404 protein-coding genes, 9 tRNA genes, 39 pseudogenes and 1 riboswitch (1 of these 453 cut by a window edge) are annotated in these 457,571 nt (G+C 60.5%); of the genes and pseudogenes, 257 read left to right on the top strand and 195 right to left on the bottom strand.

The window, feature by feature from the left end:
• Positions 1–462: 462 nt before the first annotated feature.
• The 12 genes from AB4O25_RS13660 to AB4O25_RS13605 all read right to left on the bottom strand — a co-directional run bounded on the left by AB4O25_RS13660 (position 463) and on the right by AB4O25_RS13605 (position 9,895).
• Positions 463–828 carry a hypothetical protein gene (locus AB4O25_RS13660; protein WP_460149665.1) on the bottom strand — a complete coding sequence of 122 codons (366 nt, stop codon included), beginning with the start codon at positions 826–828 and terminating at the stop codon, positions 463–465.
• Positions 829–1,399: 571 nt separating this feature from the next.
• A complete protein-coding gene (locus AB4O25_RS13655; RefSeq protein ID WP_460149664.1) occupies positions 1,400–1,609 on the bottom strand; it encodes a hypothetical protein in 210 nt (69 codons plus the stop codon).
• A 63-nt stretch (positions 1,610–1,672) separates the two neighbouring features.
• A complete protein-coding gene (locus AB4O25_RS13650) occupies positions 1,673–2,515 on the bottom strand; it encodes a coiled-coil domain-containing protein (RefSeq protein WP_400814236.1) in 843 nt (280 codons plus the stop codon).
• 98 nt (positions 2,516–2,613) lie between these two features.
• Positions 2,614–5,502: a DUF927 domain-containing protein gene (locus AB4O25_RS13645; protein WP_460149663.1), complete on the bottom strand. Its 2,889-nt coding sequence runs from the start codon at positions 5,500–5,502 to the stop codon at positions 2,614–2,616.
• Positions 5,499–5,771, bottom strand: coding sequence for a DUF3077 domain-containing protein (locus AB4O25_RS13640; RefSeq protein ID WP_460149662.1), 273 nt, complete (start codon positions 5,769–5,771; stop codon positions 5,499–5,501). The genes AB4O25_RS13645 and AB4O25_RS13640 overlap by 4 nt, the downstream gene beginning before the upstream one ends.
• Entirely contained in the window at positions 5,768–6,052 is a 285-nt protein-coding gene (locus AB4O25_RS13635) for a hypothetical protein (protein ID WP_122554707.1), read from the bottom strand. The genes AB4O25_RS13640 and AB4O25_RS13635 overlap by 4 nt, the downstream gene beginning before the upstream one ends.
• The gene (locus AB4O25_RS13630) at positions 6,049–6,534 is read right to left on the bottom strand and encodes a hypothetical protein (RefSeq protein ID WP_133257337.1); all 486 of its coding nucleotides are present in this window, start codon (positions 6,532–6,534) and stop codon (positions 6,049–6,051) included. Before AB4O25_RS13630 ends, AB4O25_RS13635 begins: the two co-directional genes overlap by 4 nt.
• Before the next feature lie 47 nt (positions 6,535–6,581).
• Complete coding sequence (locus AB4O25_RS13625) at positions 6,582–6,887, bottom strand: hypothetical protein (protein ID WP_223495100.1); 306 nt, start codon at positions 6,885–6,887, stop codon at positions 6,582–6,584.
• Positions 6,884–7,138, bottom strand: a complete 255-nt coding sequence (locus tag AB4O25_RS13620; RefSeq protein ID WP_026078127.1) for a helix-turn-helix transcriptional regulator — start codon at positions 7,136–7,138, stop codon at positions 6,884–6,886. The genes AB4O25_RS13625 and AB4O25_RS13620 overlap by 4 nt, the downstream gene beginning before the upstream one ends.
• 80 nt (positions 7,139–7,218) lie before the next feature.
• Positions 7,219–8,157, bottom strand: a complete 939-nt coding sequence (locus AB4O25_RS13615) for a hypothetical protein (protein WP_301556580.1) — start codon at positions 8,155–8,157, stop codon at positions 7,219–7,221.
• Between the two features lie 246 nt (positions 8,158–8,403).
• Entirely contained in the window at positions 8,404–9,645 is a 1,242-nt protein-coding gene (locus AB4O25_RS13610; RefSeq protein ID WP_460149661.1) for a tyrosine-type recombinase/integrase, read from the bottom strand.
• A 165-nt stretch (positions 9,646–9,810) separates the two neighbouring features.
• Positions 9,811–9,895 (bottom strand) — tRNA-Leu (locus AB4O25_RS13605).
• 108 nt (positions 9,896–10,003) lie between these two features.
• Between AB4O25_RS13605 and queA the strand changes: the two genes are divergently transcribed.
• The 6 genes from queA (at position 10,004) to AB4O25_RS13575 (ending at position 16,077) form a co-directional block, all read left to right on the top strand.
• On the top strand, positions 10,004–11,053 hold the full coding sequence (gene queA, locus AB4O25_RS13600; RefSeq protein ID WP_017530028.1) for a tRNA preQ1(34) S-adenosylmethionine ribosyltransferase-isomerase QueA: 1,050 nt from the start codon (positions 10,004–10,006) through the stop codon (positions 11,051–11,053).
• Positions 11,054–11,058: 5 nt separating this feature from the next.
• Positions 11,059–12,174, top strand: a complete 1,116-nt coding sequence (gene tgt / locus AB4O25_RS13595) for a tRNA guanosine(34) transglycosylase Tgt (protein ID WP_162493187.1) — start codon at positions 11,059–11,061, stop codon at positions 12,172–12,174.
• 43 nt (positions 12,175–12,217) lie between these two features.
• Entirely contained in the window at positions 12,218–12,556 is a 339-nt protein-coding gene (gene yajC, locus AB4O25_RS13590) for a preprotein translocase subunit YajC (protein ID WP_003175975.1), read from the top strand.
• A 62-nt stretch (positions 12,557–12,618) separates the two neighbouring features.
• Complete coding sequence (gene secD, locus AB4O25_RS13585; RefSeq protein WP_017530027.1) at positions 12,619–14,487, top strand: protein translocase subunit SecD; 1,869 nt, start codon at positions 12,619–12,621, stop codon at positions 14,485–14,487.
• A gap of 9 nt (positions 14,488–14,496) precedes the next feature.
• Positions 14,497–15,411 carry a protein translocase subunit SecF gene (gene secF, locus AB4O25_RS13580; RefSeq protein WP_017530026.1) on the top strand — a complete coding sequence of 305 codons (915 nt, stop codon included), beginning with the start codon at positions 14,497–14,499 and terminating at the stop codon, positions 15,409–15,411.
• A gap of 123 nt (positions 15,412–15,534) precedes the next feature.
• A complete protein-coding gene (locus AB4O25_RS13575; protein WP_017530025.1) occupies positions 15,535–16,077 on the top strand; it encodes a glycine zipper 2TM domain-containing protein in 543 nt (180 codons plus the stop codon).
• Between the two features lie 222 nt (positions 16,078–16,299).
• On the opposite strand, the gene suhB is transcribed toward AB4O25_RS13575, so the two are convergent.
• Complete coding sequence (gene suhB / locus AB4O25_RS13570) at positions 16,300–17,115, bottom strand: type III secretion system regulator SuhB (RefSeq protein WP_003175971.1); 816 nt, start codon at positions 17,113–17,115, stop codon at positions 16,300–16,302.
• Between the two features lie 145 nt (positions 17,116–17,260).
• Here suhB and trmJ point away from each other — a divergent pair, with 145 nt between their 5' ends.
• The 21 genes and pseudogenes from trmJ to AB4O25_RS13465 all read left to right on the top strand — a co-directional run bounded on the left by trmJ (position 17,261) and on the right by AB4O25_RS13465 (position 35,998).
• The gene (trmJ, locus tag AB4O25_RS13565) at positions 17,261–18,031 is read left to right on the top strand and encodes a tRNA (cytosine(32)/uridine(32)-2'-O)-methyltransferase TrmJ (RefSeq protein WP_017530024.1); all 771 of its coding nucleotides are present in this window, start codon (positions 17,261–17,263) and stop codon (positions 18,029–18,031) included.
• A gap of 2 nt (positions 18,032–18,033) precedes the next feature.
• The gene (gene cysE, locus AB4O25_RS13560; RefSeq protein WP_017530023.1) at positions 18,034–18,816 is read left to right on the top strand and encodes a serine O-acetyltransferase; all 783 of its coding nucleotides are present in this window, start codon (positions 18,034–18,036) and stop codon (positions 18,814–18,816) included.
• 217 nt (positions 18,817–19,033) lie between these two features.
• Positions 19,034–19,525 (top strand): Fe-S cluster assembly transcriptional regulator IscR, encoded by a 492-nt coding sequence (iscR, locus tag AB4O25_RS13555; protein WP_003194020.1) that lies wholly within the window; start codon positions 19,034–19,036, stop codon positions 19,523–19,525.
• 50 nt (positions 19,526–19,575) lie between these two features.
• Positions 19,576–20,790, top strand: a complete 1,215-nt coding sequence (locus tag AB4O25_RS13550; RefSeq protein ID WP_017530022.1) for an IscS subfamily cysteine desulfurase — start codon at positions 19,576–19,578, stop codon at positions 20,788–20,790.
• A gap of 99 nt (positions 20,791–20,889) precedes the next feature.
• Positions 20,890–21,276, top strand: coding sequence for a Fe-S cluster assembly scaffold IscU (gene iscU / locus AB4O25_RS13545; protein WP_017530021.1), 387 nt, complete (start codon positions 20,890–20,892; stop codon positions 21,274–21,276).
• A 28-nt stretch (positions 21,277–21,304) separates the two neighbouring features.
• Positions 21,305–21,628: an iron-sulfur cluster assembly protein IscA gene (gene iscA / locus AB4O25_RS13540; protein WP_003209680.1), complete on the top strand. Its 324-nt coding sequence runs from the start codon at positions 21,305–21,307 to the stop codon at positions 21,626–21,628.
• An 8-nt stretch (positions 21,629–21,636) separates the two neighbouring features.
• Positions 21,637–22,158: a co-chaperone HscB gene (hscB, locus tag AB4O25_RS13535; protein WP_017530020.1), complete on the top strand. Its 522-nt coding sequence runs from the start codon at positions 21,637–21,639 to the stop codon at positions 22,156–22,158.
• A gap of 53 nt (positions 22,159–22,211) precedes the next feature.
• The gene (gene hscA, locus AB4O25_RS13530; protein WP_065876686.1) at positions 22,212–24,074 is read left to right on the top strand and encodes a Fe-S protein assembly chaperone HscA; all 1,863 of its coding nucleotides are present in this window, start codon (positions 22,212–22,214) and stop codon (positions 24,072–24,074) included.
• A 3-nt stretch (positions 24,075–24,077) separates the two neighbouring features.
• Positions 24,078–24,419: an ISC system 2Fe-2S type ferredoxin gene (fdx, locus tag AB4O25_RS13525; RefSeq protein ID WP_015885743.1), complete on the top strand. Its 342-nt coding sequence runs from the start codon at positions 24,078–24,080 to the stop codon at positions 24,417–24,419.
• A 14-nt stretch (positions 24,420–24,433) separates the two neighbouring features.
• A complete protein-coding gene (gene iscX, locus AB4O25_RS13520; protein ID WP_017135947.1) occupies positions 24,434–24,637 on the top strand; it encodes a Fe-S cluster assembly protein IscX in 204 nt (67 codons plus the stop codon).
• Positions 24,638–24,729: 92 nt separating this feature from the next.
• The gene (gene ndk / locus AB4O25_RS13515) at positions 24,730–25,155 is read left to right on the top strand and encodes a nucleoside-diphosphate kinase (RefSeq protein WP_003175956.1); all 426 of its coding nucleotides are present in this window, start codon (positions 24,730–24,732) and stop codon (positions 25,153–25,155) included.
• Between the two features lie 29 nt (positions 25,156–25,184).
• A complete protein-coding gene (rlmN, locus tag AB4O25_RS13510; protein WP_460150930.1) occupies positions 25,185–26,333 on the top strand; it encodes a dual-specificity RNA methyltransferase RlmN in 1,149 nt (382 codons plus the stop codon).
• Between the two features lie 12 nt (positions 26,334–26,345).
• Complete coding sequence (pilW, locus tag AB4O25_RS13505) at positions 26,346–27,104, top strand: type IV pilus biogenesis/stability protein PilW (protein ID WP_460150929.1); 759 nt, start codon at positions 26,346–26,348, stop codon at positions 27,102–27,104.
• Positions 27,104–28,084: a RodZ domain-containing protein gene (locus tag AB4O25_RS13500; protein WP_116079271.1), complete on the top strand. Its 981-nt coding sequence runs from the start codon at positions 27,104–27,106 to the stop codon at positions 28,082–28,084. Before pilW ends, AB4O25_RS13500 begins: the two co-directional genes overlap by 1 nt.
• A 2-nt stretch (positions 28,085–28,086) precedes the next feature.
• Positions 28,087–29,196: a flavodoxin-dependent (E)-4-hydroxy-3-methylbut-2-enyl-diphosphate synthase gene (gene ispG / locus AB4O25_RS13495; RefSeq protein ID WP_003175952.1), complete on the top strand. Its 1,110-nt coding sequence runs from the start codon at positions 28,087–28,089 to the stop codon at positions 29,194–29,196.
• A gap of 21 nt (positions 29,197–29,217) precedes the next feature.
• Entirely contained in the window at positions 29,218–30,507 is a 1,290-nt protein-coding gene (hisS, locus tag AB4O25_RS13490) for a histidine--tRNA ligase (protein WP_017530013.1), read from the top strand.
• A 41-nt stretch (positions 30,508–30,548) separates the two neighbouring features.
• Positions 30,549–31,190 carry a YfgM family protein gene (locus tag AB4O25_RS13485; protein WP_017530012.1) on the top strand — a complete coding sequence of 214 codons (642 nt, stop codon included), beginning with the start codon at positions 30,549–30,551 and terminating at the stop codon, positions 31,188–31,190.
• Positions 31,183–32,333: pseudogene (gene bamB / locus AB4O25_RS13480) on the top strand (outer membrane protein assembly factor BamB). Before AB4O25_RS13485 ends, bamB begins: the two are co-directional and overlap by 8 nt.
• Positions 32,334–32,467: 134 nt before the next feature.
• Positions 32,468–33,937, top strand: a complete 1,470-nt coding sequence (der, locus tag AB4O25_RS13475; protein ID WP_017530010.1) for a ribosome biogenesis GTPase Der — start codon at positions 32,468–32,470, stop codon at positions 33,935–33,937.
• Between the two features lie 133 nt (positions 33,938–34,070).
• The gene (locus AB4O25_RS13470; protein WP_017530009.1) at positions 34,071–35,219 is read left to right on the top strand and encodes a pyridoxal phosphate-dependent aminotransferase; all 1,149 of its coding nucleotides are present in this window, start codon (positions 34,071–34,073) and stop codon (positions 35,217–35,219) included.
• A complete protein-coding gene (locus AB4O25_RS13465) occupies positions 35,207–35,998 on the top strand; it encodes an amidohydrolase (protein ID WP_068936957.1) in 792 nt (263 codons plus the stop codon). Before AB4O25_RS13470 ends, AB4O25_RS13465 begins: the two co-directional genes overlap by 13 nt.
• Positions 35,999–36,166: 168 nt before the next feature.
• Here the strand turns inward: AB4O25_RS13465 and leuA are convergent, their stop codons facing one another.
• From leuA to AB4O25_RS13445, 4 genes are all read right to left on the bottom strand, one after another.
• A complete protein-coding gene (leuA, locus tag AB4O25_RS13460; RefSeq protein WP_017530007.1) occupies positions 36,167–37,846 on the bottom strand; it encodes a 2-isopropylmalate synthase in 1,680 nt (559 codons plus the stop codon).
• A gap of 324 nt (positions 37,847–38,170) precedes the next feature.
• The gene (locus AB4O25_RS13455; RefSeq protein ID WP_460150927.1) at positions 38,171–38,992 is read right to left on the bottom strand and encodes a peptidoglycan DD-metalloendopeptidase family protein; all 822 of its coding nucleotides are present in this window, start codon (positions 38,990–38,992) and stop codon (positions 38,171–38,173) included.
• 3 nt (positions 38,993–38,995) lie between these two features.
• The gene (gene xseA / locus AB4O25_RS13450; RefSeq protein WP_017530005.1) at positions 38,996–40,375 is read right to left on the bottom strand and encodes an exodeoxyribonuclease VII large subunit; all 1,380 of its coding nucleotides are present in this window, start codon (positions 40,373–40,375) and stop codon (positions 38,996–38,998) included.
• A 10-nt stretch (positions 40,376–40,385) separates the two neighbouring features.
• Positions 40,386–41,276 (bottom strand): LysR family transcriptional regulator, encoded by an 891-nt coding sequence (locus AB4O25_RS13445; protein ID WP_065876682.1) that lies wholly within the window; start codon positions 41,274–41,276, stop codon positions 40,386–40,388.
• 99 nt (positions 41,277–41,375) lie between these two features.
• Between AB4O25_RS13445 and AB4O25_RS13440 the strand changes: the two genes are divergently transcribed.
• From AB4O25_RS13440 to guaA, 4 genes are all read left to right on the top strand, one after another.
• Entirely contained in the window at positions 41,376–42,143 is a 768-nt protein-coding gene (locus tag AB4O25_RS13440; RefSeq protein ID WP_017530003.1) for a sulfite exporter TauE/SafE family protein, read from the top strand.
• 66 nt (positions 42,144–42,209) lie between these two features.
• On the top strand, positions 42,210–42,758 hold the full coding sequence (locus AB4O25_RS13435; RefSeq protein WP_017530002.1) for a hypothetical protein: 549 nt from the start codon (positions 42,210–42,212) through the stop codon (positions 42,756–42,758).
• 104 nt (positions 42,759–42,862) lie between these two features.
• Positions 42,863–44,332, top strand: a complete 1,470-nt coding sequence (gene guaB, locus AB4O25_RS13430; protein WP_017530001.1) for an IMP dehydrogenase — start codon at positions 42,863–42,865, stop codon at positions 44,330–44,332.
• 80 nt (positions 44,333–44,412) lie between these two features.
• Positions 44,413–45,990, top strand: coding sequence for a glutamine-hydrolyzing GMP synthase (gene guaA / locus AB4O25_RS13425; RefSeq protein WP_015885725.1), 1,578 nt, complete (start codon positions 44,413–44,415; stop codon positions 45,988–45,990).
• Positions 45,991–46,184: 194 nt separating this feature from the next.
• Here guaA and treR read toward each other — a convergent pair whose 3' ends face one another.
• Positions 46,185–46,889, bottom strand: coding sequence for a trehalose operon repressor (treR, locus tag AB4O25_RS13420; protein WP_017529999.1), 705 nt, complete (start codon positions 46,887–46,889; stop codon positions 46,185–46,187).
• A gap of 234 nt (positions 46,890–47,123) precedes the next feature.
• Between treR and treP the strand changes: the two genes are divergently transcribed.
• From treP to AB4O25_RS13395, 5 genes and pseudogenes are all read left to right on the top strand, one after another.
• Positions 47,124–48,566: a PTS system trehalose-specific EIIBC component gene (gene treP / locus AB4O25_RS13415; RefSeq protein ID WP_017529998.1), complete on the top strand. Its 1,443-nt coding sequence runs from the start codon at positions 47,124–47,126 to the stop codon at positions 48,564–48,566.
• Between the two features lie 120 nt (positions 48,567–48,686).
• Complete coding sequence (gene treC, locus AB4O25_RS13410; RefSeq protein WP_017529997.1) at positions 48,687–50,333, top strand: alpha,alpha-phosphotrehalase; 1,647 nt, start codon at positions 48,687–48,689, stop codon at positions 50,331–50,333.
• A gap of 72 nt (positions 50,334–50,405) precedes the next feature.
• A pseudogene (locus AB4O25_RS13405) lies at positions 50,406–51,625 on the top strand (carbohydrate porin).
• Positions 51,626–51,723: 98 nt separating this feature from the next.
• Positions 51,724–54,240 (top strand): phosphoenolpyruvate--protein phosphotransferase, encoded by a 2,517-nt coding sequence (gene ptsP / locus AB4O25_RS13400; RefSeq protein WP_368949672.1) that lies wholly within the window; start codon positions 51,724–51,726, stop codon positions 54,238–54,240.
• A 2-nt stretch (positions 54,241–54,242) separates the two neighbouring features.
• On the top strand, positions 54,243–54,530 hold the full coding sequence (locus AB4O25_RS13395) for a PTS transporter subunit EIIB (protein ID WP_017529994.1): 288 nt from the start codon (positions 54,243–54,245) through the stop codon (positions 54,528–54,530).
• A gap of 47 nt (positions 54,531–54,577) precedes the next feature.
• On the opposite strand, the gene mltF is transcribed toward AB4O25_RS13395, so the two are convergent.
• Positions 54,578–56,038, bottom strand: a complete 1,461-nt coding sequence (gene mltF, locus AB4O25_RS13390; protein WP_017529993.1) for a membrane-bound lytic murein transglycosylase MltF — start codon at positions 56,036–56,038, stop codon at positions 54,578–54,580.
• 286 nt (positions 56,039–56,324) lie between these two features.
• On the opposite strand from mltF, the gene purL reads away from it, so the two are divergent.
• Positions 56,325–60,221 (top strand): phosphoribosylformylglycinamidine synthase, encoded by a 3,897-nt coding sequence (purL, locus tag AB4O25_RS13385; protein WP_017529992.1) that lies wholly within the window; start codon positions 56,325–56,327, stop codon positions 60,219–60,221.
• A 4-nt stretch (positions 60,222–60,225) separates the two neighbouring features.
• Positions 60,226–60,537: a YqfO family protein gene (locus AB4O25_RS13380; RefSeq protein ID WP_017529991.1), complete on the top strand. Its 312-nt coding sequence runs from the start codon at positions 60,226–60,228 to the stop codon at positions 60,535–60,537.
• 89 nt (positions 60,538–60,626) lie between these two features.
• Here the strand turns inward: AB4O25_RS13380 and nagE are convergent, their stop codons facing one another.
• The 7 genes and pseudogenes from nagE to AB4O25_RS13345 form a co-directional block, all read right to left on the bottom strand.
• Positions 60,627–62,324: an N-acetylglucosamine-specific PTS transporter subunit IIBC gene (nagE, locus tag AB4O25_RS13375; protein ID WP_017529990.1), complete on the bottom strand. Its 1,698-nt coding sequence runs from the start codon at positions 62,322–62,324 to the stop codon at positions 60,627–60,629.
• Positions 62,325–62,350: 26 nt separating this feature from the next.
• Positions 62,351–64,862 (bottom strand): annotated as a pseudogene (gene ptsP / locus AB4O25_RS13370) (phosphoenolpyruvate--protein phosphotransferase).
• A gap of 37 nt (positions 64,863–64,899) precedes the next feature.
• Complete coding sequence (locus tag AB4O25_RS13365) at positions 64,900–65,910, bottom strand: SIS domain-containing protein (protein WP_017529988.1); 1,011 nt, start codon at positions 65,908–65,910, stop codon at positions 64,900–64,902.
• Between the two features lie 15 nt (positions 65,911–65,925).
• Positions 65,926–67,008 (bottom strand): annotated as a pseudogene (nagA, locus tag AB4O25_RS13360) (N-acetylglucosamine-6-phosphate deacetylase); the annotation flags it as partial.
• A 9-nt stretch (positions 67,009–67,017) separates the two neighbouring features.
• Positions 67,018–67,775 (bottom strand): annotated as a pseudogene (locus AB4O25_RS13355) (GntR family transcriptional regulator).
• A gap of 261 nt (positions 67,776–68,036) precedes the next feature.
• A complete protein-coding gene (locus AB4O25_RS13350; RefSeq protein ID WP_017529986.1) occupies positions 68,037–68,540 on the bottom strand; it encodes a L,D-transpeptidase family protein in 504 nt (167 codons plus the stop codon).
• A gap of 37 nt (positions 68,541–68,577) precedes the next feature.
• Positions 68,578–69,126, bottom strand: a complete 549-nt coding sequence (locus AB4O25_RS13345; protein ID WP_017529985.1) for an NUDIX hydrolase — start codon at positions 69,124–69,126, stop codon at positions 68,578–68,580.
• A gap of 146 nt (positions 69,127–69,272) precedes the next feature.
• Between AB4O25_RS13345 and AB4O25_RS13340 the strand changes: the two genes are divergently transcribed.
• From AB4O25_RS13340 to purT, 5 genes and pseudogenes are all read left to right on the top strand, one after another.
• Positions 69,273–69,875, top strand: coding sequence for a CoA pyrophosphatase (locus AB4O25_RS13340; RefSeq protein ID WP_016971944.1), 603 nt, complete (start codon positions 69,273–69,275; stop codon positions 69,873–69,875).
• Positions 69,876–69,910: 35 nt separating this feature from the next.
• Entirely contained in the window at positions 69,911–70,435 is a 525-nt protein-coding gene (locus AB4O25_RS13335) for a gamma carbonic anhydrase family protein (RefSeq protein ID WP_116079258.1), read from the top strand.
• Entirely contained in the window at positions 70,432–70,647 is a 216-nt protein-coding gene (locus AB4O25_RS13330; protein WP_065876670.1) for a DUF1289 domain-containing protein, read from the top strand. The genes AB4O25_RS13335 and AB4O25_RS13330 overlap by 4 nt, the downstream gene beginning before the upstream one ends.
• Positions 70,648–70,744: 97 nt before the next feature.
• Complete coding sequence (locus AB4O25_RS13325) at positions 70,745–71,212, top strand: VUT family protein (RefSeq protein WP_017529982.1); 468 nt, start codon at positions 70,745–70,747, stop codon at positions 71,210–71,212.
• A 69-nt stretch (positions 71,213–71,281) separates the two neighbouring features.
• Positions 71,282–72,464 (top strand): annotated as a pseudogene (gene purT / locus AB4O25_RS13320) (formate-dependent phosphoribosylglycinamide formyltransferase).
• A gap of 95 nt (positions 72,465–72,559) precedes the next feature.
• Here purT and AB4O25_RS13315 read toward each other — a convergent pair.
• The 3 genes and pseudogenes from AB4O25_RS13315 to AB4O25_RS13305 form a co-directional block, all read right to left on the bottom strand.
• Positions 72,560–73,869: pseudogene (locus AB4O25_RS13315) on the bottom strand (MFS transporter).
• Positions 73,870–74,058: 189 nt separating this feature from the next.
• Complete coding sequence (locus AB4O25_RS13310; RefSeq protein ID WP_017529979.1) at positions 74,059–75,297, bottom strand: transporter associated domain-containing protein; 1,239 nt, start codon at positions 75,295–75,297, stop codon at positions 74,059–74,061.
• A gap of 12 nt (positions 75,298–75,309) precedes the next feature.
• The gene (locus AB4O25_RS13305) at positions 75,310–76,122 is read right to left on the bottom strand and encodes a cytochrome C assembly family protein (RefSeq protein ID WP_017529978.1); all 813 of its coding nucleotides are present in this window, start codon (positions 76,120–76,122) and stop codon (positions 75,310–75,312) included.
• 234 nt (positions 76,123–76,356) lie between these two features.
• Here AB4O25_RS13305 and ffh point away from each other — a divergent pair, with 234 nt between their 5' ends.
• The 10 genes from ffh to AB4O25_RS13255 all read left to right on the top strand — a co-directional run bounded on the left by ffh (position 76,357) and on the right by AB4O25_RS13255 (position 85,270).
• Positions 76,357–77,733 carry a signal recognition particle protein gene (gene ffh, locus AB4O25_RS13300; protein WP_003175900.1) on the top strand — a complete coding sequence of 459 codons (1,377 nt, stop codon included), beginning with the start codon at positions 76,357–76,359 and terminating at the stop codon, positions 77,731–77,733.
• Between the two features lie 251 nt (positions 77,734–77,984).
• Positions 77,985–78,236 carry a 30S ribosomal protein S16 gene (gene rpsP, locus AB4O25_RS13295; protein WP_003175899.1) on the top strand — a complete coding sequence of 84 codons (252 nt, stop codon included), beginning with the start codon at positions 77,985–77,987 and terminating at the stop codon, positions 78,234–78,236.
• Between the two features lie 5 nt (positions 78,237–78,241).
• Complete coding sequence (gene rimM / locus AB4O25_RS13290; protein ID WP_053135622.1) at positions 78,242–78,778, top strand: ribosome maturation factor RimM; 537 nt, start codon at positions 78,242–78,244, stop codon at positions 78,776–78,778.
• Positions 78,760–79,533 (top strand): tRNA (guanosine(37)-N1)-methyltransferase TrmD, encoded by a 774-nt coding sequence (gene trmD / locus AB4O25_RS13285; RefSeq protein ID WP_175404167.1) that lies wholly within the window; start codon positions 78,760–78,762, stop codon positions 79,531–79,533. The genes rimM and trmD overlap by 19 nt, the downstream gene beginning before the upstream one ends.
• 45 nt (positions 79,534–79,578) lie before the next feature.
• On the top strand, positions 79,579–79,929 hold the full coding sequence (gene rplS, locus AB4O25_RS13280; RefSeq protein WP_003175895.1) for a 50S ribosomal protein L19: 351 nt from the start codon (positions 79,579–79,581) through the stop codon (positions 79,927–79,929).
• 155 nt (positions 79,930–80,084) lie between these two features.
• On the top strand, positions 80,085–80,981 hold the full coding sequence (xerD, locus tag AB4O25_RS13275) for a site-specific tyrosine recombinase XerD (RefSeq protein ID WP_017529974.1): 897 nt from the start codon (positions 80,085–80,087) through the stop codon (positions 80,979–80,981).
• A 141-nt stretch (positions 80,982–81,122) separates the two neighbouring features.
• A complete protein-coding gene (locus tag AB4O25_RS13270) occupies positions 81,123–81,854 on the top strand; it encodes a thioredoxin fold domain-containing protein (RefSeq protein ID WP_460150923.1) in 732 nt (243 codons plus the stop codon).
• Between the two features lie 129 nt (positions 81,855–81,983).
• Positions 81,984–83,288 carry a homoserine dehydrogenase gene (locus tag AB4O25_RS13265; RefSeq protein ID WP_017529972.1) on the top strand — a complete coding sequence of 435 codons (1,305 nt, stop codon included), beginning with the start codon at positions 81,984–81,986 and terminating at the stop codon, positions 83,286–83,288.
• A 66-nt stretch (positions 83,289–83,354) separates the two neighbouring features.
• Positions 83,355–84,764: a threonine synthase gene (gene thrC / locus AB4O25_RS13260; RefSeq protein WP_017529971.1), complete on the top strand. Its 1,410-nt coding sequence runs from the start codon at positions 83,355–83,357 to the stop codon at positions 84,762–84,764.
• Between the two features lie 221 nt (positions 84,765–84,985).
• Positions 84,986–85,270, top strand: coding sequence for a DUF3509 domain-containing protein (locus tag AB4O25_RS13255; RefSeq protein ID WP_065876668.1), 285 nt, complete (start codon positions 84,986–84,988; stop codon positions 85,268–85,270).
• A gap of 195 nt (positions 85,271–85,465) precedes the next feature.
• On the opposite strand, the gene AB4O25_RS13250 is transcribed toward AB4O25_RS13255, so the two are convergent.
• Positions 85,466–86,665, bottom strand: a complete 1,200-nt coding sequence (locus AB4O25_RS13250) for a CaiB/BaiF CoA transferase family protein (RefSeq protein ID WP_116079252.1) — start codon at positions 86,663–86,665, stop codon at positions 85,466–85,468.
• A gap of 138 nt (positions 86,666–86,803) precedes the next feature.
• Between AB4O25_RS13250 and AB4O25_RS13245 the strand changes: the two genes are divergently transcribed.
• Both AB4O25_RS13245 and recJ read left to right on the top strand, forming a co-directional pair.
• The gene (locus AB4O25_RS13245) at positions 86,804–87,346 is read left to right on the top strand and encodes a YaeQ family protein (RefSeq protein WP_003175888.1); all 543 of its coding nucleotides are present in this window, start codon (positions 86,804–86,806) and stop codon (positions 87,344–87,346) included.
• 97 nt (positions 87,347–87,443) lie between these two features.
• Positions 87,444–89,153, top strand: coding sequence for a single-stranded-DNA-specific exonuclease RecJ (gene recJ, locus AB4O25_RS13240; protein ID WP_017529968.1), 1,710 nt, complete (start codon positions 87,444–87,446; stop codon positions 89,151–89,153).
• A 136-nt stretch (positions 89,154–89,289) separates the two neighbouring features.
• On the opposite strand, the gene AB4O25_RS13235 is transcribed toward recJ, so the two are convergent.
• The 4 genes from AB4O25_RS13235 to AB4O25_RS13220 all read right to left on the bottom strand — a co-directional run bounded on the left by AB4O25_RS13235 (position 89,290) and on the right by AB4O25_RS13220 (position 93,829).
• Complete coding sequence (locus tag AB4O25_RS13235; RefSeq protein ID WP_017529967.1) at positions 89,290–90,570, bottom strand: virulence factor family protein; 1,281 nt, start codon at positions 90,568–90,570, stop codon at positions 89,290–89,292.
• The gene (gene mprF / locus AB4O25_RS13230) at positions 90,570–93,212 is read right to left on the bottom strand and encodes a bifunctional lysylphosphatidylglycerol flippase/synthetase MprF (protein ID WP_460150921.1); all 2,643 of its coding nucleotides are present in this window, start codon (positions 93,210–93,212) and stop codon (positions 90,570–90,572) included. Before mprF ends, AB4O25_RS13235 begins: the two co-directional genes overlap by 1 nt.
• 265 nt (positions 93,213–93,477) lie before the next feature.
• Positions 93,478–93,554 (bottom strand) — tRNA-Met (locus AB4O25_RS13225).
• A gap of 198 nt (positions 93,555–93,752) precedes the next feature.
• Positions 93,753–93,829, bottom strand: a tRNA-Met gene (locus tag AB4O25_RS13220).
• Positions 93,830–94,107: 278 nt separating this feature from the next.
• On the opposite strand from AB4O25_RS13220, the pseudogene dinB reads away from it, so the two are divergent.
• Positions 94,108–95,165: pseudogene (gene dinB, locus AB4O25_RS13215) on the top strand (DNA polymerase IV).
• Positions 95,166–95,273: 108 nt separating this feature from the next.
• On the opposite strand, the gene AB4O25_RS13210 reads toward dinB, so the two are convergent.
• The 4 genes from AB4O25_RS13210 to AB4O25_RS13195 form a co-directional block, all read right to left on the bottom strand.
• Entirely contained in the window at positions 95,274–96,245 is a 972-nt protein-coding gene (locus AB4O25_RS13210) for a hypothetical protein (protein ID WP_460150920.1), read from the bottom strand.
• 20 nt (positions 96,246–96,265) lie between these two features.
• Positions 96,266–97,981 carry a proline--tRNA ligase gene (locus AB4O25_RS13205; RefSeq protein WP_017529282.1) on the bottom strand — a complete coding sequence of 572 codons (1,716 nt, stop codon included), beginning with the start codon at positions 97,979–97,981 and terminating at the stop codon, positions 96,266–96,268.
• A 191-nt stretch (positions 97,982–98,172) separates the two neighbouring features.
• On the bottom strand, positions 98,173–99,705 hold the full coding sequence (locus AB4O25_RS13200) for an AmpG family muropeptide MFS transporter (protein WP_017529281.1): 1,533 nt from the start codon (positions 99,703–99,705) through the stop codon (positions 98,173–98,175).
• Between the two features lie 43 nt (positions 99,706–99,748).
• Positions 99,749–100,063, bottom strand: coding sequence for an MGMT family protein (locus AB4O25_RS13195; RefSeq protein WP_050554005.1), 315 nt, complete (start codon positions 100,061–100,063; stop codon positions 99,749–99,751).
• Between the two features lie 209 nt (positions 100,064–100,272).
• On the opposite strand from AB4O25_RS13195, the gene AB4O25_RS13190 reads away from it, so the two are divergent.
• From AB4O25_RS13190 to groL, 5 genes are all read left to right on the top strand, one after another.
• Positions 100,273–101,280 carry a DUF481 domain-containing protein gene (locus AB4O25_RS13190; RefSeq protein ID WP_065876666.1) on the top strand — a complete coding sequence of 336 codons (1,008 nt, stop codon included), beginning with the start codon at positions 100,273–100,275 and terminating at the stop codon, positions 101,278–101,280.
• Between the two features lie 94 nt (positions 101,281–101,374).
• On the top strand, positions 101,375–102,106 hold the full coding sequence (locus AB4O25_RS13185) for a HugZ family pyridoxamine 5'-phosphate oxidase (protein ID WP_017529278.1): 732 nt from the start codon (positions 101,375–101,377) through the stop codon (positions 102,104–102,106).
• Between the two features lie 67 nt (positions 102,107–102,173).
• Positions 102,174–102,650: an FxsA family protein gene (locus tag AB4O25_RS13180; RefSeq protein ID WP_065876665.1), complete on the top strand. Its 477-nt coding sequence runs from the start codon at positions 102,174–102,176 to the stop codon at positions 102,648–102,650.
• Between the two features lie 247 nt (positions 102,651–102,897).
• On the top strand, positions 102,898–103,194 hold the full coding sequence (locus AB4O25_RS13175; RefSeq protein WP_017529276.1) for a co-chaperone GroES: 297 nt from the start codon (positions 102,898–102,900) through the stop codon (positions 103,192–103,194).
• A gap of 49 nt (positions 103,195–103,243) precedes the next feature.
• A complete protein-coding gene (groL, locus tag AB4O25_RS13170) occupies positions 103,244–104,890 on the top strand; it encodes a chaperonin GroEL (protein WP_017529275.1) in 1,647 nt (548 codons plus the stop codon).
• 79 nt (positions 104,891–104,969) lie between these two features.
• Here the strand turns inward: groL and AB4O25_RS13165 are convergent, their stop codons facing one another.
• Positions 104,970–105,689: a phosphatase PAP2 family protein gene (locus AB4O25_RS13165; protein ID WP_460150918.1), complete on the bottom strand. Its 720-nt coding sequence runs from the start codon at positions 105,687–105,689 to the stop codon at positions 104,970–104,972.
• Positions 105,690–105,740: 51 nt separating this feature from the next.
• Positions 105,741–107,690, bottom strand: a complete 1,950-nt coding sequence (locus tag AB4O25_RS13160; protein ID WP_460150917.1) for an LTA synthase family protein — start codon at positions 107,688–107,690, stop codon at positions 105,741–105,743.
• Positions 107,691–107,891: 201 nt separating this feature from the next.
• Here AB4O25_RS13160 and colR point away from each other — a divergent pair.
• The 5 genes and pseudogenes from colR (at position 107,892) to AB4O25_RS13135 (ending at position 111,661) form a co-directional block, all read left to right on the top strand.
• A pseudogene (gene colR, locus AB4O25_RS13155) lies at positions 107,892–108,574 on the top strand (two-component system response regulator ColR).
• The gene (locus AB4O25_RS13150; RefSeq protein WP_065876663.1) at positions 108,564–109,844 is read left to right on the top strand and encodes a sensor histidine kinase; all 1,281 of its coding nucleotides are present in this window, start codon (positions 108,564–108,566) and stop codon (positions 109,842–109,844) included. Before colR ends, AB4O25_RS13150 begins: the two are co-directional and overlap by 11 nt.
• Positions 109,845–110,032: 188 nt before the next feature.
• Positions 110,033–110,713 (top strand): class I SAM-dependent methyltransferase, encoded by a 681-nt coding sequence (locus tag AB4O25_RS13145; RefSeq protein WP_017529271.1) that lies wholly within the window; start codon positions 110,033–110,035, stop codon positions 110,711–110,713.
• Positions 110,714–110,717: 4 nt separating this feature from the next.
• The gene (locus tag AB4O25_RS13140; RefSeq protein WP_017529270.1) at positions 110,718–111,437 is read left to right on the top strand and encodes a lipopolysaccharide kinase InaA family protein; all 720 of its coding nucleotides are present in this window, start codon (positions 110,718–110,720) and stop codon (positions 111,435–111,437) included.
• Complete coding sequence (locus tag AB4O25_RS13135) at positions 111,434–111,661, top strand: hypothetical protein (RefSeq protein ID WP_460150915.1); 228 nt, start codon at positions 111,434–111,436, stop codon at positions 111,659–111,661. The genes AB4O25_RS13140 and AB4O25_RS13135 overlap by 4 nt, the downstream gene beginning before the upstream one ends.
• A gap of 84 nt (positions 111,662–111,745) precedes the next feature.
• On the opposite strand, the gene AB4O25_RS13130 is transcribed toward AB4O25_RS13135, so the two are convergent.
• The 3 genes and pseudogenes from AB4O25_RS13130 to AB4O25_RS13120 form a co-directional block, all read right to left on the bottom strand.
• Positions 111,746–112,843 (bottom strand): DUF1513 domain-containing protein, encoded by a 1,098-nt coding sequence (locus AB4O25_RS13130; RefSeq protein WP_026067374.1) that lies wholly within the window; start codon positions 112,841–112,843, stop codon positions 111,746–111,748.
• A 2-nt stretch (positions 112,844–112,845) separates the two neighbouring features.
• Positions 112,846–113,909: pseudogene (locus tag AB4O25_RS13125) on the bottom strand (imelysin family protein).
• Between the two features lie 31 nt (positions 113,910–113,940).
• Positions 113,941–115,368, bottom strand: a complete 1,428-nt coding sequence (locus AB4O25_RS13120; protein ID WP_460150914.1) for a di-heme oxidoreductase family protein — start codon at positions 115,366–115,368, stop codon at positions 113,941–113,943.
• A 138-nt stretch (positions 115,369–115,506) separates the two neighbouring features.
• On the opposite strand from AB4O25_RS13120, the gene AB4O25_RS13115 reads away from it, so the two are divergent.
• Entirely contained in the window at positions 115,507–116,070 is a 564-nt protein-coding gene (locus tag AB4O25_RS13115; protein ID WP_017529265.1) for an NAD(P)H nitroreductase, read from the top strand.
• Positions 116,071–116,166: 96 nt separating this feature from the next.
• Here the strand turns inward: AB4O25_RS13115 and AB4O25_RS13110 are convergent, their stop codons facing one another.
• From AB4O25_RS13110 to gap, 6 genes and pseudogenes are all read right to left on the bottom strand, one after another.
• Positions 116,167–116,568: a YbaN family protein gene (locus AB4O25_RS13110; RefSeq protein WP_017529264.1), complete on the bottom strand. Its 402-nt coding sequence runs from the start codon at positions 116,566–116,568 to the stop codon at positions 116,167–116,169.
• A gap of 109 nt (positions 116,569–116,677) precedes the next feature.
• Positions 116,678–117,286, bottom strand: a complete 609-nt coding sequence (locus AB4O25_RS13105) for a biliverdin-producing heme oxygenase (protein WP_017529263.1) — start codon at positions 117,284–117,286, stop codon at positions 116,678–116,680.
• Positions 117,287–117,420: 134 nt separating this feature from the next.
• A pseudogene (locus AB4O25_RS13100) lies at positions 117,421–119,984 on the bottom strand (TonB-dependent receptor).
• Between the two features lie 115 nt (positions 119,985–120,099).
• Entirely contained in the window at positions 120,100–121,068 is a 969-nt protein-coding gene (locus AB4O25_RS13095; RefSeq protein WP_065879542.1) for a FecR family protein, read from the bottom strand.
• A 72-nt stretch (positions 121,069–121,140) separates the two neighbouring features.
• Positions 121,141–121,658, bottom strand: a pseudogene (locus AB4O25_RS13090) (RNA polymerase sigma factor).
• Positions 121,659–121,859: 201 nt separating this feature from the next.
• Positions 121,860–122,861 carry a type I glyceraldehyde-3-phosphate dehydrogenase gene (gene gap, locus AB4O25_RS13085; RefSeq protein ID WP_003175856.1) on the bottom strand — a complete coding sequence of 334 codons (1,002 nt, stop codon included), beginning with the start codon at positions 122,859–122,861 and terminating at the stop codon, positions 121,860–121,862.
• Positions 122,862–123,082: 221 nt separating this feature from the next.
• On the opposite strand from gap, the gene edd reads away from it, so the two are divergent.
• Genes edd through AB4O25_RS13065 form a run of 4 tightly spaced genes read left to right on the top strand, consistent with a single transcriptional unit; the run spans position 123,083 to position 128,092 of the window.
• Positions 123,083–124,909 carry a phosphogluconate dehydratase gene (edd, locus tag AB4O25_RS13080; RefSeq protein ID WP_003175855.1) on the top strand — a complete coding sequence of 609 codons (1,827 nt, stop codon included), beginning with the start codon at positions 123,083–123,085 and terminating at the stop codon, positions 124,907–124,909.
• Complete coding sequence (locus tag AB4O25_RS13075) at positions 124,906–125,862, top strand: glucokinase (protein WP_065876985.1); 957 nt, start codon at positions 124,906–124,908, stop codon at positions 125,860–125,862. Before edd ends, AB4O25_RS13075 begins: the two co-directional genes overlap by 4 nt.
• 36 nt (positions 125,863–125,898) lie before the next feature.
• On the top strand, positions 125,899–126,633 hold the full coding sequence (locus AB4O25_RS13070) for a response regulator (protein WP_017529258.1): 735 nt from the start codon (positions 125,899–125,901) through the stop codon (positions 126,631–126,633).
• Positions 126,623–128,092, top strand: a complete 1,470-nt coding sequence (locus AB4O25_RS13065) for an ATP-binding protein (RefSeq protein ID WP_017529257.1) — start codon at positions 126,623–126,625, stop codon at positions 128,090–128,092. The genes AB4O25_RS13070 and AB4O25_RS13065 overlap by 11 nt, the downstream gene beginning before the upstream one ends.
• A gap of 7 nt (positions 128,093–128,099) precedes the next feature.
• Here AB4O25_RS13065 and AB4O25_RS13060 read toward each other — a convergent pair whose 3' ends face one another.
• Positions 128,100–128,987 carry an AraC family transcriptional regulator gene (locus tag AB4O25_RS13060; protein ID WP_460150913.1) on the bottom strand — a complete coding sequence of 296 codons (888 nt, stop codon included), beginning with the start codon at positions 128,985–128,987 and terminating at the stop codon, positions 128,100–128,102.
• 370 nt (positions 128,988–129,357) lie between these two features.
• On the opposite strand from AB4O25_RS13060, the gene AB4O25_RS13055 reads away from it, so the two are divergent.
• Both AB4O25_RS13055 and AB4O25_RS13050 read left to right on the top strand, forming a co-directional pair.
• Entirely contained in the window at positions 129,358–129,699 is a 342-nt protein-coding gene (locus AB4O25_RS13055) for a putative quinol monooxygenase (RefSeq protein WP_017529255.1), read from the top strand.
• A gap of 44 nt (positions 129,700–129,743) precedes the next feature.
• The gene (locus AB4O25_RS13050) at positions 129,744–129,989 is read left to right on the top strand and encodes a hypothetical protein (RefSeq protein WP_026067373.1); all 246 of its coding nucleotides are present in this window, start codon (positions 129,744–129,746) and stop codon (positions 129,987–129,989) included.
• 101 nt (positions 129,990–130,090) lie between these two features.
• Here AB4O25_RS13050 and AB4O25_RS13045 read toward each other — a convergent pair whose 3' ends face one another.
• On the bottom strand, positions 130,091–130,723 hold the full coding sequence (locus AB4O25_RS13045; protein WP_065876983.1) for a flavin reductase family protein: 633 nt from the start codon (positions 130,721–130,723) through the stop codon (positions 130,091–130,093).
• A 191-nt stretch (positions 130,724–130,914) separates the two neighbouring features.
• On the opposite strand from AB4O25_RS13045, the gene AB4O25_RS13040 reads away from it, so the two are divergent.
• Positions 130,915–131,670, top strand: a complete 756-nt coding sequence (locus tag AB4O25_RS13040; protein WP_065876982.1) for a COG4705 family protein — start codon at positions 130,915–130,917, stop codon at positions 131,668–131,670.
• A gap of 70 nt (positions 131,671–131,740) precedes the next feature.
• Here AB4O25_RS13040 and AB4O25_RS13035 read toward each other — a convergent pair whose 3' ends face one another.
• From AB4O25_RS13035 to AB4O25_RS13020, 4 genes are all read right to left on the bottom strand, one after another.
• Complete coding sequence (locus AB4O25_RS13035) at positions 131,741–133,060, bottom strand: MFS transporter (protein ID WP_017529251.1); 1,320 nt, start codon at positions 133,058–133,060, stop codon at positions 131,741–131,743.
• A 165-nt stretch (positions 133,061–133,225) separates the two neighbouring features.
• Positions 133,226–134,560 carry a sigma-54-dependent transcriptional regulator gene (locus AB4O25_RS13030; protein WP_065876981.1) on the bottom strand — a complete coding sequence of 445 codons (1,335 nt, stop codon included), beginning with the start codon at positions 134,558–134,560 and terminating at the stop codon, positions 133,226–133,228.
• Complete coding sequence (locus AB4O25_RS13025) at positions 134,554–136,320, bottom strand: sensor histidine kinase (protein WP_223495991.1); 1,767 nt, start codon at positions 136,318–136,320, stop codon at positions 134,554–134,556. Before AB4O25_RS13025 ends, AB4O25_RS13030 begins: the two co-directional genes overlap by 7 nt.
• Before the next feature lie 131 nt (positions 136,321–136,451).
• On the bottom strand, positions 136,452–137,975 hold the full coding sequence (locus tag AB4O25_RS13020; RefSeq protein ID WP_017529248.1) for a fumarate hydratase: 1,524 nt from the start codon (positions 137,973–137,975) through the stop codon (positions 136,452–136,454).
• Positions 137,976–138,190: 215 nt separating this feature from the next.
• Here AB4O25_RS13020 and AB4O25_RS13015 point away from each other — a divergent pair, with 215 nt between their 5' ends.
• Together AB4O25_RS13015 and AB4O25_RS13010 are read left to right on the top strand one after the other, a co-directional pair.
• On the top strand, positions 138,191–139,123 hold the full coding sequence (locus AB4O25_RS13015; protein WP_068937509.1) for an iron-sulfur-binding ferredoxin reductase: 933 nt from the start codon (positions 138,191–138,193) through the stop codon (positions 139,121–139,123).
• 30 nt (positions 139,124–139,153) lie between these two features.
• Positions 139,154–139,903 carry an enoyl-CoA hydratase gene (locus tag AB4O25_RS13010; RefSeq protein WP_460150912.1) on the top strand — a complete coding sequence of 250 codons (750 nt, stop codon included), beginning with the start codon at positions 139,154–139,156 and terminating at the stop codon, positions 139,901–139,903.
• A gap of 100 nt (positions 139,904–140,003) precedes the next feature.
• Here AB4O25_RS13010 and pyk read toward each other — a convergent pair whose 3' ends face one another.
• The gene (pyk, locus tag AB4O25_RS13005; RefSeq protein ID WP_017529245.1) at positions 140,004–141,455 is read right to left on the bottom strand and encodes a pyruvate kinase; all 1,452 of its coding nucleotides are present in this window, start codon (positions 141,453–141,455) and stop codon (positions 140,004–140,006) included.
• 175 nt (positions 141,456–141,630) lie between these two features.
• On the opposite strand from pyk, the gene AB4O25_RS13000 reads away from it, so the two are divergent.
• Together AB4O25_RS13000 and AB4O25_RS12995 are read left to right on the top strand one after the other, a co-directional pair.
• Positions 141,631–142,005 carry a tol-pal system YbgF family protein gene (locus AB4O25_RS13000; RefSeq protein WP_017529244.1) on the top strand — a complete coding sequence of 125 codons (375 nt, stop codon included), beginning with the start codon at positions 141,631–141,633 and terminating at the stop codon, positions 142,003–142,005.
• Positions 142,006–142,228: 223 nt separating this feature from the next.
• Complete coding sequence (locus AB4O25_RS12995; RefSeq protein WP_017529243.1) at positions 142,229–142,588, top strand: PilZ domain-containing protein; 360 nt, start codon at positions 142,229–142,231, stop codon at positions 142,586–142,588.
• Between the two features lie 64 nt (positions 142,589–142,652).
• On the opposite strand, the gene AB4O25_RS12990 is transcribed toward AB4O25_RS12995, so the two are convergent.
• The 6 genes from AB4O25_RS12990 to AB4O25_RS12965 are packed head-to-tail and all read right to left on the bottom strand — an operon-like array spanning position 142,653 to position 149,314.
• On the bottom strand, positions 142,653–143,984 hold the full coding sequence (locus tag AB4O25_RS12990; RefSeq protein WP_068937508.1) for a DUF58 domain-containing protein: 1,332 nt from the start codon (positions 143,982–143,984) through the stop codon (positions 142,653–142,655).
• A 7-nt stretch (positions 143,985–143,991) separates the two neighbouring features.
• Positions 143,992–144,987 carry an AAA family ATPase gene (locus AB4O25_RS12985; RefSeq protein ID WP_017529241.1) on the bottom strand — a complete coding sequence of 332 codons (996 nt, stop codon included), beginning with the start codon at positions 144,985–144,987 and terminating at the stop codon, positions 143,992–143,994.
• A complete protein-coding gene (locus AB4O25_RS12980) occupies positions 144,984–146,141 on the bottom strand; it encodes a DUF4350 domain-containing protein (protein ID WP_065876978.1) in 1,158 nt (385 codons plus the stop codon). Before AB4O25_RS12980 ends, AB4O25_RS12985 begins: the two co-directional genes overlap by 4 nt.
• A complete protein-coding gene (locus AB4O25_RS12975; protein ID WP_065876977.1) occupies positions 146,138–147,658 on the bottom strand; it encodes a DUF4129 domain-containing protein in 1,521 nt (506 codons plus the stop codon). Before AB4O25_RS12975 ends, AB4O25_RS12980 begins: the two co-directional genes overlap by 4 nt.
• Positions 147,645–148,625 (bottom strand): stage II sporulation protein M, encoded by a 981-nt coding sequence (locus AB4O25_RS12970; protein ID WP_460150911.1) that lies wholly within the window; start codon positions 148,623–148,625, stop codon positions 147,645–147,647. The genes AB4O25_RS12975 and AB4O25_RS12970 overlap by 14 nt, the downstream gene beginning before the upstream one ends.
• The gene (locus tag AB4O25_RS12965) at positions 148,622–149,314 is read right to left on the bottom strand and encodes an RDD family protein (protein WP_017529238.1); all 693 of its coding nucleotides are present in this window, start codon (positions 149,312–149,314) and stop codon (positions 148,622–148,624) included. Before AB4O25_RS12965 ends, AB4O25_RS12970 begins: the two co-directional genes overlap by 4 nt.
• A 166-nt stretch (positions 149,315–149,480) precedes the next feature.
• Between AB4O25_RS12965 and sbcB the strand changes: the two genes are divergently transcribed.
• Entirely contained in the window at positions 149,481–150,908 is a 1,428-nt protein-coding gene (gene sbcB / locus AB4O25_RS12960) for an exodeoxyribonuclease I (RefSeq protein WP_460150910.1), read from the top strand.
• A 91-nt stretch (positions 150,909–150,999) separates the two neighbouring features.
• Here sbcB and mvaT read toward each other — a convergent pair whose 3' ends face one another.
• The gene (gene mvaT / locus AB4O25_RS12955) at positions 151,000–151,374 is read right to left on the bottom strand and encodes a histone-like nucleoid-structuring protein MvaT (RefSeq protein WP_003175830.1); all 375 of its coding nucleotides are present in this window, start codon (positions 151,372–151,374) and stop codon (positions 151,000–151,002) included.
• Between the two features lie 347 nt (positions 151,375–151,721).
• Between mvaT and purU the strand changes: the two genes are divergently transcribed.
• Positions 151,722–152,570, top strand: coding sequence for a formyltetrahydrofolate deformylase (purU, locus tag AB4O25_RS12950; protein WP_017529236.1), 849 nt, complete (start codon positions 151,722–151,724; stop codon positions 152,568–152,570).
• A gap of 85 nt (positions 152,571–152,655) precedes the next feature.
• On the top strand, positions 152,656–152,841 hold the full coding sequence (locus tag AB4O25_RS12945) for a hypothetical protein (RefSeq protein ID WP_017529235.1): 186 nt from the start codon (positions 152,656–152,658) through the stop codon (positions 152,839–152,841).
• 23 nt (positions 152,842–152,864) lie between these two features.
• On the opposite strand, the gene AB4O25_RS12940 is transcribed toward AB4O25_RS12945, so the two are convergent.
• From AB4O25_RS12940 to AB4O25_RS12925, 4 genes and pseudogenes are all read right to left on the bottom strand, one after another.
• Positions 152,865–153,608, bottom strand: a complete 744-nt coding sequence (locus AB4O25_RS12940; RefSeq protein WP_068937493.1) for a DUF2334 domain-containing protein — start codon at positions 153,606–153,608, stop codon at positions 152,865–152,867.
• On the bottom strand, positions 153,601–154,722 hold the full coding sequence (locus AB4O25_RS12935; protein ID WP_065876974.1) for a glycosyltransferase family 4 protein: 1,122 nt from the start codon (positions 154,720–154,722) through the stop codon (positions 153,601–153,603). Before AB4O25_RS12935 ends, AB4O25_RS12940 begins: the two co-directional genes overlap by 8 nt.
• Before the next feature lie 97 nt (positions 154,723–154,819).
• On the bottom strand, positions 154,820–155,584 hold the full coding sequence (locus tag AB4O25_RS12930) for a methyl-accepting chemotaxis protein (protein WP_370737723.1): 765 nt from the start codon (positions 155,582–155,584) through the stop codon (positions 154,820–154,822).
• 141 nt (positions 155,585–155,725) lie between these two features.
• Positions 155,726–156,565, bottom strand: a pseudogene (locus tag AB4O25_RS12925) (PDC sensor domain-containing protein); the annotation flags it as partial.
• Positions 156,566–156,901: 336 nt separating this feature from the next.
• On the opposite strand from AB4O25_RS12925, the gene AB4O25_RS12920 reads away from it, so the two are divergent.
• Positions 156,902–158,380 (top strand): helicase HerA-like domain-containing protein, encoded by a 1,479-nt coding sequence (locus AB4O25_RS12920; RefSeq protein ID WP_026067372.1) that lies wholly within the window; start codon positions 156,902–156,904, stop codon positions 158,378–158,380.
• 4 nt (positions 158,381–158,384) lie between these two features.
• Here the strand turns inward: AB4O25_RS12920 and AB4O25_RS12915 are convergent, their stop codons facing one another.
• A complete protein-coding gene (locus tag AB4O25_RS12915; RefSeq protein WP_017529230.1) occupies positions 158,385–158,840 on the bottom strand; it encodes a DUF721 domain-containing protein in 456 nt (151 codons plus the stop codon).
• Positions 158,841–159,146: 306 nt separating this feature from the next.
• On the opposite strand from AB4O25_RS12915, the gene secA reads away from it, so the two are divergent.
• The 3 genes from secA (at position 159,147) to AB4O25_RS12900 (ending at position 164,187) form a co-directional block, all read left to right on the top strand.
• Positions 159,147–161,882 (top strand): preprotein translocase subunit SecA, encoded by a 2,736-nt coding sequence (gene secA / locus AB4O25_RS12910; protein ID WP_068937492.1) that lies wholly within the window; start codon positions 159,147–159,149, stop codon positions 161,880–161,882.
• A 123-nt stretch (positions 161,883–162,005) separates the two neighbouring features.
• Positions 162,006–163,223: a bifunctional glutamate N-acetyltransferase/amino-acid acetyltransferase ArgJ gene (gene argJ / locus AB4O25_RS12905; RefSeq protein ID WP_017529228.1), complete on the top strand. Its 1,218-nt coding sequence runs from the start codon at positions 162,006–162,008 to the stop codon at positions 163,221–163,223.
• A 19-nt stretch (positions 163,224–163,242) separates the two neighbouring features.
• A complete protein-coding gene (locus AB4O25_RS12900) occupies positions 163,243–164,187 on the top strand; it encodes a Nudix family hydrolase (protein ID WP_460150909.1) in 945 nt (314 codons plus the stop codon).
• A 74-nt stretch (positions 164,188–164,261) separates the two neighbouring features.
• Here the strand turns inward: AB4O25_RS12900 and AB4O25_RS12895 are convergent.
• The 3 genes and pseudogenes from AB4O25_RS12895 to AB4O25_RS12885 form a co-directional block, all read right to left on the bottom strand.
• Positions 164,262–164,841: pseudogene (locus AB4O25_RS12895) on the bottom strand (cob(I)yrinic acid a,c-diamide adenosyltransferase).
• A 2-nt stretch (positions 164,842–164,843) separates the two neighbouring features.
• Entirely contained in the window at positions 164,844–166,880 is a 2,037-nt protein-coding gene (locus tag AB4O25_RS12890) for a sensor histidine kinase (RefSeq protein ID WP_017529225.1), read from the bottom strand.
• A 46-nt stretch (positions 166,881–166,926) separates the two neighbouring features.
• Positions 166,927–167,844 carry a putative 2-dehydropantoate 2-reductase gene (locus AB4O25_RS12885; RefSeq protein ID WP_065876986.1) on the bottom strand — a complete coding sequence of 306 codons (918 nt, stop codon included), beginning with the start codon at positions 167,842–167,844 and terminating at the stop codon, positions 166,927–166,929.
• Positions 167,845–167,969: 125 nt separating this feature from the next.
• Here AB4O25_RS12885 and AB4O25_RS12880 point away from each other — a divergent pair, with 125 nt between their 5' ends.
• Together AB4O25_RS12880 and AB4O25_RS12875 are read left to right on the top strand one after the other, a co-directional pair.
• On the top strand, positions 167,970–168,455 hold the full coding sequence (locus tag AB4O25_RS12880; protein WP_003175814.1) for a YajQ family cyclic di-GMP-binding protein: 486 nt from the start codon (positions 167,970–167,972) through the stop codon (positions 168,453–168,455).
• A gap of 136 nt (positions 168,456–168,591) precedes the next feature.
• Positions 168,592–169,434 carry a mechanosensitive ion channel family protein gene (locus AB4O25_RS12875; protein WP_017529223.1) on the top strand — a complete coding sequence of 281 codons (843 nt, stop codon included), beginning with the start codon at positions 168,592–168,594 and terminating at the stop codon, positions 169,432–169,434.
• Positions 169,435–169,626: 192 nt separating this feature from the next.
• On the opposite strand, the gene AB4O25_RS12870 is transcribed toward AB4O25_RS12875, so the two are convergent.
• Positions 169,627–170,919: an OprD family porin gene (locus AB4O25_RS12870; protein ID WP_017529222.1), complete on the bottom strand. Its 1,293-nt coding sequence runs from the start codon at positions 170,917–170,919 to the stop codon at positions 169,627–169,629.
• A gap of 743 nt (positions 170,920–171,662) precedes the next feature.
• Here AB4O25_RS12870 and AB4O25_RS12865 point away from each other — a divergent pair.
• On the top strand, positions 171,663–172,088 hold the full coding sequence (locus tag AB4O25_RS12865; protein ID WP_065876967.1) for an HIT domain-containing protein: 426 nt from the start codon (positions 171,663–171,665) through the stop codon (positions 172,086–172,088).
• A gap of 3 nt (positions 172,089–172,091) precedes the next feature.
• Positions 172,092–172,298 (top strand): SlyX family protein, encoded by a 207-nt coding sequence (locus tag AB4O25_RS12860; protein ID WP_003175810.1) that lies wholly within the window; start codon positions 172,092–172,094, stop codon positions 172,296–172,298.
• 70 nt (positions 172,299–172,368) lie between these two features.
• Here the strand turns inward: AB4O25_RS12860 and AB4O25_RS12855 are convergent, their stop codons facing one another.
• Positions 172,369–172,971: a cold-shock protein gene (locus AB4O25_RS12855; protein ID WP_005790922.1), complete on the bottom strand. Its 603-nt coding sequence runs from the start codon at positions 172,969–172,971 to the stop codon at positions 172,369–172,371.
• A 351-nt stretch (positions 172,972–173,322) separates the two neighbouring features.
• Here AB4O25_RS12855 and AB4O25_RS12850 point away from each other — a divergent pair, with 351 nt between their 5' ends.
• From AB4O25_RS12850 to AB4O25_RS12760, 19 genes and pseudogenes are all read left to right on the top strand, one after another.
• Positions 173,323–173,796 (top strand): Dps family protein, encoded by a 474-nt coding sequence (locus tag AB4O25_RS12850; protein ID WP_003193874.1) that lies wholly within the window; start codon positions 173,323–173,325, stop codon positions 173,794–173,796.
• A gap of 182 nt (positions 173,797–173,978) precedes the next feature.
• Positions 173,979–174,320 (top strand): ribbon-helix-helix domain-containing protein, encoded by a 342-nt coding sequence (locus AB4O25_RS12845; RefSeq protein ID WP_017529220.1) that lies wholly within the window; start codon positions 173,979–173,981, stop codon positions 174,318–174,320.
• A gap of 166 nt (positions 174,321–174,486) precedes the next feature.
• Positions 174,487–174,708 (top strand): FmdB family zinc ribbon protein, encoded by a 222-nt coding sequence (locus AB4O25_RS12840; protein WP_010208103.1) that lies wholly within the window; start codon positions 174,487–174,489, stop codon positions 174,706–174,708.
• Between the two features lie 108 nt (positions 174,709–174,816).
• Positions 174,817–176,592: an aspartate--tRNA ligase gene (gene aspS / locus AB4O25_RS12835; protein WP_021491234.1), complete on the top strand. Its 1,776-nt coding sequence runs from the start codon at positions 174,817–174,819 to the stop codon at positions 176,590–176,592.
• 135 nt (positions 176,593–176,727) lie between these two features.
• Positions 176,728–177,474: a YebC/PmpR family DNA-binding transcriptional regulator gene (locus tag AB4O25_RS12830; protein WP_460150908.1), complete on the top strand. Its 747-nt coding sequence runs from the start codon at positions 176,728–176,730 to the stop codon at positions 177,472–177,474.
• A gap of 171 nt (positions 177,475–177,645) precedes the next feature.
• Positions 177,646–178,170 (top strand): crossover junction endodeoxyribonuclease RuvC, encoded by a 525-nt coding sequence (ruvC, locus tag AB4O25_RS12825; protein ID WP_017529217.1) that lies wholly within the window; start codon positions 177,646–177,648, stop codon positions 178,168–178,170.
• A gap of 69 nt (positions 178,171–178,239) precedes the next feature.
• Entirely contained in the window at positions 178,240–178,851 is a 612-nt protein-coding gene (gene ruvA / locus AB4O25_RS12820) for a Holliday junction branch migration protein RuvA (RefSeq protein ID WP_003175802.1), read from the top strand.
• Positions 178,852–179,910 carry a Holliday junction branch migration DNA helicase RuvB gene (gene ruvB / locus AB4O25_RS12815; protein WP_017529216.1) on the top strand — a complete coding sequence of 353 codons (1,059 nt, stop codon included), beginning with the start codon at positions 178,852–178,854 and terminating at the stop codon, positions 179,908–179,910. It begins immediately after the preceding gene.
• A gap of 139 nt (positions 179,911–180,049) precedes the next feature.
• The gene (gene ybgC / locus AB4O25_RS12810; protein WP_017529215.1) at positions 180,050–180,505 is read left to right on the top strand and encodes a tol-pal system-associated acyl-CoA thioesterase; all 456 of its coding nucleotides are present in this window, start codon (positions 180,050–180,052) and stop codon (positions 180,503–180,505) included.
• A gap of 1 nt (position 180,506) precedes the next feature.
• The gene (gene tolQ / locus AB4O25_RS12805; protein WP_010208111.1) at positions 180,507–181,202 is read left to right on the top strand and encodes a protein TolQ; all 696 of its coding nucleotides are present in this window, start codon (positions 180,507–180,509) and stop codon (positions 181,200–181,202) included.
• Positions 181,203–181,225: 23 nt separating this feature from the next.
• The gene (tolR, locus tag AB4O25_RS12800; RefSeq protein WP_161979898.1) at positions 181,226–181,678 is read left to right on the top strand and encodes a protein TolR; all 453 of its coding nucleotides are present in this window, start codon (positions 181,226–181,228) and stop codon (positions 181,676–181,678) included.
• Positions 181,678–182,751: a cell envelope integrity protein TolA gene (gene tolA, locus AB4O25_RS12795; RefSeq protein ID WP_017529214.1), complete on the top strand. Its 1,074-nt coding sequence runs from the start codon at positions 181,678–181,680 to the stop codon at positions 182,749–182,751. The genes tolR and tolA overlap by 1 nt, the downstream gene beginning before the upstream one ends.
• Positions 182,752–182,768: 17 nt before the next feature.
• Positions 182,769–184,049 carry a Tol-Pal system beta propeller repeat protein TolB gene (gene tolB, locus AB4O25_RS12790; RefSeq protein ID WP_032883487.1) on the top strand — a complete coding sequence of 427 codons (1,281 nt, stop codon included), beginning with the start codon at positions 182,769–182,771 and terminating at the stop codon, positions 184,047–184,049.
• Between the two features lie 55 nt (positions 184,050–184,104).
• The gene (gene pal / locus AB4O25_RS12785; RefSeq protein WP_003209827.1) at positions 184,105–184,605 is read left to right on the top strand and encodes a peptidoglycan-associated lipoprotein Pal; all 501 of its coding nucleotides are present in this window, start codon (positions 184,105–184,107) and stop codon (positions 184,603–184,605) included.
• Positions 184,606–184,611: 6 nt separating this feature from the next.
• Positions 184,612–185,498: pseudogene (gene ybgF, locus AB4O25_RS12780) on the top strand (tol-pal system protein YbgF).
• Between the two features lie 111 nt (positions 185,499–185,609).
• A complete protein-coding gene (gene queE, locus AB4O25_RS12775) occupies positions 185,610–186,257 on the top strand; it encodes a 7-carboxy-7-deazaguanine synthase QueE (RefSeq protein WP_017529211.1) in 648 nt (215 codons plus the stop codon).
• Positions 186,258–186,368: 111 nt separating this feature from the next.
• Positions 186,369–186,444: transfer RNA gene (locus tag AB4O25_RS12770), tRNA-Lys, on the top strand.
• Between the two features lie 186 nt (positions 186,445–186,630).
• Entirely contained in the window at positions 186,631–187,209 is a 579-nt protein-coding gene (locus AB4O25_RS12765) for an NAD(P)H-dependent oxidoreductase (protein ID WP_017529210.1), read from the top strand.
• Between the two features lie 160 nt (positions 187,210–187,369).
• The gene (locus tag AB4O25_RS12760) at positions 187,370–187,753 is read left to right on the top strand and encodes a MerR family transcriptional regulator (protein ID WP_460150907.1); all 384 of its coding nucleotides are present in this window, start codon (positions 187,370–187,372) and stop codon (positions 187,751–187,753) included.
• Between the two features lie 102 nt (positions 187,754–187,855).
• On the opposite strand, the gene AB4O25_RS12755 is transcribed toward AB4O25_RS12760, so the two are convergent.
• The 11 genes and pseudogenes from AB4O25_RS12755 to AB4O25_RS12705 form a co-directional block, all read right to left on the bottom strand.
• Entirely contained in the window at positions 187,856–190,465 is a 2,610-nt protein-coding gene (locus tag AB4O25_RS12755; protein ID WP_460150906.1) for an efflux RND transporter permease subunit, read from the bottom strand.
• A 35-nt stretch (positions 190,466–190,500) separates the two neighbouring features.
• The gene (locus AB4O25_RS12750; protein ID WP_017529207.1) at positions 190,501–191,331 is read right to left on the bottom strand and encodes an outer membrane lipoprotein-sorting protein; all 831 of its coding nucleotides are present in this window, start codon (positions 191,329–191,331) and stop codon (positions 190,501–190,503) included.
• A gap of 36 nt (positions 191,332–191,367) precedes the next feature.
• Positions 191,368–192,651 (bottom strand): DUF1302 family protein, encoded by a 1,284-nt coding sequence (locus AB4O25_RS12745; protein WP_065876966.1) that lies wholly within the window; start codon positions 192,649–192,651, stop codon positions 191,368–191,370.
• Positions 192,652–192,653: 2 nt separating this feature from the next.
• On the bottom strand, positions 192,654–193,418 hold the full coding sequence (locus AB4O25_RS12740) for an SDR family NAD(P)-dependent oxidoreductase (protein ID WP_116079226.1): 765 nt from the start codon (positions 193,416–193,418) through the stop codon (positions 192,654–192,656).
• Positions 193,415–194,150, bottom strand: a pseudogene (locus AB4O25_RS12735) (3-oxoacyl-ACP reductase family protein). The gene AB4O25_RS12740 and the pseudogene AB4O25_RS12735 overlap by 4 nt, the downstream one beginning before the upstream one ends.
• Positions 194,151–194,159: 9 nt before the next feature.
• A pseudogene (locus tag AB4O25_RS12730) lies at positions 194,160–197,025 on the bottom strand (aminotransferase class III-fold pyridoxal phosphate-dependent enzyme).
• Positions 197,026–197,068: 43 nt separating this feature from the next.
• Complete coding sequence (locus AB4O25_RS12725; protein ID WP_460150905.1) at positions 197,069–198,280, bottom strand: beta-ketoacyl synthase N-terminal-like domain-containing protein; 1,212 nt, start codon at positions 198,278–198,280, stop codon at positions 197,069–197,071.
• Positions 198,277–199,574: pseudogene (locus AB4O25_RS12720) on the bottom strand (beta-ketoacyl-[acyl-carrier-protein] synthase family protein). Before AB4O25_RS12720 ends, AB4O25_RS12725 begins: the two are co-directional and overlap by 4 nt.
• A complete protein-coding gene (locus AB4O25_RS12715) occupies positions 199,571–200,638 on the bottom strand; it encodes a beta-ketoacyl-[acyl-carrier-protein] synthase family protein (protein ID WP_065876963.1) in 1,068 nt (355 codons plus the stop codon). Before AB4O25_RS12715 ends, AB4O25_RS12720 begins: the two are co-directional and overlap by 4 nt.
• A 1-nt stretch (position 200,639) precedes the next feature.
• Positions 200,640–201,913, bottom strand: a pseudogene (locus tag AB4O25_RS12710) (beta-ketoacyl-[acyl-carrier-protein] synthase family protein).
• 25 nt (positions 201,914–201,938) lie between these two features.
• Positions 201,939–202,493: pseudogene (locus AB4O25_RS12705) on the bottom strand (acyl carrier protein); the annotation flags it as partial.
• Between the two features lie 322 nt (positions 202,494–202,815).
• Here AB4O25_RS12705 and nadA point away from each other — a divergent pair.
• On the top strand, positions 202,816–203,874 hold the full coding sequence (gene nadA / locus AB4O25_RS12700; RefSeq protein WP_017529197.1) for a quinolinate synthase NadA: 1,059 nt from the start codon (positions 202,816–202,818) through the stop codon (positions 203,872–203,874).
• Positions 203,875–203,950: 76 nt separating this feature from the next.
• Here the strand turns inward: nadA and AB4O25_RS12695 are convergent, their stop codons facing one another.
• From AB4O25_RS12695 to arcD (AB4O25_RS12640), 12 genes and pseudogenes are all read right to left on the bottom strand, one after another.
• Positions 203,951–204,439: an RDD family protein gene (locus tag AB4O25_RS12695; protein WP_460150904.1), complete on the bottom strand. Its 489-nt coding sequence runs from the start codon at positions 204,437–204,439 to the stop codon at positions 203,951–203,953.
• A 94-nt stretch (positions 204,440–204,533) separates the two neighbouring features.
• Positions 204,534–204,746 carry a cold-shock protein gene (locus AB4O25_RS12690; RefSeq protein WP_003227496.1) on the bottom strand — a complete coding sequence of 71 codons (213 nt, stop codon included), beginning with the start codon at positions 204,744–204,746 and terminating at the stop codon, positions 204,534–204,536.
• A 388-nt stretch (positions 204,747–205,134) separates the two neighbouring features.
• Positions 205,135–206,259, bottom strand: coding sequence for a glycine cleavage system aminomethyltransferase GcvT (gcvT, locus tag AB4O25_RS12685; protein WP_065876961.1), 1,125 nt, complete (start codon positions 206,257–206,259; stop codon positions 205,135–205,137).
• A 39-nt stretch (positions 206,260–206,298) separates the two neighbouring features.
• Positions 206,299–207,674, bottom strand: a pseudogene (locus AB4O25_RS12680) (L-serine ammonia-lyase).
• 96 nt (positions 207,675–207,770) lie between these two features.
• Positions 207,771–210,608: an aminomethyl-transferring glycine dehydrogenase gene (gene gcvP, locus AB4O25_RS12675; protein ID WP_460150903.1), complete on the bottom strand. Its 2,838-nt coding sequence runs from the start codon at positions 210,606–210,608 to the stop codon at positions 207,771–207,773.
• Between the two features lie 10 nt (positions 210,609–210,618).
• On the bottom strand, positions 210,619–211,002 hold the full coding sequence (gene gcvH / locus AB4O25_RS12670) for a glycine cleavage system protein GcvH (RefSeq protein ID WP_065876960.1): 384 nt from the start codon (positions 211,000–211,002) through the stop codon (positions 210,619–210,621).
• Positions 211,003–211,341: 339 nt separating this feature from the next.
• On the bottom strand, positions 211,342–212,850 hold the full coding sequence (locus AB4O25_RS12665) for a sigma-54-dependent transcriptional regulator (protein ID WP_017529191.1): 1,509 nt from the start codon (positions 212,848–212,850) through the stop codon (positions 211,342–211,344).
• A 148-nt stretch (positions 212,851–212,998) separates the two neighbouring features.
• Positions 212,999–213,361, bottom strand: coding sequence for a DUF5064 family protein (locus AB4O25_RS12660; RefSeq protein WP_017529190.1), 363 nt, complete (start codon positions 213,359–213,361; stop codon positions 212,999–213,001).
• A gap of 18 nt (positions 213,362–213,379) precedes the next feature.
• The gene (gene arcC, locus AB4O25_RS12655; protein ID WP_460150902.1) at positions 213,380–214,309 is read right to left on the bottom strand and encodes a carbamate kinase; all 930 of its coding nucleotides are present in this window, start codon (positions 214,307–214,309) and stop codon (positions 213,380–213,382) included.
• 96 nt (positions 214,310–214,405) lie between these two features.
• Positions 214,406–215,416, bottom strand: a complete 1,011-nt coding sequence (locus tag AB4O25_RS12650) for an ornithine carbamoyltransferase (protein ID WP_017529188.1) — start codon at positions 215,414–215,416, stop codon at positions 214,406–214,408.
• An 11-nt stretch (positions 215,417–215,427) separates the two neighbouring features.
• A complete protein-coding gene (gene arcA, locus AB4O25_RS12645; protein WP_017529187.1) occupies positions 215,428–216,684 on the bottom strand; it encodes an arginine deiminase in 1,257 nt (418 codons plus the stop codon).
• Between the two features lie 20 nt (positions 216,685–216,704).
• The gene (gene arcD, locus AB4O25_RS12640) at positions 216,705–218,132 is read right to left on the bottom strand and encodes an arginine-ornithine antiporter (RefSeq protein WP_460150901.1); all 1,428 of its coding nucleotides are present in this window, start codon (positions 218,130–218,132) and stop codon (positions 216,705–216,707) included.
• A gap of 419 nt (positions 218,133–218,551) precedes the next feature.
• Here arcD (AB4O25_RS12640) and arcD (AB4O25_RS12635) point away from each other — a divergent pair, with 419 nt between their 5' ends.
• Positions 218,552–219,979 (top strand): arginine-ornithine antiporter, encoded by a 1,428-nt coding sequence (gene arcD, locus AB4O25_RS12635; protein WP_460150900.1) that lies wholly within the window; start codon positions 218,552–218,554, stop codon positions 219,977–219,979.
• Between the two features lie 240 nt (positions 219,980–220,219).
• On the opposite strand, the gene AB4O25_RS12630 is transcribed toward arcD (AB4O25_RS12635), so the two are convergent.
• From AB4O25_RS12630 to AB4O25_RS12605, 6 genes and pseudogenes are all read right to left on the bottom strand, one after another.
• Positions 220,220–221,563 carry a sensor histidine kinase gene (locus AB4O25_RS12630; protein ID WP_017529184.1) on the bottom strand — a complete coding sequence of 448 codons (1,344 nt, stop codon included), beginning with the start codon at positions 221,561–221,563 and terminating at the stop codon, positions 220,220–220,222.
• 69 nt (positions 221,564–221,632) lie between these two features.
• Positions 221,633–222,097 carry an LTXXQ domain-containing protein gene (locus tag AB4O25_RS12625; RefSeq protein ID WP_017529183.1) on the bottom strand — a complete coding sequence of 155 codons (465 nt, stop codon included), beginning with the start codon at positions 222,095–222,097 and terminating at the stop codon, positions 221,633–221,635.
• A gap of 159 nt (positions 222,098–222,256) precedes the next feature.
• Positions 222,257–222,934: a response regulator transcription factor gene (locus AB4O25_RS12620; protein ID WP_003193803.1), complete on the bottom strand. Its 678-nt coding sequence runs from the start codon at positions 222,932–222,934 to the stop codon at positions 222,257–222,259.
• A 7-nt stretch (positions 222,935–222,941) separates the two neighbouring features.
• Positions 222,942–223,348: pseudogene (locus AB4O25_RS12615) on the bottom strand (translation initiation factor 2).
• A 106-nt stretch (positions 223,349–223,454) separates the two neighbouring features.
• A complete protein-coding gene (locus tag AB4O25_RS12610; protein ID WP_017529181.1) occupies positions 223,455–223,754 on the bottom strand; it encodes a YciI family protein in 300 nt (99 codons plus the stop codon).
• A 1-nt stretch (position 223,755) separates the two neighbouring features.
• Positions 223,756–224,352 (bottom strand): septation protein A, encoded by a 597-nt coding sequence (locus tag AB4O25_RS12605; RefSeq protein WP_017529180.1) that lies wholly within the window; start codon positions 224,350–224,352, stop codon positions 223,756–223,758.
• A gap of 87 nt (positions 224,353–224,439) precedes the next feature.
• Between AB4O25_RS12605 and AB4O25_RS12600 the strand changes: the two genes are divergently transcribed.
• The 5 genes from AB4O25_RS12600 (at position 224,440) to rluB (ending at position 229,134) form a co-directional block, all read left to right on the top strand.
• Positions 224,440–225,303: a PHP domain-containing protein gene (locus tag AB4O25_RS12600; protein ID WP_017529179.1), complete on the top strand. Its 864-nt coding sequence runs from the start codon at positions 224,440–224,442 to the stop codon at positions 225,301–225,303.
• Between the two features lie 13 nt (positions 225,304–225,316).
• Positions 225,317–225,946 (top strand): L-threonylcarbamoyladenylate synthase, encoded by a 630-nt coding sequence (locus AB4O25_RS12595; RefSeq protein WP_017529178.1) that lies wholly within the window; start codon positions 225,317–225,319, stop codon positions 225,944–225,946.
• A 120-nt stretch (positions 225,947–226,066) separates the two neighbouring features.
• The gene (locus AB4O25_RS12590) at positions 226,067–226,765 is read left to right on the top strand and encodes a segregation and condensation protein A (RefSeq protein ID WP_169851199.1); all 699 of its coding nucleotides are present in this window, start codon (positions 226,067–226,069) and stop codon (positions 226,763–226,765) included.
• 12 nt (positions 226,766–226,777) lie between these two features.
• Positions 226,778–227,692, top strand: a complete 915-nt coding sequence (scpB, locus tag AB4O25_RS12585; RefSeq protein ID WP_017529176.1) for an SMC-Scp complex subunit ScpB — start codon at positions 226,778–226,780, stop codon at positions 227,690–227,692.
• A 230-nt stretch (positions 227,693–227,922) separates the two neighbouring features.
• Positions 227,923–229,134 (top strand): 23S rRNA pseudouridine(2605) synthase RluB, encoded by a 1,212-nt coding sequence (rluB, locus tag AB4O25_RS12580; protein ID WP_017529175.1) that lies wholly within the window; start codon positions 227,923–227,925, stop codon positions 229,132–229,134.
• 80 nt (positions 229,135–229,214) lie between these two features.
• On the opposite strand, the gene AB4O25_RS12575 is transcribed toward rluB, so the two are convergent.
• Together AB4O25_RS12575 and AB4O25_RS12570 are read right to left on the bottom strand one after the other, a co-directional pair.
• Complete coding sequence (locus tag AB4O25_RS12575) at positions 229,215–230,174, bottom strand: M29 family metallopeptidase (protein ID WP_017529174.1); 960 nt, start codon at positions 230,172–230,174, stop codon at positions 229,215–229,217.
• A gap of 74 nt (positions 230,175–230,248) precedes the next feature.
• Positions 230,249–230,386: a hypothetical protein gene (locus tag AB4O25_RS12570; protein WP_003175756.1), complete on the bottom strand. Its 138-nt coding sequence runs from the start codon at positions 230,384–230,386 to the stop codon at positions 230,249–230,251.
• 637 nt (positions 230,387–231,023) lie between these two features.
• On the opposite strand from AB4O25_RS12570, the gene AB4O25_RS12565 reads away from it, so the two are divergent.
• Entirely contained in the window at positions 231,024–232,445 is a 1,422-nt protein-coding gene (locus AB4O25_RS12565; protein WP_017529173.1) for an amino acid permease, read from the top strand.
• A gap of 227 nt (positions 232,446–232,672) precedes the next feature.
• Here the strand turns inward: AB4O25_RS12565 and AB4O25_RS12560 are convergent, their stop codons facing one another.
• Entirely contained in the window at positions 232,673–232,903 is a 231-nt protein-coding gene (locus tag AB4O25_RS12560) for a DUF7683 domain-containing protein (RefSeq protein WP_017529172.1), read from the bottom strand.
• Between the two features lie 20 nt (positions 232,904–232,923).
• Positions 232,924–233,010: pseudogene (locus tag AB4O25_RS12555) on the bottom strand (hypothetical protein); the annotation flags it as partial.
• 304 nt (positions 233,011–233,314) lie between these two features.
• Between AB4O25_RS12555 and AB4O25_RS12550 the strand changes: the two are divergent.
• Positions 233,315–234,469, top strand: coding sequence for an S-type pyocin domain-containing protein (locus AB4O25_RS12550; protein ID WP_017529171.1), 1,155 nt, complete (start codon positions 233,315–233,317; stop codon positions 234,467–234,469).
• Between the two features lie 8 nt (positions 234,470–234,477).
• Positions 234,478–234,735: a colicin E3-like toxin immunity protein gene (locus AB4O25_RS12545; RefSeq protein ID WP_017529170.1), complete on the top strand. Its 258-nt coding sequence runs from the start codon at positions 234,478–234,480 to the stop codon at positions 234,733–234,735.
• Positions 234,736–234,887: 152 nt separating this feature from the next.
• Here AB4O25_RS12545 and AB4O25_RS12540 read toward each other — a convergent pair whose 3' ends face one another.
• Positions 234,888–235,265 (bottom strand): c-type cytochrome, encoded by a 378-nt coding sequence (locus tag AB4O25_RS12540; RefSeq protein ID WP_068937285.1) that lies wholly within the window; start codon positions 235,263–235,265, stop codon positions 234,888–234,890.
• Between the two features lie 69 nt (positions 235,266–235,334).
• On the opposite strand from AB4O25_RS12540, the gene arfB reads away from it, so the two are divergent.
• A complete protein-coding gene (arfB, locus tag AB4O25_RS12535; protein WP_017529168.1) occupies positions 235,335–235,748 on the top strand; it encodes an alternative ribosome rescue aminoacyl-tRNA hydrolase ArfB in 414 nt (137 codons plus the stop codon).
• Here arfB and AB4O25_RS12530 read toward each other — a convergent pair.
• From AB4O25_RS12530 to AB4O25_RS12520, 3 genes and pseudogenes are all read right to left on the bottom strand, one after another.
• Positions 235,745–236,941 (bottom strand): MFS transporter, encoded by a 1,197-nt coding sequence (locus AB4O25_RS12530; RefSeq protein WP_017529167.1) that lies wholly within the window; start codon positions 236,939–236,941, stop codon positions 235,745–235,747. The two genes, arfB and AB4O25_RS12530, sit on opposite strands and share 4 nt — an antisense overlap.
• Before the next feature lie 96 nt (positions 236,942–237,037).
• Positions 237,038–237,220, bottom strand: a complete 183-nt coding sequence (locus AB4O25_RS12525) for a hypothetical protein (protein ID WP_017529166.1) — start codon at positions 237,218–237,220, stop codon at positions 237,038–237,040.
• A 318-nt stretch (positions 237,221–237,538) separates the two neighbouring features.
• Positions 237,539–237,849, bottom strand: a pseudogene (locus AB4O25_RS12520) (Mpo1-like protein).
• 160 nt (positions 237,850–238,009) lie between these two features.
• On the opposite strand from AB4O25_RS12520, the gene AB4O25_RS12515 reads away from it, so the two are divergent.
• Positions 238,010–239,059 carry an AraC family transcriptional regulator gene (locus tag AB4O25_RS12515; protein WP_065876691.1) on the top strand — a complete coding sequence of 350 codons (1,050 nt, stop codon included), beginning with the start codon at positions 238,010–238,012 and terminating at the stop codon, positions 239,057–239,059.
• Here AB4O25_RS12515 and AB4O25_RS12510 read toward each other — a convergent pair.
• The 6 genes from AB4O25_RS12510 to AB4O25_RS12485 form a co-directional block, all read right to left on the bottom strand.
• Positions 239,016–240,470 carry a TrkH family potassium uptake protein gene (locus AB4O25_RS12510; RefSeq protein ID WP_017529162.1) on the bottom strand — a complete coding sequence of 485 codons (1,455 nt, stop codon included), beginning with the start codon at positions 240,468–240,470 and terminating at the stop codon, positions 239,016–239,018. The genes AB4O25_RS12515 and AB4O25_RS12510 overlap by 44 nt on opposite strands.
• A gap of 155 nt (positions 240,471–240,625) precedes the next feature.
• The gene (locus AB4O25_RS12505) at positions 240,626–241,969 is read right to left on the bottom strand and encodes an imelysin family protein (RefSeq protein ID WP_017529161.1); all 1,344 of its coding nucleotides are present in this window, start codon (positions 241,967–241,969) and stop codon (positions 240,626–240,628) included.
• A 127-nt stretch (positions 241,970–242,096) separates the two neighbouring features.
• Positions 242,097–244,148, bottom strand: coding sequence for a putative bifunctional diguanylate cyclase/phosphodiesterase (locus tag AB4O25_RS12500; protein WP_017529160.1), 2,052 nt, complete (start codon positions 244,146–244,148; stop codon positions 242,097–242,099).
• A gap of 218 nt (positions 244,149–244,366) precedes the next feature.
• Positions 244,367–244,567, bottom strand: coding sequence for a hypothetical protein (locus AB4O25_RS12495; protein WP_017529159.1), 201 nt, complete (start codon positions 244,565–244,567; stop codon positions 244,367–244,369).
• A 158-nt stretch (positions 244,568–244,725) separates the two neighbouring features.
• Positions 244,726–245,322 (bottom strand): superoxide dismutase, encoded by a 597-nt coding sequence (locus AB4O25_RS12490; RefSeq protein ID WP_003175739.1) that lies wholly within the window; start codon positions 245,320–245,322, stop codon positions 244,726–244,728.
• Between the two features lie 177 nt (positions 245,323–245,499).
• Positions 245,500–246,102, bottom strand: coding sequence for a LysE/ArgO family amino acid transporter (locus tag AB4O25_RS12485; protein WP_135196403.1), 603 nt, complete (start codon positions 246,100–246,102; stop codon positions 245,500–245,502).
• A gap of 91 nt (positions 246,103–246,193) precedes the next feature.
• Between AB4O25_RS12485 and AB4O25_RS12480 the strand changes: the two genes are divergently transcribed.
• The 10 genes from AB4O25_RS12480 (at position 246,194) to AB4O25_RS12435 (ending at position 257,340) form a co-directional block, all read left to right on the top strand.
• The gene (locus tag AB4O25_RS12480) at positions 246,194–247,087 is read left to right on the top strand and encodes a LysR family transcriptional regulator ArgP (RefSeq protein ID WP_017529157.1); all 894 of its coding nucleotides are present in this window, start codon (positions 246,194–246,196) and stop codon (positions 247,085–247,087) included.
• Between the two features lie 52 nt (positions 247,088–247,139).
• Complete coding sequence (locus tag AB4O25_RS12475) at positions 247,140–248,138, top strand: NAD-dependent epimerase/dehydratase family protein (protein WP_017529156.1); 999 nt, start codon at positions 247,140–247,142, stop codon at positions 248,136–248,138.
• 127 nt (positions 248,139–248,265) lie between these two features.
• Positions 248,266–249,111, top strand: a complete 846-nt coding sequence (locus tag AB4O25_RS12470) for an ATPase (protein WP_065876693.1) — start codon at positions 248,266–248,268, stop codon at positions 249,109–249,111.
• 182 nt (positions 249,112–249,293) lie between these two features.
• Positions 249,294–250,553, top strand: a complete 1,260-nt coding sequence (locus tag AB4O25_RS12465) for a D-mannose isomerase (protein ID WP_460150899.1) — start codon at positions 249,294–249,296, stop codon at positions 250,551–250,553.
• 104 nt (positions 250,554–250,657) lie between these two features.
• Positions 250,658–251,944 carry an ABC transporter substrate-binding protein gene (locus tag AB4O25_RS12460; RefSeq protein ID WP_460150898.1) on the top strand — a complete coding sequence of 429 codons (1,287 nt, stop codon included), beginning with the start codon at positions 250,658–250,660 and terminating at the stop codon, positions 251,942–251,944.
• 104 nt (positions 251,945–252,048) lie between these two features.
• Positions 252,049–252,957 carry a carbohydrate ABC transporter permease gene (locus AB4O25_RS12455; protein ID WP_003175732.1) on the top strand — a complete coding sequence of 303 codons (909 nt, stop codon included), beginning with the start codon at positions 252,049–252,051 and terminating at the stop codon, positions 252,955–252,957.
• A complete protein-coding gene (locus AB4O25_RS12450; protein WP_003175731.1) occupies positions 252,950–253,795 on the top strand; it encodes a carbohydrate ABC transporter permease in 846 nt (281 codons plus the stop codon). Before AB4O25_RS12455 ends, AB4O25_RS12450 begins: the two co-directional genes overlap by 8 nt.
• A 2-nt stretch (positions 253,796–253,797) precedes the next feature.
• The gene (locus AB4O25_RS12445) at positions 253,798–254,958 is read left to right on the top strand and encodes an ABC transporter ATP-binding protein (protein WP_003175730.1); all 1,161 of its coding nucleotides are present in this window, start codon (positions 253,798–253,800) and stop codon (positions 254,956–254,958) included.
• Between the two features lie 87 nt (positions 254,959–255,045).
• On the top strand, positions 255,046–256,392 hold the full coding sequence (locus AB4O25_RS12440; protein ID WP_017529152.1) for a carbohydrate porin: 1,347 nt from the start codon (positions 255,046–255,048) through the stop codon (positions 256,390–256,392).
• A 102-nt stretch (positions 256,393–256,494) separates the two neighbouring features.
• Positions 256,495–257,340: a D-hexose-6-phosphate mutarotase gene (locus tag AB4O25_RS12435; RefSeq protein ID WP_065876696.1), complete on the top strand. Its 846-nt coding sequence runs from the start codon at positions 256,495–256,497 to the stop codon at positions 257,338–257,340.
• Positions 257,341–257,398: 58 nt separating this feature from the next.
• On the opposite strand, the gene AB4O25_RS12430 is transcribed toward AB4O25_RS12435, so the two are convergent.
• Positions 257,399–258,259 carry a MurR/RpiR family transcriptional regulator gene (locus AB4O25_RS12430; protein ID WP_169875662.1) on the bottom strand — a complete coding sequence of 287 codons (861 nt, stop codon included), beginning with the start codon at positions 258,257–258,259 and terminating at the stop codon, positions 257,399–257,401.
• Positions 258,260–258,478: 219 nt separating this feature from the next.
• On the opposite strand from AB4O25_RS12430, the pseudogene zwf reads away from it, so the two are divergent.
• The 3 genes and pseudogenes from zwf (at position 258,479) to AB4O25_RS12415 (ending at position 261,329) form a co-directional block, all read left to right on the top strand.
• Positions 258,479–259,946 (top strand): annotated as a pseudogene (zwf, locus tag AB4O25_RS12425) (glucose-6-phosphate dehydrogenase).
• On the top strand, positions 259,933–260,646 hold the full coding sequence (gene pgl, locus AB4O25_RS12420; RefSeq protein WP_065876698.1) for a 6-phosphogluconolactonase: 714 nt from the start codon (positions 259,933–259,935) through the stop codon (positions 260,644–260,646). The pseudogene zwf and the gene pgl overlap by 14 nt, the downstream one beginning before the upstream one ends.
• A 17-nt stretch (positions 260,647–260,663) precedes the next feature.
• Positions 260,664–261,329 (top strand): bifunctional 4-hydroxy-2-oxoglutarate aldolase/2-dehydro-3-deoxy-phosphogluconate aldolase, encoded by a 666-nt coding sequence (locus AB4O25_RS12415; protein WP_026067364.1) that lies wholly within the window; start codon positions 260,664–260,666, stop codon positions 261,327–261,329.
• A gap of 142 nt (positions 261,330–261,471) precedes the next feature.
• Here the strand turns inward: AB4O25_RS12415 and AB4O25_RS12410 are convergent, their stop codons facing one another.
• Both AB4O25_RS12410 and AB4O25_RS12405 read right to left on the bottom strand, forming a co-directional pair.
• Positions 261,472–262,647, bottom strand: a complete 1,176-nt coding sequence (locus AB4O25_RS12410) for an aminotransferase class V-fold PLP-dependent enzyme (RefSeq protein WP_065876699.1) — start codon at positions 262,645–262,647, stop codon at positions 261,472–261,474.
• Between the two features lie 14 nt (positions 262,648–262,661).
• Positions 262,662–262,898 carry a DUF3820 family protein gene (locus tag AB4O25_RS12405; protein WP_017529145.1) on the bottom strand — a complete coding sequence of 79 codons (237 nt, stop codon included), beginning with the start codon at positions 262,896–262,898 and terminating at the stop codon, positions 262,662–262,664.
• 206 nt (positions 262,899–263,104) lie between these two features.
• Between AB4O25_RS12405 and AB4O25_RS12400 the strand changes: the two genes are divergently transcribed.
• Positions 263,105–263,572 carry a ferritin-like domain-containing protein gene (locus AB4O25_RS12400; RefSeq protein ID WP_017529144.1) on the top strand — a complete coding sequence of 156 codons (468 nt, stop codon included), beginning with the start codon at positions 263,105–263,107 and terminating at the stop codon, positions 263,570–263,572.
• A 137-nt stretch (positions 263,573–263,709) separates the two neighbouring features.
• Here AB4O25_RS12400 and AB4O25_RS12395 read toward each other — a convergent pair whose 3' ends face one another.
• Positions 263,710–264,180 carry a MaoC family dehydratase gene (locus AB4O25_RS12395; RefSeq protein WP_065876700.1) on the bottom strand — a complete coding sequence of 157 codons (471 nt, stop codon included), beginning with the start codon at positions 264,178–264,180 and terminating at the stop codon, positions 263,710–263,712.
• A 57-nt stretch (positions 264,181–264,237) separates the two neighbouring features.
• Positions 264,238–265,182 (bottom strand): alpha/beta hydrolase, encoded by a 945-nt coding sequence (locus tag AB4O25_RS12390; protein ID WP_017529142.1) that lies wholly within the window; start codon positions 265,180–265,182, stop codon positions 264,238–264,240.
• A gap of 212 nt (positions 265,183–265,394) precedes the next feature.
• On the opposite strand from AB4O25_RS12390, the gene fadD2 reads away from it, so the two are divergent.
• Both fadD2 and fadD1 read left to right on the top strand, forming a co-directional pair.
• Positions 265,395–267,083, top strand: a complete 1,689-nt coding sequence (gene fadD2, locus AB4O25_RS12385; protein WP_065876701.1) for a long-chain-fatty-acid--CoA ligase FadD2 — start codon at positions 265,395–265,397, stop codon at positions 267,081–267,083.
• Between the two features lie 382 nt (positions 267,084–267,465).
• Positions 267,466–269,157: a long-chain-fatty-acid--CoA ligase FadD1 gene (gene fadD1, locus AB4O25_RS12380; protein ID WP_017529140.1), complete on the top strand. Its 1,692-nt coding sequence runs from the start codon at positions 267,466–267,468 to the stop codon at positions 269,155–269,157.
• 57 nt (positions 269,158–269,214) lie between these two features.
• Here fadD1 and AB4O25_RS12375 read toward each other — a convergent pair whose 3' ends face one another.
• Positions 269,215–269,592 (bottom strand): hypothetical protein, encoded by a 378-nt coding sequence (locus AB4O25_RS12375; RefSeq protein ID WP_017529139.1) that lies wholly within the window; start codon positions 269,590–269,592, stop codon positions 269,215–269,217.
• 200 nt (positions 269,593–269,792) lie between these two features.
• Between AB4O25_RS12375 and AB4O25_RS12370 the strand changes: the two genes are divergently transcribed.
• The 3 genes from AB4O25_RS12370 to def all read left to right on the top strand — a co-directional run bounded on the left by AB4O25_RS12370 (position 269,793) and on the right by def (position 271,645).
• Positions 269,793–269,978, top strand: coding sequence for a CsbD family protein (locus AB4O25_RS12370; protein WP_017529138.1), 186 nt, complete (start codon positions 269,793–269,795; stop codon positions 269,976–269,978).
• 180 nt (positions 269,979–270,158) lie between these two features.
• Positions 270,159–271,109 carry a YihY/virulence factor BrkB family protein gene (locus AB4O25_RS12365; RefSeq protein ID WP_017529137.1) on the top strand — a complete coding sequence of 317 codons (951 nt, stop codon included), beginning with the start codon at positions 270,159–270,161 and terminating at the stop codon, positions 271,107–271,109.
• Positions 271,106–271,645: a peptide deformylase gene (def, locus tag AB4O25_RS12360; RefSeq protein ID WP_017529136.1), complete on the top strand. Its 540-nt coding sequence runs from the start codon at positions 271,106–271,108 to the stop codon at positions 271,643–271,645. The genes AB4O25_RS12365 and def overlap by 4 nt, the downstream gene beginning before the upstream one ends.
• Positions 271,646–271,691: 46 nt before the next feature.
• Here def and AB4O25_RS12355 read toward each other — a convergent pair whose 3' ends face one another.
• Together AB4O25_RS12355 and gstA are read right to left on the bottom strand one after the other, a co-directional pair.
• A complete protein-coding gene (locus tag AB4O25_RS12355; RefSeq protein ID WP_068937291.1) occupies positions 271,692–272,099 on the bottom strand; it encodes a GNAT family N-acetyltransferase in 408 nt (135 codons plus the stop codon).
• Between the two features lie 232 nt (positions 272,100–272,331).
• Entirely contained in the window at positions 272,332–272,934 is a 603-nt protein-coding gene (gene gstA, locus AB4O25_RS12350; RefSeq protein ID WP_460150897.1) for a glutathione transferase GstA, read from the bottom strand.
• A 97-nt stretch (positions 272,935–273,031) separates the two neighbouring features.
• On the opposite strand from gstA, the gene AB4O25_RS12345 reads away from it, so the two are divergent.
• Complete coding sequence (locus AB4O25_RS12345) at positions 273,032–273,901, top strand: LysR family transcriptional regulator (protein WP_017529133.1); 870 nt, start codon at positions 273,032–273,034, stop codon at positions 273,899–273,901.
• Positions 273,902–273,973: 72 nt separating this feature from the next.
• On the opposite strand, the gene AB4O25_RS12340 is transcribed toward AB4O25_RS12345, so the two are convergent.
• The 4 genes from AB4O25_RS12340 to gntR all read right to left on the bottom strand — a co-directional run bounded on the left by AB4O25_RS12340 (position 273,974) and on the right by gntR (position 277,031).
• Positions 273,974–274,471, bottom strand: a complete 498-nt coding sequence (locus AB4O25_RS12340) for a hypothetical protein (protein WP_017529132.1) — start codon at positions 274,469–274,471, stop codon at positions 273,974–273,976.
• Between the two features lie 161 nt (positions 274,472–274,632).
• The gene (locus tag AB4O25_RS12335) at positions 274,633–275,268 is read right to left on the bottom strand and encodes a glutathione S-transferase family protein (protein WP_017529131.1); all 636 of its coding nucleotides are present in this window, start codon (positions 275,266–275,268) and stop codon (positions 274,633–274,635) included.
• Between the two features lie 186 nt (positions 275,269–275,454).
• Entirely contained in the window at positions 275,455–275,685 is a 231-nt protein-coding gene (locus tag AB4O25_RS12330; RefSeq protein ID WP_017529130.1) for a DUF6124 family protein, read from the bottom strand.
• Positions 275,686–275,999: 314 nt separating this feature from the next.
• Entirely contained in the window at positions 276,000–277,031 is a 1,032-nt protein-coding gene (gene gntR, locus AB4O25_RS12325; protein ID WP_026067363.1) for an HTH-type transcriptional regulator GntR, read from the bottom strand.
• 212 nt (positions 277,032–277,243) lie between these two features.
• Here gntR and AB4O25_RS12320 point away from each other — a divergent pair, with 212 nt between their 5' ends.
• Positions 277,244–277,777: a gluconokinase gene (locus AB4O25_RS12320; RefSeq protein WP_017529128.1), complete on the top strand. Its 534-nt coding sequence runs from the start codon at positions 277,244–277,246 to the stop codon at positions 277,775–277,777.
• A gap of 83 nt (positions 277,778–277,860) precedes the next feature.
• The gene (locus tag AB4O25_RS12315) at positions 277,861–279,213 is read left to right on the top strand and encodes a GntP family permease (RefSeq protein WP_017529127.1); all 1,353 of its coding nucleotides are present in this window, start codon (positions 277,861–277,863) and stop codon (positions 279,211–279,213) included.
• Positions 279,214–279,293: 80 nt separating this feature from the next.
• Here AB4O25_RS12315 and alaC read toward each other — a convergent pair whose 3' ends face one another.
• Positions 279,294–280,505, bottom strand: a complete 1,212-nt coding sequence (gene alaC / locus AB4O25_RS12310; protein WP_460150896.1) for an alanine transaminase — start codon at positions 280,503–280,505, stop codon at positions 279,294–279,296.
• 195 nt (positions 280,506–280,700) lie between these two features.
• Between alaC and AB4O25_RS12305 the strand changes: the two genes are divergently transcribed.
• A complete protein-coding gene (locus AB4O25_RS12305; protein WP_017529125.1) occupies positions 280,701–281,183 on the top strand; it encodes a GyrI-like domain-containing protein in 483 nt (160 codons plus the stop codon).
• A gap of 206 nt (positions 281,184–281,389) precedes the next feature.
• On the opposite strand, the gene AB4O25_RS12300 is transcribed toward AB4O25_RS12305, so the two are convergent.
• The gene (locus AB4O25_RS12300; RefSeq protein ID WP_017529124.1) at positions 281,390–281,644 is read right to left on the bottom strand and encodes a helix-turn-helix domain-containing protein; all 255 of its coding nucleotides are present in this window, start codon (positions 281,642–281,644) and stop codon (positions 281,390–281,392) included.
• A gap of 42 nt (positions 281,645–281,686) precedes the next feature.
• Positions 281,687–282,202: a GNAT family N-acetyltransferase gene (locus AB4O25_RS12295; RefSeq protein ID WP_017529123.1), complete on the bottom strand. Its 516-nt coding sequence runs from the start codon at positions 282,200–282,202 to the stop codon at positions 281,687–281,689.
• Between the two features lie 143 nt (positions 282,203–282,345).
• Between AB4O25_RS12295 and AB4O25_RS12290 the strand changes: the two genes are divergently transcribed.
• The 3 genes from AB4O25_RS12290 (at position 282,346) to AB4O25_RS12280 (ending at position 284,522) form a co-directional block, all read left to right on the top strand.
• Positions 282,346–282,765: a YybH family protein gene (locus tag AB4O25_RS12290; RefSeq protein ID WP_017529122.1), complete on the top strand. Its 420-nt coding sequence runs from the start codon at positions 282,346–282,348 to the stop codon at positions 282,763–282,765.
• 42 nt (positions 282,766–282,807) lie between these two features.
• Positions 282,808–283,152 carry a YciI family protein gene (locus tag AB4O25_RS12285; RefSeq protein ID WP_017529121.1) on the top strand — a complete coding sequence of 115 codons (345 nt, stop codon included), beginning with the start codon at positions 282,808–282,810 and terminating at the stop codon, positions 283,150–283,152.
• A 146-nt stretch (positions 283,153–283,298) separates the two neighbouring features.
• Complete coding sequence (locus tag AB4O25_RS12280; protein ID WP_460150970.1) at positions 283,299–284,522, top strand: RNA polymerase sigma factor; 1,224 nt, start codon at positions 283,299–283,301, stop codon at positions 284,520–284,522.
• A gap of 129 nt (positions 284,523–284,651) precedes the next feature.
• On the opposite strand, the gene AB4O25_RS12275 is transcribed toward AB4O25_RS12280, so the two are convergent.
• The gene (locus AB4O25_RS12275) at positions 284,652–285,506 is read right to left on the bottom strand and encodes a LysR family transcriptional regulator (RefSeq protein WP_065876705.1); all 855 of its coding nucleotides are present in this window, start codon (positions 285,504–285,506) and stop codon (positions 284,652–284,654) included.
• A gap of 88 nt (positions 285,507–285,594) precedes the next feature.
• Here AB4O25_RS12275 and AB4O25_RS12270 point away from each other — a divergent pair, with 88 nt between their 5' ends.
• Positions 285,595–286,107, top strand: a complete 513-nt coding sequence (locus tag AB4O25_RS12270) for a multidrug/biocide efflux PACE transporter (RefSeq protein WP_065876706.1) — start codon at positions 285,595–285,597, stop codon at positions 286,105–286,107.
• Here AB4O25_RS12270 and AB4O25_RS12265 read toward each other — a convergent pair.
• Positions 286,006–286,764: an SDR family NAD(P)-dependent oxidoreductase gene (locus AB4O25_RS12265; protein ID WP_017529117.1), complete on the bottom strand. Its 759-nt coding sequence runs from the start codon at positions 286,762–286,764 to the stop codon at positions 286,006–286,008. The genes AB4O25_RS12270 and AB4O25_RS12265 overlap by 102 nt on opposite strands.
• 107 nt (positions 286,765–286,871) lie before the next feature.
• On the opposite strand from AB4O25_RS12265, the gene AB4O25_RS12260 reads away from it, so the two are divergent.
• Positions 286,872–287,768: a LysR family transcriptional regulator gene (locus AB4O25_RS12260; RefSeq protein WP_017529116.1), complete on the top strand. Its 897-nt coding sequence runs from the start codon at positions 286,872–286,874 to the stop codon at positions 287,766–287,768.
• Here AB4O25_RS12260 and AB4O25_RS12255 read toward each other — a convergent pair.
• Positions 287,765–288,682: a LysR family transcriptional regulator gene (locus AB4O25_RS12255; RefSeq protein WP_026067362.1), complete on the bottom strand. Its 918-nt coding sequence runs from the start codon at positions 288,680–288,682 to the stop codon at positions 287,765–287,767. The genes AB4O25_RS12260 and AB4O25_RS12255 overlap by 4 nt on opposite strands.
• Positions 288,683–288,799: 117 nt before the next feature.
• Between AB4O25_RS12255 and AB4O25_RS12250 the strand changes: the two genes are divergently transcribed.
• From AB4O25_RS12250 to AB4O25_RS12240, 3 genes and pseudogenes are all read left to right on the top strand, one after another.
• On the top strand, positions 288,800–289,606 hold the full coding sequence (locus AB4O25_RS12250; RefSeq protein WP_065876707.1) for a 5-oxoprolinase subunit PxpA: 807 nt from the start codon (positions 288,800–288,802) through the stop codon (positions 289,604–289,606).
• A pseudogene (locus tag AB4O25_RS12245) lies at positions 289,599–290,478 on the top strand (5-oxoprolinase subunit B family protein). Before AB4O25_RS12250 ends, AB4O25_RS12245 begins: the two are co-directional and overlap by 8 nt.
• Entirely contained in the window at positions 290,475–291,449 is a 975-nt protein-coding gene (locus tag AB4O25_RS12240) for a 5-oxoprolinase subunit C family protein (protein ID WP_460150895.1), read from the top strand. Before AB4O25_RS12245 ends, AB4O25_RS12240 begins: the two are co-directional and overlap by 4 nt.
• Before the next feature lie 60 nt (positions 291,450–291,509).
• Here AB4O25_RS12240 and AB4O25_RS12235 read toward each other — a convergent pair whose 3' ends face one another.
• From AB4O25_RS12235 to AB4O25_RS12225, 3 genes and pseudogenes are all read right to left on the bottom strand, one after another.
• Positions 291,510–293,126: an inorganic phosphate transporter gene (locus tag AB4O25_RS12235; protein WP_065876709.1), complete on the bottom strand. Its 1,617-nt coding sequence runs from the start codon at positions 293,124–293,126 to the stop codon at positions 291,510–291,512.
• A gap of 157 nt (positions 293,127–293,283) precedes the next feature.
• A pseudogene (locus AB4O25_RS12230) lies at positions 293,284–294,304 on the bottom strand (transporter).
• 150 nt (positions 294,305–294,454) lie between these two features.
• Complete coding sequence (locus AB4O25_RS12225; RefSeq protein ID WP_065876710.1) at positions 294,455–294,769, bottom strand: PepSY domain-containing protein; 315 nt, start codon at positions 294,767–294,769, stop codon at positions 294,455–294,457.
• A 152-nt stretch (positions 294,770–294,921) separates the two neighbouring features.
• On the opposite strand from AB4O25_RS12225, the gene AB4O25_RS12220 reads away from it, so the two are divergent.
• Positions 294,922–295,785, top strand: a complete 864-nt coding sequence (locus AB4O25_RS12220) for a sterol desaturase family protein (RefSeq protein WP_017529108.1) — start codon at positions 294,922–294,924, stop codon at positions 295,783–295,785.
• Here AB4O25_RS12220 and AB4O25_RS12215 read toward each other — a convergent pair.
• Both AB4O25_RS12215 and AB4O25_RS12210 read right to left on the bottom strand, forming a co-directional pair.
• Positions 295,777–296,442, bottom strand: coding sequence for a helix-turn-helix domain-containing protein (locus AB4O25_RS12215; RefSeq protein ID WP_017529107.1), 666 nt, complete (start codon positions 296,440–296,442; stop codon positions 295,777–295,779). The two genes, AB4O25_RS12220 and AB4O25_RS12215, sit on opposite strands and share 9 nt — an antisense overlap.
• Positions 296,443–297,570, bottom strand: a complete 1,128-nt coding sequence (locus AB4O25_RS12210; RefSeq protein WP_116079190.1) for a glycerophosphodiester phosphodiesterase family protein — start codon at positions 297,568–297,570, stop codon at positions 296,443–296,445.
• A gap of 233 nt (positions 297,571–297,803) precedes the next feature.
• On the opposite strand from AB4O25_RS12210, the gene AB4O25_RS12205 reads away from it, so the two are divergent.
• Positions 297,804–298,127 carry a DUF2025 family protein gene (locus AB4O25_RS12205; RefSeq protein ID WP_017529105.1) on the top strand — a complete coding sequence of 108 codons (324 nt, stop codon included), beginning with the start codon at positions 297,804–297,806 and terminating at the stop codon, positions 298,125–298,127.
• 47 nt (positions 298,128–298,174) lie between these two features.
• Here AB4O25_RS12205 and AB4O25_RS12200 read toward each other — a convergent pair whose 3' ends face one another.
• Together AB4O25_RS12200 and AB4O25_RS12195 are read right to left on the bottom strand one after the other, a co-directional pair.
• Positions 298,175–298,495 (bottom strand): antibiotic biosynthesis monooxygenase family protein, encoded by a 321-nt coding sequence (locus AB4O25_RS12200; RefSeq protein ID WP_017529104.1) that lies wholly within the window; start codon positions 298,493–298,495, stop codon positions 298,175–298,177.
• Entirely contained in the window at positions 298,492–299,193 is a 702-nt protein-coding gene (locus tag AB4O25_RS12195) for a CTP synthase C-terminal region-related (seleno)protein (protein WP_460150894.1), read from the bottom strand. Before AB4O25_RS12195 ends, AB4O25_RS12200 begins: the two co-directional genes overlap by 4 nt.
• A gap of 81 nt (positions 299,194–299,274) precedes the next feature.
• Here AB4O25_RS12195 and AB4O25_RS12190 point away from each other — a divergent pair, with 81 nt between their 5' ends.
• Positions 299,275–300,156, top strand: a complete 882-nt coding sequence (locus AB4O25_RS12190; protein ID WP_267864440.1) for a LysR family transcriptional regulator — start codon at positions 299,275–299,277, stop codon at positions 300,154–300,156.
• Between the two features lie 31 nt (positions 300,157–300,187).
• Here the strand turns inward: AB4O25_RS12190 and AB4O25_RS12185 are convergent, their stop codons facing one another.
• The 5 genes and pseudogenes from AB4O25_RS12185 to AB4O25_RS12165 all read right to left on the bottom strand — a co-directional run bounded on the left by AB4O25_RS12185 (position 300,188) and on the right by AB4O25_RS12165 (position 304,239).
• The gene (locus tag AB4O25_RS12185) at positions 300,188–300,706 is read right to left on the bottom strand and encodes a DUF1003 domain-containing protein (RefSeq protein WP_017529101.1); all 519 of its coding nucleotides are present in this window, start codon (positions 300,704–300,706) and stop codon (positions 300,188–300,190) included.
• Between the two features lie 55 nt (positions 300,707–300,761).
• Positions 300,762–301,223, bottom strand: a pseudogene (locus AB4O25_RS12180) (methyl-accepting chemotaxis protein); the annotation flags it as partial.
• Between the two features lie 165 nt (positions 301,224–301,388).
• Positions 301,389–302,018: pseudogene (locus AB4O25_RS12175) on the bottom strand (PAS domain-containing protein); the annotation flags it as partial.
• Between the two features lie 348 nt (positions 302,019–302,366).
• Positions 302,367–303,425: a diguanylate cyclase gene (locus tag AB4O25_RS12170; RefSeq protein ID WP_017529099.1), complete on the bottom strand. Its 1,059-nt coding sequence runs from the start codon at positions 303,423–303,425 to the stop codon at positions 302,367–302,369.
• A 187-nt stretch (positions 303,426–303,612) separates the two neighbouring features.
• Complete coding sequence (locus tag AB4O25_RS12165) at positions 303,613–304,239, bottom strand: TetR/AcrR family transcriptional regulator (RefSeq protein WP_017529098.1); 627 nt, start codon at positions 304,237–304,239, stop codon at positions 303,613–303,615.
• A gap of 122 nt (positions 304,240–304,361) precedes the next feature.
• Here AB4O25_RS12165 and AB4O25_RS12160 point away from each other — a divergent pair, with 122 nt between their 5' ends.
• Both AB4O25_RS12160 and AB4O25_RS12155 read left to right on the top strand, forming a co-directional pair.
• Positions 304,362–305,408 (top strand): MBL fold metallo-hydrolase, encoded by a 1,047-nt coding sequence (locus AB4O25_RS12160; protein ID WP_460150893.1) that lies wholly within the window; start codon positions 304,362–304,364, stop codon positions 305,406–305,408.
• Positions 305,409–305,515: 107 nt separating this feature from the next.
• Positions 305,516–306,277, top strand: coding sequence for a hypothetical protein (locus tag AB4O25_RS12155; protein ID WP_244265371.1), 762 nt, complete (start codon positions 305,516–305,518; stop codon positions 306,275–306,277).
• A gap of 83 nt (positions 306,278–306,360) precedes the next feature.
• Here AB4O25_RS12155 and AB4O25_RS12150 read toward each other — a convergent pair whose 3' ends face one another.
• The 7 genes and pseudogenes from AB4O25_RS12150 to AB4O25_RS12120 all read right to left on the bottom strand — a co-directional run bounded on the left by AB4O25_RS12150 (position 306,361) and on the right by AB4O25_RS12120 (position 311,933).
• Positions 306,361–306,648 carry a helix-turn-helix domain-containing protein gene (locus AB4O25_RS12150; protein ID WP_017529095.1) on the bottom strand — a complete coding sequence of 96 codons (288 nt, stop codon included), beginning with the start codon at positions 306,646–306,648 and terminating at the stop codon, positions 306,361–306,363.
• A gap of 106 nt (positions 306,649–306,754) precedes the next feature.
• On the bottom strand, positions 306,755–307,702 hold the full coding sequence (locus AB4O25_RS12145; protein WP_065876718.1) for a hypothetical protein: 948 nt from the start codon (positions 307,700–307,702) through the stop codon (positions 306,755–306,757).
• 115 nt (positions 307,703–307,817) lie between these two features.
• Positions 307,818–308,465 carry an HAD-IB family hydrolase gene (locus AB4O25_RS12140; protein ID WP_460150967.1) on the bottom strand — a complete coding sequence of 216 codons (648 nt, stop codon included), beginning with the start codon at positions 308,463–308,465 and terminating at the stop codon, positions 307,818–307,820.
• Between the two features lie 71 nt (positions 308,466–308,536).
• A pseudogene (locus tag AB4O25_RS12135) lies at positions 308,537–308,710 on the bottom strand (HNH endonuclease); the annotation flags it as partial.
• A gap of 4 nt (positions 308,711–308,714) precedes the next feature.
• Positions 308,715–309,224, bottom strand: a complete 510-nt coding sequence (locus tag AB4O25_RS12130) for a hypothetical protein (protein WP_017529092.1) — start codon at positions 309,222–309,224, stop codon at positions 308,715–308,717.
• 76 nt (positions 309,225–309,300) lie between these two features.
• Entirely contained in the window at positions 309,301–310,551 is a 1,251-nt protein-coding gene (locus tag AB4O25_RS12125; protein WP_217855327.1) for a ribonucleotide-diphosphate reductase subunit beta, read from the bottom strand.
• A gap of 458 nt (positions 310,552–311,009) precedes the next feature.
• Entirely contained in the window at positions 311,010–311,933 is a 924-nt protein-coding gene (locus tag AB4O25_RS12120) for a LysR substrate-binding domain-containing protein (protein WP_460150892.1), read from the bottom strand.
• Between AB4O25_RS12120 and AB4O25_RS12115 the strand changes: the two genes are divergently transcribed.
• Both AB4O25_RS12115 and AB4O25_RS12110 read left to right on the top strand, forming a co-directional pair.
• On the top strand, positions 311,856–312,725 hold the full coding sequence (locus tag AB4O25_RS12115) for an aconitase family protein (RefSeq protein ID WP_460150891.1): 870 nt from the start codon (positions 311,856–311,858) through the stop codon (positions 312,723–312,725). The genes AB4O25_RS12120 and AB4O25_RS12115 overlap by 78 nt on opposite strands.
• Positions 312,611–313,051, top strand: a complete 441-nt coding sequence (locus tag AB4O25_RS12110) for a hypothetical protein (protein WP_460150890.1) — start codon at positions 312,611–312,613, stop codon at positions 313,049–313,051. Before AB4O25_RS12115 ends, AB4O25_RS12110 begins: the two co-directional genes overlap by 115 nt.
• Positions 313,052–313,117: 66 nt before the next feature.
• On the opposite strand, the gene AB4O25_RS12105 is transcribed toward AB4O25_RS12110, so the two are convergent.
• A complete protein-coding gene (locus tag AB4O25_RS12105) occupies positions 313,118–313,387 on the bottom strand; it encodes a DUF2790 domain-containing protein (protein ID WP_017529408.1) in 270 nt (89 codons plus the stop codon).
• 397 nt (positions 313,388–313,784) lie between these two features.
• Between AB4O25_RS12105 and acs the strand changes: the two genes are divergently transcribed.
• From acs to AB4O25_RS12070, 7 genes and pseudogenes are all read left to right on the top strand, one after another.
• On the top strand, positions 313,785–315,740 hold the full coding sequence (acs, locus tag AB4O25_RS12100; protein ID WP_065876832.1) for an acetate--CoA ligase: 1,956 nt from the start codon (positions 313,785–313,787) through the stop codon (positions 315,738–315,740).
• 669 nt (positions 315,741–316,409) lie between these two features.
• Positions 316,410–317,195 (top strand): ABC transporter substrate-binding protein, encoded by a 786-nt coding sequence (locus tag AB4O25_RS12095; protein WP_017529410.1) that lies wholly within the window; start codon positions 316,410–316,412, stop codon positions 317,193–317,195.
• A gap of 92 nt (positions 317,196–317,287) precedes the next feature.
• Positions 317,288–317,976: pseudogene (locus AB4O25_RS12090) on the top strand (ABC transporter permease).
• Positions 317,973–318,671, top strand: coding sequence for an ABC transporter permease (locus AB4O25_RS12085; RefSeq protein WP_460150889.1), 699 nt, complete (start codon positions 317,973–317,975; stop codon positions 318,669–318,671). Before AB4O25_RS12090 ends, AB4O25_RS12085 begins: the two are co-directional and overlap by 4 nt.
• A gap of 1 nt (position 318,672) precedes the next feature.
• On the top strand, positions 318,673–319,785 hold the full coding sequence (locus tag AB4O25_RS12080) for a succinylglutamate desuccinylase/aspartoacylase family protein (RefSeq protein WP_017529412.1): 1,113 nt from the start codon (positions 318,673–318,675) through the stop codon (positions 319,783–319,785).
• Between the two features lie 27 nt (positions 319,786–319,812).
• Positions 319,813–320,577 (top strand): ABC transporter ATP-binding protein, encoded by a 765-nt coding sequence (locus AB4O25_RS12075; protein ID WP_017529413.1) that lies wholly within the window; start codon positions 319,813–319,815, stop codon positions 320,575–320,577.
• Positions 320,578–320,776: 199 nt separating this feature from the next.
• Positions 320,777–321,756 (top strand): annotated as a pseudogene (locus AB4O25_RS12070) (GlxA family transcriptional regulator).
• Between the two features lie 10 nt (positions 321,757–321,766).
• Here AB4O25_RS12070 and AB4O25_RS12065 read toward each other — a convergent pair.
• Positions 321,767–323,548, bottom strand: coding sequence for a leucine-rich repeat domain-containing protein (locus AB4O25_RS12065; RefSeq protein WP_460150888.1), 1,782 nt, complete (start codon positions 323,546–323,548; stop codon positions 321,767–321,769).
• A gap of 2 nt (positions 323,549–323,550) precedes the next feature.
• Positions 323,551–326,814 carry a dermonecrotic toxin domain-containing protein gene (locus AB4O25_RS12060; RefSeq protein WP_460150887.1) on the bottom strand — a complete coding sequence of 1,088 codons (3,264 nt, stop codon included), beginning with the start codon at positions 326,812–326,814 and terminating at the stop codon, positions 323,551–323,553.
• A gap of 299 nt (positions 326,815–327,113) precedes the next feature.
• On the opposite strand from AB4O25_RS12060, the gene AB4O25_RS12055 reads away from it, so the two are divergent.
• The 7 genes from AB4O25_RS12055 (at position 327,114) to astE (ending at position 334,999) form a co-directional block, all read left to right on the top strand.
• Positions 327,114–328,334, top strand: a complete 1,221-nt coding sequence (locus AB4O25_RS12055) for an aspartate aminotransferase family protein (protein ID WP_065876830.1) — start codon at positions 327,114–327,116, stop codon at positions 328,332–328,334.
• Positions 328,335–328,594: 260 nt separating this feature from the next.
• Positions 328,595–329,614 (top strand): arginine/ornithine succinyltransferase subunit alpha, encoded by a 1,020-nt coding sequence (gene aruF / locus AB4O25_RS12050; RefSeq protein ID WP_017529417.1) that lies wholly within the window; start codon positions 328,595–328,597, stop codon positions 329,612–329,614.
• Between the two features lie 60 nt (positions 329,615–329,674).
• The gene (gene astA / locus AB4O25_RS12045) at positions 329,675–330,700 is read left to right on the top strand and encodes an arginine N-succinyltransferase (RefSeq protein ID WP_017529418.1); all 1,026 of its coding nucleotides are present in this window, start codon (positions 329,675–329,677) and stop codon (positions 330,698–330,700) included.
• Positions 330,697–332,166, top strand: coding sequence for a succinylglutamate-semialdehyde dehydrogenase (astD, locus tag AB4O25_RS12040; protein ID WP_460150966.1), 1,470 nt, complete (start codon positions 330,697–330,699; stop codon positions 332,164–332,166). The genes astA and astD overlap by 4 nt, the downstream gene beginning before the upstream one ends.
• A gap of 156 nt (positions 332,167–332,322) precedes the next feature.
• On the top strand, positions 332,323–333,669 hold the full coding sequence (gene astB / locus AB4O25_RS12035) for an N-succinylarginine dihydrolase (protein WP_017529420.1): 1,347 nt from the start codon (positions 332,323–332,325) through the stop codon (positions 333,667–333,669).
• Between the two features lie 26 nt (positions 333,670–333,695).
• A complete protein-coding gene (locus AB4O25_RS12030) occupies positions 333,696–333,983 on the top strand; it encodes a hypothetical protein (protein ID WP_017529421.1) in 288 nt (95 codons plus the stop codon).
• An 11-nt stretch (positions 333,984–333,994) separates the two neighbouring features.
• Positions 333,995–334,999 carry a succinylglutamate desuccinylase gene (astE, locus tag AB4O25_RS12025; RefSeq protein WP_460150886.1) on the top strand — a complete coding sequence of 335 codons (1,005 nt, stop codon included), beginning with the start codon at positions 333,995–333,997 and terminating at the stop codon, positions 334,997–334,999.
• Positions 335,000–335,070: 71 nt separating this feature from the next.
• Here astE and AB4O25_RS12020 read toward each other — a convergent pair whose 3' ends face one another.
• Positions 335,071–335,580: a 6,7-dimethyl-8-ribityllumazine synthase gene (locus AB4O25_RS12020; RefSeq protein WP_003175649.1), complete on the bottom strand. Its 510-nt coding sequence runs from the start codon at positions 335,578–335,580 to the stop codon at positions 335,071–335,073.
• A 97-nt stretch (positions 335,581–335,677) separates the two neighbouring features.
• Positions 335,678–335,847: riboswitch (FMN riboswitch) on the bottom strand.
• 190 nt (positions 335,848–336,037) lie between these two features.
• Here AB4O25_RS12020 and ltaE point away from each other — a divergent pair.
• The 8 genes and pseudogenes from ltaE to mgtE all read left to right on the top strand — a co-directional run bounded on the left by ltaE (position 336,038) and on the right by mgtE (position 343,787).
• Positions 336,038–337,043 (top strand): annotated as a pseudogene (ltaE, locus tag AB4O25_RS12015) (low-specificity L-threonine aldolase).
• 146 nt (positions 337,044–337,189) lie between these two features.
• Complete coding sequence (alaS, locus tag AB4O25_RS12010) at positions 337,190–339,808, top strand: alanine--tRNA ligase (RefSeq protein WP_017529424.1); 2,619 nt, start codon at positions 337,190–337,192, stop codon at positions 339,806–339,808.
• 94 nt (positions 339,809–339,902) lie between these two features.
• Complete coding sequence (locus AB4O25_RS12005) at positions 339,903–341,144, top strand: aspartate kinase (protein WP_017529425.1); 1,242 nt, start codon at positions 339,903–339,905, stop codon at positions 341,142–341,144.
• Positions 341,145–341,319: 175 nt separating this feature from the next.
• Positions 341,320–341,508, top strand: a complete 189-nt coding sequence (gene csrA, locus AB4O25_RS12000; protein ID WP_003175645.1) for a carbon storage regulator CsrA — start codon at positions 341,320–341,322, stop codon at positions 341,506–341,508.
• Positions 341,509–341,570: 62 nt separating this feature from the next.
• Positions 341,571–341,661, top strand: a tRNA-Ser gene (locus AB4O25_RS11995).
• 108 nt (positions 341,662–341,769) lie between these two features.
• Positions 341,770–341,846: transfer RNA gene (locus AB4O25_RS11990), tRNA-Arg, on the top strand.
• A gap of 72 nt (positions 341,847–341,918) precedes the next feature.
• A tRNA-Arg gene (locus AB4O25_RS11985) sits at positions 341,919–341,995 on the top strand.
• 349 nt (positions 341,996–342,344) lie between these two features.
• Complete coding sequence (mgtE, locus tag AB4O25_RS11980; protein ID WP_017529426.1) at positions 342,345–343,787, top strand: magnesium transporter; 1,443 nt, start codon at positions 342,345–342,347, stop codon at positions 343,785–343,787.
• Positions 343,788–343,929: 142 nt separating this feature from the next.
• On the opposite strand, the gene AB4O25_RS11975 is transcribed toward mgtE, so the two are convergent.
• The 3 genes from AB4O25_RS11975 to AB4O25_RS11965 form a co-directional block, all read right to left on the bottom strand.
• Positions 343,930–344,256 carry an Arc family DNA-binding protein gene (locus tag AB4O25_RS11975; protein WP_003175643.1) on the bottom strand — a complete coding sequence of 109 codons (327 nt, stop codon included), beginning with the start codon at positions 344,254–344,256 and terminating at the stop codon, positions 343,930–343,932.
• A 383-nt stretch (positions 344,257–344,639) separates the two neighbouring features.
• Positions 344,640–344,807, bottom strand: a complete 168-nt coding sequence (locus AB4O25_RS11970) for a PA3371 family protein (RefSeq protein WP_017529427.1) — start codon at positions 344,805–344,807, stop codon at positions 344,640–344,642.
• Positions 344,808–344,818: 11 nt separating this feature from the next.
• On the bottom strand, positions 344,819–345,046 hold the full coding sequence (locus AB4O25_RS11965) for a hypothetical protein (RefSeq protein WP_017529428.1): 228 nt from the start codon (positions 345,044–345,046) through the stop codon (positions 344,819–344,821).
• A 324-nt stretch (positions 345,047–345,370) separates the two neighbouring features.
• Here AB4O25_RS11965 and AB4O25_RS11960 point away from each other — a divergent pair.
• A tRNA-Arg gene (locus AB4O25_RS11960) sits at positions 345,371–345,447 on the top strand.
• A 284-nt stretch (positions 345,448–345,731) separates the two neighbouring features.
• Here the strand turns inward: AB4O25_RS11960 and AB4O25_RS11955 are convergent.
• Complete coding sequence (locus tag AB4O25_RS11955; RefSeq protein ID WP_116079770.1) at positions 345,732–345,971, bottom strand: pyocin S6 family toxin immunity protein; 240 nt, start codon at positions 345,969–345,971, stop codon at positions 345,732–345,734.
• Between the two features lie 15 nt (positions 345,972–345,986).
• Positions 345,987–346,178: a colicin E3/pyocin S6 family cytotoxin gene (locus AB4O25_RS11950; protein WP_080598162.1), complete on the bottom strand. Its 192-nt coding sequence runs from the start codon at positions 346,176–346,178 to the stop codon at positions 345,987–345,989.
• Between the two features lie 270 nt (positions 346,179–346,448).
• Here AB4O25_RS11950 and AB4O25_RS11945 point away from each other — a divergent pair, with 270 nt between their 5' ends.
• Positions 346,449–347,837: an MFS transporter gene (locus AB4O25_RS11945; RefSeq protein WP_460150885.1), complete on the top strand. Its 1,389-nt coding sequence runs from the start codon at positions 346,449–346,451 to the stop codon at positions 347,835–347,837.
• 104 nt (positions 347,838–347,941) lie between these two features.
• Positions 347,942–349,195 (top strand): annotated as a pseudogene (locus AB4O25_RS11940) (IS3 family transposase).
• Positions 349,196–349,213: 18 nt separating this feature from the next.
• Here the strand turns inward: AB4O25_RS11940 and AB4O25_RS11935 are convergent.
• The 4 genes from AB4O25_RS11935 to flgA all read right to left on the bottom strand — a co-directional run bounded on the left by AB4O25_RS11935 (position 349,214) and on the right by flgA (position 351,799).
• Complete coding sequence (locus AB4O25_RS11935) at positions 349,214–349,963, bottom strand: flagellar brake protein (RefSeq protein WP_017529454.1); 750 nt, start codon at positions 349,961–349,963, stop codon at positions 349,214–349,216.
• 96 nt (positions 349,964–350,059) lie between these two features.
• On the bottom strand, positions 350,060–350,530 hold the full coding sequence (locus tag AB4O25_RS11930; RefSeq protein WP_017529455.1) for a flagella synthesis protein FlgN: 471 nt from the start codon (positions 350,528–350,530) through the stop codon (positions 350,060–350,062).
• A gap of 48 nt (positions 350,531–350,578) precedes the next feature.
• On the bottom strand, positions 350,579–350,893 hold the full coding sequence (gene flgM, locus AB4O25_RS11925; protein ID WP_017529456.1) for a flagellar biosynthesis anti-sigma factor FlgM: 315 nt from the start codon (positions 350,891–350,893) through the stop codon (positions 350,579–350,581).
• Positions 350,894–351,034: 141 nt separating this feature from the next.
• Entirely contained in the window at positions 351,035–351,799 is a 765-nt protein-coding gene (gene flgA, locus AB4O25_RS11920; RefSeq protein ID WP_026067398.1) for a flagellar basal body P-ring formation chaperone FlgA, read from the bottom strand.
• A 90-nt stretch (positions 351,800–351,889) separates the two neighbouring features.
• Here flgA and AB4O25_RS11915 point away from each other — a divergent pair, with 90 nt between their 5' ends.
• Together AB4O25_RS11915 and cheR are read left to right on the top strand one after the other, a co-directional pair.
• Positions 351,890–352,816, top strand: coding sequence for a chemotaxis protein CheV (locus AB4O25_RS11915; RefSeq protein ID WP_017529458.1), 927 nt, complete (start codon positions 351,890–351,892; stop codon positions 352,814–352,816).
• Positions 352,817–352,869: 53 nt separating this feature from the next.
• Positions 352,870–353,697, top strand: a complete 828-nt coding sequence (cheR, locus tag AB4O25_RS11910; protein ID WP_017529459.1) for a protein-glutamate O-methyltransferase CheR — start codon at positions 352,870–352,872, stop codon at positions 353,695–353,697.
• A 90-nt stretch (positions 353,698–353,787) separates the two neighbouring features.
• On the opposite strand, the gene AB4O25_RS11905 is transcribed toward cheR, so the two are convergent.
• Positions 353,788–354,564: a hypothetical protein gene (locus tag AB4O25_RS11905; RefSeq protein WP_065876838.1), complete on the bottom strand. Its 777-nt coding sequence runs from the start codon at positions 354,562–354,564 to the stop codon at positions 353,788–353,790.
• A 319-nt stretch (positions 354,565–354,883) separates the two neighbouring features.
• Between AB4O25_RS11905 and flgB the strand changes: the two genes are divergently transcribed.
• From flgB to AB4O25_RS11880, 5 genes are all read left to right on the top strand, one after another.
• On the top strand, positions 354,884–355,291 hold the full coding sequence (gene flgB / locus AB4O25_RS11900) for a flagellar basal body rod protein FlgB (protein ID WP_017529461.1): 408 nt from the start codon (positions 354,884–354,886) through the stop codon (positions 355,289–355,291).
• 3 nt (positions 355,292–355,294) lie between these two features.
• On the top strand, positions 355,295–355,738 hold the full coding sequence (gene flgC, locus AB4O25_RS11895; RefSeq protein ID WP_003175632.1) for a flagellar basal body rod protein FlgC: 444 nt from the start codon (positions 355,295–355,297) through the stop codon (positions 355,736–355,738).
• 16 nt (positions 355,739–355,754) lie between these two features.
• Entirely contained in the window at positions 355,755–356,480 is a 726-nt protein-coding gene (gene flgD, locus AB4O25_RS11890; RefSeq protein ID WP_017529462.1) for a flagellar hook assembly protein FlgD, read from the top strand.
• A 31-nt stretch (positions 356,481–356,511) separates the two neighbouring features.
• Positions 356,512–357,825 carry a flagellar hook protein FlgE gene (flgE, locus tag AB4O25_RS11885; RefSeq protein ID WP_460150884.1) on the top strand — a complete coding sequence of 438 codons (1,314 nt, stop codon included), beginning with the start codon at positions 356,512–356,514 and terminating at the stop codon, positions 357,823–357,825.
• A 147-nt stretch (positions 357,826–357,972) separates the two neighbouring features.
• On the top strand, positions 357,973–359,031 hold the full coding sequence (locus AB4O25_RS11880; protein ID WP_460150883.1) for a hypothetical protein: 1,059 nt from the start codon (positions 357,973–357,975) through the stop codon (positions 359,029–359,031).
• 96 nt (positions 359,032–359,127) lie between these two features.
• On the opposite strand, the gene AB4O25_RS11875 is transcribed toward AB4O25_RS11880, so the two are convergent.
• Complete coding sequence (locus AB4O25_RS11875; RefSeq protein ID WP_017529465.1) at positions 359,128–362,019, bottom strand: ribonucleoside-diphosphate reductase subunit alpha; 2,892 nt, start codon at positions 362,017–362,019, stop codon at positions 359,128–359,130.
• A 585-nt stretch (positions 362,020–362,604) separates the two neighbouring features.
• Here AB4O25_RS11875 and AB4O25_RS11870 point away from each other — a divergent pair.
• Complete coding sequence (locus tag AB4O25_RS11870; protein WP_017529466.1) at positions 362,605–363,330, top strand: response regulator; 726 nt, start codon at positions 362,605–362,607, stop codon at positions 363,328–363,330.
• Positions 363,327–364,937, top strand: coding sequence for an ATP-binding protein (locus tag AB4O25_RS11865; protein ID WP_017529467.1), 1,611 nt, complete (start codon positions 363,327–363,329; stop codon positions 364,935–364,937). The genes AB4O25_RS11870 and AB4O25_RS11865 overlap by 4 nt, the downstream gene beginning before the upstream one ends.
• A gap of 64 nt (positions 364,938–365,001) precedes the next feature.
• Here the strand turns inward: AB4O25_RS11865 and AB4O25_RS11860 are convergent, their stop codons facing one another.
• Entirely contained in the window at positions 365,002–365,718 is a 717-nt protein-coding gene (locus AB4O25_RS11860; protein WP_460150882.1) for a 4'-phosphopantetheinyl transferase family protein, read from the bottom strand.
• 118 nt (positions 365,719–365,836) lie between these two features.
• Here AB4O25_RS11860 and AB4O25_RS11855 point away from each other — a divergent pair, with 118 nt between their 5' ends.
• Genes AB4O25_RS11855 through AB4O25_RS11845 form a run of 3 tightly spaced genes read left to right on the top strand, consistent with a single transcriptional unit; the run spans position 365,837 to position 368,184 of the window.
• Complete coding sequence (locus tag AB4O25_RS11855; RefSeq protein WP_017529469.1) at positions 365,837–366,145, top strand: hypothetical protein; 309 nt, start codon at positions 365,837–365,839, stop codon at positions 366,143–366,145.
• Positions 366,146–366,163: 18 nt separating this feature from the next.
• Complete coding sequence (locus tag AB4O25_RS11850; RefSeq protein ID WP_010208358.1) at positions 366,164–366,841, top strand: response regulator; 678 nt, start codon at positions 366,164–366,166, stop codon at positions 366,839–366,841.
• Entirely contained in the window at positions 366,838–368,184 is a 1,347-nt protein-coding gene (locus AB4O25_RS11845) for an ATP-binding protein (RefSeq protein ID WP_017529471.1), read from the top strand. The genes AB4O25_RS11850 and AB4O25_RS11845 overlap by 4 nt, the downstream gene beginning before the upstream one ends.
• A gap of 118 nt (positions 368,185–368,302) precedes the next feature.
• Here the strand turns inward: AB4O25_RS11845 and AB4O25_RS11840 are convergent, their stop codons facing one another.
• Complete coding sequence (locus AB4O25_RS11840; RefSeq protein WP_017529472.1) at positions 368,303–369,301, bottom strand: AraC family transcriptional regulator; 999 nt, start codon at positions 369,299–369,301, stop codon at positions 368,303–368,305.
• Between the two features lie 338 nt (positions 369,302–369,639).
• On the opposite strand from AB4O25_RS11840, the gene AB4O25_RS11835 reads away from it, so the two are divergent.
• From AB4O25_RS11835 to AB4O25_RS11825, 3 genes are all read left to right on the top strand, one after another.
• The gene (locus AB4O25_RS11835) at positions 369,640–370,971 is read left to right on the top strand and encodes a dicarboxylate/amino acid:cation symporter (RefSeq protein ID WP_017529473.1); all 1,332 of its coding nucleotides are present in this window, start codon (positions 369,640–369,642) and stop codon (positions 370,969–370,971) included.
• Positions 370,972–371,116: 145 nt separating this feature from the next.
• Entirely contained in the window at positions 371,117–372,103 is a 987-nt protein-coding gene (locus AB4O25_RS11830) for an XdhC family protein (RefSeq protein WP_017529474.1), read from the top strand.
• A complete protein-coding gene (locus tag AB4O25_RS11825) occupies positions 372,100–372,678 on the top strand; it encodes a nucleotidyltransferase family protein (protein WP_460150881.1) in 579 nt (192 codons plus the stop codon). Before AB4O25_RS11830 ends, AB4O25_RS11825 begins: the two co-directional genes overlap by 4 nt.
• Before the next feature lie 62 nt (positions 372,679–372,740).
• Here AB4O25_RS11825 and rne read toward each other — a convergent pair whose 3' ends face one another.
• Positions 372,741–375,947: a ribonuclease E gene (gene rne, locus AB4O25_RS11820; protein ID WP_460150880.1), complete on the bottom strand. Its 3,207-nt coding sequence runs from the start codon at positions 375,945–375,947 to the stop codon at positions 372,741–372,743.
• Positions 375,948–376,714: 767 nt separating this feature from the next.
• Here rne and rluC point away from each other — a divergent pair.
• From rluC to AB4O25_RS11805, 3 genes are read left to right on the top strand one after another with little or no spacing between them, the layout of a single operon-like run.
• Complete coding sequence (gene rluC, locus AB4O25_RS11815) at positions 376,715–377,674, top strand: 23S rRNA pseudouridine(955/2504/2580) synthase RluC (RefSeq protein ID WP_003175615.1); 960 nt, start codon at positions 376,715–376,717, stop codon at positions 377,672–377,674.
• Positions 377,661–378,323 (top strand): HAD-IA family hydrolase, encoded by a 663-nt coding sequence (locus AB4O25_RS11810; protein ID WP_460150879.1) that lies wholly within the window; start codon positions 377,661–377,663, stop codon positions 378,321–378,323. Before rluC ends, AB4O25_RS11810 begins: the two co-directional genes overlap by 14 nt.
• A gap of 23 nt (positions 378,324–378,346) precedes the next feature.
• The gene (locus AB4O25_RS11805; protein WP_017529478.1) at positions 378,347–379,330 is read left to right on the top strand and encodes a S49 family peptidase; all 984 of its coding nucleotides are present in this window, start codon (positions 378,347–378,349) and stop codon (positions 379,328–379,330) included.
• Between the two features lie 132 nt (positions 379,331–379,462).
• On the opposite strand, the gene AB4O25_RS11800 is transcribed toward AB4O25_RS11805, so the two are convergent.
• Complete coding sequence (locus tag AB4O25_RS11800; RefSeq protein ID WP_460150878.1) at positions 379,463–380,041, bottom strand: Maf family protein; 579 nt, start codon at positions 380,039–380,041, stop codon at positions 379,463–379,465.
• Between the two features lie 105 nt (positions 380,042–380,146).
• Here AB4O25_RS11800 and AB4O25_RS11795 point away from each other — a divergent pair, with 105 nt between their 5' ends.
• From AB4O25_RS11795 to AB4O25_RS11700, 20 genes are all read left to right on the top strand, one after another.
• Entirely contained in the window at positions 380,147–380,677 is a 531-nt protein-coding gene (locus tag AB4O25_RS11795; protein ID WP_017529480.1) for a YceD family protein, read from the top strand.
• Positions 380,678–380,690: 13 nt separating this feature from the next.
• Positions 380,691–380,873 carry a 50S ribosomal protein L32 gene (gene rpmF, locus AB4O25_RS11790; RefSeq protein WP_003179396.1) on the top strand — a complete coding sequence of 61 codons (183 nt, stop codon included), beginning with the start codon at positions 380,691–380,693 and terminating at the stop codon, positions 380,871–380,873.
• A gap of 4 nt (positions 380,874–380,877) precedes the next feature.
• Positions 380,878–381,888: a phosphate acyltransferase PlsX gene (gene plsX / locus AB4O25_RS11785; protein ID WP_116079776.1), complete on the top strand. Its 1,011-nt coding sequence runs from the start codon at positions 380,878–380,880 to the stop codon at positions 381,886–381,888.
• Positions 381,889–382,028: 140 nt separating this feature from the next.
• Positions 382,029–382,967, top strand: a complete 939-nt coding sequence (fabD, locus tag AB4O25_RS11780) for an ACP S-malonyltransferase (RefSeq protein ID WP_017529482.1) — start codon at positions 382,029–382,031, stop codon at positions 382,965–382,967.
• A 25-nt stretch (positions 382,968–382,992) separates the two neighbouring features.
• On the top strand, positions 382,993–383,736 hold the full coding sequence (gene fabG, locus AB4O25_RS11775; protein ID WP_017529483.1) for a 3-oxoacyl-ACP reductase FabG: 744 nt from the start codon (positions 382,993–382,995) through the stop codon (positions 383,734–383,736).
• Positions 383,737–383,927: 191 nt separating this feature from the next.
• Entirely contained in the window at positions 383,928–384,164 is a 237-nt protein-coding gene (acpP, locus tag AB4O25_RS11770) for an acyl carrier protein (RefSeq protein WP_005892238.1), read from the top strand.
• Positions 384,165–384,308: 144 nt separating this feature from the next.
• Complete coding sequence (fabF, locus tag AB4O25_RS11765) at positions 384,309–385,553, top strand: beta-ketoacyl-ACP synthase II (protein ID WP_017529484.1); 1,245 nt, start codon at positions 384,309–384,311, stop codon at positions 385,551–385,553.
• Positions 385,553–386,368 carry an aminodeoxychorismate lyase gene (pabC, locus tag AB4O25_RS11760; protein ID WP_065876818.1) on the top strand — a complete coding sequence of 272 codons (816 nt, stop codon included), beginning with the start codon at positions 385,553–385,555 and terminating at the stop codon, positions 386,366–386,368. Before fabF ends, pabC begins: the two co-directional genes overlap by 1 nt.
• 1 nt (position 386,369) lies before the next feature.
• The gene (mltG, locus tag AB4O25_RS11755; protein WP_460150877.1) at positions 386,370–387,491 is read left to right on the top strand and encodes an endolytic transglycosylase MltG; all 1,122 of its coding nucleotides are present in this window, start codon (positions 386,370–386,372) and stop codon (positions 387,489–387,491) included.
• Between the two features lie 19 nt (positions 387,492–387,510).
• Positions 387,511–388,143 carry a dTMP kinase gene (gene tmk, locus AB4O25_RS11750; protein WP_017529487.1) on the top strand — a complete coding sequence of 211 codons (633 nt, stop codon included), beginning with the start codon at positions 387,511–387,513 and terminating at the stop codon, positions 388,141–388,143.
• Entirely contained in the window at positions 388,136–389,125 is a 990-nt protein-coding gene (locus AB4O25_RS11745) for a DNA polymerase III subunit delta' (RefSeq protein ID WP_460150876.1), read from the top strand. Before tmk ends, AB4O25_RS11745 begins: the two co-directional genes overlap by 8 nt.
• 65 nt (positions 389,126–389,190) lie before the next feature.
• A complete protein-coding gene (locus AB4O25_RS11740; protein WP_065876817.1) occupies positions 389,191–389,976 on the top strand; it encodes a TatD family hydrolase in 786 nt (261 codons plus the stop codon).
• Positions 389,977–390,418: 442 nt separating this feature from the next.
• Positions 390,419–391,087 carry a TetR/AcrR family transcriptional regulator gene (locus AB4O25_RS11735; protein ID WP_017529490.1) on the top strand — a complete coding sequence of 223 codons (669 nt, stop codon included), beginning with the start codon at positions 390,419–390,421 and terminating at the stop codon, positions 391,085–391,087.
• Positions 391,088–391,201: 114 nt separating this feature from the next.
• Positions 391,202–392,170 (top strand): GTP 3',8-cyclase MoaA, encoded by a 969-nt coding sequence (locus AB4O25_RS11730; RefSeq protein ID WP_065876815.1) that lies wholly within the window; start codon positions 391,202–391,204, stop codon positions 392,168–392,170.
• Positions 392,171–392,318: 148 nt separating this feature from the next.
• On the top strand, positions 392,319–392,924 hold the full coding sequence (locus AB4O25_RS11725) for a DUF4823 domain-containing protein (protein WP_460150875.1): 606 nt from the start codon (positions 392,319–392,321) through the stop codon (positions 392,922–392,924).
• A 27-nt stretch (positions 392,925–392,951) separates the two neighbouring features.
• The gene (locus AB4O25_RS11720) at positions 392,952–393,512 is read left to right on the top strand and encodes a DUF1285 domain-containing protein (RefSeq protein WP_017529493.1); all 561 of its coding nucleotides are present in this window, start codon (positions 392,952–392,954) and stop codon (positions 393,510–393,512) included.
• Between the two features lie 70 nt (positions 393,513–393,582).
• Positions 393,583–394,296, top strand: coding sequence for a GntR family transcriptional regulator (locus tag AB4O25_RS11715; RefSeq protein ID WP_460150874.1), 714 nt, complete (start codon positions 393,583–393,585; stop codon positions 394,294–394,296).
• Positions 394,280–395,293, top strand: coding sequence for an ADP-ribosylglycohydrolase family protein (locus AB4O25_RS11710; RefSeq protein ID WP_460150873.1), 1,014 nt, complete (start codon positions 394,280–394,282; stop codon positions 395,291–395,293). Before AB4O25_RS11715 ends, AB4O25_RS11710 begins: the two co-directional genes overlap by 17 nt.
• A gap of 93 nt (positions 395,294–395,386) precedes the next feature.
• Positions 395,387–396,853, top strand: coding sequence for a purine-cytosine permease family protein (locus tag AB4O25_RS11705; RefSeq protein WP_065876813.1), 1,467 nt, complete (start codon positions 395,387–395,389; stop codon positions 396,851–396,853).
• Positions 396,846–397,763: a PfkB family carbohydrate kinase gene (locus tag AB4O25_RS11700; RefSeq protein WP_017529497.1), complete on the top strand. Its 918-nt coding sequence runs from the start codon at positions 396,846–396,848 to the stop codon at positions 397,761–397,763. The genes AB4O25_RS11705 and AB4O25_RS11700 overlap by 8 nt, the downstream gene beginning before the upstream one ends.
• Before the next feature lie 52 nt (positions 397,764–397,815).
• On the opposite strand, the gene AB4O25_RS11695 is transcribed toward AB4O25_RS11700, so the two are convergent.
• The 4 genes from AB4O25_RS11695 to AB4O25_RS11680 all read right to left on the bottom strand — a co-directional run bounded on the left by AB4O25_RS11695 (position 397,816) and on the right by AB4O25_RS11680 (position 400,180).
• A complete protein-coding gene (locus tag AB4O25_RS11695; protein WP_017529498.1) occupies positions 397,816–398,196 on the bottom strand; it encodes a Rho termination factor N-terminal domain-containing protein in 381 nt (126 codons plus the stop codon).
• 51 nt (positions 398,197–398,247) lie between these two features.
• Entirely contained in the window at positions 398,248–398,514 is a 267-nt protein-coding gene (locus AB4O25_RS11690) for a hypothetical protein (RefSeq protein ID WP_017529499.1), read from the bottom strand.
• 51 nt (positions 398,515–398,565) lie between these two features.
• Entirely contained in the window at positions 398,566–398,898 is a 333-nt protein-coding gene (locus AB4O25_RS11685; RefSeq protein ID WP_017529500.1) for a hypothetical protein, read from the bottom strand.
• 85 nt (positions 398,899–398,983) lie between these two features.
• A complete protein-coding gene (locus AB4O25_RS11680; RefSeq protein ID WP_460150872.1) occupies positions 398,984–400,180 on the bottom strand; it encodes an MFS transporter in 1,197 nt (398 codons plus the stop codon).
• Between the two features lie 187 nt (positions 400,181–400,367).
• On the opposite strand from AB4O25_RS11680, the gene AB4O25_RS11675 reads away from it, so the two are divergent.
• The 6 genes and pseudogenes from AB4O25_RS11675 (at position 400,368) to AB4O25_RS11650 (ending at position 406,234) form a co-directional block, all read left to right on the top strand.
• Positions 400,368–400,847 (top strand): GNAT family N-acetyltransferase, encoded by a 480-nt coding sequence (locus tag AB4O25_RS11675; RefSeq protein ID WP_017529502.1) that lies wholly within the window; start codon positions 400,368–400,370, stop codon positions 400,845–400,847.
• 160 nt (positions 400,848–401,007) lie between these two features.
• Positions 401,008–401,829, top strand: a complete 822-nt coding sequence (locus tag AB4O25_RS11670) for an SDR family oxidoreductase (RefSeq protein ID WP_460150871.1) — start codon at positions 401,008–401,010, stop codon at positions 401,827–401,829.
• Between the two features lie 86 nt (positions 401,830–401,915).
• Positions 401,916–402,860, top strand: coding sequence for a substrate-binding domain-containing protein (locus AB4O25_RS11665; protein WP_460150964.1), 945 nt, complete (start codon positions 401,916–401,918; stop codon positions 402,858–402,860).
• Entirely contained in the window at positions 402,857–404,359 is a 1,503-nt protein-coding gene (gene araG / locus AB4O25_RS11660) for an L-arabinose ABC transporter ATP-binding protein AraG (RefSeq protein ID WP_460150870.1), read from the top strand. Before AB4O25_RS11665 ends, araG begins: the two co-directional genes overlap by 4 nt.
• A 9-nt stretch (positions 404,360–404,368) precedes the next feature.
• Complete coding sequence (araH, locus tag AB4O25_RS11655) at positions 404,369–405,337, top strand: L-arabinose ABC transporter permease AraH (protein ID WP_017530734.1); 969 nt, start codon at positions 404,369–404,371, stop codon at positions 405,335–405,337.
• 94 nt (positions 405,338–405,431) lie between these two features.
• Positions 405,432–406,234: pseudogene (locus AB4O25_RS11650) on the top strand (IclR family transcriptional regulator).
• On the opposite strand, the gene AB4O25_RS11645 reads toward AB4O25_RS11650, so the two are convergent.
• Positions 406,235–407,287, bottom strand: coding sequence for an NAD(P)-dependent alcohol dehydrogenase (locus AB4O25_RS11645; protein WP_017527394.1), 1,053 nt, complete (start codon positions 407,285–407,287; stop codon positions 406,235–406,237).
• A 180-nt stretch (positions 407,288–407,467) separates the two neighbouring features.
• Between AB4O25_RS11645 and AB4O25_RS11640 the strand changes: the two genes are divergently transcribed.
• On the top strand, positions 407,468–408,361 hold the full coding sequence (locus AB4O25_RS11640) for an AraC family transcriptional regulator (RefSeq protein ID WP_017527395.1): 894 nt from the start codon (positions 407,468–407,470) through the stop codon (positions 408,359–408,361).
• Here the strand turns inward: AB4O25_RS11640 and AB4O25_RS11635 are convergent.
• Positions 408,358–409,746 carry an aminotransferase-like domain-containing protein gene (locus AB4O25_RS11635; protein ID WP_065878272.1) on the bottom strand — a complete coding sequence of 463 codons (1,389 nt, stop codon included), beginning with the start codon at positions 409,744–409,746 and terminating at the stop codon, positions 408,358–408,360. The two genes, AB4O25_RS11640 and AB4O25_RS11635, sit on opposite strands and share 4 nt — an antisense overlap.
• A gap of 347 nt (positions 409,747–410,093) precedes the next feature.
• On the opposite strand from AB4O25_RS11635, the gene AB4O25_RS11630 reads away from it, so the two are divergent.
• Entirely contained in the window at positions 410,094–411,299 is a 1,206-nt protein-coding gene (locus AB4O25_RS11630; protein ID WP_017527397.1) for a benzoate/H(+) symporter BenE family transporter, read from the top strand.
• 92 nt (positions 411,300–411,391) lie between these two features.
• On the opposite strand, the gene AB4O25_RS11625 is transcribed toward AB4O25_RS11630, so the two are convergent.
• Positions 411,392–413,056, bottom strand: a complete 1,665-nt coding sequence (locus AB4O25_RS11625; protein WP_460150869.1) for an electron transfer flavoprotein-ubiquinone oxidoreductase — start codon at positions 413,054–413,056, stop codon at positions 411,392–411,394.
• A 506-nt stretch (positions 413,057–413,562) separates the two neighbouring features.
• On the opposite strand from AB4O25_RS11625, the gene AB4O25_RS11620 reads away from it, so the two are divergent.
• The 14 genes and pseudogenes from AB4O25_RS11620 (at position 413,563) to AB4O25_RS11555 (ending at position 425,142) form a co-directional block, all read left to right on the top strand.
• Positions 413,563–414,312: an electron transfer flavoprotein subunit beta/FixA family protein gene (locus tag AB4O25_RS11620; RefSeq protein ID WP_017527399.1), complete on the top strand. Its 750-nt coding sequence runs from the start codon at positions 413,563–413,565 to the stop codon at positions 414,310–414,312.
• A 2-nt stretch (positions 414,313–414,314) separates the two neighbouring features.
• The gene (locus AB4O25_RS11615; RefSeq protein WP_017527400.1) at positions 414,315–415,244 is read left to right on the top strand and encodes an electron transfer flavoprotein subunit alpha/FixB family protein; all 930 of its coding nucleotides are present in this window, start codon (positions 414,315–414,317) and stop codon (positions 415,242–415,244) included.
• 81 nt (positions 415,245–415,325) lie between these two features.
• A pseudogene (locus AB4O25_RS11610) lies at positions 415,326–416,136 on the top strand (substrate-binding periplasmic protein).
• Positions 416,137–416,145: 9 nt separating this feature from the next.
• The gene (locus tag AB4O25_RS11605) at positions 416,146–416,511 is read left to right on the top strand and encodes a DUF4398 domain-containing protein (protein WP_017527402.1); all 366 of its coding nucleotides are present in this window, start codon (positions 416,146–416,148) and stop codon (positions 416,509–416,511) included.
• Positions 416,508–417,323, top strand: coding sequence for an OmpA family protein (locus AB4O25_RS11600; RefSeq protein WP_017527403.1), 816 nt, complete (start codon positions 416,508–416,510; stop codon positions 417,321–417,323). Before AB4O25_RS11605 ends, AB4O25_RS11600 begins: the two co-directional genes overlap by 4 nt.
• Positions 417,324–417,590: 267 nt before the next feature.
• Positions 417,591–419,030: an aminotransferase-like domain-containing protein gene (locus AB4O25_RS11595; RefSeq protein WP_017527404.1), complete on the top strand. Its 1,440-nt coding sequence runs from the start codon at positions 417,591–417,593 to the stop codon at positions 419,028–419,030.
• A gap of 104 nt (positions 419,031–419,134) precedes the next feature.
• Positions 419,135–419,623 carry a translation initiation factor 2 gene (locus tag AB4O25_RS11590; RefSeq protein ID WP_065878264.1) on the top strand — a complete coding sequence of 163 codons (489 nt, stop codon included), beginning with the start codon at positions 419,135–419,137 and terminating at the stop codon, positions 419,621–419,623.
• Between the two features lie 161 nt (positions 419,624–419,784).
• Entirely contained in the window at positions 419,785–420,039 is a 255-nt protein-coding gene (locus AB4O25_RS11585) for a YkgJ family cysteine cluster protein (protein WP_017527406.1), read from the top strand.
• Positions 420,040–420,080: 41 nt separating this feature from the next.
• Positions 420,081–420,686 carry an START domain-containing protein gene (locus AB4O25_RS11580; RefSeq protein WP_017527407.1) on the top strand — a complete coding sequence of 202 codons (606 nt, stop codon included), beginning with the start codon at positions 420,081–420,083 and terminating at the stop codon, positions 420,684–420,686.
• A 103-nt stretch (positions 420,687–420,789) separates the two neighbouring features.
• Positions 420,790–421,026, top strand: coding sequence for a hypothetical protein (locus AB4O25_RS11575; protein WP_017527408.1), 237 nt, complete (start codon positions 420,790–420,792; stop codon positions 421,024–421,026).
• Positions 421,027–421,235: 209 nt separating this feature from the next.
• Complete coding sequence (locus AB4O25_RS11570; RefSeq protein ID WP_003175566.1) at positions 421,236–421,577, top strand: ribonuclease E inhibitor RraB; 342 nt, start codon at positions 421,236–421,238, stop codon at positions 421,575–421,577.
• 400 nt (positions 421,578–421,977) lie between these two features.
• Positions 421,978–423,387 carry a circularly permuted type 2 ATP-grasp protein gene (locus AB4O25_RS11565; protein ID WP_460150868.1) on the top strand — a complete coding sequence of 470 codons (1,410 nt, stop codon included), beginning with the start codon at positions 421,978–421,980 and terminating at the stop codon, positions 423,385–423,387.
• A gap of 4 nt (positions 423,388–423,391) precedes the next feature.
• Complete coding sequence (locus AB4O25_RS11560; protein WP_017527410.1) at positions 423,392–424,342, top strand: alpha-E domain-containing protein; 951 nt, start codon at positions 423,392–423,394, stop codon at positions 424,340–424,342.
• On the top strand, positions 424,339–425,142 hold the full coding sequence (locus AB4O25_RS11555; RefSeq protein ID WP_460150867.1) for a transglutaminase family protein: 804 nt from the start codon (positions 424,339–424,341) through the stop codon (positions 425,140–425,142). Before AB4O25_RS11560 ends, AB4O25_RS11555 begins: the two co-directional genes overlap by 4 nt.
• Before the next feature lie 33 nt (positions 425,143–425,175).
• Here the strand turns inward: AB4O25_RS11555 and AB4O25_RS11550 are convergent.
• Positions 425,176–425,981 (bottom strand): annotated as a pseudogene (locus AB4O25_RS11550) (cytochrome c).
• A gap of 641 nt (positions 425,982–426,622) precedes the next feature.
• Here AB4O25_RS11550 and AB4O25_RS11545 point away from each other — a divergent pair.
• From AB4O25_RS11545 to AB4O25_RS11535, 3 genes are all read left to right on the top strand, one after another.
• Complete coding sequence (locus AB4O25_RS11545; protein WP_460150866.1) at positions 426,623–427,828, top strand: acetyl-CoA C-acetyltransferase; 1,206 nt, start codon at positions 426,623–426,625, stop codon at positions 427,826–427,828.
• 15 nt (positions 427,829–427,843) lie between these two features.
• Complete coding sequence (locus tag AB4O25_RS11540) at positions 427,844–429,991, top strand: 3-hydroxyacyl-CoA dehydrogenase NAD-binding domain-containing protein (RefSeq protein WP_017527415.1); 2,148 nt, start codon at positions 427,844–427,846, stop codon at positions 429,989–429,991.
• A 90-nt stretch (positions 429,992–430,081) separates the two neighbouring features.
• The gene (locus AB4O25_RS11535; protein ID WP_017527416.1) at positions 430,082–430,807 is read left to right on the top strand and encodes an amidotransferase; all 726 of its coding nucleotides are present in this window, start codon (positions 430,082–430,084) and stop codon (positions 430,805–430,807) included.
• Here AB4O25_RS11535 and AB4O25_RS11530 read toward each other — a convergent pair.
• The 3 genes from AB4O25_RS11530 to AB4O25_RS11520 form a co-directional block, all read right to left on the bottom strand.
• The gene (locus AB4O25_RS11530; protein ID WP_017527417.1) at positions 430,804–431,775 is read right to left on the bottom strand and encodes a magnesium and cobalt transport protein CorA; all 972 of its coding nucleotides are present in this window, start codon (positions 431,773–431,775) and stop codon (positions 430,804–430,806) included. The two genes, AB4O25_RS11535 and AB4O25_RS11530, sit on opposite strands and share 4 nt — an antisense overlap.
• A gap of 59 nt (positions 431,776–431,834) precedes the next feature.
• A complete protein-coding gene (locus AB4O25_RS11525) occupies positions 431,835–432,563 on the bottom strand; it encodes a 1-acylglycerol-3-phosphate O-acyltransferase (RefSeq protein WP_017527418.1) in 729 nt (242 codons plus the stop codon).
• 152 nt (positions 432,564–432,715) lie between these two features.
• Positions 432,716–433,408, bottom strand: coding sequence for a crotonase/enoyl-CoA hydratase family protein (locus tag AB4O25_RS11520; protein ID WP_017527419.1), 693 nt, complete (start codon positions 433,406–433,408; stop codon positions 432,716–432,718).
• Positions 433,409–433,727: 319 nt separating this feature from the next.
• Here AB4O25_RS11520 and AB4O25_RS11515 point away from each other — a divergent pair.
• Both AB4O25_RS11515 and AB4O25_RS11510 read left to right on the top strand, forming a co-directional pair.
• Positions 433,728–433,817, top strand: a tRNA-Ser gene (locus AB4O25_RS11515).
• Between the two features lie 161 nt (positions 433,818–433,978).
• On the top strand, positions 433,979–435,538 hold the full coding sequence (locus AB4O25_RS11510) for a sensor domain-containing diguanylate cyclase (RefSeq protein ID WP_017527428.1): 1,560 nt from the start codon (positions 433,979–433,981) through the stop codon (positions 435,536–435,538).
• Positions 435,539–435,615: 77 nt separating this feature from the next.
• Here AB4O25_RS11510 and AB4O25_RS11505 read toward each other — a convergent pair whose 3' ends face one another.
• Positions 435,616–436,194 (bottom strand): DUF4337 domain-containing protein, encoded by a 579-nt coding sequence (locus AB4O25_RS11505; protein ID WP_017527429.1) that lies wholly within the window; start codon positions 436,192–436,194, stop codon positions 435,616–435,618.
• A gap of 63 nt (positions 436,195–436,257) precedes the next feature.
• Positions 436,258–436,383, bottom strand: a pseudogene (locus AB4O25_RS11500) (DUF2784 domain-containing protein); the annotation flags it as partial.
• A gap of 144 nt (positions 436,384–436,527) precedes the next feature.
• Between AB4O25_RS11500 and AB4O25_RS11495 the strand changes: the two are divergent.
• Positions 436,528–437,214 (top strand): HAD-IA family hydrolase, encoded by a 687-nt coding sequence (locus AB4O25_RS11495; protein ID WP_065878229.1) that lies wholly within the window; start codon positions 436,528–436,530, stop codon positions 437,212–437,214.
• A gap of 122 nt (positions 437,215–437,336) precedes the next feature.
• On the opposite strand, the gene AB4O25_RS11490 is transcribed toward AB4O25_RS11495, so the two are convergent.
• Positions 437,337–438,083, bottom strand: a complete 747-nt coding sequence (locus AB4O25_RS11490; RefSeq protein WP_017527432.1) for a 3-oxoacyl-ACP reductase family protein — start codon at positions 438,081–438,083, stop codon at positions 437,337–437,339.
• 126 nt (positions 438,084–438,209) lie between these two features.
• On the opposite strand from AB4O25_RS11490, the gene AB4O25_RS11485 reads away from it, so the two are divergent.
• On the top strand, positions 438,210–439,133 hold the full coding sequence (locus tag AB4O25_RS11485) for a LysR family transcriptional regulator (RefSeq protein ID WP_065878227.1): 924 nt from the start codon (positions 438,210–438,212) through the stop codon (positions 439,131–439,133).
• A 110-nt stretch (positions 439,134–439,243) separates the two neighbouring features.
• On the opposite strand, the gene AB4O25_RS11480 is transcribed toward AB4O25_RS11485, so the two are convergent.
• From AB4O25_RS11480 to AB4O25_RS11470, 3 genes are all read right to left on the bottom strand, one after another.
• Positions 439,244–439,972: an aspartate/glutamate racemase family protein gene (locus tag AB4O25_RS11480; protein WP_065878222.1), complete on the bottom strand. Its 729-nt coding sequence runs from the start codon at positions 439,970–439,972 to the stop codon at positions 439,244–439,246.
• Positions 439,973–439,985: 13 nt separating this feature from the next.
• A complete protein-coding gene (locus AB4O25_RS11475) occupies positions 439,986–441,515 on the bottom strand; it encodes an NCS1 family nucleobase:cation symporter-1 (RefSeq protein ID WP_017527435.1) in 1,530 nt (509 codons plus the stop codon).
• A 466-nt stretch (positions 441,516–441,981) separates the two neighbouring features.
• Complete coding sequence (locus AB4O25_RS11470; protein ID WP_065878221.1) at positions 441,982–442,716, bottom strand: phosphoadenylyl-sulfate reductase; 735 nt, start codon at positions 442,714–442,716, stop codon at positions 441,982–441,984.
• 149 nt (positions 442,717–442,865) lie between these two features.
• On the opposite strand from AB4O25_RS11470, the gene thrH reads away from it, so the two are divergent.
• Positions 442,866–443,483 (top strand): bifunctional phosphoserine phosphatase/homoserine phosphotransferase ThrH, encoded by a 618-nt coding sequence (thrH, locus tag AB4O25_RS11465; protein WP_017527437.1) that lies wholly within the window; start codon positions 442,866–442,868, stop codon positions 443,481–443,483.
• Between the two features lie 38 nt (positions 443,484–443,521).
• Here the strand turns inward: thrH and pabB are convergent.
• The 4 genes and pseudogenes from pabB to rloA form a co-directional block, all read right to left on the bottom strand.
• Positions 443,522–444,780 (bottom strand): annotated as a pseudogene (gene pabB, locus AB4O25_RS11460) (aminodeoxychorismate synthase component I).
• A 181-nt stretch (positions 444,781–444,961) separates the two neighbouring features.
• The gene (locus AB4O25_RS11455) at positions 444,962–445,948 is read right to left on the bottom strand and encodes an alpha-L-glutamate ligase-like protein (RefSeq protein WP_017527439.1); all 987 of its coding nucleotides are present in this window, start codon (positions 445,946–445,948) and stop codon (positions 444,962–444,964) included.
• The gene (gene rloB, locus AB4O25_RS11450) at positions 445,948–447,480 is read right to left on the bottom strand and encodes an osmotic stress tolerance membrane protein RloB (RefSeq protein ID WP_017527440.1); all 1,533 of its coding nucleotides are present in this window, start codon (positions 447,478–447,480) and stop codon (positions 445,948–445,950) included. Before rloB ends, AB4O25_RS11455 begins: the two co-directional genes overlap by 1 nt.
• A gap of 5 nt (positions 447,481–447,485) precedes the next feature.
• Complete coding sequence (rloA, locus tag AB4O25_RS11445; RefSeq protein ID WP_017527441.1) at positions 447,486–448,019, bottom strand: retropepsin-like aspartic peptidase RloA; 534 nt, start codon at positions 448,017–448,019, stop codon at positions 447,486–447,488.
• Positions 448,020–448,291: 272 nt separating this feature from the next.
• On the opposite strand from rloA, the gene AB4O25_RS11440 reads away from it, so the two are divergent.
• The 6 genes from AB4O25_RS11440 to prpD all read left to right on the top strand — a co-directional run bounded on the left by AB4O25_RS11440 (position 448,292) and on the right by prpD (position 456,614).
• On the top strand, positions 448,292–449,002 hold the full coding sequence (locus tag AB4O25_RS11440; protein WP_017527442.1) for a GntR family transcriptional regulator: 711 nt from the start codon (positions 448,292–448,294) through the stop codon (positions 449,000–449,002).
• Entirely contained in the window at positions 448,999–449,892 is an 894-nt protein-coding gene (prpB, locus tag AB4O25_RS11435; protein WP_034099732.1) for a methylisocitrate lyase, read from the top strand. The genes AB4O25_RS11440 and prpB overlap by 4 nt, the downstream gene beginning before the upstream one ends.
• A gap of 39 nt (positions 449,893–449,931) precedes the next feature.
• A complete protein-coding gene (gene prpC / locus AB4O25_RS11430; RefSeq protein ID WP_460150865.1) occupies positions 449,932–451,059 on the top strand; it encodes a bifunctional 2-methylcitrate synthase/citrate synthase in 1,128 nt (375 codons plus the stop codon).
• Positions 451,060–451,200: 141 nt separating this feature from the next.
• Positions 451,201–453,795 (top strand): Fe/S-dependent 2-methylisocitrate dehydratase AcnD, encoded by a 2,595-nt coding sequence (acnD, locus tag AB4O25_RS11425; protein ID WP_065878215.1) that lies wholly within the window; start codon positions 451,201–451,203, stop codon positions 453,793–453,795.
• 13 nt (positions 453,796–453,808) lie between these two features.
• Positions 453,809–454,999 (top strand): 2-methylaconitate cis-trans isomerase PrpF, encoded by a 1,191-nt coding sequence (gene prpF / locus AB4O25_RS11420; protein WP_017527446.1) that lies wholly within the window; start codon positions 453,809–453,811, stop codon positions 454,997–454,999.
• Positions 455,000–455,129: 130 nt separating this feature from the next.
• Positions 455,130–456,614 carry a 2-methylcitrate dehydratase gene (gene prpD, locus AB4O25_RS11415; protein ID WP_065878213.1) on the top strand — a complete coding sequence of 495 codons (1,485 nt, stop codon included), beginning with the start codon at positions 455,130–455,132 and terminating at the stop codon, positions 456,612–456,614.
• Positions 456,615–456,674: 60 nt separating this feature from the next.
• On the opposite strand, the gene AB4O25_RS11410 is transcribed toward prpD, so the two are convergent.
• Both AB4O25_RS11410 and AB4O25_RS11405 read right to left on the bottom strand, forming a co-directional pair.
• Positions 456,675–457,403 carry an alanyl-tRNA editing protein gene (locus AB4O25_RS11410; RefSeq protein WP_017527448.1) on the bottom strand — a complete coding sequence of 243 codons (729 nt, stop codon included), beginning with the start codon at positions 457,401–457,403 and terminating at the stop codon, positions 456,675–456,677.
• 2 nt (positions 457,404–457,405) lie between these two features.
• Positions 457,406–457,571, bottom strand: the 3' end of a protein-coding gene (locus tag AB4O25_RS11405; RefSeq protein ID WP_017527449.1) for a serine O-acetyltransferase. Its footprint extends 827 nt past the window's final position; the window shows 166 of its 993 coding nt (coding positions 828–993); its start codon lies off the right edge, out of view; its stop codon occupies positions 457,406–457,408.

Below are 457,571 nucleotides of genomic sequence, written 5' to 3'. Positions count from 1 at the left end.
CATCGCTACGTGCCTTAACCGGACGCTTACCCCGCATTTGACATATCTTGAGTTCGTGGGTTTCTGCGGGGCCATGTAGTTCCGAATCCGAGCCCGTCGAGCCAGCACTCACGCGTGATGCGTTTATGAACCTCGGCAGTTGTTTGGATATTCAAGGTCCGCTTCTGGCCGATAACTGACTTTCTGGTTGGAAAGACCGAGCTGGAATGGCTGATAGGCAGCTAGTACGCTTGAGTCCCTCTAATGATAGCCATGGCGTTTTCATCGTACTGATAGTCGCCGTAATTACACTCCAAGATCTGCCCTATCTTGGGTTCAAAGTTAATAGCCATCAATCGTCCTTAGAGCTGGATTGCTGCCAGAACTCATGATGCTACAGCGCCACGCATTCCGCGCGAAGGAGTGCTGGGCATATCCATGCGATGGGTTGCTGCGAAGGTTGCGTGAGCGAGTGACGCCCGATTAGCGCCCCATGAGTGGGTAGTGCTCGATGCGACACGGATGCGGGTGGCCGTCGCCCTTGCAAATCCCATCCAGATACCGGTAGTCAATCTGCACCGACTGGCCTCTTCGAGGCCATTGCCGACGCGGGAGGGTGTTCTGGTAATCGGTGGTTTCCGGGGTGAAGGTGACCGTCGAGCCTTGCTGGGGACATTGCGTGGTGGGGGAGGTCGGGGCGACCTTGAGGATCCGCCCCTGCAGCTGTGGGTACGGTTGTTTCAAGACGTTGACGATCTGTACGTCCAGCCGGCAAATCTGCCAGCTCGCCGCGTGGACGGGGCTGCACAGGGTGGTGAGCGCAAGGGCCAGCGCTGCGTATGTTTTCATGGGCTAAATGTCCAGATCCTTGGAACAAGCAACCTGGCAAGGCCCTGAACTTCTGTCAGCTTCTGGCTGACTTAGTCCTTGGCGCCGGGTCAGTTGGGGAGTGGTAGCACTATGCCAATTACCCAGCGGCCAATACAAGTCTTATGAATTTGAGAGGGGGCCTATAGGGATATAGGTGTAAGCAATAAGCCAGAATGACTTTAGATATGCAGTCGCATGCTGTGAGCCTTGACTATCTGGCTGAACCAGAACCGCGCCGGCGGTCCGCTTTTGGCCGATTCTGTTGAAAAAGTAGGCCATGGTTTCCACGACAGAAAAGTACGCGCTTGAGATTGAAATCTTTACTTTGATCAGACGGCTCCGGGGGCAGATTTCGCATAGCGGCGCGTAAAAAAGGCGCTTTCAGCGGTTAGTATGAGGGCAGTCTGGAAGAACCGACTTTTTCAACAGAATTGGCCGGAAGCGGTCATAAGCTCGCAGCCGCCACAGACCGAAAGCCGAAAAATCTGGGGTATTCTTTGTAATGGAAGGATCTAGCAAAGCGGAAGCTGCTTAAGCTTCCGCTTCTTCCTCACCCTCCCTTTCTTTTGAGTTGGACGTCAATGAAATCAAGCTCTGCCTTGATTGCATCAATCGTGAGCGTCTCAACTTTAGTGTCAGTGTTTGCCCTTGCGTTGAGCTTTTTCCCGCCAGCTATGCCGACGATTATCCCGTTTAAATGCAGCTTTCGGGCCTTTAGGTCATCAGGCATCTGAGCGCTGTTCTGTGGTGTTTGGTTCATGGTTAGACCGATGGTAGGCCCGAAGCAACCGGCCCTCGCCGGTTGTTTCGGGGAGGGTTTAGGTTACGCCGCCAACAGGTCAAGCAGGCTGTGTTGGTGTGAGCGAGCCGCGAGTTCTCGCCAGGTCCAGCTTCCAAAGTGCTCGCCCAGTTCAGGGATATCCAGCTTCATCAGTGCAACCGGGTCACGACTAATCAGGTTGCGTGCGGCCCACAGCTTGCCGCCGGTCTCCAGCAGTGTTTTGGCGGCCTCATTCCACTGTTCTTCCAGCACAGTGTTCGCCAGATGAGCCGCTTTATTCTCGATCTCGGTGCGTTCCTTTTGTGCCTCTGTGATATGCAGATCAATCGTCACCAGCTCCTGCTCCAGTGCGGTGATGAGCAGTTGTTGGCGGCGGTGATGCTCAGCCGCAGCCGTGAGGTTTTTTGCTGCCTTTTGAGCTTCTGCGTTAGCCGCTTTTTCGCCCTCTACATCGCCCCAGGCGACGGCCTGTGCATAAGCGGTGGCCGCGTCGGTTTCAGCTTGTCGAGCTTTTGCCATGTCTTCCTGATCGCTCTGGCGGACCTGCTGCAACCGAGTCTCGATGCTGCTGCGCTTTTCGTTGAGTTCCATCTCGTCGGCTTTCCAGTTCGCCATATCGCTGAGATATCCCGCAGCCAAGCTCTCACGGTTTGCCAATCTCTCAAGGCGATGAATCTTTTGATTCAGGTTGCTGATCTCCAGATTTCGCGAGTCGATGCGTCTTTTGTGATCGTTGATTTCATCCTGCACGGCTCGTTGACGGCCCTGCTGGATAACCTCCGGGCTTTCCAGCGCCTCTTCGAAGGGAGCCAGGTCACCCTGAATGCTCTCCACTTCGAGGGTCAGTTGGTCGCGGCGGTCTTTCAATTCTTGGATAGTGTTCATCTGTATTGTCTCTGGGTACTGCGGTTAATAGGGATGGTTGTCGAATGGCTGGCAAGGCCGGTAATGAGCCGGCGCTACCTCGATCAGCAGGCTCGCCGTCAGGCGGCCTTGGCCTCGCCTTCGTCCGTTCCTGGAACGGTCTTCACCACGTAGCAGCGCTGGGGCCCTAACCCGGGCAGACGGATCAAGCTGTAGGCCTTGCCGTCACTACCCGGCTCAAGCACGCCGCGTTGCAGCAACTCCTTGTTCACCGCACTGATGTTCATGCCTTTGAAGATCTCGGTCCTCCAGGCTTCAGGCAGTACGTAATAGGTGTTGGTGGTGTGCAGGGCGTCGCCCATGCCGTGTTCCAGCGTCTTGCGAAAGCCCAACCGATCAATCGTGCGCGGCCCGTGCTCATCGAGCTTGGCGGCGGCGGATTCCCAGCGGGTAAAGCGGCTTTCTCCAAACCGCTCGATGACCTGGCGCAGCCGCGCCAAGATCGCATCGCCCTCGAAGTTTCCGGCGCCGCCGCGTTCGGCCAGCCACGCATGCAGACACACCCGAGCGGCGGTCGTGGCTGTGCCATCCGGCCAGCCGGTAACACCAAAGGCGGTAGCCAACTCTCCGGCGGCGGCTGCGAGGCCGAAGCGAAGGGCGGCACGCTGCGCCTGACCACTGGCCGAGGCTGGTAGGTTTTGGGTGATGAACTGTTCCACCGTGCGGCGCACGATCACTGTCCACCTGAGCATTTCCCCAGGCGCGCACAATGCGTGCAGGAAAGCGGTGAGGGGCGTGCCGTAATATTTGGCTACTCGGGCCTTGAGCGCATCGGAGAGGGCGGCAGCGTCCTCAAAACCATTCAGCACATCGAACATGCCGAGGCCTTTGCTGGCATCCGCTGGCACGGCGAGCATGCGCACCTCCATACCGGCTTTCAGCTCCTTGTTTGCATCCGCCATGTGCTGCGCCAACGTCTTCTCGCCGGTCGAGAGAAACAGCAAGCGCCACTCCTGCACCTGTCGGCCGGCTTGTCCTCGATCATTCGCCCGGGCCTTGCCGGTGCCGTTGCCGAGCATGTACACCGTCTCGCCAATAATGCGCGGGTCGCACATGCCGATTTCATCCAGTACCAGGAGACCGTCTGAGTGTGCGGCGGCGATGGACTCCAGGGCGTTATCCGTGGAGCGCCACGAGCGCACCAGACGAGGCCCACCATAAACCGAGGCTGCGACTTGCAAGTGAGTGGTCTTGCCGCCGGAGCTGTCGCCGTAGAGGTGGAAGCCGCCCGACTCATGTCCGAGCATGTTCAACAGTGGGCCTGCAAAGGCCACAGAGACGACAAACGCCAAGCGATGGTTACCAACGCACAGCGCGCCGATTTGCTGCTGCCATTGCTCCAGAGAGCCCGCCTCGCTGATGGGTGGCAACTGCGCACCGGCCTCATAAAAATGCAGGTGTTCGGCGTGCGAGCCAATTTGTTGCTCGGGCAATAGAAACGCCTTGTCGTGCCAGCCTAAGCGCGTTACCAAGCGTGCGCGCTGGCTGCTGTCGAAGCCGCCGAGATAACTCTGCAGATCATTGCGGGCGTTACGCCCAGATCGACTTCCTGCAAGGCGCAAACCCATGTCTACCAGGGGACCGAGTACGTCCTTGCCAAAGTCACCGGTCATGGTTCGGGCCGGAATGTTCCAACGTTTTTTAGCGCCGTCCGGGTCATCGAACTCAACCAACAAGCCCCAGTTGTGACCCTTGTCGTCGCGAGTGCGAGCGATGATTTCGAGAGGCGAACACACGGGGCGTGCCTCACCATCATCGCCGGAATAAAACACCCCTTCAGACGTCAGGCGAAAGCCGCCCGGCAATAGGTCATTTTTCGATTTCGCAGGGCGTTTGGCGGGCGTCTTCGCCTTCTGTTCTTGAGGTTCAGTTGGCTCAGCGGCACTGCCGAAAAACTCATCGCTGCGCACCAGCTCGGCGACGTGGGCAGCGGTCCAGCCTTTGGCTAACGCATCCGCTGCATCGTCGCCGTCTGCCCATTTTCCACCCTTAATGAGCGTGGGTTTTCCGCCTTTGCTGCTTGGCTTGAGCTTGAACACGTCGAGCGCAATTCGTTGTACTGACGCGGCGCCCAGCTCAATCAACTTGAGCTCGATGGCGTCCATGCAGGTCTTGCCGCTGGCATCGTTATCCGGCCACAGCACCACCGTGCGTCCTTTGAGTGGCGTCAGGTCGGCCTTGTGCCAAGAGTTGGAGCCGTTCGGCCAGCAGGTGGCTACGTGGTCGGGCATCAGTTCAGCGGCAGCGTCAGCGGCCTTTTCACCCTCACACAAAACCACAGGCGCGTCGGCGCGCTGTACCAGTTCATCCAGGCGTAGCAGAGGCCGAGGCTCCGGCAATCCTTGCCAACGCCATTGGTTGGTTTGCCCATCGGAACGCTTGCACCAGGTAAGCGGTGCAAAGACCTTCCTCGGTTTGCCGTCTTCATCTGGGCCTAGGTCGAAGCGATACAGCGCCATGACTGGCTGGCCCTGCGCGTCGCGATAGATCCACACCTTTGACGGAACACCGTGTTGCCGGTGTTTAGCTGGGCACTTGTTCATGGCCTCGGCCGGGATCGGTCGAATCGCGATCCACTCCGGCGTTGCGTTCTTGGCCGGTGCGCTTTTGGTTGTCGCTGAACCAGCGGAAACGCTGAGCAAATCCGCCAGTTTTTTGCAGGCCTCAACGTCCGTGCCGCCGTCGATGTAGCGGACTAGGTCGATCAGGTCTCCGCCCTTATCGCCGGTGGCAAAATCCGCCCAGGTGCCTTTGCTCAAATTGACCTTGAGTGAGCCAGCGCGTTTGTCTGTACGCGTGGGGTTCGGTGCGGTGTATTCCTTGCCGCCGTCGACACGTTTGCCGTTTGGCAGCCAGTGAGCAAGTACACGATCGATGTTCGTAAGAGCGGCGCTTTTTACGTCTGCAAAGCTGGGGCGTTTTGAGGTGTTGCCGGTGCGCGGGGTCATGGCGCTTTACTCGCTGCACACAGCGCATCGTTCACGTCATCGATCAGCGCTTTAGCCATCTCGCCCAGGTAGAACGCCGGCCAACTGAAACGCTCGCCTTTGTCACTCATGGCGGCGTCGAAGGTTAGTTGATTGGCGTAGTGCTGAAACAGTGAAATTGCTTCAAGCGCATCTTCAAGCGGCACACCTGCGTTGACTCGGAATAGCTTCTGGTGAGTGTCGTTAGCACATGAGAATTCGGCACGCCCGAGAGTAGTGGCAGTGTTCACAGGGCACCGCCTTTCTGGCCCATTGGCACAGAGGAGGCATCACCGTACAAGGCGAGTGTTTTGATCAAGCCCAAAGTGCCGCGCACGTCCCAAATGACGGATGAAAGAACGCGGTTGGAGAGTACGGGTTTATCGCCGTCTAAATGATCTTCCAGCAGCATCAGAACTGAGTCGGCACGGTCGAGGGCGCAGGTGATGGCATCAATGGGAATACCGGCTTCAACGTCCTGGCTGACGCAGAGCAGATCCTCGGGAAGTGAGAAGCCTGGGAGCATGCTCATTGGGCACCCCCAGCGGCTTCCAGGGCGCGAGCCTTGGACATATGGGCGTTGTAACGGGAAAGGCGTGTAGCGAGGCTGGAGTTGGCGTGTAAAGCGGCGAGAGCCATTGCTCGATGAGCAGCAGCGCGAATTTTGGACGGATTGAAGGCGTGTTTCATCTGTGTAGCTCCTTGATTTGAGGAGCTGCCACGTTCGTTACCAAGCGAATGGGTGGCAGCTGTGCGCAGGTTGGTAAACCGGGAATCAAGGAACCCGGCAGGCACGAATGCCTCCCACGCACAGCCGCCATAACACGTAACTGCGGGCACAAAAAAAGCGCCTGCAATCGTAATGGGGGCGCTGTTGCGCCTTGATTTCGTCGGGTTACCAAGCCCGGTCGCTGAATTTGCAGCGACAGCCAGAGAGTAACGCCCGTTTTTTGAAAGTGCAACTGTGCAGATCACTTGCGGATTTTTTCGATGCGGCATAAATTGATCAGGCATGTAGATTTACCTCAACGCCTCCGGTTGCCGCCGGGGGCGTTTTCATTTCAGGCATGGACTTCCCAACGCAGGGAAACAAAGGGCAAGAAGTCGCTTTCGAGGCAGGCGCGTGCATCTTCGTAGGCGTCGATTTGTTGGCCTTCGTCAACGATGATTGCTTGGGGGGCTTGGCAGGGAACTGACAATGCGCACCAGATGCCATCTCTCCATCGCATCACCATGACGTCCCGGTTAAGGCGTTTTTGCTCCGTGCGGTAACGTTCAAAACGCTGCATACCGCGTGATGAGAAACCCACTTTTCTGAGTACAGAAAAGGGCTGCAGGACGGCCCCGTTGGCGACTCGATTTTTCATGCTGCCACCTGATCGCGGGCAGCGATGCGTGCCCGTGTCCATGCCTGAACTTCCCCCAATACCCACGCAACCGGAGCGCTTCGGGCATTGCTGTTACTCAGCTTTACCGGCAACGGGAATCCGCTTTCAGGTTGACGCATCAGCTTGTAGATAGTCGGGCGTGCGAGCCCTACGATTGAAATGACCTCGGGCATGCGGATGAGGGTCATTGAGGGGTCATGCGAGGGAATTGCTTTTAATACGGTAGTCATAGCGAGCTAACCCTTTGTTAATTGAGACAACGGGTCATACGCTACGCAGGGGAGGGAGAGTGGACTGTGTCCGCTCCCTTTTATTTCAGAGGCCTAAGGCCCAGGGCGGTCAAATGCTCTCGAATGGTTTTTTTTGTGCCGAGGCCTTCCCGTTTGGACAGAATATTGGTCAGTTCAGCATCGGTCAGACTTCGCATTTCAATTTTCCGACCGTTAATGATTTGCTCAGCAGCCGCCTTAATTCTTGCTCGCCTATCCATTGTGTCGGTCTGTATTTTTGAGCTGGGGTCTCGGTTCCCCTTGCCGGCTTCCTGGCCCCTTCTTGTTGCCTTTGTCGAAAGAGCGTCGTCGAGAATTCGATGCATCAGGCTTGATGTGTTGAATCCTTTTTTAAACACATCCATCAGCTCCACTTGGCGATAAAGACTCGCCATCAACAGTGCCTGATTCGCCTCTCCTAATAACGTAGCGAAGTCTTCTCGTGCTCGGATTTCGTTTCCGCTACTGCGGTCCCGCTCTTTTTCAATCAGGGCAAGGTACTGGCGTGGTGAGTCATGTTTCAGCTGCACTATCAGGTCTGCATCAATGCCGTAAGTGGTGAGCTCAAGGTCGAACAGCCAATTTGCGAGTGTCTCAACCGCCTGCGTTGCAAGTACCAGGGCATAGGTCGCCACAAGCTGTGAATCTGCTGCGGAATGACTGACCCCAAGAAACCGTCGAATGACACTAGGCAATGATCCTGCCTCTGCATAACTGGCATGCTCGCTAATTGCATCGCGAAGTCGATAAAGGGTTCTTGTTACCGACTCTGCGCACGGAGCATAGGAGCCGTCCTCAAGCCAGAACGATGTAGCGGTGCTGATCAGATCGAAGGCATCTTTGAAGTGTTCTTTGAACTGCGGAAACAGCACAAGATTGCGAACGGCAATCTCGACTTCGTCCTGATCCCACACCAGACACGTTACGTCGACGCCTGCAATTTCTAGCTCCTCTGCCTCGATGCCTCGCTCAATGTCCATTTAGGTCTCCCCGACGCCCCGAGGTCAGTGGGCTAACGCAGCGATTTGCGGATAAAAACGCCGATGCCAGCAGGGTCACGGGTGTGGCCGTTCTGTAACACGACTCCTCCATGTAACACGTGCTGCTCACAAGTTTTTCAGTGCGTGTAACGCTGAATATATTCAATAAATACAATAGGTTATTGGTTTTAGTAACACGCGTAACACCCGTAACACGATTTTTGAGGGGGTATAGGGTTGACGGCTTCACACGGCCTTCCCAAATTGACCTAGCACTACATTTCCGGCCTCTAGGGAATCAAGGTGATCGGCGTACCATTGCATCATTTTTACGCGTTGCTCAAAGTATTGGGCCTTGTTGTATACCCCCGAGATGCCTTCCTCTTTGTGAGCCAACTGCGCTTCAACGTGTTCCTTCGGCCAGCCGTGCTCTCTAAGTAACGTGCTCGCGGTGTGTCGAGTGCCGTGGCCTACGAGACGACCTTTGTAGCCGATGGTTGCGAAGACTTTGTTGATTGTGTTTTCGCTGATGGTTGGGTTCTTCGCTCCTACACCGGGGAAAAGCCAACGACTCCGCCCCGTTAAGCTGTGCAGATCCCTCAAAGCTGTAACTGCTTGATGGGGAAGGGGGCATACAAAGTCTCGGCGCATCTTCATTTTGGCAGCAGGCGTCGTCCAAATTGCCTTCTCAAGGTCGAACTCTTTCCATTCAGCCAAGCGGACCATGCCTGGTCGGGAAGCCGTCCAGATACAAAGCCATGCGGCGGTGCGTGCCGTCAGTCTGCTCGGAGTGTTTTTGAGTGCTTGGAGGAACTCAGCCAATTCAGGCTCCAGCAAGTGTGGATGCTGCTGAGTCTTGGGTGCCTGCGCGGCAATATCGCGAAGTCGGCTACCTGGATCGTTTTCGGTGAGTCCTAAACCAATCGCTCGGCCGAAGATTTGGTTGATCCAGGTGCGGCACTTTTCCGCCACGTTATGAGCGTCTCTGGCTTCGAGGGATGCCTGGAGATCTGCACAGTCGGTACGGGTGATTTCGTCGAGGGGCTTGTCTCCCAATGCGGGGAGTATGTCCTTGTCGAGGTAAGTGCGGATTTTGTGAAGGGTGGAGGGGGCGAGGCCCTTTTCTTCCTTGGCCTTGAGCCAAGCTTCAGCAGCAGCTCTAAAAGTTCGGGCTTTGGCCGCATCGATTGCAGCTTTAGCGGATCGTTTCTGCTCAAGCGGATCGGCACCGCTACTCACTACTTTGCGTAGATCGGCAGCTTTGTCTCTTGCCAGCGCACCACTGACCTCTGGGTAACCCCCGAGCCCCATCCAAGCCCAATTGCCTGCCGGACGTTTGTAGCGTAGCTGCCAGGATTTACCACCATCAGGTTTGACCCTGAAGTAGAGGCCGTTTCCATCTAGCTCCCGGTATTCCTTTGACTCCGGCTCCAGCCCTGCAAGCGTTGTGTCTGCGAGAGGGCGGCGCTTGATATCTGCGCGCTTCATCCTTGTATCCCAAAGTTCGGTATTTTTCTCAGGATACAAGCAGGGATACAGGGATACAACGGATAAGGGGATACAGAGGTAGATAGCCAGACACAAAAAAACCGGCTCAAGTGGCCGGTTTCTTTGGTGCTGAGAGTCTGGTAGAGACTTTCAGATACTGCTATATGGTGCCCCGAGGGAGACTCGAACTCCCACTCCTTTCGAAAACGGATTTTGAATCCGCCGCGTCTACCAATTCCGCCATCAGGGCTCAATGGCGGCGAAGTATAGAGATGAGATTACCGTTGGTCAATCACGTTTCATGGTCTATTTTCACTATTTCCGCTAGACTTCCCGGCCCTGCTAGACGAACCCCATCATGCGCGTTGCTGACTTTACTTTTGAACTCCCTGATTCGCTGATCGCTCGCCACCCGTTGGCCGAGCGTCGCGCCAGTCGACTGCTGACCCTGGACGGGGTCAGCGGCGCCCTCGCACACCTTCAATTCACTGATTTGCTTGAGCATTTGCGCCCAGGCGATTTGATGGTGTTCAACAATACCCGTGTGATTCCTGCACGGCTGTTTGGCCAGAAAGCATCCGGCGGCAAGCTGGAAATTCTGGTGGAGCGGGTTCTGGACACCCATCGCGTGCTTGCCCATGTGCGCTCCAGTAAGTCACCGAAGCCGGGTTCGAACATCGTCATTAATGGCGGTGGTGAAGCCGAGATGGTGGCGCGTCATGACGCGTTGTTCGAGCTCAAGTTCGCCGAGGAAGTATTGCCGTTGCTGGAGCGCGTAGGCCATATGCCATTGCCTCCTTATATCGACCGTCCTGACGAAGACTCGGACCGTGAGCGCTATCAGACGGTTTACTCCCGCCACCTCGGGGCGGTTGCCGCTCCGACTGCCGGCCTGCATTTCGACCAGCCGCTGCTGGATGCGATTGCCGCCAAGGGCGTCGAGACCGCCTATGTGACCCTGCACGTGGGGGCCGGCACGTTTCAGCCGGTGCGTGTGGAGAACATCGAAGATCACCACATGCACAGCGAATGGCTCGAGGTCAGCCAGGCGGTTGTGGATGCGGTCGCTGCCTGCAAGGCACGTAATGGACGGGTGGTAGCCGTTGGCACCACCAGCGTGCGCTCCCTGGAAAGTGCTGCGCGCGATGGCGTGCTAAAACCGTTCAGTGGCGACACCGATATCTTTATTTTCCCCGGCCGGCCATTCCATGTGGTCGATTGCCTTGTGACCAACTTCCATCTGCCGGAATCCACGCTATTGATGCTGGTGTCGGCATTTGCCGGTTATCCGCAAACCATGGCCGCCTACCAGGCCGCCATCGATAACGGGTACCGTTTTTTTAGCTACGGTGATGCGATGTTTATCACCCGTAACCCGGCGCCACGCGGCCCAGAGGAACAACTATGAGTCGTATGTCGTTTGAATTGCTCGCAACTGATGGCAAAGCCCGTCGAGGTCGCCTGACCTTCCCGCGCGGCACTGTAGAGACCCCGGCGTTCATGCCGGTCGGTACCTACGGCACCGTAAAAGGCATGCTGCCGCGCGACATCGTCGCCACCGGCGCCGAAATTATCCTCGGCAATACCTTCCACCTGTGGCTGCGCCCGGGCACGGAAGTGATCAAGAAGCACGGCGACTTGCACGACTTCATGAAATGGCAGGGCCCGATCCTCACCGATTCCGGCGGCTTCCAGGTGTTCAGCCTGGGCGCCATGCGCAAGATCAAGGAGGAGGGCGTGACCTTCGCCTCGCCGGTAGATGGCGCCAAAGTATTCATGGGGCCGGAAGAGTCGATGCAAGTGCAACGGGACCTGGGTTCCGACATTGTGATGATCTTTGACGAATGCACGCCGTACCCGGCTGACGAGGACGTGGCGCGGATTTCCATGGAGTTGTCGCTGCGTTGGGCCCAGCGTTCGAAGAATGCACACGGCGACAACACTGCTGCATTGTTCGGTATCGTCCAGGGCGGTATGCACGAAAGCCTGCGCAAGCGCTCGCTCGAAGGCCTCGACAAGATAGGCTTTGATGGCTTGGCCATCGGCGGCTTGTCGGTCGGTGAGCCCAAGCACGAAATGATCAAGGTGTTGGATTACCTGCCGGGCCTGATGCCGGCTGACAAACCTCGTTACCTTATGGGCGTTGGCAAACCTGAAGATCTCGTAGAGGGTGTGCGCCGCGGTGTGGACATGTTCGATTGCGTGATGCCAACCCGTAATGCCCGCAATGGGCATCTGTTCATCGATACAGGCGTGCTGAAGATCCGTAACGCGTTCCATCGCCATGATGACTCGCCGCTGGATTCGACCTGTGATTGCTATACCTGCCAGAACTTCTCACGTGCTTATCTGCACCATCTGGACAAGTGCGGAGAAATGCTGGGTAGCATGTTGAATACCATCCACAATTTGCGTCACTACCAAGTCCTGATGGCTGGTTTGCGCGAGGCTATTCAACAGGGTACATTGGCCGCCTTCGTCGATGCCTTCTATGCCAAGCGCGGGCTTCCTGTGCCGCCCTTGGACTGAGTTTTCCGACCCTAAGATTCACTATTTGCAACTGGAGTGCTAAATGAGCTTTTTTATCTCTAACGCCATGGCCGACGCCGCTGCGCCTGCTGCTGCCGGCCCTATGGGCGGTGGTTTCGAGTGGATTTTCCTGGTCGGCTTCCTGGTCATCTTCTACCTGATGATCTGGCGCCCACAGGCCAAGCGTGCCAAAGAGCAGAAGAACCTGCTGGGCAGCCTGCAGAAAGGTGACGAAGTTGTGACCACTGGCGGCATCGCCGGCAAGATCACCAAGGTTTCCGACGCTTTCGTTGTACTGGAAGTCTCCGACACCGTAGAAATGAAGTTCCAGAAGGGCGCCATCGCCGCCACGCTGCCAAAAGGCACGCTCAAAGCGATCTAAGTAACAACCTTTACCAATCGACGGGGCGCGCAAGGCGCCCCGCGTTATAAGCGGGCGGCGTGATGCTGAACAAATACCCTCTGTGGAAATACGTACTGATCCTGGCGGTGCTGGCGATCGGTTTTATTTATTCCGCTCCCAATCTTTATCCTGATGACCCGGCTATCCAGATCACTGGAGCCAGCACTTCCCTGCAGGTCACTCAGGCTGACTTGGAACGCGCGAGCAAGGCTCTGACCGACGCGGGTATCCAGGTTAAAGCGGCAACATTGGCAGCTGGTGCGAAGGGCGGCTTGCTGCGCTTGACCAAGCAAGAAGACCAATTGCCGGCAAAAGATGTCGTGCGCAAGGCCATGGGCGACGACTACGTCGTAGCGCTGAACCTTGCACAGACCACGCCACAATGGCTGCGCAGCATTGGCGCGCACCCGATGAAGCTGGGCCTGGACTTGTCCGGTGGTGTGCACTTCCTGCTGGAAGTCGACATGGACAAAGCGCTCGACGCACGTCTGAAGGTCTATGAAGGCGATGTGAAGAGCCTGCTGCGCAAAGAGAAGTTGCGCTATCGCAGCCTGCCGCAGCTCAACGGCGCCATCCAGTTGGGCTTCTCCGACGAAGCTTCCCGCGAACAGGCCCGTACGCTGATCCGCAAGAACTTCAATGATTTCGATATCGTACCGGCTGACCTCAATGGTCAGCCTGTACTGCGCCTGGCAATGAGCCCGGTCAAGATCGCGGAAATCCGCGAATACTCCATCAAGCAGAACTTGACCACGGTGCGTAACCGCGTCAACGAGCTGGGTGTAGCCGAGCCTATCGTGCAGCGCCAGGGCGCCAACCGCATTGTGGTTGAGCTGCCGGGTGTGCAGGACACTGCTGAAGCCAAGCGTATCCTGGGTAAGACCGCCAACCTGGAGTTCCGCCTCGCGGCCGAGCCGGGTGCTTCCCGCGCGACGTCCGAGGAGTTCGAATTCCGTGAAGGCAACCGTCCTCCAGCGCTGATCGAGCGCGGTTTGATCATCACGGGCGACCAGGTCACCGACGCCAAAGCTGGTTTCGGCGAGCACGGTACCCCTGAAGTGAACATCCGCCTGGATGGTCATGGCGGCGAACTGATGAGCCGCGCCACGCGCAGCAATGTCGGTCGCAGCATGGCGGTGATCTTCATCGAGCAACGCCCGGTGACCACCTACACCAAGCAGGTCGTCAACGGCGTCGAGAAAGACGTTCCGGTGCAGACTTTCAAGGAAGAGAAGAAGATCATCAGCCTGGCGACCATCCAGTCGCCACTGGGGGCCCAATTCCGTATCACTGGCCTGAACGGTCAGGGTGAATCCTCGGAGCTGGCCCTGCTGCTGCGTGCCGGTGGCCTGGCTGCTCCGATGTACTTCGCTGAAGAGCGCACCATTGGCCCGAGCCTGGGTGCGGACAACATCACCAAGGGCGTGGACGCTGCGCTGTGGGGCATGCTGTTCGTGTCGCTGTTTATCATCGCCATCTACCGTTTCTTCGGCGTCATCGCCACCGTGGCCCTGGCGGGCAACATGGTGATGCTGCTGGCGCTGATGTCGTTGCTGGGCGCTACGCTGACCTTGCCAGGTATCGCCGGTATCGTACTCACCATGGGTATGGCGGTAGACGCCAACGTCCTGATCTTCTCGCGGATTCGTGAAGAGATCGCCGCCGGCATGACCGTGCAGCGTGCAATCAACGAAGGCTTCGGCCGGGCATTTACCGCGATTCTCGACTCCAACCTGACCACTCTGTTGGTCGGCGGGATTCTCTTTGCCATGGGCACCGGCCCGGTCAAAGGTTTTGCGGTGACCATGTCCCTCGGTATCTTTACCTCGATGTTCACGGCCATCATGGTGACCCGCGCAATGGTCAACCTGATCTTTGGCGGGCGTGACTTCAAGAAGTTGTGGATTTAAGGGGCTGCCATGTTACGTACAATCAACTTCATGGGCGTTCGCAACATTGCGTTCGGCGCCACAGTGCTCCTTACCGTTCTGGCGTTGTTCAGCTGGTTCCATAAGGGCCTGAACTACGGTCTGGACTTCACCGGCGGTACGCTCATCGAGCTGACCTACGAGAAGCCGGCCGACGTTACCCTAGTGCGCAACGAACTGGTCAAGGCTGGTTACCACGAAGCTGTGGTGCAGAGCTTCGGCGCGACCACCGACTTGTTGGTGCGTATGCCTGGCGAAGACCCGCAGCTGGGTCACCAGGTGGCCGAGGCCTTGCAGAAGGTCGGCGGTGAAAACCCGGCGTCGGTCAAGCGCGTCGAGTTCGTCGGCCCGCAAGTCGGTGAAGAGCTGCGCGACCAGGGCGGCCTCGGCATGCTGATGGCGCTGGTCGGCATCATGATCTACCTGGCATTCCGGTTTCAGTGGAAGTTCGGTGTCGGCGCCATTGTGTCGCTGATCCATGACGTGATCGTGACCGTGGGCATCCTGGCCTACTTTCAGATCACCTTCGACCTGACCGTACTGGCGGCCGTACTGGCCATCATTGGTTACTCCCTCAACGACACCATCGTGGTGTTCGACCGGGTTCGCGAAAACTTCCGTGTACTGCGCAAGGCGACGTTGATCGAGAACATCAACATCTCCACCACCCAGACCCTGTTGCGGACCATGGCGACGTCGATCTCCACCCTGCTGGCGATTGCCGCACTGATGATCTTCGGCGGCGACAACCTGTGGGGCTTCTCCTTGGCGCTGTTCATCGGCGTACTGGCGGGTACCTACTCGTCGATCTACATCGCGAACGTGGTGCTGATCTGGTTGAACCTCAACAGCGAAGACTTGATCCCTCCGGCCGCTACTGACAAGGAGGTCGACGACCGCCCTTGATGGGCGGTTGTTGATACGCTGTTACAAAGAAGGCGCGAGTATTGAACTCGCGCCTTTTTTTTGCTCCAAGGCTGGGTATAGCGCGGATCTTTCGATCCGTTTGTGATGGTCAGGAGGTTCAACGTGAACAAGTCGTTACTGGTTGGTGCGGTATTGGGTGCTGTCGGTGTGACTGCCGGGGGTGCTGTTGCCACCTACAGCCTGGTAAAAAGCGGCCCTGAGTATGCGCAAGTGCTGGCAGTGCAGCCGGTAAAAACCCAGATCAAAACCCCTCGCGAGGTCTGTAAGGATGTCACGGTAACCCGGCAGCGTCCGGTGCAGGACCAGCATCAAATCGCCGGTACCGTCGTCGGCGCGCTGGCCGGTGGCCTACTGGGTAACCAGATTGGTGGCGGTAACGGTAAGAAGCTGGCGACCGTGGCCGGTGCAGTCGGTGGTGGTTACGCCGGTAACAAGGTTCAGGAAGGCATGCAGAACCGCGATACCTACACCACCACGCAAACTCGCTGTAATACCGTGAACGACATCAGTGACAAGGTTGTTGGCTACGACGTGCGTTACACCCTGGATGGCAAGGAAGGTTCGGTGCGTATGGATCGTGATCCGGGCGGCCAGATTCCGGTCGACAAGGAAGGGCGTCTGATCCTGGGTCAGAACCAACAGTAATCCTGGGCCTGGCGCGGATTCAAAGGTCTGTGCGGTCCAGAATGTGGGAGGGGGCTTGCTCCCGATAGCAGGGTGTCAGTCACCGGATTTTTGGCTGATTCACCGCTATCGGGAGCAAGCCTTCTCACACATTTGATTTTGGAAGCAGCCGGTATTTAGTTTCTTGCTAAACCCCAGGCATAAAAAAAGCACCCCGAGGGGTGCTTTTTTGTGCGCGTTCGCTTAGCGCTTCAGCGAAGCCGGCAGGTGCGGCTGAATCGCTGTCAGCACTGCCTTGAAGCATTTGGTGTTGCCGGCAACCACGTGGCCTTTTTCCAGGAAGTCGTGGCCGCCGGTGAAGTCGCTCACCAGGCCGCCAGCTTCTTGGATCAGTAGGGCGCCTGCAGCCATGTCCCATTCGGACAGGCCTGACTCCCAGAACGCATCAAAACGACCGGCAGCAACATAAGCCAGGTCCAGGCTGGCAGCGCCGGCGCGACGGATGCCGGCGGTCTGGCCAACCAGGGCGCGGAACATGCCCAGGTAGTTCTCCAGGTTATCCATCTGGTCGTCACGGAACGGGAAACCGGTACCCAGCAGCGCGCCGTCCAGGCTGGTACGACCGCTGACGCGCAGGCGGCGACCATTCAGTTGGGCGCCACGGCCACGGCTGGCGGTGAATTCTTCCTGGCGAACCGGGTCGAGGACAACGGCGTGCTCCAGGCGGCCACGGTATTTGCAGGCAATGCTCACCGCAAAGTGTGGAATGCCGCGCAGGAAGTTGGTGGTGCCGTCCAGTGGGTCGATGATCCACAGGTAGTCTTCGCCTTCGCCGCTGCCTTTGTGCAGGCCGGTTTCTTCACCGAGTATGCCGTGGGTAGGGTAGGCCTTGCGCAGCGCATCGATGATTTTCTGCTCGGCGGCGCGATCCACCTCGGATACATAATCCTTGGCGTCTTTTTCGTCGACCTTGATGGTATCCAGGCGCTCGATGGAGCGGAAGATCAATTCACTGGCGCTGCGGGCGGCGCGCAGCGCGATATTCAGCATGGGCTGCATGGATGTGTCACCTAAGGTTGTTAAAGAAAGCCGAGCATTCTAGCAGAAACTTTCTTCAGGTGAAGGACGACGTTAGCTTTCATGGCATAACCTTAGGCTGTTCTGTAAGATTTGCTCCCCTTTCCCGTGTCCGAGAGCGCCTCCCTTGCTGCAAAACATTCGTGTCGTCTTGGTCAATACCAGTCATCCCGGCAATATCGGTGGGGTGGCGCGAGCCATGAAAAACATGGGCCTGACGCGCCTGGTGTTGGTCGAGCCGCGTGTGTTCCCGCACCATGAAGCTGATGCTCGTGCTTCCGGCGCCAATGACCTGCTTGAAAAAGCCCAGGTCGTCGCCACCTTGGAGGATGCCTTGGTCGGTTGCAACCTGGTGCTTGGTACCAGTGCGCGTGATCGGCGCATCCCCTGGCCGCTCTTGGATCCGCGTGAGTGCGGAACCAAAGTGGTGGAAGAAGCGGCCGGTGGTGCGCAAATCGCCTTGGTTTTCGGTCGTGAAGATTCCGGCCTCACCAACGAAGAGCTGCAGCGATGTCATTACCACGTGCACATTCCATCCGACCCCGAGTTCAGTTCGCTTAACCTCGGGGCTGCGGTACAGGTGTTGACCTACGAAGTGCGCATGGCTTGGCTGGCTGCCGAGGGGCAGCCGAGCAAAGTGGAAAAGGACGAGGTGGCGTCGACCAAAAGTGGCGAGCTGGCCACCATGGACGAACTGGAGCGGTTCTACGAGCACCTGGAGCAAACCCTGGTGGCCATCGAATTCCTCGACCCGGAAAAGCCACGGCATTTGATGGCGCGCCTGCGTCGCCTTTACGGGCGCAGCTCGGTGAGCCGAGCGGAAATGAATATATTGCGTGGCATCCTCACGGAAACCCAGAAAGCGGCCCGTGGCGAGCTTCTTAAGCGGAAGGATTAAAAATGTTCGAGCGTTTGCGAGAAGATATCCAAAGTGTTTTCCACCGTGATCCTGCGGCGCGCAACGCTTTTGAAGTGCTCACCTGCTACCCAGGCATGCATGCCATCTGGATTCATCGCCTGTCCGGTGCCTTGTGGGGGATGGGCTGGAAATGGCTGGCACGTCTGGTGTCGAATTTTGGTCGTTGGATGACTGGGATCGAGATTCATCCGGGAGCCAAGGTTGGGCGCCGCTTCTTCATTGATCATGGCATGGGGATCGTGATTGGCGAGACGGCGGAAATCGGCGATGACGTGACGTTGTACCAGGGCGTGACCCTGGGCGGCACCACTTGGAACAAAGGCAAGCGCCACCCGACTTTGGAAAACGGCGTGGTGGTGGGGGCGGGCGCCAAGGTGCTGGGCCCGTTTACCGTGGGGGCCGGTGCCAAGGTCGGTTCCAATGCTGTCGTCACCAAGGCTGTGCCGCCAGGCGCAACCGTGGTGGGGATTCCGGGTCGCATCATCGTCAAGCCGCAGGTAGGCGATGAGCAAGAAGCCAAGCGCAAGGCGATGGCCGAGAAAATCGGCTTCGACGCCTACGGTGTCAGCGAAGACATGCCCGACCCGGTGGCGCGCGCCATTGGCCAGTTGCTTGACCACCTGCAAGCGGTGGACGGCAAACTGGAGGGTATGTGCGGTGCGCTGAAGGAGTTGGGCAGCACTTACTGCGCCAAAGAGTTGCCCGAGCTGCGCGAAGAAGACTTTGCCGAGATCAAGGACGAAGCCGCCACCAAGGCAAGCTGAGGTCTGCGGTGGGAGGGCTTGCTCCCACCTGTTGATCTCCATGGGGCGCGGAGTTTTTGCTCGGCCCCGTTCTTGCTGTTCGTTCCCACCCCATCCTGCTATGATTCGCGCGCCCTTTTTACGGGTAATCCTGACTAAAGTACTAGGTCTTATAGTTGACTTAAATACTCGGGAATCGCATACTTGCTCCCATTCCGAAACACCTTGGTACTTGTCCATGAGACTGACTACAAAAGGCCGATACGCGGTAACCGCCATGCTTGACCTGGCCTTGCACGCGCAAACTGGGCCGGTGTCCCTGGCCGATATCTCCGAGCGCCAAGGCATTTCCCTGTCCTACCTCGAGCAACTGTTCGCCAAATTGCGCCGTAGCAATCTGGTCTCCAGCGTACGTGGGCCGGGCGGCGGTTATCAGTTGTCCCGTGACATGCAAGGCATCCAGGTAGCCCAGGTGATCGACGCCGTCAACGAATCCGTCGACGCGACCAAATGCCAGGGCCTGGGTGATTGCCACGCTGGCGACACCTGCCTGACGCACCATTTGTGGTGCGACCTGAGCCTGCAGATCCATGAGTTTTTGAGTGGTATCAGCTTGGCTGATCTTGTGACTCGCCGTGAGGTGCAAGAAGTAGCCCAGCGTCAGGACCAGCGCCGTTGCAACACCAAGGCGCCGCGTCTGGACAAGATTGAAGCGTCCGCCGTCGAGTAACAGCCGAAGAGCTAACGGCGCGCCAGCCAGCCTGATTTAGGAGAAAGTCCATGAAATTGCCGATTTACCTTGATTACTCTGCGACTACCCCGGTTGATCCGCGTGTCGCGCAAAAAATGAGCGAGTGCCTGCTGGTTGACGGAAACTTCGGCAACCCAGCCTCCCGTTCCCACGTATTCGGCTGGAAAGCCGAGGAAGCGGTCGAGAACGCTCGTCGCCAGGTCGCTGACCTGGTTGGCGCAGACCCGCGTGAAATCGTCTGGACCTCCGGTGCCACCGAGTCCGACAACCTGGCAATCAAGGGAGCCGCGCATTTCTACGCGACCAAGGGCAAACACCTGATCACCACCAAGATTGAGCACAAGGCTGTCCTCGACACCATGCGCCAACTGGAGCGTGAAGGTTTCGAGGTGACTTACCTTGAGCCAACCACCGACGGTATCGTCACCCCGGCCATGATCGAAGCCGCGCTGCGTGAAGACACCATCCTGGTTTCCGTGATCCACGTTAACAACGAAATCGGCACCATCAACGACATCGCAGCCATCGGCGAACTGACCCGTTCCAAGGGCATTTTGCTGCATGTCGATGCGGCCCAGTCTACCGGCAAGGTCGACATCGACCTGTCCAAGCTGAAAGTCGACCTGATGTCGTTCTCCGCCCACAAGACCTATGGTCCTAAAGGCATCGGCGCCCTCTACGTAAGCCGCAAGCCGCGTGTGCGCATCGAAGCCACCATGCACGGCGGCGGTCACGAGCGCGGCATGCGTTCGGGTACCCTGGCGACCCACCAGATCGTCGGCATGGGCGAAGCCTTCCGTGTAGCCAAGGAAGACATGGCTGCCGAAAACGTGCGCATCAAGGCTTTGAGCGATCGCTTCTACAAGCAGGTCGAAAACCTTGAAGAGCTGTACATCAACGGCAGCATGACCGCCCGTGTGCCGCACAACCTGAATTTGAGCTTCAACTACGTCGAAGGCGAGTCGCTGATCATGGCGCTCAAGGACCTGGCGGTTTCGTCCGGTTCGGCCTGCACTTCGGCGTCCCTCGAGCCTTCGTACGTACTGCGCGCCCTGGGCCGCAACGACGAACTGGCACACAGCTCGATCCGCTTTACGTTCGGCCGCTTCACCACCGAAGAGCAAGTCGACTACGCCGCGCAGAAAGTCTGCGAAGCCGTCAACAAGCTGCGCGTTCTGTCGCCGCTGTGGGACATGTACAAAGACGGTGTCGATATTTCCAAGATCGAGTGGGCGGCACACTAACTATAGAAGCCGCCACCCAAGCTCTGTAGGAACGTGGCGGAAAACGCAGGCGTTTCTATAGGGTTCCAGAGCGGCCCTGATGAGTGAGGATTCAATACCATGGCTTACAGCGAAAAGGTCATCGACCACTACGAAAACCCGCGCAACGTCGGCAAGATGGATGCGCAAGACCCTGATGTCGGCACCGGCATGGTCGGCGCTCCTGCATGCGGCGACGTAATGCGCCTGCAGATCAAGGTCAACGAAGCTGGCGTTATCGAAGACGCCAAGTTCAAGACTTACGGCTGCGGTTCGGCCATCGCCTCCAGCTCGCTGGCCACCGAATGGATGAAAGGCAAGACTCTGGATGAGGCTGTGACGATCAGCAACACCCAACTGGCCGAAGAGCTGGCGTTGCCGCCAGTGAAAATCCACTGCTCCGTACTCGCAGAAGACGCCATCAAGGCGGCCGTTCGCGACTACAAGCAGAAGAAAGGCTTGATCTAAGTATTTGGCGACGAGTAAGGAGTCAACGATGGCTATCAGCATGACAGAAGCGGCTGCGCAGCACATTCGCCGCTCCCTGAATGGGCGCGGTAAAGGTGAGGGGATTCGTCTGGGTGTACGCACCACGGGCTGTTCCGGCCTTGCCTACGTGCTGGAGTTTGTCGACGAGGTGGTTGAGGAAGACCAGGTGTTCGAAAGTCACGGCGAGAAAGTGATCATCGACCCTAAAAGCCTGACCTACCTGGACGGCACCGAACTCGATTTCGTCAAGGAAGGGTTGAACGAAGGCTTCAAGTTCAACAACCCCAACGTGCGCGGTGAATGTGGCTGCGGCGAAAGCTTCAACATCTGAGGCTACTCGTGGGTACTCCTTGTCATTTCGCTTTATTCGAGCTGCAGCCGAGCTTTCGGCTGGACCTTGAGCAGCTTGCCGCGCGCTACCGTGAATTGGCGCGTGGCGTGCATCCGGACCGCTTCGCTGACGCCTCCGAGCGTGAGCAACGCTTGGCGCTGGAGCAATCGGCCAGCCTCAACGAAGCCTATCAGACGCTAAAAAGCCCGCCCAAGCGCGCGCGATATCTGCTTGCGATGAACGGCGGTGAGCTGCCACTCGAAGTCACGGTGCACGACCCGGACTTCCTGATGCAGCAGATGCAGTGGCGCGAAGAACTCGAAGACTTGCAGGACGAGGCTGATATAGCCGGTGTCGCGGTCTTCAAGCGTCGTCTGAAAACGGCCCAGGATGAGCTCAACGAAAGCTTCGCAGCCTGTTGGAATGATGCGGCGCAACGCGAACAGGCCGAACGCCTGATGCGGCGCATGCAATTCCTCGACAAGCTCTCCTACGAAGTGCGCCAGCTAGAAGAGCGCCTCGACGATTAACCCAGTGTGCTGCCCGTGATGCACGCCTGATAGACAGATAAGACCTGATTACCATGGCTCTACTGCAAATCGCCGAACCCGGCCAAAGCCCTCAACCGCACCAGCGTCGTCTGGCGGTGGGGATTGATCTGGGCACCACTAACTCCCTGGTCGCTGCCTTGCGCAGCGGCCTGTCCGAACCACTGCCCGACGCTGATGGCCAGGTGATCCTGCCCTCTGCCGTGCGTTATCACGCCGATCGCACCGAAGTAGGCGAATCGGCCAGGCTGGCGGCGTCCAGTGACCCGTTGAATACCGTGCTGTCGGTTAAACGCTTGATGGGCCGCGGTCTGTCCGACGTCAAGCAGTTGGGCGACCAGCTGCCGTACCGCTTCGTTGGCGGCGAATCCCATATGCCGTTCATCGACACCGTGCAGGGCCCTAAAAGCCCGGTGGAAGTGTCGGCCGATATCCTCAAAGTGTTGCGCCAGCGTGCCGAAACCACTTTGGGCGGCGAACTGGTCGGTGCGGTGATCACGGTTCCGGCCTATTTCGATGACGCACAACGCCAGGCGACCAAGGATGCGGCGAAGCTCGCCGGCCTGAACGTGCTGCGTTTGCTCAACGAGCCGACGGCCGCCGCTGTGGCCTATGGCCTGGACCAGCACGCCGAAGGCCTCGTCGCGATTTACGACCTGGGCGGCGGCACTTTTGATATTTCGATCCTGCGCCTGACCGGCGGTGTGTTTGAAGTGCTGGCTACCGGTGGCGACAGCGCCCTGGGTGGCGATGACTTTGACCATGCCATTGCCGGCTGGATCATCACCAGCGCCGGCTTGTCGGCTGACCTGGACCCTGGCGCGCAGCGTAATCTGCTGCAAACCGCCTGCGCGGCCAAGGAAGCACTGACTGACGCTGATTCTGTTGAAGTTTCCTACGGCAGCTGGTCCGCTCAGCTGACTCGCGAAGCTTTTGATGCGTTGATCGAACCGATGGTCGCTCGCAGCCTCAAGGCGTGCCGTCGGGCTGTACGTGATTCCGGTATCGAGCTGGAGGACGTGGCCGCTGTGGTCATGGTCGGCGGTTCGACGCGCGTCCCACGCGTTCGCGAAGCGGTTGCCGAAGCGTTTGGCCGCCAGCCATTGACGGAAATCGACCCGGATCAAGTAGTCGCCATCGGCGCCGCTATCCAGGCCGACACCCTGGCCGGTAATAAACGCGATGGTGGCGAACTGCTGCTGCTCGACGTGATCCCGCTGTCCCTGGGGCTGGAAACCATGGGCGGCCTGATGGAGAAGGTGATTCCACGCAACACCACCATCCCCGTCGCACGCGCCCAGGATTTCACCACGTACAAAGATGGCCAGACGGCCATGATGATTCATGTGCTGCAAGGCGAGCGCGAACTGATCAGCGACTGCCGCTCCCTGGCGCGCTTTGAACTGCGCGGCATCCCGGCGATGGTGGCCGGTGCGGCGAAAATTCGCGTGACCTTCCAGGTCGACGCCGATGGCCTGCTCAGCGTGGCAGCACGTGAATTGGCCTCGGGCGTTGAAGCCAGCATTCAGGTCAAGCCGTCCTACGGCCTCACCGACGGCGAAATCGCCAAGATGCTCAAGGATTCGTTCCAATATGCCGGTGACGACAAGGTCGCCCGCGTGCTGCGCGAGCAGCAAGTCGATGCCCAGCGCCTGCTCGAAGCCGTGCAGGGCGCCCTGGAAGCCGACGGCGAGCGTCTGCTGGATGCTGAAGAGCGCATGGTCATCGACCTGCAGATGCAGGAACTGGCCGAACTGATGAAAGGCAACGATGGTTACGCCATCGAGCAACAGACCAAGCGCCTGTCGCAGGTGACTGATGCCTTTGCCGCCCGCCGCATGGATCAGACGGTGAAAGCCGCACTGGCCGGGCGCAACCTGAATGAAATCGAGGAATAATTAATGCCGCAGGTCATTTTTCTGCCACACGCCGAGCATTGCCCGGACGGTATGGTTGTGGAGGCTGAGACCGGCAAGTCCATCCTCGAAGTTGCCCATGACAACCATATCGAGATCGAAAGCGCCTGCGGCGGTGTCTGCGCCTGCACGACCTGCCACTGCGTAATTCGCGAGGGTTTCAACTCTCTCGAAGAAGCGGACGAGCTGGAAGAGGACTTTCTGGATCGCGCCTGGGGCCTGGAGGCGACTTCTCGCCTAAGCTGTCAGGCAAAGGTCGGCACGGAAGACATCACTGTCGAAATTCCGAAATATTCCCTCAACCATGCGGCCGAAGCGCCGCATTGATTCAAGGAAATGTCATGAGCCTGAAATGGGTTGATGTACAAGAAATCGCTATACAACTTGCGGAAGCTCATCCTGAGGTCAATCCTCTTACCGTGAACTTCGTCAAGTTGCGCGACCTCGTAATGGCACTGCCGGAATTCGACGACATCCCTGACCGGGGTGGCGAAAAGGTCCTGGAGGCGATTCAGGGTCTGTGGATCGAAGAAGCAGACGACTGAGCCGACTTTTTACGCAGTTAGGCAATACCCAATAACCCGCGTATAATTCGCGGGTTTAATTTTTCGTAAATTACCGTTTCTGGAGTTACACCATGGCTGTTCAACGTACTTTCTCCATCATCAAGCCTGACGCTGTTGCAAAAAACGTCATCGGCGAGATCACCACTCGTTTCGAAAAAGCCGGCCTGAAGGTTGTAGCTTCGAAACTCAAGCAACTGTCCAAGGCTGAAGCTGAAGGCTTCTACGCTGAGCACAGCGCTCGTGGCTTCTTCGGCGACCTGGTTGCCTTCATGATCTCTGGCCCTGTTGTTGTTCAGGTTCTGGAAGGCGAAAACGCTATCGCTCTGAACCGTGAGCTGATGGGCGCTACCAACCCTAAAGAAGCGGCTGCCGGCACCATCCGTGCTGACTTCGCTGAGTCCATCGACGCCAACGCTGTTCACGGCTCGGACTCCGAAGCCGCTGCTGCTCGCGAAATCTCGTACTTTTTCGCCGCTACTGAAGTAACCGCTCGCTAAGCATCGGCTTAAAGAGTGAGGGTGAATCCATGACTATATCGACTGTTAAAACCAACCTGCTGGGGCTGACTCAGCCGGAAATGGAGAAATTCTTCGACTCAATCGGGGAGAAGCGTTTCCGTGCCGGTCAGGTAATGAAATGGGTTCACCACTTTGGCGTCGACGATTTCGACGCCATGACGAACGTCAGCAAGGCCCTGCGCGACAAGCTCAAGGCCATTGCCGAGGTCCGTGGTCCCGAGGTTGTCAGCGAAGACATCTCCAGCGACGGCACCCGTAAGTGGGTGGTGCGCGTGGCGTCCGGCAGTTGCGTCGAGACCGTGTATATCCCCCAGGGCAAACGCGGTACCTTGTGCGTTTCGTCCCAGGCTGGCTGTGCCCTGGACTGCAGTTTCTGCTCCACCGGCAAGCAAGGCTTCAATAGCAACCTCACCGCCGCCGAAGTCATCGGCCAGGTGTGGATTGCCAACAAATCCTTTGGCAGCGTCCCGGCAACCGTCGACCGTGCCATCACCAACGTGGTGATGATGGGCATGGGTGAGCCGCTGCTGAACTTCGACAACGTAGTTGCGGCCATGCACCTGATGATGGACGACCTGGGTTACGGCATCTCCAAGCGCCGTGTCACCCTGTCGACCTCCGGCGTGGTACCGATGATCGATGAGCTGGCCAAGCACATTGACGTCTCCCTGGCGTTGTCGCTGCACGCACCCAATGACGCATTGCGTAATCAATTGGTGCCGATCAACAAAAAATATCCGCTTAAGATGTTGCTCGAATCTTGCCAGCGCTACATGGCGACCTTGGGTGAAAAGCGCGTGCTGACCATTGAGTACACCATGCTCAAGGACATCAACGACAAGGTCGAGCACGCGGTCGAGATGATCGAGCTGCTCAAGAACACCCCGTGCAAGATCAACCTGATTCCGTTTAACCCGTTTCCCCATTCCGGCTACGAGCGGCCGAGCAACAACGCCATCCGCCGTTTCCAGGACCAATTGCACCAGGCAGGTTACAACGTGACGGTACGCACCACCCGTGGTGAAGACATCGACGCGGCCTGTGGCCAGTTGGTTGGGCAGGTGATGGACCGTACCCGACGCAGTGAACGTTATATCGCCGTGCGTGAACTGAACGCCGCCGACGATCTACCGCAAATTGCTGTGAATCGAATCTGAGAGAGGATCTCTATGCCCTTGCGCCTCGCGCTGCTTCTGCTTGTTACCGGCCTGGCGGCTGGTTGTGTTTCATCGGGCCATGACAGCCCTTTGCAAACCGGTAAGGGGCGTGACGAAGCGCGAGTTGCTTATGTGCGATTGGGCTTGGGTTATTTGCAGCAGGGCATGAGCGAGCAAGCGAAGGTGCCGTTGAAAAAGGCCCTTGAGCTGGATGGCGACGATGCCGATGCCAATGCCGCATTGGCTTTGGTGTTCCAGGCTCAGGCCGAGCCTGAACTGGCCGAACGCTACTTCAATAAAGCCTTGGCCTCTCGTCCTTCGGACCCGCGACTGCTGAACAATTACGGCAGCTTCCTGTTCGAGCAGAAACGTTATGACCAGGCCTCCCGTTATTTCCAGCAAGCATCCGCCGATACCCTCTACCCGGAACGCTCGCGGGTGTTCGAAAACCTCGGGGTGACCTCGGTGCGTCTGGGCCAGCGCGACAGCGCTCGCCAGCAGTTGGAAAAAGCCCTGCACCTGAACAGCCGTCAGCCACGGGCATTGCTCGAAATGGCTGAGTTGTCTTACGAAGACAGGCATTATGTGCCGGCACGTGACTATTACGAACGTTTTAGCCTGCTCGGCGGGCAGAATGCACGTAGTCTATTGCTCGGTGTACGCCTGGCGACGGTTCACGAAGAACGCGACACGGCCTCACATTTTGGCCAGCAACTCGAACGACTCTATCCCGGTACGCCGGAATATCAGCAATACCTGTCGGAGCAATGATGAAAGCGGCGCACCCGGAAGTTGTAGCAGCTAATCGCGTAAACCCAGGCGACACCTTGCGTCAGGCCCGCGAAAGCAATGGTTGGTCGCTGTCGGAAGTGGCCCTCAAGCTCAATTTGACCACTACGTCCCTGGCCAACCTCGAAGCCGGTGCGTTCGATAAGCTGCCTGGGCACACGTTTGCCCGCGGCTATATCCGCGCCTACGCCAAGTTGCTGGGTATCGACCAGGCCGTCCTGGTTCAGCAATTCGACCAGTTCACCGGTACCGACTCCCAGGGCAGCAATGTCCATGGCTTGGGTCGCATCGAAGAACCGGTGCGGGTTTCCCACACTATTTTGCGAATTGTCAGCCTGCTGCTGCTGATCGCCGTGATCGGCGGCGGGTTTTTGTGGTGGCAAGACCAGACGTCTCTGCGCACCAAGGACCTGACCAGCAACGCCATGGAGCATGTCGAAGTCGAAAGCGCCGATGGTACCACCCAGATTCACCCGCTCGATGAGCCCGAAGACCAGGCCGTTGCCGAAGGCCAGGCCACGCCTGAAGCCCCGCTCGCAACCGAACAGCCCGTGCCGGAAACGGCGCCTGCCGCCACCGCTGCCATACCTGCTCCGGTAGCACCTGCCACGCCGGCGGCTTCCGTTGCTGCCCAGCCCCATGCGCCTGCGGCACCTACTTCGACGCCCGCCCCGGCAGCGCCCGCCATTTCGCCGCCCACCACCCCTGCGTTGATCGCCGGTGACGGCCGGGTACAGGTTACGTTCATCGCTGACTGCTGGACGCAAGTCACCGATGGCAATGGCAAAGTGCTGTTTAGTGGGCTGAAGCGTAAGGGCGATACGCTCGACCAGGGCGGCAAGCCTCCTTTGACGCTGCGTCTGGGCTTTGCCCGTGGCGCGCAAGTGGCCTACAACGGCCAGCCTGTGGACGTGGCGCCGTTCACCAGTGGCGAGACTGCTCGCATCAAGTTGGGACAATAGTCATGCACGGCGAATCTCCAATCAAACGTCGCGTATCGCGCAAGATCTGGGTCGGCTCGGTGCCGGTGGGCGGCGATGCCCCCATCGCAGTGCAGAGCATGACCAACAGCGACACCAACGACGTGGCCGCCACCGTTGCCCAGATCAACCGCCTGGAAGCTGCCGGCGTCGATATCGTGCGGGTTTCAGTGCCGGACATGGACGCTGCCGAAGCCTTTGGCCGCATCAAGCAATTGGTCAAGGTGCCGTTGGTTGCCGACATCCATTTCGACTACAAGATCGCGCTGCGCGTTGCCGAGCTGGGCGTGGACTGCCTGCGCATCAACCCAGGCAACATCGGTCGTGAAGACCGTGTGCGCGCGGTGGTGGATGCAGCCCGTGACCGCGGGATTCCGATCCGCATCGGCGTCAACGCCGGTTCCCTGGAAAAAGACCTGCAAAAAAAATACGGCGAGCCTACTCCGGCGGCGCTGGTTGAGTCGGCGCTGCGCCACGTCGAGCACCTTGAACGCCTGAATTTCCAGGACTTCAAGGTCAGCGTAAAGGCCTCCGACGTGTTCATGGCGGTTGAAGCCTACCGCTTGCTGGCCAAGGAAATCGTGCAACCGTTGCACCTGGGTATCACTGAAGCGGGCGGTTTGCGCTCAGGCACAGTGAAATCTGCGGTGGGTCTCGGTATGCTGCTCGCCGAAGGGATTGGCGATACTATCCGCATCTCGTTGGCGGCAGACCCCGTAGAGGAAGTGAAAGTCGGCTACGACATTCTCAAATCCCTGCGTTTGCGTTCCCGTGGCATCAACTTCATCGCCTGCCCGAGCTGCTCGCGGCAGAACTTCGACGTGGTGAAAACCATGAACGACCTGGAGTTGCGCCTCGAGGACCTGCTGGTGCCGCTGGATGTCGCCGTGATCGGATGTGTGGTCAACGGGCCGGGTGAAGCCAAGGAAGCCCATGTGGGCTTGACCGGCGGAACTCCGAACCTGATCTACATCGATGGCAAACCGTCGCAGAAGTTAACGAATGACAATCTTGTGGATGAGCTGGAAAAGCTGATCCGCGAGAAAGCGGCCGAGAAGGTCGCCGCTGACGCAGCGCTTATCGCACGCGGCTAAGAACGAATTTAAGGATTTGATGTGAGCAAGTCTCTGCAAGCCATTCGTGGCATGAACGACATCCTGCCGGAGCAGACGCCCCTGTGGCGCTACTTCGAGAACACGGTCGCGCGTCTGCTGGATAACTACGGTTACAAGCAGATCCGCATGCCGATCGTTGAGTTCACCGAGCTGTTCAAACGCTCCATCGGTGAAGTGACCGACATCGTCGAAAAAGAGATGTACACCTTTGAAGACCGCAACGGCGACTCCCTGACCTTGCGTCCGGAAGGGACCGCAGCGTGCGTGCGCGCCGTGCTTGAGCATGGTCTCACCGGCGGCGGTCAACCGCAGAAACTGTGGTACATCGGCCCGATGTTCCGTCACGAACGCCCGCAAAAAGGCCGTTATCGCCAGTTCCACCAGATCGGCCTCGAAGTGTTCAACCTCGACGGCCCGGACATTGACGCAGAGCTGATCGTGCTGACCTGGCGCCTGTGGGGCATGCTGGGCATCCGCGATGCGGTCAAGCTTGAGCTCAACAGCCTGGGCACCAGCGAGTCCCGCGGTCGCTATCGCGAAGCCCTGGTGGAGTTCCTCTCCGCTCGCCTGGACAAGCTGGACGAAGACAGCCAGCGTCGCCTGAAGACCAACCCGTTGCGCGTATTGGATACCAAGAACGCCGACACCCAGGCCGTACTGATCGACGCGCCGAAAATGGCCGACTACCTGGACGATGAATCCCGCACGCACTTCGAGGGCCTCAAGGCTCGTCTGGACGCGGCCGGTATTCCCTACGTGATCAACCCGAAACTGGTGCGCGGCCTCGACTACTACAGCAAAACCGTGTTCGAGTGGGTCACCGACAAGCTCGGCGCCCAGGGCACCGTGTGCGCGGGCGGCCGTTACGACGGCCTGGTCGAGCAGATGGGCGGCAAGCCGACCACGGGCGTAGGCTTTGCCATGGGTATCGAGCGGCTGATCCTGCTGCTGGAAACCCTGGAGCAGGTCCCGGAAGAAATCTCCCGTCAGGTGGACGTGTATCTCTGTGCGTTTGGCGAAGCCGCCGAACTGGCTGCCTTGGCCTTGAGCGAGAAGGTGCGTGACCAACTGCCGAACCTGCGCCTGCAGATCAACGCCGGTGCCGGCAGCTTCAAGAGCCAGTTCAAGAAGGCCGACAAGAGCGGTGCGCTGTATGCGCTGATCCTCGGCGATGACGAACTGGCCCAGCAAGTGATAGGTTTCAAGCCCCTGCGTGGCCAGGGTGAGCAACAGAACATTGCCTTCGATGCGCTCGCTGCGCACTTGGCCACCTGCGTCGTGCAGGGTTGAAGCTGTCGAACAGCCGAATTTAGCGATTAAGGAGTGTTGGGGTGTCGAGTACTGATGATGAGCAACTGGCCGAGTTCAAGGACTGGTGGCAGCGTAACGGCAAGCCTCTGGTTACCGGCGGTCTGCTGGCTTTAGTGGTGGTGTTCGGCTGGCAAGCCTGGCACAAGTATCAGGCCAACCAGTCCCAGGGCGCCTCGATCCTCTATCAGCAACTGCTGGAAACCACGCTGACGCCTAGCGGCAAGCCCGATCCGGCGCAAGTTGCGGACCTGGCCGGCAAGCTGAAAAACGAATTCGGCGGTAGCACCTACGCCCAATACGGTAGCCTGTTCGTCGCGAAAGTTGCGGTCGACACCGGTAAGCTGGATGACGCTGGCGCAGAACTCAAGGCAATCGCTGACAAGCCAGCCAACCCGACCCTGGGCGAAATCGCACGTCAGCGTCTGGCCCAGGTACTGGCGGCACAAAATAAGGCTGACGAAGCACTCAAACTGCTCGACGGCGATGCGGACAAGGCATTTGTAGCCACTCGCGAAGAGCTCAAGGGCGACCTGTTGGTCCAATTGGGTCGTACCGACGAAGCCAATGCTGCGTATAAAAAAGCCAAGGCGGCGCTGTCTGATGAAGCGGCGGTCGGTGGCTTACAAATCAAGCTGGACGACTTGGCCAAAGGGGATGCGTGACGTGATCCGTTGGAAACATGCAGCATTGCTGGCTCTGGCCGTTCTGGCCGCGGGTTGCAGCAGCAACAGTAAAAAGAACTGCCACCGGCGGAGTTGACCAGTTTCAAGGAAGAAGTGGTCCTGCAAAAGCAGTGGAGCCGCTCCATCGGTGACGGTCAGGGCGAAACCTACAACATGTTGGTACCGGCAATCGACGGTGACAACATTGTGGCCGCTGACGTGACCGGCGTGGTGATCTCCATGGATCGCATGAACGGCGACGTCAAGTGGAAGAAAGACCTCGAGTTGCCAGTGTCCGGCGCCGTAGGCGTGGGTTACGGCCTGGTGATGGTCGGCACGCTGAAAGGTGAGGTCGTAGCCCTGGATTCCAGCACCGGTGAAGAGAAATGGCGCGCTCGCGTGACCAGTGAAGTCCTCGCGCCGCCTGCCACCAACGGCGATATCGTCGTGGTACAAACTCAGGACGACCGTGTCATCGGCCTGGATGCCAGCACCGGCGAACAGCGTTGGTTGTACGACAGCACCCCTGCGGTGTTGACCCTGCGCGGTACCAGTGGTCCGGTTGTGACCAACAATCTGGCCGTTGCAGGCCTGTCGACCGGTAAAGTGGTCGCCCTGGACACCCAGAACGGCGTGCCGGCCTGGGAAACCCGTGTGGCCATCCCGCAAGGTCGTTCGGAACTGGATCGCGTCGTGGACATCGATGGTGGCTTGCTGCTGTCGGGTGAAACCCTTTATGTCGCCACCTACCAGGGCCGCGTTGCCGCGCTGGACCTGCAAAGCGGCCGCGTCAATTGGCAGCGTGATGCTTCCAGCTACGCCGGTGTCGCCCAAGGGTTTGGCAGCGTCTACGTCAGCCTGGCGTCCGGCACCGTTGAAAGTGTCGACGAGCGTTCCACCACTGCATTGTGGAGCAACGACTCCCTGGCTCGCCGTCAGCTGTCGGCACCGGAAGTATTCTCCAGCTACGTGGCGGTCGGCGACTTCGAAGGCTACCTGCACCTGCTGAGCCAGGTGGACGGTCGCTTTGTAGGTCGTGAGCGTATCGACAGCGACGGCCTGCGTGCGCGTCCGCTGGTGGTGGGTAACATGCTTTATGTGTATGGCAACAGCGGCAAGCTGGAAGCCCTGACCATCAAGTAAGAACGATGCTTGGGGTAACACCCAGGCGGCCCTGCTTCGGCGGGGCATGCGGTATCTGACGATGCTGCCCCGAGCACCAGCCGCTGCCTTGCAGCGGCTTTTGTATTTTCTGAAATAACGAAGTGGAGAGCCGCATGGTTCCCGTAATCGCCCTGGTGGGCCGACCTAACGTCGGCAAGTCCACCTTGTTCAACCGCCTGACCAGGACTCGCGACGCCATCGTCGGCGACTTGTCCGGTCTGACCCGTGATCGCCAATACGGTGAGGCAAAGTGGCAAGGGCGCTCCTATATTATTGTCGACACTGGGGGTATCTCCGGTGACGAGCATGGCATGGACGAAAAAATGGCCGAGCAGTCGCTGCTGGCCATTGAAGAAGCCGATGTCGTGTTGTTCCTGGTGGACGCTCGTGCGGGCTACACCGCTGCCGACCAGATGATTGGCGAGCACCTGCGCAAGCGCAACAAGCGTTCCTACTTGATCGCCAACAAGATCGATAACATCGATCCTGAGCAGGCCCGTGCCGAATTCAGCCCGATGGGCCTGGGCGACGCAATCCCTATCGCTGGCGCCCACGGTCGCGGCATCACCCAAATGCTGGAAATTGCCCTGCGCGATTTCCCCAAGGATGACGCTGAGGAAGAGGAAGGCGAGGAAGAGATCGTTGCCGAAGGTGAGGAAGCCAAGCGCATTCCTGGCCCAAGTGAAAAAGACGGCATCAAGATCGCCATCATCGGCCGCCCGAACGTCGGCAAGTCGACCCTGGTCAACCGCATGCTCGGTGAAGACCGCGTCATCGTCTATGACCAGCCCGGCACCACTCGCGACAGCATCTACATCCCGTTTGAGCGTAACGACGAGAAGTACACGCTGATCGACACCGCCGGTGTGCGCAAACGCGGCAAGATCCACGAGGAAGTTGAAAAGTTCTCCGTGGTCAAAACCCTGCAAGCGATCAAAGACGCCAACGTGGTGATCTTTGTGATGGATGCCCGCGAAGGCGTGGTGGACCACGACCTCAACCTGCTGGGGTTTGCCCTGGAAGCCGGTAGGGCGTTGGTAATCGCGATCAACAAGTGGGACGGCATGACGCCGAGCGAGCGCGATTTCGTCAAGATCGAGCTGCAGCGTCGCCTGTTCTTCGTTGAGTTTGCCGATATCCACTTTATCTCGGCCCTGCACGGTACCGGCGTGGGCAACCTCTACGCGTCCGTGCAGAACTCGTTCAAGTCCGCGGTGACCCGCTGGCCGACCAACCGCCTCACCCAGATCCTGGAAGATGCGGTCGGCGAGCACGCGCCGCCGATGGTCAACAACCGCCGGATCAAACTGCGTTACGCCCACCTGGGCGGTGCCAACCCGCCGATTATCGTGATCCACGGTAACCAGATCGAGAAGGTGCCCAAGTCCTACGTGCGTTATTTGGAAAACACCTACCGCCGTGTCTTGAAACTGGTCGGTACGCCGATCCGTATCGAGTTCAAGGGTGGCGAGAACCCATACGAAGGCAACAAGAACACACTGACCGACCGTCAGGTGAACAAGAAGCGTCGTTTGATGACTCACCACAAGAAGGCCGACAAGAAGCGCCGCGATAAGAAATAGCAGCCGTTTCACGTTAAGCGACACGCTGCAAGAGAGGGCTCCCTTGGAGCCCTTTTTTGTGTCCGGTGGTTTGTCGCTTGACCCGCTTGCAGCTTGCAGCTTAAAACTTGTAGCTAACCCGAAGGGGGCTCCCATGATCACCAGCAAGCTGCCGAATGTCGGCACGACTATTTTCACCACCATGTCACAACTCGCCGCCGAAACCGGCGCGCTCAACCTGTCCCAGGGGTTCCCCGACTTCAATGGCCCCCAGGGTTTGCTCGACGCCGTGGGCAAACACGTTGCCAGCGGCCATAACCAATATTCCCCGATGACCGGCCTGCCGGCGTTGCGCCAGCAGGTGGCGGCCAAGATCGCGCGCAGCTACGGCGCCACGGTCAATGCCGACACCGAAGTGACCATCACCCCCGGCGCCACCGCCGCGATTTTCTGTGCGATCCAGGCCGTGATTCGAAGCGGCGACGAAGTCATCGTGTTCGACCCCAGCTATGACAGCTACGAGCCTTCGGTGGAACTGGCCGGGGGCCGGTGCGTGCATGTGCAACTGAGCCTGCCGGGCTTTGCGCTGGACTTCGAGCAGATCCAGGCCGCGCTGTCGCCCCGCACGCGCATGATCATCCTCAACACGCCGCACAACCCCACAGGCGCGCTGATCAGCCGTGCCGAGCTGGACCAACTGGCCGACCTGATCCGCGACCGTGACATCTACCTGGTCAGCGACGAGGTCTACGAACACTTGGTATTCGATGGCGTGCCTCATGTCAGCGTGCTGGCTCACGAAGAGCTGTATCAGCGTGCTTTCGTGGTCAGTTCGTTTGGCAAGACCTACCACGTCACCGGTTGGAAAACCGGCTACGTCGTCGCGCCGCCCGCGCTCACCGCAGAACTGCGCAAGGTGCACCAGTACGTCAATTTCTGCGGCGTGACGCCATTGCAGTTCGCGCTGGCCGACTTCATGGCCGACCACCCGGAACATGTCGACGAACTACCGGCGTTCTACCAGGCCAAGCGCGACCTGTTCTGTGACCTGCTGGCGCCGTCGCGTTTCAGCTTTGCGCGGGTTACCGGTACCTACTTCCAGCTGGTGGATTACTCCCGGATTCGCCCCGACCTGGACGACGTGGCCATGTCGCTGTGGATGACCCGTGAGCACGGCGTGGCCACTATCCCAGTCTCGGTGTTCTACCAGAACCCACCCCAGGGCCAGCGCCTGGTGCGTCTGTGCTTCGCCAAACGCGAGGAGACGCTGCGACAAGCAGCTGAAAAACTATGCGTGATCTGAGTGCACTGCCGAATCTGAATATTGCTTTGATCCAGACCACATTGGCCTGGCACGACCGCCAAGCCAATCTTGATCACTTCGAGTTGCTGCTGGCACAGGCCAAAGGCGCCGATTTGATCGTGCTGCCGGAGATGTTCACGACCGGGTTTTCCATGGCGTCGGCCGCCCTGGCCGAGCCTGAAAACGGTCCGACCCATGTTTGGCTCCAAGCCCAGGCGGCAACGTACAACGCGGTGATCACTGGCAGCGTGATCATCCAGGCCGCCGACGGCAGTCACCGCAACCGCCTGCTGTGGGCACGGCCGGATGGCGAGGTGTTGCACTATGACAAGCGCCATCTGTTCCGTATGGCGGGTGAACACGATCACTACACCCCCGGCGAGCGCCAGGTGCAGGTCGAGTTGAAGGGCTGGCGCATTCGGCCGCTGATTTGCTATGACCTGCGCTTCCCGGTGTGGAGCCGCGATGCCCAGGATACGGACCTGCTGTTGTACACCGCCAACTGGCCGGGCGCGCGGCGTCAGCACTGGAACCGTCTACTGCCGGCGCGGGCGATTGAAAACCTGTGCTATGTGGCGGCGGTGAATCGGGTGGGCACGGACGGCAAAGGCTTTGCCTATACCGGCGACAGCCAGGTGCTGGATTTCCAGGGCGAAACCTTGCTGAGTGCGGGGGAGGCGGATGGGGTGTTCCAGGTGATGCTGGATGCGGCCGAGTTGTCTGCTTATCGCAGCCGATTCCCGGCGAACCTGGATGCCGATAGCTTTCAGTTTGTCTGACAGACCGCTATCGGGGGCAAGCCCCTCCCACACCTTGATTTGTGAATATATTCAAAATGTGGGAGGGGGCTTGAACCCGATGAGGCGCTATCAGGCAACCCAAATCTGAAACTCAATAAAAAGGCCCCTGGATTCTCACCCAGGGGCCTTTTGCATTGCGACGATAGCTTACGCCGCCTTCGCTTCTTGCTGGCTCAACGAACGATTCAGTGCGCTGAACAGCGCCTTGAAGCTGGCGGTGGTGATGTTTTCGTCAATACCCACACCGTGCACCGGGCGTTCGCCATTCACGCGCAGCTCGATATAGGCCGCCGCCTTGGCGTTGGTGCCCGCACCGATCGCATGTTCGTTGTAGTCCATGATCTCCACGCCAATCGGCAAACCGGCCACCAGCGCTTCCAGGGCGCCGTTGCCTTTGCCTTTCCAATGCAGGTTGGTCTCGCCCTGGCCCTTGCCGGAAACTTCCACCTCGACAAAACTGTTGCCGTTCTCTTCCTGCAAGCGATGGCTGACCAGCGCGTACGGGGTGTTGGCTTGCAGGTACTCGCGTTGCAGCAAGGCGTAGATCTGCGGTGCAGTCATTTCCAGGCCCACGCGGTCGGTTTCGGCCTGTACCACCTGGCTGAACTCAATCTGCATGCGACGCGGCAAGCTGATGTCGTATTCCTGCTCCAGCAGGTAGGCGATACCGCCTTTACCCGACTGGCTGTTCACACGAATCACTGCTTCGTAGCTGCGACCGATGTCCGCCGGGTCGATCGGCAAGTACGGCACTTCCCACAGGGCATCGTCTTTCTGCTGGCTGAAACCTTTGCGGATGGCGTCCTGGTGGGAGCCGGAGAACGCGGTGTGCACCAGGTCGCCGACGTACGGGTGACGCGGGTGCACCTGGATCTGGTTGCACTCTTCAACCACTTTGCGCACGCCATCGATGTCGGAGAAATCCAGCTGCGGGTCGAGGCCCTGGGTGTACATGTTCAGTGCCACGGTCACCAGATCGACGTTGCCGGTGCGCTCGCCATTGCCGAACAGGCAGCCTTCGACACGGTCGGCGCCGGCCATCAGGCCCAGCTCGGTGGCGGCTACGCCGGTGCCACGGTCGTTGTGGGTGTGCAAGCTGATGATCACGCTGTCACGACGGTTGATATGGCGACCGAACCACTCGATCTGGTCGGCATAGATATTTGGCGTGGCGCATTCGACAGTGGCCGGCAGGTTGAGGATCATCTTGTGCTCAGGCGTCGGGTTCCACACCTCGATCACTGCATCACAGACTTCCTTGGCGAATTCCAGCTCAGTGGCGCTGAAGGTTTCCGGGGAATACTCGAACGTCCACTGGGTTTCCGGCTGCTGGGCGGCGTATTTGACGAACAGCTTGGCGGCGTTGACCGCGATGGCCTTGATGCCATCCTTGTCCTGGTTGAACACAATACGGCGGAACGACGGCGACGTGGCGTTGTACAAGTGCACGATGGCTTTTTTGGCGCCGCGCAGGGATTCGAACGTACGCGCGATCAAGTCTTCACGGCCCTGGGTCAGCACCTGTATGGTGGTGTCCTCGGGGATGTGGTTGTCTTCGATCAGGGTACGCACGAAGTCAAAGTCGGTTTGCGACGCAGCGGGGAACGAGGCTTCGATTTCCTTCACGCCGACGGCAACCAGGGTCTTCCAGAAGCGCAGCTTTTTCACCGCGTCCATCGGCTCGATCAGCGACTGGTTGCCATCACGCAGGTCGGAACTGCACCAGATCGGCGCGGTGGTGATGGTTTTGGATGGCCAGGTGCGGTCCGGGATGTCGATAGTCGGGAACGCACGGTACTTCGAAGACGGGTCTTTGAGCATGCTCATCGGGAAATCCTTTGTTGTAGGGCCGAGAAAAGGCGGCCTGCCGTAGAACTGTTGTTTGGGGATAAAGCTTGGGGACGAGGCAGATCGATTCAGCCTGGCAGTCGTGCGCTGACGAGGCACAGGCTGCGGTGCTGGCGAAGCTGAATGAGGGTGTGAGAGGTTTTCATAAGCTCAACCCTAACCGTCGGGGTGAAAGATGGCAAGCAGTCGCTAAAAATTGAGAGAAGTTCTTTTATATTCGTGAGAAACGGGATTTTATGGTTTGGAATTGCTTGGAGGCTAGATTAAATTGCGCGTCGGTTATCCAGCGCGCAATCGCTTCATTCAAGGTTGGAACGCCCCGATGAAAATCGCCGGGTCGACCCGCGCATCGTTCAGGCTCACATTCCAGTGCATATGGGGGCCGGTGGCGCGGCCAGTCGCGCCGACCTTGCCCACCACCGTACCGCGTACCAGTTGCTGGCCCACCTTCACGTCGATCTTGGACATATGGCAGAACATGCTGATAAAGCCCTGGCCGTGGTCGACGAATACGGTATTGCCGTTAAAGAAGTAGTTACCCACCAGGATCACCTTGCCGTTCGCCGGGGTCTTGATCGGTGTTCCCGCCGGCACCGCAAAATCCAGTCCCGAATGCGGGTTGCGTTCTTCGCCATTGAAGAACCGGCGCACACCGAACTTGCTCGACAGCGGCCCGTTCACCGGCTTATCCAGCACCAGATTGCTCGGCAGGTTGGGGCTGAAGCTGCGATAGGCCTTGATCTGCACCGCCAGTTCCGCCTCGATGCGCTTGAGTTGCGCGGGGGCCGGGTTGACCTGGCTTTTGTTCTTCAAGGTGATGCGCTGTTCCGGGTATTTCTTGTAGCCGACGATAAACGGCAGGCTGCGCCCGCCACTGCTGATGCGCTCGTTACCCGGCTTGACGCTCAACGGGATGCCGACAACCGCCAGCCAATTGTCCTGCTCCTTGACCACCAGCACCGGTTTGCCCTGATAGCTGGCCTTGGGCGCGCCGGCCGAAGGCCCGAGGTCGACCACTGCAACGCCCCCCGGCACCGGTTTGTTCAAGGTGCGACTGATGTAGCTATCGGCATGCGCGTTAAAGGCCAGGCACAGCAGCAGCAACAAACTTAAGAAACGTGGCATCAATCAATCCAATAACGAAAGGGTGACGGGTGTGAGGTGGTTGTCTTCCACCCGCACTTGCAATTGGCCTTCGCCGAGACGCGCGGTGAGGCGCTGGCCGGTGTGGGTTTGCGCCGCGTTGCGGATGGCCTGGCCCCGTTCATCCAGCAGGATGCTGTAGCCACGGCCCAGGGTTGCCAGCGGGCTGACCACCTGTAGCGTCTGCACCTGGCTTTGCAGTTGCAGGCGCCGTGCCTTGAGGCCTTCGCGCATGGCGCGGGGCAGGCGTTCGGCAAGGCTGTCCAGGCGCTGGCGCAGCAGGGCCAACTGGCGGCCAGGGTGCTGACCGGCAAGGCGGGTTTCCAGGCGGATCAAGCGTTCGCGGCGGGTATTGAGGCTGCGCTCGAATGCTCGGCGCAGGCGCATGTCCAGATCGTCCAAGCGCTGAGCCTGCTGGCGCAGGCGCTCGCCGGGGTGGCGCAGGCGACGCGCCATGCCTTCCAGGCGCAAGCGGTTGTGGGCCAGGCGATTGCGCATCAGCATCACCAGGCGGCGATGCAGGTTTTCCACCTGGCGCACGAGGTGACTGGCGTCCGGCGCCAGCAGTTCAGCGGCGGCAGACGGGGTGGGCGCGCGCACATCCGCCACGAAATCGCTGATGGACACATCGGTTTCATGGCCCACGGCGCTGACGATCGGGGTGACGCAAGCATCCACCGCGCGCGCCACGGCCTCTTCGTTGAAGCACCAGAGGTCTTCCAGCGAGCCGCCGCCACGCGCCAGGATCAGCGCGTCAAAGCCACGCGCATCGGCGAGTTTCAGCGCACGCACAATCTGCGCGATTGCTTCGCGGCCTTGCACGGCCGTCGGGATCAGAGTCAGTTCAATGTTCGGCGCGCGGCGGCGGAACACACTGATGATGTCGCGTATCACCGCACCGGTAGGCGAGCTGATAATGCCGATGCGCCGAGGGTGGGCCGGCAGCGGCACCTTGCGCTCGGCACTGAACAGGCCTTCGGCGCTGAGCTTTTCCTTCAACGCATCGAAGGCCAGGCGCAGTGCGCCGTCACCGGCCGGCTCCACGGTGTCGAGGATCAGTTGGTAATCGCCACGGCCTTCGAACAGCGAGACCTTGCCGCGCACTTTCACCGCCAGGCCATCCTTCAGCGCCTGGCGCACCCGGGCGGCGTTATTGCGAAACAGGGCGCAACGCACCTGCGCACCGCTGTCCTTGAGGGTGAAGTACACGTGGCCGGAGGCCGGGCGGGCGAGGTTGGAGATCTCGCCTTCGACCCAGATATTGGTGAATACGTCTTCCAGCAACACCCGCGCACGGCCGTTGAGTTGGCTGACAGTCAGGACTTCGCGGTCCAGGCCCAGGCGGGCAAAGGGGTCTTTAATCATGGGCGGCAGTTTATAGGCATTCGCGCAAGGTTTGGCAGAATTGCTCCACCAGCGGGCCCGGTGCCTGCTGGCAGGCCAGCGCCACGGTGCTCAGGCAGTCCGGGTCGGCCAGGGGTAAAAAACGCACATTGGCGGGGGCGATGTCCTGCATGGATTCTGGTAACAAGGCTATGCCGAAACCGGCCTGGATCAGTTGCAACTGGGTGGTCTTGCGCGACATGACGCGCGCCGCCTTGGGGAAAAATCCGGCACGCATGCACAGTTCAGCCGACAGATAGCTCAGGCCACCGCGCTGAGGGTGAGGGATCGAGATAAACGCCTCATCCTTGAGTTGCCCCAGTTCGATGGGCTTGTCGGTGTGTGATAACGGGTGATTCGACGGCACCGCCAGCAACACCTGTTCGCTATATAAAGGCAATACGCTCACCCCCTCGCGCTGGCGCAACACCGGCAAGCGCAGCAGGCCGATTTCCAGGCGGCCCTCGGCGATCTCTTCCAACTGGGCTTCGGAGGACAATTTGACGATATTCATCGACACCTCGGGGCAGCGTGCCAGCCAGGTACTGATGCCCTGCAACAAACGACCACTCATCGGCACGGTGCTCGAATGGCTGAGGCGCAGGGTGCCGAGCTGGCCATTGCCGACTTGGGTAGCCAGTTCGCTGGCCTTGAGCAACTCACTCAGCAGGTTGCGCGCCCGTGGGTAAAAGGCTTCGCCGGCGGCGGTCAGGCGCGGTTGGCGCGCGGTGCGCTCGAACAGCGGTGTTTGCAGCTGGGTTTCGAGGGCCTTGATTTGCCGGCTCAGGGCCGATTGCGCCACGAACAGGCGTTCGGCGGCCGTGCTGAAGCTGCCACTGTCGGCGATTTCGACGAAGTAGCGCAGTTGGCGGGTGGAGATCACGCGTCATGCCTTTTCGAGATGGGTAGAGGGCTTTGAAGATATTAGTCGCATCGCTCGTTGATGGCTAAAGTAAAGGCCGTCTCTTTCAAGGAATGACCCATGAGCCCGGTTGAACTGATGAGTCAGTGGTCGTTTGGTGGTACGGATTGGCTGGTAATCGGCCTGGGTGTGGTGGTGGCGTACATCGTGTTCGGTATCGCCGGCTTCGGTACGGCGCTGGTGGCCGGGCCTGTCTTGATTCTGTTCATGCCGCTGTCGAAGATCATCCCGTTGCTGGTATTGCTCGATTTTGTCGCAGCCTTTGGCGGCCTGCTGCAAACACGACGGGATGTGAACAAAGCGGAGCTGCTGCGCCTGTTGCCGTGCATGGCCATCGGTTGCACATTGGGCGTGGTGTTTTTGCTCAACCTGCATTCAGACCTGTTGCTGCTGTTGATGGGGCTGTTTATCACCGCCTATGCCCTTTACACCCTGGCGGTGAAAGCGCGGCCGACGCAATTGGCGGCGGCTTGGTCGATCCCCATGGGCACTGTCGGCGGGTTGTTTGGTGCGCTGTTCGGCAGTGGTGGCTTTTTATATGCGATCTACCTGAACAGCCGCCTGCCCAAGGATGCGGCGCGGGCGACGCAAAGCGCGCTGATCAGTTGCAGCACAGTGGTGCGCCTGAGCTTGTTCCTGATTGCCGGGGTGTACGCTGATTTGCCGCTATTGATGTTGGCGCTGTGCCTGCTGCCGGCGATGGCCGTGGGGTTGTGGTGCGGGCGCAGGTTGACGATGCGCATGTCCCGTGAAGCGTTTGTACGGTTGGTGACATGGCTGGTGCTGGCCAGCGGCATTGCGTTGATCGGGCGGTATTTGAGTACTTGACCTGTGTGGGGCAGGGATTAAGCTGCCTACCCCCGATGGCGTCAGCAGCCACACCGCAGGACTCCCATGAACTCCCAAAGTATCCTTGTTCCGAAAATCTCCACCTTGCCCGTCCATGAACCCCGCGCCCGGGCGATCGTGCGCTGGCTGGTGCGCAAGAACATCATCAAGGAAGAACTGACCACCTGCGGGCGCACCGGCAACCGCATGGCCTACGCCTTGGCTGACGGTGCCCGCGCCGTGGTGCTGTACCCCGAGGCGCTGCCGTTCAATGAACCGGTCAACGGCCTGGAGATCATCTATAAGCGTTGCATCTATACGCCGGCCAAGGGCTTTCTCGAAGAGGCCGGCTGCCCGGAGTGCCGCAAGGAAGTGGGTGAAGCGCTGTTCGAAAGCCTGGAAGACTGGATGCCCGGCCACACCGATAACTTCACCTGCCCGCTGTGTGGGCATGAAGATGACATCAACGGCTTCCTGTTCCTGCAGGAGTGCGGGTTTTCCAACCTGGGATTTATCTTCAACAACTGGGCGGAGGCCGGTTTCAAGCAGAGCTTTATCGACGAATTTGCCGATTGGCTGGACCAGAAGATCAGCTGGGTCAAAGTCGAGCTTTAATCCATCTATCAGTATTACCAAGTTTGTCAGAGTTTTACATTGAGCCCGACAGGGTGCATGTATATAATGGCGCGCTTCCATTTTCCCGCTCGGGAGCCCCCGCGATGCTGCGTATCAGCCAAGAAGCTCTGACATTCGACGACATTCTCCTAGTGCCCGGTTATTCCGAGGTGCTTCCTAACGAAGTCAGTCTCAAGACCCGCCTAACCCGTGGCATCGAGCTGAATATTCCCCTGGTTTCCGCTGCGATGGACACCGTTACCGAAGCCCGCCTGGCCATTGCCATGGCGCAGGAAGGCGGTATCGGGATCATCCACAAGAACATGACCATCGAGCAGCAAGCTGCCGAAGTGCGCAAGGTCAAGCGGTACGAAGCCGGTGTGGTGAAAGATCCGATCACCATCGAGGCCGACGCCACTGTGCGTGACCTGTTCGACCTGACCCGCCTGCACAACATCTCCGGTGTTCCCGTGCTGCACGATGGCGACCTGGTCGGCATCGTCACTTCCCGTGACGTGCGTTTCGAAAACCGTCTTGAAGTCACCGTCCGCGAAGTGATGACGCCCAAAGAGCGTCTGGTCACTGTCAAGGAAGGCGCCGACAAGAACGATGTGCGTGAACTGCTGCACAAGCACCGCATCGAGCGCGTGCTGATCGTCGACGACAAATTCGCCCTCAAAGGCATGATGACTGTCAACGACATCGAAAAAGCCAAGGCTTACCCGCTGGCCAGCAAGGATGACCAAGGTCGCCTGCGCGTGGGTGCTGCCGTCGGTACCGGTAAAGACACTGGTGACCGCGTTGCCGCGCTGGTTGCCGCCGGTGTGGACGTGGTAGTGGTCGACACTGCCCACGGCCATTCCAAAGGCGTGATCGACCGCGTGCGCTGGGTCAAGCAGAACTTCCCAGAGGTGCAGGTGATCGGCGGTAACATCGCCACCGGCGCTGCCGCCAAGGCCCTGGCCGAAGCCGGCGCCGATGCAGTCAAGGTCGGTATCGGCCCAGGCTCGATCTGCACCACGCGTATCGTCGCCGGTGTAGGCGTGCCGCAAATCAGCGCCATCGCCAACGTCGCCGCAGCCCTTGAGGGCACTGGCGTGCCATTGATCGCCGACGGCGGCATCCGTTTCTCCGGTGACCTGTCCAAGGCCATCGTGGCCGGTGCTTCCTGCGTGATGATGGGCTCGATGTTCGCCGGTACCGAAGAGGCGCCGGGCGAGATCGAACTGTTCCAGGGCCGTTCGTACAAGGCTTACCGTGGCATGGGTTCGCTGGGCGCCATGTCCCAGGCCCAAGGCTCGTCCGACCGTTACTTCCAGGACTCCTCGGCAGGCGCCGAGAAGCTCGTACCGGAAGGCATCGAGGGCCGTGTGCCGTACAAGGGCACCCTGAGCGCCATCATCCATCAACTGATGGGCGGCCTGCGTTCTTCGATGGGTTACACCGGCAGCGCCAACATCGAAGAAATGCGCACCAAGCCAGAGTTCGTACGGATCACCGGCGCCGGCATGGCTGAATCCCATGTCCACGACGTGCAGATCACCAAGGAAGCGCCAAACTACCGCGTAGGTTGAGGCTTCCAGCAAAATGTTAAGTAACCGGGGCTGTTCTTCAGCCCCGAGTTGTTTCTGATTCATTAGACGAGACTGACTTCATGGCCCTCGACATTCACGCCCACCGCATCCTGATCCTCGACTTCGGTTCCCAGTACACCCAGCTGATCGCTCGCCGCGTGCGTGAAATCGGTGTGTACTGCGAACTGCATCCGTTCGACATGGATGACGAAGCGATCCGCGAATTCGCACCTAAAGGCGTCATCCTCGCCGGTGGCCCCGAGTCCGTGCACGAAGCCAACAGCCCGCGTTGCCCGCAAGCCGTATTCGACCTGGGCGTACCGGTGTTCGGCATCTGCTACGGCATGCAGACCATGGCCGAGCAACTGGGCGGCAAGGTCGAAGGCTCCGAACTGCGTGAATTCGGTTATGCCCGTGTCGACGTGGTCGGCAAGAGCCGCCTGCTGGACGGCATCGAAGACCACATCGACGCCGACGGCCTGTTCGGCCTCGACGTGTGGATGAGCCACGGTGACAAGGTCACCAAAATGCCGGAAGACTTCCACATCCTGGCCAGCACCCCGAGCTGCCCGATCGCCGGCATGTTCAGCGACGAGCGTCGTTACTACGGCGTGCAGTTCCACCCGGAAGTGACCCATACCAAGCAAGGCGGCCGCATCCTGTCGCGTTTCATTCTCGACATTTGCGAGTGTGAAGCCCTGTGGACCCCGTCGAAGATCGCTGAAGACGCCATCGCCCAAGTACGCGCCCAGGTCGGCACCGACAACGTATTGCTCGGCCTGTCCGGCGGCGTTGACTCCTCCGTGGTTGCCGCGCTGCTGCACAAAGCCATCGGCGACCAACTGACCTGCGTATTCGTCGACAACGGCCTGTTGCGCCTGCACGAAGGTGAGCAAGTGATGGCCATGTTCGCCGAGAACATGGGCGTCAAGGTGATTCGCGCCAACGCCGAGGACCAGTTCCTCAACAACCTGGCTGGCGAGTCCGACCCGGAGAAGAAGCGCAAAATCATCGGCCGCACCTTCATCGACGTATTCGATGCCCAGTCCAACAAACTGGACAACATCAAATACCTCGCCCAGGGCACCATCTACCCTGACGTGATCGAGTCGGCCGGCGCCAAGAGCGGCAAGGCCCACGTGATCAAGTCCCACCACAACGTGGGCGGCCTGCCTGAGGAAATGAACCTCAAGCTGGTAGAACCGCTGCGCGAACTGTTCAAGGACGAAGTCCGCCGCCTTGGCCTGGAACTGGGCCTGCCGTATGACATGGTCTACCGCCACCCATTCCCGGGCCCTGGCCTGGGCGTGCGCATCCTGGGTGAAGTGAAGAAGGAATACGCCGACCTGCTGCGTCGCGCTGACCACATCTTCATCGAAGAACTGCGCAAGGCCGACTGGTACCACAAAGTCAGCCAGGCGTTCGTGGTGTTCCAGCCAGTGAAGTCCGTTGGCGTTGTAGGCGATGGTCGTCGTTACGCGTGGGTCGTGGCCCTGCGTGCGGTGGAAACCATCGACTTCATGACCGCGCGCTGGGCGCACCTGCCGTATGAACTGCTGGAGACGGTCAGCGGCCGGATCATCAATGAGATCGAAGGTATTTCGCGCGTGACGTATGACGTGTCGAGCAAGCCGCCGGCGACGATTGAGTGGGAATGATTCTGTCTCGACCCTGCCAACGGGTGCAGCGCTAGGTTCTCAATAGCGCTGTAAGGGGGTTATCCAATGCCAGTCAGTCACGCTGACTGGCATTTTTGTTTCTGGATAAAAACCCTTGAGCGGTAAAGGCTGGCGTAGGTATTAGAGAAACTTTTGCGGAGCAGGGTTTCCCGCCGCCGGAATGGCACAGATTGTCACCGTCGCGCCACATCCGAAAAATAAAACTTATCCAACGTATGCCGCGACTCGGTGTACTCGAATTGCCGTCCATCCTGCAAAAACGTCTGGTTACTCACCACGATCACATGACTTTGCCCTTCAAGGTCCAGGTGCGCCTGGTCGTCCTTGCTGCGGGGCAGGGCTTCGATGGTGCGTTGGGCGTAGCTGATTTGCAGTTGCAAGGTTTGCTCGATAAACGCGTAGATCGACTGTTCGGCAATCGTCTGGTCCAGCCCTGGGATCAGGTCGGCGACGAAGTGGTTGATGTCAAGGATCACCCGTTTGCCGCCGATGCGTCGTACGCGTTTGATGCGCGTGATGAGGGTGCCGGGTTCGGCCTCGATGTGTTGCAGCAGCGAACCTTCCAGTGGGAGTTGGGTGAACTCCACCACTTCGGTGTGTACGTCATCGCCCAGGTCGGCGTGGGTTTCGTGGAAGCTGACGATGCCGCCCAGTTGAAATTCGATCGGGTTGGGGGACAGCACGAAGGTGCCTTTACCGTGGATCTTTTGCGCAAAACCACGCTCCTGCAACTGCTCGATGGCCCGGCGTACGGTGCCTCGGCTCGCCTGGTAGGTGTCCATCAGTTCGGTTTCGGAGGGAAGGCGCGTGCCACGCTGCAGGCGTTCAGTGGTGATGCTGGCAAGCAGATCCGTATAGATCTGGTTGTATTTGCTCATGGGGATGGCTCTGTGCCCGACTTTGGTGAAGGTGGTTGCGCGTTCAGGCAGGAACCTTAGTGGTGCCGCTCGCGTTTGTCCATTAGACCCACGCATATCGATCAGCCTGCGAAACGCAGAATTTCAAACTCGTACAGACGAGTTGTTGCTTTAACTCGTACAGACGAGTACTTTTGCTCTCGGCGTGCTGCCAATGACTGCCCTCAAATAAAAAAATCAAAGTGGAAACCAAGCATGAGCCACGACTATTCGAACATTGCCCGCGAGATCCTCGGAAACCTCGGGGGCCGCGACAACCTTGAGCAAGCCGCCCACTGCGTGACCCGCCTGCGCCTGGCGCTCAAGGACCCGGGCCTGGTCAATAACAGCGCGTTGAACCAGGTTGATCTGGTCAAAGGTTCGTTCTTCACCGGCGGCCTGTTCCAAGTGGTGATCGGCCCTGGCGAGGTGGAAAAGGTCTACGCCGCCCTGCGCGAACAGACCGGCCTGGCGGCGTCCACCATTGCCGACGTCAAGAAAGCCGGTGGCGACAAGACCAACCCCATGCAGCGTCTGGTGCGGGTGTTTTCCGACGTGTTCATGCCGATCCTGCCCGCGCTGATCATTGCCGGCCTGCTGATGGGCATCAACAACCTGATGGGTGCCAAGGGCATGTTCATCGAAGGCAAGACGTTGCTGGAGGCCTACCCGAACCTGGATGGCCTGTGGAGCCTGATCAACCTGATGGCCAACACCTCGTTCGTGTTCCTCCCGGCGCTGGTGGGCTGGTCGGCGGCCAAGCGCTTTGGCGGCAGTGAAATCCTCGGCATCGTGCTCGGCCTGATGCTGGTACACCCCGACCTGCTCAACGCCTGGAACTACGGCAAGGCAGTGGCTGGGCTCGACGGCCAGAGCCTGCCGTACTTCGATATTTTCGGCTGGTTCAAGATCGAAAAAGTCGGCTACCAGGGCCAGATTCTGCCGATCCTGATGGCCGCCTATGTGATGAGCGTGATCGAGAAATGGCTGCGCGCCCGGGTGCCGAATGCCATTCAACTGCTCGTCGTGCCGATCACGACCATCGTCGTCACCGGCGTGCTGGCGCTGGCGATCATCGGCCCGGTGACCCGCCATCTCGGCATCCTGATCACCGAAGGCGTGGTCACCTTGTTCGATTTGGCGCCGATGGTGGGCGGGGCGATTTTCGGCCTGCTGTACGCGCCGCTGGTGATCACCGGCATGCACCACATGTTCCTGGCCGTGGACCTGCAATTGATCTCCACCCAGGGCGGCACTTTTATCTGGCCGATGATCGTGATGTCCAACCTGGCCCAAGGCAGCGCCGCGCTTGCGGTGTTCTACATGACCCGCAACGCGCGGGACAAAAGCATGGCCTCCACGTCAGCAATCTCCGCTTATTTCGGCATCACTGAGCCGGCGATGTTCGGGGTAAACCTGCGCTTCAAGTTCCCGTTTTATGCGGCCCTGGTGGGCTCGGCACTGGGCAGCATTTTCCTGTCGCTGAACAAGGTGCAGGCCTCGGCCATCGGCGTGGGTGGCTTGCCAGGGTTTATCTCGATCGTGCCGGGTGCCATCCCGATGTTCGTGATCGGCATGGTGGTGGCGATGGTCGTGCCGTTTGCGCTGACGTGCATGTTGAGCATGAAGATCGTGCGGCCTGGGTATCGGGTTGCCTGATCTACCGCCATTGGGGCGAGCCCCCTCTCACAGGTTGGAATGCATTTCAAAACGGTGGGAGGGGGCTTGCCCCCGATGAGGCCCTCAAAGCCAACACACCACCCACTCAAGGAACCCACCATGCAAAACTGGCAACACTCGGTGATCTACCAGATCTACCCCAAAAGCTTCCACAGCCACGCGGGTAACGCCACCGGTGACCTGCTGGGCATCGTGGACAAACTCGACTACCTCCAATGGCTGGGCGTGGATTGCCTGTGGATCACCCCGTTCCTGCGCTCGCCGCAGCGCGACAATGGCTACGACATCAGTGACTACTACGCCATCGACCCCAGCTACGGGACCATGGCCGACTGCGAATTGCTGATCCGCGAAGCGGCCAAGCGCGGCATCAAGCTGATGCTCGATATCGTGGTCAACCACACCTCCGTCGAACATGTGTGGTTCCAGCAAGCGCGCAGCAGCCTCGACAACCCGTACCGCGACTTTTACATCTGGCGCGACCAACCGAACAACTGGGAATCCAAGTTCGGCGGCTCGGCCTGGGAGTACGAGGCGCAAACCGGGCAGTACTTTCTGCACCTGTTCGATCACACCCAGGCAGACCTCAACTGGGACAACCCGAAGGTGCGCGCCGAGGTGTTCAAGCTGATGCGTTTCTGGCGCGATAAAGGCGTGGGCGGTTTCCGCCTGGACGTGATCAACCTGATCTCCAAGCCTGCCGACTTTCCAGAAGACAGCAGCGACGGCCGCCGCTTCTACACCGATGGCCCCAACGTGCATGAATACCTGCAAGAGATGCACCGCGAAGTCTTCGAAGGTCATGAGTTGATCAACGTCGGCGAGATGTCCTCTACCAGCCTGGAACACTGCATTCGCTATTCGAACCCAGCGTCGAAAGAGCTGTCGATGACCTTCAACTTTCATCACCTGAAAGTGGATTACCCCAACCTGCAAAAGTGGGTGAAGGCCGACTTCGACTTCCTCCAACTCAAACGGATTTTCTCGGACTGGCAACAGGGCATGCAGGCCGGCGGCGGTTGGAACGCGTTGTTCTGGTGTAACCACGACCAGCCGCGAGTGGTCTCGCGCTTTGGCGATGACGGCGAATACCGCGTGGTCTCGGCCAAGATGCTCGCCACGGCGCTGCACTTCCTCCAGGGCACACCGTTTGTGTACCAGGGCGAAGAGCTGGGCATGACCAATCCGGGGTTTAACAGCATCGAGCAATACCGCGATGTGGAAACCCTGAACATCTTTCGTCTCAAGCGTGATGCCGGTGAGTCCGAGGCGTCGAGCATGGCGGCGATCATGCAGAAGTCCCGCGACAACGGGCGCACGCCGATGCAGTGGAGTGCGCAGCCCAATGCCGGTTTCAGCAGCGGTGAACCGTGGATCGGCATTCCGGCCAACGCGGCGCGGATCAACGTCGACAGCCAGCGGGATGATCCGGACTCGGTACTGCATCACTACCGTGCGCTGATCGCCCTGCGGCGCCACGAACCGCTGATCCAGGCAGGCATTTACCGCGAACTGCTGCAAGACCACCCCCAGGTCTGGGCGTACCTGCGCGAAGGCGCCGCCGAGCGCCTGCTGGTGCTGAACAACTTTTATGGCCGGCCCTGCGAAATCCAACTGCCCGATGGTGTGATCGGCGCGGCGAGCGAGCAGCGCCTGTTGATCAGCAACTACCCCGATTGCCCGTTGCGCACGCGCACTGTGGTGTTGCGTCCGTATGAGTCCTTTGTGCTTCACCTCAAGTACTGACACCCGTTGTAAACCCCGTATGGGAGTGCGGGGCGCTTGACCCAAAACATAATAAAAATATCGGAGTGCTTCATGAAAACAACAATAAAGCTGGGCCTCGTTGCATCCTGCCTGAGCCTGCCGTTCGGCGCTCAGGCCCTGGAATTTGCCGGTTACTTGCGTAGCGGTGCAGGCACTTCGACAGGCAGCGGCCCGCAGCAGTGTTTCCAACTGCCGGGGCGCAATCCAAATACCGTCTGGGCAACGAATGCGAGCAATACGGCGAACTGGAGTTGCGCCAGGACCTGCTCACGCTCGACGACGGCTCGGTGCTCAGCGTCGACGCCATGGCCTCGCTCTACAACAAGTACGACCGGGAGCTGAAGTTCCAGGGCGAGGACAACGGCTCGGCGCGCATGCCGCAGATGTACGCGCAATGGTCGAACCTGCCCGCCCTCAACGGCGGTTCGCTGTGGGCCGGTCGGCGTTACTACAAGCGTAATGACATCCATATCTCCGATTTCTACTACTGGAACCAGAGCGCCACGGGCGGCGGTATCGAGGACGTGCTGATCGGCGATCTCAAATACAGCTACGCGATTTCGCGCAAGGACAACCTGTACCAGAAGGAATACGCCACCCGTCATGACTTCAACGTCGCGGGTTTCAAGACCAACCCCGGCGGCGAGTTGGAGCTGGGCGCCAGCTACATCGAAAGGGCCGGTGGGCGCGACACCCACAGCGGCTGGGCCCTGACCGCGCAGCATGTGCAAAAGCCGTTTCTGGGCGGCAAGAACAAGTTCGCCCTGCAGTACGGCGAAGGCCCCGGTACCGGCCTTGGGTACACCGGCAATACCTTCTTGGACAAGAGCAGCAAAAGCTACCGCGCCGTGGAGTTTTTTGACTGGCAGGTAACCCCACGTTTCGGTGGCCAGATCGAGGCCGTATACCAGAAGGACATTCGTCCCGGCAGCCAGGACCAGACCTGGATGTCGCTCGGCGTGCGCCCGGCGTATGCGGTCAGTGAACAATTCAAACTGGTTGCCGAGTTGGGCCATGATCAAGTCGACGCCAGCGGCGGTACACGCAAGCTGAGCAAATTTACCTTCGCCCCCACCTGGTCGCCCAAAGGCCCGGATTTCTGGGCCCGGCCGGAGGTGCGCGTGTACTACACCTATGCGACCTGGAACGAAGCGGCCAAACGAGCGGCGAATGAACTGGCGGCGGGTTCGGCGTTGTCCGACACCGGTTCCTACGGCACCGCGCGGCATGGCTCGAACTTCGGTGTGCAAGTCGAATACTGGTGGAAATAAAGGCGGGCGGGGTAAGCCCCTCCCACAGCCGCTCCTTGTATTCACGGGATGTGAATCCGCCCAATGATTTTTACGGAACAAAACAGCAGGTGACCTCCATGACCCCATCTAAACCCTTGGAATTGCTGGCGCCCTTGTCGGGTGTGCTGCTGGAGCTGGGTCAGGTGCCCGACCCGGTATTCGCCAGCCGCATGATCGGCGACGGCCTGTGCATCGACCCCACCTCGCAGACACTCTGTGCGCCGTTGGCTGGCGTGATCAGCAACATCCAGGACACGGGGCATGCGGTGAGTATCACCGACGACAACGGTGTGCAGGTGCTGCTGCATATCGGCCTGGACACGGTGAACCTGGCGGGCAAGGGCTTCACCCGATTGGTCGAAGAGGGCCAGAGCGTGGAAGCCGGGCAGGCGTTGATCGAATTCGAGGCCGACTATGTGGCGCTAAATGCCCGCAGCCTGCTGACGTTGATGCTGGTGGTCAGCGGCGAACCGTTTACGCTATTGGCCGACGATGTGGTGGAGACCGGCCAGCCGCTGCTGCGGTTATCCCCCATTGAAGCCCTTGACGCGGTGGACGAGGAGGAGGGCGACGCACTGTTCTCCAAGCCGCTGACCTTGCCCAACGCCAACGGCTTGCACGCGCGCCCTGCGGCGGTGTTCGCCCAGGCGGCGAAGGGCTTCAACGCGAGCATCTACCTGCACAAGCAAACCCAGAGCGCCAACGCCAAGTCGCTGGTGGCGATCATGGCGCTGCAAACCGTGCAGGGTGATACGTTGCAAGTCAGCGCGGCGGGGCAAGATGCCGACGCGGCAATCACGGCATTGGTCGCGTTGTTGCTGCAAGGGTGCGGCGAGCCCGTCGTCGCACCCGCTGCGGTGGTTGCACCGCTGTTGTCGTCGACCTTGCTGACGGGCGTGTGTGCTTCGCCGGGTTCGGCGTTTGGCCAAGTGGTTCAAGTGCGTGAGCCCGAGCTGAACATTATCGAAGAGGGCACCGGTGAAGCCGCCGAACGCGCTGCGCTGGAACGCGGCCTGCGCGCCGCAACCGAGGCATTGCAAGCCTTGCAAAACCAAGCAGCCGGCAGTGCCCAGGCAGAGATTTTCCGCGCTCATCAGGAACTGCTCGAAGACCCGACGTTGCTGGAGCAAGCCCATGCGCTGTTGGCCGCTGGCAAGAGTGCCGCATTTGCCTGGCGCAGCGCCACGCAGGCCACCGTCAAACTGTTCCAGGGCTTGGGCAATACGCTGATCGCCGAGCGCGCTGCAGACCTGGCCGATGTCGGCCAGCGCGTACTCAAGCTGATCCTCGGTATTCAAGACAGCGCCTGGGATGTGCCCGAATGCGCGATCCTGGTGGCCGAACAGCTCACCCCCTCGCAAACCGCCAGCCTGGATACCCGCAAGGTGCTGGGCTTTGTCACCGTCGGCGGCGGCGCGACCAGCCACGTGGCGATCCTCGCCCGCGCCCTCGGCTTGCCGGCCATTTGTGGTGTGCCGGTTCACGTCTTGGCCCTGGCCAATGGCAAGCAGGTGCTGCTCGATGCCGACAAAGGCGAACTGCACCTGGACCCGGACCTGGCTGAGATCGAACACCTGGAAGCCGCGCGCCAACAGCAGGTTGTACGACACCAGCGTGATCTGGCGCAGGCGGCATTGCCGGCCACCACCCGCGACGGCCATCACGTGGAAATCACCGCCAACGTCGCTTCGTTGCAGGAAGTGCAGCAATCCCTGGCTCTCGGCGGTGAGGGCGTGGGCCTGTTGCGTTCGGAATTCCTCTACCTGGACCGCAACCGCGCGCCGAGCCCCGACGAGCAGGCCGGCACTTACACCGCGATCGCCCAAGCCCTGGGCGCCGGGCGTAACCTGGTGGTACGCACCCTGGACGTCGGTGGCGACAAACCGTTGGCCTACGTGCCCATGGCGGCCGAGACCAACCCGTTTCTTGGCCTGCGCGGCATTCGCTTGTGCCTGGAGCGACCGGAACTGCTGCGCGAACAGTTTCGCGCGATCCTGGCCAGCGCCGGTTTTGCGCGGTTGCACATCATGTTGCCGATGGTCAGCCTGCTGTCGGAGCTGCAGCTGGCGCGCGAGATCCTTGAAGAGGAAGCGCTGGCGCTGGGGCTCAGTGAGTTACCGAAGCTGGGCATCATGATCGAAGTACCGTCTGCCGCGCTGATGGCGGATGTCTTCGCGCCCCATGTGGATTTTTTCTCCATCGGCACCAATGACCTGACGCAATACACCCTGGCCATGGACCGTGACCACCCACGCCTGGCCAGCCAGGCCGACAGCTTTCACCCGGCCGTGCTGCGCCTGATCGCCACCACCGTCACGGCGGCCCACGCCCATGGCAAGTGGGTCGGCGTCTGTGGAGCACTGGCCTCCGAAGCCCTGGCCGTGCCGGTATTGATTGGGCTGGGGGTGGATGAGCTGTCGGTCAGCGTGCCGTTGATCCCCACTATCAAGGCCGCCGTGCGGGAGTTGGCGCTGGCCGACTGTCAGGTCATCGCCCAGCAGGTGCTGGGCCTTGCGGAAGCGGCGCAGGTGCGTGAGGCGTTGCGCGTCTATCACGCGGCCACCGTCGAACCATCACCTGTGCTGGAGAACTGAGCATGTTGGATAAATTGAAGCAGGCGTTCTGGAAAGCCCTGACCCCGGATTTGATTGCGGAGACGGTAGCGGCGCCCGCGCCAGGCCTGGTGTCGGCGCAGGTGCTGGCGGCGCTGGGGGGTGTGGATAACCTTAAGTCGCAACAGCGTGTGGCGCTGACGCGGGTGCGCGTGCACCTGCAGGACCCGAACAAGCTTGATGCCGTGGCGTTAAAAGCGGCGGGGGTAGCGGGGGTGATGGTGCTAGCGGGCGGGGTGGTCCATCTGCTGACCGGCCTCCAGACCGAATAGCGATCAGGACGTGGGAGGGGGAGGAGCCCTTCCTCCAGTGAGCATTCTTACAGTTGCGGGTTATCTTCCGGCGGCTTGGTCTTGTCTACGCCCGGCACATGCAAGTTGCCTTCGACCACCTGGTTGCCTTCGAGCTGCGGCTGGGTTACCCAGGTGAGGATGTCGTAGTAGCGCCGGATGTTCGCCACGAAGTGCACCGGCTCGCCGCCCCGGGCGTAGCCATAGCGGGTTTTGCTGTACCACTGCTTCTGCGACAGGCGCGGCAGCATCTTCTTTACGTCCAGCCACTTGTTCGGGTTCAGGCCTTCTTTTTTCGCCAGCAGACGCGCGTCGTCCAAGTGGCCGGTGCCTACGTTGTAGGCGGCGAGGGCAAACCAGGTACGGTCCGGCTCGGCGATGCTGTCGTCCAACTCATCCTTGATCTTGGCCAGGTACTTGGCGCCGCCCATGATGCTCTGCCTGGCGTCCAGGCGGTTGGATACGCCCATCGCCTGGGCGGTGTTCTGGGTCAGCATCATCAGGCCGCGCACGCCGGTCTTGGAGGTGACCGCCGGTTGCCAAAGCGATTCCTGATAACCGATGGCGGCCAGTAAGCGCCAATCGACTTTTTCTTCCTTGGCGTAGGCGCGAAAGTGTTTCTCGTACTTGGGCAGGCGTTGCTGCAGATGCTGGGCGAAGGTGTAGGCGCCGACATAACCGAGTACATCGACATGTCCGTAGTAGCGATCCTTGAGACGCTGCAGGGTGCCGTTTTTTTCAACCTTGTCCAGGTAGCTGTTGATCTCGTTGAGCAGGCTGTTGTCTTCGCCGGGGGCTACGGCCCAGCTCTGGTTGCTGGCGTTGCCGAGGTCGAACGCCACGCGCACGTTGGGGAAGTACACCTGGTTCATCGCCACTTCGTTGGAGTCCACCAGGGTCAGGTCGATTTGCCCCTCGTCCACCATGCGCAGCAAGTCGACGACTTCAACGGCGTCGGACTCTTCGTATTCGATTGCAGGATTCTGCTTTTTAAGCTCAGCCAATTGTTCGGCGTGGGTGCTGCCCTTGAGCACCATGATCTTCTTGCCCGCCAGGTCCGCCGCGTTGGTCGGGCGCGACTGGCCGTTGCGGTAGATAATCTGCGGGGTGACTTCAAGGTAAGGGTGGGAGAACCGCACCTGCTGCTGGCGCTGCTCGCTGCTCACCAGGCCGGCGGCGGCGAGCACCGGACCGTTGGGTTTGCTCAACTGGCCGAACAGGTCGTCGAGGTTGTCGGCGGTCTCTATCTCCAGTTTCACGCCCAGGTCGTCGGCAAAGCGTTTGACCAGTTCGTATTCGAAGCCGGTTTCGCCGTTACGGTCCTGGAAATACGTGGCCGGGCTGTTTCGGGTTATCACCCGCAATACGCCATCCTCCTTGATTCGCTCGAGCGTGCTGGGTTTATCAACACAGGCGCTGAGCAGCAAAAAGAGTCCGGTGGCGAAGAGCCATTTGGCGCATCGCGGGCGCAAAGCAGTTGGTGAGAACATCTGCGCAGTATACGCAAACGGCCCACGGCGCCATATCTCGACAGCGAGGGTCTTGTCTGCTAGCACGGGGAAAACTGTGCTGCAGCCCGCAGAAACGTGGCTTGGCGCCCAATTGTGACGGTTAAAATAACTGCTCGGAATGCCTGGTATCGCGCCCCGATACGGGGCAATCCGTGCCAACTGACGTTCGGCAGCGGCCAGCCATGCCGTTTCGAGTGCCGTTGGCGCAGGTTTACGCTAGAATGCACGGCCTCAAAGCACACCCCTTCCCGAGGCTGTCCCGAAGATGTTGATCCTGCGCGGCGCTCCTGCCCTTTCTGCCTTTCGCCACAGCAAACTCCTTGAACAACTGAGCCAGAAGGTTCCAGCGGTTACAGGCCTGTATGCTGAATTTGCTCACTTCGCCGACGTTACCGGCGTATTGACCGCCGACGAACAGCAAGTGCTGGCACGCCTTCTGAAGTACGGCCCAAGCGTTCCCGTTCAAGAGCCGACCGGCCGCTTGTTCCTGGTTCTGCCACGGTTCGGCACCATCTCGCCCTGGTCGAGCAAGGCCAGCGACATCGCCCGCAACTGCGGCCTGGACAAGATCCAGCGCCTGGAACGTGGGATCGCCTTCTACGTGGCTGGCCAGTTCAGCGATGCCGAGGCCGAGCTGATCGCCAGCAGCCTGCACGACCGCATGACCCAGATCATCGTCAGCCAGCTGGAACAGGCCGCCGGCCTGTTCAGCCACGCCGAACCCAAGCCGCTCACCGCGATTGACGTACTCGGCGGCGGCCGCGCCGCTCTCGAAAAGGCCAACACCGAACTGGGCCTGGCCCTGGCCGAAGACGAGATCGACTACCTGGTCAACGCCTTCAACGGCTTGAAGCGCAACCCGCACGACATCGAACTGATGATGTTCGCCCAGGCCAACTCCGAGCACTGCCGGCACAAGATCTTCAACGCCAGTTGGGATATCGACGGCCAAAGCCAGGAAAAAAGCCTGTTCGGCATGATCAAGAACACCTACGTGATGCACAGCGAAGGCGTTCTGTCGGCTTATAAGGACAACGCCTCGGTCATCGTCGGCAGCGTCGCCGGCCGTTTCTTCCCGGACCCGCAAACCCGCCAGTACGGCGCGGTGCAGGAGCCGGTGCACATTCTGATGAAGGTTGAAACCCACAACCACCCGACCGCGATTGCCCCGTTCCCGGGCGCAGCCACCGGTTCCGGCGGCGAGATTCGCGACGAAGGCGCTACCGGGCGTGGCGCCAAGCCAAAGGCGGGCCTCACCGGTTTCACCGTGTCCAACTTGCAAATCCCAGGCTTCGAACAGCCGTGGGAAGTGCCGTACGGCAAGCCTGAGCGCATCGTCACCGCGCTGGACATCATGATCGAAGGCCCGCTCGGCGGCGCCGCGTTCAACAACGAGTTCGGGCGCCCGGCACTTACCGGTTACTTCCGTACGTTCGAGCAGTCCATCACCACCCCGCGTGGCGATGAAGTGCGCGGTTACCACAAGCCGATCATGTTGGCCGGCGGCATGGGCAACATCCGTGAAGAGCACGTCAAGAAAGGCGAGATCCTGGTCGGCTCCAAGCTGATCGTGCTCGGCGGCCCGGCCATGCTCATCGGCCTGGGCGGCGGCGCGGCTTCCTCCATGGCCACCGGCACCAGCTCGGCCGACCTGGACTTCGCCTCCGTACAGCGCGAAAACCCTGAGATGGAACGTCGCTGCCAGGAAGTCATCGACCGTTGCTGGCAGTTGGGTGACAAGAACCCGATCAGCTTCATCCATGACGTCGGCGCCGGTGGTTTGTCCAACGCCTTCCCGGAACTGGTCAACGATGGCGAGCGGGGTGGCCGTTTCGAACTGCGCAATATTCCAAACGACGAGCCGGGCATGGCCCCGCACGAAATCTGGAGCAACGAATCCCAGGAACGCTACGTACTGGCCGTCGGCCCTGACGATTTCGCGCGCTTCCAGGCCATCTGCGAACGCGAGCGTTGCCCGTTCGCCGTGGTCGGCGAAGCCACTGCCGAACCGCAGCTTACTGTTACCGACAGCCACTTCGGCAACAGCCCGGTGGACATGCCACTCGAAGTGCTGCTGGGCAAAGCCCCGCGCATGCACCGTTCGGCCGTACGCGAAACCGAGCTGGGCGATGATTTCGACCCAAGCCACCTCGACCTGGCCAACAGTATCGAGCGCGTGCTGCACCACCCGGCCGTGGCCAGCAAAAGCTTCCTGATCACCATCGGCGACCGCACCATCACCGGCCTCGTTGCCCGTGACCAAATGGTCGGCCCATGGCAAGTGCCGGTGGCTGACGTTGCCGTCACGGCCACCAGCTTCGACGTGTACACCGGTGAAGCCATGGCCATGGGCGAGCGCACGCCGCTGGCCCTGCTGGACGCTCCGGCGTCGGGCCGCATGGCCATCGGTGAAACCCTCACCAACATCGCCGCTTCCCGCATCGGCAAGCTGTCCGACATCAAATTGTCGGCCAACTGGATGTCCGCTGCCGGCCACCCCGGCGAAGATGCGCGCCTGTACGACACCGTCAAGGCTGTCGGCATGGAGCTGTGCCCGGAACTGGGCATCACCATTCCGGTGGGCAAGGACTCCATGTCCATGGCCACCCGCTGGAACGATGAAGGCACCGACAAGAGCGTGACCTCGCCGCTGTCGCTGATCGTTACCGGTTTTGCGCCGGTTACCGATATCCGCCAGACCCTCACCCCGCAACTGCGCATGGACAAGGGCACCACCGACCTGATCCTGATCGACCTGGGCCGTGGCCAGAACCGCATGGGCGCTTCGATCCTGGCGCAGACCCACGGCAAGCTCGGCAAGCAGGCCCCGGACGTCGACGACGCCGAAGACCTCAAGGCCTTCTTCGCCGTGATCCAGGGCCTCAACGCCGACGGTCACCTGCTGGCCTACCACGACCGTTCCGACGGTGGTTTGCTGACAAGCGTGGTCGAGATGGCCTTCGCCGGTCACTGCGGCTTGAACATCGTGCTCGACAGCGTTGCCGAGGATGCTGCCGAAATCAACGGCATCCTGTTCAACGAAGAGTTGGGTGCGGTGATCCAGGTGCGCCAGGACGCTACCCCGGACGTGCTCGCCCAATTCAGTGCCGCTGGCCTGGACGACTGCGTGGCCGTGATCGGCCAGCCGATCAACAACGGCGAAATCAATATCTCGTTCAACGGCGACACGGTCTTTACCGGTCAGCGCCGCTTGCTGCAACGCCAGTGGGCCGAGACCAGCTACCAGATCCAGCGCCTGCGTGATAACGCCGACTGCGCCGAGCAGGAATTCGACGTGATCCTGGAAGAAGACAACCCGGGCTTGAGCACCATGCTCAGCTTCGACGTCAACCAGGACATCGCCGCGCCTTACATCAAGAAAGGCATCCGCCCACAAGTTGCCGTACTGCGTGAGCAGGGCGTCAACGGCCAGGTGGAAATGGCGGCTGCGTTCGACCGTGCCGGCTTCAACGCAATCGACGTGCACATGAGCGACATCCTCGCCGGTCGCGTTGACCTCAATGAGTTCAAAGGCCTGGTGGCCTGCGGCGGTTTCTCCTACGGCGACGTGCTGGGTGCCGGTGAAGGCTGGGCCAAGTCGGCGCTGTTCAACAGCCGTGCCCGCGATGCGTTCCAGGGTTTCTTCGAACGCAACGACAGCTTCACCCTGGGTGTGTGCAACGGTTGCCAGATGATGTCCAACCTCAGCGAACTGATCCCGGGCAGCGAGTTCTGGCCGCACTTTGTGCGTAACCGTTCCGAGCAGTTTGAAGCGCGCGTGGCCATGGTGCAGGTGCAGGAGTCCAACTCGATCTTCCTGCAAGGCATGGCCGGTTCGCGCATGCCCATCGCCATCGCCCACGGCGAAGGCCATGCCGAATTCAGCAGCGAAGAAGCGTTGCTCGAAGCCGACCTGTCCGGCACCGTGGCCCTGCGCTTTGTGGATAACCACGGCAAGGTCACCGAGACCTACCCGGCCAACCCGAACGGCTCGCCGCGCGGAATCACCGGCCTCACCAGCCGCGACGGCCGTGTGACCATCATGATGCCGCACCCGGAGCGGGTATTCCGCGCGGTGCAGAACTCGTGGCGCCCCGAAGAGTGGAACGAAGACGGCGCCTGGATGCGCATGTTCCGCAACGCGCGCGTGTGGGTGAACTAAGACGGTGTACAAGCTCGCCTTCTTCGTGCCCGACAGCCATGTGGAGACGGTGAAAACCGCCATCTTCGCAGCCGGCGGCGGGCGCATCGGCGACTACGACAGCTGCGCCTGGCAAGTGCTGGGCCAGGGCCAGTTTCGCGCGTTGGACGGCAGTCAGCCGTTTATCGGGCAGGTGGGCCAGGTTGAAGTGGTTGATGAGTGGAAGGTTGAGTTGGTGGTGGCGGATGAGTTAATCGTGGCTGTCGTGGCTGCGTTGAAGCTCAGCCATCCGTATGAGACACCGGCGTATGAGGTGTGGCAGTTGGCGGATTTTTGATTCGTTAATTGCATAAAAAAAGAAACCCGCTGGACCAGTTTGGTCAGCGGGTTTTTTGTTGGCAGCAGGGCCTCAGGCCTTAGAGCGGATCAGGCATTGATCGGGCGAGTAACCAACCGCTCCAACGCTTCACCCAACCCCGAAGCGTCATCGCCCACCAACAGGTGCCAGACCCCGCTATCCAGTCGGCTCACACCTTGGCATCCGAGCGCCGTCAGCTCGGCTTCGGACACCCTCGAATCATCCCCCAACTCCACCCGCAGCCGGGTCATCGCCACCGCCTCCAACTGGCGCACATTGGCCCGGCCACCCAGGGCGCTCAGCCATTTCTCGGCTTCCTGCACATTCACCGCAGCCGGGTTATCCACAGGGGCCGCCGCGACCGCAGGCGTGGCAACAAAACCCGGCATCGCCAGGCGAATTTCGTCGGCGATGCTATCGGCCATCGGGCCGACCACCACCTGCAAACTGCCGCCGTTACCCGGCCGCACCACGGCCATCGCACCCAGTGCTTTCAACTCGGCATCCACCGCCTTGTTGCGATCGACCATGTCCAAGCGCAGGCGCGTGGTGCAAGCACCGACGCTGAGCAAGTTATCGGCACCGCCCAGGGCTCGGATATACGCCGTTGCGCGCTGGTTATCATTCATTACATGCGCCTGCGTCACCTGGACATCTTCCCGCCCCGGTGTCTTGAGGTTGAAGCGGCGAATGCAGTAGCTGAACACCGTGTAGTAGATGACCGAGTAGGCCAGGCCTACCGGTATCACCCGCCAGCCATTGGTCGATTTGCCCCAGCCCAGCACCATGTCGATAAACCCACCGGAGAAGGTAAAACCGAGGTGGATATTCAGCATATTCGTCACGGCCATCGACAGGCCGGTGAGCAGCGCATGCAACAAATAGAGGAACGGCGCGAGGAACATGAAGGCGAACTCAATCGGCTCGGTCACCCCGGTGAGGAACGAGGTCAGCGCCATTGACAGGAAGATCCCGCCCATGACTTTGCGGCGCTCCGGCAGTGCATTGCGGTACATCGCCAGGCACGCCGCCGGTAGCCCGAACAGCATCACCGGGAACATGCCGGTCATGAATTGGCCGCCTTTGGGGTCGCCGGCAAAGTAGCGGGTCAGGTCGCCTGTCACGACTGCGCCGGTCGCCGGATCGGTAAACGTGCCGAACACAAACCACGCCATATTGTTGAGGATATGGTGCAGCCCGGTGACGATCAGCAGGCGGTTGAACACGCCAAACACGAACGCGCCGAGGCTGCCGCTTTCCATCAGCAGTACACCGAAGCTGTTGATGCCGTGCTGGATCGGCGGCCAGATAAGACCAAAGATCACGCCCAAGCCTACCGCCGAGAACCCGGTGACAATCGGCACAAACCGCCGCCCACCAAAGAATGCGAGGTACTCCGGCAGCTTAATGTCCTTGAAGCGGTTATACAGCGCGCCGGCCATCAGGCCGCTGGCGATCCCGGCGAGCATGCCCATGTTGATGGTCGAGTCCATGACCTTGAGCGTGGAGATCATCACCAGATAACCAATCGCACCGGCCAGGCCCGCCGTGCCGTTGTTGTCGCGGGCAAAGCCCACGGCGATGCCGATGGCGAAGATCAAGGCGAGGTTGGCGAAAATCGCCTGCCCCGCATCGTGCATCACCGCGATGCTAAGCAAGTCGGTGTCGCCCAGGCGCAGCAGGAGGCCGGCGATCGGTAAAATCGCGATCGGCAGCATCAGCGCACGGCCCAGGCGTTGCAGCCCTTCAATAAAGTGTTGATACATGGCGAGTCTCCTTTTTCTTGTTGTTGTCAGCTCAGCGGCCAGTGCAGTTCACAGGCTTGGCGAACGGCCTTGGCGCTGTTCAGGTCGAGCAGGTCTTGGCTCAGTCGGCGGCATTGCGCCGCGTCCAGGTGGCGAACGCGGTCCTTGATTTCACCGATCTGCGGCGCGCTGACCGACAGCTCGCGCACGCCCAGGCCCACCAGCACGGGGGTTGCCAGCGGGTCGGACGCCAACGCACCGCACACGCCGACCCAACGCCCATGTTTGGCGGCGCCGGTGCAGGTCTGGGCGATCAGCCGCAATAGCGCCGGGTGCAAGGCGTCGACGCGCGCGGCCAGGCCCGCGTGGTCACGGTCCATGGCCAGGGTGTACTGGGACAGGTCATTGGTGCCGATGGACAGAAAGTCCGCATGTTCGGCCAGTTGCTCGGCCATCAACGCGGCGGCGGGCACTTCGATCATCACGCCGAGTTCGGGGCGCTGGGTCAGGCCCAGCTCGACGCACAACTCATCCAGACGCCGGCGTATCTGCAGCAGTTCGTCGACCTCGCTCACCATCGGCAACAGGATGCGGCAGCGCCCCAACGGGCTCACTTGCAGCAGTGCGCGCAATTGCTGGTCGAGCAATTCCGGGCGCACCTGGGCCAGACGAATACCGCGCAGGCCCAGCACCGGGTTCGCCTCGACGGGTAGCGGCAGGTAGTCGAGTTGCTTGTCACCGCCCACGTCAATGGTGCGGATGATCACCGACTTGTCGCCCATGGCATCCAGCACGGCTTGATAGGCTTGGCGCTGCTCCTGTTCATCCGGCGCCGTGTGGCGGTCGACGAACAGGAATTCGGTGCGCAGCAGGCCAACGCCATCGGCGCCGTTTTCAAAGGCCACTTGGGCCTCGCTGCTGGAGGCTACATTGGCGGCCACTTCAATGCTGACCCCGTCAGTGGTGCGCGCGGGCAGTTGGGCCTGGGCCTGCTGCTGTTGGCGGCGCAGTTTTTGCGCGTCGCGAATCTGGTGCACCTCGGCGTGACGGGCTTCGCTGGGCGCCAGCTCCAGGCGGCCGTTGGCGGCGTCGAGTACCACGCGCTGGCCCTGGGGCACGTCGAGCACTTCAGCGCCCAACGCGACCACACAGGGCAGGCCTTTGCCGCGCGCCAGGATCGCCACATGTGAAGTGGCGCCGCCTTCGGCCATGCAGATGCCCGCCGCACGCTGCGCGCTCAGTTGCAAAAGGTCCGACGGGGTCAACTCGTGAGCGCTGACGATCGAGCCCGTCGGCACCTCGAAGTGCCAGGCCTCGCCCAGCAATGCGCGCAGTACGCGTTGTTGCAGGTCACGCAGGTCATTGGCCCGTTCGGCAAACAGGGGCTTCCCCCAGGGCGAGCAGCACCGTGCATTGAGCCTGGATCGCATCGCGCCAGGCGTGGGTGGCGGCGCTGCCGTGTTGGATGGCGGCGGTGGCGGTTTCGAGCAGGGCCGGGTCTTCCAGCAGGGCCAGATGGGCGGCGAAGATCTCTTGCTCTTCGACATGTTTGCGTTGGCGGGCGTGGCCCAGGGTGGTGCGGATGTCGCTGCGCACTTGCTCCAGGGCGGTGTCCAGGCGTTGCTGTTGGTCATCGGCCGAATGGGTGCCGGTATCGGCCGGCAATTCAATCCCGGCGAGGCGGAACAACGGCCCGCACGCCAGGCCCGGCGCCGCGCACACGCCTTGCAATACGTTGGCTTCGGTACTCGCCCGGCGGGGTGTCGCCGCGACAGGCTCGGAATGTTCGCCCTTGGCCGGCACTGACAGGGCGGCAATCAACGCCTGCAACGCCGCTTCGCCATCCTCGCCACGGCAGGTGACCCGTACTTCATCGCCTTCGCCAATCCCCAGCCCCATCAAGCCAACCAGGCTGTCGCACGGCGCCGATTTCGCGCCGTAATGCACGCGTGCCTGGCTGCTGAACGCCAGCGCTGTCTTGCGGATCAGCGCCGCAGGCCGCGCATGCAAGCCGCCCCGATGGGTCACGCGTACGCTGGCGCCGGCTTCAGCGCTCGAGTTATCCACAGCGGTGTCATCAAGGGCTGTCGAGCGAGCGAGTACACGCATCAGCGGCTCGCCGACCTTGACCGTTTGGCGCGCCAGAGGCTGCAACTCGAAGCGCTCGCCATTGGTCAGGATGATCAGGCTGACCAGGCTTTTGCACTGGCGCGCAATGCGGTCCAGATCAAAGCGCAGCAGCGCCTGGCCCTCTGTCACTCGCGCGCCCTCCTTGACCAGCAACGCAAAGCCTTCGCCGTTCAATTGCACAGTGTCGATCCCCACGTGCATGAGCAGTTCGGCACCGTTGTCGGCGCGGATCGTCAGGGCATGGCCGGTGCGCGCGACATGAAGGATCACCCCGTCACACGGCGCATGCAGGCTGTCATTGAGGGGGTCGATGGCAATGCCGTCGCCCATGGCGTGGCTTGCGAACACTTCGTCGGGAACGTGGCCCAGGGTCAGCACGGGGCCGCTCAACGGGGCGCTGAGTGTGAGTTCTTTATTGTTGTTGGACATGGGCACGGTACTCATCAGGAAAAACGCGGCGATCGACTCAGTGGGTGCGGGTGACTTTGCTCAGATGACGCGGCTGGTCCGGGTCCATGCCACGTGCGACCGCCAGCCCTGCCGCCATCACATAAAAACTCTGGATGGCCAGGATCGGATCCAGGCTCGGGTGCTCGGCGCGGCTCAGGGTCAGGTCGCGTTCGGCAATATCGTCCGGCGCGGCCAGCAATACACGGGCGCCGCGTTGGCGCATGTCGGCGGCCAGGCTCAGCAAACCGGCTTGCTCGGCGCCGCGCGGGGCGAACACCAGCAGCGGGTAGTTCTCATTGATCAAGGCCATCGGCCCGTGGCGCACTTCGGCGCTGCTGAAGGCTTCGGCCTGGATCGCCGAGGTTTCCTTGAGCTTGAGCGCGGCTTCCTGGGCGATGGCAAAACCGGCGCCACGGCCGATCACCATCAAGCGCTGGCTGTCACGCAGGGCGTCGACGGCATGGCGCCAATCCTGTTTGGCGGCGTCGCGCAAGCCCTCGGGCAGCGCCTGGCATGCTTGCAACAAGTCCGCTTGCTGATTCCAGTGCCCGACCAACAGGGCGCTGGCGCTGAGGGTGGCGATAAAACTCTTGGTGGCGGCCACACTGAGTTCGGGCCCGGCGCACAGCGGCACGTGGAACTCGCACGCAGCTTCCAGCGGTGAGTCTTCAGCGTTGACCAGCGAGATGCTCAAGGCACCGCGCTTGCGCAGCAGGCGCAGGCTGTTGACCAGGTCCGGGCTTTGCCCCGACTGCGAAAACCCGAAGGCCACTTGGCCGCTGACCTTCAACGGCGCTTGCAACAAGGTCACCACCGACATCGGCAACGACGCGACCGCAACCCCCAGATGCTGCATGGTCAGGTAGGCGAAGTAGCTGGCGGCGTGGTCCGAACTGCCACGGGCAATGGTCATCGCCACTTGCGGCGGCTGGCGGCGCAGGCGGCCGGCGATCTCTTCCAGTATCGGGGTCAGGCGCTGTAATTGGGCGACGACCGCGTCACAGGAGGCCAAGGCCTCTTCAAGCATTTTGAAGTCAAGGGTGTCTCCTTCGACCATTACGTCGGTCAGATGCAGGGAGCGGTCCAGGCGCACACAATCGGCAAAGCTGCCGGGTTGCAGGCGACCGCGTTCTTCCAGGCCCAGGTAGTCCGCAGGAAATTGCGACAGGCGTTGTGAGGCTTCGCTGATGGGCAGGCCGATCTTCACCAGGTTGCGCAGTGCCTGGTCCATGGTCAGCGTGCTGCCGGCCAGGGTGCCGTCGGCCAGGCGCACGCCGCCCAGGCACTTGGTCACGGTGTGGCTGCCCAACTTGTACTCGCCGTCGGGCATACCGGCGGCAGCGGTGGAGTCGGTCACGCAGTACAGGCACGGGATCGCACGCAGGGCCACGCGCATGGCGCCGGGGTGGACGTGGAGCAAGTCCGGGATCAATTCGGCGTATTGGGCGTGAGCCAGCGCGGCGCCGACGATGCCCGGCTCGCGGTGATGCAGCGGGCTCATGGCGTTATACAAGTGAGTGAAACTGGTGGCGCCGGCGGCGAGGGCGGCGACGCCTTCTTCATAGCTACCCAGGGTATGGCCGATCTGCATGCGTACCCCGCGCTCGCTGAGGGTGCGGATCAGCAGGTCGTGGCCGGCGATTTCGGGGGCGATGGTGATCACGCGGATCGGCGCCAGGCGCAGGTAGGCTTCGACTTCTTCCATCAAGGCGGTGTGGGCGAAATTGGGCTGGGCGCCGAGTTTTCCCGGATTGATGTAGGGGCCTTCCAGATGCACGCCAAGTACTCGGGCGCTGCCCGTAGGGCGCTGCTCGCAGAAGGCGCCGAGCTGGCCGAGCACGCGCGAGATCTCTGCCACCGGCGCGGTCATGGTGGTGGCCAGCAGCGAGGTGGTGCCAAAGCGCACGTGGGTGCGGGTGATGGTCTCGAAGGCCTCGATGCCCTCCATGATGTCCTTACCGCCACCGCCGTGCACATGCAGGTCGATAAAGCCCGGCAGCAGGTAGGGCAAGTCGTTTTCAGCCGGGTCGCAAGGCGTGCCTTCAATGGCCACCACCTTGCCGTGTGCGTGTACCAGGCGGCCGCGAATCCAGCCGTGTGGCGTGAGGATATTGTCTTCGGACATGGCAGTTCTCTAAGGCCGCAACTCGGCGGCAAAGTCGTATCTGCGCAGCTCTGCCACGAAGTCGTAGTAGTCGTTGCGGCAGTAGGTGTCGGTGATTTCTATCGGCGTGTTGTCAGCGGTGTAGCCCACGCGGGTCATCAGCAACATGGCGGTGCCCGGGGCGATGCCTACCAGGGCGGCGAACTCGTCCGAGGCGTTGATCGCCTGGATGTGCTGCAGGGCACGCACGATGGGTTTGCCGATGCTTTCCAGGTACTCGTAGAGCGAGTTGCCGATGGCTTGCGGTTGCGGCAGCACGGTGGCGGGCAGGGTGGTCATTTCAATCGCCATGACCGTGTCATCGGCTTTGCGCAACCGCTTCAGGCGCGCCACTTTGTCGGTAGGCGACAAGGCCAGGCGGATCAGCTCTTCGTGGGTGGGCTGGGTGATATCGCGCTCCAGCCATTGGGAGGTAGGCACAAAACCCTTGAGGCGCAACATCTCGCTGAACCCCGAGAGGCGCGACAGCGGCTGTTCCAGGCGTGGTGTGATAAAGGTGCCGGAGCCCTGGCTGCGGCGGATCAGGCCTTGGTCAAACAGCACTTGCAGCGCCTTGCGAGCGGTGACTCGCGAGATGCTCAATTGCTCGCTGAGTACGCGCTCGGAGGGCAACGCCTGTTCAGTTTCCACTCGCCGGCGTGAATGGCGGCTTCGAGCTTGCGCGCCAATTGCAGGTACAGCGGCGTGGACTGTTTACCGTCGGGGCGCAGGGCCAGGATGGGATTCATCTGTCAGGTTTCCGATGCGTTATTGGAGTGTTGTCGCCCGGTATTGGCCGGAAATTAATACCACTTAAATACCATGTCAATGCCGCCAAAACGGTGCAAATCGCCATTCCAAGGCCCTGAAACGGGGCTTGGCGGCAAGTGGTATTACAGAGGTCTTTATCGCGCGCAGAACGACGCAGCCCGTGCCGTGCACTGGTATTCACCGGCGGGGGCTGTGGGGGAAGGGGATTTTTTTTGAATTATTTTACGAACGGTCGACGATTACGGGCGAATCTCGATCAGCGTGCCGTCTTTGACCAGGCTCCAGACTTCACGCATGTCGACGTTGCGCATGCCGATGCAGCCGTCGGTCCAGTCCAGGGTGTGGAACCACTGCTCGGGGTAGTCCTCGGTGTCGGGAGTGCCGTGGATCATGATCATGCTGCCGGGCTTCACCCCTTCGCGGCGCGCGCGGGCGGCGTCGCTGATGTTGGGGTAGGAAATATGCATGGCCAGGTTGAAGCGGTCGCTGGTCTTGCGCCAGTCGATCCAATAGAAACCCTCGGGGGTGCGGCGGTCGCCTTCGATCAGCTTGTGGCCCTTGGGGTTTTTGCCCAGGGAAATACGGTAGGTCTTGAACGGCTTGCCGTCGTTGATCAGTTGCAACTGATGGGCGGATTTAAGCACCAGGACTTTTTCGACAGGTTTGCCGCCCAGGGTTTGCAGGGTGGAGGCCGACGACAGCGTAGCGAACGACAGGCAGAGCAGAGCAAGCAACCAACGCATTGAAACGGTATCCCTTTGGCGACGATCGGCCGGCTTGTTATTGGGCGGGCTTGGCAAGTGGTGGCACGGACTCGCTGCGCACCGGGTACGCCTGTTGGCGACGGTCAGCGAAAAAGCATTCTAAGGTACGCCCTACCGTGCGGAAAGCCAGCTCGGACCAAGGGATATCGGCTTCATCGAACAGCTTCACTTCAAGGCTTTCCTGGCCTGCGGCAAAGTCCAGGTCGATCAGCTCGGCGCGGTAGAAGATGTGCACCTGGCTGATGTGCGGCACATTGATCAGGGTATAGATGTTCAGGTTGCGCACGCGGGCGCAGGCTTCTTCCAGGGTTTCACGCATGGCCGCCTGTTCGACGGTTTCGCCGTTTTCCATGAAGCCTGCGGGCAGGGTCCAGTAACCCAGGCGCGGCTCGATGGCGCGGCGGCACAGCAGCACTTTGTCGCCCCACACCGGCACGGTACCGGCAACGATATTGGGGTTCTGGTAATGGATGGTCGAGCAGTGATCGCACACAAAGCGCAGGCGCGCGTCGCCTTCGGGAATGCGTTGGGTCACCGGTTTGCCGCACTGGCTGCAGAAATTCATGCTGGGGTTCCTGGAAAGTGCGCCTATCTTGGCGTGGCGGGCAAGGCCCTGCAAGTTGTCGTTTAGCGACACCCACCGGGTTTTGGGGTTGGGCGCCCGCACGCTTTGGTGCATGATGCAAGGTAGCCAACAGACCGAGATGACTCATGCTGGACGAGCTACTTCGCCGGGTAAGCAATCACACCCCCCACACGCTGGAAACCGATGGGCGTTTCCCCGAGGCTGCGGTGCTGGTGCCGATTACCCGCAGTGACGAACCTGAGCTGATCCTGACCCTGCGCGCCAGTGGCCTGTCGACCCACGGTGGCGAAGTGGCCTTTCCCGGCGGGCGCCGCGACCCCGAAGACCCGGACCTGATCTTCACCGCCCTGCGTGAAGCCGAAGAAGAAATCGGCCTGCCACCTGGGCTGGTCGAGGTGATCGGCCCGTTGAGCCCGCTGATTTCCCTGCATGGCATCCGCGTAACGCCGTATGTGGGGGTGATACCCGACTACGTCGAATACTTGGCCAACGACGCCGAGATCGCCGCCGTTTTCAGCGTGCCCCTGGACTTTTTCCGACAGGACCCACGCGAACATACCCACCGCATCGATTACCAGGGCCGCAGTTGGTATGTGCCCAGCTATCGGTTCGGCGAATACAAAATCTGGGGGCTGACGGCGATCATGATCGTGGAGCTGATCAACCTGCTCTATGACGATGCCAAGATCAGCCTGCATCAGCCGCCCAAGAGTTTCATCAATATCTAAGCCATCGTGTGAATGGCGAGCCGTGAGGACACACCATGAAATACCGCTTGGGCGACGCCCGCGTCGAGACGCATCCGCAGAGTTGGGTGGCCCCCAATGCAACGCTGGTGGGCAAGGTCAAGCTGGAGGAGGGCGCTAACGTCTGGTTCAACGCGGTGTTGCGTGGCGATAACGAACTGATCCTGATCGGCAAGAACAGCAACGTGCAGGACGGCAGCGTGATGCACACCGACATGGGCTACCCGCTGACCCTCGGCACCGGCGTGACCATCGGCCACAACGCCATGCTGCACGGTTGCACGGTGGACGATTACAGCCTGATCGGTATCAATGCGGTGATCCTCAACGGCGCCAGGATCGGCAAGCATTGCATCATCGGCGCCAACTCGCTGATTGGCGAAGGCAAGGAAATCCCCGATGGTTCGCTGGTGATGGGCTCGCCGGGCAAGGTGGTGCGTGAGCTGACCGACGCGCAGAAACGGATGCTCGAAGCCAGCGCTGCGCACTATGTGCATAACGCTCAGCGTTACGCGCGGGACCTGATCGAGCAGCCGGAATGAACCCGGTTGAACGCCCCGTTGCCTCGCCGTGCGTAAGTATTTGCGCGCTGGATGATGACGATATGTGCACCGGCTGCCAGCGCACTGTGGATGAGATTACGCGCTGGAGCCGCATGGATAACGCCGAGCGCCGGGCGGTGCTGGTGTTGTGCCATGCGCGGGCGGTGGCGAGTGGGTTGGTATGGATGACGCCCAAGCGCTCGGATGCCTGATCGATTGCTATCGGGAGCAAGCCCCCGATGAGGCCCTCCCAGACGACGTGTATTTATTTGTGTACCCTGTGCGAGATTATCCACAGGTCCACTTCCAATGCTCTTCCTGATCGCCTACATCAGCAGCGTCGTGCTGATCAACTTCGCCTTTTCCACCGCTCCGCACCTGGACGTGATCTGGTCCGCCTGGGGCGGCCTGGTATTCGTCTTGCGCGACATGGTGCAAACCCGCTTCGGCCATGGTGCGATCATTGCCATGCTGGCGGCGCTGGTGCTCTCGTACATCACCTCCGACCCGGCCATTGCCCTGGCCAGTGCCACGGCATTTGCGGTGTCCGAGTGCATCGACTGGCTGGTGTTCAGCATCACCAAGCGCCCGTTGCACGACCGCCTGTGGATAAGTTCGGCGCTGAGCATTCCCCTCGACACCTTCATTTTCTTCGGCCTGATCGGCGCCCTGACGCCGGCGGTGGTGGGCACCGCACTGGCCTCGAAATTCGCCGGGGTTACGGTGGTGTGGCTGATCATGGCCTGGCGCTTGCGCAAGCGGGCTGTCGCCAACTGAGGCCAATTGTTGTAGTTCATGTAAAATGCCGGCCTTTCTCCCCATGATCCGCTCCCCTGAGGACCTGAGATGACCCGAATCGGAACTCCATTGTCGCCAACCGCGACCCGCGTTTTGCTGTGTGGCTGCGGTGAGCTGGGCAAGGAAGTGGTAATCGAACTGCAACGCCTGGGCGTTGAAGTGATTGCCGTGGATCGCTATGCCAACGCGCCGGCCATGCAAGTGGCGCATCGCAGCCACGTGATCAATATGCTCGATGGCGCCGCCCTGCGTGCGGTGATCGAAGCCGAAAAGCCGCACTTCATCGTGCCGGAAATCGAAGCCATCGCCACCGCCACCCTGGTGGAACTGGAAGCTGAAGGCTTCACGGTGATCCCGACCGCGCGCGCCGCGTCGCTGACCATGAACCGTGAAGGCATCCGCCGCCTGGCCGCCGAAGAGCTGGACCTGCCGACCTCGCCTTACCACTTCGCCGATACCTTCGAAGACTACAGCAAGGCCGTGCAAGACCTGGGCTTCCCCTGCGTGGTCAAGCCGGTGATGAGTTCGTCGGGCAAGGGCCAGAGCCTGCTGCGCAGCGCCGACGACGTGCAGAAGGCCTGGGACTACGCCCAAGAGGGTGGGCGTGCCGGTAAAGGCCGCGTGATCATCGAAGGCTTTATCGACTTCGACTACGAGATCACCCTGCTGACCGTACGCCACATCGGAGGCACCACGTTCTGTGCGCCAGTCGGCCACCGTCAGGAGAAAGGCGACTATCAGGAATCCTGGCAGCCACAGGCCATGAGCCCGGTAGCCCTGGCCGAATCCGAGCGCGTTGCCAAAGCCGTGACCGAAGCCTTGGGGGGCCGCGGCCTGTTTGGCGTGGAACTGTTCATCAAAGGCGACCAGGTGTGGTTCAGCGAAGTATCGCCGCGCCCGCATGACACCGGTTTGGTCACGTTGATTTCCCAGGACCTGTCGCAATTCGCCCTGCACGCGCGCGCGATTCTCGGCCTGCCGATTCGCTTTGATCCGTCAGTTCGGGCCTTCGGCTTCGGCGGTGATTCTGGTGGAAGGGCAGTCAACCCAGACCGCATTCGCCAACCTCGGCGCCGCCTTGAGCGAGCCGGATACGGCGTTGCGTTTGTTTGGTAAGCCAGAAGTCAATGGCCAGCGCCGCATGGGCGTGGCGTTGGCGCGGGATGAGTCGATCGAAGCGGCGCGGGCCAAGGCGACCCGGGCTTCCCAAGCTGTTGTCGTAGAGCTCTGACAGCATCGGGAGCAAGCCCCTCCCACATTTAACCGCGTATAGCCTTTGGAATGCGGTCGAGTGTGGGAAGGGGGCTTGCTCCCGATTGCGGTTTATCAGGCGACCTTGTTCAAGTCGTTATCCCGCGTCTCTTTCAGGCACAGCACGGCAATCAAGCTGAGCAACGCTGCCGCCGACACATACCCTCCGACATAACTCAGGCCACCCATCGCCACCAGCTTGGTTGCGAAGAACGGTGCGGCCGATGCACCGACGATTCCACCCAGGTTATACGCCGCCGAAGCACCGGTATAACGCACGCGGGTCGGGAACAGTTCGGGCAACAGCGCGCCCATCGGGGCGAAAGTCACGCCCATCAGGAACAGCTCCAAGGCCAGAAACAGTGCCACGGCCCAGGTTGAGCCGTGGGTCAGCAGGGGCTCCATGGTGAAGCCCGACAGGATGGCGAGGATCGCACCGACGATCAGCACCGGCTTGCGCCCATAGCGATCACTGGCCAGGGCGGCCAAGGGGTGGCCAGGCCCATGAACAACACGGCAAAGCACAGCAGGGCGAGGAAGGTTTCGCGGCTGTAGCCCAGGGTCGATACGCCGTAGCTCAGGGAAAACGCTGTGGTGATATAGAACAGCGCATAGCACACCACCATAGAGGCGGCGCCCAACACCACCGGCAGCCAATGCTGGCTGAACAATTCCACCAGCGGCACTTTTACTGGTTTTTCCCTGGCCACTGCGTTGGCGAATACCGGGGTTTCATGCAGCTTCAAGCGTGCGTATAAACCGACCATCACCAGCGCCGCGCTGAGGATGAACGGAATGCGCCAGCCCCAACTGCGGAACTGCTCGTCGTTCAGGCTCATGGCCAGGATCAGGAACAAGCCGTTTGCGGCAAGGAAGCCGATCGACGGGCCCAACTGCGGGAACATGCCGAACCAGGCGCGTTTGCCTTTGGGCGCGTTTTCGGTGGCCAGTAACGCCGCGCCGCCCCATTCGCCACCCAGGCCAAGGCCCTGGCCGAAACGCAGCACACACAACAGGATAGGCGCCCAAGCGCCGATACTGTCATAGCCGGGCAGCAAGCCGATCAACGTCGTGCATACGCCCATCAGCAACAGCGAGGCCACCAGTGTGGATTTGCGCCCGATACGGTCCCCGAAGTGGCCGAACAACGCCGAGCCCAGCGGCCGGGCGATAAAAGCGATACCGAAGGTCAGGAACGACGCCAGCATTTGCGCGGTGCCGGAGGTCTGCGGAAAAAACACCGGGCCGATCACCAGCGCCGCGGCGGTGGCGTAGATATAGAAGTCGTAGAACTCGATGGCGGTGCCGACGATGCTGGCGGTCGCGACCCGTGCGGTCGAGTTGGCCGGGGCGGCGGGCGCGGCTTCGTTATAGGTGGTACTCATGGCGGTATCCCTGACGGTCATTGCGCGTTTGGACGCGGATTATTATTGGTCGAACACCCATTGATCAGGGTTGCACGCGGTCGGGCGAAGCTTGGGTAAGCCGCAGGGATTATAAGAAGGGGTCTGGAATTACAACAAGAGCCCGCACGCCGCAAAACAAATGTGTGACGGCTATTTACGGTCAGGCAGTTAGGCGGCGACGGGTATCCGGCTGGTATGCCAGATCAGCACCTTGCTCACCCGGTTGTCCTCGGTCTCGAGGATTTCCAGGCGGTAGCGACCGATTTTCAGGCACACCGCGCAATCCGGAATCGTCTCCAGCGCCTCGGTCACCAGACCATTGAGGGTCTTGGGACCGTCGCTGGGCAGGTGCCAGCCCAGGCTTTTGTTCAGCTCACGGATCGATGCGGCGCCGTCGATGATATAGCGACCGTCGGGTTGGGGCTCGATATGCGGGTTGTCGGTGCTTTGCTCGTTTTCGAACTCGCCGACGATTTCTTCGAGGATATCTTCGAGGGTCACGATACCCAGCACTTCGCCATATTCATCCACCACCATGCCCAGGCGCCGCTGCTGTTTGTGGAAGTTCAGCAATTGCAGTTGCAGAGGCGTGCTTTCGGGAACGAAGTAGGGTTCATGGCAGGCGGCGAGGAGCGCCTCTTTGGTCAGGCTGGCGTCAGGCAGCAGGTGCTGGATTTGCCGCGTGTTGAGCACGGCCTGCACTTGGTTGATATCGCTGTGGAACACCGGCAGGCGCGTGCGCTGGGAGGTGCGCAGTTGCTCGATGATGTCTTCGATCGGGTCATCCAGGTTGATGCCATCCACTTCGCTGCGGGGCACCAGGATGTCATTGACCGTGATGTTGTCCAGGGCGTGGATGCCGGGCATGCCGGGTGTGCGGTTTTCGTCGGTGTCGGGCTCGGGCTCGTCATCGTGGTCGGGCAGCGGCTCGTCGCTCTTTTTCACCACGCCGGATTTGCGCGTGAACGGGCGCAACAACAGCAGGCTGATGCCATTGAGCAGCCAGGCTGCGGGGTAGAGGATTTTCAGCGGTACACCCAGCAGGCTGTTGCCAAAACCCAGCACCGCTTGCGGATGGCGGGTGGCCAAGGCGCGGGGCATGTAGTCGGCCAGTATCAGCAGCAGGGCGCAGGCGATCAGCCAACCCAGCCACGGGCCGTTCTCTGCCCAGGCATAGATCGCCAGCAATGTGCACAGAATGACCACGGCGGCGCGACACAGGCTGTTGCACAGGATCAGGCTGTTACGTGGAAAATTCAGGCGGGCCGCGGCCTTGTCACCCTGGCGCGTGCCGGGGCGCAGCGCCAGCAGGTGTTGCTGGGCGGCTTCAATGGCGGTAAACAGCCCGGCCCATAACACCAGCAAGGCGATTACCGCAAGCATCGGCCCAAGGGGCAAGTTGTCCATGATCGCTGCCCGTCAGATATGCAGGATGTATTCGCGAACCAGCTTGCTGCCGAAATAGGCCAGCATCAGCAGGCAGAAACCGGCCAGGGTCCAGCGGATTGCCTTATGCCCGCGCCAGCCGAGTCGGTTACGACCCCACAGCAGCACGCTGAACACGATCCAGGCCAGGCAGGCCAGCAGGGTCTTGTGTACCAGATGCTGGGCAAACAGGTTTTCGACGAACAGCCAGCCCGAGATCAACGACAGCGACAACAGCGTCCAGCCGGCCCACAGGAAACCGAACAGCAGGCTTTCCATGGTTTGCAACGGCGGGAAGTTCTTGATCAAACCCGACGGGTGCTTGTGCTTGAGTTGGTGGTCTTGCACCAGCAGCAGCAGGGCCTGGAACACAGCGATGGTGAACATGCCATAGGCCAGGATCGACAGCAGGATGTGGGCAAGGATGCCGGGTTCTTCGTCAATCACCTGCACCGTGCCGGTGGGGGCGAATTGCGCCAGCAACACCGTCAGCACGCCCAGCGGGAAGAGCAGGACGAGCAGGTTCTCGACGGGGATCCGGTAGCAGGCCAGCACGGTCAGTGCGATGACCGCCGCAGCGATCAGGCTGGCGGCGCTGAAAAAGTCCAGGCCCAGGCCAACGGGTGTCATCAGATGGGTGAACAGGCTCGCGGCGTGGGCCAGCAGGGCGAGGACGCCCAGCCCAACCAGCAGACGTTTGTCCGCCTTGGTGCCTTGGGCCAGACGAGTGCCCTGATAGAGAGTCGCAGCGGCATACAAGATGGCGGCGGCGAGGCTGGGTAGCAAACTGGGTGACAAGGGGACCATAAATCCTGATAGACGAGCCCGAAAGGCGCTGAGTTTGGCACACCCCAGCGTTGCACGAAAGACTCCCAGGCCAGACAGCGGGTGTGCATGCGCGCAGTCTTCGCTATAATCCGCGACCTGCCCACGCCGCAGGCTCGCCGAACGCTGTTTTTAATAGCGATTTACCGCAGCCTGGGCCGTCACTACCTCGGTCTACCAACGCACTTCGATGCATAGGGCCTGAAAGGATCGCGCATGTTTGAAAACTTGACTGACCGTCTCTCGCAGACGCTGCGCCACGTAACCGGCAAGGCCAAGCTGACCGAGGACAATATTAAAGACACCCTGCGCGAAGTGCGCATGGCATTGCTGGAAGCCGACGTGGCGTTGCCTGTGGTCAAGGACTTCGTCAACTCGGTCAAGGAACGCGCGGTCGGCACTGAAGTGTCGCGCAGCCTGACCCCGGGCCAGGCCTTTGTGAAGATCGTCCAGGCCGAACTCGAAAGCCTGATGGGCGCGGCCAACGAAGACCTGAACCTCAGCGCCGTGCCGCCCGCCGTGGTGCTGATGGCCGGTCTGCAAGGTGCGGGTAAAACCACCACCGCCGGCAAGCTGGCGCGCTTCCTTAAAGAACGCAAGAAAAAATCCGTGATGGTGGTATCGGCGGACGTCTACCGTCCGGCCGCCATCAAGCAGTTGGAAATGCTCGCCGGCGAAGTGGGCGTGACCTTCTTCCCGTCGGACCTGAGCCAGAAGCCGGTCGACATTGCCAACGCCGCTATTAAAGAAGCACGGCTGAAATTCATCGACGTGGTCATCGTCGATACCGCCGGTCGCCTGCACATCGACGAAGAGATGATGGGCGAGATCAAGGCATTGCACGCCGCGATCAACCCGGTCGAGACGCTGTTTGTGGTCGATGCCATGACCGGCCAGGATGCGGCCAACACCGCCAAGGCCTTCGGTGACGCGCTGCCGCTGACCGGCGTGATCCTGACCAAGGTCGACGGCGACGCCCGTGGCGGTGCCGCGCTGTCGGTGCGTGCCATTACCGGCAAACCGATCAAGTTCATCGGCATGGGCGAGAAGAGCGAAGCGCTCGAACCGTTCCACCCGGAGCGTATCGCCTCGCGCATCCTCGGCATGGGCGACGTGCTCAGCCTGATCGAGCAGGCCGAAGCGACGCTCGACAAGGACAAAGCCGACAAACTGGCTAAAAAGTTGAAGAAGGGCAAGGGCTTCGACCTCGAAGACTTCCGCGATCAACTGCAACAAATGAAGAACATGGGCGGCCTCGGCGGCCTTATGGACAAGCTGCCGAACATCGGCGGTGTGAACCTGGCGCAAATGGGCAATGCCCAGGGCGCGGCAGAGAAGCAGTTCAAGCAGATGGAAGCCATCATCAATTCCATGACCCCGGCCGAGCGCCGCGACCCTGAGCTGATCAGCGGTTCGCGCAAGCGTCGGATCGCCATGGGCTCCGGCACCCAGGTGCAGGACATCGGTCGCTTGATCAAGCAGCACAAGCAGATGCAGAAAATGATGAAGAAATTCTCCGCCAAGGGCGGGATGGCCAAGATGATGCGCGGCATGGGCGGCATGTTGCCCGGCGGCGGCATGCCGAAGATGTAAAGAATTCGAGCGTAAGCGTTGCTTGCGCTCCGACCCACAGGGATGTGGGATCTCCAGCAAACCCGCCGTTGGCGGGAGCTGACTCGCCGTTTTAATCGACGGCTCTTTAGCAGATCTGAATGGCACGTTGATAGGCGCCAGAAAAAGACATTTGCAAAAGTCCGGATATTCCTTAGAATATGCGGCCTTTCAGGCACCTATGCCCGCTGTGCATTTAGATTTGCAGCACCGACTACAGGAACGATGTTCACATGCTAACAATCCGTCTTGCCCTTGGCGGCTCCAAAAAGCGCCCGTTTTACCACTTGACCGTAACCGACAGCCGCAACCCGCGCGACGGTTCGCACAAGGAACAGGTTGGTTTCTTCAACCCTGTTGCCCGTGGTCAAGAAGTTCGTCTGTCCGTGAACCAAGAGCGCGTAGCCTACTGGCTGAGCGTTGGCGCACAACCATCCGAGCGCGTAGCAAAACTGTTGAAGGACTCGGCTAAGGCCGCAGCCTGAGCAATATGAACGCGACGCCAGCTGTTGCTGATGATTTGATCGTTATCGGCAAGATTTATTCTGTTCATGGCGTTCGCGGCGAAGTGAAGGTGTATTCCTTTACTGATCCGACCGAAAACCTGTTGCAGTACAAAACCTGGACGCTCAAGCGCGAAGGTAGTGTGAAACAGGTCGAGCTGGTCAGTGGACGCGGGAGCGATAAGTTCCTGGTCGCAAAGCTCAAGGGTCTTGATGATCGCGAAGAAGCCCGTCTTCTGGCCGGTTATGAGATCTGCGTGCCGCGCAACCTGTTCCCTGAATTGACCGACGGCGAGTACTACTGGTACCAGCTGGAAGGTCTGAAGGTTATCGATCAACTCGGGCAATTGTTCGGGAAAATCGATCATCTTCTGGAAACCGGCGCCAATGATGTAATGGTGGTCAAGCCTTGCGCTGGCAGCCTGGATGATCGCGAACGCCTGTTGCCCTATACGGAGCAATGCGTGTTGGCCGTCGACCTGGCAGCGGGCGAGATGAAGGTGGAATGGGACGCGGACTTCTAAGCGTGGCTAATTTGCGCATTGAAGTGATCAGTTTGTTTCCCGAGATGTTTTCCGCCGTCAGCGAGTACGGCATCACCAGTCGGGCGGTGAAGCAGGGGCTGTTGCAGCTTACCTGTTGGAACCCGCGAGACTACACGACGGATCGACATCACACTGTGGACGATCGCCCATTTGGCGGTGGCCCGGGCATGGTGATGAAGATCAAGCCCCTGGAAGACGCATTGGCCCAGGCCAAGGCCGCCGCCGGGGAGAAGGCGAAGGTAATTTACCTGTCCCCTCAAGGCCGCCAGCTGAAACAGGCTGGGGTACGCGAACTGGCGAATGAGGAAAGTTTGATCCTGATTGCCGGTCGCTATGAAGGCATTGACGAGCGTTTTATTGAAGCTCATGTCGATGAAGAGTGGTCGATTGGGGACTATGTCCTGTCTGGCGGTGAGCTGCCGGCGATGGTCCTGATAGATGCGGTTACACGACTGCTGCCTGGAGCTTTAGGGCATGTGGACTCCGCGGAGGAAGATTCCTTCACGGATGGTTTGCTGGATTGCCCGCACTACACCCGACCGGAGGTGTATGCGGATCAGCGTGTTCCCGACGTATTGCTAAGTGGCAATCACGCACACATCCGGCGTTGGCGTTTACAGCAGTCCCTTGGTCGGACCTATGAACGACGCGCCGATCTTCTGGAAAGCCGCTCGCTTTCTGGAGAAGAGAAGAAGCTGCTCGAGGAATACATCCTCGCGCGGGACGATAGTTAACAACGTATCGATGGTAGGTCCATTGACTTACCTTAGGAGCACAGCATGACTAACAAAATCATCCTTGCACTCGAAGCAGAGCAGATGACCAAAGAGATCCCTACCTTTGCCCCAGGCGACACTATTGTCGTTCAGGTGAAAGTGAAGGAAGGCGACCGTTCGCGTCTGCAAGCGTTCGAAGGCGTGGTAATCGCCAAGCGTAACCGTGGTGTGAACAGTGCTTTCACTGTTCGTAAAATCTCCAACGGTGTTGGCGTAGAGCGTACTTTCCAGACCTACAGCCCGCAAATCGACAGCATGGCCGTCAAGCGTCGCGGTGACGTACGTAAAGCCAAGCTGTACTACCTGCGTGACCTGTCCGGTAAAGCAGCTCGCATCAAGGAAAAACTGGCTTAAGTCCAGCTTCCCGATGCAGAAAAAAGCAGCCTACGGGCTGCTTTTTTGTGCCTGGAATTTGTCTGAGCGCTACCAGGCATACGCCATTGAAGTGTGGCGTTGGCTTGGCTGCGATAAGATCCACCCGACACCCCCGATAATCAGCCCGAGCCCCCATGCCCGCTATCGACCATCCCCTGATCGACCGCTTCCTCGACGCCCTCTGGCTGGAAAAAGGCCTGTCGGACAACACCCGTCAGGCCTATCGCAGTGACCTGGCGCTGTTCAACGGCTGGCTACAGGAAAAAAACCTCGAACTGATCAACGCCGGCCGTGAGCTGATCCTCGATCACCTGGCCTGGCGCCTTGAACAGAACTATAAACCACGCTCCACGGCGAGATTTCTCTCGGGCGTACGTGGGTTTTATCGGTATTTGCTGCGAGAAAAACTGATCGCGCTCGACCCGACCCTGCAAATCGACATGCCCCAACTGGGCAGGCCTTTGCCCAAATCGTTGTCGGAAGCCGATGTTGACGCCTTGCTCGCCGCCCCGGACCTGAGCGAAGCCATTGGCCAGCGCGACCGTGCGATGCTCGAAGTGTTGTACGCCTGCGGCCTGCGTGTCACGGAATTGATCAGCCTGACCCTGGAGCAAGTCAACCTGCGCCAAGGCGTGCTGCGGGTCATGGGCAAGGGCAGCAAGGAGCGGCTGGTGCCCATGGGCGAGGAAGCGATTGTGTGGGTCGAGCGCTATATGCGTGATGCCCGCAGCGAACTGCTCGGCGGGCGCCCCAGTGATGTGCTGTTCCCCAGCCTGCGCGGTGAGCAAATGACCCGCCAGACGTTCTGGCACCGCATCAAGCACCAGGCCAAGGTCGCCGGGATCGGCAAGACCCTGTCGCCCCATACGCTGCGCCATGCATTTGCCACGCATTTGCTCAACCACGGCGCCGACTTGCGCGTGGTCCAGATGCTGCTGGGGCACAGTGATTTATCCACAACCCAGATCTACACCCATGTGGCACGGGCGCGCTTGCAGGATATGCACGCCAAGCACCACCCGCGAGGCTGAAAACGCCCAATTTATCCCGCCACCGGCTGCCCTGCGATCCAACTGTGGTAGGCTTTGCCGGTTCGCAAAGGCGACGGTCCACACCCGAGTTTGCAATCGGCCTGCCTGTACCCGTCCCAGCATCTGCCTTCAGGAGTTTCCATGCGCTTGACCCAGATTATTGCCGTCGCAGCCATTGCGTTGGTATCCACCTTTGCCGTCGCCGATGACGCCGCTGAGCAGACCATCCGCAAGAGCCTGGCCAACCTGCAGCTTGATACGCCGATTGAAAGCATCAGTGCCAGCCCGATGGCCGGCCTGTACGAAGTCAAGCTCAAGGGCAGCCGCGTGCTGTACGCCAGCGGCGATGGCCAGTACATCGTCCAGGGCTACCTGTTCCAGCTCAAGGACGGCAAACCGGTCAACCTGACCGAGAAAGCCGAACGCCTGGGCGTGTCGAAGCTGATCAACGGCATCCCGGTGGCTGAAACCGTGGTTTACCCGGCCATCGGCGAGACCAAGACTCACATCACCGTGTTCACCGACACCACCTGCCCGTACTGCCACAAGCTGCACGCCGAAGTGCCCGCGCTGAACAAGCTCGGCGTGGAAGTGCGCTACGTTGCGTTCCCGCGCCAGGGCCTGGGTTCGCCAGGTGACGAGCAGTTGCAAGCGGTGTGGTGCTCGAGCGACAAAAAAGCGGCCATGGACAAAATGGTCGACGGTAAGGAAATCAAGGCCGCCAAGTGCGCCAACCCAGTGTCCAAGCAGTTCGCCCTGGGCCAGTCGATTGGCGTGAACGGCACACCGGCCATCGTTTTGGCTGACGGCCAGGTGATTCCGGGCTACCAGCCGGCACCACAAGTTGCCAAACTGGCGCTCAGTGCCAAATAAACCAGCATCGTCGAACCTTTGACGATCATGGCCCGCGCATAAGTCGACGGGCCATCAATTGAAAGCCGCAGTCGTGCGGCTGTTTTCCACGGCCGACCTTGCGTCGGCCGTTTCATGGGGAGTTCTTCAGTGAAACCGGTCAAAGTAGGCATCTGTGGGTTAGGGACCGTCGGTGGCGGCACCTTCAACGTACTTCAGCGTAATGCTGAAGAAATTTCCCGCCGTGCAGGGCGTGGGATTGAAGTGGCGCAAATTGCCACGCGTTCGCCAAAGCCTCAGTTCGAAACGACCGGTATTGCAATTACCAACGATGTCTTCGCCGTGGCGACCAACCCTGAAATCGATATCGTCATTGAACTGGTCGGCGGCTACACCGTGGCCCGCGAATTGGTGCTCAAGGCCATCGAGAACGGCAAGCACGTAGTCACCGCCAACAAGGCGCTGATCGCCGTACACGGCAACGAGATCTTCGCCAGGGCCCGTGAAAAAGGCGTGATTGTCGCGTTCGAAGCCGCTGTAGCCGGGGGTATCCCGGTGATCAAGGCGATCCGTGAAGGCCTGTCCGCCAACCGCATCAACTGGGTGGCCGGCATCATCAATGGCACCGGTAACTTTATCCTTACCGAAATGCGCGAGAAGGGCCGTACCTTCGAAGACGTATTGGCCGAAGCCCAGGCCCTGGGGTACGCCGAAGCCGATCCGACCTTCGACGTGGAAGGCATCGACGCTGCGCACAAGCTGACCATCCTGGCGTCCATCGCCTTTGGTATTCCGCTGCAGTTCGACAAGGCCTACACCGAAGGCATCACCAAACTGACCACCGCCGATGTGAACTACGCCGAAGCCCTGGGCTACCGCATCAAGCACCTCGGTGTAGCGCGCAGCACCCCGGCCGGTATCGAGCTGCGCGTACACCCGACACTGATCCCCGCCGACCGCCTGATCGCCAACGTCAATGGTGTGATGAACGCCGTGATGGTCAATGGCGACGCCGCCGGCTCGACCCTGTTCTACGGCGCTGGCGCCGGCATGGAGCCGACGGCGTCGTCGGTGATCGCCGACCTGGTGGACGTGGTTCGTGCCATGACCAGCGACCCGGAAAACCGCGTACCGCACCTGGCTTTCCAGCCGGATTCGCTGTCGGCCCACCCGATCCTGCCGATCGAGGCCTGCGAAAGCGCCTACTACCTGCGTATCCAGGCCAAGGATCACCCTGGCGTACTGGCCCAGGTCGCCAGCATTCTGTCGGAGCGCGGTATCAATATCGAATCGATCATGCAGAAGGAAGTCGAGGAGCAAAACGGCCAGGTGCCGATGATCCTGCTGACTCATCGCGTGCTCGAGCAGCACATCAACGATGCCATCACCGCGCTGGAAGCCTTGCAAGGCGTCGTCGGCCCGGTCGTTCGCATTCGTGTCGAACACCTGAACTAACCGATTGTTCCAGAGGCCCCGTGCGTTCGGCGGCTTCTGTTCGAGAATGTTTTAGAGGAGCCAGTCATGCGTTACATCAGCACCCGCGGCCAGGCACCGGCCCTGAATTTCGAAGACGTTCTGCTGGCAGGCCTTGCCACCGACGGCGGCCTGTACGTGCCGGAAAACCTGCCACGCTTCACCCAGGAAGAAATCGCCTCCTGGGCCGGCTTGCCATACCACGAGTTGGCCTTCCGGGTGATGCGCCCGTTCGTCACCGGCAGCATTCCGGATGCGGACTTCAAAAAAATCCTGGAAGAGACGTACGGCGTGTTTTCCCACAGCGCCATCGCGCCTTTGCGCCAACTGAACGGCAATGAATGGGTACTGGAGCTGTTCCACGGCCCGACCTTGGCGTTCAAGGACTTTGCCCTGCAACTGCTCGGTCGCCTGTTGGACTACGTATTGGCCAAGCGCGGTGAGCGCGTGGTGATCATCGGCGCCACCTCCGGTGATACCGGCTCGGCGGCCATCGAAGGTTGCAAGCACTGCGAAAACGTCGACATCTTCATCCTGCACCCGCACAAGCGCGTGTCGGAAGTGCAGCGTCGGCAAATGACCACCATCTTTGGCGAGAACATCCACAACATCGCCATCGAAGGCAACTTCGATGACTGCCAGGAAATGGTCAAGAACAGCTTCGCTGACCAGAGCTTCCTCAAGGGCACCCGCCTGGTGGCGGTGAACTCGATCAACTGGGCGCGGATCATGGCCCAGATCGTCTACTACTTCCACGCGTCCCTGCAGCTGGGCGGCCCGGCGCGCTCGGTGTCGTTCTCGGTGCCCACCGGCAACTTCGGCGACATCTTCGCCGGTTACCTGGCGCGCAACATGGGCCTGCCGATCAACCAGTTGATCGTCGCCACCAACCGCAACGACATCCTGCACCGCTTCATGAGCGGCAACCAGTACGTCAAGGAAACCCTGCACGCCACTCTGTCGCCGTCGATGGACATCATGGTTTCGTCGAACTTCGAGCGTCTGCTGTTCGATATGCATGGTCGCAACGGCGCCGCTATTGCCGGCTTGATGGACACCTTCAAAAGCGGTGGCGGTTTCAGTGTTGATGAGGAGCGCTGGACTGAAACCCGCAAGCTCTTCGACTCCCTGGCGGTGGACGATGCGCAGACTTGCGAAACCATCGCCGAAGTGTTTGCCCAGACCGGTGAGCTGCTCGACCCGCACACCGCGATCGGTGTGAAGGCCGCCCGCGAATGCCGTCGCAGCCTGGATACCCCGATGGTCATCCTCGGGACCGCTCACCCGGTCAAATTCCCGGAGGCGGTGGAGAAGGCCGGTGTTGGCAAGGCCCTTGAACTGCCGGCGCATCTGACTGACCTGTTCGAGCGTGAAGAACGTTGCACGGTGTTGACCAATGACCTCAAAGCGGTGCAGGCGTTTGTCAGCCAGCATGGCAATCGGGGTAAACCGTTGTAAGGCGAACCGCTTACACCAAAACGCCGCTTTCCCTTGCTGGGTCAGCGGCGTTTTTTGTTTGTGTGCCGCAGTTTTTTCGTTGTCATGTTGCAAGCGCATGCTGAATACGTCATCCCCCGCGATAACGAAAAAGCGAACTTTCCTACGTCACGACCAGTCACTTAGGATAGATGCAGCACCCGTTGAAACGATTGTTCCCGAACTATTGAGTGGTGATCGAGATGGAAAGTATCAGCCTATTGCTCGAAGAAGCACTGAGCCCTTATCTGGTTACGCTGACCACCTCAGGTGTGCAGGGCGAATGCCTGGTGACCGTGAAGAACCCCGGTGGCGCCATCATGGTCGAGCGCGAAGTCAACCGCGCGCAGTTGACCGACAAACGCGCCCTGGTGGATGTGGTGGATTGCCTGCTGCGCGATTTGAAAATCGCTGAAGGTCGCCTCGAACCCTCGGTTATCGCAGCCTTGCGCAACGCCGCCATGACACGTGCGCCGGTCTGCGCATGAAGAATTATTTGTCCTTGGAAACTTCCTACAGCATGGCCGGTCAGATTTCGTAACAGCAAGAGCAAACATTGTGCTCCGGTGTTTGTGGCTTGTTGTACTGGTCATTGTAAGGCCACGTTTAACCCCGAAGTGTCTCCCCACGCTTCGGGGTTTCTTTTTGCCTGCGATTTATGTGGGGCGATGCTGCTTGAGGTGTCAGATGGCGCCCTGTTCGCGCAGACGTGCGATGGCGGCGGCGTCGTAACCCAACGCTTCGAGCACCACCGCGTTGTGTTCACCCAACTGCGGGCCGACCCACTCGCAGCTGCCGGGGGTGTCCGACAGTTTGGGCACGATGCCCGGCATCTTGAAATCCTTGCCATCGGGCAACTGCGCCTTCAGGAACATTTCACGGGCCAGGAATTGCGGGTCGCCGAGCATGTCTTCGGCGCTGTAAATACGGCTGGCCGGTACGTCGGCTTTGTTCAGTTGATCGACCACCTGCTCCAGTGGCAATGAATTGACCCAGCGATCAATCACGCCATACAGCTCATCACGGCGGCTGTCGCGTCCATCATTGCTGGCCAGTTGCGGATCGTTGGCCAAGTCGTCACGGCCGATGGCGCTCATGAAACGCTTGAAAATGGCATCGCCATTGGCGCCGATCTGCACATGCTTGCCGTCCGCGCTGGTATGGATCGAGGACGGCGTAATGCCGGGCATGATGTTGCCGGTGCGCTCGCGAATAAACCCGAACACGTCGAACTCGGGGATCATGCTTTCCATCATGGCGAAGATCGCTTCATACAGCGCCACATCCACCACTTGGCCCAGGCCGCCGTTGACCTCACGGTGCCGCAGCGCCATCAGCGCGCCGATCACTGCCCACAAGGCGGCGATGGAATCACCGATGGAAATCCCGGTGCGCACCGGCGGGCGGTCCTCGAAACCGGTGATATAGCGCAACCCGCCCATGGATTCGCCCACGGCACCAAACCCCGGCTGATCTTTCATCGGCCCGGTCTGGCCGAAGCCCGAGAGGCGAACCATCACCAGCTTCGGGTTCAGCGCGTGCAGGGTCTCCCAGCTCAGGCCGAGTTTTTCGAGCACGCCGGGACGAAAATTCTCGATGAGCATATCGGCGTCCGCCAGCAGCTGTTTGAGAACCGCCAAACCGTCCGGATGCTTGAGGTTCAGCGTCAGCGACTTTTTGTTGCGCGCCTGCACAAACCACCACAGCGAGGTGCCCTCATACAGCTTGCGCCATTTGCGCAGCGGGTCGCCGCCGTCGGGGGATTCGACCTTGATCACCTCGGCCCCGAACTCGGCGCAGATGCGAGAGGCGAACGGCCCGGCGATGAGGGTGCCGAGTTCGATGACTTTGAGGCCGGCAAGCGGTTTGGCATTGAACGACATGGGGATCCTTTCTGGCGCTGGACGGGTGTGTGATGCCTTTTAACATAGGCGAGCGGTGAGGGATAAGGATGATGATTCGTTGAATGGCTCCACCATCGGTTAGACTGGCCGCCTTTCCCTGTCTCTAGAAGCCCGTTCATGGCCCAGCCGTCCACGACCTACAAATTCGAACTCAACCTCACCGACCTCGACCGTTCGGTCTACGAGAGCGTCAAACAGACCATCGCCCGTCACCCTTCGGAAACCGAAGAGCGCATGACCGTGCGCCTGCTGGCTTATGCCCTGTTTTATAACGAGCAGTTGGCGTTCGGTCGTGGCCTGTCAGATGTAGATGAACCGGCCCTGTGGGAAAAAAGCCTGGATGATCGGGTTTTGCACTGGATCGAAGTCGGCCAGCCCGACGCCGACCGTCTGACCTGGTGCTCGCGCCGCACCGAGCGTACCAGCCTGCTGGCGTATGGCAGCCTGCGAGTCTGGGAAGGCAAAGTGGTGCCGGTGGCGACTAACCTGAAGAACGTGCACATCGCTGCCGTGCCACAGGAAGTGCTGGAAACCCTGGCCAAGGACATGCCCCGCGTTATCAAGTGGGACGTGATGATCAGCGAAGGCACAGTTTTCGTGACCGATGACCGTGGCCAGCATGAAGTGCAGTTGCAGTGGCTGGTTGGCGGACGCGATTGAAAAATGTGGGAGGGAGCAAGCCTCCTCCCACAGTGATTTGTGTCGTTTGAAGCATTGTCGTTTAACCGTTTATCCGCAGAGAAGTCATCACCCCCGTATGCGTATCGATCCTCGCCCGTTGCCCGCTGTCCTGCCGTTTCTCGGTGAATTGCCGCCGCTGTTGACCCGTCTTTACGCCGCCCGCGGGGTGCAATCGGAGGCTGAGCTGGATAAAAGCCTGGCACGGTTGATTCCCTATCAGCAGCTCAAGGGCATCGACGCGGCGGTAGACCTGCTGGTGACGGCCCTGGAACAACGTCAGCGCATCCTGATCGTCGGCGACTTCGATGCCGATGGCGCCACCGCCAGTACCGTGGGCACCTTGGGCCTGCGTTTGCTGGGTGCGGCCCATGTCGATTACCTGGTACCCAACCGCTTCGAATATGGCTATGGCCTGACCCCGGAAATTGTCGCCGTGGCCCTGCAGCGCGAGCCGCAATTGCTGATCACCGTGGATAACGGCATCTCCAGTGTGGAAGGGGTGGCCGCGGCCAAGGCGGCGGGGCTGCGGGTGCTGGTGACCGACCACCACTTGCCCGGTGACGAGTTGCCGGCAGCGGATGCGATCGTCAATCCGAATCAACCCGGCTGCGCGTTCCCCAGCAAGGCCCTGGCCGGCGTGGGCGTGATCTTCTACGTATTGATGGCCCTGCGCGCGCGCCTGCGTGACCTGGGCTGGTACACGAACACGCCGCAGCCGAACATCGGCGATCTGCTCGACCTGGTCGCCCTGGGCAGCGTCGCCGACGTGGTGCCCCTGGACGCCAACAATCGCATTCTGGTGCATCAGGGCCTGGAACGTATCCGCGCGGGTCGTGCGCGGCCGGGAATCAAGGCAATCCTGGAAGTGGCCAAGCGCGACGCCGCGCGCATCACTTCAACCGACCTGGGCTTTATCCTCGGGCCACGGCTCAACGCCGCCGGGCGTCTGGACGATATGAGTCTGGGCATCGAATGCCTGCTCACCACCGATTTTGCGGCCGCACGGGAAATGGCCGCGCAATTGGATGGCATGAACCAGGACCGCAAATCCATCGAACAAGGCATGCAGCGCGAGGCCCTGGCCCAGCTCAAGGACTTGCCGATGGAATCGATGCCCTATGGCCTGTGCCTGTTCGACCCCGAGTGGCATCAGGGCGTGATCGGTATTCTGGCGTCGCGCATGAAAGAGCGCTATTTCCGCCCGACCATCGCCTTCGCCGACGCCGGTGATGGCCTGCTCAAGGGCTCGGGGCGCTCTGTGCAGGGCTTTCACATCCGTGATGCCCTGGCGGTCGTCGCCAGCCAGCATCCCAGCCTGATCACCAAGTACGGCGGCCACGCCATGGCGGCCGGGCTGACGTTGCCCGAGGCAAATTTCCCACTGTTTGCCGAGGCCTTTGACGCCGAGGTGCGTCGTCAACTGCGTGAAGAAGACCTCACCGGTCGCCTGCTGTCCGATGGCACCCTGGCGGTGGAAGAGTTTCATCTGGAACTGGCCCGTGCGCTACGGCATGCAGGCCCGTGGGGGCAGCACTTTCCCGAGCCGTTGTTTCACGGTGTGTTCCAGTTGGTTGAGCAGCGCGTTGTGGGGGAGCGGCACCTGAAAGTGGTGCTCAAGAGCGAATGCGGCTCGGTGAAGCTCGATGGCATTGCGTTTGGGGTGGATCGGGAGGTCTGGCCGAACCCTACCGTGCGTTGGGTGGAATTGGCCTACAAGCTGGACGTGAACGAGTTTCGTGGGAATGAGACGGTTCAACTGATGATCGCGCACATCGAGCCGCGCTGATTTTCAGCCACACCATAAAGCAAATGTGGGAGGGGCTTGCTCCCGATTGCGGTGCATCAGTCACAACGCTGTTGACTGACACTTAGCTATCGGGAGCAAGCCCCCTCCCACATTGGGTCCTGTGTGTTGCCTGGGGTTATTCGGCCTTGGCCTGGTGCTTGACGATGATATCCACCAACCGCTTGGCGAGCGCCGGGTAGTTCTCGTCGAAGTGATGCCCACCTGGCAGTTTCAGTGCCTCACCCACAGCGGTCTTGTCGGTGCAGCCACTCTCGTCGACTTCTTCGGCGCCATAAATGCACACCACTTTCTCAGGCGGCAGCTTGGCCATTTCCGGCCCGGTGGCGGCTTCTTTGCCGGCATTGCCCAGCCAACCTTCCACTTCGATCTCAAAGCTGCCGGTACGGGCGAAGGCCAGCAGGATGATCGCATCGACCCGTTGCTGCTCGTTCTCCGGCATGCGGTTGTAGATCGCCGGCAGTACGTCGGCGCCGAACGAATAGCCGGTCAGTACGAAGCGCTTGGTGCCCCACTTCTGCCGGTAGTGCTGCATCAGTTCGGTGAGGTCCTTGGCGCTTTGTTCCGGGGTTTTGTGCTGCCAGTAGTAGCGCAGGGTGTCGATGCCGACCACCGGGTAGCCGATCTTGGCCATTTCACCCGCTACGTCGCGGTCCAGGTCACGCCAGCCGCCGTCACCGGAGAGGAACAGGGTGACCGTGTCTTTGGCCTGGCCAGCCGGTACTTCCACCACGGGAATCGCCAGCCCGCCGTTGTCCGAACCCACCAGTTGCTTGCGCAGTTCGTTATTCAGGACTTGCGGGTAATGAATGTCATAGTCGCTGATGCTCGTAGTCGCGCGTGGCGTGTCGCGTACGAAACTGGCGCTTTCATCGTCAGGGTTATCGTTCCACGCCACCAGCCAGTTGCCGTGAGCGGCGGTCTTGGGCAGCGGGTCCTTGCAGCCTTCCTGCACCAGAGCAAAGCCGACGGAGATGGCGTTGGCCTTGTCGTCGTTCTGGGTGGCCAGCCAGCGCCAGGCGAGGGCGGCGCCAGGGCCGATGCCGCTGACCAGCGTCGCCGGGCCCTTGAGCTGGCCCAGGGCGCTTTGCAGCGCTTGTTCCTGCAGCTTGCAGTCGTCTTTTGGCAGGATCACCTGGACGATCTGCGCCTTGCCCCCCTGGCTCAGCGTCATCAGTTGGCTGTCGGTCAGGGTTTCGTCGGCCATCACCGCTACGGCGACGCGTGCTTTGGCTGTGCCGACCGGAGTGACGCGGGTCATCACCGAACCATCGGCCTGGGGCAGTTGCTCCAGGGTCGGCTGCGGGGCAGGGCGGTTCCAGAACCAAAAGCCACCGCCCAGGACCAGCGCGAGCAGCACTACAAAGGCCAATACATACCGCCAGGAGCGTCGAATCATCAGCGTTTCACCAATCCAGTCAAGCCGCCCGCGATCAGGGCGGCGGTATCGGCCAGTGCCACCAGCGGATCCAGTCCGGCGGGCACGGCCATGTAGCGGGGTTCCCAGTCGGGCTGGAACTTGTCTTTGAAGCGGCGCAAACCTTGGAAGTTATACAGTTGCTCGCCACGACGGAACACCATCGAACCCAGACGCTGGGTCAATGGCGCGCCCCGTCGCGGTTGCAGGCCCGACAATGGCACCATGCCCAGGCTGAAGCGGGCGTAGCCATGATTCTTATAGTGTTGAATCAGGCCGACCATCATGAACTCCATGGTCAGCTTGGGCGCGTCCGGGTGGGCACGCATCAGGTCGAGGCTGGCCAGGTCGTGGTTGTAGGTCTCGAGCAGGTTGGCGAAGGCCACCGGGCGCCCTTCGAAGCGAATGATCGCGATACGAAAATGCTTGAGGTAGTCGTCACTGAAGCGTCCCAGGGAAAAGCCTTTTTCGCGCACATTCTTACCGGTAAGCCAGGCGTCCGAGATAACTTTTAATTCATCCATCGGCGCGGTGCCCGGCTCGCAGATCTCCAGGGACAGGCCGTCCCGGGTGCCACGGTTCCAGGTGTAGCGCAAATCCTTCATCTCTTTGCCCTTGGCTTCAAGGTCAAAGCGTTTGAGGTCCACGCGCGCTTCTTCGCCCAGCTTGATCGCGGTAAGGCCGATGTCCATGTAGTACGGCAGGTTCTCCGCCCGCACCTGGTAGAACACCGGGCGCGCATGGTGGATGTCGCACAGGTCACGGAACTGCCAGATCATCTCGGCGCGCGGTTGGGTCGGGCCGATCGGATCGTACAGGGCCACCAGGCTGCGGCCGCGACGGGCATACATCAGGAAGGCTTCGTCGTTGGGGTGGAACAGCAGCGCCTTGTCGCCGGTCAGCGCCAGGCCGCCGTCGGGCTGTGACGAGGCCATCAGGATCTTGCTGGCGCGCTCCAGCTCTTGCGGCGTCGGCAGGTGGATCACCGGGCGAGCAGTGCGCAGCAGCCAGGTCAGCGAGACGATCACCAGCAGCACCGCAGCCCCGAGCAGTGAGCGCAGGCCACGTGGGGCGTTGGCGTCCAGGGTGAACTGCCACCACAGTTGATGGCTGTAAGGCACATCTTGATAGGCGAACAGCAGCAGCCAGATCGACGCGCCCAGCACGCAGACGCTGGCCACCAGGTAGAGCGGCGAGAACGGCAGTTCGGTGAGGCGGCTGGCGCGGTAGAACGAGCGCCGGAAGATCGCCAGCAGCACCGCGGTCATGGTCATCAGACTGGCTTCTTCCCAGTCGAAACCCTTGAGCAGCGAGAGCAGGGCGCCCGTCAGCAGCAGCACCATGGTCAGCATCCAGGCGGCTGACAAACGCCGGCGCAAGCCCTGGGCCAGCAGCAGGCACAGCACGCCGATCAGGCTGGCACCAAAGTGCGATGCATCAATCAGGCGGTGGGGAATCAGGAAACCGATGTTTTCCAGGCGTGAGTCGATCTCTGGCGTGGCGCCGGAAAACAGTAGGACCACGCCGGACAAAAAAGCCAGTACGGCCAACACCGGCGCCGCCAGGCCCGAAGCCACGCGCAGGCTCTGTTGGGTCTGGAACAGTCGCTGGGCCTCATTGATCAGCAGGAATACACAGGCAATCAGCAGCGGCAGCACGACATAGATCATGCGGTACAGCAGCAGGGCGGCGGCCAATGGCGCGGCGCCGAGCTTGTCGGCGAAGGCTGCCAGCAGAATCGCCTCGAACACCCCCACGCCACCCGGTACATGGCTGAGTACACCGGCGGCCAGGGCCAGCAGGTACACCAGCAGGAACGGGCCGAACGGCAGGGCTTCGGGCAGCAACATATAAAGAACAGTAGCGGCAGCGGCGACGTCGAGTGCGGTGATGACCAGTTGCAGGAGCGTCAGGCGCCGGCCAGGCAAGCGCAGGGTGCGACGGCCGGCCCTGACCAGCAGGTTGTCCGGATACGGTTGTTCCGGCAGGCGTCGGCGATAAATACCGATGCACAGCATCGCCGATAACAGCAGGACCGCACCGGCAACGCCGCCGAGTACAGTTTGCGGCAAATGCAGGTACGTCGATGCGGCCGGCAAATTGCTCAGTGTCGCCAGGGCGGCCAGCGGCGGCAGGGCGCAGCCCAGGGCCAGGCTGGCGAATACGGTCATATGGGCCACTTCCGACGCCCCGATGCCATGGCGCGCATATAAACGGTAGCGCACCGAGCCGCCCGAGAGCATCGACAGGCCGATGGCATTGCCGATGGCAAACGCGGTAAAGCCGCCCAGGGCCAAGGTTTTGGCGGGCAGGTTTACCCCGGCGTAACGTGCTCCGGAAAATTCGTAGCCCAACAGAATGACGAACCCGGCCACCGCTGCGGCGAATGCCCCCAGCAGCGCCGGCCTGGGCACGTCCAGGATCGAGTCGTGGAGGGCGTAGAGGTCCAGTTCCAGCAACAGGTGTCGGCAGGCGATCAGGGCAATTGCGAACAGCAGCAAGGTGACGGCCAGCCCGATGGGTTGCCGGTATTTGCTCAACAGATCCAGCCAGCGTAAGCGGGTGGGAGCGATCGGTTGTTCTGCTGTGACGGTGTCTTGTGGTTCAGACGAGTTGGCGCGCATCAATCACCTCGTGGATTGTGCGCGACAGGATGGAGGTATCCAGCCAAGTTACCAATCCCTATGGACAAAATAATTACAAATATTAACGCGGATCACCGGGTGCGGCGACTGCGGCCATTGGTCGTAGAGAAGTAAGCATGCTTGCGATGAGATGGACTCTACAAACCCTGTACGGTTTCATGAAAGATGCCATGTCATTGTTTCAAAAGAACTTTTTCGCCGGATACAAAAAAGGCCACTCTTTCGAGTAGCCTTTTTTGATGTTTGGTTGCGGGAGCCGGATTTGAACCGACGACCTTCGGGTTATGAGCCCGACGAGCTACCAGACTGCTCCATCCCGCGTCTGTGGGCGGCATTGTACAGTCCAACGCCGAGGTGTCAACCGTTAATCAACCAATGGGTCAAATAAGTGTGAATTGACTGCGCGGGCAACCTGACTTCGCGATTGAAAACACTTTGCCCCGATGCCGGCCGAATCAGGAAGCTGACACCCAGGCAAAACAAAAAAGGCCACTCTTTCGAGTAGCCTTTTTTGATGTTTGGTTGCGGGAGCCGGATTTGAACCGACGACCTTCGGGTTATGAGCCCGACGAGCTACCAGACTGCTCCATCCCGCGTCTGTGTGTCGGCATTCTACAGAGGAACGCGAGTGTGTCAACCCGAGATTGAAAGAAAAGCGCTTGTGGTTCAATCGGTTAGCTCTCCATTAGTGGCTGCATGACCGCTGCGGGCCAGTCCGGCCGGGGCTTTCAGCTCTATTGAAATGCCAAATTCGATTGAGAAAATAAATTTAGCTGGGAATTTTCCTACCGCTCAGACGGAAGATTCAAACTACTGGTGCTATATACAGGGGGTGAATGCGATACTGGCGGCCCGTTGGATTGCCCTCTTTTATATGACTCAGCGCAAAATCATCCACGTCGACTGTGATTGCTTCTACGCCGCCATCGAGATGCGCGATGACCCGAGCCTGGCGCAAAAGCCGCTGGCGGTGGGGGGCTCGGCGGATCGGCGTGGGGTGATCGCCACTTGCAACTACGAAGCGCGGGCCTATGGGGTGCGCTCGGCCATGTCGTCGCGCCATGCCTTAAAGCTGTGCCCGGACCTGACCATCGTCAAGCCGCGGATGGATGCCTATAAAGAAGCGTCAAAGGAAATCCAGCTGATCTTTCGCGATTACACCGATTTGATCGAGCCTTTGTCGCTGGATGAGGCCTACCTCGATGTCTCCGACAGTCCGCATTTTGGTGGCAGCGCCACGCGTATCGCCCAGGATATTCGCCGGCGGGTATCCAACCAGTTGCACATCACCGTGTCCGCAGGGGTGGCGCCGAACAAGTTCCTGGCGAAGATCGCCAGCGACTGGAAAAAGCCCAACGGCCTGTTCGTGATTACCCCGGACCAGGTCGAAGACTTTGTCTCCCAGTTGCGCGTGAGCAAATTGCACGGTGTAGGCAAGGTGACGGCCGATAAGCTGGCGCGCCTGGGTATTGAAGACTGCCTGCAACTGCGCGAGTGGAACAAGCTGGCGCTGGTGCGCGAATTCGGCAGTTTTGGTGAGCGACTCTGGAGCCTGGCTCGTGGGATCGATGACCGTTTGGTGCACAACGACAGTCGGCGACAATCCATCAGTGTGGAAAATACCTACGACGTCGACCTGCCCGATCTTTCAAGTTGCCTGGCAAAACTCCCCGAACTGATGGAAACCCTGGCCGGGCGCATGGCGCGCATCGACAGCAGTTACCGCGCAGGCAAGCCGTTTGTGAAGGTGAAGTTTCATGACTTTACCCAAACGACATTGGAGCAGGCGGGGGCGGGAGGGATCTGGAGAGTTATCAACAGTTGCTGACCCAGGCATTTAACCGAGGTGGCAAGCCGGTGCGGCTGTTGGGGATTGGTGTGCGGCTGCTGGACTTGAGCGGCGGCAACGAACAGCTCGAATTCTCCTGGTAGAAACCGGAGTCGAAATGTGGGAGGGGGCTTGCTCCCGATTGCGGTGTGTCAGCTATGTATAAGCTGGCTGATGCACCGCTATCGGGAGCAAGCCCCCGTCATTTGGATCTACAGCGTTTTTGAAGCCTCAGCGTGCTCCGGATCCGCCACCAACCGCCCCGCATCCTTGGTCAGCGCTTGCAGAAATTCCTGCTGCAACTCCGGATCATTGCGGGTCAGTTCGATCAAGCTTTGTTCCAGTTCGCTGGCTTCTTCTTCCAGGCCCAGCTCCGAGAGGCGCTTGACCCGGTGAACCCACTGGCTGACTTCATCGTCTTCCAGGTCGTCATAGATCAGGCCGTGGGCTTCCAGCAATTTGCCGCGCAAGGCGCTGCTGATCGCCAGGGTCGAGTCCGAATGCACATCGTCCTGGCCATCTTCCACGCTGATTTTCAAGGTGGTGATGCGGTTCAGGTCCTGCTCGGCAAATGGGCTGTCCAACAGGTTCAGGCGCAGGACGCCGTTGCGGTCGGTGGTCAGCTCATGGGTTTGTTTGCCGGCGGTGACCTGTACCGGGCGCTCGCTCCACGGCAGGCTCGAATACTCCACGCGCTTGTCGCGCTGGACTTCATCGATACCCGCCAGGTTCTGTTGCGCACGGCCATGGGACTGCACGTTCATGAACGGGTTGAGGCCGTCCACGCCGTAGGTCAGCCAGTCGTGGGTCATGCTGGTAGGCAGGTGGCCGAGGGCGAAGATATTCGCCACGTTGGCACCCGCGCCCGCCACCAGCGCCACCGCACCCAGGGGCATCTCATAGAGTTTGCGCCAGGGTTGGTAGGGCGTGTAGCGGTCGTAACGACGGGTGACTTCGAATTCGGTGACCTCGAAGGTCTTCTGTTCGTGAATGCGCACCCGGCGTTGCGGCAGCTCAAGCACTTTGGGTTCGCCTACATCGATCTGCAGGCTGTGGTTGAGCAACTTACGCTCGACCCGCTCCTCGTGCTCACTGCGTTGCGACATCTGGTTGGCGCAGCCGCTGACCAGCAGGGCGCCGCACAAGGCGGCGCCCCCCAGGGCTCTGGTGTTTCGCTTGAACATGACTTCTCTTGATCTGGTTTTCAGCGACGAATACGCGCCTGAAGGAAAGACAGCACGTCAGCCACCGGCAACGGTTGGGCTTCGGCTTCGGTCCGGCTCTTGTATTCCAGATTGCCATCAGCCAGGCCGCGGTCACTGACCACGATGCGGTGTGGGATGCCAATCAGTTCCATGTCGGCGAACTTGATGCCCGGGCTGGTTTTCTTGTCCCGGTCATCGAGCAACACTTCAAAACCGGCTGCCGTGAGTTCGGCATACAGTTTGTCGGTGGCTTCGCGTACTTGCTCGGTTTCGTAACGCAGCGGCACCAGGGCAACCTGGAACGGCGCCAGGGCGTCACTCCAGATGATGCCTTTCTCGTCGTTGTTCTGCTCGATGGCAGCGGCAACCACGCGGGACACGCCAATGCCGTAGCAACCCATGTCCAGGGTGATCGGCTTGCCGTTTTCGCCCAGCACTTCGCACTTCATCGCCTTGCTGTACTTGTTGCCCAACTGGAAGATGTGCCCGACTTCGATGCCGCGCTTGATTTCCAGGGTGCCCTTGCCATCCGGGCTTGGGTCACCGGCCACGACGTTGCGCAGGTCGGCCACGGTCGGCACCGGCAGGTCTCGCTCCCAGTTCACGCCGAAGTAGTGCTTGTCGTCGATGTTCGCGCCGATGCCGAAATCGCTCATCAGTTCGACCGAGCGGTCGATGATGATCGGCAGCGGCAGGTTCAGCGGGCCGAGGGAACCGGCGCCGGCGCCAATGGCGTCGCGCAGTTCGGCATCGGTGGCCATGACCAGCGGGCTGGCCACGCCAGGTTGCTGGGCCGCCTTGATTTCGTTGAGTTCGTGGTCGCCACGGATCACCAGGGCGATCAGCTTGCCTTCTTCCTCGGCGTGCACGATCAGGGTCTTGATGGTCTTTTCAATCGGCAGATTGAATTTCTCCACCAGGGCCGCGATGGTCTTGGTGTCCGGGGTATCCACCAGGCGCAGCTCTTCAGTTGGGGCTGGGCGCGAGGTTTCACGCGGCACGGCTTCGGCTTTCTCGATATTCGCCGCGTAGTCGGAGCCGTTGCTGAAGGCGATGTCGTCTTCGCCGGACTCGGCCAGCACGTGGAACTCGTGGGAGCCGGCGCCGCCGATGGAACCGTTGTCCGCTTCAACCGCGCGGAACTTCAGGCCCAGGCGTGTGAATACGTTGCAGTAGGCCTGGTGCATGCGGTCGTAGGTCGCCTGCAGCGAAGCCTGGTCGGCGTGGAACGAATAGGCGTCCTTCATGATGAACTCACGGCCGCGCATCAAACCGAAGCGTGGGCGGATTTCATCACGGAATTTGGTCTGGATCTGATACAGGTTCAGCGGCAGCTGTTTGTAGCTGCTCAGCTCGTTGCGCATCAGGTCGGTGATCACTTCTTCATGGGTCGGGCCGGCGCAGAAGTCGCGGCCATGACGGTCCTTGAAGCGCAGCAACTCAGGGCCGTACTCTTCCCAGCGCCCGGATTCCTGCCACAGTTCAGCCGGTTGGGTGCTCGGCATCAACACTTCCAGAGAACCGGCAGCGTTCATTTCTTCACGAACGATGGCTTCGACCTTGCGCATCACCTTCAAGCCCATGGGCAACCAGGTGTACAGGCCCGAGGCCAGTTTGCGGATCATGCCGGCGCGCAGCATCAACTGATGGCTGATCACGACCGCGTCGGAAGGCGTTTCTTTCTGTGTGGCGAGCAAATATTGACTGGTGCGCATGGTAGGCCGTTGTCGGTTGCTGGGCTTGAAATGACTTGGGATTGTACGGGCGCAAACTGCTGGAGTACAGGCGTCAGAATGCAGAGGGGTCTGTGGGAGGGGGCTTGCTCCCGATAGCAGGGTCAGGCGCTTATAGCGCACTGGCCCACCGCTATCGGGAGCAAGCCCCCTCCCACATTGACCGAGTTGTGTCAGTCTTCGGCGGGTGGGTTCAACCGAATCCGCCGGTTTTCCTGATACCAGTGCAACGCAATCAGCAGCAGCGTTGGCACACCCAGCAGGCAGGTAATCATAAAGAAGTTGTGATAGCCGAACTTCTCCACCATCACGCCCGAATACCCGCCGATGAGGCGTGGCAGCAACAGCATGATCGAGCTGAGCAGCGCATATTGGGTGGCGGAGAACTTGAGGTTGGTCAGGCTCGACAGGTAGGCCACAAACGCCGACGTGGCCAGGCCCGAGCTGAAGTTGTCCAGGGAGATGGTGAAGATCAGCATCTGCAGGTCCGGGCCCATGTCGGCAAGCATCACGAACAGCAGGTTGGTGCCGGCCGACGTCACACCGCCGATAAACAGGATCGGCAGGATGCCGAAACGCACGATCAACAGGCCGCCCATGCCGGCGCCGAGCAGGGTCATGATCAGGCCGAAGATCTTGCTGACCCCGGCAATCTGGTCCTTGGTAAAGCCCTGGTCGATATAGAACACGTTGGCCATCACGCCCATCACGGTGTCGGACATGCGATAGGTGGCGATCAACCCCAGCAACAGCAGGGCCTGCCAGCGGTAGCGCAGGATAAAGTCATTGACCGGCGTCAGCACCGGCGCAAGCCCACGGCGGCCCATGGCCGAAAGGCATAAGGCGGTCAGCGTGATATAGAGGATGGCGCGCAGGAAGGCGCGGTCTTCCATCAGCAGGTCCCACAGGCTGACACCCTGGAACAGTACACTGGCGAAATCGGTGTTGAACAGTTGGGTAAACATCGCCGGAACCGACACCAGCAGCACAATCAGCACAAACACCGATACCAGTTGGTGCACAAAACTGTAGCGTCCGGCCTGCAACTGGGTGCGCAATGGCACATTCGGTTCGCGCATGAGCAGCGTGGTCAGCAGCGCCGGGATCATCAGCACGCCGAACAGCACGTAGGTGCCGGTCCAGGCCGCGTGTTTATAGTTGAAACCGGTGGAGCCGAAGCCTTCGGCAAAGAACAGCGCGCCGGCCGTGGCCAGCAGGGCGGCGATGCGGTAGCCGGACATATAGCTGGCGGCCAAGGCGGCCTGGCGGCTGTCGTCGGCGATTTCCAGGCGATAGGCATCGACCGCGATGTCTTGGGTGGCGGAGGCGAAGGCCACGACCACGGCAATAGCGATCAGCCAGGACAGGTGTTTCTGTGGGTCGCAGAAGCCCATGCCGATCAATCCGAGGATCACCAGCGACTGGGACAAGACCAGCCAGGAACGTCGACGTCCGAGTTTGCCGAGCAGCGGCAGGCGCCATTGGTCGAGCAGCGGCGACCAGACCCATTTGAAGGCGTACGCCAAACCGATCAGGCTTGCATAGCCGATGGTCTCGCGGGCCACACCGGCCTCGCGCAGCCACACCGAAAGCGTCGAGAACACCAACATGTAAGGCAAGCCGGCGGCAAAGCCGAGCAACAACAGCACTAACGTCGAGGGGCTGGCATAGGCAGCGAGCGCGGCGCGCCAGGTTTTACGGGGCATGGGCTGGAGTCTGCCTCAGGTTTGCGAAAACAAAGCGCGCACTCTAACCGCTGTGCTCTACCGGGCGCCAGCCATGGCGCTGAATATCCACGCGATTGTTGCGCACCGTGACGCCTTCATCGCGCAAACGCGCGCGCTGCTCGTCGCCCGAGGCACTGCCCGCCGGCAGACTTATCCGACCACCGGCACCCAGCACGCGGTGCCAGGGCAGTCGGCTGTCCTCGGGCAGTTGGCTCAAGGTGCGCCCGACCCACCGAGCCGCGCGCCCCAGCCCAGCCAGTTGCGCCAGTTCGCCGTAGCTCACCACGCAGCCAGCGGGGACTTGCGCCAAAGTCAGGTAGAGCGCGGTGCGGCGCATTTCGGCGGGGGTTTGGGCTGATTGATTCACTGTGGTGCTATCCGGTTTATGGCGCGATCCGTTGAAATCGTCGGCATATTTGTAAGAAACGTCTGTAAACATGGTGGTGAGCGTTGAACTCAACCCCGATCCTTGAGTCAGTCCTTGCTCAGACGTTATCTAACACGATAATGCCCTCTTTTGCCAAAGCCCGAGCCTCGAATACGCTTATGTTGTCCAGAACCCTGCTGTGCCTAGCTGTTCTCAGCGCCTCAACCCCCTTGCTAGCAGACACCGTCTGGTTGAAGAACGGTGACCGCCTGACCGGCAAGATCAAGGTCTTCGACGGCGGTAAGCTGTTGATCCAGACCGATTACGCCGGCGCCATCCCGGTGGACTGGAAGCAGGTCAAGACCCTGGAAAGTGACCAGGAACTGCTGGTCAAGCAGGATGCCTATACCGGCGAAAAGGCCAAGTCCCTGCAGGCTGCGGATGACGGCAAAGTAGTGCTGGCCAATGGCGAGGCGCCCAAGACCGTCGAACTGGCCAGCATCCAGCAAATCATCAAGCCCAAGCCGGTGATTGAAGACCTGGTGTGGAAGGGCAACGTCGACATGGCGCTGGACTATAAGCGCGCCGAGAAAGATACCAACGATTACGACATCGATTTCAAGACCACCGCGCGTCATGGCCAATGGCGTCACACTGGCCAGGGCGAATACAACCGCGAGTTCCAGGATGATGTGAGCACCACGGACAACTGGGCGCTGGAATACGACCTGGACCGTTTCCTCACCGAGCACTGGTTCTGGCAGGGGCGTTTGACCTACAAGCGCGACAAAGTCGAAGACCTCGCCCGCCAACGCACCGTCGGTACCGGCCCGGGGTACCAGTTCTGGGACGACGAGTTGGGGGCGTTCTCCCTTGGTTCGCTGGTCAACCGTACCGACTATGAATATGCCGAAGGCGGTAAAGACAACTTCTATTCGGTGGCCATGAAATGGAATTACAACCGCTACCTGGTGGGCAAGACCGTCGAGTTCTTCACCAATGGGGAACTGGGCCGGCCGATCGATGGGCCCGTCGACTACTCTCTCGATGCTGAGATGGGCCTGCGCTACAAAGTCACCGAATGGGCATCGCTCAACCTCAAGGCCGAGCGCGACATGATCAGCGGCGACTCCGAAAGCAGCTTGAGCAAGACCCGCTACACCGCAGGCTTCGGCGTGGCCTGGTAATCGAGTCCCTGGCAACCGGTGCGTATATTGATTACCGTGTGTTGAGATCGATTCCCATAGACTGTGGGCGGCTGAATACCCGAGGAGTCATACGTTGAGCGCACAGGTTGCCAAGAACGCCCGAGAGCTGTTGCTCAAGGAATACCGTGGAGCCCTCTCCACATTATCCAAGGCCATGCCTGGCTTCCCGTTCGGTTCGGTGGTGCCTTACTGCCTGGACGAACTGGGCCGCCCGCTGATCCTGATCAGCCGCATCGCCCAACACACCCACAACCTGCAGAAAGACCCCAAGTGCTCGCTGTTGGTGGGCGAGCGCGAGGCGGATGATGTGCAGGCGGTGGGGCGCCTGACCTATCTGGCCGAAGCCGAGAAGCTGGAAGACACCGCTGCCATTGAAGCGGCCGCCGAGCGTTACTACCGCTACTTTCCTGATTCGGCCAATTACCACAAGGCTCACGATTTCGACTTTTGGGTGCTCAAGCCGGTTCGCCACCGCTATATCGGCGGCTTTGGCGCGATTCACTGGATCGACCAGTTGAGCCTGGCCAACCCGTTCTTCGGCAAGGCCGAGCGCAGTATGGTCGACCACATGAACAGCGATCACGCCAAGGCAATTGCTCACTATGTCGACCTGGCGGGGCTGCCCGCCTCCGAGCCGGCGCAACTGGCCGGCATCGACAGCGAGGGCATGCACCTGCGCATTGGCCAATCACTGTACTGGTTGCCCTTTGCCGAGTCTTGCAACACTCCGACACAAGTGCGCGAAGCCCTCGTTTCATTGGCTCATGCCCAGGCATGGCCAAAAAAAGAACCGGCTTCAGCTTGAATTCAGGCAGGGGTGGCGGCACCTAGTGTGTACTTGCAAGGCATTCTTGCGTTGAGGAACTCTTTTGATGCGCCCTTTTTTATTGCTCTTTCTGCTGTTCCCGGTGTTGGAGCTGTTCGTATTCGTTCAAGTCAGCAGTGCGATCGGCTTTTTCCCGGCCCTGTTGCTGATCATTCTCGGCTCGATGCTCGGCGTTCTGGTGCTGCGCGTCGCCGGGCTGGCGACGGCGCTGCGTGCCCGTGAAAGCCTGAACCGCGGCGAGCTGCCGGCCCAGACCATGCTCGAAGGCCTGATGATGGCCCTGGCGGGTGGCCTATTGATCCTGCCGGGTTTTATCAGCGATGTGATCGGCCTGGTCATGCTGCTGCCGTTCACCCGCAAACTGCTGGCCGGCAAGATGCGCCAGCGCGCCGAAGAAGCGGCGATACGCCAACGAGCGTTCGCCGACGACCTGCAATCGCGCGGTGGCCCGGCTCCACGCGAGCCGCTGGGGCGCGAAGGCGATGTGATTGAAGGCGAGTTCGAGCACCGCGACAGCAAATAACTGCTTCATCGGCACGGCACCTTTGGGTGCCGTGTTGCATTTCCCCGGCCGCAGACACAAAAAATTTCATCTACGCCCCCTTGTAATCAGCTTATGCGCCCTTATGTATCGGTCACCGCAAGGTTTCTGGTGGTGACACTAGACAGACTTCCGCGTTTCGCCCAGCGAACCGCGACCGGCACCGCCGGAATTTAACCCGCCGGAATTGATACCGGCCGATGAAAAACACAATTAGGAGAGATCGACAATGAGCAAGCTTCGTCCTCTGCACGACCGCGTCGTCATCCGTCGCAGCGAAGAAGAAAAGAAAACCGCTGGCGGCATCGTTCTGCCAGGTTCGGCTGCTGAAAAAGCCAACCACGGTGTGATCGTCGCTGCGGGCCCAGGCAAGACCCTGGAAAACGGTGATGTCCGCGCACTGGCCGTGAAAGTGGGTGACAAGGTTGTTTTCGGCCCTTACTCCGGCAGCAATACTGTGAAAATCGACGGCGAAGACCTGCTGGTGATGGCTGAGAACGAAATTCTCGCCGTACTCGAAGGCTGATTTCCCGCTCATTTTCCCGTTACTACAAAGTATTTAAGGAATATCGATCATGGCTGCTAAAGAAGTTAAATTCGGCGACTCCGCCCGCAAGAAAATGCTCACCGGTGTCAACATCCTGGCTGACGCAGTAAAAGCGACCCTGGGCCCGAAAGGCCGTAACGTGATCATCGAGAAGAGCTTCGGCGCTCCGACCATCACCAAGGACGGCGTTTCCGTAGCCAAAGAAATCGAACTGGAAGACCGTTTCGAGAACATGGGCGCGCAGCTGGTCAAAGACGTTGCCTCCCGTGCCAACGATGACGCAGGCGACGGCACCACCACCGCTACCGTTCTGGCTCAGGCCATCGTCAACGAAGGCTACAAGGCCGTCGCTGCCGGCATGAACCCGATGGACCTCAAGCGCGGCATCGACAAGGCGACCATCGCCATCGTTGCCGAGCTGAAAAACCTGTCCAAGCCATGCGCTGACACCAAGGCTATCGCCCAGGTGGGTACTATTTCCGCCAACTCCGACAGCTCCATCGGCGACATCATTGCCGAAGCCATGGAAAAAGTCGGCAAAGAAGGCGTGATCACCGTTGAAGAAGGCTCGGGCCTGGAAAACGAACTGTCGGTTGTAGAAGGCATGCAGTTCGACCGTGGCTACCTGTCCCCGTACTTCGTCAACAAACCAGACACCATGGTTGCTGAGCTGGACAGCCCGCTGATCCTGCTGGTCGACAAAAAGATCTCCAACATCCGCGAAATGCTGCCAGTACTGGAAGCCGTGGCCAAAGCCGGCCGCCCACTGCTGATCGTTTCCGAAGACGTTGAAGGCGAAGCCCTGGCCACTCTGGTTGTGAACAACATGCGTGGCATCGTCAAAGTCGCAGCCGTCAAGGCTCCAGGCTTCGGCGACCGTCGCAAGGCCATGCTGCAGGACATCGCCGTATTGACCGGCGGTACCGTTATCTCCGAAGAGATCGGCCTGAGCCTGGAAAGCGCCACCTTGGAAAACCTGGGTAGCGCCAAGCGCGTGACCATCTCCAAGGAAAACACCATCATCGTTGACGGTGCTGGCGTTGAAAGCGACATCGAGTCCCGTATCGCCCAGATCCGTGCGCAGGTTGCTGAAACCTCCTCGGACTACGACCGTGAAAAACTGCAGGAGCGTCTGGCCAAGCTGTCCGGCGGCGTTGCAGTGATCAAGGTTGGCGCCGGTTCCGAAGTTGAAATGAAAGAGAAGAAAGCCCGCGTTGAAGACGCCCTGCACGCAACCCGCGCAGCCGTCGAAGAAGGCGTGGTACCTGGCGGTGGCGTTGCGCTGATCCGTGCTCTGGAAGCCCTGACCGGCCTGACCGGCGACAACGCTGACCAGAACGTCGGTATCGCTGTGCTGCGTCGTGCTGTTGAAGCACCGCTGCGCCAGATCGCTGCCAACTCCGGCGACGAGCCAAGCGTTGTGGTCAACGAAGTCAAGAACGGCAAAGGTAACTACGGTTACAACGCTGCGACTGGCGTCTACGGCGACATGATCGAAATGGGCATCCTGGACCCTACCAAGGTGACCCGTTCGGCGCTGCAAGCAGCATCCTCCATCGGCGGTCTGATCCTGACCACCGAAGCGGCGATCGCTGATGCACCGAAGAAAGAAGGCTCGGCTGGCGGCGGTATGCCAGACATGGGCGGCATGGGTGGCATGGGCGGCATGATGTAAGCCAGCCTTACCCCTGTACTGAAAAAGCCCCGCCTGCAGTGATGCAGGCGGGGCTTTTTTTGTGCGCGCTGTCTGAGGTTCAGCGCGGCGCCAAGGGCCTCGATGGCCGATACAGCAACAAACCATACAGGCCCAGGCAGATCAGCCAGCAAAAAATCGCCGTCCACACATTGTGGGAAAAGAAGTGCGCCCCTTGCAGCATGCGGCTCACTGAAAAGATGCTGCCCAAGCCGGCCGCGAAGAGGAATGCGTAGCGGGCCATCCGCGGCTTGCGGTCACGCAGTGCAAAAAACAGCGCGAACAGGGCGAACCCGGTGGCCGCATGGCCGCCGGGCCAACAGCGCCCGGGTTTATCGGTGGCGGGGCGATGGCTCAACAGTGTGCTGTAGGTTTCCTCGCCACCGAACTCCTTGAGGCTCCACGGGCACTGCACGCCGGTCAGGGTTTTCAACGGTGAGACAAAGGCGGTCGCCAGTCCAAGGGACAGCACCAGGCAGCCCAGTTCGCGGCGGTAGGACTTGAGGCGTTGCAGGATAAACGTGCCGACAAACCCCAGGATCGCCATGACCGAAAACAGGATCACCAACTGCTTGGCGCGGTCATGCAGGATGTCTTCGAGCAAGAAGCTGTAGCGACCGACGAAGCCGCCCTCCGCCGCGTTGTAGAACCGTTTGGCGAGAGCCATGTCCAGTGGCGTCAGCTCCAGCAACAGCAATGCCAGCGCGGCGGCGGCGGGAATGCCCAGGTACAGCCGAAAATCAAGCGGCTTGGAAGCCGGCGCAACGGGAGGGGATGGCATGGCGGACCTTGATCGAAGACGTCCCGCACTCACCTGTGCGGGACGCTCTGTTTAGCGTGTGCTCAGCGCTGGGGCCTCGTCCTTGTGCCCCCTCCAACTCAGCAATTGTTGTTTGAACCCATAGCTGGCGGCCTGGTAGTAGGTGATCGCGCGCTGGATTAATGGATCATCGCTGTTCACCCGCAACTCCTGGCTCTCACCCAGGGCCTGGTCATGGCGACGCAGGCCCAGGCGTGGGCTGAGGATCGCCAGGTCCGTGCCGTCGAACAACCCCAGATGCTGGTAGTTGCCGACCACGACCCGAGGCGGCAGTGGGTTGTCCTGCAGCAGGTTGCGGCCAAAGAAGGTCGACTCGTAGCTCAGGTTGATCAGGCCCAACAGCGTCGGCGCAATGTCGATCTGGCTGGCCAATTGCGCGGTTTCCCGGGCATCGATCAGCGTTGGCGCATAGATGAACAAGGGGATCTGATAGTTGGTGATGGGCAGGTCTTCCTTGCCCGCGCTGCCGGCGGTGTGGTCGGCGACGAACACAAAGATCGTGTTATCGAACCACGGTTTCTTGCGCGCAGCGGCGAGGAATTCGCCGATGGCGTGGTCGGTGTATTTCACCGCGCCGTCGCGACCATTGCCGGATTTGATGTCGATGCGCCCATCCGGATAGGTGTAGGGACGATGATTGGAGGTGGTCATCAGTTGCAGCAAAAACGGCTGCTGCCTGGCGTAGTCGGCGTCGGCGAGCTTGAGGGTCTGTTTGTAGAGATCTTCGTCGGCCATGCCCCAGGCGTTTTTAAACGAAATTTCCGCTTCGGGCACGCTGCTCTGGTCTACGACCCGGTAACCGTTACCGCTGAAAAACGCGTTCATGTTGTCGAAGTAACCGCGCCCGCCGTAGACGAACACGCTGTCGTAGCCGATGGCGGAGAGTTGTTGTCCGAGGCTGGCGAACCCGCTCTCGCGGCCAATGCGCTTGACGATCGAGCGCCCCGGCGTCGGAGGGATCGCCAGGGTGATGGCCTCAAGGCCTCGATCGGTACGGGTGCCGGTGGCGTAGAAATTATTGAAATACAGGCTTTGTTTACGCAGCTCATCCAGGTTAGGCGTGAGGTTGCGCCCATCGCCATTGCTGCCCATGTACTTGGCGCTGAAACTTTCGATGGTCACCAGCACGATGTTGGGTTTGCGCAAGGTGCCGGGGTTGCTGATCTCGCGCCGGATATCCAGCGGGTCCTGGCCGACGAAGCGGGCGTTGGGTTCGCTGAGTTCGGCGCGCAATTGCAGGGCGACCACGTCGGTTGGCAAGGTTTTGTAGAACTGGGGGTAGTCCAGCTCGTTGTTACGGAACGCGGCGAAAAACTGATAGGGGCCGTTACTCGCCAGCTCGTTCTTGTAGGCGTTGCCGCCCTGGGTGCGCGGGCTGTCCTGACTGATCAGTTGCAGGCTGAGGCCGGCGGCGACCAGCAGCGCCACGGCGTTCAACACGCGGCCGCGCAGGGCCGGCAGCGGAGCGTTCATCGCCGCGTTGAACGGTTTGCGCAGCGCCAGGCTCAGCACAATGGCCAGCATCGCCAGCAGGCTCAGCAGCTTGCCGATCGGGTAGGACTCCAGCAGGTTGTTCAGCACCTCGTCGGAATACACCAGGTAATCGACGGCAATAAAGTTGAAGCGCACACCGAACTCGTCCCAGAACAGCCATTCGGCGACCGCGGTGAACAGCATGGCGAACAGGCTCACGGTCAACACCGCCTGCAGGAACCAGCGGTGTCCACGGCGGCGCCACAGTCCCGCAGGGCAGAGCAGTAAGTAAAGTCCCAGCGGCAGCGCCGCATAGGCCAGGAAACCCAGATCGTAGAGCACACCGACGCCAAACACCGGCAGCAGGTTGCCGCCGACTTCGTCCAGGTGAGTAATGAGCAGCACGCTGCGAGTGAGCAGGAAAACCACCAACCAGGCACCGGTGATCAACTGCAGATAGCGCATTGGCGCCGATTTGAAAAACCCCATGTCCATGTTCCTTATATCAATGGGCGGCGATATTCGTCCTGACGCTGTAGTCAGTTTGTGAAGCTATAGTGAAAAACTCGTTGAACGGTTGAATCGGTTGAAAACCCTTATCGACGCACCTTCCGGCTCTATCCCTGAGCCCCGCTTGGCCTTAAGCTGCGCGAGCCAACACGGCCGTTACCGCGTACGGAGACACTGCCCATGCGAATTTTATTGGTTGAAGACAACCGCGATATTCTGGCCAACCTGGCGGATTACCTGGGGCTCAAGGGCTACACCGTGGACTGTGCGCAGGACGGTTTGTCGGGCCTGCACCTGGCGGCCACCGAGCATTACGACCTGATCGTGCTCGACATCATGCTGCCCGGTATCGATGGCTACACCCTGTGCAAGCGCCTGCGCGAAGACGCACGCCGCGACACGCCGGTGATCATGCTCACCGCGCGTGACCAGTTGGACGACAGGCTGCAGGGCTTCAAGTCCGGCGCCGATGATTACCTGCTCAAACCGTTTGCCCTGTCGGAACTGGCCGCGCGCATCGAAGCCGTGCTGCGCCGTGCCCAGGGCGGCGGCCGCCGTGCCTTGCAGGTCGGCGATTTGAGCTACGACCTCGACACCCTTGAAGTCACCCGCGAAGGGCGCCTGCTCAAGCTCAACCCGGTCGGCCTCAAGCTGCTGGCGGTGCTGATGCAAAAAGTCCGCACGTGCTGCGCCGGGAAATCCTCGAAGAGGCGTTGTGGGGCGACGATTGCCCGGACAGCGACAGCCTGCGCAGCCACGTCCACCAGTTGCGCCAAGTCATCGACAAGCCCTTCGCCAAACCGTTACTGCAGACAGTGCACGGCGTTGGTTATCGTCTGGCCGAGGGGCGTGATGGAGTTTAAGCAAAGCCTTTCCCAGCGGATCATCATCGCCTTTGCCTTGATGAGTGCGTTGGTGGCGGGGGCCTTCGCCATGGGCATTATCGCGACCGTGCACCTGGTGGAAGAGAAGTTGATCTCGGCGGGCCTGGGCGGTGACTTGCAACGCTTGCTGCTGATGGACACGGTCGAAGACTGGCGCCACCGACCCGAGCCGGACCAGTTGTTCTATTTCAGCGGCGGGCCGGGCGATTTTGAATTGCCCAAGGACCTGCGGCATCTGGAGCCGGGCTTTCATGAAGTATTTCGCGAATCGCTGTCGTACCACGCCATGGTCGAAGTGATTGACGGGCGACGTTATGTGTTGCTGCAAGACCAAAGCGATTTCGAAGAGCGTGAGCGTGTGCTGTTTGCCGTGGTGCTGGTGGGCTTTGTGCTCAGCCTGGCATTGGCGGTGTTCCTCGGCTGGGTGCTGGCGCGCAAAGTGATGGCGCCGGTTGTACGCCTGGCCCGGCAGGTGCGTCACCGCGACCAGTTACTGGGCCTGGCACCGCCCCTGGCGCCGGATTATGCGGCCGATGAAGTGGGTGAGCTGGCGGTGGCGTTCGACGCCACGTTGGGGCGGCTGCGCGCGGCATTGTCTCGCGAGCAGTTGTTTACCAGCGATGTGAGCCACGAATTGCGCACCCCCTTGATGGTATTGGCTAGCTCCTGCGAGCTGCTGCTGGAAAACCCGGCCATCGATCAGCGCGGGCGTAACCAGGTGCAGCGCATTGCCCGTGCCTGCGAAGAAATGCGCGAGCTGGTACAGACCTTCCTGATGCTGGCCCGCGCCCAGCATAACGATGCCTCTATGTCGGCCCAGGTCACCCTCAGCCAGGTGGCGGACGATTTGCTCGGCATCTGGCGTGAACAAATCGAACACAAGGGGTTGGAACTGATCTACCAGCCAGGCAACCCCCTGGACACGCGCTACAACACGACGTTCCTGCATGCGGTGATGGGCAACCTGCTGCGCAATGCCTTGCATTACACCGAGCATGGTTTTATCCGGCTGACCCTGGAGCCGGCGGGCTTTGTGGTGGAAGACAGTGGCGTCGGCATTCCAGAAGAGAAACGCGAAGCGATGTTCGAGCCCTTCGTGCGCGGCAGCGAGAAGCGTGGTGATGGCCTGGGGCTTGGTTTGTCGCTGGTGCAACGGATTTGCGAGAACCAGGGCTGGAGCGTCAGCCTCAGCACCATGGAGCCCAATGGCTGCCGCTTTCATGTCGAACTGGGTCAGCCCGGCGCCTGACCCGTCCACCCTGCCGCAATCCTCCCAAACATCGTCGTCATTCGGCGAAGATGGCCCCATGATATTGTTTATGTCTGTAAAGTTTTGAAATGTATGGGGTTGGACAGGACAGGTTTTTCACACATGGTTGACCTGTTGATCACAGTTCGGTGCTTAACGTTGTAGGCATCAGTAACTGGAGATCAGTGATGTCTAACCCTATCAAGCTCGAATTTTCCGAAAAGTATGACGATGAGCATGCGCGGGAATATTTACTCAAGCATCAAGACAATCTGGCGCGTCGCCTGTCCCATAAACGCGACGAGCAATTGGCTCGTGGCGCCCTGGCGATGGCCGGTGAGCCAGGTCTGGTACTGGACCTGCCGTGCGGCGCGGGGCGGTTCTGGCCGTTGCTGGCAGAGAAACCCAACCGTGTGATTATCGGCGCGGACAATTCAGCGTCGATGTTGAAGGTTGCAACCGTCGCCCAACCCGCGGAAGTTGTGAAACGGGTACGACCCTTGCAGACATCAGCCTTTGATATCGACCTGCCAGATAACGCGGTCGACAGCATTTTCTGTATGCGCCTGCTGCACCATATTGGTGACCCGGCGCACCGGCTGGCGATATTGCGGGAGTTCCAACGGGTTACCCGCGACAGTGTGATCATTTCGCTGTGGGTCGACGGCAATTTCAAAGCCTGGAAACGCAAGCGCCTCGAAGGGCAGCGGCGTAGAAAAGGTGAGCAGGAAAGTTACCAAAACAGATTTGTGTTACCAGCTGCTACTGTTGAGGCAGAGTTCGAAGAAGCCGGTTTTCGTGTCCAGGAGTCTCTGGACTTCATACCGTTGTACGCCATGTGGCGAGTGTATGTATTGCGCAAGAGGTAGCAGGATGGCAGTTGAGTGCGTAGCAGGCAGTCACGTAGCTCCCGAAGACAAGTTTGATTATTTCTGGCGCCAGCAAGGCGAGTGGGTCGAGGAACCCAATCGTCGGCGCGGCGGTGAAAGCGGTGTGCAACGCGTGATGAGCGCCAATGGCCGCTTGCTCTACAGCAAGCGCCAGACCGGGCACATCTATCGCAGTTGGCTGCACCCGTTCGGTCGCCCCACCGTGTTGCGCGAGCGGGACGCCATCAAGGGCCTGCGCTTGTTGGATGTGCGCGTACCGGAGCTGGTGTTCTGCGAGGCGCGTCGCGATGCGGATCACCACTGGAAGGCACTGCTGGTGACAGCGGCGCTTGACGGTTTCGACGAAATTGAACACTGGTACGCCGCCGGTGGCCGTGAACGCTACGGCGAAGTAGTGCACGAGCGTGTGCTCAAGGAATTGGCCGGCACCCTGGCGCGTATGCACAAGGGGCGCTGGCAGCACGGTTGCCTGTACATCAAGCATATTTTTGTGCGGGTGATGGGCGAGGGCGACTCGGCCACTGTGGACGTGGCACTGCTGGATTTTGAAAAATGTCGCCAGCGCCTGACCGCTCATCGGGCGGCGTCCCATGACATGCGGCAACTGCGCCGCCATTCGTCGTGGAGCGATAGCGACTGGCAAAAACTCAGCTACTTTTACGAGACGGCGTTTGGCAGCGCTATCAAGGGTTTAACCAAATGAAGCTAGAAATAGCACGAGGTCTGTTCCTGGTGGGGGCGTTGGGCGTTGCTGCCTTGGCCCTGGCCGCGTGGGAGCAGCCTCGCACACAGGTACTCAGTGCAACGCAGGAGGGCGCGCAATGCTTTTTGCCGCGCGTCGCCAAGGCGAGTGTGGCGGCCAAGCCTGATCACGAGCTGCTGCTGTTCATGTTTGGCATGTCTCAAGGGATGAGGCCACAGAGTTGAAACGATCAAGCCAGCCGAAAAGGGCCTTGCGATGCGAGGCCCTTTTTTTGCGTTATTCACCGCTGGGAAACGGCCAAACTCGGCTCAAATCAGGTGCAGATGGTTATCCCAGAGCCCCGCCGGCAACTCCAGCGGTGTTGCCACCAACGGTTGCTGGCGGCAATCGTAGAAGCGGCAACGCCCTTGACCGGAGGTGACGACAAAACCATCCGCCACCGCGCCGACACCCGCGCAGTCCGGTAACGGCCCATCCAGGCGCAGCTCGCCGCTGTCCATGTCCCAGATAAAGAAGCGGTTGCCACGCGGCGCGGTCAGCGCCACCAGGCGCAACTCGCTGTGCACCGCGACGCTGGCGGTGTAATGCCCCATCGCCTGCAACTGCTCATCGGCTACCGGGAAGGGGACGAACGGCTGCCCTGGCCGCTTGATCGCCAGCAGCTCGGAACGCTCTTGGGACGGCCCCATGAATTGCTGACCGGTAAGGATGGTGCCATCGCTGGCGATGCCCATGTGGCGCACGCTGTTCATCTGTTGCGCCAGGGTTTCCTTGCTGATCAGTGTGCCGTCGCGGCGCATCAATACCAGGCTTGGCTCCATGGCGTTGAGGTTCATCTCCACACGGCTTTCGGCTTCGGTGCGAATGCCGCCGTTGGCCACGATCAGTGTCTCGCCGTCGGGCATCCACGACACCTGGTGCGGGCCGATACCGTGGGTAGAAAGCTCACCGCTGTGCACCAGCCGCTCGCCTTCGAACTTATACACACCGAGCAGGCCGCGACCGGGGTCGGAGGTGTCGTTTTCGGTGGCGTACAGCCAGTCGCCGCTCTGGTGAATCACCGCATGGCCATAGAAGTGGCGATTGGCGTTCGAGGTAATGGTTTGCAGCAATGCGCCATCACGCAGGTCGATCAGGTAACTCTCGGTGCCTGGGCGTCGGGCAACAAACAACGCAATCGGTAGCGTGGGGTGGTTGATGATGTCGTGGCAACGCTGGCCAACCTGGGTGGCAAATACGGGTTTGCCGTCCAGGTGGTAGCCCACGGCGTAGTGCTTGCCGTCCGCATCATCCCGCGCCGACAACAGCAGCGGGCGTTTGTCTTTGCTTTTGAACAGCGTCCAGCCACCCAGGGTGAGTGCGCTGAGCAGTACGCTGCCAATGGCCAAAGCCTGTCGCCTGAGCATCATCAGTCACCGTCGTTGGCGTTAAAGCCCAGTTGGATGCCCAGCGCCTTGGCCAGTTCGCCTTCGTGCAGGCGGTGAACCACATTGAGGCTGTCGTAGAGGTCATTGAGTTGCTGGCGCCCGGCGTCATCGTTCAACAGTTCGTTGAGGGTGCGCTGGTTGCTGGCGAACAGTTTCAGCGATGCTGCATAGGCAGCGTCGATCTTGTCGGCCAATGGCTTCTGATCCGCCGGCAGCAGGCCGCGCAGGCCCTTGTTGTCGACGCCGACCCACACGGTCTGGGCGGCGGCGAGGCTGGCCTCCAGGCTTTGCAGGGACGACTGGCTGCGCCATGCGTCAGCCTGGAACGGCTGCGGGATGCCCTTGGTCTGGCGGCCCATCGGCGTGCCGAGTTTTTCTTCAGGGTGTCCAGCGCGGTCACTTGCACACGCAGCAGATCAGCGATCGCTTCGTGGGAATCGGCGTAGCGCTGGTTGGGAAACTTGCTCATCTGCGCGAGCATGCCGTCGGTGCTATTCCAACTGGCCAGGATCTCTTCAGCCAAGGCTTTCTGACGGTCGCCGATGGCCACCAGCAGCGGGCAATAACGCGCTTTCTGTGCCGCGTCGGCGAGGTCGGTCTTGGCGTCGTAGAGGATGTATTCGTAGGCCGACAAGCCTTGTACCACCACGCTGGACTTGGCCAGTTCGGCGCCGTCGATCTGCGGCTGGCTGGCGACCAGTTGTTCTACCTGACGGCCCACCAGGTTCTTTTTGTCCGGCCAGAACTGCACCTGCCACGAACGGTTGCCTTCAGCCAGCGGGCCGATCAGCAGCGGTTGCAACTCGGCCCAGGCTTTTTGCGCGTGGAGGAAGTCTGCGCGGGCGGTGTCCAGGCTCTCCTTGCCTTGGCAGTAGGCCAGGGCGCTGACGGCCAGTTGACGGTCGGCCTCGACCCAGCGGCTGTAGGTCGGCAGGATCACTTGCTTGGCGATCGCCGCCGAGGTCAGGGCTTGCGGGTCTTGTGGCGAGCAGGCGCCCAGCGCAAGGGCGGCCAGGCTGGTGAACAACAACTTGGGACGGAACATGTCGAGCTCCCTTCTGTAAGTGGGGCAAAGCTTATAAAGAATTCAGGAACGCCAGCAACGCAGCGCGCTGCTCGGCATTGAAGGACAACACATGCTGCTGCGCCGCTTGTGCCTCACCGCCGTGCCAGAGCACGGCTTCCAGCAGGTTGCGCGCGCGGCCGTCATGCAGAAACTGGGTGTGGCCACTCACGGTTTGCGTCAGGCCGATGCCCCACAACGGCGCGGTGCGCCAGTCGCGGCCGCCGGCCTTGAATTCGCTGCGGTTGTCGGCCAGGCCCGGGCCCATGTCGTGCAACAGCAGGTCGCTGTAGGGGCGGATCACTTGGTTGGCCAGTTCAGGTTCGGCGGCCGTCGCTGCGGTGGTGAACGACGGTTTGTGACAACCCTGGCAACCCGCCTGGTAAAACAGGTTCTTGCCGTCCAGCACTTGTGGGCTGTCGACATCGCGACGCACGGGTACGGCGAGGTTGCGGGTGTAGAACAGCACCAGGCGCAGGATGTTATCGCTGACCTCCGGCTCGCCGTCGGGGCCGTTGCCGTTGGGCGCCTGCTTGCAGGCCACTTGGGCGTCGGTGCAGTCATCGAAGGGTCTCAGGGAGGTGGTGAGGCCCATATCACCAGAAAACGCGTGAACATTTTGTTGATTGAGGTTGGGTTGCCCGGCTTTCCAGCCAAAGCGCCCCAGAACAGTCTTTTGCCGGGCGTCATCCCACACCCAATTCGCGCGGCCGACCAGGGCTTCTTTATCGGCGGTTTTCGCGTCGGTGTTGCGCAGGATATCCGCCTCGCTGATGGCTTCGAGCAGGCCCAGGCCGATCATCGGCGGGGCGATGCGCGCAGAAAAACGCGTGTCGGGGTGCATCGGGCCATAGCCCAGTTGGGTGATCTGCAGGTTTGGCTGGCGCAACTCGACGACGGTACCGTCCTTGAAGGTGACGTTGACCGGCGTGTAGTCGACGCGCACCTTGCCTTCGGGTTCTACACCGGGCACGGCCATGTCTTGCAATTGCCCGCCATAGACCGGCTCGGGCACCACGCCGGCCTGCTCAATGAGTTTGGCGTAGGTGGGCGCATCCGGGATCGACAGACGCACCAGCATCGACACTGCATTGGCGGCGTCGGGCAGCGGCGGGTGGCCACGGCCATCCTTGATATGGCAGTTCTGGCAGGCGTTGGTGTTGAACAGCGGGCCCAGGCCATCACGCGCGGTGGTGGTGGACGGCGCGATCACCCAGGGGCTGCGGAAAAAGCTGTTGCCGACGCTGAAGTCCAGGCGGCGCGTGGGCGACAGGTTGGCCGACGGCAGGGAAAACGCGTTCTGGTCGCGCTTGTTCACCGTCGCCGCGCCGCCCGCACGCGCCTCACCCGGCTCGGCCTTGGCAAACCTGGGGGCGTTATCGCACGCAGTGAGGCCCAGGGCCATGCAAGCGATGGACAGACGAAAAAGCGAGCGGAACATCGAGTTTCCTGAACGAAGGCGAAAAATCTGGTCGCAAAGTCTAACAGGGCCGGGGGGAATGAATAAGAGCAATTATCGTTTGGTGGTAGCCGATTCATTCCCGCTAGAATGACCGCACATTTTTTTTGGAGGTGACCAATGCAGGCTATCGACGCTTTGCTCAACCGTGTTTCCGTGCCGCGCTTGCTGGAGCCGGCACCGACCCAGGCGCAGCGCGACGTGTTGTTCGCCGCCGCCATGCGCGCGCCTGACCACGGCCAGCTGCGTCCTTGGCGTTTCCTCACGGTGGAGGGCGCCGCCCGCGAGCGGATGGGCACGCTGCTGGCCGAAGCCGCGCGCCTGCAAGACGCCGACGCCCCGCAAGCCGCCATCGACAAGGCGCAGAACGGCCCGTTGCGCGCACCGCTGGTGGTGGTGGTGATTGCCCGTTTGCAGGAACACTTCAAGGTACCCAAATCCGAACAGTTGCTGGCCGCTGCCTGCGCCGCCCACGGCATTCTGCTGGCGGCATACGCACAGGGGATCGGCGCGGTGTGGCGCACCGGCGAATTGTCTTACTCCGCTCATGTCGCCAAGGGCCTGGGGCTGAAGCCGGATGAAGAAGTGATTGGCTTCCTTTACCTGGGCACGCCGCAAAACCCACCGCGCACGGCGCCGAAGGAAGATGTGGCGCAGTTTGTTCAAGCCTGGAACGGTCTTTGAACGATCACTGAGCTGCTTGATGTGGGCGCTGGCAAACCTCGCTCCCACAGCGGCTTCATGGCGTTGGTGAGCGGATCGTTGGCGGTGCAGGAGCGTTCAGAGCGGCTGGGCATGCCGTTCGGGGCGTGACCAGATCCACAGGTTGCCCAGGCTCATGCCGGCAATGGCCAGGTAAATCGGCCAGCCGTGGTCGAGCATCACCAGCATCACTATGGCGCACAGCAGCATGCTCACGGTGGCGCTGACCTTGGCCCTGCGCGCGATGATCTTGCCGTTGCGCCAGTTGAACAGGATCGGCCCGAACAGGCGGTGGTTTTCCAGCCAGGCGCTGAGGCGTGGCGAGCTTTTAGTGGCAGCCCAGGCAGCCAGCAGGATGAATTCGGTGGTGGGCAAACCCGGCACGACAATCGCCACCAACCCGATGCCCAGGCTGACGTAGGCCAGCAGTCCGAAAAGGAGCTGGACGATTTTCGAGGTGGATTGGGTTTTACCGGTCATGGTGAAACTTATCTGGGGAGAAGGTTTACAAAAGTGCGAACTGAAATGCAGTTTAACGGTGGAAGGGGGCTTGCACCCTCCCACAGTTGATCGCATTTCAATTCAGACGTCAGGCCAGTTCAGGCGCGCTAGCGTACGCCTGTTCCAGCAACACGGTGAAGCGTACAAACGCATCGACCGCGCCTTGTTCCACGGCGGCTTCTTCTTCGGCGCTCAATTGCAGAGCATCCAGGGTGCGGGTGAAGCTCTTCCAGCCTTCGGCGCGACCGCCGGCCGGTTCGCCCAGGTGGCGGGCCCCGAAGGTTTCGCTCAGGCCCAGGCCCACGGCGCGTTTGATCAGGAACGCGGCGCCCAGCTTGGAACCTTCAGACACGAACAGCCAGCCCAGCGCTTGGGCCTTGCTTGGGTTCTTGAGCGCGCCGGCCACCGGTGCGGGCACTTCAGTGTCCAGGTCGGCAAGGTCCAGTTTGGCGGCGTCGGCGCGGCAGCGCGCGGCCAGGTCCGGGACGATCTTGATCAGTTCGGCATCGTTGTACAGGCCCACCAGTTCCGATTGGAACAAGTACTGCGCCACCACGAAACGGGCAAAGTTGGCCTGGGTTTCGAACGGTGCATGGGCTTTTACCAGCGCATCGAGCTTGGTGTGCGGCTCATTGGTGATCTGGTTCAAGCGCTGGGAGCGCAGGCTTGGGCGTTCTGCGGTAGGGGAAGCGGTCATGAAAAAGTCCTTGAGAAGGGAAGCGCCTTGTTGCCCTAAAGAGAGCGGTTATCAACTAGACGAACAAGAAGACGCGGCACAGTAAAAAATCCACACCTGGCCGATGAAATCTCGGCGAGGTGAGGGAGGCGTGGTCAGATGTCCCAGACCACGTTGATCGCAAAGTTGCGACCCGGCTGGGTCAGGCGGTCAAGGTTGGCGGGGCCCGTCACTGCGGCTTCGCCGACGCTGTCGTAGCTGCGCACGTCATCCCAGTTCCAGTACTTTTTGTCGGTCAGGTTGTAGAAGCCGCCGTTGAGGGTCACGTCGTTGGTCACCTTGTAGTAGGCGGTCAGGTCGAGAATGCCGAAGCCCGGGGTCTTGAACGGGCCTTCGGTGCTGCCGTCGGGGGCGTGAAAGGTGCTGCTGTCGACGCGATTCTGTTTTTTCACCAGGGTCCAGCTCAGCAGGCCACCGTAGTTGTCCTGCTCATAGCCCAGGCCGAACACGCCCTTGAGCGGGTTGACGCTGTTAAGCGGTTCACCGTTGTCGTCGTTGCGGCCGTGGGCGTAGGCAACCGCGCCTTGGGTGTAGAGGCCTTGTGGCGCGCCGAATGCGTCCAGGTTCAGGCGGCCCTTGGCTTCTACGCCCTTGACGGTGGCGCGTTTGATGTTCACGGCCTTGAACTGCTCGACGGTACCCGCGACCACGGCGTTGTCTTCGTCGATAAAGTCGCGGTACTTGTTGTAGAACACCGCGATCTCAAAGACCCCTCGTCAAACTTCCCGCGAAGCCCGGTTTCGATGCCCTTGCTGGTTTCCGGCTTGAGGTCGGGGTTCGGCTCCACGAGATAGCCGATGTTCAGGTTCTCGAAGCGCCCATAGAGGGATTTGGCCGAGGGGGTGCGGAACCCTTCGGCGTACTGGCCGAACCATGTGTAGTGATCGGTCAGGGCGTAGGTCAGGCCAAATTTGGGCGTGACACGGTGCCAGGTTTTTTCCTTGTCGCTCACTTGGTCCGCACCGGTGGGGTTCACGGTGTTGAGGAATTCCTCGGTCAGCTTGGGTTTGAGCCGGGTGTAGTCGTAGCGCACGGCGGGCAGGAACGTCCATTTATCCCAGCTGATCTGGTCTTGTGCGAACAAGGAGTAAGCGTTGATGGTCGGGTCGGGGAAGTCACTGGACTTCTTCACGCTGTCGCCGGCTTGCGGGCTGGGCGCGCCGATGGCCGTGCAACCGGAGCCGACAGCGAGGCAATAGGCCGAGCCCTCGCGGGACCCGGTGACTTTTTGCTGTTTGAGCGTCGTGCCGTAGGTCACCTGGTGATCGGTTTCACCCAGGCTGAATGCTTTGTCCAACTGAGCGTCGAAAACCCACTGTTTCTCTTCGTAAAGCGTGTCGCGGGTACGCATCACGCGCCGGCCCGACTGATAGATTTCGGCGGTCGTCTGGTCGGTCTTGGCGATCTGGTAATTGAGGCTGGTCTTGATGCGGTCGGCTATCGGTGACGCGAGGGCGAAGCTGTTTTCCAGGCCGAAACGTTCGCGGGTAATGGTGTCGTTGCCGCGACGGTCACGGTACAGGTTGAAACCGCGCCCGCCGATGAACGGGCCGCCCACCGCGTTCTTGAGGTTGATGTCGCGATCATCCTTGTACTTCTCATATGTCAGGCCCAGGCGGTTGTCGTTACCGTAGTTCCAGCCCAACTTGGCCAGCACGTTGGTGGTGCGCGCGTCTTCCGGGTTGGCGCCGGTGCGGTCCAGCCCGGTGGCGTTATTGCCGTCATAGGATTCGGTTTCATGGCCGTTGCGCTGGCTCAGGTGCAGCAGGCCGTCGAAGTCCTGCACGCGACCGGCGAAGGTGCCGGACGTCAGCCAGCTCTCATCGGCGGAGCTGTAGCCGGTCTTCAGGCGGGCGCCGACATCCTGGCCGGGCTTGATGATGTCATCCGGGTCGAGGGTGAAATAGCTCACCGCGCCGCCGATGGCGCTGCTGCCATACAGGGCTGAGGCGGGGCCACGCAGGATCTCTACGCGCTTGACGATTTCCGGGTCGACATAGTTGCGGCGGGTCTTGGCGTAGGGGCCGTTGAAAAAGTTGTCGGGTACTTCCACGCCGTCCACTTGGGTGAGGATGCGGTCGCCATCGATGCCGCGGATGTTGAAACCGGCATTGCCCGACCGTGTGCCGGCGCCGCCCACCGACACGCCGGGCTCGTAGCGCGCCAGTTCGCGGATGGTGTTCACGTTCTGACGGTCCAGCGCTTCGCGTTCATGCACGCTGACGGTGCTGGGCACACTGTTCACATCCTGTTCGTTGCGAGTGGCGCTGATGGTCACCTGCTGCAGGTTGAGGGTGCCGCCGGCTGCGCGTTTCTCCAGCACGATGCTGTTATTGCCCAGTTTGCGGTAGCCCAGGTTGGTCCCCACCAACAGCCGGTCCAGCGCTTTTTCCGGCGGCAGCGGGCCGCGCACGCCAGGCGACGACACGCCTTGGCCGAGCTCTGCCGGCAGGCCGACTTGCCAGCCGGTCACGGCAGTAAATGCGTTGAGCGCCGAGACCAGCGGCTGCTGCTCGATGCTGAAGGTGTAATTGCCGTGGCTGCGCGCGGCGGGCTCGGCGGCGCTGGCGGTCATCACCGGCACGCCGGCCAGCAGGATGGCGGCGGTCAGCAAGGACAGGACGGGCGAAGAAGACCGGCGATTGAAACGAGAGGACATCGAGAGCGCTCCGGGGTACGAATCTTATAGTTGCGAACCGAACCAAATAGGAATCAGTTGCATTGGCTAAGACGAGACGTACCACCGAGGGCTATCGAGTAAAAATTGTTCTCATTTAATTCAGGATAACCAGCGCCGGGTATTCCGAGAGCGTGGCCGAGGTGATGTGTGCCAGGGAACGCACCACGTCCAGCGGCTGGTCGAGGCGGTAATTTCCGGTGACGGCGACGCGGGCGAGACGGTCGTTGGTGTTGACGATCCAGCCGGGATAATACCGACGCAATTCGGCAAGCACTTCGCTCATCGGGCAGTTTTCGAAGATCAGCCGGCCTTGGACCCAGGCCAGGTCTTTGTTGGCATCCAGCTTGGCCGGCTGGCCGAAGCCTTTGGGGCCGATGCGGATACTTTGCCCCGCGCTCAGGCGCACGCGGGCGTCGTCGACGGTGTTGCTCAGGTCGACATCACCACGCTGCACTTGCACCTGGGCCTCGCCATTGAGGTAGCGCACGGCGAAGGCGGTGTCACGTACGCTGGCGCGCACTGGGCCGGCGTCGATCTGCAAGGGCTGGTCGTGGTTCGGCGTGACTTCAAAAAACGCTTCGCCCTGGTACAGGCGGGCGATGCGCTGGTGATCCTTGACGTCGCTGGAAAACGCCGAGTTGGTGTTGAGCAGCACTTTGGAGCCATCGTCCAGTTGCAAGCGCTGACGTTCGCCGACCACGGTGAGGTGGTCGGCTTGCAGGCGCACCGGCAAATTGCTGAAGCTGAACAGGCCGATCAACAGCACGGCGGCTGTTGCCAGTGGCTTCCAGTACGGTTTGATCCGGCGCCAGGCGCTGGGCGTGCGCGGCGCCGCCAGGGCCGCGGCGGCGCTGTGTACCGGCGCGCCACCCCAGGCCGCCTGGGCTTTTTCGAAGGCATTGGCGTGGGCCGGGTCGCTGGTCAGCCAGCTTTCAAACTCGGCCTGCTGCCCGGGCTGCGGGCACTGCAGGGCGATCAGCCAGTCGAGGGCCTGGTCCATAGCCGCGTCTTGCAACACCTCATGAGCCAGCTCATGGGCGCGCAGTTTGTTCGGGTCTGTCACGGTGTGCCTCGGGTCTTCGCCACGTTCTATTCATTTCCTACGGCTTGGGTCGACATTTCTGTCGGATGCAGCTTAAGGCCGATCCAGCCGTTCGGCCACACCTACGCAAATGGCCATGATCAATTTCAGTTCTTTTTGCACGGTGCTCAAGGACACGTTCAACTGATCGGCAATCTCCTGGTAGCTGCAACCGTGCAGGCGGCTGAGGATGAAGATCTGCTGCTGGCGCGCGCTTAACTGGCCCAGGCTGACGCTCAGGTGTTCCAGCAACTGCTCGGCCTGGGTGGCGTCTTCGGGGGGCTGATGGGGGCGGCAACGCTTTGTAGGATGTCCAGCGGTACATCTTCCTGCAACGTACGGGCCTGGATCCGACGCGCGCGCAGGTGATCCAGCGCCAGGTTGCGTGCGGTTTGATAGACGAAGGGTTCGAGGTGATCGATGGGCCGCTCGCTCAGGGCCCGGGTGACGCGCAGGTAGGTTTCCTGCAACAGGTCCTCGGCGGTGCTGTGGTTATTCACCATCCGCTGCAAGGTGCGTAGCAGAATCACCCGTTGGGTGAGAAAGACATGGTTAAAGCGAGATTGGCTCACAGGCGTACCCGACCGATTTTCAGTTAATGATAATGCTTATCATCAACTGAAATGGCAAGTGGCTATTGCTGCAGGCCTACATAGAGCAAATGCGGGAAGGGGGCTTGCCCCGATAGCGCGGTGTCAGTCACCCCATCTCTGACTGATAAATCGCCATCGGGAGCAAGCCCCCTCCCACAAAAGCCACATGCACAACGCTCGTTATTCGGCGTTGCACAGTGCCAGGCAGTTATCCAGCATGCGGTTGGAGAAGCCCCACTCGTTGTCGTACCAGGCCAGCACTTTGAGCAGCTTGCCGCTTACCTTGGTGTGGTTGGCGTCAAAAATCGACGACAGCGGGTTGTGGTTGAAGTCGCTGGAAACCAGCGGCAGGGTGTTGTAGCCGAGGATTTTCGAGTGCTGGCTGGCTTCCTTGAGCAGCGCGTTGACTTCTTCGGCGGTGGCTTCTTTTTTCAACTGTACGGTGAGGTCCACCAGCGACACGTTGATCACCGGCACACGCACGGCCATGCCGGTCAGCTTGCCCGCCAGCTCCGGCAGTACCAGGCCCACCGCTTCGGCGGCGCCGGTCTTGCTCGGGATCATGTTCTGGGTGGCCGAACGCGCACGGTACGGGTCGGTGTGGTAGACGTCGGTCAGGTTCTGGTCGTTGGTGTAGGCATGGATGGTGGTCATCAAGCCGCTTTCGATACCCAGCTCGCGATGCAGCACCTGGGCGACCGGTGCCAGGCAGTTGGTGGTGCACGAGGCGTTGGAGATGATCTGGTGGGACTGGCGCAGAATGTCATGGTTCACGCCATACACCACGGTGGCGTCCGCACCCTTGGCCGGTGCCGAGATGATCACCTTGCGTGCGCCGGCGGTAATATGGGCGGCAGCCTTGTCACGGTCGGTGAACAGACCGGTGCATTCAAATACCACGTCGATCTTGTGTGCGGCCCATGGCAGGTCGGCCGGGTTGCGAATGGCACTCACGGCAATCCGGTCACCATTGACGGTCAGGCTTTCCTGATCGTGGGCGACCTCTGCGTCGAAAGTACCGTGCACGGTGTCGAATTTAAGCAGGTGGGCATTGATCGAGCTGTCGCCCAGATCATTGATGGCGACGATCTGCAAATCCTGGCGATAGCCTTGGGTATACAGTGCGCGCAGGACATTACGGCCGATACGGCCAAAACCATTGATTGCGATACGAAGAGTCATTGGAAGGTGCCTGTCGTCGATTTGTTGTAAGAATTACAAGATTATTCGCATAAAAATAGAAAACAAGCCTTTTTAGTGGCAATATTTTGTTCAATCTACAACGAGTGACCTGAATCAACTGGTCCGATGATTTAAACGACACCCTGCCATCCCATGCGCTGCGGGCGTTTGATCAGCATAGACACTCAGGTCGCCACATCCGTTAGCCTGGAGTTCTACACATGCATCCCCGCGTTCTTGAGGTCACCGAACGGCTTATCGCCCGCAGCCGCGCCACTCGCGAGGCTTACCTTGCGCTCATTCGCGGTGCCGCCAGCGACGGGCCGATGCGTGGCAAGCTGCAATGCGCCAACTTCGCCCACGGCGTGGCCGGTTGCGGCACCGAAGACAAAAACAGCCTGCGCATGATGAATGCCGCCAACGTGGCAATTGTTTCTTCATATAACGACATGCTTTCGGCGCATCAGCCGTACGAACATTTCCCGGAACAGATCAAGAAAGCCCTGCGCGAAGTCGGCTCGGTCGGCCAGTTCGCCGGCGGCACCCCGGCCATGTGCGACGGCGTGACCCAAGGCGAGCCAGGCATGGAACTGAGCCTGCTCAGCCGTGAAGTCATCGCCATGTCCACGGCGGTTGCGCTGTCCCACAACATGTTCGATGCCGCGCTGATGCTGGGCATCTGCGACAAGATCGTCCCCGGCCTGATGATGGGCGCGCTGCGCTACGGCCACTTGCCGATGATCTTCGTACCGGGCGGCCCGATGCCCTCAGGCATTTCCAACAAGCAGAAGGCCGACGTGCGCCAGCGCTACGCCGAAGGCAAGGCCACCCGCGAAGAGCTGCTGGAATCGGAGATGAAGTCCTACCACAGCCCCGGTACCTGCACCTTCTACGGCACCGCCAACACCAACCAATTGCTGATGGAAGTGATGGGCCTGCACCTGCCGGGCGCCTCGTTCGTCAACCCGTACACACCGCTGCGTGACGCCCTGACCCGCGAGGCCGCGCATCAGGTCACACGCCTGACCAAGGCCAACGGCAACTTCACGCCGATCGGCGAAATCGTCGACGAAAAATCCATCGTCAACTCCATCGTCGCCCTCAACGCCACCGGTGGTTCCACCAACCACACCTTGCACATGCCGGCCATCGCCATGTCGGCGGGCATTATCCTCACCTGGCAGGACATGGCCGACCTCTCCGAGGTGGTGCCGACCCTGTCCCACGTGTACCCGAACGGCAAGGCCGACATCAACCACTTCCAGGCGGCGGGGGGCATGTCGTTCCTGATCCGCGAGTTGCTTGAGGCCGGCCTGCTCCATGAAGACGTTAATACCGTCGCGGGCAAGGGCCTGAGCCGTTACATCCAGGAGCCGTTCCTGGTCGACGGTGAACTGGTCTGGCGCGACGGCCCCATCGAAAGTCTCGACGAAACCATCCTGCGCCCCGTGGCCCGCGCGTTCTCGCCCGAGGGCGGCCTGCGCGTGATGGAAGGCAACCTGGGGCGTGGCGTGATGAAAGTTTCCGCCGTGGCCCCTGAGCATCAGGTGGTTGAAGCACCGGCGGTGGTATTCCAGGACCAGCAGGACCTGGCCGATGCGTTCAAGGCCGGCCAATTGGAAAAGGACTTTGTCGCGGTCATGCGCTTCCAGGGCCCGCGCTCCAATGGCATGCCGGAGCTGCACAAGATGACGCCGTTCCTCGGTGTGTTGCAGGACCGCGGTTTCAAAGTCGCGTTGGTGACAGACGGGCGTATGTCCGGCGCGTCGGGTAAGATCCCCGCCGCGATTCACGTCAACCCCGAAGCCCAGAGCGGCGGGCCGCTGGCGCGGGTGCGCGATGGCGATATCATTCGCGTGGATGGCGTGACAGGTACCTTGGAGCTTAAGGTAGACGCCGAAGAATTTGCAGCGCGCACGCCTGCCACGGGCCTGTTGGGCAATAACGTGGGCGCCGGTCGCGAGCTGTTTGCATTTATGCGCTTGGCCGCAAGCTCCGCAGAGCAGGGCGCCAGCGCCTTTACCTCTGCCTTGGAGACGCTTAAGTGAAGCTTGCGCTGGTCGGTGATATCGGGGGTACCAACGCCCGTTTTGCGTTGTGGCGGGATTCGGCACTGCATTCGATTCGTGTGCATGCCACGGTGGATTACTCCAGCCCTGAAGAAGCGATCAAGGTCTATTTGCAGCAAGAAGGCCTGAACATCGGCGATATCGGCGCAGTCTGCCTGTCGGTGGCCGGGCCGGTGAGCGGCGATGAATTCAAATTCACCAACAACCACTGGCGCCTGAGCAAGGCTGCGTTCTGCAACACGCTGCAGGTGGAGCAACTGCTGTTGGTGAATGATTTTTCGGCCATGGCCCTGGGCATGACCCGTTTGCAGCCCGACGAATACCGTGTGGTGTGCGCGGGCACGCCGGAGCCGTTGCGCCCGGCGGTGGTAATCGGCCCGGGTACTGGCCTGGGTGTCGGCACCTTGCTGGACCTCGGCGCAGGTCGTTACGCGGCGTTGCCGGGCGAGGGCGGCCATGTCGACCTGCCCCTGAGCAGCCCGCGGGAAACTCAGTTGTGGCAACACATTTACAACGAAATCGGCCACGTCAGCGCCGAAACCGCCTTGAGCGGCGGCGGGTTGCCGCGTCTGTACCGGGCGATCTGTGCGGTGGACGGCCACACGCCGGTGCTGGAAACGCCCGAAGCCATCACGGCGGCGGGTTTGGCCGGCGATCCGATCGCCATGGAAGTGTTGGACCAGTTCAGCATCTGGCTGGGCCGGGTTGCAGGCAATAACGTGTTGACCACCGGTGGGCGCGGTGGCGTGTACATCGTGGGCGGGGTGATACCGAGGTTTGCCGACTTCTTTATCACCAGCGGTTTCGCCAAAAGCTTCGCGGACAAAGGCTGCATGAGTGACTATTTCAACGGCATTCCGGTGTGGCTGGTGACAGCGCCGTATTCGGGGTTGACCGGGGCGGGTGTGGCGCTTGAGCAGGCTTTTACGTAGGCATCAAGAACACCCCATAACAACAAGGAGGACCCCGTGAGCGTAATCAGTAAATCGATTCTCCTCGTCGACGACGACCAGGAAATCCGCGAATTGCTGCAAACCTACCTCAGTCGCGCCGGTTTCCAGGTGCGGGGCGTACCGGATGGTGCGGGGTTCCGTCAGGCGATGAACGAGGCGCCGTGCGACTTGGTCATCCTCGATGTCATGCTGCCGGACGAAGACGGCTTCAGCCTTTGCCGCTGGATCCGCCAGCACCCGCGCCAGGCGCAGGTGCCGATCATCATGCTGACCGCCAGTTCCGATGAGGCCGACCGCGTGATCGGCCTGGAGCTGGGCGCCGACGATTACATCGGCAAGCCGTTCAGCCCCCGTGAGTTGCAGGCGCGGATCAAGGCCCTGTTGCGCCGCTGCCAGTTCGGTCAGGAGCGCAGCAGCGGCGGCGATGTGCTGGTGTTCGATGAATGGCGCCTGGACATGATCAGCCATCGGCTGTTTCACGTGGATGGCGAAGAGGTGATCCTTTCCGGTGCCGATTTTGCCTTGCTCAAATTGTTTCTCGACCACCCACAGGAAATCCTCGACCGCGACACCATCGGCAACGCCACCCGTGGCCGCGACCTGATGCCGCTGGACCGTATCGTCGACATGGCCGTGAGCCGCCTGCGCCAACGCCTGCGCGACACCGAAAAGCCGCCGCGGCTGATCCGCACCGTGCGTGGCAGCGGTTATCAACTGGCAGCCAGCGTGGTTGCCGGCAATGCCCACTGAGCCTGTAACCGAACGCCGCCGCCGCTTCCCGGTGCCGCGCTCATTGCTGGGGCGCATGCTGCTGCTGACCTTGCTGGTGGTGCTGTTCGCCCAGGCGCTGTCCAGCGTGATCTGGGTGTCGCAGTTACGCGCGACCCAGCTCGAAGGCCTGGTCACCAGCGCCCGGAGCCTGGCGCATTCGATGACCGCCAGCGTGAGTTACTTCCGTTCGTTGCCGGTGGCCTATCGGCCGTTGGTCCTCGACCAATTGCGCAGCATGGGCGGCACCCGGTTCGTGGTGACGCTCAACGATCGCCCGCTGGAGATGCAGGTACTGCCCGAAACCCCGCGCAAACAAGCGGTGCTGGTCGCGGTCGATGAAGTACTGCGCCAGACCCTTGGCGCCGACGTGGTGATCTCAGTGGAGTTCGTCAGTGCCGAAGACCTGCGCATCTTCAATGCCGGCCTCAAGCTTGATGAGCTGCCGCGCTCCTGGGCTCATTACGCCTTGACGCTGGAGCCCGTGAACCCGCCGGTGCTGGTCACCCAGATTCAACTCGCCCCCGGCGAATGGCTGTACATCGCCTCGCTGTTGCCCGAGCCCTACACCAGCCTTGAGGAACAAGGCCTGCCGTCCCAGCAGGTGTGGTTTATCGTGCTGACCAGTGGTTTTCTGCTGTTATTCATCGGCCTGTTGGTGCACTGGCAGAGCCGCCCACTCAAGCGCCTGGCGCGGGCGGCGCGGGATATGTCGCTGGGCGCCGACGTGGAGCCGGTGGCCGAAGGCGGCGGCAGCGAAGTGGTGGAAGTGGGTCGTGCCTTCAACGCCATGCGCGAGCGCATCAGCCGTTACCTGACCGAGCGCAGCCAGTTATTCAGCGCGATTTCCCACGACCTGCGCACCCCGATCACCCGCCTGCGCCTGCGCGTAGAGCTGCTGGAAGACGAAAACCTGCAAACCAAATTCGGTCGCGATCTGGATGAATTGGAGCTGCTGGTGAAAGGCGCGTTGCAATGCGTCAAAGACACCGATATCCACGAGAACATCCAACCCGTCGACCTCAACCATGTGCTCGAATGCCTGGTGGAACCTTACGTCGCGCCGAACGGCAATGGTCGCGTGACCCTGGATGGCTACGCCCTGGCGGCCTACCCAGGCAAGCCACTGGCGCTCAAGCGCTGCATCGGCAACCTGATCGACAACGCGTTGAAGTACGGGCAGAACGCCCATTTGCATATCGAAGATGATGGCGCGCAGTTCATCCTGCACGTGGATGACGAAGGGCCCGGGGTGCCGGAACAGCGTTTGGAGCAGGTGTTCGAGCCCCACTTTCGTCTGGCCGGGCAGCAGCAGGGTTATGGGTTGGGCCTGGGGATCGCGCGCAATATTGCCCATAGCCATGGCGGGGAAGTGAGTTTGCAGAACCTTCGCGAAGGCGGGCTGAGGGTGACCCTTCAGCTCCCGCGAACGCTGGACTAACTGTGGGTCAGATGCTTTGGCGCAACCGGGCCAAGTCTCTGAGCGGCGGCGCACCAAATAGCCGGCTGTATTCCCGGCTGAACTGCGACGGGCTTTCATACCCCACCCGATACCCGGCCGCCGAGGCTTCCAGCCCCTCGGCAATCATCAGCCTGCGCGCTTCCTGCAAGCGCAGCTGTTTCTGGTACTGCAGCGGGCTCATGGCGGTAATCGCCTTGAAGCGATGGTGCAGGGTCGAAACGCTCAGGTTGACTTCCTTGGCCAGGTCATCGATGCGCAACGGCTGTTCGTAATTGCCATTGAGCCACTTGATCGCCTGGCTCACCCGATGGCTCTGACTGTTGGCCACGGCAATTTCATACAAACGATAGCCCTGTGGCCCACGCAGCAAGCGGTAGAGAATTTCGCGGTTGATCAGCGGCGCCAGCATGGCGATGTCTTTGGGCGTATCCAGCAAGCGCGCCAGGCGCAGTACGGCGTCGAGCAGTTGATGGTCGATCCGGTCCACGTACATCCCGCGCGACGTTGGGCGTGTAGGCACGCCCATGGGGCCGGCCTCGGCGATCAGCGCTGTGAGTTGCGCCGGGTCGATGTTGATGCGCACCGACAGGTTCGGGTCGTCCGGCGTGGCATCGATGATGCGCCCGGCCACCGGCATCGCCACCGAAAACACCAGATAGTTGAGCGGGTCATAGGCGAAGATTTCGTCAGCCAGGCGCACTTCCTTGCTGCCGTTGGCGAGGATGCACAACGCGGGCTCCACCAGCACCGGCATGAAGTCTCGCGGTGTGTTGTGACGGTTCAGGTACAACGAGGTGATTGCGGTGCCGTAGGAACCATCTTCCCAGGTATGCCGGTGCACGATGCTGGCCAGTTCGGCGCGCTGTTTTTCCATCTCGGCATCGAGGGGGGGTGGGCTTATGTTCGGGCGACGACATGGCGCGTCCTCTGCGGCGGCTTTGATGGGGCTCAGCTTAGCGGCGGCCTTTGAAAAAGTGTTAGGTCGATTCTGCATAATCCTTGCCTGATCCTGCGGCCTGTCGTCAATCAGGCAAGCGCGAGGCGTTTCATCTGCCTGAAACATGGCGTGTGTGCGTGGAATAAAAGCGCTGGGCCAACGTCCTATCTACGCTTCTCGCAGGATCGTGCAATAAGCCGGCAGGAATTGACTAACCGCGCGCTCACCCGCGCCGTTATCGTTGATCCTGTGGCAACACACCCTCACAGTGCTTGCCGAGCATCACTTCTCAACGGGAGAGTCGAACATGTCCACCCCCATTCCCGCGAGCCATATGGCCTTTATCCGCGCCCGCACCGGGTGCAGCACCGAACTCGGTGCACGCTTGAGCAGTTTGATCGAACCGGGCCGCCAGGCTCAGGGTTGCCTGCAGTTCTCGTTGCAGCATTCTCAGGTCGACCCCGATGTGTGGCTGGTTTCGGGCTTTTGGAGCAGTGAGCAGGCGATGAGCGCCTACTTCAACTCGCCGGCCCTGCTGATCTTTACCGAGCTGCTGAACGACATGGTCATCCGCAGCATGGACTTCCAGACCTTCACCGATGCATCCGCTGCACGCGCCTACGGCGAGTACCTGCAACTCGCCGGTTGAACCGGTTTAGAATGGCCGCCTTTCCATTGGCCAGGACCTGCAACATGGCACGTAAACAATTTGCCCACCACGAAGCCGTTTCCGCCGTAGTACCGGGTGACGGAGGCTACAGCGCCGCCGTGGCCGTCAAGGCGCTGGATGGCATGGGCGCCCCGCGGTTTCACAAGATCCTGGATGGGCAGAGGTTCAAGACCGCCTCGGATGCTGATGATGCCGCCACTGTGCAGCTTGAGCGTCTGGTCGATGTGGACGTAGAGGGGCAACTGACGTGGGCACCTGCCGCTGACTAAAGGTGGGGCTTGCTCCCGATAGCGGTGTATCAGCTACAGATAGGCTGACTGACACAACGCCATCGGGAGCAAGCCCCCTCCCACCATAGGTTGCATTCCACTCAGGGTTTTGCAGCGCCAGGCCGGTACATCTTGAACAACGCTTCGGGCCCCAGCTGGAAGTAATCCGCCGGGCCGCCGCCGCGTAGAATCGGTTCGGCGGCAGCGGTGTCATAGATGCCGTCCTTGAGCAGCCACTTGGCGATGTGCACCGCGACTACCTCGCCCAGTACCAGCCAGCTTGGCACCAGCTCCTTGTCGGCGCGTTGCAACTGGATGATCTGCGTCACCTTGCACTCGAACGACACCGGGCTCTCACCCACGCGCGGTACGCCAACGATTTTCGAAGCCACCGGCGTCAGGCCGGACAACTCGAATTCATCCACCTGCGGCGAGACCGCCGCGCAGCTCTGGTTCATCTGCTCGGCCAGCGGGCGCGTGGCCAGGTTCCACACGAATTCGCCGGTCTGTTCGATGTTGTTCAGGCTGTCTTTGCGCCCGACACTGGAAAACCCAATGATCGGCGGAATGTAATTGAACGCATTGAAAAAACTGTAGGGCGCCAGGTTCAGGTGGCCTTCACGGTCGTGTGACGAAATCCAGCCGATCGGCCGTGGGCCGACGATGGCATTGAACGGATCATGAGGCAGGCGGTGGCCGTTGGCGGGTTCGTAGAAGTGGATATCGTCGGACATGGGCCGGGGTTCCTGCTGCGGGGTTCTGGGAGGCGACCATACTGCAACCCATGGGCGCGAATTTCCATTGGCCCCATGGAATTTTCATTGATTGCCCACCTATTTTTCACAGCGTCCCGTTCAGTCTGCGGCCAAGGTCGACACTCCATAAGTCGGCCATTGAAAGACTGAGCTTCGGAGCCTTTACCCCTATGAATAAACTTCCTCAGATCACCCTGGCGTTCTGGGTCATGAAAATCTGCGCAACCACCCTGGGCGAAACCGCCGGGGACTTGTTGTCGATGACCTTGAATGTTGGCTACGCACTCAGTTCGATGATCCTGATCAGCGTGTTCCTGGTCACCCTGGTGACACAACTCTGGTCGAAAACCTATAACCCCATGCTGTACTGGATTGTGATTTTGTCCACCAGCACCGCTGGCACGACGATGTCGGACTTTATGGACCGAACCCTGGGCCTGGGCTACGCCACCGGTTCAATGATCCTGATCGTGATCCTGATGATCATCTTTGCGCTGTGGCACCTCAGTGGTGATTCGCTGAACGTGAACAAGGTGCAGACCTTGCGGGGCGAGTTGTTCTATTGGATGGCGATCCTGTTTTCCAACACCCTGGGCACCGCATTGGGTGACTTCCTGGCGGATGATTCGGGGCTGGGCTTTGCCGGCGGCGCCTTGTTGATCGGCTCGACCATCGCTGCGGTAGTGGCGCTCAAGTACTTCACCCAAATCTCGGCGGTGCTGTTGTTCTGGGTGGCGTTTGTGCTGACCCGGCCTTTCGGTGCGACCCTGGGCGACTTCCTGACCAAGCCCCATGAAAAGGGCGGGTTGGATTTCGGCACCATTGGTTCATCGGCCGTGTTGGCTGCAATCCTGGTGGTGATGATTGTCGGCGCGGCGTATGCACAGCGACGGTATGGGCGACCACCAGTGGCAGAGGTGTCCTGATTCACCAAGCGACATAAAACCGATGTGGGAGGGAGCAAGCCCCCTCCCACAGGTTTAGCGGGTCAGGCTTTTAGTCCGTGGTAATCCGCGAGTGCTTGCGGGTGTCCTTCATGGTCACGTAGACCAACAACGACACCGCAATACAGGCGGTCACGTACCAGTAGTAACCGGTTTCCATGCCGATGCTCTTGAACCACAGTGCGATGTATTCAGCGGTACCGCCGAAGATCGACACGGTCAGTGCATAGGGCAGGCCGACGCCCAGGGCGCGGATTTCGGTCGGGAATAACTCGGCCTTCACCACGGCGTTGATCGAGGTGTAGCCGCTGACGATAATCAGCGCCGCCATGATCAGGAAGAACGCGCCCCACCAGGTCTGGATGGTGTGCAGGGTGGTGAGGATCGGTACGGTGAACAGGGTGCCGAGGATGCCGAAGGCGATCAGGATCGGCCGACGACCGACTTTATCCGATAGCCCACCGACGATCGGCTGCAGGCACATGAACAGAAACAACGTGGCCGCCGAGATGGTGGTGGAGTCGGAGATGCTCATGCCGACGGTATTCACCAGGTATTTCTGCATGTAGGTGGTGTAGGTGTAGAACGCCAGGGTGCCGCCCATGGTCAGGCCGACCACGGTCATCAGTTCCTTGGGGTGGCGCATCAAGGTGCGCATTGCGCTTTCCTTGGCTTTTTCTTTTTTGCTGAACGACTCGGTTTCTTCCATGCCACGACGCAGGTACAGCGCGACCACTGCGCACAGGGCGCCGATGGCGAACGGGATGCGCCAGCCCCAGGCATAGAGTTGTTCGGTGGTGAGCACCTGTTGCAGCACGATCAGCACTGCCAGGGCAATGAGCTGACCGGAAATCAAGGTCACATATTGGAAGCTGGAGAAGAATCCGCGACGTTCCCGTGTCGCCATTTCGCTGAGGTAGGTGGCGGAAGTGCCGTATTCGCCCCCTACCGACAAGCCTTGCAGCAAACGGGCGAACACCAGCAGGATCGGAGCCCCGATACCGATGGTTTCGTAGCCAGGGCTCAGCGCGATCAACAGCGAGCCGAAGCACATCAGCAGCACCGAGGCCATCAGCGCAGCCTTGCGCCCCTTGTAGTCGGCGTACATGCCCATCAACCAGCCGCCGATGGGGCGCATCAGGAAGCCGACGGCGAAGATCGCGGCGGTGTTCATCAACTGAGCGGTGGAGGAGCCGGCTGGAAAGAAGGCTTTGGCGAAGTACAGCGAAAAGGCGGCGTAGACGTACCAGTCGTACCACTCGACCATGTTGCCGACCGAACCGCTGAAGATCGATTTGATGCGACTGGTGGTGGTGCGTTCCTGCGCAGGCGCAGCCACCGAGCCCAGAGGCAGGGAGTTGGAGTTATCCATTGAAGGATCCTTCATCTAGTTGTTTTTATGGAGCGGCGCGAACGCTGCCTGGCTGGGGCTATAGCAGGAGCTGTGCCAGGTGGATGAAGGCCCGGTCTAGAGGGGTTTGCGGTTTTTTTGAGCGGAATGTTGCTGATGGTTTTGCAGCGGTGAGCGGAAATCCGCTCATTGATCCTTGAGAAACATGTCCCGTGCAAGGCCATGGCGCTGCATCTTTTCATTGAAGGTTCGGCGGGGCAGTTGCAGCTCCGCCAACACCTCTTTGATATCGCCTTTATGCCGGGTCAGTGCGGCTTTCAGGCAATGGGCCTCAAAGGCTTCCTGCTGCGCGGCGAGGGATTGCCCGGCTTCGATGCCTTCCGGTTCGGACTCGCCGAGGCCCAGCACCTGGCGCTCGGCGACGTTGGCCAGTTCACGCACATTGCCTGGCCAGTCGTGACTGAGCAGGCGCCCCAGCGCCGCACCGCTCAAGGGCTGGGCAGTGCGGCCCAAGCGCTCTGCGGCGTCATGGGCGAAGTGTTCATACAACAGCGGGATGTCTTCACGGCGCTCGCGCAGCGGTGGCAGGCGCAACTGGGCCACGTTGAGACGATAAGCCAAGTCTTCACGAAAGCGTCCGGCGCGGGCCTCTTCCAAAAGGTCCGGCTTGGTGGCGGCGATGATGCGCAAGTCTACGTGGATGCTCTGGTTGGACCCCAATCGCTCCAGCTTCTGCTCCTGCAACACCCGCAGCAATTTCACCTGCTGGGCCAGGGGCATGCTTTCGATTTCATCCAGGAACAACGTGCCGCCGTGGGCGTATTCCAGCTTGCCGATGCGTTTGCCCTGGGCGCCGGTAAACGCGCCGCTTTCGTGGCCGAACAGTTCGGCCTCGAACAGTTGCTCGGGGATCGCCGCACAGTTGAGCGCCACGAACGGTTTTTTCGCCCGCGGCCCACAGTCGTGCAGGCAACGGGCGACCCGTTCTTTGCCGCTGCCGGTTTCGCCTCGGATCAGCACGTTGACCGGCAAGCTCGCCAAATCGAGCACCTGGCGGCGCAGGTTCTGCAAGCCACGGGACACGCCAAGCAGGCTGGATTCGAGTTGCGCGCGGTGATCGGCCTGCTGATGCAGGCGACGGTTCTCCAGGATCAGCCCACGTTTATCCAGGGCGCGGCGCAGACTGTTGAGCAGGGTATCGGGGCTGAAGGGTTTTTCCAGAAAGTCGTAGGCGCCGTCGCGCATCGCCTCGACGGCCATCGGCACATCGCCATGGCCGGTGAGCAGGATCACCGGCAAGTCGGCGTCGCGGCGTTGCACCTCGGCGAGCAGCTCCAGGCCGCTGAGCCCGGGCATGCGCACGTCGCTCAAAATGACCCCGGCAAAGTCCCTGGGCAATTGCGCCAGGCATTCTTGGGCACGGCTGAACAGTTGCACCTCAAACCCCGACAGGCTCAACCACTGTTCCACGGCCGTGCGAATGCTGGTTTCGTCATCGACCACAATCACCGCATTTAACATAGGTCCGGCGTCTCCAGCGCGATGGGCAGGGTCAGGGTGAACACCGCGCCGTCGCCGCGGTTACCGGCGATCAGGCGGCCGCCCAATTCATGCACGATAGCGTAGGACACCGCCAGCCCCAAGCCGAGGCCGTCGCCCACCGGCTTGGTGGTGAAAAAGGGGTCGAACACATTGCTCAAGTGTTCTTCGGCAATGCCGCCGCCGCTGTCGCTGACGCTCAAAACCCAAAGCTGCTGGTCGGCATGCACACGGATTTCCAGGCGTTTGCGCGGCTTGTCCACCATGGCGTCGAGGGCGTTGCGCAGCAGGTTGATCAGCACTTGTTCCAGGCGTATCGCGTCGCCGCGTACCCAGGCCGGGCGGGTCAGGTCCAGCACGACGCCGATGCCTTCATCACGCAGGCGTGCATCGAGCAAGTGCAGGGACTGGTCGACGACCGTGGCCAGGTCCAGGCGCTCGCGCAGGCCGCTGGGGCTCTTGCGCGCAAAGGTCTTGAGGTGGCCGGTGAGCGCGGCCATGCGCGTGAGCATGTCGTCCAGGGGCGTAAGCGCCTTGTAGGCGTCGTCCACTCGACCGTGATCCAGCAGCAGGCGCAGGGTCGCCAACTGCATGCGCTGGGCGGTCAGAGGTTGGTTGATTTCGTGGGCGAGGGCGGCAGACATCTGCCCCAGCGCGGCCAGCTTGGCCGATTGCACCAAACCCTCTTGGGCGGTGCGCAGGGCCTGGGTGCGTTCTTCCACCAGTTGTTCCAGCTCTTCGCGGCTGCGTTGGCGCAAGCGGGCCAGGCGCCAGCGTTGGCTCAGGAACAGCGCCAGGAACACCAGCGCCAGCCAGGAACCGGCGGCGGCCAGGCCAGCGTTGCGTTGGTCTTCAAACGGGAACTGCGGTTTGCGCAACAGGTGCAGGGTCCAGCCTTCGGCCTTCAGCGGCAGGGATTCCCAGATGTAATTGGCGCTGCCGTCGGGGCCGTTGACACGCATCAGGTGGCTGTTTTCGTCAAAGCGTTGCAGGGTGCTGGTGTCCAGCGGTTGCAGGTGTTTCTTGTCGTATTGGCGGGTGGCCTTGAGTTCGGCCAGGTCGCTGTCCGACAACGGGCGCAGGTTGCGATAGCGCCAGCCCGGCTGGTTGGCGATAAATACGATGCCACGCGCATCACTCACCAGCAGCAGGTCATTGCCCTGGGCCCATTCGCGCTCAAGCTCCGGGAATTCCAGCTTGACCACCATGGCGCCGAGAAACTGCTCCTGTTCATCGAGCACCGCGCTGGAGAGGAAGTATCCCGGAATCCCCGTGGTCACCCCCACCGCATAGAAACGCCCAGTACCCTGGCTTCTGGTCTGGCTGAAATACGGGCGAAACGCATAGTTATGCCCCACATAACTACTCGGCAATGCCCAGTTGCTGGCGGCTACGGCCAGGCCGGTGCGGTCCATCAGCTCAAGGGTGGAGGATTGCGCAGCGCCGTTGATGCGTTCGAGCTTGCGGTTGAGCGTGCCTTGTGTGGCGGCATCCATCGGGCCTTTGAGCGCGCTGATCATTTCCGAGTCCAGCGCCAGCACGGCGGGCAGCGCGCGATAGCGTTCGATCAGGGTGTGCAGGGAGTTGGCGTACAGCGCCAATTGCTGGTTGGCGCGGGCGGCATCGTCGATCAGGGCCTGACGTTCGGCATGGCGCGTGGCCAATGCCGCGGCCAGCACCGCACCGGCGATGATCAACAGGGAATAAAAGGTCAGGCGCAGGGGGCGAGGAATCGCGATCATACGAAGATGAACAGCTGCAATAAGGGTGAGCACAATATCACGCGTTGCCCGGATCTTGTGGTGGCGCGCCCTCATAAAAAAAGGCGACCGGGCTTATCGCCTCGGTCGCCTTTATGGGCCAGTTAAAGTGCTTACTGCACCTCTACCGCCAGGCTCTCACTGATCTTTTTCTGCCAGATGGCAGGACCGGTGATGTGCACGGACTCACCCTTGCTGTCTACCGCGACGGTGACCGGCATGTCTTTGACGTCGAACTCGTAGATCGCTTCCATACCCAGTTCGGCGAAGGCGACAACGCGCGACTTCTTGATGGCTTGCGCCACCAGGTAAGCGGCGCCGCCCACGGCCATCAGGTACACCGCCTTGTTGTCCTTGATCGCTTCGATGGCGGTCGGGCCGCGTTCGGACTTGCCGATCATGCCCAACAGGCCGGTCTGCTCGAGGATCTGGCGGGTGAACTTGTCCATCCGCGTCGCGGTGGTCGGGCCCGCCGGGCCAACCACTTCTTCGCGTACCGGGTCAACCGGGCCGACGTAATAGATGAAGCGGCCTTTGAGGTCCACCGGCAGGCTTTCGCCCTTATTCAGCATCTCGACCATACGCTTGTGCGCCGCATCGCGACCGGTGAGCATCTTGCCGTTGAGCAGCACGGTTTCGCCCGGCTTCCAGCTTTGCACGTCTTCTGGGGTCAGGGTGTCGAGGTTTACGCGACGAGCCGACGGGCCGGCTTCCCAGACGATTTCCGGGTAGGCGTCCAGCGGTGGCGCCTCCAGCGACGCAGGGCCCGAACCGTCGAGCACGAAGTGTGCGTGACGGGTGGCGGCGCAGTTGGGGATCATGCACACCGGCAACGAGGCGGCGTGGGTCGGGTAATCCATGATCTTCACGTCGAGCACGGTGGTCAGGCCACCCAGGCCCTGGGCGCCGATGCCCAGTTGGTTGACCTTCTCGAACAGCTCCAGGCGCATCTCTTCGATACGGTTGGACGGGCCGCGCTTGATCAGTTCGTGGATGTCGATGGATTCCATCAACACTTCCTTGGCCATCACCGCGGCCTTCTCGGCGGTGCCGCCGATGCCGATGCCGAGCATGCCCGGTGGGCACCAGCCGGCGCCCATGGTCGGAACGGTCTTGAGCACCCAGTCGACGATCGAGTCGGACGGGTTGAGCATGGCCATCTTCGATTTGTTCTCGGAACCACCGCCCTTGGCGGCCACGTCCACTTCTACGGTGTTACCCGGGACGATGGAATAGTGGATCACCGCCGGGGTGTTGTCCTTGGTGTTTTTACGCGCCCCGGCCGGGTCGGCGAGGATGGATGCCCGCAGTACGTTCTCCGGCAGGTTGTAGGCGCGACGCACGCCTTCGTTGATCATGTCGTCCAGGCCCATGGTGGCGCCATCCCAACGCACGTCCATGCCCACGCGCACGAACACGGTGACGATACCGGTGTCCTGGCAGATCGGGCGATGGCCGGTGGCGCACATGCGCGAGTTGATCAGGATCTGGGCCATGGAGTCACGGGCTGCCGGCGATTCTTCGCGCAGGTAGGCCTCGTGCATCGCCTGGATGAAGTCCACGGGGTGGTAGTAGGAAATGAATTGCAGGGCGTCGGCAACGCTCTGAATCAGGTCGTCTTGCTTGATCACGGTCATGAGTCGCGCTCCTCTATAAGGGAACATTCAATAAAGGTGGCTTCAGTGTTGCATCGGTCGGCTGGAGCCACCTTTCCAAGGCACGCCAAGTGGTGCAGGCGCGACGCTAAAAAGGCGCGGCAGTATAACCCGGCGCGGTGGCCGATACACCCGACTATGGTCAAACTCTGCCGGGCATGATTCCCTGTGCGGGCCTTTTTGATTCGAGAGTTTCCATGCCTGAACTGTACGTCGGCGAACGCCATTGGTCGGTATCCACCGGCAGCAACCTGTTGGACGCCTTGAACCAGGCGGGCGTGGCGGTGCCCTACAGTTGCCGCGCAGGCAGTTGCCATGCCTGCCTGGTGCGTTGCCGAGGTGAGGTCGAGGACAAACAACCCGACGCCCTGAGCCCGGCGCAACGCCAGGATGGCTGGCGCCTGGCGTGCCAGTGCCGGGTGACGGCGGATGTGCAGGTCGAAGCGTTTGACCCGCTGCGTGATGGTTTGCCGGCCCAGGTGGTGGGGGTCGATTGGCTGAGCGCGACGGTGTTGCGCCTGCGTCTGCAACCGGAGCGTGGCCTGCGTTACCGCGCCGGGCAACATCTGGTGCTGTGGGCGGGGCAGTTGGCGCGGCCGTATTCCCTGGCGAGCCTGCCGCAGGAAGATGCGTTTCTGGAGTTTCATATCGACTGCCGCCTACCCGGTGAATTCTGCGATAGGGCCCGGCTGCTGCAGATCGGCGACCGCCTGCGCCTGGGCGAACTACGCGGCGGCGCGCTGCAATACGACCCCGACTGGCAATCCCGGCCGCTCTGGCTGCTGGCGTCCGGCACCGGGCTGGGCCCGTTGTGGGGGGTGTTGCGCGAGGCGTTGCGCCAGGATCACCAGGGCCCCATCCGTATGATTCACCTGGCCCATGATGCTGGCGGCCATTACCTGGCCGAACCCTTGGCCGCGCTGGCCGCCGGGCATCCGAACCTTACGGTGCAGCTGTGGACGGCGGCTGAGTCGATCCAGGCATTGGCGCAACTGCGGCTTGTTTCAAGGCAAACGCTGGCCTTACTCTGCGGGCACCCCGCCAGCGTCGAGGCGTTTTCCAAGCGCCTGTTCCTGGCCGGGTTGCCGCGCAATCAACTGCTGGCCGATGTGTTCCTGCCCCGTGGTTGAGCGCTGAACTTCACAGCCGCGAGACGCACCATGACCGACGCCATCCTGTTGCAACGCGAGCGCGGGTTGCTGACCCTGCAGCTCAACCGCCCGGACAAGAAAAACGCCCTGACCCGCGCCATGTACACGCAACTGGCCGAGGCTCTGGAGCGGGCCGATGCGGACGCCACCCTCAACGCCGTACTGATCCAGGGCAGCCACGAGTACTTCACGGCCGGCAATGATATAGGCGACTTTCTCGATCAGCCGCCCAGCGATCTCGACAGCCCGCCGTTTCACTTCATGCAGAGCCTGCTCAACTGCCGCAAACCGGTGGTTGCCGCGGTAGCGGGGCCGGCGATAGGCATTGGTACAACCCTGCTGCTGCACTGTGACCTGGTGTATATCAGCCGCGATGCCAGATTGCGCATGCCGTTCGTCAACCTGGGGTTATGTCCGGAGTTTGGTTCGAGCCTGATCCTGCCGCGTCTGCTTGGGCATGCGAAAGCCGCGCAATTGCTGCTGTTGGGCGAGGCGTTCAGCGGTGAACAGGCCGCCGCGTGGGGAATCGCCACCGAGGCGCTGAGCAGTGGTGATGCGGCATTGGCCAAGGCGCGGGAAGTTGCGTTGCGCTTTGAACACCTGGCATTGGGGGCGGTGCAGGTGACCAAGCAATTGATGAAGAGCGTGGACCGTGAGCAGTTGCGGCAGGTGATCGAAGAGGAGGGCGCGTTGTTTACCCAGCGGTTGAGGTCGCCGGAGGCGATTGCGGCGTTGTCGGGGTTTATCACGCGCAGATAAAGCGTGTCGGCGGGGCCGTCGAATTGAATGAATCAGTAGCCGGCTACAGCAAAAAGCCCCGCCATTCACATGGCGGGGCTCTTGTTTTTCAGCGTGTCACTCAGACCTGCGGGTCGCCCACGTGCAGGATCTTCATGCCGTTGGTGCCACCGGTGGTGTGGTAACTGTCGCCCTTGGTCAGGATGACCCAGTCGCCTTTCTCTACGACGCCGCGTTTAACCAGCTCATCGATAGCCTTCTGGCTGACTTCGTTCGGTGCCAGCGAGGCCGGATCGAACGGAATGGTGTACACGCCGCGGAACATCGCCGCGCGGGCCTGGGCTTCGCGGTGCGGGGTGAACGCGTAGATCGGCACCGAGGAGCGGATGCGCGACATGATCAGCGGCGTGTAGCCGCTTTCGGTCAGGGCAATGATCGCTTTCACGCCAGGGAAGTGGTTGGCGGTGTACATGGCAGCCAGGGCGATGCTCTGGTCGCAGCTTTCGAAGACCTTGCCGATACGGTGGCTGGAGGTCTTGCTGGTCGGGTGCTTTTCGGCGCCGACGCAGATACGCGCCATGGCCTGCACGGCTTCCAGTGGGTACGGGCCGGCAGCACTTTCAGCCGAGAGCATCACGGCGTCGGTGTAGTCGAGTACGGCGTTGGCCACGTCGGACACTTCGGCGCGGGTCGGCATCGGGTTCTGGATCATCGACTCCATCATCTGGGTCGCGACGATCACCGCTTTGTTATGGCGGCGCGCGTGCAGGATGATCTTTTTCTGAATGCCGATCAGCTCTGCATCACCGATTTCCACACCCAGGTCACCACGGGCAACCATCACGGCGTCGGACGCCTTGATCAGGCCGTCGAGGGTTTCGTCATCGGCCACGGCTTCGGCACGTTCGATCTTCGCCACCAGCCAGGCGGTACCGCCAGCTTCGTCGCGCAGTCTGCGGGCGTATTCCATGTCGGCGGCGTCGCGCGGGAAGGAAACGGCAAGGTAGTCCACTTCCATTTCTGCGGCGAGCTTGATGTCGGCCTTGTCTTTCTCAGTCAGGGCTGGTGCGGTCAGGCCACCGCCACGACGGTTGATGCCTTTGTGATCGGACAGCGGGCCGCCGATGATCACCGTGCAGTTCAGTTCGGTTGGAGTGGCGGTGTCGACGCGCATGACGACGCGGCCGTCGTCCAGCAGCAGTTCGTCGCCGACGCCGCAGTCCTTGACCAGATCGGGGTAGTCGATACCCACCACGTCCTGGGTGCCTTCGGTCAGCGGATGGCTGGTGGAGAAGGTGAACTTGTCACCGATCTTCAGCTCAATGCGCTTGTTGGCAAATTTGGCGATACGGATTTTCGGGCCTTGCAGGTCACCCAGCAGTGCAACGAAGCGGCCATGTTTGGCGGCCAGGTCACGCACCAGCTTGGCGCGAGCCTTGTGCTCGTCCGGGGTGCCGTGGGAGAAGTTCAGACGGGCAACGTCCAAACCAGCCAGAATCAGCTGTTCGAGGACTTCCGGCGAGTTGCTGGCCGGGCCAAGGGTGGCGACGATTTTGGTACGACGGACGGACATGCACGGACTCCTGAGTTCAAGCGCTGAGGAAGGCTACTATGCTCTTTCGTTGTAGTCATTGTTCGTTTGCACTACTTATCGACGATTGACTTGTTTTGGTTGTGGCTGAATAGACGAACTGCCTTGAAGATTTTTGACGAGGGGTCGATACACTGCACAAGACTGGAGAACCCTCATGCGAATTCTGCTCATTGCTGCACTGGCCGTCAGTGTTGTCGGCTGCACCCGCTGGTCAATGGACCACCATTTGAACAACGCCTACCGTGCTTACAAGGTGGGTGACTGTGAGCGCGTTACCCTGGAATTGTCCCAGGTCGACCGCACAAGCCGCACTCGGCGTTATGTGCAGCCCGAGGTCTCAATGCTGCGTGGGCAATGCCTGGAACGGCAGAAACTGTTCGTCGACGCGGTGCAGACCTATCAATTCATCATCAACCAATACCCGTCGAGCGAGTACGCCTACCGTGCCCGCGCCAGACTGGACACCCTGCAACAACTGGGGCATTACCCCGGTGCGAGCGTTGCGAAGCCGAGTCCAGCGTCACTGTAATGCTATTCGTCATTTGTTAACTGGCCTCTTGCCAGTCTTGGGCTATCCTTTGTATGTTCGTTTGTATAAGTTTTACTCGAACGAATGAGGGGCCCGGACTCGGCAGCTGTCCAGTGACAAAACGTTTTCTGTTGTCACACCGAGATCCAGGGAGAGCGAGTGTTTGTGCTCGTTCCGAATCACTGGCACGGCCAAATAATGGCCACTGGATGGCGATCTCACCATGTTTACCGACCGACGGATCGAGCGGCATCAACTACCTTATTTCCTGCAAGTGTTTAATCGTCTTACCGATAAACCTATCGGCTTCTTGGGTAATGTCTCGGGGAATGGACTGATGTTGATCAGCCAGTTGCCCATGATGGTCAATGCGCAATTCGAGCTGCGCTTGAAGATCCCCGAGGCTGACGGCACTTTCCATGCAATTGACCTTACGGCGACCTGCCTGTGGAGCCACGAAGATATCAACCCGCAGTATTACGATTCGGGGTTCAACGTGCTTCAGGCGCCCGAGGAATATGAGCAATTGATTGGTGTGTTGGTGCAGTACTTCAGGTTTGACCCCCTGCAGGCATCCGTCTGATTACCGCACGGTGGTTGACCCGGCTCGGGTAATGCTACCCGGGCCGTGGCCAGGCGTTAATGGTTCAGAACACGCCGGCTTTTTTCCAGCCCAGATAATGCGTCACCAGGGCCGCTCCCATGGCTGATGGCAAAGTGTCCAATACCGAGAGGCCGTGCGCGTTCAAACGGTCATGCAGTTCATCCCGGGTGTTGAGGTAGTCCACCGTTGCGCTGTAGGCCAAGGCTTCTGGCATTGTTTGCACGGGCGACTGGCGCAGTCGATCGAGTACTTCTTCACGCAAGCTGGCCACCAGCACCCGATGCTGGCGACTGATGCGCTTCACGGCAGTCATCAACGCTTCGTCATCTTCATCGCGCAGGTTGGTCACCATAATCACCAATGCCCGACGTTTTTGCCTGGCCAACAGTTGGCTGGCCGCCGCCTCGTAGTCGGCGGCTCGTCGAGTGGTGTCCAGGTCGTAGACCGAGTTGAGCAACAGGTTCAATTGGCCACTGCCTTTGACGGGAGCGAGGTAGCGTGGTTGGTCGCCGGCAAAAGTGCACAGCCCCACCGCGTCGCCCTGGCGCAACGCGACGTAACTGAGTAGCAGGCAGGCGTTGAGCGCGTGGTCAAAATGGGACAGTTCGTCATCCTGGCTGCGCATACGTCGGCCGCAATCGAGCATGAACACGATCTGTTGATCGCGCTCGTCCTGGTACTCTCGGGCAATGGGCGTACGTTGCCGTGCGGTGGCTTTCCAGTCGATCTGCCGCAGGCTGTCGCCCTCACGAAACTCGCGCAACTGATGAAACTCCAGGCCCAACCCACGCCGCTGGCGTTGACGCACCCCCATTTGGCTCAGCCAGTTGTCTACGCCCAGCAGTTGCGCTCCATACAAACGGGCGAAGTCCGGGTAGACGCGAGTGGTGTCGTGGGCTTCGATAAAGCGCCGCGCGGACCACAGCCCCAAGGGGCTCGGCAGGTGGACTTCACAGCGACTGAACGTGAAATGCCCCCGTCGCAGAGGGCGCAGGCGATAGCCCAGCTCACTGCGTTCACCGGGGCGCAGTTCGATGGCCTGGGGTAGGTTTTCCCTGCCTAAACCATCGGGGACATGGTCGAACACCTGGACTGTCAGCGGCTGTGGGTAGTCGCATTCCAGGCTCAGGCGTACTTCGCCCCAGCGGCCCAACGCCAAGCTGCCGGGCATCTGCCGTTGCACCCGTGGCGAGGGCCGGTGCCGCAACCGTAGCGCGTCGAGCATGGCCAGCAGCAACAGCGCCAGGAGCAAGCCCCACGCCACCGAATGTACGGTGTCGGGCACTTTGAACTGCAATGCTGCGGCAGTGCCCAGCAAGATGTTCAAACCCAGCAATAGGCCGAGCCAGATCAACAGCAGACGGGTTGGCTTCATGGTCAGCTCATTGGCGGGGTGCTGGGATCTGGTCCAGCAGCTGCTTGAGCACCTGGTCGACCTCCAGCCCATCGATGTCCAGTTCTGGTGCAATGCGTACCCGATGGCGCAGTACCGCCAAAGCGCAGCCCTTGATGTCATCCGGGGTGACGAACTCGCCGCCGCGTAACAATGCCCGGGCGCGGGCGCCGCGCACCAGTGCAATGGACGCACGTGGGCCGGCACCTATGGCCAGCCCTGGCCAACTGCGGGTGGCCCGCGCCAGGCGCACGGCATAGTCGAGCACTTGTTCATCCAGGGCCAGTTCACTGGCGATTTGCTGCAATTGCAGCACGTCCGAGGCTTGCAGCACGGTGCGCAACGGTTGCACATCCAGCATGTCGGCCCGTGACGAGCGCGTCACTTCACGCACCATCTCCAGCTCTTGCTGTGCATCGGGATAGTCCATGCGCACCTTGAGCATGAAACGGTCCAGTTCTGCTTCCGGCAGGGGGTAGGTGCCTTCCTGTTCGATGGGGTTTTGCGTGGCCAACACCATAAACGGCTGCTCGATGGGCAGCGCCTCGCCTTCGAGGGTCACCTGCCGCTCCTGCATGGCTTCGAGCAAGGCTGCCTGGGTCTTGGCCGGGGCTCGGTTGATTTCATCGGCCAGCAACAGGTGGGTGAACACCGGCCCCTTGCGCAACTTGAATTGCTCGGTGTGCAGGTCGTACACGGCGTGGCCGGTGACATCGCTGGGCATCAGGTCCGGGGTGAATTGGATCCGCGCGAAGTCACCCTCAAAGCATCGCGCCAGGGCACGTACAAGCAGAGTCTTGCCCAGCCCTGGGACGCCTTCGAGCAATACATGGCCGCCGGCGATCAGTGCGGTGAGCACGTCGTCGATCACCTGCTCCTGGCCAATCACTGCTTTGCGCAGTTCAACGCGCAGAGCCTGGGCCTGCCGGCTGGCGCGTTGCAGGGTTTCGGTCGTCAGGGTGTTGGCGCTGGTAAATTCGCTCATAGGGCGTTCCTGAGGGTTTGCAGGCATGCCACCCGCCGGCTGAAATCGGCGCTGGAAAGCCGTTTTGCCGGGAGTGGGCCAAGGGCCTGGCTGATGACATGAGGGGGTTGGCGCGTCAGGTGTTCAAGTACTCGCCATTGTTCGGTGTTGTCGAGGTGCTCAAAGCCAGGATGGCGGCGCCGGGCGGCACGCTGGATATCGCGCTGCAACGCGTGCAATAGCGAACCCTGGCTGCTGCGGCGCAGCAGGAAGTCGGCGCTGGCCTTCAAGTGTTCCTGCAACTGCCGGCGAGCCTTGGGAGCGGGTGCCTGGATCGGGCCTTGGCGCATACCTGCCTGCCAGAGCGCCAGGGCGACCAGCGCAATGAGCGCGACCGCGGCCTGGGGGAAATAACGCAGCAGCAGGGTCAGCAGGTTGTCCACGTCACTGTTGAACAAGAAAGTCACCGCCGTACCCTGGTTCAGGTACCACAGCAGCCAGGCGTTGTCGTGTTTGCCGATATCGGTGGTTTTCCACAGGTCGCTGTCGGTAATCACGGTCACACGGCCTTGCCCGAGGTCTCGTTGCATCAGGTGACTTGACCTGGCGCTATTGGCTGAAAACTGGGCAAGGTGCTTGGGGTCGGTGAGGTTGAAGTCGGTGTCGAAGCTGAAGTACGCCGGGGCGGTTTCATTGTCGACATAGAGTTTGGTCAGGTCCGGCGCTTTCTTTTTGCGGGGTGGGGTGGGCTCAGCCGGCTCCTCACTCAGGGCCTGGTGGATATGCAGGCTATCGAGTAATAAGTCACCGCTTTTGCCGGTTTCTTCATCCCATAGCGCCTCGGCGACCAGGAGCAGATGGCCGCCGGATTTGGCCCAGTCGAGCAGTTGCCCGGCCTGGCGTGGCGACATATTGCTACGTTCGCCCAGCAACAACAGGCTGTTGCCCTTGGCGGGCAGGGTGGCCAGGCGATCAAGGCTATTGACATGCTCCACCGTCAGGCCTTGCTTGCGCAAAAAGTGTTCGGCCGCCAGGTAAGGGTTGGCCAGCACTTGTGGGGCAGGGCCGCGATCCACGACTTCGTCATAGGGCGTCGCGTTGCTCCAGGCGTAAAGGCCACCCGCTCCGATCAGGCATATCAATAACAGCCCAACCCACACCAATAGCCGGCTCATTGATGACCCCCGTAACTGAACAGGGCGCGCCAATCACTGCATAATTTTTGCTGGGTTGAGGCAGAGGGAAGGTGATGACCGTAGGCAAGGTTTTGCCAGTGTCGGGTCAACTCGTCGCTGAAGGCCAGCAGTTGCGGTTGCTGTAATTGTTGAACGCGTGCCAGCACCTGGCCTTCGGTATCGGCGCTCTTAAGCGGCAGGTTGAAGTCATGCAGTAACCGGCTCAGCAGGCCGCGATACAGAAGGCCAAGTGCTTCCCTCGGTTGAGTGGGCCACAGTTGCTCGGCGGTGCTGGCGATATCGACGGGCAAGGTGTCGGTGCCCAGCTCCAGGCCGAACAATTGCGTGGGGAGCGGTGGGGTTGCTTTGGCGCTGGGTGGCCCGCGTCGGCTGACAAATGTTTGCAGCCAGTCGCGATAGCGCCAGACCAGCAGGGCCAGGCCACCTGCCAGCAGACTCCATAACAGCACCTCCAGGCCTTGGGCAATGTGCTTGAAAGCATTGCTGTTGAGGTTGCCCAGTAGCGTTTGCAGCCATCCCGGCAGTTTACTGTCGGCGTGTGTCTTGTTTTTTGCGGCGGGCTTTTCTTCGCCAAAGCGATAGCGGGTCACGGTTTCCGGGTTTTTGAAGGGGGGCTTTTCCAGCATCGACTTGATGGATCGGCGCGCGTCCTGGGTACTCAGCGGCTTGGCTTCGCCTGCCATGACAGGAGGGTTGAAGGGCAACAGTGTCAGCCCGATCACCAGCAATAACAGCGTGGCCACATGACTCAGGCGTTGGCGCAAGCGGCGGAACACCAGCTCCAGGTCCCACGCCTCCAATACGGTGCGACGATTGAGATAAAGGCTGAAACCACACGCGACGTAAATGGGCTCCCAGAACACCAGGATCAACGCGTAGAAAGCGTTGCCCAGATGCTCCAGCCACAGTCCTTCGGTGGTGGTCGCCAGTGCCAGGCGCTGCCAATCCCAATCCAGTTCAAGTTGCTGCGGAATGAACAGGTAGAACAGCGCCATGCAGCCGAACCACAGTCCGATTTCCAGGTGTACGCCAACCGTGGTCAACCACCTCGCGGCACCGGCGTTGCGTTGTTGCAGCACGCCCAGGCGTTTTTGCCTTGCCTGGCCGTCCAGGCCTTCAAGTTGACTGACCGGCATCACAAAGCTGCGGCTGAGGCTGAGTCGGCGCCAGGTCAGGCTGGCCAAGAGTTGACCCTTGAGCAGGCGGGGCCACTGGCGCACGGCCTGCTTGAGGCTGGGCGTTTCTCCGAACAAGGCCTTGGACAGGATATAGAGCGGCAAGCGGTCGAAGGCCGGTTTGAACCACCAGAACAGGAACATGGCGGTGGAGGGGTATTTCCACAGCAGCGCGCTTAGCACGGCGAATACCGGCAAGCTCACCAGCGCCCAGCTACCCATTAGCAACCGGCGATGTTCCCTGGCCATTAGTACACCGAGGTCCATGGCTTCCCAGGCCGTGCGCGGTCGAATCACCACGCTGGAGTCACTCAGGCGCATGGCGAGCCCTCCCGGCAAAAGTCAGGTAAGCGATTACCAGCAGCCAGAGTGCAGCCCCAACCACGTATTTGACCCAGGGGGCGATCTGGGTAGTGGACGACCAGTAGGCTTCGATGAACGCGGCGATCAGCAAGAACATCATCACACCGCAAAGCAATTGCACGCTTTTGCGTGCCGCGAGCCGCAAGGATTCCCCGCGGGTCAACTGCCCTGGGGCGATCAGCGCCCAGCCCAACTGCAAGCCTGCCGCACCGGCGAGGGCGATGGCCGTCAACTCAAAGGCACCATGGCCGATGACGAATGACCAGAAGGTCTGGCCGTAGCCGATCTCGGTCAAGTGCCCGGAAATCGCGCCGATGATCAGCCCGTTGAAAATCAGGAAAAATACGCTGCCCAGGCCAAACAGCAAACCGGCGGCAAACGTCTGGAAGGCGATACCGATGTTATGCATCACGTAGTAGCCGAACATCATCCAGTCTTCGCTCGATGCCCGTTCGGCGGCGCGCCCCAGGCGGCTGGCTTCAGGGTCATACATACTTTGCATCTCGGCCACTTGTTGCGCGCTGACAATGCTGTAGATCAGGTCAGGAAACAGGTAGACCAGCAGTGCAATACCCAACAGGCTGGTAAAGAACAGCAGGCTGGCGATCAATACGAAGCGCCACTGCTCGCGCACCAGTCGCGGGAAGTCCGCCAGGACGAAGCTCAGCACGTTGGTCGCCAATTGGCTGCGATGACGGTACAGCTGTTGATGGCCGCGTAACGCCAATTGTTGCAAAGGATCCACTAGGTAACTGCTGTAGCCGCGCTCCTGAGCCAAGGCCAACTGCTGGCACAGACGCCGGTATTGATGGGGGAAATCGGCTACATCAGCGGCCTTGGCCTTGCCTTGTTCCAACTGCGTCAGTCGTTCGGCAAAGGCGTGCCATTGGGGCTGGTAGCGGCTTTCGAACATGCTTTGCTTCATGTCGGCCCCAACAGGCCGCGGGCCACGCCATTGAGTTGCTCGGCGGCGCGCGCCGGGGATACTTGCAAAGGCGTCGCGAGGATAGCGGCCAGTTCATGCACGCGTTCAGCAGAGAGTTCACCCTGGCGTTCGGCGAAGCCGAGGATCGCCCGTTGCTCACTCAGTTCCAGCGCAAACGGCAAGCGCAGGGCCGCAGCTTGCGGGACCCGAGGCCGCGCCAGGGGCAGTTCGCGGTAGACCACCAGCGTGCCGGCGGCCAGGTCGCCAAGGCGTTTGAAATTAGGATGCTGCAGGCAGCTGATAGCGCCAAGAAAATAGCCGAAAGGCAACATGTCGACAAACCGCAGCAGGTTGCGAATGAGCGACGCCGACCAGCCGATGGGGGTGCCGTCGTCCTGTACGACGCGCAGGCCCATGACTTGTTTACCGGGTGAGCAGCCTTGGTTGAGCACTTCGAACAGCACCATGTACCACCAGCTCGCCACGAACAGCAGCAGTGAGCCCAGGCCGATTCCAATATTGCCGAGCAGCGCCAGCGGCACCAGAAGCACACCCATGACCACACCGCGCGCACCAAGGTCGAAGGCGAAGGCCAGCGCCCTGGGCACCAGGCCGGCGGGGCGCAGCGGGAGGTCGATACCCTCAGGGGTTTCGATCTGGTAGCGGGTGTCCAACGGGGTTGATGGCATCGCGATCCTTGGCAGTGCGGAGCGTTTGGAGACACGGATGCTAGCAGTGTCGGCGATGGAAGCAACTCTCCAAGATTTTACTGGATGTTTGCACAGTATATTTGGTGCTGGCCCCGAGTGCTGTTCAGCGCCTAGACTTTGTCGATCTTCAGCACAGGAATAGCCCGTGACCTCGATTTTCTGGTACGACTACGAAACCACCGGCATCAACCCGCGCAACGATCGCCCATTGCAGGTGGCGGGAATCCGTACCGATTTCGAGCTCAACGAGGTCGGCCCGCCGGTCAACCTTTATTGCCGGCCCAGCGACGATATCCTGCCCCATCCCGCCGCCTGTGCGATCACCGGCATCACCCCCGGAATACTGGCGGAAAAAGGCCTGGCTGAAGCCGATTTCATGACGCGGGTGCATGCGCAGCTGGCCGCGCCGGGTACCTGTGGCGCCGGCTACAACACGTTGCGCTTTGACGATGAAATGACCCGCTACAGCCTGTATCGCAATTTTTTCGACCCTTACGCGCGGGAATGGCAGGGCGGTAACAGCCGTTGGGACTTGATCGACGTGGTTCGCACCGCCTACGCCCTGCGGCCGGAAGGTATCGAGTGGCCGCTGGAGGACGGGCGCGTGACGCTCAAGCTTGAGCGCTTGACCGCCGCCAACGGTATCGACCATGGCCAGGCCCACGATGCGTTGTCCGATGTGCGCGCCACGATTGCGCTGGCGCGGTTGGTTCGCCAGAAGCAGCCCAAGCTTTATGACTGGCTGTTTCAACTGCGCAGCAAGCAGCGCGTGATGGATCAGGTGCGCTTGCTGCAACCCATGGTGCATATCTCCGGGCGGTTTTCCGCCGAGCGTCATTATCTGGGCGTTGTGCTGCCGTTGGCTTGGCACCCACGCAATCGCAATGCGTTGATTGTCTGCGACCTCGGGCTCGACCCTCAGGCGCTGCTGAACGAGGATGCCGACACGCTGCGCCAGCGCCTGTACACCCGCCGTGATGAGCTTGCCGAAGATGAACTGCCGGTGCCGCTCAAGTTGGTACATATCAATCGTTGCCCGGTGGTTGCGCCCTTGAGCGTGTTGCGCGCCGAAGACCGTGCACGTTTGCAATTGGACATGGACGTTTATCAGGCGCGGGCGCTGCGGCTAACTGAAGCACAGGCACTTTGGTGCGATAAGTTGGCGGCCATTTATGCCACGGAAGATTTTGCCTCGAGTGCAGACCCGGAACAGCAGCTTTACGACGGTTTTATCGGTGATCGCGACCGACGCTTATGTGAACAAGTCCGCATGGCCGAACCCGCGCAATTGGCGCTCCAGCAGTGGCCTTTTGATGATCATCGGTTACCGGAATTATTGTTTCGCTATCGGGCACGCAACTTCCCCGATACGTTGAACAATGAGGAGCAACAACGCTGGAAACTTTTCTGTCAGCAGCGCTTGTCAAATCCTGAATGGGGCGCGCCGAATACCCTTGAGGCATTTAAGCTGGCCAGGCAGGAGTTGGCCGTTAATGCGACTCCGTTTCAGCAGCAGGTGTTGGCACTTTGGCAGGAATATGCTGATTCTTTAGCGGCCCGCGTGGCGCGGTAATCAGCGTTGTAACAAAATAGACGGGCATTAAAAAACGCCAGCAAGCTGGCGTTTTTTATGTGTTGCGTATCAGGTGCAGGCCTGTCGAAGCTTAGCCCAGCAGGGTAGCCCAGCCTTCAACGACGTCGCCGCCCCACTTGGCTTTCCACTCTTTCAGCGTTTTGTGGTTGCCACCTTTGGTTTCAATCACTTCGCCGTTGTGCGGGTTTTTGTATTGCTTGACCTTACGGGCACGTTTGGTGCCGGTAGTTTTCACGGCGCCGCGAGGTGCTTTAACTTTCGACTCTGGATCCAGCAGCGCGATGATGTCACGCAGGGATTTGGAGTATTCACCCATGAGGGTGCGCAGTTTGCCTTCGAATTCCAGCTCGGTTTTCAGTTTGTCGTCTTGGGACAGGTTCTTCAATCGGGCTTGCAGCTCTTTGATAGCTTCTTCGGTGGCACGGTATTCGTTGATCAGAGACATGTGGACTACCTTATGTAGAGAGCTGATTGACAGGGACAGTGGCCAATAATAGTCAGGCAGTTTGCCCAAGTAAACATTTAAGCGTGCATTTATGTGAATTACTTTGATTGTTTTTAGCGAATCTATGCAATCGAGTTAATTATAGGGCGCAGCGCTTAAGCCAATACCCCAGGTATTCAGGGTAACGCCCGCGGGTAACGCAATAGATTCATATATGAGGGATAAAACCCTGGGCTATTGAGGGGTATGACGCGGCATCGCGGTCAGAATAGGTGATAACGAATACTGCAGTTTTTCTGCGCAAACGCTAGAATGGCGGCCTTTGCGAAGTCCTGGAGTTCCCCCTAATGCGCACTTTTCGGCTGGTGATTGCTTGCCCGGACCGGGTTGGCATCGTTGCCAAAGTCAGTAACTTTCTGGCCTCCCACAACGGCTGGATCACCGAGGCGAGCCATCACTCGGACAACCTCAGCGGTTGGTTTTTCATGCGTCACGAGATCCGTGCCGACACGCTGCCCTTTGGTCTTGAGGCTTTTCGCGAGGCATTCGCGCCAATCGCCGAAGAGTTTTCGATGACCTGGCGCATCACCGACACCGAGCAGAAAAAGCGCGTGGTGTTGATGGCCAGTCGCGAATCCCATTGCCTGGCCGACTTGCTTCACCGTTGGCACAGCGATGAGCTGGACTGCGAAATCGCCTGTGTAATTTCCAACCATGACGACCTGCGCAGCATGGTCGAATGGCATGGCATCCCGTACTACCACGTGCCGGTCAACCCGCAGGACAAGGAGCCGGCGTTCACCGAGGTTTCCCGCCTGGTCAAGCAACATGAAGCCGACGTGGTGGTACTGGCGCGCTATATGCAAATCCTGCCGCCGCAGCTGTGCCGCGAATATGCCGGCAAGGTGATCAACATTCATCACAGCTTCTTGCCGTCGTTTGTCGGCGCCAAGCCTTACCACCAAGCTTCCCTGCGGGGCGTGAAGTTGATTGGCGCAACCTGCCACTACGTCACCGAAGAGTTGGACGCCGGTCCGATCATCGAGCAGGACGTGGTGCGCGTCAGTCATAGCGACAGCATTGAAGACATGGTGCGTTTCGGCCGCGATGTCGAGAAAATGGTCTTGGCGCGTGGCTTGCGATATCACTTGGAAGACCGAGTGCTGGTGCACGGCAACAAGACTGTGGTGTTCTGATTTATACGTGTTGATTGAAGAAAGGGCCTGGGCGTTTAATCGCTTCAGGCCTTTTTTGTTGTTAGCTGACCGTCAGGACAACGCCATGAACGATCCGCTCGATAAAGCCACGTCCAGGGCGCCCGCCACACTCGGTGAGGGGTGCCTGAGTCGTTATGATCCGGATGCGCTGGACGCCGAGGATGGCACGGATTTCCCGGACGCTGCGCAGTTGTGGAAGCAGTTGCAGGCGTTGGATGAAGCGCCTGCCGCACCTGAAGAGGACGCTTGAGCCGCCCTGGCACAAGGCTCGGTTCATGATCGGGTAGCGAGCCAGGCGGCTTTGGTCATTGGGATGCGTCCCGCGTTCAGCATGCGCTGCAAGGTCTCAAGCCAATAGCGACGGGAAAACTCGTGGCGCATGTCCACCGGGTGCAGGCCCAGGCGGATGACTTGGGCTGTCTTCCAACGGTGCTCGCGGCAATCACTGAGGGCTTTGGACAGGCGCCGGCGCCAGGCGCTGCGGGCACTCCACACCAGGCCGGGGGCGTCGATACGCGTGAAGTCGGGAAGCCGGTACAGGTGCTGCGGGTCGCTGGTGTAGCTCAGCGGTAATTGGCGCAATGCCTGGCGGGTGCCTTGGCTCATCAACCAAGCGGGCGCGACGAAACCCGACAATGGCCAGTCGTTGCGTTGGAATACTGCTATGCCCTCATGAAGTCGATTCAGGGCCTGGACATATGACAGGCGATAAAACTCACCCTCGTGGGTATACACGCGGCGCATGAGCCAGTCTTTGGGCGTGCGCGGTGCCGGTTGGTCATCGCAGTGGTAGTAGCCGTGCAACGCCAGTTCATCACCCCTGGCGACGCGGCTGTCGAGCAGGCGTCGGAACTCAGCGTGATCGTGCAAGGCATCGCGATGGTGAAAGTCCGGCACCACCAGCCACGTGATAGGCACCGCGCCGAGTGCATCCACGGCCTCGACAAAGGGACGATAGTCCGCCCAATTGTGCGGCGCGACATCGTGCAGCACCAGTAACACGGCGGTTTCAGCCATGACAAAGCATCGTGTCGTGGCTGCCCAGTACGGCATGGTAATGCCCGAGCAGGCTGTCGACCACGCTGTCCCATGCGTAATGCTGTTCCACATAACGCCGAGCCTGGGCTCCCAGGCGCCGGCTGTCGGTGTTGAACAACTCGCGTACGGCGTCGGCCATCGCCTGTGGGTGGTTGGGCCTGCATAACAGACCGCAGCGTTCATTGACGATCTCATTGAATGCGCCGGCTGCCACGGCGACCACGGGGGTGCCGCAGGCCATGGCTTCGAGGATGACCAGGCCAAAGGTTTCCTGGTCGCCGGCATGCAGCAAGGCGTCGGCGCTGGCCATCAGACGGGCAACGTAAGGGGCCGGGCGAAACCCGTCGATGACGGTGACGTTGCCCGGCACGCTGGCCGGCATGCCGGAACCCACCAGCAATAAATGGTAACCGTTGCCCAGGCGTTTCATGCAGCGCAGCAGGACCGGCAGGTTTTTCTCCTTGGAGCCGCGCCCGGCAAAGATCAGCAGGCGGGTGTCCTGGTCGATCCCCAGTTCGGCGCGCAAGCCCGGGTCGCCGGCCTGCGGAGTAAAGGTCTGCAGGTCCACCCCCAGGGGCTGGACGAAGACATTCTTCACCCCCAGGCCTATGAGTTTGTCGGCCATCACCTGGCTTGGCGCCAGTACCCGGTCAAAATTCCCGTAGAGTTTTCTGACATAGGCTTCAACATTGGGTGTAAACCACGGCCCCATGCGGTTGCTCACCAGCAGCGGTAAGTCGGAGTGGTAAAAACCGATGACCGGCACATCCAGCTGGCGCCGAGCATCCAGTGCGGCCCACGCAGTGAGGTAGGGGTCTCCTACCTCGATCAGATCGGGCTGTAAATCGCGCAGGACATTTCGCCAAGGAGCCAGGCGCACCGGGAATCGATAGCCCTTGCCGAAGGGCAGGGCGGGCGCTGGCACTTTGAACACGCCATCGCGTTCGCTCAAGTGCGCGCCGGGTATTAAAAGGCTGTGGCGAATGCCGGGTTTGAGGGCCAGGCGGCGGTGCTTGGCATCCAGATAAGTGCGTACGCCGCCGCTGGCTGGGGCGTAGAACATGGTTATGTCAGCGATATGCACGATGAACATCCCTCCGATCCATTGCTCTCCTAAACGTGGACCTGAGCTAAGGATAGATGTTCGGTTGGTGTTCATCGTGCAGGCGTCGGTCCGGCGCCTGGGTGGCTCAGATGCGGAAACTGCCCACCAGCTGTTTCAGCCGCGCAGCCTGCTGTTCCAGATCGGCACAGGCACGCAATGTCGATTGCAGGTTTTCCACGCCTTCCTGATTGAGGGTGTTGATTTCCGTGATGTCCATGTTGATCGATTCCACCACCGAGGTTTGCTCCTCGGTGGCGGTGGCCACTGACTGGTTCATGCCGTCGATCTCGCCAATGCGCAGGGTCACGCTATTGAGGCGTTCACCGGCGAGGTTGGCGATTTCCACACTGTCATGGCTGTGACGCTGGCTCTGGCTCATGGTGGTCACCGATTCCCGGGCGCCGACTTGCAGCTCCTCGATCATGGTTTGTACCTGTTGTGCCGATTCCTGCGTGCGATGGGCCAGGTTGCGCACCTCGTCGGCCACCACCGCAAACCCACGGCCCGCTTCACCGGCCCGTGCCGCCTCGATGGCAGCGTTCAGCGCCAGCAGGTTGGTTTGCTGAGAGATACTGGTGATTACCTCGAGAATCTGGCCGATATTCACGGTCTTGCTGTTAAGTGCTTCGATATTGCTGCTGGAGGCGCTGATCATCTCGGACAGTTGGGTCATCGCCTTGATGTTGCGATCGACCACCTGTTGGCCGTCCTCAGCCAAGTGGCGGGCATCGCTGGCCTGGTTTGAAGCCTGCGCGGCGTTGCGCGCGATTTCCTGGGCGGCAGCCCCCAACTGATTGATCGCGGCGGCCACGCTGTTGGTTCGGTTGGCCTGCTCGTCGGAGTTGACCATCGACGAGTTGGAGGCGCTTACCACCCGCAGGGCCACTTCATTGACGTGCTCGGTGGCCGAGGACACTTCGCGGATCGATGTGTGAATGCGCTCTACGAAGCTGTTGAAGGCATTTGCCAAGGTGCCGAACTCATCGTGGTTCTGGATGGCCAGGCGGCGCGTCAGGTCACCTTCGCCGTCGGCGATGTCCTGCATGGCGCGGGTCATGACGTGCAGCGGTTGCAGCAGTACGCGGATCAGCATGCCCAGCAGGGCGATGATGATCACCACGGCGATCACGGTGGCAATCACGGCAGAGGTGCGGAATTTGCTGAGCATCGCGTAGGCTTCGTCTTTATCCACCGATACTCCCAGATACCAGTTCACCGACGGCAAACCTTTGATCGGTGTGAAGGTGACGATGTTGACCTTACCGTTGCTCTCGACTTCGCTGAAGTTGCCGCTGATTGCCGGCGTGTGGCTGGGGTAGACATCGGCGAGGGTCTTCATCACCAGGTTTTTGTCGGGGTGTACCAGCACCTTGCCGTCGGCGCTGACCAGGAACGCATAGCCCATTCCGCCGAAGTTCAGCGCGCCGATGTTGTCCACCAGTGTCTGCAGGCTCAGGTCGCCGCCGACCACGCCGACAGCCTGGCCGCCCTTGGTGCTGGGGGTCGCGATGGAAATAATCAACTTGCCGGTGGCGGCATCGATATAGGGCTCGGTCAGGGTCGAGCCGTTGCTGCTCTGCGCCCCTTTGTACCAAGGGCGAACGCGCGGATCAAAGCCGTCCGGCATTTTGGTGTCGGGGCGGATGGTGAACGCGCCCTGGCTGTCACCCACGTAGGTGGCCATGAACGACGAGGTCAGGGTTTTCTGGTCCAGCAGGCTCGCGACGACGCTGGGCTCAGGGTTGATGGCGATGTTCTGTGCGGCGTTTTCCACCAGCGCAATACGCCCGCTCAGCCAGGTCTGAATGCTGCTGGCGGTGACGTCACCCATCTCATGCAGATAGCTGTTGAGGTCCTCGCGTATGGCATTGCGCTGCAGGTAATCGTTATAGAGGGTAAACAACGCGAAGGCGGCGATGACAATAAGGGAGGCTGCAAGCAGGATCTTATGGCTGAAACGCAGATTTTTATTCATGGCTTGAAGGGTCCGCTAAGGTCATAAATATCCAACGCGCGTCCTTGTGGAACACGCTGGAGGGTAGCGTCAAAAAAAGTTTGATATTTCCGTTGTTCCCTGTAGGAACTATCTGAGCGTTTTTTAGACTTTGTGGGTCTCACATCTGTCTTATCGACCTGGCGACACTAAAGATTAACCATGGGTGACGAAATGCCTGACTCCACGCAACTCCTTATAGGTGCCGGCCTTGATGGCCAGCCCATCGCCCAGGCCATGCGCCTGGCCAATCGTCACGGGTTGATTGCCGGCGCCACGGGTACGGGCAAGACGGTCACGCTGCAACGCCTGGCCGAAGCCTTCAGTGATGCGGGCGTGGCGGTGTTTGCCGCGGATATCAAAGGTGACCTCTGCGGCCTGGGCGCCGCGGCTTTTCCACAGGGCAAGGTGGCCGAGCGTATCGCCGGCATGCCTTTCCTGAATTACACGGCTCAGGAGTATCCCGTCACGTTGTGGGATATCCACGGGCAGTCCGGTCATCCGTTGCGCACCACCATCAGCGAAATGGGCCCGTTGTTGCTCGGCAGCTTGCTGGAGCTAACGGACAGCCAGCAGTCGGCCCTCTATGCGGCGTTCAAAGTGGCGGATCGCGAAGGCTTGCTGCTGCTGGACCTCAAGGACCTCAAGGCACTGCTCAACCATCTGCGCTATCACCCGGAGTTATTGGGTGACGATGCCGCGCTGATGACCACCGGCTCCAGCCAGGCACTGTTGCGGCGCCTGGCGGTGCTGGAACAGCAGGGCGCGGAGGCGTTGTTCGGCGAGCCGGCCCTGCAGCTGGAAGATATCCTGCAGCCGGCCAGTGATGGGCGCGGGCGTATCCACCTGCTGGATGCCAGCCGCCTGGTGCACGAGGCGCCGAAGGTGTACGCGACGTTCCTGCTGTGGCTGTTGGCCGAATTGTTCGAGCAACTGCCCGAGCGTGGCGATGCGGATAAACCGCTGCTGGCGCTGTTTTTCGATGAGGCGCATTTGTTGTTCGCCGACACCCCCAAGGCCTTGCAAGAGCGCCTGGAGCAGGTGGTGCGCTTGATTCGTTCCAAAGGGGTGGGCGTGTATTTCGTGACTCAATCGCCTGGCGACCTGCCGGACACGGTGCTGGCTCAACTCGGCTTGCGCATCCAGCACGGCCTGCGCGCATTCACCACTAAAGAGCAGAAATCCCTGCGCGCGGTGGCAGACGGTTTCCGGCCCAACCCGGCATTTGATGCCTTGTCGGTGCTTACCGAGCTGGGCACCGGTGAGGCGTTGGTGGGCACCTTGCAGGAAAAGGGCACGCCGGAGGTGGTCCAACGGGTACTGGTAGCGCCGCCGCAATCGCGTATCGGGCCGCTCAGCGAGGCCGAACGCACGGCACTGATTGCCCGTTCACCCCTGCAAGGGCGCTATGACAAACCGATCGACCGGGAGTCCGCTTATGAAGTGCTGATGGCACGCAAGGACTTGAGCCCTGCCGAAGACGCTGTGCCAGCTGCCGAGGAGCCGAGCTTTACCGACAAGGCCGGTGCGTTTCTGGGAACGGCAGCGGGCAAGGCGCTCAAATCAGCGATGCAACAGGCGGCCAATCAGATGGGGCGGCAATTGGTGCGCGGCTTGTTGGGGTCTTTGCTGGGCGGCGGCAAGCGCAAGTAACGGTTCAGGGCTTGGGCTTGCCGTGGGCGGCCAGCCGCTCAAGCGCGGCGCGCAAGCCCGGGTCGCTGATCCCGTCGGCCGTGGCCTGAATGGTCTCGGCCGCACTTTCCGACAGGTCCATGGTGTGCCCCGCCGCGCCTTGCTGAACGGTCGGCGGTTGCACCTTGAACTGGATGCGCGTCAGGCTGGCGAACTCTTCAAAGGCCATTAATTGACGCTGCAGGCGTTTTTGCTGATAGCGCAAGCGGGTCGCCCAATGGCCATCTGTGACAATCAGCAGCAGGTTGCCTTCACGCCAGGACGCCACATGGCAATGTTCACGTGCGGCCGGTTGCAACTGGCTTTCGAGCAGGCGCTGCAAATGGCCCAAGCGTTGCGCATGGCCAAAGATGGCTTTCAACGGCTTGGCTTCGCGAAGCAACACGCTGGGCGCGCGGGCTGTAAGAGGGCGAAATGCCATGATTGGACACCTTAGGTAACAGAGCGGCCATCTTAGCAGAAAGCGCCTGCACGCCTTCCAGGCAAAGCGTCGACGCGGTTTTTTGCGTGAAATCAATAGGTGACTTCTGCGCGGCATGGGTTGAAGTTCCGACAAAAGCCCTTATTTTAAACAAGCCCTCTCACAGCGCCGTGCCCGCATCGGGGAATAACGCCACTTTCCTCACCCACGATTCCGGGTAGAATGCGCGTTCGCATGCGGCCGTGAGGGCTGCTCGGGCCACTCACGGTGCGCCCTCCATCCCTATGTGTGGAAGAACCTGCCGATATGTTTGCGCCTTTGTTAAAGAAACTTTTTGGAAGCAAGAATGAGCGCGAAGTCAAACGCATGCTCAAGACGGTGCAGCTGGTCAATGCCTTCGAAGAGCAGATGGTTGCCCTGTCGGACGAGCAATTGCGCGCCAAGACCCAAGAGTTCAAGGCCCGCATAGCCAAAGGTGAAACCCTCGACAAACTGCTGCCCGAAGCTTTCGCGGTTGCCCGTGAAGCCGGTAAGCGTGTCATGGGCATGCGCCACTTCGACGTGCAGTTGATCGGCGGCATGACCTTGCATGAAGGCATGATTGCCGAAATGCGTACAGGTGAAGGCAAGACCCTGGTAGCAACCCTGGGTGTTTATCTCAACGCATTGTCCGGCAAGGGCGTGCACGTTGTGACGGTGAACGACTACCTGGCTCGCCGGGACGCCAACTGGATGCGCCCGCTGTATGAATTCCTCGGCCTGACCGTCGGCGTCGTGACGCCGTTCCAGCCGCCGGAAGAGAAGCGCGCCGCCTACGCCGCCGACATCACCTACGGTACCAACAACGAATTCGGTTTCGACTACCTGCGCGACAACATGGCGTTCAGCATGGAAGAAAAATTCCAGCGCGAACTCAACTTTGCCGTGATCGACGAAGTCGACTCCATCCTCATCGACGAAGCTCGTACCCCGCTGATCATCTCCGGCCAGGCCGAAGACAGCTCGCGCCTGTACACCGAGATCAACAAGTTGATCCCGCGCCTTGAGCAGCACATCGAGGAAGTGGAAGGCGTGGTGACCAAAGAAGGTCACTTCACCATCGACGAGAAGACCCGCCAGGTCGAACTCAACGAAGCCGGCCACCAGTATGTCGAAGACATGCTGACCCAGATCGGTTTGCTGGCTGAAGGCGAAAGCCTGTACTCGGCGCACAACCTGGGCCTGCTGACCCATGTGTATGCCGGCCTGCGTGCCCACAAGCTGTTCCATCGCAACGTCGAATACATCGTGCAAGATGGCCAGGTGGTACTGGTCGACGAACACACCGGCCGTACCATGCCGGGTCGCCGTCTGTCCGAAGGCCTGCACCAGGCCATCGAAGCCAAGGAAATGCTCAACATCCAGGCCGAAAGCCAGACGTTGGCGTCCACCACCTTCCAGAACTACTTCCGTTTGTACAACAAGCTGTCCGGCATGACCGGTACGGCCGACACCGAAGCGTTCGAGTTCCACCAGATCTACGGTCTGTCGGTAGTGGTCATCCCGCCGAACAAGCCGCTGGCGCGTAAAGATTTCAACGACCTGGTGTTCCTGACCGCCGAAGAGAAATACGCGGCGATCATCAACGACATCAAGGATGGCATGGCCCAGGGGCGCCCGATCCTGGTGGGTACCGCCACCATCGAAACGTCCGAGCACGTGTCCAACCTGCTCAACAAGGAAGGCATCGAGCATAAAGTGCTCAACGCCAAGTTCCACGAAAAAGAAGCCGAGATCATCGCCCAGGCCGGTCGCCCAGGCGCATTGACCATCGCCACCAACATGGCCGGTCGTGGTACCGACATCCTGTTGGGTGGCAACTGGGAAGTGGAAGTGGCCTCCCTGGACAACCCGACCCCTGAGCAAATCGCCCAGATCAAGGCCGATTGGCAGAAGCGTCACCAGGCCGTGCTGGAGTCCGGCGGCCTGCAGGTGATCGCCTCCGAGCGTCACGAATCGCGTCGTATCGACAACCAGTTGCGTGGTCGTGCCGGTCGTCAGGGTGACGCCGGTTCCAGCCGCTTCTACCTGTCCCTGGAAGACAGCCTGATGCGCATTTTCGCCTCGGACCGGGTGAAAAACTTCATGAAGGCCCTGGGCATGCAGTCCGGTGAAGCGATCGAGCACCGCATGGTGACCAACGCCATCGAGAAGGCCCAGCGCAAGGTTGAAGGCCGCAACTTCGACATCCGTAAGCAACTGCTCGAGTTCGATGACGTCAACAACGAACAGCGTAAAGTGATCTATCACATGCGTAATACGTTGCTGGCCGCCGACAACATTGGCGAGACCATCGCCGATTTCCGCCAGGACGTGCTCAACGCCACCGTCAGCGCGCACATTCCGCCACAGTCCCTGCCTGAACAGTGGGATGTCGCCGGCCTGGAAGCGGCATTGAAGAGCGACTTCGGTGTCGACTTGCCGGTTCAGCAATGGCTGGACGAAGACGACCACCTGTACGAAGAAACCCTGCGCGAAAAACTGATGGCCGAGTTGCTGGCCGCGTACAACGAGAAAGAAGAGCAGGCGAGTGCCGAAGCGCTGCGCACCTTCGAGAAACAAATCGTACTGCGCGTGCTGGACGACCTGTGGAAAGACCACCTGTCGACCATGGACCACCTGCGTCACGGTATCCACCTGCGTGGCTACGCCCAGAAGAACCCCAAGCAGGAATACAAGCGCGAGTCGTTCACGCTGTTCTCCGAGTTGCTGGATTCGATCAAGCGCGATTCGATTCGCGTGCTGTCCCACGTTCAGGTGCGTCGCGAAGACCCTATCGAAGAGGAAGCTCGCCTGCGCCAGGAAGCCGAGGCACTGGCGGCGCGCATGCAGTTCCAGCACGACGAAGCACCGAGTCTGGACGCACCTGAAGTACTGGGCGAGGAGGTCGATGTGGCCCTGGCCCAGACACCGGTGCGCAACGAGCAGAAGCTGGGCCGCAACGAGCTGTGCTATTGCGGCTCGGGCAAGAAATTCAAACACTGCCACGGCCAGATCGAATAAGATTTTCGCCTGACGCTGCAACACTCCGCGCCGCGACCGGCCTCTGCCGTCGCGGCGTTTTGCCATTAATTTCACCGTCGATCATGGCGGCACAGACATCACCTAATTTTAAGGAGCGCATTCATGGCTGTTGGTCTTGGTCCTTTGCCCACATTGCACCCGGTTGCCGGTTTTGAACTGGGTATCGCTTCGGCCGGCATTAAACGTGCGGGGCGCAAGGATGTGGTGGTGATGCGCTGTGCCGAAGGCTCGACCGTCGCCGGTGTGTTCACCCTCAATGCGTTTTGCGCCGCACCGGTGATCCTGGCCAAGCAACGTGTTGCAGGCTCCATTCGTTACCTGCTGACCAACACCGGCAATGCCAACGCCGGTACCGGCGAGCCTGGCCTGGTGGCTGCCGCGCGCACATGCGCCAAGCTGGCTCAACTGGCCGGCGTGGATGCCAGCCAAGTGCTGCCTTACTCCACCGGCGTCATCGGCGAACCGCTGCCGGTCGAGAAAATCGAAGGCGCCCTGCAAGCCGCACTGGATGACCTGTCTGTGGATAACTGGGCCGCCGCCGCGACTGGCATCATGACCACCGACACCCTGCCAAAAGGCGCGAGCCGCCAGTTCGTGCATGACGGTCAGACCGTCACCGTCACCGGCATCAGTAAAGGCGCGGGCATGATCCGTCCGAACATGGCCACCATGCTCGGCTACATTGCCACCGACGCCAAAGTCTCTCGCGATGTGTTGCACAGCCTGATCCTGGACGGTGCCAACAAGTCGTTCAACCGCATCACCATTGATGGCGATACTTCGACCAATGACTGCTGCATGCTGATCGCCACCGGCCAGGCCAACCTGCCGGAAATCACCGAGGCCAGCGGCCCGCTGTTCGCGGCCCTCAAGCAGGCGGTGTTCGAAGTGTGCATGGACGTGGCCCAGGCCATCGTGCGTGACGGTGAGGGGGCGACCAAGTTCGTCACGGTCGAAGTCAACGGCGGCGGCAATCACCAGGAATGCCTGGATGTCGGCTACACCGTGGCCCACTCGCCACTGATCAAGACTGCGCTGTTCGCTTCCGACCCGAACTGGGGCCGCATCCTCGCCGCTGTTGGCCGTGCCGGTGTGCCGGACCTGGATGTGAGCAAGATCGATGTGTTCCTCGGTGACGTGTGCATCGCCAGCCGTGGCGCCCGCGCCGAGAGCTACACCGAAGCCCAGGGCTCGGCGGTGATGCAGCAGGAAGAAATCACCATCCGTATCGAGTTGGGCCGTGGCGATTGCAGCGAAACCATCTGGACCACCGACCTGTCCCACGAGTACGTGAAGATCAACGCGGAATACCGTACCTGAAGCCTGGAGGATGAGCGCGGTGAAACGAGTGCATGTAGCAGCAGCGGTGATCCGCGGTGTCGATGGCAGGATCCTGCTGGCGCGCCGCGCCGATACTCAGCATCAAGGCGGCCTCTGGGAGTTTCCCGGCGGCAAGGTGGAGGCGGATGAATCGGTCGCCGCCGCCTTGTCCCGCGAGTTGCAGGAAGAGTTGGGCATCCAGGTCACCACGGCGCGGCCGCTGATCAAGGTGCAACACGACTACCCGGACAAACAGGTATTACTGGATGTCTGGGAAGTTTCGGCGTTTACCGGCGAACCGCATGGCGCCGAGGGTCAACCCCTGGAGTGGGTGGCGCCTCGGGATTTGCTCAACTATGAATTCCCGGCCGCTAACGCGCCGATCGTTGCCGCCGCGCGCTTGCCCGCCGATTACCTGATCACCCCTGGCGAACTGGACACCCCGACACTGTTGCGTGGGATTCAGAAGGCTGTGGCTGGCGGCATCAAGCTGGTTCAACTGCGCGCGCCCAACGGCTACGACCCCAAATACCGCGACCTGGCGGTGGATGCGGTGGGCCTGTGCGCGGGCAAGGCACAATTGATGCTCAAGGGGCCGTTTGAATGGCTGGGGGATTTTCCTGCGGCCGGCTGGCACATGACCTCGGCCCAGCTGCGTAAATACGCGAGCAAAGGCCGACCGTTGCCGAAGGACCGCTGGCTCGCGGCGTCGTGCCACAACGCTGAAGAACTCGCATTGGCGCAATTGATGGACGTGGATTTTGTCACGCTGTCGCCGGTGCAACCGACCCTGACCCACCCTGACGCGCAGCCGTTGGGCTGGGAGCAGGCGATGGAGTTGATCCGTGGGTTCAGCAAGCCGGTGTTTTTGCTGGGTGGTGTTGGGCCGGCTGAACGAGAGAAGGCTTGGGAGGCTGGGGCGCAGGGTGTGGCAGGTATCAGGGCGTTCTGGCCGCAGGAGTGATGGTGTTCTGACGGGCCTCATCGGGAGCAAGCCCCCTCCCACATTTGACCGGGGCATACCCTTTGGAGTGCGGTTCAGTGTGGCTTGGCTGCCGCCTGCCACAAAACCTCCGCTACTCCCTGGCGCCTGGCAATCACCCGCGCCGCCACAAACAGCAAGTCCGACAACCGATTGATATACGCCAACCCAACGCCTTCCAACGGCTCCACCGCATTCAGGTGCTGACATCGCCGCTCCGCGCTGCGCGCCAGGCTACGGCACACATGGGCCTGGGCAATCAGCGCCGAGCCACCGGGCAGGATAAAGTCTCTCCAGTGGCCCGACCTCTTCATTCCAGCGATCAATCGCCGCTTCCAGCCGATCCACTTCCGCGGCGTTCAACGCCTTGTACACCGGCATCGCCAGCTCACCGCCCAAATCGAACAATCGATGCTGGCAAGGCGTCAGTACCTCAACCACATCCTTCAGTTGCGGATGCTTGCCGCTTTGCTCTTCAAGGCCTGCCAGCAACAACCCCAGCTGGCTGTTCAGCGCATCGACTTCGCCGATGGCCTCCACGCGCGGATGGTCCTTGGGCACCCGGCGGCCGTCGCCGAGGCCGGTTTCGCCTTTGTCGCCGGTACGTGTGTAGATTTTCGACAGGCGAAAGCCCATGGTCAGTGCTCCAGTTGGGTGCGTTCGTAGGGTGGCAGTTGGCTGCCGGCCAAGGGGATGCGCAAGGTAAAACAGGTGCCTTGGCCGAGGGTGGAATGTACTTCCATTTGGCCTTTGTGGTTGTTGGTGATGATGAAATACGACACCGACAGCCCCAGCCCTGTGCCCTGGCCGATTTCCTTGGTGGTGAAGAATGGCTCGAAGGTGCGCTTGCGCACATTCTCACTCATGCCGATGCCGTTATCTTCCACCTGGATCTCTGCCCATGGCGGGTTGAGGCGGGTGCGCAGGATGATGCGCCCCGGCTCGCGATCGTCTTCACGCAGGTGAATCGCCTGGGCAGCGTTTTTCAGCAGGTTGAGCAGCACCTGTTCCAGTTCGTTGGCGGTGCCGGGTACCGGGCCCAACTGCGGGTCGAACTGGCGGATGATCGCCTGGCCCTTGAAGTCGAACCCTATGGCCAGGTCGAAGTCGTTGCCGGCAATTTCAACGGCTTGATCGATCAGCGCGGGTAAGTCGCAAGGCGCCATCTGTCGATTGCTGCGCCGGCTGAAACTGAGCATGTGCGTGACGATTTTGGCGGCTCGTGCCCCGGCTTGCTGGATGCCATCGAGCAGTTGTGGCACTTCGCGACCTTCCAGGTAGCGGTTGATCGTCGCCAGTTCCACGCCTGTCTGTTCGGCGTATTCCAGATTCTTGGGCAGGTCGGCGGACAAACGGCGGCGGATGTTCTGTACGTTGTGCAGGATCGCCCCCAGCGGGTTGTTGATTTCGTGGGCCATACCGGCGGCCAGCCCGCCGACGGAGAGCATTTTTTCCGACTGCACCATCATTTCTTCCAGGGACAGGCGCTGGGTGATGTCATCGATGCGGATCACCACACCGCGCCCGGCACCGCCCATCAGTGGATAGAACGTCAGGGCGTAATGCTTGGGCTCTTCATCCTTGATCCAGGTCACACGTTCGATGCGTTCTACCGTGTGTTGCTCGATCGTGGCCTTGATTTGCGGCAGGAAAGGCTTGAGCGGTTCGAAGGCGAGATAGATCGGCTGGTTCAGTGCTTCGTCCAGGCGCGTACCGGAAAGCGCGCTGGCTTCCTGGTTCCACTGGGTGACATAGAGCTGCTCGTCCAGGGCGATCAGCGCCGAGGGCATTGAGTCGATGATGCTGTTGAGGTAGTTCTGGAAACCGGTGAGTTTTTTCTCGATTTTGCTGCGAACCTGGACTTCCAGCTCCAGCTTGCGGTTGGTGTGGCGGGTCTCTTCAGCCAGGCCCTGGGCCTGGTCGTAGGCGGCCTGGGAGTCGTCCCGGGCGCGCTTGAGCTGTTGCTCGCGGGCTTCGATACGCGACAACATCGTGTTGAACGCTTCGGCCAGGCTGCCGATTTCATCGTGGTTGCCACGGCCGGCGCGCAGGGCGTAGTTTTCTTCGCGGGTTACCTGGCGTGACAGTTCTTCCAGTTCGTGGATCGGCCGGGTGATCAGGCGTTTGATCTGCCGCGCGATCACTAACCACAACAGCACGCTGAAAATCAGGATGCCCAGGCTGGCCGTCAGCGTGCCGGTATAGAACGCCACCGGCAGCTCACTGCTGGCCACCAGCAGCAAATGCCCTGAAGGCTGGCCGGCGCGGGGCAGGGTGATCACCTGGTTGCTGCGAAACTCGGTCACGCGCCACGCCTCGATATGCCGATAGTTGTCGGGCAAATTCAAGCGATCACCGTGTTGCATCTGCGCCAGGCGGTTGCCTTCGCCGTCGTACAAGGCGGCAGCGCGCAAGGGTGAATAGCTGGTCAGTTCATTGAGCAGCGCTTGGGCTTTGGCGCTGGATTCGAGGGCTTCGGCGGCGAGGGCCGGGTTGGAGACCAGCCGACCGATGGCCTGCAAGGCCTGGGGAGCCATGCTCTCCTGGGAGATCCAATAGGCGGCGCTGATAAAGGTCAGGTTGGCCACCAGTAATACGGTGGTCAGCAGCACCAGCAGGGCGGCCAGCAGTTTCTGCCCTACCGGTAAGTTTTCAAGACGCTGGCGCAGCGGCATCAGGGTTTTCCCAGGTGATAGACAGGCTGGCAGGGTAGCGCGTGGTTCAGTCGCGGGGCAATCGGCGTACCACTAACTGGTCGATCAAGCGCTGCTGCAACTGCTGCAAATGCGGCAGCGTCAATTGGTGGCGGGTTGCCGCCTGGCAAGCATAGCCCAACAAGTAGCTGATTTCGGTGCGGCGGGCGTTGGCCACGTCCTGGTACATGGAGGAATAGTTGGCGGCGGTGGCGTGGATCACCCGTTCCACTTCTGCTTGCAGATCCTGCGCGGCGGCGGGTTGGCCGCAGCATTCCAATAGTTCGCCGAGTTCGGCGCACAGGGTGGCCACTTCGCATTGATGCTTTTGCAGCTCGCCATTGCGGCACTGGTAAAGCACGGTCAGTGGGTTGATCGCGCAATTGAGCGCCAGCTTGCGCCATAGCCGCGTCAGGATATCGGTACTCCATTCGTGGGGGATGCCGGCGGCTTGCAACTCGTCCAGCCACACCGGTGGCGTCGGCCGGGCCGAGTCGCCCAGCCAGGTGTAGCCATGACCAGCAAAGACCACGCGCCAGTCCGCCTGGCGAAACGCGCCTTCGGTGCTGGAGGCAAAGATGCAGCGTGCCTGGGGCAATTGCGCGGCCACCGCGTCTTGGCTGCCAAGGCCGTTTTGCAGCAGGATCAACTCCGCGTCTTGCATCAGCCGGTGTTGCAGCTGTGCGACCGCGCTTTGGGCGTCGTAGGCTTTGCACGCTACCAGCAGGCGATGAATTGGCTCCGGGCCGTGGGGCGTTTCGCCAATGACTGGATATGTCTGCTCTACGCCGTGCTCGACCAACGTCAGCCCCTTTGCGGCCTGATAGTTGGCCAGGCGCGCCTCATCCCGCAGGATCAACCTCACGGGCAGCCCGGCGCGGGCCAGGCGCGTGGCCCAGAGTGTGCCCAGGCTGCCGGCGCCGAGAATATGCCAGGTGGTCGACATCAGTTTTTGCTCCGTAGGGTCGCCTGCGGTGAACGGGGCGAAAGAACCGCTATAATGCCCCGGCATTTTAGCTCGGGCGCGCTCCATCTCTACTGAGCCCGCCCCTTTATTATTGGAGAAATCACATGCCTTCGTTCGACGTGGTATCTGAACTGGACAAACACGAAGTCACCAACGCCGTCGAGAATGCCGTCAAGGAGCTGGACCGTCGCTATGACCTCAAAGGCAAGGGCAGCTTCGAGTTCAAGGAAAAAGAACTGACCGTCAACCTGACCGCTGAAGCCGATTTCCAGCTGGAAGCGATGATCGAGATCCTCAAGCTGTCACTGGTCAAGCGCAAGATCGACGCGCAATGCCTTGAAATCAAGGACGCCTACGCCTCCGGCAAGCTGATGAAGCAGGAAGCCGTGCTCAAGGAAGGCATCGACAAGGAGCTGGCGAAGAAAATCGTCGCGCATATCAAGGATGCCAAGCTGAAAGTCCAGGCCGCCATCCAGGGTGAGCAAGTTCGTGTGACCGGCAAGAAGCGTGACGATCTGCAAGAGGCCATCGCGGCCCTGCGCGCCAAGACCTTCGACATGCCATTGCAGTTCAATAACTTCCGCGACTGATGGCACTTTGCGGAACCTGTGCGCGTTTTTGACGTCCCACGCCCCAGAATCCGCGCCTACACTTGAGCCCTACGGGGCTCATTTGCGTTTTTAGGCAGTCAATAAAGCCGCACATCCGCTACACAGGAGAAGCTCCATGGATTTAAACGCTGAAATGGATCACTTGATCAAGACCTCACAGTCGTGGATCCCGATGATCATGGAATATGGCAGCCGCGTATTGCTGGCGATGATCACCCTGGCCATTGGCTGGTGGCTGATCAATGTATTGACCCACCGAGTGGGCCGCCTGCTGGCCCTGCGTAACGCAGACCAGGCGCTGCAACATTTCATCACCAGCCTGGCGAACATCGCGCTCAAAGTCATGCTGGTGGTCAACGTGGCCTCGATGATCGGCGTGGCGACCACCTCGTTCGTTGCCGCCATCGGTGCCGCTACCCTGGCTATTGGCCTGGCCTTGCAAGGCAGCCTGGCGAATTTTGCCGGTGGCGTGCTGATTCTGTTGTTCCGCCCGTTCCGCATTGGTGACTGGATCGAAGCCCAGGGCACCTCGGGTACCGTCGACAGCATCCAGATCTTCCACACGGTGTTGCGCACCGGCGACAACAAGACGGTGATCATTCCTAACGGCAGCCTGTCCAACGGCCTTATCACCAACACCAACCGCCAGCCGACCCGCAAGGTGGTGTTTGACGTGGGTGTGGACTACGAGGCGGACCTGCAGAAAGCCCGCGAAGTGCTGCTGGAGCTGGCCAAGGACCCACGCGTACTGACCGATCCTGCCGCGGTCGCGGTGGTTTCGACCCTGGGCGACAGCTCGATCACCGTTTCCCTGCGCTGCTGGACCAATACGCCGGATTATTGGGACGTAGTGTTCATGCTTAATGAATTGGCGCGTGATCGTTTGAAGGCGGCGGGAATTGATATTCCATTTCCGCAGCGGGTTATTCGCGTAATGCAGGAAGCCGCACCGAAGTAACGGGAAGCGTCATGTTTAACTTGGCCGAAAGGTCAGGTTAAACGTGTTGGTTTAATCTCATTAGTTACTTAGCTTGCTAGTTATTATCGGGCGACATGAAACTGCAATAAAAAAGCCGCTCCCTTGCAAACAGGGGAGCGGCTTTTTGTTTAAGGCCGAAGCCTTAAGTCATCGTTGTAATTGAACGGGCAATTACAGGATGTTCAGCGGGTATTGCGCGATCAGACGCAGTTCGTCGAGAGAACCCGAGTAAACCTGATCAGACGAGCGATAGGTCGCTTGACGTACGCGCAGGCTCAGGTCCTTGGCCGGACCGCTCTGGATCACGTACTTGGCTTCGATATCGCGTTCCCACTCTTTACCGTTGTTAGTCGTGGCGATGTTGGCGCCGCGACCGGTTACGTAACGAGTCATGAAGCTCAGGCCTGGAATGCCGAAGGTCGCCATGTTCAGGTCATAACGAGCTTGGTAGGACTTCTCGTCTTCAGCGTTGAAGTCGGAACGGGCGATGGAGTTGGCCAGGAAAATCGTGCCGCCGCCGTCTACGCCGTAGCCGTATTGGCCGTCGCCGCTGACTTTCTGAGCTGCCAGGGTGAAGGTGTGAGCACCAATGGTGTACGCGCCTTGCAAGCTGAATGCACGGTTGTCGAGCTTGGTGGTCTTGTCTTTGTCGGACCGTACCAGGCCCGCGCCGTCGCTCTTGGTGTCGTAGATGTTGAAGTCGACAGCCACGGATTGGTCATCGCTAAGCGCGTGTGTCCAGTTCACGTTGGCGTAGATCTTCTTCCAGTAGTCTTCCACTTTCGAGTAGTAGAGGCTGGTGGTGAACTCTGGGGTCCAGGAGTACACGCCGCCCACGAAGTTGGCGTCGCGCAGGCCGCGGTTTGAGTTTGGCTCAGAGCTGAGGATACTGTCGCGGTAGGTCTGGTCTTGGGCAACGATCGAGGTGAAGTGACCGGCTTCCAGTTTCAGATCTTTGATTTCGTTGCTGGTGATGGAAACGCCTTGCGGCAGTTCCGGCAGCAAACGGCTGTCATCGGAGGCGAATACTGGAGCGGTGGTGTATTGATCACCGACCTTCAGAACCGTGTTGGAAATACGGAACTTCACGGCAGCGCCGGCTTTGGAATAGTCGTCCTGCGAACGGCCGTCGGAACCTTCAGGGAACAGACCGGTACCTGCGCGCCCTTTGCCGCTGTCGAGTTTGACGCCCAGCAGGCCGATGACATCGACACCAACACCGACGGTGCCTTGGGTGTAGCCCGAGCTGAAGAGGCCGTGGAAGCCCAGACCGGATTCTTCAATACGGCTTTGCGCTGCATCGTGATTACGGCGGTCACGGCTGAAGTACAAGGCACGCGTCAGGATGCTGGCGGTGCTGTCTTCGATAAAGCCCTTGGAATCGTCCTGGGCGGACGCCATTGCGAACTGCGAGGTGCCTGCTGAAACAGCCAGGGCGATCATGCTCCACTTCATCACGCGCATCGTGATTTGCTCCTTTGGTTTTAGGAAGAGTACTGCCGTCCCACCTGTATTTTTATCTGGGCGGCTCTTTCTTTTTTGTGTCGGCGCAAAGTTATATCACGCCGGCTCTATTGACGATACTTACCCATCTTTCCTTTCAGCTTCTTTACGAGGCTGTCGTAAATTGCTAGCTCCGTGTCGCAAATTCACAGCCCGACTGTAAATGGGCTGACAACTTCAATGCTGTTTTCAAACGCCTTTCGAAGTTTGAAACCTTCCCTGAGATGCATTGAAACGCCACTGTTCTTTATCGCGTAACACCTGCTTCCCGGCAGGTGCCGTTGCCGACGATAACGGGGTGAATGCAACAAGCGCGCCCAACTCAGTAACCGAATGTCATTTTTTCGTGAAAAATGTGATGGTCCTGTAAAAACCTCATAAACACGGGCTTTTTAAGCCGTTTGGTTTGGGCTTGACGCCCTAGTGTTACTTCTGTTCGCAGGTACAAAAAAGCTGTTCCAGGTAAAAACGTTACCGGTCCACCCCACGAAGTGGGTAGTTCGCGGGCCCCTTTGAAGCACAGGTGGGTCATTTTGGTGCATCCCGGTGAGGCCCGAGTTAGCGTAGCTCAAATAATTGCCTGCATCGAAAGGGTGCAGGTTTTTTGCAGGATTGCGCGGGTGCGTGTGCAATCGCCGTGAAGCCTGAGGCATTCAACGGTATGCTGGGCGCCCTGAACCTGACCTGCCGAACGGAGGCCCGCGGTGTTCGCCTTAGATCAACGCCTGCAACAAGACACACTGGTCATCGGGGATTTCCCGTTGTGCCGCCTGCTGCTGACCAACGACTCGAACTACCCCTGGTTCATCCTGGTGCCGCGCATCGAAGGTATCAGCGAAGTGTTTCAGCTGAGTGTCCAAGATCAACAAACTCTGTGGCAAGAGACGACAGCCCTGGCGCAATGGCTGAACCAGGGCCTGGACGCCGACAAGATGAATATCGGTGCACTGGGCAACGTGGTCAGCCAACTGCATGTGCATGTGATCGTACGCAAGCGCGATGACGCCGCCTGGCCGGCACCGGTGTGGGGCAAGCATCCTGCGCAGCCCTATACTGACGAGCAAGTGGCGGGTATCCGCGCACGTCTGCGCGAGCTGCTGCCCGCCGATTTCAAATTTACCCAGAGCTGAATCATGGATCTGCAAGCACGCGTTACCGACCTGGAAAGCCGCCTGGCCTTTCAGGACGACACCATCGAGACCCTCAATGACATCCTCGTCGCCCAGCAACGCGCGGTTGAGCGCCTGCAACTGCAGATGACTGCGCTGCTCAAGCGCCAGGAAGAAATGGGTGGCCAGTTCGAAACGTCCGAAGAAGAAGCGCCACCGCCTCACTATTGATCCGGGGGCAATAAAAAACCGCGACCCGGCAGCGCCGGATCGCGGTTTTTTTACGGCTGCTAAAGCGGTATCAGCGACGCGGCAATGCCGCGATCACGTCTTCGGCTTGCAGGCCCTTGTCGCGATTCATCACGGAGAATTCCACGCGCTGGCCTTCCACCAGGACGCGATGGCCTTCACCTCGAATGGCCCGGAAGTGGACGAAGATATCGTCGCCCGAATCACGGGAAATAAAGCCGAAGCCTTTGGACGTATTGAACCACTTGACGGTACCGGTATCCCGGTTGGTCATATCGTAGTTCTGCGACGCGGCCGCCGGCGACGAACGGTAGAAGCTGATGGCCAGGTGAAGAACGATGGCGACCACAGCAATCACCAGGCTGAGCAGGATGGCCGGATGACCACCGACTTCAGGCATGGGTGCCAGGAGGGTGAGGGTTTGTACGACAACGGTCAGTACCAGCAGCGCGCTGACCAGGTTTTGCAGTTGATGACGGGTGCCTTTGTTCCAGTAAGGGATTACCGGGGCGAGGGTCAGGTTAAGAAGGCCGAACAAGGCCAGATACAAAGCATCATGTTGTTGCAGGTAGGGCAGGCTTTCAGGCTGCAGGCTCGGGATAAAGGACAGCAGCAACGCTGCAACGCCCGTTAGCAGGTGGACGATTTTCAACATTTTGATTAACTCACGTTAAGACGGATCACCAGGAAGAGCTGACTGGCACGGTTCGCTTCTGAACAATGGGAGGCGTTGGGCACGTGCACGGGTATCAGCCTATGCCGCTTGCCGTGGACATTAACGGCGGCGACACGCTGCCTATTTAACAGCAAAGGCCGTGCCTACTCAAATCAAGCATTTACGGGGCGCGTGAGGCTTTGGGCATTTGCAGGGCAAACACTTGTCCTAGACAGGTGCGCGCGATTTGCCGCACGTCGCCTGGGTGTATCCGGCTGCGTATCGCCGGCACTCTTGCTAGAGTGGTGCGGCACCTGGTCAATGAATGTTGCTCAATTGAAGGGGATAAACATGGCAATCGATATCGGCATCAGTGAAGAAGATCGCAAATCCATCGTCGACGGGCTTTCGCGGCTGCTTTCCGATACCTATGTACTGTATCTGAAGACCCACAACTTCCATTGGAACGTCACAGGCCCCATGTTTCGTACGTTGCACTTGATGTTCGAAGAGCAGTACAACGAGCTGGCGCTGGCGGTGGACTCCATTGCCGAGCGTATCCGCGCCCTTGGGTTCCCGGCACCGGGCGCCTATTCGATCTACGCCCGGCTTTCTTCTATCAAGGAAGAGGAAGGCGTACCCAGCGCCGAAGAGATGATCAAGCAGCTGGTGGCCGGCCAGGAGGCGGTCACCCGCACGGCGCGTGGCATCTTCCCATTGCTCGATAAAGTCAGCGATGAGCCGACGGCGGACCTGCTGACCCAGCGCATGCAGGTCCATGAGAAAACCGCGTGGATGCTGCGTTCCCTGCTCGAAAATCAATAAGTCACGCATCGGAGTGGCGCCGTCCTGGCGCCACTCGCTTGTTTCTGCGCACTTCCTGGCGTTGTCCTACAACTATCGACTCCGCGTCTTCTGGCTGCCACCGGTCTCCCTGCTGTTCCATAGAGCCATCGCCCAATGGGAATAACCCCTGGGTTACTGTTTGGCAATGGAGTGTCAGGTGTATGTCACGCGCGGTGGGTAATGGAGTGATGGAAACCTGTGGTTTTCATAAGATAAAAGTCGACCCGTTTGCTAAAGGGTTCGACATGGCGCTGGCCAGGCCCTTGTCCCGATCGGTCAGGCTCAATGGGTTTTCAACGTGCCTGCGGCTTGAGCAGGTCTATTGGAACATCCTTACGGAAATAGCCCGGATCAATGCCTGTTCTGTCAGTGCATTGTTGTCTTACGTCGACCGGGAAGTGCATTTGCGTTACGGCGGTGTGAAAAATTTCAGTGGGCTCGTGAGGGTGGTGTGCGTCGTTCACTTGCTAAAAAGCTGCGCCACCTCGCCGAACCCTGAGTAAACCCGTGACCCCGCAGCCGGCCCGCCGCCCAGGCGGGCGAGGCTTCGGGTAGAAAGCCGGCTGCGCTGCCTCGATTTACCAGATATAATCCCGCGCTTTGCTGCGCATGCCGCCGACCCTTAGGGCAGGCGTGGCGCAGTAACGTTCTGATCGCCGAGACATCTCCATGCCCATGTACGACTATCAATGTGCTTCCTGTGGTCATCAGTTGGAAGCCATTCAGAAGATCAGCGCAGCGCCGCTGGTCGATTGCCCAGCCTGCCAGGCTCCGGAGCTCAAGAAGATGTTGTCCATGCCGGGCTTCCGCTTGAGCGGCAGCGGCTGGTACGAGACCGATTTCAAGACCGGCTCGAAGAAGAATCTGGCGGGCGGCGACAAAGCAGACTGAGTTGAACTCTACGCGCAGGCTCCTGCATTATCCGTCCCCTGCTTTAATGTACGGTGACGAGGCAGGCCTGCCACCGAATTTCGAATTACGAGAAGTGAAACCACGACCATGATGCGCAGCCACTATTGCGGCCAACTGAACGAGACCCTGGAAGGTCAGGAAATCACCCTTTGCGGATGGGTTCACCGTCGCCGCGACCACGGCGGGGTGATCTTCCTCGATATCCGTGATCGTGATGGTCTGGCCCAGGTAGTGTTCGACCCGGACCGCGCCGAGAGCTTCGCCGCCGCCGACCGTGTGCGCAGCGAGTACGTTGTGAAGATCACCGGTAAGGTCCGCCTGCGTCCTGCCGGTGCCGTGAACAAGAACATGGCGTCCGGTGGCATCGAAGTGCTGGGCTACGAGCTGGAAGTGTTGAACGAGTCGGAAACGCCGCCGTTCCCGCTCAACGAATACTCCGACGTAGGCGAAGAAACCCGCCTGCGGTACCGCTTCCTGGACCTGCGTCGTCCGGAAATGGCCGAGAAGCTGCGCCTGCGTTCGCGCATGACCACCAGCATCCGCCGCTTCCTGGATGAAAACGGCTTCCTCGACGTCGAAACGCCGATCCTCACCCGGGCCACCCCGGAAGGCGCGCGTGACTACCTGGTACCGAGCCGTACCCACGCCGGTTCGTTCTTCGCGCTGCCGCAATCGCCGCAGTTGTTCAAGCAATTGCTGATGGTGGCCGGCTTCGACCGTTACTACCAGATCGCCAAATGCTTCCGCGACGAAGACCTGCGCGCTGACCGTCAACCGGAATTCACCCAGATCGACATCGAGACCAGCTTCCTCGATGAAAAAGAGATCATGGGCCTGACCGAGCAAATGATCCGCAACCTGTTCAAGGAAGTGCTGGACCTGGAGTTCGGCGACTTCCCGCACATGACCTTCGAAGAGGCCATGCGCCGCTACGGTTCCGACAAGCCAGACCTGCGTAACCCGCTGGAACTGGTGGACGTGGCCGACCAGCTCAAAGAAGTCGACTTCAAAGTATTCAGCGGCCCGGCCAACGACCCTAAATGCCGCATCGCCGCCCTGCGTGTGCCAGGCGGCGCGAGCATGCCGCGCAAGCAGATCGACGACTACACCAAGTTCGTCGGCATCTACGGTGCCAAGGGCCTGGCGTACATCAAGGTCAATGAGCGCGCCAACGGCGTTGACGGCCTGCAATCGCCGATCGTGAAAAACATCCCGCTGGACAACCTGAACGCGATCCTCGATCGCGTGGGTGCGGTCGACGGTGACATCGTGTTCTTCGGCGCCGACAAGGCCAAGATCGTCAGCGAAGCCCTGGGCGCGCTGCGTATCAAGCTGGGTCACGACCTGAACCTGCTGACCTGCGAATGGGCGCCGATGTGGGTCGTTGACTTCCCGATGTTCGAAGAGAACGACGACGGCAGCTTCAGCGCCTTGCACCACCCGTTCACCGCGCCGAAGTGCTCCCCGGCCGAGTTGGAAGCCAACCCGGCAGGCGCGTTGTCCCGCGCCTACGACATGGTGCTCAACGGCACCGAGCTGGGTGGCGGTTCGATCCGTATCCACCGCAAAGAGATGCAGCAAGCGGTCTTCCGCCTGTTGGGCATCAACGAAGCGGAACAGGAAGAGAAATTCGGCTTCCTGCTCGACGCCCTGAAATACGGCGCGCCGCCGCACGGTGGCCTGGCGTTCGGCCTGGACCGTCTGGTCATGCTGATGACTGGCGCCCAGTCGATCCGTGAAGTGATCGCCTTCCCGAAAACCCAGAGCGCCGCGGACGTCATGACCCAGGCTCCGGGTGTGGTGGATGCCAAGGCACTGCGCGAGCTGCACATCCGCCTGCGCGAGACGCCGAAGGCTGAGTAAGGCTGCTGCGTGAAAGCGCGATAGGGTTGTAGGCAGTCAAAAAGGCGCATCTTCGGATGCGCCTTTGCGTTTAAAAGAGGGAAATCTCGCCTGGGGCGGGATTGATAAGGTTTCTAGAGAATTCGGAGTTGTGTTATGGCTGGCCATTCCAAGTGGGCGAACATCAAGCACCGCAAAGAGCGTCAGGATGCCAAGAAAGGCAAGATTTTTACCAAGTGGATCCGTGAGCTGACCGTCGCCGCCCGCCAGGGCGGTGGTGACCCAGGTTCCAACCCGCGTCTGCGCCTGGCACTGGACAAGGCCCTGGGCGCTAACATGAGCCGCGACATCATCGACCGCGCCGTGGCTCGTGGCGCCGGTGCGGCCGACACCGACGACATGGTCGAGCTGACCTACGAAGGTTATGGTCCGGGCGGCGTGGCGGTGATGGTCGAGTGCATGACCGATAACCGCAACCGCACCGCCGCCGCCGTGCGCCATGCATTCAGCAAATGCGGCGGCAACTTGGGTACCGATGGCTCGGTGGCTTACCTGTTCGAGCGTAAAGGGCAGATATCCTTCGGGCCGGGCACCGATGAAGACGCGCTGATGGAAGCTGCGATGGAGGCCGATGCCGACGACGTGGTGACCAACGAAGACGGCTCCATCGATGTGTTTACCTCGTTTGCCAGCTTCTACGCCGTGCGTAACGCGTTGGAGGCTGCTGGCTTCAAGGGCACCGACGCGGAAATCGTGATGTTGCCGACCACCAGTGCCGAACTGGACCTGGACGGCGCGCAGAAAGTGCTGAAGATGCTGGATATGCTCGAAGACCTGGATGATGTGCAGAACGTTTACTCGAATGCCGACATCCCGGAATCGGTAGCGGAGCAACTGGGCTGAAAAGCGCTGTAGCTCCGAATCTGGGAGGGGCTTGTGTGGGAGGGGGCTTGCCCTCGATGAGGGAGTGTCAGTAAGCACATTTGTGACTGACCCACCGCCATCGGGGGCAAGCCCCTCCCACATTGGATTCTCTGAGTATCAAGAAATGTGTTTACCCTAACCGCAGGCGTTATGACTTTAATCCTAGGTATCGACCCCGGTTCGCGCATTACCGGTTTTGGCGTGGTGCAACAGACCCCGCGCGGCTGCGTCTACGTTGCTTCGGGGTGCATCCGCACCGGTTCGGGCGAACTGGCCGAGCGTTTGCAGATTGTCTATCGCGGCGTGCGTGAAGTGATCCAGACCTACGGCCCTGTGACCATGGGCATCGAAAAAGTATTCATGGCCAAGAACGCCGATTCTGCGTTGAAGCTTGGTCAGGCCCGCGGTGCTGCTATCGTGGCTGGCGCCGAGGAGGGCATGGAGATCGCCGAATACACCGCGACCCAGGTCAAGCAGGCTGTGGTCGGCACTGGCGCGGCCAATAAAGAACAGGTGCAGATGATGGTCATGCACATGCTAAAACTCACTTCAAAACCGCAGATTGACGCTTCCGACGCCCTGGCCATCGCCATTTGTCATGCGCATACCCGTTCCAGCCTGCTGCCTCATGGGTTGGGCACCGCACGCAGTCGTGGCGGGCGGCTGCGTCTCTGATAGCATCAGCGCAATCGATATTTGCGGTCAGGCCTTTGATCTGACCCCCACGCTTTAAGGATCTGAACCGTGATTGGACGCTTGCGCGGCACTCTGGCTGAAAAACAGCCGCCGCACCTGATTCTGGATGTCAATGGGTTGGGGTATGAGCTGGAAGTGCCCATGACTACGCTGTACCGCCTGCCCTCGGTCGGCGAACCCATTACGCTGCATACTCACCTGGTGGTGCGCGAAGACGCGCAATTGCTCTATGGTTTCATTGGCAAGCGTGACCGCGACTTTTTCCGTGAACTGATTCGCCTCAATGGCGTAGGGCCAAAATTGGCGCTGGCCTTGATGTCGAGCCTGGAAGTGGATGAACTGGTGCGTGCGGTTTCGGCCCAGGACACCTCGGCGCTGACCAAGGTGCCAGGCGTGGGCAAGAAAACCGCCGAGCGCCTGCTGGTGGAGCTCAAGGACCGCTTTAAAGCGTGGGAAGTCGTACCGAGCATGTTCGCCCTGGTGCCGAACCAGCCGGACATGCCGGCGGGCCAGGTCGCCAGCGCCGAAAGCGATGCGGTCAGTGCCTTGATCTCCCTGGGCTACAAGCCGCAGGAAGCCAGCAAAGCCGTGTCGGCCATCAAAGACAAGAACCTGAGCAGTGAAGACATGATCCGCCGAGCCCTGAAGGGAATGATTTAAGTGATTGAAGCTGATCGTCTGATCGCGGCCACCGGCCCGCGCGACCGTGAAGAAGTCCAGGACCGTGCCATTCGCCCGCTGAGCCTGGCCGACTACATCGGCCAGCCCACCGTGCGCGAGCAGATGGAGCTGTTTATCCAGGCCGCGCGTGGGCGCAGTGAGTCCTTGGACCACACCTTGATCTTCGGCCCGCCGGGCTTGGGTAAAACCACCCTGGCCAACATCATTGCCCAGGAAATGGGCGTGTCGATCAAATCCACCTCCGGCCCGGTGCTGGAGCGTCCAGGCGACCTGGCCGCGCTGCTGACCAACCTTGAACCTCACGATGTGTTGTTTATCGACGAGATTCACCGCCTGTCGCCGATTGTCGAGGAAGTGCTGTACCCCGCGATGGAAGACTTCCAGCTCGACATCATGATCGGCGAAGGCCCGGCGGCCCGTTCGATCAAGCTCGACCTGCCACCGTTCACGCTGGTGGGCGCAACGACGCGTGCCGGTATGCTGACCAACCCGTTGCGAGACCGTTTCGGCATTGTTCAACGTCTAGAGTTCTATAGCACCGCCGACCTGGCAACCATCGTCAGCCGTTCGGCAAGCATTCTCGGGTTGCCGCTGGACCCGGAAGGCGCGTTTGAAATCGCCCGTCGCGCCCGTGGCACGCCGCGAATTGCCAACCGCCTGCTGCGCCGCGTGCGCGACTTTGCCGAAGTGCGAGCCAAGGGGCATATCACCAAGGCCGTGGCCGACCTGGCGTTGAACCTGCTGGACGTGGATGAGCATGGTTTCGACCACCAGGACCGGCGCCTGCTCTTGACCATGATCGAGAAATTCGACGGTGGCCCGGTGGGTGTGGACAGCCTGGCGGCCGCAATCAGTGAGGAGCGCCATACCATCGAAGATGTGCTGGAGCCGTACCTGATCCAGCAGGGCTATATCATGCGCACCCCAAGGGGCCGCGTCGTCACACGCCATGCCTATCTGCACTTCGGGTTAAACATTCCGTCACGTTTGGGTGAGATGCCTGCGGTAGACGAGTTTCTCGATGCAGTGGACGATTAAAAAGGCGATGCGGGCCGATTTATTCGAGGTTTGTGCTGTCCCAGTGTCTGGCGTCGTCAGTCAGTGGTTGGAAATGTCTTTGAGAATGCAAAAACAGTTGCTCAGCCGGATTGGCAACCTCAGGAGTAAGCACTAGAGTATGCGCGCGCAAAACGGGGATCAGTCGTTCGCACATCGCTGTCGCGTTTATTACGAGGACACCGATGCCGGCGGCATCGTGTATTACGTCAATTACCTCAAGTTCATGGAGCGGGCTCGAACCGAGCGGCTACGGGAGCTGGGCTTTGCCCAATCCCAGCTGGCAGGGGAGGACCTGTTATTCGTCGTGCACTCCAGCGAGGTGCGTTACCACGCGCCGGCGCGACTGGACGACGAACTGCTGGTCAGCGCTGAAGTAATCGAATTGAACCGTGCCAGCCTGCGTTTCAAGCAGCAGGTCAGGCGGGCAACGGATGCAACGCTGCTCTGCGAGGGGCAGTTCCTGGTGGCCTGTGTGCGCACCAACAGTTTGAAACCTCGGGCCATTCCCGAAACTCTACGTGCGGCCTTTGCCGCCGTGAGCGGCGCGGGTAAACAATCAAAGCAGGAGATTTAGCGTGGAACCTACCGTCGTCGACCATTCCTCCATGTGGAGCCTGGTCAGCAATGCCAGTGTTGTGGTTCAACTGGTCATGCTGACCCTGGTAGCCGCATCGGTTACCTCTTGGGTCATGATTTTTCAGCGCAGCAACTTGCTGCGCGCCGGTCGACGCGCCCTGGAGAGCTTTGAAGAGCGCTTCTGGTCGGGTATCGACCTGTCCAAGCTGTATCGCCAGGCCGGCAGCAACCCGGACCCCGATTCGGGCGTCGAGCAGATCTTTCGTGCCGGCTTCAAGGAATTTTCCCGCCTGCGCCAGCAACCTGGGGTTGACCCGGAAGCCGTGATGGAAGGCGTGGCCCGTGCCATGCGCGTCGCCATTTCCCGCGAAGAAGAGAAGCTTGAGCAAAGCTTGCCGTTCCTTGCCACCGTCGGTTCCGTCAGCCCGTACATCGGCCTGTTCGGTACCGTGTGGGGCATCATGAACTCCTTCCGCGGCCTGGCCCAGGCCCAGCAAGCCACCCTGGCCACCGTGGCCCCGGGTATCGCCGAAGCCCTGATCGCCACCGCGATCGGCCTGTTCGCCGCTATCCCGGCCGTTATTGCCTACAACCGTTTTGCCGCGCGCGGCGAAAACCTGATTGGCCGTTACTACACCTTCGCCGATGAATTCCAGGCGATCCTGCACCGTAAAGTGCACACCAGCGAAGAATAAGCAGGTACTCCCCGATGGCTTTAATCACTCGAGCTCGAACCAAGCGCAAGCCGGTCGCCGAGATGAACGTAGTGCCTTACATCGACGTGATGCTGGTGCTGCTGGTGATCTTCATGGTGACTGCGCCGATGCTCAACCAGGGCGTGAAGGTTGACCTGCCCAAGGTTTCCAGCGAAGCCTTGCCCCAGGACAACAACACCCAGGTGCTGACCATTTCGATCAAGTCTGACAAGACCTATTACTGGAACCTTGGCAGCGAAGTCGACACCCAGAAGCAGCAGGACAAGGCCTTGACCCTGCCGGCGATGACCGATGCGGTGACCAAGATCATTCGCTCCGGCAACGAAGGCGGCAAGCACACCCAGGTGTTCATTCGCGGCGACAAGTCGGTCGACTACGGCTCCGTCATGGGTGCCATGGGTGGGCTGCAGAAAGCCGGCGTGGGTAACGTTGGCTTGATTACCGAGGCGCCCTGATGCAGCAACAGCGAGAGCCGTCCGCCTCGGAAAGCTACTTCTGGCCGAGCGTCTGGGCAATTGCCCTGCACGTCCTGGTATTTGGCATGCTGTTCGTCAGCTTTGCCATGACCCCGGACCTGCCGCCAGCCAAGCCGATCGTGCAGGCGACCCTGTATCAGCTGAAATCGAAAAGTCAGGCCACCACCCAGACCAATCAGAAGATTGCGGGTGAAGCCCAGAAGTCGGCCGCGCGCCAGACTGAAGTCGAGCAGATGGAACAGAAAAAGGTCGAGCAGGAAGCGGTGAAGGCTGCTGCGGAACAAAAGAAAGAAGAGGCGGCTCAAAAAGCCGAGGAATCGAAAAAGGCTGACGAAGCGAAGAAGGCCGACGAGGCGAAAAAGGCTGATGAAGCCAAGAAAGCCGAGAAAGCCGCCGAAGCGAAAAAAGCCGAAGAGAAACAATTGGCTGATATAGCCAAGAAGAAATCTGAAGAAGAAGCCAAAAAGGCTGCCGAAGAAGAGGCCAAGAAAAAGGCCGCTGAAGAGGCCAAGAAGAAGATAGTCGAAGACGCGAAGAAGAAAGCCGCCGAAGACGCCAAGAAAAAAGCTGAAGCAGACGAGGCGAAGAAGAAAGTCGCCGACGACGCGAAGAAGAAAGCTGCCGCCGATGCCAGCAAGAAAAAGGCCCAGGAAGCAGCGCGTAAATCCGCCGAAGAGAAAAAGGCCCAGGCCTTGGCAGATTTGCTCTCCGACACGCCGCAGCGTCAGCAAGCCTTGGCCGATGAGCGTGGTGATGAAGTCGCGGGCAGTTTCGACGACCTGATTCGGGCACGGGCAGCAGAAGGCTGGACTCGTCCACCTTCGGCACGCAAAGGCATGACAGTAGTGCTACAGATCGGCATGTTGCCGGACGGTACGGTGACTTCGGTCAGCGTGGCCAAGGGCAGTGGCGATCCATCGTTCGACAGTTCGGCGGTTGCCGCGGTCAAGAACATTGGCCGGTTGACCGAGATGCAGGGAATGAAACCAAGCGACTTCGCTCCCTATCGTTCATTCAAGATGACATTCACACCTGAGGATCTAGCCTTGTGAGAAACCTTCTTCGAGGAATGCTTGTCGTTATTTGCTGTATGGCAGGGATAGCGGCGGCGGATGAAAAGAACATTCTGGTTACCAGCGGTAGCGATCGGGCCACCCCGATCGCGGTTGTACCGTTCGGTTGGCAGGGCGGCAGCGTGCTGCCGGACGACATGGCCCAGATCGTCAGCGACGACCTGCGCAATTCCGGCTACTACGCGCCGATTCCCAAAGGCAACATGATCAGCCAGCCGGCCCAGGCCAGCGAAGTGATCTTCCGTGACTGGAAAGCCGTTGGCGCCCAGTACCTGATGGTCGGCAACATCACGCCGGCCGGCGGTCGCCTGCAGATCACCTACACCTTGTTCAACGTGGCCACCGAGCAGCAGGTGCTGACCGGCAGCGTATCGGGCACCGCCGAACAACTGCGGGATATGGCCCACTACATCTCTGACCAGTCGTTTGAAAAGCTTACCGGCATCAAGGGTGCTTTCTCGACGCGTCTGCTGTACGTGACGGCTGAGCGTTTCTCCGTAGACAACACCCGTTACACCCTGCAGCGCTCGGACTATGACGGCGCGCGCGCCGTGACCTTGCTGCAATCGCGTGAGCCAATCCTGTCGCCGCGCTTCGCGCCGGATGGCAAGCGCATTGCCTATGTGTCTTTCGAGCAGAAACGTCCGCGTATCTTCGTCCAGCACATCGACACCGGCCGTCGTGAGCAGATCACTAACTTCGAAGGCCTCAACGGTGCGCCGGCCTGGTCGCCGGATGGTTCGCGCCTGGCGTTCGTATTGTCCAAAGACGGCAACCCGGACATCTACGTGATGAACATGGCTTCGCGCCAGATCACGCGTGTGACCAGCGGCCCGGGTATCAACACTGAACCGTTCTGGGGTAAGGATGGTTCGACCATCTATTTCACCTCTGACCGGGGCGGCAAGCCACAAATCTACAAATCGAGTATTGGCGGTGGCGGTGCGGAACGAGTGACCTTTATTGGTAACTACAACGCCAACCCTAAGCTTTCGGCTGATGAAAAGACGTTGGTGATGATTCACCGTCAGGATGGTTTCACTAATTTCCGGGTTGCGGCCCAGGATTTGCAGCGTGGAACGGTAAAAATCCTTACAGATACCAACCTTGATGAGTCAGCTACTGTTGCGCCCAACGGCACCATGGTAATCTACGCCACCCGCCAGCAGGGCCGGGGAGTCTTGATGCTCGTGTCCATTAACGGACGCGTAAGGCTCCCGCTTCCTACCGCTCAAGGCGAAGTCAGAGAACCGTCCTGGTCCCCTTACCTGAACTGACGCGGCGCTACAAAAAGAAGTACTTAACACACTGGGGTTCATTAGGAGTTTCACGATGGAAATGCTGAAGTTTGGTAAGTTTGCTGCTCTGGCTCTGGCTCTGTCCGTAGCCGTTGGTTGCTCGTCTAAAGGCGGCGACAATGCCGGTGAAGGCGCAGCTGTTGATCCAAACGCTGGTTACGGCGCTAACACTGGTGCAGTTGACGGCTCCCTGAGCGAAGAAGCTGCTCTGCGCGCTATCACCACTTTCTACTTCGAATACGACAGTTCGGACCTGAAACCAGAAGCCATGCGCGCTCTGGACGTTCACGCCAAGGACCTGAAAGCTAACGGCGCTCGCGTTGTTCTGGAAGGTAACACTGACGAACGTGGTACTCGTGAGTACAACATGGCACTGGGCGAGCGTCGTGCGAAAGCCGTTCAGCGCTACCTGGTACTGCAAGGTGTTGCTCCAGGCCAACTGGAACTGGTTTCCTACGGTAAAGAGCGTCCAGTTGCTACTGGCCACGACGAGCAGTCCTGGGCTCAAAACCGTCGCGTCGAACTGCGTAAGTAATTCGTCATGCGAACGTGCCGTCGTGCTCTAACTGTATTGGCTCTCAGCTTCGCACCGCTTGCGGTGTGGGCTGCGGTTCCTGTGGAAGATAGCAACTCTGGCTATAACAATAGCGGGAGCAGCTATCCGCCAGCGGGTTATGGCACGAACGGCGCCTATGCTGGGGGGCGGCTACGGCCGCTCCTTCGGCACAGGGCGAACTGTTCAACCAACTGCAACGCATGCAGGATCAATTGGCCCAGCAACAGGGCGCCATTGAAGTTCTGCAGAATCAAGTGAACCAGTTGAAGCAAGAAGGCCTGGAGCGTTACCAGGATCTTGATCGACGCATAGGAGCCGGTGTTACACCTGCCGCTACTCCTGATAATTCTTCTGCCGGTGGTGCGCCAAGCGCTGCCGCCGGTGGTGCAGCAGGCGCCGCGGCTGCCAGCCAAGCCCCTGCCGCCAGCAGCGAACCGGCTGATCCGGCCAAGGAGAAGCTGTATTACGATGCAGCTTTCGACCTGATCAAAGCCAAGGATTTCGATAAGGCCAGCCAGGCATTCAGCGCGTTCCTGCGCAAATACCCGAACAGCCAGTACGCGGGCAATGCCCAATATTGGCTGGGCGAAGTAAACCTGGCGAAGGGTGATCTGCAGGGGGCGGGCCAGGCATTTGCCAAGGTCAGCCAGTTGTACCCCAAACACGCCAAAGTACCCGACTCGCTGTACAAGCTCGCTGACGTAGAACGCCGCCTGGGTCATACCGACAAGGTAAAAGGCATTCTGCAGCAGGTTGTAGCCCAATATCCGGGGACTTCCGCCGCACAGTTGGCTCAACGGGATCTCGCAGCGCTTGTAAGCAATGCCGCCCGTTTAGAAGAAACCCGCGCCTGGCGCGGGTTTTTTCGTTAGAATCCACGCCCTTTTATGAAACACGCTCCTTGGAGCCTACGCGTTGGCGGGGTTCCTTGAAGTGCCTGACGGAGGCGGACAGCCTGTTTAGCTGTTACGCCCGTGGCGACTATGCAAGACACATTACGTATTACCGAAGTTTTTTACTCGTTACAGGGTGAAACGCGAACCGCTGGGCTGCCCACCGTTTTCGTGCGCCTTACCGGTTGCCCTTTGCGCTGCCAATACTGTGACAGTGCCTATGCCTTCAGTGGCGGCACCCTGCGCACCCTCGACGACATCCTGGAGCAGGTCGCCGGCTTCAAGCCTCGCTATGTCTGCGTGACCGGTGGCGAGCCCTTGGCCCAGCCCAATGCCATCCCGTTGCTTAAGCAGTTGTGTGATGCCGGTTATGAAGTGTCCCTGGAAACCAGCGGGGCCTTGGACATCTCGGCAGTCGACCCACGCGTCAGCCGCGTGGTCGACCTCAAGACGCCAGGCTCCAAGGAAGCGCATCGCAACCGTTACGAGAACATCGAGCTGCTGACGCCCAACGATCAGGTCAAGTTCGTCATCTGTTCCCGTGAGGATTACGATTGGGCCAACACCAAGTTGATCCAATACGGTCTCGACCGTCGAGCCGGTGAAGTGCTGTTTTCCCCAAGCCATCACGACCTGAACGCGCGCGACCTGGCCGACTGGGTGGTGGCGGACAACCTGCCGGTGCGCCTGCAATTGCAGTTGCACAAGTACCTGTGGAACGACGAGCCGGGTCGCTGAGAGGGCGCACAAACGGCCGTCATTGCAGCCCTAACGCGTTATTTCTGATTTTTTTAAAATAAGGTGTTGAATAATCCTTAGAAATCAGTATTATACGCGCCACCACACAGCGGGTCGTTAGCTCAGTTGGTAGAGCAGTTGGCTTTTAACCAATTGGTCGTAGGTTCGAATCCCACACGACCCACCATTTTTGGCGGTTTAGAAAATCCGGAAGGCCCACGCAAGTGAGGATTTCCGGGTTTTTTTTTGCCTGGCATTTGGGCCTGACAGGTGCGCAATGCACCCGGCACTGCCAGCATTTGGCCAAAGCGCCTGTTGACTCTCCTGTTACGGGCACACCCTATCCTGAACGTTCAACTTTCAGGATGCGGTGATGATGAGTAAGCGAGTACTGGTGATTCTGGGGCACCCCTCAACCGACAGTTTTTGTGGGGCGTTGACCGAGACGTACGTGAATGCCGCCACACGTGCCGGGCACGATGTGCGTCTGTTGCGGCTGGACGCATTGCGCTTCGATCCCGTGCTGCACGACGGCTACAGACAGGTTCAGCTGTTGGAGCCGGATCTGCTCAAGGCTCAGGCCGATATCACTTGGGCTGAACACCTGGCATTTGTCTATCCGATCTGGTGGGGTGGGATTCCGGCATTGATGAAGGGGTTTTTCGACCGAATATTCCTTCCGGGGTTCGCCTTCAAGTACCGCGAAGGCAAAGCCTTTCCCGATAAGCTTCTAAAGGGGCGTACGGCTGATCTGCTGGTCACGATGGACACGCCGCCGTGGTACTACAAATGGGTCTATCGCATGCCGGGCCTGCATCAGATGCGCAAAACCACCCTTGAGTTTTGCGGCATAAAACCGTTGAACACGCTTACGTTTGGGCCAATCCTCGGTTCCGGCGCCTCCCAGCGTGAAGCCTGGCTCAAGCAAGCGCAGGCTATCGCCGGCCGTTGATGCTCGCGTGGCACAGCATCGCCTGCAACGGGCGATGCCAGCTTCATTCATACAGATACATAGCCTTTTGATATCTCCGGGTTCCCGGTTCCGGAGACATGTGTGAAGATGCGCGCGCCAAAATGCGCTTCCACACGTGTGCCATAAAAAAGGACTTTTCATGTATATCGGCAAAGCGGCCCTGCTGTCGGGCACCACCGTCAAGACGATCCGCCACTATGAAGACATCGGCTTACTGCCGCCGCCGGTGCGCGAGGGCAAGTATCGGGTCTATAGCCAGCAAAGCGTCGAGTTGCTGACGTTTATCAAGTGTGCTCAGCAACTGGGGTTCAAACTCAAGGAAATGCAGGCGATCCTTCAGGATCACCGCGGCCAGGAGCTGCCGTGGGATTTGGCCAACAAGGCCATTGCGGATAAAAAAATCGAGCTGAAAGCCCAGATCCAAGGGTTGCAGAACATCTACGACGGCCTTGAGCACTTTGAAAGCAGCCTCAAGGATGCCCAATACCAATGCCAGTTTGAGCACCTGTCCAAAACAGCCTGAACGAACGTGCTGCATGAGCTCATGAAGCGGTGCACGCGGTTCGCAAACGCCGGCAACCCATGGTTACTGAATGGTTATTGCCGGCGTCGCCCGTTTCAGCACCTAGCCCAGGGCGCCCTCGTGTGCTGGATGTTCACGTTCAGTTGCCGGTTGCTCGGGCACGATCGCTGCAAAGAACCAGGGCGATATCAGCGTCACTAACAAGATGGTCATGACCCCGCTGGAGAACAGCGCCAGCGCCACCAATGTTCCCAGATCAATCACGGGCTTGTACGCGGAAAACAGCAGCGCCAGAAACCCCACCGAGAAAATCACCACGTTGACCACCGTCGAGCGCCCGACACTGTGCATGGCCGTCAGAATTGCCTCGTCCACGTGGATACCTTGCTGCACCAGCAGCTTGATGCGCGACAGCAGATGTACGGCGTAATCCACGACGCCCACCACCAGGAACGTGACCAGCGTGGTGCCGATGTTCAGCTCGATGTTCAACAGGTACATACAGCCATACACCGTCACCGAAGTGGTCAGCAGCGTCAGCATGCCCAGGATCCCCAGCCGCACTGACTTGAGCCAGAACATCATCATCAGCGTGACCACCAGCAGCGCGAGCGAGAAGCTCAGCACCTGGCCCTGGGTGATCTCCGCCAGGATGCCGGTCCAGATTTTGGGTGTGCCGGCATGGGTGACCTGCAGGTTGGCCGGTTTGTTTACCAACAGCCAGGCGTCCAGGCGGTCCAGCAGGTCCTTGTAGTCGCTGGCCACCGAGGAGGTCATGGTATAGAGCGTCAAGGCTTTGGAGTAATCGGCGTTAAGCACGTTCTGCAAGTCGGAGCCGCCGCCGTTCTCGAACATCATGATGTGCTGCTCGATCAGCAAGTTACCGTCGACCTCAAAGGTTTCCGTTTGCCCTTCATCGTTGACGGACGTCACCTGCTCCATGGCCTGCGGCACGCGCAGGTACGCGGGGTTCATGTCATTGAGCACGAGGTTCATGCGCTTGACGTAAGCCGCCACTGAATAGGTGTAGCTGACGTTCGGCTGAGACTTGAGAAAGTGATCGAGTTTGTCGAGGAACTGTACCGTCTCGGTGGTCAGCGCGCCGCGCGGGGTGTTGGTGTCGAAGGCGATCCAGCCAGGGGAAGTGCCCGCGATCCGGGAACGGTTGATGAACTCATCGGAAACGCGCACCGGGCTGTCTTTCTTGAAATAGGCGATACCTGAGTCCTCGATATCGACCATGAAGGTAAATACCGTCATCAGTGCCAGCAACGGCAGGCTCACGACGAGCACCGGCTTGCGCCAGCGGATCAGGCGCGCGCAAAAAGCCACCAGGTAGCGCGAGATAATCGACTCTTTGTGTACGGTTTTACGCAGCGGCTGGTCTTTGCCCCAGATGGAGATCCACGCTGGAATCAAGAGCAGCGAGATGATCAACGCGGCCGTCAGCCCGATGGACATGAAGATGCCGAAATTGCGGATGCTGACGATGTTGTTGGTCGTAGAGATCATAAACGTGGCGATGGTGGTCACCGTGGTCAACACCACGGGCACCACCATGCGGCGCATGGTCTCGCGGTTGGCCTCGCGGTACGTCTTGCCGGCGTTGAGTTGCTCGTAATACTCAGCCATCACATGGATCGCGTCGGCGCAGCAAATCGTGAACAAGAACACCGGCAGCACACTGGTGAGCAGGTCGATGGGCACTTTCAGCAATGCCATCAGCCCCAGCGTCCAAATCGTGCAGAACAGAATATTGAACAGCGGCAGGAACACGCCCAGGGGCTTGCGGAAGAAAAACACCAGCATCGAGGTCACGAGCAGGAACACGATAGGAAACAGCAACGCCAGGTCGTGATCGATGATCTCTTGTTGGGCGGCAATGAAAATGGGGGTGCCGGCAATAAACACTTCATCGGTGAATTGCGGGTTTTGGCTCTGGTAGTCGGCGACAATCTGGCGAACCTGTTGGTAAGCCCGCAGTTGCGCCTGGGCGTCGTCTTGCTTGGTGCCTAGCTCGGCCACCACTACCGCGACTTTCTTGTCCGGGGACACCACCCCGCCGACCATTTGTTCGTTGCCCATGATCTGCGCTTCGACGGCCTGCGGGTCCATGTCCAGGCCGTGCAGAGTCTTGTGGATCCACAGTTCGCCGTCAGCGCTCAGGCTGATGTTTTCCAGGTCGGCCATCGAGGCCATTTCCTGGATCGGGTTGATGCGTTCGGCCAGAAAGGTCAGAAACTGTAGGTCGCGCGCCTCCCAGCCCTGGCTGCGCGCGTGGTCGCGCAAGGCTTTGGCCTGGGCATAATCGTTTTGGCTGAAGCCGTTGCCGAGGATATCGGTGGCCAGCAGTTGGGCACGACTGTCGTTCTCGTGCTGGCCGACAATGCGGCGCAACTCGACTTCGTCATCGGCGTTGGCCAGCATCAGCCGCCGCAGGGCTTGGGATATTTCGAACTGGGCGTTGAGCGACTGCGTGTTAAAGACGCTGTGCGCATTATTCTGGGCGACCATGACCGAGTCATAGGTGCCTGTGAACTCGCGTTGCAGTTCGATGATGGTTTTGCGTGCGGGGTGGCTTTCCTTGAGCAGGTAGGGGTTGGTGTCCGACATCAGCGAGCCGAGGGCATAGGTGAAGTAGGCCGTGATCGCCACCAGCACAAACACAATCGTTCGCGCATAGCGCTCAACGAAGTTCAGGTATCGTTCCATAGTTCAATCGGTTCCACGAAAGGCAGGCGCAGGAGTCAGCGGGCGGAGACGGCAAATTCCGGCAGGTCACCGGTTTTGAGGCCGCGCTTGATCGCGGTCTGGTTGAACAGCCAGTCGTCCAGTTCAACGTTGTATTGCAACTGGTTGAAGCGCAGCTGGGAGCGGGTGCCGGCGATGAAGTCTTCGGTCTCGCTGAGGGTGATGCTGTCGATGTGGTCGACGGTCTCGACTCTGAGCGTACGCATCTGCTTGAACATCACGCCTTTGACGTCGAAGAAATCCTGGCGCATGACCAGCTTGTTCTGCTTGTCGATCCACACCTTGAGCTGGTTGTAGCCGGTCTTGGCCAGAATCTGCGCGGACACCGGGGTGCGTTCGATGACGTAGCATTCGCGCCCGCCCAGGGTCTCTTCGCCCACCAGCGTCTGGCGGTAGTCCTCGGCGCGGATCTTGTCCAGGTCTGCGTAGGAGTAATCACTGCCCATAAACGCGCCGCGCTTGTCGGTGGTCGAGATCCGGCGGGTCTGACGGCTGACCGGCAAATACATCCACTGGCTGTCTTCGGCATTCAGGGCTTCGTGGGGGTTTTCGATGTGGAAGGCCACGTTGCGCACATCGTTGGGCGCCGAGAAGTACATGGTGAATTTGTCACTGTCCGCGTAATCCTTTTGCAGGTAGCTGAACTCGCGCACACGGCTGTTGCCTTGCTTGTCGAGCAGGATCAACGAGACCTGCGACATAAAACTCTTGCCGTCATTGCGGTCGCGGGCCTGGCGAATGATGTCGTCGGCGTTCGGCGCGGCCAGCGCAAGCGTGCTGGTGAACATCAGCAGGCTGGTGGTCAGGACCTTGAGGGGCGGCAACATAGAAATTTCCTTTTCTTTAAGTGGTTTTATCGAAGGTCAGAACAAATAACCGGCCGACACGCGCAGTTGGTCGCGTTGGCTGTATTGGCCAAACGTGCGGTCTTGTTTGCCAAAAAACACATCCACCTCCAGCCCCAGCTTCAGCCAGTCCACGGGGGTGTAGGTGAAAATGCCTTGCAGCAAGGCGTCGTCTTTGGCCGGCGGGGACATTGCCAGCACCAGCCTGGATTTGAGCCGGTCACGCAGGTGGGTGCCCTCGGCGGACAAGGTGAACAACGGCTGGCGTTTGTCCTGCACCATGCCGGCCTGCCAGTCCAGCAATTGCTGCTCTTGCCATTGCACCGAGATCAGCCAGTTGCGCAGCAGGTAGTCCACCCCCAGCAACGACTTGATCATCGGGCTCTGGCTGCTGCCCTGGGCGCGGTAGGGGTTGGTGACGTGCCAGCGATCGAAGTAAGCCACCTCGCTGCGCACCACGATACTGTGGCCGGCGTCGATCGCCAGGCCGGCGCCGCCCATGCTGTAGCGAGGGAACTGGCGCTCGAGGATCACGCGCTGGTCGTCGGCGATGCCCTCGACCGCATACACCGGGTCTTGCTGGCGTGCATTGAGGGCGACAAAGCTGGCGTCTACCGCGCCGATCCGGCCGTTGGCGCTCAACCCATACGAAAACCCCTTCTGCCCGCTGTAGTCGGGCTTTGAGCCGACCACGAACGTGTCCGGGGCCGGTGCGGCGAACAGCGGCGCGTCGAATTCGCTGCCCGTGGCCGGCGCCTGGTTTTTCAGGAAGTCGGTGATCCACAAGGCTTCCACTTCCCACTCGCCCACGGGTTGGGTCAGGCGCACCATCGGCACGGCGATGCGGCTGTCTTCGAGCAAGGCCGTCACCCCTTCGCGATAGTCGATGGGGTTGACCTGGTCCAGCACCCGCAACTCATCGGCGCGCCCCCACACCACTTGCTGCCAGCCCACCGTGACCTCACCGTCACCCAGGTAATGGCCCCAGTACAGGTGGCGCCAGTCGGCACTGAAGCGATAGTCCTCGCGTGCCGCCTGGCTATAGGGGGTATGCCCGTCATAGCGTGCGTCGTAGCGAACCCGGCCCTTGGCCTTGTAGTAACCGCTGTCCCAGTTGTCTTCCAGATTGGCCTTGAAATACACCGCCTTCTGCGTGACCGGGTCATCACCGTGCAAGCGCAATGCGCTGGCCAGGCCCACTTCCGCATCGGCATGCGCCGGCAGCAGGTCCGCGCCGGCCAGTTGCGGCGCCAGCGCGACCAGGCCCAGCAGCAGGCTGCGCGTGAGCAATGCTGTGTTCATGGCTACATCCCCAACCCGGCGCCGCCATCGATCATCAGGCTCTGCGCCGTGACCCCGCTGGCTGCGGGGCTGACCAGGTAACCCACCATGGCGGCGACTTCGTCGGCTTGGATGAAACGGCGCAATGGCAGCTTTTTCTTGGCATTGCGCAGGATCTGCTCCTGGCTCATCCCGGTAATGCCGGCTTGCGTCGCCAGCTCGCCTTGCAGCATCGGCGTATCGATCCAGGCCGGTAAAATGGCGTTCACGGTGATCCGGCGCGGCGCCAGGTCCAACGCCAGTGCCTTGGTCATGCCGATAATGCCGTGCTTGGAGGCACAGTAAGCGGTGTTGCGAACCTTGCCGATGCGGCCCAGGATCGACGACAAATTGATGATTCGCCCGCGATCCGCCAGCAGCGGCAGGCACAACGAGGTGACATAAAAGGTGCCGTTCAGATTGACCGAAATCACCTTGTGCCAGTTATCCAGGTCCTCCGGTTCATTCTCGTTGCACACGCCGGCGCTGTTGACCAGCACGTCGATGTAACCCAGGCGTGCCGACAGGTCGTTGAACAAAGCCTGCACGCAGGCCAGGTCGGCGATATCGACGCCATGGGTTTCGATGCTTGCGGCAAACGCCCCGGCGCCCACCCAGCTTTGCAACTGCGCCAGGTCACGATCCACCAGGATCAGGCGATGGGCCGGGTCGTTGGCGAAGTGCTCCGCCACCGCGCGACCGATACCGTTGGCGGCGCCGGAAATCAAAAACGTTCGAGATGCATTCATGGCATTTTCAGCCCGCCGTTGACCGACAGTACTTCACCGGTCACATACGTTGCGCGTTCGGCCAGGTACAGCACGGCCTCGGCGATGTCAGCCGGCAAGGCGAAACGCTTGATCAACAGGCGTGATTGCACTTCTTGCGCGTGGAGGTCGAGCAAGGCGGCGGTCATGTCGGTGCTGACGATACCCGGCGCTACCGCGTTGACGCGGATATTGCGCGGCGCCAGTTCCACCGCCAGGGCGCGAGTCAGCGCCTCCACGCCGCCTTTGGCGGCGGCGTAGCTGCTTTGACCCTTGCCAGGTTTTTGCGCGGCTACCGAGCTCAGTTGATGATGCAACCCTGGCGCTGGCGCATCATGCCGGGCATCACCTGCCGGCAGCAGAGCAGGGTGCCTATCAGGTTGGTCTGGATCACTTCACTGATCGCCTCGACCGAGAGTGTCGCCAACAGACCATCGCGGGTAATCCCTGCGTTGTTGACCAGCAGGTCTATGCGCTCGAAGCGCTGTTCAACCTGTGCGAAAAAGCCGTGATGCTGTGGGCGTCGCCGACATCGCACTGCGCCGTGAAACACGCGCGGCCCATCTTTTCGACGTCATCGCGCACCGCCTGGGCCGCCGCTTCGTCACGCACATAGCTGAAGGCAACCTGGTAACCGGCCTCGGCCAGTGCCAGGACGACCGCTTTGCCGATGCCGCGACTGCCTCCGGTGACTACCGCTGTTTTGAGGTTCATGGCCGTTCCTTAGAGTGAGTTGTGGGTCTTGAACTGCGCCAGGCCAAAACCGTGGATCGCCGCCAGGGCGCGGATCTGCTGCACTTGTTCGCGGCTGATGTCGCCGTAGGAGTAATGCTTGGTGATCCCCGCCAGCCCCATCAGCACCGACTCGGCCATGCAGGCATACAACTGGCCCTGTTTCAGATAGGCCCGCACATTCGGCGCCAGGCCATCGTTGAAAGGCGTCTGCACAATGCCGCCATGCATGTACAGCACGTCGCTGCGCTGGGCGCTTATCGCTTGGTCCACGTTCAAGGGCACGGCGATGTCGCAGATCACGCTGTGTTCGGCAAAATGCCCGGCGTCGAGAAACGGCTGCGCCGCGTTTGCCGCACACAGCACGATGCGTGCGCGCTTGAGGGCTTGCAGGTCATCGGTAACGGTGATGAAGGCGTTGGCGCCCAGGCGCTCCTGCACCAGGCGCGAGACCTGCAACCCCAACTGCGGGCTGCTGCCGTATTCCTGCAGCAATGCACGGATACCGTCGATCTGGAGCAGGCGCCGCGCCAGCAGGTCGTCGTTGGCCGTGCCCTTGAGTATCGAGCGCGCAGCGTCGGCGTAGATCAGTTGGGCGGTTTTTTCCAGGCGGCGTACCGAGCCATCACGACCGCTGCCAATCAGGATCAAATGGTCGACGGCGACGGACAGCAAAGAGGCGTAGGTCGACGCCACGTTACCGGCCGCACCGACCACGGCTGCCGTTTGCGCATGCAGCGCCAGGCCCTGTTGCTTGCAACCTTGCTCGATGGCCTCCAGGCCCATGCCGATGGTCAGGGCGTTGCCGGAGGTGAGCGCCATGTCCGGGATTTTCAGGGCCTGGCAATTGTTAGTCACGATGGAGGTGTACATTCCCAGCCGGCGACGCGGTAGCCGTCGGCGCGGGCGTCGAGGACGCGATTGCCGACTTCTGTGCGAATCACCTCCAGGTCGCCGCTGATGATGTAGTCCGCCATGGCATTGGAGTCCATGCTCAGCGGGTACAAGGTGAACTCCACCGCCATGCCCAACTGCGAGCGAATCACCACGGGGCCCACGGGCGCGGCACGGCGCTCCGGTGCGGTGCGTTGCATGAACACGCGCTTTTGCTCGGCGCTCAGTTGGCTCAAGGACGGGTCGACATCACCGAGAATGTCGGCATCGATCAAGTGGTTGATAAAGGCCACGCGCGCGACGATAGGCGTGTCCTGCGTGGCATGGGCAGCGGCGGCGACCTGGAATCCGGTGTCACGCGGGGCGATCACCGGGATCAAGTCACTGCAGACGGTGGCGGCCAGCGGGAAGGCGTCCCCGCGTTGCAGCATGTCGCAGACTGTTTGCAACGCGCCGATCAGCCCGTCGATCTCCGCAAAGGTGATGCATGCGGGCGGTTCCAGGCGGATCACATTGGAGTTGCTGCCCGAAGGCGCCACGCGCAGGGCTTGGAACTGCAACAGGTAGCCGGCGATCAGGTAACCCAACGCATCGTTGTACTGGGCCGATGCCTGCACCAGTGAGCTGTTGCCGCTTTGGTCGTGCAGTTCAATGCCCAGCAACAGGCCACGGCCCCGGACATCGGCGATGACCTCGGGGTACGCCGCTTGCAATTCAAGCAATGACGACTTGAGGTATTCGCCCTTGTTGCGCACGTCCTTGAGCATCGCATGGTCATCGGCGAACAGGCGATTGAGCGCCGCCAGGGCGATATGGCACGAGGCGTCGTCTTCGGCGAAGGTCGAGCTGTGGATATAGCTGAAGTCTTTTTCATAGTGGCTGCTGCGGATCACCGTGGCCGCGATCTTCATCAAGCCGCCGCCCAGCGCCTTGGACAGGCAGTAGTAATCACCTTGCAAGTTGAAATGACTGCTGGCCAGGAAGGTGCCCGTACGCCCGAAACCCGACTGCACTTCGTCGATGATCAGCGGGCATTGCTGCTCGTTACACAGGCGGCGCAACGCCCGGTAAAAATCAGCCGGGAACTCGATGATGCCGCCTTCCCCCTGGATCGGCTCCATCAGCACGCCGGTGATCGCGCTGAATGCATCGCGCTTGACCAGCAGTTGGTCTGCGCTCCATTGCACGCTCAGCCAATGTCGGGTGTGGCGCGCCGGCAGTTCCTGGAGTTGGTGGGGCTGCTGCGGGTCGATGAACTCCACGTTCAAGCCAAAGCGCGCGAACGGCTGGCGATATTGCCGGCCATGCGTCAGTTGCACCGTGTTGACCAACTTACCGTGGAAGCTGCCGCGCAACGCGACGAACACCGGCTCTATGTGCAACTCGGCGAGGTTGTGCTGGCGCACGGCCTCAACCACCTGGCGTACCGTGGCGCTGGTCAGGTGGGCGGGCAGCAGGCCCGCCGGCAGGTCGAGGTCGGCCACGTCCACTTCACGGTAGGCGCGGTCGCTGGCGCTCAGTTGCGCCAGGTCGAAGTCCAGTTCGTCGAACCGGCGTTGCAGGTTTTTCTGGCGGCGAAACTCGGCATGCTTGACGGCAATTTCCACCGCCTCGGCGCCGCTGTTGGAAAAGTCGAAATGTACGCTTCGCTGTTCTTCAATTCGCGGTTGAAGGCTTCGCTCAGCGCACGCCCCAAGGTTCCGGCCGTGCCGCGGATCGACATCTGCGCGTTAAACGGCACGTCGGCGCGCAGCAACGTGCAGAGTTGGTCGACAAACCCTGGGTCGTTGTGGCCGAACAAGGCGGCGCCATAGCCGCCGAGAAAATCGGTGACGGTGACTTCGTCACCCTGGCGGTTGCGGTAGAACAATTGGCTGCCCAGCGCGCGCTGGAACTCGCACTCCAGCCCCAGGGCCTGGAGCAAGTCGACAAACTTGGGGCGCACAAAATCACGGTAATCCATTACATCCATGTCCTTTAAAAGAGGAGGGTGTCGTACAAGAACGTCAGGCGTTGTCGGCCCGCTCGCTGTAGGTCAAGTGGTAACAAGCACTGAAACCGTTGTCGTCCTGGTTGAGGACCAGGCAGTCGACGAGTTTTGTCGAATGGGCGGCCCCCATCGCAAAGGGCAGGTCCGCGGCCACCGGTTGGCGCAACCCGGCAATCGGCGGCACGCACTGGGCGCGCAGGGCGCAGCGGGCGAGGATCAGGTCCGCCAGGCTGGGGGCCGCGCTGAGCAGGCCGGTTACCGCCACGCCGCTGGTAATGTGGGCGGCGCCGGTTCGGGCCAGGGTGTGGCTCAACCGCCGGTCTTTGTCGGGCTGGCCGGTAGCGCCGCACACCAGCAAATCGGCTTGCCGGTCAGGCAGGTTCAACGCTTCGACCGCCACATCGGCGGTCATTGTTTGCAGGCATACCTGGGCTTCATCGCCAAGCTCTACGCGCCGGCGCAACACCAAGGCCGCCGCGCCTTCGCCGGCGATACCGCCAGTGCCTTGCGCATCGAAAGGCAGCAGGGTGTGGGCGCCGTCGGCGATGATCGTGCCGGCCTGCACCAGAGCGCTGAGTGCCAATGCATCGAGTTCGCTGCCCGCGCCGACGATGATGGCCACGTCGATGCGCCCGCTCTGCAAGGCGGCGCAGGCCTCACGCAATGCCGCGAGGTTGCCGCTGACGCCCTGCATGTAGGCGTTGCATTCGCATTCAAGCTTGAGCGCCAGGCTGGTCACGCCCAACAGAATGTTGCTCAGGCCTTTGAGCACCAGGAACGGGTCCTGCGCCCGCTCCTGCAAGATGCGTCGGGCCAGGTGGCGCATGTCGGCGCCTTCGGCTTGACGACATTCGTGGAGCAACTCGCCGTAGGACGCCAGCGACGGATGGGTATACCCGCCCTGGCAGCAATAAAGACCGTAGGTCAGGTCGTCGGTGCCCGGGTTCAGATTGGCCTCGGCCAATGCCTGGCGTACCGCGCTGACGCCCCAGATGACGGCGGGCGTGCAGTAACGTTGCAGGTTTTGGGCAAGGTCCTGACGGCTGCGTTGGTGGTCGTCATAGTGGACCTGGCCGAAGGCTGTGACCCGTTCACTGTGAAACTGCAACGAGCGCAGCGGCTTGATCCCGCTGCGCGACTCGCAGGCCGCCGACCAGAACGCATCCACGCCCCAACCGCTGGCCAGTACGCAGCCGCTGCCGGCGATCGCGATGGGTACGCCGCTCATTGTGCGTGCTCCTGGTATTTACCCAGCACCAGGCAGGTATTGAGCCCGCCAAAACCGAATGAGTTGCTCAGTGCCACATCGACGCGGCGGTTCACCGTTTGATGGGCGCAGTAATCCAGGTCGCAGTCGTCGGCGGCATCGTGCAGGTTGAGGGTCGGGGTAATCCGGTCGTGCTTGCAGGCCAGTGCTGTGACGATCAACTCGGCGCGCCGGCGGCTGCGATCAAGTGGCCGAACTGGGATTTGTTGGCGCTGACCGCCAGCCGTCGATAGTGCTCGCCTTGGGCGAACACTGACTTGATGGCGAGGGTTTCGGCCGCATCGTTGAGCGGGGTGGAGGTGCCGTGGGCATTGATCAGGTCCACCTGTTGCGGGCGGATGCCGGCGTCGTCCAGGGCGGTCTGCATCGCGAGGGCGGCGCCCCGGCCCTGCGGGTCGGGCGCAGTGACTTTGTAGCCGTCCAGGCTGCTGCCAAAACCCAGCACTTCGGCATAGGGCACGGCGCCACGGGCGAGGGCGCGCTCCAGGGTTTCGAGCACTACAAAGCCGCCGCCTTCGCCGGCCACCAGGCCGCTACGGTGGCGATCAAATGGCCGGCAAAGCCCGGTGCCCCAGCGTTGTTCGCTGCTCGCGGCACCCAACAGGTACAGCGCGGTCATGGTGTCCAGGCTCAGCACCGAATCGGCGCCGCCGGCGATAGCGACCTCGACTTCACCCCGGCGGATCATCTGGAAGGCATTGCCGATGGCCTGGGAGGCCCCCGCGCAGGCGCTGCTGATATTGACCACCGGGCCTTCGCAACCGATGTCATCGGCAATCACCCGCGCCAGGCGGTCGTTGCTCTGGCGCAGCGAGTGGTCCGCATCGACCTGGTCGACCCTGGCCATCAAATGGCGCCACGCCGGTGGCGCATCCCGCTCGCTGGAGACGGTGAGCAGCATGTCTTGGATGCTGTGGGCCGGGGCGCCGGACGCACACAGTACCGCGGCATCGCGCAGTTGCTCGCGGGTCAGGCCACTGTCGGTAATGGCTTGGCTGGCCGCCACCCAACCCAATCGGCTGCGTTTTTCCAGGGGCATTTGCCAGGCGCGATGGCCTTGCAGGTAGTCGGGCAGCAGGCGGCTGTCCACGGCGGCCGCATAGCGTACCGGGAACGTCCCGTCCGCCACGCCTTCGGGTTGCCAGGGGCGGATGCAGTGCTCCCCGCGCAGCATCTGCGCCCACATCGATTGCCATTCGAAACCGAAGCCGGTCACGGCACCCATGCCGGTTATCACAATCCTTGGTGGGCTCATGCCTGTTTCTCCGTGGTTTCGTTGGCCAGTAATACGGCGCCCCAATGGCCTGCGCGGCTGTGATCGAGCAGCAGGGTGTAGCCATCGGCGTGATCGTGAAGCGCCAGGGCGATTTCGGTCAGCAAGGCGCTGGCCCCCAAGTCGCCAGTCATATGCCGGCTGCTGTGGAAAATCGCCTGGGTGTCTGCGAACAGAAGAGGCAGGAACGGCGTACCTGGCGCGGCGACAATCCGTGCGACGTCGCGCATGCCGAGTTTTTCCCTGGCTAATGTTTGCTGGACGACTCGCTGCGCCACGGCGCTCGACCGTTCGGGCGAGGCGCTGTAGCCACGGGCGAACCCGGCAATGCGCAATGCATGTGTGCCGTTTGCCGGTGGGCGCGAGGTCAGCAACAGCGCTGCCGCGCCTTCGCCGTAAAGGCTCGCGTCTGCCTGAGGCGGGCTTTGTGTGCTGTCGCGCAGATACAGCGCAGGCGAGAGGTTCGGGCTACTGCTGACCACGACACCCGCATCGGCACGATCACCGGCGATCTGTTCAACCGCTTCGATCAGCGCATCGATCCCGGCATTGCTCTGTGAGCAGAAACCGCCCATGGGGCCGTGGCAATGCAGGGCTTCGGCCACGTAGGCCATGACGCTGCTGTTGAGCATCATCAGCGCATGCAGCGGCGGGGTATGCGCAAACAGTTGCGCGAGCAGCGCATCCGGTTGTTCGGCGATGGCCTGCACGGCCTCCCAACAGGAGCTGGGGCCATCCACTTCCGGAATGGCGGCCATCAGCGCAACCCGCTCGCCGGCGAGGTGCAAGTTATTCAGCGGGCCGGCCATACGACCGGCGCAATACAGCAGCCTGGCGCCCTGCGGTTCGACATTGCGTTGAATCTTGCGGTCGAACACCGTGGTCGGCAAACGCGGTACGGTCACTGGATAGGCCAACGGGCCTGGGGGGAAATCCAACACGTGGGCGACCGGCGCCGAGCCATGTAAGTCGGCGCACTCACTACCGGCGCTGTTGAACACGGATGCGGCGACCAGGTAGACGGGTTTTGCTTGAAGGCTGTTCATCTCATGCGTTTCCCAACACCAGCGAACTGTTGACGCCACCAAAACCGAACGAATTGGACAGCACCACCTTGATGGGCTGTTGCTGTGCTTCGGTCAGGAAGTTCAACTCAGGGAACTCGGCATTTGCCGGGTCATAGTTAAGGGTGGGCAACGCCACGCCTTGCTGCAGGGTCATCAATGACAACACCGCCTCGATGGCGCCGCTGGCCGCCAGCGAGTGGCCAATCGCCGATTTGTTGGCGGTAAACGTCATCGTGCTTGCGGCCGCGCCGAACACACGCTCGATGGCCAGTGCTTCACTGCGATCGTTCGCCTGGGTCGAGGTGCCATGGGTATTGACGTGGTCCACGGCGTCGCGGCTCAGGCCGGCACTGGCAAGGGCGGCGTTCATGCAGTGGGCGTAGTGGCTGCCATCGCGGCTGCTGGAGGTGATCTTCTGTGCTTCGCAATATTGGCGTAGCCCAAGACCCGGCCGAGGGCGCGGGCCTTGCGTCGTTCGGCATGTTCCCTGGACTCGAGCACGAGCATCGCCGCGCCTTCGCCGAGGACGAACCCGCAGCGGTCATTCATGAACGGGCGACTCTGTTGCTCGGGTGCGAGGTCGGCACGCTGGCAAATCGCACCCAGGCCGTCGAAGCTGTAGTAGGACAATTCGTGGGCCATCAACTCGACGGCGCCGCAGATGGCCACGTCGATGTCGCCGCGCGCGATGGCGCGAAACGCGCTGCCGATCGCCATGGTTCCGGCCGCGCAGGCGTCGGAGTGGGTGCTGATATGGTCGCGAATGCCGAGCAGGCGGGCGATGTGGACCGTCTGCTGGTCGATCCGCCGAGCGAATGGGCCACCCACCAGGGTGTGGTTGTCCAGGTAGCGATCCAGGTCGACGCTGCCGGTGGCGTCCATATGGCGACTGGCTTCTTGCAGGTCACGGCTCACGCAATGCTTGTTGGCGCCGAGGAACACGCCGCTGGCCACGCGGGAAAAATCGGCGGCAACCAGGCCTGCCTGCTGCAGCGCCTGCCGGGCGACGAACTCGGCGAGCAGGCTCTGGCGCGGTAGCGTTGTTGCATCCACCGCCACCTGCGCGGCCATGGCCTGCCACTGCGCGTGGTCGATATAACCGGCGGCGCTCACCGCGAAGCCCAGTTCGGCAAACACCGGATGTTGACGGATACACGAACGCTTGCCACGGATGTGTGCAAACAGCGTTGCAGCATCCAGTGCCGTGGGGGCTACCAGCCCGTAGCCCGTGACTAAAACCTCTCGCGGCCCCATGAGCAAACTCCCAGACCGCTTGCGGCAAACGCGACGCGGCAAATTGCTCCACCAGGTGGCGAGAAATTTCATCGCCCTCCATCGGCGTCAAGCGCGCACTGCAACCGCAACACACGACTTGGCTACGCTCATTGAGACGGGCCTGGTCGGCGGCACACTCGGGGCAGGTCGCGGGCAAGTAGTTGAACATGCGGTAGCACTGCTCGGCCCAGTTGCGCACGGTCGTGGCCGCGAACACATCCGCCGGCTGCATGCCGCTGCGCAACTGTCCGGGGGTAAACGCGCTCAGGCTGTGTTCCAGAAGCTCCACGCCGGCCTGCGTGATGCGGCCTTTCTCGACCAGCCCGCTGACATCGCCAAACACCGCGACCGCATGGTCGAGTACGCTGGTCTTGGGCAGCGTGCAGCCGTAGTGGCGGCCGAGCTGAAAACTCAGGTCGACGATATCCAGCGAGTCGGCACTCAGGTCTTCCACGATGCTGCTGTGCTCATTTACATCGGCGGCATCCATCACCAGTAGCTGTGCGAGGATTTCGCGGGTGGTGGTAATGACGCTGTCCAAGTCCAATGGATTGTTCAAAGGTTATGTCCCTATAACGCGTAAATGAGAGGGGTGTGAGCAGTGACCCTGACGGGATTTGCTTGAGGTGTTTTTGAAGGCGGGGAGCGTAAACCCTCCTGCGAGGGGGAGAGTCAATGTGCCATTATTTTTTTTGCTGAGCAGGCGCAGGTGTCATGGCCAGATTAGGCTTTTGAATCCATTCGATATTCTGTAGCCTTGCGCAGCTTCACCTTTACCCGTGCTTGATGAACACGATCACTTCGTCCGGCGGCGCCCGAAGGGCTCCAGAGCCGGTGGTAAACTCGACTTTCGCGCAACTGCGCCTGCAGGTCTTGCGAATATGACGCACATTTCCGAACGCCTACTGGTTCAAGCCCATCTCGACGCCAAGCAGCCCAAGGCCCTCAGCGCCGACGAAGAGGCGAGCCTGCGCGCCGCCATCGCCGCCGAGCTCAAGGCTCAGGACGCGGTGCTGGTGGCCCACTTCTATTGCGACCCGGTGATTCAGGCCCTGGCCGAAGAAACCGGCGGCTGTGTCTCCGACTCCCTGGAAATGGCCCGCTTCGGCGCCGCCCACCCGGCCAAGACCGTACTGGTCGCCGGCGTGCGTTTCATGGGTGAGACCGCCAAGATCCTCACACCCGACAAACGCATCCTCATGCCCACTCTGGAAGCCACGTGCTCGCTGGACCTGGGCTGCCCGGTGGATGAGTTTTCGGCATTCTGCGACCAGCATCCCGAGCGCACCGTGGTGGTCTACGCCAACACCTCGGCTGCGGTCAAAGCCCGGGCCGACTGGGTGGTGACCTCCAGCTGCGCGCTGGAAATCGTCGAAAGCCTGATGGACAACGGCGAGACCATCATCTGGGGCCCGGACAAACACCTGGGCACTTATATCCAGCGCCAGACCGGTGCCGACATGTTGCTGTGGGACGGTGCGTGCATCGTGCACGAAGAGTTCAAGTCCAAGCAGTTGGAAGACATGAAGGCGCTGTACCCGGATGCGGCCATTCTGGTGCATCCCGAATCCCCGACCTCGGTGATCGAGCTCGCCGATGCGGTGGGCTCCACCAGCCAGTTGATCGCTGCGGCGCAACGCTTACCGAACAAGACCTTCATCGTGGCGACCGACCGCGGCATCTTCTACAAGATGCAGCAGCTCTGCCCGGACAAGGTTTTCGTGGAAGCGCCTACGGCGGGCAACGGTGCTGCGTGCCGCAGTTGCGCGCATTGCCCGTGGATGGCGATGAACACGCTGGAGCGCACGTTGCAGTGCCTGCGTGAGGGCAGCAATGAGATCTTCGTCGAACCGTCGGTGATCCCGCATGCCGTGCGGCCGCTCAAGCGCATGCTGGACTTTACCCAGGCCGCACGTCTGAAGCTGGCCGGCAACGCCTGAGCCGAGACGGGCTCGGTCAAACCGGTGGGCAGGGGTGCAAGCCCCTCCCACCGGTTGATTTCCATTGGGCAGGGGGTTACTTCTTTTGCTTTGGGACGCGCACCAGTTGCGTGTCCGAATAGATGTCATGCCAGCTGCGTTTGTGCTTATCAAACAGCGACCAGATAAACCCCAACCCCACGCACAGCCACGACGCAATCGACACCACAAAGCGCAACAGTGCCTGCCACAGGCTGATGCGTGAGCCGTCGGCGTTCTGCACGCGTACCCCCCACACCTGCATGCCCAAGGTCTGACCCGAGTGGGTCCAGAACTTGGCGAAGAAGCCAAACAGCACGAACAACAGAATCGTCGACAGCAGCGGATCGCCGTCCAAGGCGCCGGACTCGGTGAGGGTGCGCATCCCGGCTTCGCCGACGAACGCGATCCATACCAGCTTGTAGATAAACGCGGTGACGATCAGCAGTGCGGTGCACAGCAGCAAATCATAGAACATCGCTGCCAGGCGACGGCCCAGGCCAACGGCGGGAAATTCGCCTTGGGGGCTCAGCAGGGGTTTGGACATGGCAGGGCTTCTGGAGAAAACACGCAGTTTACGGAATCGCGCCCATAAAAAAGCCCCTGATGTCATATCAGGGGCTTTTTGTCGCAGGTAGAGATCAGGCTTCTGCTTGTACTTCGTCAGCCTGCATGCCTTTTTGGCCTTGCACGGCAACGAAGGTCACTTTCTGGCCTTCTTTCAGGCTCTTGAAACCGTTGCCCTGGATAGCGCGGAAATGCACGAACAGATCCGGACCGCTTTCTGGCGTGATAAAACCAAACCCTTTCTCGTCGTTGAACCATTTAACGGTACCGCTCTGACGTGTAGACATTGTCTTCTTTCCTTTGACACTAAAATTAATGACAGCCCCTTTCACATGAAAGAGTACTGGGCTGGGTTGCAGGAAAGTAAGAGACGTCGAACGGGTTGTAGCGCAACTACTTCAGCTACTGCCCAGGTCCAGGTTCCAAGCGACCCATGCAAACACAGTGGGCAAACTCTACGCCAACTAATATGAAAAAAACAAGCCCCGCCAAACCCCAGGTTTTGCTCGGTTTCATGAGATTGGGTTGAATAATATGGAACGGACTTATTCGATAGAGTTAGTCACTTGTTATAGGGAAAACCCTATAACAATGACTATCGCTACTGCACTGTTTTATGGCGGTTGCGTTACAGATTAGTGCACGTTAACGCAACCGCGTTACTTATAGGAACAGTCAGCCACGGAAGTAACGTTGCGGCACGAATGGCATTTTACTTACACGAAGAGGCACCTTTTTCCCACGCACCAACGCAGCGACTTCGGTATCCAAGGCGGTGAATGCGCTGTCCAGGTAGCCCATGGCAAGCGGGCCGCCCAGGCTCGGACCAAAGCCGCCGCTGCACACGCTGCCGATCACCGTGCCATGTTCGTCGACGATTTCCGCGCCCTCCCGCACGGGCGTGCGCTCTTGCGGCAGCAGGCCCACGCGCTTGCGGCCGACGCCGGCTTGCTGCTGGGTGAAGATCCGGTCGGCGCCAGGGAAACCGCCGGCACGCGCACCGTCGGCACGGCGCGCCTTGGAAATCGCCCACAACAGGCTGGCTTCGATCGGCGTGGTGTCGGTGTTCATGTCGTGGCCGTACAGGCACAGGCCAGCTTCAAGGCGCAGCGAGTCGCGGGCGCCCAGGCCGATGGCCTGTACTTCGGTCTCGGCCAGCAGGCTGCGGGCCAGGCTTTCGGCGCTGGCGGCAGGCACGGAGATCTCAAAACCGTCTTCGCCGGTGTAACCCGAGCGGCTCACGTAGCAGTCCACGCCCAGCAGACGCAACGCGGCGAACTGCATGAACGTCATCTTGCTGACCTCCGGCGCCAGGCGCGCCAGCACCTTCACCGCCAACGGGCCTTGCAGGGCCAGCAGCGCGCGCTCTTCGAACAGCGGCTCGATGGTGCATTGGTCGCCAATGTGCTTGCGCAGGTGTGCCAGGTCCTGATCCTTGCAGGCGGCGTTGACCACCAGGAACAGCTCATCGTTACCCAGGTTGGCGACCATCAGGTCATCGAGGATGCCGCCTTGTTCGTTGGTGAACATGGCGTAGCGCTGCATGCCCACCGGCAGGTCGAGAATGTCGACAGGCACCAGGGTTTCCAAGGCTTTGGCGGCGTTGGCGCCGGTCAGGCGGATCTGGCCCATGTGGGACACGTCGAACAACCCGGCCTGCTCACGGGTGTGTTGGTGTTCCTTCATCACGCCCAGCGGGTACTGCACCGGCATGTCGTAGCCGGCGAAGGGCACCATGCGTGCGCCCAACTCGAGGTGCAGAGCGTGCAAGGGGGTTTTCAACAGGGTTTCGGTGGACATGTTCAGCTCCTGAAAAACGTGCCGGCGCGCCTTGAGGCGTCAGCACTCGATAATGTTGACCGCCAAACCGCCACGGGCGGTTTCCTTGTATTTGCTTTTCATATCGGCGCCGGTCTGGCGCATGGTGCGGATGACCTTGTCGAGGGATACGAAGTGCTGCCCATCCCCGCGCAAGGCCATGCGCACTGCATTGATCGCCTTGACCGAACCCATCGCGTTGCGCTCGATGCAGGGCACCTGCACCAGCCCGCCTATCGGGTCGCAGGTCAGGCCCAGGTTGTGTTCCATGCCGATTTCGGCGGCGTTTTCCACTTGGGACACGCTGCCGCCCAACACCTCGCACAAGGCGCCCGCGGCCATGGAACAGGCCACGCCGACTTCGCCCTGGCAGCCGACTTCGGCACCCGAGATCGAGGCGTTTTCCTTGTACAAAATACCGATGGCGGCGGCGGTGAGCAGGAAACGCACCACGCCGTCTTCGTTCGCACCTGGGATAAAGCGCATGTAGTAATGCAGTACCGCCGGGATGATTCCCGCCGCACCGTTGGTAGGCGCCGTGACCACGCGGCCGCCGTTGGCGTTTTCTTCGTTGACGGCCAGGGCGTACAGGTTGACCCAGTCGAGCACCGATAATGGATCGCGCAGCGCCGACTCCGGGTTCTTGCATAACTGGCGATGCAGGCCGCCGCGCGCCGCTTGACCTTCAAGCCCCCCGGCAAGATCCCTTCATTGCGGCAGCCCGCATCTACGCAGTCCTGCATCACTTGCCAGATGTTCAACAGGCCGCTACGGGTTTGCGCTTCCGGGCGCCACGCACTTTCGTTGGTCAGCATCACCTGGCTGATGGACAGCCCGTAAGTGGTGCAATGGCCGAGCAAGTCTTTGGCGTGCTTGAACGGGAAGGTCAGGGGCGTGGCGTCCTCGACAATCCGGTCGGCGCCGGCGGCGTCTTCGTCGACCACAAACCCACCGCCGACCGAGTAGTACTCGCGGCTGCGGACCTGGATACCCGCGCCATCGAAGGCACGGAAAATCATGCCGTTGGGGTGGTAGGCGAGGGGTTTGCGGATCATCGCCAGGTGTTCTTTCTCGTTGAACGCAATGCTGTGTTCGCCGAGCAGGTTCAAGCGGCCGCTGCTGCGCATCGCCAGGAGGCGCGCGGCGACGGTTTCAGTGTTTACGGTGTCCGGGTGTTCGCCTTCCAGGCCGAGCAGCACGGCCTTGTCGCTGCCGTGGCCTTTGCCGGTGGCGCCCAGCGACCCGTAGAGTTCCACCTTGATGCCGGTGGTGGCGCTCAACAGGTTGTCGCGCTTGAGGCCCTCGACAAAACGAGCGGCGGCGCGCATAGGGCCGACGGTGTGGGAACTGGAGGGGCCGATGCCAATCTTGAACAGGTCGAACACGCTTAACGACATGGTTGTTCTCCGGTTTCTTATTATTTTTGAGATCGTACTCGGTCAGTGTGGGAGGGGGCAAGCCCCCTCCCACATTTGATCGAGTTGACCCTTGAGTTAGGCGTAGCTCTCGATCGATGGGCATGCGCAGACGAGGTTGCGATCGCCGAACACGTTGTCGACCTGGCCCACCGGCGGCCAGTACTTGCCTTCGACCAGCGACGCAACCGGGTACACCGCTTGCTCACGGCTGTACGGGTGGCTCCATTCGCCTACCAGTTCGGCGGCGGTATGCGGCGCGTTCTTGAGTGGGTTGTCGTCCTTGTCCAGGGTGCCGTTTTCCACCGCGCGGATCTCTTCGCGAATGGCGACCATTGCGTCGCAGAAGCGGTCCAGTTCTTCCTTGGACTCACTTTCGGTCGGCTCGATCATCAGCGTGCCCGCCACCGGGAACGACATGGTCGGTGCGTGGAAGCCGAAGTCGATCAGGCGCTTGGCCACGTCATCCACGCTGATGCCGCTGCTGTCCTTGAGCGGGCGCAGGTCGAGGATGCATTCATGCGCCACCAGGCCGTTGCTGCCGGTGTAAAGCACCGGGTAGTGCTCTTCGAGGCGACGGGAAATGTAGTTGGCATTCAGGATCGCCAACTGCGAAGCGCGCTTGAGGCCCGCGCCGCCCATCATGCTGATGTACATCCAGGTGATCGGCAAAATGCTCGCGCTGCCGAACGGTGCGGCGCACACCGCGCCCTCCTTGCGTTGCATGGCCGCATGGCCTGGCAGGAACGGCGCCAGATGCGACTTGACGCCGATCGGGCCAACGCCCGGGCCGCCACCGCCGTGGGGAATGCAGAAGGTCTTGTGCAGGTTGAGGTGGGATACATCGCCGCCGAACTTGCCCGGTGCGCAGAGGCCGACCATCGCGTTCATGTTGGCGCCATCGATGTACACCTGGCCGCCGTGGTCGTGGATGATCGCGCAGATCTCGCGGATGCCTTCCTCGAACACGCCGTGGGTGGACGGATAGGTGATCATCAGCGCGGCGAGGTGTTCGCGATGCTCGATGGCCTTGGCGCGCAGGTCTTCGATGTCGACGTTGCCACGCGCGTCGCATGCGGTCACCACCACACGCATGCCGGCCATGTTGGCGGTGGCCGGGTTGGTGCCGTGGGCCGACGATGGGATCAGGCAGATGTCGCGACGTTCTTCGCCACGGCTGTGGTGATAGGCACGAATGGCCAGCAGGCCGGCGTATTCACCCTGGGAACCGGCGTTCGGCTGCAGGGAGATCGCGTCGTAACCGGTGGCCGCGCAGAGCATGGCTTCCAGCTCGGAGGTCAGTTGCTGGTAACCGGCGCTTTGCTCGGCGGGGGCGAACGGGTGCAGGGCACCGAATTCGGCCCAGGTCACCGGGATCATTTCGCTGGCGGCGTTGAGCTTCATGGTGCAGGAGCCCAGCGGGATCATGGTGCGGTCCAGCGCCAGGTCTTTGTCCGCCAGCTTGCGCAGGTAGCGCATCAGCTCGGTTTCCGAGTGGTAGCGGTTGAACACCGGGTGGCTGAGGATCGGCGACTGGCGCAGCAGCGCGGCCGGCAAGGTGCTTTCAGTGTGGGCGAAAACCGGCAGGGCCTTGCCGTCGGCGAAGATCGCCCACAGGGTTTCGATATCGGCCTGGGTGGTGGTTTCGTCCACCGACAGGCCGACACGCTCGGCATCCACCACACGCAGGTTGATGCGCTGGGCGCGGGCCTTGTCGTGCAGGGCCGCGGTGTGGGCGCCGGTGTTGAGGGTGAGGGTGTCGAAGAAGTGTGCTTGTTCGACCTTCAGGCCCAGGGCGGTCAAGCCCTTCGCCAGGATTGCCGTCAGCTGATGAATACGCTGGGCGATCTGGGTCAAGCCTTCAGGCCCGTGATACACGGCGTACATGCTGGCGATATTGGCGAGCAGCACTTGGGCGGTGCAGATGTTGCTGGTGGCTTTCTCGCGGCGGATATGTTGCTCGCGGGTCTGCATGGCCAGGCGCAGGGCCGGCTTGCCGAAACGGTCGACGGACACACCGACCAGGCGGCCCGGCATGTCGCGCTTGAACGCATCCTTGGTGGAGAAATACGCCGCGTGCGGGCCACCAAAGCCCAGCGGCACGCCGAAGCGTTGCGCGCTGCCGATGGCCACGTCGGCGCCGAACTCACCCGGTGGGGTCAGCAGGGTCAGGGCCAGCAGGTCGGCGGCCACGGCCACCAGGGCGTTGGCGGCGTGGAAGCGTTCGGTCAGCTCGCGGTAGTCGAACACGTCACCGTTGCTCGCCGGGTATTGCAGCAGGGCGCCGAAAAAGGCGCTCACGTCGCTCAACTCGCGCTCATCGCCCACCACTACATCGATGCCCAGCGGCTCGGCACGCGTGCGCAGCACATCGAGGGTTTGCGGGTGGCTGTGTACGGAGGCGAAGAACGCGTTGCTGCTTTTGTTCTTGCTCAGGCGCTTGCAGAAGGTCATGGCCTCGGCGGCGGCGGTGGCTTCATCGAGCAAGGATGCGTTGGCGATCGGCAGGCCGGTGAGGTCGCTGATCAGGGTCTGGAAGTTCAGCAGCGCTTCCAGGCGGCCTTGGGAAATCTCCGGCTGGTAGGGGGTGTAGGCGGTGTACCAGGCCGGGTTTTCCAGTAGGTTGCGCAGGATCGGCGACGGTGTGTGGCAGTTGTAGTAGCCCTGCCCGATGTAGGTCTTGAACAGTTGGTTCTGGCTGGCGATAGCCTTGATCTTGGCCAGCGCCTGGGCTTCGCTCAGGCCGTCTTCGAGGCCGAGCACACTGGTGCCCTTGATGCTTTCCGGGATCACGCTGGCGCTCAAGGCTTCGAGGGAATCAAAGCCCAGGCTTGCGAGCATCTGCTGCTCGTCTGCCTGGCGCGGGCCGATGTGGCGGGCGATGAATTCGTTGGCGGTGCTCAAATTAATACCCATGGCGCGCTCCTCAGGCTTCAGCGTTGGCTTTGATCAGGCGGTCGTACGCATCCTGATCCAACAGCTTAGCCACTGCACTGGCATCGGCCGGTTTAAAACGGAAGAACCAGCCTTCGCCCATCGGGTCTTCGTTGACCCGCTCCGGGCTGGCGTCGAGTTTGTCGTTCACTTCCAGTACTTCGCCGTCCAGCGGCATGTATACACCGCTGGCGGCTTTGACCGACTCCACGGTGGACGCTTCAGCGCCCTTGCCGTAGACCTGCAGCTCAGGCAGTTGCACGAAAACCACATCGCCCAGCGCGTTCTGCGCAAAAGCGGTAATGCCTACGGTAACGCTGCCGTCAGCTTCGGCGCGCAGCCATTCGTGATCTTCAGTGAAACGCAACTCGCTCATGGAAACTCCTCAGGGCCAGAATCGTCTGGTGGGCGGGATTGGAATAATGAGGAGTTGCTAAGCAAAATCGCGGCCAATGTTATTAATTCCTTATAATTCAAGAAGTTAATAAAAATGGTTATGAGGTTATACGGCTGCGCTGTAGCGATTTCGCTACAGCTGGGCCTTGGAAAAAAGCCTATGTGGATCAAAGCCTTGCATGGCGCGCAAAAAGCAGGGTTGTAGCGATATCGTTACGCTGTAGCGCTTTCAGTACACGGGATGTCGTTCCTGGACCAAAAATGCGGTCAATGTGGGAGGGGGCTTGTATTTCAGGTTTAGAGCCCATTCCCTTTGGAATCAGGGCTTGCCGGGTATGCCGTACTTGCGCAATCGATGGGCAATGGCGGTGTGCGAGGTCTGTAACCGGCTGGCCAGCTGGCGGGTCGAGGGGTAGCTGGTGTAGAGCTTTTCCAGCAGGTCGCGCTCGAAGTCTTCCATGGCCTGTTCCAGGCTGTCGATTTCGCCGTCGTTCTGGCGCGCAACCGAGGTGCCGGCGATGTCCAGGTCGCCGATGTCCACCAGGCTGCTTTCGCAAATGGCGGCGGCGCGGAAGATCACGTTCTGCAACTGGCGCACATTGCCCGGCCAGCGGTTGCCCAGCAGCGCCGGGTAAGTGCCGGGTGCCAGGCGGCAGACGGGGCGCTGGATCTGCGCACAGGCCTGCTGCATGAAGTAGCGGGCCAGCAGCAAGATGTCCTGGCCGCGTGCGCGCAGGGGCGGTACTTCGACGTTGAGGACGTTGAGGCGATAAAACAGGTCTTCGCGGAAGGTGCCTTCGCTGACCATTTTTTCCAGGTCGCGGTGAGTGGCGCTGAGAATGCGCACATTGACTTTCACTTCACGGTCGCCGCCCACCCGGCGAAAGCTGCCGTCATTGAGAAACCGCAGCAGCTTGGCCTGCAGGTACGGCGACATCTCGCCGATCTCATCGAGGAACACCGTGCCCTGGTTGGCCAGTTCCATCAGCCCTGGCTTACCGCCGCGCTGGGCGCCGGTGAAGGCGCCCGGTGCGTAGCCGAACAGCTCGCTCTCGGCGAGGTTCTCCGGCAGCGCCGCGCAGTTCAATGCCAGAAACGGCGCACTGTGCCGCGTGCTGATGGCATGGCAGGCACGCGCCACCAACTCTTTGCCGGTACCGGTCTCGCCCTGGATCAACAACGGTGCATCCAGGGCCGCCACCCGCTGCGCACGCGCCTTGAGGGTGCGAATGACCGGGGACTCGCCGAGCAGCGCATCAAAGCCTTCGGCATGGTCATGGTGCAACGCCGACAGTTGTTCGCCGATACGGTTGGGTTGGTACAGGGTCAGCAGGGCGCCGGCGTCGGTGATCGGCGTGGCGTCCAGCAGCAAGGTCTGGCCGTTGACGCTGATCTCGCGCAGCGGCAAACGAAAGCCGTTTTCCAGCAAGGTCTCCAGCAGCGCGGGGTCGTTGAACAGCTCGGCGATACTTTCGCCGGCCGGTTCGCGCCCGTACAGGGCGATCAACGCCGGGTTGGCCAACAGAATCTTGCCCGCGCTGTCCAGGGCCAGCACCGGGTCGGTCATGGCGGCCAGCAGGGCGTCGAGTTGCAGGTGGCGGCGTTGGCCGGGAAGGATGTCCACCACCGTCACCGCTTGTACGCCGTGCACGCTGAACAGGGCATCGCGCAGTTCTTCCAGCACCTCGGCGCTGAGGGTCGGGGCGTCGATGTAGACGTTGGGCGGCACCATTTCCACCGCATCCAGGTTGAGATTGCGCCCACCGAGCAAGGCCAGGACTTCCTGGGTAATGCCGACGCGGTCGATGAAGCTGACGTGGATACGCATGCAGTGGCTGACGATTCTGGGGAGCGAGAGGCGGCAAGTATGCCTTGACGCGAGGCACAGGTGAAATCTGACAAATAATGGAGATCAAAATGTGGGAGGGGGCTTGCTCCCTCCCACATTTGAACACTGTTGTGTCAGTGCAAACGCATCACGCCAGGTGTTCGGGCTTGACCGGGTCCCCGGATTTCATGTCCAACTGATGCCGCACATCTTCAAACATCAGATCGTAGTGCTTGTGGTCCGATCCCACGCTGCTGTGGGTTTTGGGGATACCGTATTTCTCGACAATCCGGGTCACGTTGCTGGCGAAGTTGTAGGCCTGATCCTTGGGCAGAAAGAACGTTTCCTTCATGTCCTTGCCCTGGACGCTGCCATGCAGGGTGAATTGCATGCCTTTGCCCTCGCTTTTATCCGTGACGACTTCGTAGTCCAGGCACAGGTCGTAGCTGACGTCGTCCTTGTTCAGCGCATGTCGCTCGATATGCAGGTGACCGGGTTCAAAGGTGGCCATAGGCGAATCTCCTCTACTTCACAGATAGGTGATGCCAGGTGTTGCCGTGCTGATGCGGGTACCGGCGCTGCCCTGGACGATGGCTTCGATGTCCGAGAGTGAACCGATCACCGCGGTTTTGCCAGTCTGGCGGGCGAACTCGCAGGCGGCTTGCACCTTGGGGCCCATGGAGCCGGCGGCGAAACCGAGGTCTTCCATGGCGTCGGGGTGGGCCTGGGCGATGGCCTTTTGGGTTGGCTTGCCGAAGTCGATAAATGCGGCGCTGACGTCGGTGGCGATCACCAGCAAATCGGCGTCCAGTTGCGCGGCCAGCAAGGACGAGCACAGGTCCTTGTCGATCACGGCTTCAATGCCTTGGAGTTTGCCGTCTTCGCCATACATCGTCGGGATGCCGCCGCCGCCGGCGCAGATCACGATGGCTTTTTTCTCCAGCAGCCATTTGATCGGGCGGATTTCGAAGATGCGTTTCGGGCGCGGGCTGGCGACCACGCGCCGGTATTTGTCGCCATCCGGGGCGATGGCCCAGCCTTTTTCGGCGGCGAGTTTTTCCGCTTCGGCCTTGGTGTATACCGGGCCGATCGGCTTGGTGGGGTTCTGGAAGGCGGGGTCGTTGGCGTCGACTTCCACTTGGGTGAGCACGGTGGCGAAGGGCACTTCAACGTCCAGCAGGTTGCCCAGTTCCTGTTCGATGATGTAGCCGATCATGCCTTCGGTTTCGGCGCCCAATACGTCCAGTGGGTAGGGCGAAACGCTGGTATAGGCCGCCGCCTGCAACGACAGCAGGCCGACCTGGGAGCCATTGCCGTGGGCGATCACCAGTTCGTTGCCGGGGTGGATCCTGGCGATCTGTTGGGTAGCGACGCGGATATTGGCGCGTTGGTTGTCCGCCGTCATGGGTTCACCACGGCGGAGCAGGGCGTTGCCGCCCAGGGCTACGACGATGCGCATAAGGAATGTCCTTCTAAGATTTATCGTTGTGAACACAGGAAAAATGTGGGAGGGCGCAAGCCCCCTCCGACATTGATTGCGTTCCTGCAGTAAAAGTTAGATATCCGCCAGTGCCGACACCAGGATCGCCTTGATGGTATGCATGCGGTTTTCCGCCTGCTCAAAGGCGATGTTGGCCGGCGACTCGAACACTTCTTCGGTCACTTCCACGCCATTGGCCAGGTTCGGATAGCGTGCGGCGATGTCTTTGCCGACCTTGGTTTCGCTGTTATGGAACGCCGGCAGGCAGTGCATGAATTTCACCCGGGGGTTGCCCGAGGCTTTCATCATCTTGGCGTTGACCTGGTACGGCAGCAGTTGCTCGATGCGCTCGTCCCACGCTTCCACGGGCTCACCCATGGATACCCAGATGTCGGTGTGGATGAAGTCCACGCCCTTCACCGCCTCGGCAGGGTCTTCGGTGATGGTGATGCGTGCGCCGCTCTCTTCGGCGAACGCCTGGCATTGCTTGATGAAATCTTCGTGTGGCCACAGGGCTTTCGGCGCGCCGATGCGCACGTCCATGCCGAGCTTGGCGCCGATCATCAGCAGCGAGTTGCCCATGTTGTAGCGGGCGTCGCCCAGGTAGGCGTAGCTGATGTCATGCAGCGGCTTGTCGCTGTGTTCGCGCATGGTCAGGGTGTCGGCGATCATTTGGGTGGGGTGGAATTCGGCGGTAAGGCCGTTGAACACCGGCACGCCGGCGAACTTGGCCAGCTCTTCGACGATTTCCTGTTCGAAACCACGGTATTCAATGGCGTCGAACATGCGCCCGAGCACACGGGCAGTGTCTTTCATGCTCTCTTTGTGGCCGATCTGCGACGATACCGGGTCGATGTAGGTGACGTGCGCACCTTGGTCATGGGCCGCTACTTCGAAGGCGCAACGGGTGCGCGTCGAGGTTTTTTCGAAGATCAACGCGATGTTCTTGCCTTGCAGGTGCGGACGCTCGGTGCCGGTGTATTTGGCGCGCTTGAGGTCGCGGGACAGGTCCAGCAGGTAGTTCAGCTCGCGGGTGGTGTGGTGCATCAGCGACAGCAGGCTGCGGTTGCGCATGTTGAAAGCCATGATGGATCTCCTTAATAGTCGATAGGGTCGCGGACGATCGGGCAGGTCATGCAGTGGCCGCCGCCACGGCCGCGGCCGAGTTCACCGGCGCTGATGGTGATGACTTCCACGCCCGCCTTGCGCAATAGGGTGTTGGTGTAGGTGTTGCGGTCGTAGCCGATCACCACGCCCGGTTCCACGGCCACCACGTTGTTGCCGTCGTCCCACTGCTCGCGCTCGGCGGCGAAGCTGTTGCCGCCGGTCTCGACCACACGCAGGGCCTTGAGGTTGAGGGCTGCGGCCACGGTGTCGAGGAAGTTGGTTTTCTCGCGCTGGATGTCGATGCCGTGCGGCTTGCTGTCGTCAGGGCGCAGGGTGAACGGGACGATCTGGTTGACCACTTCCGGGAAGACGGTCACCAGGTCGCGGTCGCAGAAGCTGAACACGGTGTCCAGGTGCATCGCCGCGCGGGATTTGGGCAGGCCGGCAACGATCACGCGTTCCACGGCTTTGTTCTTGAACAGGTTGCGCGCCAATTGGCCGATGGCTTGGTGGGACGAGCGCTCACCCATGCCGATCAACACCACGCCGTTGCCAATCGGCATCACGTCACCGCCTTCCAGCGTGGCGGCACCGTGTTCCTGGTCGGGGTCGCCGTACCAGATCTGGAAGTCGGCGTTGGTGAACTCGGGGTGGAATTTATAGATGGCGCTGGCCAGCAGGGTTTCCTGGCGTCGCGCCGGCCAGTACATCGGGTTGAGCGTCACGCCGCCATAGATCCAGCAGGTGGTGTCGCGGGTGAACTGGGTGTTGGGCAGCGGCGGCAGAATGAAACTGGCGTGGCCGAGGAAATCGCGGAACATCTCGATGGTTTTGCCACCGAAGCTGCTCGGCAGGTCATCGGCCGACACGCCGCCGATCAGGAACTCGGCGATCTTGCGCGGCTCCAGGCTGCGCAGCCACGAGCCGACTTCATCGACCAGGCCCAGGCCCACCGTATTGGCGGTGATCTTGCGTTGCAGTATCCAGTCCAGCGCCTCGGGGATTGCGACGATGTCGGTCAGCAGGTTGTGCATTTCCAGCACATCAATGTCCCGCTCGCGCATCTTGGTCACAAAGTCGAAATGATCGCGCTTGGCCTGGGCCACCCACAACACGTCATCGAACAGCAATTCATCGCAATTGTTGGGGGTCAGCCGCTGGTGGGCCAAGCCTGGGGAACACACCATGACTTTGCGCAGTTTGCCGGCTTCGGAATGTACGCCGTACTTCACTTTTTCCGTGGTCATTACAGATCCTCCAGTCAGAATTACAGAGTCAGGAAGCCGTCGTAGAGCCCATAGGCCGCCACCAGGGCGCCAATGACCACTGCGGCGAAAATCAGCTTCTCGACAGGGGTGAAAATCGGTTTGCCCAGTTCATGCTTGGCCTTGGCGAACAGGATCGCGCCGGGCGCATACAGCAGGGCGGAGAGCAGCAGGTATTTGGTGCCGCCGGCGTAGAGCAGCCACACCGCGTAGATCAGCGCGATGGCGCCGATGAACAGGTCTTTGCGGCGCTCCTTGAGGGCGTTTTCGTAGGTTTCGCCGCGTACCGCCAGCAGCAGGGCATAGGCCGCCGACCACAGGTAGGGCACCAGGATCATCGAGGTGGCGAGGTAGATCAGCGACAGGTAAGTGCTGGCGGAAAACAGCGTGATCACCAGGAACACCTGCACCATGGCGTTGGTCAGCCACAGGGCGTTGGCCGGCACATGGTTGGCGTTTTCCTTGCGCAGGAACTCCGGCATGGTGTGGTCCTTGGCTGCGGCGAACATGATCTCCGCACACAGCAGCACCCACGACAGCAGCGCACCCAGCAACGAAATGATCAAGCCGACGCTGATCAACACCGCGCCCCAGTGGCCCACCACATGCTCCAGCACGGCAGCCATCGACGGGTTCTGCAATTTGGCCAGTTCAGGTTGGGTCATGATGCCCAGCGACAGCACGTTCACCAGCATCAGGAACAGCAGCACGGTGATAAAGCCGATCACGGTGGCCTTGCCCACGTCGCTGCGTTTTTCGGCGCGGGCCGAAAAGATGCTCGCCCCTTCGATACCGATGAACACCCACACAGTCACCAGCATCATGTTGCGCACCTGGTTCATCACGCTGCCCAGGTCCGGGTTTTTCACGCCCCAGATATCTGCGGTGAAGATGTCCAGCTTGAACGCGAACACTGCGATCAACACGAACAGCACCAGCGGCACAACCTTGGCCACGGTGGTCACCAGGTTGATGAACGCCGCTTCCTTGATCCCGCGCAGCACCAGAAAATGCACGGCCCACAGCAACACCGAAGCGCCGATCACGGCAGCCGGGGTGTTGCCTTCGCCGAAGATCGGGAAAAAGTAACCGAGGGTGCTGAACAGCAACACGAAGTAACCGACGTTACCCAGCCAGGCACTGATCCAGTAGCCCCAGGCCGATGAGAAACCCATGTAGTCACCAAACCCGGCCTTGGCGTAGGCGTACACGCCGCCATCGAGGTCGGGCTTGCGGTTGGCCAGGGTCTGGAATACGAATGCGAGGGTCAGCATGCCCACGGCGGTGATCACCCAACCGATTAGCACGGCGCCGACATCGGCGCTGGCCGCCATGTTTTGCGGCAGCGAGAAAATACCGCCGCCAATCGTCGAGCCGACGACAAGTGCAACCAATGCGCCTAAGCGAAGTTTTCCGGGAGATTCAGACATCGCATAACTCCAATGCAGGAGAAGAGAGACCACAGAATAATTCCGTGTGCTAATCAAACAGCTGACTCAGATCACTTCATTGGCACATTCCATTGTGAATTAATGACTTAGGCTGGAAATCCTTGGGCAATGGTTTTTCGCGCAAAGCTGCTTGCCAGAGCGGTTTCTGCTTTGTGGTCACGCATTGGGGCTACGTATGGACGTTTGACGCTAGACCGTTTTATGGAATGTGCAAACGTTTAAATAAAACGCTGAAGTATTTGTCGTATTTAAATTATAAATACGCCTGAACGCTATAAGTTGTCATGCCGTTGGGTTATGAACGCGGCGCTTTTATCGCCATCGCTAATAAACGCTACACTCGCGCAGTTAGTTAAATGAGAGTGCGAGTGTCAGCGGTTAAATCCTCAGGAGTGTGCATGTCTCAACCGGCCCAGAAACTTCGACTCAGCGCCCTGATCGCCCTGGTGGTGGGTTCGATGATCGGCGGGGGGATTTTTTCCTTGCCGCAGAATATGGCGGCGCGCGCCGAGGTGGGCGCGGTGCTGATCGGCTGGGCGATCACCGCCGTGGGCATGCTGACCCTGGCCTTTGTGTTTCAGACCCTGGCCAATCGCAAACCTGAGTTGGACTCCGGGGTGTATGCCTACGCCAAGGCAGGTTTTGGCGACTACATGGGTTTCTCATCGGCCTGGGGTTACTGGATCAGCGCGTGGATGGGCAACGTCGGTTACTTCGTGTTGCTGTTCAGCACCCTCGGGTACTTTTTTCCGGTGTTTGGCCAAGGCAATACGCCAGTGGCCATCGGTTGTGCGTCAGTGCTGCTGTGGGCTGTGCACTTTCTGGTGATGCGTGGGATCAAGGAGGCTGCGTTCATCAACCAGGTCACCACCGTGGCGAAGATCGTACCGCTGCTGATGTTTATCGTGATCGCCGCCGTGGCGTTCAAGGCCGATGTCTTCACCCGCGACATCTGGGGCCTGGGCAACCCGCAATTCGGCAGCGTGGTGGACCAGGTGCGCAACATGATGCTGGTCACGGTGTTTGTGTTCATCGGCATCGAGGGCGCCAGCGTGTATTCGGCGCGGGCCGAGAAACGCGCGGACGTTGGCCGGGCCACGGTCATCGGTTTTCTCGGCGTACTGGCGCTGCTGGTGATGGTGAATGTGCTGTCCCTGGGCGTCATGAGCCAGCCGGAGTTGGCCAGCCTGCAAAACCCGTCGTTGGCGGGCGTGCTGGAGCACATCGTCGGGCCATGGGGCGCGATGCTCATCAGCCTCGGCCTGGCGGTGTCGCTGCTGGGGGCGTTGCTGTCATGGGCGCTGCTCTGCGCGGAAATTCTGTACGCCACGGCCCATGACAAGACCATGCCGGCCTTCCTGAAAAAGGAAAACGCCAACCAGGTGCCGGTCAATGCGCTGTGGCTGACCAACGTGATGATCCAGGTTTTTCTGGTGATCACGCTGTTTTCCCACAGCACCTACACCACGCTGATTTACTTGGCCTCGTCGATGATTCTGGTGCCGTACCTGTGGTCGGCGGCCTATGCGGTGTTGTTGAGCGGGCGTGGTGAAACCTACCAAGACGCCCAGGGCCAACGCATGAAGGACCTGCTGGTGGGGGTGATTGCCTTGGGTTATGCGGTGTGGCTGCTGTATGCCGGCGGCTTGAAGTATTTGTTGCTGTCGGCGCTGCTGTACGCGCCGGGCGTGATCCTGTTTGCCCTGGCCAAGCGTGAACAGGGGCAACCGTTGTTTACCCACGTGGAAAAAGGCATTTTCAGCTGTGTGATTGCGGGCGCGGGGTTGGCGGCGTATGGGTTGTACAGCGGGGTTTTGGCGCTTTGACTGGGTTGGCTGTACTGGCCTCATCGGGAGCCCCCTCCCACATTTTGATTTGTGAACACAGTCAAATGTGGGAGGGGGCTTGCCCTCGATAGCGGTGTGACGAGTCACCACTGAGCCCGATGTGCCCCCAATTCCCCCGCCGGCAAATCCCACTGCAACGGCGTGCCGCGATGGTCAGCGGCGCCAGCAGGCGATGTGCCTGGCCCCAGGCCGTCTGAGAAGGGCCACTCTAAGAGATCATCACACCGCAGTGACAACCCCCGGTTCCAACGGCAGGTCGATGCTGGCGATAAACCCGCCGCCGGGGTGGTTGGCCAGGCTCAGGCTGCCGCCATGGCGTTCGGCGGCGCGCCGTGCGATTGCCAGCCCGAGGCCGTGGCCTTGGGCGGTCTGGCCGGGGGCGCGGTAGAACGGTTCGCCCAGTTGGCTGAGGTGTTCGGCGTCGACGCCGGGGCCATGGTCGCGCACGCTGATCAGGATGCGTTCGCCCTGGCGCTGTGCCTGCAACTCGATTGGTTGGCCTGGCGGGTTGAAGCGTTGGGCGTTGCGCAGCAGGTTATCCACAGCGCGTTCGATCATGGTCGGCCAGCCCTTCAGGTGCAGGTCGCTGTCGGTGCTCAGTTGCACCACCTGGTCCGGTGCGCTGAGTTGGGCGTCCTTTTGCAGGGTCTTGAGCAGTGGGATGAGGTCGACCTGTTCGGCGCTGGCGTTGTCGGCATCGACGCGGGCCAGTACCAGAATTTCACTGATCAGCGCTTCGAGGCGGTCGCATTCGCGGGTCAGGCGTGGCCAGAGTTTTTCGCGTTCTTCAGGGCTTGCGCGTTCGGCCAGTGCCAGGGCTATGCGCAGGCGGGCCAGTGGCGAGCGCAGTTCGTGGGAAACGTCGCGCAGCAACTGGCGCTGGCTGCCGATCAGGCTTTGCAGGCGCGCGCCCATGCGGTTGAAGTCGGTGGCCAGTACGCCGAACTCATCGCGACGGTTGGCCAGGCGTGCCAGGCTGTTTTGCTGATAGCTCGCTTGGCCGAGGTCATGCACCGCGCCGCGCAGGCGGCTGAGCGGGCGCGTGATGGACAAGGTGACGAACAGGCTGAACAGGGTCAGCACCACCAGGGCAATGGCCAATGCGCTCAAGGGCCAGGTCAGGCTGCTGCGGTGCCATTGGTCAAGTTCCGGGTGCGGAATGCGGTAGATCAACAGGTAGGTGTCGCCGGTTTTCTCGCTGGTGTACTCGGCGGTCAGGCGCCGCCAGGGCAGGTGGCTGTCCTTGTTGTCGTTCTGGCGGGCTTCAAAGGCCGCGGCGCGACGCGGGAAGGTCCCGCGCACCACCGGCTCGCCACTTTCGTTCAACACTTGCACGTCAATGTGGTACTGGCGTTTGCGCTGTTGCAGCAAATCCTGGGCAGCGTCCTCACCCTGGGCTTCGTAGAGTTGAGTCCACTCTTGGGCCAGGTTATTGAGGCCGGGGTGCCGGCTGAGAATCCACGCATCTTGATTAAGCATGTGCCCAAGCAGGATCGACAGCCCGGCAACCAAGGCGATGGCCAGCCAGAAACTGGCCAGGATGCGCCAGAACAATGAACGCACAGGAAACCCTCAAACTGGAAAAGCCCAGTGGCGGGGGGCCACTGGGCTGGGAGCATTAACGCGAGGGCATTATTGCGCTTTTTGCGGCTGTTGCGCTTTCCAGGCTTGGAATTCCTTCCACTCGGCACGGCGCTCGGCTTGCTTTTTGACGATCTCGTCGAACTTCTTCTGCTGGTCCGGCTTGAGCACGGTACGGATATCGGCCTGGGTTTTCTGGCGGCCGGCGTCGATTTCATCCTGCATGGCTTTCTGGTCGGCGGCCGGGAGTTTGTCCAGGTACTTTTTGGTCAGGTCTTTGCGAGCGTGCCATTGGTCGCCCATCAGTTTGCCGATCTGCTCGCGCTGTTCGCGGCTCAGGTCCAGCTGGCTGAAGGGGCCGCCTTTGCCACGCGGACCGTGTTCACCGCCGTGGCCCGGGCCACCCATCATGTGACCGGAAGGCTCGCCCATCGGGCCTGGGCCTTCAGGCATGGCGGCCATGGCAACGGTCGGCAGGGCAGCGGCGAACATCAAAGCGATAAGGGTCTTGCGCATGGTGATTCTCCTGTCTCTATTCCGGTGAGTCCGGATGTGAGTAGGCTACGCAGATCAAGGTCAGCGGCGGTCAGGGGTGGGTAAAGCTTCTGTAAAGGCGGTTTTGATGCGAACTGACAAAACGTTCATACCGCTCAGATCATTGGCCGGCGCAAAGGCTCAGAGGCTGTAGTAGTAGCCGCGACTGCGCAGCGCCACGATGCGTGGCCTTCCATCAGGGTGCGGGCCGATCTTTTTGCGCAGGTTGCTTACGTGCATGTCCAGGCTGCGATCGTACAGGGTCAGCTTGCGGCCCAACGCGATCTGCGCCAGTTCCTGTTTATCCAGCGGCTCGCCGGGTTGGCGCAGCAAGGCTTCGAGCAGGCGGCTTTCGGAGACGGTGAGGGCAAATTCCTGCTCATCAATGCTGACCACGCCGCGCACGGGGCTGAAGCACAGGTCGCCCAGTTCCAGTTGGGTGGAAACGGCGGCCGGGTGGCTGCGGCGCAATACCGCGCGCAGGCGAGCGGTGAGTTCGCGCGGATCGCAGGGTTTGGCCAGGTAATCGTCGGCGCCCAGTTCCAGGCCGAGGATGCGGTCCAGCGGTTCGCCGCGGGCCGAGAGCATCAACACCGGCAGCTCCGGGTGGTCGTTGCGCAATTGCTTGAGTAATTCCAGGCCACTGCCGTCGGGCAGCATCACGTCGAGCACCACGGCGGCGGGCGCGCTGTCGGCCAAGGCTTTGCGCGCGCTCAAGCCATCGTGGCAGGCGCGCACCTGGAAGCCTTCCTGGCTCAACCAACTGGTCAGCAGCTCACAGAGCTCCTGGTCATCATCTATCAGTAACAGCTCGCTCATGACTCACTCAATTTAGCCATTGTCGACGGCGACGGTGCCCCCGCTGGCGAAGATCCCGCACAGCAAGGCGATCAGTGCGACGGCCCCGCCAGTGACAAACCATTGCTGTTGCTCGGTGAGCCATCGGGTCAGGACGCCGCCCTGTGAATCTTTGAGTTGCTGGGCCAGCCGTTGGTTCTCCTGGCGCAGGCGACTCAACTGAGCGCTTTCGCGGGTAGCGTCGGCGCTTTGCAGTTGCTTGCTCAGTTCTTCACGCTGACGTTCGCTTTCTTTCAAACGTTGCTGCAACTCGGTGATCTGGGCGCCGGCACTCAAGGACAGGGGCGTGGAACTGCCGGTGTTCGAGGTTTCTTCCGCGTGGGCCGTAGCCCCGATCATTAACACTGCCAACAGACACAACTGACGTAAGCGCATCGGAACTCCTGATTCCACACGAATATTCAGAACGTTGTCGGCAGGTTACCGAGAATAATGAGCCCTTAGGCGCTTGCCGAACGCAATTGGTTCGGCGCGGGCGGGGTCAAGGCAGCACTTGTTTGAATGGCTTGATCACCACGTCGGCGTAAACGCCCGCTGCGACATAGGGATCGGCCTTGGCCCAGGCCTGGGCATCGGCCAGGGAGTTGAACTCGGCGACGATCAGGCTGCCGGTGAAACCGGCGTCGCCCGGGTCGTTGCTGTCCACCGCCGGGTGTGGGCCTGCGAGCACGATGCGCCCCTCGGCTTGCAGCACTTTCAGGCGCTCGACGTGTGCCGGGCGAACGGAAAGGCGTTTTTCCAGCGAGTTTTCAACGTCGGTGGCAATGATGGCGTAGAGCATGTCAGTCCTCGGTTTTCGGCGTGGAAGGGTCGGTGTCATGCAGGTGGCGCGACAGGTAGATACCCTGGCCGACCAGGAACAGCACGGTCATGCCCAGGCTGCCGAAGACTTTGAAGTCGACCCAGTAGTCCTGGAAGGTAAACGCCACGAACAGGTTGGCGGCGCCGCAGAAGATGAAAAACACGATCCAGGCCACGTTCAAACGTGTCCATACCGGTTCCGGCAGTGTCAGCGCGTGGCCCATGATCCGCTTGATCAACAGGCGGTCGCCGATGAAGTGGCTGCCGATGAACGCCAGGGCGAACAGCCAGTTCACCACCGGCGCTTTCCATTTAAGGAAGGTTTCGCTGTGGAAGGCCAGGGTCAGGCTGCCGAAGACCAGGCACGCGACCAGGGTCAGCCATTGGCTTTTTTCGAGTTTGCGCTGGGAGACGAAGATCGCGCCGTAGACCACCACGGAGCTGATGATCAGCACGGCGGTGGCACTGTAGATGCCGCCGAACGTGAGTTCGTGACCGGCCAGATCGATGACCCTGGGGTCGAGTTTGTACACGATGAAAAACAGCAACAGCGGGATGAAGTCGATGAATTGTTTCACAGTAAGAGCCAGAAGCTGGATGTGGCGGCATAATAACAAACATCCTTGGTTGCGAAAGCGCCAGCTGACTTGAGGTTCAAACCCCCCGTGAATGTTGATTTGCACTGCCACAGTACGGCCTCCGACGGCGCCCTGGCGCCCGCGGTACTGGTTGCGCGTGCGTTTGAAAAAGGCGTGCGAGTCCTGGCGTTGACCGACCACGACACCCTCGAAGGCCTCGATGAAGCCCGCAGCGCGGCCCATGCGCTGGGCATGCAGTTGGTCAACGGTGTGGAATTGTCGTGTACCTGGGGCGGTGCCACCATTCATGTGCTTGGCTACGGCTTCGATCAAACCGCTGCGCCGCTGGTGCAGGCCATCGCCAATTTGCACGATGGCCGTTGGCTGCGGTCCGAGGAAATAAGCCGCAAGCTCAGCCTTAAAGGTATGCCCAACGCCCTTGAGGGCGCCCGCGCCATCCAGCAAGAGCTGGGCGACAGCGGCAACGCACCGGCCCGTCCGCACTTTGCCGACTGGATGGTGCGTGAAGGTTTTGTTAAGGACCGCGCCGAAGCCTTTCGCAAATGGCTGGGCGCCGGCAAGTTGGGCGATGTGAAGCAACACTGGCCGACTCTTGAAGACACCGTCGAGACCCTGCGGGCCTCCGGGGCCTGGGTCAGCCTGGCGCATCCCTGGCATTACGATTTCACCCGCAGCAAGCGTCGCAAGCTGGTCAGCGACTATATTGGAGCGGGCGGCCACGCCATCGAAGTGGTCAACGGGCATCAACCCGCCGAACAGGTCGGCAGCCTGGCGATTCTTGCCCGCGAATTTGGTCTGCTGGTCAGTGCCGGCAGTGACTTTCATGGCCCAGGTGGCTGGTCCGAGATCGGCGAGTATCGCCCCGTCCCGGACGACCTGCCGTTGTTGTGGGGGCGATTCAAGCATGACCCCATTATTGCCACCGTCTGAACAGGTAGAACACGTGAGTCAATTCTTCCAGATTCATCCGGAAAATCCCCAGGCGCGCCTGATCAAGCAGGCCGTGGAGATCATTCGCGCCGGTGGGGTGGTGATCTACCCAACCGATTCGTCCTACGCCATCGGTTGTCAGATCGGCGACAAAGGCGCAGTTGAGCGTGTCAGACGCCTGCGTCAGCTGGACGACAAGCACAACTTCGCGCTGATCTGCAGCGACCTGTCCCAACTCGGGCTGTTCGCCAAGGTCGACACTGGCACGTTCCGCCTGCTCAAGGCCCATACGCCGGGGCCCTACACGTTTATCCTGAACGCCACCCGCGAAGTGCCGCGCCTGCTGCTGCACCCCAAGAAGCGCACCATCGGCCTGCGCGTGCCGGAGCACCCGATTGCCCTGGCGCTGCTCGCCGAGTTGGGTGAGCCGTTGATGAGTGTGTCGTTGATCATGCCCGGCGACACCGAGCCGCTGGAAGATCCCTACGAAATGCGCCAACTGCTGGAAAAACAGGTGGACCTGATCATCGACGGCGGCTTCGGCGGCGGCAAGGCCTCCACCGTGATCAACCTGGCCGACGGCGAGCCCGAAGTGGTACGTGTCGGTTGCGGCGACCCGGCGCCGTTTATGGTCGAGGCCTGAATGTCGTCAGTGGAAACCGTCGACCCCCAGGCAGGCGCCCAGCAGGAGCTGCCGTTTGCCATGGTGTATGGCCAGGCGGTCATGGAAATGCCGCTGGACCTGTACATTCCGCCGGATGCGCTGGAGGTCTTCCTTGAAGCGTTCGAAGGCCCGCTGGACTTGCTGCTGTACCTGATCCGCAAGCAGAACATCAACATCCTCGACATCCCGGTGGCGGAAATCACTCGCCAATACATGGGTTATGTCGAATTGATGCAGTCGGTGCGCCTGGAACTGGCCGCCGAATACCTGGTGATGGCCGCCATGCTCGCCGAGATCAAGTCGCGCATGCTGTTGCCGCGTTCGGAGACAATCGAAGCCGAAGAGGACGACCCGCGCGCCGAACTGATCCGCCGCCTGCAAGAGTACGAACGCTTCAAGGCCGCGGCGGAAGGCATCGACGGCTTGAGCCGCGTGGGCCGCGATGTGGTGGTGCCCAAGCTCGACGCCCCCGAGGCCCGCGCGCGCAAGCTGTTGCCGGACGTGAGTCTTGAAGAATTGCTGATGTCCATGGCCGAAGTGCTGCGCCGTGGCGATATGTTCGAAAGCCACCAGGTCAGCCGCGAGGCGTTGTCGACCCGCGAGCGTATGAGCGATGTGCTGGAGCGCTTGAAGGGCGGCGGTTTTGTGCCGTTTGTCGAGCTGTTCACCGCTGAAGAAGGGCGCCTGGGTGTCGTGGTGACCTTTATGGCCATCCTTGAATTGGTCAAGGAATCCTTGGTCGAGCTGGTCCAGAATGAGCCTTTTGCGGCTATCCACGTGCGGGCGCGAGCCGAATAAAGAGCTGAATCGATGAATCTGACAGAACCCCGCGAACTGGCACCCTTGCTGGAGGCTTTTCTACTGGCCTCGGGTAAACCGCAATCTTTGGAGCGCCTGTTCGAACTGTTTGAAGAGGCCGAGCGCCCCGAGCCGCCAGTGTTCAAGAAAGCGCTGGAGATCCTGCGCAAGTCCTGCGAGGGCCGTGCGTTTGAATTGCGCGAAGTGGCGTCGGGCTATCGCCTGCAGATCCGTGAGAAATTTTCCCCATGGGTGGGCCGCCTGTGGGAAGAGCGCCCGCAACGTTATTCCCGGGCGATGCTTGAGACCATGGCGTTGATCGCCTATCGCCAGCCGATCACCCGCGGCGAAATCGAGGATGTGCGGGGCGTGGCGGTCAACAGCCATATCGTCAAGACGCTGCTGGAGCGCGAGTGGATCCGCATCGTCGGCTACCGCGACGTGCCGGGCAAACCGGCGATGTTCGCCACCACCAAGGTATTTCTTGACCACTTCAACCTGAAAAACCTCGACGACCTGCCGCCGCTCGCCGAATTGCGCGAGATGGAAGCCGAGCCGGTGCTGGATTTCGACGACGCGCCGGTGCCTGCGGGTTTGCAGGAGTTGGCTGATGCTACGGCCGAGCCGGAAGAGCCAAAGGATGAAACCAGCTTCCACACCTTGCTGCTGGAACTGGACGACATGGAGCAGGGGATCAAGACCGACTTTGATGATTTGCTGCGCGATGGCGCGGCAGAGCCTGAAACAGAGATGAACGTTGAGCCTGAGGTCGAGCCCGAAGAAGACATCCTCGGCGTGGCCGATGCCCGCGAGAAACTCCTGGCCGCCGTCGCTGCCCTCGAACAGCCGCCGCTGAGCGATGAAGAGGACGAAGCCCGGGCGCTGGCCGAAGCGATTGAGGCCGAGCGCCGCCAGTTCGAAGACTGACACAGTCCAATGTGGGAGGGGGCAAGCCCCTCCCACATGGAGTCAGTGGTGTGCTGGGCGCCACCGGTCGGCGGAAAAACAAATGACTTGGCGCTTATCGACTACTCTGTGATGCGCAACGCGCGCCATGCGCGTATGATTCGCGACCCTTTGCCGACCTATTCGGCCAAGGCCCCGCTTTCAACACTCTTCAGGCCATGCCTGAATCGACCCACCGGGAGGTGCTTAAGATGAACGACAAAGACCAGAACGACAGCCAGGAAATCGGCCCAGCAGGTGAAAAACTGCAAAAGGTGCTGGCGCGTATCGGCGTGGGCTCGCGCCGCGACGTCGAGGCCTGGATCACCCAGAAGCGCATCAAGGTCAACGGCGTCGAGGCCACCCTCGGCCAGCGCGTCGACCTGCACGATGCAATCACCATTGATGGCAAGGTCATCAAGCGTGAAGAGGCCGCCGAATCGGTGCGCCGCGTGATCATGTACAACAAGCCCGATGGCGAGATCTGCACCCGTGACGACCCGGAAGGCCGTCCGACGGTGTTCGACAAGATGCCCAAGCCCAAAGAAGGCCGCTGGATCAACATCGGTCGTTTGGACATCAACACCACCGGCTTGCTGATGTTCACCACCGACGGTGAGTTGGCCAACCGCCTGATGCACCCGTCCTACGAGATGGACCGCGAGTACGCCGTGCGTGTACGTGGTGAAGTCGATGACGAAATGATCGAACGCCTCAAGGCCGGCGTGGTGCTGGAAGACGGCCCGGCCAAGTTCACTGACATCAAGCAGGCGCCAGGTGGCGAAGGTTTCAACCACTGGTACCACTGCGTGGTGATGGAAGGCCGTAACCGCGAAGTACGTCGCTTGTGGGAATCCCAGGGCCTGGTGGTCAGTCGCCTGAAGCGCGTGCGTTTCGGCCCGGTGTTCCTCAATTCCGACCTGCCGATGGGCCGCTGGCGCGAAATGAGCCAGTACGAAGTCGACATCCTCAGCGCCGAAGTCGGCCTGACGCCGGTCGCCATGCCGCAAATGAACGCCAAGAGCAAAGACAAGCTTGAGCGTATGCAGCGAAAATCGTCGCGCCCTGTAGCGCGTACCGAGCGCGTTGCCCGCACCCTGCGCCCGGCGTTGGATGCACCGGCAACCGGCGGGCGTATCTCGCGCCAGCCGCACATCGAAGGTGAGCGTCGCCCAACCGCGCCATCGCGTCAGGAAGGTGAGCGTGCTCCACGTACGCCGCGCCCTGCACCGTCCGGTGGTCGCAGCAACCGTGGTGAAGCGGATCGCCCCGCCGACAACGCCAGCACCAAGCGTCCAGCCAAGCCGGCGGCGAACAAGCGCCCCGGTCCGAAACTGGTCGCCGACGAGCCGTCGGGCAAGCGCCGTGGCGCACCGGCCGGTTCAGGTCAACGTCCTGGCTTTGGTCGCAAGAAGCCGCAGTGATGTAAAGCTGCAATGCAATAAATTGTGGGAGGGGGCAAGCCCCTCCACATTTGGATCTCCAGTGTTTTCGAGCCCTTTGCTCAGAAGGTAAAGGCCCCATCGAATACCGGCTTGTCATCCAAGGCCAACACCCCGCTGGCGAAGATCAGGTCCAGGTGATGACTGCCTTTCTGTCCGCCGCCCAAGCCCAGATGCAACCCGCAGTGGCGCTCTTCAAAGCCCGCATTGCGTGCATATAAATCCTTTACGCCTTCGTTGGTCCCGATACCCAGTTCCTCCACGCGCCGATTGGACGGGTTGGCGTTCAAGTACTTGTTGAAATCCTCCACCAGCCCCGGCACATCACTGGCCACGCTGCAGACGGTCGAGTTTTCGATCCACAGCTCAAGCGGTGATTGCAGCACGCCGTATTTACGTGCAAACGGAATGGTACTGAGGAAAGTACCGACAAACCTCACCTGGCCATTGATGGCTTCGCTGTGGGTGGCGATTTCGCCGGGAGCGAGATCGTGGTTGCCGATGCCGTTGATATTGGTCCATTTCTTGATGCTGCTCAGCGGCGCTTCAAGGCGAGAGCCGTGCTTGTCGGTAAAGCTCAGCACCTGGGCCTGGCTCATGCGCCGGATCAGCGTGGCATTCAGGTCGGCGATGCGCTGGGGCTCGACGCTGAAGGTGTCGTAGAAATAATCCCCATAATCCTTGAACAGCAGGGATTTTTTCCAGTGTTCGGCCATTACGCCCTGCAAGGCGCGGATAAAGTCGGGGCCCTCGGCGCGCGGGTTGGCCAGGGTCGAGGCGTCGTACAAAAACAGGTAGAGGTCGCAGGTTTCGATGGCCTGGGCCAGGGTATCGCTGGCAGCCAGGTCGAGGCGCTGCACCTGGAAGTTGAAGCGGGCGGCGCTGCTGTGGACGATCGCCTGGGCGATGGCGTCGTAGCGCTCGGTATGGCCCAGCAGCACGGTGGGGCAGTTCAGGCCGCTAACGGCCGGGTGATGGGCCAGGTAGTAAAGAAAGTGTTCGACGGCGCGGGCCTTGTCCATGACGTGTGTCCTTGTGTGCCTTGGGTAAGGAGGGCAGGCGCCGTGCGCGGCGCCTGCCGGATGGCTGTCGAGGGTTAGAACGGCCACATCGCGGTACCAAACGGTACAACGGCATCGGCCTGCATCATTTCCACGGCGGCTTCGTGGGTGGGGGCTTCGAACCAGTCGTCGAGTTGCAGTTCGGTTTCCAGGTCGTTTTCCAGTGCTTGCATGGTGTATCTCCTAGAGGGCGAAAGTTGAGAAAGGCTCGCCAGCGGGCTTCGCGGGCAAGTGGAATGAACCTAGGAGAAGCTGTTGTTTAATGCAAAAAATTTATTGACACGGTTTCATTTGGATTTTTTGTTCTGTTTTTTGGCCGTGGCTATTTATCGAGGAAATACAGGAGGCTGGCGTCGTAGGTGTTGAAGAGATTTCCCATCGCCAATTTTTCTTCGGATGACAGGTGTAACGCCTGTTTTCCGTGACGTAACGATTAATTTACGACTTGGCCTGATTATCATTGGCCTACCGGTCGGTGTAAGGAATAGCTGACAGATCGTCGCATGCACCGTTCAGGGGCGGGCGTAAGCGGTCGAGCGGTGTACAATGCGCCGCGTTTTACTGTGACCCCCTTGCGTAACCACGCAAAAGGCTAAGACCTCAGGGTTTACCCACCCTGATCACTCCGCTCGGCCACGAGCCCTGCGGGTTCGATTTCGTCACAGATAAAAACAAACAGGTGACGCATGACCGTTAGAAAGACGCTGTATTCCAGGTGCCTGCGCTGGGGTTTGAGCGGCGCTGCTTGAGTCGAGATTCAACGCAGCAACGTGCATTCAACATCATCAAGCCTTGCGTGAGACCCTTTTCATGAGTGGACCCCATTCCTCTTCAGGCGAGCTGAAACGCGGCCTGAAAAACCGTCATATCCAGTTGATCGCCCTCGGTGGCGCCATCGGTACCGGCCTGTTCCTGGGCTCGGCCGGGGTGCTCAAATCCGCGGGCCCGTCGATGATCCTGGGCTATGCGATCTGTGGCTTCATTGCCTTCATGATCATGCGCCAGCTCGGCGAAATGATCGTCGAAGAGCCGGTCGCCGGTTCCTTCAGCCACTTTGCCCACAAATACTGGGGCGGTTTCGCCGGTTTCCTGTCGGGCTGGAACTGCTGGATCCTGTACATCCTGGTGGGCATGTCAGAGCTGACGGCCGTCGGCAAATATGTGCATTACTGGTGGCCGGAGATCCCGACCTGGGTCTCGGCAGCCGCGTTCTTCGTGCTGATCAACCTGATCAACCTGGCCAACGTCAAAGTGTTCGGTGAGGCCGAGTTCTGGTTTGCAATCATCAAGGTGGTGGCCATCGTCGGCATGATCGCCTTGGGCAGCTACCTGCTGGTCAGCGGCAGCGGCGGCCCGCAAGCCTCGGTGAGCAACCTGTGGGAACACGGTGGCTTCTTCCCCCATGGCGTTGGCGGGTTGGTGATGGCCATGGCGATCATCATGTTCTCCTTCGGCGGCCTGGAAATGCTCGGCTTTACCGCCGCCGAAGCCGACCAGCCACGCACGGTGATCCCCAAGGCAATCAATCAGGTGATCTACCGCATCCTGATCTTCTACATCGGTGCGCTGGTGGTGCTGTTGTCGCTGACGCCGTGGGACAGCCTGCTGGCCACGCTCAATGCGTCCGGCGATGCCTATAGCGGAAGCCCGTTCGTGCAGGTGTTCTCGATGCTGGGCAGCAACACGGCCGCGCACATCCTCAACTTCGTGGTCCTGACGGCGGCTTTGTCGGTGTACAACAGCGGCACCTACTGCAACAGCCGCATGCTGCTGGGCATGGCCGAGCAAGGCGATGCGCCCAAGGCCCTGGCCAAGATCGACAAGCGCGGCGTGCCGGTGCGTTCAATCCTCGCCTCGGCGGCGGTGACCCTGGTGGCGGTGCTGATGAATTACTTCATCCCGCAGCACGCGCTGGAGTTGCTGATGTCGCTGGTGGTGGCCACGTTGGTGATCAACTGGGCGATGATCAGCTATTCCCACTTCAAGTTCCGCCAGCACATGAACCGCACCGGCCAGGTGCCGTTGTTCAAGGCGCTGTGGTACCCGTATGGCAACTACGTCTGCCTGGCGTTCGTGGTGTTTATCCTGGTGATCATGTTGATGATTCCGGGGATCCAGGTGTCGGTGTACGCGATCCCGGTATGGGTGGCGTTTATGGCGGTGTGTTACTGGTTCAAGAACAAACGTAGTGCTGAAGCGGCGTTGGCGACGGCGAATGCCGTATTGAAGTAAGCGAAATATGCAGGCTGTGTGAAAACGCTGCCTGCACCGGTGAAAGCAAATGCCCTGACTTGTCGGGGCATTTGCTTTTCAAGGTTGATGAAAAAGGAGATCTGGACGTCTGGTATTCCAGTGCTCTCAACCACATCAGGACGTCATGAGCCGCACAGTTGCACTCCTCCCCACTTATTTCATCTGCTGCCATACATTTAACATCTACACAGCGCGGCTATATCGCCTCATTCACTACAAGACAACTGGAAAATGTAGTCCGGGCTATTGAAAATCTTGCCGGTCATGCTTTCAAGAAGGCCTACTTGTTCTGGTAATAGGTCGTACTCATAGATCGCATCTTCAGGCTCACTCCAAGACATTAGCTCCGATAGTTTGTCGTACTGGTCGGCAGGAATTTCAATACTGAAAGCCAACTCCTCGGTTTTTTTATCAAATGCAAGAATTTCATGCTGCATGCCTGAGACTCCTATCAAGGTTATTTTGGCGTGATTCGGCCTGGCTCGGCGTCCTTTGTGCGCTCTCCCGTATCAGGGTTGAACGCTCCAGGATGTTTGCCTTGCCTGTCGTAAAGTTCAACCCGTCCTTTCTCATAGTCCCTCTCATAAACGCGTCCTTTGCAATTTTTCTAGCGCTTACGCTTTTGCCCCCCACCTTTAACTGAGCTTTTCGAGGGACTGAGTACCGCATCCGGAAACGCTGTCAGCCCCCTGGGGGTCGCGTGGTACACACTCAGCATTAAAAAATGCATTCGAAACAAACTGAATTTTCCGTCTACTTTTCCCACGTTTATCATCGAATAATGCCGATTCCAGCTCCTTGATTCTCCCTCGTAGGCTCACTCCCCCACACAAGGAAGTGAGCCCATCATGTCTGAACGCGCCTACCCGATCACCGAAGAAGAACAACTCAAACGGCGAATCCTTACCCCGCAGCCATCGCGTGTGCCCTATTCGCCACCCATCGATTTATTCATCCCACCCCCAGCCCCAACGCCCAAGCCAGCCAAGCCTCCCGGCTGCACCTTCCTCAAACCCTGCCAACTGCCAGACGGCCTCACTCACTACACGGACCCCGCCGGTTATGTACCGCTGGAGTTGATCAGCGAGTACGGTCATTTCAGCCTGTTGGGTGGGCGGGAAGTGGACGCCCGGGGCGCGGTGGCCTTGCGCAAGATCGGTGGCAGCGCCTTGCCGGTCGGTTTGGGGCAGTTGGCGTTGCGTACGGCGGTGGTGGAGTCGGCCATCGCCGCGGCCGGGTCTATGGCCGCTGGCTTGTTGGCCGGTGTAGTGGGGTTGGCTTGGCCGGGAACGTTGGGCGATAGCGCGTTATATAGCGAAGAGCAGTTGCGCTCGATGCAGCGAGCGCGGTCGCAAATGCGACTGCAAATTGAGCAGCGTGAGGACGGCACGCTCAGGGGTTATGGGTTTTACACAGGCAACCATGCCGCCTGGCAGATGATCGACGTGGTGCAATTCAAAAACCGTGACGAGCAGTTTGTTGCGGATTTGGGTGAGGGTGTTGAGCTGATTTGGACGCCCGCCCTTGATCCAAGTGACACGCTGGGTATTCCTGCTCTGGAGGCTGCACCGCAAGCGCCGGTGATCTGGATTTACCCGCCGACGGAGAAGGCGGCACAAATTCTGGTGAACCCGGTATATCCGCCGCAATATCGGGATTTTATTCTGGTGTTCCCGGTGGAGTCGGGGGTTCGGCCGCTGTATGTGGTGGTGAGTGTTCGGGCAGGGGATCACAAGTACCATAAGGCTCCTGATACTGGACAGATAACTGGCTTTAAAAATCTGAAAAAAGAAAAGCCCATGACTCCCAAGCAGGGAGGTGCCGGCCTGAGAGAGCGCTGGATTGATGAAAAAGGTCGCAGGATCTTTGAATGGGACTCCCAACACGGCGAGCTGGAAATCTATCTAGTAGGTGATGGGAGCCATATAGGTGCATTCAGCCACATAACCGGCGAGCAGCTAAAAGGGCCGAAAAAAAAACGAAACATCAAAAAGTATCTGTGAGGCATTACATGGGACTCAAAGTGAGATTGGAATGGTTCGACAGAACCACAAAGTGGCTAAGCGGAAGGGAGGACTCTGCGGATTTAGGAAACGATTACTCCGTGATTTCCAAGCTCGGGCTGTCAGTAAACGAGGACGTCAATAACGGCATGTTTGAACTGCGGCAGGAGTGGTTATCACTGATCCAAGCATACTTCTCTCATGAGATTGTTTTTTCAGAAAGCGACTACTTCATCGCGTTTGATTACGAAGATGCACACGAGTGATACAGACCAACATGTTTTCTATGAGGGCAAAGAAAGAGATAGATATGATCGGAGCATTGGTAACTTCGGTGGTGAGAAAGTAGTCGCTTAATCCGATGATAATGTCACACACAAACACCCCCCACGCCGGGATCTCATACATTGAGAGCCATTCACCGGCTTTTTAAAATCACACCACTCATGTATTGATTCAAATCGCGAAAATCCTCAACGCTCCACGCATGCGGCGGTACGCGCACACCGTTTTCCTGCAATGTTTTTGGAATCAGGTTCCCATTGGGACGAAGGATCACCGAAGAGACAATCACGCCCGGATAATCAGCCAGGCGTTTTTTGAACGCGGCGGTTGTAAGGTCAGGTGTGGGCGGGCTGCTTTTCCTGGCCAATGGTCCCGTTGCCTTGAGGTCCGCTCCATGGCACATGGCGCATCGCTGGGAATAGAGATTCTTGCCGTTGGCACTATCGGCGAAGGCCTGCGCAGTTTGAATGAGTGATAAAGTGCCTAGCACAGCGATCAAGGGTATTTTCATTTTTACAGGTGGCCTTGTTGTCGATGTTGTTCCACGTTTGGCTTATCCGTTGCCTAAGGTCTTTGATTCATGCTGGTCATTTCCAACAACGTGCACCTGCCCGACGCCGAGATCGAGTTGACGGCCATCCGTGCGCAGGGCGCCGGCGGGCAGAACGTTAACAAGGTGTCGAGTGCGGTGCACCTGCGCTTTGATATTCCGGCGTCCTCGCTGCCCGAGTTCTACAAGGAACGCCTGCTGGCCCTGCGTGACAGTCGCATCACCAGTGACGGCGTGTTGATCCTCAAGGCCCAGCAATACCGGACCCAGGAGCAGAACCGTGCCGATGCGCTGGAGCGCCTGGTGGAGCTGATCCTCAGCGCCACCAAGGTGGAGAAAAAGCGCCGTCCGACCAAGCCCACCCTGGGCTCGAAAAAACGTCGCCTCGAATCCAAGACCAAGCGCGGCAGCATCAAGGCGGGGCGCGGCAAGGTCGACTTCTAGGCGTCGCGTGTTTCGCGGGCCTTGGGCGCCTGCCGGTACAGGTACACGCTCAGCAGCAAGCCACCCAAGGCGGCGAGAGCGGCGAACAGGAAGATCGACGCAAAACCGAAGCCTGCCGCTACGGCCCCGGCCAACGGGCCGGTGATTCCCAGGGACAGGTCGATAAACAGTGAGTAAGCCCCCACCGCCGAACCGCGGCTGGAGGCGGGCACTAGGTTGACGGCCTCGACCCCCAAGGCCGGGAACACCAGGGAAAACCCAAAGCCGCTCAACGCCGCGCCGGCCAACGCCAAGTTGGCATCCGGCGCCAGCCACAGTAACAGCAGGCCAAGGATCTCCACCGACAGGCAGGCGATCGCCACGCGAAAACCGCCGATGCGGTTGATCAAATTGCCGAACAGCAGGCGCGCGCCGATAAAGCTGGCGCCGAACAGGCTCAGCGCCCACACCGCGTTATCCCAGTGCTGGGTGGTGTAATACAGGGTGATGAAGGTGGCGATGGTGCCAAAGCCGATCGAACCCAAGGCCAGGGCGCAGCCGTGCGGGAGTACCCGGCCAAGGACATTCATGAACGGCAGGCGTACCCCGGCCACAATCGGCGCGGCGACCTTGTTCCACGCCAGCAACAAGCCCACCGCCGCCAGCAGGATAATGCTGACGCCCATGCTCCACAGCCCAAATTGTCTGACCAGCAACACCCCCAACGGTGCACCGACCGCCAGCGCCCCGTAACTGGCAATGCCATTCCACGAGATGACCTTGGCGGTGTTGGCCGCGCCTACCCGGCCGATGCCCCAGCCGATCGCGCCGGACCCCACCAGGCTTTCCGCGCTGCCCAGTACCAGGCGGCCGACCAACAGGCTGCCCAGGCTCAGCGCCGGCAGGCTTGAAAACCACGCCGCGAATAACATGAACACACCGCTCAGGCCACAGCCCGTCAAGCCGATCAGCACCGCACGCTTGCTGCCCAGGTTATCGATGATTTTGCCCGCATACGGCCGGCTCAACAGGGTCGCCAGGTATTGCACGCTGATCACCAGCCCGGCAATCACCGCGCCGTAGCCCAACTCGCTGTGGACATAGCCGGGCAACACGGCCAGGGGGATGCCGATATTCAGGTAGCCGATAAAGGTGAACAACACGATGGAAACAACTTGCAGCGTGACCGCCAAGGGGCGCTGGGTATCTGGCATGGGGAGAGGTCCACTGTCGCAGCAGGTAAAGATAGGCTGCTAATGATAGCGGTGCTTTGGCCCGAACAGGGTAGTAAAACGCAAAAACGTCAGGGGTCAGGGCTTGGCGGGTGCCAGCAACTGGGTAGTAACCAAGGCGGCCAGGGCGTTTTCCTGGGTGCCGAAGCGCTTGAGCAGTACGGCTTGCTTGTCGGCGCTGAGGCGGTTCCATACCTCGACCATCTGCAAGGCAGCATCGAGGACGGCGGTGTCCGGGGTGTCGGGGAGCGTGTCGGTCATGGCGGGTACCTCGGGTGATTCAGGCAGTGTGGAAAGCGCTCAAAGCTGCGCTTTCCACACGGTCTGGTACGGCGTCAGTCCTGGCGTTTGCTGTCGACTGGTTTGGCTTCTTTGGCCTCAGGCTGCTTTGGGCTGGCCTGCTGCGGTGTTGGCTGCTCAGTTTCGTGCAGGCTTGGGAAGGGGAGATTAGGTATCTCGTGCATCGTCGTCGCTCCTCGCAAAGTCTGTTTTTTCAATCGCAGGTGATTCCGCGCTCTCAAAAAGCCTTGGCAGGATACCGCACTGCAAATGACAAAAAGACTTTTATCTCCACCCGGCCTAGAACGGCACTTTGCCCAGAATCATGTCGCGATACATCACAAAATCCCCAGCAAGCTGTAGAACGGGTGCTGAAACGTGGCCGGGCGGTTCTTTTCAAAGAAGAAATGGCCGACCCAGGCAAAGCTGTAGCCGGCGATCGGCAGCGCCAGCAGCAGGCCTAATGAGCCCCGGCCGATGGCATAGGCCAGAATGCCGATCACCAAGGTGGTGCCGATAAAGTGCAGGCGTCGGCAAGTGCTGTTGCCGTGTTCGCGCAGGTAGTACGGGTAAAATTCGGCAAAACTGTTGAATTGCTTGACGTTTTCCACGTGGCCGGCCCTTTGATTGTTGTGCCGCCCAACAGATGTTCGGCGGGGGGATTATTTGAGTCTAGAGTGATCAGTGGTAACAGCCAGTGACATTAAATGCCACTTTAGTATCCTTGACTTCCTGGCTGCCGTTTTGAGCCTGCTTTATTAAGAAGACGCCATGAGCGAACGAACAACTTCTGCAAGCTGGGCGATGGGGATAGTCAAGGCGCTGGAAATGGATGGCCTGGACTGCCGCACTCTGTTCACGCAACTGGGCCTGGATTACGCCGCCCTCAACGACCCCGACGCGCGATTCCCGCAGGATTCCATGACGCGCCTGTGGCAGCGCGCGGTCGAGTTGTCGGGCAACCCGGCGATCGGCCTGAACATGGGCAAGGTGGTGCGTCCGGCGTCGTTTCATGTAGCCGGCTACGCCTTGATGTCCAGTAACACGCTGGCCGAAGGCTTTATGCGACTGGTTCGCTACCAGCGGATCATCGCCGAAAGCGCCGACTTGAGTTTTCGCCTGTTGCCCGAAGGCTATGCGCTGATTCTGACGGTGCATGGCGACCATCTGCCGCCCACCCGGCAAAGCGCCGAAGCCTCGCTGGCCTGCGCATTGGCGCTGTGCGGCTGGCTGACCGGGCGCACCCTGCAACCGCGCAAAGTCATGTTGCAAGGCGAGCAACCGGTGGACCTGGCGCCCTACAAACAGGCATTTCACGCGCCGCTGCAATTCAACGCGGCCTACGACGCATTGATCTTCGAGCGCGCCGACATGGACGCGCCGTTGCCCACGGCCAACGAAGCCATGGCGCTGCTGCATGATCGGTTTGCCGGTGAATACCTGGCGCGTTTTTCCGAAAGCCGCGTGACCCACAAGGCGCGACAGGTTTTGTGCCGGTTGTTGCCTCAGGGCGAACCCAAGCGCGAAGTGGTGGCCCAGACGCTGCATCTGTCCCAGCGCACCTTGCAGCGGCGTTTGCAGGAGGAGGGCACCAGTTTCCAGACCCTGCTCGACGACACCCGCCGCGAACTGGCCGAGCAATACCTGGCGCAGCCAAGCATGACGTTGTTGGAGATCGCCTACCTGTTGGGGTTTGCCGACCCAAGCAACTTCTTTCGCGCGTTTCGCCGCTGGTTCGATACCACGCCCGGCGAGTACCGGGCGCGGTTGTCGACGATCAGTGACGCCAGAACGCCGGGATGCACAGAACAAAGACAGTGATGATTTCCAAGCGGCCCAGCAGCATGCCCAGCGACAGGATCCACTTGGCCGCATCCGGCAGGCTGGCGAAGTTGCCGGCCGGGCCGATGGTTTCGCCAAGCCCCGGGCCTACGCCGGATACGGTACTGGCGGCGCCGGTGAGCGCGGTCATCCAGTCCAGGCCCAGCAGCGATAGGGCCAGGGCGATGGCGCAGATGGTGATGGCGAAGAAAAACGAAAAGGTCAGGATCGAACGCACAATCTCTTCATCCAGACGGTGGCCGTTGTACTTCTGCTTGATGACCGCGCGCGGGTGAATCAGCTGGTTCAAGTTGGCCTTGAGCAGGATATAGGCGACCTGGAAGCGGAAGATCTTGATCCCGCCGGCCGTCGATCCCGAACAACCGCCGATAAAGCCCAGATAGAAGAACAGCATCAGTGAGAAGTTGCCCCACAGGCTGTAGTCCCCGAGTGCAAAACCGGTGGTCGTCACGACGGAGGTCACGTTCAGCGCCACATGGCGCAGGGCTTCCAGCCAATGCAGGTTGGTGGTCCACCAATACCAGGTGCCGAGCACCAGCCAGGTCACCACCAGCAAGCCGAGCAAGCCCTGAACCTGTTGGTCTTTTATCAGTGCCTTGCGGTTGCCACGCAAGGTGGCCACGTACAGGGTGAACGGCAGGCTGCCGAGGATCATCACCACCACCGCCACCCAGTGCACCGCCGGTTGTTTCCAGTGGGCCAGGGACTCGTCGGAGGTGGAAAACCCACCGGTGGAAATCGCCGACATCGCGTGGTTGATCGCATCGAACAAGCCCATGCCGGCCCACCAGAACGCCAGGCTGCCGAGGATGGTGATGCCCACGTAAGCCGCCACGATCAAGCGTGCCACCATGTGCGAACGCGGCATGACCTTTTCCGAGCGGTCCGAGGACTCGGTCTGGAACAGGCGCATGCCACCAATGCGCAGCAGCGGCAGGATCGCCACCGCCATGCCGATAAAGCCGATACCGCCCAGCCAGTGGAGCAACGAGCGCCATATCAGGATGCCCGGCGACATGCTGTCCAGCCCGCTCAATACCGTGGAGCCGGTGGCGGTGATGCCCGACATGCTTTCGAAGAACGAGTCGGTGTAGCTGATGTGCTGGGTCAGCAGAAACGGTAGCGCGGCGAACACGCAGACCACCAGCCAGCTTGTGACGGTCAGCAGGTACATGTCGCGGGGGCGCAGGTTGACGTGTTCGGGGCGGCCGGGGATCACCAGGGCCAGGCCGGCGACAAAGGTAATCATGCTGGCCCAGAGGAACGAGGGCAGGTCGCTGGTGCGTTCGAAAATCACCAGGGTCGCCATGGGCACGACCATGGCGATCGCGAGGGTGATCAGGAAGATGCCGATGATGAAACCGATGATACGTAGGGTCGGCAACGCCATGAAGTTCGCTCGATATAGGGCAGAGGCGCCATTCTACCTGGGGTGTGGGGCATGTAAACCGGGCCCTCCACATGGGTTTGCCGGTGGTGGTACTACTGTGGACAACAGGCATGAAAAAGGCGACCCGAAGGTCGCCTCGTTCAACGCACCACTGATCAGAACTCGTGATCAGCGCTGTCGGGGTTCAGGTCGCTGATGCCCAGCTTGCCTGCCGCGGCTTCGATCGAACCGGTCTGCTTGACCAGCGAGGCGATGGCGTCGCGCACGATCTGGTTGCCCGCGTCGTTGCCGGCCGCGATCAACTGGTCGTAGTGCTCACCCTTGTTGGCGTGGTCAACCATGACCTGGATCTTCGCTTCGGTCGCGGCCAGGTCGGCCTTCAACGCGGTGTCGGCGGCTGGGTCCACCTTGGCCACCAGGGACGACAGGCTGGCGCCGGTCAGTTTGGTGCCGTCAACACGGGTGTACTCGCCCAGGTAGACGTTGCGGATGCCCTTGGCGTCATAGAAGTGCGAGTAGTGGGTGTTGTCGCTGAAGCAGTCCTGCTCATCTTCCGGCGAGTTGGCTTCCAGGGACACTTTCATACGCTCGCCGGCCAGCTCGCCCAGGGACAGGCTGCCCATGCCGAACAGCATCTTGCGCAGGCCGTCGGTGGCAGGTTCTGCCTCCAGGGTGGCGCGGTAGTTATCGTCAACCTTGGGTTTCCAGTTGCCGACCATTTCTTGCAGGTCGCTGACCAGCAGTTGGGTCACGGCGCGCAGGTAGGTACGACGACGCTCGTTGTGACCGCCAGTGGCGCCGTCGCCGGTCAGGTAGTCCGACGCGGGACGGTTGCCGGCGCCTGGGCCGGTACCGTTCAGGTCCTGGCCCCAGAGCAGGAATTCGATGGCGTGGTAGCCAGTGGCGACGTTGGCCTCGGAACCGCCCAGCTCGTTGAGGCTGGCGAGTTTTTCCGGGGTGATTTCCTTCACGTCGACCTTGTCTTCGCCGACCTGGACTTGAGTGTTGGCGATGATGTTGGCGGTGGCGCCTGGGTTACCCAGGGCGTGCTCGTAGGATTTGTCGACGTAGTCGATCAGGCCTTCGTCCAGGGGCCAGGCGTTCACCTGACCTTCCCAGTCATCAATGATGGTGTTGCCGAAGCGGAATACTTCGCTCTGCAGGTAAGGCACGCGCGCGGCAACCCAGGCAGCACGGGCGGCCTTGAGGGTTTCGTCGTTCGGCTTGGCGAGGAAGGCGTCGATGGCGGTCTGCAGGGTTTTCGCAGTGGCTTCGGCGTCGCTGTACACCGCGAACACCATGTCGGCGTAATGCGCGACCACGGCTTTGGCGGCGGCTTCGTCGACCTGGCCGGCAGGAGTGGCAGCCGCTGGAGCGGTAGTGCTGGCAGCCGGGGTCGGCGCCTGGTTGGCTGCGGGCTTGTCTTTACCTTCGCCGCAACCGGCGAGAGAAATGGCAATAGCCAGCAGACTGGCGGTGGCCAGGGGCATACGAATCATGGCGAACATCCTGCTTCGGTTGTTGATGGGACGCGCGGGGGAGCGCAAAAACTGCGACATAATGCGAAAGATTTGCATTTTGTGTAAAGGGGTACACGCGGGAAATATTCAGTATCGTATTGCCGCGTCAGAGAATGGCCGCGTTATTGCGCTCGGCCTGCTTCAAAAAAGCCGCCAGCTCGCGTGCCTGCAAGGGTTTGCTGTAGTAGTAGCCCTGACCTTCGTGGCAGCCCTCGGAAATGACGTAAGCCTCCTGTTCCGCAGTTTCCACGCCTTCGGCGATCACCTGCATGCCCAGGCTTTTACCCAGTTGGATAATGGCGCGCACGATGGTCGCATCGTCGTCATCGTCCAACAGGTCCTGGACGAAGCTCTTGTCGATCTTGATCTTGTCCAGCGGCAGGCTCTTGAGGTAGCTCAGGGACGAGTAGCCGGTGCCGAAGTCATCGATGGCGATCAACGCACCGGAGCGGCGCAGGCTCAACAGGTGCTGGGCGGCGGTGCTGATGTCTTCCATCAGGCCGGTCTCGGTGACTTCCAGCTCCAGGCTGCGCGGCGGCAGGCGGTAGATCTGCATCAGGTTGTTGACCACCCTCGGCAATTCGGAGTGGTGCAACTGCACGGTGGACAGGTTGACCGCCATGCGCAGGGCGGTGAAGCCCTGGTCGTGCCATTCGCGCAATTGGCGGCAGGCCTGGTCCAGCACCCATTCACCGATCGCAATAATGGTGCCGTTCTGCTCGGCCAGTGGGATGAACAGGTCCGGCGGTACCAGCCCATGCTCCGGGTGCTGCCAGCGAATCAGCGCTTCCACGCCCACCACGTGCTGATCGCGGTAGCTGATCTGCGGTTGGTACACCAAGTGAAACTGGTCGCGGCTCAACGCGTCGCGCAGGTCTTTCTCCAGTTCGCGGCGGCGGCGCATTTCGCTGTCGACGCTGGCGATATAGAACTGATAGCGGTTGCGCGAACGGCTCTTGGCCAGGGTCATGGTCTGTTCGGCCTTTTGCAGCAGCTTTTCGGTGCTGTCGCCGTCTTCGGGGAACAGGGTGATGCCGATAGTGGCGCGCAGACGGATCTGCTCGTGGTCGAGGGCGAATTCCGCTTCCAGGTCGTCGAGGATGCTTTGCGCCAGCTCGGCGGCTTCGTAAGGTTGGTCGATGTCGGCCTGCACCAGGGCGAACTGGTCGCCGCCCAGACGCGCGAGGGTCCCAAGGCGGCCACTATGGGCACGCAAGCGGTCGGCCAGGGCCAGCAGCAATTTGTCGCCGGCCTGGTAGGTGAACTGCTCGTTGATGCTTTTAAAGTCATCCAACCCTACACATAACACCGCCACCCGGCGTTGCCGGCGACCGGCATCGATCAGGATCTTGTCCAGTTGCTCCTGCAGCTTCTGGCGGTTGGGCAGACCGGTCAGGAAATCGTACTGGGCCATGCGCAACAGGCTGCTTTCGGCTTCGTGGCGCAGGTGGGTGTTGCGTTCGATGGATTCCAGCAACTGGTTGGCGGTGTTGATCCACAGCCCCAACTCGTTGTGCTCGTGCCCCTTGAGTTGCGGGATCTTATGCTCGCTGGGCCGATCCGGATTGATGGAGGTCAGGTGTTCGATTATCCGCGACAACGGTTTGGTCAGCAGCCAGTGATACACCAGGTACAGCACCAGGCCCATGGCCAGCGCGCGTAACACGCCGGAAATAAAGATGACCACCGAGCTGACAATAAAACCCTTGCCGTAGGTGGCGGTGTCGAGGGTCAGGCTCAGGTCGCCGTAATACTCGCTGTACGGGCCTTTGCCAACCAATGCAGTGGTGAAGGTGCGTTCCTGGCCAAGAATCAGGTCGGTCAGCCAGCGGCTGGGGGACTGCTGCAACGCGCGGCTTTTTTCCGCCAGCATGGTCTCGTTGGGATGGCCGATGGAGGCCATGCGCACGGCCTCGTCCTGAAACAGCCCTTCGATCACCTGCATGCCCATTTCGCGGTCCAGGCTGTAGACGGCCTGGGTCGAAGGGTCGCGAAACATGTCGAGGATGCGCTGGGCATCGCCGGCTACGGCCTGGCGTGTCTTATAAGCATCGAACACGATCTGCGCCACGCTCAGCGCCACGCCAACGATCAATGCCGAGAGCAGCACCACCCTTAGCAACTTCACCGACAAGCTGTTTTTGAGTTCCAGCTTCAAGGGGCATTCCTTGTCTCATGCGGGTGGCCTTCAATATGCCATGAGTATTGGCAATCTGATGGCGGCCGTCAAAGGAACATTGGGGCGTGGGGTAACGGGAAGCGGTCGAATGCAGGTGGGGCAGGAAGAGGGCGGATAAAATCCGCCGCTCTCTGGTGTGGCGCGGGGCCCAAAGGGCGCGAACCTTTTGGCTATCCCGCCTGGCGGGACCCGCTGTTTTATGCGTTGTAACTGATCTGAACAGTGTTGCTCTGGTGCGTATCGGCGCCGATTTTGCCTGGGTCCTGATTGGCGCTGGTGCTTTTTGCGTCCACGATCTTCCCGAGCACATCCAAGCCTTTGCCCAGCAAATCCAGGCCTTGGCCGACGACTGGCATCACTGATGACAATGCCGACATACCCATCGATAACGGATCCATTGCGGAGTCTCCTACATGAACTGAGAGAGGTATTTCTCTCGTCGTCTGGGTGGCGAATTCGTTTCAGTGAGTTCCACACTTCCTGCACGGCGTGCATTTTTCAAGCGCCCACAAAAAAAGCCCGGCGATCGCCGGGCTCTTTCTACTGCACGCGTTGTTTAGGCAGTGAAGGTCTTGCCTTCGAACTGCTCAGCCACGAACTTCCAGTTGACCAGGTTCCAGAACGCTTCCACATACTTGGGACGCACGTTGCGGTAGTCGATGTAGTAGGCGTGTTCCCATACGTCGCAGGTCAGCAGCGGGGTGTCGCCGTTGGTCAGCGGGTTGCCGGCGCCGATGGTGCTGGCCAGGGCCAGGGAACCGTCAGCTTTTTTCACCAGCCAGCCCCAACCGGAACCGAAGGTGCCGACGGACGTCTTGGTGAATTCTTCCTTGAACTTGTCGAACGAACCGAACGCTGCGTTGATAGCTTCAGCCAGTGCGCCGGTAGGTTGGCCACCGGCGTTTGGCGCCAGGCAGTTCCAGTAGAAGGTGTGGTTCCAGACCTGAGCGGCGTTGTTGAAGATACCGCCCGAAGAGGATTTAACGATCTCTTCCAGGGTCTTGCCTTCGAACTCGGTGCCTGGCACCAGGTTGTTCAGGTTCACGACATAGGTGTTGTGGTGCTTGTCGTGGTGGTACTCCAAGGTTTCCTTGGAGATGTGCGGCTGCAGGGCATCGTGTGCGTAGGGCAGCGGCGGCAATTCGAAAGCCATGATAATTCTCCTAATCAGGTCAGTTGCGGTGAGCGCAAGGCCGATCACGGGCGGCCAAACAAGCGCCGGGGAGTTTGTACTCTTTGCGGCGCAGGGGCAGGATCATAGCACCGGGGGTGCGGCAAAACCACGCAACAACTGTGTGGGATAGAGGTTCCAGAGCCTTTTGGAATAAGTTCAAGGCGCGCTTATTAACTGATAGGCCACGCTGAACATCATCAAGGCCACCAACAGATCCAGCAGCCGCCAGGTCGCCGGGCGTGCGAGCCAGGGCGCCAGCCATGCCGCGCCGAGTGCCAGCGTGGCGAACCACAGGAACGACGCGCTGGCCGCCCCCGCCACGTAAGCGCCCGGTTCGGTTTGTTGCGCGCCCAGGGAGCCGATCAGCAGCACGGTGTCCAGGTAGACATGGGGGTTGAGCAGGGTCACCGCCAGGGCACTGAGCAGCACGGCGCGCAATGAGCGGGTCTTGAGACTGGCGCCCTGGTCCAGGCTCTGTTTCGAACACGCCCTGCGTAGCGCGCACGTGCCGTACCACAACAGGAATGCCGCACCGCCCCAACGCGCCACGGCCAACAGTATCGGGCTCTGCGCCAGCACCGTCGCCAAGCCGAAAACCCCGGCAGCCACCAGCACGGCATCACAGATCACACACAGGGCAGCGACGGGCAGGTGATGCTCGCGGCGCAGGCTCTGAGCCAGGACAAACGCATTTTGCGTACCGATTGCCATGATCAGGCCAAGGGCCACCAGCAGTCCGTTCATATAGCTTTGCCACATAAATAAAGATCCTCAAGGCGATGCTGGTCATTCTCGGGGTCGAGGCTGTATAAGAAAAACCAATATTGCTGATCGCTCATTAGAGAAACTGATGTTCGACTATAAATTACTGTCTGCCCTCGCGGCCGTAGTGGAACAGGCTGGCTTCGAGCGCGGCGCCCAGGTGCTGGGGCTGTCGCAATCGGCGATCTCCCAGCGCATCAAGTTGCTGGAGGCGCGCGTCGGCCAGCCGGTGCTGGTGCGGGCCACGCCGCCGACGCCCACCGATATCGGCCGACGCCTGCTCAATCACGTGCAACAGGTGCGCTTGCTGGAACGTGACCTGCAAAGCCAGGTGCCGGCGCTGGATGAAGAGGGCATGCCCGAACGCCTGCGCATCGCCCTCAACGCCGACAGCCTGGCGACGTGGTGGGCCGAGGCGGTCAGCGAATTTTGCGCCGAGCAACATCTGTTGCTCGACTTGGTTGTTGAAGACCAGGCCGTCAGCCTCAAGCGGATGCGCGCCGGTGAAGTGGCGGCCTGCATTTGCGCCAGCGAACGCCCGGTAGCCGGAGCCCGCAGCCTGCTGCTCGGCGCCATGCGCTACCGCGCATTGGCCAGCCCGGCCTTTATTACCCGGCATTTCCCGCAAGGCGTGCGCGCCGATCAACTGGCGCGCACGCCCGCGCTGGTGTTTGGCCCGGACGATTTCCTGCAGCATCGCTACCTGGCATCCCTCGGGGTGGACGGTGGTTTCGAGCATCATTTATGCCCATCGTCCGAAGGCTTTATCCGGCTCACGGAGGCCGGGCTGGGCTGGGGGCTGGTGCCGGAATTGCAGGTGCGCCACCAGTTGGAAAAGGGCGTGTTAGTGGAGTTATTGCCCGATAAACCGATCGATGTGCCGTTGTACTGGCATCATTGGCGCAGCGGCGGGCAATTGTTGGGCCTGTTGACCGACCATCTGGCCCAGGCGTGTGGTCAATGGTTGGTGCCGTTGGACTGACAGCGGGCGTCAAGGCAACAGCAATGAAAAACGAAAGAACACGGGGTAACACATGAAGATTCTGGTCACCGGCGCAAGCGGCTTCATTGGCGGGCGCTTTGCGCGTTTCGCCCTGGAGCAGGGCCTGGACGTGCGGGTTAACGGGCGCCGCGCCGAGGGCGTGGAGCACCTGGTACGGCGCGGTGCCGAGTTTATCCAGGGTGACCTCAATGATGCCGACCTGGTGCGCGACCTGTGCCGCGATGTCGAAGCGGTGGTGCACTGCGCCGGTGCCGTGGGGCTGTGGGGGCGTTACCAGGATTTTCACCAGGGCAACGTGCTGGTCACCGAAAACGTCGTCGAGGCCTGCCTGAAACAGCGGGTTGGGCGCCTGGTACACCTGTCGTCGCCGTCGATCTATTTTGATGGTCGCGACCATCTGGGCCTGACTGAAGAACAAGTGCCCAAGCGCTTCAAGCATCCCTATGCGGCCACCAAGTACCTGGCTGAGCAGAAAGTGTTCGGTGCCCAGGAGTTCGGCCTTGAAGTGCTGGCCCTGCGCCCACGTTTTGTTACCGGCGCCGGCGATATGAGCATCTTCCCGCGCCTGCTTAAAATGCAGCGCAAGAACCGCCTGGCGATTGTCGGCGACGGTCTGAACAAGGTCGACTTCACCAGCATCCACAACCTCAATGAAGCACTGCTCAGCAGCTTGCTGGCCCCTGGCTCGGCGCTGGGCAGGGCCTACAACATCAGCAACGGCGCGCCGGTGCCGGTGTGGGATGTGGTGAACTACGTGATGCGCCAAATGGAGTTACCCCAGGTGACCCGTTATCGATCCTACGGCTTGTCCTACAGCGTGGCGGCGTTGAACGAAGCTTTCTGCGCCCTGTGGCCGGGGCGACCGGAGCCGGCGTTATCGCGCCTGGGCATGCAAGTCATGAACAAAGATTTCACCCTCGACATCAGCCGGGCCAGGCATTATCTGGACTACGAGCCCAAGGTCAGCCTGTGGGCCGCCCTCGACGAGTTCTGCGGTTGGTGGAAAGCCCAGGACCCGGGTGGCAAGTAAGGTCACACCAGGCAACACATCGGGAACCGAATGGGTGGTTCCCGGTCGATCAGTGCGATGGGACTGCGGTTTATACTCCCGTCGCCTGGCGTTCCCGCCAGCCATTTCAGCGATTCAGGGTTGATTCATGCGTAACGATGCCAACGACGACTTCGACAACGTTCCCAGCCTGCGGGCCGATCCAGGGGATGACGATGATTTCGAACCTTCCCCGGCCACTTCGGTGCGTTCGCGCAACACACCGGTAGTCAAGGTCAAGAGTGCCAGCACCGGCCCGTTGTGGGCATTGATCGGCGCGCTGCTGATCGCCTTTGCCGGCTTGGCCTGGTGGAGTTTCCAGCAGATCTCCCTGATGGGCCAGCAGTTGGTTGCCACCCAGGAAAGCTTTGCACGCATCAGCGAAGAAGCGGCGGGGCGCCTGCAGGACATTTCCGGCAGGGTCGTCGCCAGCCAAGCCAGCGTGAATAACGGCAGCGAAGCGCTGAAGTCGCAGATCAAACAGTTGGAAAGCCAGTTGCAGGAGCAGGGCAAGCAGCAACTCGGCGTCGCCGGCCAGGCCACCGAACTGGACAAGCGCCTGGCGCAAATGACCGCCAGCACCGCCGACCTCTCCACTGCCAACAGCAAGTTGCAAGGCCAGGTACAAGCCCTGACCGACGCCGTGGCCAGCCTCAAGGCCGCGCAAGGCGATGCCGGCAAGCGCGATGCCGAGATAAAGGAACTGGTGGCCGACGTTGCCGCCCTGAAGAAACAAGGCAACCCGAGCGCGGCCATTGCCCGCCTGGAGCAGGACCTTGTAGTGCTTAAAAGCGCACAGGACGCCCAGCCGGCCAACAGCGATGCACCCACCAATAAAGAGTTCGACGTCTTCCGCATCCAGACCACGCGCAATATCACCACCTTGCAGAGCCAGGTGCAGAACCTGCAACAGCAGCTCAATACGCCGGCGAAGATCACCCCGCAGGCTCAATGACTAAAGCTGGCCAAAATGTGGGAGGGGGTTGCTCCCACATTTGGATCATTGTCGTGAGTTGAATCACGCTCGCTTGTAGCATTGTCACTGCTTGGTGACATTTATGATCCCCTTCGTTACTTGCCCCTCTCACGCCCTTGTTTAGACTCCCGTCACCCCACAAAAAACAATAAGGGCCACCCATGACCACGCAACCACTGCCTGCCAGCAGTTGGCTGAATGCACCTGCCCATCACGCCTGGCTTGCCGCCGAAGGCCAGCGCCTGCTGTCATTCGCCAAGTCGTCCCGTCTGCCAGACGGGTTCGGCAACCTGGACGATAAAGGCCGCCTTGCGGCCAGTGCCCGCGCCGAAACCATGAACACCGCCCGCATGACCCACAGTTTCGCCATGGCCCATGCCATGGGGCTGCCGGGGTATGCCGAATGGGTTGAACACGGTGTGGCGGTCCTGCGTGGCCCTTTGCGCGATAGCGAGCACGGCGGTTGGTTCGCCGCGCCACACGCCCAGGATGGCAACACTGGCAAGGCGGCCTACCTGCATGCGTTCGTCGCCCTGGCGGCCAGCTCTGCGGTGGTGGCGGGGGCTCCCGGTGCGCAAACCCTGCTCAATGACGCCATTCACATCATCGACCAGTTCTTCTGGAGCGAGGAGGAGGGCGCGATGCTCGAATCGTTTGCCCAAGACTGGAGCGGTATCGAAGCCTATCGCGGCGCCAACAGCAATATGCACGCCACCGAAGCCTTTCTGGCGCTGGCGGATGTCACGGGTGACACGCGGTGGCTCGACCGCGCGTTGCGCATCGTTGAGCGGGTGATCCACCGTCATGCCGCCGACAACCAATTCATGGTGATCGAGCATTTCGACAGCCGCTGGCAACCCGTGCACGGTTACAACGAAGACAACCCCGCCGACGGCTTCCGCCCTTATGGCATCACCCCTGGCCACGGTTTCGAGTGGGCGCGCCTGGTGCTGCATCTGGAGGCTGCGCGCCTGCAGGCCGGCCTGGTCACGCCGGATTGGCTGGTCAGCGATGCCAAGGGGCTTTTCGCCAGTGCCTGCGAATACGCCTGGAACGTGGACGGCGCCCCCGGCATCGTCTACACCCTGGACTGGCAGCATCGGCCGGTGGTGCGCGAGCGCCTGCATTGGACCCACGCCGAGGCCAGCGCCGCGGCCCAGGCCCTGCTCAAGCGTACCGGTGAGCTTCACTATGAAACCTGGTACCGACGCTTCTGGGAGTTTTGCGAGACCCATTTCATCGATCGGCACCACGGCAGCTGGCACCACGAACTCAGCCCGCACAACCAGCCCAGCTGCAACATCTGGGGTGGCAAGCCGGACCTGTACCATGCCTGGCAAGCGGTAGTGCTGCCTGCACTGCCTTTGGCACCTAGCATGGCCAGCGCTTTAGGCGCTGGACGCTATGTCACCAGGTGGTGACATTTGTGCATCCCTTTGTTACCTGCGCTCAAAAAAACCATGTTTAAACTCCGTGCAGCGCAAGCTCCAGACTTGCATGCATAACAACAAGAAAAGGTATTCAGATGAACGCGATTAATCGCCTCGCCGTAGCTATTTCCGTTGTCTCGTTGTTCCCCCTCAGTGCATTTGCCGCCGACTCCAAAGGGACGGTTGAAGTTGTGCATTGGTGGACCTCGGGTGGCGAAAAAGCGGCTGTAGATGTCCTGAAGGCCCAAGTTGAGAAAGACGGCTTCACCTGGAAAGACGGTGCCGTCGCAGGTGGCGGCGGCGCCACGGCCATGACCGTGCTCAAAAGCCGCGCGGTCGCCGGCAACCCGCCAGGCGTGGCCCAGATCAAAGGCCCCGACATCCAGGAATGGGCGTCCACTGGCCTGCTCGACACCGACGTCCTGAAAGACGTGGCCAAAGAAGAAAAATGGGATTCCCTGCTCGACAAGAAAGTCTCCGACACCGTGAAGTACGAAGGTGACTACGTGGCCGTGCCGGTGAACATCCACCGCGTGAACTGGCTGTGGATCAACCCGGAAGTCTTCAAGAAAGCCGGCATCACCAAGAACCCCACCACCCTTGAAGAATTCTACGCAGCCGGCGACAAGCTGAAGAAAGCGGGCTTCATCGCGCTCGCCCACGGTGGCCAGCCATGGCAGGACAGTACTGTGTTCGAAGCGGTGGTTCTGTCGGTGATGGGCGCTGATGGCTACAAAAAAGCCCTGGTCGACCTGGATAACGGCGCTCTGACCGGTCCGGAAATGGTCAAGGCCCTCACTGAGCTGAAGAAAGTCGCGACCTACATGGACGTCGACGGCAAAGGCCAGGACTGGAACCTCGAAGCGGGCAAGGTCATCAACGGCAAGGCCGGCATGCAGATCATGGGTGACTGGGCCAAGTCCGAATGGACCGCCGCCAAGAAAGTCGCGGGCAAGGACTACGAGTGCGTAGCGTTCCCTGGCACCGACAAAGCCTTCACCTACAACATCGACTCCCTGGCGGTGTTCAAGCAGAAAGACAAAGGCACGGCTGCCGGTCAGCAGGACATCGCCAAAGTCGTGCTGGGTGAGAACTTCCAGAAAGTGTTCAGCATCAACAAGGGCTCGATCCCTGTGCGCAACGACATGCTGAACAAAATGGATTCCTACGGCTTTGACTCCTGTGCCCAGACCGCCGCCAAGGACTTCCTGGCAGACGCCAAGACCGGTGGCCTGCAGCCGAGCATGGCGCACAACATGGCCACCACCCTGGCTGTGCAAGGTGCGTTCTTTGACGTCGTGACCAACTACATCAACGACCCGAAAGCCGACCCGGCCGACACTGCCAAGAAACTGGGCGCTGCGATCAAGTCCGCCAAGTAACACCGTTGTAGGAACCCGGCTTTTGGAGTGAGGGAGCAAGCTCGCTCACCCCACAAGCCGGCCCCTGCAAGCTGTAGTCCTTTTTCTCTGTATTGGATTTTCCCATGAGTTCTGTTGCTGTGTTCAGCAAAGCCTCGCCGTTCGATGCACTGCAGCGCTGGCTACCCAAACTGGTGCTGGCGCCCAGCATGTTCATCGTGTTGGTGGGCTTCTACGGCTACATCCTGTGGACGTTCGTGTTGTCGTTCACCACCTCCACATTCCTGCCGAGTTACAAATGGGCCGGTCTTGCGCAATACGAGCGGTTGTTCGACAACGATCGCTGGTGGGTGGCGAGCAAGAACCTGGCGCTGTTTGGCGGCATGTTCATCGGCATCACCCTGGTGATCGGCGTGACGCTGGCGATTTTCCTCGACCAGAAAATCCGCCGCGAAGGCTTTATCCGCACCATCTACCTGTACCCGATGGCGCTCTCGATGATCGTCACCGGTACCGCCTGGAAATGGCTGCTCAACCCGGGCATGGGCCTGGACAAACTCCTGCGTGACTGGGGCTGGGAAGGTTTCCGCCTGGACTGGCTGATCGATCCGGACCGCGTCGTTTACTGCCTGGTGATCGCTGCTGTCTGGCAAGCCTCGGGCTTTATCATGGCGATGTTCCTCGCCGGCCTGCGCGGTGTTGATCAATCGATCATCCGTGCGGCCCAGATCGATGGCGCGAGCCTGCCGCGCATCTACTGGAGCGTGGTGCTGCCCAGCCTGCGTCCGGTGTTCTTCAGTGCGGTGATGATCCTGGCGCACATCGCCATCAAGAGCTTCGACCTGGTGGCGGCGATGACCGCCGGTGGCCCGGGCTACTCGTCCGACCTGCCTGCTATGTTCATGTACTCGTTCACCTTCAGCCGTGGCCAGATGGGCATGGGTTCGGCCAGTGCAATCCTGATGCTCGGTGCGATCCTCGCGATCATCGTGCCTTACCTCTACTCCGAGCTGAGGACCAAACGTAATGACTAGTCTCGCCTCCAAACCCGCCATCAGCCTGAGTCGCATCGCGATCTACGCGGTGCTGATTCTCGCGGTGCTGCTGTACCTGGTGCCGCTGGTGGTGATGTTGCTCACCAGCTTCAAGACCCCGGAAGACATCACCACCGGCAACCTGCTGAGCTGGCCGACCGTAGTCACCGGCATTGGCTGGATCAAGGCCTGGGATACGGTGGATGGTTACTTCTGGAACTCGATCAAGATCACCGTTCCGGCCGTGCTCATCTCCACCGCCATCGGTGCGCTGAATGGCTACGTGCTGTCGTTCTGGCGTTTCCGCGGTTCGCAGTTGTTCTTCGGCTTGCTGCTGTTCGGCTGCTTCCTGCCGTTCCAGACCGTACTGCTGCCGGCGTCGTTCACCCTCGGCAAGATGGGCCTGGCCAGCACCACCACGGGCCTGGTGTTTGTGCACGTGGTCTACGGCCTGGCGTTTACCACGCTGTTCTTCCGTAACTACTACGTGAGCATTCCGGACGCGCTGATCAAGGCCGCACGCCTGGACGGTGCGGGCTTTTTCACCATCTTCCGTCAGATCATTCTGCCGATGTCGACCCCGATCATCATGGTCTGCCTGATCTGGCAGTTCACCCAGATCTGGAACGACTTCCTGTTCGGCGTGGTGTTCTCCAGCGGCGACTCCCAGCCCATCACAGTGGCGCTGAACAACCTGGTCAACACCAGCACCGGGGCCAAGGAATATAACGTGGATATGGCGGCGGCGATGATCGCCGGGCTGCCGACCCTGCTGGTCTATGTGATCGCAGGCAAGTATTTCGTGCGCGGCCTCACAGCCGGCGCGGTCAAGGGGTAATCATGGCTACGCTTGAACTTCGCAATGTAAACAAGACCTATGGCGCCGGCCTGCCCGACACCTTGAAGAACATCGAACTGTCGATCAAGGAAGGCGAATTCCTGATCCTGGTCGGCCCGTCGGGCTGTGGTAAATCCACGCTGATGAACTGCATCGCCGGCCTGGAAACCATCACCGGTGGCGCGATCATGATCGGCGACCAGGACGTGAGCGGCATGAGCCCCAAGGATCGTGACATCGCCATGGTGTTCCAGTCCTACGCGCTGTACCCGACCATGAGCGTGCGCGAGAACATCGAGTTCGGCCTCAAGATCCGCAAGATGCCGCAAGCCGACATCGATGCCGAAGTGGCGCGCGTGGCCAAGCTGCTGCAGATCGAGCACCTGCTCAATCGCAAGCCGGGCCAGCTGTCTGGTGGTCAGCAACAGCGTGTGGCCATGGGCCGTGCGTTGGCGCGTCGCCCGAAGATCTACCTGTTCGACGAACCGCTGTCCAACCTCGACGCCAAGCTGCGCGTCGAGATGCGCACCGAAATGAAGCTGATGCACCAGCGCCTCAAGACCACCACGGTTTATGTGACCCACGACCAGATCGAGGCGATGACCCTGGGCGACAAAGTGGCGGTGATGAAGGACGGCATCATCCAACAATTCGGCACGCCGAAAGAAATTTACAACGACCCTGCTAACCTATTTGTGGCAAGCTTTATCGGTTCACCACCCATGAACTTCGTTCCCATGCGCCTAAAACGCAAAGACGGTCATTTGGTTGCGCTGCTCGACAGCGGCCAGGCCCGTTGCGAATTGCCGCTGAGCATGAACGACACGGGCCTGGAAGACCGCGATGTGATCCTGGGCCTGCGCCCGGAGCAAATCGTGCTGGCGACGGGGGAAGGCAATGGGTCGTCGAGCATTCGTGCCGAAGTCCAGGTCACCGAGCCCACCGGCCCGGACACCCTGGTGTTCGTGCAGCTCAATGACACCAAGGTGTGCTGCCGTCTTGCACCGGACGTAGCACCCCAAGTGGGGGAGACGCTGACCCTGCAATTCGACCCGGCCAAGGTCTTGTTGTTCGACGCCAACACCGGCGAGCGGCTGGGCACCGCTTCTTCATTGCCCGCACAGGGGCATGCCGACAATGTGGCCCAATTCAAGGGTCGCTGAAGCAGGTAACGTATTGTTTTAATTGAAAAAAATGTAACCCGCGTTAGATAAAAACAGTTTAATAACAATAAAGACGAGGATGTAGGGATGAAAAAGCAACACAACAACACCCGGCTGATCTGCCAATTGTCAGCGGCAGCAGCCCTGGTATTGTCCGCCAATGCGATGGCGGCCGATGCATTCAGCGCCGATTCCAAGTGGATGACCGGCGATTGGGGCGGCGAACGTACCAAGCTGATCGAGCAAGGTATCGACATCAAGGCTGACTACGTAGGGGAGATGGGCTACAACGCCCACGGTGGCTTCAACGACGACAAGACCGGTCGCTACTCCGACCAGTTCGGTCTGGGCGTGGCACTGGACCTGCAAAAACTGTGGGGCTGGGACAACACCCAAGCCAAGATCCAGTTCACCAACCGTAATGGCCAGAACATTTCCAACGACCGCATTGGCGACCCGCGTGCCGGCACGCTGAGCTCGTCCATGGAAGTCTACGGTCGTGGCCACATGGTGCGTCTGACCCAGTTCTGGATCCAGCACCAGATGTTCGACAACAAACTGGATGTGAAACTCGGTTACTTCGGTGAAGGCGAAGACTTCAACACCTTCCCGTGCGACTTCCAGAACCTGTCGTTCTGCGGCTCCCAGGTCGGTAACTACGTGAACACCTGGTACAACTGGCCGGTCAGCCAGGCGGCGATCCGCGTGAAGTACAACATCACGCCAGAGCTGTATGCGCAAATCGGTGCCTACAACCAGAACCCATCGCAGCTTGAACACGGCAACGGCTTCAAGCTCAGCGGCAGCGGCACCAAGGGCACCGTGATTCCGGTGGAATTGGTCTGGTCGCCGAAGGTTAATAACCTGCCGGGCGAATACCGTGTGGGTTACTACAAGAGCGCGGCCGATGCTCCGGATGTACGTGAAGACGTCAACGGCGGCAATGCTGTCCTCACTGGCGCAGACTTCCGTACCCGCAGCAGCAAGAAAGGCTACTGGTTCGTTGCCCAACAGCAACTCACCACGCATAACGGCGACGCTTCCCGTGGTCTGAACATCGCGGCCAACGCGACCTTCCACGACAAGGAAACCAACCTGGTCGACAACTATCAGTCGCTCATGCTGGTGTACAAAGGCCCATTCGATGCGCGTCCAAAAGACGACGTCGGCATTGGCGCCGCGCGCCTGCACGTCAACAACGACGTGAAGAAAAACGCCGAACTGCTCAATGCCGCCAATGGTGTCAGCGATTACGACAACCCGTTGTACACGCCGATCCGCGAAACCGAATACAACTTCGAAATCAACTACGGCTTCCACGTTACCAACTGGCTGACCGTGCGTCCCAACCTGCAGTACGTCGTGCAACCTGGCGGCGTGGATAAAGTCGACAACGCGTTGGTGGCTGGCCTGAAAATCCAGTCTACGTTCTAACGCTGTTGCGATAAGCTCCTTCTCTCTGTGCGCATTTTGCGGGTAGCCATGGCTATCCGCTTTTTTTGGGTGGCACTGTGAAGATATTCAGGACCGTGGCACATGCATGAGCAACCGCTGCAACGCTTTTTCAAATCCCTGCGCGAGCGTCCGGTGTTTGCCTGGGAGCGCTTTCAGATGCGCGACGTGTTGGTGATCGACCATCCGCTGTGCCAGGCGGTGTTCAGTCGTCAGGGCGCGCAACTGCTGCATTTTCAGCCCCGTGGCCAGAAACCATGGCTGTGGTGCGCGGCCAAGTGGCCGCAAGTCGGCGCCATACGGGGTGGCGTGCCGGTGTGCTGGCCGTGGTATGGCCGCCACCCCAGCGAGAATGCCTGGCCGTCCCATGGTTGGGCGCGCTTGATCGACTGGAAACTGCTCGACAGCAGCACCGACGACGAAGGCGTGCGCCTGCACTGGCAATTGCAGCTGTGCGATTGGCAGGTGGACTTGCATGCGCACCTGGGCGAAACCCTGGAGCTGCGCCTGAGCACCGAGCATCAGGACGAGTTGCCGTGCCAGTTGAGCCATGCTTTGCACGCTTACTGGCGTATTGGTCACGTCGACGAGATAGCGCTGTCTGGGCTCGACGGCGCTCAAGGTTATGACCAGCTCAATCGTCAGGCTTGCCAGCAGGAAGGCGAATTGCGGGTGGACGGTGGGTGCCAGCGGGTATTCCAGCATGAGGGTGAGTTACACCTCAAGGACCACGCCTGGCAGCGCGAACTGTGTATCGACACCGGTGACAGCGCTGACACCGTGGTATGGCATCCTGGCAGCCGGCCGCTGTTGGGCGTCAGTTTCAACGAGGCGTCGGGGTTTGTGTGCGTGGAGTCGGCGATGGCCGGTGCCAGTTTGGCGCCGGGGGAGAGGGCGCACCTGAGTTTGCAGGCGAGAGCGGGGGTTTAGCGGTGCGACGATTCGACTTGCCCCCGATAGGGCCAGTGAAGCCAACACACAGGCCGGCTTAGTTGAACTCATCCCCAACCGGATACCGGCTGTCATTCAAACTCTCTTTGATCTTGCGCAAATGCGGCTGGAAATCCACCCCGCGACGCAAGGTCATGCCGGTGGCCAGCACGTCCAGTACCGTCAGCTGGATGATCCGCGAAGTCATCGGCATGTAGATGTCGGTGTCTTCCGGCAACGGAATATTCAGGCTCACTGTACTGGCCTTGGCCAGCGGCGAGTTCTCGGCGGTCACGCCCAGCACGGAGGCACCGTTTTCGCGGGCGATACGGGCTACTTCCACCAGTTCACGCGTACGCCCGGTGTAGGAAATAATCACGAACAGCTCGCCGGTATGCGCCACCGACGCGATCATGCGCTGCATCAGCACGTCGGCATGGGCGGTGACCGACAGGTTGAAGCGGAAGAATTTGTGCAAGGCATCCATCGCCACCGGGGCTGAAGCGCCCAGGCCGAAGAAGTGGATCTGCCGCGCCTGGATCAACAGGTCCACAGCCTTGCTGATAAGGGCGGGGTCCAGCGCCTGGCAGGCACTGTCCAGGGAGGCGATGGCGCTGCCGAAGATCTTCTGGGTATAGGCCTCAGGGTTATCATCGGCCTCCACGGCGCGGCTGACATAGGCCGCGCCACTGGCCAGGCTTTGCGCCAGTTGCAATTTGAGTTCAGGGTAACCGCTGACGCCGAACGAACGGCAGAAACGGTTGACCGTCGGTTCACTGACCGACGCGGCTTGGGCGAGAGCGGCGATAGAGAAGCGGGTCGCCTGCTGCGGGTTGAGCAGGATGACCTCGGCGACTTTTTTCTCGGCCTTGTTCAATTCTTCGAGGCGGTTCCGGATCTGTTCCAGAAGATTTCGCACGCGGTCCATTCAGTCTTTCCTTCGGGCGACGATGCAAATAAAGGGCGGCAGCCAATCGACGAGTGGCTTTTCGCGGTGGCCTATCCTACTGAGGGTAGCTGAACACCACCACTCGGAATGCGCATTTCGGCAAAATGTTGTGGTTATTACTACATTTTTCCTTGAGTGATACCTTGAAAAAAGGTATTTGTAGCTTAACTTGATAAAAGAACAAACATCATGCCTTTGATAACCGTAGAACCCTGCACCTTTGCCCTGTTTGGCGCCTTGGGTGATCTGGCGCTGCGCAAGTTATTTCCTGCCCTCTATCAACTCGATGGCGCCGGGCTGCTGCACGACGATACGCGCATCCTGGCCCTGGCCCGTGAAGCCGGCTCCGAGCAACAGCACCTGGCCCATATCGAAAAAGAACTGCGCAAATACGTCGGCAAAGAACTGGAAGAGACCATCGCCCAGCGGTTCCTGGCGCGCCTGACCTACGTACACGTCGACTTCATGAAGGCCGACGATTATGTGGCCTTGGCCGAAATAGCCGGCACCGAGCAATGCCTGATCGCCTACTTCGCCACGCCAGCGGCGGTGTACGGGGCGATTCTGCGAGAACCTGTCCAAGGTCGGCCTGGCGCAAAACACCCGCGTCGTGCTGGAAAAGCCCATCGGTTCGGACCTGGAGTCCTCGCGCAAGGTCAACGACGCCGTGGCGCAGTTCTTTGCGGAGAACCGCACCTACCGCATCGACCACTACCTTGGCAAAGAGACCGTCCAGAACCTCATTGCCCTGCGGTTCGCCAATAGCCTGTTCGAAACCCAGTGGAACCAGAACTACATTTCCCACGTGGAAATCACCGTGGCCGAGCAGGTCGGTATCGAAGGCCGTTGGGGTTATTTCGACAAGGCCGGCCAACTGCGCGACATGATCCAGAACCACCTGCTGCAACTGCTTTGCCTGATTGCCATGGACCCGCCGGCCGACTTGTCCGCCGACAGTATCCGTGACGAGAAGGTCAAGGTGCTCAAGGCCCTGGCGCCCATAAGCCCGGATGGCCTGACCACCCAGGTGGTACGCGGCCAGTACATCGCCGGCTACAGCGCCGGCAAACCGGTGCCGGGTTACCTGGAAGAAGAGAATTCCAATACCCAGAGCGACACCGAAACCTTCGTCGCGCTGCGGGCCGATATCCGTAACTGGCGTTGGGCCGGGGTGCCGTTCTACCTGCGTACCGGCAAACGCATGCCGCAAAAACTGTCGCAGATCGTTATCCACTTCAAGGAACCGTCCCACTACATCTTCGCCCCCGAGCAGCGCTTGCAGATCAGCAACAAACTGATCATTCGCCTGCAGCCGGATGAAGGTATCTCCTTGCGTGTAATGACCAAGGAACAGGGCCTGGACAAGGGCATGCAACTGCGCAGCGGCCCACTGCAACTGAATTTTTCCGACACTTATCGCAGCGCGCGCATCCCCGATGCGTACGAGCGTTTGCTGTTGGAAGTGATGCGCGGTAATCAGAACCTGTTTGTTCGCAAAGATGAAATCGAAGCCGCGTGGAAATGGTGTGACCAGTTGATCGCCGGGTGGAAGAAATCCGGTGACGCGCCCAAGCCGTATGCGGCGGGGTCTTGGGGGCCGATGAGCTCCATTGCACTGATCACGCGGGATGGGAGGTCGTGGTATGGCGATATCTGAATTGAAACTGCCTCAGGGCGTAACGGCCCATGAGTACCGTTCGCCGGTGCTGCTGGCGGAGGGCCTGGCTAATGACGTGGCCGAGCAATTGCGCGTGGCCATCAGCGCCCGTGGCGAAGCGACCCTGGTGGTGTCCGGTGGCCGCAGCCCCGTGGCGTTTTTCCAGAACCTGGCCAAGCAAGGCCTGGACTGGTCAAAGGTCACCATTACCCTGGCCGATGAACGCTGGGTGCCGGTGGAGCACGCCGACAGCAATGCCGGTTTGTTGAAGCAGCACCTGTTGCAAGGCCCGGCGGCCAAGGCCAGGTTTTTGAGCTTGTACAGCGCGACGCCAACCCTTGAAGACGCTGCCGAGCAGGCCGATCGCCTGCTGGCCGAACTGCCGGCCATTGATGTGCTGGTGCTGGGCATGGGCGACGACGGCCACACCGCTTCGCTGTTTCCCAACAGCCCGAACCTCGCCGAAGCGCTGAAGGCCGACGGTACCCGCCGTTGCTGGCCGATGCTGGCGCCGACCGTGCCGCATCAGCGCCTGACCATGAGTCGCGCGTTGCTGGCCACGGCCAATTACACCGTGCTGTCGATTTCCGGCAGTTCGAAGTTGACCACCTTGAGCGCGGCCCTGGCCAGTGACGATGTTGCGGCCATGCCGATTCGCGCGTTTTTGCAACCTACATTAGAGATTTACTGGTGCCCATGAGCCAAGGATCAGCCGCTATGAAAAGCCCACAACCGACCGTGTCCATGGCGGATAAAGTTGCCCTGATCGACAGCCTCTGCGCCAAGGCGCGGATCCTGCCGGTGATCACCATCGCCCGTGAACAGGACATTTTGCCGCTGGCCGATGCCCTGGCAGCCGGTGGCTTGACCGCATTGGAAGTGACCCTGCGTTCCGAGTTCGGCCTCAAGGCCATCCAGGTGTTGCGTGAGCAGCGCCCGGAACTGTGCACCGGTGCCGGCACTGTGCTCGACCGCCATATGCTCGAAGCGGCTGAAGTGGCAGGCTCGCAATTTATCGTCACCCCCGGCATCACCCGCGACTTGCTGGAAGCCTCGGTACACAGCCCGATCCCATTACTGCCGGGCATCAGCAATGCCTCCGGAATCATGGAAGGCTATGGCCTGGGCTACCGCCGCTTCAAGCTGTTCCCGGCCGAAGTCAGCGGCGGCGTTGCCGCAATCAAGGCCCTGGGCGGCCCGTTCGGCGAAGTGAAGTTCTGCCCGACCGGCGGCGTCGGCCCGGCCAATATCAAAAGCTACATGGCGTTGAAAAACGTGATGTGCGTGGGCGGTAGCTGGATGCTGGACCCGGAGTGGGTCAAGAACGGCGACTGGGCCCGCATCCAGGAAGTCACCGCACAGGCGCTGGCGCTGCTCGATTGAGCTGATTTATCGAATCGTTGTTGCTGTGCTTAACGGCATTTTTGCGGTGCACTTGGTCGGTGTACCGCTTTTTTTTGCCTGTAAAAAATCGCGACAGCGCCACAAAACCGAAGGTGGGAAGGGGCGAGCCCCTCCCACATTTTCAGCGTGTGTTTAGCTGGGTAATGGCGTCGACCAGCACACTCATGTCTGCCGCCGATGTCAGCAACCCCGGCGTCACCCGAATGCAGGTACCGAACGCCGCTCCTGTTCGCGTCGTGGTAAACAGGCCGTACTCCTTGAGCAACCGATCCACCATGACTGGCTGATCGCGCCCCATGAACTTGAACGCGGTGATCCCGCAATACAGCCGCGGATCATCCGACGTCAGCACCTCGATCCCTTCCAACGGCCGTACCCGGCTCACCCAAAGGTCGCGCAGGTAATTGACCCGCGCGCCCTTGGCCGCCGCGCCGCCCAATGCCCGATGTTCTTCAAACACCAGCGGCAGGGTCATCAGCGCCGGAAAATTCGGCGTGCTGTAGGACGTACGTGCGCGTACATCGGTGGCGGGGTAGTGGAACTCGCCCATATCCGGGTCGATATCGGCCAAGCGCTCGGGAGCGATATAGAGAAAGCCGAGCGTCAGCGGCGCGCCAATCCACTTGTGCAGGTTGAAGCCGGCGAACTGGATACCCAAGTCGGCCAGGTTGAACTCGATTTGGCCCAGGGCGTGGGCACCGTCGAGGATCACATCGATGCCATGCTCGCGAGCGGCCTTGGCAATCGCCGCAACCGGCATTACCAGACCGGTGCGGTGGGTGACGTGGGTCAGCGCCATCAGCTTTAAACGCGGGTGCTGGGCGAAGGCATCGCGATACGTCTGCACCAGGCTGTCGAAACTCGCCGGGTGCGTGTGGGACAGTTCGACTACTTCGACCCCGCGAACATCCGTCAGCCAGCGCATGGCGCCTTTGACCGTGTCGTACTCCAGGTCACTGATCAACACCTGGTCGCCCGGTTGCAGACGGTTGTAGTTGCGGATCAGCGACTGCAAGGCTTCGGTGGCATTGCGCGTGAAGGCGACGGACTCCGGGTCGACATCGATCAACCCGGCCAGTTGGCGGCGGATCTCGACGTTTTCGCCGGTCTCGAAGCGTTGGCGCACGTGCAGCGAATTGCTGCGGTTGATAAACGCGACGTGGTCCAGGTACTGCGCCTGCACCGGACGGCTCATGCGCCCGAAGTAGCCGTTTTCCAGATTGATCGGGCCCGGTTCCACGTCATAGCACCGGGCGATGGCCTGCCAGTGATCTTCGTTATCTGCGTTCCTTGGCATGGCGGGGCTCTTAGTCAATGGCGAGGGGCTGGTTTGCCGTGTTTCGCGCGTAGCGGTTCAAGTAATTCGGCCAGGCCGTTGTGGTCGATTTCCTGCATCAACGCCAGCAAACCACCCAGCTCGCCGTGGGGGAAACCTTCGCGGGCAAACCAGTTCAGGTAAGGCCCCGGCAGGTCGGCGATGATCCGGCCCTTGTATTTGCCGAAGGGCATTTGGCGGGTGATCAGTAGTTCGAGTTTTTCGGGGTTCATGGGGATCGGCCGCTTGCGTCGAGACCTTGGAAAATACAGGCATTCTGCATGAAGGCCAAATGACAGATCATGCAAATAACGTACATACAGATGGTTCAATAATTCATAACTTATTGAAAATTAAAAGGAAAATAATTTTTCAAAACCTGGCATGAGCGCTGCAATCATCTAGGCAACCTTCCTCAACCCACATAAGGAATTGAAAAATGACTGACATCAATAAAGAATCGATCTCTGTACTCAACGACCTGATCGAGACCAGCATCGACGGCCAGAAGGGTTTCAAGGAATGTGCCGAAGACATCAAGCACCCAGAACTCAAAGCGCTGTTCGCCAAGCGCTCCGCTGATTGCGCGACTGCCGCTGCCGAACTGAAAACCGCTGTGCGTGCATTGGGTGGTGATCCGGAAGATTCCGGCAGCGTCGCCGGCGCACTGCACCGTGGCTGGGTCGACGTGAAGTCGATGGTGACCGGCAAAGACGAAGAGGCTGTGCTGAACGAAGCCGAGCGCGGTGAAGACCATGCACTCAAGGCTTACCGTGAAGCGATCGAGAAGATCAACCAGCACAACCTGCTGGGCATTCGTGACCTGGTTGAGCGCCAGTACCATGGCGCACAGCGCAACCATGATCAGGTAAAAGCCCTGCGTAACCAGGCACGCGCTCAGTCGTAAGCCCTACGCAGTAAAAAAATGTGGGAGGGGGCTTGCCCCCGATGGCAGTGGTTCAGTCACCGATAAAGTGCCTGACCTACCGCGATCGGGAGCAAGCCCCCTCCCACATTTGTTGTGTGTTGATGATGAAAGTGCAATCAACCAATGCTGATCGGCGGCAGTTCGGTCAGGGTCACGACTTGCTGCTTGCGTGGCGCGAGGATCTCGGCCTCGCCATCCACTACCAGCTCATCGCGCTGGTTGAACACACGGGTGGCGATGCGTACGCGAAACTTCGGCAGTTTTTCAAGGATTTCCAGGCGCACGGTCAGGGTGTCGCCGATCTTGACCGGTTTTTGAAAGCTCATCTGCTGGCCAATATAGATGGTGCCCGGCCCAGGCAGCTCGCAGGCCACGGCTGCACTGATCAACGCGCCGCTGAACATGCCATGGGCGATACGCTCCTTGAACAGGGTGGCCTTGGCGTATTCGGCATCCAGGTGCACCGGGTTGTGGTCGCCGGACATGGCGGCGAACAACTGGATATCGCGCTCTTCGACGGTCTTGCTGTAGCTGGCGGTCTGGCCGACTTCGAGGGCTTCGTAAGGGGTATTGGTTACCTGGGTCATCTAAAGGTGCATCCTGTGGCTAATCGGTAATTTAACAGGCTGATTTTTAAGCGGAATTTATTCGCAGTGGACCGGCCTGCGCAGGGTCAGGGCCTGGTCGAGCCACGTCAGCACATCCGCGGTGACTTCATCGCGGTTGGTTTCGTTGAACACTTCGTGACGCGCCTGCGGGTAGATATTGAGTTGCAAATGCTGACAGCCGGCCTCACGCAGGGCGGTGGCCAGACTGTTGAGACGCTTGCCCTCACTCACCGGATCACATTCGCCGCCTATGACCAGGATCGGCAGGCCCGGATCGATCTGCGCGAGGTTGGACGCTTTGCTGATTTGCTGCAAGCCGCCGAGCAAATCGACCCACAGTTGGTTGGTGCAGCGAAAACCGCAAAGCGGGTCATTGATGTACTTGTCCACCTCTGCGGGGTCGCGGCTGAGCCAGTCGAACGCCGTGCGGTTGGGCTTGAACGCTTTGTTGAACGAGCCGAACGACAGGAACTCGATCAGCGCGCTGCGACCGCGCAAACCCTGGCGCACACGCTCGGCGCGGGCGATCACGCGGGCGGCGCGGTATAGCGCCACCGGCTGGAAATTCGACCCACTGAGAATCGCCCCGTGCAGGCTGGCGCTGTGGTGCAACAGGTAGGCCTGGGCGATGTAGCTGCCCATGCTGTGGCCCAACAATATGATCGGCAACCCTGGGTGCTGCTGGCCAATGTGCTGGTTGAGACTCGCCAGGTCGCCCACCACTTTGTTCCAGCCATCCTCCTCGGCGTACAACCCCAGCGTGCCTTCATCGGCGGTGCGGCCGTGGCCACGCTGGTCCGGCGCATACACACCATAGCCGGCGGCGCACAGGGCCTTGGCCAACCGCGCATAGCGCCCGCTGTGCTCGGCCATGCCGTGGGACAGCATGACCACCGCATGGGCCGGCTCGTCGGGCATCCATTGATTGACGTACAGGCGGCTGTGGTCATTCGCGGTCAGCCAGTGGGTGCTGTGATTCATGACGCGTCCTTTCTTCAAGGTTGCTCGGGGGTCGTTGCAGTGTATAGCTCATCTGCCAGAGGGCGGGGTATCTGCCTACGCGTCAGGGACAAGATTCATACAATCAATGACACGATTGAGTGTATTTGCCTGTTTGGCTATAGCTGCTAACGTCCCCAAAGCTCCGCTTTTTATAAGCGGCCGGACACCTTCAGGTACAGAGGACAAGAATAATGCAACCTGATTTCTGGAATGACAAACGCGCGGCGGGGGTTCCCAATGCCATCGACCTCTCGGCCTACAAGTCGGTGATCGAGGTCTTCGAGCGTTCCTGCAAGACCTTTGCCGACCGTCCGGCGTTCAGCAACATGGGCATTACCCTGACCTACGCCGAGCTTGAACGCCAGAGTGCGGCGTTCGCCGGCTACCTGCAACAGCACACCGACCTCAAGCCCGGCGAGCGCATCGCCGTGCAAATGCCCAACGTGCTGCATTACCCGATTGCCGTGTTCGGCGCCCTGCGCGCCGGCCTGATCGTGGTCAACACTAACCCGCTGTACACCCCGCGCGAGATGCGCCACCAGTTCAAGGACGCCGGCGTGCGTGCCCTGGTCTACCTCAACCTGTTCGGTTCGCGGGTACAGGAGGTGTGCAACGATACCGAGATCGACTACCTGATCGAGGCCAGGATGGGCGACTTCATGCCCGCCGCCAAAGGCTGGCTGATCAATACCGTGGTCGACAAGGTGAAGAAAATGGTCCCCGCCTATCACCTGCCGCGCGCGGTGTCGTTCAAGCGCGCGCTGCGCATGGGCGCCGGCCTGGGCGTAACGCGCCATCCGGTGGGCCTGGATGACATCGCCGTGCTGCAATACACCGGTGGCACCACCGGCCTGGCCAAGGGCGCGATGCTCACCCATGGCAACCTGGTGGCGAACATGCAGCAGGTGCGTGCCTGCATGTCGCAAACCGGCGAGGACGGCCACCCGCTGATCAAGGAAGGGCAGGAGGTGATGATCGCGCCGCTGCCGCTTTACCATATCTACGCCTTCACCGCCAATTGCATGTGCATGATGGTCTCGGGCAACCACAACGTGCTCATCACCAACCCCCGGGACATCGGCGGGTTTATCAAGGAGCTGAAAAAGTGGCGCTTTACCGGGCTGCTGGGGCTCAACACGCTGTTTGTGGCGTTGATGGACCACCCCGACTTCAAGAGCCTGGATTTCTCCCACCTCAAACTCACCAACTCCGGCGGCACCGCACTGATCAAGGCCACGGCCGAGCGCTGGGAGCAACTGACCGGCTGTGCGATTGGCGAGGGCTACGGCCTGACGGAAACCTCGCCCGTGGCGAGTACCAACCCCTATGGCAACAAATCGCGCCTCGGCACCGTGGGCATTCCGGTGCCGGCCACCGCGATGAAGGTGATTGATGATGATGGCGTCGAGTTGCCCCTGGGTGAACGCGGCGAGTTGTGCATCAAGGGGCCGCAGGTGATGAAGGGCTACTGGCAGCAGCCGGCCGCCACCGCCGAGGCTCTGGACGCCGAAGGCTGGCTCAGGACTGGCGATATCGCGGTGATTGATGAGGATGGTTTTGTACGGATTGTCGATCGCAAGAAAGACCTGATCATCGTCTCCGGTTTCAACGTGTACCCCAATGAAATCGAAGACGTGGTGATGGCTCACCCGGGGGTGGCCAACTGTGCGGTGATCGGCGTGCCGGACGAACGCACGGGGGAGGCGGTGAAGCTGTTCGTGGTGGCGCGTGCCGAAGGCGTGAGCCTTGAAGAGCTCAAGAGTTACTGCAAGGCCAACTTCACGGGCTATAAGGTACCCAAGCAGATTGTGCTGCGCGATTCGTTGCCGATGACGCCGGTAGGGAAAATTTTGCGGCGTGAGCTGCGCGACATCGCCTGAGTTGAAATAGATTCAAAATGTGGGAGAGGGCTTGCTCCCGATGGCGGCGTTCAGTCACCAACTGTGTGACTGACCCACTGCCATCGGGAGCAAGCCCCTCCCACATGTGTTTTATGTTGTGCTGAAAGCCTTATTCCAGAGCCTCTCGCTGAGGCATTTCGGCTTTGTTTAAAGTGTGACCAAATATTGTAGGACAGTCATGATAGTGACTGTGGGGCCCTCGTTTGGCTCTAGTCGGCCCTTGGCAAAGCTGCTACTCTCGGCGCGCTTTGTGACGTCTAGGCCTGCTTGAAAGCGCCAGATTCACCTTAAAAAAACATACACCAATAATAATCGCATCAAATGCGATGATGAATTCGCGTCGCTGAGGAGTGGGCTTTCCATGCACGAAGACTTTTGGAAGGATAAGTACCCCGCCGGGATTGCTGCAGACATCAATCCAGACGAGTATCCAAATATTCAGGCGGTACTGAAGCAGTCCTGCCAGCGCTTCGCCAACAAACCGGCTTTCAGCAACCTGGGCAAGACAATCACCTACGGTGAGTTGTACGAATTGTCCGGCGCCTTCGCCGCGTACCTGCAACAGCACACCGACTTGAAGCCCGGCGACCGAATCGCCGTGCAACTGCCCAACGTCCTGCAATATCCCGTCGCCGTGTTCGGTGCCATCCGTGCCGGCCTGATCGTGGTCAACACCAACCCGCTGTACACCGCGCGGGAAATGGAACACCAATTCAACGATTCCGGCGCCAAGGCCCTGGTCTGCCTGGCCAACATGGCGCATCTGGCGGAAAAGGTCGTGCCCAAGACCGCCGTCAAGCACGTGATTGTCACCGAAGTCGCCGACCTGCTGCCGCCGCTCAAGCGCCTGCTGATCAACAGTGTCATCAAGTACGTGAAGAAAATGGTCCCGGCGTACCACTTACCGCACGCGATCAAGTTCAACGATGTGCTCGCCAAAGGCCATGGCCAGCCGGTCAGCGATGCCAGCCCGGCCAGCAGCGAAGTGGCGGTGCTGCAATACACCGGCGGCACCACCGGCGTGGCCAAGGGGGCGATGCTCACCCACCGCAACCTGGTCGCCAACATGTTGCAGTGCAAGGCACTGATGGGCTCCAACCTCAACGAAGGTTGCGAGATCCTGATCACGCCGCTGCCGCTGTATCACATCTATGCTTTCACCTTTCATTGCATGGCGATGATGCTGATCGGCAACCACAACATCCTGATCAGCAACCCGCGTGACCTGCCGGCGATGGTCAAGGAACTGTCCAAGTGGAAGTTCAGCGGCTTTGTCGGCCTTAACACGCTGTTTGTGGCGCTGTGCAACAACGAAGCCTTTCGCAAGCTGGATTTCTCCGCGCTCAAGGTCACCCTGTCGGGCGGCATGGCCCTGCAACTGGCGGCCGCCGAACGCTGGAAAGCCGTGACCGGCTGTGGCATCTGCGAAGGCTACGGCATGACCGAAACCAGCCCGGTGGCTACGGTCAACCCGATCCAGCATATCCAGCTTGGCACCATCGGCATTCCGGTGCCCTCGACCCTGTGCAAGGTCATCACCGATGACGGCGTCGAGTTGGCCCTGGGGGAAGTCGGCGAGCTGTGCGTCAAGGGCCCGCAGGTGATGAAAGGCTACTGGCAGCGCCAGGACGCCACCGACGAGATGCTCGACAGCGAAGGCTGGCTGAAGACCGGTGATATCGCGATCATCCAGCCGGATGGCTACATGCGCATTGTCGACCGCAAGAAGGACATGATCCTGGTCTCGGGCTTCAACGTGTACCCCAACGAGCTGGAAGACGTACTGGCCACCCTGCCGGGCGTGCTGCAATGCGCGGCCATTGGTGTGCCGGACGAAAAGTCCGGGGAGCACATCAAGATCTTCATCGTGGTCAAGCCGGGCGCCACCCTGACCAAGGAGCAGGTGATGGAACACATGCGCGCCAACGTCACCGGCTACAAGGTGCCCAAGGCCGTGGAGTTCCGCGATGCGCTGCCGACCACCAACGTGGGCAAGATCCTGCGGCGTGAGTTGCGTGATGAAGAGTTGAAGAAACTCGGCCTTAAAAAGTAACCCGGTCCAAATGTGGGAGGGACGGTGCGCCCCTCCCACATTTTTTGTCCTGTGTGCTTACAGGGCGAACTGCGCGAAGCTCACACCCGCACCCGCCGGGCGTACATCCTTCAAGAACGAATCCTTGTCCGCGCTCAGCTCCAGGGTGATCTCCGGGCTGCGCTTGCCCGCGTTACGCACCACCAAGCCTTCGAGCTTCTCACGCAGGAACGCCGTCGGCACCTTCAGGTGCAGCAACTGGTCGGACTCGGCGTTGTGCATCAACAGGTGAATCCACTCGTACTGGCCGACGGCAATACGGCCTACCGGCAGGTCGAACCACCAGATGTTGCGTTTGCGGTCCAGGTCGGTGAAGTGGCAGTTGTTGACGCCGAGTACGGCACCGCCCAATTCCTGGTTTCTGCGGGCGATGGCCTGTGCTTTATTGAGTTTCATAACCTTCCTACGGGATCTGTTATTCAGCGTTATAGCCTGAATGTGCCGGGCATTCTCGTGGGTTGGCCACAAAACATAAAGCCAAACCTGCCGCTTTCGATGAAATGCCTGCCGCAAAATAATTGAAACTCTGTCGAACGGCCTCGGGTCAATCGCTACGCAATGACCAAAACCTTTGATTGTTCCTTCGGAGAAATACCATGAGCAGCACATCAGATAAGGCAAAAGGTTTGGCGAACGAAGCAGCTGGCAACATCAAGCAAGGCGTCGGCAAAGTCACCGGCAACGACAAGCTGCGCGCGGAAGGTGTGATCCAGGAGAAGAAAGGCGAAGTGCAGCAAGCGGTCGGCGATACCAAAGATGCGGTAAAAAAAGCCACCCGGTAAATCGATATGCCGGCGGTCTTGATGCAGCGCTGCGGCCATCCACGGATGGCCGTTTTTGTATCGGTTACTGCAACTAAACTTTCGAAATTGTTTCAAAGTCGCCAAATGGGCTACTTTGATGTAGAAAACGGCCCCTGAGTCGCCCACGACCTCACCCTCTTTGCGGCGAAAGGAGACGCTATGATCTTTCCGGTTCTCGATGGTCTCAAGCTGCACAAGGTACTGGCGCGCACCGTCAAGGAATTCGTCGATGACGAGATGTCCACCTACGCTTCGGCACTGGCCTACCAGATGCTGTTTTCGCTGTTTCCCTTCCTGCTGTTCCTGATTGCCCTGATCGGTTTCCTGCACTTGCCGGACTTTTTCAGTTGGCTGCGCCTGCAGTCGGAGCTGGTATTGCCGCCCCAGGCCCTGGAGCAGGTCAACCCGGTGATCGACCAGTTGCAACAGTCCAAGGGCGGCCTGCTTTCGGTGGGTATCGTGATTGCGTTGTGGACCGCTTCAGCCGGCGTGCGCCTGATGATGAGCGCGATGAACGCCGCCTACGATGTGGTGGAAGGCCGGCCGATCTGGAAGCGTTTCCCGCTGTCGATTTTCTACACCGTCGGCATCGCCGGCATGCTGCTGGCCGCCGCCGCGCTGATGGTGCTCGGCCCGCAGGTGATGGAGTGGCTGGCCGGGCAGATCGGCATGCAGGAGTTCGTGGTTACCCTGTGGACCATCGTGCGCTGGCCGCTGATCGTGATTCTGCTGATGTTCGCCGTGGCCCTCATGTACTACGTGATGCCCGACGTGGAGCAGCAATTCCGCTTTATCACCCCAGGCTCGGTGTTGGCGGTGGTGGTGTGGATCGTCGCGTCGCTGGGCTTTGGTTATTACGTCAAAACCTTTGCCGACTACAACGCCATGTATGGCAGTATCGGCGCGATCATTGTGCTGCTGCTGTACTTCTACATTTCGGCCGCCGTGCTGCTGCTCGGTGCCGAGATGAATGCAGTGATCGAGCACATGTCGGCCGAAGGCAAGGCGCCCGGCGCGAAGGGGATCGATGAGCCCGCGCAAGAAAAACAGCATGTCTCCGGTCTCGGCCGGGACCACTCCAAACCCACCCCCGTCGAGCCTGATCAATGATCCGTGACATCCTGAAAATGGGCGACGAACGCCTGCTGCGCATCGCCCCTGCGGTTCCGCCGGAAATGTTCGACAGCCCCGAGCTGTGGCAATTGATCGACGACATGTTCCAGACCATGGAGCATGTCGGTGGCGTAGGCCTGGCCGCGCCGCAGATCGGCGTGGACCTGCAATTGGTGATCTTTGGCTTCGAAGCCAGCGAACGTTACCCGGATGCACCGCCGGTACCGCAGACCATCCTGATCAACCCGCTGATCACGCCGCTCAGCCCGGTGTTGGAAGAGGGCTATGAAGGCTGCCTTTCCGTGCCCGGGTTACGCGGCGCGGTGAACCGTTACCAGCAGATTCGCTATGAGGGGTTTGACCCGAAGGGCGAGCCGATTGTGCGTTTTGCCGACGGTTTCCATGCGCGGGTGGTGCAGCATGAATGCGATCACCTGATCGGTCGGTTGTACCCGTCGCGGATTACCGATTTCAGCAAGTTCGGATTTATCGAGGTGATGTTCCCGGACATGGATCCGACGGCCGACGAATAACGTCCACACCGATCAAACGGGTGGAGGGCTTGCCTCGCTACCCTGGTTATTGCAAACCCATCGCAATCATTGGCTTATTACGCTTGTAGCGCACCAACCGCTCACTTAGCGACTGCGGCAGCACGGTGTCCTGGGAAAACCCCATGCGCTGATACAGGCCTTCCAGATCCGGATGGCACAGCAGCCACACCGTGCCGTCCACCCCGGCGACCGCCTGTTGAATCAACCGCGTCGCCAGCCCCTGGCCGCGATAGGCCGGGTCGACGAACATCCCCGTCAGCCACTGTCCACCCACCACGGGGCTCAGGCACAGCCCGGCCACAATTTCTGTATCCCGCACAACCCATAGTCGTCCACCCTTGAGGGCTTTCATCGAAGAGTCATGGCGGCGATAAAACTTGTTCAGCAGCGGCCACAGGGGCTCTGCCAGCAGATCAATGGGCAACTCGGGCATGGTGTTCAAGCACGCGTTATGAAGAGCCGGCGATTATAAGCGCCTTCTGCCGGGTAATAGGTGGTATACCCAATGCTGCATCCCCTTACAGTGGAGTACGCAGCATGGCCAAAGGTATGGATTCAAAGAAAGCCGCGAAGAAAAAACCGGCAAAGACCGCCGATGAAAAACGTGCCGACAAAAAAGCCAAGAAGACCGAAACCGGGCTGTTCGGGCACTGATCACCTTAGCTTCAGCGGTTTTCAGCGGCCAACGCGGCAATCACCGTTGGCCGTGCACTTACCCGTTGTTGAAACGCTGCCAGCGCCGGCCACTCGCGCAGATTGATCGCGTGAATGTCGGCCCAGCGCAGCACCACGAACAAATACACATCCGCTACCGAAAACTGTGAACCCATCAAGTAGTCCTGCCGCTCCAGCGTCTGTACCAGAATCGCAAAGCGCTTGAGTAGCGTGGCCATGAACATCGCCTTGATGTCACCTTGGATCGCGCTGTTGAAGAACACCGCTAACCCGCCATGCACTTCGCTGGCAATGAAGTTCAGCCATTCCTGCAAGCGCACGCGCTCCCAGCTGCCATTGGCCGGGGCCAACTCAGCGTCGGGTTTGAGGTCGGCGAGGTATTGCAGGATGGCGCTGGCTTCGGTCAGCACCTGACCATTGTCCAGTTGCAGCGCCGCCACATAACCCTTGGGATTGATCTGCAAGAAATCTTCGCCATCGGCGGTGGTTTTTGCCTGGTTGTCGACTCGCACCAGGTCAAAGGGCAGCGCCAATTCGCGCAGCACGATATGCGGGGCGAGGGAGCAGGCGTTTGGAGAAAAGTACAGTTTCATCAGGGGGCGGCTCCGCAGAATTTGCGCCAGTCTCGCGGGCATGCCACCGTGGGTAAAATTAAACCTTCAGCGCCCTGCCATAAGGACAGCGACTGCCATGATGAATCTGATGCACTGGCGCCTTCTGGTGGCCGTGGCCGACCACGGCAGCATCACCGCCGCCGCCGAGCGCGTGGGCATGACCCAATCCGCCGCCAGCCAGGCCATGGCCGGCATGGAGGCGGCCCTGGGCGCGCAACTGTTCACCCGAGCCCCGCGCAACACCTTGCCCACTGCCCTGGGATTGAGCGTGATCGAACAGGCGCGGGTGATGCTGGGCGCCTTGCAGACGATTCGCCGCACTGTGGATCATGCCCGGCCGATGCTGCGTGGGAGCATTCGTATCGCCAGTTTCCCGAGTGTGCTGGCTAAGTTTCTAACGCCGCAGTTGCAGCGTTTCGCCCAGCTGTATCCAGGTATCGAGGTCACTCCCCTCGAAGTGACCGACAGCGAAGTGGACACCTTGCTCGAGGCCGGCCTGATTGACTTGGGCGTGGTGCTCAACCCCCAGCCTGAGCGCAATGCCACATTGCTGGGGCGTGACCTGTGGTTGGCAGTATTGCCCGCGGACCATGCACTGGCACAGCGCCCCTCTGAGGCCAGCGTGTCGCTGGAAGAACTACTTCAACAACCCTTTGTACTCGCCACCGGCGGCTGCACCGCCAATGCCCGCAGCCTTGGCGCCGAGGCCGGGCTGGCGCTGGGCGATATCCGCGTGCAAGTGCGCGAATGGAGCAGCGCCTTCAGCCTGGTGCGTGAAGGAGTGGGCGTGACCCTGGTGCCGGAAATGACCTTGCCCGTCGAGCGCCGAGGCTTGCGCGTCATGCCGTTGAAGGTGCCGGTGCATCGTGAATTTGCGCTGGTGGCAACCCCACGACGCCCGCTGTCCTCCAGTGCCAGCGCCTTGTTGCAAATGCTGGCTCAATAGCAGCCTTGCGCAAACCCCTGTCATCGTTTTGATAGCCCGCTCAAACCACACGCATCAGGCCAGCGGCGCGGCCTAGATTGCCGCCAGGGTTTCTTTCACTGTCCGGGCCTGCGGGTCTGCCGTTTTCGCCGCTACCTGCTGCTCTTGCTGCTGCTTGAGGCGCTCGGCCACTTGCTTGGAAATAGCGTCCTGTTTTTCCTGCGACATGGTCTGCACATCCGCCTCGGTCAAGCCTTGCTCCTTGAGCAACTGCTCACGAATCCGCTCGGCCGGGGATTTGCTCATGTAGTCGGTGAACTCGGCGCGCGCGCCCGAAGCTGCCGTGGTCGACGGCACATCGCTGGTTGCTGCGCTGGCCTGTAACTGCACGCGGGTCTTGGCGAAGGCTTCATCGATACGATCGGTCGCCTTGTCCAGTTCCTTCTGCGCGGCCGGCACGGTCACGCTTTGTTGCACCGCTTGCAGGGCACCGCTGTACAGCGCGCTGGCGGCGGCGTTGGCGGGGTCCATGTCGGGCCGCTTGATCTGTTGCACGGTCGACAGGGCTTGGGTGTTGTTGTTAACCAGCATGATCGGTCACCTGGGAAAATGTACGGTGCAACCGCTGGAGCAAATAGCGTGCCGGGCATCAAAGCCCCGTGTTTGTTGGGGATGGCATGGCCGCTGCGGCAAGACTTGTGCCGCCAGCGGCCAGGCGTTGCCGTCTGATTCGGGAAAACGTCTTGCCGATTCTAGTTGTGACCGTCGAGGGCGAAGTTCTTGAAGCCCTGATGTTGCCTGAGGCGTTCGTAGTAGGCCGCGATGGCGGGGTAGGGCGGATGCTCCGGGAGTGTCATGCGCCAACGGTGCACCGAAAGGCCGATGAGGATGTCGGCCAGGGTGAACTCTTCACCGGCGACGTAGGCCTTTGTTTTCGCGAGCTGCTGCTCCAGCAGACCCATCTTGTCGTTCCAGGCCTTTACACCGGCCTTGATACGCTCCGGGTCCTGATAGTCGGGGTGCTGGCGCACCAAGGCATGGAAAGCGTAACCCCAAGACGGATTGAGTTCGGTGGCCTGCCAGTCCATCCATTGCTCCACCCGCGCCCGTGGCGCGGGTTCGGCGGGCAACAGGTCGTGGCGCTGATAGAGGCTGACGAGGTAGCGGCAGATGGTGTTGGATTCCCACAGCACGCCATGGTCGTCGATCAGCACCGGTATTTGCGCGTTGGGGTTGAGGGCGAGGAATTCGGCGGATTGGGTGGGTTTGAAGCCGATGCCCCAGTTGTCCTCGTGCGCGTAGTCGATGCCCAGTTCGTGGCAGGTCCAGAGTACTTTGCGCACATTGATGGAAGAGGTGCGGCCGAGGATTTTCAGTGAGTGTCCCATGGTGATTCCCTGGCAGTGGAGAGGGAGACAATCTAGCAGGGCCTGCACGCTACGGCGAGATGCCCAAGCGGGCACGGTAAAACAAGGGGGCTTGCTCCCGATAGCAGTGGTCCAGCTAATGAATACTTGGCTGACACGCCGTCATCGGGAGCAAGCCCCCTCCCACATTTTGACCGAGTAAAGGTCTTAACAGCGCGGAGTATGTTGGTCCATGGCTTTGCCCACCAGCAAGACGGACAGCTCGCTCAGTTGATGAATGGCCAATGCCACATCACGCTGTTTACCACTGAGGTCATTGGACAGGTCGAGCAACAAGGTGCTCACGGCAGACACGGTTTCGTAGCTGTTGATCAGCAGGGTTTCGGTGGAGGAACCAGGAGTGACAGTGAAGAGCGTATGCGTGGGGATGCTTTGCATTGTTGACGTACCTGATGTGGCTGATACCTCATCGCTACTCAACGAGGGTGGCAGCTGTACGCAGGTTAGTAGACCGGTGGACACTCAAAGCCGGCGCACCCGAAGATGCCCTACGCACAGCCGCCATAAAACAGAAAAGGCTCATGCACTAAGAGTGACCAATAGTCGGGCTACTAAACCCGATCACCGAAAAATTCAGCGACCGGCCAACCTTAAAGACCACCTCCCAGGCACACAAGCCGGCGGATTCTGACGTAAGCGTAGGCAACCGGGCAAGGGGCTTACCGCGATGTCAGCCCCGTCTTACAGGCGTCTTACGTGCTTTCCCGTACCTGCAACTCAAACCCCATATCCACCACCGGTTTGGCGATCTTGTTACCCGCCATGATCGTCAACAAATGTTCCGCCGCGCGCCGGCCAATGGCTTCCCGTGGCGTGCTGATGCTGCTCAAGCGCGGCACCATGAACGCCGACGCGGGCAAGTCGTTGAAGCCCAGCACCGCCACGCGCTCCGGCACTTTAATACCATGGCGCATCGCTTCCAGCAGGGCGCCATGGGCCAGGTCGTCGTTGCCGAAGAAGACCGCATCCACATCCGGATGCGCGGCCAGCAGTTGCAAAAACAACTCACCGCCCAGGCCCACGGAAGACGGGCGCGGCGTGAGCAGTTCCAACGCCGGGTCGTACTTGCCCGCCTGTTGCAATGCCCGGCGGAACCCTTCGCCGCGCAGCAGGGTGCGTTGGTCCAACTGGGCGCCGATATAGGCCAGGCGTTTGCGCCCACGGGACAATAAATGCGCCGCCGCTGTTTCGCCCGCGGCCAGTTGCGAGAAGCCCACGCAGTTCACGCCCGCATTCGGGTCCAGGTCCATCATGTATACGCAGGGCACGTTACTGGCCTCGACCATCCGTCGGGCGCTTTCGGTGCGATCGAACCCCGTCAGCAGCAAACCCCGAGGCTGGTAGGCCATGTAGTTGCGCAGCAGATTTTCTTCTTCATCGCGCGAATAGTGGGAGTTGCCGATCAGCACTTCGAAGCCCTTGGGCCGCAGCACCTGGTGAATGGCTTCGAGGGTTTCGATGAACAGCAGGTTGGACAACGACGGCACCAATACCACCACCGAATGGCTCTGGGCCGAGGCCAGGGCGCGGGCGGCGGGGTTGACCACGTAGTTGAGTTCGGCGGCGGCGTGCTGCACTTTTTCGACCAGCTCAACGGCGACGGTGCTGATGCCACGCAAGGCGCGGGAAGCGGTAATCGGGCTGACGCCGGCCAGGCGGGCGACTTCGTTAAGGGTCGGGCGACCCGTGGTGCGCGTATTTTTATCGTTCTTGGAGGTCATCAGGCGGCTTGCCAAACAAAAATCGAGGCACTAAGGTAGCGCTGTCTCCAAATGGCTGCAAATTATTGAACTCTGGGTTGCCTGATCCGGTTCAAATGATTGGAGCGGATGCACGCGTCACTCCATAAAAATGACAAGACGGCGCGGGAAAAGCCTGTTTTTGCACTTGCCTCAAGGCGTGCAAAGGTAGCGCTATCTGCGTCTTGAGGTGTTTCATGAGTCAACCTGTTACCGCCCTGGTCATCATGGGCGTCGCCGGCTGCGGCAAGACCAGTGTCAGCGAGGCCCTGTGCCGGCTGAACGGCGCCACTGCCATTGAAGGCGACAGCTTTCACCCCGCCGCCAACATCGAAAAGATGAGCGCAGGCCACCCCCTCGACGACGACGACCGCGCCGGCTGGCTCGACATCCTCTGCGATGAACTGCGCCGCTCTCTTAAAGCCGGTGAACACCCGGTGCTCACCTGTTCAGCCCTGAAGAAGAAATACCGCGACCACCTGCGTGAAGCCGCGCCGGGCCTGGGTTTCGTCTTTTTGGAACTGACCCGTGAAGTGGCCTCGGACCGCGTGTCCCATCGCCCCGGCCATTTCATGCCGGCAAGCCTCATAGACAGCCAGTTCGCCACCCTTGAATCGCCCAAAGGCGAGCCGCTGACCCTGGCCCTCAACGCCAGCGAAGACAGCGTTGAGGCCCTGGCCGAGCAAACCAACGCCTGGTGGCTTCTGCACGGTTTTGAACGAACTGATTAATTTTTTGCCGGAAAAGATAGCGCTATCCCCGGAAGGAAATTCAACACCCGCTTTAATAACAACAACAAACAGGAGAGACCCCCATGTTTGGCATGTCCCACGAGTCGTACCTGCTGCTAGATGCAGTCGTCACCATCATCGGGTTGATCGTTCTGATCACCAAGTTCAAGGTTCACCCCTTTATTGCGTTGATCATCGCGGCCGGCTTCCTCGGCCTGACCTCGGGCATGCCCGTGGACAAGATCATCAAGGCGTTCCAGGACGGTTTTGGCGGGGTGCTCGGCTTTGTCGGCATCATCCTCGCGCTGGGCACCATGCTCGGCAAGATGATGGCCGAATCCGGCGGCGCCGATCAGATCGCCCAGACCCTGATCCGCGCTTTCGGCAAGGACAAGGTCCAGTGGGCCATGATGTTTGCCGCCTTCCTGGTGGGCATCCCGCTGTTCTTCGAGATCGGTTTTGTACTGCTGATCCCGCTGGTGTTTATTGTTGCGCGCCGCACCGGCGTGTCGTTGATCAAGATCGGCATCCCGCTGCTGGCCGGCCTGTCGGCGGTGCACGGCCTGGTGCCACCGCATCCGGGCCCGCTGCTGGCCATCGGCGTGTTTGGCGCGGACATCGGCAAGACCATCCTGTACGGCCTGATCGTCGCCCTGCCGACTGCCATCATTGCCGGCCCGATCTTCGGTACGTTCATCGCCAAGTACATCCCCGGCAACCCGTCCCAGGAGCTGGTCGACCAACTGGCCCGCGAGACCGATAACAAGTCGCTGCCAAGCTTCGGCATCACCCTGGTCACCGTGCTGTTGCCGGTGTTCCTGATGCTGCTCAAAACCTTCGCCGACATCGCGTTTGCCGAAGGCAACGTAGTGCGCAACTGGATGGACATGATCGGTCACCCGATCACCGCCTTGCTGCTGGCGCTGCTGCTGTCGCTGTATACCTTCGGCACTCGCCAGGGCATCCACGCCAAGCAGATCCTCAAGCTGCTCGACGCAAGCCTGGCGCCCACCGCTGCGATCATCCTGATCATCGGTGCCGGTGGTGGCTTCAAGCAGATGCTGGTGACCAGCGGCGTGGGTGACGTGATCGGCCATATGGCGGTGAACGCGCAGATCAACCCGATTCTGCTGGCGTGGCTGGTGGCGGCGGTGATCCGCGTGGCCACCGGTTCCGCGACCGTGGCGACCATCACTGGCGCGGGCATCGTGGTGCCGGTGGTAGGAATGATCCCAGGGGTTAACCGCGAATTGCTGGTGTTGGCGACGGGGGCGGGCTCGTTGATCTTGTCTCACGTCAACGATGCGGGGTTCTGGCTGGTGAAGCAGTACTTCAACATGACCGTGGCAGAAACCTTCAAGACCTGGACGGCGATGGAAACCATCCTGTCCATCGTGGCACTGATCTTCATCATGCTGCTGTCGTTGGTGGTCTAACAGACACCCAATGAAACCGGGCTGATAACCCAATTAAAATGTGGGAGGGGGCTTGCTCCCACATTTTGACCGAGTCAGATTCAGGCTTTAGCGACTAGCCCATCCGCTCGGAACATCGCGCGAATCCCGCGTACCGCCTGGCGAATCCGGTCCTGGTTCTCGATCAGCGCAAAGCGCACATGATCATCCCCATACTCACCAAAGCCGATGCCCGGTGACACGCACACCTTGGCCTCCAGCAGCAGCTTCTTGGCAAATTCCAGCGAGCCCATGGCGGCGTACTGTTCGGGGATCTTGGCCCAGACGTACATCGACGCCTTCGGGTTCTCGACCATCCAACCCAGCTCATGCAGGCCCTTGACCAGCACATTGCGGCGCTGGCGGTATTGCTCGGCGATGTCTTTCACGCATTGCTGGTCGCCTTCCAATGCCGCAATCGCCGCCACCTGCAGCGGGGTGAAGGTGCCGTAGTCGTGGTAACTCTTGATGCGGGCCAGGGCGTTGACCAGTTCCGGGTTGCCCACCATAAAGCCGATGCGCCAGCCGGCCATGTTGTAGCTCTTGGACAGGGTGAAAAACTCCACCGCAACGTCCTTGGCGCCCGGCACCTGCATGATCGACGGGGCTTTCCAGCCGTCGTAGACGATATCGGCGTAGGCCAGGTCGTGGATCACCAGCACGTCGTATTGCTTGGCCAGCGCAATCACCCGTTCAAAGAAATCCAGCTCCACGCACTGCGCGGTGGGGTTGGACGGGAAGCCGAGAATCATCATCTTCGGCTTGGGGATCGAGCCGCGAATCGCCCGCTCCAGCTCGTCGAAGAAGTCCACGCCGGGCACCAGCGGCACCGAGCGCACTTGGGCGCCGGCAATCACCGCGCCGTAGATGTGAATCGGGTAGCTCGGGTTGGGCACCAGCACAGTGTCGCCCTGGTCCAGCGTGGCCAGCATCAAGTGCGCCAGGCCTTCTTTTGAACCAATGGTCACAATGGCTTCCGACTCGGGGTCGATGTCCACTTCATAGCGGTCTTTGTACCAGCGCGAAATCGCCCGGCGCAGCCGCGGAATACCTTTGGAGGTGGAGTAGCCGTGGGTGTCTTCACGCTGGGCCACTTGCACGAGTTTTTCGACGATGTGCGGCGGCGTGGCGCCGTCGGGGTTACCCATGCTCAAGTCGATGATGTCTTCGCCGCGCCGACGCGCAGCCATCTTCAGCTCGGCAGTGATGTTGAATACGTAAGGGGGGAGTCGATCGATGCGCGCAAAGCGGCGCGGCGAACCTTGTTCGGCCATTGTTGCCTCGAAGTACGTAAGCGCCCGGAACCGTCCGAGCGACGTCGGCCACTGCGGTGGCCTGCGGGGCAGACAATACGGTCCGTGATGGCCAGTTGTCTAGATGCGTAGGAAAATTTTCCGGTTGAAGCGCTGCGTGAAAATGCCCCTATACTCGATGCGGGTTTGTTCCCTCATAAGAAGGAGACTGTTCGTATGGATCAGCAGACAAGACAACCGCTGGAGCCACGCATGGAAGCAGGCAAGGCGCTGGTGATCGCCGGGGTACAAGGGCGTTATTCGAAGGCCACCGTCGGCGATATACCCAGGTTGTGGGAGTTGTTCGACACCTGCGTCAAAGACATCAAAAAGCGTGTCGGCGGTGTGACCTATGGGGTTTGCCATAACCCCCACCATGGCGAATTCGATTACATGGCCGGCGTGGAAGTCCCGGCCAAAAGCGCGGTGCCGAGCAACTTTGAAGTGATCGAAATTCCACCGCTCAACTATGCCGTGTTCCCGCATCACGGCCCGGTGCAGGCGTTGGAACAGACCTACGAGCGCATCATGTTCGAGTGGCTGCCGCACTCGGGCTACAAGGTGATGGGCGCGGATTTCGAGCGCTACAGCGCCGATTTTGATGCGCGCAAAGGCACGGGCACAGTGGAGATCTGGTTACCGGTTGGAGAGCGCGGCTGACTGCAATCATGCGGGTGCCGGCTTGCTGGCGCCTGCAGAGGCACCTCAGCCACCAAAGCTGCGTTGGTAAACCTCAGCGGATTGCCGTATGGCTTTCGCCACTTCAGGCGCTGACCGGCAGTAATCGTCTTCGCGCTTGAGCACGACTTCAAGCGTCTGGAGGAACGTCTGGATGCGTGTTTGGGGTACGCACTCGAAGCGTTGGGCTATTCATCGAACAAATCCTCTAACTCCTCCAGCGTCGGCAGGGTCACGGGTACCAATTTGACCTCGCTGCCCAAGGCCGCCATCACCCGGGCGTAAGCATTCATGGAAACCGAGAGGCTTCCTTGTTCAATTTCAATCAGTTTCTGCCGGGTAATGCCCGCAAGCTTCGCCAGGTCGGCCTGTTTATAGCCCCGATTGAGGCGCATGGCGCGGATTTGATGACCGAGTCGTTGGGTAATAACCGAGGCGTCCATGTTACGTATTCGTTACTTTTGAAAGGTGAAGTCATATATACGTTACATTTCGGCAGTGTCAACGGTGGCCCGACCAAACACCCACCTCAACCTGCGCTCGTAGCCCACCCGCCCTTTATAGGCCTCGCCGCTGTCCACCCATCCGAGCCCCAGATACAAGCCCATCGCCGCCACATTGTCGGTATCCACCGACAACTCCAACGCCTTGATCTGCGGCCACGCCTCAAGCGCCGCCGCCGGCAATGCCTGCAGGCACGCCTTGCCGAACCCACGGCCCTGTTGCCGGCGATCCACCTGCAAGGCATGCAGCGTGGCGCTGTGTTCGTCGGCCCAGTGCGGCAGGCACGGCGGGCGCTTGAGCAACAGGAAGGCCACGGGGAAATCATCGGCCAGCAGCGCAAAGCCTTTGACGCCGGGGCTGGGTTTAGCCAACAGGCTATTGAGCGCGCAATACATGTCGCCGCAAAACGGTAACTGCTCGGGATGCACTTCGATGGCGCTGACGTGCTGTTGCTGTGTGGCTGTCAGCGCCGCGTAATCGACCAGGCGGGTGTGCATCGGGGTGTCCGAACGGCTGCAAGTAAGGCCGCAGTCTATCGGGTTTGGCGGGGTTGAAATTATTTTCAGCGGTCTGTCGATTGGCCCACGGCGCGTTCGACTAAGGGTGTCTTCCATGATTTTCCATCCCAGGAGTCAACACCATGAGCACTGCAATCAACACCCTGATCGAACACTGGAAACACGCCGTACTGGCCCGTGATATCGACAAAATTGTCAGCTATTACGCCGACGATATCGTCTCGTTCGACGCCGTTAGCGCCCTGCAATTCAAGGGCAAGGCCGCTTACCGCGAACACTGGAAGGCGTGCATGGAGCATTGCCCTGGCCCCGGTATTTTCGAGTTCCACGAACTGCGCATCGTGCAGGCCCAGGACAGCGCCTTTGCCCACTGGCTGGCCCATTGCGGCGGCGCCGGGCCGGATGGCGAGGTAAAGGCCTGCTGGATGCGCGTCACCGCCGGTTATCAGCGATTCAACGGCGAATGGAAAGTGGTGCATGAGCATTGGTCGGCCCCGTTCGATATGGCGACAGGCACCGCGCTGTTCGACCTGAAACCTTGAGCGTCGCGAACTATAGTCAATAGTCCGAAAACGGAGAACGCCATGAAATACCTGTGCCTGATCTACAGCAACGAACAGGTGCTGCACACCTCGCCCGACAGCCCTGCCGACCCGGAATGCCTCGCTTACGCCCAGGCCATCCAGGCCAGCGGGCGCATGCTTGCCGCCGAGCCGCTGGAGTCAGTGAGCACCGCCACCACCGTGCGCATGCGCAACGGCAAGCTGTCGATCACCGACGGGCCGTTTGCCGAAACCAAGGAGCAGCTCGCCGGCTTTTACCTGATCGAAGCCCGGGACCTTAACGAAGCGCTCCAGGTAGCCGGCGGCATCCCGGCTGCTCGGGTCGGCAGCGTGGAAGTGCGCCCGGTGCGCGAATTGAATCTCTGAGTACAACAATCCCAACAATCAGGAGGTTTTTCCCATGTTCCGACAACCTGCCGCGTTTGAACCGTCCATCAGCTGCTTGATCAATGCGCCAAGCCATGGGTTTTCATAATGGCCGGGGCCAGAGCCTCGACCGAAGGCATGCGCGATTGACGCCGCAGATCGAGGCGATCTACCGCAGTGAATCGCGGCGCGTGCTCGCCACGCTGATCCGCCTGCTGGGTGATTTCGACCTCGCCGAAGAAGCCCTCCACGAGGCGTTCTTCGTCGCGGTCGAACGCTGGCCGCAGGACGGCGTACCCAACAACCCCCGCGCCTGGCTGGTCTCCACCGGGCGCTTCAAGGCCATCGACCGCCTGCGCCGCCAGGCGCGGTTCACCCCGTTGTTGCAAGCGCAGGCCGACGAACTGGAAGCGGCCGACTGGAGCGTTGAAGACGTGCAAGACGATCGCCTGCGCCTGATCTTCACCTGTTGCCATCCCGCGCTGGCACCTGATGCCCAGGCGGCGCTGACCTTACGCGAGATCTGCGACCTCACCACGGAAGAAATTGCCCATGCGTTTCTCGTCACGCCCACCACCATCGCCCAGCGCATCGTGCGCGCCAAGGGCAAGATCCGTGAGGCGAAAATCCCCTATCAAGTACCGTCCCTGGCCGAATTGCCCGAGCGCCTCGACAGCGTATTGCGCGTGATTTACCTAGTGTTCAATGAAGGCTATTCGGCGTCCATGGGCGCCGACCTCACCCGCGAAGCATTAACCGGCGAAGCCATTCGCCTGACGCGCTTGCTCATGGAATTGCTGGCGGAACCGGAAGTGATGGGCCTGCTGGCGCTGATGCTGCTGCACGAATCTCGCCGCGCGGCGCGTACCTCGGCCAATGGCGAACTGGTGCTGTTGGATGAACAGGACCGCTCGTTGTGGGATGCGTCCCTGATTGCCGAAGGCTGCACGCTGGTCGAACGCGCGCTGACCACGCGGCGCTTCGGCCCCTACTGCCTGCAAGCGGCGATTGCGGCGGTGCATGCCGAGGCGCCGAGCGCAGGGCAAACGGACTGGCCGCAAATTGTCGGGCTTTACGATGTATTGCTCAGGGCCATGCCGTCGCCGGTGATCGAGTTGAACCGCGCGGTGGCACTGGCCATGCGTGATGGGCCGCTGGCGGGGTTGCAGCAGGTGGAAGCGATCCTGGCGCGCGGCGAATTGCTCGATTACCACTTGGCACACTCGGCGCGTGGGGAGTTCTGCCGGCGGTTGGGGCGGTGGGAAGACGCACGCCTGGCATACGAAAAAGCCCTGTCCCTGACCCAGCAGGTCCCGGAACAGCGCTTTCTTGACAGCCGCCTGGCTGAACTCAAATCGTCCATGCAATGAAGATCAAACTGTGGGAGGGGCTTGCTCCCGATAGCGGAGGTTCAGCCAGCACATCGGATACTGTCACACCGCCATCGGGAGCAAGCCCCCTCCCACAGGTGATCTCAGTGTCAGCAACGGCAGTGCTCGTCACTCCAGCATCTTGCCCAACAACCAACTCCCTGCCGGCCCCGGCGCATGGTGGCGCGACCACAGCGCATCCACCGCCACCGAACGCGGCCAACTGCGTGCGGTGAGTTCGACCAGTTGCCCGCCGCCAAACCGCTCTACCAGCCAGCGCGGAATCGGTGCCCAGCCGAAACCCAGTTGAGCCATCTCCATCAGCATCAGGTAACTGGGCGCCGACCACACGCGCCCGGTGGCGCGGGTTTCATTCGGGTTGATGATGCTGGCCAGGCGCAATTCGCGGTGTTGTTGCAGGGCGTGTGCGGTGATGGACTTGAGCGCCGCCAACGGGTGTTTCGGCGACACGAACAACGCAATTTCCGTGCGCTCGTCCACGGTTGCGCAGGTCAGGTCCGGCGGGTAAACCGCCTGGTGCTCAATAAACGCAATCTGCGCCCGACCGCTCTGCACCAAGGCAATCAAGTCTTCGCATTCGGCGATCAGGCATTCCAGCTCTAGGTCCGGATAGCGCTGTTCAAATGCGCTGAGGGCGCACTCGAAACGGTCGGATTGGTAGGTATCGGACATGGCGATGGTCAGCTTCGGCTCCAGGCCCTGGGCCAACTGGCTCGCCGCCAGTTCCAGGCGGCTGCTGGCCTCCAGCACCTGCTCGGCGCGTTGCAGCAACACATGGCCGGCGGGGGTGAGGGCTGGTTTGCGGCTGCTGCGGTCGAACAGCACCACATCCAAGTCAATCTCCAGGCTGGCCACTGCCGCGCTGACGGTGGACTGGCTCTTGCCCAGCTTGCGCGCGGCTGCGGAAAACGAGCCTTGGGTCGCCGCCTGGACAAACGCCTGCAGCACTTCATGAGAGGCCATGACTATCGCCTTGATCGATGGTTATTGGTTATGAAGTATCGAGACAAGGGGTAATCATGGCAACCTTCCTCACTCACGGAGACCGGTCATGAGCCCTACCAAATCCATCGCTGAACGCGTGTGCCAAGCCATTGGTTTCGAAGCCTTGGCGTTGTTGATCTGTACGCCCTTGCTGGCGTGGATCATGGGCAAGCCGGCCCTGGAAATGGGCATGGTCACCCTGGCGATCAGCCTTATGGCGCTGACATGGAACGTGATTTTCAACGGCCTGTTCGACCGCCTCAAGGTGCGCCTGCAACTGGCCAACACCGCCTGGACCCGCGTGCTTCATGCGTTGCTGTTCGAAGGCGGGCTGATCCTGGTGTGCGTGCCGTTGATCGCGGCGTGGCTGAAGATCAGCCTGTTGCAGGCGTTTGTCCTCGACATCGGCATACTGCTGTTCTTCCTGCCGTATACCTATGTGTATCACTGGGGGTATGACGTGCTGCGCGAAAAGCTCCTACAAAAACATACCGCCCGAAGCCTCGATCCGTTGGCCGGTGATCCAGTGGCTGCCGTCGGCCAACAGGCTGGCGATGGCCCCGCCAATGTCATCCGGTAAACCGGCGCGGCCCAGCGCGGTGTTGTTGGCGACCATGGCATTCAGGCTGGCGTTGTCGCGCACGGCGCCGCCGCCGAAATCGGTCTCGATGGCGCCGGGTGCGAGGACGTTGACGCTGATGCCGCGCCCGCCCAATTCCTTGGCCTGGTAGCGGGTCAGCACTTCCATCGCGCCTTTCATCGCCGCATAGGCCGCGTAACCTGGCAGGCTGAAGCGCGCCAGGCCGCTGGAGACGTTAAGGATGCGCCCACCGTCGCGGATCAACGGCAGCAACTTCTGGGTCAGGAAGAAAGGGCCCTTGAATTGAATCGCCACCAGTTGATCGAACTGCTCCTCGGTGGTTTCAGCAAAGCTGGCGTGAATGCCGATACCGGCGTTATTGATCAGAAAGTCGAAGTGATCCTGTGCGAAAACTTCCTTGAGCACGCCGGCCACTTCACCGACGAAAGCGCCGAAGGTCGCGCTCTGGCTCACGTCCAGCTTGAGCATGGCGGCGCGGCCACCCAATTGTTCGATCTGCGCTACCAAGGCTTGTGCTTCGTCGGCCTTGCTGTGGTAAGTGCCGATGATGTCGACGCCTTGCGCCGCCAGATGCAGCGCGGCGTTCTTGCCCAGGCCACGGCTGGCGCCGGTGATGAGTGCGATTTTACGGGTCATGGTGCAGTCCTCTTCAGATGTGAGCGTGGGACCGAGTGTATTTGTCCGCTTATAACGTGATAAACAGAGCAGAACCGGAATCACTGGCCGGATAAGGCGAACAATCCATGAACAAGTTGGAGTTGCTGCGCACCTTTGTGCGCGTTACCGAACTGTCGAGTTTTACCCAGGCCGGCGAGAGCCTGGGGCTGCCGCGCTCCACGGTGTCCGAGCATGTGCAGGCATTGGAAGAACTGCTCGGTGCGCGCCTGTTGCAACGCACCACGCGCAAGGTGCAAGCCACCCAGGACGGCCGCGTTTTGTATGAGCGCAGCAAGGATCTGCTGGCCCATATGGACGAGCTGGAAGGCCTGTTCCGCCAGGATGAAGCGCAGTTGGCCGGGCGCATCCGTGTGGACATGCCCAACGTGATGGCCCGCGATTTGATCTTGCCGCGCCTGCCGCAGTTCATGGCCGCGCACCCGCTGATCGAGCTGGAAATCAGCACCACCGACCGCCAGGTCGACCTGCTCGCCGAAGGGTTTGATTGCGTGTTGCGGGTCGGCGCGCAACCGGACCAGACGGTGGTGGCGCGGCTGCTGTGCAGCATGCCGATGATCAACTGTGTCAGCGCCGCCTACCTGCAACGCTTTGGTGTGCCGCAAACCCTGGCTGACTTGGCCGGCCACCACTTGGTGCACTACGTGCGACCGTTGGGTTCGCGCTCGGCGGGGTTCGAATACCTGCAAGGCAACAAAGTGCAACGTATCCCCATGGCTGGGCGTGTCACTGTCAGCAGCACCGATGCGTACAAGTCGGCGTGCCTGGGCGGCTTCGGGATTATCCAGGTGCCGGCCCTGGGCATCGGCGATGAGTTGGCCAGCGGCGAGCTGATCGCGGTACTGCCGCAGTACCCGGCGCCGCCCCTGGACGTGTCGTTACTCTACGCCGGGCAGCGGCATTTGCCATTGCGGGTGCGGGTGTTCATGGACTGGTTGGCGGCCATCGTGCAAACCCATCTTTAACGCCGCGCCGACAACTGCTGCGGCGCCAGGAACGCGTCGTGGAAGTAATCGCGCAGCGCCTGCATCGCCGGGGTAAACGCACGCTCGCGGTGCCAGGCCAGGCCGACGCTCATGGGCGTGACGGGGTCGGTGACGGTCAGGGTTTCGATGCGCTTGCCTTCCAGTGACCAGGGCCGGTGCACCAGGTCTGACAGGATCGCCACGCCGCTGCCGTTGGCGACCATGCTGCGTACCGCCTCCACCGAACTGGTGCGCAGCCGCACCTTGGGTGTCTGCCCGGCCTGTTCCCAGTAGCGCATGGCGCTGTGTTCGGCTTCATCCACGGTGAGCAGGATGTAGGGGTGCCGGGCCACCTCGGCCAGGCTGACGCTGGCGTGTTCGCACAGTGGGTGATGGCTGGGCAGCCACAGGCGCCGTTCCGAGTTAAACAGGATTTCGGAGACGATATCGGGGTGGGTCAGGTTGGCAGTGAGCACCACGGCCATGTCGAACTGGCCGTCGAGCAAGCCCTGTTCGATGGCCTGGCGCTCCTGCTCGAACACCTCGATGGTCACGTCCGGATGCCAATGCTCCAGGCGCTGCAAGTGGTGGGGCAGGAAGTAACCGAGCACCGTGTAACTGGCGGCCAGGCGCAGTACGCCGCTGGCGCGATGGTCGGGCAGGGGGCTGTTCAACGCATCGTCGACACTGCGCGCAATCACATAGGCGCGGTTGAGAAAATGCCGCCCGGCGTCGGTCAGGTTCATGCCCTGGGCCGAGCGCACAAACAGCTGCACGCCGAGCATCGCCTCCAGCTCCTTGATCGCCGTGGTCACCGCCGACTGGGAGATATTCAGGTGAATCGCCGCCTGGGAGATCTGGCCGATCTCGGCGGTGGCGATGAAGTAACGCACTTGGCGCAAGGTCAGGGACATCATCGCTCCCAGCATCGGGTTATCTGTTTTTCAGAAGAAGGGCCATCTGATAATAGATCTTCCCAAGGGGTCAAGCCGCGCCTACTTTTCCAGCATCACCTTGGCGGAGCGACCTTGATGCAGGCAGTGGATTTCAACTCGGACATGGGCGAAGGCTTCGGCCCCTGGACCATCGGCGATGGTGTCGATGCAGAACTGATGGCCTATATCAGCTCGGCCAATATCGCCACCGGCTTCCATGCCGGCGACCCCGGCACCATGCGCCGTACCGTCGAACGCGCCAAGCAACTGGGCGTGGCCATCGGCGCGCACCCAGGCTTTCGCGACCTGGTGGGGTTTGGCCGCAGGCACATCAATGCGCCGGCCCAGGAATTGGTGGACGACATGCTCTACCAACTGGGCGCCCTGCGTGAAATTGCCCGTGCCCAGGGCGTCAGCCTGCAACACATCAAGCCCCACGGCGCGCTCTACATGCACTTGGCCCGCGACGAAGAAGCCGCGCGACTGCTGGTGCAAAACCTGCAAGTCGTCGAGCCGACGCTGCTGCTGTACTGCATGCCCAACTCGGTGATCTGGCAGGTCGCCAAGGAGCTTGGGCACCCGGTGGTGCGCGAATTTTATGCCGATCGTGAATATGATCTGAGCGGCTCCATTGTGTTTACCCGTAAGGTCCGGGCGTTGGACCCCGCAACGGTCGCGGCACGTGTGCTGCGGGCTTGCCAGACCGGGCTGGTGCGAACCGTGGAAGGCGAAGACCTGGTTATCGAGTTCGATTCGATCTGCCTGCACAGCGACACCCCCGGTGCGCTGGAACTGGTGGAAGCCACCCGCGAAGCGTTGGACCAAGCGGGGATTGCGGTGCGCAACGCGGCTTGTGTCATCGGGCAGGCCCGCTCATCCCACCCGAGGAACACCCATGGCTGAAACGTCGCCCATCCGCTACAGCTTCGGCGGTGATGAACACCTGTTTGCCGAGGTCAGCGACAGCATGTCGCTGGAGGCCTTTTTCAAGGGCATGGCCGTGACCCGCGCGGTGGAACGCCTGGCGCTGGACGGTGTGCTGGATGTGTGCCTGGCCAACGCCTCGTTCCAGGTCCGCTTCGACCCCGACCGCATCGCGCCTCATGTGCTGCTCGACGCCGTGCAAAGCGCCGAAGCCCAGGCCGTGGCCGAACGCCGTCTGCACACGCGCATCATCGAAATCCCGGTGCTCTACAACGACCCCTGGACCTTGGAGACCTTGATGCGTTTTCGCGACCGCCATCAAGACCCCCAGCGGTACCGACCTGGAGTACGCCGCACGCATCAATGGCCTGGCCGATGTGGACGCGTTTATCGCCGCCCACAGCGGTGCGCCGTGGTTTGTGTCGATGGTCGGGTTTGTTGCGGGTCTGCCGTTCATGTTCCAGATGGTCGAGCGCGCGCGGCAATTGCAGGTGCCCAAGTACCTGCGCCCACGCACCGACACACCGAAACTCACCCTGGGGCACGGCGGTTGTTTCGGTTGTATCTACTCGGTGCGCGGCGCCGGCGGTTACCAGATGTTCGGCGTGACCCCGGCACCGATCTATGACCCGGCGCAGCAGTTGGCCTACCTCAAGGAACATATGGTGTTCTTCCGCCCCGGTGACATCGTGCAGTTCAAACCGATTGACCGCGAAGCCTACGACCGGGCCCTCGCCGAGGTGGACGCGGGACGTTTCGACCTGCGTATCCGCCCGGTGGAGTTTTCCCTCGATGCGTTCCTCGCCGACCCGATCGGTTATCCGAAAACCCTGCAGGAGGCGTTGGCATGATCAAAGTGCTCAAGCCCGGTCTCGCCACCTCCGTGCAGGACCTTGGGCGCGAAGGTTATTACCACTTGGGCATCCCGCCTTCGGGCGCGCTGGACCAATATGCGTTGAGCGCGGCCAACCATCTGGTGGGCAACCCACTCGGCGCGGCGGGCCTGGAGTGCACGTTGATCGGGCCTGAGTTGGCGTTCCGGCAGGATGCGTTAGTGGCGTTAAGCGGCGCACTGATGTCGCCGCGTCTGGACGGTGAAGTGGTGCACCAGGACACCGCCTTTCACGTGCGCGCGGGGCAGGTATTGCGCTTCGAATTTCCCCAGGCCGGTGCGCGCACGTACCTTGCGGTGGCCGGTGGCATCGACGTGCCGCAGGTGCTCGGCAGCCGCTCCACTTATACCCTCGGCGCACTGGGTGGGTTTCACGGGCGGCGTGTGCAGGAGGGCGACGAACTGCCCATCGGCGTGGCGAGCGGGCAGGGCCGGGCGGGTAACAGCCTGCCGATGGCTTTGCGGCGCTCGGTGGGCGGCGACATTACCCTGCGCGTGGTGCCCGGTCTGTATTACGAACGCCTGATGGATACGGCCAAACACAGCTTTTTTGCCGAGCCGTGGACAGTCGGCTCCGAAGCCGACCGCATCGGTTATCGCTTCAAGGGCGGCAGCGCGCTGAGCTTCCAGCCACGGGAGCAGCCATTTGGTGCGGGCTCGGACCCTTCGAATATCGTCGACAGTTGCTACCCCATCGGCTCGATCCAGGTGCCGGCGGGGCTGGAACCGATCGTGTTGCATCGCGATGCGGTGTCGGGCGGCGGCTACGCAATGATCGGCACGGTGATCAGTGCCGACCTGGATTTGATCGGGCAGATGCAGCCGAACCAGCGGGCGGGGTTTGTGGCGGTGACGCTGGAGGAAGCGTTGGAGGCGCGGCGGGTGTACAAAAAACGGCTGAAGGCGATGGCTGCACTCTTTAGTCACTGACACCGCACGGTACTCATGTGGAAGGGAGCAAGCCCCCTTCCACATTCAAGCGATGGTGTGTCAGAAAAGCTTGGTGAACAGCCAGTAGAGGCTGCCCGACAGAAGAATCGCTGCCGGCAATGTCAACACCCAGGCCATCAACAGATTGCGGATGGTCCGCATCTGCAACCCACCGCCATTGGCCACCATGGTGCCCGCCACACCGGACGACAACACATGGGTGGTCGATACCGGCAACCCATACATATCCGCCGCGCCGATGGTCAGCATCGCCACGGTTTCCGCCGAGGCGCCCTGGGCGTAGGTCATGTGGGTCTTGCCGATTTTTTCGCCGACGGTGACCACGATGCGCTTCCAGCCGACCATGGTGCCCAGGCCCAATGCGATGGCCACGGCGATCTTGACCCACAGCGGAATAAAGCGCGTGGAGTTATCGATCTGTTGCTTGAACAGTTGCAGCTTGCCTTGGGTGTCGGCGTCAAAATTGCCGACTTTGCCCTTGTCCATCAAGCGGATGGTTTCGCTGGTCAGGTACATGTCGTTACGTACGTTACCCACCGCTTCGGCGGGGACCTTGGCCAGGGAGCCGTAGCCTTTTACCTCTTCGCCGATATGCCCGGTGAGGGCCGCCAGGGCCGGTACCAGTTGCGGGGTGGCTTCCTTGGTGCGCACGTAGGTCGACAGGATCGGCCGTGGGTCAGCCGCCAGTGCCTGCGGCGCGGTTTTCATCAAGGCCACCTGGGTGACTTCCGCCACCGCCGCAAACTGCAACGATTGCTCGGCCGGCATCGTGCGGTTCAGTGCGTAGGCCATCGGCAGGGTGCCGACCAGGATCAACATGATCAGCCCCATGCCTTTTTGCCCGTCGTTGGAACCGTGGGCGAACGACACACCGGTGCAGGTGGCGATCAGCATGCCGCGAATCCACCATGGCGGCGGGGTGTCACCTTTGGGGGCCTTGTACAGCGCGCGGTTTTTCACGAAGGCGCGCAGGGCCAGCAACAGCAATGCGGCAAACGCGAAGCCGATCAGTGGCGACAGGAGCAGCGCGTAACCGATCTTGATCGCCTGGCTCCAGTCCACACCGCTGGTGCCGTCACGCCCGTGCATCAGGGCATTGGCCACGCCCACGCCGATGATCGAACCGATCAGTGTATGGGACGACGACGCCGGCAGGCCCAGCCACCAGGTACCCAGGTTCCACAGGATCGCGGCGATCAGCAGCGCAAAAATCATTGCGAAGCCGGCCGAGGAGCCCACCTGCAAAATCAGCTCGACGGGCAGCAGGGCGATGATGCCGAAGGCCACCGCGCCGCTGGACAGCAGCACCCCGAGGAAATTGAAGAAACCCGACCACACCACCGCGAAATGCGGCGGCAGCGAGTTGGTGTAGATCACCGTCGCCACCGCGTTGGCGGTGTCGTGGAAGCCATTGACGAACTCAAAGCCGAGGGCGATCAGCAGCGCCACGCCCAGCAGCAGGAACGGCGTCCAGGTGGTGACCACCGTGCCCAGCTCCCTCATGTCGTGCATCAGGCTGTAGGCGGTGAACAGCAGGCCCATGGCGAGCACGGCGAAGAAAATGATCACCGTCACCAGGCCGGGTTTCTTGTCCAGCCTGGGTTTGGGGTTGGCAGTCGAGGTGTGTGTGGAAGCAGTCAGGGAAGGGGTGGCCATGCCGGAGCATCCAGGTAATGAAGGATGTCGTTCATAGTCATTGCAGAATGTTACAGAGATGCTGCGATAAGTCACTGTTTGTGAAATTGGCTATGCCGCTCGTCTACAACACCCCGTAGAGCCCTGCGATCTACCCCTTCCCACAGCCGGTCGCCTTTCAATTCGAGAATTTGCGAAAGGCCCAGCGCCCCGCGATCAGCGTGAATGTCGCGACCAGCGCCACCAGAATCCAGAACCCCTCGGGGTCTTGTGAAAGCGGTACACCGCCCACGTTCATGCCAAAGAAACCGGCGATGATGTTGATCGGCAACGCCAGCACCGTGACCACCGTGAGGGTGAACAACGTGCGGTTGCTTTGCTCGTTGAGGTTGGCGGCGATCTCTTCCTGCAATAACTTGATTCGTTCGCCCAAGGCCGTCAGGTCGTTGATGACCAGCGCAAATTCCTCGGTGGATTTGCGCAGTTCCTTGACGTCTTCCTTTTGCAGCCATTGCGGTGGACGGTTGAGCAGGCGCAGCAGCGACCCCGGCTCCAGCGCCAGCAGGCGCTGCAGGCGCACCAGCACGCGGCGCGCGGCGCCCAGCTCAGCGCGGTTGGTGGACAGGCGCGAGGACAGCAACTGGTCTTCGATATGGTCGACGCTGAGGCTGGTCTTGCGCACGATCTGCGTGAGTACTTCGCCCTGGTCGCGCAGCAAATGCACCAGCAACTCCAGGGGCGAGCGAAAGCGCTCACCGGCCTTTACCGATGAGCGCAGTTTGTCCACCGAGTGCAGCGGTTGCAGGCGCGCGCTGACCAACAGGCGGCTGCGGGCGCATACCCACAGCGTGGAAATGTCCGACGAAACTAAACTGCTGAAGTTGAACACCACGTCGTTGACCACCGCCAACAAGGCCGAGTCGACGTGCTCGATCCGCGTGGAGCGCGAGCCCTCGTGCAGGGCTTCGAAGAACTCTTCGGGCAATTGCAGGTGCGTCTGCATCCAGCGCTCACAGGCGGCGTGGGCCAGGTTCAGGTGCAGCCACAAAAACTCTTCGGGGTCTTGAGGGCTTGTCAGCGCCGCCAGCGCAGCGGCTGAATCAATCTGTTCCGCCTTTTTCACCTGGGCGAAAACGAAAACCGTAAAGCAAGCCAAACAGATCGGAGTCCTGATGGCTGTGGTCAATGCTGTGGTTCATGGAGGCTCGCAGAGAAAGCGCCTGTAGGACGTTTCACAGGATCGCGTGGGCGAATCATTGCAAGGCGGTATGACGGTTATGTGACGGTTTAGCGGCGCCCATAAAAAAACCGCGCCACCCGAAGGTGGCGCGGTTTTACAGCGGGGTGACTCAAGTGTCTTGCTTGTTTTCGAGTACGGCGCCGGTCTTGGCGTCGAGCTTGACTTCAAACTTCTTGCCCGCCGTGTCAGTCAGGTCGACTTCGTACACATATTCATTGGCTACACCGTGTTTGGTGTCCAGTTCGGTATCGGTAATCGTCGCCCCTGGGTGGGTGGCTACGGCGGCTGCGTTGAGTTTGTCGAACTGCATGACGGCGCCGGATTTGACCAAGCCTTCGATGTGGTCCGGACGAACATCAGCCTGGGCCAGGCCGGCAGTCAGAGTCAGGGCCGCGGCGGCGAACAAAGTGGTCATGGTTTTCATGGTGTGTCCTTCTGGGGGTGAGCTGTTTAAGTGGGATCAGGTTATCCCGCGCAACTTAATTCACGCTTAATTATGTCAAGTGGTTGCGCAGTTTGTTCAATCCGCCCGCCGCCGACACTTTCATGCTGGGGCTCACTTGGAAGGAGACTCGGATGAAACGGTTAATGAGCTGGATCTATGCACCGGCGTTTATGACGGGATTTATCGGTTGGGCCATCGCGCAGCCAAATGGGCTGGTGCTGGTGTTTGCCACGGCGGTAGGGGTGTCATTTTTCATGGAGCAGTGGTTGCCCTATGAGCCGCAGTGGAATCGCAGCCTGGGGGACCGGCGGCGCGATACGCTCCACGCGTTGGTCAACGAAAGCCTGAATGCCGTGGGCCTGCTGATGCTGCCGGGGCTGACTGCGCTGTTGGCGTTCGAAAGCATCTGGCCGCGTGGTTGGCCGTTGTGGGAGCAACTGCTGATGGCCATCGTACTCGCCGACGCAGGCATTACCTTGATGCATTACGCCAGCCACCGCATCGCGCCGCTGTGGCGTTTGCATGCGGTGCACCACAGCGTGCAGCGGCTCTACGGGTTCAACGGTTTGATGAAGCACCCGTTACACCAGATGCTGGAAGCGACTGCCGGCTTGCTGCCGCTGATCCTGCTGGGCATCCCGCTGGAGGTGGCGCAGCTGTTGGCCCTGGCTATTGCCGTTCAACTGTTGCTGCAGCATTCCAATGTGGATATGCGCCTGGGGCCGCTGCGCTGGGTGTTCGCCTGGGCACCCGTGCATCGGTTTCATCACATGAAGTACGGCCGCGCCGGGGATGTCAATTTCGGCCTGTTTTTCAACCTCTGGGACTGGCTGCTGGGCACGGCGTTTTATCGCGACCGCTATCGCATGGGGCCGGGGGATCTGGGCATTGGCAGTCGCCCGGATTTTCCAGTGGCCTATGGGGCGCAGTTGCGTGATCCGTTCCTGCCCGTTTGCGTGCGCAAGGAGCCGCCGCTGCCGGAAGAGTTACGCTAGAAATTGCACGTTCAGTTGGCGCAGCGATGCGGCGGCCGTTACGCCGAACAACTGCTTCATGGTCCGCGAGAAGTGCGCCGAATCGGCAAAGCCTGCGGCATGGGCAGCCTCGGTCAACGTACTACCGGCGAGCGCCAATCCCAGGGCGACGCGCAATCGTCGCCACACCACCAGGCGGCGCACCGGCAAACCCAACTGATGGGTGAACAGGCGTTCCAACTGGCTCAGTGACAAATGTGCCACCTCGGCCAAAGCCTGGGCCGACACCTTGCCGCCGAGCTGTTGGTCCAAGGTGTCGAGGGCGCGCTCCAGGCGTGGATCACCGAGGCTGCGCCGGGGCAGTTGGTGCAGGGCGTCCAGTGACAGGTCGGCGCCGGTCAACAGCTGTTGCAAAGGGGCGGTATCAAATACGGCGGGTTCGGCGTACAGCACCCGCACCTCACCCTCGCTGTCGAGAATGGCATGGGTTTTTCGCGAAGGGATAAACAAGCGCTGGGCCACGGTGATCTGGCCATTGAGGCGGACCGTGATGGCGCCGCCGGGGCAGAACATCAACTGATGGGCGTAGTGCGCATGGGGCGCGGTACGCCCCAGCTCGCCGAGGATCAAGCCGTAGTCGCGCCCCAGCCACAGGCGGCCTGACCATGGGGCCGTCACTCAGTATTTATAGTCGTTGAGCAAATCCTGCACGCTCGATGACGGCCAGCGCTTGTAGAACTTCAGCAGTTCGGCGGCGCGGTTGGTGAAGATGCCATCGACGCCGGCCTTCATGACTTTTTCGAAGTCCACCGGCTCATCCACGGTGTACACATGCACCAGCAGGCCTTTGTCGTGGGTCAGCTGGTTCATTTCAGGCTTGACCAGGTCGGTGTAGCTCTGGTCGCCATGATCGGTCAGCTCGGCCGACGGGCCGGTGCCGATGGCGCCGAGGCTCTTGGCTTCGTCGACCCATTTTTCGAACTCGGCGGCGTCCTTCGGCTCTTGTTTGGCGTAGTAGGCGGCCTTGGTGGGTTCGCCGGACTCGGCGAAGGTCTGCTTGGATTTGGGTTCGATGCTGCCTTCACCGACCCACAACAGCAGGATTTTCGGGGTGTTGGGCATTTCTTTTTGCAGCTCTTTGAGGCTGGCGGTTTCGAAGGTTTGCAGCACCACGCGGCCCTTGCCCTGGCCGACGCCGGTGTTGCTCTTGCCCAGCTTGGAACCGGCGGAACTCAACCAGCCTTTATCCAGCAGTTTGTTTTTCAGGTCGGCTTCGATTCCAGGAAATTGCTTGGGCTCTTTGGTTTCGATGTACAGGCCGGGTTTGTGCTGCGGGTTGCCTTCGGCGATCTTGATGATGTCGTCCAGGCTCAGGATCTTCAGGCCGACGAAACCGGGGCGTGCGCGGTCCGGGTAAGCCGCGTTGAACCAGCTGCCGGCGTCGAGGGTTTGCAGCTCTTTCCAGGTGAATTCGTTGGCCGGCGCGTCTTTGCGCTCAGGGAACTTGGTGGCCACGTCGGTGGTGCGCTGCAGGTTGTTGTCGTGCAGGGCGAACAGCACGCCGTCCTTGCTGCGCTGCAAGTCCAGCTCCAGATAGTCGGCGCCCAGGTCACGCGCGACCTTGTAGGCTGCGGCGGTGGATTCAGGCGCGTCGTACGAGGCGCCACGGTGGGCGATCACGGCGGGGTACGGGATGCCTTCGTTAGTTGCCAATTCAGCCGGGCTGATCGGGTCGGCAGCCTGCGCCTGGCCAAGGCCGAGCATCAGGGCCAGCAGCAAGGCGCTCTTGGTAAACGTGACAGGCATATGCGAAGTCCTTTCGTGGAGGTAGCTTTGAGATGGCCTCCTTTTTAACAATTGATTGCGAAAGGCGCTATCACCAAACCGACATTAACGTGCGCCCGCGCCAATTTTTTCGGTTTTTTTTGCCAGGCATTGCAGTACTCTTGTTCGCAGCCGCCCCGTCAGAGGGCAGTACTTTCCGCCACGCGTGTAAACCATCTTTCCAGTCCATATAGGACTTTTCAGTGAGGTTTACCATGCGCATCACCTCCGAGCTTATCTGCCAGGCCGCCGACCAACTTAACGGGTTTGTGGGCCTTAACCGCAAGACCGGCCAATACATCGTGCGTTTCAGCGAAGACTCCTTCGGCATGGACGTTGCCGACGACGGCATCATCCCCACCGCCGAATTCGTCTGGTTGCCGGCCCCCGGGCAAACCATGACCCTGTCGCGCGAGCGCATCCGGTTGCTGCTGGACCAGAACATCGACGACCGCATCAACATCACCGAGCCGCTGCGTGTGTACATGCGCCGGGTAGAGATCCCGCAGATCAGCGCGTTGCGCAGTCTTGTGAGCTAGGTTTGCGCGTTGCCCGCAGGGTTTTGCAGTGTGTTATCGACTGCCTTTCAATGCGCGAATCCATAGTCTCGTTCCACCTTGCACACCCGCGTATGAAACGCCGCGTACCAGGTGGAGCGTCCTCTCTCACGCACGGCGCGGTGCTCGGCCTGCTGCTTCCAGGCCAGGATCGCGGCTTTGCTGCTCCAGTACGACACGGTAATCCCCAGCCCATCTTCTCGTGCCGATTCCACCCCGAGGAAGCCTGGTTGTTCCCGCGCCAGTTCCAGCATGCGGCCGGCCGCCTCAACGTAACCGTGGTCACCGTCGGTGCGCAGTGAGCTGAAAATCACTGCGTAGTAGGGCGGGGCGGGCGTCTTGGCGATCATGCCGTTTGCGCCTGGCAAGCCTTGAGCAAGGCCAGCGCCAAGGGTGGTGTGCGACCCTCGAGCGCCGCGCGTTCGGGTTGGAACAGGGTGGCGACGAAGAACGGATGGTCCAGCGACTCGATGGCGCGCAGGTCGCCTGCCGAATCGTGGCCGCTGGCTATCAAGTCACGTGCGAGCAACGCCGCGGCAAAATCAGGGTTGATGCCATAGCGACAGCGGTAGCCTTCCTCAACCTCAAGCGTGTCGTAGGCCTCGGCGATGCGTGTGTAAGGCGCCAAGCGTATGGTGTCGCGCGCTTCCACCAAGGCGCAGCTCAGGGGCGTGATCACCGCGCGCTTGGCATCCGGAGCCAGTTCACCATGTTCGGCGTCGGCCCAGCCCAGTACGTTGCGGGCATATTCCAGCACCGCATGTTGAAAACCGCCGCAGGTGCCGAGGAACGGTCGCCGTTGTTCGCGGGCAAAACGGATCGCGCGCAGTGCGGCTTCGGTGTCGCGATAGGGGCTGGCGGGCACGCACCAGAAACCGTCGAAGTCGTGCAGGGAGTGCGTGAGCGTATCGGTGTCGAGCCAGTGGGCGTTAACTGTCACGCCCAAGTTGGCGGCAGCCTGTTGCAGCGCCAGGGGGATGGCCTGGTGGGCGATCACCTCAGGGTTGTAGTCACCGATCAGGGCAAGGCTCAGAGGGCGGGTTGTCATCGTAGGCGTTCCATGGCTTGTGGTGGGGCTGGGGTGCACTATAGATTGGCGCTCACGCAATCAATATTGGCGTTTACCCATATGCTCAATGCGGCCACGCACTATTCAATCGATTATACCGACCTGTCGCTGATCCTCGCCCTGGTGCGCGGCGGCAGCCTGGCACGCGCGGCGGCGTTGCTGCGCGTGGATGTGTCCACGGTGTTCCGCGCGGTGCGGCGCCTGGAGGCGGCGCTGGGCCAGACGCTGTTTGAAAAAAGCCGCGCGGGTTACTTGCCGACCAGCCTGGCCAGCACCCTGGCGCAGCAGGCCGAGCGCGCCGAGCAGGCGTTGGAGGCCGCGCGCATTGGTGTGGAGCAGGGCGGCGAAGTGATCAGCGGCACGGTGCGCCTGACATGTACCGACTCGGTACTGCAAGGCCTGCTGCTGCCTGCGCTGGCGCAGTTTATGCCGCAGTATCCCGCGCTCACTCTGGAGTTGAGCACCTCCAATGATTTCGCCAACCTCAGCCGTCGTGATGCGGATATCGCCCTACGCTTGACCAGGACGCCACCGGAGCATCTTGTAGGGCGCTGCCTCGGTACTGTGTCGTACGTCGTGTGTGCCAATGCCGACTATGCCCGGTGCCATGCCGGTCGGGAGTTGGCCGAGTTGGCCTGGATCGCACCGGATGATTTCCTGCCCGACCACCCCACCGTCGCCTGGCGCCGCGAACACCTGCCAGGCGTGCGCCCCAGCTATCGTTGCAACAGCATGTTGTCGGTCACCGAACTGGTGAAGGCCGGGCTCGGCGTGGCGGCGTTGCCCGACTTTTTATTGGATGACGCCCTGCAACCGCTGGGGCCGGCATTGGCAGGGCACGACACTGCGCTGTGGTTGCTCACGCGCCCCGACTGCCGGGCGTTACGCTCGGTGGTGACGTTGTTTGACGAGCTGGGACGGCACGTGCGCTTGAATAAATGAACGTTTGGGGCGAACTGCACCGACCTTGGCTTCAGGTTTTTCTCACAAAGTGCTCATGCATTTCACACGTCAGGGTTTCGATGTGTTCCGTCAGTTGCTTGGTCATTTCTGTCAGCCGGGTGTTTTGTTCGAGCAGTTCCAGCAGTTGTCTGGTGGTCTGCGCGGCCTGGGCCTGGCGTTCGGTATTGGCGATGGCCAGGGCTTCGCGGTGTTGCGCGTCGGCGTCTGACTGGGCTTTATCCCGTGCGGCTTGCCGGGTCTGGGCCAGCAGAATCAGCGGTGCGGCATAGGCTGACTGCAGGCTGAAGGCCAGGTTGAGCAGGATGAACGGGTACACGTCGAAGTGGGTGATGCCGGTGGCGTTCAATGCCACCCACAGCACCACGATGGCGGTTTGCGCGCCGAGGAAGGTCGGCGTGCCAAAGAAGCGCGCGAACGCTTCAGCCTTGAGCGCAAAGGTGTCGTTGCCAAAGGTGGGCGCCAAGTGCGCGTGGGCACGATGGAAGCGCAGGTGGTCGACGGGGGCTGTGTCGGGCTTTTCTGAGTGCATGGCGGGCTCGGGTCATCGTTAAGACAGGGGGTGACTATAGCCCTGGCGACCTGTCTTACGCATGAATAACCCGTAGCCTGCTTAGCGCCCGGCGCGCTCGTTGGCAAACGCACTCACCGCCTGCACCGCCTCGCTGGTGCCCTCGCGGATCTCGCAGGATGACCGTGCCGGCTCGGTTGGCCAGGTCCACGGCTTGAGCGGCGCGGTCGCGGGTGCCGTCCATGCTCTCGATGGCCTGGCGGGTTTCGTCCTGGATCATCGCGATCATGCTGGAAATTTCCGCCGTTGAGCCACTGGTGCGTGCCGCCAATTGCCGGACTTCGTCGGCCACCACGGCAAATCCGCGGCCTTGCTCACCCGCGCGGGCTGCTTCGATGGCTGCGTTGAGGGCCAGCAGGTTGGTCTGCTCGGCGATGCCGCGAATGGTATTGACGATGGTGGTGATCTGCTGCGAACGCTCGCCCAGCTTGGCGATCAGGTGCGAAGAGTCGTCGATGTCGGCGGCGATGTCGCGCATGCCGTTGGCGCTTTGCTGGATCACCTCGGCGCCTTTTTCGGCGATGTCCCGGGTACTCAGGGAAATGTGATACGCCTGGGCCGCGCTGGCCGCATCGGCCGCGTGTTGTTGCACGCTCGCGGTCACGTCCGAGGCGAACTTGACCACTTTGCACAGCTGGCCGCTGGCGTCATACACCGGGTTGTAGTTGGCTTCGAGCCAGACGGTCTGGCCGTTTTTGTCCACGCGTTCGAACTGGCCGCTGAACAGTTCGCCCTGGTTCAAACGTTTCCAGAATTCTTTGTAGGCCGCACTGTTGGCCAGTTGCGCCGGGCAGAACAGGCGATGATGCTGGCCCTGGATCTGCGCCAGGCTGTAGCCCATGCGCTGCAGGAAGTTCGCATTGGCCGTGATGATGGTGCCGTCGAGGTTGAATTCGATCACCGCCATTGCCCGGCCGATAGCCGCCAATTTGGCATTGGCTTCGCTCTCGGCCTGCAGGCGGTGTGTGACGTCCATGGCGTACTTGACCACCTTGATCACTTGGCCTGCCTCATCACGTACCGGGTTGTAGCTTGCCTCCAGCCACACCGACTGCCCCTTGTCGCCCACGCGTTCGTACGTACCGGCCTGAAATTGGCCGCTGCGCAGGTTCGACCACAACTGCTGGTACTCGGCGCTACGGGCGAACGCGGGGGGACACAACAGACGGTGGGGCTGGCCCACGATCTGCTCGGCGCGGTAGCCCATGGTTTTGAGGAAATTGTCATTGGCCCGCAACACATGGCCCTGCAGGTCGAATTCGATCACCGCCATGGAGCACTCGATGGCGTTCAGCAGGCTGGCCTGTTGCGCGAGGGTGTGGTGCAAGAGGCTGATGGTTTTTTTATGGGCGTTGAATAACATGTTCGGGGGCTCGTACAGGCAGACGTGAGGTATCCATGAATGTGCGCCTGTCCCCGTAAGGCATTCTGCCTTACGGTTGACCTGCTCATTGTCAGTGTCCTGTTTCTGACAGCGGGGGGAACAAGGGGCTCAGAGTGGTCAGCGTGACAAGAAGTTCGCCCCAGGGGCAGGACCTTTTTTGGGTAGGCGACCAGTGGTAGCATTGTGCTATCGCTCAGCCGGCCTGACGGGAGAATCAGACGAGGTGCGTAAGGCCTTTCAACTGCAGTGAGCGACCTTTTTCTCACTGAGGTTGACCCGGTTGCGCCCGGTGTCCTTGGCGGCATACAGCGCCCGGTCCGCCGCATTCAGCCACATCGCGGCGTCGGTGAAGGAAGGATGGAAATCTGCCAGGCCGATGCTCAGGCTCACGCGCAGTTCGGGGATATGCGCGGGACGGTAGTTGCTGAATTTTTCGCGCATGCGCTCCATGATTCGCGCCGCTTCCTCCTGATGCATCTGCGGAAGAATCACACAGAATTCATCGCCGCCATAACGTCCCGCCAAGTCGTTATTCCCCAGGTTGCGCCGGAGCTCCAGGCTCAGTTGGCGCAGCACGGCGTCGCCGACGATATGGCCGTGGGTATCGTTGATCTGCTTGAAGTGGTCGATATCGATCAGCGCGATGGTGGCGTGGCTTTGTTGCTGCCGGCACTTGTGGAACGTGAGGTGCAGCAGGTCTTTCCATGAGCCGTGATTGAGCAGGCCGGTGAGGCTGTCGATGCGGCTTAACGCGCTGAGGGTGCGTTTGTGTGCCGACAGGTTGATCGCCAATTGATAGCAGACCATGCCGATGGCCATCGGGTAGAGGGTCAGCATCGGCAGGCAGGCATAAACTTGCACCAAACCGACGCTGGGGTTGAAGTGCAAGCCAAACAGCAGCACGGCCACCCCGGCGCCGAACAGTTGGGCCAGTGCGCCGCGAATCAACAGGCGTTTGCCGCCGGCGGCCACGTTGTTCATGGACACCATCGACAGCAGGGTGACGCTGGTTAACGGTGTGAACTGCAGCGTCGCGACCCAGAACCCACTGAACAAGGCGTCATACACCAGGTTGCGCTGTTCGCCGTCATAGGGAACCTTGGAATGGGCCGCCCACTGATACGCCAGGTGAGGCCAGACCACGCCATTGAACAGCAGTAATGCCCAGACCCAGCCAGGCATGGCCAACGGATACAGGGCTGCAATCACGCCGATGCTGCACATGGCCGCGCCGATGATCCTTGGCCTGTAGATGCGTCTGGCAAACGAAAGCCCTTTGCCTTGTCTGTTTTCCATAGATTCCCGGTTCAGCTGCTTGACCTGCACGGCGATGCACGCTCGGTGGATTAACCGTTGATCGGATAAGCGCGGTGAATATTGTGGGGACTCGCAGGGGAATAATCAGTGTCCTTCCAGGCCATTTGCGCAGAGCAGAGGGCGAAAGCGTCAAAAACGACCTGGAATGTCGCGCCTGCAACACCTTTTATGGGCGGCGCGGGGCAGTGACTTCGTAGCCGGCCAGGAACAGGTCGATGGCCGACTCGATGACATTGGCCTGGCTGGCAGTGTCGAGGATGGGTTGGCCGAGGGTGATCTGGGGCCAGAAAGCGAAGGCTTTGAGCAGGCTTTGGATCTGGTGGGCGGCAAACGCCGGGTCGGTGCAGCAGAGGCGGCCATCTTCCTGGGCGGCACGTACCCATTGGGTGAAACCTTCTTCGCGCTGGCTCAGGCGGTTGACCATGTCTTGCGCGCGGTCCGGCGAATGAATGGTCGCAGCGATGGCGACGCGGGCCAGGTCGAGGAAATTGGCATCCGACATCATCTTCATCTTGGCCTCCAGCAACCCGCGCAATTGTTCGCGCAGCGGGCGTTCGCTGGCGTAGCTGACATCGAGTTGCGCGACGCTGCTGGCCCAGAGTTGGTGCAGGATTTCGGCGAACAACTCTTCCTTGCTGGGGAAGTGGTTGTACACGGTGCGTTTGGAAACCCCGGCGGTGGCGGCGATTTTGTCCATGCTGGTGACCTCGAAACCGTTCTCGCGAAACTCGGCGATGGCCGCTGCCACGATGGCTTGGCGTTTACGGTCGGTGAGGCGCTGAGGGGCAGTCATGGGTGGCGTTCGGCTCTTGAAGTAAAATTACACTCGGTAGTTTACTTGCTAACGGTTTTGTTGCAATCTTGAAACTACACTGTGCAGTGTAGTTTAGCTGCGAACGTAGGAGTCACTCTGCAATGGCCACCGTCTCACCCCGCATCGACCCTTCCTCCACCGCCGTGCAGGGCAAATCGCATTTCAGTAACGCCCCCCCTGTGCCGCACGGTGGCTTCGGTAAAACCTTGCGTATCTTTTGGAACATGCTGTTCAACAAACCGCGTACCACGCGGCCGGTAGGGGTGATTCCGGTGCAACCGTTGTCCCGCGACCAATTGCTGGCAGCACCCGATCACAGCGTGTTTCGCCTTGGGCATTCCACCGTATTACTCAAGATGCGCGGTAAGTTCTGGGTGACCGACCCGGTATTCGCCGAACGCGCCTCGCCATTCAGTTGGGCCGGCCCCAAGCGCTTTCACCAGCCACCGATCAGTCTGGATGAGCTGCCTGAGCTGGAAGCGGTGATTCTTTCCCACAACCACTACGATCATCTTGACCGCAAGGCTGTCATCCAACTGGCCGCCAAGACCCGTTATTTTCTTGCGCCGCTGGGCGTGGGTGACCTTCTGGTCAAGTGGGGCGTGGCGGCCGACAAGGTGCGCCAGCTGGATTGGTGGCAGGGCACCGAGGTGCAGGGCATTCGTTTCGTGGCGACGCCGGCGCAGCATTTTTCCGGGCGCGGGCTGTTTGATGCCAACCAGACGCTGTGGTGTTCCTGGGTGATGATCGACGGCGCGCGGCGGATCTTTTTCAGCGGTGACACCGGTTACTTCGACGGCTTCAAGCGGATCGGCGAACAGTACGGCCCATTTGACCTGACGCTGATGGAAACCGGTGCCTACAACGTCGACTGGCCACACGTGCACATGCAGCCGGAGCAAACCCTGCAGGCGCACATCGACCTCAAAGGGCGTTGGCTGCTGCCGATTCACAACGGCACCTTCGACCTGGCTTTCCATGCCTGGCACGAACCGTTCGACCGCATCATGGCGCTGGCGTGGGAGCGCAATGTGTCGATTACCACGCCGCCGATGGGGCGCGCGTTCAGTTTGAATCACCCTGAGCGTGGGTATGCATGGTGGTTGGAGGTGGAAACTCAGGATGCGCAACAGCCCCTCGTGAGCTGATGAGGGGGGATCGGAAAAAGGAGTTTTCAAGCTGTTTCAGGACTGCGACACGTGCCCATGAAGGGTGCGATGATCCCCCGAAAATGAGTGTTCAGGGGGCAGATCTGATGGAAGGCAAGTGTAAGAAATATGGGTGGCCGGGCATGGGTTGTCAGGTCGGAGCGTGGGGGCCCGCGCTCACGGAATCCACCGGCCTGGCGACGGCAACCTGCCATTCCGCCGTCGAACCCGCGAGCCCGCCCAGCATTGCGTTTGGTGGTGTTCCCTTGCCTCAGGTGCATGCCGACAGCCGCGTCCCGATCCCGGGTTATGACGCACCGGCACTTCCCATAAAGCCCATGCGGGATCCCTCGTTGTCGCTGATCGCCTTGAGCGGTGTCGACCCAAGGGAGCCAGTCATGGTGGCGGTGCCGCCGGTGCAAGACAATTGCACGTTTACGACCGTCTACGGGTTGTCCGGCAAACGCATAGGGTTTGCCGACTGCTACGGGAGTGGCCCTGATCAAACGTCTATCGCACACCGGCCGCCCTTCACGCGGGCGCTGGAAACCCTGTGTCGGGCCGGGGTAAAGCTGGTTCCGGTACCGGCACGACGGGTTGACGCAAGCCTCCAGTTCAACCTGCACACCCACAATGAAATCGACGAACTGGTGAACGAGTATCGGCTGGATGCCCTGGTATCCGACAGCCAGAGTGCCGCGTTCCATGAGGCGTGTTGGGCTGGGTATCCACGGTTTGGCGAGCCACTCGAGGGCGGCACTACGGTGTGGTTCTACGGTGCGCGATGGTCGAGGGAATCACTGGCCGTGGTGGTGCAGGGGTATCGCAGCGTGCGTTTGAACAACCCCACGCCTGACCCTGGGCACTGAAACCAATGGCTCCATCATTGTGCCCGCGGTGTTCCAACGCCGTGGAGCGAACCCCGCCAAAGTAGGCGTCAAACCTGGGGGGTTTAGCCTGCGCACCTGGCGTCGGCCCTCATTCCCCACCCCGGCGCAAACCCTGGAAAAAATACCAGCCCTTCTGCTTCCAGCCGAAACGCCAGGGCCAGACGGGTTTTGTCATCCACCTCGCCCAGGCCTTCAAACTGTTGAACCGATTCGACCGCGACGCCCGCGTGACGGGCCAGGTCTTCGCGGCTCCAGCCCAGCATGAGCCGGGCCTGTGCGCTATGTTTGGCGGTGAATTGGTGCAGGACGATCTGCTGTTCTACAAAAGAGCTCATTGCCAGAGAGGACATCGGGTTTCTCCAGGGTTCGACGGGGAGGGCAAACTATACTGTGTTTTTGTACAGTTGTTTCGACCGCTCATCAACTGGATTTTTTTGATGGCTTTTCAGCCTCCCTCTATTCGACCCTCGGCGCCTCCCGAATAATCAGGTGGTCCAGGTTCTCGATATTCGCGCTGAACACCCCGAACGTCTGCTCGGGGTTCTTCTTGCTCGGCACCTGTTTCAGCTCGGGCGTCACTCCATAAAAGAAGCAATACAGCGACCGCTCACTGCTCGCAGCGGCTTTGATCTGCTCCAGGAATGCGGTGCGCTTGCGGTAGTTGTCGATGAGTTTTTTGCTCAGGTAGACGTTCACCGAATACGGCTTCTTGTCGTGCCATACCTTCTTTTCGAAGTCGATGCGAAAGCTGCTGGTGTAATCCTTGATCGCTTTGATCTTGCCCCAGTAGATCAAGCCCTTGTTGTCTTGCAGGTATTCGATTTTCTTGAAAAAAGCCCAATAGGTCGCCGTGTGATCACCGATCTTCAGCGGCATGCGCTTGAGCGTATCCTTGTCGTCGATATTGGACACGTAGCATTCCACCGGGTGGGCGAATACGCTGGTTTTATCCGGGGTATGGTCGCTGGCGCCGTGGGATGGGGTTGCTTGAGGTGACGGCACCTTTGTGTGGGCTTGTGGGAGGCTTCCTTCGGTACCGGCGGGTGCGGGTTTGCGTGGGTACTGACGCCGCGTCAGCACCCATTCCGACGGGAAGTTGTCCTCGCGCTCGTCGTCATTTTCACCCGCAGCGGCCTTGTGCGTACTGGCATAGCGGCAGCCTTCGATATGCCGGGTGCTGGTTTTGTTCTTGAAATGCGGCGTGCGCACATAATTGACGTTTTTCGCGTTGAAGGTGCCCAGTGCATTGCCCGTATCGAACGCCCCACGGCAGGCGTCGTTGGGGCAGAGGAAGCTATCCTGTTCGGAGTCGTAGGCTGCGGTTTCATCGAAATTCAGCTCTCGGACGTCGTAGATCGACAGCTTGTCATCGAGGCTCAGGCTGTAGGCCGTATCGAATTTCATGGGGCTTGGGTCCGGGAGAAGTTTCGCTGGATATTACGCAGATATCGGTCATTGCAGCGATCGAATGTACAGGCTTACGGCCCCCGGCGAGGCTACCCGCCAACCCTCCACCGCATTAGCGCTGCAACCGAGCCCGCTTTTTCTTCTTCGCATGAAAATGCCGAAAATGCGCGTCCTGCGCCGCCGCCAGCAACTCCCGGTCCCCGCGCGTATCGCCCCAGGCCCTGAGCCGGTACTCCCCCAGGTCGCCATACACCGCTTCGAGCCGCAGCACCTTGTCCTCACAGCGGCAATTATTCCCGGTGAGCTTGCCGGTCAACACCCCATCCACCACTTCAAGCTCAGTGCCGATCAAGCGGATGCCAAGCCGATCGGCAAACGGCTGCAACACCAACGCCGGCGACGCCGAACACAGCGTCACCACCGCCCCCGAGCCCAACTCCTGCTCCACCGACAACACCCCCGCCGGGCGCATCAACCGCGCCCAATTGCGCTGGCAATACTCCTCGGCCTTCTGCTGCACCCACGTCTTCTCCACCCCCGTCATAAAGGTGCGGATCAACTGCGCCTTCAACTCATCCCGGCTGATCTGCCGCACCAAAAAGCGCAGCCCCGGCACCGCCAGCTTGACCATCCGGCCATAAAACTCGCCGGGGCCAAAGGCAAACTTGAGGAAGGGCACAAAACTGTCGTGGTGGGTGAGGGTGCCGTCGAAGTCAAAGACGGAAAGTACTTTGGCATCAACGGGGCCGGCTTCGAGCATGTCTGGGTTCACGGGTTGGCCTCGGTCCTATCTAATAGTTTTGAACGTGCATCAGCTGTGACAGCAGGAGTCTACTCCCGTGCCAATCTTCCGATTTTGGCGTAAAGCCCTTCGGTGAAAGCCTCCCGATCACTCGACCGGTGACGACGCTGATGGCAATTGGGGCACAAGGCTACAGCATTGGTGATGCGATCCGAACCCTTCTGGGCCAGGTGCTTGACGTGATGTACTTCGAGGAATGGCAAACGTTTATGGGTAGTCCATTTGTTCCAGCCGTTCAAGGGCCTTGTCCAACGCAGTTTGTTGCACGCACAACCGACAGCGCAGGTCGTCAAGCTGTTCTCTCCGCTGTGCTATCGATAGCTTCGTGGGGTTATCCAATAGCCGCTGCGCATGCTGTTGGATCATCGCGATGTGGTTGTAAACCAGCCTCACGGCAGCCTTTGCAGAGTGTTTGTCCGCTTTGGCTAGATGCTGGGCTTTCAATAGGATGCCGCTTGCAATCAAACTTCCGCCGGCAGCTGCGATGGTGTAGCTGACAAGTGCGGCGGCCAGCTTAAGGTCGCTAAAGTACTTAGCGACTTCGGCGTTATCGGCGGCTTCTTGCAAACTGTAGGAAAGGTATCCGCCGGCGAGGGCCAGGACAAAACCCATGACGCAGAGAACGAACGGTTTTCTGAAGACAAACCCACCGAGAAACATCCAGGTAGCCAGTCCGATTGACGCGATTATGATTAGGGTGGCGTAGAGCATTTCCATGTGCTGATTGGACCTTCTAACTTCCATATATAAAAAAAGAGCCGCCCATGGGCGGCTCTATCTGGTGTTTGTAACTTCAATCCCAGCTCAGCGCGCCGCCGGTCTGGTACTCAATCACACGGGTCTCAAAGAAATTCTTCTCTTTCTTCAAATCCATAATCTCGCTCATCCACGGGAACGGGTTGGTCGTGCCTGGATACTCTTCCTTCAGCCCAATCTGCGACAAACGGCGGTTAGCAATGAACTTGAGGTAATCCTCCATCATCGCCGCATTCATCCCCAGCACCCCACGCGGCATGGTGTCACGCGCATATTCGATCTCCAGCTGAGTCCCTTGCAGGATCATCTGGGTCGCTTCTTCCTTCATCTCGGCATCCCACAAATGCGGGTTTTCGATTTTGATCTGGTTGATCACGTCGATACCGAAGTTCAGGTGCATCGACTCATCGCGCAGGATGTACTGGAACTGCTCGGCCACGCCGGTCATTTTGTTGCGGCGGCCCATGGAGAGGATCTGGGTGAAGCCGCAGTAGAAGAAGATGCCTTCCAGTACGCAGTAGTAGGCGACCAAGTTGCGCAGCAGTTCTTTGTCGGTGTCGACGGTGCCGGTTTCGAACTTGGGGTCGGAGATCGAGCGGGTGTATTTCAGGCCCCACGCGGCCTTTTTAGCCACCGATGGGATCTCGTGGTACATGTTGAAGATCTCGCCTTCATCCATGGCCAGCGATTCGATGCAGTACTGGTAGGCGTGGGTGTGGATCGCTTCTTCGAAGGCCTGGCGCAGGATGTACTGGCGGCACTCCGGGTTGGTGATCAGGCGGTACACGGCCAGCACCAGGTTGTTGGCGACCAGGGAATCGGCGGTGGAGAAGAAGCCCAGGTTACGCATGACGATACGGCGTTCGTCGTCGGTGAGGCCTTCGGGGTTTTTCCACAGGGCGATGTCGGCGGTCATGTTGACCTCTTGCGGCATCCAGTGGTTGGCGCAGCCGTCGAGGTACTTCTGCCAGGCCCAGTCGTACTTGAAGGGCACGAGTTGGTTGAGGTCGGCGCGGCAGTTGATCATGCGTTTTTCGTCAACGGCGACGCGGGCGGAGGCGCCTTCGAGTTCGGCGAGGCCTTCGGCGACGTCGAGTTTGTCCAGGGCAGCCTTGGCGCGGATGATGGCGGCGGAGTCGTTGGCGGTGACGGCGCGGGCTTCGACGGCGGCAGCGGCGCCGGCACCGTCGAGGCGGTCCATGTTGGCTTCGGTGGCGTGGCCGGCGTTGGCGCCTTTAGCGGCTACTTCGCCTTCTTCTTCTTTGTCGAATTCGTCCCAGCTCAGCATGACGTGTCGTCTCCTGCGTGAGGGCTCAAAGGTGCCCGTGTGAAACCGTGTGGTTGGGTGTTCACACGGCCCTGAGGCCGCGGTGGATCTTAAGGAATCGTTTGTTGCAGCAGCTCGCGCAGGCATTAAACGGAATAGGGTTACGGGTACTCTGCGTGAGGCTTGAGGTGCGGAGCGGTGCGCGCTTGCTCCAGCGGAGGCCTCAGGTCTGGCTCTTCGTCCCAATGTAATGGGATATTGCAGGCCCGATTTACCCGCGCATTATAGGGAAAAATTCGGCGCTGTGTTGCGGCGGATGGTCTCGGCGCGCGCACAAAATGAAGACTTTTTTACCCGGAGTGCGGGTTTACAGGGGTTGGCGGGGTAGGAATTTTTTGACGGACGGTGACGAGATTTCAGTGGGCATTTGCCGCATGCAGGCGCCAGCCCTGTAAATCGGGCAGTTGGCGGGGTAGGGCTCAATGTGCAGGGCCGGGTATTTGAGCGCGCAGAAACTGCAGCAGGCTTCTGCATGCCGCCGATTGATACGGCGTGGGCCGGGTGATGATGTGAAAGCGCCTGGACGCCCAACTGTCGCTCAATCCGATGCTGACCAGCCCCGGCCCGTCCGTGTAGCTGACCGCTTTGCGGGGAATGACGGCGATACCCATGTGTGCCTGGATCATCCGGCACACCGCATCGAAGCTCTTTACATGCACGTCGTACTGGATCGTTTGGCTGTCGCTGCGGGCCGCGTGGTCCAGCATTCGGTACAGCGGGCTGTCCGTGTGCAGGGCGATATGGCGGAACGACAGGCTGTCTGAAAAGGCGATCACGCGATGCTGGCACAACGGGCGGCCCATCGGCACCACCAGCACCAGTTCGTCCCAGTGGTAATCATGCACCTGCAGCCCGCGCTCTACCGCGTCGCACAGGCCCGTGCCAATACCCAGGTCATGTTGATTGCCGAGCACCGATTCCAGGACCTCTTCGCTGGTCTGTTCCTCCAGTGCTATTTCAATATCGGGGTACTCCGTACGGAAGGCGCGAAGGTCGTGGGGCAGGAACTGAATGATGCTGGAGCGGTTCGCCGATCCTGATATGCCGCGTCGGCCCTTGGCGAAGCCGGACATCTGCGCGCTCATCTGCAATAAGTCATCGACGACCCGCGTTGCGTGTTCAACCCGCTCCCGAGCAGCCGGCCTCTCACGTTGGTCGAAAAGATCATCGAGCGTCGTCGCCTCGGGCCTGATAAGGCGGTGGCGAAAGGGGATGGCGTATTTATCTCGGCGGACTGGTGTTTTAGCCACGATTACTTCACCGGGATGTGCGCGCACTTGATGCACGACGCTTTTGGTGACGATGTGGCGCTGGTGCGTGCCCATGAAATTATTGCTTTTCAAGACCATCTCATCCTGGCCAGCCAGAGTGTGGCCCATGTGCGAGACAACCTGCTCGCTGCGGTCGGTGGGCTGGCCAGCGCCCATCACGCGTTTGTACGGCGCTACCCGGTGATCGAGCACGGCGCATTGCACGACAGGCCTGGCTCGGAGGGTATCTGTCACGCCTTGATGACCGAGAAGTACGCGCTGCCCGGTCAGGTCGTCGTCGGTACCGACTCACATTCCCCGCACTCCGGCGCGCTGGGCTGCCTGGCCTTCGGGGCCAGCGCCACCGACATTGCCAACAGTTGGGCCACGGGTTACATCCGTTGCCGGGTGCCCGAGATCATCCGTGTCGAGCTCAATGGCCGGCTTGTGCCGGGGGTTACCGCCAAGGACGTGGTACTGCAGTTGCTGAGCCTGGCATTCATTCGTCAGGGCCATGGGATTGGCGCGGTGTTCGAGTACACCGGCGAAGCGGTGCGGGCCATGTCCATTGATGAGCGGGCCACGTTGACCAATATGGTGGCGGAGCTGGGCGGGTTCACCGGTATCGTGCAGCCCGACCAGAAAACTGTCGATTTCATCCTTGAGCGCCGGGGCGTGGCTATTGAATTGGAAGGGTGGTTATTCAGCGATGCGCAGGCCGAGTACAAAGAGCGGTTGGCGATCGACTGTTCGCGCCTGAGGCCCAGGGCTTGTCCCTGCATGAGCGCACCCGGCTCTACCTGCAATATGGCACGCTGGCAGTTCGCGACTACTGCATCGAAAAGGGCTACCTGGCCACCTTCGAGCGCCTGGGCGTCGAAATGATCATGCCCGGGTGTGGCGCCTGCGCGAACTGTGGGCCGGGGTCATCCACGCGCGCGGACCAAGTAACGGTGAGTGCGATCAACCGCAGCATTGCTATCGCCGGGGGGATTGCCGCCGTGAATACGGTGGGGCAGCTCAGTGGGATGGTCGCGCCGTTGCTGGTGGGCTACATCAACGATGTAAGCGGCAACACCTACCTTGGCATGTTGGCGCTGGCACCGTTCTGCCTGATATGCGCAGGCGTGGTGTACTGGGGGTTGCCGGATGATCGCACCACAGGCAAGCCTGCTCGTCGGTTTATGAACGTCGCGCGGCTGGGGCGATAAAAGAGGCTGGGCCTTTGCCGCAAGAACGATTTCTTGCGGCGAGCAAGCATTCAACTTGAAAACTCATTACCCGTTGGAGCAACCATTGCCCATCACGTGATAATTAAGAATATGCCGTTGGCCGTGCGAGTCTTCATATTCCATCTTCACCGGTACAACTTCGCAGACTTCCGGGATATTACTCATGGACACTACTTTGGCGACATCCAAGTGCGTGCTGTAGGTGTAGTCTTCAACAATCGGGGCGTTCTGGCCGGCCAGCTCGGTCGGGGCTTCGTCGGCCAGGACGGTGGTGGCAAACAGGCTGCTGAGGGCCATTGCTACTAGAACTTTCATTTCTTTACTTACCTTCTTTGGGGCGAAAGGGGTCACGGGGCCCTTGTGAGGCCGCGTGCGTAACTTGAAGTTTGGGAGTTCGGATTAACGTTGCCTTCGTGGGGGCTGTTGCGGTGTTAATCAGATTGCCTTGTTGGCGGAGTTGATTTTAGGCGTGGGGGTTATATTCATATACCCGTGGTTTTGATAAACACTTTTAGCGGTTTTTGTAACAATCCCGTGTTAAAGGTTTTTTCACAAACCGTCGAAGCGCCGCAGGCCGCGGGCCAGAGCGCCAAAGCTGGATACCGGGGCAATTTGTAGGGGCTTGTTACTACCATCGTCGAATGGTTCTATAGGCCGGCCCCGGCTACAACAGGGCCATACAAAAACAACTATTGTCACCGAGGTAAGAAAGATGAGTGCGGCTTCCCTGTACCCCGTTCGCCCCGAAGTAGCAGCCAACACGCTGACCGATGAGGCGACCTACAAGGCCATGTACCAGCAGTCGGTGGTCAACCCCGATGGTTTCTGGCGTGAGCAAGCCAAGCGTCTTGACTGGGTCAAGCCTTTCACCGCGGTGAAGCAGACCTCTTTCGACGACCACCATGTCGACATCAAGTGGTTTGCCGACGGCACCCTGAACGTTTCCTACAACTGCCTGGACCGTCATCTCGCCGAGCGTGGCGATCAGGCGGCGATCATCTGGGAGGGTGATGACCCTGCCGAAAGCCGCACCATCACCTACCGCGAGCTGCACGAAGAAGTCTGCAAGTTCGCCAACGCCCTGCGTGGCCAGGACGTGCACCGCGGCGACGTGGTGACGATCTACATGCCGATGATCCCCGAAGCCGTGGTCGCCATGCTGGCCTGTACCCGCATCGGTGCGATCCACTCGGTGGTGTTCGGCGGTTTCTCGCCGGAGGCCCTGGCCGGCCGTATCATCGACTGTAAGTCGAAGGTGGTGATCACCGCCGACGAAGGCATCCGCGCAGGTAAGAAAATTCCGCTCAAGGCCAACGTCGATGACGCCCTGACCAACCCGGAAACCAGCAGCATTCAAAAGGTCATCGTGTGCAAGCGCACCAATGGCGCGATCAAGTGGAACCAGCATCGCGACATCTGGTACGAAGACCTGATGAAAGTGGCCGGCACCGTGTGTGCGCCTAAAGAAATGGGCGCCGAAGAAGCGCTGTTCATCCTCTATACCTCCGGTTCCACCGGCAAGCCTAAAGGCGTGCAGCACACCACCGGCGGCTACCTGTTATACGCAGCCCTGACCCACGAGCGCGTGTTCGACTACCGCCCGGGCGAAATCTACTGGTGCACCGCCGACGTTGGCTGGGTCACCGGCCACACCTATATCGTCTATGGCCCGCTGGCCAATGGCGCGACCACGCTGCTGTTCGAAGGCGTGCCGAACTACCCGGACATCACCCGGGTGGGCAAGATCGTCGACAAGCACAAGGTCAACATCCTCTACACCGCGCCGACTGCGATCCGCGCGATGATGGCCTCGGGCACCGCCGCTTGCGAAGGCGTGGATGGCAGCAGCCTGCGCTTGCTGGGTTCGGTGGGTGAGCCGATCAACCCCGAGGCGTGGGACTGGTACTACAAGAACGTCGGCCAATCCCGTTGCCCGATCGTCGATACCTGGTGGCAGACCGAAACCGGCGCCACCCTGATGAGCCCGCTGCCGGGCGCTCATGCGCTCAAGCCGGGTTCGGCCGCACGGCCGTTCTTTGGCGTGGTGCCGGCGTTGGTGGACAACCTGGGCAACATCATCGAAGGCGCCGCCGAAGGCAACCTGGTGATCCTCGATTCGTGGCCAGGCCAGGCGCGTACGCTGTACGGCGATCATGACCGTTTTGTGGACACTTACTTCAAGACCTTCCGCGGCATGTACTTCACCGGCGACGGTGCGCGTCGTGACGAAGACGGCTACTGGTGGATCACCGGGCGTGTGGACGACGTGCTTAACGTGTCCGGCCACCGCATGGGCACCGCCGAGATCGAAAGCGCGATGGTCGCCCACCCTAAAGTCGCCGAAGCGGCGGTGGTGGGTGTGCCACACGACATCAAGGGGCAGGGCATTTATGTGTACGTCACCCTTAAAAATGGCGAAGAGCCGAACGAAGCGCTGCGCCTGGAGTTGAAAAACTGGGTACGCAAGGAGATCGGGCCGATCGCTTCGCCGGATGTGATCCAGTGGGCGCCGGGCTTGCCGAAGACCCGTTCGGGCAAAATCATGCGCCGCATCCTGCGCAAGATTGCCACGGCTGAGTACGACGGGCTGGGTGATATCTCCACCCTGGCCGACCCAGGTGTGGTGGCGCATTTGATCGAAACCCACAAGACCATGAACGTCGCGTAACGCGGGCTAGGTGGCAAAGAGCCCCATTCGGCATGAGCCGGCTGGGGCTTTTTTGTGCGTTCTCGAAACCACGAAGATCCCCTGTGGGAGGGAGCTTGCTCCGATAGCGGAGGTCCAGTGGCCTAGGTGTTGGCTGACACACTGCAATCGGGAGCAAGCCCCCTTCCACATTTGGGCTGCATTTCAGGTCAGGCTCATTACCAGTCCAATAAATATCGGTTTTTCACGTAGGAGGTTTCTGAATGTTACCGAGCGGCGCAAATGTGTAACCCTGCGCCCAAACATGAGGCAAAGCGCTACGCCCGCGCCGCGAAAAACCGCGTTTTAGACACCCCCGCAAATAAGATCAAACGCCACACTTGCCGTGCTAGAAGGGTTTGCGAATAATAGGCCCGCAATTTGCAGCGTCTACAGGTTTAGTGTCTTTTGTCTCTGCATAAAATTCAGGGGCTGTCAATGAGCTGGAACCGCTTTCTCGGTGCTTCTGTAAATTGTTGTCGCATTGAGGAAATATCGGCTTCCGGCCTGTCGTTAGAATGCCGATCACTCGCTCGTCGTCTCCAGTGTTGAACTGGCGTAGGACGCAGCACCGCTATTCGGTTTCACCTTCGCCGCATCGTGGGCCATGGCTCATACTGCTGTTTTGCCCTATACCGATGGAGTCCCAAGATGAAGAAACTCGTGCTGTTGGGCGCCCTGGCGCTGTCCGTGCTGTCCATGCAGGCTTTCGCTGAAGGCAAGCCTCTGAAAATTGGTATCGAAGCGGCCTACCCTCCGTTTGCCTCGAAGGCGCCGGATGGCAGCATCGTCGGTTTTGACTACGACATCGGCAACGCCCTGTGCAAGCAGATGGACGTCAAGTGCACCTGGGTCGAGCAGGAATTCGATGGCCTGATCCCAGCGCTCAAAGTGCGCAAGATCGACGCGATCCTGTCGTCCATGTCCATTACCGACGACCGCAAGAAGTCCGTGGACTTCACCAACCGCTACTACCTGAGCCCGGCGCGCCTGGTGATGAAGGACGGCACTGCGGTCAGCGACAGCCTGGATGAGTTGAAAGGCAAGAAGATCGGCGTACAGCGTGGCTCGATCCATGACCGTTTCGCCCATGAAGTCCTGGCGCCAAAAGGTGCGGACATCAAGGGTTACAGCACCCAGAACGAAATCTACCTGGACGTGGCTGCCGGTCGTCTCGACGGTACCGTGGCTGACGCTACCCTGCTGCAGGACGGTTTCCTGAAAACCGACGCCGGCAAAGGCTACGCGTTTGTAGGCCCGTCGTTCACCGAAGCCAAATACTTCGGCGACGGCATCGGCATCGCGGTACGCAAGGGCGACAAGGAAAACCTGGACCGCATCAACGCAGCCATCGCCGCGATCCGTGCCAACGGCGAATACAAGAAAATCCAGGACAAGTACTTCGACTTCGATATCTACGGCGCTGACGCCAAGTAAATCGTCGCGGCTGTCTGTGCAAAATGGCGCAAGCAACAGAACACTCTGAAGTTTGCGCCATTTTTTCATCCCCCTTTTCGAGGACCTGAATCATGTTGAAAGGCTACGGGGCCGTCATCCTCGATGGCGCATGGTTGACGCTTCAGCTCGCCTTGTCGTCCATGGCCTTGGCCATTGTTCTGGGTCTGATCGGGGTCGCGTTACGCCTGTCGCCGGTGCGCTGGCTGGCCTGGCTGGGTGACTTGTACTCCACGGTGATCCGCGGGATCCCCGACCTGGTGCTGATCCTGCTGATTTTCTACGGCGGTCAGGACCTGCTCAACCGCGTCGCGCCGATGCTCGGCTACGACGACTATATCGACCTGAACCCCTTGGCCGCCGGTATCGGCACCCTGGGTTTCATCTTTGGCGCCTACCTGTCGGAAACCTTCCGCGGTGCCTTCATGGCCATCCCCAAGGGGCAGGCCGAAGCCGGCCTTGCCTATGGCATGAGCAGCTTCCAGGTGTTTTTCCGGGTGATGGTGCCGCAGATGATTCGGCTGGCTATCCCTGGGTTCACCAATAACTGGCTGGTACTCACCAAGGCCACTGCGCTGATTTCGGTGGTGGGCCTGCAAGACATGATGTTCAAGGCCAAGCAGGCGGCAGATGCCACCCGCGAGCCTTTACCTTCTTCCTCGCGGTGGCGGCGATGTACCTGGTGATCACCAGCGTGTCGTTGCTGGCCCTGCGTCATCTTGAGAAGCGCTACTCGGTAGGCGTAAGGGCGGCTGATCTATGATCTTCGACTACAACGTCATCTGGGAATCCATGCCGCTGTACCTTGGCGGTTTGCTGACCACCCTGAAACTGCTCGCCATTTCGCTGTTTTTCGGCCTGCTCGCCGCCTTGCCGCTGGGCTTGATGCGCGTGTCCAAGCAGCCGATCGTCAACGGCGCAGCGTGGCTCTACACCTACATCATCCGCGGCACGCCGATGCTGGTGCAGCTGTTTTTGATCTACTACGGGCTGGCGCAGTTCCAAGCGGTACGCGAGAGCTTCCTGTGGCCGCTGCTGTCCAGCGCCACCTTCTGCGCGTGCCTGGCCTTTGCGATCAACACCAGCGCCTACACCGCAGAAATCATCGCCGGCAGCCTCAAGGCCACGCCCAATGGCGAGATCGAGGCAGCCAAGGCCATGGGCATGTCGCGCTATAAGCTGTACCGCCGCATCCTGCTGCCGTCGGCCTTGCGCCGCGCGCTGCCGCAGTACAGCAACGAAGTGATCATGATGCTGCAGACCACCAGCCTGGCGTCCATCGTCACCCTGATCGACATCACCGGTGCCGCGCGCACGGTGAATGCGCAGTTTTACCTGCCGTTCGAGGCCTACGTCACCGCTGGCGTGTTCTACCTGTGCCTCACCTTCATCCTGGTACGCCTGTTCAAGTTGGCCGAGCGCCGCTGGCTGAGCTACCTGGCGCCACGGAAGCATTGATATGGAACGTATCGATCACCTATTGCCCTGGGGGCATCTGGGCTGCGAACGCCAACTGAGCGTATTCCGCTTTGGCAGTGGCGAGCGCAAGGCCTATATCCAGGCCAGCCTGCACGCCGATGAACTGCCCGGCATGCGCGCCGCCTGGGAACTGAAAAAACGCCTCGGCGAACTGGAACGTCAAGGCGCCCTCAACGGGGTAATCGAGTTGGTACCGGTGGCCAACCCGATGGGCCTGGGCCAGTTGCTGCAAGGCAGCCACCAAGGGCGTTTCGAGGTAGGCAGCGGCAAGAATTTCAACCGTGATTTCGTCGAATTGAGCGAGCCGGTCGCGGCGTTGCTGCAAGGCCGGCTGGGCGATGATGCCCACGCCAACGTGGGCATGATTCGTCAGGCCATGAGCGCCGCGCTCAGCGCGTTGCCGGCCCCGAGCAGCCAGTTGCAAGGCATGCAGCGTATCTTGCTGAGCCACGCCTGCACCGCCGATGTGGTGCTCGACTTGCACTGCGACGCCGAGGCCGCGCTGCATATGTACGCGTTGCCCCAGCATTGGCCGCAGTGGCGTTCGCTGTCGGCGCATTTGAACGTGAAGGTCGGCCTGCTGGCGGAAGATTCCGGCGGCAGCTCGTTCGATGAAGCGTGCTCGTTGCCGTGGTTGCGTCTGTCGCGGATGTTCCCTGAGGCGCAGATCCCGCTGGCGTGCCTGGCGACGACCCTGGAATTGGGTGGCCAGGCCGATACCGGCCGGGATGAAGCGATCTTCCACGCCGAAGGCATCCTCGCATTCCTCGCCGAGCAGGGCCTGATCAAAGGTCAATGGCCGGAGCCGCAGTTCGAGCCTTGCGAAGGCATGCCTTTCGAAGGTACGCAATTGCTGTTCGCCCCCCACGCCGGGGTCATCAGTTACCTGCGTAAGGCCGGTGACTGGGTTGAGAAGGGCGATGCGATTTTTGAAGTGATTGACCCCCTGGAAGACCGCGTGAGCGTCATCTGCGCGGGCACCTCGGGGGTGTTGTTTGCCGTTGAACGGCTACGTTATGCCCAAGCGGGTTTCTGGCTGGCCAAGGTGGCGGGGCGCGATGCGCTGCGGCACGGGCGCTTGCTCAACGACTGACCACCTGTTTTTGTGAGAACCGACCGCATGTACAAGCTTGAAGTCCAAGACCTGCATAAACGCTATGGCAGTCATGAAGTGCTCAAAGGCGTGTCCCTGGCCGCCGCGGCCGGTGATGTGATCAGCATCATCGGTTCCAGCGGTTCGGGCAAAAGTACCTTTTTGCGCTGCATCAACCTGCTGGAGCAACCCCACGCCGGCAAGATCCTGCTCAATAACGAAGAGCTGAAACTGGTGGCCAACAAGGACGGCGCCTTGAAGGCCGCCGACCCCAAGCAACTGCAACGCATGCGTTCGCGCTTGTCCATGGTGTTCCAGCATTTCAACTTGTGGTCGCATATGACCGCCGTTGAGAACGTGATGGAAGCCCCGGTGCATGTGCTGGGCGTGTCGAAGAAAGAAGCCCGTGAAAAGGCCGAGCACTACCTGGCCAAAGTCGGCGTTGGGCATCGTAAGGATGCGTTCCCCGGCCACATGTCCGGCGGCGAGCAGCAGCGCGTGGCGATTGCCCGTGCCCTGGCGATGGAGCCGGAGGTGATGCTGTTCGACGAACCCACCTCGGCGCTCGACCCGGAGTTGGTTGGCGAGGTGCTCAAGGTGATGCAGGACCTGGCTCAGGAAGGCCGCACCATGGTGGTGGTGACCCACGAAATGGGCTTTGCCCGCGAAGTGTCCAACCAGTTGGTGTTCCTGCACAAAGGCATTGTTGAAGAGCGCGGCAACCCGAGGGAAGTGCTGGTCAATCCACAGTCCGAGCGCCTTCAGCAGTTCCTGTCCGGCAGCTTGAAATAACACCCCTGCTGAAATTGCTGGCGCTTTAGGTGGGAGGGGGCTTGCTCCCGATAGCGGTCCATCAGATACACATGTGCTGACTGGTACACCGCTATCGGGAGCAAGCCCCTCCCAGATTTGTTTTTGAGCTTTGTATTGGTTTACGGGCTAGCATTGCCCCACAGTTTCTTTCACTGTTTTTGTTTCGGATAGCTCCCACATGACCGCCCACAAAATTGGTTTCCTGATTTGGCCCAGCACAAAGCGCTCACGCTTGCGCTGGCTGAGGAGGCCTTGCGCGTTGCTCAGCGGGTGCATCCGGATGTGGTCTACGAGCTGTCGTTCCTGCTCGCCGAACCTGCCACCGACGGCGCCTGGCAACTGCCGGGCGAGCCATGGGCCGGCAAGCTCGAAGGCTTCCAGAAACTGTTCCTGCTGGCTGACGAACCGCCCACCGTCATCGCCTCTCAACTGAGCAGTGCCCTCAAGCAACTTGTGCGGGCCGGCTGCGTGATCGGTGGTCTGTCGGCAGGCGTGTATCCACTGGCCCAACTCGGTCTGCTCGACGGCTACCGCGCCGCCGTGCACTGGCGCTGGCAGGACGATTTCGCCGAGCGCTTCCCCAAGGTCATCGCCACCAGCCATCTGTTCGACTGGGACCGAGACCGCTTGACCGCCTGCGGTGGCATGTCGGTGCTCGACCTGCTGCTGGCGGTACTTGCCCGTGATCACGGCGCCGAGCTTGCCGGCGCGGTGTCCGAAGAGCTGGTGGTGGAGCGCATCCGCGAAGGCGGCGAACGCCAGCGGATTCCGCTGCAAAACCGCCTGGGTTCCAGCCACCCGAAGCTGACCCAGGCGGTGTTGTTGATGGAAGCCAATATCGAAGAACCGCTGACCACCGACGAAATCGCCCAGCACGTGTGCGTGTCGCGACGACAACTTGAACGCATCTTCAAGCAGTACCTCAACCGCGTTCCCAGCCAGTATTACCTGGAACTGCGCCTGAACAAGGCGCGCCAGATGCTCATGCAAACCAGCAAGTCGATCATCCAGATCGGCCTCTCCTGCGGCTTTTCCTCGGGGCCGCATTTCTCCAGTGCCTACCGCAACTTTTTCGGCGCCACGCCGCGTGAAGACCGCAACCAACGACGCAGCAGCAGCCCCTTTGAATTGTCCTCGGTGCCGTCCGAACGCGGTTGACCCGCAGGCTCTATTGTTCCATTTCCTCCTCGGACACGTCGGGTGACGCAGCAAGCGGGTTCATCTGCGGGTCCAGCGTGACTTCTACTACGCCAAAGTCCACCGCATGGCGTCGGTAGTAAGGGCGCAGCATGGCAATTGTCGCGGGTGAGAGTGGGTTGCCATTCAGATCGAAGCCATCGGCCAGGTCAGGCGTGATTTCAAGAATGTCGCTGGGAAGCTCGGTGATCTGGTTGTCGCTCAAATCCAGTTGATCGAGCAGCGGCAGGTTGAATGCGCCCGCGGGGGCTTCGGTAAGCCCGGCATTCGAGAGCATCAGCGTTGAGAGCCCGGTCATCAAGCGTACGTTCGGTGTAATGCCCAGCGGGTTTTCGCTCAGGTCCAGGTAGTTAAGGTGCTCCAGGCCGCTTAACGCGTCGGCGCTGGCAGGGCTCAGGCGCAGGCCGCTGAACGTCAGGCTCAGCGACCTGAGCTTGGCCAGGTTGAACACCTCCAGTGGGATGTCCGGCAATGCGTAGCGATGCACCAGCAAGCTTTCAAGCTGAGGGAAGCGCTTGAGGAAGCCCGGCGGGATCGACGTATGGTGCTCGCCCACCAGTTCAATCCTCGCGACATGGTTAAAGCTCACGTTCAGTGCCGGCAAATCCCCCAGGATCGCGTGGGTGCTGACCAGTTCGTGAGTGTCTCGCGGCGACTCATGATCCGCGTACAGGGCGGTTTCCCGGCGCCAGCAGTCTTGCAGCAACGTCTTGAACGCCCGCCGTGTGATTTGCTGTTGCGCGCGCGTTCGGGTGTCCAGGGGGGCGTGGGTGACGGGGTGTCGCTCGGGGACTTCCACCGCCCACTGCTCAAGGTCTGTTTGCAGGCGCTCGTAGTCCGCTTTCATGTCGGTGAGGGTAGCCATTGCGTCGTCCAGGCTGCCCGGCAGCTTGAAGATAAATTGGCTGGCCTCCCTGTCGGTGAAGGTAGGGTAGAGCTCATGGACCCGGCGCCGCTCTTCAAGGCCGGCATCCGCGCCGAAGTGTTCGCCGGTTTGCTGGCAATAGGTTTTGACCCGCTCCAGGGTGGCCCGCGAGAGCGGGTTGCCGGAAAAATCAAAGGCCTTGGCGCGTTCGGCCGGCAACGTAAAGAGGGCATCGGGCAGTGCTTGAAACTGGTTGTCGCTGAGGCTGGCGTCGATCAAGTGGGGCAGGTCCGTCAGGCCTTGGGGCGCTTGGGCAATCTCTGTGTGGCTCAGGTTCAGCAGCTGCAAGTCGGTCATGTGTTCAAGGTTGGGCGCCAGCGTCAGCGGGTTGCTGGACAGGTCGAGGGTCTTTAACCCGCGCAGGCTGGCCAGGTTTTCACGGCTTTGCGCGGTCAACTTGATGGCCGTGTTGCGCAGTGTCAGGTCATTGAGATGGGGTTGCGACGTTACCTCGGTGGACAGTGTTCGCAGGGCTATGCCGTGGATATTCAGGCTGCGCAGCTTGGGGAATTGGGCCAGGAACGCCGGTGTGCCTCGGGTGGACACATAGCCGTTCAATTCCAGGTAGGAGATGTGGTCGAAGTTGGCGCTCAGTTTTGGCAGTTCGCCATAGATCGGCTGGGTGAGGCGCAGCGTGAGGCCGTTGTCATCGGGGTTGGGGAAATGGCTATCGGACGGGGTTTCATGGCGCCAGGCGTGAACTATTTCTTCTACCCACCGCGCTCGATTGTGCCGCTCGGCCGTGATCACCGCGCGGCTCAGGGGGATCTGCGTATCGAGGAACGTCTGCGGCGTGTTGTGAAGCCAGGTCGCCAGGTCGGCTTGCAATCTCAGCAATTCTCTTTGACGGATTGCAGCGTCAGCAACGGCGAACCCGCCTGGGCGCGCATGGCTTCCAGCACATTGCGCACTTCTTCCGGGTTCAGGCTGGGGTAAAGATCGCGCAGCCGATCTTCCAGCGACGGTTGCCCACTGGGGCCAGGCGTGGGTGAGGTCCGGTCATAGCCTTCCATGCCCCCTGGCAGGCGCATCAGTTTCGGGTCGTAAAGAGGCTTGCGCACGGGCATCTCGGCGAGCAGCGTGCCAACCTCTTCGCGCGTCAGCGCGTGTTGGCGCAAGGTCTGGCGCAGCAATCGGCCTTGGCCGATCTGCATGCCCAGCGCGTCGCGCTGGGCGTCGGGGAGTGCCTGGAGCACCGCTGTATAGAAGTCGGTTTCTCCAAAGAGCGTGCCCTCGCCGTTTTCTGGAACGTAAGCGCCCTCGGCCGTACGCACCAACGTACGTTGGATCGGCGCTTGAGGCGTGCCGATTGAGTCGCGCACGCGGCCTGTGCGCGAGTAGTCGGTGACGACCAGGCGCACCTGGGGCGACCAGCCCGGCAGCTTTTGCAAGGTGTGCAGGGCAAGGCGATGGGTGTCGCTGCTGTCCACCGAGTCCAGGTACAGCCCTTCGTAGGCGCGGCTGATCCTGACTTGGTGCGCCGCCCAACGTGCACGTTCCGTCAAGGTTGCGGGCAGGCTGCCCTGGTCGATTTCCAGCAGCTCCTGGCCGGTCGCTTCGCGCAACACCTCTTCGGCGGTGCTGGTAGGCAGGCCGGGCGTGGTGTCGATGATTTTTTGCACGCGAGGGTCGTGGGTGACCTCCCGGCTGCGATAACGCGCGTCAAACAGGGCAAAGCGTTTCTCCTCGGCTTTGCGCGCCAGGCGTTTGCGCAGTTTGGCCGCGCGCACGTGGGGCTGTGTGACGGCCGCGCCAAACTCTTCTTCCAGTAGGATTTTGCGTTCGGGTTCGTCGAGGGTTTCGAGCAGGGTCTTGAGCAGGTCGCCATTTTTCAACTGCGCTTGGTGGACCTGCACCACTGCGGCGTTTTCCTTGCCTTTGAGTTCCCACAACGTGCGGCCTTCGGCGTCGAGAAAGCGCAGGGTTTTGGATGCAGGCCACAGGGCCGTATTGCTGAGCAACCAGAGTTGGGTCTGTGAATCGGCTTTTTGAAACAGCTCAGGGTCGTCGCTGTTCATCTGGTCGATGAAGTCTTGCAGTTGTTGGTCGAGGGTGACGCGCTTGAGTGCGTCGGCTAGCAGGGGCGGCGGTGGCTGGCGGTCCATGAACTGCTTGCGCAGGGCCGGTTCATCGGTACCGCTGATCAGCCGCGCCTCCTCCAGGCGTGCGTCGCTGAGGTGCTCGGCGAGTGGGCCTTGTCGGCGCAGGAGGGTGGCGCGGTCCCAGCTCAAAGGCTGATCCACTTCGGTGACCCAGGCGCCCGCGCCGTTGCCCATGATCCGGGGGCGGTAGGCGTGCGGGCGGGTCGGGTGTTGCATGAATGCGTGGCCGGCGCGTTGCTCAACGGCGAAGTGTTTGCCGTCGAGCGCCAGGATCTGTTTGCCTTGGTGGGTGTGCAGCCCTTCGGGGTTGGCAGATGATTCGGCAGCCAGGGTGATGTCGTGGGCGTAGGGCGTGAGGTCAGGCTTCCAACGGCGGGTTTTGCCGTCTTCGCCGCTGACCGGGTGAAGCGTGTCGAAAAAATCCCACAGTGGCTGGGGCAGCGCCTGTCGTAGCAGGCTTTCGGCAATCGGCGCGCCCACCGCGAACATCCCCAGTTGCACCATTTGTTCAAGGATCGACATCAGGTGGCCGAAGGCCTGGCGCTTGAGCCCTTCGGCCCAATCGAGGATGCCTTCGAAGGTGTCGTCGAGCAGTTGGAAGGCGGTATAGCCGAGCATCAACGCCCCCAGCGGCGGTATGAAGGGGGTGGCGATAAAGGCCGCCACTTCGAGAATCGCCTTGGCGACTTTTTGCACGATGCTCCAGCGTTGCCAGCGCGCCTGGCGATCGGCGTCGGCGCTGGACACGGCGGTCACGCGTGCGTCATTGAGCAGCTGGTTGAGTTTGTTTTCGTAGAGGTGTTCGTACAGGCCGCCGCTGATCTTGGTGGCGAAAAACTGCAGGTTGGGCTCCGCCACGGGCTTTTCGCGCCAGGCCGGTCGTGGGTCGCCGGGTTTGGGCTTGTGCCAGGCCACTTGCGACAGGCGATTGTTAAGGTCGGCAAAAAAATAGCCGCGGTGCTCCTGTTTGACGAAGCGGCAGAAGAACTTCTGGTAGTCGGCGCTGCGCAGCTTCGAGGTGAGGTCGAGCATGAACGCCGTGCCGTTGGGGTAGTACTTGAGCGGCGCCTGTGGGTCACCGGGGATGTAAGCCACCACGGGCGTTGAATCGTGGTGCGCCTCCAGGTCGGCGGCGAACAGCACGATACCGGTCAGCGGCGCTGCCATCAGGCTCAGGTCGTGGCTGAGCAGCAATTTGCCTTCCAGCATCATGCCGCGCAGGCCTTCGAGTTGGCCCTGAAGGGTGTAAAAGGCGGCGTCGCTCACGTCTTTTTTCAGGCGCGCCATATGCAGGCTGGTGTTGGCCTCGGCCTTGAGGCTTTGGATCAGCGTGTCGCGCAGGGTGGCCTTGACGGTGGCGTCTTCGAAGCCGAAAAAGCGCTTGAGGTAGCGTTGGTAGCGCGCGCCGATATCCAGCTCGCGGCACAGCTGGATGAACTGTCGGATGCTGACCTTGCTGGCGAACGAGGGCAACGTGTCGAACTGCCCGGTGGCGCTGGGTTGGGTGATAAAGGTTGAGTCGTTTGTGTAAGCGTGCGGCTGGCTTTCGGCCGCGTCGAAGTTATGCAGCGCGGCCGAAAGCAGCGACACGGTCCAGACTTTCGCGCCGCCGGTCGGCACGGGCAGCAGCGGGGTCGTCAGCGGTGTGTACAGGCGCAGGTAGGTGGTCGTTACATCGGCGTCCAGGCCCAACCGTTGCTTGAGCGCTTGCTGCAGCAGGGGCGCGGCGAACTGTTGCGGGGTCTGGAGTGTCGCCAGGGCGCTGTCCACCTGATTGTGCGCGTTCCAGTTCGTCGCCTGCGCCAGTTTGAGCGGCGCCTGCCGTTCGCGGCTGGTGGTGGCATGCCAGTCGGCAAATACCATCGGTGTGGCTTTTAATGCCTGGCGCTTGGCGGCTGAGGCGTTTCCCAGCCAGCTTGGCAGCGTTGTGTGTACACCGGCGGGCGCGATGCGTGTGGCCTGGATAACGCTTTGAATGACAGCGGAAGCCATGTGGCTGATCCTTCAGTGAATTGAGTCACCGTGATCAAAACAGGCTTTGGGCTCGTCCTGGCTTCAAATAGTTAGCGCGTGGCGGCAAATCAGCCGTGCGTGCCTCTGCCTCTCGGGCCCTGCACGGTTTAAACTGCGCCTTTGCGACGCTATTTGTCGCATTGGCGTAAACCCGCCAAAAACGCGGGTTGGCGCTATAAGAAGTTGTCGCTTGGCGGCAAGGCCGCGCTGAAAACTGTCCTTACAATCCCTGCATCGCCCGCCAGTTCCAGGCAGGCGTTCCTCTTCAGGAGACTCCGATGTCCGTTGAGCAAGCCCCGGTGCAACGTGCCGATTTCGACCAGGTCATGGTTCCCAACTACGCACCTGCCGCGTTCATACCTGTGCGTGGCGCAGGGTCCCGCGTATGGGACCAGGCGGGTCGCGAGCTGATCGACTTTGCCGGCGGCATCGCGGTCAACGTGTTGGGCCACGCCCACCCGGCGCTGGTCGGTGCGCTGACCGAACAGGCCAACAAGCTGTGGCATGTCTCCAACGTCTTCACCAATGAGCCGGCCCTGCGCCTGGCGCATAAATTGATCGACGCCACCTTTGCCGAGCGCGTGTTCTTCTGCAACTCCGGCGCCGAAGCCAACGAGGCCGCGTTCAAGCTGGCCCGTCGCGTGGCGTTCGACCGTTTCGGCAGTGAAAAGTACGAAATCATCGCCGCACTGAACAGCTTCCACGGCCGTACCCTGTTCACCGTCAACGTCGGTGGCCAGTCCAAGTACTCCGATGGCTTCGGGCCTAAAATTACCGGCATCACCCACGTGCCTTATAACGACCTGGCGGCGCTGAAAGCCGCCGTGTCGGGCAAGACCTGCGCGGTGGTGCTGGAACCGATCCAGGGCGAAGGCGGTGTACTGCCGGCCGAACTGGCTTACCTGCAAGGGGCCCGCGAGCTGTGCGACGCCAACGACGCGCTGCTGGTATTCGACGAAGTGCAAACCGGCATGGGCCGCAGCGGCCACCTGTTTGCCTACCAGCACTACGGCGTCGTGCCGGACATCCTCACCAGCGCCAAGAGCCTGGGCGGCGGTTTCCCGATCGCGGCCATGCTGACGACTGAAGCGCTGGCCAAGCACCTGGTGGTCGGCACTCACGGCACCACCTACGGCGGCAACCCGCTGGCGTGCGCGGTGGCTGAGGCGGTGATCGACGTGATCAACACACCCGAGGTGCTGGCCGGCGTCAAGACCAGGCATGAACAGTTCAAGGCGCGCCTGGAGCGGATCGGCACGCAATACGGCATCTTCACCCAAGTGCGCGGCATGGGCCTGTTGATCGGTTGCGTGCTCAGCGACGCGTTCAAAGGCAAGGCCAAGGACGTGTTCAACGCGGCCGAAAAAGAAAACCTGATGATCCTGCAAGCCGGCCCCGACGTAGTGCGTTTTGCCCCGAGCCTGGTGGTGGACGAAGCGGACATCAATGAAGGCCTGGATCGTTTTGAGCGGGCTGTAAAAACACTGACGCAAGCATGATGGACCGTTCGATGCCCGCGCGATTGAGCATCGAACCCAAATTTTTATGCCGGGCCCGTCAGTTGGAGCGGTGAAGATCCAAATGTGGGAGGGGCGGTGCGACGATTCGACTTGCTCCCGATGGCGGTGTGTCAGTGAATTCATTCATCAACTGACACACTGCCATCGGGAGCAAGCCCCCTCCCACACCGGACGTCACTGGTTTCTGGACTGTGCCTGGTATTTTTTCCTATGAGTTTTTCGAGTTAAGGAGTGACACCATGCTGGTGATGCGCCCCGCGCAAATGGCTGATCTGGGCGAGGTACAGCGTCTGGCTGCGGACAGCCCGATTGGTGTCACTTCCTTGCCGGACGATGTGGAACGCCTGAGCGACAAGATCGCCGCCAGCGAAGCGTCCTTCGCGGCCGAGGTGAGTTTCAACGGTGAAGAAAGCTATTTCTTCGTACTCGAAGACACCGAGACCGGCCAGCTCGCCGGTTGTTCGGCCATCGTCGCCTCGGCCGGCTACTCGGAGCCCTTTTACAGTTTCCGTAACGAAACCTTTGTGCACGCCTCCCGCGAGCTGAAGATCCACAACAAGATCCATGTGCTTTCCCAGTGCCACGATCTCACCGGCAACAGCCTGCTTACCAGTTTCTATGTGAAGCCTGCGCTGGTCGGTTCGCCGTGGTCGGAACTCAACTCCCGTGGCCGTCTGTTGTTCGTCGCCAGCCACCCCGAGCGCTTTGCCGACTCGGTGGTGACCGAGATCGTCGGCTACAGCGACGAGAACGGTGATTCGCCGTTCTGGGACGCCATCGGCCGCAACTTCTTCGACCTCAACTACGCCGCCGCCGAGCGCTTGTGCGGGCTGAAGAGCCGCACCTTTCTCGCCGAACTGATGCCGCATTACCCGATCTACGTGCCGCTGCTGCCGGACGAAGCCCAGGAAGCCATGGGCCAGGTGCACCCGCGTGCGCAGATCACCTTCGACATCCTCATGCGCGAAGGCTTCGAGACCGACCATTACATCGACATCTTCGATGGCGGCCCGACGCTGCATGCACGGGTTTCGGGCATTCGCTCGATCGCCCAGAGCCGCGTGGTGCCGGTGAAGATCGGTGAGATGGCCAAGGGTGTCGGCCGCCAGTACCTGGTGAGCAACGCGCAATTGCAGGATTACCGCGCGGTGATGCTGGAACTGGACTACGCCCCCGGCAAGCCGGTGACCCTGGACCTGGCGGCGGCTGAAGCGCTGGGCGTTGGCGAAGGCGCCAGCGTGCGTCTTGTTGCAGTTTGAGAGCCGGTATAAAACAGAGTTTCGCGGGTGACTGCAAAGCGGCCCGTCTGAGGAGATAGCATGATCGTTCGTCCCGTACGCAGCAGCGATTTACCGGCCCTGATTGATCTGGCGCGCAGCACCGGCACCGGCTTGACCACCTTGCCGGCCAACGAAGAGCGCCTGACCCACCGGGTTGGCTGGGCCGAAAAAACCTTTCGCGGCGACGCCGGGCGCGGCGACGCGGACTACCTGTTCGTGCTGGAAAACGATGAAGGCCGCGTGGTGGGTATTTCCGCCATCGCCGGTGCCGTTGGACTACGTGAACCTTGGTACAACTTCCGGGTCGGCCTGACGGTCAGCGCCTCCCAGGAGCTGAACATCTACCGCGAGATCCCGACGCTGTTCCTGGCCAACGACCTCACCGGCAATTCCGAGCTGTGTTCGTTGTTTTTGCACGCCGATTACCGCAACGGCCTCAACGGTCGCATGCTGGCCAAGGCGCGCCTGCTGTTTATCGCCGAATTCCCGCAGCTGTTCGGTAACAAGATCATCGCCGAGATGCGCGGCGTGTCCAACGAGGCCGGGCGTTCGCCGTTCTGGGAAAGCCTGGGCCGGCACTTTTTCAAGATGGAATTCAGCCAGGCCGACTATCTCACCGGCGTGGGGAACAAGGCGTTTATCGCCGAGCTGATGCCGAAGTTTCCGTTGTACAGCTGCTTCCTGTCCGAGGATGCGCGCAACGTGATCGGCAAGGTGCATCCAGACACCGAGCCGGCGCTGAGCATGCTCAAGAGCGAAGGTTTCAGCTACCAGGGCTATGTCGACATCTTTGACGCCGGCCCGGCGGTGGAGTGCGAAACCGCCAAGATCCGTGCGGTGCGCGACAGCCAGTCGCTGGTGCTGGCCATTGGCACGCCGGGGGACGACGCCACGCCGTTCCTGATCCATAACCGCAAGCGCGAAGATTGCCGCATCACCGCCGCACCGGCGCGCCTTGCCGCCGGCACCCTGGTGGTTGATCCGCAGACCGCCAAACGCCTGCAACTGGTGGTGGGTGATCAAGTGCGCGCTGTACCGTTGTCCGCTGCTCGGGAGTCGAAATAATGAATTCGTTGTATATCGCAGGGAGCTGGCTGGCTGGCCAGGGTGAGCTGTTTGAATCGCGTAACCCGGTAACCCAACAGGTGTTGTGGGCCGGCAATGGCGCCAGCGTCGAGCAGGTTGAATCCGCCGTGCAGGCCGCGCGCCAGGCGTTCCCGGCGTGGGCCCAGCGCTCGTTGGAGGCGCGCATCGGCGTGCTGGAAGCCTTCGCCAGTATCCTGAAACGCCGCGCTGATGAAATCGCCCGCTGCATCGGTGAGGAAACCGGCAAGCCGCTGTGGGAATCGGCCACCGAAGTCACCAGCATGGCCAACAAGATCGCCATCTCCGTGCAAAGCTACCGTGAACGTACTGGCGAGAAGAGCGGCCCCCTGGGCGACGCCACCGCCGTATTGCGCCACAAACCTCACGGCGTGGTGGCGGTGTTCGGCCCCTACAACTTCCCTGGGCACTTGCCCAACGGGCATATCGTCCCGGCCTTGCTGGCGGGTAACACCGTGTTGTTCAAGCCGAGCGAACTGACCCCCAAAGTCGCCGAGCTGACCGTGCAATGCTGGATCGAAGCCGGCTTGCCGGCGGGCGTGCTGAACCTGCTGCAAGGCGCGCGGGAGACCGGCATCGCGTTGGCGGCCAACCCAGGCATCGACGGTTTGTTCTTCACCGGTTCCAGCCGCACCGGCAATCACCTGCACCAGCAGTTCTCCGGGCGTCCGGACAAGATCCTGGCGCTGGAAATGGGGGGCAACAACCCGCTGGTGGTCGACGAAGTGGCCGACGTGGATGCGGCGGTTTACACGATTATCCAATCGGCGTTTATCTCGGCCGGCCAGCGCTGCACCTGTGCCCGTCGCCTGTTGGTGCCGCAAGGTGCCTGGGGCGATGCGTTGCTGGCGCGCCTGGTGGCGGTCAGCGCCACGATTGAGGTGGGCGCCTTCGATCAACAACCGGCGCCGTTCATGGGCTCGGTGATTTCCCTCGGCGCGGCCAAGGCCTTGATGCAAGCCCAGGAGTTGATGCTGGCCAACGGCGCCGTGGCGCTGCTTGAAATGACCCAGCCGCAGGATCAGGCGGCGTTGCTGACCCCCGGCATCATTGATGTGACCGGCGTCACCGAGCGCGAAGACGAAGAACTGTTCGGCCCGCTGCTGCAGGTGATTCGCTACGTTGATTTCGAAGCGGCGATCACCGAGGCCAACAACACCCAGTACGGCCTGGCTGCCGGTTTGCTGTCGGATTCCGAAGCGCGTTACCAGCAGTTCTGGCTGCAAAGTCGCGCCGGTATCGTCAACTGGAACAAACAACTGACCGGCGCCGCCAGCACCGCGCCATTCGGTGGGGTAGGGGCTTCGGGCAACCATCGCGCCAGTGCGTATTACGCGGCGGATTATTGCGCGTACCCGGTGGCGTCGCTGGAGACCCCGAGCCTGGTGGTGCCGGCCACGCTGACCCCCGGCATAACACTGATCTGAATGTGGGAGGGGGCTTGCTCCCGATAGCGGTGTGTCAGTCACCTGATTCATAACTGACAGACTGCTATCGGGAGCAAGCCCCCTCCCACACTGGATTTATGGTGTTTTAAAGACTTTTGCTGCCTTATAAAAACAGATGTTCGTGGAGCCTCGCCGATGAAATCCTATGAAGTCAATTTTGACGGTCTAGTGGGGCCGACCCATAACTATGGCGGTTTGTCCTTCGGCAACGTCGCGTCCCAGAGCAACAGCCAGCAGCATTCCAACCCCAAGGAAGCCGCGTTGCAGGGCCTGCAAAAAATGAAAGCCCTGATGGACATGGGGTTTGTGCAAGGCGTGCTTGCACCGCAGGAACGCCCGGACGTAGCCGCTTTGCGCAGCCTCGGTTTCGGTGGCACTGATGCCCAGGTGATCGAGCAGGCGGCCAGGCAAGCCATGCCGTTGCTGGTGGCCAGTTGCTCGGCATCAAGCATGTGGGTGGCCAACGCCGCCACCGTCAGCCCGAGCGCCGACACGTCTGACGGCCGCGTGCACTTCACCGCCGCCAACCTCAACTGCAAATACCACCGCAGCATCGAGCATCCGACCACCAGCCGCGTGCTGGGGGCGATGTTTGCCGATGGCAAGCACTTCGCCCACCACGCCGCGTTGCCGGCTGTGGCGCAGTTCGGCGACGAAGGCGCGGCCAACCACACGCGTTTCTGCCGTGAATACGGCGAGGCGGGCGTGGAGTTTTTTGTGTTCGGGCGCAGTGCATTCGACCCGCGTTACCCCGCGCCGCAGAAATACCCGGCGCGCCAGACCCTCGAAGCGTCCCAGGCCGTTGCACGCCTGCACGGCCTGAAGGACGAAGGCGTGGTCTATGCCCAGCAGAACCCGGCGGTGATCGATGCCGGCGTGTTCCATAACGACGTGATCGCGGTGGGCAATGGCGAAGTGCTGTTCTATCACGAGGATGCGTTCCTCAATACCGAACCGATGCTCGCCGAGCTGCAAGGCAAGTTGGGCAAGCTGGGCGGCAACTTCCAGTCGGTGTGCGTGCCACGTGCGCAGGTCAGTGTCGAGGACGCGGTGCGTTCCTACCTGTTCAACAGCCAATTGCTGACCCGCCCGGACGGCTCGATGCTGTTGATCGTGCCGGAGGAATGCCGTGCCAACGAACGTGTGTGGCACTACCTGCAAGGCCTCACCGCCTCCGGTGGGCTGATCCGCGAAGTGAAGGTGTTCGACCTCAAGCAAAGCATGCAGAACGGCGGTGGCCCGGCGTGCCTGCGCTTGCGCGTGGCGCTGAACGAAACTGAACTGGCGGCCGTGAACCCAGGGGTTATCATGACCGCGCCGTTGTACGACACGCTGACCCAGTGGGTCCACAAGCACTACCGCGACAGCCTGCGTGAAACCGACCTGGCTGACCCGCAATTGCTGCTTGAGTGCCGGACGGCACTGGATGAATTGACGCAAATCCTTAAACTGGGCTCGGTTTATCCTTTCCAGATCAATTAATGCCGCACGGCTGAGAGCTTTTATTTATGACCGACACCCTGCAACTTATCCTTGAAGACACCGACGGCACCCAGTTGGAAACCTCCTGCACCCGCGTCGCCGTGGTCTGGCAGGGCAAGGAGATCTGGATCCAGCACGACGGCCGCGGCCAACTGCTGATCGGCGTGGATGTGGAAGAAGGCGATGCCGAGTACGCCAACCTGCTGATGCGCCCACTGGCCACCAACCTGATGAGCCTGCAACTGGAAATGGAACCGGCCGACGTCGAAGGTGATGACGACGATCACGTCCACGGCCCAGGCTGCAACCACTAAGGAAGCTGCGTATGCTCGCCCTCGGCAAACTGCTTGAACTGACCCTCGCCGGTCGCGAACCGGCGCAAGAAATTCAACTGACTGTCGACGGCGTGCAGATGCGCTGGCTCAGCGAGGGTGCGCTTGAAGTGCGCCCGCCGCAGGCTCGGGACAACGGCGGCGACCTGCTGCTGTCGTCCGGCATCCATGGCAACGAAACCGCGCCGATCGAACTGCTCGACCGCCTGTTGCATGGCATCGCCCGTGGGGAGATCAAGCCCCGCACCCGTATTCTGTTCCTGTTCGGCAACCCCGAGGCCATGCGCCGCGGCGAGCGTTATCTCGAACTGGACATCAACCGGCTGTTCAACGGCCGTCATGAAAGCAACATCGGCCCCGAAGCCATGCGCGCCGCCGAACTGGAGCAACTGGCCCGCAGCTTTTTCAGCCAGCCTGGCCGTTCGCGCCTGCATTACGACCTGCACACGGCCATCCGCGGCTCGAAGATCGAGCAGTTCGCCCTGTACCCCTGGAAGGAAGGGCGCCAGCACTCGCGTCGTGAGCTTTCGCGCCTGCGCGCCGCCGGCATGGAAGCGGTGCTGATGCAGAACAAGGCCTCGATCACCTTCTCGGCCTTTACCTACGAGCAGTTGGACGCCGAGGCCTTCACCCTGGAACTGGGCAAGGCCCGGCCGTTCGGGCAGAACCAGGGGGTGGATGTGTCGCGCCTGGAGCTGCGCCTGAAGCAGATCATCGAAGGCACCGAGCCTGAGGCTGACAGCCTCGACGGTCTGAAGCTGTTTGCCGTTGCGCGGGAGGTGATCAAGCACAGCGACGCCTTCCTGCTGCACCTACCGGCAGACGTGGAAAACTTTTCGGAATTGGAAAAGGGCTATTTGCTGGCCGAAGACGTGGCGAAGACCCGCTGGGTGATCGAGGAGGAGGGCGCACGCATCATCTTCCCCAACCCGAAGGTCAAGAACGGCTTGCGGGCGGGGATTCTGATTGTGCCGACTACAGAGGCCGGTCTGGCGTAGATCTCAAGGCTCGTGTAGTTCCAAATGTGGGAGGAGCAAGCCCCCTCCCACATTTTGTTTGGCGGTGTGGCTTAGACCGCTACCGCACGCGGTTCGCTGCGACGGATCGCACGGACTTTGTGCAGCGTGTCGGCGCAGGTGCGTGCCGCTTCCTGGCCCTTGTGCACGAAGTGATCGTGGAAGAATGCATGGTGTTCGCTGCCCGCATGGAAATGGTGTGGGGTCAGGGAGACCGAGAACACCGGTACTTCTGTTTCCAGTTGCACTTGCATCAGGCCACTGACCACCGACTGGGCGACGAATTCGTGACGGTAGATACCACCGTCCACCACCAGTGCGGCGGCGACGATACCGGCATAACGGCCGGTCTTGGCCAGCAGTTTGGCGTGCAGGGGCATTTCAAAGGCGCCGCCGACTTCGAAGAAATCGATGTCCGATTCCTGGTAGCCCTGAACGAGCATTTCGGCGAGGAAGCCTTTACGGGATTGGTCGACAATATCCTTGTGCCAGCAGGCCTGGATAAACGCGACGCGCTCGCCATGATGGTTTTTGCTTTTGCTGTCGATAGCGGTGGGTTGCATGTTCTGACTCCTGTTTAAGAAAAAAACAGGGCGTTATGAATCGAATGGGATTTAAGGGTACGCATGCGCGAACAGGCGCGCGGCCCTTAGGTGCCAATCCCGTTCTCTCTTCATCCGGACTATGACCGTCGGCCCCGGGATCACACCGGGTCTGCTGACCTTGTCGCCGTCCCGCGTGAGCAGTTCGAGGCGCCAAGCGCTCGCGGGCTATACACATTGCGTGTAATTACCGCCGGTGGGGAATTACACCCCGCCCTGAGAACGTTACCGCCAGAACCCTGGCGGCGGAGAGTTTTTAACATGGTTTTTCAAAAACTGCACGAGCGCCGTATCGATAAGCTATATCGGTTTGTTTGGTTGGTATTCGATTGAGTGCAGACGGGGCTTGATATTCCTCGGCTTTGCCCGCAGTAATCACTCACAAAAGGACTTATCCAACTTGCCCGAGGCCTGCTTCATGACTGTGATTGACCTGCGTAGCGATACTGTGACCCAGCCCACCCCCGGCATGCTCGATGCGATGGCCAGTGCCGTCAGCGGCGATGACGTCTACGGTGAGGACCCCAGCGTCAATCGTCTGGAAGCCGAACTGGCCAAGCGCCTGGGGTTTGCGGCCGCGTTGTTCGTGCCCACCGGCACCATGAGCAACCTGCTGGCGTTGATGGCTCACTGTGAGCGCGGCGAGGAATATATCGTTGGCCAGCAGGCCCACACTTACAAATACGAAGGCGGTGGCGCGGCGGTACTGGGCCTCGATCCAGCCGCAACCGCTGGAAGTGCAGGCAGACGGCTCCCTGGATTTGAAGCACGTGCTGGAAGCGATCAAACCGGACGATTTCCACTTCGCCCGCACCCGCCTGCTGGCACTGGAAAACACCATGCAGGGCAAGGTGTTGCCCTTGGATTACCTGGCCCAGGCGCGGGCCTTTACCCGTGAGCATGGCCTGGCTCTGCATCTGGACGGGGCGCGCCTCTATAACGCAGCAGTCAAGTTGGGGGTAGACGCGCGGGAGATCGCCCGGCATTTCGATTCGGTGTCGGTGTGCCTGTCCAAAGGCCTCGGTGCGCCGATTGGCTCGGTGCTATGCGGCTCCACCGCGCTGATCGCCAAGGCCCGCCGTTTGCGCAAGATGGTCGGCGGCGGCATGCGACAGGCCGGTTCTCTGGCGGCAGCCGGGTTGTATGCGCTGGATCATCAGGTGCAGCGCCTGGCTGACGACCACGCCAACGCCCAGTGGCTGGGGGACCAATTGCGCAAAGCGGGGTATGAGGTGGAGCCGGTGCAGACCAACATGGTCTATCTGCGCGTCGGTGACCTGGCCCCGGCGCTCCAAGCCTTTGCCGCCGAACGCGGGATCAAGTTGAGCGCCGCGCCGCGCCTGCGTATGGTCACCCATTTGGATGTGAGCCGGGCTCAGATTGAGCAGGTGCTCAAGGCATTCGTCGATTTTTCGCGCAAATGAGCGTGTTGACCGTCTAATTGAGCTTCTCTATCGCATAAACACGCTGTACCACCGGCAAAGGGCCGATATAATGCGGCCTTTTGCCGTCGCTCCGTCTGATGATGTTGCGCACTGGCCTTTGGCCGCAGCCTCCGTGGAAGAACCTAATGAAAAGCGCAGAAATCCGTGAAGCCTTCCTTCGCTTCTTCGAAGAGCAAGGTCACACCCGTGTCTCCTCCAGCTCCTTGATCCCAGGCAATGACCCGACCCTGCTGTTCACTAACGCGGGGATGAACCAGTTCAAGGACTGCTTCCTGGGCCAGGAAAAACGCGCCTACACCCGCGCCACCAGCAGCCAGAAGTGCGTACGCGCCGGCGGTAAGAACAGTGACCTGGAGAACGTCGGTTACACCGCTCGCCACCACACATTCTTCGAAATGCTGGGTAACTTCAGCTTCGGTGACTATTTCAAGAAAGACGCGATTACCTTCGCCTGGACCTTCCTGACCGGCGTGTTGAAGCTGCCCCAGGAAAAACTCTGGGTCACCGTGTACGCCACGGACGACGAAGCGTATGACATCTGGACCCAGCACATCGGCGTGCCCGTCGAGCGCATGATCCGCATCGGCGACAACAAAGGCGCGCCGTATGCCTCCGATAACTTCTGGACCATGGGCGATACCGGCCCGTGCGGCCCCTGCACCGAGATTTTCTACGATCACGGCGCCGATATCTGGGGCGGCCCGCCAGGCTCGCCGGAAGAAGACGGCGACCGCTATATCGAGATCTGGAACAACGTGTTCATGCAGTTCAACCGCACCGCCGATGGCGTGTTGCATCCGCTGCCGGCGCCGTCGGTGGACACCGGCATGGGCCTGGAGCGGATCAGTGCGGTGATGCAGCACGTTCATTCCAACTATGAAATCGACCTATTCACCAACCTGCTGAGCGCGTCGGCGGCGGCCATTGGTTGCGCCAATGAAAGCCAGTCTTCGCTCAAGGTGGTGTCGGACCACATCCGTTCCTGCGGTTTCCTGATCGCCGACGGTGTGCTGCCGTCCAACGAAGGCCGTGGCTACGTGTTGCGCCGTATCATCCGTCGCGCTTGCCGTCACGGTAACAAGCTGGGCGCCACCGGCAGCTTCTTCTACAAAATCGTGGCCGCGCTGGTTGCCGAGATGGGCGAAGCGTTCCCGGAACTCAAGCAGCAGCAAAGCAACATCGAGCGTGTGCTTAAGGCCGAGGAGGAGCAATTCTCCAAGACCCTGGAACACGGCCTGAAGATTCTGGAGCAGGACCTGGCTGAGCTCAAAGGCACCGTGGTGCCGGGCGACGTGGTGTTCAAGCTCTACGACACCTATGGTTTCCCGATGGACCTGACCGCCGACATCGCCCGTGAGCGTGAGCTGACCGTCGATGAAGCCGGTTTTGAGCGTGAGATGGAGGCCCAGCGCGTGCGTGCGCGTTCCGCCAGCTCCTTTGGCCTGGACTACAACACCCTGGTCAAGGTTGACGTACCGACCGAGTTCACCGGCTACAACGCAACCGTTGGCTCGGCCAAGATCGTTGCCATTTACAAAGACGGCAAATCGGTCGACGTGCTGAACGAAGGCGACGCGGCGGTGGTGGTCCTGGACCAGACGCCGTTCTACGCCGAATCCGGTGGCCAGGTCGGCGACTGTGGTTTCCTGAGTTCGACTTCCGGGCGCTTTGAAGTGCGCGACACCACCAAGACCGGCGGTGCGTTCCTGCATCACGGCGTGCTGGTGCTGGGCAACCTGACCATCGGTGCGCCGGTCGACACCCAGGTAGATGCCGATGTACGCCACGCCACCGCGCTGAACCACTCGGCCACGCACTTGCTGCACGCCGCGCTGCGCCAGGTGCTGGGCGATCACGTTCAGCAGAAAGGTTCGTTGGTCGACAGCCAGCGCCTGCGCTTCGACTTCAGCCACTTTGAAGCGATCAAGCCTGAGCAGATCAAGGCCCTGGAAGACATCGTCAACGCCGAGATTCGCAAGAACACCGCCGTAGAAACCGAAGAGACCGATATCGAGACCGCCAAGGCCAAGGGCGCCATGGCGCTGTTCGGCGAGAAGTACGGCGACAGCGTGCGTGTATTGAGCATGGGCGGCGATTTCTCGGTAGAACTGTGCGGCGGTATCCACGCCAACCGGACCGGCGACATCGCCTTGCTGAAAATCATCAGCGAAGGTGGCGTGGCCTCTGGTGTGCGTCGTATCGAAGCGGTCACCGGCGCTGCGGCCCTGGCCTATTTGAATGCGGGTGAAGAACAACTCAAGGAGGCGGCCAGCCTGGTCAAGGGCAGCCGCGACAATCTGATCGACAAACTGTCCGCCGTGCTGGAGCGCAACCGTGCGCTGGAAAAACAGCTGGAGCAGTTGCAAGCCAAGGCAGCCAGCGCAGCGGGCGACGATCTGTCGGCTTCTGCGGTGGACGTCAAGGACGTGAAGGTCCTGGCCGCACGCCTGGACGGTCAGGACGGCAAGGCGTTGTTGGCCCTGGTCGATCAGTTGAAGAACAAGCTCGGCCGCGCAGTGATCCTGCTCGGCAGTGTCCATGAGGATAAGGTCGTTCTGGTTGCCGGTGTAACCAAGGACCTGACTGGCCAACTCAAGGCTGGTGATTTGATGAAGCAAGCCGCTGCGGCAGTGGGCGGCAAGGGCGGTGGGCGTCCGGACATGGCGCAAGGCGGTGGTGTAGACGCCGGTGCCCTGGACGCGGCCCTGGCCTTGACCGTGCCGTTTGTCGAAGCGGGTATTTAAGGCACAGCTGACTGGCCCGTGGTTCACTCGCGGGCCATGCGGTGTGGGTTGATTGGATATTAGGCGCCCCTTTACGGGCTGAGGCGGCTTGGAAATGGCTTTGATCGTACAGAAATTTGGAGGCACCTCGGTCGGCTCTGTTGAAAGAATCGAGCAGGTGGCCGACAAGGTTAAGAAGTTCCGCGATGCCGGCGACGACCTGGTGGTGGTGCTGTCGGCCATGAGCGGCGAGACCAATCGCCTGATCGATCTGGCCAAGGCCATTAGCGGCGACCAGCAACCGCTGCCGCGTGAGCTGGATGTGATCGTGTCCACCGGTGAGCAGGTGACCATCGCCTTGTTGGCCATGGCGCTGAACAAGCGTGGCGTACCGGCGGTGTCCTACACGGGCAGCCAGGTGCGCATCCTTACCGACAGTGCGCACACCAAGGCGCGCATCCTGCAAATTGATGATCAGAAAATTCGTACTGATCTGAAAGCAGGCCGCGTGGTAGTTGTAGCGGGTTTCCAGGGTGTGGACGAGCACGGCAACATCACCACCCTCGGGCGCGGTGGTTCGGACACCACCGGTGTGGCCCTGGCTGCAGCCCTCAAGGCTGATGAATGCCAGATCTACACCGATGTGGACGGCGTCTACACCACCGACCCGCGCGTGGTGTCGGTGGCCCAGCGCCTGGACAAGATCACCTTTGAAGAGATGCTGGAAATGGCCAGCCTCGGTTCCAAGGTGTTGCAGATCCGCGCGGTGGAGTTCGCCGGTAAGTACAACGTTCCGCTGCGCGTATTGCACAGCTTCAAAGAGGGTCCGGGCACCCTCATTACTATTGATGAAGAGGAATCCATGGAACAGCCGATCATTTCCGGTATCGCTTTCAACCGTGATGAAGCCAAGCTGACTATCCGTGGCGTGCCAGACACCCCGGGCGTGGCTTTCAAGATTCTGGGCCCTATCAGCGATGCGAATGTTGAAGTCGACATGATCGTGCAGAACGTCTCGCACGATAACACCACCGATTTCACCTTCACTGTGCACCGCAATGAGTACGATGCGGCGCTGAAAATCCTGGAGAACACTGCGCGCGAAATTGGCGCCCGCGAAGTGGTGGGCGATACCAAGATCGCCAAGGTCTCGATCGTGGGTGTAGGCATGCGTTCCCACGCCGGCGTTGCCAGCCGCATGTTTGGCGCACTGGCCAAGGAAAGCATCAACATCCAGATGATCTCCACCTCGGAAATCAAGGTCTCGGTGGTGATCGAAGAGAAGTACCTGGAGCTGGCTGTACGCGCACTGCATACCGCTTTTGAGCTGGACGCTCCGGCCCGACAGGGCGAGTGATGTGTTGCCAGGAAGGCGCGGACTACCGCGCCTTTCCTTTTTTTGTAGGGCGCATGGTCTTTTGCCTGCGCTCGACAATACTTAGGCCGTTAGGGCTGCGTCCATCAGGTCGTAGGTCGAACGCCTTTTTTTTGCAGACTGTTGTTCCTGAACTGAAATGCGTGAGGAGAAAGGTATGCTGATTCTGACTCGTCGGTGCGCAGAAAGCCTGATTATCGGTGATGGCGAAATCACCGTGACCGTGCTCGGCGTCAAAGGCAATCAAGTACGTATCGGGGTTAACGCTCCGAAAGAGGTAGCGGTCCACCGCGAGGAAATCTACCTGCGGATCAAGAAAGAGAAGGACGAAGAACCAAGCCTTTAATTTTTATCGTTTTTTATGTTTGCAAACGGGGATGAACGTGGTTAATATACGCCCCGTGTTGCGGAGAGCTGGCCGAGTGGCCGAAGGCGCTCCCCTGCTAAGGGAGTACACCTCAAAAGGGTGTCGGGGGTTCGAATCCCCCGTTCTCCGCCATTATTTGCTTAGTACGTTGCGGTCTGGTTTTTTCGTTAAGTTGTTGAAGTTAAACGAAAAAATAGCTTTACATAGAGATTGAACGGCCTATAATGCGCGGCAACAAATGCACTCGTAGCTCAGCTGGATAGAGTACTCGGCTACGAACCGAGCGGTCACAGGTTCGAATCCTGTCGAGTGCACCATTTAAGAGTTAGTTGCAGCAATGCAGGTAGCTTGGCTTCAGCCAGTTGTGATCTGGTCTAAAAACACAATCTGCACTCGTAGCTCAGCTGGATAGAGTACTCGGCTACGAACCGAGCGGTCACAGGTTCGAATCCTGTCGAGTGCACCATACAAACAAAAAGCCCGCCTAGTGCGGGCTTTTTGCCGTCTGGGGTTTGAGTAAGATTTATCCCAAGCGCTGTTTTTCTCTCGCCTTCATGTGTTTTCCTTTCGCGCTGCGTCGTCGCAGATCCTAGATGCAGCCAATACTCAACTTTGGCTCGCAAGCGCTTGTTCTTTCCAGTTTTTTGACGTTAAAACCAGCCGAGCGGTGTATCATTGCGCCCGTCAGCCCCGCCGGGGCTTGTGGAATACCTCCATGGACTTACCCAGTAGTTACTCAGTACCCCGTTTTACCAATCATGAATTGACTGATTGATCCTTCCGGCGTGCCCCGCTGCTGGGAGTGGAGTTCGCCTATGACCGAAGTAGAAGTAAAGAAAACACAAGAAAGCCTGCAGGATCGCCTGGCTCAAGTCATCGAGCTGCTGCAGCGCCAGCGTGTGGTCGAAGACCTCACGCACCGCCAGGAAGGTCCGCATCACGACCGCGTTGAAAACCTGGTCCATCGGCAAAATCTCGTCGAGTTGCAGCGCAAGCTCGACGACCTGCACTCCGCCGACGTCGCCTACATTCTCGAAGCTTTGCCGCTCGATGATCGACTGACCCTCTGGCAGTTGGTCAAGGCTGACCGCGACGGCGACATCCTCCTCGAAGTATCCGACTCGGTCCGTGAAACCCTGATCGCCGACATGGACGATCACGAACTCCTGGCCGCGGCCAAGGAGATGGACGCCGACGAGCTGGCTGACCTGGCGCCTGAGCTGCCTCGAGATGTTGTCCACGAGCTGATGGAGGCTCTCGACGGCCAGCAGCGTGAGCGTGTGCGCTCCGCGTTGTCCTATGACGAGGACCAGGTCGGCGCCCTGATGGACTTCGAGATGGTCACCATTCGCGAAGACGTCAGCCTGGAAGTGGTACTGCGTTACCTGCGCCGGCTCAAAGAGCTGCCGGGCCATACCGACAAGTTGTTCGTGGTCGACTACGAAGGCATTCTCAAGGGGGTGCTGCCGATCAAGCGCCTGCTGGTCAACGACCCTGAGAAGAAAGTGGCTGATTTAATGGCCAGCGATACCGTGAGCTTTCATCCGGATGAAGATGCCTACGATGCGGCGCAGGCGTTTGAGCGTTACGACTTGATTTCGGCGCCGGTGGTCGACAAAAACGGCAAGTTGATCGGCCGTCTGACCATCGATGAAATGGTCGACCTGATTCGTGAAGAAAGTGAAACCGAAGTCCTCAACATGGCGGGTTTGCGTGAAGAGGAAGATATTTTTGCGTCAGTCTGGCGTTCGCTGCATAACCGCTGGGCCTGGCTGGCCGTTAACCTGATTACCGCGTTTATCGCTTCTCGGGTGATCGGCTTGTTCGAAGGCTCCATCGAAAAACTGGTGGCCTTGGCGGCATTGATGCCGATTGTGGCGGGTATCGGCGGCAACTCCGGTAACCAGACCATTACCATGATCGTGCGGGCAATGGCGCTGGACCAGGTGAGTACGGCTAACTCTTCGCGCCTGTTGCGCAAGGAGCTGGCGGTGGGGCTGGTCAACGGTCTGGTGTGGGGAGGCGTGATCGGGGTTGTCGCCTACTTGCTGTATGGCAGTTGGTCCCTGGGGGTGGTCATGACCGCCGCCATGACCCTCAACCTGCTGCTGGCTGCGTTGATGGGGGTGCTGATCCCCATGACGCTGGCACGTCTCGGTCGCGACCCTGCCATGGGGGCCAGTGTCATGATCACTGCCATGACCGACAGTGGCGGTTTCTTCATCTTCCTGGGGCTGGCGACAATCTTCCTGCTTTGATCCCTTGTGGGGGCGGCTTGCGTTGGTGAGCAAGCTTCCCTTGCCGCAGCAGGCCGGCCCCAACCCTTGCCCAGTCCGGGCGCCCTTGAAAGACGCGCAAAAAAAAGCCAGCACATGGCTGGCTTCGGCTATCAGTTGCAGATCAATTGGCTTCTGCGGCTGCCTCTACGTCGTGCGCGATAAGCGAGACCAGGGCATTTTGCTGGCGATGGGAGAGCTGACGAAAACGCTGCAGCAGTTCGCGTTCGTGCAGTGACAGCTCTGGGCTGTCCAGGCGCATGCTCAACTCGTCGCCCAGCGCACCTTCCTGAATAAGGCTTTGTTCCAGGCGCGCGATGATTTCAGAGTTCATGCTGCGATGATGATTGCGAGCCACCTCGGCAATGCGTTCCCGCATTCCGTCTGGCAGACGTACGACGAACTTGTCAGCCGTACGGCTTGAATAGATTGCCTGTTTCAATGGGCGCATATATTTAACCGGTTAGTTCAGGGGAGCGGTTTTTGGAATTGGCCGCAAGATGAGTGTTAAGACAAGACTCACGACCAAAGTTCAACCCGAATTGCAAAGAGGCCGCATCATGCCTCAGATTTGCCAGTTCCTTGGCGTCAATTCTGTGACAAATATTGAACTGCCTAAAGGCTTTATGCCAGCACTCATTTGCATTTTTGCGGACTGGTTGGAAAAATCTTTCGCGCGGGATGCCCAGGGCGATTTCCGCGCAGAACCAAGCTGCATAAGGGTTTGAGGCCGAACATCCTATCGCAAACTGGCCTTTTGCCCTGTTGTTTAAGACTAGTGGCAATTTGCTGATTTACTAGGTTGAGGCGACATAAGGTAGGGCGGGGAACGGGCTAGCGCAAAATCGGGTCGAACTTGATGCGTCGGCCTACGATAAGCGTCAGCAGCAGAAGGCAGGCGAATACGCCGCTGGCAATCTGTGCGGTGGTGTGGCCGGTTCCCAAGCCGAACCCGGCGGTGGCAATGAACAGGCACAGAAACAGCCAGGCAGATTTGCTCATGAGTGCTTTTCTCAGAAAACCCAATGTTCAGAGGCTGGCGAAGCCTGACTACCTTGAGCCAAGCGCAGTGGCGCTTGCGCGGTCGGGGTCATCACCGCCAGTTGCGGGCGTTGTTGCAGATGGTGTGGCACGGCCTGGCTGATCTGCGCGGGGTCGTTGCTGCCGGTCGATTGGAAATGAAACATCACCAGCGCAGCCAGGGCGACGGTATTGAGGGCTAACAGAAGGGCACTGTTCATGGTCATGTTCTCCGTTTAACGCCGTGGCTGAGGGGGTTCACATGAAACATTGCAGGTCGCGTGCCAATCTATTATTTCAATAAAATCAAAGGGTTGAGTCTATCTTGAGTGGCTTTCGGGTTGCAATTTGCAATGCTGGCATTTTGTCGCAGTGCATTCTGCACGATGGCGTCATGTGCCGGTGTTTACAGGGTTGAGCGACGATCGCATTCGCAAGTATCGGCCTACGCTCAAAAAGCCCACGGACGACATGACAAAACCTAACTCGACCGTTAACATGCACGCCGTCCGTCGCAGTGCCCCTGAGCCCGATGGCTGTCATTTGTCCCAGTAGCTCAATTGGATAGAGCATCCCCCTCCTAAGGGGAAGGTTGGCCGTTCGAACCGGCCCTGGGACACCATATTATTCAAGGCTTGTAGCGCTTTTTTTTCTTCTCTTGGCTCTCATGTGGACAGCGTGGGTGCAGCAGTAACAATTCAGGCAGAAAAAATCCCCGCTAAGGTTTGACCTGGTGAGACTTTTTTCGCCGGATGGTGACGAAGAATGCTTATCCGTTGTGCTACGGAGTGAGAGATTTCCCCCACCGCTTGGTTACGGTTTGGATTTCGAGCCCCATTACCTGAATACTCACTTCCAATCGGTGGTATTCAGGCGATGTCAGGCGGGCGGTCATGATCGTCGTTGCTATGCTCTTACCCCGATGAAGAGGTCCAAGCTCATCGGCAATTGTTCATTGATTGCTAAGGCAATTTGCTGCACTTGGTTTTCTGTTAGTGGAAGCTCTCCGTCGGCCTCCGCCGCCAAACTTTTCCAGCCCAGCACCTCCATAACCGCTTGCTGAAACTCAGGGCTTATATCGAGCTCAAATTTAATTGAGTCATCTTCGTTGGCGTCAGCGAGAAACCCCGTAATTTCTAAAAACATCTTGGCCCTCCAATATCACTTTGATGTGGTACGTCCTGGTTCAGCGTCCTTTGTTCGCTCTCCTGTTCCTGGGTTGAACTCCCCCAGGTGCTTGCCTTGTTTGTCGTATAGCTCGACTCTGCCGTTCTCATAATCCCATTCATAAATTCTGCCTTTGCGATCTTTCCAACGACTTCGTTTTTTGCCTGCGCCCTGGACACTCGACATCTGTTTTGCGCGTATTGCATCTGGGCTACATTTTTTATTGGCATTCGGTCTTTTCACCTACCAATCGAACCTTGCCGCCGATCGAGGTTCACAGCAGGTGCGTCGTGTCTTTTATCGTAACGATGTACCTTGCACGCCACCCGGCAGCGTCTGAGCGGTTAAGCAAAATAATCCCCGGAAACAGCCTCTGCCGCCTGTCCGGAACCTGCCACCCGGGACTATCATGCCGATAGCCCTGTTTCTAACTGCAAGGAGCCGCTCGGAACGCCGATGCGCCAGATCTGGAAATCTTTTCGAGCCCTTTATTTCGCTTCCTTGATGATGCTGATCGGCTCCGGCCTGCTCAGTACTTACCTGGCCTTGCGCCTGGCGGCTGACCATGTCGACAGCTTGTGGGTGGGTGCGCTGATGGCGGCCAACTATTTCGGCCTGGTGCTGGGCGGCAAGATCGGGCATCGCCTGATCGCCCGGGTCGGGCATATTCGCGCGTATGCGACCTGTGCCGGTATCGTCGGTGCGGCGGTGCTGGGGCATGGTTTGGTCGACTGGTTGCCGGCCTGGATCGTGCTGCGGGTGATCGTTGGCCTGGGCATGATGTGCCAGTACATGGTGATCGAAAGCTGGCTCAACGAGCAGGCGGATGCCAAGCAGCGTGGCGTGGTGTTCAGCGGCTATATGATCGCTTCCTACCTTGGCTTGGTGTTGGGGCAGTTGATTCTGGTCATGCATCCCCAACTCGGCCTGGAGTTGTTGATGCTGGTCGCGCTGTGCTTTGCCCTGTGCCTTGTGCCGGTGGCCATGACCCGACGCATCCACCCCGCGCCCCTGCACCCCGCACCGATGGAGCCGCGTTTCTTTATCAAGCGCGTGCCGCAGTCGCTGAGCACGGTATTGGGGGCGGGGTTGATTGTCGGCTCTTTCTATGGCCTGGCACCGCTGTATGCGTCCCAGCAGGGGCTCACCACCGAGCAAGTGGGTTTGTTCATGGGTAGCTGCATTTTTGCCGGACTGCTGGTGCAGTGGCCGCTGGGATGGTTGTCTGACCGCTATGATCGCGCGCTGTTGATTCGTTGTTTTGCCCTGTGCCTGGCGGTGGCGGCATTGCCGCTCGCAATCATGACCCAGGTGCCGCTGGAGGTTTTGTTCGTCGCAGGCTTCCTCTGCTCGCTGGTGCAGTTCTGTTTATACCCGCTGGCCGTGGCGTTTTCCAATGACCATGTCGAAGGTGATCGCCGCGTGTCGCTGACAGCCATGTTGCTGGTGACATATGGTATCGGCGCCAGTATCGGGCCTTTGCTGGCGGGTGTGGTGATGAAGATGTTCGGTAGCCAGATGCTTTACGCGTTTTTCAGCCTGTGTGCGTTGATTCTGGTGTGGCGCATCCGGCCAAAAGCCGTCACCAACCTGCACCAGGTGGAGGACGCCCCCCTGCATCACGTGGCGATGCCCGACAGTATGTCCAGCTCACCGCTGGTGGCTGCACTTGACCCGCGGGTGGATGAGGCCGTGGTCCAGGAGCAGATGCAGACCACTGCGCCTGAGCCTGAGCCTGAAACCGAGCCAGAGCAGCCGCCGATAGAGGAGCCAGGCTGCGAAGCGCCATCCGAGCATCCGGACCCGGACGAGCATCCCCATGACCTCAGCAGGGCACGCCCCTGAACGAAAAAAAACGGGCAGATCCCCAAAGGATCTGCCCGTTTTTTTGTGACTGTCCCGTCCTGAATAAGGTTTACACCTTCTGATCTGCTTTTCAGGAGGACGTAATGGAATCAGTAAAAAGGCGCAGTCAGCGAGACTACACGTTGACCTTCAAATTATCGGTCGTCGATCAGGTCGAAAAAGGCGAGCTGAGTTATAAAGAGGCTCAGGAGCGCTACGGGATTCAAGGCAAAACGACCGTTCTGACCTGGTTACGCAAGCACGGTCGGCAGGATTGGAGCCCGGGCACATACATTGGCTCGCCGAGGATGGGGTCTATGCCCGACAAAAACCGACCATTAACGCCAGAGCAACGCATCAAAGAGCTTGAAGAGCAGTTGGCGCTGTCCAATCAGAAAGCGCAGTTTTTTGAGGCAGTCGTGGATGTCTTGAAAAATGACTACGGTCTCTCTGTCGTAAAAAAGCGTCCCGGCAAGTCCTCGCCCAAAAACGAATCCAAAACCTGAGCATCAGCAGGGCTTGCCAGTTCATGGGGATAAGCCGCCAGGCTTACTACAAACGCAATCGCGCCGATGCGGCACGTCTCGCTCTGGATCAGAAAGTTGCCGATTTCGTTCAGCAAAAACGTCAGCGGCAGCCACGTTTGGGCACCCGAAAGCTGCATTACTTGCTGCAGTGCCAACCTCAGCTTGAGCTGCAAGTGGGTCGAGATCGCCTGTTTTCGATTCTGCGTGAACGGCGTTTATTGGTAGCCCGCAAGCGGGCGTATCACAAGACAACCGACAGCCATCACCGCTTTCGGCGTCATCCAAACCTGCTCAAACCCGGCCCTGATCAAGTTATTCCCAGCGGCCCGGAACAAGTCTGGGTGGCTGACATCACCTATCTGCCCACTCAGGAAGGTGTGGCCTATTTGAGCCTTGTGACGGATGCTTTTTCACGAAAGATCGTGGGCTATCACGTCCATGAAAGCCTGCACACCGAGTCGGTCGCGCAGGCGCTGCGCCGAGCGGTGAAATATCGTCGAACGGAGCAGCCGCTGGTGCATCACTCAGATAGAGGCAGCCAATATTGCTCGGGAATGTATCAGGAGTTGCATGCGAAGCACGGCATCAGGTGTTCGATGACGGATGGCTATGACTGCTACCAAAACGCCTTGGCAGAGCGGGTCAACGGGATATTGAAGACAGAGCTTTTGCTCCAGCGGCCACAGGATTTAACGCAGGCGAAGAAGATGGTCAGCGAGTCGGTATCGATCTACAACCGTGAGCGTCCACACCTGTCTTTGAAATACAAAACGCCCGATGCGATGCATCGGGCGTTAGGGTGAAACAGGTGTAAACCTATTTCAGGACTAGACAGACGACCTGTATGTATTAAAAATCGTCGTCTTTATCGAACCGTCGCGCTTCACGCTGCAACTGGTACACAAAGCGCTCGACCTGGCGCTGTACCAGCCCACTCATGTTGTGGAAGCGTACGCCGGCAAAGGTGGTATTGATCTTTTCTTCGAAGTGCAGGTAACGCAATTCGACCGAGGTGGTCATGCTGCCAAAGGGCAGGGCGGCAATAAATCGGTCGTAGACCTGGCCCAATTGCAGGCGCTCGGAGATATTGCCTTCAAAACGCAGCTTGCAGCCGGTGGCGGAAATATCCAGCAATTTACCGTTGACCGGCGCCTTGAGTTTTTCGCCACCCAGTTCGATGTTGACCAATTGCGCCAGCTTCAACGCGGCACGGAACGCATTTCGACGCTGATGGTAGACCACCTCGTCCGGCAGGCTGCCGGTGTAAATGCGGTGGCCGTCTTTCGCGCTGATAGCCAGGGTGCCCTTGCTTTCCCAGGCAACGCGAACGCCATCGTGGAAGCCTTCGATGCGGAAGGGCTCGCCGCTCTCAAGGTAGCGTTCGCCGTCGCGTGGAATCATTTCGTCCAGTGCCAGCGTGTTGCTGTCACGGTTGACGTCCACCAGATAGCTTTGGAAGCGCTGGCTGCGTTCGTGGAAGGTGATGATCAGCGGGTCATGGCTGTCTTGCAGCATCCGCAAGGTGCCGGCGATTTCCAGAGGCGTGGTGAGCACCTTGGGTGGCTGCGGGGCATCTTCCGCATTAAGGGCGTTGAACACGGTTCTTCCATCTCCAGACAAAATACGACTACACGCAAGAACCGGCATTTTGCCAGCATGTGGCGCGCCTTGGATAGGGCGCACGGTAAACCGATGTCAGGCTTGGCTGCGGGTGCTTGGTTTGACCAGACGCGAGGTGGAACCCTGGGCGTTATACAGCGCCGGCGGCTCTCCGCCGTGAAGTATGCGTAACTGGTTGGCGGTCGTGGCTTGCTGAAGCTGGATCGACTGACCGTTGAGCCGGTTGGCTTCCTGGCACTGGGCGAGCAACTGATTGAGTTCTTTGCTCTGGGACAGCAATTGGTCGCCAACCGAGGAGTGGCTGGCCAACTGCGCCAGGCCGTCATGGTCTGCCGGCAGGCCGAGACTACTGAGGATCTGGCTGCGTTTTTTGCCGTGTTGCTCCAGCAGCACAATCAGCGATTGCTTGCGCGCCAGAATTTCTTCCAGCAGCGGCATATCCCGGCCATAGAGGGCCAGGGATTCTTCTTTGAGCAGCTCGAGCAATTGTTGCGTCGGCGCTAGATCATCAATGATCAGTTGCAGCAAATTTTCGTCGTGATGCATGGCTGGCCTTGGGGTTTAAGCGTCCAAAAGCCCTGCGCAGGCCTTTGCCTAGCGCTCGGCTTCGAAATTAAGCAGCTTGCTGGCTACACGGTTGCTGTCGACTTTATAGCTGCCATCGGCGATTGCCTGTTTCAACTCGGCCACGCGGGCTTTATTGACCACTGGTTGATCGCGCAGCGAGTCAGTGACCTTCTGCAACTGTTGAGCCTCATTGCTCAGGTGTACGGATTCCCCGCTTTGGCTGACGCTGGCCTGTTCTGTCAGCGGCTGGGCCTTGGCTTCGACGCTTTCTTTGGCAGCGCTGGTACGCGTAGCGCCTGACGTCGACGGGGTGTTATTCAAACGGCTGAAATCGATGACCATGATAAAAAAACCTCTGGGTATTTGGACGCTTGCCATGTTTTCGGCCATACCCGGACAAACTTTAGGCGCGAATGACAATAAATCTCCGCACGGTAAACCGCGTGCACAGTGTAGGAAAACCCAGCGTCCTGTACCAGTAATCTATAAAGCGACCTCTACCTGTCCGGGGGCTGTGACCCGCGCTTTGATCACGCGATTGGAATTGAGATTCTTGACTCGAATTTGTTCACTCATGCCGCCGTTGGACAACGCTTCACCGGGCATTTTTACATTCAGCGTACCGCTGCTGGCGGAAATTACCACTTGGTCGCCCTTGCGAATCACTTCGGCCTGTTCCAGGTGGACCAGCGTGATCACCTGATCGGTGACCACTGGTCGGGTCAATCGTTGGCCGACGGCCTGATCCAGGGACGTCAGGTAGCCCTGGCTGATCAGGCTGATGTCGCGTTCGCGTAATACAACGTCCTCAAAACCGATGATGCCGGTGCGTTTCAGTGGTCGGGCCACTACCACAACATCGCGAAACAACTTTACCTGCGCCGGCACAAACACCGTCCAAGGCGAGGCTCCGTCGCAGCGCACCCGTACCGTCACGCGGCCGATGGGCTGGGCCGGGCTTTCAAGGGTCGCTGTCAATTCCTTGTCGCACATCGGCATGCGCAGGCGGGGGTCCAATTGGTTGACTTGGATTTCATAACGCCCCGGTGTCTGTGTGGTTGCCAGATAATCTTCTACAGTGAACTCAAGAAAGCCCTGAGTGACGCCGATAAGGAGATCAGGCAAGGTGACGTTCTCTGCGCGGGCCGTGGTGTTCAGGCTCAAAGCAAGCAACGCCACCGAGGCGCAGAGCAATCTGCGGTAACGTGGGAGTCGAAGGCGTCGGGAAACTGTCGTTTTAATGTCCATGGCCAATAAATAGCAAGGCTCGTGCCGTTTAGTGTTGGGTGCGCGCTGCCGTGTAGGTACAGCCCAAGGTTTTAGCGTAGGAGTAAAGGCATGGCAGGTGTAATGGATTCAGTAAACCAGCGCACACAGCTGGTAGGGCAGAATCGCCTGGAGTTGTTGCTTTTTCGCCTCGATGGCAAGCAACTCTATGGCATCAATGTGTTCAAGGTACGGGAAGTGCTGCAGTGCCCCAAGCTGACGATCATGCCCAAATCCAGCCCGGTGGTGTGTGGCGTGGCCAATATTCGTGGTGCGACCATTCCGATTCTCGACCTAGCCCTGGCCACAGGTTCGGCAGGCTTGCAGGACCGCGAAAGCCCATTCGTGATCATTACCGAATACAACACCAAGACCCAGGGTTTCCTGGTGCGCTCGGTGGAGCGCATCGTCAACATGAACTGGGAAGAGATCCATCCGCCACCCAAGGGCACCGGCCGCGATCACTACCTCACGGCGGTGACGCGGGTCGATAACCAGTTGGTGGAAATCATCGACGTAGAGAAGATCCTCGCCGAAGTGGCGCCGACCTCGGAATCGATTTCGGTCGGTGTGGTTGACGCGGAGACGGCGCACAAGGCGGTCTCGCTGCGGGTGCTCACAGTGGACGACTCCTCGGTGGCGCGTAAGCAGGTGACCCGTTGCCTGCAAACCGTCGGCGTGGACGTGGTGGCGCTCAACGACGGCCGCCAGGCGCTGGACTATCTGCGCAAACTGGTGGATGAGGGTAAGAAGCCGGAAGAAGAATTCTTGATGATGATTTCCGACATCGAGATGCCGGAAATGGATGGCTACACTCTCACGGCCGAAATACGCAGCGATCCACGCATGCAAAAATTGCATATCGTCCTGCATACTTCGTTGTCGGGTGTATTCAATCAGGCGATGGTCAAGAAAGTCGGTGCCGATGACTTCCTGGCCAAATTCCGTCCTGATGACCTGGCATCCCGGGTGGTCGACCGGATCAAGGCAGCAGAATAATAATAGCCAGGGGCTTTTTCCCTGGCGGTCATACGATTTTAGAGGCGGTATCAGTGTCTACAGGTAATTTGGATTTTGAGCAGTTCCGGGTCTTCCTGGAAAAAGCCTGTGGGATATTGCTCGGTGAAAACAAGCAATACCTGGTATCCAGTCGTCTTAACAAACTAATGGAGCAGCAGGGTATCAAGTCCCTGGGTGAGTTGGTTCAACGGATCCAGGGCCAGCCGCGCAGTGGGCTCAAAGAGATGGTGGTCGATGCCATGACCACCAACGAAACCCTGTGGTTTCGTGACACCTACCCCTTTGAGGTGCTCAAGAGCAAGGTGCTGCCGGAGGCTATCAAGGCCAGCCCGGGCCAGCGTCTGCGCATCTGGTCGGCGGCCTGTTCTTCGGGGCAGGAGCCGTATTCCATCTCGATGTCCATCGATGAGTTCGAGCGGACCAACATCGGGCAATTGAAGGCCGGTGCGCAAATTGTCGCCACCGATCTGTCCGGCACCATGCTCACCAACTGCAAGACCGGTGAGTACGACAGCCTGGCCCTGGGCCGTGGTTTGTCCCAAGACCGGTTGCAGCGCTACTTCGAGCCTAAAGGCGCCGGGCGCTGGGCGATCAAGGCGCCGATCAAAAACCGCGTGGAGTTTCGCTCGTTCAACCTGCTCGACAGCTACGCCAGCCTGGGCAAGTTCGACATGGTGTTTTGCCGCAACGTGCTGATCTACTTCTCGGCCGAGGTGAAGAAAGACATCCTGTTGCGCATCCATGGCACGCTCAAGCGTGGCGGCTACCTGTTCCTGGGTGCTTCCGAAGCGCTGAACGGCCTGCCGGATCACTTCCAGATGGTGCAGTGCAGCCCCGGCATCATTTACCAGGCCAAATAACCGGCGCTTTAAAAACAAAAACGGGAGACCTTTGCAAAGTCTCCCGGTTTTTATTCGCGCAAAATCGCTGCCGGTCCTCATCAACAGCGCTCAGGGCGTGGTGCTCATTTGGAGGGGCCCCAGGGACAGGCCATGTTGCCCGCTGGGCACTGTTGCGTTGAAGATGCCGAGTCGCACGGTTCCCGTCGTGGCGGCGGTAAATGTTCCTGTTCCGATTTGGCGTCGGGCATCGGTAATAGTGGTGACGTCAGGCCCGATCCGGCTGCCGTTTATCGTCATGTGCAGGGTCGACCCGTCGCTGACGGCTGTACTTCCCGTCACCTCGAAGCTGCAGTTATAGGTGCGTCCTGCCGTTACCGGAACTGCACGGGTGATGATGTGGGAGCTGGTGGCCTGATTGTTGAACTGGTTAACGACCACGCGGCTACCGATCACGCTTAGCCGCGACACATAGACGCCTTGTGCTACCCAGCCTTGAAAGGTGCCGTCGCTGAAGTCCCATGACTGGTCTGGTGGCACCACAATGGGCAGGCGACCGATGTTTATTCTCGCCTCCCCTGCAGTGGAATACAGCCCTCCACGCAGGATGCGGGCCCGCAACTGGACTTCGGTGCCCGCACTGGCGATGACAATGTTCGTGGGAATCAGAATCCGCAGCGAAGCGGTGCTGTGGGCAATATTAAAGCTTTGATTGTGCGTGCCACCAAGAACGGTGCTGTTGAGGCTCAAATAGAAATAATCGGCTGGCTGCATAGGAAAATCCAACCTCAGTATGGCGACGTCGCCGCTCAGTCGGGCAGGGTCAAGATTCGGGATCGGCTGTGTCGAATCCTGTTCGACAAACCTGGGGGCCGGGATTATCAACATGTCGAGCCTCTGCGTTGTGCTTAAGGGGGTCGGTTGATAAAGCATCAAAGCCTGCGCGTGTCGCAATTGTCATAAATAACAGTACGGACAAACGGTTAAATACCCCGGCCCCCTGCGCACACCGTTTATAGCCCTCCACTCGCAAGCGGCAAGCCCGATTGCCGCTTTACTGGCGCTACGCGGAAATCGCTTGCCGCTTTTCTGGCATCACCGCCGGCAACATTGCCGCAAGCCCTTGAAATTCGGGCTCTGCTCAGGTTGGCATGCACCTTGCTATAGTCCTGTTAACGAACAGCAGGTCAGCCTAAAGGTTTCCGCCATGAGCATCAGCTTCGATAAAGCGCTCGGTATCCACGAACAAGCCCTGGGCTTCCGCGCCCAGCGTGCCGAAGTCCTGGCCAACAACATTGCCAACGCCGACACCCCGAACTACAAGGCTCGGGACCTGGACTTCTCCGCTGTGCTCGCTGCACAGCAGGACAAGACCAAGAACGGCACCTTCGCCTTGAACATGACCAACAACCGTCATATCGAAGCGCAAGGCCTGAGCAGTGGTGACGAGTCGTTGCTGTATCGCACGCCGATGCAGCCATCGATCGACCAGAACACCGTCGACGCCCAACTGGAGCAATCGGCTTATGCCGAGAACTCGGTGAACTTTCAGGCCAGCTTTACCCTGCTCAACAGCAAATTCAAAGGGCTGATGTCAGCCCTGCGTGGAGAGTAAGCCATGTCCCTGTCCAGTGTTTTCAATATTGCCGGCAGTGGCATGAGCGCCCAGACCACGCGCCTCAACACCGTCGCCAGTAACATCGCCAACGCCGAGACTGTGTCTTCGAGCATTGACCAAACCTATCGCGCCCGGCACCCGGTGTTCGCCACCATGTTCCAGGCCGGCCAGAACGGTGGCAGCGATTCGTTGTTCCAGGAACAGGACGCCGCCGGCAAAGGCGTGCAGGTACTCGGTGTGGTCGAAGACCAGAGCAACCTCGAAGCGCGCTACGAGCCTAACCACCCGGCAGCGAACGAAAAAGGCTACGTGTATTACCCGAACGTCAACGTGGTCGAGGAGATGGCCGACATGATCTCCGCCAGCCGCTCGTTCCAGACCAACGCGGAAATGATGAACACCGCCAAAACCATGATGCAAAAGGTCCTGACCCTGGGTCAGTGATAAGGGGCGCCAAATAATGGCCATCGTTGATACGTCTAACAACACGGCAGTCCAGGACCTGTTCAATTCCAAGGTCAAGACTGCAACGGACAACAGCAGCCTGGGTGATGCTTCCAAGACCGCGACGGGCAACCAGTCGCTGGGCAAGGACGCGTTCCTGCAACTGCTGGTGACCCAACTGAAAAACCAGAACCCGCTGTCACCCCAGGACAACGGTGCATTCGTGGCCCAGCTGGCGCAGTTCAGCAGCCTCGAAGGCATCAACACCCTGAACGACTCGGTGAATAACATCTCCAGCAACTTCAGCTCCTCGCAAGCGCTGCAGGCTTCTTCGCTGGTCGGGCGTTCGATCATCACCCAGACCGACAAGGCCCTGGTGGATACCAGCAAGAGCATGACCGGCTCGGTGGCCGTGACCGCGGCGACGGGTAACGTCACCGTCAAGATCACCGACAAAGACGGCAACCTGGTGCGCACCCTCGATTTGGGCGCCCAGAGTGCCGGTACGTCGGACTTTATCTGGGATGGCAAGAACGGCAACGGCGAGGTCGCCCCAGCCGGCACCTACACCTTTGCGGCCACGACCAAGAATGACAAGGGCGACGCAGTGGCCCTGGCAACATCGCTGCCGGCAACCGTGACCAGCGTGACGTTGAGCAAGACCGGCGGCGAAATGCTGCTGAACCTTGCAGGTGGCATGGGCAGCGTGAAGCTGTCGCAAATTCAGACTATTGGTACATAGAGCCGGCTAGATACGGCAGAGGGAGAGAAACATGTCTTTTAACATCGGCCTTAGCGGCCTCTATGCGGCCAATAAACAACTGGACGTGACCGGCAACAACATCGCCAACGTCGCGACCACCGGCTTCAAGTCGTCCCGTGCGGAATTCTCCGACATCTATGCCGCGTCCAAACTGGGTACCGGCCAGAACAGCATCGGCAACGGCGTGAACCTGGCGGCGGTGTCCCAGCAATTCACCCAGGGTGACGTCAACGGCAGCGGCGGTATCCTGGACATGGCGATCCAGGGTGGTGGCTTCTTCGTGCAGAAGGGCAGCGACGGTTCGCTGGAGTACACTCGCAGCGGTGCCTTCCGTGCCGACAAAGACGGCTATATCACCAACAACACCGGTACCTCGCGTTTGCAAGGCTATGCGGCGGACGATGACGGCAAAATCATCAAGGGTGGCCTGACCGACCTGCAACTGAACCTGTCGAACCTGCCGCCGAAGGCGTCCACCAAGGTGGATTCCACCAGTAACCTGAACTCCTCGGAGCCGGTGATCAACCAGACGCTCAAGCCATTCGACCCGACGGATACCAGTACTTTCACCACCCAATACAGCACCACCTTGTACGACGCCCAAGGCAATGCGCACCCGATGGTGCAATACCTGGTGAAAACCGACGGCAACAAGTGGAACGCCTATACGCTGATTGATGGGCGCAACCCTAACGGTTCGTCACCAACGGGCGGTACGCCACCCACTCCGCCTGTGTCTTCGACCCTGACCTTTGACGGCTATGGCAAGCTCACCAGCATCGTCACCGCCGGCGCGTCCAGCACGACGCTGACCTTGACCGGTTGGGTGCCAGGTACCGTGACCAATGGCGTCTGGAAAGCCAACGGCGCGGATGCCAACCCTGACGGCATCGCCATCAACATGGCGAACATCACCCAGTACAACTCGGCCACCTACCGCAACCCACCGATCACCGACGGCTATGCCACCGGCCAGATCACCGGCCTGAAAATCGACGGCAGCGGCGTGTTGTTCGCCACGTTCAGCAATCAGCAGAGCAAGGCCATCGGCCAGATCTCCCTGGCCAGCTTCAACAACGAGCAGGGCCTGCAGCCAGCCGGCAGCACCACTTGGAGAGAGACGTTCGCTTCGGGCCAGCCGGGTTACGACACCCCGCAATCCGGTACCTTGGGTTCGATCGTGGCTAACTCCCTGGAGAACTCCAACGTCAACCTGACCAACGAGCTGGTGGACCTGATCAAGGCCCAGAGCAACTACCAGGCCAACGCCAAGACTATCTCCACCCAGAGCACCATCATGCAGACCATCATTCAGATGACTTGATGCCATGGCGTAATGCGCTTGACTGAAAACCCCTCGATCGAGGGGTTTTTTTTGCCCTGACAAACGTCGTCTGGAACGTCCTACGCCCTGAATGCCACCCATGAAGCCGGAAGCTATCGAGCTTGTGACCTTGGGTGGGGAATAACAATGGGAAATCAGTGGGGGATGGGTCGCAGCGAGGCCGGCGTGCATTTTGACGCGGGAGCGGCACAGTTCTATTTGAGCGGCAAAGGCGCGACACACGCGATCAACGAAGACCGGGACGCAAAAAATAAGGAGGCCGTCGCACAACTGCTCAAGGAGCTTGATGACGCGCACAGTACCGGCAAAAACCAGACTGTCCGGGAATTGCGCGACAGGCTCAATGAAAAACGCACAGCATTGGGGGACGACACGTTCAAGAAAATCCTTGAGCAACTCAAGGAAGAACGCTCCAAGCGATGGCTGGAGCTTTTAAAGATGCTGTTTCCGGACCTGTTTCCGGATACGCCTGCCCCTTCTCCGGCACCACCATCGCCTAGGGATGGCGGTGGCGGCGGTGATTTTCCCGGTCGCGGCGGCTTCGGTCCCAGTGAGTCGATGAGCAACAAGCCGATTACCGAAGGCTCACGGCATCACCACTACAAGCCCGACACGAGCAACCCCGGGAAAAAGCCGGACAATATCTGGAGTGGCTTCAGGCAGGGGCCTGACGGCAATTGCGTGACTGTATCGGCGATAAAGGCGGCGATGATGCGGTATGGGCAAAAACCTACGGACATTTTCAAAGACGTTAAGGCGTTGGGCCACGGCTACGAGGTGACCATGCGTGATGGCTTCAAGCTTTCTCTGTCCAATGACGAGGTGAGGCAGGCGGCCATTCATGCGCGTTTCAAGGGCGATGACCCGGCAATGATGACGGATGCCAACTTCATGTATGCCGCGAGCGCCAAGCGGGCGCAGATGGAAAACAATGACGGTACTGCCGGGCGCAGTTTCCAGGCGGCCATGAACAGCCTCAACGATGGCGAACACTCGCGTGAAGGGCTGGACCGTTTGGGTTTGAGAGGGTTCTACAGGCAGACAACCGTTGCTGATTTGAGAAACAGCAAGGTGGGCACCGTGGAGTTCGGTGGCCATTCGATGGCCGTGATTGATGGCCGGATTGAGTTGTGGGGCAAGCGCGGCGGCATGCCTCAATCAGGTATCGCGACCGTATTGGTTTAAATCGCGAGCGCTTTTCACCCAGCAAAAGAAAGCCCCCGATACGCCGTAAGCCTATCGGGGGCTTTCAACTTGGGTGGTTAACCCAATGGGCTCAGCTTATTGGCAAGCTTCGCAATCCGGCTCGTCAATCGCGCAGGCTTTTGGCACGGGTGCCGGGCCGGCTGGAGCAGCCAGAACCGAATCATCACCATGGTTGCCGCTGGACACTGCGTTCAGCTTGCCGGTGTTGATGGTCGACTTCTCGGTGCTGGTCGCTGCCAGGGCACGGAGGTAGTAAGTGGTTTTCAGACCACGGTACCAGGCCATGCGGTAGGTCACGTCAAGCTTCTTGCCCGAAGCGCCGGCGATGTACAGGTTCAGGGACTGCGCCTGGTCGATCCACTTCTGACGACGGCTGGCGGCGTCAACGATCCACTTGGTGTCCACTTCGAATGCAGTCGCGTAGAGCTCTTTGAGCTCCTGCGGGATGCGCTCGATCTGCTGCACGGAACCGTCGTAGTACTTGAGGTCGTTGATCATCACCGAGTCCCACAGGCCGCGAGCTTTCAGGTCGCGAACCAGGTACGGGTTGATCACGGTGAATTCGCCCGACAGGTTCGATTTCACATACAGGTTCTGGTAGGTCGGTTCGATCGACTGCGATACGCCGGTGATGTTGGCGATGGTCGCGGTCGGCGCGATGGCCATGATGTTGGAGTTACGAATACCTTTCTGCACACGGGCACGTACCGGTGCCCAGTCCAGGGTTTCGTTCAGGTCGACATCGATGTACTTCTGGCCACGGGCTTCGATCAGGATCTGTTGCGAATCCAGCGGCAGGATGCCCTTGGACCACAGCGAACCCTGGAACGTCTCGTAGGCGCCGCGCTCGTCGGCCAGGTCGCAGGAGGCCTGGATCGCGTAGTAGCTGACCGCTTCCATGGACTTGTCGGCGAACTCGACCGCCGCATCCGAACCGTACGGAATGTGCTGCAGGTACAAAGCGTCCTGGAAGCCCATGATGCCCAAGCCGACCGGACGGTGCTTGAAGTTGGAGTTCTGCGCCTGCGGCACCGAGTAGTAGTTGATGTCGATCACGTTATCGAGCATGCGTACGGCGGTGTTGACAGTGCGTTCCAGCTTGGCGGTGTCCAGCTTGCCGTTGACGATGTGGTTCGGCAGGTTGATCGAGCCCAGGTTGCAAACGGCGATCTCGTCCTTGTTGGTGTTCAAGGTGATCTCGGTGCACAGGTTCGAGCTGTGGACCACGCCCACGTGCTGCTGCGGGCTGCGCAGGTTGCATGGGTCTTTGAAGGTCAGCCATGGGTGGCCGGTTTCGAACAGCATGGACAGCATCTTGCGCCACAGGTCTTTGGCCTGGATGGTCTTGAACAGCTTGACCTTGCCTGGGTACTCGGTGAGGGCTTCGTAGTACTCGTAGCGCTCTTCGAAGGCTTTGCCGGTCAGGTCGTGCAGGTCCGGCACTTCGGATGGCGAGAACAGGGTCCACTTGCCGTCATCGAAGACACGCTTCATGAACAGGTCGGGGATCCAGTTGGCGGTGTTCATGTCGTGGGTACGACGACGGTCATCACCGGTGTTCTTGCGCAGCTCGATGAACTCTTCGATGTCCATGTGCCAGGTTTCCAGGTAGGCACACACCGCGCCTTTGCGCTTGCCGCCCTGGTTGACCGCAACGGCGGTGTCGTTCACGACTTTGAGGAACGGTACGACGCCCTGGGACTTGCCGTTGGTGCCCTTGATGTAGGAACCCAGTGCACGTACCGGGGTCCAGTCGTTGCCCAGGCCACCGGCGAATTTGGACAGCATGGCGTTGTCGTGGATCGCGTGGTAGATGCCCGACAGGTCATCCGGCACGGTGGTCAGGTAGCAGCTCGACAGCTGTGGGCGCAGGGTACCGGCGTTGAACAGGGTCGGGGTCGACGACATGTAGTCGAAGGATGACAGCAGGTTGTAGAACTCGATCGCACGGTCTTCCTTGTGCTTCTCTTCGATGGCCAGGCCCATGGCCACGCGCATGAAGAACACCTGCGGCAGTTCGAAACGGATACCGTCCTTGTGGATGAAATAACGGTCGTAAAGCGTTTGCAGGCCCAGGTAGGTGAACTGCTGGTCACGCTCGTGGTTGATCGCCTTGCCGAGTTTTTCCAGGTCGAAGGTGGCCAGGACCGGGTTGAGCAATTCGAATTCGATACCCTTGGCGATGTAGGCAGGCAGGGCCTTGGCGTACAGGTCGGCCATTTCGTGATGGGTGGCGCTGTCGGCCACGCCCAGGAAGCCCAGGCCTTCGGCACGCAGGGTGTCCATCAGCAGGCGCGCGGTGACGAACGAGTAGTTCGGCTCGCGTTCAACCAGGGTACGGGCGGTCATCACCAGGGCGGTGTTGACGTCGGTCAGGGCCACGCCGTCGTATAGGTTCTTCAGGGTTTCGCGCTGGATCAGGTCACCGTCGACTTCTTCCAGGCCTTCGCAGGCCTCGGTGATGATGGTGTTCAGGCGGCCCAGGTCCAGCGGCGCAAAGCTGCCGTCGGCCAGGGTGATGCGGATCGAGGGGTGGGCTTGCACGGCTTCGGCGGCCGGTGCGTGCACGGCACGTTCCTTGGCGCGCGAATCGCGGTAGATCACGTAGTCGCGGGCGACTTTCTGCTCGCCGGCACGCATCAGGGCCAGTTCGACCTGGTCCTGGATTTCTTCGATGTGGATGGTGCCGCCCGACGGCATGCGACGCTTGAAGGTCGCGGTGACCTGTTCGGTCAGGCGGGCAACGGTGTCGTGGATGCGCGACGAAGCGGCAGCGGTGCCGCCTTCAACTGCGAGAAACGCTTTGGTGATGGCGACGGTGATTTTGTCATCGGTGTAAGGAACGACAGTGCCGTTACGCTTGATCACACGCAATTGGCCAGGTGCGGTAGCGGACAGATCCATATTCGAATCAGCGGCCTGCGGCACGGAGCCCTGCGGGTTCTCGCGAGTTGTGTCGGTTTGCATGGGGGGTTGTCTCCACGTTCTATATTTGATTGCGAGTGCCAGGCTCTTCCTGCAACACCCGTACCGTTTTCCATATCGGGATGGAGAAACAGGTGCCATCCGCGTGAGCGGTTTGGTCTACTGAAAATCGGTTGGTTCCACGCTGTGTCAGCAATAAAACGCTTGAATTTCGTGCCACTTGTGTGGTTGGGCAATTTGTTCAAAAACCCTACATGTAGGGTCTGTGTTGTCGCCGAGCTACAAGATAATGCGTTTTGGACGCCTTAGCAACGCACTAACCTGTGGATAACGCTGTGAGTAAAATGTGTATGAAAGGTGGAACTGCCGTGTAGGCCGCATCACTGCTGCATTGCGCCGTTTGTCACTAAATGTTCCAAGGACCAAACAGCCCGGCGAATTTCGAAGGGCGCGAACCCTATCACAAAAAAATGCGATCACCGAATGGATTTCCCGGCTTGTGCGCAAGGGTTGGGGCATGGCTACAATCGCCTCCTTTTATGCCTTCCCAACATGACAAACAGGGTATCTGTCTGGTGAAGACCAACCTGTGGGAGGGGGCATTTTTTATAACAATGAGGACAACGCATGGAGCAAGAAGCCTGGCACATATTGATTGTCGAGGACGACCAGCGATTGGCCGAGTTGACCCGCGAGTACCTGGAGAGCAACGGCCTGCGCGTGTCGGTCGAGGGTGACGGCGCCCTGGCCGCGGCGCGGATCATCGCCGAGCAACCGGACCTGGTGATCCTCGACCTGATGCTGCCCGGTGAAGACGGCCTGAGCATCTGCCGTAAGGTGCGCGAACGCTATGACGGCGTGATCCTGATGCTGACCGCGCGCACCGACGACATGGACCAGGTGCTCGGCCTGGACATGGGCGCCGACGACTACGTATGCAAACCCGTGCGCCCGCGCCTGTTGCTGGCGCGCATCCAGGCCTTGCTACGGCGCAGCGAGCCGGTCGAGCCCGTGGCGGTGGAAAACCAGCGCCGCCTGCAATTCGGCCCGTTGGTGGTGGACAACGCCCTGCGCGAAGCCTGGCTGCATGACAGCGGCATCGAACTGACCAGCGCCGAATTCGACCTGTTGTGGCTACTGGTGGCGAATGCCGGGCGCATTCTGTCCCGCGAAGAAATCTTTATCGCCCTGCGTGGCGTCGGCTATGACGGTCAGGATCGCTCCATTGATGTGCGCATTTCGCGCATTCGCCCCAAAATCGGCGACGACCCGATTCACCCGCGCCTGATCAAGACCATCCGCAGCAAAGGCTACCTGTTCGTCCCCGAAGCCTGCGCCGACATGCCGCTGTGAACTCGATCTTCCTGCGCATCTACGGCGGCATGTGCGCGGCGCTGATTCTGGTGGCGCTGCTCGGTGTGCTGGCCCTGCACTTGCTCAACGAGGTGCGCAGCGGCCAGTACCGCGAACGCCTGGCCCATGGCACCTTCGCCTTGATGGGCGACAACCTGCGCCCCATGAGCGCCATCGAGCGTCAGCGCGCGTTGGCGGTATGGGAGCGTTTGCTGGGCATTCCGCTGGAACTGCGCAGCCTCACCGACGCCCAGCTGGACCTCAGCCAGCGCAATCGCCTGCAACGCGGCCACGTGCTGGTACAGCAGACCGGGCCCCATGCCGCCCGCGTGCTGCGCCTGGTCAGTGATAAAGAGCAGTGGGTGCTCACGGGGGAGGTGCAGCAGATCAGCGAGCAGCTGGCCCGTGCGACCATTTACCTGTTGGCCGACGAACTGGTGCGCTTTGCGGTGGCCGAGCAACCGCAACGGCTGGCGGATATAAAACAGGCCAAGGGCTTTGGCTTCGACATGCACTTGATGACACTCGATCAGGCGGACATGGACGATGACCAGCGTCGCCGTGTGTCGGAAGGCGATACGGTGATGGCCCTGGGCAAGGGCGGCGACTCGATCCGCGTGTTTGCCGGTATGGTCGGCACGCCCTGGGTGCTGGAGCTCGGCCCGTTGTACCAGATGAACCCGTATCCGCCGCAATGGCTGGTGCTGATCGCCTTGATCGGCCTGACCCTGATCGGCCTGATCGTCTATCTCTTGGTGCGTCAGCTCGAGCGTCGGCTGCGCGGCCTGGAAGCCGCCGCCACACGCATCGCCAAAGGCAATCTGGAGGTGCGGGTACCGGCCCGTGGCGCCGACTCGGTAGGGCGCCTGGCCGCGGCGTTCAATGGCATGGCCGAGCACTTGCAACAATTGCTGGCGATCCAGCGAGAACTGGTGCGCGCCGTGTCCCATGAACTGCGCACACCGGTGGCGCGCCTGCGTTTTGGGCTGGAGATGATTGGCGAAGCCGCCACCCCTGAAACGCGGCGCAAGTACCTGGACGGCATGGACAGTGATATCCAGGACCTCGACGGCCTGGTGGATGAAATGCTCACCTACGCCCGGCTTGAGCAGGGCGCGCCGGAGCTGAATTTCCAGCGGGTCGATCTTGATGCGTTGCTCGACCAAGTGATCGGCGAATTATCGCCACTGCGCCCGCAAGTGACCGTCGCCCGTGGGATCTGCCTGTCATCGGCGCATTGGGACGATGCCTGGGTCGACGCCGAACCGCGTTACCTGCACCGCGCCCTGCAAAACCTGGTGAGCAACGCCATGCGCCATGCCCAGGGCCAGGTGTTGATCAGTTATCAGGTCGGCCAGGTACGTTGCCGCATCGATGTGGAAGATGACGGCCCCGGTGTGCCGGAAAGTGCCTGGGAACGCATTTTTACGCCGTTCCTGCGTCTCGACGACAGCCGCACCCGCGCGTCCGGCGGGCATGGCCTGGGCTTGTCGATTGTGCGGCGGATTATTTACTGGCATGGCGGGCGGGCGCTGATCGGCAAGAGCAATAACCTGGGCGGGGCATGCTTCAGCCTGAGTTGGCCGAGGGATCAGGACAAGCCCTGACACCGCTGTCGAAGGTAGCCACAGATCACAGTGTGGGAGGGGGCTTGCTCCCAATAGCGATCGATCAGACGCCGACGGCCACCAGGCTCAACAACTGCCCATCAGCCACCGCAAACTGCCCAACCAGCTCCTTGCCGTGGCACCACTCGCTGGACAGGTCGATCAACAGCCGCAAGCGCACGTGCCCGGCCGGCGACCATTGCACCACCTCGGCATGCTCAAAGTAGAAGCGCGTCTGCACAATCGGATACAGCGCCTTGAACAGGCTCTCTTTGACCGAAAACGTCAGCGTCACCAACAGGGCCGCCTGCTCGCGGTCTACCGTGACCATGCGCTGCAATTCATCAGCGGTGAGAATCTCCCCGGCCAGGCGCTCCGCCCGTTCTCGTGTCAGCACATTTTCCAGATCCATGCCCAGCCCGCGCCATTGGGCCTTGTGCCCGACAATCGCTGCCGCATGCCCGGTGCTGTGGGTGATCGAGCCACTGATATGCGAAGGCCATACCGGCGCACGGTCTTCGCCGATCGCGGGGATGCAGTTGAGGTGGTCGAGCTGTTGCAGTGCGGCGCGGGCACACACTCGACCGGCGAGAAACTCGGCCTGGCGCTTGGCCACCGAGCGCTGGATGCTCGGCGGTGGCGGCACGGCGCTGCGCTGGAAGTCCCCAGCGGTTAATAGCGCCGGGTCAAAACGGGTGCTGAGAAACACCGTGCCCGGCAAGGGAACGGGCAGCGGCCAATGGGCATCGAGTGGAGTGCAGCAAGCGGGTAGGGGCGTCATGGGGCGGTATTTTGCCGAGTTGCAGCGCCCGCGGATAGCCCGCGGCTGTTCAGGGGGAGTTCAGGGGCGTTTGCGTAGGCTGGTCACAACAGCCCAAACGCGTATGAGGTAACCCACCATGACTGCGATCAAAAAGCTGATGTTGGCCTTGACCCTGCTCAGTGCCACCGCCGGGGCCCAAGCCTCGGAAGGTGCCTTCGCCGAGTTCGGCAGGGAGAAAACCAAGAAAACCAGTAGCCTGATCCAGCGTGTGAGTTTCGAGGATGCAGGCAGCCAGCCCCAGCCTTGGGGCCAGGCCCTGGGGCTTGCTGCCCCGCAGCCAACCTACCGCGTCGGCTATGAACATCTGAGCGGCCGGTTCAATGGCATTAAACTGCGCCCGCAAGACCTGCAGGGCCGCTATGATGTCCTCCTGTCGGACAGTTGATTTGCTTTGGAGAGCCTTATGAAATTGCTGGTGGTGGAAGATGAGGCGCTGTTGCGTCATCACTTGTTTACCCGCCTGACCGACAGCGGCCATGTGGTCGAGGCTGTGGCGAATGCCGAAGAGGCGCTTTACCAGACCGGCCAATTCAACCACGACCTGGCGATCATCGACCTGGGCCTGCCCGGCATGGGCGGCCTGGACCTGATCCGCCAATTGCGCACCCAGGCCAAGACCTTCCCGATCCTGATCCTCACCGCACGCGGTAACTGGCAGGACAAGGTCGAAGGCCTGGCCGCCGGTGCCGACGACTATGTGGTCAAGCCGTTCCAGTTCGAAGAGCTGGAGGCGCGCATGAACGCCTTGCTGCGTCGCTCCAGCGGGTTTACCCAGTCGACCATCGTCGCCGGGCCTCTGCTGCTGGACCTCAACCGCAAGCAAGCGTCGCTCGACGAACAGCCCTTGGCATTGACCGCCTACGAATACCGCATCCTCGAATACCTGATGCGCCATCACCAGCAAGTCGTCGCCAAGGACCGCTTGATGGAACAGCTCTACCCCGATGATGACGAGCGTGATCCAAACGTCATTGAAGTGCTGGTCGGCCGCCTGCGCCGCAAATTGGAAGGCCCGGCCGGGTTCAAACCGATCGACACCGTGCGCGGCCTGGGCTACCTGTTCAATGAGCGCTGCCGTTGATTCGCTCGTTACGCGTGCGCTTGATGCTGGCGGCTACCACCCTGGCCGTGCTGTTTATGCTGGGCTTGTTGCCCGCCATGCAAGGTGCGTTCAGCCTGGCGTTGCAGGACTCTATCGAGCAGCGCCTGGCGTCGGATGTCACGACGTTGATCTCGGCCGCGCGGGTCGAAAACAATCGTCTGCTGATGCCGGCGCAATTGCCGGATGAGCGTTTCAACCTCACCGATAGCCGGTTGCTCGGCTATATCTACGACCGCGAAGGCCACCTGGTGTGGCGCTCGCGGGCGACCCGCGACGAAAACATCAACTACAAGCCGCGTTACGACGGGCGTGGCAATGAGTTTGCGCGGATCCGCGAGGCCGACGGCCAGGAATTCTTCGTCTATGACGTGGAGGTCAAGCTGCTTGGCGGCAAGAGCGCGGCGTTCAGTATCGTGGCCCTGCAACCGGTGCGTGAATACCAGCTGACCCTGGAGGGCCTGCGCGAGAACCTTTACCTGGGTTTCGGCGCGGCATTGCTGGTGCTACTGACCTTACTGTGGCTGGGCCTGACCTGGGGCCTGCAAGCCTTGCGGCGGTTGAGCCAGGAGTTGGACCAGATCGAGGGCGGCACCCGTGAAAGTCTCTCCGAACAACACCCCCGTGAATTACTGCGCCTTACCGGCTCCCTCAACCGCTTGCTGCACAGTGAACGCGAGCAGCGGGCGCGCTACCGCGATTCTCTGGACGACCTGGCCCATAGCCTGAAAACCCCGCTTGCGGTGTTGCAAGGCGTGAGCGAAGACATGGCCCAGCGCCCCGAGGACCGCGACCAGGCCTGGGTGCTGCAATCGCAGATCGAGCGCATGAGCCAGCAGATCAGCTATCAGCTCCAACGTGCCAGCTTGCGCAAAAGCGGCCTGGTGCGCCATCAGGTGCGCCTTGAACCGGTGCTGCAAAGCCTGTGCGATACGCTGGGCAAGGTGTACCGCGACAAGGGCGTCACGGTGTCTTTTGACTTGCCGCAGGCGTGCGACATACCAATCGAGAAGGGCGCCTTGCTCGAGTTGCTCGGCAACCTGCTGGAAAACGCCTACCGCCTGTGCCTGAGCGAAGTGCACATCAGCCTGGTAGAAAGCCTTGAAGGCATCGAGTTGTGCATCGAAGATGACGGCCCCGGCGTACCGCCGGATCAGCGCGCGCGGATTTTGCAGCGCGGCGAGCGGCTGGACCGCCAGCACCCTGGACAGGGGATTGGGCTGGCGGTGGTCAAGGACATCATCGAAAGCTACGGCGCGCGGCTGACCCTGGGCGATTCACCTTTGGGTGGGGCGGCGTTCAGGATTCATTTTCCGGCTGTTTGATCCTTATGGGCTGTAAAGGCCTCATCGGGGGCAAGCCCCTCCCACATTTTGATCTCTGAATACATTCAAGTGTGGGAGGGGGCTTGCCCCCGATGAGGCCCGGCCAGGCGACACATCTTTAACGCTCCTGCGCTCTGTAGGCCCCCGGCGTGAGCCCCGTCCACTTCTTGAACGCCCGATGAAACGCCGACGGTTCTGAAAAGCCCAACTGCTCGGCGATCGCTTGCAACGACAAATCCGCCCGGCCCAAGTGGTAGATGGCGATGTCCCGCCGCAGTTCGTCCTTGAGCGTCTGGAAACTGGTGCCTTCTTCGCGCAAATGCCGACGCAGGGTTTGCGGGCTGACGTGCAGGTGTTGGGCGACGGCTTCCAGATCCGGCCAGGGCGTGCGGTCGCGACTTAACAGACGACGCAACTGGCTGCTCAGGCTATCGCCTTCATCCGGGCGTGACAGCAGGTCGGCGGGGGAGCGTTCGAGAAAATGTTTGAGGGTGCGTTCGTCCTGCAACAGCGGCAGGCTCAAATAGCGGGCGGGAAACACCAGGCTGCTGTTCGGTGCACCGAACACCAGGGGGCAGGGGAACAGCAGGTCATATTCACTGGCGTGGGCGGGCATCGGGTAGCTGAACGTGGCCTGGTGCAGCCGGATGCGCTGGCCAATCAGCCAACTGCCCAGGCGATGCCAGATCACCAGCAGGCATTCGCTGAGAAAGTGGTCCGGGTCCCATAGGTGCGAGTCATCCAGGCTCAAGTGGGCCATTTCGCCATCTAGCGTCAGCTGCCAGCGCGGGCCTTGTGGGAATAGGCTATAAAATAATAAGCCGCGTTCCAGGGCCTTCTCCAGCGTGCGGCAGTGAATCAGCGCGTGGCACATCATGGCAAAGGTGCCGCGTTTGCTCGGGGCCTCGGCGAACCCCAGGTATTCGTCGTCCAGCCCCTGCCAGAGCATTTGCAGCAAGTGGGTAAATTGTTCCGGGGTGATGCGTGCACGCGCTTCGGTCAACAATTCAGGAGTGATGCCCACCTGCTGGAGCAGGCCCGAATAATCGTAACCGGCCCGACGCGCACCCCCGAGGGCAGCGCGGGCGTAGTGACTGGCGATGGTACGTTCACGCATGCGGGGCCCTCGTTGCGGAAGGCCAGAGGGTAGTCATTGACGAGCAGGGCAACAAGGCGGATATCCGCCAAATTGTAGGACGGGATCGGGCCGTGCGGCGGAAATCCGCCAACCGCTTCGGTGGCGGGAACCCTGCTTGGAAACCCTAAACCCTGATGTCTAAAGGCCTTTAGCGGATTTGCCGAAAGTGGCACGGCGTTTGCGATACACAAGACAGCGCAGGCTTAGTCCTACAGGCCTCGTAAACAACAAATCCCTCCAGTGCAGGAGGGTTCGCAATTCAAGTGCCGTGGGCAATGGCGGATATTTGCCCCATGGGACGTTTGAGGAATTTCGCAATGACGACTCGTCAGCCAATCTACAAATCCCTGTATTTCCAGGTGATCGTTGCAATCGTTATCGGTATTTTGCTGGGCCACTTCTACCCGCAGACCGGTGTGGCCCTCAAGCCGCTGGGTGACGGGTTTATCAAACTGATCAAAATGGTCATTGCGCCGATCATCTTCTGCACCGTTGTCAGCGGCATCGCCGGCATGCAGAGCATGAAATCGGTCGGCAAAACCGGCGGCTACGCGCTGCTGTACTTCGAAATCGTATCCACCATCGCCCTGCTGATCGGTCTGGTTGTCGTGAACGTTGTGCAACCGGGCGCCGGCATGCACATCGACGTGGCCACCCTGGACGCGTCCAAAGTCGCGGCTTACGTGACTGCCGGTAAAGACCAGAGCATCGTCGGCTTTATCCTCAACGTTATCCCGAACACCATTGTCGGCGCCTTCGCCAACGGCGACATCCTGCAAGTGCTGATGTTCTCGGTGATCTTCGGTTTCGCCCTGCACCGCCTGGGCGCCTACGGCAAGCCGGTACTGGACTTCATTGATCGCTTCGCCCACGTGATGTTCAACATCATCAACATGATCATGAAGCTTGCGCCGATCGGTGCCCTGGGTGCGATGGCGTTCACCATCGGTGCCTACGGTGTAGGTTCGCTGGTGCAACTGGGCCAGTTGATGATCTGCTTCTACATCACCTGCGTCCTGTTCGTGCTGGTGGTGCTGGGCGCCATCTGCCGCGCCCACGGCTTCAGTGTGATCAAACTGATCCGCTACATCCGTGAAGAGCTGTTGATCGTACTGGGTACTTCTTCTTCCGAATCCGCACTGCCACGCATGCTGATCAAGATGGAGCGTCTGGGCGCGAAGAAATCCGTGGTAGGCCTGGTGATCCCGACCGGCTACTCGTTCAACCTCGACGGTACCTCGATCTACCTGACCATGGCGGCCGTGTTCATCGCCCAGGCGACCGACACCCACATGGACATTACCCACCAGATCACCCTGCTGCTGGTGCTGCTGTTGTCCTCCAAAGGTGCTGCCGGCGTGACCGGTAGTGGTTTCATCGTACTGGCGGCAACCCTGTCGGCCGTCGGCCACCTGCCGGTTGCCGGCCTGGCGCTGATCCTGGGCATCGACCGCTTCATGTCCGAAGCCCGCGCACTGACCAACCTGGTGGGTAACGCAGTTGCCACTATCGTTGTGGCCAAGTGGGTCAAGGAACTGGACACCGACAAGCTGCAAAGCGAGCTGGCGTCCGGTGGTACCGGTATCTCCGAAACCCGCGAACTCGATGACCTGGGCGTGGCCGAAGGCCCTGCACCTGTGGTCAAGTAAACGACTGATGGCGTGAACTCACGCTAGCGGTCATCTGCAAACGCCCCGACTGGTTCGGGGCGTTTGCGTTTGTGCGCGGCCACTTTTGAATTCTTTTGCTTTACAGTAAATAAATATTTCAGCAACAACGCTGGCGGGAGGCGTGATGGACAGTGTGGATCTGAATGTCCTGCGCAGCGTGCTCGAATGGCGCCGCGCCGGGCAGCGAGTGGTGTTGTACAGCGTGGTGCAGACCTGGGGCAGTGCCCCGCGCCCACCGGGGGCGATGCTGGCCTTGCGCGGCGATGGGGTGGTGATTGGCTCGGTTTCGGGTGGGTGCATCGAGGATGACCTGATCGCGCGCCTGCAGGATGGCCGCTTACCCGCTGACGGCCCGCCCGTGCAATTGGTGACCTACGGCGTGACGCGCGATGAAGCGGCGCGTTTTGGCCTGCCTTGCGGCGGCACCCTGCGCCTGACCGAAGAGCGGGTGGATGACTGGGGTTGGGTCGAGGAACTGCTGGCGCGTTGTGAGGACCATCAAGTCGTCGCGCGCGAGCTGAACCTGGCCACCGGCGAAGTCACCTTGAGCAGCGCGAGCAAGACCGACGTGGTGAGCTTCGACGGTGAACGCTTGCGGGCCATCTACGGCCCGCGCTGGCGCCTACTGTTGATCGGTGCCGGGCAACTGTCGCGCTACGTGGCCGAAATGGCGCGTTTGCTGGATTTTGAAGTGTTGATCTGCGACCCGCGTGAAGAGTTTGTGTACGGCTGGGAAGAGCAACATGGTCGTTTTGTGCCGGGCATGCCTGATGAAGCGGTATTGAGTATCCAGACCGACGAGCGCACGGCCATTGTCTGCCTGACTCACGACCCGCGTCTGGACGATATGGCATTGCTGACTGCGTTGAATTCGAGTGCTTTTTACATCGGTGCGCTGGGGTCGCGGGTCAACACGCAAAAACGCCGGGAAACCCTCGCTGCATTGGGCTTATCGGCGGCGGCGATCGCGCGGTTGCACGGGCCGATTGGGTTGCATATCGGCAGCCACACACCGGCGGAAATCGCTCTGTCGCTACTGGCGGAAATTGTCGCGATCAAAAATGGCGTGGCGCCGATGCAGAAAAAACCCTTGCCAGTGGTGGTTGAGTGACGCTCGCCGCGATTGTGCTGGCGGCAGGGCAGGGCAGCCGGTTTCGCGCTGAAGCGGGGAGGGATCAGGATAAGTTGCTGGCGCCCTGCGTCGGCCGGGACGGCGTGACGCGGCCGGTGATCGAACAAGTGCTGGTGAATCTGCCGCAGGGGCTGGTGGAGCGCTGGGTGGTGACTTCGCCGGATCGTACGGCCGTTATTCAGTTGGCCAAAACGTATGGCTGCAAGGTCTTGTTGCTGCGATCGGCCGGCATGGGCCACAGCATTGCCGCAGGCGTCGCGGCCAGCGCTTCGGCGCAGGGCTGGCTGGTGGTGCTGGGGGATATGCCGTTTATTCAGGCCTCGACAATCGAGCGCGTGATGGAAGGTCTCGATAGCATCAACGTGCCCGTGCATGCCGGGCGGTATGGGCATCCGGTCGCGTTTGCCCGCGCATTCGGGCCTGCCTTGGTGGCATTGATCGGGGACCGTGGTGCCAAATCGCTGTTTGCGCAGGCTGCGCTGAAGGAAGTGCCGGTGGATGACCCCGGTGTGTCATGGGATGTGGATGTGCCCGCGTCGTTGGATTACCGCTAATCAGCAACCATAAAAAAGCCCCGCCTGATCACTCAGGCGGGGCTTTTTAGTGGCTCATGGAATCAGACGAGAGGTTTGGTCTCGTGTTCTTCTTCCTGGGCCTGGTGCTCTACCACTGCTTCAGCAGCGGCGTGCTCAACCACGGTTTCAGCAACCGGGGCTGGCGCCTCGACGGCTTCGACTACGGCTGGAGCAGCAGCAGCGGCGGCAGCGGCGGCTTCAGCTTCCTTGCGACGGCGACGCACTTCACGAGGGTCGTTCGGTGCGCGGCCGTTTTCGGTCAGGGCGCTGGCAGGGGGCGTTTCGACCACTGGCGCTTCAACTTCGGCGACGGCCGGCACTTCGACCGCTGGCGCAGGCTCGGCAACCACAGCCGGAGCCGCTTCAACCACTTCGGCAACCGGTGCCGGCGCTTCTTCTACGACAGGCGCAGGCGCTGGGGCTTCAATCGGAGCGGCGGGCTCGGCAGCCCATTGGAAGGCGGTCTGTTCTTCACGAACTTCACGCACTGTCGGGGCGGCTTCTTCGGCAACCGGGGCTTGAGCCGCGATTTCAACCGGGGCTTCAACCACTGGCTGAGGTTCAACCACTGGAGCCGGTTCAACGGCAACCACTTCGGTTTCTGGCTGGGCGTCGCGAACCGGTGCCACTTCCACTTCCGGAACCACTGGGGCTTCGATCGGGGTGGTGGCTTCAACGACAGGTGCTTCAACTACGGGAGTCTCGGCAACAGGCGCTTCTACAGCAGCGGTTTCTTCGACAGCAGCCGTGGCGCGTTCAGCTTGCTCGTGAGCCTGGGCTTCAGCAGGTGCGCTGATGACCGAGCTGGCAACGGCAGCGGTAACGGCCAGCCCGGCAGCCAGTTCGGCGCCGGTCGGTTCGCTGGTGTGGGCTTGCGCGTTCTCGCCGGCTTCTTCCGAGCCTTCGATCACGTTGCCGTTGGCATCACGCTGACGCTCGCGACGGTTGCTGCGACGACGCTGGCCACGGGAGCGGCGGCGTGGACGGTCGCCTTCGGCGCCTTCCTGGCCATCTTCCTGCGAGTGCTCTTCACCGGTCAGCACTTCTTCTTCGCTGGCGGCAGCGGCTTGCTCGGCGCGTGGTTGACGCTCTTCACGCGCAGGGCGCGGCTGGCGCTCTTCACGTGGGGCGCGTTCTTCACGCGGCTGGCGGGCCGGGCGCTCTTCGGTAGTGGCGGCAGCGCCAGCAACGGCTGGCGCGGCGGCGTCCAGCGGCTCGCGCAGTTCACGCACGCGCTCTTCACGCTCGCCACGTGGCTTGCGGTCTTCACGTGGGGCGCGCGGGGTGCGGGGTGCGCGCTCTTCGCGGGGTGCACGTTCTTCACGGGCGACGGCCGGGGTGTCTTCACGGGCTTCGCGAGGCGCACGCTCTTCACGTGGCGCGCGATCTTCACGCGGTGCACGTTCTTCGCGAGGCTTGCGCTCTTCGTCACGGCGACCGTTGCGGTTACGGCTTTGCTGGCGACCGTTGCGACGCTCTTCGTTGCGTGCCGGGCGTTCGGATGCGGGTTTTTCAACCACTACCGGTGCCACAGGCTCTTCCTTGCTGGCGAACAGGCTGACCAGCGACTTCACCAGCCCTTTGAACAGGCTTGGCTCAGGCAGGGCGGCCGGCGCGGCAACCGGGGCTGCGACTTCAACCGGCACCGGTGCGTTGGCGCGGGCCGGCGCGGTCTTCACGGCTGCTTCCTGGCGAACCAGGGTGCGGGTCGCGGCAGCTGGCTGGACTTCTTCCACTTCGGCAGCTGCCGCGGCGATTTCATAGCTGGACTGGCCGCTGTGGGCTTCCGGGCTGTCATCACGCAGGCGCTGCACTTCGAAGTGCGGCGTTTCGAGGTGATCGTTCGGCAGGATCACGATACGGGCGCGGGTGCGCAGTTCGATCTTGGTGATCGAGTTGCGTTTTTCGTTGAGCAGGAAGGCTGCAACCGGGATCGGCACTTGCGCGCGGACTTCGGCGGTGCGGTCTTTCAGGGCTTCTTCTTCGATCAGGCGCAGGATCGCCAGGGACAGCGATTCAACGTCACGGATGATGCCGGTGCCGTTGCAGCGCGGGCAGACGATGCCGCTGCTCTCGCCCAGGGAAGGGCGCAGGCGCTGACGGGACATCTCCAGCAGGCCGAAGCGCGAGATGCGGCCGACCTGTACGCGGGCACGGTCAGCTTCCAGGCATTCGCGGACTTTCTCTTCCACGGCGCGCTGGTTCTTGGCGGGGGTCATGTCGATGAAGTCGATCACGATCAGGCCGCCGATGTCACGCAGACGCAGCTGGCGGGCGATTTCTTCAGCCGCTTCCAGGTTGGTCTGCAGGGCGGTTTCTTCGATGTCGCTACCCTTCGTGGCGCGCGCGGAGTTGATGTCGATGGACACCAGGGCTTCGGTCGGGTCGATCACGATGGAGCCGCCGGAAGGCAGTTCAACCACGCGCTGGAAGGCGGTTTCGATCTGGCTTTCGATCTGGAAACGGTTGAACAGTGGCACGCTGTCTTCGTACAGCTTGATCTTGCTGGCGTACTGCGGCATCACCTGGCGAATGAAGGTCAGGGCTTCGTCCTGGGCTTCAACGCTGTCGATCAGCACTTCGCCGATGTCCTGGCGCAGGTAATCGCGGATAGCGCGGATGATCACGTTGCTTTCCTGGTAGATCAGGAACGGCGCGGAACGATCCAGCGAGGCTTCTTTAATGGCGGTCCACAGTTGCAGCAGGTAGTCGAGGTCCCACTGCATTTCTTCGCTGCTGCGGCCCAGGCCCGCAGTGCGCACGATCAGGCCCATGTCGGCCGGTGCGATCAGGCCGTTCAGCGCTTCACGCAGTTCGTTGCGCTCTTCGCCTTCGATGCGACGGGAGATACCGCCGGCACGTGGGTTGTTCGGCATCAGCACCAGGTAACGGCCGGCCAGACTGATGAAAGTGGTCAGGGCTGCGCCCTTGTTGCCACGTTCTTCTTTTTCGACCTGAACGATGACTTCCTGGCCTTCGCTCAGGACGTCCTTGATATTCACGCGACCTTCAGGGGCTTTCTTGAAGTACTCGCGGGAGATTTCTTTAAGGGGCAGGAAGCCGTGGCGCTCGGAGCCGAAATCGACAAAGGCTGCCTCAAGGCTTGGTTCGATGCGAGTAATACGGCCTTTGTAGATGTTGGCCTTCTTTTGCTCGCGTGCACCGGACTCGATGTCCAGGTCGTAGAGGCGTTGGCCATCTACCAGTGCAACACGCAACTCTTCGGGTTGAGTTGCGTTAATCAGCATTCTTTTCATGTTGTACCGTCGGTTTCCGGGCTGCCGGAAACGGCGTTCGGCACACACGACTTCTCACGGTCGGTGTCAGGTGCGTCAAGAGTGGTTGGCCACTCCAGTGTCCAGCAAAGCCTGCCAATTGGGCGGGCATCGCGACGGACGCGTCCTGCTTGTTAGCGGTGGTGACAAAGGCACCACTTCAACAAAAGCTAAGGTCAGGAGGAGGAATCAACCGACGACTGTGGACGAGATGAAGCGTCTAAATATAAGCCTAGTGCTACACGGTCCGACGGTTGTGCATCTCCACCCTACACGTATCCCTGATAATTCGGGTGCTGCCGCGCGCAGAATCCGCAGCGGGTTGGCATTTACCGTGTTCTCCAATGGGGAGTCCACGCTCATGGCTAAACAAGACTGAATGTGGGCGATTGCGCTCTCACTCAGCTCTTAACAGGCGTTGTTTCCGAAGCATTCGCCATGGTCTGGCACAAGACTGACTGCACTTTGTGAACTGGCCGTAAATATCGGCGCGCAACGCGAGTATTCACTCTGCGCATCGCACTCGCTTCAGGCCTCATGTCACCTGCGCTTGTTACAATCCTGAGCCTTCCAAGGTGGCGAAAGCCCCGTAGGACGGCCTCGCGTCCTGATGAATTGCGATGGTCAGGGCCGGCAGTTTGCCGCATGTCCTCTGGCCAGGCCGCTTTTGGCGGCGTTCGCGACTATAGCAGCAATGATTAAGTGCTTCAATTCCATAAAAAATTGTTATCATCGCCGCCATGACGACTACCGCCCCCCCGACCCCCAGCGTCCAGCTGCTTGAGGTCTCGCCGGAATATGCCGGCCAACGCATCGACAATTTTCTCCTGGCCAGGCTCAAAGGCGTGCCCAAGACCTTGATTTACCGCATCTTGCGTAAAGGCGAAGTGCGCGTGAACAAGGGGCGCATCAAGCCCGAGTACAAGTTGCAGGCGGGCGATATCGTTCGTGTGCCGCCCGTGCGCGTGCCTGAGCGTGACGAGCCTGTGCCCTTGGCCCAGGGGCTGTTGCAGCGCCTGGAAGCATCGATCGTGTTCGAAGACAACAAGCTGATCGTGATCAACAAGCCGTGTGGCATTGCGGTTCACGGTGGCAGCGGCCTGAACTTCGGCGTGATCGAAGCCTTCCGTCAATTGCGCCCGGATGCCAAGGAGCTTGAGCTGGTCCATCGGCTGGACCGCGATACCTCTGGCCTGCTGATGATTGCCAAAAAACGCAGCATGCTGCGCCACTTGCACACCGCCCTGCGTGGCGATGGCGTGGACAAGCGCTACATGGCGCTGGTGCGCGGCAACTGGGCCAGTTCGATCAAGAGCGTCCGCGCGCCGCTGCAAAAGAGCAACCTGCGTTCGGGCGAGCGCATGGTCGAAGTGGACGAGGAGGGCAAAGAAGCCCTGACCCTGTTCAAGGTGCTGCGCCGCTTCGGTGACTTCGCCACCATGGTCGAGGCCAAGCCGGTGACCGGGCGTACCCACCAGATCCGCGTGCATACCCTGCATGCGGGCCACTGCATTGCGGGCGATACCAAGTACGGTGATGAGGGTTTCTCCAAGGAAATCCGCGACCTGGGCGGTAAGCGCCTGTTCCTGCATGCCTACATGCTTACCGTGCCGCTGCCGGATGGTGGCGAATTGAAGCTGCAGGCGCCGGTCGATGAGATGTGGGCCAAGACCGTGGAGCGTTTGAGTGTCGCACCTTGATTACAAGCTGCTGATTTTTGATTGGGACGGGACCCTGGCCAACTCCATTGGCCGTATCGTTGAATCAATACACGTGGCGTCTACCCGTTCAGGCTTTGCGTTGTGCAGCGACCTGGCGGTCAAGGGCATTATCGGTCTGGGCTTGCCTGAGGCGATTCGCACCCTGTATCCCGAAATCACCGACCCTGAGTTGATCACTTTTCGCGAGCACTACGCCGATCACTACATTGCGCTGGAGGCTGAGCCTTCGCCGCTGTTTGAAGGGGTTGTGCAATCGCTGGACACCTTCCGTGCCGAGGGTTACTACCTGGCGGTCGCCACCGGCAAGGCGCGTCGCGGGCTGGATCGGGTGCTCAGGGCCCATGGCTGGGAAGACTATTTCGATATCACCCGCGCCGCCGATGAAACCGCCAGCAAACCACATCCTCTGATGCTGGAGCAGATCCTGGCTCATTGCGGCGTGTCTGCCCGCCAGGCACTGATGGTGGGTGACGCCTCCTTCGACTTGATGATGGCGCGCAACGCCGGCATGGACAGTGTGGCGGTCAGCTATGGCGCCCAATCCGCCGAGGCGTTGCAGCCATACGAGCCCAGGGTCATGATCGATCATTTTTCGCAATTGCAGGCCTGGCTCAGCCGGGCCCGATAAGTCTTAGCCGGGGTTGATGGCACATGAGTGACGAGTGGAAAGCGCCTGAAAAGGCAGAAAGTGGTGACGACAAAAGCTGGAAGCTGCTGGAGAAGACGCTTCTGGCCAGCGTCCAGGAGCAACGTCGCGCACGGCGCTGGGGGATTTTCTTCAAGCTGCTGACCTTTACTTATCTGTTGCTCATGCTGGCCTTGTTCAGCCCGCTGATGGACATGGAAAAAAGCGCGACGCGCGGCGCCAACTACACCGCGTTGATCGAAGTGCGTGGGGTCATCGCCGACAAGGAGCCGGCCAGCGCCGATAACATCGTCGCCAGTCTGCGTGCCGCATTTGAGGACCCAAAGGTCAAGGGCGTGATCCTGCGCATCAACAGCCCGGGCGGCAGCCCGGTGCAGTCGGGTTATGTGTATGACGAGATTCGCCGTCTGCGCGGCCTGCATCCGGATATCAAGCTGTATGCGGTGATTTCCGACCTGGGGGCTTCGGGTGCCTATTATATTGCCAGCGCCGCTGACCAGATTTATGCCGACAAGGCCAGCCTGGTGGGTTCCATTGGTGTGACAGCGGCGGGTTACGGCTTTGTTGGCACCATGGAGAAGCTCGGGGTAGAGCGTCGCACCTATACCTCAGGCGAGCACAAAGCGTTCCTTGACCCATTCCAGCCGCAAAAGGCCGATGAGACCCAGTTCTGGCAGGGCGTACTTGATACTACCCATCGCCAGTTCATTGCCAGCGTGAAGCAGGGGCGTGGCGATCGTCTGAAAGACAAAGAGCACCCGGAGTTGTTCTCGGGTCTGGTTTGGTCAGGCGAGCAGGCGCTGCCGCTGGGCTTGGTCGATGGCCTGGGCAGTGCCAGTTCGGTGGCGCGTGACGTGATTGGCGAGAAGGAGTTGGTGGATTTCACGGTTGAGGAATCGCCGTTTGATCGCTTCTCCAAAAAACTCGGTGCCAGCGTGGCGGAGAAGCTGGCCCTGTACATGGGCTTCCAGGGCCCGAGCCTGCGCTGACAGTTCGGGGCAGGTAGATATCAAAAATGTGGAGGGGGCTTGTGCCCGATGACGGTGTGTCAGCCATAAAGAAGCTGGTGGGTCCATCGCTATCGGGGGCAAGCCCCTCCCACATTTTGATTTATGTTTCTCCTAGGGGATTTGCACGCCTTCGGCCAGCAGCATGTCCACCAGTCGAATCAGTGGCAGGCCTACAAGGCTGCTGGCATCCGGCCCTTCGGTACTCTGGAACAGGCTCACGCCCAGCCCTTCGGCCTTGAAGCTGCCCGCGCAGTCATAAGGCTGTTCGGTCCGCAGATAGCGCTCGATGCGCTCAACGTCTAGTTCGCGCATGTGTACGGTAAACGGAACGCAGTCCACCTGGCAGTGCCCTGTCTTGGTATTGAGCAGCGTCAGGCCGGTGAGAAAGCTCACACGCTTGCCGCTGGCCGCCAACAACTGCTCGCGGGCGTTTTCGAAGGTGTGCGGTTTGCCGATAATCCGCCCGTCCAGTGCGGCAACCTGGTCCGATCCGATAATCAGGTGCTCGGGGTATTGAGCTGCAAGGGCGCGTGCCTTCTGTTCAGCCAGGCGCTTGACCAGTTCCACGGCAGGCTCGTTGGCACGGTGGCTTTCGTCGATATCCGGCGAGCTGCAGATGAACGGCAGGCGTAGGCGGCTCAGCAAATCCCGGCGATAAACCGAGCTGGAAGCAAGTAATAAAGGCAGCATGGGCATCTCCTCAAAGCAGTCGCGGATTCTAGCGGGGCGACCGGCTGACGCACAGGGCTGAATTTCCTTTGACATGGCCGGGTGCATCCCTATAATGCTGCGCCTATGTTGAATGACCCGATTCCACCTCACGTTGACCCGCGCAAATTGGCTGACCGTGGCACCACCCTTCAAGGTGAACTGCTGCTGGCCGATTTGAAGAGACTCTGCGACCCGCTTTCCGACGATGTCGGTACGGTGCAGGCCAAATTCGTTTTTGAACGAGATGAACGCAAATCTGTGGTGATCCACAGCTTTGTCGACACCGAAGTCAAAATGGTTTGCCAGCGTTGTCTTGAGCTGGTCACCCTGCCGATCCACAGCGAATGCAGTTACGCCGTGGTGAAGGAGGGTGCGAATACCCAGTCGTTGCCGAAAGGTTATGACGTGCTGGAACTGGGCGAAGATCCATTGGATCTGCATGCACTGATCGAGGAGGAGCTTCTGCTCGCCTTGCCCATTGTGCCTGCTCATCATCCGGAAGAATGCCAGCAGCCGGAGGGTCTCGATGACGAGGCCGAGCCGAGCGAGGACGAGGTAACGCGGTCCAACCCGTTCAGTGTATTGGCGCAGTTAAAGCGTGACCCAAACGTTTAGGAGTTAATCAATTATGGCTGTTCAGCAGAACAAAAAATCCCGCTCCGCCCGTGACATGCGCCGTTCGCACGACGCTCTCGAGGCTAGCACCCTGTCCGTGGAAAAGACCACTGGTGAAGTTCACCTGCGTCACCACGTATCGCCAGAAGGCGTATACCGTGGCCGTAAAGTGATCGACAAGGGCGCTGACGAGTAATCACTTGTCTGCTCAAGTCATCGCGATTGACGCAATGGGCGGGGACTTCGGTCCCCGCAGCATTGTTCAGGCCTGCATTGCCAGCCTGTCTGCCACGCCCTCGTTGCACCTGACCCTTGTCGGTCAACCCTCACTCCTTGAAGAATTGATTGCCAGCCATCCGGTTGTGGATCGCGCGCGCCTGACGATTACGCCAGCCAGCGAAACCATCACCATGGATGAAAAGCCGGCGGCAGCGTTGCGCGGCAAGCCCGACTCCTCAATGCGGGTGGCCTTGGAGTTGCTGCGTGATGGCAAGGTGCAAGCCTGCGTCAGTGCCGGTAATACCGGGGCGTTGATGGCGTTATCGCGGCACGTGCTCAAGACTCTGCCGGGTATTGACCGACCGGCGATGGTCGCGGCGATTCCGACGCAGAAAGGCTATTGCCAGCTGTTGGACCTGGGCGCGAATGTGGATTGCAGTGCCGAGCACCTGTTCCAGTTCGCCGTGATGGGCTCGGTGGCCGCCGAAGCGCTGGGCGTGGCCCGCCCGCGAGTCGCCCTGCTGAATATCGGCACCGAAGACATCAAGGGCAACCAGCAGGTCAAGCTGGCCGCTACCCTGTTGCAAGGCGCGCGCGGCCTGAACTACATCGGTTTTGTCGAGGGTGACGGTGTATACCGCGGCGAAGCGGATGTGGTGGTGTGCGACGGGTTTGTCGGCAATATCCTGCTCAAGTCCAGTGAAGGGCTGGCGACCATGATCGCCGCGCGCATTGAGGCGTTGTTCAAGCAGAGCATGGTCTCGCGCTTTGTCGGCGCCCTGGCGCTGCCATTGATGCGGCGGTTACAGGCTGACCTGGCGCCGGCAAGGCACAACGGCGCGAGCTTTCTGGGGTTGCAGGGCATTGTGGTGAAAAGCCACGGTTCGGCCGGTGTGGAAGGGTTTCAAAGTGCCATTGCGCGAGCCGTGATCGAGATCCAGGAAAACCTGCCGCAACGGTTGCACGGCCGTCTTGAGGATCTGTTGCCTTAGGCGAATTGGCCCGGGAGTGCTTAAATGTGACCGGCCAGTTCAATTGACCATCCAATCTGTCAGTTTCGTGCGCTCCCACCCTTCATTTTAAGATCGGGAGCGACCATTTCCGACGACCTGATCATTTAGGGGCTTGTTACATGTCTACATCCCTCGCATTCGTCTTTCCAGGGCAGGGTTCGCAGTCCCTCGGCATGCTGGCCGAGCTGGGCGCGCAATACCCGTTGATCCTGGACACCTTTAAGGAAGCTTCCGACGCCCTGGGTTACGACCTGTGGGCGCTGACCCAGCAAGGGCCGGAAGAGCAACTCAATCAAACCGATAAAACCCAACCGGCCATCCTGACCGCTTCGATCGCCCTGTGGCGCTTGTGGCTGGCCGAAGGCGGCGCGCGCCCGGCATTCGTGGCCGGTCACAGCCTGGGTGAATACAGCGCCCTGGTAGCGGCGGGCAGCCTGACCCTGGGTGAGGCCGTCAAGCTGGTCGAGCGCCGTGGTCAATTGATGCAGGAAGCCGTCCCGGCTGGGCAGGGCGGCATGGCCGCTATCCTGGGCCTGGACGACGCGGTAGTGATCGAAGCCTGCGCCGAAGCGGCCCAGGGTGAAGTGGTCAGTGCGGTGAACTTCAACTCCCCAGGCCAGGTGGTGATTGCCGGTGCCAAGGCGGCAGTCGAGCGTGCCATTGAAGGCTGCAAGGCCCGTGGCGCCAAGCGCGCGTTGCCGTTGCCGGTGAGCGTGCCGTCGCACTGCGAGCTGATGCGCCCGGCGGCCGAGCGTTTTGCCGAGTCCATCGCCGCCATCAACTGGCAGGCGCCGCAGATCCCGCTGGTACAGAACGTCAGCGCGGCGGTAGCCGCCGACCTCGAGACCCTCAAGCGCGACCTGCTGGAACAACTGTACAAGCCGGTGCGCTGGGTTGAATCGGTCCAGACCCTGGCTGCTAACGGCGCTACCGAGCTGGTCGAATGCGGCCCAGGCAAAGTCCTGGCCGGCCTGAACAAACGCTGCGCCGATGGCGTGTCGACTGCCAACCTCAATACCCCGGATGCCTTCGCTGCCGCTCGCGCGGCGCAGGCCTGACCCCTCGAACTTAGGAGAAGCCTGCATGAGTCTGCAAGGTAAAGTTGCACTGGTTACCGGCGCCAGCCGTGGCATTGGCCAGGCGATCGCCCTGGAACTGGGCCGTCAGGGCGCTATCGTGATCGGCACCGCCACGTCTGCTTCGGGCGCCGAGCGTATCGCCGCTACCCTGAAGGAAAACGACGTTCAAGGCACCGGCCTTGAGCTGAACGTGACCAGCGACGAGTCCGTGGCTGCCGTACTGGCCGAGATCACCGCACAGTTCGGTGCGCCGGCGATTCTGGTGAATAACGCCGGTATCACCCGTGACAACCTAATGATGCGCATGAAAGACGACGAGTGGCACGACGTGGTCGATACTAACCTGAACAGTCTGTTTCGCCTGTCCAAGGGTGTTTTGCGTGGGATGACCAAGGCGCGTTGGGGTCGAATTATCAATATTGGCTCCGTAGTGGGTGCCATGGGCAACGCAGGCCAAGTAAACTATGCAGCCGCCAAGGCCGGTCTGGAGGGTTTCAGCCGTGCACTGGCGCGTGAAGTCGGCTCGCGGTCGATTACGGTCAACTCGGTGGCCCCAGGGTTCATCGACACCGATATGACCCGCGAACTGCCTGAAGCACAGCGTGAAGCCTTGCTGACGCAGATTCCGCTGGGCCGTCTGGGCCAGGCTCAAGAGATCGCGAATGTGGTCACTTTCCTGGCATCCGACGGTGCGGCATACGTGACTGGGGCTACAATCCCGGTGAACGGCGGGATGTACATGAGTTAAATTGTGACGGATCGCTTCAAAAAAATGTCATACGAGCTGTCTAAAATCCGTTATAAAGCTGCAACTTAATTTATAGACAGGTGGCCGAGCGGGTACAGGGTGAAGCTTTCAGTTGAAAAGCTGAAATGGCTTTCTATACACTTACCCACTGGCCAGCTGCCTGAATTTGTCCATTAGGAGTTAAACAAGGTATGAGCACCATCGAAGAGCGCGTCAAGAAAATCGTTGCCGAGCAACTGGGCGTTAAAGAAGACGAAGTGGTCAACACTGCTTCCTTCGTAGAAGACCTGGGTGCCGATTCCCTTGACACCGTTGAGCTGGTGATGGCTCTGGAAGAGGAATTCGAGACCGAAATCCCGGACGAAGAAGCTGAAAAAATCACTACTGTTCAAGCTGCCATCGACTACGTTACTAGCCACCAGGCGTAATAGTTTGTAGTCGTCGCTTGCTGTCAGGGAAAAACCGCACTGCTGTAACGGCGTGCGGTTTTTTCTTTAGCGTCTATGAAAACTGGCGCCGATGAAAAGTGAGCTCTGAAACGAAGTGTCGTCATCAAGAAAAAGGAGAGTGCTGTGTCGCGTAGACGCGTCGTAGTCACCGGTATGGGTATGTTGTCGCCACTGGGTACGGATGTGCCGAGCAGTTGGCAGGGCATTCTGGCTGGCCACAGTGGTATTGGTCTGATCGAACACACGGACCTTTCTGCCTATTCCACCCGTTTTGGCGGCTCGGTAAAGGGTTTCAATGTCGAGGAATATCTCTCGATCAAAGAATCCCGCAAACTCGACCTGTTCATTCAATACGGCCTGGCAGCCGGTTTTCAGGCGGTGCGTAACGCCGGCCTGGAAGTCACCGACGCCAACCGTGAGCGCATCGGCGTGGCCATGGGGTCGGGTATTGGTGGTTTGACCAATATCGAAGAAACCAGCCGCACGCTGCATGAATCCGGCCCTCGTCGAATTTCACCGTTCTTCGTGCCTGGCTCGATCATCAACATGATTTCCGGTTTCCTGTCCATCCACTTGGGTGCACAGGGGCCTAACTACGCCATCGCCACAGCCTGTACCACGGGCACTCACTGCATCGGGATGGCGGCGCGCAACATCGCCTATGACGAAGCCGACGTGATGATCGCCGGCGGCGCCGAGATGGCCGCCTGCGGCCTCGGCATGGGCGGCTTCGGCGCGTCGCGTGCATTATCGACGCGCAATGACGAGCCGACCCGTGCCAGCCGTCCGTGGGACAAGGGCCGTGACGGCTTCGTGCTGTCCGACGGCGCCGGTGCGCTGGTGCTCGAGGAGCTGGAGCACGCCAAGGCGCGCGGTGCCACCATCTACGCCGAGCTGATCGGTTTTGGTATGAGCGGCGACGCCTACCACATGACCTCGCCACCGTCCGACGGTGCCGGTGCTGCGCGTTGCATCACCAACGCACTGCGCGATGCGAAGGTCAATGCGGACCAGGTGCAGTACATCAACGCCCATGGCACTTCGACCCCGACGGGCGATCTGGCGGAAGCCGAAGCCATCAAGTCGGTGTTCGGCGAGCACGCCTACAAGCTGGCCGTGAGTTCCACCAAGTCCATGACCGGCCACCTGTTGGGCGCGGCGGGCGCGGTCGAGGCGATCTTCAGCGTCATGGCCATCAAGGATCAGGTCGCTCCGCCGACCATCAACCTGGATGAGCCGGACGAAGGCTGCGATCTGAACTTCGTGCCTCACGAAGCCCAGCCGATGCCGATTGATGTGGCAATCTCGAACTCCTTCGGGTTTGGTGGCACCAACGGTTCCCTGGTGTTCCGCCGGTTCGCCGAGTGATGTACAGCTGGGTCGACGGTCAGCCAGCGGACAGCGTGCCCCTGAAAGATCGCGGCCTGGCGTATGGCGATGGGCTGTTTGAGACCATGGTGGTCAAGGCCGGGCAGCCTGTGCTGCTCGACCGCCACCTGCAGCGCCTCGACGAGGGTTGCAGGCGCCTTGCGCTGGTGGCGGAGCCGACCGTGATCCGCCACGAAGTGCTGGCCTACGCTGGCGCCCTTGGCAGCGGTATCCTCAAACTGATCCTCACCCGCGGCGACAGCCTGCGCGGTTATGGGATCAACCCTGACGCGCCGGTGCGTCGTATCTTGCAGGGCAGTCCGCCCGCTACTTATCCCCCCGCCCATGCAATCGATGGCATCCGCCTGTTTGCGTGTGCCACCCGCCTGGCTGAACAGCCGTTGCTGGCCGGTCTCAAGCACCTTAATCGCTTGGAGCAGGTGATCGCCCGTGCCGAGTGGCAGGATGCCGAGCACGCCGAAGGCTTGATGCTGGATATGTCCGGGCGTGTGATCGAGGGTGTATTCAGCAACCTGTTCCTGGTGCGCAACGGCTTGTTACTAACCGCCGATCTGAATCGTTGCGGCGTAGCCGGGGTGATGCGCGCCGAGATCCTGGCCCAGGCACAAACGCTGGGCGTCCCGGTGGCCGTGGCTGATATCACTGTCGAGCAACTGCAGCAGGCCGACGAAGTTTTCATGTGCAACAGCGTTTATGGCATTTGGCCGGTGCGCGGGTACGCTGCGATGCGCTGGCCGGTTGGCCCGCTCACCCGTAAACTGCAGGGCATTGTTCGCGCGCTATTGGATATTTGAGTTGATACGAAAACTGGTTGTACTGCTGCTGGTCGGTCTGTTCTCGGCGGCGTTGCTGTTGGGCTTTTCTGTCTGGAAATACGACGCTGCCTTGAAGCAACCGTTGAACCTGACCCAGGAGCAGTTGCTCGATGTGCCGGCTGGGGCGACCCCTACCGGTATGTTCAATCGCCTTGAAGCCGACGGCGTGCTCGATGGCGCCTTCTGGTTGCGCCTTTACTGGCGCTTCAACCTCGATGGGCAGCCGCTGCACAGCGGCGAATACCGTATGGCTCCCGGCATGACCGCCCAAGGCCTGATCGGCCTGTGGCAGCGCGGCGAAGTGGTGCAATACAGCCTGACCCTGGTAGAAGGCTGGAATTTCCGCCAAGTGCGCTCGGCCTTGGCCAAGCACGAAAAGATTGTGCAGAGCCTGCCGGGGCTGAGTGACAGCGAAGTGATGGAGAAGCTCGGCCACCCCGGCGTATTTCCCGAAGGACGGTTCTTCCCCGATACCTACCGCTTCGTGCGTGGCATGACGGACGTCGAATTTCTCAAGAAAGCCTACAACCGCCTGGATGACGTGCTTGCCCAGGAGTGGAACACTCGCGCCGCCGATGTGCCGTACACCGATCCGTATCAGGCACTGATCATGGCCTCCCTTGTCGAGAAGGAAACCGGCGTACCGCAAGAGCGCGGGCAGATCGCCGGGGTTTTTGTGCGGCGGTTGAAGGTCGGTATGTTACTGCAGACCGACCCCACGGTGATCTACGGCCTGGGCGAGCGCTATAACGGCAAGTTGACCCGCGCCCACCTCAAGGAAGCCAACCCCTACAACACCTACATGGTGGCTGGCCTGCCGCCGACGCCGATCGCCATGGTCGGCCGCGAGGCGATCCATGCCGCGCTGAACCCGGTGCCGGGCAGCAGTCTGTATTTCGTCGCCCGTGGCGATGGCAGCCATATTTTCTCCGATGACCTGGGTGCGCATAATGCCGCCGTGCGAGAGTTTCAGCTCAAGCGCCGCGCCGACTACCGCTCCAGCCCGGCGCCGGTGGCAAAGCCTGCCGAAGACGTGATGCCGCCCGCAGACGCACCCGCCGAGCCCACGCCGGACACCGCCGCGCCGCAAAGCCCGCAATGACTCTGACTAAGGACTGCCTGTGACTGGCTTGTTTATTACCCTGGAAGGCCCGGAAGGCGCCGGCAAAAGCACCAACCGCGATTACCTGGCCGAGCGCTTGCGCGCCGAAGGTATCGAAGTGGTGTTGACCCGCGAGCCTGGCGGTACGCCGCTGGCCGAGCGCATTCGTGAAGTGCTGCTTGCCCCAGGCGAGGAACAGATGAACCCGGACACCGAGCTGCTGCTGGTGTTTGCCGCCCGTGCCCAGCACCTGGCCGAGGTGATTTGCCCGGCCCTGGCACGTGGAGCGGTGGTGATTTGCGACCGTTTCACCGATTCTACCTACGCCTACCAGGGAGGTGGTCGTGGCTTGTCTCTGGAGCGTATCGCCACTTTGGAAACCTTCGTGCAGGGCGATCTACGCCCTGACCTGACGTTACTGTTCGACCTGCCGGTGGAAGTCGGTATGGCCCGCGCCAGCGCCCGTGGCCGTCTTGATCGTTTCGAGCTGGAAGGCCAGGCATTTTTCGATGCCGTACGCAGGGCCTTCCTCGCGCGTGCCGAGGCTGAGCCGGCGCGCTATCACCGGCTGGACGCCGCCCGGCCATTGGCCCAGGTGCAGCAAAGCATTGATGCGCTGCTGCCCACGTTATTGGAGCGCGCCCGTGGCTGAGGCCTATCCGTGGCAGGACAGCCTTTGGCAGCAGTTGGCCGGCCGTGCCCAGCACGCCCATGCCTACTTGCTGCACGGGCCAATCGGTATCGGTAAGCGCGACCTTGCCGAGCGCCTGATGGCCAGCTTGCTGTGCGAACGCCCGGTCAACCTGAACGCCTGTGGCGAATGCAAATCCTGCCTGCTGCTCAAGGCCGGCAGCCACCCCGATAACTACCTGCTGGAACCCGAGGAAGCCGATAAGGCGATCAAGGTCGACCAAGTGCGCGACCTTGTCAGCTTCGTGGTGCAGACCGCGCAAATGGGCGGGCGCAAGGTGGTGCTGATCGAGCCCGTGGAGGCGATGAATATCAACGCCGCCAACGCCTTGCTCAAAAGCCTGGAGGAACCTTCCGGCGACACCGTGCTGTTGCTGGTGAGCCATCAGTCCAGTCGCTTGCTGCCGACCATTCGCAGCCGTTGCGTGCAGCAGGCGTGCCCCTTGCCCAGCGAGGCTATGAGCTTGCAATGGCTGGGGCAGGCGTTGCCGGACTGCTCCGAAGACGAGCGGGTGGAATTGCTCACCCTGGCAGCCGGCTCGCCTCTGGCCGCAGTAAAGTTGCAGGCCCAAGGCGTGCGCGAGCAACGGGCACTGGTGGTGGATGGCGTTAAAAAGCTGCTCAAGCAGGAACTCTCCGCGACACAACTGGCCGAGAGCGCCTGGAAGGATATTCCACTGCTGTTGTTGTTCGATTGGTTCTGCGACTGGTCGAGCCTGATCCTGCGTTACCAGTTGACCCAGGATGAAAACGGCCTTGGCCTGCCGGATATGCGCAAGGTGGTGCAATACCTCGCGCAGAAAAGCGCCCAGGAAAAAGTACTGAATATTCAGGACTGGATCCTCGCCCAGCGCCAGAAGGTGCTCGGCAAGGCCAACCTCAACCGTGTGCTGTTGCTCGAAGCGCTGCTGGTGCAGTGGGTCGGGTTGCTTGGCCGACGTTAATTTCCGTGGCCGACAGGTGTATCGTCGGCCAGACAACTTTCTGTGATCTCAAGTCGTAATTTCCTATGCTCGTAGACTCCCATTGCCACCTTGATCGTCTCGACCTCGCCCAGCACAACGGCTCCCTGGATGCAGCGCTGCAAGCCGCTCGCCAGCGTGGGGTAGGGCACTTCCTGTGTATCGGCGTCAGTGCCGACAACGCCGCCGACGTCAAGGCCCTGGCGGACCGTTATGCCGACGTAGACTGCTCGGTGGGTATCCACCCACTGGACCTCAAGCCCGGCGAAGCCCCCGCCCTTGATTGGCTGCTGAGTGAGCTCAACCATCCGCGTGTGGTCGCCATCGGCGAAACCGGCCTGGATTATCACTACGAGCCTGAAGCCGCCGAGTTGCAGCAGGCTTCCTTCCGGTTGCACCTGCAAGCCGCCCAGCACACCGGCAAACCGGTGATCATCCACACCCGTGGCGCCCGCGCCGACACCTTGGCGCTATTGCGCGAAGCCGCCTTGCCCCAGGCCGGTGTGCTGCATTGCTTTACCGAAGACTGGGACATGGCCAAGGCCGCCCTGGACCTGGGGTTCTATATTTCCCTGTCGGGTATCGTCACCTTTCGCAATGCCGATGCCCTGCGTGACGTGGCGCGGCAAGTGCCGGCGGATCGGCTGCTGGTGGAGACCGACTCGCCGTACCTGGCCCCCATCCCTTATCGTGGCAAGCCGAACCTGCCGCAGTATGTGCGCGAGGTGGCGGATTACCTGGCGATGCTGCGCGGCGAGCCTTACGAGCGGTTTGCCGAACAGACCACCGAGAATTTCAAGCGCCTGTTCCCATTGGCCCGCGTTGGCGGGTAACGAGGCCAAATCGCGGGCAAAAAAACCCGGGTTCTGGGGGGTGAATCCGGGTTAAGACCATTAGGAGTAAAACAAGGGCACACAGTCCGTCGGTACCCAGGCCGGCGCTTCACTTGGGGGAGATGTCACGCCGACAGTTGAAGTATTGATCATGTTCTGATTCAGTCCAGTCTTTGCTGCTCGTTTTTTAAACAGATTTGGAATACGTCCACTTCGCTTGAGTTCTCATGGCGGGGTGTACGGGGATAGATGTTGCGTATTATTTCTGACTGATTCCCATGAAAACGTTGGCGTGCTGAAAGTAAGTGCGTGTCGGGTTCACATAGGCGTTGCCCAACGACCGTTCAGTCGGGATAATCCCTTGCACTGGGTAAATCGTATCGCCATGTATTCGTGGCCCTGCGCAACCCTTCCTATTCCGACCTTTGCAGACCTCTTCCTCATGCACAAAGAACCCCGTAAGGTCCGTGAGTTTCGCCGCCGTGAGCAGGAAATTCTCGACACCGCCCTCAAGTTGTTCCTCGAACAAGGCGAAGACAGCGTCACCGTCGAGATGATCGCGGATGCCGTGGGTATCGGCAAAGGCACCATCTACAAGCACTTCAAGTCCAAGGCCGAAATCTACCTGCGGCTGATGCTCGATTACGAGCGCGACTTGAACGAGCTGCTGCATTCGGCCGATGTGGACAAGGATAAGGAAGCCCTGTCCCGCGCTTATTTCGAGTTCCGCATGCGTGACCCGCAGCGCTATCGTCTGTTCGACCGCCTGGAAGAGAAAGTTGTCAAGGGCCATCAGGTGCCGGAGATGGTCGAGGAGTTGCACAAGATCCGTGCCTCGAACTTCGAGCGTCTGACCCTGCTGATCAAGGGCCGTATCAGCGAAGGCAAGCTTGAAGACGTACCGCCGTATTTCCACTACTGCGCCGCCTGGGCCCTGGTGCACGGTGCCGTGGCGCTGTATCACTCGCCGTTCTGGAGCAATGTGCTGGAAGATCAGGAAGGATTCTTCCAATTCCTGATGGACATCGGCGTACGCATGGGCAACAAGCGTAAGCACAGCAGCGAGCCGGCGCCGGTGGAAGCCGCACCCGTCGACGCGCCTGCCACGTAATGATTTGCTGCCAGGCGTAGTACCCCAGGAATATACTCAGGCAAGGACCTTGCTAAAAACTGATTTATAAGTCAGCTTTCAGTGCGCCCGAATTATCCTCTGCCGGAGTGATCCATGATCGTTGATCGTCAAGGCAGGCGTTTTCGCAATTTGCGGATCAGCCTGACCTCAGCCTGCAATTATGCGTGTACCTACTGCGTGCCTAACGGCAAGCGGCTGGTGGCTGCCCAGGACGAACTCTCGGCCGAGGCCATGGCCCGTGGCGTGGCGTACCTGATCGAAGCGGCGGGCATCGACCGCCTGCGCATCACGGGCGGTGAGCCGCTGGTGAGCCCCAAGCTGGAAGCCTTCATGGGGGCCGTGGGGCAAATGGGCCTCAGTGATATCAGCCTGACGACCAATGGCCAACTGCTGGCACGCAAACTTCCGCTATTGGTGGATGCGGGTATCAAGCGCATCAACGTTTCCCTCGACACACTAGATGCCGACGCCTTCCGCGGAATCGCCCGGGGCGGCGACCTCGCCACCGTACTTGATGGCATGGACCAGGCTCGCGCGGCCGGAATCAAGATCAAAGTCAATATGGTGCCGTTGCGTGGCCAGAACCTGGACCAGGTCATGCCGCTGCTCGACTACTGCCTGGAGCGCGGCTACGAATTGCGATTTATCGAGTTGATGCGCATGGGCCACCTGGCCAAGGATTCCAATGCGTTCCTGCAGCAATTCGTCAGCCTGCAGCAGCTGCTTGGCTTGATCGGCGAACACCATGAATACCTGCAAGCCAACGCGCCCGTGGATGCCACGGCGGTACGCTACGAAGTACCGGGCAAAGGCTTCTTTGGCGTGATCGCCAACGAAAGCGTGCCGTTCTGCCGCACCTGTTCGCGGCTGCGCTTGTCATCCACCGGGTGGCTGCATGGCTGCTTGTCGTCGAGCAACCGTCACTACGTCGGCGACTTGCTGGACAAACCGCGTCATCAAGCGCTGCCGGCCCTGCAAGGCTTGCTGATGAAGGCGCTGGGCGACAAGCAGGAAGTGGCGTTCTCCGGAGGGGCCACCATCATGAAAATCATTGGCGGCTGAGCCTATTCCAACCATTTCACATAACTGAAGGTGGAGGGGGTTCGCAAGCACCCTCCCACCTTGAGTTATGCGTTGTTTGCAGATGGCGCGGTTTCTGCATCTCACGCCCATTCGCCGGTTTTCCGTCACCGGCTTCTGGAGGATTAGGATGCGTAGTCTGGTTTTGTTGCTGGCGTCGTTGACGCTGAGTGGTTGCATGACCGTCAGCGATATGGCCGAAGGCACCCGCTATCAGATGAGCGACGCCGGCTTGCTTGACCATAGCGATACCCGTCGAACCGCATCGGTTCGCATACAACCGGACTCCTTTGTCTTTATAGCCCAAGGCGCTTTCGTGCCGCCGGGCAGCGCCTATCCGCGCCCGAACGTAGTGGCCGAAGAAGCCTTCAATGGCTTCGTTGAGTACTTTCCCATGGTGCGCCGCGCCCGTCAGCCCGAAGGCTTGGAGCAGGCGCTGGCCGAAGCCCGTGCGGCGGGTGCGCACTACTTGCTGTACTGCCGCTTCGCCAAGGCGGATGACCGTATCGGCAACGCCGATGAATGGGCGGACCAAGAGGCCCTGGATCGTGTCGGCCTGGACAATGGTGTTGTCCAGATCATGTTGATCGAGACCAGCACGCAGTATTTAATTGATACCGCACGTATCCGCAGTCGTGGCGGTTTACTGACGTTCCACGACAACAAGCCGGAAGACCTGATCGCCCGCCCACTGGCGCAGTACGCACGAGGGCTGCTGGGCATGGGTGATCAGTAAGCCCGGCAGGTAAAAAAGGGAGACCTCATGACCGATTCCGCCAAGGCCAACGATCTGCTCGCCCAACTGCCCAAAGGCAAGGGACCGGCGCCGGTGCACCTGTGGAACCCGGATTTCTGCGGCGACATCGACATGCGCATCGCCCGCGACGGCACCTGGTTCTACCAGGGCACGCCGATCGGGCGTAAACCGATGGTCAAGTTGTTCTCCAACATCATCCGCCGCGATGGCGATGATTACTTCCTGGTGACTCCCGTCGAAAAAGTCGGCATCCGCGTCGATGACGCGCCCTTCGTCGCGGTGACCCTGGAGGTCGAAGGGCAGGGTGAAAGCCAGGTGCTGCGCTTTACCAGCAACGTCGACGAGCAGATCGAGGCGGGCCTCGAACACCCGCTGCGGGTCGTCACAGACCCCGTCACCCAGGAGCCGTCACCTTACTTGCGTGTGCGCACCAACCTCGAAGCCCTGGTGCATCGCAACGTGTTCTACCAATTGGTCGAGTTGGCGGTAAGCCGCCCAATCAACGGTCAGAACTGGCTGGGCGTATGGAGCGGCGGCGAGTTTTTCCGCATTGGCCTGGAGCCCTGAGGTCGGTATTTTCACCTCGCTGAAATAATTCGCTTGCTGCAATCTGACGCTTTCGGTTATCAATTTGGACATGATTAGACATGTGCGATTTGATAAGAAAAAACGCGTCGTCGACGAGCTCATCCGCCGTATCGAGGGTGGGGTGATGGCCGACGGTGTCCTGCTGCCTGGAGAACATCAATTGGCCCAGGAGTTTGCGGTCAGTCGCGGCACCCTGCGCGAGGCCCTGGCCGAACTCAAGCGGCGTCATTACATTGCGACCCAGAGCGGCGTAGGTTCCATCGTCACCTTCGACGGCATGGTGCTGGATCAAAATAGCGGCTGGGCCCAGGCCCTGGCTGACACCGGTGCGCTGGTGACCACCGATATCCTGCGTCTGGAAGCGGTGACCCGGCCGGACCTGCTCAGCCGATTCGGCAGCGACCAATTCATTGCTCTCGACCGCCGCCGGCGCACCACTGACGGTACCGCCGTATCCCTGGAGCGTTCGCTGATGCCGGCGTCCGGCGGGCTGGAAAGCCTGCCCAGGGTCGGCCTCATCGATGATTCCCTGACAATCACCCTGGCGGCCTATGGTTACATCGGCGCCGACGGTGACCAATGGATCGGCGCCGAGCCACTGAGCGATGAAGACGCCGAACTGCTGGGTCGCCCGGCGGGTAGCGTGTTCCTCAAGGCGTCGCGTACCACTTACGACCGTCGTGAGCGTTTCATGGAATACGTCGAGAGCTTGCTCGACCCTGTGCATTTTCGCCTGCACTTGCAGTTTGGATCTTCGAAATGACCCTCAAACCCGCGCCCTCGGCGCCTTCTACGGTCTGGCCCTGGGCGATGCCCTGGGTATGCCTACCCAGTCCCTGAGCCGTGAGCAAGTGCAACAGCGCTTCGGGGCCATCACTGCCCTGGAAGCGGCTGGCCCCGACCAACCCATCGCACCGAATATGCCCGCGGGCGCCATCACCGACGACACTGAACAGGCGATCCTGGTCGGTGAGTTGCTGGTCGAGGGCCAGGGCAAGATCGCACCCACCGTACTCGCCCAGCGGTTGATCGACTGGGAAGCACGGATGCGCGCCAAGGGCTCCCAGGATTTGCTCGGGCCGTCGACCAAGCGTGCCATCGACCTGATCCTTGCCGGGCACACGCCCCAAGAGTCCGGACGCTACGGCACCACCAATGGCGCCGCCATGCGCATCACGCCCGTGGGCATCGCCGTGGATGTGAGCGACCCGGCAAAGTTTATCCAGGCGGTGATCCAGGCGTGCCAGGTCACCCACAACACCACATTGGGCATCTCCAGCGCGGCGGCGGTGGCTGCGGTAGTGTCCGCCGGCATCAATGGCGTCGACTTGGGCGAAGCCTTGAACATCGGCACCCAGATCGCCCAACAGGCGCAAGGCCACGGCCATTGGGTTGCCGGCGGGCGTATTTCCACCCGTATCAGTTGGGCGCGCACCTTGAGCGTCGGCAGTGGCGACAAAGCCCTGTTTGCCGACCTGGTGTATGAACTGATTGGCACCTCCGTCGCCTCCCAGGAGTCGGTGGTGGTGTCGTTCGCCCTGGCTCAGCAAGTGGCGGTGGGCGACATGAACGCGTTCGAAGCCCTGTGCCTGGCCGCCAGCCTGGGCGGCGACACCGACACCATCGCGGCGATTCTGGGAGCGATGCTGGGGGCGTGCCTGGGCATGCAGTGCTGGCCCGAGGCGATGATCGAGCAGGTCAAGCGGGTCAACGGCCTGGATCTGCAGCCGCTGGTGCAGGCGCTGCTCAACATGCGCTAAGCACCGCAGGCAAGCCCTCTGCCACACGGGGCTCGTTCAGTCAGGAAGACATCTGCCACAACCACAACAATGCAGGCATCAGGGAGCATCCTCATGAGCAGCACCTCTTGCGGCCAAAGCGCCGGGCAATTGGAAACACGCGGCATCGAACCGGTCCCCGAAAGCGAGTGCAACGGCCATCCGCTGCAACTGTTCTGGGTGTGGTTTGCCGCCAACATCAGCATCCTGGGTTTGCCGCTGGGGGCGACGCTGGTGGCGTTTCGTGGCCTGGCGATCTGGCAGGCGATCATCGTGGCGATCCTCGGCGCCGCCGGTTCCTTTGCAGTGGTGGGCATCATCTCCATTGCCGGTCGTCGGGGCCGTGCGCCGAGCCTGACCTTGTCTCGCGCCATTTTCGGCGTGCGCGGCAATATCGGTCCTACGCTGGTCTCGCTGATGTCGCGCCTGGGCTGGGAAACGGTCAACACCACCACGGCGGCGTTCGTGTTGCTGTCGCTGTGTTCGATCCTCTTCGGGTCAGCGGTAGAGGCGAAAAGCGCACCGCTGCTGACGTTGATCTTTATCGGTATTTTCGTGCTGCTGACCCTGGCCGTTTCCGGCCTGGGCCATGCCACGTTGCTGGTGATCCAGAAGTGGGCCACCTATGTGTTCGGTGCGTTGAATATCCTGGTAGGCGGCTTCCTCTGCGCCACCATCGACTGGAGCGCCGTGTTCAACGCCACACCGGCCCCGCTCAGCGCGATGATCATCGGCATCGGCACCATGGCCGCCGGCACCGGTATTGGATGGGCCAACGCCGGCGCCGATATGTCGCGCTACCAGCATCGCAGCGTCAAGGCCGCGCGCCTGGTGGCGTCCGCCGCGTTCGGTGCGGGCATTCCGCTGGTGCTGCTGATCACCCTCGGCGGCCTGCTGTCGGTGGGTAACAACGACTTGGCCTCGGCCACCGACCCGATTATTGCGATTCGCGACATGCTGCCCACCTGGATGGCCGTGCCGTACCTGATCACCGCGTTCGGCGGGCTGTTGCTGTCCAATAACCTGTCGGTGTATTCGGCCGGGCTCACCACCTTGACCCTCGGGTTGAAGGTCAAGCGCGTACATGCGGTGATCGTCGACATTGTCGCGATCTTTGCCGGTTCGATCTACTTCATGCTGATCGCCGACAGTTTCTACGGCCCATTCATTACCTTCATCTCGCTGCTGGCGGTGCCGATCACCGCGTGGGTCGGAATTTTCGTGGTCGACCTGATCCACCGTCACCACTACAGCGCCAAAGACCTGCTGGACGTGAGCCCAAGCAGCGCCTATTGGTATCGCGGCGGTGTGGAATGGCGTGCCTTCGGCGCCTGGGCCGTGGCCATCGTGCTGGGGTTCAGTTTCACCACCATTGGCACCACGGCCGAGAACATCTGGTTTGCCGGCCCATTGTCCGACTCCTGGCTGGGCCATAACGGCTTGGGCTGGATCGTTACCTTCCTGCTGGCCGGCGGGGTTTATGCGGTGTTGGGTGGCGCGGCTGACCGTCGCCCAGTGCCGGTAGAAAGCCACAATGTCTAGATTGCTGCACACCGGCCAGGTCATCGTCGACTTGGTCATGGCCCTGGATACCTTGCCCGCGACCGGCGGTGATGTACTCGCCAAATCGGCCAGTTTCGAGGCCGGAGGTGGTTTCAACGTCATGGCCGCTGCCCGTCGCAACGGGTTGCCGGTGGTCTACCTGGGGCGTCATGGCAACGGGCGCTTTGGTGACCTGGCACGCGCGGCGATGCAGGCCGAGGGTATCGACATGGCCCTTGCCACAAGCCCTGACAAGGATACCGGCCTGTGTGTGTCGCTGACCGAAGCCACCACCGAGCGCACCTTCATTTCCCACCTCGGCGCCGAGGGCGAACTCAGCGCCCAGGACTTGGCTGACGTGGTACCGCGTGCTGACGACTATATCTATGTCAGCGGCTACAGCCTGCTGCTTGAGGGCAAGGCCCAACCCTTGCTTGACTGGCTGCTGGCATTGCCACGAAACACAGTGGTGGTGTTCGACCCAGGCCCGTTGGTCAAGGCGCCGGGTTCGGCCTTGATGCGCAGGCTGTTGCCGCGTATCGACATCTGGACCAGCAACGGGCCGGAAGCGCTGGCGTTTACCGGTGCGTCGGATATCAACGCAGCGCTGCCCGCGTTGAGCCGGCACCTGCCCGCCAACACGCTGCTGGTGGTGCGTGATGGACCCAATGGCTGTTGGGTCGGGCGCGTGGGGCACATTGAGCACGTGCAGGGCTTCAAGGTGCGTGCCGTGGACAGCAACGGCGCAGGCGATGCGCATGCCGGGGTGTTTATTGCGGGGTTGGCAAACGGTCTGGAACCCGCTGAAGCGGCACGCCGAGCGAACGCGGCGGCGGCGTTGGCGGTGACGCGCTGGGGGCCGGCTACCTCTCCCGGTACCGCTGAAGTTGACGCCTTGCTCGCCGAATAAACACGGGCAACCTGTGGGAGGGGCAAGCCCCCTCACACATTTGGCGCTATGTTTAGCCGGCCTTTTTCAGCGCCGCGATCAGTTCATCCTTACGCATCGTCGAACGCCCCGGAATATTCTTGGCCCGCGCTTCCTTCATCAGGCTTTCCTTGGTTTGCGTCCCCAGCGAAGCACCGCTACTACGCGAATGACCCTTCCGGCTGGCGGCCGCTCGTTTGGCCGATTCCTCTCGGTCCTGGGCCTTCTTCGCCGGGGCCTTGCGTTGGCCCGAGCCCCCGGCCTTTTCGCCACCGCCGGACTGCTTGTTGACGGTAGCCCAGGCACGGGCTTCGGCTTCTTCCTTGGACACGCCCTTGTGCTCGTAACTGTCTTCGATATGAGCGGCTTTGCGCTTCTGTTCGGCGGTGTATTTGGCTTTGCTTCCACGAGGCATCGCGATACTCCTTCTGGCCCTCGGTAACCGGGCCAGGCCAGGCAAAATAGATTACTGAGTGAGTTCACCGTCGAGCTTGCGCGCTTCGTCCACGCCCGATGCGGTCAGCTTGATGGGCAGGTTCAACGAATATTCGCCGGCGTCGTCGGTGGTGACATGACCATCCCTGATAAAACCGCGGTCTTGCAGGCCGGCCAACACGCCGGCCACTTCCTTTTCGCCACGGTAGTTGTCCAGCAGCTCCTTGCCCAGGCCCTGGGGGTGGGCGTGCAACAGGCGGGTGAGCACTTCTTTTTCGAGGTTTCTATCAACGTTCATGCATACCTCTTCACTGGGAAATGATCAGGTGTCGGTGTTGCGTGCGAAGGCTCAAGGCGCCGGTTGTTTCGGCGTGCCTGGCACGTTGGAATCGTCACCTTTGTTGACGCCGGGCTGATTGATTCCGGGGCCCATCTTGCCGTTGCCGACGCCCGCAGGTGCTTGGCGTTGCGGGTCGTCACCTCGGGTGCGTGGGTCGGTGCCGTTGTCGATGATCGCGCCGCCGTTGGTGTCGAGGCCGGTGCCCATGGACTTTTGCGAATCGGTGGTGGCGTCCGGGGTCGGGTCGGTCGGGCCGGTGGTCGAGCCGGCGGCAAATGCGCTCAGCGAAGCGGCGGACAGCAGGCCGGTGAGGGCGAGGGCAGCAAACTTGGTCGTGTTCATGAGGATGTCTCCATAGGGTTATTGTCCTTACCCTTTATTGGTCAGTCCTCGTTTTGCGTTGGTGCCTGGGTGGCGACGAACGGTATCAGCCCAGCTGCAAGATTTTCTCTGCTGTCGCCCTGCGCCACGCCAGCCGCGCCACGCTGATCAACCAATTGCCGGCAGCCACTGTCAGCACGCTGAGCATCAGCGCGGGCAAGCCGAAGTCAACGATGATCCAGCCCGCCAGCCATGGGAAACCGAACACACCGACGAAGTAGGCGAGGCTGAACAACAGCAAGGCCTGGGGCGTAGTGCCAACGGGTGCCTCGTTGGCCACCTGGCCATTGATCACCGAATACGTCAGGCCATAGCCGACCCCCAGGGTCACGGCCGCGAACAGGTAACTGGCATTCCCGCTCACGCCAAAGGTGAACAGCAGGATAGCCCCCAGCATCAGCCCGGACAGCGCACAGGCGGCCACATAGGCATCGCGCTTGACCACGTAGCCGGCGATCAACAGGCGGCTGGCAATCGCCGCACTCACGAAGCCTGCGAAGAACAGCGAGTAATCCAGCCCGTGGGCCGCCGCATAGCTGGTCTGGAACGAAGACAACCCGCCAAACACACACCCTCCGAGGCCGACCATGACGATGGCAAATACCGCCCGCGAAGACAGCACGCGGCGGCAAGCTGCCCAGGAAATTTTCGACACCGGCGCCGTGGTGTGGCGTTTGAGCGCGGTGCCCAATCGCCAGAACACCAGCACCCCGAGCAGGCTGGCCAGGGCGGCAATGTAGAAAGCGCTGGTCAACGGCAGGCCCTGGGCATTCGCGGCCCGGCCCAGCAACGGTCCCGAGCCGATGCCGCTCATCATGCTGCCCGACAGCAGAGCGAAATATCTGGCGCGTTGTTGCGGCTCCACCAGCATCGCCACGATGATCGGCCCCAAGGTATAGAACACGCCCCAGCCCAGCCCGAGGGACAAGCCGAACAGCATCAAGCCCTCGCCAAAACCCGGCGCCAGCGCAAAACCCAGGCACGCCACCACCAGCAACCCACCCATGCCCGCAATCGCCCGCGCCGCGCCCCAGGCATCCGCCAGATGCCCGCAAAGCAGCACCGCCACGAAGGTACTGAGCATCGCCGTGGAGATCACACTGCCCGCGTCGTGCTCGTTGCCGCCGCGCGCATGAATCAGCAACGACAATAGGAACGTCGAGCCGTAGGACAGCGACAACAGGAAACTGGCAAGGCAAAACAGCGCGAACAGCTTCGTGCTCACCGGGGACGTGGACTGCATGGGGCCGCCTGGAGGTGATTGGAGTGATGCGCCACTGTTTACCACGCACACCGTCCGGGTTTGTTCTGTGGTTAGTGGTGCTTGCATTGCTTCAGGCCGGAGTAACCCGGCAACCCGCGAAATTGCACTGCAATCAGTCATCAAAGCGCCTTAGTATGTGTGCTTTGAAATTGCCCAAGGCTTGCCCATGACCATCGAGATTCGCCCTGCGGTGCCCAGCGATGCTGCGCAGATCCTGACGTTCATCACTGAACTTGCCGAGTACGAAAAGGCTCGGCATGAAGTGATCGCCAGCGTGGCGGACATTCAGCGCAGCTTGTTCGGCGAAGGCGCCACCGCCCATGGCCTGATCTGCTTGCGCGATGGCTTGCCGATTGGCTTTGCGGTGTTCTTTTTCAGTTACTCCACGTGGCTGGGCAGCAATTGCCTGTACCTGGAAGACCTCTATATCAACCCCGAGCAACGCGGCGGCGGAGCGGGCAAGAAGTTACTGCGCCACCTGGCCAAGATTGCGTTTGATAACGGTTGCGCGCGTTTCGAGTGGAGCGTGCTGGACTGGAACGAGCCGGCGATTGCCTTCTACAAATCCATCGGCGCCCAGCCCCAGGAGGAGTGGGTGCGCTACCGCATGGAAGGCGACGCGCTGCGCGACTTTGCCCTCGGCTGATGGAGTTTTGGTGCTTGGAAAAACCGGCCCTTGAAGCGCCGGTTTTTTTATTAATTTGCTCACAATATGGGATGCAAATTTATATATTGAGATGTTTCTGAGTCTGGGTTTATAGTCGGCGGCATCAGCACTCACTACCAAAAATAAAACAGGTGAAGCGATGCAGGCACAACCGTTGTCACTCCCCGCCGTGCCCGAGCCCACTTACGGCGAGCGGCTCAAAGGCAAGGTGGTGATCATCACCGGCGCCGCCCAGGGCATTGGCGAGGCGATCGTCGCGTGTTTCCAGGCCCAGCAGGCGCGCCTGGTCATCGCGGATATCCAGGGCGAAAAAGTCGAGCGCGTCGCCGCCCATTGGCGCGAGCGTGGCGCCGAGATTCACGCGCAGGCGGTCGACATCACCTCCAAGGAGCAATGGCAGGCGCTGGTCGATACGGCCATTGCGCGCTTCGGTAGGGTGGATGTGCTGGTCAACTGCGCCGGCGTCAACGTGTTCCGCGACCCGTTGCAAATGACCGACGAAGACTGGCGCCGCTGCTTTGCCATCGACCTCGACGGCGCCTGGTTCGGCTGCCGCGCGGTGCTGCCGCACATGATCGAGCAGGGCATCGGCAACATCATCAACATCGCCTCCACCCATTCCAGCCACATCATTCCCGGTTGCTTCCCGTACCCGGTGGCCAAGCACGGCCTGCTTGGCCTTACGCGCGCCCTCGGTATCGAGTACGCGCCCAAGGGCATTCGCGTCAACGCCATCGCTCCCGGCTATATCGAAACCCAGCTCAACGTCGACTATTGGAACGGTTTCCCCGACCCCCATGCCGAGCGTCAGCGCGCCTTCGACCTGCACCCGCCCAAGCGCATCGGCCAACCGGTCGAGGTGGCCATGACGGCGTTGTTCCTGGCCACCGATGAAGCGCCTTTTATCAATGCCACCTGCCTGATGATCGATGGCGGGCGGTCTGTGATGTACCACGACTAGTCCTTGAAACGCTCAATAACAAGAAGAGGTGCTCCATGCTTGGCAAAAACAGGTTCAAGAAGACACTCGGTGCCCTGGCACTGGCGATGGCGTTCAGCGGCGTTGTATCGGCTGAAGAAGTGAAGATCGGTTTCTTGGTCAAGCAGGCCGAGGAGCCGTGGTTCCAGACCGAATGGGCTTTTGCCGAAAAAGCCGCTCAGGACAAGGGGTTCAAACTCATCAAAATCGCCGTGCCCGATGGCGAAAAAACCCTTTCGGCCATCGACAGCCTGGCGGCCAACGGCGCCAAGGGCTTTGTGATCTGCCCGCCGGACGTGTCCCTGGGCCCGGCCATCGTGGCCAAGGCCAAGCTCAACGACATGAAAGTGATCGCCGTGGATGACCGCTTCGTCGATGCCAAGGGCAATTTCATGGAAGACGTGCCGTACCTGGGCATGGCCGCCTTCGAAGTGGGCCAGAAGCAGGGCGCCGCGATGGCCGCCGAAGCGAAAAAACGCGGGTGGGACTGGAAGGAGACCTATGCCGTGGTCAACACCTTCAATGAACTCGACACTGGCAAGAAGCGCACCGACGGCTCGATCAAATCCCTGGAAGAGGCCGGCATTCCCAAGGACCACATCCTCACCGCCCCGCTGAAAACCCTCGACGTTCCCGGCAGCATGGACGCCACCAACTCGGCCCTGGTCAAACTGCCCCGTGACGCGAAAAACCTGATCATCGGCGGCATGAACGACAACACCGTGCTTGGCGGCGTGCGCGCCACCGAAAGCGCCGGTTTTGCCGCGGCCAATGTGATCGGCATCGGCATCAACGGCACTGACGCCATCGGCGAATTGAAGAAAGCCAACAGCGGCTTCTTCGGCTCGATGCTGCCCAGCCCGCACATCGAAGGCTACAAAACCGCCGAGATGATGTACGAGTGGGTGACCAAAGGCACCGAGCCGCCTAAGTACACCGCCATGGACGAAGTGACCCTGATCACCCGCGAGAACTTCAAGGAAGAACTGACCAAAATCGGGCTGTGGAAATGACTGCTGCGGCCCTGCGGTTTGACGGTATCGGCAAAACCTTTCCCGGGGTCAAGGCGCTCGACGGCATCTGTTTCACCGCCCACCCGGGGCAGGTACATGCCTTGATGGGCGAAAACGGCGCCGGCAAGTCGACGCTGCTGAAGATATTGGGCGGTGCCTATATCCCCAGCAGCGGCACGCTGCAGATCGGCGAGCAGACCATGGCCTTCAAGTGCGCCGCCGACAGCATCGCCAGCGGCGTGGCGGTGATCCACCAGGAGTTGCACCTGGTGCCGGAAATGAGCGTGGCCGAGAACCTGTTCCTGGGGCATTTGCCGACGCGTTTCGGCGTGGTCAACCGGGGCCTGCTGCGCAAGCAGGCCCTGGCCTGCCTCAAGGGCCTGGCCGATGAAATCGACCCGGACGAGAAGCTCGGGCGCTTGTCCCTGGGCCAGCGCCAATTGGTGGAAATCGCCAAGGCGCTGTCCCGTGGCGCCCATGTGATCGCCTTCGACGAACCCACCAGCAGCCTCTCGGCGCGCGAGATCGACCGTTTGATGGCGATCATCACGCGCCTGCGCGACGAGGGCAAAGTGGTGCTGTATGTGTCGCACCGCATGGAAGAAGTCTTCCGCATCTGCAACGCGGTGACGGTGTTCAAGGACGGCCGCTACGTGCGCACCTTCGATGACATGAGCACGCTGACCCACGACCAGTTGGTGACCTGCATGGTCGGTCGCGACATTCAGGACATCTACGATTACCGCCCGCGCGAGCATGGCGAGGTAGCGCTCAAGGTCGACGGCTTGCTCGGCCCTGGCCTGCGTGAGCCGGTGAGTTTCGCGGTGCGCAAAGGCGAGATCCTTGGCCTGTTCGGGCTGGTGGGGGCAGGGCGCACCGAGCTGTTCCGCCTGCTCAGCGGCCTGGAACGCGCCAGCGCCGGCAGCCTGGAACTCTGTGGCGAGCCGTTGCAGTTGCGCTCGCCCCGCGACGCCATTGCCGCCGGTGTCTTGCTGTGCCCGGAAGACCGTAAAAAGGAAGGCATCATTCCGCTGTCGAGCGTGGCCGAGAACATCAACATCAGCGCGCGGGGCGCCCATTCCACCTTCGGCTGGCTGCTGCGCGACGGTTGGGAGAAGGGCAACGCCGAGCATCAAATCAAGGCCATGAAGGTCAAGACCCCGAACGCCGCGCAGAAAATCATGTACCTCTCCGGCGGCAACCAGCAGAAGGCCATTCTCGGCCGCTGGCTGTCGATGCCGATGAAAGTGCTGCTGCTCGACGAACCGACGCGGGGCATCGATATCGGCGCCAAGGCCGAGATCTACCAGATCATTCACAACCTCGCAGCCCAAGGCATCGCGGTGATCGTGGTGTCCAGCGACCTGATGGAAGTCATGGGCATTTCCGACCGCATCCTGGTGCTGTGCGAAGGCGCCATGCGCGGCGAACAACTGCGCGCGCACGCCACTGAATCCAACCTGCTGCAGCTGGCCTTGCCGCGCCGCGTGACGAACTGAGAGAAGACCATGACCACTCAAAACAACGCGTTGCCAACCGCACGCAAACCCCTGGATATGCGCGCGCTGCTCGACAACTGGGCGATGCTGCTGGCGGCGGTGGGCATTTTTGTGCTGTGCGCCTTGCTGATCGATAACTTCCTTTCGCCGCTGAACATGCGCGGGCTGGGCCTGGCGGTGTCCACCGTGGGCATCGCGGCGTGCACCATGCTGTTTTGCCTGGCATCGGGGCATTTCGACTTGTCGGTGGGCTCGGTGATCGCCTGCGCCGGCGTGGTCGCGGCCATTGTCATGCGCGATACCGACAGCGTCATGCTCGGCATCGGCGCGGCGCTGGGGATGGGCCTGATCGTCGGGTTGATCAACGGTATCGTCATTGCCAAGCTGCGGGTCAATGCGCTGATCACCACCCTGGCGACCATGCAGATCGTGCGCGGCCTGGCTTACATTTTTGCCGACGGCAAGGCAGTGGGCGTGTCCCAGGACCAGTTCTTCATCTTCGGCAACGGCCAGTTGTTCGGCGTGCCGGTGCCGATCCTGATCACCATCCTGTGCTTCCTGTTCTTCGGTTGGCTGCTCAACTACACGACCTACGGGCGCAACACCATGGCCATCGGCGGCAACCCGGAAGCAGCATTGCTGGCGGGGGTCAACGTTGATCGCACCAAGATCCTGATCTTTGCCGTGCACGGTCTGATCGGCGCGCTGGCCGGGGTGATCCTCGCGTCGCGCATGACCTCGGGCCAGCCGATGATCGGCCAGGGCTTCGAGCTGACGGTGATCTCGGCGTGCGTGCTGGGCGGTGTGTCGTTGAGCGGCGGGGTCGGCATGATCCGCCATGTGATTGCCGGGGTACTGATCCTGGCGATCATCGAGAACGCGATGAACCTGAAGAACATCGACACGTTCTATCAGTACGTGATCCGTGGTTCGATCCTGTTGCTGGCGGTGGTCATCGACCGCATGAAACAACGTTGAAAACCGGTCTGTAGAGCACATTTGGATCTCCACTGTATTGATATTCAGCATTTGCCATAATGGCGCCGTTTTCGTACTTCCCAATAGGCCCGATATGCAGGAAACCCCCCACACCCCCGTCAAAGACGCCGTTCCCACCGGCACCCAGACCCTGCTGCGTGGCCTGGGCGTGGTGCAAGCGGTGGCGGCCGGTGCGCGGATCTGAAAGAGATCGCCAAGCGCATCGGCACCACCCGCAGCACCACCCACCGCCTGGCCAGTTGCCTGGTGGAGGAGCGTTACCTGCGCGTGGTGCCGCAAGTCGGTTACCTGCTGGGGCCGAAGTTGATCGAGCTGGGGTTCCAGGCTCGCGAAGAATTGCCCTTGGTGACCCTGGCGGTGCCCTACCTGGATGAGTTGTCCGCGCTGACCGGCGATACCATCCACCTGGCCATTCGCGAATACGACGACGTGCTGTACCTGCACAAGAACCCCGGCCGCAACGGCCCGGAGATGCGTTCGCGGGTCGGCCACCGCATGCCGTTGGCACGCACGGGCGTGGGCAAGGCGATGTTGCTGGATGACTCGGTACAGGAGTGGCAACGCTTGTACGAAACCAGCTTGCCGGCGGGTGGGAAAAACCTGCAATGGCCGCAGCACCCGGAACAGTCCTGGGCGCAGTTCGAGCAGCGCATGCATGAATATGTGTTGGGCGGTTATGCGTTCGATCTGGAAGACAACGAACCGTCGATCCGTTGCGTCGCGGCACCGGTGCGCGATGCCAGCCGGCGAATCGTCGCCGGCATCAGCATCGCCAGTACCGTGCCCTACATGCCGCTGGAGAAAATGGCCGAGCTGATCCCTGTGATCAAACAGGTTGCAGCGCGGCTTTCCGCGCAGTTGGGCGCGAAGGTTTGATCAGGCTTTCAAGGTTGCCATGTCGATAACAAAGCGGTACTTCACGTCACCGGCGATCATGCGGGCGTAGGCCTCGTTGATCTGGCGGATGTCGAGCATTTCGATGTCGCAGGTGATGCCATGCTCTGCGCAGAAATCCAGGACTTCCTGGGTTTCGGCAATGCCGCCGATCAGCGAGCCGGCCAGCACTTTACGCCCCAGCACCAGTTTGGCGGCGTTGACGGGCGGGTCCACCGGCTCGATCAAACCGACCAGAATATGCACGCCATCAAAGCGCAGCACATCGAGGTAGGGGTTCAGGTCGTGCTGCACCGGGATGGTGTCCAGCAGGAAGTCGAAGTGCCCGGCGGCGGCTTTCATCTGTTCGGCATCGGTGGACACGATCACGTGGTCGGCGCCCTGGCGGCGACCTTCTTCGGCCTTGCTCGCCGAGCGGGTGAACAGCGTGACTTCGGCACCCATGGCCTTGGCGAACTTGATGCCCATGTGGCCCAGGCCGCCCATGCCCAGGATCCCCACCTTGTCGCCAGCCTTGACGCCGTAATGCTTGAGCGGCGAATAAGTGGTGATGCCCGCGCACAGGATCGGCGCGGCGCTGGCCAGGTCGAGCGTGGCCGGGATTTTCACCACGAAGTGCTCGCTGACCACGATGCTGTCGGAGTAACCGCCCATGGTGTTGCTGCCGTCCACGCGGTCCGGGGTGGCGTAGGTCATGGTCGGGCCTTCGAGGCAATATTGCTCGAGGTCCGCTTGGCAGGCGTCGCAGTGGCGGCATGAATCGACCATGCAGCCTACGCCGACCAGGTCGCCGACTTTATGGGCGGTGACGCTGGCACCGACGGCGGTAACTTTGCCGACGATCTCATGACCGGGCATCAGCGGGTACACGGCGATGCCCCACTCGTTGCGTGCCTGATGGATGTCGGAGTGGCAGACGCCGCAATAGAGGATCTCGATGGCCACGTCATCGGCGCGCGGGCTGCGGCGTTCAAACGACATGGGGGCGAGGGGCGTGGTGGCCGATTGGGCGGCATAGCCGATGGCGGTGTACATGGAAAACCTCGCAAAAGCGTTGGAAAGTGAGGTGGGCCATTCTCCCTGCCGACCTTGTGGGCGGCCATGGCGATTGCTCCGAGTCTCATGCCTATTCGTCCGGCAGTGCCCTCTGTTTGGATTTATGTACCGTCAGACCTGCGATGATGCTCGCATCTCTTTTTCACGAAGTTTTTTGCCATGTTGTTGACCCGCCATCTCGACGCCAATGCCACGCTGGTTTCCTTGATCGAGGGGCTCACGTCCCGCGACGGTTTCTCCCCGACCCACCTGCCCGGCGTAAAGGTATTGCGCGCCAGTTGCGACGTGGCGCGCGGGCCGCAGATCTATGAGCCGAGCCTGATGTTCGTGGCGCAGGGCAGCAAAGTCGCGTACCTGGGCCCGCGGACGCTGGAGTATGGCGCCGGGCATTACCTGATCCAGGCCATGCCGGTGCCGTTCGAGTGCGAGACCTTCGCCATGGCGCCGGGTGCGCCATTGTTGGGGGTGACGGTGGGTATCGACCGCGTAGTGCTGGGTGAGTTGGTCATGGCCATGGGCATGCAGGCCGGGCCACCGCCGACGGCGCAGACGCTGGCGTCGATGAGCTCCGTGGTGCTTGATGATGCGATGCGCGGTTGCGTCGAGCGGCTGCTGCAGTGCCTGCACGATCCGCTGGAAAGCCGGATCATCGGCCCGTCGCGAGTGCGCGAATTATTGTTCACGGCGTTGCGCGGGCCCCAGGCCGATGTGTTGCGCGCGCTGGTGGAGCAACAGGGGCAATTTTCGCGAATCGCCACCTCGTTGAACCACCTGCACGCGCATTTCGCCGAGCCGCTGAACATCGAGACATTGGCCGGGTATGCGCATATGAGCGCTTCGACCTTTCATGAGCACTTCAAGCGCTGCACCTTGCTGTCGCCGGTGCAATATCTGAAGCGCCTGCGCTTGCTCAAGGCCCAGCAGTTGCTGCTGGTGGACGGCATGAGTGTGGCGCAGGCGGCGCACAGCGTGGGGTACCAGAGCACGTCGCAGTTCAGTCGCGAATACAAGCGCTACTTCGAGCGCAACCCCGGCGAGGAGCGCGCGGCCTAGTAGTAACGGCGCGGGTCGGTTTCGATCAGGCTGGCCAGTTTGGTCAGGGCAAAGCGCAATTCGTTGCGGCTGGTGGGCGACATCAGCACCAGTCGCACGCAGCGTGTCATTTCAGAGCGTTCGGCCTGGAACTGCGTGCCACTAAGTACCAGCACGCCATTGGCCCGAGCCAGCATGGTGAACTCGTCGCTGGTCCATGGCTCCGGCAATGTCAGCCACACATGGTAGGCGTAGGGCTGGGTCTTGAGCTCGAACCTGGCGAAGATCTCGCGGGCAATCGCTTGCCGGCCGGCCGCCTCGTTGCGGTGGATGCGGATCAGTTTTTGGTCCATGCCTTCGGTGATCACATTGCTGGCCAGTTGCGCGGTCAGGGGTGATGGCATCCAGACGCTGCTACGCACCATCGAGCTGAGCCGCGACAGCAATTTTGGCGGGCTGTGCAGGTAGCCGATACGCAATGCGGGCATCACCGACTTCGACAGGCTGGTGAGGTACACCGAGCGGTCCGGGGCAAACGCCGAAAGGGGTTTGATGGACGGGTCGGTGGCAAGAAAGCCGTAGATGTCGTCGTCGAGGATGATGAAGTCGAACTCTTCGGCCAACGCTGCGATTTGCGCCCGACGTTGTTGCGACATGATCGCCGCCGTCGGGTTCTGGCAGGTCGCGACGCACACCAGCATCGCCGGTTTTTCCCGCAGGCACAGTTCGCGCAGCGCCTCGGGAATGATGCCTTCGTCATCCATCGGCACGCCACGCAGGCGGCGTTCAAGGCCATGGGCCAGGGAAATGATGCCGGGGTAGCACAGTGCCTCGCAGAGCACCAGGTCGCCGGCGTTGGTCAGGGCGCTCATCGCCACCATCAAGCCATGCTGCGCGCCGGCGGTGATGATCACCTGCTGCCACTGTGCCTCGGGCAATGAATGCCGTAGCCACTGTGCTCCCGCCTCGCGATGCGCCGGGTGACCGCCGTCCGGGGCGTAGTCCAGGGCGCCCGCGAAATCGGTGCTCCTGGCCAGGCTCACCAATGCGTCGCGCAGCCAGTGTTCCAGGGTTTCGCTGCCGGGCTTGATGATCGACAGGTCGAGCAGTTCCGGCTGCCCCAGATTCAGCGCCGCCGGGCTGTTGCTCGCCGCCGGCCCCGGTGGGTTCTGAGTGAGCACAAACGTACCGCGGCCCACTTCCCCCTGCACCAGGCCCCGGCGCTGCGCTTCGCTGTACGCGCGGCTGATAGTGCCCGGCGTGACATCCAGGGCCGTGGCCAGCTCCCGCAGGGTCGGCAGGCGATCGCCTTTGTTCAACACGCCGTTGCTGATATCGCGTGCTAATGCGTCGGCAATCGCCAAATACACCGGCTGGTTGAACTCGCTTAGCTGGGGAACCCACATGAATGATCACTGCCCTTCGTAGAAATGATGAAGCGTTGAGCATATCACAGGGATATTGGATGCCTGATCAGATGAGCTAATCGCTTTATTGATTCGATTGATTCGATAATTTTATGGCTGATTGCTTTTATTGTAGAGGGTGTATTTTAGTATTTTATTTAGTAATCAAAGGGTTGTATTCAAGTCGTTGAGGAGATGCGCTGGTGATCGCAAAAAATATCGAGTGATAATTGAGTTGCTTATTGAATCAACTCAATTTAATCAAATACACTCGCCTCGAATCGAGTCAATCGAATCGATCATCCCCCTGGTCACTGCGCGACGCTGCCGCGCCAAGTCGAGACATCATGGACACACTCAGAAAGGATCTATCCCTGTCAGCCGTGATTGCGGGTTTTATCGCCGTGATCATTTCGTATGCCGGTCCCTTGATCATCGTGTTTCAGGCGGCTAAGGAAGCGCACCTGCCCAATGACGAGGTGTCATCGTGGATCTGGGCAATTTCCATTGGCAGCGGGATTACCGGCCTGTTTTTGAGCTGGCGCCTGCGGGTGCCGGTAATCACCGCGTGGTCGACGCCGGGAGCGGCGTTGCTGGTCTCGATGCTGCCCACGGTGACTCTGCCCCAGGCCATCGGCGCGTACGTGGTTGCGTCAGTGATTATTGCCGTGGTGGGTTTGTCTGGCGCGTTCGACAAGCTGATGAGTCGCCTGCCCAAAGCCATCGCCGCCGCCATGCTCGCCGGCATCCTGTTCCGCTTCGGTGCCGAGCTGTTCACCTCGATCAAGCTGCAACCGGCGCTGGTGCTGGCGATGATCGCGACTTACCTGGTGTTCAAGCGTTTCTCGCCACGTTACGCCATCCTGTCCGTGCTGATTATCGGCTGCGCGGTCGCTGCCTCGTTTGGTGAACTCAACAGCGGGGCAATGACTATCGCCGTCGCCCAGCCGGTGTTTATCGCGCCGCAGTGGAGCTGGCACGCCATCATTAATATCGGCTTGCCGCTGGCGCTGGTGACTCTGACCGGTCAGTACGTGCCGGGCATGGCGGTATTGCGCACTTCGGGCTACCACACGCCGGCGCGCTCAATCATTTCGGTGACGGCGATCGGCTCGATCCTGATGGCGCCGTTCGGCTCCCATGGTTTGAACCTGGCAGCGATTACCGCCGCCATCTGCACCGGCCGCGAAGCCCATGAAGACCGCGACAAGCGCTACATCGCCGGGATCGCCTGCGGGGTGTTCTACATCCTGATGGGCATCTTTGGCGCGACCCTGGCTTCGGTATTTTCTGCCTTGCCCAAAGAGCTGATTGCCTCCCTGGCGGGCCTGGCACTGTTCGGCGCAATCAGCACCGGGTTGACAGGCGCCATGGCCGACGAGAAACAACGCGAAGCGGCGCTGATTACCTTTCTGGTCACCGCTTCGGGCATGAGCTACCTGGGGCTGGCCGCTGCGTTCTGGGGCTTGATCTTCGGCCTCGTCGCGCACTGTGTGCTGAGTTACACCCGGCAAAGCAAAGCCGCCGCTGTCGCCGAGGGCAGCCGACCATGAGGCACGGGTTGAGCGCTTGAGCGGGTACAAAAAAAGCCAACGCTTGAGGCGTTGGCTTTCAGGTGTGGCGAAATGCGTTGTGAGGAGCCGCGTTACATATTCGGGTAAGTCGGCCCACCTGCGCCTTCCGGTGTAACCCAGGTGATGTTCTGCGAAGGGTCCTTGATGTCACAGGTCTTGCAGTGCACGCAGTTCTGGGCGTTGATCTGGAAGCGCTTCTCGCCGTCTTCCTGGGTGATCACTTCATACACGCCGGCCGGGCAGTAACGCTGTGCCGGTTCATCGTAGAGCGGCAGGTTGGTGCCGATCGGGATGCTCGGGTCTTTCAACTTCAAGTGGCACGGCTGTTCTTCTTCGTGGTTGGTACCGGAAATGAACACCGAACTCAGCTTGTCGAAGCTCAGCTTGCCGTCGGGCTTGGGGTAGTCGATCTTCGTGCTGTCTTTGGCCAGCTTCAGGCAGGCGTAGTCCGGCTTGGTGTCGTGCAGGGTAAACGGCATTTTGCCGCCGAGGATGTTCTGGTCGAACCAGTTGAAGCCGGCGCCGAGGATTGGGCCGAACTTGTGCATCGCCGGGCCGAAGTTGCGGGTGGCGAACAGTTCTTCGTAGAGCCAGCTGGTTTTGAAACCGTCGACGTAGTTGGTCAGTTCATCGCCGCCTTCGGATTCGGCGAACAGGCGCTCGGCCACGGCGTCGGCGGCGAGCATGCCGGACTTCATGGCGGTATGGCTGCCCTTGATCTTGGCCACGTTCATGGTGCCCAGGTCGCAACCGATCAGGGCGCCGCCCTTGAAGACCATCTTCGGCAACGAGTTGATGCCGCCTTTGGCCAGGGCGCGGGCGCCATAGCTGATGCGCTTGCCGCCTTCGAGGTACTGGGCCAGCACCGGGTGATGCTTGAGGCGCTGGAACTCATCGAACGGCGACAGGAAGGCGTTGCTGTAGGACAGGTCGACGATCAGGCCGACGACCACCTGGTTGTTTTCCAAGTGGTAGAGGAGCGAGCCGCCGGTGTTCTCGTTGCTCATGATGTCCAGCGGCCAACCGGCGGTGTGTACCACCAGGCCGGGTTGGTGCTTGGCCGGGTCGATTTCCCAGATTTCCTTGAGGCCGATGCCGTAGTGCTGGGCGTCGGCGTCGCTGTCCAGGTTGAAGCGCTTGATCAGTTGCTTGCCGATGTGGCCACGGCAACCTTCGGCGAACAGCGTGTACTTGCCACGCAGCTCCATGCCTGGGGTGTAGACGCCTTCTTTCGGGTGGCCTTCACGGTCGACGCCGAGGTCGCCGGTGATGATCCCGCGGACCACGCCGTTTTCGTCGAACAGCGCTTCCTGGGCGGCGAAGCCTGGGTAGACTTCAACGCCCAGGTTTTCGGCCTGTTGGGCCAGCCAGCGGCACAGGTTGCCGAGGGAGATGATGTAGTTGCCTTCGTTGTGCATGGTCTTGGGCACGAAGAAGTCAGGCACCTTGGTGGAGGCCTCGCTGCTGCGCAGTACATAGATGTCATCGCGCACCACGGGGGTATTGAGCGGGGCGCCGAGGGCTTTCCAGTCCGGGAACAGTTCGTTCAGGGCGCGGGGTTCAAACACGGCACCGGAGAGGATGTGTGCGCCGACCTCGGAGCCTTTCTCGACCACGCAGACGCTGATTTCCTTACCGGCTTCGGCGGCCTTCTGCTTCAGTCGGCAGGCGGCGGACAGGCCCGCCGGGCCGGCGCCGACGATGACCACGTCGAATTCCATGTATTCGCGTTCCACAGGCTATCTCCTACTCAAGGCTCAACAGGCTTTTTTTCTAATGGGTGGAGGTTCGGTGTGGTCCTGCGGCAACGGCGGGACCCACCTTTCTCTCTAGGTGGCGCATTATATATAGACCACTGTCAGCGTCCAATACAAACGTTTGTTTGAATTGCCCGCAGGCTAGGTAAATCAAAGCAACGCGGCTTATGACTGGCTATTTTGCTGTATTGACCAGAATAGGCGTTCCGGTCAATATACGGTCGGTTTTGCGCTTACCGTAGGCAGACAGCAGGTTTCAAGAGCACGTCCAAAAGCGAAACAGGTGACGCGCGCCTACCCACCGGGGCGCAGTTTACACGCCGCGATAAAGAATGACCTCTCAGTCACCACTGACGAACGGTCATCGTTTCCCGTGAGCAAGGTCATTTGCCTGGGTTTTTGGAGGTGCCCTTGTGTGCCGATGAGCATCAACCGCCAGGTTCGCCTAGGCGATTTTCTTTTCACCGGAGAGTAACGAGGAATCCATGAAGGTTCTTGTAGCTGTCAAACGCGTTGTCGATTACAACGTGAAAGTTCGCGTCAAGGCGGACAATTCCGGCGTCGATCTTGCTAACGTCAAGATGTCGATGAACCCATTCTGTGAAATCGCCGTGGAAGAAGCCGTACGCCTGAAAGAGAAAGGCGTTGCGACTGAAATCGTCGTGGTTTCCATCGGTCCTGCCACTGCTCAAGAGCAGCTGCGTACCGCCCTGGCGCTGGGTGCCGACCGTGCCATCCTCGTCGAATCCGCTGAAGAACTGACCTCCCTGGCCGTGGCCAAGCTGCTCAAGGCGGTTGTCGACAAGGAGCAGCCTTCGCTGGTGATCCTGGGCAAACAAGCCATCGACAGCGACAACAACCAGACTGGCCAGATGCTGGCTGCACTGACCGGTTACGGCCAGGGTACTTTCGCATCCAAAGTGGAAGTGAGCGGCGACAAGGTTGCCGTGACCCGCGAAATCGACGGCGGCGCGCAGACGGTTTCCCTGAAACTGCCAGCCATCGTCACCACCGACCTGCGTTTGAACGAGCCGCGCTACGCGTCCCTGCCAAACATCATGAAAGCCAAGAAGAAGCCTCTCGAAGTGCTGACTCCGGATGCTTTGGGCGTTTCCACCGCCTCCACCAACAAGACCGTCAAAGTCGAAGCGCCGGCTGCACGCAGCGCCGGCATCAAGGTCAAGTCGGTGGCTGAACTGGTCGAGAAACTGAAAAACGAAGCGAAGGTGATCTGATCATGGCTATCCTCGTAATCGCCGAACACGACAACAAGGTGCTGGCCCCGGCCACCCTGAACACCGTGGCCGCTGCCGCTAAAATTGGTGGCGACATCCACGTACTGGTAGCAGGTCAAGGCGCTGGCGCCGTGGCTGAAGCCGCTGCGAAAATCGCCGGTGTGAGCAAGGTCCTGAACGCTGACAATGCTGCTTACGCGCATCAGCTGCCGGAAAACGTTGCCCCGCTGGTTGCAGAGCTGGGCGCCGGCTACAGCCACATCCTGGCCGCCGCTACTTCCAACGGCAAAAACATCCTGCCACGCGTTGCTGCGCAGCTGGACGTTGACCAGATCTCCGAGATCATCTCGGTCGAAAGCGCCGACACCTTCAAGCGCCCGATCTACGCGGGTAACGCCATTGCCACCGTGCAATCGAGCGCTGCCATCAAAGTCATCACCGTGCGCGCCACCGGTTTCGACCCGGTTGCCGCCGAAGGTGGTTCGGCTGCCGTTGAGGCCGTCGCCGCTGCCCATGACGCCGGTACTTCCAGCTTTGTTGGCGAAGAGCTGGCCAAGTCGGATCGCCCTGAGCTGACCGCTGCCAAGATCGTCGTTTCGGGCGGGCGTGGCATGCAGAACGGTGACAACTTCAAGCACCTGTACGCCCTGGCCGACAAGCTCGGCGCTGCGGTCGGCGCTTCCCGCGCGGCCGTCGACGCAGGTTTCGTACCCAACGACATGCAGGTCGGCCAGACCGGCAAGATCGTCGCGCCACAGCTGTACATCGCCGTCGGCATTTCCGGCGCGATCCAGCACTTGGCCGGTATGAAAGACTCCAAAGTGATCGTTGCGATCAACAAGGACGAAGAAGCACCGATCTTCCAGGTGGCCGATTACGGCCTGGTCGCGGACTTGTTCGAAGCCGTACCGGAGTTGGAGAAGCTGGTCTAATCCAGCCGCTTCACTTATAAAGAGCCCGGTCTTATGACCGGGTTTTTTTGCCCGGTCTTTGTGAACCTCGGAGAAACCGCCATGGAACTGCGCCCCTGGGCCTTACTGCTGGGCCTGTCGCTGTTGCCGGGCCTGGCGCTGGCCGCCGGCAAATGTGAGCGCCTGGTGATCACCGGCAGCCCGGACACCCCCTTTGCTCTGGCGTGATCCCCAGGACCCCACCCACCTGATCGGTGCCACCGCCGATGTGTTGCAGCAGGTAGCGAAAGACCTGGGTGTGAAAATCGACCTGCTCTACGGTGGCAATCGTTCGATGGCGCTGGATGAAGTACGCAGCGGGCGCATGGATATTTTTGCCGATGCGCCGTTGAACCACGCGCAACTGGGCAACTTCGACTACATCCACCCGGCCCTGGTGCAGACCGACTATAGGGTCTGGACGCGTGCGGATTCGGCACTGGTATATGCCAGCGCTACCGACCTGCAGGGTTTCAAGGGGGCGGCCTCGGAGCGTGCCCGCTTGAGCCAGGGATTCGAAACCCTGGCCCAGCACCTTACCCTGCAACGATTCCCGAGCTTGACCCCCGCCTTCCAAAAACTGCTGCTGGGCGAGGTGGACTACGTACTCGCCGGGCGCTATTCCGGCATGGCCATGGCCCAGACGCTGGGCATGAGCAATGACTTGATTGCCCGCGATACGCCTGTCGATCAGGCCGGCCTGCACCTGGCAATTTCCCACAACTCGGCCTGCAATGATCCGTGGTTGCGCGGACAGCTTGCCAAAAAGATGACAGAATTGCCCGGGTCTGGTGTGACGGAAGCCGCGCTGCAGCGCAACCTCGAGCGCTGGAAGGCGCAATTGCAACAACCCGTCGGCACCCCAACACAGTAGGGATTTTTAGTGACTCTTCGACCTTTTTTCGCGGCCCTCGCCGTTGTTGTAGCCCTGGCGGGATGTGCAGCCGATCCTGCGCCGAATGAACAGATTCGCCTCACCCAGCAGGCCCTGGAACAGGCCAACGCCGTCGGTGCCAGTGCCGATGAATCGCCTGACCTGAAACTGGCCGAAGACAAATTCGCCCAGGCCAAGGCCGACATGGCCGACCAGTCCTACAAGGATGCGCGCATGCGGGCCGAACAGGCCGAGCTGGACGCACGCCTTGCCGAAGCCCAAGTGCTGACCCGCAAAAGCCAGGAACAACTCAACGTGCTCAACACCCGCATCACGCGCCTGCGCAAGCAATTGCAGCTGGGAGAAGCCCAATGAGCCCGATCATGCGTGGTATGAGCTGTGCCGTGTTGCTGGGCAGTGCGGTACTGGGCGGTTGTGCCAGCCATCCCAATGGCGAGCAAGCCTTGCAACAGGCCGGCAATGATTTCCAGAAGGTCAAGGAAGACGCGAATGTGCTGCGCATCGCGCCCAAGGACGTGATTCGCGCCGGTGAATCCCTGGCGCGCGCCGATCGTTTGTCCAGCTATTGGGGCAGCGGCACGGACGTGGTGCATTACGCCTACCTGAGCCAGCGCTACAGCGCCATAGCCCGCGAACACACCGAGCAGGCGCTAAACGAAGAACGCGCCGCCAAGCTCGAACTGGAACGCCAGCGCCTGCAATTGGCCCTGCGTGAAAACAAGCTGATCAGCGTGCAACAGCAGGGCAAATGGCTTGAAGAACAGATCGCCAGCCTGACCACCACTCAGACCGACCGTGGCCTGGTGATGACCCTGGGCGACGTGCTGTTCGACACGGGCGAAGCGGAGCTGAAAAACTCCGCCAACCGCACCGTGTTGAAAATTGTGCAGTTCCTGCAACTGAACCCCAAGCGCGTGGTGCGCATCGAGGGCTACGCCGACAACACCGGCGGCCAACAGGAAAACCTCAAACTGTCGCGTGACCGCGCGCAGTCGGTGGCCGATGTGCTGGTGGACCTGGGGATCGACGAAAAACGCATCCAGGTCGAAGGCTATGGCGACCAGTATCCGGTGGAGGCCAATGCGTCCGAACGGGGCAGGGCGCAAAATCGCCGGGTGGAGATAGTATTCTCGGACGAAAAAGGCCAACTCGGCGCCGCCCGTTAAATGTGGGAGGGCGGCTTGCTCCCGATAGCGGTGGGTCAGATTGAACATCTATGACTGATTCACCGCTATCGGGAGCAAGTCGAATCGTCGCACCGCCCCTCCCACTTTTTGTTCGATGTACACCTGAAACGTCGTGTATCCCGTTTACAGTTTTTACTGTCACTCCCGCCCGCGCTCGACTATTGTGGCAACTGTCCCCGTACACTTTTAAACTGTGCCGGTATGTTTCACACAAAAATAAATACCCGTGAAATCGAGTGCTGCGTCATGACCAATCTGCTGCTTTATCAACGTATCGCCCAGCAACTGGCTGAGGATATCCGGCGCGGTGTCTATCAGCCGGGCGAGCGCGTGCCTTCGGTGCGCAAGATGAGCTCCCAACTCAATGTGAGCCATGCCACGGTATTGCAGGCCTATGCCAACCTGGAAGACCAGGGGCTGATCCGCGCGCGACCGCAGTCCGGCTACTACGTGCATCAGACGCCGGCGCTCACTGCGCCGACACCGGATATCGCACGGGTCGAACGCCCCGGGTTGGTCACCCGCAGCAGCATCATTCAACAGGTATTGGGCGAGTCGCGCCGTGAAGGGGTATTCCCGTTGGGCGCCGCCGTGCCGAGTGTCGACTACTTGCCGGTCCGCGCGTTGCACCAGCAACTGGCCAAGGTCACACGGTTCCAGAGCCCGCGGGCATTCAGCTACATGTTCAGCCCCGGTTTCGAGCCGCTGCGACGCCAAGTGGCGATCCGCATGCGCGATGCCGGCGTAGTGGTGGACCCTTCCGAAGTCGTGATCACCCACGGCTGTGTCGATGCGTTGCAGATGTCGCTGCGGGTGCTGACCCGTCCCGGCGATCTGATCGCAGCGGAATCACCGACCTATTATGGTTTGCTGCAACTGGCCGATCTGCTAGGCCTCAAGGTCATCGAGATCCCCAGCGATCCGTCCACCGGCATGAGCCTTGAAGCATTGCAGTTGGCGGCCAATCAATGGTCGATCAAAGCGTTGGTACTGACCACGCGCCTGAGTAACCCGTTGGGTGGCACCATGCCCGAGGAGCGGCAGAAACAGCTGCTGCGCCTGGCATCGGATTTCGATATCCAGATCGTCGAGGATGATATCTACGGCGAACTGATGTTCGAGCTGGGCCGCACCAAAGCCCTCAAAGCCTATGACCGCCTGGATCGGGTGATCTATTGCTCAAGCTTCTCCAAGACATTGTCGCCGGGCGTGCGGATCGGCTGGATGATTGCCGGCAAGTACCAGCAGGAAATCCAGCGTTTGCAGATGTTCAGCACCCATTCGGCGTGCAGCGTGACCCAGATGGGGGTCGCGGCCTACCTGGAGAACGGTGGCTACGATCGACACCTGCGCTACATTCGTCAGGAGTACCGCAAGAACCTCAGCGCGTTTCAACTGGCGGTGCAGCAATATTTCCCGGAGGGCACCCAGATGACTCGCCCGACCGGCGGTTTTATTTTGTGGGTCAGTTTGCCGGGCCGGGTCAATACCCAGGAACTGCATGTGCGCGCCCTGCAACAGGGCATCAGCATTGCGCCGGGGTTGATCTTCAGCAATACCGAGCAGTTCAACCACTGTATTCGGCTTAACTGCGGCACACCCTGGAACCGCGAGGCAGAGCGCGCGCTGATGACCCTGGGGATGCTGGCCAGCCAGTTATGCCAGGAAACCGCAGCGGGTTTTTGAGCCGTAAAAAGAGGGCAACTCCGATAGCTGGCGAGTCACCGCGCTTGTCATGCCGCGCACAACAAGCGAGCATATGGCCCTCTGCCGTTAATGCTGTAGGCGATATGACCTGTATTTTTCGCACTGCTATGGTGATTGGCCTGTTAAGCCTGTGTAACGTCAGCACCGTGCTGGCGGCATCACCCGTGACTGAAAACAAGCCTGCTGCCAGCAGCGAACAGAAGCCCTCCGCAAAAAAAACCACGCCAACCCAGCAAGCACCTGCGGCGAAGAAAAAAGCCGCAGCCGCTAAAAAGCGGGCGTCGGCGAAAAAGTCCAAGTCAGCCCGGGAAGTGGCACAGACCCAGCTGCCACCGGCGCAGTTGGACCTGTCCCTGCCTTCGGACATGGTCCGGCACCTGCAGCCGCTAGGCACCATGCCCAAGCCCAAGAGCGTGCCGTTGCTGCCACCGATGTTCGGCGAGAAGCCCACTGACAACAGTGCCTTCCAGATCAACGGCCGTTTGCTCAGCAATGAAATGAAGCTGCAATTGCGCAACGAGGAGCGCCGGGAGGTGGAAGGCGCCGCGTTGGAGTTTGAGTTCAAGCAGTAAACTTTCCCCCGTGCGTGACGCGAGTCATTGACCATCTGTCGCAGACCGGTCGGTCATGTTTGTTTTATGCGAAAAACCCGTGTTAGCCCATTTTAAAACGGCTGTTTAAGGGCGTACCCTAGCCCGGCCATCCCTATTGAGTCGTCGAGGACCTGCTGGTCATGAATTGCCGTGAAGGCTGTGGCGCCTGCTGCATTGCCCCCTCCATCAGTTCGCCGTTACCCGGAATGCCTAATGGCAAGCCCGCGGGCGAACGCTGCCTGCACCTGTCGGTCGAACAGCTGTGCCAACTGTTCGGGCAGCCGGAGCGCCCGGCGGTGTGCAGTGATTTCAAGGCGGATATCGATGTGTGCGGCACCGACCAGGCCGATGCGATCCGGTTGATCGGCTGGTGGGAGCAGATGACGGCGGCTTGATGGGCTTTACTCTCGGAACGTCAACAATAAGGAATACAACAATGGGTTCGCTGAAACGAATGGCGGTGCTGTGCGGTTTTACGCTGTTGTGTGCTGCCACTGCACAAGCTGAAGACTGGCAGGTCGCCAAGGACGAAGAGGGGATCAAGGTGTCCCTGAGCGAAGTGGCGGGTTCCAAATACAAGGCCTATCGCGGTGTAACCGTGATCAAGGCGCCCGTGGCCAAGATCGTTGCGCTGCAAGAAGATGTCGCCGGTGCCTGTTCCTGGATCCACGAATGCAAATCCCAGAAGCTGGTAGATAAAAAAGGCGACGAGGCCTGGACCTACACGCAGTTCAACGCCCCATTCCCGGTGACCGATCGTGATTCCTATATTCATGTCACCACCATCAAAAACGCCGATGGCAGCGTAACCCGCAAGCTTGAGGGCGTGCCGACCTACAAGCCGGACGAAAAAGGTTATGTGCGTGTCGCCCAGGTCGAGGGTTTCTGGAAGCTGGTGCCCAAAGGCGACAACCAGACCGAAGTGACTTACCAGGTCCACACCGAGCCAGGCGGCAGCGTGCCGTCGTGGCTGGCGAACAAATTCGTGGTGGATGCCCCGTTCAACACGTTGAAAGCCTTGAAAGACCACGCTGAAAAATAAGCGCGGTTGATCCGGTGCCTCAGGCCTTGAGCGGAACGTTTAGCGCGCCCTCAAGGTCCAGATACCTGTGAGCCCATACGCGGGCTTTATCGAGGAGGCACCGATGCAAACGTGGCAAATTACCTTCGTTGATGATCACGGCGAGCAGTCCGTGGAGCAGTTCACCTGCGAACAAAAGCCCAGCCTCGAAGACGCTGCGCACATGATTCGCAACAAGCTGGTGCCCGTCGCCGCTGAACTCGACCTCAACGACCTCGAAGGTCGCCAATCCGAGCCGACGGTCAAGATTCTCAAAGACCAGAACAGTATCCAGATCCTCGACATTTCTCCCTCAGCCTGAATATTCCCTTTACGCCCATCAAGCCCCTCTGGTGGAGGTGATAGCTTCGCGCTACTCTGCAAGCGAGATCAGCGAATGAATCGCTAAGGTCTGGTCTTGTCAGCTACATGCTTGTTTTCCAGCGGTGATGTCATGGCCGTTCCCGCGCCGGTAGGTGCGGGCTTCGGGAAGCACGGAAAGTCTATCCATCGGTTTGAGGAGGACGTTTCATGAGCACAGCCTATCAAGAAGACATCAGTACCCACGTTCTGCGCCGCATGAAAGAAGGCGGCTTCGATTTTTCACGTTTCCACCCCATCGAGTTCTACGCCATTTTCCCGGATGAGGAACGGGCGCGCAGGGCGGCGGGTGAGTTTCGCGGCGAGTCGCTGAACGCCCAGGTCAGTGCGCGCGACGATGGCGCCTGGTACCTGGAGCTAAGCAAGGTCATGTTTGCAACCTACGACGGCATAGGAGACTTCGAGCAGGACTTTGAAGCAGTGGTGGAGCCCCTTGGCGGCATCATAGAAGGGTGGGGCGTCAAGCACCCGGTTCGCCCGTTACCCATGTAGTGGGTTGTCACGCGCAACACCGTGTATCGGCTGACCTCAGGGTCGGCCGATTTTGTTTGTATGACCTGAAACGCCGCGCGACGCCTACCGTACTTTTTGAACCCTAAAAAAAAGCCACCCAACGAGGGTGGCCTAAAGGGAAGAGCGGAGCGCCAAAGGTTATTCAGCAGATGGCGCGATTATCCGCAGGCTTGGCCGGGCAGTGAAATCAACTCTGGCTATGCTGTTGATAGTCAAAGCCTGCATTGCGATGAAGCGCAGGACAACACGCCGGGCATTCTGTGCACCAGGAAGGTGCGACAAGGTGCCTGGATTAATTCAACGCACTGATTTTTAAGTGTTTATGCCGATGGCACGGGCCTTGCGATGGTTCTTGCGTCCGAGTGACAAGGAGTACGGCATGATCCGCACTTATTACGATGAGATGTACGATGGGGCGGGGCAGGTGCGCCCGCACTACCGCGAATTCGCCCGCTGGTTGGCCGACACCCCGGCAGAACTCTTGGCCCAGCGTCGCCGCGAAGCCGATTTGCTGTTTCACCGCGCCGGGATCACCTTCACCCTGTACGGGGACGAGCAAGGCACCGAGCGCCTGATCCCCTTCGACACCATCCCGCGCAGTATTCCGGCCAGTGAATGGCGGGTGGTCGAGCGCGGTTGCATCCAGCGGGTCAAGGCGCTGAACATGTTTCTCGCCGACCTGTACCACGAGCAACGCATCATCAAGGCCGGCATCGTTCCCGCCGAACAGGTGCTGGCCAACGAGCAATATCAATTGGCGATGCAGGGGCTGGATCTGCACCGTGATCTGTATTCCCACATCTCCGGGGTCGATCTCGTACGTGATGGCGATGGCACTTACTACGTGCTGGAGGACAACCTGCGTACACCCAGCGGTGTCAGCTACATGCTCGAAGACCGCAAGATGATGATGCGCCTGTTCCCCGAACTGTTCGCGGCCCAGCGCATCGCGCCCATCGACCATTACCCCAACCTGCTGCTCGATACCCTGAAAAGCTCCAGCCCCCTGGATAACCCCAGCGTGGTGGTACTGACGCCGGGGCGGTTCAACAGCGCCTTTTTTGAGCATGCGTTCCTCGCTCGGGAAATGGGTGTGGAACTGGTGGAAGGGGCTGACTTGTTCGTACGTGATGACCGCGTATTTATGCGCACCACCGACGGCCCCAAGGCGGTGGACGTGATCTACCGTCGCCTCGACGACGCGTTTCTCGACCCGCTGGCGTTCAATCCGCACTCCATGCTCGGCGTACCCGGCCTGCTCGCCGCCTATCGTTCAGGCAACGTGGTGCTGGCCAATGCCATCGGCACCGGGGTGGCGGATGACAAGTCGGTGTATCCCTTCGTCACCGAGATGATCCGTTTTTACCTGGATGAAGAACCGATCCTGAAGAACGTGCCGACCTTCCAGTGCCGCAAACCTGATGAACTGTCCCACGTGCTGGCCAACCTGCCGGACTTGGTGGTCAAGGAAACCCAAGGCTCCGGCGGCTACGGCATGCTGGTGGGGCCCGCGTCCACCGCGGCCGAGATCGAAGCCTTCCGTGCGCGTATCAAGGCCAAGCCCCACGCCTATATCGCCCAACCGACCCTATGCCTGTCCACCTGCCCGACCTTTGTCGAAAACGGTATCGCCCCACGGCACATCGACCTGCGCCCGTTTGTGTTGTCCGGCAAGGAAACCCGTGTAGTCCCCGGCGGCTTGACCCGTGTGGCGCTGCGCGAAGGTTCGCTGGTGGTCAACTCGTCCCAGGGCGGCGGCACCAAAGACACCTGGGTGGTGGAGGATTGATGCCATGTTGAGCAGAACTGCCTCGGATTTATATTGGATGTCGCGCTACCTTGAGCGCGCCGAAAACCTCGCGCGCATGCTCGATGTCAGTTATTCGTTGTCGCTGATGCCCCAGGACGGGCGCGGCGATGGCCTGCATGAACTGGCCATGCCGTTATTGATCACCGGCACCCTGGAGGATTACCGCGAGCGCCACGGTGAATTGCATGCCGAAAACCTGCTGCACTTCTTCGCTCTGGACGCGGCCAACCCGGCCAGTATCTACAGTTGTCTCGGCGCCGCGCGGGCCAGTGCCCATGCGGTGCGTGGGCGAATTACCGCCGACATGTGGGAAAACATCAACGCCACCTGGCTGGATATCCGCGATATCGCCCAACAAGGCCTGGGCCGCTACGGCATGAGCCGTTTCTGCGAGTGGGTCAAGGAGCGCTCACATCTGTTTCGTGGCGCCACCTACGGCACCATCATGCGCAACGACGCGTTCCGTTTCATTCGTCTGGGCACGTTTATCGAGCGCGCCGACAACACCCTGCGTTTGCTGGACGCACGCTATGAAATGGCCGGCGACCGCGCCGAAGCCGTCACCGACGGCACGGCTCACGCCTACTACCAATGGAGCGCCTTGTTGCGCGCGCTGTCGTCGTTCGAGGCCTATACCGAGATTTATCGCGACGCCCCAGGCGCCCGACACGTTGCGCAACTGTTGCTGTTGCGCGCAGACGTGCCGCGCTCGCTCAGGGCCTGCAGCGAAGAGATCGACCAGATCCTCGCCAGCCTGCCAGGCCTCAACGGGCGACCGGCGCAACGCCTGGCCGCCGAGATGGACGCGCGCCTGCGCTTTACCGCCATTGATGAAATCCTCGAAGAAGGCCTGCACGCCTGGCTGACCGACTTTATCCCTTTGGTTCGCCAGTTAGGCGACGCCATCTACAGTTCCTACCTGGAGGCGGCATGAGACTCTCCATCAGCCACGAAACTACCTACCACTACGAAGACCAAGTGCGCGCCAGCATCCAGTACTTGCGTGTGACCCCCCACGACAGCGAGCGCCAGCACGTACTCAGTTGGCAATTGGACCTGCCGCGCCCGGTGCGCGCCCAAGTGGACCCGTTCGGCAATATCCTGCACGTGCTGACCCTGGATGAGCCGCATGACACCATCATCATCGGTGCCCGTGGCCAAGTGGACATCGACGAATTGCGCGAGGCCGAACACGAGAGCCAATCGCCGCTTCCGTTCCTGCGCTGCACGCGCCTGACCGAGCCCGACGAGGCGTTGCGTGAGTTTGCCGAACAGCACTGTTATCAACGTCGCGACCGCACGGCATTGATCGACCTGACGCACGCGCTCAACCACGTGATGGTCTATACCCCTGGCGCCACCGAAGTCGACACCAGTGCCGCGCAGGCCTTTGCCGGCGGGGCGGGTGTTTGTCAGGACCACACTCACGCGTTCCTGGCCTGCGCGCGCAGCCTTGGGATCGCGGCACGCTATGTATCAGGGTATTTGTACACCGAAGACAGCACGCACCTGGCCAGCCACGCTTGGGCCGAAGCCTGGTTGGACGGCGCCTGGTACAGCTTTGACGTGACCAACCAACTGGCACGGCCGGAGCGGCACCTCAAGCTCGCGGTGGGCTTGGATTATCTTGACGCCTGCCCGGTGCGCGGCATGCGCCGTGGCGGCGGGCATGAGCAGATGCATGCCAAGGTGTTCGTGGCGCCCACGCCGGTGATCGCAGTGCAGCAGCAATAATCTCAAGGCGCCGCAGATCAATGTGGGGCGGTCTCAAGGCTGTTGTTTACGCCCCGCCATATGCTTCAAATACCCCACCAGCAAATCCAACTCGCTGTCAGGCAACACGCTGGCGGCGAATGCCGGCATCTTCGCCTGGGGCCAATGCCGCAGACTTTGGGGTCGCGGATATAGCGCTTGAGGAAATCAGCGCCGAAATATTCGGTGGGGCTGTAAGGCGTATTCAAGTCCGGGCCCACCTGTGCATCGCCTGCGCCATTTAGGCGATGGCAGGCCAGGCAGTTTTTCTGGAACAGCGCAAAGCCTCTATTGATCGGGTCATTTGCGGCCAGTGCCGGGTCAGGCAACAGCGCCGGAAAACGCTCGGCCACCGTTTGCAGTTGCTTGATTCTGGAAACTTGGAACGGCCATTGCTCAGGGCTGATATGCCCGGCCTGCGGGTCGGTCCACACCAGGTAGAACGGCCCGGCGCTGGGCTTGCCATCGGCCAGGGCAGGCCATGGTTTGGCGGGGTCTTCCACCGCCAGCCAAGCGCGGGCGCCGTGGTTCTGCAGCAGCGGGGCGGCGGTAAGTTCAGCGGCGAAGCCGTCGAGGGCCACGGCTTGCAGGTGATTTTCAGGCTTAAGGCCTGGTAGGAGTACAGCCAATGGCAATGCGCGATAGGTCATGTTGCGCTTGTAGGAAACGTCATCGACGATCTGCACCGTCTGCGCATCCGGGTGCTTGAGCAGGTCGGCGGTTTGCCAGGTTTTGCTGGTGTGGTCCAGCTCAATGGTCAATTGCGCCGCATGAGCGGGCAGGGCAAGCAGCAAGGCGATAAATGCAAAGATCGGTTTCAAGGCGCAGGCCCCGTGTTAAGTCGCGATGGGGCTCACGATAGCGCAAAAACACGCGTAAAAAGGCAGCCCCTGCAACAGGATCGCTATACACGAAGGCCCGGCAGGTGCTGCCAAAAATCGGTAGTCCTGATGCATGCAGTGCTGCGCACGCGGCATCACCCAATAACTTTGGTCAAGTTGGGCAAGATCAGAATCAGGGTGGTGGCGAACAGAATAAGTCCCGCCTGACGTACTTTTGTGTGCTTGAACATGGCTGACTGCCTTTTGTTGTTATTCCTGAGCGTCAAATACGTGCCGGTTTATTTCAGTATGGCGCGTTGACGTGTCGCTTTTCTTACAGCTGCTCCAGCAAAACCCGGCAGCAACCTCCTACTGATTGAACCTTAGAGCCCCCGTTCTTCAACGCTTAGATCCATTTCATATCAGCTAAGCAGGAAATCAGCTTAAAAACGTATGAGGCATAACGCCATCTTGGCGCCAATGCCTTGGCTAGACAGCTAAAACGATTAACCCGCGAATTACCTTAGGGCCCTACCGTTCGTCCGAGCGTGGGGGTCAAAAGCAATGAGCGCATCCGTCATTGAAACCGTGTCAATCGGGCCTAAGGTAAGGGCACTACTGCGCAATGGTCCGAGGACGTCATGACCCAAGCTTTGATCTTTGATGCGATACGCACACCCCGTGGCAAGGGCAAGGCCGACGGTGCGTTGCACAGCGTCAAGCCGGTGAACCTGGTGGCAGGCCTGCTCACCGCACTGGCGCAACGCAGCGACCTCGACACCCAGCAAGTGGATGACATTGTGCTGGGCTGCGTGACCCCGGTGGGGGATCAGGGCGCCGACATTGCCAAAACCGCCGCTCTGGTGGCGGACTGGGCTATCAGTGTCGCCGGTGTACAGGTCAACCGCTTCTGCGCCTCGGGCCTGGAAGCGGTGAACCTGGGCGCGATGAAAGTGCGTTCCGGCTTTGAAGACCTGGTGGTGGTAGGCGGCGTCGAGTCCATGTCCCGCGTGCCCATGGGCAGTGATGGCGGTGCCTGGGTGCTCGACCCGCAAACCAACATGCACAGCCACTTCACGCCCCAGGGCATCGGTGCCGACCTGATCGCCACCCTCGAAGGCTTTACCCGTGAAGACGTCGACACCTTTGCCCTACAGTCCCAGCAGAAAGCGGCCAGGGCGCGCGCCGATGGTTCCTTCAACAAATCGCTGATTGCGATGCAGGACCAGAACGGCATCGTGCTGCTCGACCATGACGAATTTATCCGTGGCGACTCCACGCTCGACGGTCTGGGCAAGCTCAAGCCCAGCTTCGAAATGATCGGGCAAATGGGCTTCGATGCCACCGCGTTGCGGGTCTACAGCCATGTGGAGCGCATCCGGCATGTGCACACGCCGGGCAACAGCTCCGGCATCGTCGATGGCGCCGCGCTGATGTTGATCGGCTCCGAGGCCAAGGGCCGCGAGCTGGGCCTGCAGCCACGGGCGCGCATCGTCGCTACCGCGGTGACCAGCACCGACCCCACCATCATGCTGACCGGCCCCGCGCCGGCTACCCGCAAAGCCTTGGCCAAGGCCGGTTTGCGCGTGGAAGACATCGACCTGTTCGAAGTCAACGAAGCGTTTGCCTCGGTGGTGCTCAAATTCATCAAGGACATGCGCATTGATGCGGCGCGAGTCAACGTCAATGGTGGTTCCATCGCCATGGGCCACCCACTGGGCGCCACCGGTTGCGCGATCCTGGGCACCTTGCTCGACGAACTAGAAGTGCGCCGGCAACGCTACGGCCTGGCCACCCTGTGTGTCGGCGGTGGCATGGGGATCGCCACCATTATCGAACGCCTCTGATCCAAGGAATTTCTGATGACCGATGCCATTCGTTACGAAAAAGGCCAGGACCGGATCGTGGTGCTTATCCTCGACATGCCCGGCCAGAGCGCCAACACCATGAACGGCGCATACCGCGAGGCCATGGCGGCCACCGTCCTACGTTTGGAAGCAGAAAAGGACCACATCGCTGGGGTGATTATCACCTCGGCGAAGAAGACCTTCTTCGCCGGCGGTGACCTTAATGAACTGATCCAGGTCGACAAGGCCCACGCCAAGGACTTCTACGACGGCGTGCGGGTGTTAAAAGCGCAACTGCGCCGTCTGGAAACCCTCGGCAAACCGGTGGTGGCGGCGATCAACGGCGCGGCCCTGGGGGGCGGTTGGGAGATTTGCCTGGCGTGTCATTACCGGGTTGCGCTGGACGATAAATCGGTGCAGCTCGGTCTGCCGGAAGTCACTCTGGGCCTGTTGCCCGGCGGCGGTGGCGTGGTGCGCATGGTGCGCATGCTCGGCCTGGAAAAGGCCTTGCCGTATTTGCTGGAGGGTAAAAAAATTCGGCCGCAGCAGGCGCTGCAAGCCGGTTTGATCAATGAGCTGGCGGTGAACCGCGACGAGTTGCTGGCCAAATCCCGTGCCTGGATCCTGGCCAACCCGGACGCCAGGCAGCCCTGGGACAACAAGGCCTATCAGCTCCCCGGCGGCACTCCAGCGAGCCCCAAGGTGGCACAGATGCTGGCGATTGCGCCGTCGATCCTGCGCAGCAAAACCAACGGCTGTTTCCCGGCTCCGGAGAAAATCCTCTGCGCCGCCGTCGAGGGTGCCCAGGTGGATGTCGACACCGCGCACCTGATTGAAACCCGCTACTTCACCGAGCTGGTCGTGGGGCAAGTGGCGAAAAACATGATCGGCACCTTCTGGTTCCAGCTTAATCAAATCAAGGCCGGCCGCTCGCGGCCCCAGGGCTTTGCCCCCTATGTGACGCGCAAGGTCGGCGTGCTTGGCGCAGGGATGATGGGCGCGGGTATTGCCTATGCCAGCGCCTGCGCGGGGGTCGACGTGGTGCTCAAGGACATCACCCAGGCCGGTGCCGAGAAGGGCAAGGCGCATTCGGCGGCGTTGCTGGACAAAAAAGTCGGCCGTGGGCAATTGAGCGCCGAGCAGCGGGAAAGCACCTTGGCGCGGATCCATCCTACGGCCTCGGATGCCGACCTGGCCGGCTGTGACCTGATCATCGAAGCAGTGTTCGAAGACCGTGAGCTCAAGGCCAAGGTCTCGGCTGCCGCGCGAAACGTGGTCGGCGCCGATGCGGTGATCGCTTCCAATACCTCCACCTTGCCCATCAGCGGCCTGGCCAAGGCGGTGCCGGATGCCGGCAAATTCATCGGCCTGCATTTTTTCAGCCCGGTACACAAAATGCCTTTGGTGGAAATCATCAAGGGCGCCAACACCTCGGACGAAACCCTGGCCCGTGGGTTCGATTTTGTCCTGCAAATCAAGAAAACCCCGATCGTGGTCAACGACCGTCGCGGCTTCTTTACCTCGCGGGTGTTCGGCACTTTCACCAACGAAGGCATCGCCATGCTCGGCGAGGGCGTGGCTGCGCCGATGATTGAAACCGAAGCGCGCAAAGCGGGTATGCCGGTGGGGCCGCTGGCCGTTTCCGATGAAGTCTCCCTCAGCCTGATGAGCCATATCCGACAGCAGGCGGCCAAAGACCTGCTGGCTGAAGGTAAGAATGTACCTGGGCATCCGGCGACGGCGGTCATCGATCTGCTGGTGAACGAATACCAGCGTTCAGGCAAGGCGGCAGGCGGCGGGTTCTATGAATATCCCAGTGGCGGGCAGAAGTACTTGTGGCCCGAACTGAAAAAGCGCTTTGAACAGCCGGATCAACAGATCTCTGCGCAGGATGTGCGCGACCGTTTGCTGTTTATCCAGGCCATCGAAACCGTGCGCTGCGTGGAGGAGGGCGTGTTGATGTCCACTGCCGACGCCAACGTGGGGTCGATTTTCGGCATTGGTTTTGCGGCGTGGAGTGGGGGAGCGTTGCAGTTTATCAACCAGTACGGCTTGAACGACTTCATCGCCCGCGCCCGTTATCTGGCTGAGCAGTATGGCGAGCGGTTTTCGCCGCCGGCGTTGTTGCTCGACAAAGCCGCACGAGATGAAGTGTTTCGGTGATCGGCGTGTGGGAGGGGGCTTGCCTTGAAGGGGTGTTTCAAGGCAGGCTCTGGGTGTTCAATATTCCCATCGCCGTGTCAGGTATTTTTTATGTCGCTACGCGTCTGCATCCTGGAAACCGATATCCTGCGTCCAGGCTTGATCGATCAGTACCAAGGTTACGGGCAGATGTTCAAGCGCCTGTTCGCCAAGCAACCGATTGCCGCCGAGTTTGTGGTCTACAACGTGGTGCAAGGCGAATACCCGTCGGACGATGAGGTGTTCGATGCCTATCTGGTGACCGGCAGCAAGGCCGATTCATTCGGTACCGACCCCTGGATACAGACCCTCAAGACCTACCTGCTCCAGCGCTATGAGCGTGGCGACAAATTGCTGGGCATCTGTTTCGGTCACCAGCTATTGGCGCTGCTGCTCGGCGGCAAGGCTGAACGCGCCAGCAAAGGCTGGGGCATGGGCATCCATGATTACAAACTCGATACCAAGGCGCCGTGGATGAGCCCGGAGGTACCGGAACTGACGCTGTTGATCAGCCATCAGGACCAGGTCACCACCTTGCCGGACAATGCCACGGTTATTGCCTCCAGCGATTTCTGCCCGTTCGCCGCGTATCACATTGGCGACCAGGTGCTGTGCTTCCAAGGGCACCCGGAGTTCATCCACGACTATTCCCGCGAGCTGTTGGAGATTCTTCAGACAACGCTGGGTGAAACGATCTACACGAACGGCGTAGCGAGCCTTAAGCGTGACCACCACGGCGCCACGGTGGCGGAATGGATGATGCGCTTTGTGGCGCACAAACCTGAGGCGCGCGCTTAAAGCCAACCAGAGCGCTTGAAGCTGGCCCACAAGCCTGTGCAACCTGTCGCAATAAGCCCGAGCACCGCAAAATAGCCGTAGTGCCATTGCAGTTCGGGCATGTTCTGGAAGTTCATCCCATAAATCCCCGCCACTGCGGTGGGGAACGCGAGGATCGCCGCCCACGCGGCAAACTTGCGTTGCACCACGCTCTGGCGCGACGCCTCGAGTAACACACCGATCTCGATGGTCTGGCTGGCAATATCGCGTAGGGTGGTGAGGTCTTCCATTTGCCGTGTCACATGGATCTGCACGTCACGGAAATACGGGCGCATGTTCTTATCGATAAACGGGAAGCTCAGCTTCTGCAATTCCTGGCTGATCTCCACCATCGGCGCTACATAGCGCTTGAGCCGCAGCACGTCGCGGCGCAGGCCGTGGATCTTCTGGATGTCGCGTTCGCTGAGCGAGCTGCACAACACGTTGTGCTCCAGCTCATCGATCTCGGCGTGGATGGCCTCGCTGACCGGCTGGTAATTTTCGGTGACGAAATCCAGCAACGCATACAGTACGAAATCTTCCCCATGTTCCAACAATAGCGGCCGCGCCTCACAGCGCTGGCGCACAAAGCCGTAGGACGCCGAGTGGCCGTTGCGCGCGGTGATGATATAGCCGGTGCCGGCGAAGATATGGGTCTCGATAAACTCCAGCTTGCCGTTCTCGCGCACCGGTGAGTAGGTGACGATAAACAGCGCATCGCCGAAGGTTTCCAGCTTGGGGCGGCTGTGTTTTTCCAGGGCGTCTTCGATAGCCAGTTCATGCAGGTTGAACTGGCGCTGCAGGTTGCTCAGCTCCTGGGCATTGGGCTCTTCCAGGCCGATCCACACAAAGTGCCCGGGTTTGGCGGCCCAGGCCGCGCCTTCATCAAGGGTGATATCCGTGACTTTCTTACCGGCGCTGTAGACGGCGGCTGCAACAACTCTACCCATGGTGCTGGTCACTTCTTATAAAGGGGACAGGTGTTGGGCAGCTTAGCTGGAAGGGAGTTCTATTGTTGCGGCGCTTTGAGTTCGCGGTCCATTGCGGCAATACATTCATCCATCTGCGCCTGGCAAGCCTGCATCAATGCTGGGACGTCATCCGACGTCAGCCCGACGGTAGGAATCGGCGTCAGCGAGCGTATGAGCACATCACCGCTGTTCCAGCGATTGAGCCGCATGTGGGTGACGTAATTGCTGACACACACCTGCACGATGGGCACGCCGGCCGCGATCGCCATATGAAACGCGCCTTTCTTGAATGGCCGCAGGCCTTTGCCGAGGTTGCGCGTGCCTTCCGGAAACACCCAGATCGAGGTGTCTTCATGCTGCAAGGTGTGCGTGGTGGTGAGTATCGCGCGGCGCGCCTTGTGCGCGTTGCCCCGGTCGATCAGCACATTGCCTGCCAGCCAGAACAACTGGCCGAACAGCGGCACCCATTTCAGGCTCTTTTTGGCGATACACACCGTACGGTAGGGCACCACGTTGCCACAGACAAACAGATCGTAATTGGACTGGTGATTGGCGATCACCACGCAGGTGCCAGGCTTGTTGCGCAACGAGTCGACATCGGCCTTCACGTTTAAACGCAATATCCACATGGCCGGCAACGCATACAGGCGAGCGCACAGGCGACTGTTGTCCGGGTTGAAAGGGCGACAGAGCCCAATCAACACGCCTAGCACGCCGGCGAGGATAAAGTGCAGGCCCATCAACAACATACGCAACAGGAAAAGCATCGACACGGCCTATGCGGGCAAAAGGTGGCTCAGTGTACGGTTGTGCACTGTATTCAGCAATTGCCCCTATCGAGGTAGGGGATGGCGTTTCGGATTTGCGTGTAAGAAAAAGCCCGACGAAGGTCGGGCTCTGGCACAACAACTGTAAGCACTTAGCTCAGGCTGTGGCTCTGGTCCCGAATGATCGCGTCGTCCAAGGCTTCCAGCAGCGCCTTACGCACTTTCAACTTGGTGTGCTTGTGGGCGTTCATATTGATCTTCTTCAACTGCCGCGCAGCTTCCAGGGCTGCTGCGTGCAAGTCTTCCGGTGCGACCACCTTATCGAGGAAACCGGCGTGCAACGCGCCTTGTGGATCAAACATCTCGGCATTGATCACCGAGCGATGGAACGCCGACTTGCGTAGACGATCCCGCGCCAACTCGATCCCGGCGTGGTGCATGGTCATGCCGATCGCCACTTCATTCAGGCCAATGCTGAACGGGCCTTCCACCCCAATCCGATAATCCGCCGACAGCAACAGGAAAGCGCCCTTGGCCACCGCATGCCCAGGGCACGCCACAATCACCGGGAACGGGTGCGACAGCAGGCGCCGCGCCAACGTCGAGCCCGACGTCACCAGGCTGATCGCCTCTTTTGGGCCGGCCGTCATTACCTTCAGGTCGTAACCACCCGACAAAATCCCCGGCGTGCCGGTGATCACCACCACCGCCCGATCTTTCTCGGCCTGGTCCAGCGCCTCATTAAACGCACTCACCACCGCCGGAGAAATGGCGTTCACCTTGCCGTTGCTCAAGGTCAGGGTCGCGATACCGTCTTCGAGGTGGTAGGCAATCAACTCACTCATGACGCGGTTCCTTGTAGGACTTGTTATAGAAGAATGCAGCAGACGTTACCCACCACGCCCGCGCCGGTAAAGCGCTGTGACTGACTGGCCAGTCAGGCTTTTCACTCAACCCCGCCCGCAAATGGCCTGCCGCAGGGCGTAGTACCCAGCCTAGACCCTCTTTAACCTGCCCGAGATTGGCACAATCACCACCCCGTACCGGGGCGAATCCGGCATACCCGCCTAAGCGCATGAAAATTCTGAAAAAAACCTTTGCCATCAGCAAGGCTTTCGACTACATTAGCGCGCCTCGACAGACTGAACTGGTTTGACGAGATACGGTGAAGTGTCCGAGTGGCTTAAGGAGCACGCCTGGAAAGTGTGTATACAAGAAATTGTATCGAGAGTTCGAATCTCTCCTTCACCGCCACATTAAGTAAACACAAACCCCCGGTTTTCTAGCGAAAGCCGGGGGTTTGTGGTTTCTGGCGTTTGTAAAAAACAGGCAGGACCCCTGCGGGCTGGCTCTCAGGACAGTGCATACTTGTTCGAAATCTTTGGTAACTCTCCCGCCCCAGCCGGACTGCGTAAATGACCACCCGACCGAAGCCCAAGCTCAACCTTCGCACTCTGATCCTTATTTTTGTCCTGCTCTCTGCGGTCGCAACCCTGGCCAACAGTTTCTGGGTGATGTTCAAGATTCGTAAGCAGGAATTGATTGAGAACGCGCTGGAGGTCAACAAAGCCTATGCCTATAGGATCGCCACGAGTGTCGAGCAGGTATTGCGCTCCGACCTCGATAAGTTGAAGTACGCTTCAGCCGCCATTGGCAAAACGTTTGACGACAAGCGCTATCTGACAGAAGAAACTCAGCGCCTGCTTGGGCAGGATGCCAGTTTCAACTCCGTACTTATCGCCGATGCCACCGGAACCATTATCGCGTCAGCCCCCGAGAGCCTCGCGCTCAATGGCCGTACCCTGCAACACAAGGAACCGCTCAGCCTTCGCGCGCCGATCATCAGCAATGCGTTTGAGTCCATCGCGGGTAATCTGGTGGTGTTTATCTCCCAGCCCGTGTTCGATGGGAAAGGTCAGTATCTGGGCGTTATAGGGGGCAGTGTCCGACTGGAGCAGAGGAATACACTCCAGGCATTGATGGACACCAATGTGCGCCGGGATGGCGCGCATGTTTACTTGATCGATAGCTCACGCCGGGTGCTTTATCACAACGATCCCGAGCAAATCGGCAACATTGTCGCAAAGGGTTCGATCGCCGACGCCGCGCTCAGTCAAGACGCGGGTACGTTGCAGGCAGCGGATGAAAATGGCGTGGAAATGCTCGCGGGGTTCGCCAAGGTAGCCAGCAGCGGTTGGGGAGTGATTTCGCAGCAGCCACTCGACAACATACACGCGCTCCTGCGCCAGACCATGGTCAAGGTTGCACAAGGGATAGCGCCCCTTGCGCTGTTCGGAATCCTCCTGATCTGGTGGTTGGGGGCAAGGATCTCAGCGCCGCTGTCCAAGCTCGCCGACTGCGCCAAACGGTTGGATACGCCTGACAGCTACGAGCGGATCAGTGCAGTCCCGGCGCACTATTTCGAAAGCTGGCAGATTCGCAGGGCGCTGCTATTGGGTGCCAGCCTGCTACAGGAAAAAATCGGCAAGCTGAACCAGCAAGCCCAAACCGATGCATTGACAGGCTTGGCCAATCGTCGAGCGATGCAGGACATTCTGTCGCGTTGGCAGGACGCCGATAAAATGTTCGCCGTCGTTTCCGTGGACATCGATCACTTCAAGCGCGTCAACGACACGTTTGGCCATGCTGTGGGGGATCACACATTGCGGGCCATCGCGGCGCTCATGCAGCAGAATTCACGCTCCAACGACTTGGCCTGCCGGGTCGGGGGAGAGGAGTTCGTACTGTTATTGCCCAACAGTTCGCTTCAGGCCGCAGCCGACGTCGCCGAGCGACTACGATGCTCGATTGCGGCAGCGGATATCGACACAGTCGGGCACATCACCGTCTCGCTTGGCGTGGCGCTTTGGCACCCCGCAAGTGAACCGATCTCTGCCGTGCTTGAGAGGGCTGACCGGTTGTTGTACCAAGCCAAGCAAGAAGGGCGTAATCGGGTCGTGGTGGAGCAGGCCTGAAGGGGCCTCGCACCCGAGGTCAAAACCCGGGAAGGGTTGGCCTCGTCATGCTGGGTACGCAGCTGTCCAGCCTCATGCTAAAGATGCAACCACGCCAAACTTCCTAACACCACGGCTACCCCTGCCGCCGTATACGCCAAGCGTTTCAACCACTCCTTTCTTGTCAGCAACGTAATCGCCGCCAGCGAAATTGCGATCTGAATCGCGGTCATTGCCTGGGCCCAGCGGTGATGCTGGTGCAGGGCCTGTTCGGATTTTTCATCCCATTGCCGAGACGTGGCCTCAAGTTTCTCCGCTTGTTTGCGCACGTCTTCCTTCTGGTTTTTGTAGCGTTCGCTCTCGTCCTTGTAATGCGCGGCGTCCACGCCGGGAATATGCATGGCCAGTTCCGCCAGGTTCTGTCGGCTGGATTTGGCCTGGTAGTAATTCCACTGGTTGGCGGCTTCGGTCTTGAAGATGGCGGCGTTGTTCTTATCCATCGCCGCTTCGCTTTCGGTGGAGCCGGCCTGGTAGCTGAGCATGGCGCCGAGGGTGGCCATCAGTGCTGTCATGACGGCAATGCGGCTGGCGAAATTGTCCCCGCGGGCGTGGGCATGTTCGGTGGTGTGTTCGAGATGTTTTTCGTGGGGGCTGGGGACTTCGAAGGCTTCGGACATGGCGGCGGCTATGAAGGGGCTGAGGGACTGTGATTCTTCACCACCGCAGCTGTCTCCAGCCTGTCGATAATGTCGGATCAGCCGGGTGTACACCGCGATATTGATCGCCAGCACCGCCGCGCCCAGCAGCCACTGGATTTGCGGCGTCAGCCCGGCCGGGTAGATCAAGGTGAGGATGTAGTGTTCGACAGCATGAGGCTGTCGGCGGCGAGACGGTAGAGCATGGCGGGCACTTCAGAAAGGCGAGGCGTACAGTCTAAAGGGTTGCTCGCAGGTAAGCGCGGCCGCTATTGTGCTGAATCCATTTAGTCCTTCCTCCCAGGATCTGTTGTGATGAATGCACCGCGTACCGCTGCTCCGATCAAGGCTGTGATTTTCGATATGGACGGGTTGTTGCTGGATACTGAAGGCATCTACACCGAAGTCACGCAGATCATTGCCGAGCGTTATGGTCGTACCTATGACTGGGGGATCAAGCAGCACATCATCGGGCGCGGGGCACAGGACCTGGCGGATTATGTGGTCAAGGCGTTGAATCTACCGATCACCCCGGCGCAGTTTCTGGAAATCCGTGAGCCGCTGATGAGCGAGCGCTTCCCCAAGGCCCTGGGCATGCCCGGTGCCGAGGCGCTGGTGCGGCACTTGAAGGCGCACAATATTCCGATTGCCGTGGGCACCAGTTCGTCGCGCAATTCGTTTGGCCACAAGACCACGCTGCACCGCGAGTGGTTTGGCTTGTTCGACACGATCGTGACTGCTGACGACCCGGAAGTCGGTGCTGCCAAACCTGCGCCGGATATCTTCCTCACCGCTGCCCGCCGCCTGGGCGTGGCGCCCGAAGATTGCCTGGTGTTCGAAGACTCACCGTTTGGCGTCACCGCTGCCAAGGCGGCCCATATGACCGCCATCGCCGTGCCCGATGAAGCCATGGCCGACAGCAAGTACCCGCATGCCGACCAGATCATCCGCAAACTCGCGGACTTTGACCTGGCTGCGTACGGCCTGCCGCCCCTCTCCTGAACCTGTCGGTCAAAATGTGGGGGCAGGCTCCCGATGGCGGTGTGACAGTTGGTATCGTTATTGACTGAACCACCACCGTCGGCAGCACGCCCCACATTGGGTTTTGCATTTCTGCAGAAAACCTATGCGCTGAACCCGCCATCGATGGTCAGGCTGGCGCCAGTGATGTAGCCGGCTTCCGGGCCTGCGAGGTAAGCCACAAAGCTGGCGATTTCCTCTACGTGCCCATAACGCCCCACCGCCATCAAATTCATCAAGCTTGCCGCGAACTCACTGTTCGCCGGGTTCATATCGGTGTCCACCGGCCCAGGCTGCACGTTATTAATGGTAATACCCCGTGGCCCCAGATCCCGCGCCAAGCCCTTGGTCAATCCCACCAGCGCGGCCTTGCTCATGGCATACGGCCCGCCACCGCCAAACGGCATGCGCTCGGCATTGGTGCTGCCGATATTGATCACCCGGCCACCTTCGCCCATATGCCGGGCCGCTTCCTGGGTGGCGATAAACACGCTGCGTACGTTGATCGCCAGGGTCTGGTCGAAGTCTTCCAGTTTGAAATCTTCCAGCGGGGCGATGGCCAGCACGCCGGCGTTGTTCACCAGGATATCCAGGCGCCCAAAAGCGGCGACGGTGGCGTTGACGGCGTTGCGAATCGCGCTGGCATCGGCGCTGTCGGCCTGAATCGCCAGGGCTTTGCCGCCTTCGTTGATCACGCTGTTCTGCAATTCTTCAGCCTTGGCGGCTGAGCTCACGTAAGTAAAGGCGACGGCTGCGCCTTGTGCTGCAAGACGTTTGACGATGGCGGCGCCGATGCCGCGAGAACCGCCTTGTATCAAGGCGACTTTGCCGCTGAGGTTAGGGGTGGTCATGTCGATCTCCTGGCTGTGCAAGGCCCAATGCCTTGTTGTTGGAACCGAGTATCGACCCCGCCCACCCCAACCGGTAGACCGTGATTGCTATAGTCTGTGTAAACCAAAAGTTTAGAGTGTGGCCTTATGGAGAGCTTTGGCAGTATCGAATGCTTCGTACGCAGCGCCGAAGGTGGCAGCTTTGCCGAAGCCGCGCGCCACCTGAGCCTGACGCCGGCGGCGGTGGGCAAAAGCGTGGCCAAGCTGGAAGTGCGTCTGGGTGTGCGGTTGTTCCAGCGCAGCACGCGCCGTCTCGCGCTGACCGAGGCCGGCAAGCTGTTCCTCGAAGAGGTCAGCGCCAGCCTCATCACCATCCAGAATGCCGTGGCCAACCTGGCCAGCGCCGAGGGGCGGCCGGTGGGCACGCTCAAGGTCAGCATGGGCACGGTGTTCGGCAATCGCTATGTGGTGCCTTTGCTTGGCGCGTTCATGCAACGTTTTCCGGATATCCGCCCGGACTGGCATTTCGATAATCGCCAAGTCGACCTGATCGGCCAGGGCTTTGATGCCGCCATCGGCGGTGGTTTCGAACTGCCCCAGGGTGTGGTGGCGCGCAAGTTGACCCCGGCGCACCGGGTGCTGGTGGCCTCGCCGGATTACCTGGCGAAGCGCCCGCCGGTGTCGGTGCCTGAGGATTTGGCGCGTTGCACCGGCATCCTCATCCGTTCACCGCAAACCGGCCGTGTGCGTTCCTGGCAATTGACCAGCATCGAGCGCGACCACAGCCCGTTGGTGCTCAAGCCCGGCATGACCATGAGCGACTCCGAAGCCGCCTGCTGCGCCAGCGCCCAGGGCCTGGGCATCGCCCTGGTCAGCATGCCGATGGCCGTGCCGTTCCTCGACAGCGGCGCGGTGGTTCGTGTGTTGCCCGATTGGTATGTGGATGACGGCAATATCTCCATCTACTACGCCGAGCATAAATTGCTGCCCGGCAAGACCCGGGCGTTTGTGGATTTCATCATCGAGCAGTTCGCCGAGCAGAACTTGGGCCAGAGGTTCAGCGCACTCTAAGGCCAGGCACAGTTCAAGACGTGTGTGGGGGCGTGCCCCGATAGCAGTGGGTCAGTCATCCATCAGCCAGCTGACACCCTCGCATCGGGAGCAAGCCCTCACATTCGATCTCAACGGCCGAACGTGCCCGGCCAGCCCATGATCTTTTTAGGCCTTGGCGTCGCATAAGTCCGAATTTTGGACGTCGACAGCCCCAACCGCACCAACGATTCGGCAATCGTCACCGCCGCCGTCACCCCATCCACCACCGGCACGCCGGTGCGCTGGCGAATGTGTTCGTCCAACCCGGCCATGCCGCCGCAGCCCAGGCAGATCACTTCGGCCTTGTCTTCCCCAATGGCCAGCTCCGCCTGGCGCACAATGGCTTCCATGGCGGCCAGCGGGTTTTCTTCCAATTCCAGCACAGCCATGCCGCTGGCCCGCACCGAGGCGCAGCGTTGGTACAGGCCGGCGAGCTTCAGGCGGTCTTCAATCAGCGGCACCGTGCGGTCCAGGGTGGTCACCACCGAATAAGCGTGGCCCAGGAACATGGCGGTGCTGGCGGCGGCTTCGGTGATATCCACCACCGGCACGTTCAACAATTCCTGCAAGCCTTCGCGGCCATGTTCGCCGTAGCCGGCCTGGATCACTGCGTCGAATGGCTGGTCGTAAGCCATGACCCGGTCCATCACGGCGATGGCCGCCAGGTAGCTTTCGAAATTGCCCTCCACCGACTCGGCGCCAAAGTACGGGGTGAGTCCGACGATTTCGGTGCCCGGCGCCGCCACGGCCCGCGCTTGCTGGGCGATGGTGTCGGTGATGGAGGCGGTGGTGTTGACGTTGACCACGAGGATACGCATGGAATGTCCTTGATTAATGACTGACGTTATCGACTGCAATGCTTTCGCCGCTGACATCGGCGTAAAACGGTTCGCGCTTGGCGATCAGCAGGTACAGCACCCCTGCAATACCGGCGCCAAACAGCCAGGAAAACGGCGAGACGCTGGCAAAACCCGGCAACAGCGCCAGCAGGATGGCGATCACCGCCGCAGGAATAAACGCCGCGACGGCACGTAAATTGACCCCACGGCTGTAGTGATAAACGCCTTTCGGATCTTCGCTGTACAACTGCGGTACATCCACCTGGCTTTTACGGATCAGCCAGTAATCAACCATTATCACCCCGTACAGCGGCCCCAGCAGCGCGCCCAGGCCGGAGAGGAAATACACAATCACCAAGGGGCTGTTGTAGAGGTTCCACGGCAGGATCAACACCGCCACGGTGGCGCTGATCAACCCGGCACGCCGAAAGTTCAGGTACTTGGGCGCCAGGTTGCTCAGCACAAAGGCCGGGGCGACGAAATTGGCCATGATGTTCACCGCCACGGTGACAATCAGGAACGCCAGGCAACCCAGCACGAGAAAGAAGGTGTTGGGGATGGCCGCGATGATTTCGGTGGGGCTTTCGATCACTCGGCCATTGAGCTGAAATTGCCCGCCGCACAGCAGCACGGTGATGGCGGCGAACACCAGGATGTTCACCGGCAGGCCCCAGAAATTACCGACCTGTATGGTTCTGCGGCACGGTGAAGAGCGGGCGAAATCACAGAAGTTGAGGATCAGCGTGCCGTAGATCGCCAACCACAGCGCGCCGCCGGCAAAGATATTGCGCCACATCTCGCCGCCGCTCAGGGGTTCGCGGATCGACCAGGCAATATTGCCGCCCGCCTGGAAGTACATCCAGCCGGCCAAGGCAGCCATCGTTGCCAGGATCACCGGCCCGGCGAAGCCTTCGTAGCGCCGCACCATCTCCATGCCGTAGGCCAGGATCACCAGTTGCACGAACCAGATCGCCACAAAACACACCCAACCCAGGGTGGATAAGCCCAGGATCGCGTTGTGGTCATACTCGGCAAAGCCTGGATGAATTGCCGTCAGCAGCACGCGGAAAACCACCGATGCCAGGTAGGTCTGGATACCAAACCAGGCAATCGCAATCACCGCACGGATCAGCGCCGGAAGCTGCGCGCCATGAATACCGAAACTGATACGGCTGATCACTGGAAACGGCACCCCGGTCTTCTGGCCCATATACCCCGACAGGTTCATGAAGAAGTACACCAGCGCCGCGCCGATCCCCAGGGACAGCAGGATTTGCCAACCGCCCAGGCCCAGCGCATACAGGCCGATGGCGAACGAATAATTGGCGATGTTGTGCACGTCATTGGTCCACAGCGCAAAAATGCTATAGCGCCCCCAACGCCGGCCTTCCACCTTGGTAGGCGCCAGGTCCTTGTTGTGCAGGCGTGGGCTGAGTACCAGCGGGCCGGGGCCGGCGGCCTCGGGGTTCAAGGCTGAAGAGGGCAGATCCAGTGCGAGGTCATTCGAGAGGCTAGTACGCATTCCGGCAGGCTCCAGCACATCTGCAGCAAAGCGGCGGATGGCAAAGTGTATGTAGGTTTTGTATTTATTGTATACAAATCACTTTTCACCTTAAGCCACATGCGTGCCAGTTTTGGATCTATGAAAACCCTGGCTAATTTCGTTTTAATAGGGCATCTAAATAACTGGCTGAATTTAAAGATTTATAAATTGACCGATTGAACAGTTATTTATTTTTAAGGTGTAAGCGTGGGGTTCAACGAGACAGACGATAGTCGGGGGCAGGTGTTACGTTATGGTGCGTCTGAATAAGAATTGCACACATAAATGGCACCAATGGTTACATGTGTGTGTACATTTCAAGCCTAAATACAAAACAAATGTGGAGGGGCTTGCCTCCGATAGCGGTGTTTCAGTCAAACATACGCTGACTGACAGACCGCTATCGGGGCAAGCCCCCTCCCACATTTTCCAACCGCGTCAACCCTCACGCCTTGCTGATGATGTTCCCCGCATGCAGCCCGCATTCCTTCTGCGTGGCCTCTTCCCACCACCAGCGGCCTTCGCGCTCGTGTTGGTTGGGCAACACCGGCCGGGTGCATGGCTCGCAGCCGATGCTGATAAAGCCGCGTTCATGCAGGCTGTTGTAGGGCAGTTCCAGCATGCGGATATAACCCCAGATCTCTTCGCTGGTCATTTGCGCCAACGGGTTGAACTTGTACAGGGTGCGTTCCGGGGTGGAAAAGGCTGTGTCGATCTCCAGCACCGCCACCTGGCTGCGGGTGCCGGGGCTCTGGTCGCGGCGTTGGCCGGTGGCCCAGGCGCTCACGCCGGACAATTTGCGGCGCAGCGGTTCGATCTTGCGCACGCCGCAGCATTCGCCATGGCCATCCTTGTAGAAGCTGAACAGGCCCTTTTCCTTGACGAACGGCTCCAGCTTGCTCTGGTCCGGCGAGATCAGTTCGATGTCGATTTTGTAGAACTCGCGTACCTGCTCGATAAATCGGTAGGTCTCCGGATGCAGGCGGCCGGTGTCGAGGCTGAACACCTTGACGTTCTTGTTCAGCTTCCAGGCCATGTCCACCAGCACCACGTCCTCGGCACCGCTGAAAGAGATCCACAGGTCATCGCCGAACTGGCTGAACGCCAGCTTGAGAATGTCCTGGGCGGATTTGTTGGCATAGGTCGTGGCGAGTTCAACGACGTCGAAGGCTTGGTTCATCAGGACGGTTCCTACAGGTCAGTGGCGCTGAGCGCTCTCTAGGTGGGCGATGGTAACAAAATCCGCTCTGCGTTGCGGCGGCGAGCTTGAATCGCTAGAGTTCGGCAGTCGTTTTGCCCGCTCAACCAATAAATCCAATGGAGTGTCTTGTGGAAATTGCCTGTCTTGACCTGGAAGGGGTGCTGGTTCCGGAAATCTGGATCGCCTTCGCCGAAAAAACCGGTATCCAATCCCTGCGGGCCACCACCCGCGACATTCCCGACTACGACGTGCTGATGCAGCAACGTCTGCGCATCCTCGACGAACACGGGCTCAAGCTTGCCGACATACAGGCCGTGATCGCCACGCTCAAGCCGCTGGAAGGCGCCATCGAGTTCGTCAACTGGCTGCGCGAGCGCTTCCAGGTGGTGATCCTGTCCGACACGTTCTACGAGTTCTCCCAGCCGCTGATGCGCCAACTGGGCTTCCCGACCTTGCTTTGCCACCGTCTGATCACCGATGAAAATGACCGGGTGATCAGCTACCAACTGCGCCAGAAAGACCCCAAGCGCCAGTCGGTGCTGGCGTTCAAGAGCCTGTACTACCGCGTGATCGCCGCCGGCGATTCCTACAACGACACCACCATGCTGGGCGAAGCCGACCGTGGGATTCTGTTCCACGCGCCGGAGAATGTGATTCGCGAGTTCCCGCAGTTCCCAGCGGTGCATACGTTTGAGGATTTGAAGCGGGAGTTCATCAAGGCTTCGAATCGGACGTTGAGCCTGTAAGTCATTCAGTTGATGCCCAAAGCCACGAGGGTCGTGCGTTACAAACTTTCCAAGGTTTGTAACAGCACCCGTACCTTGGTCAGCGACTCCTGATACTCCGCCTCCCACTGCGAATCCGCCACGATCCCGCCTCCGCCCCAGCAGCACACCTGGCCATCCTTGACCAGCAAAGTGCGGATGGCGATGGAGCTGTCCATCTCGCCGCGCACGTCCAGGTACACCAGGGAGCCGCAATACAAGCCGCGTCGCGTCGGCTCCAGTTCGTCGATGATCTGCATTGCGCGGATCTTCGGCGCACCGGTAATGGACCCGCCGGGGAAGCTGCCGGCGATCAGGTCGAGGGCGTCTTTGTTGTCGGCCAACTCGCCGATAACGCTGCTGACCAGGTGATGCACGTTGGGGTAGCTTTCCAGGCTGAACAACTCCGGCACGCTCACCGAGCCGGTGCGACAGGTGCGGCCGAGGTCGTTGCGCAGCAGGTCGACAATCATCAGGTTTTCGGCGCGATCCTTGGGGCTGGCCAGCAGTTCGGCGGCGTGGGAGGCGTCTTGTTCAGGCGTTGCGCCGCGTGGCCGCGTGCCTTTGATCGGGCGGGTTTCAACCTGGCCCTCGCTGACCCTGACGAAGCGTTCCGGTGACAAGCTCAGCACCGCGCCGGCATCCGGCAGGCTCTGGAAACCGGAAAAGGCGTTGGGCAGGCTGCGCGCAAGGCGCAATAAGCCGCCCATGGATCACCGATGCACGGCGCGCGAAAACGCTGGGCAAAGTTGACCTGGTAGCAGTCACCGGCCTGGATGTAATCCTGAATGCGCACGATGGCCTGGTGGTAAGCCTCAGGGGTCAGGTCCGACTTCATTGGTCCCTTCAGCGCGAACGGCGCCGTGGTCTCGGCCGTCGGTTGACTGAACAGCGCGATCAAGCGTTGCCGCTCGCTGTCAGCCAGCGCCGGGTGGAACACCAGTTGACTGGTTTGCACCTGGTGATCACTGATCAGCGCCCAGGCATACAAACCGAAGCGCGCGTCCGGCAGGTGCAAGTCATCCACCGCCAGGTGCGGCATTTGCTCCAGGTGTCGGCCAAAGTCATAGCTCAGGTAGCCGATCAAACCACCGACAAACGGCAAGGTGTAACCGTGGGGCAGGCTGGCGTTACCCAACTGAGTCAGGTTTTTACGCAAACGCTGCAGGAAATCGCTGCCGCTTTCGTCGGGCTCCACCGCCAAGGTCGCCTCGGGCCAGGCGCTGAGCAGGTCATAACGCCCGCGCTCGGCCACCGGCCGGCCGCTGTCGAGTAGCACCGCGCCGGGCGCATGGCGAATCGCCGCAAAATACTCGGCGGGGTTGGCCCGGTAGGGCAGCGGGTGTACGGAACAGGTCGACATGCGGGGTGGATCAGCCAAGGCGCGGGGAGGGGATTGTAGTCCCCCGTAGGATTTGCTCCTAGAGGGGATGTCGGGGATAGACAGTTCGAAGGCCGGATCAACCTTCGACGGGCGGAATATGCCCAAACATTTCCTGTACGAACTTCACTCGTTCTTCCACCGTTTCCGTCACGCCGGCAGCTTTCAGCGCTTCCAATCGGGCCTCCACCGCATGGGTGCGCAGGGTCAGCCCACAGTCGTTGGCGATCTGGATATTCAGCCCCGGCCGTGCATTCAGCTCCAGAATCAGCGGGCCTTTTTCCTGGTCCAGCACCATGTCCACGCCGATATAGCCCAACCCGCACAGCTCGTAGCAGCCCGCGGCGAGCTTCATGAAACCGTCCCAGTTGGGCAACTGCACGCCGTCCACCGCGTTGGTGGTGTCGGGGTGCTTGGTAATGATGTTATTCAGCCAGGTGCCACGTAGGGTCAGGCCGGTGGCCAGGTCCACGCCCACGCCGATCGCGCCCTGGTGCAGGTTGGCCTTGCCGCCGGACTGGCGGGTCGGCAAGCGCAGCATGGCCATCACCGGGTAGCCCATCAGCACAATGATGCGGATATCCGGTACGCCTTCGTAACTGATGCTTTTGAAGATCTGGTCGGGCACCACGCGGTATTCGATCAGCGCACGGTCACGGTGGCCGCCCAGGGAGTACAGGCCGGTGAGGATGCTGGAGATCTGATGTTCGATCTCTTCATGGCTGATGATTTTGCCGGACACCGTGCGATAGCGCCCTTCAAAGCGGTCGGCCACGACGAGGATGCCATCCCCGCCGGCACCCTGGGCCGGCTTGATCACGAAGTCGCTGCGCCCGGCGATAATTTCGTCGAGCTTGTCGATTTCCTTCTCGGTGGAGATCACCCCGTACATTTGCGGCACATGGATGCCGGCGGCGATCGCGCGTTCCTTGGTGATGATTTTGTCATCCACGATCGGGTACAGGCTGCGCTTGTTGTACTTGAGCACGTAGTCGGCGTTACGCCGGTTGATGCCCATGATCCCCCGCGCTTCGAGGGCTTTCCAGGTCTTCCAGAAGCCGAACATTACGAGTCAGCCTTGAGGAAGGCCTTGAAGCGCACCAGTTCGGTCAGGCGATAGCCGCGATAACGCCCCATGGCCAGCATGAAGCCCACCAGGATCAGCAGGATCGCCGGGAAGGTGAACACGAAGTAGATCAACTCCGGCACGCTCATGATGATGTGCGCCAGGGACGCGGCGAACAGCGTACCAATCGCCACCTTCATCGCATGGCCACCGCCGCGTTCTTCCCAGGTAATCGACAGGCGTTCGATGGTCATGGTCAGGATCACCATCGGGAACAGTGCCACGGAGAGGCCGCGTTCCAGGCCCAGCTTATGGCTGAACAGGCTGATGGCCGCGATCAGTACCACCACGAACGTCAGCACCACCGACAGCCTCGGCAGCATCTGCAGCTTCAAATGTTCAAGGTACGACCTGAGCGACAGCCCCAGCGCGGTGATCACCGTAAACAGCATGATCCCGAAGCCCAACTGCGTTTCGCGGAACGCCAGGGCGATCAACACCGGGGTGAACGTGCCCAGGGTCTGCAGGCCGATCAGGTTACGCAGGATCAGAATCACCAGCACGCCGATCGGGATCATCACCATGATCATGAAGGTCTGCTGGGTTTGCAGCGGCAAGCCATACAGCGAGTATTCGAGGAAATTGGCGTCGGTGTTTTCGTCGGTCAGCTTGGCCAGGCGAATGGCGTTCATCTCGCTGTTGTTCAGGCTGAAGGTGACCATGGCTTTCTTGCCGCCATCGACGGTGATCAGGTTTTCATCGCCGGTCCACCACAGCAGGCGGTCGGCGGGCAGGCCCTGTTCGCCGGTTTCCGGGTTGAAATACAGCCAGTCATTGCCATTGAAGCTGCGCAGCCACAGTTCCGGGGTTTGCGGTTGGTCGGCGACCAGGCGGATGGTGTGCACCTTTTCCACCGGCACATGGGCGATGGACAACAGCAACTCGACGATCTTGGCCTTGTGCGGCGTCGACGGGTCGCCCGCCAGCAACAACTTCACATTGTCGTCATTGAGGTTGTTGGTGCGCTTGATCGCTTCGGTAATGAAGGTCTCGACGTCGGCCGAATGCTGGCGGATCGGTGCCAGCAGGGCTTCGGCGGCGATTTTTTCCGGGCCTTCCACGGCGATGCTGTCGCGGAAGGTCGGGCCTTTGATCTTGGCTTTTTCGCCGCTGTAACGCTTGGTCAGCACCAGGCGGTAATACAGGGTCTGGTTGCCCTTGGCCCGGCGTGCCGACCAGGTGACCTTGCGGTTACCGTCGATGCGGTTGACGCTGACCCCGTAGTTATTGGAAATGAAACTCTCATTAAGGCTGACGAAGTCGCGGCTCAAGGGGGGCACGAACATCTGGATTTTCACCGGGTCTTTCGGGCTGGCGACGAACTCGACTTTGGCGTCGATGTTCCACAGGTCGTCGGTGGCGTCCTCGGTGACGGGAATGCCCAGCACGAAAATCTGATAGGCGGTGACCGAAATACCCAGCACCACCAGGATGGCGATCAGGATTTTCAGGTGCAGGGTAAGAGAGCGCATTCGGTTTACTCGGCGGTATGAGCGTCGGCGGCGCAGGCGGGTTTGCCTGCTGCGTATTTAAGACTGGGGTCGATCAGCGCATCAAAGCGTTTCAACGCTTCGGAGCCGATCAGCAGCGGGTATTGGAAAGCGCTGCGGTCAGTCAAGTTCACTTCGATGCTGCGTAAAGCGCTGCCCATGCAGATATCCAGGGAAATCACCGGGCGGGCGGTGTAGTTCTTGTCTTCATCGGGGTCGTAGTCGCCAGCGCGGCGCTTGATCTTGCTGACGCGGGCCAGGGGGCGCTCGATGGGGTGGGAATGGGCGGCGTCGATGGCCAGGTAGAACCGCACCCAGGATTCGCCGTTGCGCTTGAAACGCTTGATATCGCGGGCGCTGAGGGACGCGGTCTTGGCACCGGTGTCCAGCTTGGCGGCGACCTCCAGGTCGATATCAGCCAATTGGGCATATTCGTTGAGGCCATACACGGTCTTCTCGGCGGCAACGCCAAGGCTCGGTAGGCACAGTAGGCAAAACAGGGGGAAGGGCTTGAGTCTCATAGATCCTGAGGCGGTGCAGTGCGATGTTCAATTCAAGGCGACTGGCATTGCTGCGCAAACTCCCTCGTGCGCCGTTTCATCCAATGATGTCAGGCAAAATCGGCGGGCATTCTAACATGATGCTTTTTTGGCGCCAGCGCTGGCAGGCGGCCATGCTCTCGGTGAATACGTTGAGGGTTATTAGACGATTGTCGACAATGTGGATTTATTCTTTGACTAATGCAGGCTGATTGGCTAGTTTTTGCGGCATTGCTTTTAAAGGTGTCGACAATATGTGGGTTCAATCGGAATCTCCGGTCGCTGCTTCCGACGAGTCCCAGACAATGTCGGAGAACGTCTTCCGGCGTATCCAGGCCGCCATCGTCAAGGGCGAGATCGCCCCCGGCAGCAAGATCTCCGAGCCGGAACTGGCGCGCACCTACGGCATCAGCCGCGGCCCGCTGCGCGAAGCGATCCATCGTCTGGAAGGCCAGCGCCTGCTGGTGCGCGTGCCCCATGTGGGCGCCCGCGTTGTGTCGTTGAGCCATGCCGAGCTGGTCGAGCTCTATGAGATCCGCGAGTCCCTGGAAGGCATGGCCTGCCGCTTGGCCGCCGAGCGCATGACCGACGCCGAAATCGAAGAACTGCGCCAAGTGCTGCATACCCATGAACGGGATGCGGCATTCCAGGCCGGCGTCGGTTACTACCAGCAGGAAGGCGACTTCGACTTTCATTACCGGATAATTCAAGGCGCGGGCAACCGCACCCTCACTCAAATGCTCTGCGGCGAGCTGTACCAGTTGGTGCGCATGTACCGCATCCAGTTCTCCGCCACGCCGAATCGTCCACGCCAGGCTTTTGCCGAGCATCACCGCATTCTGGACGCGATTGCCGATCGCGACGGTGAATTGGCCGAATTGTTGATGCGCCGGCATATCGGCGCTTCCAAACGCAATATTGCCCGTCACTTTCCGGACGGCGCCCCTGATAGAGGTGAGTCATGAGTTCGAATAATAACAGCACACCCGGCCAGCGTTTCCGTGACGCGGTCGCCAGCGAGCATCCGTTGCAGGTGGTCGGCACGATCAACGCCAACCACGCCCTGTTGGCCAAGCGCGCCGGCTTCAAGGCGATTTATCTGTCAGGCGGCGGCGTGGCTGCCGGCTCCCTGGGCGTGCCGGACCTGGGCATCACCGGCCTGGACGACGTGCTCACCGACGTGCGCCGTATCACCGACGTATGCGACCTGCCGCTGCTGGTGGACGTGGACACCGGGTTCGGTTCCTCGGCGTTCAACGTGGCGCGCACCGTCAAGTCGATGATCAAGTTCGGCGCGGCCGCCATCCACATCGAAGACCAGGTCGGCGCCAAACGCTGCGGGCATCGCCCGAACAAAGAAATCGTCTCCCAGCAGGAGATGGTCGACCGCATCAAGGCCGCCGTGGATGCGCGCACCGATGACAGCTTTGTGATCATGGCGCGTACCGATGCCCTGGCCGTCGAAGGCCTGGAATCCGCCCTGGAGCGTGCCGCCGCCTGTATCGAGGCCGGTGCCGACATGGTCTTCCCGGAAGCCATCACTGAACTGGAGATGTACAAACTGTTCGCTGCCCGGGTGAAAGCGCCGATCCTGGCCAATATCACCGAATTCGGTGCGACGCCGCTGTACACCACCGAACAGTTGAAATCTGCCGATGTTTCCCTGGTGCTGTACCCGCTCTCGGCCTTTCGCGCCATGAACAAGGCCGCCGAAAACGTCTACACCGCGATCCGTCGCGACGGCACCCAGCAGAACGTGATCGACACCATGCAAACCCGCATGGAGCTTTACGACCGCATCGACTACCACACCTTCGAGCAGAAGCTCGACGCGCTGTTCGCCGCGAAAAAGTAACGAACGCGCCTCCCATAACTACAAAATTGGAGAACGAACATGGCTGAAGCAAAAGTATTGAGTGGCGCCGGCCTGCGTGGCCAGGTCGCCGGGCAGACCGCTCTGTCCACCGTGGGCCAGGCCGGTGCCGGCCTGACCTATCGCGGCTACGACGTACGCGAACTGGCCGCCGACGCGCAGTTTGAAGAAGTCGCCTACCTGCTGTTGTACGGCGAACTGCCGACCCAGGCCCAACTGACCGACTATCGCCACAAGCTGAGCAAGCTGCGCGACCTGCCCCAGGCACTGAAAGAAGTGCTGGAACGCATCCCCGCCGACGCCCATCCGATGGACGTGATGCGCACCGGTTGTTCGTTCCTGGGCAATATCGAACCCGAGAAAGACTTCAGTGTGCAACGGGATGTCACCGACCGCCTGCTCGCCGCGTTTCCGGCGATCATGTGTTACTGGTACCGCTTCAGCCATGACGGCAAGCGCATCGACTGCGTGACTGACGAGCCAGGCATCGGCGGCCACTTCCTGCACCTGCTGCACGGCAAGAGGCCGAGCGAGCTGCATGAGAAAGTCATGAATGTGTCGCTGATCCTCTACGCCGAGCACGAGTTCAACGCGTCGACCTTCACCGCACGAGTGTGCGCTTCGACCCTGTCGGACCTGTATTCCTGCGTCACCGCTGCCATCGGCTCGCTGCGCGGCCCGCTGCATGGCGGCGCCAACGAAGCGGCGATGGAGATGATCGAACGTTTCGGCTCTGCCGCAGAAGCGGTGGAAGGCACCCTCGGCATGCTGGCGCGCAAAGACAAGATCATGGGCTTCGGCCACGCGATCTACAAAGACAACGACCCGCGCAATGAAGTGATCAAGGGCTGGTCGAAAAAACTCGCCGACGAAGTGGGCGACACCGTGTTGTTCCCGGTCTCCGAAGCCATCGACAAAACCATGTGGGAGCAGAAAAAACTCTTCCCCAACGCCGACTTCTACCATGCCTCGGCGTACCACTTCATGGGCATCCCGACCAAGCTGTTCACGCCGATCTTTGTCTGCTCGCGCCTGACCGGCTGGGCCGCGCATGTGTTTGAGCAGCGTGCCAACAACCGCATCATCCGTCCAAGCGCCGAGTACACCGGCGTCGAACAGCGCAAGTTCGTGCCAATCGAACGTCGCTGAAGACCGGCGATCCTGAAGTGGAATGAGATCAAATGTGGGAGGGCGGTGCGACGACTCGACTTGCCCCCTTCCACATTTAAATCGCATGTCAAATCTGGATCAGTGGGTCCCTCTTGCAACCACCGTGACCGAGTCCTGACGATGAACACTGAATTTCGCAAACCGCTGCCCGGCAGCCGCCTGGATTACTTCGACGCCCGCGCGGCAGTCGAAGCCATCACCCCCGGCGCCTACGCCACGTTGCCCTATACCTCCCGCGTGCTCGCTGAAAACCTGGTGCGCCGTTGCGACCCGGCCACCCTTGAGGCGTCCCTGAGCCAACTGATCGAACGCAAACGCGACCTCGACTTTCCCTGGTTCCCGGCGCGGGTGGTGTGCCACGACATCCTTGGCCAGACCGCGCTGGTCGACCTCGCCGGCCTGCGCGACGCCATCGCCCTGCAAGGCGGTGACCCGGCGCAGGTCAACCCGGTGGTGCCGACCCAGTTGATTGTCGACCACTCCCTGGCCGTCGAGGCCGGTGGTTTCGATCCGGATGCGTTCCAGAAGAACCGCGCCATCGAGGACCGCCGCAACGAAGACCGTTTTCACTTTATCGAATGGACCAAAAAAGCCTTCAAGAACGTCGACGTGATCCCGCCGGGTAACGGCATCATGCACCAGATCAACCTGGAGAAAATGTCCCCGGTGATCCAGGTGCGCGACGGCGTGGCCTTCCCCGACACCTGTGTCGGCACCGACAGCCACACCCCGCATGTGGACGCCTTGGGCGTGATCGCCATCGGCGTCGGTGGCCTGGAAGCCGAGAGCGTGATGCTCGGCCGCGCCTCGTGGATGCGCCTGCCCGAAAGCGTGGGCGTCGAGCTCACCGGCAAGCTGCAGCCGGGCATCACGGCCACCGATATGGTGCTGGCGCTGACCGAGTTCCTGCGCAAGCAAAAAGTCGTCGGCGCGTGGCTGGAGTTCTTTGGTGAAGGTGCGTCGGCGCTCACCCTGGGCGACCGCGCGACCATCTCCAACATGGCCCCGGAATACGGTGCCACGGCGGCGATGTTCTACATCGACCAGCAAACCATTGCCTACCTCAAGCTCACCGGCCGCGAAGACGAACAAGTCGCGCTGGTCGAGCAGTACGCACGCCACACCGGGCTGTGGGCCGATGACCTCAAGGGGGCGCAATACGAGCGTGGCCTGAGCTTCGACCTGTCCAGCGTCGTGCGCAACATGGCCGGCCCGAGCAACCCCCACGCCCGCGTCGCCACGCGTGACCTGGCTGCTCAAGGCATTTGCGGCCAGTGGGACGACGTACCGGGGCAGATGCCGGACGGCGCGGTGATCATCGCCGCCATCACCAGTTGCACCAACACCAGCAACCCGCGCAACGTGATCGCCGCCGGCCTGCTGGCGCGCAATGCCAACCGGCTGGGGCTGACGCGCAAGCCGTGGGTCAAATCGTCCCTGGCGCCCGGCTCGAAAACCGTGGCGATGTACCTGGAAGAAGCCGGCCTGGGCCATGAGCTGGAAAAACTCGGCTTTGGCGTAGTGGCCTTCGCCTGCACCACCTGCAATGGCATGTCCGGCGCGCTGGACCCGGTGATCCAGCAAGAGATCATCGACCGCGACCTGTACGCCACCGCCGTGCTTTCGGGCAACCGCAACTTCGACGGGCGGATTCACCCGTACGCCAAGCAAGCGTTCCTGGCGTCGCCGCCGCTGGTGGTGGCCTATGCGATTGCCGGCACCATCCGGTTCGACATCGAAAAGGACGTGCTTGGCCTGGATGCCGACGGCAAGGAGATCCGCCTGCAGGACATCTGGCCGAGCGACGAAGAAATCGACGCGGTGGTCAAGGCCTCGGTCAAGCCCGAGCAGTTCCGCGCGGTGTACATTCCGATGTTCGCGATCCACGAAGACACCGGCCCCAAGGTCACGCCGCTGTACGACTGGCGCCCGCAAAGCACCTATATCCGCCGCCCGCCGTACTGGGAAGGCGCATTGGCCGGTGCGCGCCCGCTCAAGGGCATGCGCCCGCTGGCGGTGCTGCCGGACAACATCACCACCGACCACCTGTCGCCTTCGAACGCGATCATGCTCGACAGCGCCGCCGGCGAATACCTGGCGAAAATGGGCCTGCCGGAAGTCGACTTCAACTCTTACGCGACCCACCGTGGCGACCACCTGACCGCGCAACGCGCCACCTTCGCCAACCCGAAACTGTTCAACGAAATGGTGCAGGAAAACGGCAAGGTCAAGCAGGGCTCCCTGGCGCGCATCGAGCCCGAAGGCAAGGTTACGCGCATGTGGGAAGCCATCGAAACCTACATGGAACGCAAGCAGCCGCTGATCATCATCGCCGGTGCCGACTACGGCCAAGGCTCCTCCCGCGACTGGGCCGCCAAGGGCGTACGCCTGGCCGGTGTGGAAGCGATTGCCGCCGAAGGGTTCGAACGTATCCACCGCACCAACCTGGTGGGCATGGGCGTGTTGCCGCTGGAGTTTCTGCCGGGCACCGACCGCCACACCTTGCACATCGACGGCAGTGAAACCTATGACGTGGTCGGCGAACGCACACCGCGTGCGCAGTTGACCCTGGTGATCAACCGCAAGAACGGCGAACGTGTCGAGGTGCCGGTGACCTGCCGCCTGGACACCGCCGAAGAAGTGTCGATCTACGAGGCGGGCGGCGTGTTGCAACGTTTCGCCCAGGACTTCCTGGAATCGGCGGCGACCGCCTGAGAAGAGGATGCATATGGCACCTGTAGCGCAAATCAAGATCCCCGCCACCTATATGCGTGGCGGCACCAGCAAGGGCGTATTTTTCCGCCTCCAGGACCTGCCCGCTTCGGCGCAGGTCCCGGGGAAGGCCCGCGATGCCTTGTTGCTGCGAGTGATCGGCAGCCCCGATCCCTACGACAAGCAAATCGATGGCATGGGCGGCGCCACGTCCAGCACCAGCAAGACCGTGATTCTTTCCAAGAGCACCCGTGCCGATCACGACGTGGACTACCTGTTTGGCCAGGTCTCCATCGATAAGCCCTTTGTCGACTGGAGCGGCAACTGCGGCAACCTGTCGGCGGCGGTGGGTTCGTTCGCGATCAGTGCGGGTTTGGTCGAGCCGGCTCGAATCCCACACAACGGCGTGGCCGTGGTGCGCGTCTGGCAGGCCAATATCGGCAAGACCATCATCGCCCGCGTGCCGATCACCGACGGCGCGGTACAGGAAACCGGCGACTTCGAACTGGACGGCGTGACGTTTCCGGCTGCCGAAGTGCAGCTGGAATTCATGGATCCGGCGGCGGAAGAAGAGGGCGGCGGTGGCTCGATGTTCCCCACCGGCAACCTGGTCGACGATCTGGAAGTACCTGGTATCGGCACCTTCAAGGCCACGCTGATCAACGCCGGTATCCCGACGATTTTCATCAACGCCCAAGACTTGGGTTATACCGGCACCGAGCTGCAAGGTGCGATCAACGGCGACCCCAAGGCCCTGGCCATGTTCGAGACCGTGCGTGCCCACGGCGCGCTGCGCATGGGCTTGATCAAGCACCTGGACGAAGCGGCCCAGCGCCAGCACACGCCGAAGGTCGCGTTTGTGGCCAAGCCTTCCGATTACGTGGCCTCCAGCGGCAAGGCGATCAAGGCCGGGGATGTGGATTTGCTGGTGCGTGCGCTGTCCATGGGCAAGCTGCACCACGCGATGATGGGCACGGCGGCGGTGGCAATTGGCACGGCGGCGGCGATTTCCGGGACCTTGGTCAACCTCGCGGCCGGTGGCATTGAACGTAACGCCGTGCGCTTCGGGCATCCGTCCGGCACCTTGCGCGTGGGTGCTGAAGCCACCCAGGTGAACGGCGAATGGGTCGTGAAAAAAGCCATCATGAGCCGCAGTGCGCGGGTGTTGATGGAAGGTTGCGTGCGCGTCCCCGGCGACTCTTTCTAAAGCCCAACACCAATTCCCTGTGGGAGGAAGCAAGCCTCCCCCCACAAGGGACATAAGCAGGCATACAGACCTGCGACACGATCAACCCTGACCCTGAGGATGGAACAACCCTAACTTTTGGAGCACTGCCATGAGCACCAACGTCGACCAGAACAATCGCCCCGACTACGACCAGGTCCTGCAGGACATCGCCGACTACGTCCTCAGCTACCGAATCGACTCGCCGCTCGCACTGGACACCGCGCGCAACTGCCTGATGGACACGCTCGGCTGTGGCCTGCTGGCCCTGCGTTTCCCCGAATGCACCAAGCACCTCGGGCCGCTCGTCGAAGGCAGCGTGGTGCCGTTCGGCGCACGCGTGCCGGGCACGTCATTTCGGCTGGACCCGGTCAAGGCGGCGTGGGACATCGGCTGCATCGTGCGCTGGCTCGACTACAACGACACCTGGCTCGCCGCCGAATGGGGCCACCCTTCCGACAACCTCGGCGGCATCCTCGCCGTGGCCGATCACCTGTCGCAAAAACGCCTGGCCAATGGCGACGCGCCGCTGACCGTGCGCGTGGTGCTGGAAGCGATGATCATGGCTCACGAAATCCAGGGCGTGATCGCGCTGGAAAACTCGTTCAACCGCGTCGGCCTCGACCATGTGCTGTTGGTGAAAGTCGCCTCCACCGCCGTCACCGCCAAACTGATGGGGGCCAATCGTGAGCAATTGCTTGCGGCCTTGTCCCACGCGTTTGTCGACGGGCAGGCGCTGCGGACTTACCGACATGCGCCGAACGCCGGTTCGCGTAAATCCTGGGCGGCGGGTGATGCGTCGAGTCGTGGCGTACGCCTGGCGGATATCGCGCTGCGGGGCGAGATGGGCATCCCTGGTGTATTGAGTGCGCCGCAGTGGGGGTTCTATGACGTGCTGTTCAGCCACACCAACAAGGATCTGGCCCTCAAGCCCGAAGACAAACGTGCGTTCAGCCTGTCCCAAGCCTATGGCACCTACGTGATGGAAAACGTGCTGTTCAAGATCAGCTTCCCCGCCGAGTTCCACGCGCAAACGGCTTGCGAAGCGGCGGTGACCTTGCACCCGCAAGTCAAACATCGCCTGCATGAAATCGAGCGTATCGTGATCACCACCCACGAGTCGGCGATCCGCATCATCTCCAAGGTCGGCCCACTGGCCAATGCCGCCGACCGCGACCACTGCCTGCAATACATGACCGCCGTGCCCTTGGCGTTCGGCACGCTGGTGGCCGAGCACTACGAGGATGCGTTCCACGCCGCGCACCCGATCATCGACGTGTTGCGCGACAAGATGGAAATCGTCGAGGAACCGCGCTACAGCCGTGAGTACCTGGAAGCCGACAAGCGTTCCATCGCCAATGCGGTGCAAGTGTTCTTCGTCGATGGCACCTTTACCGAGCAGGTGGCGGTGGAGTATCCGATTGGCCATCGTCGCCGTCGTGCGCAGGGCATTTCGTTGCTGGAAGACAAGTTCAAGGCCAACCTGTGCACGCGGTTTACCGGCCAGCGCAGTGCCGAAATTTTTGCCTTGTGCAAGGATCAGGCGCAGCTTGAGGCCACGCCGGTCAACCGCTTCATGGACCTGTTCGTGATCTGAAAAACGGTGCAGGACTAAATTGTGGGAGGGGCGGTGCCCCTCCCACATTCATGATCGCGTTTACTCAAATCGCAGTATCACCCTGCGGTTGTGCTTGCTCTTTTTCTCGATTTTTTCGCAGAACACCCGGCCGATTTCCTCGGTGTTGAGCACGTGGGTGCCGCCGCAGGGCTGGATATCGATGCCGGCGATTTCAATCACCCGTACCGAGCCCTGGATCACCGGCGGCGCCACCGCCTGGGTGCGGGTGATCTGCAGCAGGGTGGCGTATTCCGTGGCGGCCATCGACAGGGTTTTAACCGGGTGGGCCTGTTCTATCAGCGTATTGAGGTCGCGAGTGATGCTGTCTTTGTCGAGGGTCATTTCCGGTAAATCGAAATCCAGGCGGCCCTTGTCGGCGCTGATGCTGCAACCGGTCACGGGGGCGTCAATGATCGAGCACAACAGATGCAGGCAGGTGTGCATTTTCATGTGTTGGTAGCGCCGCTCCCAATCCAGGCCGGCGTCTACCTGCACGCCGGCGGCCAGTTGCTGCGGGCAGTGTTCCACCTGGTGCCAGATGATCGAACGCAATACCGGATCGCGCACCGTGCCGGTCACGGCTACCTGCGTGCCATCGGGCAGGCTCAAATGCCCGGTGTCGCCCGGCTGGCCGCCACCGGTGGGGTAAAACAGCGTGTGCTCCAGGGCAACGCCGTGTTCGCTGACGGCAATCACCCGTGCGCTGAAGGCGTTCTGGTAGGGCGCGCTGTCGAACAGCGCCAGGGTTTCCATGGTGTGCACGGACATGTTCAACCTCCGACGATCAGTGGGCTGGCTTGCAACAGGTGACGCACCATTGCGCTCAAGCCAGGGGGAGAGAGCAGGGTGATTTCAAATTCGGGGCCGCAGACTTTCAGGTTCAGCGGCAGGCGCGGCAGGTGGTCGCCAGTTGCCACGCGGTGCAGGCGAAATTGC

The organism is Pseudomonas sp. S3_A03, assembly GCF_054668275.1.
This window is presented reverse-complemented; position numbering and strand designations above follow the sequence as displayed.

Coding starts and splice junctions, on each gene's coding strand:
- ndk (WP_003175956.1), top strand. CDS start 24,730: ATGGCTGTTCAACGTACTTTCTCCATCATCAAGCCTGACGCTGTTGCA.
- AB4O25_RS12200 (WP_017529104.1), bottom strand. CDS start 298,495: ATGATCGCCAAGACGCCCGCCCCGCCCTACTACGCAGTGATTTTCAGC.
- AB4O25_RS12495 (WP_017529159.1), bottom strand. CDS start 244,567: ATGGATCCGTTATCGATGGGTATGTCGGCATTGTCATCAGTGATGCCA.
- AB4O25_RS11720 (WP_017529493.1), top strand. CDS start 392,952: ATGACCGATTCCGCCAAGGCCAACGATCTGCTCGCCCAACTGCCCAAA.
- ruvC (WP_017529217.1), top strand. CDS start 177,646: ATGACTTTAATCCTAGGTATCGACCCCGGTTCGCGCATTACCGGTTTT.
- suhB (WP_003175971.1), bottom strand. CDS start 17,115: ATGCAGCCCATGCTGAATATCGCGCTGCGCGCCGCCCGCAGCGCCAGT.
- AB4O25_RS12935 (WP_065876974.1), bottom strand. CDS start 154,722: ATGTTCATCGTGCATATCGCTGACATAACCATGTTCTACGCCCCAGCC.
- AB4O25_RS12550 (WP_017529171.1), top strand. CDS start 233,315: ATGTCTGAACGCGCCTACCCGATCACCGAAGAAGAACAACTCAAACGG.
- flgM (WP_017529456.1), bottom strand. CDS start 350,893: ATGGTCATCGATTTCAGCCGTTTGAATAACACCCCGTCGACGTCAGGC.
- groL (WP_017529275.1), top strand. CDS start 103,244: ATGGCTGCTAAAGAAGTTAAATTCGGCGACTCCGCCCGCAAGAAAATG.
- AB4O25_RS12850 (WP_003193874.1), top strand. CDS start 173,323: ATGGCAATCGATATCGGCATCAGTGAAGAAGATCGCAAATCCATCGTC.
- pabC (WP_065876818.1), top strand. CDS start 385,553: ATGTACAGCTGGGTCGACGGTCAGCCAGCGGACAGCGTGCCCCTGAAA.
- iscU (WP_017530021.1), top strand. CDS start 20,890: ATGGCTTACAGCGAAAAGGTCATCGACCACTACGAAAACCCGCGCAAC.
- AB4O25_RS12485 (WP_135196403.1), bottom strand. CDS start 246,102: ATGTGGCAAAGCTATATGAACGGACTGCTGGTGGCCCTTGGCCTGATC.
- AB4O25_RS12140 (WP_460150967.1), bottom strand. CDS start 308,465: ATGCTCGAAGCCGGCCCCGTTGATGCCAAAGTACTTTCCGTCTTTGAC.
- hscA (WP_065876686.1), top strand. CDS start 22,212: ATGGCTCTACTGCAAATCGCCGAACCCGGCCAAAGCCCTCAACCGCAC.
- AB4O25_RS12515 (WP_065876691.1), top strand. CDS start 238,010: ATGAGCGAACGAACAACTTCTGCAAGCTGGGCGATGGGGATAGTCAAG.
- secF (WP_017530026.1), top strand. CDS start 14,497: ATGTTACGTACAATCAACTTCATGGGCGTTCGCAACATTGCGTTCGGC.
- AB4O25_RS12125 (WP_217855327.1), bottom strand. CDS start 310,551: ATGCTGAGCTGGGACGAATTCGACAAAGAAGAAGAAGGCGAAGTAGCC.
- AB4O25_RS13655 (WP_460149664.1), bottom strand. CDS start 1,609: ATGAACCAAACACCACAGAACAGCGCTCAGATGCCTGATGACCTAAAG.
- iscX (WP_017135947.1), top strand. CDS start 24,434: ATGAGCCTGAAATGGGTTGATGTACAAGAAATCGCTATACAACTTGCG.
- AB4O25_RS11545 (WP_460150866.1), top strand. CDS start 426,623: ATGACCCAAGCTTTGATCTTTGATGCGATACGCACACCCCGTGGCAAG.
- tolB (WP_032883487.1), top strand. CDS start 182,769: ATGCTTGTCGTTATTTGCTGTATGGCAGGGATAGCGGCGGCGGATGAA.
- AB4O25_RS11615 (WP_017527400.1), top strand. CDS start 414,315: ATGGCTATCCTCGTAATCGCCGAACACGACAACAAGGTGCTGGCCCCG.
- AB4O25_RS13130 (WP_026067374.1), bottom strand. CDS start 112,843: ATGCTCAGGCGACAGGCTTTGGCCATTGGCAGCGTACTGCTCAGCGCA.
- AB4O25_RS12390 (WP_017529142.1), bottom strand. CDS start 265,182: ATGAATCACAGCACCCACTGGCTGACCGCGAATGACCACAGCCGCCTG.
- AB4O25_RS13105 (WP_017529263.1), bottom strand. CDS start 117,286: ATGACCGCTTCCCCTACCGCAGAACGCCCAAGCCTGCGCTCCCAGCGC.
- fabG (WP_017529483.1), top strand. CDS start 382,993: ATGAGTCTGCAAGGTAAAGTTGCACTGGTTACCGGCGCCAGCCGTGGC.
- AB4O25_RS12840 (WP_010208103.1), top strand. CDS start 174,487: ATGCCCATGTACGACTATCAATGTGCTTCCTGTGGTCATCAGTTGGAA.
- AB4O25_RS13440 (WP_017530003.1), top strand. CDS start 41,376: ATGAGCCCGGTTGAACTGATGAGTCAGTGGTCGTTTGGTGGTACGGAT.
- AB4O25_RS12225 (WP_065876710.1), bottom strand. CDS start 294,769: ATGAAAACCATGACCACTTTGTTCGCCGCCGCGGCCCTGACTCTGACT.
- AB4O25_RS12920 (WP_026067372.1), top strand. CDS start 156,902: ATGCCTGACTCCACGCAACTCCTTATAGGTGCCGGCCTTGATGGCCAG.
- der (WP_017530010.1), top strand. CDS start 32,468: ATGGTTCCCGTAATCGCCCTGGTGGGCCGACCTAACGTCGGCAAGTCC.
- AB4O25_RS12745 (WP_065876966.1), bottom strand. CDS start 192,651: ATGAACACAGCATTGCTCACGCGCAGCCTGCTGCTGGGCCTGGTCGCG.
- fadD1 (WP_017529140.1), top strand. CDS start 267,466: ATGCACGAAGACTTTTGGAAGGATAAGTACCCCGCCGGGATTGCTGCA.
- AB4O25_RS12990 (WP_068937508.1), bottom strand. CDS start 143,984: ATGAAGCCAACCCGTCTGCTGTTGATCTGGCTCGGCCTATTGCTGGGT.
- iscR (WP_003194020.1), top strand. CDS start 19,034: ATGAGACTGACTACAAAAGGCCGATACGCGGTAACCGCCATGCTTGAC.
- AB4O25_RS13190 (WP_065876666.1), top strand. CDS start 100,273: ATGTTGTCCAGAACCCTGCTGTGCCTAGCTGTTCTCAGCGCCTCAACC.
- AB4O25_RS12750 (WP_017529207.1), bottom strand. CDS start 191,331: ATGTTGCCGCCCCTCAAGGTCCTGACCACCAGCCTGCTGATGTTCACC.
- fadD2 (WP_065876701.1), top strand. CDS start 265,395: ATGCAACCTGATTTCTGGAATGACAAACGCGCGGCGGGGGTTCCCAAT.
- AB4O25_RS11975 (WP_003175643.1), bottom strand. CDS start 344,256: ATGCGCCCATTGAAACAGGCAATCTATTCAAGCCGTACGGCTGACAAG.
- AB4O25_RS13435 (WP_017530002.1), top strand. CDS start 42,210: ATGAACTCCCAAAGTATCCTTGTTCCGAAAATCTCCACCTTGCCCGTC.
- AB4O25_RS11905 (WP_065876838.1), bottom strand. CDS start 354,564: ATGTTGATAATCCCGGCCCCCAGGTTTGTCGAACAGGATTCGACACAG.
- rlmN (WP_460150930.1), top strand. CDS start 25,185: ATGACTATATCGACTGTTAAAACCAACCTGCTGGGGCTGACTCAGCCG.
- AB4O25_RS11565 (WP_460150868.1), top strand. CDS start 421,978: ATGATCCGCACTTATTACGATGAGATGTACGATGGGGCGGGGCAGGTG.
- AB4O25_RS11440 (WP_017527442.1), top strand. CDS start 448,292: ATGTGGGTTCAATCGGAATCTCCGGTCGCTGCTTCCGACGAGTCCCAG.
- AB4O25_RS12435 (WP_065876696.1), top strand. CDS start 256,495: ATGCATGAGCAACCGCTGCAACGCTTTTTCAAATCCCTGCGCGAGCGT.
- AB4O25_RS11475 (WP_017527435.1), bottom strand. CDS start 441,515: ATGCGTACTAGCCTCTCGAATGACCTCGCACTGGATCTGCCCTCTTCA.
- AB4O25_RS12145 (WP_065876718.1), bottom strand. CDS start 307,702: ATGAAATTCGATACGGCCTACAGCCTGAGCCTCGATGACAAGCTGTCG.
- AB4O25_RS11630 (WP_017527397.1), top strand. CDS start 410,094: ATGGACACACTCAGAAAGGATCTATCCCTGTCAGCCGTGATTGCGGGT.
- AB4O25_RS12205 (WP_017529105.1), top strand. CDS start 297,804: ATGCGCATCACCTCCGAGCTTATCTGCCAGGCCGCCGACCAACTTAAC.
- AB4O25_RS11560 (WP_017527410.1), top strand. CDS start 423,392: ATGTTGAGCAGAACTGCCTCGGATTTATATTGGATGTCGCGCTACCTT.
- fabD (WP_017529482.1), top strand. CDS start 382,029: ATGTCTACATCCCTCGCATTCGTCTTTCCAGGGCAGGGTTCGCAGTCC.
- rluC (WP_003175615.1), top strand. CDS start 376,715: ATGACGACTACCGCCCCCCCGACCCCCAGCGTCCAGCTGCTTGAGGTC.
- AB4O25_RS11830 (WP_017529474.1), top strand. CDS start 371,117: ATGGACAGTGTGGATCTGAATGTCCTGCGCAGCGTGCTCGAATGGCGC.
- AB4O25_RS12965 (WP_017529238.1), bottom strand. CDS start 149,314: ATGCCATCAACCCCGTTGGACACCCGCTACCAGATCGAAACCCCTGAG.
- AB4O25_RS12255 (WP_026067362.1), bottom strand. CDS start 288,682: ATGTCCCTGACCTTGCGCCAAGTGCGTTACTTCATCGCCACCGCCGAG.
- AB4O25_RS11620 (WP_017527399.1), top strand. CDS start 413,563: ATGAAGGTTCTTGTAGCTGTCAAACGCGTTGTCGATTACAACGTGAAA.
- AB4O25_RS13200 (WP_017529281.1), bottom strand. CDS start 99,705: ATGCCCCGTAAAACCTGGCGCGCCGCGCTCGCTGCCTATGCCAGCCCC.
- AB4O25_RS12305 (WP_017529125.1), top strand. CDS start 280,701: ATGGATCAGCAGACAAGACAACCGCTGGAGCCACGCATGGAAGCAGGC.
- AB4O25_RS11805 (WP_017529478.1), top strand. CDS start 378,347: ATGAGTGACGAGTGGAAAGCGCCTGAAAAGGCAGAAAGTGGTGACGAC.
- aspS (WP_021491234.1), top strand. CDS start 174,817: ATGATGCGCAGCCACTATTGCGGCCAACTGAACGAGACCCTGGAAGGT.
- AB4O25_RS11665 (WP_460150964.1), top strand. CDS start 401,916: ATGGCGTTCAGCGGCGTTGTATCGGCTGAAGAAGTGAAGATCGGTTTC.
- AB4O25_RS13615 (WP_301556580.1), bottom strand. CDS start 8,157: ATGGACATTGAGCGAGGCATCGAGGCAGAGGAGCTAGAAATTGCAGGC.
- AB4O25_RS12880 (WP_003175814.1), top strand. CDS start 167,970: ATGCCTTCGTTCGACGTGGTATCTGAACTGGACAAACACGAAGTCACC.
- prpC (WP_460150865.1), top strand. CDS start 449,932: ATGGCTGAAGCAAAAGTATTGAGTGGCGCCGGCCTGCGTGGCCAGGTC.
- AB4O25_RS12660 (WP_017529190.1), bottom strand. CDS start 213,361: ATGGCCACCTTTGAACCCGGTCACCTGCATATCGAGCGACATGCGCTG.
- AB4O25_RS12395 (WP_065876700.1), bottom strand. CDS start 264,180: ATGACCCAGGTAACCAATACCCCTTACGAAGCCCTCGAAGTCGGCCAG.
- gcvP (WP_460150903.1), bottom strand. CDS start 210,608: ATGGGTATTAATTTGAGCACCGCCAACGAATTCATCGCCCGCCACATC.
- AB4O25_RS12995 (WP_017529243.1), top strand. CDS start 142,229: ATGTTTACCGACCGACGGATCGAGCGGCATCAACTACCTTATTTCCTG.
- AB4O25_RS12410 (WP_065876699.1), bottom strand. CDS start 262,647: ATGCCAAGGAACGCAGATAACGAAGATCACTGGCAGGCCATCGCCCGG.
- AB4O25_RS12715 (WP_065876963.1), bottom strand. CDS start 200,638: ATGAACAGCCTTCAAGCAAAACCCGTCTACCTGGTCGCCGCATCCGTG.
- csrA (WP_003175645.1), top strand. CDS start 341,320: ATGCTGATTCTGACTCGTCGGTGCGCAGAAAGCCTGATTATCGGTGAT.
- AB4O25_RS12940 (WP_068937493.1), bottom strand. CDS start 153,608: ATGGCTGAAACCGCCGTGTTACTGGTGCTGCACGATGTCGCGCCGCAC.
- AB4O25_RS11950 (WP_080598162.1), bottom strand. CDS start 346,178: ATGTCGAGTGTCCAGGGCGCAGGCAAAAAACGAAGTCGTTGGAAAGAT.
- AB4O25_RS12405 (WP_017529145.1), bottom strand. CDS start 262,898: ATGAACCCCGAAAAACTCGAACTACTGATCACCCGCCAAATGCCCTTC.
- guaB (WP_017530001.1), top strand. CDS start 42,863: ATGCTGCGTATCAGCCAAGAAGCTCTGACATTCGACGACATTCTCCTA.
- arcC (WP_460150902.1), bottom strand. CDS start 214,309: ATGCGCATCGTCGTAGCCCTGGGCGGCAACGCCCTGCTCCGCCGTGGT.
- AB4O25_RS13040 (WP_065876982.1), top strand. CDS start 130,915: ATGAATAAACTTCCTCAGATCACCCTGGCGTTCTGGGTCATGAAAATC.
- mltF (WP_017529993.1), bottom strand. CDS start 56,038: ATGTTCTCACCAACTGCTTTGCGCCCGCGATGCGCCAAATGGCTCTTC.
- AB4O25_RS12320 (WP_017529128.1), top strand. CDS start 277,244: ATGAGTCAACCTGTTACCGCCCTGGTCATCATGGGCGTCGCCGGCTGC.
- flgC (WP_003175632.1), top strand. CDS start 355,295: ATGTCCCTGTCCAGTGTTTTCAATATTGCCGGCAGTGGCATGAGCGCC.
- AB4O25_RS13395 (WP_017529994.1), top strand. CDS start 54,243: ATGTTGGATAAATTGAAGCAGGCGTTCTGGAAAGCCCTGACCCCGGAT.
- AB4O25_RS13470 (WP_017530009.1), top strand. CDS start 34,071: ATGATCACCAGCAAGCTGCCGAATGTCGGCACGACTATTTTCACCACC.
- ybgC (WP_017529215.1), top strand. CDS start 180,050: ATGCGCGCGCAAAACGGGGATCAGTCGTTCGCACATCGCTGTCGCGTT.
- AB4O25_RS13255 (WP_065876668.1), top strand. CDS start 84,986: ATGGAAAGTATCAGCCTATTGCTCGAAGAAGCACTGAGCCCTTATCTG.
- AB4O25_RS13620 (WP_026078127.1), bottom strand. CDS start 7,138: ATGACTACCGTATTAAAAGCAATTCCCTCGCATGACCCCTCAATGACC.
- rluB (WP_017529175.1), top strand. CDS start 227,923: ATGAACGACAAAGACCAGAACGACAGCCAGGAAATCGGCCCAGCAGGT.
- AB4O25_RS12625 (WP_017529183.1), bottom strand. CDS start 222,097: ATGCGCAAGACCCTTATCGCTTTGATGTTCGCCGCTGCCCTGCCGACC.
- AB4O25_RS11860 (WP_460150882.1), bottom strand. CDS start 365,718: ATGACGCCCCTACCCGCTTGCTGCACTCCACTCGATGCCCATTGGCCG.
- ispG (WP_003175952.1), top strand. CDS start 28,087: ATGCACGGCGAATCTCCAATCAAACGTCGCGTATCGCGCAAGATCTGG.
- AB4O25_RS11735 (WP_017529490.1), top strand. CDS start 390,419: ATGCACAAAGAACCCCGTAAGGTCCGTGAGTTTCGCCGCCGTGAGCAG.
- rloB (WP_017527440.1), bottom strand. CDS start 447,480: ATGCGCTCTCTTACCCTGCACCTGAAAATCCTGATCGCCATCCTGGTG.
- argJ (WP_017529228.1), top strand. CDS start 162,006: ATGGCTGTTGGTCTTGGTCCTTTGCCCACATTGCACCCGGTTGCCGGT.
- prpB (WP_034099732.1), top strand. CDS start 448,999: ATGAGTTCGAATAATAACAGCACACCCGGCCAGCGTTTCCGTGACGCG.
- AB4O25_RS13145 (WP_017529271.1), top strand. CDS start 110,033: ATGTCTAACCCTATCAAGCTCGAATTTTCCGAAAAGTATGACGATGAG.
- AB4O25_RS11510 (WP_017527428.1), top strand. CDS start 433,979: ATGACCACCCGACCGAAGCCCAAGCTCAACCTTCGCACTCTGATCCTT.
- AB4O25_RS11585 (WP_017527406.1), top strand. CDS start 419,785: ATGAATTGCCGTGAAGGCTGTGGCGCCTGCTGCATTGCCCCCTCCATC.
- AB4O25_RS12080 (WP_017529412.1), top strand. CDS start 318,673: ATGGAACGTATCGATCACCTATTGCCCTGGGGGCATCTGGGCTGCGAA.
- AB4O25_RS11470 (WP_065878221.1), bottom strand. CDS start 442,716: ATGAACCAAGCCTTCGACGTCGTTGAACTCGCCACGACCTATGCCAAC.
- AB4O25_RS12975 (WP_065876977.1), bottom strand. CDS start 147,658: ATGCGCCTGAGTGACTCCAGCGTGGTGATTCGACCGCGCACGGCCTGG.
- AB4O25_RS12210 (WP_116079190.1), bottom strand. CDS start 297,570: ATGCCTGTCACGTTTACCAAGAGCGCCTTGCTGCTGGCCCTGATGCTC.
- AB4O25_RS11870 (WP_017529466.1), top strand. CDS start 362,605: ATGGAGCAAGAAGCCTGGCACATATTGATTGTCGAGGACGACCAGCGA.
- AB4O25_RS11730 (WP_065876815.1), top strand. CDS start 391,202: ATGATCGTTGATCGTCAAGGCAGGCGTTTTCGCAATTTGCGGATCAGC.
- AB4O25_RS11580 (WP_017527407.1), top strand. CDS start 420,081: ATGGGTTCGCTGAAACGAATGGCGGTGCTGTGCGGTTTTACGCTGTTG.
- pilW (WP_460150929.1), top strand. CDS start 26,346: ATGCCCTTGCGCCTCGCGCTGCTTCTGCTTGTTACCGGCCTGGCGGCT.
- cysE (WP_017530023.1), top strand. CDS start 18,034: ATGTTCGAGCGTTTGCGAGAAGATATCCAAAGTGTTTTCCACCGTGAT.
- AB4O25_RS13630 (WP_133257337.1), bottom strand. CDS start 6,534: ATGCCTGATCAATTTATGCCGCATCGAAAAAATCCGCAAGTGATCTGC.
- AB4O25_RS11670 (WP_460150871.1), top strand. CDS start 401,008: ATGCAGGCACAACCGTTGTCACTCCCCGCCGTGCCCGAGCCCACTTAC.
- AB4O25_RS11800 (WP_460150878.1), bottom strand. CDS start 380,041: ATGCTGCCTTTATTACTTGCTTCCAGCTCGGTTTATCGCCGGGATTTG.
- gstA (WP_460150897.1), bottom strand. CDS start 272,934: ATGAAACTGTACTTTTCTCCAAACGCCTGCTCCCTCGCCCCGCATATC.
- arcD (WP_460150901.1), bottom strand. CDS start 218,132: ATGTCTGAATCTCCCGGAAAACTTCGCTTAGGCGCATTGGTTGCACTT.
- mgtE (WP_017529426.1), top strand. CDS start 342,345: ATGACCGAAGTAGAAGTAAAGAAAACACAAGAAAGCCTGCAGGATCGC.
- rne (WP_460150880.1), bottom strand. CDS start 375,947: ATGCTGATTAACGCAACTCAACCCGAAGAGTTGCGTGTTGCACTGGTA.
- AB4O25_RS13310 (WP_017529979.1), bottom strand. CDS start 75,297: ATGGACAACTTGCCCCTTGGGCCGATGCTTGCGGTAATCGCCTTGCTG.
- arcA (WP_017529187.1), bottom strand. CDS start 216,684: ATGACCACGGAAAAAGTGAAGTACGGCGTACATTCCGAAGCCGGCAAA.
- fdx (WP_015885743.1), top strand. CDS start 24,078: ATGCCGCAGGTCATTTTTCTGCCACACGCCGAGCATTGCCCGGACGGT.
- AB4O25_RS11645 (WP_017527394.1), bottom strand. CDS start 407,287: ATGTACACCGCCATCGGCTATGCCGCCCAATCGGCCACCACGCCCCTC.
- pyk (WP_017529245.1), bottom strand. CDS start 141,455: ATGTCCGTCCGTCGTACCAAAATCGTCGCCACCCTTGGCCCGGCCAGC.
- nadA (WP_017529197.1), top strand. CDS start 202,816: ATGACGCACATTTCCGAACGCCTACTGGTTCAAGCCCATCTCGACGCC.
- prpD (WP_065878213.1), top strand. CDS start 455,130: ATGAGCACCAACGTCGACCAGAACAATCGCCCCGACTACGACCAGGTC.
- AB4O25_RS13610 (WP_460149661.1), bottom strand. CDS start 9,645: ATGAAGCGCGCAGATATCAAGCGCCGCCCTCTCGCAGACACAACGCTT.
- AB4O25_RS11855 (WP_017529469.1), top strand. CDS start 365,837: ATGACTGCGATCAAAAAGCTGATGTTGGCCTTGACCCTGCTCAGTGCC.
- AB4O25_RS12930 (WP_370737723.1), bottom strand. CDS start 155,584: ATGGTCAACTCCGACGAGCAGGCCAACCGAACCAACAGCGTGGCCGCC.
- acpP (WP_005892238.1), top strand. CDS start 383,928: ATGAGCACCATCGAAGAGCGCGTCAAGAAAATCGTTGCCGAGCAACTG.
- AB4O25_RS12610 (WP_017529181.1), bottom strand. CDS start 223,754: ATGCTCTACGCCATCATTGCCACCGACGTTGAAAACTCGCTGGAAAAA.
- yajC (WP_003175975.1), top strand. CDS start 12,218: ATGAGCTTTTTTATCTCTAACGCCATGGCCGACGCCGCTGCGCCTGCT.
- AB4O25_RS13135 (WP_460150915.1), top strand. CDS start 111,434: ATGAAGCTAGAAATAGCACGAGGTCTGTTCCTGGTGGGGGCGTTGGGC.
- AB4O25_RS13340 (WP_016971944.1), top strand. CDS start 69,273: ATGCTGGACGAGCTACTTCGCCGGGTAAGCAATCACACCCCCCACACG.
- AB4O25_RS11930 (WP_017529455.1), bottom strand. CDS start 350,530: ATGCATCACGACGAAAATTTGCTGCAACTGATCATTGATGATCTAGCG.
- AB4O25_RS12870 (WP_017529222.1), bottom strand. CDS start 170,919: ATGCGCGTGATGAAGTGGAGCATGATCGCCCTGGCTGTTTCAGCAGGC.
- AB4O25_RS12060 (WP_460150887.1), bottom strand. CDS start 326,814: ATGGCTTCCGCTGTCATTCAAAGCGTTATCCAGGCCACACGCATCGCG.
- treR (WP_017529999.1), bottom strand. CDS start 46,889: ATGAGCAAATACAACCAGATCTATACGGATCTGCTTGCCAGCATCACC.
- AB4O25_RS13250 (WP_116079252.1), bottom strand. CDS start 86,665: ATGTCGTTCAATGCCAAACCGCTTGCCGGCCTCAAAGTCATCGAACTC.
- rpsP (WP_003175899.1), top strand. CDS start 77,985: ATGCTAACAATCCGTCTTGCCCTTGGCGGCTCCAAAAAGCGCCCGTTT.
- prpF (WP_017527446.1), top strand. CDS start 453,809: ATGGCACCTGTAGCGCAAATCAAGATCCCCGCCACCTATATGCGTGGC.
- flgE (WP_460150884.1), top strand. CDS start 356,512: ATGTCTTTTAACATCGGCCTTAGCGGCCTCTATGCGGCCAATAAACAA.
- gcvT (WP_065876961.1), bottom strand. CDS start 206,259: ATGTCCACCGAAACCCTGTTGAAAACCCCCTTGCACGCTCTGCACCTC.
- xseA (WP_017530005.1), bottom strand. CDS start 40,375: ATGATTAAAGACCCCTTTGCCCGCCTGGGCCTGGACCGCGAAGTCCTG.
- AB4O25_RS13625 (WP_223495100.1), bottom strand. CDS start 6,887: ATGAAAAATCGAGTCGCCAACGGGGCCGTCCTGCAGCCCTTTTCTGTA.
- AB4O25_RS12470 (WP_065876693.1), top strand. CDS start 248,266: ATGCGTAACGATGCCAACGACGACTTCGACAACGTTCCCAGCCTGCGG.
- astA (WP_017529418.1), top strand. CDS start 329,675: ATGATCGTTCGTCCCGTACGCAGCAGCGATTTACCGGCCCTGATTGAT.
- AB4O25_RS12755 (WP_460150906.1), bottom strand. CDS start 190,465: ATGGAACGATACCTGAACTTCGTTGAGCGCTATGCGCGAACGATTGTG.
- AB4O25_RS11535 (WP_017527416.1), top strand. CDS start 430,082: ATGTCGCTACGCGTCTGCATCCTGGAAACCGATATCCTGCGTCCAGGC.
- AB4O25_RS12170 (WP_017529099.1), bottom strand. CDS start 303,425: ATGGAAAACAGACAAGGCAAAGGGCTTTCGTTTGCCAGACGCATCTAC.
- AB4O25_RS11480 (WP_065878222.1), bottom strand. CDS start 439,972: ATGCGTATCCTCGTGGTCAACGTCAACACCACCGCCTCCATCACCGAC.
- xerD (WP_017529974.1), top strand. CDS start 80,085: ATGCCCGCTATCGACCATCCCCTGATCGACCGCTTCCTCGACGCCCTC.
- arcD (WP_460150900.1), top strand. CDS start 218,552: ATGTCTCAACCGGCCCAGAAACTTCGACTCAGCGCCCTGATCGCCCTG.
- AB4O25_RS11685 (WP_017529500.1), bottom strand. CDS start 398,898: ATGAACACGACCAAGTTTGCTGCCCTCGCCCTCACCGGCCTGCTGTCC.
- AB4O25_RS11955 (WP_116079770.1), bottom strand. CDS start 345,971: ATGTTTTTAGAAATTACGGGGTTTCTCGCTGACGCCAACGAAGATGAC.
- AB4O25_RS11850 (WP_010208358.1), top strand. CDS start 366,164: ATGAAATTGCTGGTGGTGGAAGATGAGGCGCTGTTGCGTCATCACTTG.
- treP (WP_017529998.1), top strand. CDS start 47,124: ATGAGCCACGACTATTCGAACATTGCCCGCGAGATCCTCGGAAACCTC.
- AB4O25_RS12340 (WP_017529132.1), bottom strand. CDS start 274,471: ATGCTGGTTAACAACAACACCCAAGCCCTGTCGACCGTGCAACAGATC.
- AB4O25_RS12290 (WP_017529122.1), top strand. CDS start 282,346: ATGAGCACTGCAATCAACACCCTGATCGAACACTGGAAACACGCCGTA.
- AB4O25_RS12005 (WP_017529425.1), top strand. CDS start 339,903: ATGGCTTTGATCGTACAGAAATTTGGAGGCACCTCGGTCGGCTCTGTT.
- AB4O25_RS12465 (WP_460150899.1), top strand. CDS start 249,294: ATGACCACGCAACCACTGCCTGCCAGCAGTTGGCTGAATGCACCTGCC.
- AB4O25_RS12830 (WP_460150908.1), top strand. CDS start 176,728: ATGGCTGGCCATTCCAAGTGGGCGAACATCAAGCACCGCAAAGAGCGT.
- purU (WP_017529236.1), top strand. CDS start 151,722: ATGCGCACTTTTCGGCTGGTGATTGCTTGCCCGGACCGGGTTGGCATC.
- AB4O25_RS11915 (WP_017529458.1), top strand. CDS start 351,890: ATGGCAGGTGTAATGGATTCAGTAAACCAGCGCACACAGCTGGTAGGG.
- ptsP (WP_368949672.1), top strand. CDS start 51,724: ATGACCCCATCTAAACCCTTGGAATTGCTGGCGCCCTTGTCGGGTGTG.
- AB4O25_RS13140 (WP_017529270.1), top strand. CDS start 110,718: ATGGCAGTTGAGTGCGTAGCAGGCAGTCACGTAGCTCCCGAAGACAAG.
- AB4O25_RS13150 (WP_065876663.1), top strand. CDS start 108,564: ATGGAGTTTAAGCAAAGCCTTTCCCAGCGGATCATCATCGCCTTTGCC.
- mvaT (WP_003175830.1), bottom strand. CDS start 151,374: ATGTCTCTGATCAACGAATACCGTGCCACCGAAGAAGCTATCAAAGAG.
- AB4O25_RS12620 (WP_003193803.1), bottom strand. CDS start 222,934: ATGAGCGAGCTGTTACTGATAGATGATGACCAGGAGCTCTGTGAGCTG.
- AB4O25_RS11965 (WP_017529428.1), bottom strand. CDS start 345,046: ATGAACAGTGCCCTTCTGTTAGCCCTCAATACCGTCGCCCTGGCTGCG.
- AB4O25_RS11490 (WP_017527432.1), bottom strand. CDS start 438,083: ATGACCACCCCTAACCTCAGCGGCAAAGTCGCCTTGATACAAGGCGGT.
- AB4O25_RS13330 (WP_065876670.1), top strand. CDS start 70,432: ATGAACCCGGTTGAACGCCCCGTTGCCTCGCCGTGCGTAAGTATTTGC.
- rloA (WP_017527441.1), bottom strand. CDS start 448,019: ATGAGACTCAAGCCCTTCCCCCTGTTTTGCCTACTGTGCCTACCGAGC.
- rimM (WP_053135622.1), top strand. CDS start 78,242: ATGAACGCGACGCCAGCTGTTGCTGATGATTTGATCGTTATCGGCAAG.
- AB4O25_RS12160 (WP_460150893.1), top strand. CDS start 304,362: ATGGCCACCGTCTCACCCCGCATCGACCCTTCCTCCACCGCCGTGCAG.
- AB4O25_RS13055 (WP_017529255.1), top strand. CDS start 129,358: ATGTCCACCCCCATTCCCGCGAGCCATATGGCCTTTATCCGCGCCCGC.
- AB4O25_RS11635 (WP_065878272.1), bottom strand. CDS start 409,746: ATGTGGGTTCCCCAGCTAAGCGAGTTCAACCAGCCGGTGTATTTGGCG.
- AB4O25_RS12270 (WP_065876706.1), top strand. CDS start 285,595: ATGAGCCCTACCAAATCCATCGCTGAACGCGTGTGCCAAGCCATTGGT.
- AB4O25_RS12845 (WP_017529220.1), top strand. CDS start 173,979: ATGTCACGCGCGGTGGGTAATGGAGTGATGGAAACCTGTGGTTTTCAT.
- arfB (WP_017529168.1), top strand. CDS start 235,335: ATGCTGGTCATTTCCAACAACGTGCACCTGCCCGACGCCGAGATCGAG.
- AB4O25_RS12695 (WP_460150904.1), bottom strand. CDS start 204,439: ATGTCCAAACCCCTGCTGAGCCCCCAAGGCGAATTTCCCGCCGTTGGC.
- tolA (WP_017529214.1), top strand. CDS start 181,678: ATGCAGCAACAGCGAGAGCCGTCCGCCTCGGAAAGCTACTTCTGGCCG.
- AB4O25_RS11945 (WP_460150885.1), top strand. CDS start 346,449: ATGCGCCAGATCTGGAAATCTTTTCGAGCCCTTTATTTCGCTTCCTTG.
- AB4O25_RS12540 (WP_068937285.1), bottom strand. CDS start 235,265: ATGAAAATACCCTTGATCGCTGTGCTAGGCACTTTATCACTCATTCAA.
- AB4O25_RS13205 (WP_017529282.1), bottom strand. CDS start 97,981: ATGCGCACCAGTCAATATTTGCTCGCCACACAGAAAGAAACGCCTTCC.
- AB4O25_RS12030 (WP_017529421.1), top strand. CDS start 333,696: ATGACCGACACCCTGCAACTTATCCTTGAAGACACCGACGGCACCCAG.
- AB4O25_RS12490 (WP_003175739.1), bottom strand. CDS start 245,322: ATGGCTTTCGAATTGCCGCCGCTGCCCTACGCACACGATGCCCTGCAG.
- AB4O25_RS11410 (WP_017527448.1), bottom strand. CDS start 457,403: ATGTCCGTGCACACCATGGAAACCCTGGCGCTGTTCGACAGCGCGCCC.
- AB4O25_RS12455 (WP_003175732.1), top strand. CDS start 252,049: ATGAGTTCTGTTGCTGTGTTCAGCAAAGCCTCGCCGTTCGATGCACTG.
- AB4O25_RS13115 (WP_017529265.1), top strand. CDS start 115,507: ATGCAGGCTATCGACGCTTTGCTCAACCGTGTTTCCGTGCCGCGCTTG.
- AB4O25_RS13305 (WP_017529978.1), bottom strand. CDS start 76,122: ATGGTCCCCTTGTCACCCAGTTTGCTACCCAGCCTCGCCGCCGCCATC.
- AB4O25_RS12250 (WP_065876707.1), top strand. CDS start 288,800: ATGCAGGCAGTGGATTTCAACTCGGACATGGGCGAAGGCTTCGGCCCC.
- AB4O25_RS12115 (WP_460150891.1), top strand. CDS start 311,856: ATGTGCGCGCACTTGATGCACGACGCTTTTGGTGACGATGTGGCGCTG.
- AB4O25_RS11540 (WP_017527415.1), top strand. CDS start 427,844: ATGACCGATGCCATTCGTTACGAAAAAGGCCAGGACCGGATCGTGGTG.
- AB4O25_RS12275 (WP_065876705.1), bottom strand. CDS start 285,506: ATGGCCTCTCATGAAGTGCTGCAGGCGTTTGTCCAGGCGGCGACCCAA.
- AB4O25_RS12480 (WP_017529157.1), top strand. CDS start 246,194: ATGTTCGACTATAAATTACTGTCTGCCCTCGCGGCCGTAGTGGAACAG.
- scpB (WP_017529176.1), top strand. CDS start 226,778: ATGAATCTGACAGAACCCCGCGAACTGGCACCCTTGCTGGAGGCTTTT.
- AB4O25_RS12195 (WP_460150894.1), bottom strand. CDS start 299,193: ATGACAACCCGCCCTCTGAGCCTTGCCCTGATCGGTGACTACAACCCT.
- AB4O25_RS12460 (WP_460150898.1), top strand. CDS start 250,658: ATGAACGCGATTAATCGCCTCGCCGTAGCTATTTCCGTTGTCTCGTTG.
- AB4O25_RS12105 (WP_017529408.1), bottom strand. CDS start 313,387: ATGAAAGTTCTAGTAGCAATGGCCCTCAGCAGCCTGTTTGCCACCACC.
- AB4O25_RS12190 (WP_267864440.1), top strand. CDS start 299,275: ATGCTCAATGCGGCCACGCACTATTCAATCGATTATACCGACCTGTCG.
- queA (WP_017530028.1), top strand. CDS start 10,004: ATGCGCGTTGCTGACTTTACTTTTGAACTCCCTGATTCGCTGATCGCT.
- AB4O25_RS12365 (WP_017529137.1), top strand. CDS start 270,159: ATGATCTTTCCGGTTCTCGATGGTCTCAAGCTGCACAAGGTACTGGCG.
- AB4O25_RS13365 (WP_017529988.1), bottom strand. CDS start 65,910: ATGCTTGAAGAGGCCTTGGCCTCCTGTGACGCGGTCGTCGCCCAATTA.
- AB4O25_RS12095 (WP_017529410.1), top strand. CDS start 316,410: ATGAAGAAACTCGTGCTGTTGGGCGCCCTGGCGCTGTCCGTGCTGTCC.
- acnD (WP_065878215.1), top strand. CDS start 451,201: ATGAACACTGAATTTCGCAAACCGCTGCCCGGCAGCCGCCTGGATTAC.
- AB4O25_RS11640 (WP_017527395.1), top strand. CDS start 407,468: ATGTTGTTGACCCGCCATCTCGACGCCAATGCCACGCTGGTTTCCTTG.
- AB4O25_RS13180 (WP_065876665.1), top strand. CDS start 102,174: ATGCGCCCTTTTTTATTGCTCTTTCTGCTGTTCCCGGTGTTGGAGCTG.
- AB4O25_RS12560 (WP_017529172.1), bottom strand. CDS start 232,903: ATGCAGCATGAAATTCTTGCATTTGATAAAAAAACCGAGGAGTTGGCT.
- AB4O25_RS12315 (WP_017529127.1), top strand. CDS start 277,861: ATGTTTGGCATGTCCCACGAGTCGTACCTGCTGCTAGATGCAGTCGTC.
- AB4O25_RS12545 (WP_017529170.1), top strand. CDS start 234,478: ATGGGACTCAAAGTGAGATTGGAATGGTTCGACAGAACCACAAAGTGG.
- flgD (WP_017529462.1), top strand. CDS start 355,755: ATGGCCATCGTTGATACGTCTAACAACACGGCAGTCCAGGACCTGTTC.
- AB4O25_RS12450 (WP_003175731.1), top strand. CDS start 252,950: ATGACTAGTCTCGCCTCCAAACCCGCCATCAGCCTGAGTCGCATCGCG.
- AB4O25_RS11840 (WP_017529472.1), bottom strand. CDS start 369,301: ATGCGTGAACGTACCATCGCCAGTCACTACGCCCGCGCTGCCCTCGGG.
- AB4O25_RS11695 (WP_017529498.1), bottom strand. CDS start 398,196: ATGCCTCGTGGAAGCAAAGCCAAATACACCGCCGAACAGAAGCGCAAA.
- AB4O25_RS12020 (WP_003175649.1), bottom strand. CDS start 335,580: ATGCAACCCACCGCTATCGACAGCAAAAGCAAAAACCATCATGGCGAG.
- AB4O25_RS13065 (WP_017529257.1), top strand. CDS start 126,623: ATGCCCACTGAGCCTGTAACCGAACGCCGCCGCCGCTTCCCGGTGCCG.
- AB4O25_RS13120 (WP_460150914.1), bottom strand. CDS start 115,368: ATGTTCCGCTCGCTTTTTCGTCTGTCCATCGCTTGCATGGCCCTGGGC.
- AB4O25_RS12665 (WP_017529191.1), bottom strand. CDS start 212,850: ATGCGTATCCACGTCAGCTTCATCGACCGCGTCGGCATTACCCAGGAA.
- AB4O25_RS13350 (WP_017529986.1), bottom strand. CDS start 68,540: ATGCGTTGGTTGCTTGCTCTGCTCTGCCTGTCGTTCGCTACGCTGTCG.
- AB4O25_RS13235 (WP_017529967.1), bottom strand. CDS start 90,570: ATGATTCGACGCTCCTGGCGGTATGTATTGGCCTTTGTAGTGCTGCTC.
- trmD (WP_175404167.1), top strand. CDS start 78,760: ATGGGACGCGGACTTCTAAGCGTGGCTAATTTGCGCATTGAAGTGATC.
- AB4O25_RS11575 (WP_017527408.1), top strand. CDS start 420,790: ATGCAAACGTGGCAAATTACCTTCGTTGATGATCACGGCGAGCAGTCC.
- AB4O25_RS13035 (WP_017529251.1), bottom strand. CDS start 133,060: ATGGATAACTCCAACTCCCTGCCTCTGGGCTCGGTGGCTGCGCCTGCG.
- AB4O25_RS13195 (WP_050554005.1), bottom strand. CDS start 100,063: ATGCGCCGCACCGCGCTCTACCTGACTTTGGCGCAAGTCCCCGCTGGC.
- AB4O25_RS11715 (WP_460150874.1), top strand. CDS start 393,583: ATGATTAGACATGTGCGATTTGATAAGAAAAAACGCGTCGTCGACGAG.
- AB4O25_RS12980 (WP_065876978.1), bottom strand. CDS start 146,141: ATGAGCCGGCTATTGGTGTGGGTTGGGCTGTTATTGATATGCCTGATC.
- AB4O25_RS11740 (WP_065876817.1), top strand. CDS start 389,191: ATGCTCGTAGACTCCCATTGCCACCTTGATCGTCTCGACCTCGCCCAG.
- mprF (WP_460150921.1), bottom strand. CDS start 93,212: ATGCGCGCCAACTCGTCTGAACCACAAGACACCGTCACAGCAGAACAA.
- AB4O25_RS12220 (WP_017529108.1), top strand. CDS start 294,922: ATGAAACGGTTAATGAGCTGGATCTATGCACCGGCGTTTATGACGGGA.
- AB4O25_RS13045 (WP_065876983.1), bottom strand. CDS start 130,723: ATGTCCGACGATATCCACTTCTACGAACCCGCCAACGGCCACCGCCTG.
- AB4O25_RS12265 (WP_017529117.1), bottom strand. CDS start 286,764: ATGACCCGTAAAATCGCACTCATCACCGGCGCCAGCCGTGGCCTGGGC.
- treC (WP_017529997.1), top strand. CDS start 48,687: ATGCAAAACTGGCAACACTCGGTGATCTACCAGATCTACCCCAAAAGC.
- aruF (WP_017529417.1), top strand. CDS start 328,595: ATGCTGGTGATGCGCCCCGCGCAAATGGCTGATCTGGGCGAGGTACAG.
- AB4O25_RS11675 (WP_017529502.1), top strand. CDS start 400,368: ATGACCATCGAGATTCGCCCTGCGGTGCCCAGCGATGCTGCGCAGATC.
- AB4O25_RS12475 (WP_017529156.1), top strand. CDS start 247,140: ATGAAGATTCTGGTCACCGGCGCAAGCGGCTTCATTGGCGGGCGCTTT.
- AB4O25_RS12945 (WP_017529235.1), top strand. CDS start 152,656: ATGAACGATCCGCTCGATAAAGCCACGTCCAGGGCGCCCGCCACACTC.
- AB4O25_RS12150 (WP_017529095.1), bottom strand. CDS start 306,648: ATGTCCTCTCTGGCAATGAGCTCTTTTGTAGAACAGCAGATCGTCCTG.
- AB4O25_RS12855 (WP_005790922.1), bottom strand. CDS start 172,971: ATGTTGAAAATCGTCCACCTGCTAACGGGCGTTGCAGCGTTGCTGCTG.
- AB4O25_RS12300 (WP_017529124.1), bottom strand. CDS start 281,644: ATGGACGCCTCGGTTATTACCCAACGACTCGGTCATCAAATCCGCGCC.
- AB4O25_RS13050 (WP_026067373.1), top strand. CDS start 129,744: ATGGCACGTAAACAATTTGCCCACCACGAAGCCGTTTCCGCCGTAGTA.
- rpmF (WP_003179396.1), top strand. CDS start 380,691: ATGGCTGTTCAGCAGAACAAAAAATCCCGCTCCGCCCGTGACATGCGC.
- AB4O25_RS11520 (WP_017527419.1), bottom strand. CDS start 433,408: ATGAGTGAGTTGATTGCCTACCACCTCGAAGACGGTATCGCGACCCTG.
- AB4O25_RS11880 (WP_460150883.1), top strand. CDS start 357,973: ATGGGAAATCAGTGGGGGATGGGTCGCAGCGAGGCCGGCGTGCATTTT.
- AB4O25_RS13335 (WP_116079258.1), top strand. CDS start 69,911: ATGAAATACCGCTTGGGCGACGCCCGCGTCGAGACGCATCCGCAGAGT.
- AB4O25_RS12130 (WP_017529092.1), bottom strand. CDS start 309,224: ATGGAAATGCTCTACGCCACCCTAATCATAATCGCGTCAATCGGACTG.
- AB4O25_RS12525 (WP_017529166.1), bottom strand. CDS start 237,220: ATGACCGACACGCTCCCCGACACCCCGGACACCGCCGTCCTCGATGCT.
- AB4O25_RS11495 (WP_065878229.1), top strand. CDS start 436,528: ATGAATGCACCGCGTACCGCTGCTCCGATCAAGGCTGTGATTTTCGAT.
- AB4O25_RS12375 (WP_017529139.1), bottom strand. CDS start 269,592: ATGAAACTCAATAAAGCACAGGCCATCGCCCGCAGAAACCAGGAATTG.
- AB4O25_RS11505 (WP_017527429.1), bottom strand. CDS start 436,194: ATGTCCGAAGCCTTCGAAGTCCCCAGCCCCCACGAAAAACATCTCGAA.
- AB4O25_RS13030 (WP_065876981.1), bottom strand. CDS start 134,560: ATGTTAAATGCGGTGATTGTGGTCGATGACGAAACCAGCATTCGCACG.
- AB4O25_RS12355 (WP_068937291.1), bottom strand. CDS start 272,099: ATGCCCGAGTTGCCCATTGATCTGCTGGCAGAGCCCCTGTGGCCGCTG.
- thrC (WP_017529971.1), top strand. CDS start 83,355: ATGCGTTACATCAGCACCCGCGGCCAGGCACCGGCCCTGAATTTCGAA.
- AB4O25_RS11705 (WP_065876813.1), top strand. CDS start 395,387: ATGAGCAGCACCTCTTGCGGCCAAAGCGCCGGGCAATTGGAAACACGC.
- tgt (WP_162493187.1), top strand. CDS start 11,059: ATGTCGTTTGAATTGCTCGCAACTGATGGCAAAGCCCGTCGAGGTCGC.
- AB4O25_RS12235 (WP_065876709.1), bottom strand. CDS start 293,126: ATGGCCACCCCTTCCCTGACTGCTTCCACACACACCTCGACTGCCAAC.
- AB4O25_RS11875 (WP_017529465.1), bottom strand. CDS start 362,019: ATGCAAACCGACACAACTCGCGAGAACCCGCAGGGCTCCGTGCCGCAG.
- AB4O25_RS12510 (WP_017529162.1), bottom strand. CDS start 240,470: ATGGCGTTGCCGACCCTACGTATCATCGGTTTCATCATCGGCATCTTC.
- secA (WP_068937492.1), top strand. CDS start 159,147: ATGTTTGCGCCTTTGTTAAAGAAACTTTTTGGAAGCAAGAATGAGCGC.
- AB4O25_RS13020 (WP_017529248.1), bottom strand. CDS start 137,975: ATGACCGTGATCAAGCAAGACGACCTGATTCAGAGCGTTGCCGACGCC.
- AB4O25_RS12400 (WP_017529144.1), top strand. CDS start 263,105: ATGACTGACATCAATAAAGAATCGATCTCTGTACTCAACGACCTGATC.
- AB4O25_RS12415 (WP_026067364.1), top strand. CDS start 260,664: ATGAAAAGCCCACAACCGACCGTGTCCATGGCGGATAAAGTTGCCCTG.
- alaC (WP_460150896.1), bottom strand. CDS start 280,505: ATGGCCGAACAAGGTTCGCCGCGCCGCTTTGCGCGCATCGATCGACTC.
- leuA (WP_017530007.1), bottom strand. CDS start 37,846: ATGAGCATGCTCAAAGACCCGTCTTCGAAGTACCGTGCGTTCCCGACT.
- alaS (WP_017529424.1), top strand. CDS start 337,190: ATGAAAAGCGCAGAAATCCGTGAAGCCTTCCTTCGCTTCTTCGAAGAG.
- AB4O25_RS11555 (WP_460150867.1), top strand. CDS start 424,339: ATGAGACTCTCCATCAGCCACGAAACTACCTACCACTACGAAGACCAA.
- AB4O25_RS11595 (WP_017527404.1), top strand. CDS start 417,591: ATGACCAATCTGCTGCTTTATCAACGTATCGCCCAGCAACTGGCTGAG.
- AB4O25_RS12165 (WP_017529098.1), bottom strand. CDS start 304,239: ATGACTGCCCCTCAGCGCCTCACCGACCGTAAACGCCAAGCCATCGTG.
- purL (WP_017529992.1), top strand. CDS start 56,325: ATGTTGATCCTGCGCGGCGCTCCTGCCCTTTCTGCCTTTCGCCACAGC.
- AB4O25_RS11590 (WP_065878264.1), top strand. CDS start 419,135: ATGACCTGTATTTTTCGCACTGCTATGGTGATTGGCCTGTTAAGCCTG.
- AB4O25_RS13500 (WP_116079271.1), top strand. CDS start 27,104: ATGAAAGCGGCGCACCCGGAAGTTGTAGCAGCTAATCGCGTAAACCCA.
- AB4O25_RS13025 (WP_223495991.1), bottom strand. CDS start 136,320: ATGATCGCGATTCCTCGCCCCCTGCGCCTGACCTTTTATTCCCTGTTG.
- AB4O25_RS13345 (WP_017529985.1), bottom strand. CDS start 69,126: ATGAATTTCTGCAGCCAGTGCGGCAAACCGGTGACCCAACGCATTCCC.
- AB4O25_RS12915 (WP_017529230.1), bottom strand. CDS start 158,840: ATGGCATTTCGCCCTCTTACAGCCCGCGCGCCCAGCGTGTTGCTTCGC.
- araH (WP_017530734.1), top strand. CDS start 404,369: ATGACCACTCAAAACAACGCGTTGCCAACCGCACGCAAACCCCTGGAT.
- AB4O25_RS13210 (WP_460150920.1), bottom strand. CDS start 96,245: ATGTTCAAGCGAAACACCAGAGCCCTGGGGGGCGCCGCCTTGTGCGGC.
- AB4O25_RS12155 (WP_244265371.1), top strand. CDS start 305,516: ATGGAAGGCAAGTGTAAGAAATATGGGTGGCCGGGCATGGGTTGTCAG.
- AB4O25_RS12565 (WP_017529173.1), top strand. CDS start 231,024: ATGAGTGGACCCCATTCCTCTTCAGGCGAGCTGAAACGCGGCCTGAAA.
- queE (WP_017529211.1), top strand. CDS start 185,610: ATGCAAGACACATTACGTATTACCGAAGTTTTTTACTCGTTACAGGGT.
- AB4O25_RS13455 (WP_460150927.1), bottom strand. CDS start 38,992: ATGCCACGTTTCTTAAGTTTGTTGCTGCTGCTGTGCCTGGCCTTTAAC.
- AB4O25_RS13000 (WP_017529244.1), top strand. CDS start 141,631: ATGCGAATTCTGCTCATTGCTGCACTGGCCGTCAGTGTTGTCGGCTGC.
- AB4O25_RS12285 (WP_017529121.1), top strand. CDS start 282,808: ATGAAATACCTGTGCCTGATCTACAGCAACGAACAGGTGCTGCACACC.
- AB4O25_RS11570 (WP_003175566.1), top strand. CDS start 421,236: ATGAGCACAGCCTATCAAGAAGACATCAGTACCCACGTTCTGCGCCGC.
- AB4O25_RS13110 (WP_017529264.1), bottom strand. CDS start 116,568: ATGACCGGTAAAACCCAATCCACCTCGAAAATCGTCCAGCTCCTTTTC.
- AB4O25_RS12330 (WP_017529130.1), bottom strand. CDS start 275,685: ATGCAAAGCATCCCCACGCATACGCTCTTCACTGTCACTCCTGGTTCC.
- AB4O25_RS12445 (WP_003175730.1), top strand. CDS start 253,798: ATGGCTACGCTTGAACTTCGCAATGTAAACAAGACCTATGGCGCCGGC.
- iscA (WP_003209680.1), top strand. CDS start 21,305: ATGGCTATCAGCATGACAGAAGCGGCTGCGCAGCACATTCGCCGCTCC.
- AB4O25_RS12970 (WP_460150911.1), bottom strand. CDS start 148,625: ATGAAGCAAAGCATGTTCGAAAGCCGCTACCAGCCCCAATGGCACGCC.
- AB4O25_RS11485 (WP_065878227.1), top strand. CDS start 438,210: ATGGAGAGCTTTGGCAGTATCGAATGCTTCGTACGCAGCGCCGAAGGT.
- AB4O25_RS12570 (WP_003175756.1), bottom strand. CDS start 230,386: ATGCAAGCACTGGAAAACGACCTGGAAACCGAACTGCAACTCGACGAC.
- AB4O25_RS13650 (WP_400814236.1), bottom strand. CDS start 2,515: ATGAACACTATCCAAGAATTGAAAGACCGCCGCGACCAACTGACCCTC.
- AB4O25_RS11700 (WP_017529497.1), top strand. CDS start 396,846: ATGTCTAGATTGCTGCACACCGGCCAGGTCATCGTCGACTTGGTCATG.
- gcvH (WP_065876960.1), bottom strand. CDS start 211,002: ATGAGCGAGTTGCGTTTCACTGAAGATCACGAATGGCTGCGCGCCGAA.
- secD (WP_017530027.1), top strand. CDS start 12,619: ATGCTGAACAAATACCCTCTGTGGAAATACGTACTGATCCTGGCGGTG.
- AB4O25_RS13015 (WP_068937509.1), top strand. CDS start 138,191: ATGCCTGAACTGTACGTCGGCGAACGCCATTGGTCGGTATCCACCGGC.
- AB4O25_RS12055 (WP_065876830.1), top strand. CDS start 327,114: ATGTCCGTTGAGCAAGCCCCGGTGCAACGTGCCGATTTCGACCAGGTC.
- guaA (WP_015885725.1), top strand. CDS start 44,413: ATGGCCCTCGACATTCACGCCCACCGCATCCTGATCCTCGACTTCGGT.
- nagE (WP_017529990.1), bottom strand. CDS start 62,324: ATGTATCAACACTTTATTGAAGGGCTGCAACGCCTGGGCCGTGCGCTG.
- flgA (WP_026067398.1), bottom strand. CDS start 351,799: ATGGACATTAAAACGACAGTTTCCCGACGCCTTCGACTCCCACGTTAC.
- AB4O25_RS12575 (WP_017529174.1), bottom strand. CDS start 230,174: ATGGACAAGGCCCGCGCCGTCGAACACTTTCTTTACTACCTGGCCCAT.
- AB4O25_RS13060 (WP_460150913.1), bottom strand. CDS start 128,987: ATGGAAAAACAGCGCGCCGAACTGGCCAGCATCGTGCACCGGCATACC.
- AB4O25_RS11525 (WP_017527418.1), bottom strand. CDS start 432,563: ATGCTTTTCCTGTTGCGTATGTTGTTGATGGGCCTGCACTTTATCCTC.
- AB4O25_RS13465 (WP_068936957.1), top strand. CDS start 35,207: ATGCGTGATCTGAGTGCACTGCCGAATCTGAATATTGCTTTGATCCAG.
- flgB (WP_017529461.1), top strand. CDS start 354,884: ATGAGCATCAGCTTCGATAAAGCGCTCGGTATCCACGAACAAGCCCTG.
- AB4O25_RS11725 (WP_460150875.1), top strand. CDS start 392,319: ATGCGTAGTCTGGTTTTGTTGCTGGCGTCGTTGACGCTGAGTGGTTGC.
- araG (WP_460150870.1), top strand. CDS start 402,857: ATGACTGCTGCGGCCCTGCGGTTTGACGGTATCGGCAAAACCTTTCCC.
- AB4O25_RS12185 (WP_017529101.1), bottom strand. CDS start 300,706: ATGCACTCAGAAAAGCCCGACACAGCCCCCGTCGACCACCTGCGCTTC.
- AB4O25_RS13645 (WP_460149663.1), bottom strand. CDS start 5,502: ATGACCCCGCGCACCGGCAACACCTCAAAACGCCCCAGCTTTGCAGAC.
- AB4O25_RS12295 (WP_017529123.1), bottom strand. CDS start 282,202: ATGCACACCCGCCTGGTCGATTACGCGGCGCTGACAGCCACACAGCAA.
- AB4O25_RS11970 (WP_017529427.1), bottom strand. CDS start 344,807: ATGAGCAAATCTGCCTGGCTGTTTCTGTGCCTGTTCATTGCCACCGCC.
- AB4O25_RS11690 (WP_017529499.1), bottom strand. CDS start 398,514: ATGAACGTTGATAGAAACCTCGAAAAAGAAGTGCTCACCCGCCTGTTG.
- AB4O25_RS13010 (WP_460150912.1), top strand. CDS start 139,154: ATGACCGACGCCATCCTGTTGCAACGCGAGCGCGGGTTGCTGACCCTG.
- AB4O25_RS12890 (WP_017529225.1), bottom strand. CDS start 166,880: ATGCCGCTGCGCCAGCGTCTTGAAAACTTACCGGTAGGGCAGAAACTG.
- astB (WP_017529420.1), top strand. CDS start 332,323: ATGAAATCCTATGAAGTCAATTTTGACGGTCTAGTGGGGCCGACCCAT.
- AB4O25_RS12240 (WP_460150895.1), top strand. CDS start 290,475: ATGATCAAAGTGCTCAAGCCCGGTCTCGCCACCTCCGTGCAGGACCTT.
- rplS (WP_003175895.1), top strand. CDS start 79,579: ATGACTAACAAAATCATCCTTGCACTCGAAGCAGAGCAGATGACCAAA.
- AB4O25_RS13660 (WP_460149665.1), bottom strand. CDS start 828: ATGAAAACATACGCAGCGCTGGCCCTTGCGCTCACCACCCTGTGCAGC.
- AB4O25_RS12860 (WP_003175810.1), top strand. CDS start 172,092: ATGGATCTGCAAGCACGCGTTACCGACCTGGAAAGCCGCCTGGCCTTT.
- AB4O25_RS12370 (WP_017529138.1), top strand. CDS start 269,793: ATGAGCAGCACATCAGATAAGGCAAAAGGTTTGGCGAACGAAGCAGCT.
- AB4O25_RS13550 (WP_017530022.1), top strand. CDS start 19,576: ATGAAATTGCCGATTTACCTTGATTACTCTGCGACTACCCCGGTTGAT.
- AB4O25_RS12260 (WP_017529116.1), top strand. CDS start 286,872: ATGAACAAGTTGGAGTTGCTGCGCACCTTTGTGCGCGTTACCGAACTG.
- AB4O25_RS12085 (WP_460150889.1), top strand. CDS start 317,973: ATGATCTTCGACTACAACGTCATCTGGGAATCCATGCCGCTGTACCTT.
- AB4O25_RS13160 (WP_460150917.1), bottom strand. CDS start 107,690: ATGGGGTTTTTCAAATCGGCGCCAATGCGCTATCTGCAGTTGATCACC.
- AB4O25_RS13270 (WP_460150923.1), top strand. CDS start 81,123: ATGCGCTTGACCCAGATTATTGCCGTCGCAGCCATTGCGTTGGTATCC.
- acs (WP_065876832.1), top strand. CDS start 313,785: ATGAGTGCGGCTTCCCTGTACCCCGTTCGCCCCGAAGTAGCAGCCAAC.
- AB4O25_RS12505 (WP_017529161.1), bottom strand. CDS start 241,969: ATGATTCGTATGCCCCTGGCCACCGCCAGTCTGCTGGCTATTGCCATT.
- AB4O25_RS13165 (WP_460150918.1), bottom strand. CDS start 105,689: ATGCCATCCCCTCCCGTTGCGCCGGCTTCCAAGCCGCTTGATTTTCGG.
- AB4O25_RS12765 (WP_017529210.1), top strand. CDS start 186,631: ATGATGAGTAAGCGAGTACTGGTGATTCTGGGGCACCCCTCAACCGAC.
- AB4O25_RS12650 (WP_017529188.1), bottom strand. CDS start 215,416: ATGGCTTTCAACATGCGCAACCGCAGCCTGCTGTCGCTGATGCACCAC.
- AB4O25_RS12725 (WP_460150905.1), bottom strand. CDS start 198,280: ATGAGCGGCGTACCCATCGCGATCGCCGGCAGCGGCTGCGTACTGGCC.
- AB4O25_RS11680 (WP_460150872.1), bottom strand. CDS start 400,180: ATGCAGTCCACGTCCCCGGTGAGCACGAAGCTGTTCGCGCTGTTTTGC.
- AB4O25_RS12985 (WP_017529241.1), bottom strand. CDS start 144,987: ATGAGCGAATTTACCAGCGCCAACACCCTGACGACCGAAACCCTGCAA.
- AB4O25_RS13245 (WP_003175888.1), top strand. CDS start 86,804: ATGGCCCAGCCGTCCACGACCTACAAATTCGAACTCAACCTCACCGAC.
- astE (WP_460150886.1), top strand. CDS start 333,995: ATGCTCGCCCTCGGCAAACTGCTTGAACTGACCCTCGCCGGTCGCGAA.
- AB4O25_RS13635 (WP_122554707.1), bottom strand. CDS start 6,052: ATGAGCATGCTCCCAGGCTTCTCACTTCCCGAGGATCTGCTCTGCGTC.
- AB4O25_RS13175 (WP_017529276.1), top strand. CDS start 102,898: ATGAGCAAGCTTCGTCCTCTGCACGACCGCGTCGTCATCCGTCGCAGC.
- AB4O25_RS12885 (WP_065876986.1), bottom strand. CDS start 167,844: ATGTCGACCACCTGGCATATTCTCGGCGCCGGCAGCCTGGGCACACTC.
- gap (WP_003175856.1), bottom strand. CDS start 122,861: ATGACTCTTCGTATCGCAATCAATGGTTTTGGCCGTATCGGCCGTAAT.
- pgl (WP_065876698.1), top strand. CDS start 259,933: ATGGCGATATCTGAATTGAAACTGCCTCAGGGCGTAACGGCCCATGAG.
- AB4O25_RS12760 (WP_460150907.1), top strand. CDS start 187,370: ATGTATATCGGCAAAGCGGCCCTGCTGTCGGGCACCACCGTCAAGACG.
- AB4O25_RS12345 (WP_017529133.1), top strand. CDS start 273,032: ATGATGAATCTGATGCACTGGCGCCTTCTGGTGGCCGTGGCCGACCAC.
- AB4O25_RS12690 (WP_003227496.1), bottom strand. CDS start 204,746: ATGTCTACACGTCAGAGCGGTACCGTTAAATGGTTCAACGACGAGAAA.
- AB4O25_RS12440 (WP_017529152.1), top strand. CDS start 255,046: ATGAAAAAGCAACACAACAACACCCGGCTGATCTGCCAATTGTCAGCG.
- AB4O25_RS12530 (WP_017529167.1), bottom strand. CDS start 236,941: ATGCCAGATACCCAGCGCCCCTTGGCGGTCACGCTGCAAGTTGTTTCC.
- AB4O25_RS12740 (WP_116079226.1), bottom strand. CDS start 193,418: ATGAATGCATCTCGAACGTTTTTGATTTCCGGCGCCGCCAACGGTATC.
- ffh (WP_003175900.1), top strand. CDS start 76,357: ATGTTTGAAAACTTGACTGACCGTCTCTCGCAGACGCTGCGCCACGTA.
- AB4O25_RS11835 (WP_017529473.1), top strand. CDS start 369,640: ATGACGACTCGTCAGCCAATCTACAAATCCCTGTATTTCCAGGTGATC.
- AB4O25_RS12875 (WP_017529223.1), top strand. CDS start 168,592: ATGGATTTAAACGCTGAAATGGATCACTTGATCAAGACCTCACAGTCG.
- AB4O25_RS12335 (WP_017529131.1), bottom strand. CDS start 275,268: ATGGGACACTCACTGAAAATCCTCGGCCGCACCTCTTCCATCAATGTG.
- edd (WP_003175855.1), top strand. CDS start 123,083: ATGCATCCCCGCGTTCTTGAGGTCACCGAACGGCTTATCGCCCGCAGC.
- AB4O25_RS11795 (WP_017529480.1), top strand. CDS start 380,147: ATGTTGAATGACCCGATTCCACCTCACGTTGACCCGCGCAAATTGGCT.
- AB4O25_RS12075 (WP_017529413.1), top strand. CDS start 319,813: ATGTACAAGCTTGAAGTCCAAGACCTGCATAAACGCTATGGCAGTCAT.
- AB4O25_RS11455 (WP_017527439.1), bottom strand. CDS start 445,948: ATGTTCGGCTTCTGGAAGACCTGGAAAGCCCTCGAAGCGCGGGGGATC.
- AB4O25_RS13325 (WP_017529982.1), top strand. CDS start 70,745: ATGCTCTTCCTGATCGCCTACATCAGCAGCGTCGTGCTGATCAACTTC.
- AB4O25_RS11600 (WP_017527403.1), top strand. CDS start 416,508: ATGAGCCCGATCATGCGTGGTATGAGCTGTGCCGTGTTGCTGGGCAGT.
- def (WP_017529136.1), top strand. CDS start 271,106: ATGATCCGTGACATCCTGAAAATGGGCGACGAACGCCTGCTGCGCATC.
- pal (WP_003209827.1), top strand. CDS start 184,105: ATGGAAATGCTGAAGTTTGGTAAGTTTGCTGCTCTGGCTCTGGCTCTG.
- AB4O25_RS11530 (WP_017527417.1), bottom strand. CDS start 431,775: ATGGGTAGAGTTGTTGCAGCCGCCGTCTACAGCGCCGGTAAGAAAGTC.
- recJ (WP_017529968.1), top strand. CDS start 87,444: ATGCGTATCGATCCTCGCCCGTTGCCCGCTGTCCTGCCGTTTCTCGGT.